The sequence below is a fragment of the Sorangium sp. So ce836 genome, from assembly GCF_028553905.1.
GTDB classification, from domain to species: Bacteria; Myxococcota_A; Polyangia; order Polyangiales; family Polyangiaceae; genus Sorangium; species Sorangium cellulosum_D.
This window is the reverse complement of sequence record NZ_CP102233.1, coordinates 2,883,579-3,344,951: the sequence shown is the minus strand read 5'-3', so window position 1 is coordinate 3,344,951 and position 461,373 is coordinate 2,883,579. Positions and strand designations below refer to the sequence as shown.

Genomic DNA, 461,373 nt, shown 5'->3' with positions numbered 1-461,373 from the left:
AGCTTCCGGGGCGCGACGCTCGACCAGACGACGCTCGCGAACTGCGACCTCACCGGCGCGGATTTCCGGGGCGCGACGCTGAGGTCGTGCATGCTGTACGGGGCGCGGCTGCCGGGCGCGGATCTCTCGGGCAAGGACCTCGAGATGGTCGTCTTCACCGAGGCCGACCTCTCCGGCGCGAACCTGTCCGGGTCGCGGCTCGTGCGCTGCGTCCTGGAGCGGGCGGACCTCTCGGGCGCGGACCTGACCCGCGCGCTCGTCTCGCAGACCACGCTGCGGCTCGCCCGCGTGGAGGGCATCCGCTTCGAGAAGGCGATCTTCGATTGCGTGGACTTCTCCGGCGTGGACCTGACCCGCACGTCGCTCGCCGGACTGACCATCTCGCGGTGCTTCTTCGCGCTCGGCAACCTCTCGGGGATGGACCTGTCGGGGTGCGACCTGTCGAACTGCGATTTCACCGCGTGCAACCTGGAGCGCACCCGCCTGGAGGGCGCCATCCTGGCCAACGCGAACTTCAAGGAGGCGAACCTGCGGCACGCCACCCTGTCGGGCGCCATGGCGAAGGCCGCCTTCTTCGGCGAGGGCACCCTCGCCGGCGCCGTGATGACGCAGGCGATGCTCCGCAACGCGATCTTCGTGAAGGCCGATCTCGCTGGGGCGAACCTCGCGGGGTCCGACCTCCGGGAGTCGCTGCTGACCGAGGCCCGCGCGGCCGGGGCGCTGTTCGTGGGCGTCAAGGCGCACTACGCGGATCTCTCGCACGCGGACGTCACCGGCGCCGACTTCACCGGCGCGGACCTGACGTGGGCGAACCTGCACCATGTCCGCGACGAGAAGGCGCGTTATCTCGACGCGAACCTCGCCACGGCGAGGCGCACGGACGTGGACCGGCTGGAGGCAGAGGCCTGGATGCCGCCGGAGCGGCGCTCGTAGAGGAGGAGCCATGTCGATGGGAGCCATGAAGGAGAGCGATCGCGCGGCGGCCGTGCGGGTGGACGCGCCGGAGGGCGAGGAGCACGCCGCGCGCGGCCGGGGCGCCGAGTTGCCCAGGATCGGCCTTGCGCGGGCCGGCGCCGCGGCGGAGGGCGAGGCGGGCCCGGGCCGGGCCGCGGCGCTCCCGCGGGAGTACCTGGGCCCGGCGCGGGTCACCTCGGCGGAGGCGGGCGCGATCGCGGTGGAGCTGCCGGGCGGCCAGCCGGTCGCGGTCCAGATGGCGCTCGCGCTCCCCTACGAGCCTGCGCTGGACGACACGCTGCTCGTCATCGGGCGGGACGACGCCTATTACGCGATCGGCGTGCTCCACGGGCGGGGGCGGTCGGTCCTGTCGCTCCAGGGCGACGTGGCGGTGCACGCGCGGGAGGGCGCGCTCTCGCTGTGCGGCGACAAGGGCGTCGAGATCCGGGGACCGGAGCTCGAGGTGCAGGCCGGCAAGATCCGGATGGTGGCCGACGCCGTGGTCCAGAAGTTCGCGTCGGTCTACCAGCGGGTGAGCGCGCTCCTGAGCGTCCAGGCCAGCGAGTCGCACACGGTGGTGGAAAAGACCTCGTTCACGAAGGCGAAGAACGCCACGATCCTGACCGAGGAGACGGTCACGGTGAACGGCAAGCAGATCCTCTTGGGCTAGGAGGCCGCGCGATGCTCCCTGCGAACAACAAGGCGGTCGGCCTGAGCGCCGGTTTTCCGGACGTGTGCCTGTCGCCGGTGCTCGGCCTGTTCCCCTTCCCCAACTTCAGCCCGAACGGGATGAAGTTCCCGTTCTCGTTCAACGTGTGGATCTCGATGGCGGCCGCCCTGCACCAGGGGTCGTTCAGCCCCATGACGGCGGGCGATCAGGCGGGCACGCTGCACCCGACGTTCATGGGGCAAGCGCGGTACACGCTCGGCTATTTCAAGATCCTCATCAACTACCTTCCGGGGACGATGCTGCTGTGCGTGAGGATCGGCAACAACTTCAACTGCATCCTCGGCATCCAGGTGTTGCCGAGCGCGGTGAACGTGTTCTTCGCCTACAACGCGGCGAGCGCAGGCGGCGCCCTGCCCGCCGGCGCCCCGCTCCCGGCGGACGTCGATGCGCTGGTCGCGTCGATCCACCCCTGCGGGGACGCGTCGCGCGTCGTCGATAGCGCCTGGATCGGGCCGGGGATCGGCTACCTGCGCATCCGCCGGTTCTCGCTGGACGTGCCGGCCCGGGTCCACGCGGCGCTCGGCGCGCTCGAGGCGGAGGGGCTGGAGACGCTCGTGCTCGATCTGCGCGACAACCCCGGCGGGGAGCTCACGGCGTTCCGCGAGCTCGCGGGCGACTTCCTGGAGCCGGGGAGCGTCGTCGCGCGGGCGATCGACGCGGACGGCGACGAGGTCGTGTACCGATCGAGCCACCGGAACCCGTGCCGCGCGCCGCTGTGGATCCTGGTGAATCGCGGCACGGCGTCGGCGGCGGAGCTCTTCGCCGGCTGCCTGCAGTGGCACGGGCGGGCGATCGTCGCGGGGGAGCGGACGTACGGCAAGGGGACGGCGCTGAAGGTCGCGGTCGATCCGGCGGAGCGCGCGCCGGTGCTCGCGCCGGCGGCGATGATGGTCCTGCCGGGCGGGGAGGCGATCCACGCGGTCGGCGTCCGGCCGGACGTCGAGCTGGGGAGCGAGGCGACTGCGCCGGACGGGGTGCCGCCGTCATTGGCCCAGCTCTTCGCCCGAGTCACCTCGAATCCGTGAGCCGTCCGAGGCTGTACCCGTTCGAGTCGTAGCTGGCTCCGGCGCTGGTCCGGCGATGAAAGCGATGCCGCAGTTCGCCGGTGTCGGCCGTCATGGCCTCTTCGGCGTCCCGCCGGCCAGGCGCCGCTCGAAGAGCCGCTGCAGCAGGCAGGAGAACAGGAGGAGGAGCCCGACGACGATCTTGGTCCACCAGGAGCTGAGCGTGCCCTCGAACATGATGAGGGTCTGGATCGTGCCGTAGATGAGCACGCCGAACAGGGTCCCGACCACCGTGCCGAAGCCGCCGGTCAGCAGGGTGCCGCCGATGACGACGGCGGCGATGGCGTCCATCTCCATCCCGCCGGCGTGCAGCGCGTAGCCGGACACCATGTAGAACGTGAAGGCGACGCCCGCCAGCGCCGAGCAGAACCCGCTCAAGGTGTAGATGAGCACCTTGGTCCTCGCCACCGGGAGGCCCATGAGCAGGGCGGATTGCTCGTTGCCGCCGATCGCGTAGACCGTGCGGCCGAAGCGCGTGTAGTGCGCGAGGTAGATCGCCGCGGCGAACAGCGCGAGCGCGATGATCACGTTCCACGTGATCGACGTGTCGAACAGGAACGGGATGCGGTGCGACGAGACCGCGACGTAGAAGCCGTCGTGGATGGTGATCGAGTCGATGCTGATGAGGTAACAGAGCCCGCGGGTCAGGAACATGCCCGCCAGCGTGACGATGAAGGGCTGGACCTCGAAGTAGTGGATGACCACCCCCATCACGAGGCCGATGCCCGCGCCCATGGCCAGGACGAGCGGGATGACCGCCGCCGGGCTGACGCCGTGCTTCTCGACGAGCGACGCCGAGACCATCGTGGTCAGCGCGATGACCGAGCCGACCGAGAGGTCGATCCCGCCAGAGAGGATGACGAAGGTCATCCCGACGGCCGCGATCGCCAGGAACGCGTTGTCGATGAAGAAGTTGAGGAACACCTGCAGCGAGAAGAACCCGTCGAACAGGCAAGATCCGGCGCCGAACATGAGCACGAACAGGCCGATGGTGACGGCGAGGGGCAGGTGCCTCGGGTTCAACCGGAGCGACGGCCTGGTCACGGCTGCGGTGTTGCCCGTCACGGCTGCGGTGTCCATCATGGAACGGCCACTCTCCCGGCCCGCTGCCTCCCAAGGAGGCCTCTGACCTTCTGCGATTGCAGGATGCTGACCACGAAGACGACGAGCGCCTTCACCACCAGGTTGACCTCGGGCGGGACGCCGACCGCGTAGATCGTGGTGGTGAGCGTCTGGATGATGAGGGCGCCGACGACGCTCCCCGCCAGCGTGAACTTGCCCCCGCCGAGCGACGTCCCGCCCAGGACCACCGCCAGGATGGCGTCGAGCTCGAAGAGCAGGCCCGCGTTGTTGCCGTCGGCGCTCTTGACGTTCGAGCTCACGATCAGCCCCGCGATGCCGGCGCACAGGCCGCACACCGCGTAACAGGCGAAGGTGATCGAGCGCGCGCGGATCCCGGCGAGCCGCGAGGCGACCGGGCTCATGCCGATCGCCTCGACGAACATGCCGAGCGCGGTCTTGCGGGCCAGGAACCCGAGGACGGCGCCCACGCCCGCCACGATGAACAGCGACGCCGGGACGCCCAGCAAGAAGCCGTTCCCGATGGCATGGTACGGGCTGTAGTAGATCGTGATGATCTGGCCGCCCGTGATGAGCTGGGCGATGCCCCGGCCCGTGACGAGCAGGATCAGGGTCGCGATGATCGGCTGCATGCCGACCATCGACACGAGCGCGCCGTTCCACATGCCGCAGGCCAGCGCCGCGCCCAGCGCGGCGGCGAGGACCAGCGGCAGCGGGACCTGGGTCACGTCCGCCATGCCGGCCCCGCCGCCCAGCGAGAGCTCGCCGCCGATCAGCGCGGCCGCGACCGCGCCCGAGATGGCGACGACCGCGCCGACCGAGATGTCGATCCCGTGGGTGGCGATCACCAGGGTGAGCCCCATGGCGATGATCATGAGCGGCGACGCGCGGTTCAGGATGTCGATGACGCTGCCGTACAGGTGGCCGTCCTTGACCGTGATCGCGAAGAACTGCGGGTTGTTGACGAGGTTGAACAGGAGGAGCAGGCCGAGCATCGCCAGCGGGAAGGAGATGCTCCTCCCGGCGAGCCGGCGCAGGGAAGCCGCCGCCGCGCTCACGCGTGCCCCCCCGCGATGATCTGGTACACCCCCTGCTCGTCGGCGTCGCCCGCGTCGAGCTCCGCCACCTTGCGCCGGTCGCGCAGCACGACGACCCGGTCCGCGTAGCGCAGCGCCTCGGCCATCTCCGAGGAGACGAGCACCACCGCCATGCCCCGATCGCAGAGCTCCATGACCTGGCCCATGATCTCGCCCTTGGCCGCCACGTCGATGCCGCGGGTCGGCTCGTCGAGGATGAGCATGCGCGGATCGGTCGCCAGCCACCGGGCCAGGAGCGCCTTCTGCTGGTTCCCGCCGCTCAGCTTGCAGACGGGCACCTCCGCGTCGGCCGCCGCGATGCCGAGCCGCTCGATGTAGCCGCGGGCGATGCTGTCCTGTCGAGCCCGGGACAGGTTGCGGAACATGCCGCGCTTCGCCTGGAGGGCGAGGACGATGTTCTCGCGCAGCGAGAGGTCGCCGATGATGCCCTCGGACTTCCGGTCCTCGGGGCAGAACGCGAGCCCGTGCGCGATCGCGTCGAGCGGCGAGCGGATGTGCGCCTCGGCGCCGTCGATCTCGATGGTGCCCTGGTCCGCCTGGTCGACCCCGAACAGGAGCCGCGCCGTCTCCGTCTTCCCGGCGCCCAGGAGGCCCGCGAGGGCGAGCTCCTCCCCCGCCCTCACCTCGATGTCGATGTCATGGACCGAGCCCTTCTTGCCGAGGCCGCGCGCCCGCAAGAGCGGCGCATCCCCGCCCGCCGGCCGCTCCGCCCGCGGGCGCTCGGCCCGCGTCGGGCCTTCGTCCTGCACCTCGCGCCCGACCATCCGCGTGATGAGCTGCATCCGCGACAGCTCGGCGGTCGGGTACTCGCCGACCAGCTGCCCGTTCCTCAGCACCGTGATCCGGTCGGAGATCTCGAACAGCTGATCGAGGAAGTGCGAGATGAACAGGATCGCCATCCCCTGCGCCTTGAGGCGCCGGATGATCGAGAACAGCACCCGGACCTCGTCCTCGGCCAGGCTCGACGTCGGCTCGTCGAGGATGAGGATCTTGGCCCTGGCGGTCAGCGAGCGGGCGATCGCGACGATCTGCTGGACGGCCAGCGAGAAGTCGGAGAGCGGCGCGGTGACGTCGATGTGAACGTTCAGATCCTCGAGCGCGGCGGCGGCCCTCCGGTGCATCTCCCCCCACCGGAGGGCGTACGGGCTCGAGCCCTCCCGGCCGAGGCAGATGTTCTCGGCGACCGACAGGTTGGTGCAGAGGTTCACCTCCTGGAACACCGCGCTGATGCCGAGCTTCTGCGCCTCGAGAGGGCTCGTCGGCCTGATCTCCCGGCCTTCGAGGAGGATGTGCCCGCTGTCCGCGGTGTGGACGCCGGTGAGGACCTTGACCAGGGTCGACTTGCCGGCGCCGTTCTGCCCCATGAGGGCGTGCACCTCGCCCGGCAGCAGGCGGAAGTCGACCGACTGGAGCGCCTGCACTCCGGAGAACCGCTTGGAGATCGTCTTCATTTCGAGCATGGGCACGGCCTCGCTCATCATCGCACACCTCCTCCCGGTCTCCGCGCCGAGATCTCCGTCGCGCTCAGTACTTGCGCTTCGGGAACTCCGCGGCGGCGCTCTCCATCGGGAAGACGCCCTCCTCGGTCACGATGCGCTTCGGCAACGTCTTGCCGGCCACGAGGTCGTTCACCGCGCTCATGAGCTGCGGCCCGAGCAGGGGGCTGCACTCGACCGTCACGTTGAGCTTGCCGGCCATCATCGCCTCGAACGCGCCCTTCACCGCGTCGATCGAGATGATCAGGATGTCCTTGCCGGGCTTCATGCCGGCCTCCTCGATGGCCTGGATCGCGCCGATCGCCATGTCGTCGTTGTGGGCGTAGAGGACGTTGATGTTCTTCCCCTCCGCCTTGAGGAACGCCTCCATGACCTCCTTGCCCTTGGCGCGGGTGAAGTCTCCCGTCTGCGAGCGGAGGATCTTGAAGTTCGGCTTGTCCTTGATGATCTCCTCGAACCCCTTCTTGCGGTCGATGGCGGGGGCGGAGCCGACCGTGCCCTGCAGCTCGACGATGTTGACGGTGCCCTGCTGGTCCTTCGTCTTCTCGACCAGCCACTTCGCCGCGCGGCGGCCTTCCTCGACGAAGTCCGACCCCATGAAGGTGACCCAGAGGCTGTCGTCCTTCGTGTCCACGGCGCGATCGGTCAAGATGACCGGGATCTTGGCCGCCTTGGCCTCGCGCAGGACGGGCTCCCAGCCGGTCTCGACCACGGGCGAGAAGGCGATGACGTCCACCTTCTGGGCGATGAACGACCGGATGGCCTTGATCTGGTTCTCCTGCTTCTGCTGCGCGTCGGAGAACTTGAGCTCGATCCCTGCCTCCTTGGCGGCCTCCTCGATCGACTTCGTGTTCGCCGTCCGCCACTCGCTCTCGGCGCCGATCTGCGAGAACCCCAGCGTGATCTTCTTCTTCTCCGACTGACAACCCAACCCACCCAGGATCACCGATAGTCCAGTCAGGACCATCACCGCGACGGCGACAACACGGCTCCTCTTCATGGCGCAGCTCCTTTCCGCTCCATCCTATGCACATCTCGTCCGCGGGACGCTCGCTCTTCCTCGCCCCCCGCGGTGTCCGGCCTTACTTCTGGCCGTAATACGCGCCCTTGCCGTGCTTCCGCTCGAAGTGCTTGCGCACGAGCGCGTCCGGGAGGCGCGCGGCGCCCGGGTGGATGGCGCGGGTGATGAACGCCATCCGCGCGATCTCCTCGAGCACCGCCGCGTTGTACACCGCCTTGTCGGCGTCCTCTCCCCACGCGAAGGGGCCGTGCCCCGCCACCAGCACCATCGGCGTGTGGAGCGGGCTCCGCTCCGCGAAGCACTCGAGGATCTGCCTGCCGGTCTCGGTCTCGTAGTCGCCTTGCACGGCGTCCGGCCGCATCATCGCGGTGCACGGCACGTCCTCGGCCAGGTGATCCGCGTGGGTCGTCCCGTAGATCGGGATCGGCATGCCCGCCTGCGCCCAGCCGGTCGCGTGGGTCGAGTGGGTGTGGACGACGCCGCCCACCCCGCGGAAGTTCGCGTAGAGGACGATGTGCGTCCGGGTATCCGAGGAAGGGCGGAGTCGGCCCTCGACCACCTTTCCCTCGAGATCGACAACCACCATGTCGTCGATCGACAGCCGGTCGTACGGCACGCCGCTCGGCTTGATGGCCAGGACGCCCCGGTCGCGGTCGAACGCCGAGACGTTGCCGAACGTGTAGATCGCGAGCCCTCGGCGCGGGATCTCCAGGTTCGCCGCCCAGGCCCGCTCTCGCAGCTCTCGGTAGGTCGCGCTCACGTCACGTCCCTCAGCGCGTCAGCCGGTAGGAGAGGTCGTTCCAGCGCAGCTCGTTCTTCAGCGCGTGGATCTCGGTCCCGACCCCGATGCGGATCAGCTCCACGCCGGCGATCGACGCGAAGTCCTCCAGGTGCTCCATCGTCACGGCGCGGCTGTGCGCGCAATGATGAGCGCCGCCCGCGAGGATCCAGGCCTCGCACGCGCGCTTGAAGTCCGGCTTCGGGATCCACACCGCGCGCGCCACGGGCAGGTTCGGCATCTCCTCCTCGGGCGGCACCGCCTCGAGCTCGTTCGCGACCATCCGCATGCGGCCGCCCAGATCGATCATGGCCACGTTCACGGCCGGACCGGTCCCGGAGTCGAAGACCAGCCGACACGGGTCCGATTTGCCGCCGATGGAGAGCGGGTGGATCTCCAGCGACGGCCTCCCCGCGGCGATCGTCGGGCAGATCTCGAGCATGTGGGCGCCGAGGACCCGCTCCTTCCCGTCGACGAGGTGATAGGTGTAGTCCTCCATGAACGAGACGCCGCCGCGCAGCCCGGTCGCCATGACCTTCAGCGCGCGGACGAGGCCGCACGACTTCCAGTCGCCCTCGGCGCCGAAGCCGTAGCCATCGGCCATGAGCCGCTGCACCGCGAGGCCGGGGAGCTGCTTGAGCCCGTGCAGGTCCTCGAAGGTCGTCGTGAACCCGCCGAAGCCGCCCTCCTTCAGGAAGGTGCGCAGCGCCGCCTCCTGCCTCGCCGCGTAGCGCAGATCGTTGCGGCGCGCGCCGCCCTTCCTCAGGGCGGGAGCGACCGAGTACGCCTCGTCGTACTCCGCCACCAGCCGATCGACCTCGGCCTCGTCCACGTCCGCGATCCGCCCGACGAGCTCGCCCACGCCGTAGCCGTTCACCGCCCACCCCAGCTTGACCTGCGCCTCGACGCGGTCCCCGCCGGTGACGGCCACCTCGCGCATGTTCATGCCGCCGAAGCGGGCGATCTTGAGCCGCCGCGCGTCCAGCATCGCGCAGGCCGCGCGCGCCCAGACGTCGAGCCTGGCGAGCACGTCCTCGTCCTTCCAGTGCCCGACCACGACCTTCCGCTCGATGCGCAGGCGCGCGCCGATGTACCCGAACTCGCGGTCCCCGTGGGCGGACTGGTGCAGGTTCATGAAGTCCATGTCGATGCTGCCCCAGGGGAGCTCGCGCCCGTGCTGCGTGTGCAGGTGAGCGATCGGCTTCTCCAGCCGCGTGAGCCCCGCGATCCACATCTTCGCGGGCGAGAACGTGTGCATCCACGTGATCACGCCGGCGCACCGCGGCGTCGCGTTCGCCTCGCGGCACACGGCGAGGATCGCCTCGGGGCTCTTCAGCGTCGGCTTCCAGACGACCTTGACCGGGAGCTTGCCCGAGGCGTCCAGGTACCCGGCGATCTCCCGCGCGTGCTCGGCGACCTGCTTCAGCGTCTCCTCGCCGTAGAGGTCCTGGCTGCCGGTCAAGAACCAGACTTCGAAGCTCTCCCGAAGATCCTGCATCGCGATACCGCTCATTGCGTCAGCTCCTCTTCCACGAACGATCCGAGCTCGACATAATCCCTGTACAGCGCGTCATAGAGCCTGGCGCGCGCGGGATCCGGTCGATAACGGGCCTCGGTCCCGGAGGACATCGCGCGTTGCGCGTCCTCGATCGTGGCGTGCAGGCCCGCCGCCGTCGCGGCGAACATCGCCGCTCCCAGGGCGACCGGCTGCTCGCCGGCGCGGACCTCGACGGTCATGTCGAGCACGTCCGCGAGGACCTGCATGGTCAAGGGGCTCTTGCGCGCGACCCCTCCGATACCGATGATGCCGTCGATGCGGATCCCCTGCGCGCGGAAGCGCTCGACGATGGCGCGCGAGCCGAAGGCGATCGCCTCGACCAGCGCGCGGTAGATCCGCGGCGCGTCGGTGCCCAGATCCAGGCGGGCGATCGCCCCCTGGAGCCGCTGGTCCGCGTCCGGCGTCCGCCGCCCGTTGAACCAGTCGAGCGCGACGACGGAGCTCCGCGACGGCGGGATCTCCGCGGCGGCCTTGTCCAGCTCGGGGATGATCCGGTCCATGATCGCGTCGGCGAGCGCCGCCCGGCGCGGATCGCCGGCCCCCGGGGCGTCCGGCTGGATCGCGAGGAGCGGCCAGCTGAGCAGCTGCTTGAACCACGCGAAGACGTCGCCGAAGGCGGACTGCCCTGCCTCGTAGCCGATCGCGCCGGGGAGGATCGAGCCGTCCACCTGGCCGCAGATCCCGGCGACAAGGACCTCGGGCGCGTCCGTCTTCGGGGCGACGAGCATATCGCACGTGCTCGTGCCCATGACCTTGAGCAGGTGGTGAGGCTGGATGTCGCCGCCCACCGCGCCCATGTGCGCGTCGAAGGCGCCGACGCCCACGACGACGTCCGCCGGGATGCCGAGCGTCGCGGCCCACGCGGGCGAGATCGTCCCGAAGGGCGCGTCCGCGGTGAAGGTGCGCGAGCCGAGGGTGGCCCTGAGCGCGGGCAAGCGCGGGCTCAGCCTCGCCAGGAAATCGCTCGACGGATACCCGTCGAACTCCGGGTGCCACATGGCCTTGTGGCCCGCGGCGCAGCGGCTCCGCCGGATCCGCCCGAGATCCTCGGTGCCGGTGAGGACCGCGGGGATCCAGTCGCAGTGCTCGAGGATGGTGACCGCCGCGCGCGCCACCGCCGGGTTGCTCTCGACGACGTGGAGCGCCTTGGCCCAGAACCACTCGGAGGAGTAGACGCCCCCCGAGAACTTCGTGTAATCCGGGCCGCCCCAGGTGCGGGCGAGCTCGTTGATCCGCGCCGCCTCGGCCACGGCGGTGTGGTCCTTCCAGAGGATGAACATCGCGTCCGGATCCTCCTCGAAGCCAGGGAGCAGCGAGAGCGGCCTGCCCTTCGCGTCGGCCAGGACCGGCGTGGAGCCGGTGGTGTCGACCGAGATCCCGCGCACGCGCGCGGCCACGTCGCCGCCCGCCTGCTCCAGGGCCGATCGGATCGACGACTCCATCGCAGCCAGGTAGTCGAGCGGATGCTGGCGGAACCGGTGCTCGCGCGGGTCGCAGTAGCGACCTTGCGCCCAGCGCGGGTAAGGCGCGACCGCTGCCCCCGCGAGCGCGCCGTCGCGCGCGTCCACGACGACCGAACGGACGGAGTCGGTGCCGAAATCGATCCCGATGACGAACGTCCCAGTGCTCATGGCGACCTGCTCATGGCGAAGCCGAAGTGATGATGTTTCAATGTGAACGTTAACATCTTCGGTGTCAACAACAATCGCCGAGCCGCTTCTGCGCGGCGGCTCGGGTCCCGGCGCGGGCGAGCTCGTCTGGCCGGCGCGTCGAGCGCGGCGCAGCGATCACTGGAACTGGAAATAATCCAGGTTGAACAGCGGATCCGACCCGCTGCCGGTGAAGCGTAGACAGATATCGTGGACTCCTGGCGGAACCTGAGCCGCGCACTCGACATCCTTCCACGCCTGCCAGCCTCCCGTGGGGCTGACCGTGCACACGCCGATGCGCTCGCCGGGGGTGTCGGTGAACCCCTCGCAGCCGCCCAGCAGCACCTCGATCGAGCCGCCAGCGGTCGAGCCCGACGCTACGCGCGCATGGAAGGTCTCCGCGCCGCGGCCGAAGTCGAGCTGCGAGTACCCGATCCAGTCCTTGTCGTTGATCCAGGCCACGGCGACCCCGGCCCGCGCGCCGCCCTCTTCCACGACGTCGACCTCGATGCCGCGCTGAGCGGCCATGGTCTCCGCTTCCATGCGGGCGCGCGCGTTGACGCTCTTCAGCTGAGCCACCCTGCCCTTCGTGGCGGAGACCTGGACGATCTTGCCTTGCGCGTCGTACGTCAGGTTGTCGACCGTGATGCTGCGCTGGTAGTTCGAGAAGCCGTCGCGCTTCGCGAGCACGCGGTTGTGGAAGAAGATGTACCAGTTGCCCTGGTACTCGACGATCGAGTGGTGGTTGTTATCGCCGTTGTTGTCGGCCGGGCTCGGCAGGATGGTCCCTGCGTAGGTGAAGCCGGTCATTGGGTTGTCGCTCATCATGTAATCGATGTACGCCGCGTGGCCCGTGAAGTCGGTCGAGTACGAGAAGTAGTATTTCCCGTCGCGCTTGTGCATGAACGACGCCTCGAAGAAGGCCGGCGCCCGGATGGTCGTCGCCGACGCGTCCGCGAGGCTGATCATGTCCCGGCCGAGGCGCATGACGCGCGCGTTGTCGCCGGTGCCGGTCGGACCTCCGCCGAAATAGAGGTACGCCTGGCCGTCATCGTCGATGAAGCACGTGGGGTCGAAGAGCCAGTCCACGTCCCCGACGCCCGGCGTGCTCCGCGAGATGAGCGGCTTGCCCAGCGCCTCCTTGAACGGGCCCCCCGGCTTGTCGGAGACCGCGACCCCGATCCCGCTCCCCGAATCCGGGAAGTACAGATAGTATTTTCCGTTAGCCTCGCTGTAGCAGCAGTCCGGGGCGTACAGGTACCTGGCCCACGTGTCCTTCGCGGCCAGCGCGACCCCGTGATCCTGCCAGTTCACGAGGTCGTCCGACGAGAAGACGTGGTAGTCGACCATCGAGTAGCCCGACTGATCGTCCGGGTCGTGGGACGCGTAGATGTACACGCGCCCTTCGAACACGTGCGCCGATGGATCCGCCGTGAAGATGTGGCTCACGATGGGGTTCCGGGCGTACCCGTTCGCCACGCCGGGGGGATCTCCGCCGCCGACGCCGCCGCCGCCGGTCGCATCGGCCCCGCCCGTCGTCGCGCCCCCGCCGGCGCCGCCTGTCGTGGAGACGGCGGCGCTGACCGTCGAGGCGCCGCCGGTGCTGACGGTCGTGCCCTCCGCGGAGCCGCCCTGACCTCCTCCCGTCGAGGTCCCCGGGGTGTCGAGGGGTCCGGCGCAGCTCGGCGCCGAGAGGGCAGCTGCAAGCATCAGCGAAGAACGAGCGAGTCTCCTCATGGTCATCGTGGCTCCTGGTCCGCGCCTCGCCCGCCCCTCCCGCGCTCGGCTGGGCTGCGCCCGCGACGACGACCAGACGGCATCGGTGCCGGGACGGGCCCAGCAGCGACGGTCCCGGCGCGCATGACGGCCCGATCGGGGCAAAGCCGAAGGATGAGGCTCCATTGTGAACGTTCACATGGCCGAAGTCAACCCCGATCCGGCCCGCCGCTGCCGAGGCCGGGGGGGCAGGCGGCGGCTGGCGCATCGCCCCTGGAGCGGCGCGTCAAGCGGACGAGCGCCGGGCCACGGTCATGTTCGATGTGGATTCCAATCCGCCCGTTCACGACTAAGCTCCGGCCCCCATGGCTGAGAACTCCCCTCCAGAGCGGCGCGTCAAGCGAGGCGGGCGCCGCGCCGCGGTCATGGTCGATGTGGCCAAGCTCGCCGGCGTCTCGCACCAGACCGTCTCGCGGGTCCTGCACGACAGCCCCCACGTGCACCGCGAGACGCGGGAGCGCGTGCTCGAAGCGATCCGCCAGCTCGACTACCGCCCGAGCTCCGTGGCGCAGGCGCTCGTCACCGGGCGCTCGCGGACGCTGGGCGTGGTCAGCTTCGACACGACGCTCTACGGGCCGGCGTCGACGCTCCTCGGGCTCGAGGAGGCGGCGCACGACGCCGGGTACGGCGTCAGCATCGCCAGCGTCAAGTCCCTCAGCCGCGCGTCGGTGGTGGAAGCGGTGAAGCGGCTGTGCGACCAGGGCGCCGACGGCGTCGTGGTCATCGCCCCGCAGCGGTCGGCGGTGGACGCGCTCCGCCACATCACCTCCGACGTGCCGGTGGTCGCCGTCGAGGGCGGGCCGGACGACTCGATCCCGGTGGTCGCCGTCGACCAGCACGGCGGCGCGGCGGCCGCGACCCGCCACCTCCTCGACCTGGGCCACCGGACGGTGTGGCACGTCGCCGGTCCGCCCGACTGGCTCGAGGCCGACCAGCGCGTCGACGGCTGGCGTTCGACGCTGGTCGCCGCCGGCGTCGAGCGGACCCCTCTCCTGCGCGGCGACTGGAGCGCCCGCTCGGGGTACGAGCTCGGCCCGCAGCTGGTGCGCACGCCGGGCGTCACCGCCGTGTTCGTGGCCAACGACCAGATGGCGCTCGGCCTGCTCCGGTTTCTCCACGAGGTCGGGCGCGACGTGCCGAAGGACATCAGCATCGTCGGCTTCGACGACATCCCGGAGGCGGCCTACTTCACGCCGCCGCTCACCACCGTGAACCAGGATTTTTCCGCGCTCGGGAGAAGGTGCCTCCACCTCTTGCTCGGTCAGATCGAGAGCGGCCAGCGCTCCTATGCGCACGTCGTTGTCGAGACAAAGCTGGTCGTGCGCAAGAGCACGGCCGCGGCCCCCCGGGACCGCTGAGCGCGTACGGGCCTCCAGCGTAGGCCCGCCGGCCCGGCCCCCCACCGGGTCCGAGGGCGGACGCGCCGTCATTTTTGTTTGACATCGCCCATGTGAACGTTCACATTCCCTCCAGGGGTATTCTTTCGCTTTGCCCCGGAGGAGGCTGCCGTGCGAACCCGGGCCCTCCGTCCTTGGGATCGGGATCGATCTGCGCGCCGACGCCGCTCGCACGGTCGTCGTGCAAACGATCGCTGACAGTGATCGACGTTCTGCCCAGGTCACGCCGGGCGAGGTGCGGTTCGAGGTGCGAGCAGCAGCGCTGAGGCATGATCGCCCGATGTGGGCTGCCGTGCGTCGTCACTCCCTTACGTTTTCGGAGAGCAAGATGAAGAAGCCGTGCTGGCACGAGCTCCGTACTTCGAGAGAGATCGCCGCTGTGTGCACGCTCGCGTTCGCGGCCGCGTGCACGGGCACGCTGGGTGATTCGGCGGACGGCGATGATGCCCCCCCCGCCGGAAGCGATGGACCGTCGACGGGCTCGACCCCTCCGAAGTTCCAGCCCGCGGCCGGGATGCTGCGCCGTTTGACGAGAACGCAGTTCCGCAACGCGGTGCGCGACGTGTTCGAGGTGGAGGTCGATGTCAATAAGCTCGACGCCGACAGCTGGAACGGGAATTTTGCGGTCATCGGCGCAGCGACCGTCGTGACCTCTGAACGAGGCGTCGAGCAGTACCACACGGCCATCGAGGACGCCGTGAACACGGTGTTCGCGGATTCCGCGAAGCGGGACCGGTTCATCGGCTGCGCGCCCAGCGGCGCGCGGGACGACGCTTGCGTGCGCGGTTTCATCGAGACGCTGGGGCTCCGAGCGTGGCGCCGCCCGCTCGAGGCCGCGGAGGTCGACCGGCTCGCGGGGGTCGCCGCGACGGCCGCGACCGAGCTCGGCAGCGCCGTCGAGGGTGCCCGCTGGGCGACGGTCGCCCTCTTCACGTCGCCGAACTTCCTGTATCGCCCGGAGCTCGGAGCGCCGAGCGCCAACGGGTCGCTCCGCTTGACGGGCTACGAGATGGCCTCCCGGCTCGCGTTCCTGGTGTGGAACAGCCTGCCGGACAAGGAGCTGCTCGACCAGGCCGCCAGCGGCGTCCTCGAGACGGTGGAGGGGGTCCGTGAGGCGGCGACGCGGCTGCTCGACGCGCCCGCCGGACGCGAGGCCGTCGGCGCTTTCGCCGAGGAGTACATGCGGCTCGAACGAATCGGCACGCAGGCCAAGGACACGGCGCTATTCCCGGAGTACGGCCACGCGCTGCAAGAGGCGATGGTCCGCGACATGCGAGGTACCTGGGAGGTCCTCGCGTTCGACGATCAGGCGAGCGCGCTCGACCTGTTCTCGACCACGAAGGTCGTCGTCAACACGGAGCTCGCCCAGCTCTACGGCCTCGACACGACCGGCCTCAGCGCGAACAGCTTCGAGGTCCGCTCGTTGCCGGCGGACGGCCCGCGCCTCGGGATCCTCAGCAAGGCGGGCTTCCTCTCGCAGTTCGCGAACCAGAAAGAGGGCTCCCCCACCCTGCGCGGCAGGTTCATGAGCGAGGCCCTTTTGTGCAAGACCATCCCGTTGCCCCCCGGCGACATCAACATCGTGCTCCCGGAGCCGTCTGCGGATAAGCCCCTCACCAAACGTCAGCGGCTCGAGCTCCACCGGACCGACCCCACCTGCGCCGGCTGCCACGCGTACATGGACCCCTTGGCCCTGCCGCTCGAGAACTTCGACGCGATCGGCCGCTACCGCACGACCGACCACGGCCTGCCGATCGACCCGAGCGGCGCGTTCGACAAGCAGCCGGTCGCCGACGCGCGCGAGCTCGGCGAGGCCATCGGCGCCAACGACAAGGTCGCGCAATGCCTCGTCCGCAAGTACTACTCGTATGCGGCGGGGCACGAAGAGCGGGACGTCGACGGCAGCGTCGTCAACGAGCTGACCACCTCGTTCGAGGCGTCGGGGTTCCAGCTGCGCGAGCTGGTCATCGACGTCGTGACGAACAAAGCCTTCTCGTCCGTCGCCCCCCAACCCTAATCGCACGGTGTTCCCCATGACGACCAAAGCTCTGAATCGACGAGCGGTACTCCGGGGCATGCTGGCGACGGGCGCCGCCGTCACCATCCCGCTCCCCCTGCTGGAGATCATGCTGAACCAGAGCGGCACGGCGTACGCTCAATCGAATACCCCGGTCTCGCCGCTCTACGTCACCTGGTTCTTCGGGAACGGCACGCTGCCCGGCCGCTGGAAGCCGGCGCGCACGGGCTCCGGCTCGGCCTGGGAGCTCAGCCCAGAGCTCCAGCCGCTCGCGGGCGTCAAGTCGCACCTCACGGTGATCAGCGGCCTCGAGAACAAGCTCGTCGTGTCCGGCCTCGAGCACCCCTCGGGGTCGGCGGGGGCCACGACCGGCGCGCCGCTCGGCGGTAACGCCGTGCGGGCCGCCTCCATCGACCAGATCGTCGCGGACTCCATCTCGGCGGGGGCGCCGTACCGCTCTCTCGAGGTGGGCGTGACGCCGGCGACGCCGAACGGCCCTCAGGACTCGCTGCACACGGTCTCGCACCGGGGGCCGAACTCGCGCAACAACCCGGAGTTCGACCCGAAGGCCGTGTTCAACCGGTTGTTCATGGGCACATCGCCCGCGCCCACCGACCCGCGAGCGGAGCAGGCCGCGAAGCTCGCGAGGGTCCGGAAGAGCGTGCTCGACTCCGTCCTGGACGACGGCGCGAGCCTGCAGCAGCGGCTCGGGGCGGCCGACAGGCAACGCGTGGAGCAGCACCTCGAGTCGATCCGCGCCATCGAGCGGCGCCTCGAGACCACGGCCCCCGGCGACGGCACGCCGACGGCGTGCAGCAGCCCGGCGGCCCCCGCCGTCGGCAAGGATATGCAGAGCGAAGCCCCCCCGGCGGTCAACACCGCCATGGTCGAGCTCTCGGCGCTCGCGCTCGCCTGCGAGAGGACCCGCGTGCTCTCGTTCATGTTCTCGCTGCCCGCCGCGCACGTCTACTACCGGCACCTCGCGCAGGACATGAACGACGACTTCCACGACACCATCTGTCACGGGGATCCCGGCGATCAATCGAGCCAGCCTCGCGTCGACAAGGGCGTGATTTACACGATGCGCTGCCTGAACGAGTTCTTGACGAAGCTCAAGAACACGCCGCACGGCAGCTCGAACCTGCTCGACAGCTCGCTCGTGTTCGTCACGTCCGACACCGCCTGGGGCAAGGTGCACGAGAGGACGGAATGGCCGGTGCTCTTCGCGGGGAAAGCCGGGGGGCGGCTGCGCGGCGACGAGCACCACAACTTCCCCGGCGACAACCTGAGCAAGGCGCTCCTGACGGTGGCCCAGATCACGGGCTCGAAGGCGACCGAGTTCGGCCTCGACGCGGGGCGGGTCACGTCACCGCTCCAAGGCATCCAGGTCTGAGCGCGGCGCAGCTCGGAGCGGGCGCTCCGTCCGCGCTCGCCAACACGTCACCCCTCATCGCACGGTATTCCCCATGACGATCAAAGCTTTGAACCGACGAACGGTACTCCGGGGCATGCTGGCGACGGGCGCCGCCGTCACCATCCCGCTCCCTCTGCTGGAGATCATGCTGAACCAGAGCGGCACGGCGTACGCTCAGTCGAACGCCCCGGTCTCGCCGCTCTACGTCACCTGGTTCTTCGGGAACGGCACGCTGCCCGGCCGCTGGAAGCCGGCGCGCACGGGCTCCGGCTCGGCCTGGGAGCTCAGCCCAGAGCTCCAGCCGCTCGCGGGCGTCAAGTCGCACCTCACGGTGATCAGCGGCCTCGAGAACAAGCTCGTCGTGTCCGGCCTCGAGCACCCCACGGGGTCGGCGGGGGCCACGACCGGCGCGCCGCTCGGCGGCAACGCCGTGCGGGCCGCGTCCATCGACCAGATCGTCGCGGATATCATCTCGGCGGGGGCGCCGTACCGCTCTCTCGAGGTGGGATTGACGCCCGCGACGCCGGGAGGCCCTCAGGACTCGCTGCACACGGTCTCGCACCGGGGGCCGAACTCGCGCAACAACCCGGAGTTCGACCCGAAGGCCGTGTTCAACCGGTTGTTCATGGGCACATCGCCCGCGCCCACCGACCCGCGAGCGGAGCAGGCCGCGAAGCTCGCGAGGGTCCGGAAGAGCGTGCTCGACTCCGTCCTGGAAGACGGCGCGAGCCTGCAGCAGCGGCTCGGGGCGGCCGACAGGCAACGCGTGGAGCAGCACCTCGAGTCGATCCGCGCCATCGAGCGGCGCCTCGATACCGCGACCCCCGGCGACGGCACGCCGGCGGCGTGCAGCAGCCCGGCGGCCCCCGCCGTCGGCAAGGACGTGCAGAGCGAAGCGCCCCCGGCGGTGAACACCGCCATGGTCGAGCTCTCGGCGCTCGCGCTCGCCTGCGAGAGGACCCGCGTGCTCTCGTTCATGTTCTCGCTGCCCGCCGCGCACGTCTACTACCGGCACCTCGCGCAGGACATGAACGACGACTTCCACGACACCATCTGTCACGGGGATCCCGGCGATCAATCGAGCCAGCCCCGCGTCGACAAGGGCGTGATTTACACGATGCGCTGCCTGAACGAGTTCTTGACGAAGCTCAAGAACACGCCGCACGGCAGCTCGAATTTGCTCGACAGCTCGCTCGTGTTCGTCACGTCCGACACCGCCTGGGGCAAGACGCACTCGAGGACGGAATGGCCGGTGCTCTTCGCGGGCAAAGCCGGAGGGCGGCTGCGCGGCGACGAGCACCACAACTTCCCCGGCGACAACCTGAGCAAGGCGCTCCTGACGGTCGCCCAGCTCATGGGCTCGAAGGCGACCGAGTTCGGCCTCGACGCGGGGCGGGTCACGTCGCCGCTCCAAGGCATCCAGGGCTGAGCGCGGCGCAGCTCGGAGCGGGCGCTCCGTCCGCGCGCGGCCGCAGGGCCGGGCACGGCCGGCCAGCGCCGGCGGCGCCGGCTCGGTCGCTCAACGGGCGGCGCGCGGGCGCTCCTTGCGCCGGAGCGCGTGGGCGATGCCGCTCTGCAAGCTGCTCAGCGTGACGATGCCGGAGAGGTCCGCGCCGAGCTCGATCAGGGCCCTCGCCACCTCCGGGCGGATGCCCGTGAGCACCACGCGCGTGCCGAGCATCTGGGCGGCGCGCGCGGTCCGCGTCAGCGCGCCGGCGACGAGCGCGTCGACGGCGCGCACGCCGGTGATGTCCAGGAGCGCGGTGTGGGCGCGCTGGCTGCTGATCCCGGCGAGCAGCGTCTCCATGACCTGCCCCGCGCGCGCGCTGTCGAGCGTTCCGACGAGCGGCATGGCCACGACGCCGTCGGCGAGCGGGATGAGCGGCGTCGACAGCTCCCGGAGCGCCTCCTGCTGTGCGGCGATGATCTGCTCCTGCAACGCGGCCCGCTCGGCCTGGGCGCGCCTCAGGTCGGTGTCCTCTCTCACGACGCCGCCGACGCCGACCAGCTCGCCGCGCTCGTTGTGAATCGGGAACTTGACCGTGAAGAAGTAGTAATTCTGACTGCCGTAGTCCAGCACCTCTTCGTACCGCAACGGCCGGCCGCTCGCGAGCACCTCCCGTTCCTTCGCCACGATCGCGTCGGCGACGCCGGGCGGCGTGGCGCCGAACTCATGCTCGTCCTTGCCGAGGAACTCGATGGCGTGCCGCCCGAGCGCGCGCGCATAATGGCGGTTCACGAACACGTATCGCCCCTCCGCGTCCTTGATGAACATGACGTTCGGCGAGTTGTCCACGAGCTGCAGGAGGAGCTGGTAACGCTCGTGCACCAGGCGCTCTCTCCGCCGCGGATCGTCGCCGCCGTCCACGATGGCCGCGATCTCTCGGGCGCCGCCTCGCTCGTCGCGCAGCACGGCGTAGGTCCACCGGCAGGTGATCGCGTTTCCCTCTCTCGTCCTGCCCGCGCTCGTGGTCGTGGCGAAGAGGCTCTCGCCAGGGTCGTGGTTGAACGCCTGCGCCGCCTCGGGCGACACCGGATCCGCGGCCACGAGGTCGGAGAGGCGGCGGCCCACGGCCTCGCCCTCGCTCCACCCGAAGAGGGCCCCGGCGCCGTCGTTCCAGCGCGTCACCGTGCCATCCAGGCGCCAGTGGATCAGCGCCGGCACCTGCGTGGCGCCCCGCGCGAACGGCGCATCGAGGTACGCCGCTGCCGCGCTGACCAGCCCTCTCTCGCGCTCGAGCGCACCGCGGAGCGTGGCCAGCTCCTTCTCCAGCTCTTCGACGCGCGCGCGCAGCGCCGCGCTCTCCGCCTTGTGGTCGATGTCGCCATCGATGCGCGCGGACACCCCACCCGGCGCGGGGATCCCGTCGAGCTGGCGATGCCCGCCCGCCGAGCTCCCTGCTCCCGAGCCGCGGTCTACTCCGGATCTCCCGTGCGCGTGTGCGCGTCCGCTCGGTCCCGACGTGCTCTCGCTCCTGTCGCGGCTCATGCTCGCCCCCTCCGCGCGCTGCTCCGAAAGCGCGTCGTCCATAGTGTAACGAACTTGTAAGTAGAGATCCCACCGAAAATCCGACCGAGCACCGCCCCGCGGGCAGCGGGCGCGCCGGTCGATCGGTGTTGACACCGACAATGTTAACGTTAACAATCTACCAGAACGGCATCTCTTGCTTCGCCCTGGGTGCGCCGCCCGTCTCCGGCACACGCGTCACAGAGCGGCGGTCACCCGCACAGGAGACGGGCCCAGCTCGGCGTTTTCGGCGCGGAAGCGCACTCCTGTGCGCTGAGCACCGAAAACGCCGAGATGGGCCCGTATCCGCAGCGGGTGACCGTCGCTCTAGCGGACTGCTCGCAGCAGGCCGAGGCGATATGGGAGCTGCGAGTATTCGCCGCCCGACCTCGGATCGCGACCCTGATACAGGAACTGGAGATTGCAGGTGTCGATCGTCGCAGTCTCGTCGTTGCCGTCGCGGAGCAGCTCGCCATGGCTGACGTCGTCGCTCCAGTCGGCCACGCCCGACGCGTAGGTGACGTTGTTCTGGCCCGCGAACGGCGCGTTCCAGGTGTCCGCGAGCGGGGTCCACGCGCCATCGAGGCGATCGGCGGTGAACGAGCGGTAGAACCTGGCGCCCGTCGGGCCGATGGCCTCGATGAGCGTCAAGTACTTGTCCATGCCTTTGATCTTGTACGTGGAGCTCCCCTCGAACAGGTTGTAGCGATTCGAGTCCTGGAGGGCGACCGAGACCGGCCCGAACCCGCTCGGGAAATTGCGCAGGGTCGTCTGGCTGCGGTACATCCGGCCATCATCGCCGGTGAAGAAGAGGTAGCAGTTGGCGCTGTCGCAGATCACCCAGTAATCGATGGGCAGGCTCGGCATGCCAGCGGGCGTGGACGCGAAGAAGTTCTGGGGTCTGCTCCACGTCTCCGGGCGGCTCGGGTCGTCGGTCGTGGAGAACTGCGGCGGCTGCGATTGATAGATGAGGTACCACTTGTTCTGCGGCCTGAAGAAGAAGATCTGCGGCGCGCACCGATAGCCGCTGAAACCAGGCGTGCGATCCATGTAGTAGTGCGACGCGGACGCGGCCTGGGGCCAGTCGGTGAAGCTCAGGTGAGTCATCTGCCAGTTGCCGGCGGTGTTCGCCGTGGTGGCATAGATGTTCCAGCGCTGGTTGTGGAAGACGACCGTCGGGTCCTTGATGGACACGATATTGTGGGTGGCGTCGGACTTCGGGCTCACCAGGATGCCGCTCGACTGCCAGCGGAAGGAGGTGGGCAAGCCGCAACCCCCGCCATCAGAGCCCCCCGTCCCTCCGCCCGAGGTCACGGGCACGACTCGGAACTGCTGGTTGGTCCCGCTGTTCCACGACCACTGGGTCACGGCGGTGCCGTCCGCGGTGCCGCGGCTGTAGACGTCCAGGGACTTGCCGCTGTGGCGCGGCGTGAGGCGCACGGCGCCGCCGGCGACGTCCGTGAACGACCACTGCTGGTTCTCCCCGGTCCAGCAGGAGTATTGCTGGACGCGGGCGCCGTCGCTGGTGGAGGCCCCCGCGACGTCCACGCAGCGGTCGCTGCCCACGTTGCGGATGCGATAGTAGCCGCCGCCCGCCGATTCCATGCGGAACTGCTGCCGCGCCGAGCCGTTGCAGCTGGCGATCTGCAAGCCCGCCCCGTCAGCGGCGCTGCCGCCGGCCACCTCGACGCATTTTCCGCTCTGCACGCCGACGATCGTGTACGTCGCCGCGGTGTCGATGGTGATGCCCTCGGCCAGCTCGTCGAGCTCGACGCCGGCCTCGTCGAGCTGCTCGGCGGGACCGCACGCCGTCGCGGCGGCGAACATCGTGGACAGCAAGCATCGTTGAAGTCCGATTCTCATCATCGTCTCCTGTGCTCAAGGGATAGGACGCGGTAAGCGAGACACATGAGGCGCCCGGGATCGGCCGCGCGGGCGCAGGCCCGCGGGCAGGCTCCGTCGGACCTGCGACCACGCCGACGAGCCCGCGCAGCGATCTCCGGGCGCGCGCTCTCCGTGACGCGCGCGCCCGCGCGATCGACGTCAGCGCCCCAGGTAGCCCATCAGCCAGGACATGGCGGGCCGCATCTGGCCGCCGCTGCTCATGAGCCCCGAGTTGGAGAGCCACGTCTGGCCGCTGACGTAGCCCCACAGCGTGATGCCCTTCACGCTCGGATGGTTGTAGAACATGGGGAACTGGCTCTGCATCACGCTGAGCTGCTGCGCGTCGTTCGCCAGGTCGATGTCGTACTCGGTGATGTAGACCGGTAGACCGGTGCCGGCGAGCCGGTCGAGGAAGGTCTTCACGGTGCTGGTCGGCATCGAGAACGCGGCGTGGGCCTGAGCTCCGATGCCGTCGATGGGCGCCCCTGCCGCCCGGATCCGATTGACGATGTTGATGGTGTTCTGATTGTCGCCGCTGTACTCGATGTTGTTGTAGTCGTTGAGCAGCAACTTGGCGTTCGGGCAGTACTGCCGCGCCCACTTGAACGCTTGCACGATCCAGTCGTACCCGCTCGCTCCGGCGCCGCCGAGGGCGTTCATGTACACCGGCGTGGTGTGCGGGGGCGGCTCGTTCACGACGTCGATGATGGCGACGTCCGGGTAGCGCTGGCAGAACGCTCGGATCCACTCCTCCACCTCCGCGCGCTGCTCGCTCTGCGACAGACCGGCGAGCCAGCTCGGCTGCTGGGCACCCCAGATCAGGGTGTGGCCCTTGTACGGAATGCCGTTCAGGCGCGCGTAATCCCGGACCCGGTCCATGCCCGACCAGTTCATGACGTTCCGCTGGCCCTCGACGGAGCCCCACTTGCCCTCGTTCTCCGGGGAGAGCTGGTTCCAGTATCGGGCCAGATCCGATCGCACCTGCCCGCTGGTCGTGATGTTGCCGACGAACTTGCCGCCGCCGCCGCCGCCGCCGCCTCCTCCTCCTCCTCCCGTCCCGCCCGAGCTCACGGGCGTGACCCGGAATTGCTGGTTCGTCCCGCCGTTCGACGACCACTGGATCACGGTGGTGCCGTCCGCGGTGCCGCGGCCGTAGACGTCCAGGGACTTGCCGCTGTGGCGCGCCGTGAGACGCACGGCGCCGCCGGTGACGTCCGTGAACGACCACTGCTGGTTTTCCCCGGTCCAGCAGGAGTATTGCTGGACGCGGGCGCCGTCGCTGGTAGAGGCTCCCGTGACGTCCATGCAGCGGTCGCTGCCCACGTTGCGGATGCGATAGTAGCCGCCGCCGGCCGATTCCATGCGGAACTGTTGCCGCGCCGAGCCGTTGCAGGTGGCGATCTGCAAGCCCGCTCCGTCGGCGGCGCTGCCTCCGGCCACCTCGACGCATTTTCCGCTCTGCACGCCGACGATGGTGTAGGTCGTCGCGGTATCGATGGTGATGCTCTCGGCCAGCTCGTCGAAATCGAAGCCGGCTTCGTCGAGCTGATCAACGGGACCGCACGCGACGAGCGCGAGGGCCGTCAGCAGGGGCCATCGTTCGAATCGCATTCTCATAAGGTTCTCCTATGCTAAGCGGGTATGTCGTAGGTTGTAGCAAAACCGGCCCCGTCGACGCATGGACGGATCAGCGAGATGATGTCGCTTCTGCCGGGGGCCGGAGGCGAGCGTCGCGGCGTGCAGTCAAGGCTGCGCCAGCTCGACGGATTGCACGTCGAGCTGGATGAACTGGCCGATGAAGGGCGCGGGCGCCGGCGGCACGCCGTCCACGACCAGATGCTTGAAGTTGGCGATCATGACACGATTCGGATCGTCGCCCAGGAATGACACGGTGGCTCCGCCGCGAATCGGAATGGTCTTCGTATGGTCGATGATGAACACGTCGTGACCCACGGTGGGGCTATCGTTGAGGTAGTAGACCTCGGGCGGATCGGAGACTGAGAAGCTGTACCTGTTGTACGTCGCGTTGTCGGGCGTGCCGCCCACGCGAAAGTGCATGCCGTCGGGCGTGCCGCCCCGATACGTCTCCGGCTCGACCACGCCCCTGAGCCGGACGGTCACCTGGTAGATCGTGTCGGGCGAGCCGCCGAACGTTTTCTTCTCGTCGACGCGCGTGGACGTCGCGCACTCGTCGCGGTTGCCCGGGTCCTGGTCGCAGGGGATCTCCCAGCGGAAGCCGTCGATGCTGGCGGCCGCCGCGAGCAGGTCCTCGCCGCCGCTGCCGCCGGCTCCGCCGCCGCCGTCGGCTCCCCCGCTGCCGCCGGCTCCCCCGCTGCCGCTGGAGCTCGCGGAGCTCGCGCTGCTGGAGGCGCTCGTGCTGGCGCTCGTCGCGGCGCCTCCGCCTGCCCCCCCGACGCCGGTCGAGCTGGAGCTAGCCTGGCCATCCGGAGGCGGGTCGGCATCGGAGCCACAGGCGACAAGGAGCATGATTGCAGGGACCACGAGTGGAAAAATTCTCATTTCGCACCAGTCCGGCGAGCGCGCCGGTATTGAACGTGGGAATGCCAAACGTCGTCTCGTCGACATCGCGTCTCGTTCGAATGGCCATGCCAAGGTCGTGAGCGGCCCGGCACAGCACCGCGGGTCGCCTCATGACCGTCTCGACGGGTTTCTCAGGTCGTGCCCCGCCTGAGGTCGTCGACGCGGGTCAGCTCGGTGGATGTGCAGGGCGTCGAGCGGATGCGCGCGAACCGACGCGCGCGCGGGTCGACGTGGAGACCCCGCGCCCAGCGCTGCTGACCCGCGACTGCGACGTCCGCGAGCTCAGCCTGGCTCGCGCCCGTGACGACCGAGCGTGCGGAACCTGCGCCGAGATCGATCGGCTGACGAAGCTCTCGGCGCGTATGGCCACCCCTCCAGAGCGAAGCAAGAGATACGAATGGGTTGCCATGTTAACGCTAACAGAGACGATGTCAATCCAGATCGACCCCCCTGCATCTTCCTCGCAACCGAAGCGAGAAGGCTGACCGGCCTCCTCCGGAGCGCCGCGTCAAGAAGAGCGGGCGCTGGCTTCATTGATGCTGCCGCACTCGACAGTGCACCTGGATTTCTCCGCAGCTGGGGCCGCGAACGCCACCTCGTGCTCGGTCGATAGAGGGCTGCAGGTCCTGCCCGCCCTCGATGTCCTCGATGTCCCGCGGCGCCTCGCGCCCGCTCCTCTCGACGCCGCGGGCCGGAGGAGCCCCGCCAGCCTCGTCCTCCCCCGGGCCGGAGGCCGACCCGCGGGCCGGTCGATCTGTGTTGACTCCGGCCATGTTAGCGTTCACATTACCCCGTAGAAGTATCCTTCTGCTTCCCCATGGTCTGCTTCCCCATGGATGGGTCGTCCGCGCCCGAGGCCCTCGTCGCCCGAGCGATCTGGGCACCGACGCCGTTCGCGCAGCGGTGTCGGACGCGAGCGCTGACGAGCTCATGATTGGCTGCCGCCACGCCGTCCGGAGATTCATGAGCCGAGCCGCCTACGACATCGACAATACCTGACGAAGTTTCAGGAGACCAGCAAGGATCCGAGAATGGCAATGAACACGACGCCCATCCGACGTAAGCTCCTCACGGCGGCATCGATACTTTGCGGCGTGGCTGCATTCCCGTCCGTCTCCCTGGCGGACAACCCCATCGTACAGACCATTTATACCCCCGATCCTGCTCCCATGGTCCACGGTGACACGGTGTACCTCTACACCGGCCATGATGAAGACAGCGCCACGGACTGGTTCGGGATGAACGAATGGAGAGTGTACTCCTCCAAGGACATGGTGAACTGGACGGACCACGGTTCGCCGCTGAAATTCAGCGATTTCAGCTGGGCGAAGGGGGACGCATGGGCTGGCCAGGTCATCCACAGGAACGGGAAGTTCTACTACTACGTGCCTGTGACGAGCCGCTCGCTCAACAGGATGACCATCGGCGTGGCCGTGTCGGACAGCCCTACCGGTCCGTTCAAGGACGCCCTGGGAAAGCCGCTCGTCGCGGCCGACTGCGGCGACATCGATCCGACGGTGCTCATCGACGACGACGGCCAGGCCTATCTGTACTGGGGGAACCCGAGCTCGTGCTACGTCAAGCTGAACGAAGACATGATCTCCTACCAGGGAGGCGTCGTGCACGTGCCCATGACGGCGGCGAGCTTCGGGCAGCGCACCGGGGAGAATGATGGTCGTCACACGACCAAGTACGAAGAAGGCCCATGGCTCTACAAGCGCGACGGGCTGTACTACCTCGTGTACGCGGCTGGCCCCATCCCTGAATACATCGCCTACTCCACGAGCAGCAGCCCCACCGGCCCGTGGACTTACCGCGGCGTCATCATGCCCACGGAGGGCAGCAGCTTCACCAATCACGCGGGCGTCATCGATTTCAAGGGGAACTCCTACTTCTTCTATCACAACGGCGCCTTGCCGGGCGGCGGAGGCTTTCACCGCTCGACGGCCGTCGAGCAGTTCACGTTCAACGCCGACGGTACGATCCCGACGATCAGGATGACGAAGGAGGGTCCGCCTGGCGTCGGCAACCTGAATCCGTATGTCATGACGGAGGCTGAGACCATCGCCTGGGAATCCGGCGTCGAGACCGAGAGATGCAGCGAGGGCGGCGTGAACGTCACGTCGATCGAGAACGGGGACTACATCAAGGTGAAGGGCGTCGATTTTGGCACCGGCGCGGTGTCCTTCGACGCGAGGGTGGCCTCGGCGACCGGCGGCGGCAGCATCGAGCTGCGCCTCGACAGCCCGACCGGCACGCTGGTGGGGACCTGCATGGTTCAGGGTACCGGCGGCGCCCAGACCTGGGTGACCACGTCGTGCGCGGTCGACGGCGCGACAGGGATACACGATCTGTACCTGAAGTTCACCGGCGGCAACGGTCCCCTGTTCAATTTCAACTGGTGGAAATTCACGCCGCTCGACGCCCCGGATCCGGAGCCGACCGGCGGCGGGGGCGCCGGGGGCGCCGGGGGCGCTCCGAGCACGGGTGAAGGGGGAGCCACGGGCAGCGGCGGCTCGGGCGAGGGTGGGAGCGTCAGCAGCGCATCGACCACCAGCACCGGAGCAACGGCGGGCAGCGGCACGGGGGGCGCCGGCGCTGCCCCCGCCGATGGCGGCAGCCACGACGAGGCCGGATGCGCGTTCCGGGTCAGCTCGGGGTCCAGCTCCCCCGCGGGGGCACTCGCCGCGTTGATCGCGCTGGGCGCGGTCGCCGCGCGGCGGCGCCGTGCACAAGGACCTGGACGCCGCGGGGCCGCGGGTCGACGCTCCTCGGAGCCCGCGTGAGCTCGAGCTGCACGCGAGGTCTCACCTGGGAGCCGCGAGCGCATCGGATTCACTCCCGGCTCTGCCATTCAGCGTGCGCGTCATGGAGGCGTAGTTGCGCGGGCCGAGGTCGCGGCGCGGATCGGTGCTCCAGGGGCACGGCCTAACGCGTCGCGCTGGGTACCTCCGCGCCGCGGACGCAGGAAAACTGCTGTGTTGTCGTAAACTTGGCATCGTATCCAAACGCCCCGATCGCGACAAATTGGTTTGACTCATGAGCGTGTGTGGTCGAAACTAAGCATCTCCGGAAGTGAGCAGGGCGCTCGGCAGCACCGCGCGCTCGCCCCCGGGAGGGTCCTCGCCCGGCGGCGAGGTGGCACTTCGCTGCGCAACACGGCGGTTCGTCGTTGCGCCGTTTCGCATCCTAGGGTGTGAAGGTTGGGGGTTTCGGGATGGCGTCGTGTCGAAGGCGGCTTGCCTTCATCGGCGCAGTCCACCTGGCCCCGTGTCGTAGGCGGATCTCGAGCGACGGGCGGGTCAACGGGCGCTCGCGCCGCGGGATAGATTGGGAGGCTTGTTCATGCATCGACCTCGGGTTTGGGATCGGACAGAGCGCGCGGCGCCCCCCGCTTCGGGGGAGGGGCAGGCCGCACGGGAGCGCTCGCCTCGGAGCGCCGCGCGGCGCCGCTCGGCGTGGCTCGCCGCGTGCGCCTCGGCCCTCGTGGCGGCGGCGTGCACGGGCACCCTCGGGAGCAACCCCGACGAACAACAACCAGGCGGCAGCAGCGGGCGACCCGACGACGGGCGCCCGGACGCGGAGGCGCAGTGCGCGCCGCGGCTCGGGCGCCGCGTCGTGCTGCTCACCGATCTTCAGTTCACGAACTCCGTGCGCACCGTGCTCGGGGACACCGCGGTGCGGGCCGATCTGGCGCCCGACGACAAGACCAAGCCGTTCATGAAGAAGGGGCTGGTCGCCGGCACATCGCTGGTGCGCGGGCGGCTCGACAGCGCCGCTTACGCCGCGGAGACCCTCAAGGGGCGCTTCCAGGAGGTGACGGGCTGCGCGCAGAACGGGGACGACGCGTGCGCGCGCGACTTCCTGACCCGGTTCGCGGCGCAGGCGTTCCGGAGGCCGATCGGCGAGGCAGAGCTCGCGGACCTGATGGAGGTGTTCGCGCTCGGGAAGGAAGAGAGCTACGAGCGCGGCGTGGTGCTCGCCGTCGAGGCCATCCTCGCGTCGCCCTCCTTCTCCTACCGGACGGAGCTCGGCGAGAAGGGCAGCGACGGCGTCGTGAGGCTGTCGCCGCACGAGCTCGCCAGCGAGCTCTCGTTCTTCCTCACGGACAGCCAGCCGGACGCGGAGCTGATGGCCGCCGCCGACTCCGGGGCCCTCCGCGACCCGAAGGAGATCGCACGGCAGACGGAGCGGCTGCTCGCGCTGCCGGAGACGCGGCGCAGCCTGAGCACCACGCTGCTCGCGGCGTGGGGGCTCAGCAACCTGTTCGGCACGATCAAGGATCCCGGGATGTTCCCCGAATACGGTCCCGGGCTCCAGGCGGCCATGTTCCACGAGACCGAGCTGTTCGTGGACTCGACCCTCTGGGAGCGCGGCGCGGACGTGACCGAGCTGCTCACGTCGCGGGAGACGTTCGTCAACGAGCCGCTCGCCGAGGTGTACGGCGTGGAGCGCGCGGGCGCGCCGGAGGAGTTCTCGCCGGTCACCCTGCCCGAAGGCCAGCGCGCCGGCCTGCTCACGCAGGCGAGCGTCCTCGCGACGCTCTCGCGCACGGACAACACGAGCGTGGTCGCGCGGGGGCTGTTCGTCCGCGGCGCGCTGCTCTGCCTGCCGAAGCTCGCGTCGCCGCCGGAGGAGCTCGCGCAGGCGGTGGCGGACCTGCTCAAGGCCGACATGACCGAGCGCGAGCGCGCCGAGGCGCGCGCGATGAACAGCACCTGCGGCGTGTGCCACCGGGGGATCGACCCGTTCGGCCTGATGCTCGAGAACTACGATCCGCTGGGCCGCTATCGAGACAAGCTCGATGGAGAGCCCATCGACTCGAACATCGAGATGAACGGGCTCCTCGGGCTGTACGAGAGCTACCCGAACGCGGTCGAGTTCATCGGCGTGATGGCGCAACGGGAGGAGTTCGCCGCGTGCCTGACGCGGCACCTCGTCACCTACAGCACCGACGATGAAGAGCTCAGGCCGGACGACTGCCAGGTCGAGAGCGTGATCAACGCGCTGCCGGTGGGCGAGCGCACCCTGCCGGCCATCGTGAAGGCCGTCGCGACGTCGCGCGCGCTCGCCGAGCGCACGGAGGAGGAGTGACCATGAACCGCAACCTGCCCTATGTCTCGTCCCGCCGTCGCTTCCTCCAGGGCGTCGGCGCCGCCGCGGGGATGTTCGCGATCCTCCGCGGCCTCGAGCGGACCGCGGAGGGCGCGCCGAGCCCGAAGCGGTTCCTCATCGTCCAGCGGCCCGTGGGCACCGTCTACGAGAACTGGTGGCCGCAAGGGAACGGGACCAACTTCACGCTGTCCCGCATCCTGAAGCCGTTCGAGCCGGTGAAGGACAAGATGGTGGTGTTTCGCGACCTGAAGCTGCCGTCCGAGGGGTCGGTCGGCGGCGGCCACGAGCGCGGGACCGTCCTGATGGCGACCGGTATGCGGACCAAGCAGCTCTACCCCGGCAACGGCGGCGACGACCCGATGTCCGAGGGGGCGAGCGTCGACCAGCTGATCCAGAAGCAGTCGGCCGATCTGCAGGGGACGGCGATCGCGTCGCTCCAGCTCTCGTGCGACAAGCGCGCGGACACGCCGGAGGTGTCGACGCGCCACATGTCGTACTCCGGCCCGCGGGCCCCGATGACGCCGTACTACCAGCCGTTCGACGCCTACCAGCGGGTGTTCGGCACGCTGATGCCCGGCGGGACGACGAACGACAACCTCGAGGCGCTCGCCAGGGCGCGCCGGCAGAAGAAGAGCGTGCTCGACTTCGCGACGAGGGATCTCGGCCGGCTCCACGAGCTCGCGCCGAGCGCGCAGCGCGAGCTCCTGGACGCGCACCTGGAGGCGATCCGCGAGGTGGAGAAGGAGTTCGACGCCGACCCGACCAACCCCGCGTTCTGCGGCATGGAGCAGCCGCCGGAGATCATCAGCGTCAGCGAGTACATCGACCCTTACAACTCGTCGCACGTCGTGAGAGAGCGCGACGACGAGAAGCACGCGCGCATCGGCGCCCTGCACTTCGCCGTGGTCAAGGCGGCCTTCCGGTGCGACCTGACGCGCGTGGTGACCTTCCAGTGGTCCCCGGGGACGAACCACGTGAGCTTCGGCGACCTGTGGCCGCCGGACTCGAAGATCTTCAAGGTCCACCACACGACGAGCCACGATCCCGACACGAAGGATACGCTCGAGTTCCTCACGCGCGTGGAGGAGTTCTATGCCAACAAGATGGTGGGGTTCCTGCAGGAGCTCGCGGCCGCGAAGGACGTGAACGGCGGATCGCTGCTCGACAACACCCTCGTCCCTTACGTGACCGAGGTCGGGACCCGACATCACAACTGGGACAAGATGGCCTGGCTGCTCTTCGGCGGCGCCAACACGAAGCTCCTCGGCGGGCGCGTGTGGGACAACGGCGGCCGCGGCCTCCGGTCGACCAACGACTTCTGGATGGCGTGCGCGGGCATGTTCGGCCTCCCGAACTTCGTCATCGGGGACAACGACCTCCACACGACGGCGATCTCGGGGCTGTTCGCGTAGGCGCGAGCGTTCGGGGCGAGCTCTCCCCCTCCCCGATCACGCCTCGCGCCGATCACGGGCGCACCGCGAGGTACACCGTGCTCCAGAGCTGCACCGCGTTCGACTCGTCGTGGTGCGCCCGCTCGGCGCCGAACGGGACCAGCCGGTAACGGCCGCCCTCGACAGCCCAGCTCCAGAGCTCCCCGGTGCTCGCCTCGCGCGAGGCCTGGATCACCTCCCACAGCGCGCGTCGCGCGCGCTCCAGCGCGTCGCGCGCGGGGGCCGGCAGGTCGCCGCGCGCGAGCTGGCGGTCGAGGCCCGCGGCCAGCATCGCCTGCTGCCACGACCAGGTGACCGTGCCGTGGTAGTGGGCTCTCGTGAACAGCGCCCAGAGCGCCGGATCCGGCGCGAACGCGGGGTTCGCGACGAGGATGCCGACCGGCGTCCGCAGGCCCGCCGGGAAGGGGCGGATCAGGCGGCCGGCGATCTCCTCGAGGGCGGCGGGCGGCGGGTCGGTGAACAGGAGGACGAAGCTGTCGTCGGAGTGCATGATGGGAATGGGCCTGCCCTCCCCGTCGAGCGCGACCGCCGGGAACGAGAGCGGCCCCGAGAGCGACGCGAGCGCCGGCGCCGCGTCGATGCCCAGCGACGCGGCATAGGCGGCGACGCGGCGCCGCGCCTCCGCCTCCGGCAGCTCCACCCGGAAGAACACGCCTGCGTCCCTCCACGCGCGCGCGAGCCGCTCCGCCCGGCCGGCGCCCTCCGCGTCCGCGCCGAGCAGCGGGCTCGCGAGCAGCCGCGCCGACGCGCGGAGCGCGGCCGGGACGAGGGCGGCGTTCACGTCGTACGGGATGCGGCCGAACGCGAGGCCCTCCTCGCTGTCGCGCCACTCGCCGACGGACTCCCCCTCCTTGAGCGAGACGAGCGCCCTCGGATCCCCCGTCTCGGCGAACGGGGCGGCGAGGCGGAGCACGAGCGACACGTTCCGCGCGAGCGCCTGCGCATACGTGTCGCCCGCCGGCGTCCGGCGCGAGAGGAACGCCGCCGCGCGCTCCCGGCCCGGCGCGCTGCCGAGGAGGTACTCGGCGGCGAGCGGCGCGAGGAGGAAGTCGTCGTCGACCATCTTGTAATCGTAGACGGGCTCGCGCAGCGCCCCGGCGCGCCCCGCGGCGAGGTGCAGGAGCGCCGCGTACTCGCCGATCGCCTCCTCGTGCGCGACCTCCCCGGACGGGCTCAGCCGATCGAGGACCGAGCCGATGCCCGCCTCGATCACGGCCGGCTCGAGGACCGGCAGGAGCATCCGCACCGCGAGCAACGTGTCCCGGCCAAAGTACGTGAGGAAGCGCCAGGACCCGGCCAAGAGCTTCTCCCGGTACGCGAGGAAGGCGAGCGCCTGCCGGTCGCGCGGGTCGTCGGCGGCGCGCTCGGTGACGAGCTCGTCGAGCGGCACCGGCGTGAGCGGCGGCTCGTCCGAGAGCGCCGTCACCCGGACCCGGAGGCCGCTCGGGCCCGCCGTGAGCTCGATCCGCCCGTCCGGCCCCAGCGTGGCCGTCGTGCCGCCCTCCGGCTCGACGAGCAGCTCGAGGTGGTGCTCGCCGTCCAGCGTGGTGCGCCGCGCGGCGATCGACGCGCCGCGCGCCTCGACGTCGCTGCGCAGCCAGGCCGGGAACGCGGCGTCGCGGCCCACGTCGCGCACCGTGCGGATGCTCCCGAGGATCAGCCGATGGACGCGCAGCGCCGGGGCCGCGCTCGCGAGCAGCGCCGAGACGCCGCGCATGCCGCCGGACCGCTCCACGCCCGAGACGCCCCCCTCGACCGAGAGCTCGACCGGCGCCGGCAGCGCGTCGAACCACACGGCGATTCCCGTGTTGCCCGCCGGAAAAGCGACGATGAGCCGCGGCGACACGCCCGAGGTCGTCAGGACATGAGCGGCGATATGACCACGACGGAAGAAGTGGTTATGAATCCGGCCTTCCTGGATCTCGAAGGCCAGGAGCTCAGGGGCTGGCGCCGTCGGGGGCGCCTCGCCGTGCGGCGCGCCGGCGGCGCAGGAGGCTGCAAGAAACGTTGACAAGGTGGTTCCCCTCATGAATCGCCCGGTATTCGTGGGCCGCGTGGGCACCGCGAGACGCTAGCTAGCCAGGGCGCGCCTGCCAAGGACTAAGGATCTTCCTTCGGCCGCTAGCTTACGTCACCGACACGCTGGCCGTTGTTCACGTGTTTTCGTTGAACTATCACGGATTCAGCAGAACGCTCGCGACAGCCGCTTCCAGGCGCCTCCGCGTGCCCGCATCCGAAAGGGAGGCGACGATAAAAGAAAGAGTTCACACCTTTGTTGCCCTGTGATAACCCATCCGAGAACTCGGTTGTTGATAGTGGTCTCGCAGCAGGCGAATCGCCTGCCAACCACCGTGAGGAAAGGGGGTTCGAGATGGACGAGAGCATCTCCGGCCAGATCGCGGCCGGCAGCAACGTTTCCGATCGCGCGCAGCTCAGCAATCCGCGAGAGGGGCTGATCTATACGTGGGTGGACGGCAGCCTCGGCGTGGCCGATGAGGTCGTGCGCGCGGGGTTCGGCTTCCTCGACGACGTGCGCGTCGAGACGCAGGAGCGGCTCGGCGCCACGCTCGACCTGGTCGAGGGCGTCCAGCGCAGCGTGCTCCGGGTCGCGCGCAAGGCGCTCGTCCGGACGGACGGGATCAGCGCGCGCGCCCTCACCAGCGGCCAGCAGGGCTGGTATGCGCTGCTCGGCACGCTCCGCCGCACGTCGCAGGGCGCGACGGCGCTCGCCTCGGAGACGGCCGTCTCCATCGTGGGCGAGCGCAAGGCGACGCAGCAGCTCATCATACAGCAGTCGTCGTGAGCTGCGCGCTCACGAACTGCCGCTCGACCAGCCGGCGATAGAGGCCGTCCTCGGCGATGAGCGCCGCGTGCGCCCCGCTCTGCACGATCGTACCCCCATCCATCACCAGCACGCGGTCGGCGCCCATCACCGTCGAGAGGCGGTGAGCGATGATCAACGTCGTCCGCCCCTTCATCAGCGCGTCGAGCGCCCCCTTCACGAGGTGCTCGCTCTCGGCGTCGAGCGCGCTCGTCGCCTCGTCGAGCACGAGCAGCCGGGGGTCCTTGAGCATCGCGCGCGCGATCGCCACGCGCTGCTTCTGCCCGCCAGACAGCTGCACCCCGCGCTCGCCGACGAGCGTGCGGTACCCCGACGGGAACCGCTGGATGAACCCGTGCGCGTTCGCCGCGCGCGCCGCCGCCTCGATCTCCGCGTCCGAGGCGCCCTCCCGCCCGTAACGGATGTTGTCGGCCACGCTCGCGGCGAAGAGGAGCGGCTCCTGCGCGACGATCCCGACCTGCCGGCGGAGCCAGGTCGGCGAGAGCTCGCGCAGATCGCGCCCGTCGAGGAGAATGCGGCCCTCGTCGGGGTCGTAGAGCCGCAGGAGCAGCGAGGCGATCGTGGATTTGCCCGCCCCGGACGGCCCGACCAGGGCGATGACCTCGCCGGGGCGAACGGCGATGTCGATGCCCTTGAGCACCGGCACGTCCTTGCGGGTCGGGTAGCTGAACCGCACGCGCCGGAGCTCGAGGCGCCCCTCGACGGCGCTCGGCTGGGCGCCGCCCGCGTCCGCCATGGCCGGCTCGCGGTCGAGGAGGTCGAAGATGCGCTCGGCGGCGCCGGTGGCCTTCATGAAGTCGGCCCAGAGGTCGCTGAGGCCGCCGAGGGCGAAGGCGACGACGATCGTGTAGACGAGGAACGAGGTGAGCCCGCCGAGCGTCATGCGGCCCTCGACGACGAGGTGGCCGCCGTACCAGAGGACGAGCGCGGCGGCGCTGTAGCCGGCGAACGTCACTACGCCCATGAAGCTCCCCGAGGCGCGGATGCGCTTCCTGGCGAGGTCGAACGACTCGGCGACCCGGCCGGAATAGCGCGCCGCCTCGTGCTGCTCGGCGGCGAAGGCCCGGACGGTGCGGATGCCCGAGAGCGCCTCCTCGGCGACCTCGCTGGCGCGCGCGAGCGCGTCCTGCACGCTGCGGGAGAGCCGGCGGACGCGGCGGCCGTACGCCACCGAGCCGAGCGCCACGACGGGGACCACGGCGAGCATCAGGAGGGTGAGCCGCGGGGAGGTGTAGAAGAGGAACGCGACGCCGCCGATCACGGACGCGGCGTAGCGCAGCGCCATCGACACGTTCACGCTGACGGCGCTCTGGAGGACCGTGGCGTCCGACGCGAGGCGGTTCGTCAGCTCGCCGGTCCTGTGGTCGTCGAAGAACGCCACCTCCTGCCGGAGGAGGTGCTCGAAGAGCTGCGCCCGGAGCCGGGCCACGACGCGCTCGCCCGCGGTCGAGAAGAGGACGTACCGCAGCGCGACGGCGGCGGCCTGGACCACGATGAGGAGCGCGAGCCAGAGCGCGGCGTCGTCGATCGCCTCGACGCCGCTGCCAGGGCCGAGCGCGTCGTCGACGATCTTGCGGATCGCCTGGGGGAGCAGGAGGCTGATGCCGCTGCCGACGCCCAGGAAGAGGGTGCCGAGCGCGAGCTTGCCGAGCTCGGGGCGGGCGAGGCGGAGGAGGCGCCGGAGGTGCGCTCGGCCGGGGCGCCGGTCGTCGTCGGGGCTCTGCATGGGGGGCGCGAGCGTAGCAGGCGGCGCGGAGGCGGCCGCGTCGCGGGGCGGGCGGCGTCGCGGCCGGCGCGCGGCCCGCCGGTCAGCGCCGGTCGGCCCCGCGCCCCGGCCGCCGCCGCCGCCGGTGGAGCGCGACGGCCAGCGCGAGCGCCGCGGCGCCGAGGCCGAGGACCGCGAGGAGCAGCCCCGTCGCGCCCCAGCGGCGCAGCGGCCCCGGCGCGGCCTGCCCCGAGGCCTCCGCCGGCGGCTCGTCGCCCGCGCCCTTGGGCCGCGCGAGCGGGACGAGCGCGCGCCGCGCGGCCGCCGCCTCGGAGAGCGCGCGGCGGACGCCGGCGGCGTCGAGCGAGGCGCCCGCCGGGATCAGGGCGCGCAGCGCGGCCCTGCCCTCGAAGAACGCGGCGCCCTCGCTGCTCCACGCGGCGGGCGAGGTATCGAGCGCCTCGTCGAGCGCGGCCGGGATCACCGCCTTCACGATCGCGTCCGCGGCGCCGGGCGACGCCGACCTGGCCAGCGCGATGTAGCCGGCGTCCTGGATGCCGCGGCGCAGGCTCTTCAGGCGCATCGAGGGGAGCACGCCGGCGAAGCCGACGGAGCGGGAGGCGAACCGCCCGCGCTGCGTCCCGGGGTAGAGCAGCATGCCGTCGCCGAGGCAGGCGTCGCCGTCCCGGTTGTGGAAGTTCTCGGCGACCGTGAACGGGTCGACGGGCCCCTTCCCGCCGCGGTTGCCGTCGTGCCAGAACGCCGTCTCCCAGAGGAACCAGCGGCCCACCTCGTGGGTCGCCGCGATCCAGCCGTCGGCCATGAGCCCGGTGAGCGGCGCGTCGATCATGAAGGTGCCGGTCCGCGGCAGCGCGCCGTTGTACACCCAGAGCCGCTTGCCGGCCTCGCGCGCGGCCCGCGCCCACGCGGAGTCGAAGCGGTTGGCCGGCGTGAGCACGAGGTCGACGTCCTGCTGCAGCGGGTGCACCTCGCCGCACGAGTGCCCCACGAGGATGCGCGACGACAGGCGCGAGCCGCGGACGAGCCGGCGCCACCCGGGCCCGCGGGGGCTCTCGCACTGCTCGTCGACCGCGTAGAGCATCACGTCGTCCACCGCCGGCGGGAGGCTGTCGGCGACGGCCTCGACGCGGCGGAGCGTCTCCTCCTTCGGGTCGCCGAAGCCGCCGTACGCGCCGAGCGCCACCGCGGCGGGCGGGACGCCCTGGCCCGGCCCGCTGTAGCCGCGCTCCTTCGTGTAGAGCGAGCCGTCGATGGCCGGCCGCAGCCGCTCGACCTCGGCGGGGCTCCGGACCGACGCGAAGCCGTCGACGTGGTGCTCGTGCAGCAGCTGCCAGAGCTGCTGCTCGACGGCGGGTCCGTCGCCGATCCGCTCGGCGACGCGGTCGATCTCGTAGAAGGCGATGAAGTCGACCGGGCCGTACGGCAGCGTCGCCGGCGCGACGTCGAGCCTCAGATCGAGCGACGCGAGCTCGCCGTGCGAGGCCGAGCGGACCACCACCTTGCCCTCGTGGAGGCCGGGGGCGGCGCCCTCCGGGACGTGGAGGTCGACCCAGATCGCCCGGGTCTCGCGGGAGCCCACCTCGAGCGGGTACGGCGCCCAGGGCGGCGCGAGCTCGACCGGGATCAGCGCGTCGGGGAGGAACCCGAGGTGCCTGTCGTCCGGCGGCCGCGCCGCCGGGCTCCACCCGAGCGACTCCAGGGGTCGCTGGTCGTTCCGCGAGCGCTGCCGGATCTCGACGTAGTGCTCGACGAAGCGGGCGATCGAGATCGCGTCCGCGGGCGCGGCGCCCGGGGCCTGCTGCTGCGCCGCCGCCAGCGCCTCGGGCGGCGCGCCCACGCCGGCCGCGGGGGCGAGCCCGGAGAGCTCCACCGTGACGCCGCGCACGGGCTCGGCGCCCGCCTCGACGATCACCTGGAAGGCGACGACCTCCGCGCGGAGCGCGCCGAGCCGGAGCGGCTCGCCGGGCCGGAAGAGCGCGTTGCCTTCGCCGCGCGAGAGCGGCAGGCCGACGTCCTCGCGCCGGACGCGCGTGCCGTCGTCGGCCACCCAGACGAGCGCGCGCTCCGGCTGCGCCTCGCCGGCGGCGGCGCTCGCGGGCATCGCGGACTGCGCCAGCGCAGAGAGCAACGCGGCGGGAAAGAGCGTGAAGGGTCGCGGCATGGCGCTCGGCTTTCCGGGGAGGAGCGGCCGCCGAGATCGGCGGCTGCGCGATGCTAGGGGCTCCGGGCCGCGGTTGACAGCGGGGCCGGGCTCGGGCCATGTCGCGCCGTGGATCTGACGCGAGCCGCACTCCTCGCCGGCGGCGCCGCCGTGGCCGGCGTCATCAACGCGGTGGCCGGGGGCGGCACGCTCGTGTCGTTCCCCGCGGCGATCGCGGCGGGGCTCTCGCCGCTGCCCGCGAACGCGACGAACGCCGTGGCGCTCACGCCCGCGTCGCTCGCGTCAGCGTGGGCGTACCGCCGCGAGCTCGCCCGGGACTACCGGGTCCTCGGCGTCCTCTTCCTGCCGTCGCTCCTCGGCGGCGTCGTGGGCTCGGCGCTCCTGCTCGTGACGCCGCAGCGCGTGTTCGACGCCGCGGTGCCCGGGCTCGTGCTCGTCGCGACGCTGCTCCTGCTCTGGCAGAACCTGCGTCCGGCGAGGCCCTCGGCGCCGGCGAAGCCCTCGGAGAAGGACGGCGCGGCGGAGGAGTTCACCCTGCCCTCGCGGCCGTGGCTCGTGTTCCTGCTCCAGTTCCTCGTGAGCGTCTACGGCGGCTACTTCGGCGCGGGCATCGGCATCATGATGCTGGCGCTGCTCTCGTCGTTCGGCGGCAACGTGGACATCCACCGGCTGAACGCGATCAAGACCGTGCTCGCGAGCCTGATCAACGGGGTGGCCGCGCTCGCGTTCCTGTTCGCGGGCGCGGTCGATCCGGTCGCCACGCCGATCATGATGGCGGCGGCGGTGGTCGGCTCGCTCGCCGGCGCCGTGGTCGCCCGGCGCATCGCGCCGAGCAAGGTGCGGTGGTTCGTTGTCGCGCTCGGGCTCGTGCTCACGGCCAAGCTCGGGTGGGACCGGTTCGGCCCGCCGGCCCGGCGCGCGCGCCCGGAGCCCCCTGCTCAGACCGTCGAGCGCGGCGCGACGGCGGCGCGGGCCGGCCTCGCGCCGACGAGCACCGGATAGAGCGCCCCCGCGAGCGCGCCGCCGGCCAGCGGGGCGAGCCAGAAGAGCCAGAGCTGCGACAGCGCCCACCCGCCGACGAACAGGGCGGGACCGGTCGAGCGCGCCGGGTTCACCGAGACGTTCGTGACCGGGATGCCGATCAGGTGAACGAGCGTGAGCGCGAAGCCGATGGCGAGGGGCGCGAACCCGACCGGGGCGCGGAGATCGGTGGCGCCGAGGACCACCACAACGAAGCCGAAGGAGAGCACGATCTCGGCCACGAGGCTCGCGACGAGCGAGTAGCCGCCGGGCGAGTGCGCGCCGTAGCCGTTCGAGGCGAAGCCGTCGCTCACGGCGAACCCGGCGGAGCCGCTGGCGATGACGAAGAGGATCCCTACGGCGACGATGGCGCCGGCGACCTGGGCGAGGATATACGGCAGGAGGTCTCGCGCCGGGAAGCGCCCGCCGACCATCATCCCGAGCGTGACGGCGGGGTTGAAGTGAGCGCCCGAGATGTGGCCGACGGCGTACGCCATCGTCAGCATGGCGAGCCCGAACGCGAGCGCCACGCCCGCGAAGCCGATCCCGAGCCCCGGAACCGCGGCCGACAGCACGGCGCTCCCGCAGCCGCCGAGCACGAGCCAGAACGTCCCGAGAAACTCCGCGGCCGTACGCCTGGACAACGACAGTTCCATCTCCCCCTCTCCTGTGGCCGGCTTTCCTCCGTGCGGCGCGAAGCGCGGCGGAGACCGCCGAGGCGACGCTCCACCTGCGCTTCGTGCACGTTGGATGAGCCCAGGCGCGCCGCGTTGCTTCCGAACGGCGCGAGGCCCCCGCCGGTGCGTCCGGCGGGGGCCTCGCGCTGCGGGCATCGATGCAGCCGGCTCGCTGGCTCGGGCGAGGTTACAGGCCGACGAGCTGGGGCGGGCAGCTGTACGCGTTGCCCATGTGGGTGACGTCGGTCTGCTCGCCGGAGATGCTGTCCCGGTCGCCGGAGATGGTGGTGCCGGCGTTCGTGTTCTCGAGGACCACGTAGTTGCCGCCCAGATCGTGGGCCTGGTTCTTCATGTCGTTCACCGCCCCCTTCTGCAGGTTGGCGTTGCTGGTGAACTTCCCGGAGAGCGAGCCGCCCTGCTCTCCGATGAGCGTGCCGAGGAACCGGCACCCCTCCGGGGCGGGCTGCTTGGTGACGATGACCTTCTCGGCGCCCGGGTTGAGCTCCACGGCGGCGCAGGCAGGCAGGGTCATGCAGGAGAGGAGGACGAGGGCGAACGCGCGGTAGGTCGTGGTCTTCATGTCAAGTACCTTCTGCCGATAGCTACGGACGCGCTGCGGCGCTTCTTCCTCGCGGCGCCGCCGGTTGGGCAGGGTTCCGACGCCGGTTGACGGCGGCCGGTCCGGGGAGGCGGTGCCTCACCGGTCCTCGATCCTCCGCAGCCGGTACGCTCGCCCGTCCCACAGGGAGAACGGCCGCTCGCCGCTCACCAGGACGTCGAACCCGTGGCGGGCGGCGAGCCGCGCGACGTCCGCCGCGTCGCGCGCGAGGTCGCCCCGGTAGGAGTAGCTCAGGATCGCGAGCTCCCCGCCCGGCCGCAGCCCCCGGCGCGCCTCCGCGACGTGCCGATCCACGACCGCCTCGCCCGCCGCCACGAGGTACGGGAACGAGTCGACCGCGTACACGAGATCGAAGCGGGAAGACGGCGCGTCGCCGAGATCGACGCCCGACGAGACCGCGAGCACGACGTTCGGCAGCCCAGCGCAGCGGCGGCGCGCGGCCTCGATCATCCGCGGCGCGACGTCGAGCCCCCACGCCTCGCGCACCCGCGGCGCGAGCGCCGCCTCGAAGCGGCCGATCCCGCAGCCTATCTGCAAGATCGCGCGGTCCTTCCCGAGCGCGCCCCACCGCTCGAGGAGCTCGACCACCTCCCCCGTCGCCCGCTCGAGGAGCGCCGGATCGCCGAGCGAGTACGCCGCGACGCTCGCCTCCTCCGAGCGCGCGCAGAGCTCGTCGAAGAGCCGCGCGGCGCGCGCCGGCGCGTCCGGCCCGGCGACGCCCGCGTCGCGGTGCGCGCCCAGCATCTCCGCCACGGTCGCGCACGCGGCGCGCCGCTCATCCAGGCAGCGGCGCAGCGCCTCGAGCCGCGCGGCCGCCTCCCCCTCCCCCGCGGCGGGCCGCGCGGCCTCGATCGCGCGCGCCGCGTCCGCGAGGCCCCCGGCCGCGCCGAGCAGCCGCACCAGGCCGACCTCCGGCGACGCCTCGCCGGCCATGACGGCCCTCACCGCGCCCTCGAGCGCGCCCTGCCCGGCCTCCCGCCCGGCCTCGCGCGCGCGCCGGTGCCGCAGCCGCCGGCGGTACGTCCAGCGGTCGACGGCGCCCCACTCGTACTTGTACGGCTCGCGGCCGCGGAGGAAGTCCACGGTCCGCGCGCCCTCGGCCGCCGCGTGCTCGAGCGCGCTGGCGAGCATCACGAGCCCAGGGCTGTACCACGCGAACTCCGGATCGAAGCCGGTGATGTACGACGCCATGCCGCCCCGCTCGGCCAGCCCGTAGAGCGACGCGATCACCCGCCCGTCGAGCCGCAGGCCGAACAGCCGCAGCGCGCCCCGCGCGCACAGCCCCCGCGCGACCGCGCGGTGGAACGGCCGGAGCGCCTCGTCCAGCACCCCGCCCTCGCCGCGCGAGACCCAGCGCGCCCGGTGGTTCGCGAACAGCGCGTCGAGCAGCTCGTCCACGCTCGACGCGTCGGCCACGTCGACGCGCAGCGCACCGGCCTTCGCGAGCCGCTTCCGCGCGCGGCTGACGCGCGCGCGCATCCCCGGCGAGAACAGCTCGTCCGGCCCGGCGCCCTCCGGGATCGTCACCCTCGGACACGCCTCGTGCTTCTCGATCTCGTCCGACCAGCCAGCGGGCGCCTCGGCCGCGAACAGGGGCGAGGCCCCGCGCAGGTCGTGGAGATCCGCGACGTCCCAGGCGTCCGCGCGCTCGTCCAGGTACGCGAGCACCGCCTCCGCGACCGCGCGCTCGTACCCGGGCGCGGCCAGGACGTCGTTGTAGTCGGTGATCCCGGCGCCGAGCAGCGCGACGAGGCGCTCCCCGCGGTCGTGGTGGATCGCGAGGGGCGCCAGGCCGACCAGCCCCTGCTCCGACCGGAACGCCAGGGCCAGCACCTCCTCGGGCCCGAGCTCGCGGCACCACGGGATCAGCCACTCCGGCCGCTGGAACACCGTCGCCGCCGGGCATCGCTCCCACAGCGCGCCCCACGGCTCCCGCAGCGCCTCGAGCGCCTCGCGGCGGTGCAGCACCTCAACGTCGAGTCGTTCGCTCACCTGGCCTCCGGGAGGCGGGCTCTCCGCGGAGAGCGCCGCCCGGAGGCGCTCCGCCGGGCTCCCGGCCCCTCTCGGCGCCGTATCCTCGCAGAGGCGAGCGGCCACGCAACCTCCGGGCGCTAGCCCGGAGGCGGCGCGGCGAGCACGCGATAGAGGCTGCCGTCCGCGCCCTCGACGGCGAGCTCGACGCCCGGGCACGAGAGCGAGGCGCCCCTCGGCACGATCACCCAGCGCGGCGCCGGCGCGCTCGCGAGGATCGGCGCGAGCGCGCCGCACGAGAGGGGCCCCGCCCCCGCGTAGAAGCCGGAGAGGAGCCCGAGGCGGCGGTCCCACTCGAGCACCTCCCGGTCCGCGTACGGGTGCGACTTCCAGTCCGCGAAGATCGCCGCGGGCGCGTTGAGGCGCAGGTGCTCCCAGGCCGGGGGGCTGACGATCACGTCGGTCGCCGCCCCGCGGCGCTGCGCCTCGCGGGCGAGCGCGACGCCCGGCTCCGTGCGCGGCCGCATGCGGTGCAGCCCCTGGCGCACGGCGATGGCCGTCGCGATCACCCACGCGCCCGCGGCGATGCCCGGCAGGACGCGCCGCGCTGGGCGGCGCATCAGGCGGCCGAGGAGCGCCGTGAACAGCACGGCGGTGGAGAGCGGCACGAGCCAGGTGGAGATCCGCCACGGGAAGGCGAGCCGCAGCGTGTACAGGCGCGGAAACGCGGCGGCCGCGAGCGTGCCGAGCACGCAGACGGCGGCGTACGCGCCGAGCAGCGCCTTGCCGGACCGCCGCGCGATCAGGAGGGCCGCCGCGACGATCAGCGCGCACAGGACGGCCCCGGCGTCGAACCAGAGCTGCGGGATCGTGTGGTGCGGGATGCGCTCGTCGGCGAGGATCCGCTGCGCGGCCCGGAACGTCGCGGGGTCGGAGGGGGCGAACCGCGTCGCCGTCCAGAGGAGCGGGGGCGCGAGCACGGCCCCGGCGAGCGCGGCCGCGACCGCCTTGCGCCGCCGCGGGGCGCCGCGATCGAGCGCGAGCGCCGCGCCGACGAGGAGCAGCACGGAAGGGATGTACGTGGGGTGCATGACCGCCGCCAACGCGGCGATCGCCGCGCCGGCGCGCGGGCGCCCGCGGAGCAGCAGGGCGAGGCCGACGAGGAGGAGCACGCCGAAATTCGCCGGCTGGAGGAAGTTGCGGAGCACCTGCTGGTCGGCCACCCCCGCGAAGCCGTATTGAGCGCGAGGGCTGGCGAGCCACGCGACCGCGAGCGCGCAGGCGACGACCCACCGCGGGGCGCGCGGCGCGCCGTCCGGCACGAGCGCCTCGGCCGCGAGGACGAGCGCCGCGAGGCACGCGGCGACGAGGACGGCGTTCAGCGCCGGCAGGATGCCGGGGCCGGCGAGCGCGAGCAGCGGGGCCACGAGCCCCGTGAAGAACGGCGTGGGATCCGCCGTGTGCGCGAACCAGTCGGACGCGAGCTCCGGGTAGGCGCCGGAGCTCCGCGCCGCGTGCACGAGGTACGTGTTCTGGTTGGACACGAACGAGCGCGACATCGACGCGACCGCCCCGAAGACGGCGCACGGCGCGAGCCACGACCAGGCGCGCCCCGCGGCGTCGTGGTCCGCGCGGGGCGCGTCCTCCGGATCGGGCGCTGGTTCGGCCGCGGGTCGCTTTACCTTGGTGGCCGGCAGCACGGAGGCCGCGAACCTACCACGGCCGCGCGCTCAGGTGTGCCCGAGCACCGGGTGCGGCGACGTGCGGAGATCGTCGGGTGCCGCGTTGCCGCTCAGGCGCCCGCGCGCGCGACGGCGAAGATCAGGTGACGTCGCAGCCGGATCCCCTCCGGCGCGCGGCGGCGCTCGAGCTCGGCCTCGAGCGCCGCCTTGACCCGCGCGGCGTCCTCCGGAGCCAGGTTGGACAGGAAGTTGCCGAACGAGCTGGCCAGGTTGAACGCGATCACGTCGTCCGTGGCCGCGAAGTGGTCCGTGAAGGTGCGGATCTGGAGCGCCGGATCCTCGAAGCCGGCGCGCAGCAGGGTGCTCTTCAGCTCGTCGGAGGTCACCTTGTAGGTGGTGTTGCCGAGCGTCTCCGCGGTGCCGGCCAGGCCGAGCGACGACAGCGCGCCCTCGAGCACCCCTTCGAACTCGTGCGGGCGCTCCTTGGCGGCCGAGCTGATGCCGAGGCGCCCTCCCCGCTTGAGCACGCGGCGCGCCTCGCGCAGCGGGCCGAGCTTCTCGGGCAGCCAGTGGAGCACGCTGTTCAGGAACACGACATCGAAGCTCCCGGCGGCGAACTGCGAGAGATCCTCGGCCTGACCGACGGTGGCGCGGAAGTTCGGCCGGCGCTTCTTGTTGGCCAGCTCGACGCGGAGCGGCAGCGGATCGACGCCGGCCACCTCGCCGGACGGGCCGACCAGCTCGGCGACATGGGCCCCGAGCCGACCGGTCCCGCAACCGACGTCGAGGACGCGCTCGCCCGGGGAAATCTGGAGATCTTCGATGAGCAGCTTTCCGTGGTTGAACTGCCGATCGCTGACGCGATCGTACGTCTCGGCCAGGACAGCTGAATCGAGCGCAAGGCTGACCATCGTGGCTCCTTGGGAGAGGAGGTGAAAATGGGTGAAAGGCGGCTCCGAACCGGGAGATCTCGCCGATCACCGCGTGTCTGTTATCGAGGACAATAGTCCGCGATAGCGGACCGAGCAAGCGCGATCTCGGTCGCGGCGCGCGACGGCGGCGATGCGTCCGAGGCGCGCCGTCCGCGAGGGTGGCGCGGGCCCGTCGACGCCGCGCGCGTCCGCGGCGGCGCTGGCCGGGGTTCGCGGTCGCGGGCGGGCGTGATAGGGTGCGTGCCTACACCTGGACGGACGAGGGTTGACTCATGAGCTGGGTAGATCAGTATCGCGCATTGGCTCGCTACAACCTGTGGATGAACGACAAGCTCTATGCGCTGGTCGGCAAGCTCGACGACGCGGAGCGCAAGCGCGATCGCGGCGCCTTCTTCAGGTCGATCCACGGCACGTTGAACCATCTCCTGCTGGCCGACCGCCGGTGGATGGGGCGCTTCACCGGCGACGAGGAGCGGTTCACCTCGCGCGACGCGAGCGGCAAGGCCATCGAGTTCACCGCGCTGTCGCAGGAGCTCTACGCGGACTTCGACGATCTCTCCCGCGAGCGCGCCAGGACCGACGCGGACATCGTCGCCTGGGTGCACCAGATCGATGAGCAGGCGCTCTCGGGCGACCTGACCTTCGCGCTGAGAGGGACGGTCCTCACCAAGCCGCTCTGGTGGGCCGTGGGCCATTGCTTCAATCATCAGACCCATCACCGCGGCCAGGTGACCACCCTGCTCACGCAGATGGGAATCGACCCCGGCGTGACGGATCTGTTCGCGATGCTGGTGGAGGAGAAGCCCGCGCCGTGACGCGCGCGGCGCCTCGCGCCGAGCGCGGCGGCGGAGCCCCGGGCACGCCGGCGAGGCCGCCGCTGGGTCACCGGGCGGCGCGCCGCCTCGTGTCCTGTCGCACCTGGCCCGCCGCCTTGGCCTCGGCGAGCGGGTTGCGCGCCTCGGCGGCGCGCAGCCGCTCGAAGCGCTCGATCACGGCGCGATCGCCGCCCTGCCGCAGCGCCCTCGCCAGCACCACGCTCTTGGCGAGCCGGATGAACCGCAGCTGGTGCGCCGACGTCACGTCCTCGATGTCCCTCCTGCCCGCGCCGGGCCCGAACTCGCGATCATAAGTCGCCCGCAGCCGGTGCTCGCCGCGGAGGCCGAGCGCGTCCGAGAGGCCCTCGAGGGCGGCCCGCTCGGCCGGGCTCGCCCACGAGAGGACCCTGGAGTAGGGCGTCGCCATGGTCTCGTGATCGGGCTTGTTCACGAAGCGGCGGAGGAACACATCGGACGTCGCGACCGGCACGTCGCCGGTCTCCTGGTGGAGGAGGGCGTACGCGAACGCCTCGTTCATCCCCACGAACCGGTTCTGGTCGAAATCGGCGCCGTCGACGCGGTTGCCGAGGCGATCGACGCCCGAGAGGGCGGCGAAGAAGTAGCTGCTGAAGTCGGTGTAATCCGCCTCGTTGATCTCGGGCGTGCAGCCCGACGCGGGGCGGTCCCGGGTCGCCGCGAAGAACCCCACGACGTCGCGCTCGACGAGCTCGCCGTCGGGCCGTCCGCCCTCGAAGATTAGGTTCGCGAAGGCGCCGGAGAAGCACTGGGCCATGACGAGGACGACGGGCGTGTCGTCGGGCAGCTGCTCTATGCGGGCGGCGAGGTCGCGCACGGACAGCCCCCCGCCGCCCCAGAGGTCGAACACGTTGTTGTCGAGATCGCGCCGCGGATCCGGGCTCCCGTGGCCAGCGAAGTACAGGAGCAGCGGGTCGGCCGGGCGCGCGCGGACGAACTTGCGCCAGATCGCGTCGAACCCCGGGCGGGTCGTCGCGCCGTCGATGCGCGGCAGCCTGGGCGCGCGGTAGCGCATGCGGAGGCCGTCGAGGAACTGCACGCTCCGCGTGCCCCGGCTCCCGTCGGCGAAGAGGACGCGGCGCTCCACCGTGGCCGGGAGCAGCGACTGGAAGTACCGGACGTGGCCTTCGATGGCCACCTGGTTCATGGGCGGCCGCGGGCCGCCGCCCACCACGAGGGCGCGCCAGGCCGCGGGCTCGGGCTCGGGCGCGACCGGCGGAGGCGAGGGCGCCTCCGGCGCGGCGCGCGCGACAGGCGGCGCGGGCTGCGGGGGGCGCGCGGGCTGCGGGCGGCGCGCGGGCTGCGGGCGGCGCGCCGACGACGGGGTGGGCCCGGGCCGCGGCGAGCGCGCCGACGGCAGGGCGCGCCCGGGCCGCGGCGCGCCCGTGGCGGCAGCAGCCCGAGGAGGTCGAGGCTCGCGCGCGGCCGCCGCCGTCGCGGTCGCCGTGGTCACGGCGAGCACGGCAGCTCGGAGCAGCAGATGGTACGCGGCGGTCACGTGCTCGGCCTCGGCAGCGCGGCTCGCGCCGCTCGGTTCTAGGTAGCACCCCCCCGGCGCTCGCGCAGCGGGTGGACGCGCTGGCGCGCTGCGGCGTGGACCTCGCTCGTCCAGTCGGCGCGCCCAGTCGGCGCGCCGGGCGCCTACTTGGCCAGCTTCATCACGAAGCCGCTCTCCTCGGTCCAGTAGATGCTGGTGCCGTCGACCGCCAGGTCGTTCGGCGATACGCCCGAGATCACCACGACCGCCTCGCCGCCGTCGACAGGCACCCTCTTGATCTCGCCGTCGGCCACGTTCACCCAGTACACGTGGGTCCCGTCCACCGCGATGGAGAACGGGGACGCCTGGCCCGTGGCGAGCGCCACCGGTGTGCCGCCCGCCTTGGGCACCTTGTTCACGGAGCCCACGCCCGGCCCCTCGCCCGGGGTCGTCCAGTACACGGTGGTCGCGTCGAGCGCGACCTCGTGCGACTCGAAGTATCCGGTCGCGAGGATCACGTCCTCGCCCCCCCCGATCGGCACCTTGCGAATCGTGCTCGCGTCCGCGTTGGTCCAGTAGACGTGGGTGTCGTCGATCTCGAGGCGGCGGGAGCCGCTGCCCACGGCGAGCTGCACCGCCTCCCCTCCCCCGATCGGGACCCGCTTCACCGCGCTGTCGTCGCCCACATAGATGCTCGTCGCGTCCAGCGCGAGGCCCATCGGGAGGTTCAGCCCGGTCGCGAGCGGCACGGGCTCGCCGCCTTCGAGCGGCGCCCGGTAGACGGTGCCGAGCTCGGCGCAGGTCCAGGTTGCGTCCGTCGCGCTCACCTCGATCCCGAACGACGGGCAGCTCTCGGCGATCGTGACCGCCTCGCCGCCGTCGATGGGCGCACTCATGATCTCGTCCGTATCCCGGTGCGTCCAGTAGACGTGGGTCGCGTCCACCGCGATGGCGAGGGGAGCGCCGGCCGCCGCCGCGAGCACGACGGGCTGGCACGCGGCGTCGCTGCACAGCCCACCTCGGCAGCCGTGGCCGCAGGCGCCGCAGCGCAGCCCATCGCTGCTCGGATCGGCGCACGTCGCTCCGCTGCCGCCAGCGCCGCCGCTGGCTGTCGCGCCGGGGACGTCGATCTCCAGCACGCACCCGAGCGCGAGCACCGCCGCGCTCGACGCGAGCGCGGCGCGCGATGCCCCCGCAGCCCATCGCCGGCGCCCGCGGAGCGGCGAGCGCGCAACCCTCGACGAGGGCGCCTCTTGTCGTTCGTCTGAGCGCATCTTCATAGAGCTCCGCGCGTCGCGCAGCCTCCACCGAGCAGCTAAAACCTTGCCGGCGAGCGGGTCAAGCGCCGTACCCGCGTACACTCGACACCTGCGCCCGACACTACACAGCGGACGGCGGCTTCCTCAGGACCTGATCGGGTCGGCAGCATTTCGCCGCAGTCGAGGCAGATTGCCTCGTCGCGCCCGCGCTCGGCCACGGCAGAGCTCCCTTCCTTTTCGGCTCGGTCTCATCATGATAACGCAGAGCTCGCACGCGCGGCGCGCGCGACGGCAGCGCCCGACGGCGGGGCGGGCTCGTACCGCGCCACGCGTGTGCGCCGCTGAAGGCCGACTACGGCTGAGCCCGTCCATCGCCCGTGCGGATCTTCTCATGGTCCTCTGGCACGCGGGTTGCCGTTCTCGATCCAATCGACGTACGAGCACAGGAGAGAGACCATGTCGGCCAATTCATCGAAGATGACGATCGATCACGACGAGATCCGCCAGTGGGCCGAATCGCGCGGAGGCCGCCCGGCGACGGTGAAGAGCACCGAGAAGAGCGGCGAGCCCGGCATCCTCCGCATCGATTTCCCCGGTTACAGCGGGGAGGGCTCCCTCGAGGAGATCTCGTGGGACGACTTCTTCGCCAAGTTCGAGGAGTCGAACCTCGCCTTCGTGTACCAGGAGAAGACGGCGGACGGGCAGACGAGCAACTTCTCCAAGCTGGTGAGCCGTCCGGAGGACATGGTCCAGAAAGCCAAGGCCACGTCCGGCGCCGCGAAGGGCGGCAGCAAGGCGAAGGCGAGCGGCGCGAAGGGCGCAAAGGGCGGGAGCGGCGGCGGCGAGCTGGACGTCGAGATCGAGGTCCAGATGGACCTCGACAAGGAGCCCGGCGGCGCCGAGCAGCGGCCGCACGCCAAGCAGGCGCGCGGAAAGGGCGGCGGGCAGGCGGGCGAGGGCGCGCAGGAGATCGAGGTGGAGCCCCAGATCGACCTCGACGAGGACGAGGAGGAGCGCGGCGGCGCCGAGCAGCGGCCTCGCGGGAAGCAGGCCCGCGGCAAGGGCGCCGAGGACGACCACTCGTCCCACATGACGATCGACCACGACGAGATCCGCGCGTGGGTCGAGGCGCGCGGCGGCCGCCCGGCGACGGTCACGCGGACCGAGAAGAACGGGGAGCCCGGCGTCCTCCGGATCGATTTCCCGGGGTACAGCGGGGAGGACACGCTCGAGGAGATCTCGTGGGACGACTTCTTCGCCAAGTTCGAGGAGTCGAACCTCGCCTTCGTGTACCAGGAGGCCAAGGCGAACGGCGAGCCGAGCTACTTCTCGAAGCTGGTGAGCCGCCCGGCCGACACGGGCGGCAAGCAGGCGAAGCAGGGCAAGTCGAGGTCCAGGAAGGCGGCCTGACCCCGGAGATCGGGTGAGGAAGCTCAGCGCCGGCGCGCCGGCGCGCTCGGCGTGACGTCGGGCGCGGGGGGCGCGGGGGGCGCGCCGCGCGCGTGCTTGCGCTGCCACGCGGCCCCGTGCGCGAGCAGCGCGTCCCGGAGCGCCGCGGGCCCGCCCTGGAGATCGACGCCGCGCCGGTGGACGACGCAGAAGACCTTGCGCGGCAGCTCGGGCAGCGGGCGCGCGACGAGGCCGCGCGGGAGGCGGCAGCAGGCGTTGACCACGGCGACGCCGACGCCGAGCCGGACGAAGTGGAGCATCAGCTCCCAGCCGTTCGCCTCGACCGCCGGCTCCCAGCGGACGCCCGCCGAGAGCAGCGCCTGCGCCAGCGCGGCCCGGTGAGGCCGCCCGGGGCCGGGGACCACGAGCCGCGCCCCCTCGAGATCGCGCAGATGGACGCGGCGCTTCCGGGCGAGCGGGTGCGCCTCGGGGACGACCAGGACCTGCTCGACCTCGGTGAGGCGGTCGGCGGCGAGCCCGTCCGGCGCGCCCTCGAGCGGCGCGACGCCGAGGTGCGCCTCGCCCGCCACGACGGCGTCGAGCGTGGCCTCGCGGTCGCGCGTGAGCAGGCGGAGCGGGGCGACGGCGCGCGCGGTGAAGGCGCGGATCCCCTCGCCGAGCAGGTACAGGTACGAGCCCTCGCCGGCGCAGAGCACGACCGGCTCCCGGCTCTCGCCGTGGCGAAGGACGTCGAGGAACGAGCGCGTCCGCTCGCCCACCTCGCGCCCGAAGGCGGCGACGCGCTTGCCGTCGGCCGTGAGCTCCAGCCGCTGCCCGCGCCGCTGGTAGAGCGTGACGCCGAGCGCCTCGCCGAGCTTGCCGATCTGGGCGTGGAGCGCCGGTTGCGAGACGTGCAGCGCCCGCGCCGCGCGGGTGAAGTTGAGGTGCTCGGAGAAGACCACGAAGGCGCCGAGCCAGTCGAGGTTGAGCATGCCGGGACGCTATCGCGAAACGCGATAGCGTATCCAGAAATACTTCTTCCGGCGGATAGTGGGGTGTCTATGCTTCTGTCGTCCGACGTTCGAAAGGATGGAGCTTGACGATGGGCCGCGATCGCTTGACCGACATGAGCAAGAAGCTCTCCTGGCTGCTCCGCCACGGGGCGCCCTCGATGGGCGTCGCCATGGACGAGGCGGGCTGGGTGGCCGTGGACGACGTGCTGCGGGCGCTGGGGATACCGCGCTCGCTGCTCGACGCGGTCGTGGAGACCAACACGAAGAACCGCCTCGAGATCCGGGGCGACCGGGTGCGCGCCTCGCAGGGGCACTCGCGCGAGGGGATGCCGGTGACGCTCGCCGGCCTGGAGGCGTCGTGGGAGGAGGTGCTCGGCGACGCGTCGATCTGGCACGGCACCAGCGTGGACGCCGTCCGGAGCATCGCCCGCGAGGGGATCCGGCCGGCGGCGCGCACGCACGTGCACTGCACCGACGCGCCGGGCAGCGCGGTGGGCAAGCGCGCGCACGTCGACGTGATGCTCGAGATCAGCCCCGCGCGGCTCCGGGCGCGCGGCGTGCGCGTGTTCCGGAGCCAGAACGGCGTGATCCTCGCGCGGGAGGTGCCGGCGCCGTGCCTCGTGGGGCTCGTGCCGATCGCGGCGCGGGCGAAGCGGGAAGCGGACGCGCTGCGGGCGCTGATCGGCGGGGGATGAGGGCGGCGCTGGCGCTAGCGCGCCCCCTGCTCGCGCGCATCCGGGAGAGAAGGCCCACCCTTTTCCGCGAGCCACGCGAAGGCCGCCGCCGGTTCGCGCAGCACGACGTCCGAGCCCCAGCCGATCACGCGGAGCGCCCCTGTCGCGTCGAGCCCGAGCAGACCGACGCGGAACAGGCGGCCCCGGAGCTCGAGCGCGCACTGCCCCAGGCTCGGCACCCGGAAGCGCTCCGGCGGCGCCTCGAACGCGAGGAGACGCGCGAGCTCGGCGACGTCGGGGCCGCGCAGCTCCACGGCGGGCGCTCGGGCGAGCGGCCCGTGCTCACCGAGCTCGCCCGGGTAAACGCGCACCGCGCGCGTCTTCGACCACAGCGCGTCGAGCGCCGTCTTCGAAGGGTCAGGCCCGGTCGTGTCGGGCCAGGGGAGACGCGCGGGGACGTGAGGGAGACGGGGCGCCGGCATGGCTCAGCTCCTCACCGGGTCTCGACGTACGCGCCCTTCCGGACGTACACATCTTGCCTTGGATTCATCGCCCCGTTCACCGGGCTCTGTCCAACCGGCGCCATCATCCCAGGCCCCCAGTTGTTCGGCTTCTTCCAGAACTGATACCATTTCTTCCCCGAGATATCCTCGACATCGCCGCGGTACGTGGCGGCCGGGTCGTTCGACTTGGCGCCCCAGACGCTCGATTTCGTGGCGTTTGCGACGCCCTGCGCCGTGCTGTCGTTGCCGATACCCCACTTCGGATCCGGCGGCGTCGCGCCGTTGCACGTCGACAGATCGACGCGCGAGCCCGGCCCCCCCTTGAAGCCAGCGCCCTTCAGCGCGTCCCCGAGCTGCTGCCCGTTGATCGTGGGCCGGTTGCCGTAAGGGATGATCCCCAGGAATTTCTTCTTCTCTCCCCACTCGACCCCGCCCGGGTACCCGTGCGTCGACACGATCACGTGGTTCTCGTTCGCCAGCGGGGCGTTCTTCAGCTCGTCGTGGTAAAGCACCGTGGCCCCCGGATACATCTTCTGCAGATTGGCCTTGTGGCTCTCGATCGCCTTGTCGCCGCGCTGGCCGACGATGATCGTCGTGAGCCCCGAAGGGTCGATGTACAGCGTGACGTTCGGAACGAACCCGAGCTCGTGGAACGCCCCAGCGAGCCCCGCGGGATCGGGCGTGATGTAGAGGCCGAGCGCTGGATCGTAGTAGCGGTGGCGGTTGTAGAAGAGGCCTGTCGGGGCGTCCCAGCGCTGCCCGGCGAAGCGCAGCGTCCCCGGATCGCCCGAGCGGCGCGTCACGTCGCCCAGCGCGCCGAAGTCCACCTCGTCGAAGGCGCCGGCCGCGGACAGGAAGAGCCACGGCGTGCCGGCGGCGTCGGTCACGACCGCGCGGAAGTCGCCCCCTTGCCGCGCCTCGAGGAGCGGCGTGCAGCCGTCGTCGGCGAAGACGCGCCGCACGCGGCCTCCCCCGCTCGCCACCTCCTCGACCGCGGAATCGCCGTCCCAGCCGAACCAGACGCTCTCGCCGCCCACCGTCATCGCGACGCGGCGGCCGAGCGCGTCGTAGAGGAACTGGATCGCGAGGCCGTCGTCGCGCACCGCGGCCGCGAGGCGGTTCAGCGCGTCGTAGCGGTACTCGAAGCCCTTTCCGCGCTCCGCCGAGGTGCGCCGCGCCAGCCGGCCGAGGGCGTCCCAGGTGAGGTGCTCGCCGGCCGTGCGCAGGGGGCGCCCCCCGGGGCCGAGCGCCCGCGCCTCGCCCCGGGGCATCGGGGTGCCCTGCGGGGAGTACGAGAGCTGCTCGTTCGCGCCGAGCCCCTGCACGGACAGCGGGCGGCCCACCTCGTCGAGCACGTAGCGCCGCTGCCCCGCGCGGCTGTCGTCCACCACCTCGATCGGCCCCGCCTTGGACCATGCGTACGAGCGCGCCGCGATCTCGCCGCCGGTCGACGACACCACCGCCCGGTGGATCGGCAGGCCGTACAGGTCGCTCCGCGTGATCACGCGCGGCCCGTCCTCTCCGAACGCGCGCTCCGACTCGACGCCGCGCTCATCGTACGCGAGCGTCAGCCGGGCGGCGCGCGCCTCCTCCACGGCGACCTCCCAGGCCGTGGGGGCGCCGTCGCCCGGGCGGCGCTCGGTCGTCACGCGCCAGCCCGAGGAGTAGCTCCGCTCCACGACGCGGCCGGCGTCGTCGTAGCGGTAGGACACAGCGAACTGGAAGCCGCCGAGGCGCTGCTCCTCGCGCAGGACCCGGCCCGCGGCGTCGCGCACGAAGACGACCTCCGACGCGGCGCTCCTCGCGTAGAGCAGCCCGCCGCGCTCGTCGTAGCCGTACTCCTCGCGCTCCCCCGTCGAGTGCTCGCGCGCGCGCAGCCGGCCCATCGCGTCGCTCGACAGCCGCACCCACGAGCCGTCCGCCTTCATCACCGAGACGATCTCGGCGACCCCGCTGTGCTCGTACTCCGTGCGGACGCCCGAGAACGACGTCTCTGCGCGGACGTTGCCGGACGGGTCGTACTCGAAGACGTGCCGCTCGCCCGCCGGGTTCTCGATCCAGGAGAGCCGCAGCAGCGCGTCATAGCCGGCGCGGTAGCGGCGCCCGTCGCTGTGCACCGACTCCACCGTGATGTCGCCGACCATGCGGTACCGGATCTCATGCCCGTTCGGCGCCCGCTGGGCGACGAGGTGCCCTGTGGGGCCGTAGTCGAAATACGTGACCTTGCCCCCGGGCTCCCGGATGGCGATCACGTAATCGCGAGAGTCGTAATCGAGCTCTAGCGCGACGCCCTTCGGGGTCTCCGCGCGGACGGGCCGGCCGAGGAGGTCGAACTCGTACCGGAAGCGCGCCGCGCCGCCGCCGGCGCTCACCTCGCGGATGTTGCCGTGCGCGTCGTACGCATACGCGTCCTCCGTGCCGTCGGCGTGGATCACCTGCGCGAGCAGGCCCCGCGGGTCGTAGCCGTACGCGGTGGAGCGGCCGAGCTCGTCGATCTCCTCGGTCACCCTCGATCCCTGGAAGCGCACCTGCCGCGTCGCGCCGCCGGGCTCGGTCACGGCCACCACCCCCGCGCCGTCGTCGAAGCGCGCGGAGCGCAGCAGCTCGCCGCTCACCGAGAGCTCGGTCTGCCTGCCCGACATGTCGGCGTGACGGCGCGCGAGGCGCCCCTCGGCGTCCCGGATCGCGACGAGCCGGCCGGCGCTGTCGTAGCTGTAGTGGGTGACGTACCCCCGCGGATCCCGGTAGGCCGTGACGAGCCCGAGGGCGTTGCCCACGTACAGATGCCGCTGGCCGAGGCCGTCGATCACGTGCGTCTGAAACGGCTCGGGGCCCCACGACAGGCGCGTATGAAAGATGCCTTTGGGCCTGGGCGCTCCGGCAGGCGGCGAGTAGCCGATCTCGCGCAGCACGTCGCCGCCCCGGAGCTCGCCCCAGCTCTCGACGCAACGGCGCTCGCCGGAGACGTCCGCGTAGACGAAGTGGTAATCGATGCCGTCCGGCGAGGACTCCCGGACGAGGTAGTGCTCCTCGTCGTACGCGAAGAGCGTCTCGACGCCGCCTGCGTCGACGGCGCGGACGAGATCGCCGCGGTCGTCGATCTCGAGGACCACGAGCGTCCTTTGGTGGACCTTCCCCTCTTCGTCCGTCACCGAGAGCCGATGTACGACGAGGTTCCCGTCCCGCTCGACCGTGAGGACGCGGCCGGCGCAGTCGACGAGGCGCACGAGCATGCCCTCGCGCCACTCCAGCTCGACCACGTTGCCCGCGTCGTCGCGCAGCTCCGCGAGGCAATAGCGCAGCTCCGCCGGATCGTAGCGGAGCACGCGCACGGCGCCGTCGTCGAGGTCCACCACGAGGTCGTTGCCGAAGCGGCCCACCTTGACGCCGTACGGCAGCACCAGCACCTGATCGCTCTCGGGCTCGGGGAGGTGCACCTCGCGGAAATCGGGATCCACGAGCACGAGCCCGTCGCCGTGCCTGCGCGCATACCAGTGCAGGTTGTGCGACCAGCCCCATCCCATCCCGCAGCGGGAGCGCACCGCCGAGGTCGCGTACCGGCGCACGAGGCCGACGGAGAACGGCCCCGGGAGCAGGATATCGAGCTTGGGGTTCGTGTACATGGTCCCGGTGACCACGTCGATCGGGTGCGCTGCGGCGGCCTGCCCCTCGGCCTGAGGCGGCGCGGGCGGCTTCGGCGGCGCAGCGCCGCTGCTCGATCCGCCGCCGCCCCCGCCGCCGTTGCTCCCGCCCTGCGGGCCGCCCCCGCCCGGGCCGCCGGCGCCCCCGCCGGAGCCCCCGCCGCCGCCGCCGCTCCCGCCCGCGCCGCTCGCGCTGGCGCCCGCGCCGACGGTGATGCTCTTGTTCATCTGCCCCATGCTGCCGGTGATGCCGGCCATGCCGAGCTCGATGAAGACGTTGGGCGCCCCGAGCCAGGGGAAGCACGGCCCGGCCGTGTTGAGGCTGACGACCTCTTTCAGCGTGCCCGGCTCGTTGCCGTGACAGGCCTTCATGCAGCCGCCCACCGTGAGGATCTTGGCCCCCTCGATCTTGGTGCGCATGCAGGGATCGATGATCCCCTCGGCGACCGTGCCCATCGTGGGATAGGGGATCGGCAAGGGGCTCGGCGCTGCCGGCGTCAGGCACACGCTGACGGCCATGCCGGTCATCTGGTGGCCGGACTTCTCGGTGATCGTGTCCATGCCCAGCGCGGTCACCTTGGCCATGAGCGAACCTCCTGCGGCAGGCTACAGGTCTGCTCCGGGGGGTGCCAACCCGGAACGTGCGCGGCTTCACGGACCGCGGGCGGCGCGATCGTGCGCCATCGTTCGGAGCGCGCCCCTATCCCTTGACCGTGACGAGCGGCCAGAGTCGCGCCACGCGCCGCGCGATCCCCGCATCCTCGACGGAACGGACGACCGGCGTGATCGGCTTGTAGGCATACGGCGCCTCCTCTTTCATCCGCTGGTGGTACTTCGCGAGGATGTCGCGCCGCCGCCGGACGCTCGGCGCATCCGGATCGAGGGGCGTCACGACATGCAGCTTCTCGACCGCGCGCCGGTAGAGGTCCTCGTCGGCGTGCGCGGAGCGGCCGCGCGTGAGGCTGCGGCCCGCGCCGTGGCACGCGCTCGCGAGCAGCTCCGCGTGGCCTGCGCCGGCGAGCACCCAGCTCGCGTCGCCCATGGATCCGGGGATGATCACCGGGTGACCGGTGTACGCGAACACCCCGCCCTGCCCATCCGGTCCCCCGGCCGGCGTCGCGCCCTTGCGGTGCAGGTAGCGCGGCTCGACGCCGTCGGGCTCCCAGATGAGGTTGTGCGGCGCATCGTACACGAGCGAGCTCGCGACCCGACGGCCGAGGACCTCCTGCATCGCGCGCACCACCATGAGGCCCAGGAAGAGGCGGTTCGCGAACGCGAAATTGGCGGCGTTCCGCATCGCATCCAGGTAGACCGAGGCCTCGCGGGCGTGGGGCCCCACCGCGGGCAGCACATAAAAGCCGTGCGCCGGATGGGGCACGCCCGCCGGGTACAGCGCGCGGGCGCGCTCGTTGAAATAGCCGCCGACCGCGTGTCCGAGCCCGACGGAGCCCGCGTGGGCCATGATCGTGACGGCGTTCTTCGTCAGCCCGAACGCGCGCGCCGTCCCGCCGTCGACGAGCTCGTCCACGGCCTGGATCTCGACGAAGTGGTTGCCTCCGCCGACCGTTCCGATCTGGATGTCGCGCCCGTCCGCGCGGCCCGACGCCTGGATGTACGCGTCGAACGCGAACGTACCGCGCGCGGGCAGCGCGCCGTGGAAGTGCACGCGCTCGAGATCCTCGCGCTGCGCGCGCGGATCGTAATGGTTCCACAGGCCCGTGCGAGCGTTGTCCGCCGCCGTCTCGTGCAACCCGGCGAGGCCGTCGCGGAGCATGGCCGCGCGCTGGCGCGGCGACATGGGGATATCGCGCTGTCCCTGGAAGAAGATGGCGCGGAGCCGCCGCTTCAGGGCGCCGACATGCGGGGCGAGCTCGTCCCGATCGACGTCGGTCGCGAGCAGGCGCATGCCGCAACAGACATCGTTGCCGACGGCCTGCGGCACCACGAACCCGCGCGCATCGACGACCGTGCCCACGGGGATGCCCGCGCCCTTATGAAAATCCGGCGTGAGCACGATGGATCGGATCTCGCCGGCCGCGCCGCCCCAGAACGGGGCGATCCTGCCGGCCTTCTCCCAGGCGTGGAGATCGCGCAGCGTGCCTTCCAGCGAGGCGAAACGGAGGAGCTCCTCGATGCCGTCGGCCTCGACGACGACATCTTCCCTCGCCACGAGGGTGATCGGGATCCCGAACGGATTGTCGATGCGGGCCGTCGCGCCATCCACGCGACGCACCACCGCATCGAGATGCAATTTGCCAACCATGCTGCTGTCCAATTCACGAAGACGCACGCGGCCGACGCGATCGCGCGAAGGGGCCGCGGCTCACTCTCCCCCGGTTTGGACCCGGCGCGCGCACGAGGGAGGCGCACACCGCAGCAGCGGAGCTCAAGATAGACGCGAAACGCAGATCGTCAAGCGGCTCGCGCTGGTCGGGCCAGCCGGCAGGGCGCGCGAGGTCGAGGCACACTCACGTGCGGCCAATCACACTTTCCGTGCGCTCCGTCTCTCGCGCGGTGGCGAGGCGCAGCTCCGCGGCCTCTTCGACCGCACCCACCTCGCCCGCGCCTCTCGCTGGCGCGGCGCCGAGGCTCTCCCCCTGGCCTGACAGCTCCACCCACCCACGGCAACCGAATCCGAGCCGTGCCGTTCAGGGCATCAGCTCGACTCCCTTGGTCAGATACAGCCTTGACGCCCGACGCCCGTGGTCGTGATCTGATGGTGAATCCACCGGGGGGTGGCCGCACCTGCAAGGCCCCGAGCTCGCGCCTGAGCCGGCCCTCATCGACGAAAGGAATCTGCCATGCGCATCGTCCAGATGGGCTCAGGTGAGCCCCGCGATCTCGTCCTCTGCTACCTCGTCGGCCCTCACATGGACGCCGCGCTGCGCGACGCCCTCGGCCCCGCGCCGTGCGTGGTCGCCTATGCCACCGGCAAGCCCGCCGACAGCCTCGACGCGGTGATCGCCGCGGTGCGCGACCGGCTGCACCTCCCCACCATCGGCCGCGTCGTCCTCGCCGGCTACTCTCTCGGCTGCAGCGGCGTGCGATCCCGCCTGCTCGAGAAGGCGCAGGCGAACGGCGCCGTCGCCGCCCTGGTGCTCGTCGACGGCACCCACGCGAGCAAGCCGCCGGTCGCGTGGCAGATCGACGTGTGGCGCGACGCGTTCGCGCGCGCCCGCCGGGGCGAGCTGCTCGTCGTGGCCACGCACACCCAGCAGAGCTACGTCGAGCAGCTCAGGCCGCCGGAGACTCCCTTCCTCTCCACCGCGACGGTGCTCCGCCAGGCCACGGAGTGGCCCCTCGACGCCTCGGGCCCCGTCGACGCGCCCGCGGTGCGCAACGATGGGCAGCTCTGGATCTACTCGTACGCCAGCAAGGCCATCGACGCCGAGGCGCACATCCTCCAGCAGCGCGAGGTCCTGCCGAGGGTGCTCCGCCAGCACATCCGCCCCTGGCTGGAGGGCCCCGGGGCCGATCCGACGAGACCCGCAGATCCGCCCGTCGGCGCCGACGCGCTCGAGCAGGCCGAGCACGCCTCGACGAGCGGACAGCCGGGGCCGAGCCCCGTCGTCCGCCAGATCCTGCGCCTCGGCTCGCGGGGCGAGGACGTCATCGTTTGGCAGCGGATCCTCGGGGTCGATGCGGACGGGATCTTCGGCGGCGTCACCGATCGGCTCACGCGGCAGTGGCAGAAGCGGCACGGCCTCGGGGCGGACGGCATCGTCGGTCCCCTCACCTGGAGCGCCGCCGAGGCGCGGAGCGGCGAGGCCCTGCCCCCACGCGAGGTGCCCCGGCAGGCCACACCGCTCTCCGAGGGCGAGCTCTCCGCGGTGCTGGAGCACAGCCACGAGCTCGTCTTCCAGGAGAACCCGAGCCGCGCGCGCCTCGCCTGCGCATGGGCGCACGTGGCCATCGAGAACGGACGCGGGCAGAAGGTGTGGAACTACAACCTGGGCAACATCACCGGATTCGGCCAGTGGCCCGGGCAGTATTACGTGATCCGCGTCGCCGAGCGGGTGCAGCGCGATCCCGACGTGTGGAAGCCGGTGGACATGCGCTTTCGCGCCCACCCCGAAGCGCTCGACGGCGCCGCCGACTACTGGCGGCTCATGGGCAAACACTACCAGCCGGCGCTGGCGCGCTTCGACGCGGGAGACCCTGCGGGCGCCGCCTTCGAGCTCTCGCGGCTGCGCTACTACACCGCGCACGCCGACACGTACGCGCGGAACATGAGCTCGCTGTACCGCTCCTTCCCCGGCTGATCGCGCGGCGCCCCGCCGCCCGCCTGGCGCGCCGGCGCTGGCTCCGCCCGCGCGCCCGTGTGGTACCCTCCCGCCCATGGGTACCGCGAACGCCCTTGTCCCCGAACGGCGCTCTGCCCTGCGCCGCGCCCCCTGCGCGGCCCTCCTGCTCGCCGCCTGCGGCCCCGCGCCCACCCTGGCCGAGCCGCGCGCCCCGGAGCCGCCGCCCCCCGCCGAGACGATCTACATCGTGATTCACGATCCGCCCCCGGCGGCGGAAGCCGCGGTGGCCGCGGACGACTGGGTGCCGGACGAGGCCCGCGGCGAGAACCCGTTCGCGCGGAGGCGCACCTGGATCGGCGACTACGACTGTCCGCAGGGCACGACCGAAATGACGTTCCGGATCCTTCAGGTCCAGGGCGACCGGATCAAGGCCGTCTTCGACTTCCGTCATGCCGCGTCCGGCGTATCCGGGAAGTACCTGATGCGCGGCCGTTACGACCCCGAGACGCGCACCGCGGCGTTCTCGCCCGGCGCCTGGCTCGAGCGCCCTCCCAACTACGTCACCGTGAGCATGAAGGGCGATCTCGCGCTCGACGGCTCGCTCTTCGCCGGGCGCATCGAGCACCCGGAGTGCGGCGCCTTCCGGCTCCGGCCCGCGGGCTAGGGCCCGGCGGACAGCCGCCCCGCCGTCGCCGGCGCCGCGAGCGCCGACCGGTACCCGAGGTAGCGCCCGAACGCGCGCATCGCCTGGTTCCAGTGCTTGGGCTGCTTCACCCACATCTCCTTCACGCCCACGTCGGCCAGCGCGTCCCCCACGTCGATCCACCGCGGATCGCCGGTCAGCGCGTAGGCGGCGCCGAACACGGGCACGATCAGCAGGTTGAGGTCCGCGGTCCCGCTGTCGTCGTACGCGTCGGTCTCGCAGCCCCAGAGGTACCGGAACGCGCGCCGGTCCGAGGTGATCGCGCGCTCCGCGAGCCAGCCCGCCGCGCGCGCCACCACGTCGCGGACCCGCGGGTCGCCGGTGAGCGCGCGGTAATCCATGAGCGCGTCGACGAGCAGCGCGGTCATGAACGGCGAGGCGCCGCGCGGGCCGCGCTCGCACTCGGACGGGTCGGCGCGGTGGATGTCGTGCTCGAAGGCGCCCGACGCGCCCTGCCGCTGCCACGCCGCCGTGCGATCCGCGAGGCCGCGCAGCGCCGCGAGGAGCTCCGGACGCGGATCGAGCGCGTAGTAGCTCGACAGCGTCATCATCGCCCAGGCCATGTTGCGCTCGGTCGCGCGCAGCACGTCCTCCTTGCCACCCGTGAGCGCGGGCAGGTTCAGCCGCAGCGCCTCGCCCATCGCGAGGACCGCCTCCTTCGCCGGCGGGTCGCCGGTGAGCAGGTAATCGTCGAGCATCCCCTGGCCGAGCATGCGCCGGAGGACCTCCCAGGAGAGGGGCGCCGCGGGCGTCCAGTCGTCCTTCTCGCAGACGTGGACCGCGAGCCGCCGGTCGGGCGAGAACCGGAGCTCGTGCTGCCGGTACCAGACGGCCTCGGCGCGGGCGCGCCGGTAGCGGGCGGCGTCGCCGTTCCGGAGGAAGCGCTGGTAGAGCGCGTGCGGGCCGTCGTAGTAGGTGCGGTGCGCGCCCGCGCAGCTGACCCCGTACGCGTCGTAGGCGGGCGTCATGCCGGCGAGCGCGCGCTCGATGCCGCTCTCGAACCCGGGGAAGCGGCGGTCGTCGATGGCGGGGAGCTGCGGCCCGCACACCTGGCTCGCCGCGTACCACGAGGGCGGGAGCACCGCGGCGATCGGGCCGTCCGGGTTGGGCAGAAGCGACTCGTCGAGCGCGGCGCCCTCGATGCCCGGCGCGTCCGCCCGCTGCCCGGGGGAGCTCGCCTTGGCGCGGGGTGGGGGCGCGCCGGCCGGGGGCGCGCCGGCCGGGGGCTCGCCGGGCGGAGCGCTCTTTGCGGGGCGCGGGGGAGCGCCGTGCTCCAGCGTGTAGATCGCGCGCTCGCCCGGCGCGAGCGCGGCGCGGAACGCGACGAGCGCGCTGCGGATCGAGCCGTCCAGGGGCCAGACCGCGAGCGGCTTCGCGCGCAACGGGACGAGGGCGCCGCGGCCGTCGCGCAGGCGGAGGAGGCGGACGTCGCGCAGCGCGCCCGGCGCGAACGGCACGCCCGAGGACACGACGGCCTCCAGCGGCGGCGTCGCGCCGGCCGGGCCCTTCGAGGGCGCGCTCGTCGCGGCGTCGGCGACGAGCAGCAGCGGGACCGAGCCCGCGACCGGCGCCGGGCGCGCGGCGGCGTGCGCCTCCAGGACGGCCCGCACGCCCGGCTCCGCGCGGCGCGCCGCGGGCACCCGAGCGGACGGCCGGCCGCAGCTCGTCCAGAGGAGGGGCGCTGCGAGGAGCAGCGCTGCGAGCAGGCGGAGGGCGCCGGTCCTCGCCTTTGCGCGCTGCGCATCCATGCCGCATCCGATGACCGGCGCCCGCCGCGCATCGCGGCAGAGCATCGGGGAGCGCGGCCGCGATGAGGCCGGCCGGTCGGGCGCGGCGCGCTCGCCCGGTAGCGCCCGGCGGCTTCCGGCGCTCGCCGCCGCTGCTCGTGCTCGAGGATCTCCACCGGGGCGACCAGCCCACGGTGAGCTTCCTCGACGCAGCGCTGCGCGGATCTGCGCGCCATGCCCTGGATGGTGCTCGCGCTGGCCCGGCCCGAGGAGCATGAGACCTTTCCCCGGCTGTGGGCGGAGCGCCAGACGCAGGGAGATCCGGTTGAAGGAGCTGCCGCGCAAAGCGTGCGAGCGGCTGGTGCGGCAGGCGCTCGGCGCGAGCATCGGCCGGGAGATGCTGGAGCGCATCGTGGCGCTCGCCGGCGGGCATGCGTTCTACCTGGAAGCTTCGGATCGCTGCGCCCAGGGCACGCGCTCGGGGCTGCGGTCGTTCACTATCCAGTAGCTCGACAAGGAGGAACTCGGCGCGGCCGCCGTCGAGCACATGGCGCCGGAGCCAATCGGCGTGGTCCCTCGCCGCGGCGCGGGCGTCGGTCGGAGTGTTGCTCCACGCCTAGCCGGCGTTGAGGCCCGGGCACGAACTCGGGGCCGCCGTCGTCTACTTGGGCACGCTCAGGGCTGTCGCAGATGTCGAGGTGAACGTCGGCCAGCTCGGTGCAGTGCATCGGACCGCGCCATGCGAAGCTGACAGAGCCCACGAGGGCGGACGACGAGCCCGCTCCCAAACGCAAGCGGGGCGCCTACCGGCCGTGGGCCGAGCTTCTGCGCCGCACGCTTGCGATCGATGTCCTCGCGTGTCCAGCTTGCAAAGGCAGGATGAAGCTCGTCGCCATGCTCACCGAGCCAAGGAGCATCGCCCGCTTCCTCACCGCGCTTGGCGAGCCCACCGACGTTCCAGTGCGCTCCCCTCTGTGCCAACGTCGGGTGAGACAAACTGCCCCTGGAAATCTGTGGTGAAAGGGAGGAGAATGGACCTGACCCGTGCCGAAGCCTTCGCATCTCCGATCCGTCGATCCTACCCCCGCCCCAGCGGCGCAGGGCGCTGCGCCCCGCCCGAGTGGCGCCGCCGTCGAGAGCGTGGCGAAGCCGGGCAAGAGGAGGAAGCTCTCGGCGGCGGAGAAGCTGCGCATCGTTCGCGAGGCGGCTGCGTGCACCCAGCGCGGGGACATCGACGCGTTGCTGCGCCGCGAGGGCATCTACAGCTCCCTCCTGGCGGCGTGGCGCAAGCAGCTCGCCCTCCACGGCAGCGAGGCTCTCGCGGAGCGCAAGCCCGGTCACAAGCCGAAGCAGGACGCGAAGGACCGGCGCATGCCGAGCTCGAGAAGCGCTCGGCGCGCCTCGAGGAGAAGCTCGCGCTCGCTGAGAAGCTCATCGAGCTCCCAAAAAAGTCTCTGCCATTCTGGGCGTCAATCTCACAAACGACGGAGAGCGCTGATGGACGTCATCGAGGAGCTCGATAACCCGCACGTCCCCATCGCGCAGGCGTGTGCGGCGCTCGGCGTCAGCCGCGCCGCGCTCTACCGGCAGACCCGGCCCGCGCCGCCCCGGCCCGCTCCGAGCCCACGCCGGCTCAGTGACCCCGAGCGGAAGGCCGTGCTCGACGTGCTGCACAGCGACGAGCTCGTCGACCAGCCCCCGCCGGAGGTCTACGCGACGCTGCTGTCGCGCGGCGTCAATCTCGCCTCCATCCGCACGATGTACCGGCTGCTCGCCGCCTCCGGCGAGAGCGGGGAGCGGGGAGCGGCGCGCGCAGCGTGGGCCGATTAATCTTCCAGAGAGAGCATGGCCCAGGGCACAATTTGCCCGAGAATGGGCGAAGACATAAGCCGTGAAACATCACATAACAACAATCGTCAGCAAGCAATCCCGGAAAGCGTCCATGAAAATTTCACAGCAGAATTGGTCCTCTCGTTGGTTCATACTGGCGTTCGCGTCAGTCGCGCTAGCAGGCTGTGGCGATGATACCAATACCACAGGGTCCTCGAGCAGCTCATCGTCTTCTAGCAGCTCTTCATCCTCCAGCTCCAGCTCTAGTTCATCTTCGAGCAGCTCTAGTTCATCTTCGAGCAGCTCTAGTTCGTCTTCGAGCAGCTCTAGTTCGTCTTCGAGCAGCTCTAGTTCGTCTTCGAGCAGCTCTAGTTCTTCTGGTTCTGCTGGAGGCGGGGATACAACGGGTACGCCTACCCCTGATTTCTCCAAGTATCCAGCCTACACTGAGAAATACACCAACAAAACTGTGATCACTTCAAATCACGCAACGGGCCATGTTGGTGATTTTTTCTTCACTCACTGGAAAGATGGCGGCTCGACATCTTTGACTGTGGACCCGAATGGCGAATTCAGCGTGACCTGGCAGGGCGGTGGCTATAACTATGTCGGTGGTCCAGGATGGCATTACGGAGATGAGAACAGGGTGATCGGCTACCGCTTGAATAACGACAGCGGCGCGAGCTATATCGCTTTGTACGGCTGGGGGTACGACAAGAGTATGCCTACTTCAAACCCGGCACACCTGGTGGAGTATTACATTCTGCAACGATGGAGTTATGACCCCAGCCAAGGTGCTACCTCTGGCAAGACCTTCGTGAGCGATGGGGTTGAGTATTCCACTTACCGCTCAACGCGGCAGCAGCAGCCCTCTATCAATGGTCGCTCCACTTTCTACCAATACTGGAGCAAGCCTGCTCGGCCGCAGGCCCTCGGACAGGACCACAAAATCATATTCGCCGATCACGTGAAGGCATGGGCCGATACCGGCTGGATTGTTCCGAACATGAACAATCTGGACGCGAGCGACGATCCCACCTATCAGGTCATAGCTGTCGAGGTGTTCAACCCCGGTAGCAATGGAACTGCATCTGGTCGCGTTTGGGACGAGACGCCCTAATCGAAAGAAATGTGGCACTCCTAAACGTTTCGTGGGTGTACGGCGCGAACACCGATATCCGTTCTGTAGACCGCATCCTAGCGAGGTGCGCGCCGTCGCCGTAGATTCGCGACACGATGCAAGAGCAAGAGCGGCCTGCGACGACGGGTGGCTGGGCGCAACAGCAACCGGCGGAAGGCGCGGTCGACGCCGACGTCGCCGCCCGCGTGAAGGTCGCCCGCAGGCGCACGGGGTGCTGGCGATGGTGCAGGCCCGGCTCGGGAGGCTGCCGCCTGGGGCCCGGGCCGTCCTGCGCGCCGCGAGCGTGTTCGGGGAGGTCTTCTGCAAGAGGAAAACGATTCGGAGACGCAGAAATAATCCTGAATGGTTTCGAAAGGTTGGCTGCTGTGCCCGGCAGCTGCAGCGGCAAGCGCGGGCAGGCCGGGGAAGCTGTGCAGGGCCATGGGCGCACGCCCGTGCCGGTGCTGGCGGTCGCGGGTCGTCGAGGGCGCGGCTTCGGCTTGCTGCGCCTGGGGCACGTGTGCGGGGCTGTGGTCGTTCACCATCCAGCAGCTCGACGAGGAGGAACTTGGCGCGGCCGCCGTCGAGCACATGGCGCCGGAGCCGATCGGCGCGGCCCCTCGCGCCGGCGCGGGCGTCGGTCGGGGGGCCGCTCCACGCATAGCCGGCGTCGAGGTCCCCGGGCACGAACTCGGGGCCGCCGTCGTCCACCTGGGCACGCTCGGGGACATCGCAAATGTCAAGGCGAACGATATCGCCGTGCAGTTTGCGCACAACCTCCGCGACCTCATCGATCTCGACGTGGAAGAACTCCTTCCTCTCATGATCAGGTTGACCCGCCGGTAGTGGAACTCACGGTGAAGAGCGTTCTCCAAAGCGGGGGCATCCTCGGACCAGATCATGGCGTGGACATCGAACTCGAACGGCACCGAAGCGTCGCCCAGTTCGGCTCTATTCGATGTGCTCACGGATCCCGCTCACGCGTCGGCGTCAATGCTCTTGGGCTTGGCGCCGGCGGCCAGCATCTCCTCGCGCATGCGCTTGTGCCTGTAGCTGGCTAGCTTGAGGCTGAGCGCCGGAGACAGGCGATCGAGGTACCAGAATGCCTTCCACCATTTGGGCAGGACGATGATCGCCTCGTTGCGGGCGACGGCGTCGAGCGTGCGGCGCGCGAGCTCTTCGGGGGGGATTGGGCGCAGGCGCTCCGACATGCGCATGATGGCCTCTTTGGAGACGTTCTCCACGTTGATACGGCCGTACACACCGCCGGTGAGGATGGGTGTGCGGATGGTGCCGGGGCACAGGACGGAGGCGCGGACGCCGTAGCGCTCTGCCTCCACGCGGAGGGCCTTGGTGACGGCGACGACGGCGTGCTTGGTGGCGGTGTAGGCGCCCTCGTTAAAGCCCGCGACGAGGCCTGCGACGGAGGCTGTATTCAAAATGTGTCCTGAACCCTGCTTCACCATGATCGGGTAGACTGCCTGGATGCCGTAAACGACGCCGCGCAGGTTGACGTCGATGACGTCGTCCCAGTCCTCTTGCACGTGACTGGCCATCTCGCCCCCGACGACGATGCCGGCGTTGTTGAACAGGTAGTCGATGCGGCCTGAGCGCTGCAGCGTGTCTTTTGCGATGGCCTTGAAGGCCGGCAGGCTGCGCACGTCGAGCTCGGCGGCGGTCGCGCGACCTCCGCGGTCGGTGATGCCTTTGGCGACCTCCGCGGCGACGCTGTGCTGGCGATCCGCCAGCACGACCTCGCACCCTCGATGGGCGAGCTCTTCACCGAGCGCGCGGCCGATGCCGGAGGCGCCTCCGGTGACGATTGCGACCTTGTTTTCAAGCGTTTTCTGGTTGGTGCTCATCGGGCGCGGACGCTATCACGTTCACGCGCCGCGCACGATATGCCCTTCGAGATCGATGTGTATACAGCAGCGCCGCGGTGAGCGGTGAGAGCGCTGCCGCGGCGCGGCCGCATGTTCGTACCGGGGGCGGGGTGCTCCAGGAGGCCGCCGCCGTCCAGAGCTCGTCTCTGGCGCTTCTACGGGGCCGTCCTGCGCCCGAGCGCGTCCTTGGCGCCTCTAAGCCATCCCCGAGCTGTCTGGCGCTTCGTAACCGCCCAGCCACCGGCATGGGCATGGCCGCTTGCGGCTCTCGCCGCGGTCGACGATGCTGCGCGCGAGGCGGCGTCTGCCCAGGCCCGGGCGCATGCGGGCAGAGACGAGAGGGCCGGCGAGGAGCTCTCCCCCGGCGCGAGGCTCGAGCGCCGCGTCGTTCAGTGCGGATTTCACGCCATCGTGATCACCGGGATCACCGCATCGTGATCGCTCGGATCAGCGCATCGTGATCACCCGGATCACCATCGTGATCAGCGGGATCACGGTCGTGATCGCGCGGATCGCCGCTCGTGATCGCGCTGGTGCATCCTGCGCGGCTCACGAGGCTGAGGCGTAGCGGCGCTGGACGTCGGGTCCACCCACCCGGGCCTCGGAGGAGGGTCCCAGGTGGCGACGGAGCGACTGTCCATGCACAAAACGCGAGAGATTCTTCGACAGAAGTGGCTCCTCGGCCGCACGCACCGGCAGACGGCGACGAGCAACGGCACAAGCCCCGGGGCCGTGGGCAGCGTTCTGGCGCGCGCCAAGGCCGCCGGCCTCACGATGTGGGAGCAGGTCACCCAGCTGGACGACGAGGCGCTCGAGCGGACGCTCTACGGCACAGCCGTCGTCGAGCCGGGGGTCGCGCCGGCCGAGCCTGACTGCGCCTGGATTCACCGCGAGCGGCACCGGCCGCACGTGACGCTGGAGCTGCTGCACCTGGAGTACCTGCGGCAGCATCCCAACGGTCTGCGGTACACCGCCTTCTGCAACCGGTACCGGGCGTGGCTCGCGCGGCGCGGCCTGGTGATGCGCCAGGTGCACGTCGCGGGCGAGAAGATGTTCGTGGATTACGCGGGGAAGAAGCCGACCCTCGTGGACGCTGCCACCGGCGGCGTCACCCAGGTCGAGCTGTTCGTCGCCGTGCTGGGCGCCTCCAGCTACACGTATGCCGAGGCGACGCGCAGCCAGAGAGGACCCGACTGGATCGGAAGCCACTGCCGCGCGTTCGCGTTCTTCGGCGGTGTCACGCGCGCCGTCGTGTGCGACCAGCTCAAGAGCGGCGTCACGCGCGCCTGCCGGTACGAGCCGCAGGTACAGCGGACGTACGAGGAGATGGCCGCGCACTACGGCACGACGGTGCTGCCCGCGCGACCGAAGCATCCGCGCGACAAGGCCAAGGTCGAGGTCGCCGTGCAGGTCGTCGAGCGGTGGATTCTTGCCCGTATTCGCAACGAGGTGTTTCACTCGCTCGCAGCGCTTAACGCGCGCATCACCGAGCTGCTGGTCGACATCAACAGCCGTGTGATGAAGCGCTACGGGGAGAGCCGGAGAGAGCTCTTCGAGAAGCTCGAGAGGCCAGCGCTCGCCGCCCTGCCTGCTGAGGCTTTCGAGTACGCCGAGTGGAAGAAGGCGCGTGTCAACATCGACTACCACGTGGTCTTCGATGACCACTTCTACTCGGTGCCGTATGCGCACGTGCACCAGGAGGTCTGGATCAGGGCGACGGTCGCGACGGTCGAGGTCCTGCTGCACAGCCGCCGGATCGCGTCGCACCCCCGCTCGCGAGCGCGCGGCAAGCACTCGACCCTGCGTGAGCACATGCCGAGCGCCCACCGGGCGCACGCAGAGTGGACGCCCTCGCGCCTGCTGGCGTGGGCCGAGAAGATCGGCCCGGCAACCCGGCAGCTCTGCGCGGCGATCCTGGCCGAGCGGCCCCACCCCGAACAGGGCTTCCGCTCCTGCCTGGGCCTGCTGCGCCTCGGCAAGCGCTACGGCCAGGAGCGGCTGGAGGCCGCCTGCGAGCGCGCCGGGCGCGTCCGCGCCCGATCCTACCGGCACATCGAGTCGATCCTGAAGAACGGGCTCGATCGCGTGCCGCTTGCTCATGATGACGGGGCCCCCGTCGCCCCCCAACCCATCGACCACGAGAACATCCGTGGCCGTGACTACTACCTCAACTGATGGAGAACGACGTGTTGACCGAACCCACGCTCGAGAAGCTCAAGAGCCTTCACCTCTACGTCATGGCGAACACCTGGGTGGCGCAGCGGACTGACGCCGCGATGGCCGAGCTCGACTTCGACGGCCGCTTTGCGCTGCTCGTCGACGCCGAGCACATGGCCCGTGACAACAAGCGGATCGGGCGGCTCTTGCGCGAGGCGAAGCTGCGGATCCCGAGCGCGTGCCTCGAGGACATCGACTACGCGCCGAAGCGGGAGCTCGATCGGGCACAGATCCGCCAGCTCTCGTCGGGTCGCTGGATCGTCGACCACGCCAACGTGCTCATCACCGGGATGACCGGCGTGGGCAAGAGCTACCTGGGCTGCGCGCTGGCGCATCAGGCGTGCCGCGCTGGCTTCCGCGCGCTCTACCGTCGCGTGCCGCGCCTGCTGGAGGAACTCGCCCTGGCGCACGCCGACGGGACGTACACGCGCCTGCTGGGGCGGCTGGCGAAGATCGACGTGCTCGTGCTCGACGACTGGGGGCTCGCCCCGCTCAAGGACCAGGAGCGCCGCGACTTGCTCGAGGTCTTCGAGGACCGCCACGGCCTGCGGTCGACGGTCATCACGATCAACCAAGCCCAGTACAGCGAGAGTCACAGAGGATTCGAACCCCACTCAGCCGATCGTCGCCGCTGAGGCATTGCTGGCGCTGGCACGCTGGCTGCACATGCGGTGCGACGGAGCCCCGCAAGAGCGGCGCGATCCAGGACGAACGGTGCCCCATGTCCGCGCAGAGGACCACGGCGGATCATCTGTGGACGGTACTGACGCCCGAGCGTCAGACACAACTCGTAAGCGTTCTGAGTCTGATGATAAGCCGCCACCTGGCGGCGCGCGAGGAGGCGGCCGATGAAGACGTCGGCGGCGCCGAACGTGCGAATCGAGGAGCGCCCGACGAAGATCGGAGGTCGCCACCTTGAACGCCTCGCGGTCGTGTACATCCGGCAGTCCTCACTGCATCAGGTCCAGCACCACCAGGAGTCGACCCGCCTACAATACAGCCTCGAAACCATGGCGCGCGAGCTCGGCTGGGAATCGGGGCGCATCCTGGTGCTCGACGAGGATCTCGGGACCTCTGGGGCGTCGGCGGCAGGGCGGCAGGACTTCCAGCGGCTCTTGGCCGAGGTCGCGCTCGACCACGTTGGAATCATCTTGGGTGTGGAGATGTCTCGGCTCGCGCGCTCGAACAAGGACTGGCACCAATTGCTCGAGCTGTGCGCTCGCTTCGGCACCCTGATTGCCGACCTGGACGGACTCTATGACCCGTCGCTCTACAACGATCGCCTGCTCCTGGGGCTGAAGGGGACGATGTCCGAAGCGGAGCTACACATCCTGCGGCAGCGGCTGCTCCAGGGCAAGCGGCAGAAGGCGCGCCGTGGAGAACTGAGCAAGCCGGTGCCATCGGGCTACCTCCTGCAGGCATCCGGCGAGGTCGTCCTCGATCCGGATGAGTCGGTCCAGGCGGTCGTGCGCTTCGTCTTCGAGCAATTTGACCGCCTCGGGACCGCGCACGGAGTGCTCCGTTCCCTGGTCGAGCAGGGACTTCAGATAGGCGTGCGCCGTCGCTCTGGAGGCGACCGCGGAGCTCTCGAGTGGCACCGTCCCCACCGCGGTATGGTCATCAACATGCTCCGCAATCCCATCTACGCAGGTGCGTATGTGTACGGACGGCGACAGACGGATCCACGGCGACAACAACCCGGGCGCCCGGCCACGGGGCGCACACCGCTGGTCGAGCCGGAGGACTGGCAAGCCTGCGTCCGCGATCGCTTTCCCGCCTACATCACATGGGAGCAATTTGAGCGTAACCAGGCTCGCTTGAAGGCCAACCGAAAGTCAAACAGCACGGGTGCGGTACGCAGCGGGAGTGCCTTGCTTCAAGGGCTCATCAGGTGCGGTCGCTGCAACCTGGGCATGTTCGTCCGGTACGCTAAATACAAGGGCCGAATCTATCCGCATTACGTCTGCGGTCAGGAGGCGGCCCACCATGGCAGCCGTCTCTGCATCAATATCTCGGGTAGCTGCATCGATCAGGCTGTTACGGCATTGGCGATCGCGGCGCTGGCTCCGGCCGCATTGGAGATTAGCCTTCGGGTCCGCGCCGATCTCGAGCAGCAGCGCGCCCAGCAGGAGGCTCTCTGGCAGCAGCGACTCGAACGGGCACGCTACGAGGCGGAGCGCGCCGCGCGCCAGTTCAAGAGCGTCGAGCCCGAGAATCGACTCGTCGCCCGCACTCTCGAGCGCGCCTGGGAGGACGCTCTCCGCGCGGAGCGCGACCTGCGCGAGTCGTACGAGCGGCACTCGAAGCAGATGCCGCAGGCCCTGACGCCCGACGACGTCGCTGCCATCCGCGCCTTGGCGACCGACCTGCCGGCGCTCTGGAACGCGCCCACCACGACGCCCGCGGATCGCAGGACGGTGTTGCGGCTCCTCATCGACCATGTCGATATCTCGGCCAACCGCGAGAGCTCGTGGACGGATCTCGTGGTGCATTGGGCCGGTGGCCGTCTGACGCACCAACGCCTCCGCCGCCCCGTCCACAAGCTTGTCCAGACGGGCGACAAGGACGCGCTCATGGCTACGATCCACGACTTGCGCCGCAAAGGCTTCACCGCAGGGCGCATCGCCGAGCAACTCAATGCTGACGGCTGGATCACCCCGACGCAGCACAACCACTTCAACGAGCGCCTCGTGCGGATGCTGCTGCATCGTTACGGTAACGTGCCTCGCGGCCCCAAGCCGCCCCCCAGGGACGCAGAGAACGCTTGGTGGCTTGCAGATCTGGCTCGCGAGCTGAAGATGCCCGTCGTGACGATGTACGGGTGGGTCAACCGCGGGCTGGTGCAAACGCGCTGGATCGACGGCCAGCGGGCGGTGATCGCCGATAAGGCCGAGCTGCGGCGGCTGCGCCAACTCCGCCGCAAGAACCTCATGCACCAGGCGAGGAAGCCCTCGAAGAAAACGTGACAGGAGATGCATCATGCGTGGTCGATCACCAGCCAGATCCCTGTCGGAAAGTGGCACGATCATCTCGGAGATCCGACAATCGCCGACGCCGTGCTCGACCGCATCGTCCACAACGCGCACCGCATCACGCTGAAGGGCCCCTCGCGCCGCAAGGGCAAGGAGACCACCGAGACCTGAACCCTAGACCCCGACGGACCAGCGTCGCTTCGCTCCGAGGGCGATCACGATGCGCGATCGCGGTGATCACGATGGCGTGATCTGCGTGATCACGATGGGCGGTCTCCGCAGTTCAGGACGCGTCGGCGTCGCCAGTGGCCGGGGCCGCGAGCGACGCTCGCGCCCACGCGTCGGGCAGCAGTTCGTCCAGCCGTTCGCGAGGCCAGCCCGCCTGCAGCTTGGCGATCACGTCCGTCGCCCAGGCGAGCGGGTTGACTCCGTGCATCCGACACGAGCCAAACACCGTGTAGCCGACGGCGAGGCGCTGAGCTCCCCTGTCAGAGCCCGCGAATAGGTAGTTCTTTCTTCCGAGCGCTACACATCTTATCCGACGTTCAACTTCGCCGTTGTCGATCTCGAAGCGCCCATCGGTGAAGCAGCGTCGCCACACTGCTTCCTGGTTGATGGCATACTGAGTTGCGACGTACAGCGGCGTGCCTGGTACGAGCCGCTGATGCACCTCCCCCCGTGTCAGAGAAGTTGTCGCCTCATCTGATCCGCTTACAGAGGATCAGGTCACCGGTTCCGGGGAGCGGAGACAGGCTTTGAGGTGAGAGAGTACTCAGAATCCTTCAAAAGAAAAATCGTCCAGCGGCTTCTCGCCCCAGGAGGACCCACGGCGGTGGCGCTCTCCGCGGAGACGGGGGTGCATCAGACGACGCTCTCGCGCTGGCTTCGCGATGCGCGTAGCCTCGCGCCCATGTCGGACGACGCTCGCCGCTCCGCCCCTCCGCCCTCCGCCGCTGCTCGCCGTCCCGAGGACTGGACCCCGGAGCAGAAGCTGCGCGCCGTGACGGAGGCGGCCGCGCTCTCCGAGCGTGATCTGGGCGAGTTCCTCCGCCGCGAGGGGTTGCACGAGGCGCAGCTCGCCGAGTGGCGCAGGGCCGCGCTGGAGGCCCTGGGCGGGCCGGCAAAGCCCGGCCACGGCTCGGCCCCGTCGCGGCGCGTTCGGGAGCTGGAGAGGCAGCTACGGCGCAAAGACAAGGCGCTGGCCGAGGCGGCGGCCATCCTGGTGCTCCAAAAAAAAGCCCAAGCCATTTTGGGGGACGGGGACGACGACACGGACCCGGAGACCGACAGGTGACGCTCGAGCTCATCGACGAGACCGTCCGTGGCGGCGCCAGGCTCGCGGCGGCCTGCCGTGCGCTCGGATTGAGCGCGCGCACCGTGGCCCGCTGGCGCGCTGAGGCCGGCGGCCAGGGCGGCCGCGCCGGACCGCGGCACGCCCGGTGCACAAGCTGACCGAGGCCGAGCGCCGGCGCATCGTCGAGACGGCCAACAGCCCCGAGTTCCGCAACCTCTCGCCCAAGCAGATCGTGCCACGCCTGGCCGACCGCGGCGTGTATCTGGCTTCGGAGTCGAGCTTCTACCGCATCCTGCGCGAGCAGGGGCTGCTGGCGCACCGCAATCCGGCTCGACCGGCAACCGCTCATCGCCCTCGCGAGCTCGTCGCCGGAAGGCCGAATCAGGTGTGGTGCTGGGACATCACCTACCTGAAGAGCGCGGTGCGCGGAGCGTTCTACTTCCTGTACCTGATCGTGGACGTCTACAGCCGCAAGATCGTCGGCTGGTCGGTCGAGACCGAGGAGTCGATGCTCGCTGCTGCTCGCCTCGTCGAGCAGACCTGCGGCCGCGAAGCCGTGGGCTCCGGCTGCCTGGTGCTGCACGCCGACAACGGCGGTCCGATGAAGGGCTCGACCATGCTCGCCACCCTCCAGCGCCTGGGCGTTGTGCCCTCCTTCAGCCGCCCTCGCGTCAGCGACGACAACCCCTACGCGGAGGCGCTTTTCCGCACCCTCAAGTACCGGCCCGAGTACCCACGCCGCCCGTTCGCCACCGTGGAGCAGGCGCGCCACTGGGTGGAGCGCTTCGTCGCCTGGTACAACGGCGAGCACCTGAACAGCAGCATCCGCTTCGTCACGCCCGACGACCGCCACCGCGGTCGCGACGGCGCGCTGCTCGCCGCCCGCCACGCCCTCTACCAGCGCGCCCGCCGCAAGACGCCGTTGCGCTGGACCGGCCAGACCCGCAACTGGACTCCGGTCGGTCCTGTGACCCTCAACCCCCACACGCACGAGGCACAAGCAGCCATTAGGACCTGACCGAATCAAAGGACAACTATCTTGACACTCGCCGTGCCGGCCAGGCCCGGCTGCCTCCTCCGGAACGGAGGTCGCCGAGCGGATACCTCGAGGATCTCCACTGGGGCGACCAGCCCACGGTGAGCTCCCTCGACGCAGCGCTTCGCGATCTGCGCGCCATGCCCTGGATGGTGCTCGCGCTGGCCCGGCCCGAGGTGCATGAGACCTTTCCCCGGCTGTGGGCGGAGCGCCAGACGCAGGAGATCCGGTTGAAGGCGCTGCCGCGCTGGGCGTGCGAGCGGCTGGTGCGGCAGGCGCTCGGCGCGAGCATCGGCCGGGAGATGCTGGAGCGCATCGTGGCGCTCGCCGCCCACGGCGTCAGCCGATGTCGCGACGGCGCTCCGGACGTTCGATGATGCGCTGCCGGTGTCGGCGACCATGCGAAATGTCGGAGAGCGCGTTGGAGAGCAGACCGCGATTTTTGACATGGCAGGGGCCAGGAGCCGCTATCCGGATAGGGTCGAAGGATCGCGGGGACGACGTCCGACCTGATTTGCCGGCTCTCCGGCCAGCGAGTAAGAGGGCGCGGGGAATGTGCCTTGCGCGTTCATCGAGCTTTCGGTCTCCCTCCTCACCAGCCAAGAACCTCTCTGACCTCGCAGGCGATCTGCAGGTCTTCGCGGGCCGCGATCACCAGAGTGCGCACTCGAGCGGCCCCAGCGCCAATGTCGTAATCGTGCCGGGCGTCGGCGTTGCGATCTGCGTCCAGCGCCACGCCGAGGAAGGAGAGATCGTCGCACGCACGCCACCTGACGGCGGCGGCGTTCTCTCCCACTCCACCCGTAAACACTAGCACGTCCAAGCCACCCATCGACGCGGCCATCGCCGCAATTCCGCCGCGTAGTCGGTGCAAGTACACGCCGAGCGCCAAGGCAGAAGCGGGCTCGCCGGATTCAGCTCGGGAGAGCACTTCTCTCATGTCGGCCGTGCCTGCGAGCCCCAGGAGGCCGGCTCGGTGCTCGAGCGTTGCGGCGAGCTCCGACGCGGGCATGCCCACGTGCTCTTCGAGCCACAGGACCAGCCCCGGGTCAACGCTGCCCGAGCGCGTTGCCATGACCAGCCCCTCGAGCGGCGTGAACCCCATCGTGGTGTCGATTGATCGGCCTTGCCTGATCGCCGCGAGCGAGGCGCCAGCACCGAGGTGGCAGGTCACAATCCGCAGGTCCTCGAGAGGACGATCCAACAGCTCAGCGGCGCGCCGGGAACAGTACGCGTGAGACAGTCCATGAAAGCCGAAGCGCCGGAGATCCCAGCGCTGTCGCCACTCGGACGGGAGCGCGTAGGTTCGAGCTTCGGGCGGCAGTGTGGCGTGGAATGCGGTGTCGAAGCAGGCAACCGCGGGCACCTCAGGGAGGACCGACTTCACCGCGTCGAGGGCGGCCAGCGACTGGGGCTGGTGCAGGGGAGCGAGGTCGGTAAGCGCCCGCAGGCGTTCCTCGACCTCAGCACTGAGTAGCACGGGTTCAGAGAAGACGGTGCCACCATGCACGATACGATGGCCGACGGCTTCGACGTGACCGAGGTTGCGGATCGTTGGCGCTACGGCTTTGGCATCGACCAGCCCTCTCGTCGTAGGCAGGTCAGCCGAACCGAGCACGCGATCGTCGTCGAGTACCCGTAGCTTCAGGCTGCTCGACCCCGCGTTGACGACCATGATTCGCATGCAATCACGAGCCGTCCGACGCGGGGCCGCCGCGGCTGGCGGGCAAGCAAGTGGCGCCCGATCCATCCGCAACCTCGGCCGCCCGCACGTCTCGTGTGTACGCCTCTCCATTGCGGAGAAGAAGAGACTCCCCGCGGTGCTTGATCGTTAGACCGGCCTTTCCATGAAGCAGGTAGGTGATCGTTTCGCCTTCCATGTCGACCTCCAGTCGCTGGCCATGTACCATCAGCGCGAATTTCAGCCGCTCGACGTAAGGCCGCGGATCGAAAGACAGCTGCCCGCCCCGGTCGCGCATGCCTGCAAAGCCGTAAATCGCCGCCATCCAGCTCCCGCCCAGAGCGGCGACATGGCAGCCGTCCTTGACGTTTCCGCCGACGTCCGCCAGGTCCATCAGCAGAGCGTATTCCCAGTACCCCAACGCCTTGGTCCGGTATCCCAGCTCCGCGGCAACGATGCTCTGGATGCAGGCCGATAACGACGAGTCGCCGGTCGTCAGCGGATCGTAGTAGTCGAAGTTCTGCTTCTTCTGCCATTGAGCGAAATCCTCGCCGAGCAAGAACATGGCGAGCACGACGTCCGGCTGCTTGAGGACCTGGTGCCGGTAGATGACGAGCGGGTGGTAGTAGAGGAGCATGGGATAACGGTCGGACGGCGTATTCTCGAAGTCCCACATCTCGTGGTCGAGAAAGTCGTCGTCCTGAGGATGAATTCCCAGCGCCTCGTCGAACGCGACGTACATCGCATCAGCCGCCCGCTGCCAGTCCCCTGGCTCGTCCGCAGTCAGGCCGGTCCGATAGACCAACTCGGCGTAGGCATCGGGCTGCTTCGACTTCAGCACGTTGACCGTGGTAGCGGCATAGCGCAGGTTCTCCCGCGCCATCAGGTTCGTATATGTATTATTGTCGACGACCGTACTGTACTCGTCCGGGCCAGTGACCGAGTGGATGCAGAACCGGCCACCCTGCCGCTTCGAAAAGAAGCCGAGGTCGAACCACAGCCGGGCCGTCTCCACCAGCATCTCGGCCCCGTAGCGGCGCAGAAACTCCTCGTCTCCGGTCACTTCGACGTACTTGCGGATGGCATGGGCGACGCACGCGTTGATGTGGTACTGAGCGGCGCTGGCAGCGTAGTAGGCTGAAGCTTCCTGGCCGTTGATCGTCCGCCAGGGGTAGAGGGCCCCCCTCTGGCTCACTTCCCGCGCCCGCTGCCGAGCCGCCTCGAGCATGCGATAGCGGAACAGCAGCAGGTTTCGAGCGGCCAGCGGGTCCGTGTAGACGAGAAACGGATTGATGTACATCTCCATGTCCCAGAAGTAGTGCCCCTCGTAGGCTTGGCCGGTGAGCCCTTTGGCCGGTACCCCTGACCCATCCGCGCGAGCGGTGGCCTGGAGCAACTGGAACAGGTCCCAGCGCAGAGACTGCTGGGCGCGAGAGTGCGCTCCACTCACCTCCACGTCCGCTCGGTGCCAGAAATCGTCGAGATAATCCTGCTGGTCCTGGAGCAGGCGGTCAAAGCCCTGGCGCACCGCTCGGTCGAGGATCCGCCGCGCTCGGTCCAGTTGTTCCTCCACCGACACTGTCCGTGACGTGTGATAGGTCACGAACTTGATGAGGCGGATCGGCTTGCCAGCTTCCGCCTCGATCGAGAAGACAACCCGCTCGGCGTTGTCCGTCTTCTCCTGCTCGACTTGGCAAGAAGCTTCCGTCTCGAGGACGTGGTCCATTCCGCAGGCGAGGGTCATCTGGCTGCTGCGAGTCACGTAGCCGCGCAGCACGCGGAATTTCTCAGCTTGCCTGACCCGGTTCAGAAGGACGGCTTTGTCGAACTGGCGCGCGAGTCGGGGATCGTCTCGTCCCAGCATGGGCGGTCGTTGATGCTCAACAAGCTCAGACGAGAGCACGACTGGGGCACGAGCATTGAGCACGCTCACTTCGTAGAGGATCGCCGCCAGGTGGCGCTCGGTCAATGACACGAGCCGGCGGGAGCGGACCCTGATCCATTTGCCGGTCGGGGTCTCCCAAAGCACGTCGCGGTCGAGCGTGCCGGCGCGCAGGTCCAGCGCCCGCTCGTACTCGAGGATGGTCACCCGGGCCAGGTCGAACACCTCGTCGTCGACGTACAGCCGCACGATCTTCCCATCCGGCACATTGACAATCGTCTGGCCGGTTGTGGCGAAACCGTGGGCCGACTCGCCGTAGGGTATCGGCCAGGTCTCGTGGAAGCCGTTGACGAAGGTGCCATGCTCGTAGGCCGGCGTTCCCTCCTCGAACCCACCGCGCATGCCGAGATAGCCGTTGGCGGTCGCGAACATGGTCTCGGTCTGGGCCACGAACGCCGGGACGAACTGCCGCTCGACCATCCGCCAGTCTTCGGCAGGGAAGATGAACTCCGGCGGCAGAACGGGCTCATGGCGGATCATCGTTCGTGCTCTCCGACCAGCTCGCCGAGGTCCGTCACCACCAGGTCCGCCCCGTTCTTCCGGAGCATCTCCGCGCTGCCGCCCCGGTCCACGCCGACGACCAGCCCGAAGCCGCCGGCGCGACCCGCCTGGACGCCGGCAATGGCGTCTTCGACGACTACCGCCCGTGACGGCGCCGCATCGAGTCTTTCCGCCGCCCAAAGATAGGTGTCCGGGGCGGGCTTCCCTGGCAGGTGCAACTGCTCAACGACCTCACCGTCCACCCGGGCGTCGAACAGCTCCTCGATCCCGGTCGCTCGCAGGATCTCGGCACAGTTGCGGCTCGACGAGACCACCGCGACCTTCAAGCCTAGCCTCCGAACCCAGCGGACCATGGCAATCGCCCCAGGATAGGTGTGGACCCGGCCGTCATGGATCGCCTGCTTCACCAGCTCGTCTTTCCGGTTGCCCAGGCCGCACACGGACTGCTCATCCGGAGGCGAGGCTGGTGTCCCCTCCGGCAAGGCAATCGCGCGGGACGCGAGGAAGCTGCGAACCCCGTCATAGCGGGGCTTGCCGTCAACGTATTGCTTGTAGTCAGCGTTCAGATCGAACGGGCGAAACGCCTCCCCCGTGAGCAGGCTCCGGCTCCGGAGGTAGTCGTCAAACATCTGTTTCCAGGCGGCCGCGTGGACCCGCGCCGTCGAGGTCAACACCCCGTCCAGGTCGAACAAGACCGCATCGAATCGCGCTGGTTTGAGTACCCCGGCAGGCAATGTCGCCCGGCCGTCCGGCAGGTGAGTCGCCATGCCGGGTTTCTCTTCCTCTCCGTCGCTCGCATGACGGCAATCGTTCCAGAGGCGGATGACCGGATCTTGCCGTCCGTAGTGGTAGCCCACGATGCTCAGCGCAGCCGTGTCCAGGAGGAGGTACCGGCCCATCGTGGGGCTCAAACCCAGCCAGCGAGCGGTGAAGATGCGCAGAAAGTGACTGTGGGAGAACAGCAGCACGTCGCTGTCGATGGCGCGGAGGCGCTCGACGACGCGGTCTGCTCGCCTGGCGACGTCCGCCGCGGATTCGCCGCCGGGACAGCCGTCCCCAAAAATCTCCCAGCCGGGCCGCTGCTCCTCAATCTCGCTGGGCGTCTTTCCCTCGTACTCGCCATAGTTCCATTCGACCAGGTCTTGATCCACGATCGCGAGCGCGCCGAACCCGGCCAGCTCGCAGGTGCGTAGAGCCCGTCGAAGCGGGCTCGTGAAGACCTTGGCGAACCGTTGGGCTCCGAGCCGCTCGTCGAGCCGGCGGGCATTGCGCTCACCGCGCGAAGTCAACGGAAGATCGGCCATGCCGGTGTGCCGGCCCGAAGTAGTCCAGGCCGTTTCGCCGTGCCGGGCGAGATAGACGGACGGGAACGCGTGACTCTTGTTTGTCATTGACGCCCTATTCTTCCCTCACGCTCTCTCCATCGCGGCATTATAGGCACCAATGCGCGCGGCTTTGTTGCACCGGGCGCGATGCAGCAAGGCCTGTTGCGCCGCTTTCACATTCGACTCCTGGCCTGCCCAGACTTCCAAGGCTGGCTGCTGGATCGCGCGCGCGAACGAGAACGCCAAAGGCCAGGGTGCGCGCGACTTGAATCGTGCGTTCATGGCATTCAGGCGCGCCGAGGCAAGCTCCACGGGCTGACCTCCCGACAAGAAGGCAATCCCCGGAACGGCCGCCGGGGCCGCTCGCAACAGAGTCTCCACGGTGGCGTCGGCCACCTCCTCCACCGTCTCTTGCCGAGGGCAGCTCAAGCCGGGGACCACCATGTTGGGCTTCAGGATCGTCCCCTCTACCAGCACGCGCTGGGTGAACAACTGATGGAACACCGCGCGCAAGAGTTCTTCTGTTGCGTGCCGGCACCGTTCCAGCGTGTGGTCGCCGTCCATGAGCACCTCTGCTTCGACGATGGGGACGAAGTCAGCTTCCTGGCACAGTGCGGCGTAGCGGGCCAGAGCATGCGCGTTGGCCTCGATGCAGCCCCGGCTGGGCAGGCCCGGGCCCAGAGCGATGGCCGCGCGCCACTTCGCAAAGCGGGCTCCCATTTGCGAGTACTCTGCGAAGCGGCCGCGCAAGCCGTCCAGACCCTCCGTGACCTTCTCGTTCGGGTGACCGGCCAGGTCCTTGGCGCCCATGTCCACCTTGATACCAGGCGTGATTCCTGCCTCGGCCAGGATCTTGACGAAGGGCGTGCCGTCTCTCGCTCGTTGGCGGATCGTCTCGTCGAAGAGGATGGCGCCGCTGATGGACTCAGCCAGACCAGGCGCGGTCACGATGAGCTCCCGATAGGCTCGGCGCGCCTCCACGGTCTCGGGAATGCCAACCTTGGCGAATCGCCTGTTACAGGTGGAAGTGCTTTCATCCATTGCCAGGATGCCTCTGTCGCCGGCGACCAGCGCCCGAGCGGTGTCACTCAGCTCTTGCGCCTTCACGTCCGCTCGCCTCCTCTCCATGTCCAGTTGCGGATTTCTGGCATGTCTTCGCCGTACTTCTGGATGTACTCTTTGTGCTCGATCACCTTGTCGCGCAAAGCCTGCTTCACGTAGCCGGCCTTCGCCTCCAGCTGCGGGAGCCGGTCGATCGCGTCCACGACCAGGTGAAACCGATCGAGGTCGTTCAGCACGACCATGTCGAACGGCGTCGTGATCGTGCCCTTCTCCTTGTACCCGCGGACGTGGAGGTTGTGGTGGTTGGTGCGCCGGTACGCGAGGCGATGGATCAGCCACGGGTAACCGTGGAACGCGAAGATGATCGGCTTGTCTCTGGTGAACAGGTCGTCGAAGTCCTGGTCGCTCAGACCGTGTGGATGCTCGCTTGCAGGCTGGAGCTTCATCAGATCCACGACGTTGATGACGCGGATCTTCAATTCGGGAAAGTAGCCGCGTAGGAGCTGCACCGCGGCCAGCGCTTCGATGGTGGGCACGTCGCCGGCGCAGGCCATGACCACTTCCGGCTCCCCGCCCCGGTCCGTGCTCGCCCACTCCCAGAGGCCAACGCCGGCGGTGCAGTGCTTGATGGCGGCGTCCATGTCCAACCACTGGGGCTGGGGCTGCTTGCCGGCCACGATCACGTTGACGTAGTGGCGGCTCCGCAAGCAATGGTCGGCCACTGACAGCAGGCAGTTGGTGTCGGGCGGCAGGTAGACGCGATTTACGTTCGCCTGCTTGTTGACCACGAGGTCGAGAAAGCCCGGGTCCTGGTGGGTGAAGCCGTTGTGGTCCTGCCTCCAGACGTGGCTCGATAGCAAATAGTTGAGTGACGCGAGCGGCCGCCGCCAGGGGACGTCCCGCGTCTTCTCCAGCCATTTGGCGTGCTGGTTGAACATCGAGTCCACGATGTGGATGAAGGCCTCGTAGGAGTTGAACAGGCCGTGTCGGCCGGTGAGCAGGTAGCCCTCGAGCCAACCCTGGCACAGGTGCTCGCTCAAGACCTCGATCACGCTGCCCTCGGAGGCCAGGTGGTCGTCGCCTGCGATGATCTCTGCCGTCCACTGACGTTCGGTGACTTCGAACACGGCGCCAAGGCGGTTGGACACGGTCTCGTCGGGTCCGAACAGGCGGAATATCCGCGGATTCTGGTTGAGCTTGATGACGTCGCGCAAAAACCGGCCGAGCACGCGCGTGTCTTCCGATTCGACGACACCGGGCTCGGGTACGCGGACCGCGTAGTCCCGGAAGTCGGGGATGCGTAGGTCCCGGAGCAGGGCGCCACCGTTGGCGTGAGGGTTCGCTGCCATGCGGCGCTCGCCCTTGGGCGCCAGCTCGGCCAGCTCCGGGCGAAGCTTGCCGCCCTGGTCAAATAGGTCCTCGGGCCGGTAGCCTTTCATCCACTCGTACAGGAGTTTGAGGTGCGCGGGCTTGGTGCGCACCTCGGCGAGGGGAACCTGATGGGCGCGAAAGGTGCCTTCGACAGGCTGTCCGTCCACCGCCTTGGGACCGGTCCAGCCCTTCGGGGTCGCTAGCACGATCATGGGCCAGCGGGGGCGGGACTTGAATCCAGTCGACCTCGCGGCTGCCTGGATTTGCATGATCTCCGCTACGACTTTGTCGAGCGTGTCCGCCATGAGCCGGTGCATCTTCGCCGGCTCGTCTCCTTCGACGAAATACGGCTGGTAGCCGTAGCCGCGGAAGAACTCTGCCAACTCCTCGCGGCTGATACGCGCCAGGATGGTCGGGTTGGCGATCTTGTAGCCGTTGAGGTGCAGGATCGGCACGACTGCGCCGTCGGTCGCCGGGTCGAGGAACTTATTGCTGTGCCAGCCGGTCGCCAGGGGGCCTGTCTCGGCTTCCCCGTCTCCCACCACGCAGGCGACGATCAGTTCCGGATTGTCGAAGGCAGCGCCGAAAGCATGACCGAGCGAATAACCGAGCTCACCGCCTTCATGGATGGATCCCGGCGTCTCTGGGGAGGCATGGCTTGGGACACCGCCGGGGAAGGAGAACTGTCTGAAGAGTCGCTTCAGTCCCTCCTCGTCCTGAGTGATTTGGGGGTAAAGCTCGCTGTAAGTTCCCTCCAGGTAGGTATTGGCGATCACGGCCGGCGCCCCGTGTCCGGGGCCGGAGATGTAAATCATATTTAGGTCGTACTGCTTGATGGCGCGGTTCAGATGCACATAGATGAAGTTCTGCCCAGGCGATGTGCCCCAATGGCCGAGCAATCGTGGCTTGATGTGCTCGGGCTTGAGTGGCGCGCGGAGTAACGGATTATCGAGCAGGTAGATCTGCCCTGCTGCCAAGTAGTTGGCAGCACGCCAGTAAGCATCCATCCGTCGTAGGAGGTCGGAGGAAGAGGAAATAGATTCGCCCATGACGCTGCTCCTTACTGGCCACCGTTGGGGGATCGAGCTAACGCCCGGCGATGACTCCGGCCATCCCCCGCGCGGGCTGACAGCCTCCACCATCGCGACGGCGCGCACCAAGGCTCGGCTCTGTCGTTCACTTCAGCCCACACGATCCCTTGCTCCCGGCCATAAGCTGATACCGCAAGCACGGCCTGTGCCAAGACAAGTTGCCCCTGGGCCGCCGTTGCGCGCGAGCAAGCATTGCGCGCGAGCAAGCATCCAAGCTGGCAAGGGAGGAACCAGACGAGCGCTACAGGTCCGTGCAGCTGGCGGACCGCTCCGCCTGCGCTTACATCAATGCGCATGCCCATCATCGGGTCCGAAGAGGCCGCACGGCTCAATCCCGCAGAGCTGTACGCCAAGCTCGGCGGTAGACGCGATGGTCTGACGGATGCGGAGGCTCGCCAGCGCCTCGTTGAGTATGGTCCAAACGAGCTGCCCGAGCGGCGGCGAAGCGCGATCACAACCTTCTTGCGCTACTTCTGGGGGCCCATCCCCTGGATGATCGAGGTGGCCGCGGTCCTCTCTGCCCTTGTTCGCCATTGGGCCGATCTGGTGATTATCCTCGTGCTACTTGTCTTCAACGCCGTCGTCGGCTTCTGGCAGGAGTACAAGGCCGGCAACGCCGTCGAGGCACTGCGACGCAAGCTCGCTTTAAAGTGCCGCGTGCGACGCGACGGTAGTTGGCACGAAATCGAGGCACGTGTGCTCGTGCCAGGCGACATCGTGCGCGTTCGTCTCGGCGACGTCCTGCCCGCTGATCTGAAGCTCGTTGAAGGCAGCTTCCTCTCCGTGGACCAGTCGGCGCTTACGGGTGAGTCACTGCCTGTCGACAAGAAGCCTGGCGATGTCGCCTACTCCGGCTCGGTGGCCAAGCTCGGTGAGATGGAGGCCCTCGTCACGAGCACCGGTGCCGAGACCTATTTCGGCCGCACGGCCGGCCTCGTCGCCGGCGCCGGAGCCGCTTCGCACTTCCAGAAGGCCGTCCTGCAAATCGGCGATTACCTCATCTACGTGAGCCTCGGCCTCGTCGTGCTCCTCGTCACGGTGCAGCTCTTCCGTGGCGAGTCCGTGCTGACGCTGCTGCAGTTCGCGCTTATCCTCACGGTCGCCTCGATTCCAGTGGCCATGCCCGCCGTGCTCTCGGTGACGATGGCGCTCGGCGCGCTCGCCCTATCGCGCAGGCAAGCCATCGTGACTCGGCTCGAATCGATCGAGGAGATGGCCGGTGTCGATGTCTTGTGCTCAGACAAGACCGGGACGCTCACAGAGAATCGTCTGACGCTCGGCGAGCCCTTCGCCCTCGCGGGAATCTCACGTGACGAACTGGTGCTCGCCGCGGCGCTCGCCAGCAAAGTTGAGAACCGTGACGCTATCGACGAAGCAGTGCTGGCAGGCGTGTCGAAGCCGTCGGCGCTCGCGCCGTTCACCCAGGAAGAGTTCATGCCCTTTGACCCCGTGCACAAGCGCACCGAGGCAACGGTTCGCGGGCCCGGCGAGCAGCGCTTGCGCGTGACCAAGGGCGCCCCACAGGTCGTCCTCGCGCTGTGCCAGCCGTCAGCAGAGCTGCAGAAGTCGGTCGAAGAGCAAGTGAAAGATATGGCGGCCAAGGGCAACCGCGCCCTCGGCGTTGCGCGCCGAGAGAACGGAGGACCGTGGCAGTTTCTCGGCGTCTTGCCCCTCTTTGATCGGCCACGTGCGGATGCGGCCGATACGATCTCGCAGGCGAAGGCTCATGGCATTCGCGTCAAGATGGTGACCGGGGACGACCTCGCCATCGCACGCGAAGTCGCCGCGAAGGTTGGTCTCGGCAGTGACATCGTCGCCGCGCAAGACGTGTTTGTGGTCGACAACGCCGCCGCGACGCCAGCGGCCGTCGAAAAGATCGAACAGCTCGACGGCTTCGCGCGCGTCTTCCCCGAGCACAAGTTCGCGCTCGTCAAGGCACTGCAGTCCCATCATCACATCGTCGGGATGACCGGAGACGGCGTCAACGATGCACCGGCGCTCAAGCAGGCGGACGTAGGGGTGGCCGTCAGCGGTGCGACCGATGCGGCTCGTGCTGCTGCCTCGCTCGTGCTCACGGCTCCCGGACTCTCGGTCATCGTGCACGCGGTCGAGGAAGCGCGGCGCATCTTCGAGCGCATGAATAGCTACGCTATCTATCGCATCTCCGAGACGATCCGGGTCATGTTCTTCGTCGTCGCGGCGATGCTCACCTTCAGCTTCTATCCCATCACCGCGGTGATGATCATCTTGCTCGCCCTGCTCAACGACGTGCCGATCATGATGATCGCCTACGACAATACCGAGCTCAGCGCGAAGCCGGTACGCTGGGAAATGCACCGCGTCCTGCGGCTAGCGACCGTGCTCGGTTTGGTCGGCGTCGTCTCCACCTTTGGCATTTTGCTCATCGCCCGTGACCTGCTGCACCTCGATGCCGGCCACGTGCAGACCTTCATCTTCCTCAAGCTCGCCATCGCCGGACACCTGACGCTTTTCGTGACGCGAACACGCAGCGCATTCTGGGCGCGACCGCACCCGGCGCCGGTCCTGATCTGGTCGGCGGTCGGTACCAAGCTCATCGCCACGCTCTTCGTTCTTTACCCCTTCGGGCTCATGGCTGCCCTGAGCTGGCAGGAAGTCTGCCTCATCTGGGCATACGCTCTCGTCTGGTTCTTCATTGCGGACCGAATCAAGCTGCTCGTGCACTCGCACTTCGAGCTTGCTACGCCGCGTCACCGGCGGTTTCTCGCACAAACCAAGCAGACGCTCGCGCCGCACCCGGCCCAGCCCGTGAGTAGCGGTGGAACGAAAACCTTAATGCCCTCGAAATCGGCTCAAAATTCGTGCTCGTTCGGGTCTCGAAGCTGCCGGAGCGCGCCGCGCCGCACTGCGTCCGGGAGGCCGACGTGGTAGCGGCCGATCAGGTTGATGTAGTCGAACCCGAGGGGCGTGTCGGTGATCATCGCGTCCCGCGTCCGATCGGTGAAGACCGCGGTCCCATGATCGGCAGCGTTCACCGTTCACCGCCGGCACCTACGCCGATCTGGGCCGCGCTCGCCTCCGCGGCGTAGACGTTACGCCCGCCGAATCGGCATAGGGTCCCCAGGAAGTCCCTGGGGACCCCTGCCACACCACCGGACAGGCGGGTCCGCATCCGGCGGTTCGGGGAGTTGGGGTTACGCGGCCAGCCTCGGGATTCCGAGTTGGTCGCATGGTTGGGAGAGCCCGCCGAGGCGTCCGTGGGTCGATCTTGAGGAGTGCCCGGGATGCCGGACCTTTTCCTTTCCTCTCGGGAATGAGATTCGCTCCGCGGGCGTACGGCAGCCCGCATGCAAGACCACCCCCGATCCTCACGCCGCGGCTTCCTCGGTGGAGCCGCCTCCGTCCTTCTCCTCGGCTGCGCAGGAGCACAGCAGCCGCAACCCGCCGGCGCCCAAACCTCGAGCGGGGCCCCGGCGACGACGCCCCCGGCGGCGGCGGGCGCGCAGACCACCGCCTCACCAGCGCCCTCGCCCGGGCCGCGCGCGCAGGCCGCGCCGGCCCTCGCGCGCATCGAGGCGCAGCTCGGCGGCCGCGTCGGCGTGGCGGCCCTCGACACGGCGACCGGCGCGCGCGTCGGTCACCGCGCCGCCGAGCGCTTCGCGATGTGCTCCACCTTCAAGGCGCTCCTCGCGGCGTGCGTCCTCGCGCGCGTCGACCAGGGCCAGCTCAGGCTGGATCACCGCGTCACCTATCGTGAGTCCGATCTGCTCGAGCACGCGCCGGTCACGCGCGCCCGCGTCGCGGAGGGCGGCCTGACCGTCGAGGACCTCTGCGCCGCCGTCATCGAGATCAGCGACAACACGGCCGCCAACCTCCTCCTCGCGCAGATCGGCGGCCCCGCCGGGCTCACCGCCTACCTCCGCGGCCTCGGCGACGAGGTGACGCGCCTCGATCGCAACGAGCCGGCCCTCAACGAGAACGTGCCCGGCGATCCCCGCGACACGACGACCCCCGACGCCATGACCGACACGGCCCGCGCCATCCTGATCGGCGATCGCGCGCTCCAGCGGGCGTCGCGCGAGCGCCTCGCCTCGTGGATGGTCCGGTCGACCACCGGCCTCGCCCGCCTCCGGGCGGGCCTGCCGAAGGACTGGATCGTCGGCGACAAGACCGGGACCGGCATGGGCATCGCGAACGACGTCGCGGTCGCGTGGCGCCCGTCGCGCGCCCCGATCGTGATCGCGTGCTTCGTCGACGCGCCGTCGGCGAGCGCCGACGCGCGGAACGCCGCGCACGCCGACGTCGCCCGCGTCGTCGCCGAGGCCTTCGGCTGAGCCGGCGAGCGCGGCGCCTCTTCCCTGGTCGGTCATGCAGCGTCCGATGCCCCGCGCGTCGCGACGGCGCCGGGCCTCCCCGGCGGACAACCTGCCGGCCGGCCCCCGCGCTCCCGCGCGTCGCGGGGGCGCGAGCAGCCGTCAGGGGGTGAACTTGCCGATGTAGATATCCGAGTTCCCCGCGTTGCTCAGGTAGCCGCCCCCGAGATTGGTGCCCCACTGGAAGCCGCCGCCGACGAACAGGCTCCCGGCTGCGTCCGTGTCCATGTGGATCTGCGTCGCATCGAAGGCCTTGAGCCATGTCAGGGTGTCACCCGCATCGTTGAGCTGCATGACGAACCAGCCGCCGACGTTCTCCGTGTCGGGATAACCGGGGAACCAGAGGACCCCGGTGAAGGCCCCCGCGGTAAAGACGTTCCCGTCCGCGTCCGTCGTGACGCGGTAGCCGGCCGACGTTCCGTAGCTCGTGAAGGAGTTGGCCCAGAGATAATTGCCTGCGTCGTCGTACTTGGTCACGAAGCCGTCGATGAGGTTGATGCTGCTATGCGGCCCGCCGCCGAAGTCCACCGTGCCAGAAAAGCCTCCCGTGATGATGACGTTGTCCTCTCCATCCACGGCGACGTCCTGAGCAAAGTCGTCGTACGTGTCGCCGATCGACTTGCTCCAGAGATGAGCGCCCGCGCTGCTGAGCTTCACGAGGAAGATGTCCGAGTATCCATTCGAGGCGAGCGGCCCGTCGCCGAAGTCCACCGTACCCTGCTTCTCCCCGGTGACGAGCACGTTCCCCGCCGAATCCGCGGCGACGCCGTTCCCATTCTCCGCGCTGGCGCTGCCGAAGCTCTGACTCCAGACGTGATTGCCGGAGCTGTCGAACTTTGCCACGAAGATATCCGTGCTCCCCGCGCTGACCAGCGGCGTGCCACCGAAGCTCACGGTGTCCGAGAAGTACCCCGTGATGATCACGTTCCCGGAGCTGTCGGTCGCGACGCTGCTCACGTTGTCATAGTTCCCGTTGCCGAAGCTCTGGCTCCAGACGTGATTGCCCGAGCTGTCGAACTTCGCCAGGAAGACGTCGGTCCACCCGGCGCTGGTCAGCGTCGGGCCGCCGAAGTTGATGGAGTTCGAGAACGTACCGGCGATGAGCACGTTGTCGGAGCTGTCCACCGCGATGTCCTGGATGCCGCCGGAACCGGTGCTGGAGATGCGCTGGCTCCAGACGTAGCCGCCTGCGCTGGTGACCTTCGCGACGAAGATGTCGGTGCTCCCGCCGCTCACCGGCCCGGCGCCTAGGTCGACGGTGCCGCCGAGCGTCCCCGCGAAGATCATGTTGCCCGAGCTGTCCACCCCGACACCTCTGGCGTAATCCCAGTTCGTATTGCCGAAGGCGGCGCTCCACCCGTAGTTCAGCGCGTGCTGAGAGCTCGCGACGTGCTCGTCGCCGGCGAGCGCGCCGTCGTCCGCCGGCGGCAGGCCGCACCCGGCCGTGGCGATGAGAACCGAAGCGCAGCCGACCAACACCGAAAGTCGTACCGATCTCATGGAATGTCTCCTGCGAGCCATGCCCTCTCGACGCACACGCGCGGAGAGCAGGCGATCGAGCGCCGGCATCACGGATGCCGGGCCCATGAAGCTGAGCCGTTGCCCCGCGCGGGCGCCATACAGATCTCGTGCCACCTGGCAGGCTCGAGGCGATGCAGCGATTCTGCGCGCGATACGCGCTCTGCCCTGCACGAGCGCAGCGCGATCTACCGTGACATCTCGGGCTGCATGCGTGACATGTCACATGACATGTCACGGTTCCATGTGTAAAAATCCGCGAACTCTCCATCCATCGCGGGGGCGTCGCGCAGCGAACGGGTCGAGCCAGATCGTCGGCCGATCGGTCCACTCCGTGGGACCTGCGAGCGCATTGTCGGACAACGCCATGCGCCTTCTGTGCCACCGCGCCTTTGCATTCTCAGGCCACATCGGCGGGTCGACCCCGAACCGCGCCACGCAGGGCCCCGGGCGCCTCGACGCCGGGGGCCACCGGCGTCGAGCCCCGGAGCGCCTCGAATCCCGGGGTCCTCGACCGGCATCATGTTAAGCGTCGCCGCACCATGCAGGCGCCCGACACCGACCCCCCCGCGCCCTCGGACCCGCTCCCCGACAGCGCCCCCCCGGCCGCCCCCATCGCGGAGGCCCCCGCGCCCGCCGCCCGCGGCGCCGCCGTCGCGTCCTCCCCGCCCCGCCGCTGGGCCGTCGGGCTCCTCAGCGCCCTCCACGCCCCCGTCTTCGCCTGGGCCGCGTTCTCCCTCCCCTTCCGGCCGTGGACGCTCTTCGCCGTGGCCACCGCCGCGCTCGCGCTGCTCCACGCCGCGACCGCCGCGCTCTCGCTCCTCCCCCACCCCCTCGCGCCGCGCGCCTTCCGCGCGGCGTCCTTCGCCTCGCTCGGCTACCTCGCCTTCCTGAGCTACGGGCTCCTCTCCTCGGCCGTCTACGTCGCCTCGCTGAACCGCGGCCTCGGCACCGGCATCGCCGCGGCGCTGCTCGCGGTCTGGGCGGTCGTCGCGCTCCTCACGCTGCCGTTCGCCTGCTGGGGCGTCGCCTCGACCGGCGGCCTCCGCCTGCTCCGCCCGGAGCGCCGGCCCACGCCCGCGCTCGCCGCGCTCGCCGCGCTCGCCCTCCTCGCCGCGCTCTCGCTGCTCCTCCGCCACCGCGTCGCCAAGGCCGACGTCCTGCCCGTGCCGGGCGGCGCGCCGTCGCGCACCGGGGCGGCGCTGCGCGAGGCGCTCTCGTCCTTCGACGCCCTCCCCGCGCCGCCGGCCAAGGCGCCGTCGCTCATGACCACCGCGCCGGCCGCGTGCGCCGCTCCCCCGGAGCCCGGCCGGCCCACCCTCGTCGTCACCCACCTCGCCCGCGCGGAGGCCCCCGAGCGCGCCGCCGCCGCCACCCGCTGCCTCCAGCCCGCGCCCGGCGACGACCTCGCCGCGGCGCTGCGCGGCGCGCTCGCCGACGCGCTGCGCGGCCCCCTCAAGCTCGACGTGATCTCGGCCGTGCAGCCGCTCGCCTCGCCGGGGCCGGGCCTCGTCGGCCTCTCGCTCCGCCCCGGGCTCGACGGCCTCTGCCTCGCGGAGCGGTGCCTCATGCCGTGGCAGCTCATCGCGATGGACGCCTTCAACACGAACGCGCCGCTCGCCGGCGTCCCCGACTTCCGCTTCGGCGTCGACCTCGCGGTCCTGCGCCGCGCCCTCGGCGAGCCCGAGCCGCCCGGCGGCCGCGGCCCCGGAGGCCCCGACGACGCCGCGCTGCGCAGCGGCCTCGCGCGGATCGAGACGCTGAGCTACGCCGTCGACGCCGAGGGCGCGCTCCACCTCCTGTCCCGGATCGGCGAGCCGTCGGTCCCGCTCACCGAGGCGACCGCCCAGCGGGCCGCGGCCGCGGCCCAGCGCTACATCCTCGGCGCGCAGCGGAAGGACGGCATGTTCCGCTACATCGTCGACCCGTTCACCGGGCGCGCCTCGTTCGACGGGTTCTCGATCGCGCGCCAGGCCGGCACCACCCTCGCCCTGTGCGAGCTCGGGGGCGGCGAGGGCGGCGCGCCGGTGCGGCCGGAGCTCAGGAAGGTGGTGCAGCGCTCGCTCGGGCTGCTCGCGAAGCTGGAGCGCAAGGGCGGCGAGGGCGGCGCCATCGGCGCGCTCGTCTACCCCGCGGACAGCCCCGGGATGGTCGCGAGCCTCAACCCCACGGCGCTCAGCCTCGTCGCGTTCCTCTCGTGCCGAGACGTCGTCGGCGACACGCACGACGCGCTCATCGGGCGGCTCGCCCGCATGGTGCTCGCGACGCAGCGGGACGACGGCGGCTTCGCGCCGCAGCTCGACCTCGCGCGCGTCGCGCCGATCCTGGGCCCGACGCAGCTCTACGAGGGCGGCCAGTCGGTGCTCGCGCTCACGCTGCTCGAGGCGCTCGCCGCCCGCGAGCCACGGCCCGAGCTCCCGCCCGCGGCCGAGGTGCGCGCCGCCGTCGACCGGGCCATGGACTACTACGCGAACCGCTACTGGGACCATTTCGCCAGTGATTTCGTGTACATGGAAGAGAACTGGCACTGCCTCGCGGCGCGCGCGGCGCTCGGCCGCCACCGCCGGGACGACTACGAGCGGTTCTGCCTCGATTACGTGGCGTTCAAGTCGCGGCTCGTGCTCGACGAGGACAGCGACGTGGCGCCCGATCTCGTGGGCGGGTACGGGTTCGGCAACGTGCTGCCGCCGCACAACACGTCGACGGCCGGGTTCGGCGAGGCGCTGGCCGGGGCGATGGCGGTGAAGGAGGCGCGCGGCGAGGATCTCGCGCGGGAGCGGGCGCTCATGGAGCGGGTGCTCGGGTTCCTGGTGCGGCAGCAGTGGTCGCCGGCGACGTGCTTCGCCTGCAGCCGCGACGTGGTCATCGAGGGGGGCTTCAGCGAGAGCATGGCGTCTCCCCGGATCCGCATCGACTACGTGCAGCACGCCTGGGCCGCGCTCGGCCACGGGGGTCGGATGCTGGGGCTCGTGCCGGGGCGGAGCGCGCCGGCGGCGGGGCCGCTGTGAGCGCGGGCGCCGTGAGCGGCGGCGCGCGCCCGGGCGGCGGCCCGCGGCTGGTCGAGCGCAGGGGCTACGCGTACGGCGTGACCGCGGGGCTCGTGCTCCTCATGCTCGCCCCGCTGTTCCGCCGGCCTCCGGTCGACAGCTTCCCGCTGTCGACCTACCCGATGTTCTCGTGGGGTCGCCACGACGCGCGCACCACGGTGGAGCGCGCCGTCGGCGTGGACTCCCGGGGCGAGCGGCGGCCGATCCCGCCGCGCCTCGTGGGCAGCGAGGAGGTGCTGCAGGCCAAGGCCACGCTGGCGCAGAGCATCCGCCAGGGCGCCCGCGCGGCGCGCGCCCTGTGCCGCGGCGTCGCGGCGCGCGTCGCGGAGGACGATCGCTACGCCGACGTCGTCGCGGTCGAGATCCGGACCGACACCTTCGACGCCGTGGCGTTCTTCGATGGGCACGAGACCCCGGTCGACTCGAAGCTCCACGCGACCTGCAAGGTGCGCGCGCGATGAGGCGGCTCCTCGACCGGCTCGACCGCGCCTTCTTCGCCGAGGCGCCCGCCGAGCGGCTCGCGCTCTTGCGGCTCCTCGTCGGCGCCTTCGCCCTCGTGTACCTCTGCGTCCGCGCGGTGCACCTCCAGCGGGTGGGCCACCTGCCGCCGGAGGGCTTCCGGCCGATCGGCGTGGTCTCGGTGCTGTCCGCGCCGCTCCCTCTCTGGGCGGTGCGGGGCCTGATCGGCGCGGCGATCGCGGCCGGCGCGGCCTTCGTGGCCGGCTATCGGTTCCGCGTCGCCGGCCCGCTCTTCGGCGCGCTGCTGCTCTGGGTCCTGACCTACCGGAACTCCTGGGGCATGGTGTTCCACACCGAGAACCTGCTCGTGCTCCACGTCATCGCGCTGAGCCTCGGGGCGTCGGCCGACGCGCTCTCGCTCGACGCGCGGGCCGCGCGGCGCGCGGGCGCCGCCCCGCCGGCGCCGGACGGCCGCTATGGCTGGCCGATCCGGCTGTTCTGCGCGATCACGGTGGCTTCGTACTTCATCGCGGGGGTGACCAAGCTCCGGAACAGCGGCCTCGACTGGGCGTTCAGCGACATCCTCCGCAACTACATCGCTTACGACAACGTGCGGAAGATCGCGCTCGGCGACACGCACTCCCCGCTCGGCGGCGCGCTGGTCCGCTACCGGTTCCTGTTCCCGCCGCTCGCGCTCGGGAGCCTGGCGATGGAGCTCGGCGCGCCGCTCGCCCTGTTCAGCCGGCGCATCGCGGTCGTCTTCTGCGGCGCCGCGTGGCTCTTCCACCTCGGCGTGCTGCTGACCATGGCGATCCTGTTCCCCTATCCGCTGCTCGGGATCGCGTTCGCGGGGTTCTTCGAGCTGGAGAAGATGCGCGATCTGAGGCGCCCGCGTCGCGCGCGGGCCTACGTCGAGGGCGGGAGGCCGTGAGCGGGCTTCTCGCTCAAGCGCAGCTTCTCGCTCACTGACTTCGCCCGAGCTTCAATCTCCTCGTTCCCATTCGCTCGCGCTATCGCAAGAGCCTCCGCCAGCGCCACCTTCGCGTCATCAGTTCGCCCCTGCAAATACCGTATTAAACCCAGAAAACAAAGAGATTCGCCCAGCCCCGCAGGGTCATCCGCCTCACGGCCGCGAGCCACCGCCAGTTCGTACCAGCGAGCGGCCTTTTCCAGACTGCCAGGGTGGCCTTCGAGGCGGAGCTCGACGTCGGCGAGCGCCTTTATCGTGCGCGCCTGGGCTGCGAGGTCCCCCGTCTCTTCGTATACGTGCAGCGCCTCTTCGTACTCCCGCAAGGCCCCCTCTCGGTCTCCGCTCCGGTCGCGCACGCCGGCACGTTTGAAGAGCAGCGAGGCTTCCCACGAGCGGTTTCCGAGATCGCGCGCGAGTTCCACGGCCGCGTCGTAGGTGTCGCCCGCATGCGCCAGAGCGTTCATCGATGCGTGCACATCGGCGAGGCGGGCAAGCGCTCTCAACTCGCCGAGGCGGTCGCCGAGCTCGTGGTAGAGTGGAACCGCCTCTTCATAGGCCTCTCGAGCCCGGAGCGGCTCGCTCCGGCTCAGCGAGAGCTCCCCCAGCGCCTCATGGGCAGCTGCCTCGTTCTTTCGAGATTTGTGCTCCCGGAACAACGACAGAGCGTCCTCGAACACCTGACGCGCACTCTTGAAGCTGCCTTCGATCTTCCACAGCCGTCCGAGGGAAAGGAGGACGGTGCCCCTGATCACCGGCTCCTTGGCGTCTCCAAGAGCGGCCAGCGCCTGCTCATACGCCGCCCGCGCTCCCTCGGTTTCATGGAGCTCCATCCGGGCATCACCGACGATTTTCAGCGCCGTACACTCCGAAACTCGCATCCCGAGGGCGCCAAATTGTGTCGCGGCCTCTTCGGCGAGATCCATTGCCTCATTTGCGCGCCCCATCGTAAGTGTCACCATAGCGAGGCTGCTCAGACAGAAAGCAAGGCCCGCTCGATAGCCGCATGCCACCGCCAGCGAGCGCCCTCGCTCGAGCAGCGCCGCTGCTTCGTGCAATCGATGAAGCAGGACGCGGGTGAATGCTGCGCCATGAAGAGCGTTCACGGTAGCCGTCGGGGCAGCGCCGGAACGCTCGAGCAAGTCGATTGCCGCGTCGTAGAGCGCCGCAAGCCGCTCAACGGACGCTACATCCATGTTCTCCCCATGGCTGACGTCATCTTGCGTCACTACCTCGATCAGGAGTAGCGCAGCCGCCAGCAGGTCGTCGCTCGCCCAGGCGATGTCCTCGCGCTGCTGGAGAGCTCGGAGCAGGACTCGGACGCCCGTCTCAGTATCGCCGCGATGGATCAACTCCCGCGCCTGACGGATGATCTTGGCCTGGGGTTCGGGCAGGCTGGAGAAGCGCTCGCTGCTCGTGCTCAGCGTCTGAGGAGGCGCTAGGTCCACGCCCGCTCGTACGGACGGCATCCGCTCTTCAGGGAACAGTCCCGACGGCAGCTCCGCGATACTCCCCTCGGACCGCCGATGCGCAACGACCTGCAGGAGCGCCCGCCTGAGGTTCTCCTCGTTTCGGAGCACATCGAGGAGCGGGACCACCCCTCCCCGGTCCGCGAGCCCGGCCTTGCGCAGCGCCTCATGCTCCTCGTCGCCGAGCGCCTCGTCTCGCCCGACGGCGACGAGCGCGCGGATGGCGCTCTCGACGACGCCCGTCGTGAACCGTCCCGCAATCACGCGGCCCACGGCTTCTGCCTTCGCGGCGTCGAGCCCCTCGCCCTGCGCCTCGACCTCGACCATCGCCTCGGCGGCGTCCACGAGATCGATCGGGCTAACCAGCCTGGCCGAGAGCTCGCGAACCGCATCAGCGACCTCCTCGTACGTCCCCACCGGCCGCTCATCGAGCAGCCGATCGAGGATACGGTGGAGCACCCCCATCTTCAGCGGACCGAGCCACGCCTCCGCCGGCAGGCTGACCTCCTGATCGAAGTCGTACAGCGTGAGCCCCGGCGTCATCTTGCTGCCGTCGATGACGACCGTTTGCGGATCCACCACCGGCACCGCGTCGATACGCCACCACACGAGCACCGAGCTCGGCAGGTTGATCCGGCCGGAGAGCAGGGCGTGCCGCTCCGCCCAGCGGAGCTGAATCAGCCTCAAATCCGGCTCGAGCGCGCGCAGCGCCTGCGCGAGCAGCCCCGCGAGGCGGTCGCGATGCGCGCGCGGAAGCCCGAGCGGCATCACCCACGGCCGCGGCAGATCACCGCTCTGGACGGCGAGGCGCGGGAAGTGATCGCCGGCGAACAGGCGCACGCGGCCTCCTCAGGGAGCCTGACCGGCCGCGTGCTCGCAGAGGAAGTGGAGCCCGGGCGAGAGCATGTAGCGATCCGGGCTGAGCAGCCAGTCGGGGACCAGAGCGCCGTACCGGAGCGCGCGCTCGCGGAGCTCCTGCGTCACGCCGTGCGTGTCGAGCTCGACGCCGGTGAGGAACTGGTGCGGCGCGTGCTTGAACGCCGCCGCGACGCGGCGGATCTCCTCGCCGCGCAGCCCGGCAAACCGATTCTCCGCGATCCGGAGCAGGGCCTCGCGCAGGCGATCCCCGTCATCGGGCGGGAAGTCGATCCGCTCGTAGTCGAGGTCCGCGAGCCACGAGAGATACCCCCAGGCGTTCGTGGTCCACGAGGCGAGCGTCGCCGCCAGCTTCTCGAATCCGGCTTCCTTGAGGGCCAGGCGCTTGTCGGGGCCCGCCGTGCCCATCCGCGTCTTCGCGATCCGGAGGAGCTCCTCGGGCTCCAGACCTTTCACGACGACCTCGTTCGAGTACAGCTTGCGCAGGTCCGCAGACACGAACTCGGTCCGGAGGTTCGCGACGACCACGCAGTCCCGGAAGCCGAGGATGGCCTTCGCCAGGTCGGTGACCCGACGCACGTCCTCCTCGATCTCGGCGTAACCGACCTGATCGAGGTTGTCGACGAAGAGGACCACGTGCTCCCCGGCGGCCCGGCAATCGCTGAGGAAGTCCTGCACCTTATCTCGAAGGAAATCGGCGTCGACCGCGCGCTCGTACGACTCCTCGACGGTCCGGACCCGGCCGGCGGCGCCGCTGATGCCGAACTCGACCTGCACGCTCTCGACGAGCTTCGACTTCACCGCAGCGCCGAGCTGGATGTTGCGCGACCACTGGCGAACCTCCTTGACGCTGACCTTGGTGAGCGCGGCGAAGCGCTGGAGCAGCTCCGCGCCCTTCTGCAGCGCCGAGTCGTTCGCGTTCTCCGTGGCTTCGCGGCCGAGGTCGGCGGCGATGCGCTTGAGAACGGCGTCAGGGCCGTGGCCTGTCTGGGCGCCGTCCACGATGACCCGGAGCGCGCCGGGCGACGAGATGACCGTGTCGAGCGCCTTGCGGGTCAGGATCGACTTTCCGACCCCGCGATGCCCGCGAACCAGGATCCTCGCCTGCCCCGGCCCACCCGGCTCCAGGACGCTCTTCAGCCTCTCCACCAAGTCGCTGAGGAGCTCCTCCCGGTTCGTGAACAGCGCCAGATCGACGTAGTTGTCCGGCTGGAAGCAGGCCGAGCGGGTGGGCTTGGGGCGAGGGGTCATCGCGACGCTCTCCGGACGCCTTCGTGGCTCGACAGGCTTTCGCACGTCCTCGCCGGGCGTTCAAGGTGCGCTGCACCGCCCGTCCGGCTCCGCCGGCGCGCCTCGCGCCGCTACGCGCGTTCGTCCGGCGCGTCGTCGAGCGGCTCGCACACGACGTAGATCTTCTTCCCGCTCGGATGGATCGCGAGCGTCGCGTAGCGCTCGCACGCCAGGCACGCCCGCACGTCGATCGTCTCCTCTCGCCTCGGGCAGCGCACCTCTTGTGGCTCCACGCCGCCCCCCTCGATCTCGAGCCACGCCAGCTTCTCCGGTGCATCCAGACGACAGGTCATCGTGCCCTCCTCCGGCGGCCCTCGGCCGATGAAAGGGGTTTTGCAATCGACGATCCGCGCGAGGGCGCGCCGCGGCACGGGCGCGACGAGCCGTCCGGACCGTACCCGATCTCGCCTCCTGCCGTGGATCCCGCGTGCCTCCGCCCCGCTCCTCCGACCCGCGGGTGCGCAGCCGGCGGGCCGAGCGGCTCGGTCCTCGCGCCGTGGCGCACGCCCTGCGCTGGAGGGCGCACGGCGTGCACCGGCGAGGGAGCGCTGCTCGCCGTGCCTGGGCCCTCACGCCGGCGCTCCCGATGGCGTGCCGCTTGCTGCGTTGGACACGCAGCGTTTCGGAGGGGTCACGATGGCAGCAGACTGGCTGATCGTGCTGCTGGCGGCTGCCGGCGGCGTTGGGGCGGTGGTCGTCGCGGCGAGACGCCTGCTCGCCCGGCGGCATTACCGCGCCTCGGACGTCACCCTCGTCTGCCCGCGGACCGGCACCCCGGTGCGGTGCCGGCTGATCGCCGACGGGCGCTCGGGGGAGTTCGTCGAGGTCGCGCGGTGCTCGCGGTTACCCGGCGTGCAGCCCGCGTGCGATCAGGACTGCGTGAAGCTCCTCAACCTGGGCATCCGCCTCTCGCCCATCGATCCCGCGCGCAGCGGCCCGTCGCCCGTCGATCCCGCCCGCAGCGGCCCCTCGCCCGTCGATCCCGCCCGCAGCGGCGAGCGCGCCGACCCCGGCGACCCGCCGGGCCCTCCGGCGCCCTGACGCGCACGGCATGCGCCGACGCGCAATCCGTGCATCTCCCCGCGCGCGGGCAGCCGCCTTCGCCCGCGACCCGTCATGGGCACATGGCGTGCTCTCGGCCGGTGATCATGGCTTTCCAGACCCAGACGATCACGACCCGCTCCTCTGGCAATCTGCCGATCGCGCTCCTCCTCCTCGGCAGCGGCGCCCTCCTGTGGATCCGCGTCGCGCTGCGCACCCCGGGCGCGCTGGCCCTGCTCCCCGCCACCGACGGGTGCCTGACCGTCGGGATCGTCGGCGTGCTGCTCGCCCTGCTGCACGGCATCCCGTACCGGACAACGCTCGTCTCGATCGCGGCCCCGCTCGTCCTCGTGCAGCTCGTCGTCAGCGAGCTCGCGGGGTCGTCCTTCCTCCCCGCGCTCGGGATCGAGCTCACCGCCCTCGGCCTCCTCGGTCTGCCGCTCTCCCGGCTGCCCCGCCGCCGCACCGCCCCCGCCGGAGCCGTCCGCTCGCTGCGCGAGGCGCACCCGTCGCCCTCCTGAGCCCGCAGACGACCGGCAGCGCCGCCGGAACCAGCGCTCTCTCGCGACGCGCACGCCGAGGCCGCACCGACCCCGGCGCGCAACGAGCGACTTGCATGCAGGCCCGCCTCGCCGGGGCTCGCTCGGCGATCCGCCGGCGGCCCGGGCGGCTCGGGCCCCGCCCGGGTGGGCGGGGCCCCTCGCCGCCGCGGATCAGAACTCGAACTTGTCGAACGAGTTCAGGTCCTTGAACGCCTCGACGAGGCGCGCGGCCACGCCCTTCTCGCCGAGGTGGAGCCAGCCCCGCGGGTCGATGTACTTCTTGTTGGGCTTGTCATCGCCCTCGGGGTTGCCGAGCTGCGACTTCAGGTAAGCGCCCTTGTCATCCATGTACTTCTTGATGGGCTGCGTGAAGGCCCACTGCGTGTCCGTGTCGATGTTCATCTTGATGACACCGTAGGACACCGCCTCGCGGATCTCCTCGCGCGACGAGCCGGAGCCGCCGTGGAACACGAAGTCGACCGGCTTCGCGCCCGTCTTGCGCTCCTTCTGGATCGCGTCCTGGGAGTTCTTCAGGATGGGCGGCCGGAGCTGCACGTTGCCCGGCTTGTAGACGCCGTGCGTGTTGCCGAACGACGCGGCGACCGTGAAGTTGCCGATCGGCTTCAGCGCGTCGTAGGCCGCGAGGACCTCGGCCGGCTGGGTGTACAGCTTGGCGTTGTCGATGCCGCTGTTGTCGACGCCGTCCTCCTCGCCGCCCGTGACGCCGAGCTCGATCTCGAGGGTCATCTTGATGGCGGCCATCTGCCGCAGGTACTTCTGGCAGATCTCGAGGTTCTCGTGGAGCGGCTCCTCGGAGAGGTCGAGCATGTGCGAGGAGAACAGGGGCTCTCCGTTCTTCTCGAAGAACTTCTTGCCGTGCTCGAGCATGCCGTCGATCCACGGGAGGAGCTTCTTCGCGGCGTGGTCCGTGTGCAGGACGACCGGCACGCCGTAGGCCTCGGCCAGGTTCCGCACGTAGTGGGCGCCCGCGATCGCGCCCGCGATGGCGGCCTTCTCGCCCTTGTTGTCCAGGAACTTGCCGGCGAAGAAGTGGGCGCCGCCGTTCGAGAACTGGACGATGACGGGGCTCTTGGCCTCCCGGGCCGCCTGGAGGGCGGCGACCGTGCTGTGCGAGCCGATCACGTTCACGGCCGGCAGCGCGCACTCGACGCTCTTCATGTACTCGAACAGCTCCTGAAGAGCGGAACCAGTGATCACGCCGGGCTTGAGCTTCATCTTGGACATGGCACCTTGAATCCTTGTTCCTTGCTCGGGTTGCGCTGAGCATGCAACGCGAGGGCGGAAAGCGGAAGGGTGGATCGGATCCCCAGGGCGGGCGCGTCCCGGTACCATCGCCGAAGCTCCGGGAGCAAGCGGATTCTCCCGTGCCGCAAGCCGCGGACGAGGAGCGTTGCGTCACGCGGTGACGGCGCGGGACGAAGCGGAATCGAAACCTTCCTGAGATGTCAAGCGCAACCGGCGCTCCAGGGCGCCGCCCGGGTACTTACCGAGAAAAACCGTTTAATTTCGATAGGTTACCATCGACTCAGCGGACGGCTCGCGATTGACGCCGCCGGGGAGGTGGGCCATGGCGGAAGCACGCCCATGACCATCGAATGCGCAACGATCGCGAAAAGGATTCGCACTCGGGTCGCCTGGCTCGGCCTGGTTGCGTCGCTCGTCCCCCTGGTGGCGGGTTGTGGTGATGACGAGCACAATCAACCGAGCGGCACCGGGGGCGGACAGAGCGCCGGCGGAGGCGGTCTCGGCGGCGATGGTGGCTTTGGCGGCAGCCAGGGGGGCAGCGGCGGCGTTGGCGGCGAGGGTGGCTTTGGCGGCGGCCAGGCAGGCGGCGGCGGCCGGGGCGGCGAGGGCGGCCGTGGGGGCAGCGGTGGCCTCGGCGGCGCCGGCGGCAGCGGTGGCCTCGGCGGCGACGGCGGTGCCGGAGGCAGAGGTGGTCTCGGCGGCAGCGGTGGCCTTGGCGGCAGCGGTGGTCTCGGCGGCAGCGGTGGCCTCGGCGGCGAGGGCGGCGGGGAGCCGGGCGACGCGCATCGCGTGACGTCTCCCGGCGGCGAGATCGTCGTGACGTTCGACGTCCACGGCGGAGTCCCCGTCTATTCGGTCGAGCGCGCGGGCAGGGCCATCCTCGCCGACTCCGCGCTCGGCCTCGCCCTCGGCGATCTCGGGCCGCTCGGCCGCGGCGCGCGCGTCACCGGCGCCGATCGGCGGGCCGTGGACTCGACCTGGAATCCGGTGTGGGGCGCCGCCTCCGAGGTCCGTGACCATTACAACGAGCTCACGGTTCACCTGGCGTCGAGCGCGCCGGCGATGCGCCTCGACGTCGTGTTCCGCGTCTTCGACGACGGGCTGGGCCTCCGGTACGTCATCCCCGCGCAGGAGGGCCTCGGCGAGCTCGCCGTCACCTCGGAGGACACCGAGTTTCGCTTCGCCTCGGACGGCACCGCCTGGTGGACGCGCGCGGACTTCGAGGGCGACGAGTCCCTGTACAACCGCGGCGCGCTCAGCGCGGTCGAGAACGCCAATACGCCCATGACGGTCCAGCTGGCGGAGGACCTCTACGTGGCCGTGCACGAGGCCGATCTCGACGATTACGCCGCCATGACCCTGGAGGCGCTCCCGGGCGCCCCCCACGCGTTCCGGAGCGCGCTCGTGCCGGCGCAGAGCGGCGCGGGGAGCTCCGCCGTCAAGGCGCGGATCACGCTGCCCTTCGAGACGCCGTGGCGCACCCTGACCATCGGCACCGGCGCCGGGCGCCTCCTGGAGTCGCACATGATCCTCAACCTCAACGACCCGTGCGCCATCTGCGACGGCGACCTGTCGTGGCTGCGGCCGGGCAAGTACATGGGCGTCTGGTGGGAGATCCACAAGGGCCTGTCGACCTGGGAGCCGGGCGAGCACGTCGGCGCCACGACCGAGAACACGCAGCGCTACATGGACTTCGCGGGCGAGCACGGCATCCCGTACGTCCTCGTCGAGGGCTGGAACCAGGGCTGGGACGGCAGCTGGACCGACATGGATTACACCGCGTCGAACGACCGCTTCGACCTCGAGGAGGTCGTCGCGTACGGGGCGGCGCGCGGCGTCGGGTTCGTCGCGCACATGGAGACCGGCGCCAACGTCGACGGCTTCGAGGCCCAGCTGGACGACGCGTTCGGGCTCTACGAGTCGCTCGGCATCCACGCCATCAAGACAGGATACGTCGGGAGCATCCCGGGCCATCACCACTACAGCCAGCGGATGGTGAACCATTACGCCGAGGTGGCGAGGCGGGCCGCGGATCACGAGATCATGGTCAACGCGCACGAGCCCATCAAGCCGACCGGGGAGGAGCGCACGTATCCCAACTTCATGAGCCGCGAGGGGGTGCGCGGCATGGAGTACGAGGCCTGGAGCGACGGCAACCCCGCCTCGCACACGCTGACCGTGCCCTTCACCCGCATGCTCGGGGGCCCGGTCGACTACAACCCAGGCATCTTCGACGTCCTCTGGGCGCCGGAGAAGATCCCCGAGAGCCCCTTCGCCGGGAACCCGCCCGCCCGGGTGCACACGACGCGCGCGCACCAGCTCGCCCTCTACGTCATCCTGCTCAGCGGGCTCCAGATGGTGACCGACGTCCCCGAGCACTACGAGGGGCAGCCCGAGCTCGCCTTCATCGAGCAGGTGCCGGTGACCTGGGACGAGACCCGCGTGCTGAACGCCGCGATCGGCGAGCACACGACCGTCGCGCGCCGGAGCGGGGGCGACTGGTACCTCGGGAGCGGCACGGACAGCGCCCCGCGCGCGCTCCGGATCCCGCTCGACTTCCTCGGTGAGGGCCTGTTCGTCGCCGAGACCTACACGGACGACGCCGAGGCCGACTACGACACGAACCCGACCCTTGTCGCCCGGAGCCGGTTCCTGGTCAGGCCCGCCGACACGCTCGTCGCGGCCATGGAGGCCGGCGGCGGCCAGGCGGTCCGCCTCCGCCCGGCGACCGCCGAGGACACGGCGAGCCTCGAGGACTACCGGGAGCCGCGCTACGTGGTCGAGGACGTGGCGCTGCCGGCGGTGGCCGTGGAGGGCGACGTCGTCGCGGTGACCGCCGAGGTGACCAACCTGGGCAACCTCGTCGGCGGCGACACGGTCGGCCTCATCGTGGGCGGCGCGCCGGTCGACGCGCGCTTCCTCCGGATCAACGCCGACGCGACGGCGACGGTGGTCTTCGAGATCCGGCTCTCCGGGCGCGGGCCGGTCAGCGTGGCCGTGGGCGACGCCGCGCCGGTGACCGTGACGGTGATCCCGCGGGACGAGGCGCCCCAGGCGCCGGCCGACCTGCGCGTCACGGGCGCGAGCGCCGCCTCGATCGACCTGGCCTGGGGGGCGGTGCCCGGGGCGGTCGCGTACCGCGTCTACCGGCACCTCCCCGGCGGGCTCTACGGCGACGCCCCGCACGCCGAGGTGGACGGCGCGCTCACGACGTTCACGGACGCAGGGCTGACCGCCGACCAGACCTACTTCTACATCGTCCGCGCCGTGCACGCGGACGGCGCCGAGTCGCCGGCGTCGAACGAGATCGTGCAGGCGGCGACGCCCCGCCGGGTGGCCGTCACGTTCCGCGTCTGGGCCCCGCCGGAGACGCCCGCGCTGGACACGATCTACGTGCCCGGCAACATCGACGCGCTCGGCCCGTGGAACCCGGGCCTCGTGCCGATGGCGCGCGTGGGCGGCGGGATCTGGGAAACCACGGTCGAGATCCCCGAGGGGACCGAGCTCCAGTACAAGTACGCGCGCGGCACCTGGGATCGCGTGGAGTGGTGGGGGAGCATCACCGGGGTCAGGAACCGCGCCGTGTCGATCCCGCTCGGCGGCGGCCCCCAGGTCGTCGACAACACCTCCACGGCGTGGGACGACGGCGCGCTCCCCGACATCGACAAGGGGGTCCGCTCCTGGCGGGATCCGCTCGTGTCCGGCACGGCGCCCGCGGACGGCGACGTCGTCGCGGCGGCGCCCGCGATCGAGGTCGGCTTCTCGGGCGACGTCGATCCGCAGGGCGCGGGCGGCTACGAGGGCTCGGTGCAGGTGGCGCGCGACGGCGAGCCGGTCGCGGGCGCCGTGGTCGAGGCCGCGCCGGGCCGCCTGGTCTTCACGCCGGCCGAGCCGCTCGCGCCGGGCGCCTACGAGGTGGTGGTCTCCGACGTGAGGAGCGCGCTCGGCGCGGACGGCGTGCCGATGCAGGCGCCGTACGCCTTCGGCTTCACGGTAGAATGACCCCCGCGGCGAGCCCGCCCTCGCCGCGCCGCCCTCCGGAGATCCGCATGCAGGCCCCTTCCGCGTCGCCCGAAGAGATCCTCGCCTCCCTGGGGGAGGCCGCGCAGAGCCTGCTCTTCCCCAGCGAGTCCGATCACCCGCTGGAGCCGTTCCTGTCGCGCGGGGACGCGTCGACGCCGGCCGCGCTCCGCGCGGCCGAGGGCCTCGCCGCCGAGGCGCCGGTCGAGGTCACGACCCTCGACGACTTCTTCGCGCCCGTCCTCGATCCCCCCGCCGAGGCCGGCGACGCGGCGCAGGCCGACGCCGGGCGGTACCAGGAGCTCGCGGAGCTCCTCGAGCGCCACCTGACCGATCTCCGCGTCTACCGCGTGGGGCGCGTGGACATCGACGCCTACGTCGTCGGCCGCCACCCGTCGGGCGCGTGGCTCGGGCTGAAGACCAGGGTCGTCGAGACCTGATCGCGCCGCTCAGCGGCCGCCTACGGGCCCGTCGTCGGTGCGCGCCTCGAGCGCGCGCTGCACCGCCTCGGGCAGGGCGGTCAGGAAATCGTAGCCCGCGCGCCGCTCGATCTCGTCCACCGTCGTGCGGTACTGCCCCCAGCCCTGCTCCAGGATCCCCGCCTCGTTCGGCATCACCGCCGCGATGACGCGCGTCGCCGGCCCGATGTCGTCCGGCCCCTGCCCCGGCTCGAGGACCACGGCGACCTTGAAGAACGCGTCCGGCACGGCGACGCCCTTGCCGATGGTGGCCGGGCGCGCGCGCCCCTCGAAGAGGCCGCCGGCGATCAGGAACAGCACCCGCCGCTGCTTCTGCGCGAGCTCCTGGCACGCCTCCTCGAGCCGGAGCCACGGGCCGGCGTTGAGGTCGTGCCGCTGCGGCAGGATGTTCGTGAGGAGGAACGTCGCCTTGTTGTCGTCGGGGGTCCGCGTCCGCTCCTCGGAGCGGACCATGTGGCCGCGATCGAAGCCGGAGCCGGTGTAGTCGTCGTGCTGCACCCGGTACCAGCCGTCCGGCAGCGCCGCGTCGGCGAGGAACTTGCCCCGGTAGCGGGGCGCGTCGCCGAACGACGCCGCGTCGAGCCGCCAGCTGACCCAGTTCGCCACGTTCCTGGAGCGGTTGTAGGAGAGGGCGTACTGGGGCTTGATCATCAGGTGATCGTCGGACGCCTCCGCCCGGGCGGCCTGCGCCCCGGTGCGGACCGGCACGCCGAGCTCGAGGTGGACGCTCTGCGCCGGCGGCCGCGGCGAGGGCGCGCCCTTCGTCGGGGCGCCCTTCGGCGGCGAGGGGCTGCTGGAGCGGCCGGACGACGGAGACGGCTTGGAGGGCCGGTCCTCGCCGCCGCCCAGGCCGAGCTCCTCGAGCACGCGCTCCAGGCCGCACTTGACCCCCGCCGCGCTGAGCCCGGCGACGACGAGCGCGACAAGCGCTCGCGAGCCCCAGGACTTCCGTTGTCGCTTCCTGTTCGAGCCCACGTCGACGCTCGCAGCGTTCTACGGCAGCGAGGGCGCCAGCGTCCAGCGCGGCGAGCGCGGCGCGGCGCGCCGACCGCGAGGAGCGCGCGACGGAGGCGGCGCGTTTCGCTTGAGCATGCCGCCGCGACTCTCCATGGTTTCTGGAGCGCCGATGGAGGAGCCGGAGGACAGGGAGCTGCGACGCCGGAGCCCGACCGGCGCCGCGGCCGCCGCAGCGCCGCGCGCCTCCCGCTCGGCGGATCGCCGCCCGTCGCGCGGCCGGCGCCGGGCCATCGCCGCGTCCGCGGCGGCCGGCGCGCTCCTGACGCTGATGGAAGGCGAGTCGACGGCAGAGCCCGCGCAGGGGCAGCCCCGCGCCGCCGCGGCGCAGACCGCGCAGGTCACCATGCCGTCGCCGCTCGGCCCCACGGACCCGCCCTACCCGCCCGGCGGCGTCGGCGATGCGACCGTGGTGCTCCGCATCACGGTGCGCGCCGACGGGACGGTGGGCGCGGTCGAGGCGGAGGGCGCGGAGCCGTTCGCGAGCGCGGCCGCGCGCGCGGCGCCGTCGTGGCGGTTCGAGCCCGCGCGCCGCGACGGGCAGCCCATCGGCGCGCGCATCCTGTTCCGCGTGACGTTCCGCGACCCTCGCCCCGCCGCGCCCACCGCGCCCGCTGCGCCCGCCGCATCTCCGCCGGCCGCCGCGGGGCCGCTGCCGCCCCTGGCGAGCCCCGCGCCGGCGCGGCCCCCGCCGCCCCCGCCGCCGCAAGCCATCGACGTCGTGGTCGTGGGCGAGCGCGCGGCGCCGATGACGACCTCGATGACCCGCGAGGAGGTGCGCCAGATGCCGGGCGCGTTCGGCGACCCGTTCCGCGCGGTCGAGGCGATGCCCGGGGTGACGCCCATCGCCTCCGGCGTGCCGTACTTCTTCGTGCGCGGCGCGCCGCCCGGCAACGTCGGCTACTTCGTCGACGGCGTGCGCGTCCCGCTGCTCTACCACGTGGCGCTCGGCCCCAGCGTGATCCACCCGGCGCTCGTCGAGCGGGTCGATCTCTACCCCGGCGGCTTCCCGGCGCGCTTCGGGCGCTACACGGGCGGCGTCATCGCCGGCGAGACGAGGGAGCCGTCGCGCCTCTTCCACGGCGAGGCCAACGTCCGGCTGTTCGACGCCGGCGTCCTCGTCGAGGCCCCCTGGGCCGACGGCCGCGGCACCGCGCTCGTGGGCGGCCGCTACGCCTACCCGGGCGCGCTCCTCTCGCTCTTCTCGCCCGGCGTGGAGCTCGGGTACTGGGACTACCAGGCGCGCGCCACCTACGATTTCTCGCCGTACGACCGGGTCGGGCTCTTCGCCTTCGGGTCGCACGACTACCTCGCCGAGATCGAGGACGACGGGGAGACCGACGTGGTCCTCGCCGGCGACTTCCACCGGCTCGACCTGCGCTACGACCGGTTCTTCCGCCGGGGCGGCCGCCTGCGGCACGCCGTCACGCTCGGCTACGAGCAGAGCTCGAACCAGGACGGGGAGCGGGCCGGGAGCGCGCGCCTCCTCGGCGCGCGCGTGGAGCTGTCCGCGCCCGCGTCGGACCTGCTCACCGTGCGCGCCGGCGCCGACGCGCAGCTGGAGCGGTTCGACATCGACATCCGCGAGAACGACGGGGATTTCCCGAGCCGGAACGACCGGGCGCTCGCGCGCCTGTTCACGACCCGGGAGGACTTCGCCGCCGGGCTCTGGGCCGACGTCGTCGTGCGCCCCGCGCCCGCGCTCGAGATCGTGCCGGGCGTGCGCGGCGACCTCTTCTCCTCGGGCGGCGAGACCGCGGCGACGGTGGATCCGCGCCTCGCCACGCGGCTGCAGGCGACGCGGAGCCTCGCCCTGCTGAGCGCCTTCGGCGTGACCCACCAGCCGCCGAGCTTCCTCGGCGCCGTGCCGGGCCTGCAGATCGGCGGCCTGCGAGGCGGCGTGCAGACCGGGCTGCTCGCGAGCGCCGGCGTCGAGCTCCGGCTCCCCGAGGGGATCAAGGCGACGATCACCGCGTTCCGGAGCGGGTTCTTCGACCTCAGCGACGCCCTCGGCAACCGGCTGCACGGCACCGACATCGGCCTCGCGCAGCGGGCGGAGCTGCGCGGCACCGGCAGCACCCATGGCCTGGAGATCCACGCGCATCGCAGCCTGTCGAAGCGGGTCGGAGGGTTCGTGTCGTATACGCTCTCGCGCTCGGTCCGCCACGTCGGCCGCGAGACGTTCGACTCGGCCTTCGACCGCCGGCACGTGCTCAACGCGGCCGCCGCGGTCGATCTGGGCCTCGGCTGGAAGCTCGGGGGCCGGGCGGTGTTCTACAGCGGCCTTCCGATGACGATCGATTACGATCTCTGGGGGAACGACGCCCTGAACGGGCAGCGACCCGATGACGGCAAGGACCGCCCCGACACCGAGGAAGACATCCGCCGGCGCGAGCGGCTGCGCGCGCAGATCGCTCGGTACGTACGAGGGCTGGGCCTGCCCGAGCGGCTGCCGGCGTTCTTCCGGCTGGATCTGCGGCTGGAGAAGCGGTGGGTGCTCAGGGAGGGACGAACCATCTCGCTCACGGTCGAGGCGCTCAACGCGACGGCCGGCAAAGAGACGCTGCAATACGAGTGCTCGATCCTGCGCGGCTGCGAGCCGGAGGAGCTCGGGCCCATCGTCATCCCGAGCCTCGGCGTCGAAGCGAGCTTCTGAGCGGCATCGACCTTGCCACACTCCGCGGGCGCGCGCCTGCGCGCCGCGCCCCCGCAAAGCGCGCCCGCGTTGGGGTCGAGGATCCCCGGAAACGCCCGTTCGGGCTGGTCACCGATGCGCGAGCCGACGGAGTGCAGTACGGCCGCGAAAATCGCACACCAGCGCATCACCCCGGAATCACGCGGTGACGGCGGCGCCTGGCCATGACGGATGACAAAGAACCTTGAAGCATAGCAGTAAAATTATCACCAGCACGGCAGCCGAAACGGGATGTGGGCGCCGGCATCTGCAGGGAATCGTTCATCCGCGTCATCCGCGGACGCAAATCATTGCGTCACAACGCAACTATTCGTGCGGCGTCTGCGCCGCGTCCGCGGGACGGCCGGGTCCAGCGGTCCACACGGACATCGCCCCCGAGACGAAACTCATTAAGAAATGCCGTTCGAGAGCGGCGCGAGCAGGGGTCGTGAGCTATCTTGGTGGATCAGACGCTTTCTGGTCCAGTGTTTGCGAGCCTTGCGAGGTGGTGTTGGAGCTGAGAGACCACGGAGTATCGCACCGCGAGAGACGTTGCCTCACCTCCCATCACCTACCGCAACCATGAGGGTCAAGTGATGAATTTGTATTCCCGCACACTCAGCACGGTTCTCTTCTCGGCGGCGCTCGCGGCCACCTCTCTCCCCGCGAGCAAGGCCGAGGCGTCGTCGTCGAGCCATCACACCAAGGTCGAGCGTCTGGTGTTCCCGGTGACCCTCTCCGACGGCAACACATACGAGGTCGTGGGCTACCTCTACTATCGCGACCACTACAAGTATCGGCCGCTTCAGGTGCTCGTCCACGGGCTCACCTACACGCATAAGTACTGGGACATCCCGTCGATCCGCGGACGCGACTATTCCTATGCCCGGCACATGGCGAAGGAGGGATACGCCGTCCTCGCGCTCGACATGCTCGGGGCCGGGGAGAGCAGCCGGCCGGACGGCGACTTCCTCGACCTGGAAGAGACGGCCGAGAGCGTGCATCAGGTCCTCACCGAGATGCGCACCCGCGGCGGGGTCTTCAAGACGCCCTTCACGCGCATCGCGCTCGTCGGCCACTCGAACGGCGCCATCATCAGCACGTTCGTCCAGAGCAAGTACAACGACGCGGACGTCCTCGTGAACACCGGCTTTGCGTTCACGCCGCACCCGATCCCCGTCCCTCCGGAGGCGATCTCCGCGCTGCTGCAGACGCCCTATATCGCGATCCCGCCGGAGATCCGCACCGACATCTTCTACGACGCGGCGAACGCGGATCCCGCGCTGATCGCCTTCGACAACGCCACCATCGCCGACACGTACACGCGCGGGCAGTTCCTGAGCCTCCTCGCCGTCTCCGAGGACCCCTCGCTCGCCGGCATCCAGGGCGTGACGAGCCCGGTGCTCATCCAGTTCGGGGAGACGGACGAGCTGCAGCCGGCGTCCTATGTGAACTCCGACGCGGCGCTCTACACGAGCGCCGCGCGGGTCACGAAGGCGATCGTCCCCGACACGGGCCACATCCTCAACGGCCACCGCGGCACGCCGATCGGCTGGGAGCAGATCGACTGCTGGATTCACCACAACATGGGCTGGTAGCGCTCGAGGCGAGCCCGAGCCCATCGCGCGCTGCCGGCGCTGCGCGGCGCTGAGCGCACGCGCCTCAGCGCGGCGCGTCACCCTCCCTTCATCTGCCCGAGAGCGGCCCCCTCCGCGGCTCGGCGCTCGCGAGGCGCGCCGCCGCCCGCGGCGCCTTGCCGGCTTGGCGGCCGCCGCCGGGGCTCTATGCTGCCCCCCATGCGCGAACAGCTCGCCAAGACGCTCGGGGAGGTCTTCTGGACCGATCTCCGCGCCCACGTGGCCCGCGACGGGATCATCCTCGTCGCGGCCGATCTCGACCTCCTCGACGTCGGCGAGGCCGTCGCCGCGAACGACGCCGCCAAGGTCCAGGCCTGGATCGCGGCCGGCAAGCTGACCAAGCCCACGGCCGAAGATCTCACGCGCTGGCCGCTCCAGCTCGACCTGCGGTTCCTGTCGCTCGTGGTCGCGCCGTTCGTGCTGGTGCGCCGGCCGGCCTCTCCGCCGCCGTCCTGAGGCGCCCGGGCGACGCCCCTCGCGGCGATCGGGCGGCCGCGCGGCACGGGTCCTGCTCGGACGCCTCCCGAGGAGGCCCTCCGTGGAAAACGAACGTACGTCCAGCAGCCCATCGACCGCAGGCCTTGCGCCTTCGCGCAGCATGCGCGCGAAGTTCCTCCGCGAGGTCGCAGAGGCCGGCCTCGCCAGCGATCCGGGGCCGCGCGCTCGCGTCACCGAGGCCGAGCTCGCCGCGCTCCCCGCGACGGCGCAGCGCTACCTGCGCTTCATGAGGGTCGTCGGCCGGCCGCGCGTGTGGTCGTTCCGCGCGCGGTGGACCGGCGTGTTCCGCACGCGGCCGGACCAGCCGTGGAAGGCGTGCGAGGCGTGGCAGTACGACACGCGGCTCGGGATCGCGCGCATCTTCCACATGCGGCTGCGCTACGGCCTCATGCCGCTGCTCGTGCGCGACACGTACGTGCGCGGCGAGGGCCGGATGCTCGGGCGCGTGCTCGACACCATCAGCGTGGTCGACGAGACCAGCGTCGAGATCGACACCGGCGAGCTCGTCACCTACCTGAACGACGCCATCCTGTTCGCGCCATCGATGGTGCTCGGCCCCGAGACGACGTGGACGGCGGTCGACGACGGCTCCTTCGACGTGGCGCTCACCGACCACGGGAGGACCGTCGCGGCGCGCGTGTTCGTCGACGAGCGCGGCGCGGTCACGGACTTCAGCACGACCGACCGCTACGTGAGTGACCCCGACCATCCAGGGGACATGGTGCAGGCGCGCTGGTCGACGCCCGTCGCGGGGTGGATGATCGTGGATGGCAGGCCGGTGGCGCGCGGCGGAACGGCGCTATGGCACTTGCCCAGCGGGGACTTCGCCTATGCCACCTTCACGCTGGCCGACGGAGACATCGAGTTCGACGTCGCGCCCGCGCCTCCGGGCGCGGCGGCCCCCGAGCGCGTGAGGGCGTGATAGGTTCGCCGCCATGCGTCGGTTCGAGTTCGTGCAGGGGAGCGCCAGCTCCATCGGCGTTTCCTGTCGCTCGTGGTGGCGCCGTTCGTACTGGTGCGCCCGGCCGGCTCCGCCGCCGCTCTCCTGAGGCGCGCGCGGGACCGCCGCACGCCGCCTCACCCGAGGGCGGCCCGCACCTCGCGCGCGGCCGCGAGCAACGCCTCGTCGCCGCCCGCGCGCGCAAGCAGCGGCGCGAGCTGCGCGATCCCCCCCCAGCCGCAGAGAACGCTGCCCACGGAGTTTCGCGGCGCGACATCGCCCAGAGTGCTCGCGACCAGCCGCGCCGCCTCCGCGGGTACCAGCCAGGGGGCGAGGCTCGCCACGTGCGCGAGCGCATCGCTGTCCGGATCGTCCCGGTAGAGCTCCGCGGCCCGCCGTGCCGCCCGGAGGCGTAACGGCTCCGGGAGCTGCGGCGCCACCGCGGCGAGCGCCGCGAGCGCGCCATAGGCCCCGGACTCGTCGGCGCCGGCCTCCGCAGCCGCGAGCGTCACCTCGGCGCCGAGCACGGCCGCCGACGCAGCAGGCTGCTCCCGGACCAGCGTCGCCCGCTGCGAGCCCGACAGCTCGCCGACGAGCGAAAGGAGCTCCGCTCGCGGCGAAGCGCGCGCCTCAGGAGGCGCAGCCGCGGCCACCCGCAACAGCGCCGGCGCGCAGTACGCAGGCGACTCCATCCACCGCATGACCAGCGCGCGAGCTCGCTCGGTGTGGCCCAGCGCGGCGAACCTCGCCGCGAGCGCCCCCACAGACCAGATCGGCACGTCCTCCAGCATCGCCAGCGCCGCCGACTCTGGCAGCCATGAGGAGAGGACATCCTGCGACGTGGGGTCGAGCGGCGGCGCCCCGTCCGCGTCCGCCATCCAGCGCCTCCAGCCATCGAGCGCCTCGGCGATAACGGCGTCGCGCTCCGGCGCAGGCAGCCACGGAACCAGCCGCGCCAGGAGCGCACACCGTTCTTCCAGCGAAGCGGCTTCCAGGCCGTGGCGCAGCGCCAGCGCGATTTCCGGCGCGAGCCCCTCGTCGCCCACCAGCCGCGCGAGCGCGCTCGCCGACGAGCCTCCGCGCCGGGCTCGCGCCACGACGCCTTCGACCCACGCCGGTACCTCCGGCGCCGGCAGCGCGGAGCCGAGCAAGATCAGCTGGTCGCGGCGCAGCAGCTCGGCGTCCTCGCGCTCGGCGGCGCCCTCATGCCGACGGAGCACCTCCAGCGCAGCGCGCGCGAGCTCCGGTCGCCCGCGAGCGGCAGCCTCCCGGGCGACCGGAGCCAGCTCATGTGCCGCAGCCACCGGGCTCAGGAGCGGCGCCGTGGACACCACGCGCTCTGCGAGGTCGAGCGCCGCCGCCGCCAGCCCATCGCCCACCTCGCTCGAGGCACGCTGTGAGAGGCAGCAGAGCGCCGCCGCGCGGGCCGCGTCGAAGCCCGCCCGCGCCCCCTCGTCGGCGAGCAGCGGAGCCGGCGCCCAGCGCGCCTCCGCGATGCGCTCCTCCGCCACCGCAGTCGCCATCGCGCAACGCGCGATGGCCCCGAGCGCCGTCGCCACGCGGTGCGGCGCCCCTCCTGCGGCCGCAGCCTGCTCCACGCTGCTCTCCAGCGAAAGCCGCGCGCGACGCAGGTCCGCGAGCACCTCCGGCGCGCGCGCCGCCGACGTCACGCTCGCCCACGCGGGATCGGCGATGCGCCGCAGGTCCTCTTCGCCGGCGCCGGCCAGCGTCAGGTGAGCGGCCGCGTGCGCGCGCAGGTAAGCCGGGGCTGCACCTGCAGCCCCGAGCGCCGCGCGGGATAGATCGAGGATGCGCGCTTGGAGCAGCACGCCCTCTGCCGCTGTCTGTCGCTCCCACGCGGCCCTCAGAGCCTCCTGTGTGAAGGCCGCGCGCCGCTCGCCCGGGATCCACCTCACCGTGCCGGCGAGGTCCTCCCGCGCCGCGTCAAGCGCCCGGACAGCATCTTCACCGACGATCAGGCCGAGCGCCTCGGCCTCGGCGGGCGCGAGCAGCCGTGCGAGCGCTGCGAGCGCCACGTCGGCGCGCGCGCCGTCGCACCTGCGCCGCAGCGCCCGTCGCACCGCCGCGACGCGCCCCCCCGGCCCTGCCTCATTTGCGGCCGCCCAGCGGGCTCCCGGCGCCACACCGAGCTCCTCCGCCTCCGCGAGCGTCCACGCCCCGACCTCCACGAACGCGGTCTCCGCCTCGCTCCCCCCGAGCCGCGCGCACCACTCGCGGGCAGCGTCGAGTCCGCCGGTCACCGAGACCAGCACGCGGGTCCGCTCGCCCACGTCCTCCAGCACGCCCAGGTCGGGCTCCCCCGGCGTGAGGACCACCTGATCGAGCCCATCGAGCAGGAGGAGCCAGGGCGGCTCGTCCTCCTCGCGCCCGCTCGCAATCCGCTGCGCGACGGACCGGCGTAGGCGCGCCGTGTCGGCGGGCGCAGGCGGGCCCTCCGCTCCGCGCATCATGGCGTCGAGCAGCGCGAGCACCGGGTGGCAAAGCGCGAGGCCCTGGGCTCGGCCCGCGGGCACGAACACCGGCGTGACCGCGTCTATGCGTGCGTCGGCCGCGAGCGCGGCGCAGAGCAGCGTCTTACCCACGCCCGCCGGGCCGTAGAGCACGCAGCGTCGCGTGTCCTCATCGACGAACCACGCTGCGAGCGCCCGCCGCGCCCGCGCCTGGCCTGCGGACCACCGGACCGGCCAGGCGAGGGCGCCCAGGAAGGCTGCAAGCGCAGACAGCGGGGCACTGAGCGATGCCTCCGCGGCGTCCAGTAACGCGACGCCGAGTGACTCGGCGCTGCCGTCGCGCACCCCGGTCATCTCCGCCTCTTCTTGCCGCCGCCCTTGCTGTAAACGCCGAACTCTCCGCGCCTGCCCTTGGCGCCCACGACCGAGTCGGTGATGCCGAGCGATCGGAACATGCTGCCGCATCGCTCGCACGGGTCGACCCGCCCTTGATTCCTGTCCGCATCGTATTTGCTCTCGAACGTCTCGATGCTCAGCTCCTGCTCCTGAAATGTCTTCTTGATGCGAGCGTTGACCTCTTGATCGATCTGCTTAGGATTCAGCCGCTTTTCACTGGGCGTTCTCTTCTGCTCTGCCATGATCTGCGCGCGGATGTCGCCCGACATCTGCGTGAGCGCCTGCGCCTCGGCGCAAGGCTTGTCGCTGATGTGCTCGGGCGGGCTCAGGTTCCCCCCCTCACCCGGGTTGCGCCCGTCGTAGAGCACCCTGCCGCTCCGGTCGACGATCCGTGAGTAGATGAGCCCTTCGGGATCAACCAGCGAGGTGGGCCGGTTCAACGCATACCGGAACGGGTTGAGCCCTCCCTCGATCTCGATCGGATCGGGCGAGATGTATCGCCCGACCGCCGGGTCGTAATAGCGATGCCAGTTGTAATGGAGCCCCGTCTCCTCGTCCGCGTACTGGCCGAGTAGACGTATCGGTGTGGTCACCTCCGACGATCTCACGGGCGCGACCTGCCCCCACGGGGTCCGGCGGAGCACGGCGACCCCCCGGCCATCTCCTCGAACGAGGCGCTCGGGCGAGCCGGTGAGGTCGTTCAGATAGTGTATCCACACGCCGGCATGCTCTCCGTCCGTTCCTGGGCACACGTCGCGGTGCGCGAGAGGCGTCCCCTCCCCATCGAACACGTAGGTCCGCTGCTGGACGGCGTCACCGACCTGACGGATCTCGTGCACCAGCGCGGTACCGTCCCATACGAAGCGAGTCGCCTCGGCGAGCACCTGTCGTCCGTCCGGCGCCTGCCGCCACAAGGCCTTCTGTATCCGCCGGCTGAGCGCATCGTACGCGAAGCGCACCATGGCCCCGTCAGGTCGGCGCACCTCGAGGAGGAGGCCCCGCGGAGACCACGTGTAATGAGTGACCTGCTCACCGCCTCCAGGCCCGGAAGCGCGCTTTTCCACGAGGCGGCCCTGCTCGTCGTAGCGATAACGTGCTCCTCCACGCACGACCAGCTGGTCGCCCTCGTACAGGCGCGCTGGGGCCGCCTCGCCCGCCTCGTGCAGATTGCCTGTCTCGTCGTACCCGAAGAGCTCCTTCTGGGCATGCTCCGGCACCGCCGCGAGGAGCTGGCCCAACGCGTCGTAGCCGAAGCGTGTGGCACCGAGCTCGGCATCCCACGCCCACGCTAGTTCGCCCGCTGGAGTGTACGACCACCGCTGGTCCAGGAGGACCGACGGCTCGCCTGGGCCGACCCAATCCGGCTCGCCTGGCCGTACCTCGCGCCGCGCGACATCCGCGAGCAGCTGCCGCCCGACGAGCCGATCGAGCGCGTCGTACCGGGACTGCACCCGCGCGCCACCCCGCAAGAATCGCCGCTCCGCCTCGAGCCCCGTGGCGCCGTAGTGGATCGTGACGCGCTCGCCCCCGTCGAGCTCGACATCGGCGCGCTGCGCCGCCCGGTCCCGTCGCCACATCATCGCATGGCCCAGCGACGTCGTGCGCTTGACCACGGCTCCGAGCAGATCGTACTCGGTCCTAATCTCGATGGAGCGTCCGAAGGCCGTCTGCACCTCCCGTGTCACCCAGCCGGCCGCGTTTCGCTCGAAGGTGAACGTGCCGACGTCGCTCTCGGCGAGGACCAGCTCGCCCCGTCCGTTGTACTCGAATCGTTCCTCCCGCCCATCTGAATCGATACGCTTGACCACCTGTCCGGCGAGGTCGCGCTCCACCTCGACGCGAGTGCCGTGCCCACTCTCGACAGCCATGAGCCGACCGCATGCATCGTAGCGCGAGCGGAGCTCGCGTCCGTCGAACGTGCGCTCGTGAATCGGTAGACCGAGCGCATCGTACGCGATCGTGTAGACCTCGCCACGGGCATTACGGATCTCCACGAGCCGCTCAAGCCGGTCGTAGCGGAGCGTGACCGCGCGACCATCAGGCAAAATGGCCTCCGTGAGCACCCCGGTGCCGCCGCGCCTAAGCTCGGTCGTTCGCCCCAGCGCGTCGGTCGTCGCGATCAGCACACCGCGACCGTCATAGCGCGCCCACTCCGCCGTGCCGTCGGGCGCTGTCACGCCGAGCAATCTGCCCGCCGGACTCCACGTGAACCGGGTGACGGCGCCCTTGGCGTCGGTCACCGACGTGCGCCGGCCAAGCTCGTCGTATGTCGCATGAAAGCGCGCCCCCTGCTCGCCCGCTACCTCGATCAGGTTTCCATCCCGATCGTGGCGGTAGCGCGTGCGGCGGCCGTCGGGGGCCACCGCTTCCCGCAGGAGGCCTCGGGCGTCGTGCCGGAGCTCGAAGGTCGCCCCGATCGGATCGACCCACACGATGCTTCCGGGCCCGTAACTCACCTCCGTGACGCCACCTTCCGGATCGATGATCCGGCGGATATCGCCCCCTGGGAGCCGCTCTATCAATGTTTCCCGGCCTAGCGGATCGACGATTCGCGTCTCGAACCCTAGGAGATCGCGCTCCCAGCGCGTCGTGGCACCTTCCGGATCCGTGAACGAGCACAGGTGTCCGCGCTCGTCGTAGATGCGCGTGAACACCCGACCACCCAGCACCGCCATCTCGGCCTTGCCGTGGACCGTACCCGCATAACGGTGCGATGTGATCGGATCGGTCACCTCGGTGTAACCATCGTCGCCATAGAGGAAGCGATAATGGTGGATCCCGCGTGCGCGTGTCCCGTCGTGGAGCAACTTCGGCACCGACGCGGCGAGGATCGTCTCCTCTCCGCCCGGGATCTCGCCCCATGTCTCGACGCAGCGGGCCGCATCGTCGTAGCGGTAGCAGAAGGTGACACCCGTCGGGGCCTCCTGCTCGCGAAGCAGGTTGCGGTCGTCATAGGCATAGCGCGTCGTGTGGCCGTCGGCGTCCGTGGCGGCGACGAGTCGCCCCGCCTCGTCGTAGGTGTACCGGGCGAAGGCATACCGCTGGCGAGACGGGGAGATGACCTCGAGCGCGGCGATCTGCCCGCGCTCGCTGGAGCGGAGCGAAACGAGGCGCCCCACGCTGTCGATCAAGGCTGCGAGCCTGCCGCCCTCCCACTGTAGCGCGATGCGGTTTCGATGGCGGTCTTGGACCAGCGCGAGACGGAATCGTCGCTCGAGGCTGTCCGTGGGATCGCGCTCGAACCGGCGCCGGATCCCGTCGGGGGCATCGAGCACGAGCTCATACCCGTCGCGGTGGAGGAGCCAACCATCCGATCCGATCACGGCCGCATCGCTCGGAGCGTGTCCAAACTCGATCTCGATCCCCTCGGGCGTCGCGACAAGGCACCGCCGCGAGCGCAGCTCGATCTCCCACGAGAACGTGTGGGTCCACCCGAAGCCCAGCCCGCAGTCGCGGTCGCGCGCTGTGCTCGAGTACCCGCGCGCGAACTCGAATGGCAGCGGGCCGGGAAGGTGGAGATCCGTCTCGCGGAGGGTGAAGACCCGCCCGGTGATCACATCCACCGGATCGCCCTGCGCCACCTTTCCGCTGTTCCTCCCGCCGTGATGGTTCGGGCATCCTCCGCCGTCTTGGCCTGGCGACCCGCAGGAAGAGGACGCGCTCTTGCCGCCGCCGCTCGCGCTGGAGCCGCCATTGCCGCCGCCCGCGCCCTGCTTCCCCGCGCCGCCGCGGCCGCTCCGGCCGCTGCCACCACCGCCGCCCCCGCCGCCGCCCAGGATGAAGACGCCGGGGTTCATGCCGGGGATGGCGGGAATGTTGGGGACCGGAGCGGTGCGGGCCATGGCTGCATGATGTCCCACCGCGTCCCGGCGATGCAACGGCCGCGGGCCTCATGGAATGCTCTGGCTGGGTCTTCCGCCAGAAGACGGGCAGCTCGCCGCGGCGATGCGAATCCTGATTTCGGCTCAGGCGAGTCGACGACCCATCGAGCTCGTCGAGCTATGCGACAATAGCGCTCACTTTTCTCTGGTGGACCGCCTTGCCGAGCAACTTCGTGATGTGCCCCTTCATCTCACTGGCGGTGAAGCCCATGACCTGGTGGCAGCTCGTCTTCACCTACCTCGTCCCGATCATCCTCCTACGCTTCGCGTGAACGGGACGGTCTCCAACGCGAGGACGTATACGATCGATGGCATGAGCAGGCTCCAGGAGGGCTCGGACGCGACCATTCCGCTGGGAGGATAGAGGCGACGAGGAGGGAGCTCGATACGCTGTATCTGCTTGGCCTTCCGGTCCCGAGCGCTGCCGCCAGCCCGTGAGCCCTAGCCTCGGGCGGTCCCGCCGCAAACGAGCCCAGCTGCGCCGGCGAGGCCCGGTGGTATCCTCGCCCCCATGCGCCGGTTCGAGTTCGTGCAGGGGACGAGCGCCAAGTTCTGGATGGCCGACGTGGACGACACGACGTTCGTCGTCGTCTACGGCCGGCTGGGCACCGCCGGGCAGCGCAAGGAGAAGGCGTTTCCCACCGCGGAGGCCGCCGCGCGCGAGCGCGACAAGAAGATCGCGGAGAAGCTCCGGGAGGGCTACCAGGAGGTCGCCGCGTCCGCGGGCGGCGCGCCCGCCGGCAGCGCCCCGGCGGCCAGCGGCGACGAGGCCGCCCCGCCGCCGGCGAAGCTCGATCTTCCGCCGCGCGTGCGGCCCGGCGAGGCCACCGAGGCGCAGCGGAAAGCCGCCGTCCACGCGCTCTCCGCGCTCGCGGCCGCGCGCGGCCGGCGCAGCTGGGCCCTCGGGCGCGCCGTCCGCCGCGCCCGCCGCGCGCTCGAGCCGCTCGGCGGGCTCGACCCCGCGACCGACGCGGCGCTGTCGGCCGCGATGGACGCGCTCATGGCCCGCGTCGTCGCGCCGAGCGCGGCCGATCGGCTGCCGCTCGTGCGCGCGATCGAGCTGCTCTCGGAGCTCGACGCCGCCGCGTTCGCGCGCGCCGTGCGCGACACCTGGAAGGCGCCGCCCGCGACCTCGCCGGCCGCCGGCGCGCTCGCCGTCCTCAGCCGCCAGCTCGAGGAGCTCGGCGACCCGGAGCTCGGTCTCCGGCTCGGCGCGCTGCTCGTCGACCGGCCACACCACGGCTCGATGAGCGCCGAGGTAGGCTGGGCGCTCCGGTGGAAGGCGCTGTCGCCCTACCTCGAGGCGCACCTCGCCCAGCGCGGGCGATCGCTCAAGGAGTACCTCGCGGGCCTCGACGCGGGCAGCGACCCGCACGTCGCGCGGCGCATCGCCCGGATGCGCGCCGCGTGAGTCGACTCCGCTTGACCTGATCCGCAGGGCTCGCGATTCTCTCAGGCCATCCCGCCGCGGGAGGCGCCTTGGCGAGCTCACCGAACCCGATCGACATCGCGAACGTCAAGCAGCTCGCCGCGAGCGGCGCGCCCGCCCTGGCCGAGATCCTCGAGGCCTACCTCGAGCAGCCGGATCCCGCGCCGGAGGCGCCGCCCCGCGAGGGCGCGCTCACCTTCGCGGCGTTCCTGCGGCTGCTCTCGATCGCGCAGGGCAGGAGCACCCCCGAGCAGCGGCGCGAGCAGGCGACCGACGCGTGGCGGCGCTTCCTCGCGCAGGTCGACGCCGCGCCGCCGCCGCGGCTCGAGCTCGCCGATCTGCTCGTCCGCATCTACGAGGAGGGCACCGACGCCGGGCGCAGCGCGCTCTGCGACGTCGCGAAGAGCGCGCCGCTCGTCTTCGGCGCGTGGGGCGGGCTCAAGCGCATCTACAAGCTGGCCGAGGCGCGCCTCGACGCGGAGCTCTTCGGCGCCCTCGCCTACCGCTTCGACACAGAGCTCTCGCGCGGCGGGCGGCGCGAGGTCTCCCGCGGCACCTTGATCTACATGCGCCGCCGCGCGTGGCGCTTCCTGCGCGAGCTCGGCCGGAGCACGCCCGAGCTCTACCCGCAGTTCGCGGTCGAGGTCCTCCGCCACTACACGCCGGACACGGCCTTCCGCGACCTCTGGGTCGCGAACCACGTCTGGGCGCACGGCGCGGGCAAGTACGACGGGCGCTCGTTCCACGGCGGCGTCCCGCCGAGCGACATGGTGAAGCACCGCGCCTTCGGCGAGGCGTGGAGGCGATCGCCCGATCCGCTGATGCTCCTGCTCTCGACCTGCCAGGCCGATCCGCCGGCGCGGTTCGCGATCCAGGGGCTCAAGAAGGACTTCGCCGACGCGCTGCGGAGCGCCGCCACGCCCGCGTGGCTCGCGCGCCTCGCGACCCGGCCGCTCGCGAGCGCGCACGACTTCCTCATCGAGACGCTGCTCGGCTCGCCGGAGCTCCACCAGAGCAAGCTGCGGGGCCTCGGGCTGCACGACGCCGCCCTCGCGCTGCTCGGCTCGCCGAGCGCCAAGGCGCGCGCGTTCGCGATCGAGTACGCCCGCGCGCACGCGGCGGATCTCGACCCGGAGCGGCTCGCCGCGCTGCTCGCCTCCGAGCACAAGGAGACGCGCGCCTTCGCGGCGTCGGCGCTGCAGGGCAGGAGCCCGCGCGCGCTCGGCTTCGCGTTCCTCGGGCGGCTGCTCGAGCGCGGCGAGACCGAGGCCTGGGCCGGCAAGGCGCTCGGCGAGAGCTTCGACCGCGCCGAGCTGCCCGAGCCGTTCCTCGTCGACATGATCTACGGCGAGGGCGCGCAGAAGCGGTGGGCCACCGCTTACTTCAAGGCGAAGTACCGGCCGGGAGAGCTCGGGCCGGCCTTCTGGATCCGCGTGCTCGACGACCCGCGCCACGAGGACGACGATCGCGCGACGGAGATCGCGCTCGACGCGCTCGGCAAGCACCCCGTCGCGGCGATCGGGACGCCGTGGCTGCTCGGCGCGCTCACGCGGAAGCGCATCGGGCGCGCGGTCGCGGCCTGGCTGGAGAAGGCCGACGCCCTGCCCGACCTGACCGCCGAGGGCGTGGAGCGCCTGAAGGGCCTCGTCTTCAGCGCCGAGACGCGCGCGGTCGCGCTCTCGGTGCTCGGCAACCCGAAGATCGTGACCCCGCGGCAGCTCACCCTGCCCTGGCTGCTCGCGCTCGCGCGGCGCGCGGACCCCACGCTGAACGGCTTCGCGCGCCGGTACCTCCTCGCGCACATGAAGCCGCAGGACTTCGACGCGGGGCAGGACGCGGGCGGCCGCGGCGATCGCGAGGCGGGCACCGCGCGGCTGTTCGCGCTCGCGCTCGGCGAGAAGGAGCCCGAGCCGATGCGCGCGTTCGCGCAGACCTACCTGCGGTGCCACCACCCGACGCTCGGGCCCGAGCAGGGCGAGGCCAAGGAGCTCGATCTGAAGCCGGCGCTGAAGCGCGCGGTGTTCACCGCCGAGCGGATCTGGCCCGCGCTCTCCGACAAGCGGGACGACGTCCGGCGCTTCGCCGCGCTGATCACCCGCGCGGAGCTGCGGGCGTGGGGCTACCAGGCCCGCGTCTACGAGCTCGCCCACAGCGACGCGAAGGAGGTGCGCAACATCGCCTTCGACGCGCTCCGCAAGGCCGGCGACCCGTCCGCCGATCCGGCGCTGACGCTCACGCTCGACGAGCTCGATCCGGCGCAGGTCTTCGCGCTCACGGAGAGCCTGAAGAAGAGCGCGCGCGAGCTCGGCCTGTCGCTCATCCTGAAGCACTACGCGCGCCTCGGCGGCCCGGAGCGCCTCGGCTGGCTGATGCAGAGCGCCGACCGCGAGGTGCGCCTCTTCGCGGTGCGGATGCTCTGGGAGAAGCACCGGCCGCGCGATCTGCCGCCAGGCTGGCAGCCGCGCGTCGGGCGCGGGAAGGAAGAGGAGCCGCGCCCGGCGGAGGCGCCCGAGGACGCGGGCCGGTTCGCGGACGTCGAGGCGCTCCGGGCCTTCCTGCGGTACGTGCTCTCCGGCATCCCCGCGGGGCGCTCGCCGGAGCCGGGCGACGACGCGGGCCCGCGGCGGCGCCTCTCCGCGAGCGAGGCCAAGCGGCACGTGATCGAGGTCGTGCGCGATCTCGCGGTCGAGGACGCGGCGTTCGCGGCGCTCGTCGCCCCGGTCATCGCCGAGTTCACCGGGTCGATCGCGAAGGGCGAGTGGCAGGCCTGCCTGGCGGCGCTGATGCGGCTCCGGCGCGCGCACCCGGGGCTTGAGATCGAGGGGCTCGCCGCGCCGAGCGCCGGACAGGAGCGCGCATGAGCCACACGATCGGCCACTACGAGAAGGTCCGCGCGCTCGCCGCCGGCCCGCGGCTCCTCGCCGTCGGCGGGGTGCGCGCGCCGGCGCCGGGCGGGGCGGGCGAGACGTCGCCCGCGGGATCGCCCGCCGGCGCGAGCCAGGTGACGCTGTTCGATCACGCGGCGAACAAGCCGGTGCGCTCGATCGACGTGCCGGCGCACGTGCTCGGCCTCGCGTTCGCGGGCGACCTGCTCGCCATGGCGTGCTCCGACGGCGCGCTGCGCCTCGTCGCGGGCGGCGCGGCCGAGGCGCGGGCGCTCGACGCGCACCCGGGCGGCGTCACGGCGGTCGCGGCGGCGCCGGGCGGCGCGCGCCTCGCGACCGTCGGCGCCGACGGCGCGCTGCGCGTCTTCCGCGTCGGCGGCGGCGACGGGTCCCCGGCCCCGCCGCCCGGGGCCGCGGCCGAGATCGCGTCGTTCGCGCTCTCGGCGGCGCCGCTCCGCGCCGTCGCCTTCGACCCCGCCGGCGAGCTCGTCGCGGCCGCGGGCGACGACGGCGTCGTCCGCGTGATCACCCTGTCGACCGGCGCCCGCCGCGACATGCCCGGGCACGACGGGCCGGTCGCGGCGCTCGCGTTCACGCCGCGCGACGGGCGGCTCGCCTCGGGCGGCGACGACGGCACCGTGCGGCTCTGGTACCTCGTCGGCGACGTCGAGTGCGAGGTGCGCGGCGCGGACGGGAGCGGGCACGCGGGCGGGGTCCGCGCGCTGCTGTGCCTGCCCACCCCGCCGCCGCAGGACGACGGCAAGGAGGCCGGCGATCGCCTGCTGTCCGCGGGCGCGGACGGCGCGATCCGCGTTCACCGGCTCGCGGACCGGCGCAAGCCGCGCACCCTGGAGACGAGCGCGCTGCCGCTCCACGCGCTCGCGCTCGCGCCCGCCGAGGGCGCCCCCGCGCGCAAGGGGTCGCGCGCGTCCGGCGGCCGCGGTGCGGCGGACGCGAAGGACGGGCTCGGCGCCGTCTTCGCCGCGGGAGACCGGCGCACGGTGTGGCGCTTCCCGATCGACGCGGCGGGCGCGCCCGCGGACGGCGCCGCGGAGCTCGCGCACGGCTTCGACGCCCTCGCCCAGGCGCTCTCCGGGGCGCGGCCGGCCCGCGAGGCCGCCGTCAAGACGCTCGCGGCGCTCGACGAGCCCGAGGCGCTCGAGGCCGCGGCGCGCGCGCTCCGGTCGGACCGCGACGCCGAGGTGCGCGCGCTCGCCGCCCGCGAGCTCGGGGCGCGCGGGCGCCGCGGCGCGCGCGCGAAGCTCCGCGAGGCGCTCGACGACGAGCACGCGGCCGTCCGCCTGGCCGCGCTGGAGGCGCTCCGCGCGATCGACCGCGACGCGCCGCTCACCCCGCTCCGCGCGGGGCTCGAGGCGCGCGCCGCGGACGTCCAGCGCCGGGCGCTCGTCGAGCTCGGCAAGCTGCACGGCAGCTCGCCGCTCATCCCGGGGCTCATCGCCGACAAGCTCGCCGCCCGCGACGCGTCGGTCCGGCTCACGGCGCTCGACCAGCTGGAGAAGCTCCACCCGGGCAGCCCGGAGCCGCTCCGCGCCGCGTTCGAGCGCGGCCCGGCCGACCTCCGGGTCGAGGCGCTCATCCGGGCCGCGCTCCAGGGCTGGCTCTCGGCCCCGGGCTTCGCGCCGATCGCCGGGCGCGCGCTCGACGACGAGGATCCCGAGGTGCGCCGCATCGCGTTCGCGGCGAAGGTGATCGAGCGGCGGGCGCTCGCCCACGCGCTCGAGGGGCGCGACGAGGACCTCGGCCGCGCCGCGCTCGACATCGCCCGGCGCGCGGCCGAGGTGCTGCGGCGCGCCCGCGACGGCGAGGGCGAGCCGCCCGCGCCGGACGCGAAGGCCAAGCCGAAGGCGCCGGACGACGCGGACCTGAAGGCCGCGCGCTCCCGGATCCCCGGCGTGGGGAGCCCGGGCGCCGAGCCGGCGGAGGCCGACCTCGAGCCGCTGCTCACCGCGATGGCGTGCCGCACGCCGGACACGGCGGTGCGCGGCGCGCGCGGGCTCGCGCAGCTCGGCGACACCCGCGCCCTCGGCGCGCTGCTGCAGCTCACGCGCGAGCAAGACCCGTCGCTGCGCCGGCAGGCGGCGACCGCGCTCGCCGAGCTGCGGGACACGCGCGCCGAGAAGCGGCTCGTCTGGATGCTCGACGACGCGGACGGCGCGGTGCGCGCCGCGGCGCTCGAGGCGTACGCGCGGCTCGAGCCGTCGGCCCCGCTCGCCGTGGCCGAGGCGTCGCTCCGCTCGTCGCAGGAGGACATCCGCGTCCGCGGGCTCGACCGGCTGGTGGCGCTCGCCGGCGAGGGCAAGGGGCCGAGGCCCCCGGAGGCCGAGGCGCTGCTCGCCGACGCGATCGAGGACGAGTCGCCCAAGGTCCGCCGCGAGGCGTTCCGGACGCTCTGGTCGTGGCACGCCTCGGATCCGCGGACGGCGCTCGACCGCGCCCAGCGCGCGCGCTTCCCCGACCTGCGCCTGCGCGCCGTCGAGGAGCTCAAGGCGCACGGCGAGCAGCCGTGGGCCGCCGAGCGGCTCCAGGCGGCGATCGGCGACCGCGACGACGGCGTGGCCCAGGCCGCGTACGAGGCGGTCGTCAAGCTGCGCGGCAAGGACGCCGCGGAGCCGCACCTCGCCGCGATGGCGTCGATCCACCCGTCGGTCCGCGAGAGCGGCGCGCGCGGCGCCGCGCGCGCGCCGGTGAGCGACGCCGTCCGCAGCGCCCTCATCCGGCTGCTCGAGGACGACCACGCGGGGCCGCGCACCGCCGCGATCGAGGCGCTCGACAAGCTCCTGCCCGGCGAGGCCGGGCCGCTCCACATCGGCCTCCAGTCGAGCCACCTCGACCTCCGGGTGCGCGCGGCCGAGCTCTGCGCCGCGCGGCGCGACGAGCAGCCGATCAACCCGATGCGGGCGCTCCTCGCCGACAAGAGCCTCTTCAAGGAGCTCCCGATCCAGATCCTCGGCCCGCTCCGCGCCCGCGCCGCGACCGCGCTGGCGACGCTCGGCGCGCCGCGGCTCGTCAAGTACTTCGCCACCGAGCTGCTCAAGGACGACTACCCCGACGTGCGCGAGCAGGCGGCGCGCGGGCTCGCCATGGCCGCCCGCCGCGGCGAGGAGGGCTACCTGCTCGACGCCATGGGCCACGCCGACGTCGCCGTGCGCTCGTGGGCCGCCGACGGGCTGGCGCGGCTCGGCGACGTGCGGGCGCTGCCGGTCCTCACGGGCACGCTGCGCCACGAGCACCCGCCCATCCGCGTCGCGACGATCATGTCGTTCGCGGCGCTCGGGCCCGAGGGCTACGGCGGGATGCTGCAGGGCCTCGAGGACAGCTCGCGCGAGGTCCAGGAGCTCGTCTTCGCGATCGTGCTCGCGCGCGACCTCCGGGCCTTCCGCCGCGGCGATCCGCCGGATCTCCTGACGAGCGCGCTCTCGTCGCAGCGCTCCGACGTGCGCTTCGCCGCGGCGCGCGCGCTCGAGCTGCGCACCGATCCGGAGGCGTACCTCGCCCACCTCATCGAGGTGCTGATGCCCCCGCGCCCCGACGCCGCGGCGCAGCCGGACCGGGATCGCGACGGCGCGGCCGAGGGCGACAGGCCCGCCGGCATGAAGGAGTGGCCGCCCGAGGTCGCGCGCGGCCGCATCCTCGTGGGGCTCGCCGAGGCGCTCGCCAGCGACAACCCGGAGCAGCGGTACGCGGCCGCGCAGGTGCTCCGCATCCGCCGCAAGCCGGTCGAGTACTTCCGCGAGGCGAAGCGGGTGGCCGCGCTGCGCCCGGCGGGCGCGCCCGTCGCGGCGGACACGACCCCGCGCGCCGCGGAGGAGACCGACACGCGGCCCGCGAAGGGGTGGCTCCGCCGGCTGTTCGCGCAGCCCGGGCAGAAGCAGGGCGACCGGCCGGGCGGCGACGCGGTGCCGGAGGGCGAGCAGCGCCGGCTGCGCTGGCTCGCGTTCGGCGCGTACATGGGCCTGCTCCGGCAGGTCTCGCCGGGCGACGACGAGGCGCACCGGACCCGCCGCGACGCCATCGACCGCATCGTCGACGTCTGCCAGAAGGGCCACGTCAGCAGCACGGCGGCGATCCCGCCGCTCGTCCGGGCGCTCGACGACCCGCACCACCTCGTCCGCAAGGCGGCCTTCGCCGGGCTCAAGGCGCTCTTCCCGGCGGGGGCGAGCGAGCCGCTCGCGCTCGGGCTCGCGTCGGCGTCGGCCGACGTGGCGCGGACCGCGCTCGACGAGATCGCGGCGCGCGGCGACGGCGCCCGGCCCGAGATCGCGCGCGCGCTGAGCTCGCCGCTCGCCGACGTGCGCCGCTACGCCTTCGAGCTCCTCGAGCGGCTCTGCCCGAAGGGGAGCCTCGAGCCGCTGCTCGCCGCGCTCGGCAGCGAGCACGCCGACCTGCGCCTCGGCGTGCTCGAGCGGCTCGCGTCGTCGAGCGATCCGCGCATCGTGCTGGCCCTGTGCCGCGCGATGGAGAGCGACCACGACGATCTCCGCCTGCGCGCGGCGGAGCTCCTCGCCCGCCGCCGCGACGATCGCGCCGTCGACGTGCTCGCGGCGTTCCTGCGCGAGGGCGCGGCGCCGCCGGCGAGCGCGACGCTCGCCCGCGCGCGCGAGGCGCTCGTCGCGCTCGCGAGCGGCGCCGCGGTGCGCGCCCTCGCGGCGCGCATGGACGAGGCCGCCGCGCCGGCCGACCGCGCCGCGCTGGCGCGCGCGCTCGGGAGCGCCCGCAACCCGGAGGCGATCCCCGCCCTCGCGGCGCGCTTCGAGGACGAGGCCGCCGAGGTCCGGAGCGCCGCGTTCAAGGCGTGCCTCGAGATCGTCGACCGCGGGCGCGAGCGCGACAAGCGCGACGCGGCGCGCGCGGTCGCGTTCCTCGCCGCCGCCGCGCGCGCGAAGGACCCGGCGCTCCGCCTCGCCGCGGCGCGCGAGCTCGATCTCGGCGACGATCCCGCGCAGAACGACCTGCTCGTCCCGCTCTTCTCGGACCGCGACCTCCCCGCGCGCGTCGCGGCCGTCACGTCGTACGCGAAGCGCGTGAAGGACAAGGGCGCGCCCACCGGCCCGCTCGAGGCGGTGCTGCGCGCCGGCGCGCGCGAGCTCGTGCTGCCGGCCGCCGAGGGGGTGGCCGCGCGGGGCCTCGCGGCGGCGCTGCTGCCGCTCATGCTCGTCGTGCGCGCGGGCGAGCCCGGGGAGCGGGAGCGGGCGCTGCTCGCGCTCGGCACGCTCGGCGACGCCCGCGCGCTGGACGAGCTCGAGGCGGTGGCCGCCGGCGGCACCAAGGACGCGCCGGTCGAGCTCACCATGCAGGCCGCCGCCACCGAGGCGCTCGGCCGCATCGCCCCGAAGCTCGAGGGCGCCGAGCTCCGCCGGCGCGCCTCGGAGCGCGTCGAGCAGGCGCTCCACGCGGACGCCATCGACCTCCGCGAGTCGGCGGCGCGGGGCGTGCGCTGGCTCGGCGGCGAGCGCGCCCGCGTGCTGCTCGAGGAGCTCGCGCGCGCCGGCGACACGCCCGACCGGCTCCGCCTCGTCGCGGTGAACGAGCTCGGCGAGCTCGGCGACCGCGCGGCCGAGCTCGCCCTCGCGCGGGCGCTCGACGCGTGGAGCGCCGAGGTCCGCAAGGCCGCGCGCAAGGCGCTGGAGAAGCTCTTCCCGGGCGAGCGGACGCGCGTCGAGCTCCTCGCGGTCGCGAGCGAGCACGACGACATCGCGAGCCCGGCGGCGAGCTACCTCGCCGCGGAGGCCGACCCGACCGAGCTCCTGCCGCGGCTCGCGGCGCTCAAGGACGAGGAGCTCCGGCGGCGCCTCGCCATGGGCCTGCTCCGCCGCGGGGCGCTGCCTGCGGCCGCGCTCCGCGCCATGCTCGAGGACGACCGCGCCCCGGCGCGGCAGGAGGCCGCGCGGCTCATCGCCGCCGGCGCCGTGGACGGCGGTCGAGAGGCCCTCGCCGCGGCGGTCGCGGCCGCGGCGCGGCGCACCGCGGAGCGCTGGTCGGCCGCGCACGGCGACGCGCGCGACGCCGAGGCCGCGGCGTGGCGCGAGCTGCTCTGGGCCGGCGCGCGCGCCGGCGCGACCGCGATGGCGCCCGCGCTCTCCGCGCTCCTCGCGGACGGCGCCGCCCCCGGCGAGGTCCGCCGCGAGGCCGCGCGCGCCCTCGGCGCGCTCGCGACGGCCCCGGGCGGCGCGCCTCCCGCGGGCGCCGCGGACGCCCTCGCGGCCGCCCTCGTGGACATGGACGCCGGCGTCCGCGCCTCCGCGGCGGCCGCGCTCGCCGCGCTCGCGCCGGACGGCGCGGCCGCGCGCGCGGCGGCGGCGCGGCCGTTCGATCCCGTCGCCTTCGATCCGACGGCGCGCGCCGCCCCGCCCGAGGCGCTCTCGGCGCTCGCCGCGAGCGAGCCGGGCCGGCGCCTCGCCCTGCCGGCGATGCTCGCGCGCCGCGACGTCGCCGCGCTCGCCCCGCTGATCGCGCTCGCCAAGGGCGACGGCGGCGACGCCGCGGCCCGCCTCGACGCCATCGCGGCGCTCGGCCGCGCCGGCGGCGAGCGCGCGCTCGAGGCGCTGGCCGCGCTCGCGTTCGACAAGGCGGCGGCGCCCGACGTCGCCGTCCGCAAGGCCGCGTACCGGGCGTACCGCCGCGCGCAGCGCAGCGCCGCGAACGAGCGCGCGAGTCGGCCTTCGATCGCGCGCGCCCCCGCCGAGCCCGGGCCCCCCGACGGAGTCAACGCATGACCGCAGCCCTCGCCCGTCCGATCCTCCTCCGGTACGCCGCGCCGAGCGAGCTCGCCGCCGCCCCGCTCCAGTCGAGCGTGCGCCTCTCCCTCGACAGCGCCCGCGGCCCGGTCGGCGTGCGCGGCACCCTCCGCGACGCGGCGCTGTTCCGCGACGCGATGGCCACGCTGGCGACGCTCCTGGAGAGCGACCTCCGGTACAAGGGCCGCGATCGCACCGCGTACCTCGCCTACCTGATGAAGCAGGGTAAGAAGGCGACCGCGGCGATCTGGGAGGCGCAGAAGGCGTACCTGGAGGGCGCCCTCGGCGGCGGCGCCGCGGGCCAGGGCGACGGCTCCCCCGACGTGCGCAAGCCCGCCGGCGCGCTCGATCCGGTGCTCACGGTGCACCCGGACGAGGTCGCGATCGAGGTCTTCTCGCGCGACGAGAGCGCCTACGCCAGGCTCGCCTTCTCGAGCGATCTCTTCGAGGGCCGCGAGGCGGCCCACGGCACCGCCTTCGTCGATCTCTCGCCGCGCATCGTCGAGCAGATCGATCGCCTGCGCGTCTACACGAAGGTGGAGCTCGACGCCGGCGCGTCCCACGCCGCGCCGGCCACGTCGCCCGCGTCGATCGAGCGCTCGCTCGAGGTTCCCGCGACGTGGCTGCGCGGCTTCCTCCAGGTGCAGTCGGCGGCGACGCTCCCCGCGGTCTCGTGCGAGCTCGCCCCGATCGACCTCTACAACGCCCTCTTCGTGCTCCGCACGCGCAAGGCGAAGAAGCCGCCCCGCGGCCTGCGCTTCGAGCTCGTCCCCGGCAAGCCGCCGCGCCTCATCCTCGAGCCGTGGGAGATCCTCCTCGAGGGCCACGGCCCGCCGTACGAGGGCCCGCCGCGCGTGGTCCGGACCTTCGGCCGGCAGCGGCTGCTCGCGCTCACGCGCCTCCTGCCGCACGTGCGGAGCGCCCGCGCCGAGCTCCGGGGCCCCGGGCTGCCGGTCTTCTGGGTGCTCGATCTCGGCCGCGCGACGCTGACCGTCGCGCTCACGGGCTGGACCGACGCGAGCTGGGCCAGCGCCGCCTCGTTCGACGCCCTGATGCCCCGCGACGGGGAGCGCGGCGCCGGCGCGCTCGACGCGCTCGCCGGCAGGCAGCGCGCCCTGCTCCGCGAGCGCGGGCCGCTCCCGCTCGCGGCGCTCGCGTCCGGCGCGAGCGCCGAGGACGCCCGCGCGGCGCTCCAGCTCGAGTGCCTGCGCGGCCGCGTGCTCTACGACGTCGCGCGCCGCGTCTACCGCCCGCGCGAGCTCTTCGCCGAGCCGGTCGACGAGCGCGAGATCCGCTACGGCTCGCCCCGCGAGGCCGCGGCCCACCGCCTGCTCGCCGCGCCGGGCGCGGTGCGGCCGACCAAGGTGCACGAGATCGCCGGCGAGGGCACGGAGATCCACGGCGAGGTCGCGGACCGGGAGGCGCACCGCGGCTTCTCGCCCCGGTTCACGGTGGATCTCGAGGGCCGCGTCTCGGACGCGTGGTGCAGCTGCCCCGCGTTCCGCCGGAGCGGCCTCCGCGAGGGGCCGTGCGAGCACATGATCGCGCTCCGCGTCGCCTACGCCCGCGAGCGCGCCGCGCAGGACGCCCAGCGAAAGACGGCCGAGGGGCGGGCGCTCATCCGCGCCGAGACGCGCACCTACGTGCGCCGCGAGGCCTCGGGCGCGGAGGTGGTCTACCGTGTCTCGCTGGACGACCGTGTCGTGCACCTGTCGTGGGGCACGCGCGGCAAGGATGACCCTCGTCATCAGCGCATTTGGTTTGACACGGACGGCGAAGCGCGCGACGCGTATTTCAAGCGGCTGGATGCGTTAACATCGTCGGGGTTCGTCGACGCCGAGGCGTCGTCGGCGTGACGAGGGGGAAGGAGGTCGAGCGTCAGCAAACGTGAGATTGCGTCGTGCTGCCAGGAGAGGTTCTGAACGCACCAGCCTCCGCGCCTCGAGCGCAGGAGCGGCGTCGCGCCGCTCTGGAGGAACCGCCAGTCACTCTCCGCAAGGTAGCCTGTTCTTGGTTCTCTTCGGCTAGACCAGCGCTACGGCGCCGGGAGAGCTGAGACAACCTCGCAACCGCCGTTTCTCCCGGCGCCGTAGCGCTGGTCTAGCCGGAGAACCGGTGAGGCTACCGTGCCCCAAGCGAAGAAGGTGATGCGCTCGGGGCCTCTCTTGGCGACATGAGCCCGCGATCGGCGGAGGGCGATCCCGCCGCGCGCGGAGCGCGGCCGCCGGCCGCTTCCATCGTGCTTCACAGCCGCGCTTCCACCGAGACATGACCGCGAAGATCGACGCGACCGTCCCCGCCCGAGCCCCCGTCGTTCTCCCCCTCGCGACGCCGCCCGCCCCCTTCGCGGCGGCCCGCGGCAGCGCCGAGGAGCGCCGCCTCGCCCACGAGGAGCGCGTCGCCCGCTGGAAGGCGATCGCCGAGGCGGGCGGGATCGACGCGTGGGTGAGCGCGGAGCTCGCCGCGCGCGGCGCCGTCGCGACCGGCGATCCCAAGGCGATGTCGGACCGCGAGCGCGCCCAGTGGAAGGAGCGCAAGAAGGTCGAGGCCCGCGAGCGCCGCGCGCTGCGCCGCCTCGCCTGGGAGGCGTACCTCGCCACGCACATCAACCACCTCGGCGCCGGCGTGCATTTCCGCGATCGCGAAGGGCCGGACGCCTTCGATGTCCCGGGCCTCGCCGAGCGCGCGCGGTCGCGCGGCCTCCCCGACCTGCCTTCCGCGGGCGAGCTCGCGAGCGCGCTCGGGCTGACGATCCCGCGGCTCCGCTGGCTCGCGTACCACCGCGAGGTCGACACCGGCACGCATTACCGGCGCTGGCTGATCCCGAAGCGCGACGGCAGCGCGCGCGCCATCTCGTCTCCGAAGCGGGAGCTCAAGCGCGCGCAGCGCTGGGCGCTCCGCAACCTGTTCGAGAGGCTCCCGGTCCACGCCGCGGCGCACGGCTTCCTCGCGAGCCGCTCCATCGTCACGAACGCGGCCGCGCACGCCGGCGCCGACACGATCGTCAAGATCGATATCAAGGATTTCTTCCCGACGATCACGTGGCGCCGCGTGCGCGGCCTGCTCCGCAAGGCGGGGGTGGCCGAGGGTCCGGCGACGCTCGTCGCGCTCCTCGCCACGGAGGCGCCGCGCGAGGTCGTGCAGTTCCGCGGGCAGACGCTCCACGTGGCGACCGGCCCGCGCGTGCTCCCGCAGGGCGCGCCCAGCTCTCCTGCGATCACGAACGCGATCTGCCTGCGGCTCGATCGGCGCGTGTCCGGGCTCGCGCGCAAGCTGGGGTTCCGTTACACGCGCTATGCTGACGATCTCACCTTCTCCTTTCGTGTGCCCGAGGCGCCCGGGCTCGCCGGCGCCGCGCGGCCGCGCGCGCCGGTGGGCGCGCTGCTCCGGGGCGTCCGGGAGATCTTGAGCGCGGAGGGCTTCCGGCTGCACCCCGGCAAGACCGTGGTGATGCGCAAGGGCAGCCGCCAGAAGGTGACGGGCCTCGTCGTCAACGGCGCTGGCGAGGCGGCCCCGGCGGCGCGGGTCCCGCGCGAGCGGGTGCGCGCGCTGCGCGCGGCGATCCGCAATCGGGAGCTGGGGAGGCCCGGCAAGGGGGAGACGCTCGCGCAGCTCAAGGGGCTCGCGGCGTTCGTGTACATGACCGATCCGGTCAGGGGACGCGCGTTCCTCGGGCGCATCGAGGCGCTCGAGCGGAATCAGCCGGCGCCGGCCGATGGGGAATCCGGGCGGTAGCCGGGCCAGGCGGCCAGCTCAGATCTCCGCGCGGGCGATAAAGAGAGCAGGCAGCGAGAGGGCTACTGTCGCTCCATCCTGAGCAGCGTGACGTCCCCCGCGTCCCTGCTGACCGCTGTCCCCCGCTGCCCCTGCGCCGTCAGCACCCAGTCGAAGACGCTGACGCCGCCGGACGAGTCGACCGTGGTGAAGGTGCCCGTGCCGTCCTCGTCCAGCGTCCATGTACCGGTAAAGGTATCGGTGAAGTACGTACCCTCGATATTCCCCGATTCCGTGGCGGTGAGCTTCCCATTGCGGTGGAATGTAATGGTCCCATTCGCCACGAAATTGCCCTGCCCGACGATGGTGCCGGAGGCGTCCCAGCCGAAGCGGCCCTGAAAACCGCCGCCCTTGCGCTCGGACGCCGCAGGCTCCTTCGCGTGAGCGATGCCGACGCCATGCTGTTCCACGTCGAGGAAGCACGCGCCTGTCAGCAGACCAACGATCGCCAGCCTTACCAACGACTTATTCATGTTGCACCTCCACTCTCGGCTTTCGCGGAGCGGGTATGTTCGAGATGGTCCGATGAGGGGCCACAGGCCCCCTCGATCCGAGCGCTTGCGTCTCCGCGCCTGCGGCGTGCCCAGATGGGTGATGACCCGAGGGACGCCGCGAGCATCGAGCACCCAAGTCTCGGTATCTGATCGAGGTTACGAGCCGGCGGGCTCAGCTGTCAACACCCGAGGGCACGACCGGGGCGAACCCGCTCGAATGTCGGAGTCCGAACAAATCTGCGGTACATGGCGCGCCCCGCGGGCTCGCCAGAGGGAGCGCGAAGCGACGATGGGGGGCGCGCCGCGCCGAGCTCGCGGGCTCAGCTCCTGGTCGAGAAGAGGCGGATCGCGTCCTTCGGGGTGCGCGTCGTGACCATGCTCGAGAGATCGATGCCCAGCGAGGTCATCGTCTGCGCGACCGCGGGCTGGATCCCCGTGATCGCGGCGCGCGCGCCGAGCAGGCCTATCGCGCGGACGATGCCGACGAGCCGGTCGGCGGTGCGCGCGTCCATCGCCTCGAGCGCCGAGAGATCGAGCACGACGCTGCGCACGTGCCGCGTCGCGATGGCGTCGAGCAAGCGCTCGGTGAGCATGGCCGTCCGCTCTTCGTCCATGGCGCCGATGAGCGGCACGCCGACGATGCCGTCGGCGACCTCCAGGATGGGCGCGGAGAGCGCCAGGATCTGCCGGTGCTGCGCCTGGATGACGGCGAGCCTCCGGTCGAGCTCGGCGGCGAGCGCCGATTTCTCGTCCGCCTCGCGCCGGGCCGCCGCGGCCATCGTCTGGAGCTCGCGCGCCGAGCGCTGGAGCGCGTCCTGGGCGCGCTGGCGCTCGGAGACATCCACGCTGAAGCAGGCGACCTGCACCTCGCCGCTCCTGCGGACGATCGGCTTCTTGACGGTCTCGTACCAGTGCACCTCGCCGTTCGGCCGCGTCTCCTTCTCCTCGATGATCGCCGGCTGCCGCGTGTCGATGACCTGCCGGTCGACGCTGGCGAACCCCGCGGCCTCCTCCGCGCTCGCGGTGAGCTCGTGCTGGGACGCGTGGACGACCTGCTCCGGGGTCATGCCGTAGCAGTCCGCGAGCGCGCTGTTCGCCAGGACGTAGCGGCTGTGCCGGTCCTTGATGAACATGAGGTTGGGCGCGAGATCGATGAAGCTGCGCAGGAGCTCCACCTCCTCGGCGAGCTCCTCCTCGCGGCGGCGCGGCGCCGCCCCGCCCTGCGCGCGCACGTGCACGAAGGCGAGCGGCTCTCCCTCGGCGCTCGCGCAGCGCAGGAACGTCCAGCGCTGCGGGCCCGATGCGTCCGCCGCCCCCGCGTCGATCTCCACCCGGCGCTGCGCCCCTCCGAGCACCGCGCGCGCGGCCTCCTCGGCCTGCGGCGCGAGGACCGGCGCCGCCCCGAAGGCGTCGCGCCATGCCGCGTTGACCTCTCGCAGCCGCAGGGTCGCGTCGAGCACCGCGAGCGGCTCAGGGAAAGCGTCCAAGTCTGCGCGCATGCGCACCTCCGTGGCGGCCCGTGCGACGCTGCAAGCGCACCGTGCCGAGAGCGACGACGATGCCTGTACGGCGCGCGGTTGTCTACGGCGTGCGCCGGTGTGCTGTCGTGAGCACAGGCACCGTCCCGGGCGCTTTATCCATTCGACTTAGAAGCTTGTTCGTCCGCTTCGCAACAAGGGTGTCCGGGTCGCTCGCCAGCTGTGAAGCCGGGCTCGGACCTGAATGCCTAAGGATGGTTGGGCGGCTCGCTCCCCTTCGGGTTCAGGGGCAGCCGCGCCGCCGGGTCGCCGAGCAGCACGTAGCCGCGCAGATCGTTGCGGAGCATGAATGCGCGGCTGCGGTGGATGGGCTCGACCGGGGAAGGCCGGCTCCACGCGCGGGCGTCCTCTTCGGCCTGGTAGCCGGCGATCAGCTCGTCGTTGACCTCGCGGTATGAGCGCATCAGCGCGTCGAGCGCCACGCCGGCGCGGCTGCCGCGGGCGGTCGCCTGGAGGCTGCTGAAGATCCGGGAGGCGCGGCTCTGCGCTGCCCGGCCCGGGTCGACGAAGCTGTAGGTCCAGGCGAGATCCAGGTGCCCGATCACCGCGAGCGGCCCGTCGGGGTTGCGGAGCGCGGCCTGCGGCAGCGCGGCGAGGAACGGGCGTTCGCCGTCGCCAGGCAAGCTCGCCAGCACGCGCCGGGCCTGGCCGGCATAGGCGCCCTCGCGCGCGAGGAGGGAGAGCCACGGGTAGAACGCGCTCTGCGCGGGCGTCCCGGCCCCGAAGCAGGCCAGGCAGAACCACAGGCCGCCCGGGAGGAAGGGGGCGCGCTGGAGCATCTCCGCCGTGAGCAGCGCGTCGGGGCCTCCGCATGCGCCCGCGAGCAGCGCCCCCTGGAGCGCGCGTTGCTGCTCGACGGAGGACCACCCGGCGCTGGGCCGGCCGAGCCCGTGGCTCACGGACAGGAGCACGGAGGGCCTCGCGGTGGTCCCCGCGCGGAGGAGCTCGTCCGCGATCTCGGCGCTCGGGATCTCGACCACGTTCGCGGCCGGGAAGCGCCGGCGGCCTGGCTTCTGCGCCATCGCGATGCAGGGATCGACGAGCAGATCGCGCCCCAGCTCGGTCGCGGCGGTGCCGTCCTCCGCGACGTAGAACAGGGCGTCGGGCTGGTCGTGGTCTGTCGGCGCCTTTGCCCAGCGCACGACCTTCTCCGCGTAGGCGGCATAGCCGGCGAGATCCGGCCGGCCGTCTGCGCTTGCGACGTGGAGGCGGCCGACGAACGCGCCGTTCGCGAGGACGTGCTGGAGCTCGGCGGAGATCTGGTCGAGATCGCCGAGGAGGAGCAGGTATCGCGGCCTCTCCTCCTCGGGGACGCGCTCGTCGCGCAGCACCTCGTTCTTCCACCGGAGCGACTCGGCCATGCCCATGCCGGGCCTGACGCGGTAGGGCTCGACCTTCGCCCCCTGCTCGGCCTCGCGCAGCCGGAGGAGCGGCGCGATCGCCTCGAGCGCCTGGTCGCCCAGGGCACCCTCGGGCGCGATCACCGACCAGCGCTGGAGCTCGAGATCGTTGGGATCCGCGTCGGGCATCTCGAGCGAGAGCGCGTCCACGGCCCGCGCGGTCTTTTCGGGCTTCGGCGCGCTGCCCGCCGCGAGTTCGGGCAGGCCCGCCGCGAGGGTGGGGCGGAGCTCGATCGCGTCCGCGAGCAAGAGCTCCAGGGTGCTGGGGGCTGCAGCGGTCATATCGGCGGCAGGGTGCCAGGGGCGTGCGGGGGGGTCAACGCGACGGGTCGGCGGCATTCCGAGGATGCCGTACCCATTGATGATTTCTCGCCGCCTGGCGCGGAGGAGGGGCCCAGAGCGGGAGGAGCGCACGGGCGGCGTTGTCCTTGAGGGACAGAATCGCCCGTCGAACCTCGTGTTGCCGAGCCGTCGGCGGCGACCTTGTCGGCCTGGCGGGCTGGCGACGCCCCCTGTTCCTTTCGATGGTCCCTCGCGGTAGAGTGACGCGGTGATGCGGCTGCGCGCCGAGAGCCCTGACGCGCTCGTATCGGAGGTGAACGATGCTGGACTGGCTCAAAAAGTGCTTCGGCTCGAAACATCAGCCCGTTCATCCACCGTGGAGAGCTGGCCAGTATGTGACCTATTTCCTCGAGCGCGAGGACGGGACCTGGACGGCCATGGCGATTCGCCTCCATGGCCAGCTGGACGATGGATCTTGGGCCCTCTCCGCAGATTTCAAGACCCCTCTCGGCGAGTGCACGGCCTGGTTCCGCTCCGATCCGCGGGCCGCTCTGGACGCGCCTGACCCTGTGCCCGGCCGGGTCGAGCGGATCCGAGGTGCCCTCATGAGTGGGAATGTCGACGTGGCGACGCTCGTCCAGCGACCCGAGATGCAGACGTCGATGGCGATGAACCTCCTCATCGTCCGCCGCTGGGACACTGCGAAGGAGGCCCTGGGCGGCGCCGCGCGCGAGGTCCGCTATCCGTGCGGGATCGACCGGGCGTACCCGCTCGTCACGCCCATCCCGGGGGCCGAGTACCAGAAGCACCATGATCTCAACCCGCGCGTGATGCTGACGGGCGTGGCGTGCTTGTCGATCGACGGCGGCAAGAACCCGATCACCGTGACCTCGTTCGGGTGGAGCGATCCCAAGGGGAGCATGCCCGACTCGTACGATGACTTCGTGGATTTCTCCCACCCGAAGCGCGTCGAGCACGAAGGGTTCTCGCTCATGTACCCGGCGACCTGGTTTCTCCGCTCGGAGGAAACCGAGGAGTCTGGCCTCCGGACCGCCAAACACGTCGCGCAGCTCGGCGGCAACACCTGTGCGGCGACGCTCTCGGTCACCCTGTCCCACGGCGATGATGCGCAGGTCGCCGCCGAGCGCGACGGCATCGTGAGCAGGCTGGAGGCGCTCCCTGGGTCCAAGGAGGGCGAGGTTCACCGCCGAACGGCGGATGTTCCGGTGTTAGCAGGGGACGCCGCGGGGTTCGCGTTCGATTTCATCGGTCCGGCGATCGAAGGCTTCTCCGCGAACGGCGTCTTCCGCGCGGAGGCAGGCGATCGCGTGGCGCATGTCTCCCTGTTTGGCTGCGTCGCGAGGGCGAACCCTCGCCGGGATCTGACGCTCGCAGAGATGCGCGCGGTGTTCCGCGAGACCGTGGAGAGCTTTCAGTTCACCTGAGCTGGATGCTCCGTTCAGCGCTGCCGTTCGACGCTCCGGTAGATCGCGGCGGCGTCCTAGCCGCCGGCTTCCAGGCGCAGCTCTCCCCGCATCCTGGGCTGGAACGAGACCGTCATCACACCGACAACGTGCCCGGCCTGGTCGACGACCGGCGCGCCGCTGAAGCCGCGAAGGTCGACCGGCGGGTCGATGTCGTAACGGAAGCGATGTCCGCTCCGCACGGCGACCTTGCCGGCATAGACGTTGCGCTCGCGCCCTGGAGAGATATCGTGCAGAGTAGGCATTTGGGCTGCTCACGGCGGATCAACCTCCGGGTAGAACGGTGTCCGGCCGTACGAGCGCTCGCAGGACTCGTAGCCTTTCCGGGCGTCCTCATCACTCTCGTCGAGGTAAGTTCGGCGCATTTCAGGGGAGAGGCAATCGGTGGTGGCGGCGCGGAGGCTCTGCTGAAGGGTTCGCGCAGAGATGGGCCACACCCGCGCCGTCCTGTCACCCGACGCGGTGACCACCCGCTGCCCGTCGGCGCTGAATACGGCCGATTCAACCTTGTCCTCGTGGCCCCTGAGCACGACGGGCGCGCCGCTGCCGTCCGCGTTCCACACCCGCGCCGTCTTATCGACCGACGCGGTGACCACCCGCTGCATGCGAGCGAGATTACCTGGTCCGCGCGCCGCTTCGCCTCGGGCGCGTCCCGCGGTTCGCCGAGCTGCGCTCCGGCCCGCCCGCGCACGCACGGCGTTGCGCCCCGGAGGGGTCCGGGACCCCCGCGAACGCTCTGCATTGCGTTCCGGAGGGGTCCGGACCCCCCTCTTGGCACAAAAAACCGCGTTCTCGGGGGGCAAATGGCACAAAAAAGTGCGTTGCGGAGCGATTTCTGGCACAAGATTGCCCTCTCGTACGCTCCCCAGAACGTTCTCGAGGGGTCCGGACCCCGGTGTGTCGCAATGCATTGCGTTTGTGCCAGTCCCGGACCCCCCTCCCCTGGCACAGCGGAACGCTGAAACGGCACAGATCGCCGTCCTCGCCCCCTCGCTTGGCACAGAGGCCGAGGCGGCCCTGCCCAACCTCGGTCGGGTCGGCCTCAACCCGGTCGGGTCGGCCCAACCTCGGTCAGGTCGGCCTCAATCTCGGTCAGGTCGGCCTCAACCTCGGTCGGGACGGCCCAACCTCGGTCGGGTCGGCCTCAACCTCGGTCAGGTCGGCCTCAACCTCGGTCGGGTCGGCCCAACCTCGGTCAGGTCGGCCTCAACCTCGGTCGGGTCGGCCGTCACCCTCGCCGGGGGAGCGCCGTACCCGTTTCGACAACACGACGACGGCGCCTCGAGTCCGTGTCACCCAGCCCGGGCTCTTGCTGTGCGCGCGGCGCTCGACATACGACGCCGCGATCGCCCCCAGGAGCAAGCCCATGTCCAGACCGTCGATTCGCGCGCTCGTCGCGCGCCGCTCTTGCGCCGCCGCCGCCTTCTCCGCGGTCGCCCTCGCCGCCGCGCCGGGCTCGGCGGCCTCGAGCCGCACGAGCTACATCGTCGCCGAGATTACGAGCGCCAACGCGGGCCTGCCCTCGAGCGCTCGGGTCGAGAAGTACGCGGAGATGAAGGCCTCTCCGTTCACGTTCTTCCGCGGCTCCAACCACCTCTACTGGAAGGATCTCGGCAGCTCGCCACAGCTCCTCACGTATGGCGGCGCGAGCTCCACCCGGACGTGGCTCGGCGGCGACATGCACGTCAACAACATGGGCTCGTTCGATGACGACCAGGGCGACGTCGTGTACGCCATCAACGATTTCGACGAGGCGGTCATCGGCGATTACCAGCTCGACGTCTGGCGGCTCGCCACGAGCCTCGCGCTGGTCGCCCGCGAGAACGGCGGCTACAGCCTCGCCGACCAGGGCTCGCTCCTCGACGCGTTCACCGAGGCGTACCTCGACGCGATCGCGAGCTACGCCGGGAATAACCAGGAGACCACGCGGAAGTTCACGGAGAGCAACACCTATGGCCTGCTCGACGACTTCCTCGACGACGTCGAGGCGTCGAACAGCCGGGCCGAGATGCTCGACGATTTCACGAGCAAGATCGGCGGCGTGCGCGCGCTCGACACGGGGGGCAACCCGGATCTCGCCCCGGTGTCCGCGGCCGTGGACGCCGACGTCCGGGGCCACATGGCGGCCTATCGCGCCACCCTGAGCGGCGGCGGCAGCGGGCTGCCGGCCGCCTACTTCGCGGTGAAGAGCGTGGCCCAGCGGCTGCACAGCGGGATCGGCTCGCTCGGCGTGACGCGGTATTACGTGCTGATCGAGGGGCCGACCGCGGGACAGGACGACGACCGCCTCCTCGACGTCAAGGCCCAGGGCGCGCCGAGCGCGTTCGCCGGCATCGCCGCCGCCGCCGTCTCCCAGACCAACGCGGCGAGCGGCGGCAACCAGGCAACCCGGACCGTGCTCGCGTACAAGGCGCTCGGCTACAGGGTCGATGACCTGCTCGGCTGGATGACGCTCTCCGACGGCCAGAGCTACAGCGTGCGCGAGCGCTCGCCCTACAAGGACACCTTCGACACCGCCAGCCTCTCGACGATGACCCGCTTCACCAACCTCGCCCAGCAATGGGGCGAGATCCTGGCGACGCACCACGCGCGCGCCGACAATGACTGGGACGCGGCGGTGTTTCCCGGCTCGGTCGACGGGCAGATCGACGCGCTCACCGACGGGGATCACGCGGGCTTCCGCGCCAGGGTGCGCGCGATCGCGCTCGATTACGCCGACCAGGTCGCGCTGGATTACGCGAGCTTCTGCGCCAGCTTCTGACCGCAGCGAGGGGCGCGCGCCGGAGCACGCGGGCGCTCAGCGCGCGCTCACCTCGTCCGCTTCAGCGCCGCCTTGAGCACGTGCTCCGCGATCAGATACCCGAACCCCTCCCCGTCGATCCGCCGGAGCAGCTGGTCGCGCGTGATCCGGAGCGCCGCCGCGGTGGCGTCCAGGTTCCACCCGTGCCCCGCGAGCTGCTGGAGGAGCCGCGCGCGCCGCACCTGCCCGGCCGAGAGCCGGAACGTCTTCGCGTACTCCAGCGTGCCGTCGTCGCGCACGATCGCCTCGCCGAGGTGGTTGTCGAGCGCCGGATCCAGCTCGGTCATGAACCGCTGCAGCGAGAACGGCCCCGCCCGGTACACGCGCTCCGCCGCGATCGGCCGGCCGATCACGCCCGCGGCCGTGTCCACGTGGAGCGCGCCGGCCTCGGCCCGCGCCCGGCGGAGCGCCGCCCGCAGATCGTCGAGCGAGCCGATCTCCGCCTCGTCGATCGTGTGCACGAGCACCTGGCTGTCGCCGTGGTGGCGGGCCGCGTAGAGCAGCGTCTCCTCGTAGAAATCCTCGATCAACGTGCGGTGCAGCGCGCGGTAGTCGTCGGGGTGCGACACCACGAACACCGACGCGAGCAGCTCGCCGACGAACAGCAGGACGCCGCACTGCCCCTCGTGGATCTCGAAGACGCGCAGCGCGTCCTCGAGGCTCGGGATTGCCCGGCCGGAGAGCGACACCTCGGTGCGCGGATCGAGGCCGCGGGAGATCGCCCGCCGCGAGTACTCGGACCAGGCGATCTCGGGGGCGTCGAAGTGCAGGGCGAGGAAGCCCTCCATCGCGAGGTGCTGCGGCAGGAGGCGCAGGCGGTTCCGCTCGGCCGGGTCCTCGCCGCGCGCCTCGCGCCGGACCATGCGGTGGAGCACGTTGACGCCGCGGCACAGCTTGGCGAGCGGGTGGCGGTCGGCCGGCCCCGCGAGCGCCGCGCCGTAGGACGCGACCGGCGAGCCGTCCTCGGTCCACCCGACCACGAGCGCGTGCGGCACGTAGGAGCAGTAGGCCGAGCCCTCGCCCACATCGACGAGCGCCGTGGGGTCGTCGTACCGGCGGCGGGCGATGCGCAGGTCGTCGCGCGGCGCGGACCGGAGGAGCGGGACCAGGCGCACGCCCGCGAAGACCTGGGCGTGCGTGGCCGTGAGGCCCCGGAGCGAGAGCGACCGGAGCAGGGCCGGCGCCTTGGCCATCAGGGCACCTCGAGCGCCGCGCCGGGCGCCTCTTCCGCAGGCCCCGCCGCGCCGGGCGCCCCTTCCGCAGGCCCCGCCGCGCCGGGCGCCCCTTCCGCAGGCCCCGCCGCGCCGGGCGCCCCTTCCGCAGGCCCCGCCGCGCCGGGCGCCCCTTCTGCGGGCCCCGCCGCGCCGGGCGCCCTGGCGTGCCGCGCGAGCAGGGCGTCCGCGCGCCGCGCCAGGTAACGCTCGAGCTCCGCGAGCGGCGCCGTCCCCTCGGCGAACCGGGCGAAGCCGAGGACCGTCGGCAGATCCTCGGCGTCGCGCAGGCCGACCGTCGGGATCGACGGGCCGAGCGCGCGCGGCGCGTAGCGCTCGCTGTCGAACACCGGGTTGATGTGGACGATCGACGTGCGCTGCCCCGGATCGAGCCGCGCACGGAAGCACCGGGCGACCTCGGCGGCGGCGCCGGCCGGGTCGTTCTCGAAGCCGTCCGAGACCACGATCACGACGTCGGGGCGCCACGCGAGCGCGTCGAGCAGCGGCGTCGCGAGATCGGTCTGGCCGCGCGCGCCGACGAGGATCTCGTCCGGCGTGGGCGCGGTCCAGAACGCGCGGTACTCGCCGGCGGCGGCGCGGAGCAGGTAGCTCACGCCCAGCGCGACGGCGAGCGGACGGCGGCGCTTCTCGCTCGATCCGGACGCCGAGTAGCTCCGGTCGAGCACGGCGGCGACGCGCCCGAGCGCGGCGGGGCTCCGGCGGAGCGCGCGGGCGGCGGCGCGCTCGAGCGCGGCGTGGAGCTCGTCGCGGCGGTCGCGCCGCGCCGCCTCGGGCAGCGAGAGCGCGTAGAGGGCGACGCGCGTGAGCGGGGCGCGGCCGAGGTCGACGGCGAGGTCGACGTCCTCGCGCCCGGCGGCGCGCTGCAACCGCAGGCGCTCGCCCTCGGTCATGCGCGGCGCGGCGCGGCGCAGGAGCTCGTCGCGCGCGACGCCGCGGGCGGCGGCGAGGCCCTCGGCGACGGTCAGCGGCAGGTCGAAGATCGCCTCCTTCGCGTAGCGGGCCTGCCGCGCGCGCTCGAGCAGCGGCGCCTCGAACGGCGCGCGCCGCCCGGGCTCGAACAGGAACGGCCCGATCTCGCCGGGCAGCCGGAGGTGGGCGTGCACGGCGAGCGCGCGGACGTGGGCGCGGTACTTCACGGCGTCGAAGGCCGGGTCGGGCCGGCCGGCGAGGTAGTCGCGGATGACGGCGCGCGCGCGGCGGTTGTTCACGCGCCGCTCCCGGAGCTCGCGGAGCGCCCGGAGCGCGCGCTGCGGCGGGAGCTCCCGGAGCGCGGCCGCGACGAGCAGCCCCTCCTCGCGCCGGTCTTCGGCGGGCGTCTCGGCGCCGGTCGCGAGGAGGTTCACGGCGATGCGCGCCTGGTTGAAGTGGTTGATGCCGGCCGCGAGCGTGCGCGCGTAGAGGCGGCGGTAGTTGCCGAGGATGTACTCGTGGAGGAAGTCGACGGAGACGACCTGGCCGCCGGAGGAGCCGTAGAACTCGGCCTGCCCGGTGCACGCGAAGCAGGCGTTGATGAACATGACGAGGTCCTCGCGCTCGACGCGCTCGGTATGAAAGCGGGCGGGGGGCGCGGGCGGCATGCGAAGAGCCGCCCGGGGAATGGTGGGGCGATCTACCTACGACAGTAACCAGACTGGGCTCGGAAATCGCCCCGAAGTCCCACGGGCGGCGACCGGCAGGATACACCGGGAGGGCGCACCACAGAACCACAGAACGGGCCGAGCAGGTTTGCTTCACCGGCCCTGCGCAGGCGCAGGCGCGGGCGCTGCGCAGGCGCGGGCGCTGCGCACGGGTCAGGCGCCGAGGCGCGGGCGCCGGAATCGCCGGCCCGGGTCCACGCCGGTCTACTCCGGCCAGACCTCGATCCAGACGAACAGCACCTGTCCGGCGGCCTGGTCGCCGACGGCCACCGGGTACACCGTGCGCGCCCGGAGCGCCTCGACGAGGTGATCGCGGTGGATGGCGAACCTCCCGATGAAGTCGTCGCTCACCAGGTCCCGATCGATGAGCTCACCGCTCACGTGGACGTCGGGCGCGAGCGGCACGCGGCGCCAGGTCGGCGGGCCTTTCCATCCGGGCGTGCAGGTGTCGCGCTGCCCCGGGCGATCGAGCGCGAGCCGGCCGAGCGACCGGCCGCCCACGAACAGCTCCGCCGAGCCGAACGGCTCCGGCGGCTCGGTGCCCGCCCCCGCCGCCTCCGCGGCGAACCCCGCCACGCTGGCGGCCGCCGCGGCCGGGTGCGCCGTGCGGAGCATGTCGCCGATGGCGGTGAGCGCCCCCGCCGGGACCGTGCCCATGCCGTCCCACTGGCGCCCATCCGCCTTGGCCGGGCTGATGACCGCGCCGTCGATGGAGACGCGCACATGGGCCGGCAGCGGCTCCTCCGCCGGCTTGCACGCCGCGCAGCCGAGGGCGAGCCCGCACAGCGAGGCCGCCTGCGAGGCCGCTTGGAGGAGAGGACGTGACGCCATGCCTCGGGAGCGTACCCCGGCGGGCGCGGGGCACCAACGCGCAAGGCCTCGCCCGGCCGGTGGAAGCCGGTGGAAGCCGGTGGAAGCCGGTGGAAAGGCCTCGACGACGGCAACACCTGCTCCTGCCGCCCGAAGCGGGCGCGGCGATTCGCCCTTGACCTCCTCGAACCCTTTCACTTTTCCTCCGCCCTCGGTAGCCTCTGAGTCTGGTGTCCCTCGGCAGCCGCAGGGCTCGCGCGAAGCGCTCGTTTCATGGCAGGCGTGCATGCCTCGCCCGCGTCTTCGACGGCTGTCGGCTCGAACCGGTCGCGCCACGGAATAGAGCCTGAAGGGCGCGCGCTCGGATACCCGCAGGCGATCCCAGGAAAGAGGAACCAGCTTCATGTCGCACAAAGAGACCGTGTCCATCATCGGCTTGGGTCAAATGGGCGCCGCGCTGGCGCGCGCCTACATCGGCGCCGGCCATCGGGTGACCGTATGGAACCGGACCCACGGCAAGGCCGAGCCGTTTCAGGGCCAGGCGAAGGTGGCGGCGACGCCCGAGCAGGCATGCGGCGAGAGCGACCTGACGATCATCTCGCTGTCCAACTACGAAGCGAGCGACCAGGTCCTCCGCGCTCCCCTCGTGGCCGAGGCCGCGAAGGGCCGGACGCTGGTACAGCTGACCAGCGGCACGCCCAACGACGCCCGCAGCGGGGCGGCATGGACGTCGGAGCTCGGGATCAACTACCTGGACGGCTGCATCATGGCTTACCCCAGCTACATCGGTGGTGAGCAGACGGCGGTGTTCTACTCGGGTCCCAAGGCGCTCTACGACCGCCACGAGCCGACGCTGCGCGTCCTCGGCGGGGCCACCTCCCACGTCGGCGAGCCGATCGGGGCCGCGGCAGCGCTCGACTGCGCTCTGCTGGAGAGCTTTTACGGCGCCACGCTGTCGGTCCTGCACGGGGCGGCGATCTGCGCGTCGGAGAAGTTTCCCCTCGACGCGTACTTCGCCGGTGTTCAGGCGATCATGCCGCTCATCTCGATCACCGCCGACATGAGCAAGAAGATGCTGGCGACCGGCGACTTCAAGGGGACCGACTGCACGCTGGACATTCACGTCGGCGCCATCGAGCACATCGCGCGCCTCAGCCGGGAGAACAACGTCGACCGGCGCATCCCGGAGCTCATCCTGTCCTACTTCAAACGGGCATTGCAGCTCGGCCACGGCTCCGATGAGATCGCCGCCGTGTTCAACGCCATTCAGGATCAGGCCCGCGCCGACCAGCGCTGAGGGGTCCGCTCCTCGGGCGCGCTCGCTCGCGCGCGACCGAGCGGCGTGGAGGCTGGCAAGATCTTGCCGGGGCTTGCCGGAAGCGCGGCAAGATCTTGCCGCAGGTGAAGGCGCTCGCCCGTCGACTCAGAAGCGCTCGCGGACCCAGGCCTCGCTCTTCGCCCAGAGCGCCGCTGCTCGCTCGAGATCGAGCGCATATGGACGGACCCCTTCGCTGATGGGATCGATCGGGTCGAGGGTCACCGTCGTGGTGACATGGCAGTTCTCGCAGTAGCGGCCGCCGACCTCGTCCGGCTCGGCCACCACGCCAGCCCAGACCGAGGTCGCCGCGCCTTGGGGGATCGTCTTGGGCGCGAACGGCGGTTTGCCTTGAGCAGCGAGATCCGCATTGATCCGCTCGACCAGGGTCGAGAGGGCGTCCCCGGGGAGGTGACGCCCGAGCTCGGTCTCGATGACGCCCGGATGCACGGCGGTGGCGCGCGCCCCGCGCTCGCGGAGGCGTCGATCGAGCTCCACCGCGAACAGGATGTTCGCGGTCTTGGAGCGCCCGTAGGCGACGAACGGCTCGTAACGCGTGCGCTCGAAGTGAGGATCGTCGAGGTCGACGTCCGCGTAGCGATGCCCCGCGGACGAGAGGGACACCACCCTCGAGCCCGCCCGCAGCAAGGGCGCGATCCGGTTGACGAGCACGAAATGGCCGAGGTGGTTCGTGCCGAATTGCAGCTCGAACCCATCCTCGGTCAGGCCGAACGGGCACGCCATCACACCGGCGTTGGCGATGACGACGTCGAACGGCTCCCCCTGCCTCAGCAAGCTGTCGGCGCAGCGGCGCACGCTGGCCAGCGAAGCGAGATCCAGCTCCACCAGCTCGAGCCGTCCGGCTCCGGCGCTCGCCGCTCGCACCCCGCGGGTCGCCGCCTCCGCTTTCTCGAGGTTCCGCGCTGCGCCCACGACGTGGGCGCCGTGGGCGACCAACGCGCGCGCCGTCTCGACGCCGAGGCCGGCGGACACGCCGGTGACCAAGATGCGTTTGCCGCCGAGATCACGGCCCTCGAGCACTTCGTCCGTGGTCGACGCCGATCCAAAGGACTGGGTCATCGCTGTCTCCTTGAGGGGAACCCTTCGGTATGGGGGTCCACGCTCGAACCGTCGAAGAGCGCGCGTCCGCGACGCGCGCGCTCTTCGACACGCTCTTCCGCGCGCTCAGGACGCCTTGTACTCCGTCGCGACATCCAGGACCCACGTGACGCCGAAGCGATCCTTGAGCATGCCGTACAGGGGGGTCCATCCCGACGGCGCCAGGGGCTGCGCGATGGTCGCGCCAGCGGAGAGCTTCTCCCAGAGCGCGGTGATCTCGGCGGCCGAGTCGCCGCGGACCGAGACGAAGAACGCGTTCGTGCCTTGCTCCCATGGCGTCCGGGAGGGCACGTCGTAAGCCATCACGCGGAAGCCGTTCTTGGCGGCGACCTGGCCCCACATCACCTGATCGGCCTCCGACGGGGCCTGGACGCTGTGGGCGTCCTTGTAGGTGACGATGGTGATGTCACCGCCGAACACGGACTGGTAAAATTCCAGCGCCGCTCGGGCATCGCCACGGAAGTTGAGGTGATTTGTAACGCTGACGGTCATGACGTTCTCCTAGGCAGGTTCAGGGTTTCGAGCGTGTCCGCGCGCGCGCGGCCCGCCGGGGCGGCGCGGATTCGTGGGCCCGTGAGGCGGTGTGATCGGGCCGGTGACCCGTCGAGCCTGGCGGCGCGTCGGAGGGTTGATTCCGGAGGGCCGGCACGATGACGCCGTCGACCATCGACACGAGGAAGGCCAGGTCGAACGGCTTGCGCTGGACCAAGGTGCGGTACGCGGCCATCGACGCGATGACCCGGGACAGGGTGCCGATGTCGGCGGACGCCGAGACCTCGCCGCGCGCCACGGCGCGCTGCATCAGCGCGAGATGCGCTTCGGCCCACGGCTCGACGATCGCGCTGTTGGCGGCCTCGGCGAGCGCGTGCTCCTGCGAGAGCAGCGAGGCGAGCCCGGTCATGATCTTGAGCTTGCGCTCTCCCTCCTCGATCGACTGCGGCTTGAACAAGCCGAGGAGGTCTCCGCGGAGCGTGCCCGTGTCCGGCAGATGCTCGAGGTCGACCTGATTGCGCTTCATGTGCGCGACGGCGTCGATGACCAGCTCCGCCTTCGAGGTCCAACGACGGTAGATGGTCGCCTTCCCGGCGCCGGCCCGCGCGGCCACCAAGTCCATCGTCAAGCCCGCGGCGCCCACCTCGGCGAGGACCTCGAGCGCGGCGTCGAGGATCTTGGCGTCGCGCGAGTGGTCTCGCTTGCGCCCCGGCCTCGGGGGCTCCACCTCGGCGGGATCGTCCTCGTTCTGAGTCATGCGGTCACCTCACCCTCTGCACATATCGATACCGCGCAGTTTCGATACCGTCAAGTTCCGAAACCGTCCGGTGTCGTTTTGTCGCCGGCGTGCCCGCGGTTCTGCGTCGCCCGCCAGGCGCGGAGCCGCTGGGCGCCGGCGTCGCCAGAGGGGGCGAGCTGCCGCGATCCGCCTCTCCCCCGCTCGGCGGTCCCCTCACCGCCGTGCGCGCCTAGCACGCCGGCGATGTCGCGGCCGGCGCCGGTTGCCCTCCCCGATGCGACGCCTCCAGCTGCGCGTCCGGACCTGAACGCGGTAGCCGTGGACGGACACATTGACGATAGTTGATTCCATGGGTAGACACGCGAGCGTGAGCAGGCGTACTTCCCGGCCCAAGGCGGCAAGTCCCAAGGCGGCAAGTGAGGAGGCTGCGCTCCACGCAGCGCTGGAGCGCGTGGAGCGTTTCGTGGACGCGCTGGAGGCTCGTCACGACTTGGCGCGCGAGCGTTTCGCGGCCGGCACGAAGAGCGCGCGCGCCGCGCCCCGGATGCGACGTGACATCGAGGAGACGTGGGCGGACTACGAAACGGCACGACGCCTTCGCGACACCGTCGCGGCTGCAGTCATGGGCGCGCAGGCGCGGGTGGCGGTCATCGAAGCCGATGCGTGCGCCGCGATCGCCGCCGCGTTCAAGCAGTTCAAGAAGGATCGGGCTTGGCGACGTCGATCGACTCGCCCGAGCGGAGCACAGGGGCGGCAACAGCGGACCGGGGCAAAGCCGAAGTCTCCGGACGAGCTCGCAGAGATGGTCGCTGACGCGAAGAAGGCTGCCGCTTGCGTGATTGCAGATCGAAGCCGGCTCATTGCACGATTGGTGGACGCTCGTGCCGCGGCGGCGGCGCTCCGTGGTCTACTCGCGACCGTTCCAGCGGGTGCTCCTGAGGAGGCCGCTTCGATTCGACGGCGCATCACGCTGTGCGAAGAGCACGGCGCGTATGTCGAGCAACAGCTGCTGGCCAGCGCGAGGAGCGCGCAGCAGCTCGTGGCCGGTTTGCGCGAGCTCGTTCACGGGCTACCCGAGCCCGTCGCGAGCGCGCTCGCCCGACTCGAAGCGCGGGGAGCGCCTGTAAAGGATAGCAACTGATGCATGCTCACCGGTAGTCGCTCGGATTGACGTCCTGGTCGCCGTCCTCGACCGCCTGATTGTATCGCCACACATCGGGGCGTGATCCGTCGAGGTCCGTGAAGCCGTACGCGGCCGCCAGCTGCGCTGATGTCACCGACCGCTGGTTCCATCGCTCACGCTCGGGGTCGGTCGCGAGCGCCACGACCGCGCGCCCCACGTAGCGAGGCGACTCCGATACCGCAAACCCAGGCGGAGAGGGCGCGGCGCGCCAGTTGTCCTCGGTGACTTTGTAGTTCTCGAGCATCATCTCGGAGCGGAGCCATCCGGGGCTGATCGCCACGGCCGTGGCCCCGTGTGGCGCGAGCTCGTGGCCCTGGGAGAACGCCAGACGATTCACTGCAGCCTTGGCCAGGTCATAGAACACCGAGATGCGGTACCGCGACGCGTTGTAGTCGGCGGTGCCGTCGGTCACCTCGACCAGAAGGCCTCCGGGGCGAGCGATCAGGAGCGGGATGAGGTGGTGGGAGGTGATCAGGTGCGTATCGATGGCGAGTCGGAGAATCCGGAGCCCCTTCTGGAGGTCGTGCCGCCAGATGGGCGTGTTCCATTCGGAGGGTCCGCCTTTGAGCCGCTCCGCACCCCAGATGTCGTTGACCAAGATGTCGATGTGTCCGTGCGCATCCCGGATCTGGTCCGCCAGACGCTTGACCTGGGAGGCGTCGAGGTGGTCGACGACCATGGGGATGCCGTGGCCGCCCAGCGAGGTGACGAGCTCGGCGGTCTCCTCGATCGTCTCCGGGCGGTCGTAGTCCGATTGCAGGGAGCGGTCGCGGCTGCTGCGGCCGGTACAGATCACCGTGGCGCCGGCCTCTCCCAGGGCGGCCGCGATCCCGCGGCCGGCCCCTCGTGTCGCCCCCGCGACGACCGCGATGCGACCACGCAAAGCGTCAGGGTCCAGATATCTCCTCGTCATTTCGCTGCTCCTTGGATGGCTCCGCCGCCGACCGGCCCGCGTCGCTGCCGTGGACGACCCCGCACAGCGAAGCGGCACCGGGAGGACGTGAGGCCATACCGCGCGAGCATATCCGGAGGCCCGCGGCGCACCAAACCGGAAGCAGCGGTGTTGCACGCCATGGCGTGGGACCATCGGGGGCCTACGCACGCCGCGTTCCCAGCATCCAGCGCCTCGCGCGCGTCCGCGCCCACGACCGCGTGGGGCAGCCCGTGGCCGAAGAGCGCCACGCCCTGGAGCGCGCTGTCCTCCTGCGCAAATTCCAGCCTCTCGCGGACGGCATCGCCGCCGCGCGAGGCCGCCTCGGCGACCTGGGCGGCCAGCGCGCGGTACGCGGGCGGCCACGGGGAGGTCCCGCAGATCCTGCAGTTTGTGTGGTGATACCCGAATTCGACTCTCACCCGAATTGTTCAGTCCACCAACGTGGGCGTGACGTCTCGCATCGAGGCATAGGTGAGTATGCCTATACCTCGATCCAGCTGGCTCGGGTACGAAGTCCTGGCGGTCACTTGCATCGGGCGATGCGAGGACGGACGGCGATCTCGGAACAATCGCGCTGGAATTCGTAGCCCCCGGGTCGAGCTGTCTACGACGAGCGCCGTTGAGCCTCCCTCACCCTACAGGCCAGATGGATGCTTGTAGCGTCCTGGGGAGGATATCGCTGTTCCCTGCGCGACAAGCTCAGCTGTTGATGGAGAATAAAAATATGCGGTCAATACGTCGCTGCGTCTCTACGAATTTGATCGTCCTCGGTCTCCTGAGCACCGGCATTTGGGCCTGTGGTGAGGCGAATGACGATGGTACGTCCTCGACCAGCGGAGGCACCCCTGACGGGGTTACCACCAGCAGCGCGGGTGCCACCACGACGGCCGGCACGGGCGGCACGGGCCCTGGCGGTACCGGAGGCTCAGCAGCCGAGGGCACCTCGGGCAGCGGTGACGCAACCACCGGGCAGGCCAGCAGCGCGGCCAGCGGCGGAGAAACGGGCGGCACGGGCGGGAGCTCGGGCGAGTGCGTCAAGGGCCAAACCAAGGGAAATCAGGTCGCGGTCATCGGCGAATCGTTCATCGCCGCGACTCACGGCATCACGCAACAGATCGAAAAGCAGGCCAAGGCCAACGGATCCCTCGCCGAGAACGAGCGCTATATCGACAACTCCGTCAGCGGCACGACGTTGGCCAACGATCAGATCCCCAGCCAGTACCGCAAGGCCGCGGAGAACGGCATGATCAAGTACGTGCTGATGGACGGGGGCGGGAACGACTGCTTGTTGAGGGGGGACGGCGACGGAGCCCTCGCCGCGGCGGAGTCGCTGTTCGAAACCATGGCCGAGGACAAGGTCGAAAAGGTGGTCTATTTCTTCTATCCAGACCCCATCGGAAACCAGTTCGCGTCGCTCAAATCCTGCCTCGATACGCTCCGGCCGAAGATGAAGGAGCTGTGCGACGGGCTCACGTCGCCGAAGTGTTACTGGCTGGACCTTCGTCCGGTCTGGAACGGACACAACGAATATACGCAAGACGGAATCCACCCCACCTCTCCCGGCAGCATCGCCACCGGGGATGCAGTTTGGGAAGTGATGAAGGAGAACTGCGTCGCGCAGTGACGAGAGCGGGCCGCGCACGCTGCGCATGCTGCCGGATGGCATCTGTCTCGGCCCTCTGGCGGCCCTGGGCAACCACGCCGCCCGCCTCGGCCTCGGCGCCGAGCGCGCCGGACGTCGCGCCGTCCGAAGCGACCGCCCCGCCGGCCGATAGCACGACGTCCTCTGCGCGGCGCGCGCGCCGCTCACCCCCTCACCCCCGGCCCATCCGCGCCATCGCCTCGGCCAGCGCGCCGTCGTCCGCGCCCTCCGCGCCCTCCGCGCCCGCCGCGAGCGCCGCCTCGGCGGCGGCGAGCGCCGCGTCGCGGAGCCGGTAGAGCTCCGGCTCGGGGATGCGCTCGCGCGCGGCGAGCACCCCCGGCGGGACGCCGCGCAGCATCTCCAGGACCACCCCGAGGCGGCGCCTCGCCGCGGGCGGGGCCGGCGCGCCGAGGCCGAGCCGCCGCCGCGTGGACTCCGGCGCGCCGGCGAGGCGGCGCGAGGCCGCCTCGGCGACCTGGGCGGCCAGCGCGCGGTACGCGGGCGGCGACGGGAGCGGCGCGTCCAGCCAGACGAGCAGCCGCACGAGCTCGCGCGCGCCGCCCTCGAACGCACGGCGGCCGTGGAGCATGCGCCGGTTGTCGACCACCAGGACGTCCCCCGGGCCGAGCGCGAGCTCGATCACCTCGCGCCGCGACGCCTCGACGAACCGCGCGAGACGCGCGGCGATCGCGTCCCCCGGCGGCGCGACCGGCGCGTGCGTCAGCGCGAGGGCGCCGTCGCGGAGCGACACCGTGGGGCCGAAGACGTCGCCGAAGACGAACGGGATGCGCCGGTGGACCGTGAAGAGCGCGCGGAAGAGCTCGGGGTCGGCGCGCTCGATCGCCGCGAGCAGCGCCCAGCCGTCGAGCAGGAGGCAGGCGCCGCCGCGCTCCGCGGGCCGGACGCAGGCCATGATCTGCACGGCCGGCGGCGCGCCCGCGAAGCTCTGGCTGTCGGTGTGGAGCGGCGCCGCCGCGGAGCTCGCGGCGAACGACCTCCCCCCCGGCACGGCCTTGATCGGCTGCCGCTCGACAAGGCGCGGCCTCGACCCGAGGAGCCGCTCGGCGAAGCTCCACGGCGCCCGCGCGGCCTCCTCGGGGGCCAGCGAGGCGTCGCCGCGGAGGACCGAGAAGCCGCGCCCCGCGAGCTCGTCGAGGAGCCTCGCCGGACCGCGCTCCGCGCCGGGCCAGATCCACCGCTCGCTCACGGGCGCGCTCCGCGGGGGCGCTCGAATGGAGGAATCATTAATATTATCCAGCACATAGAGCCAACATCCCGCGCCGTCCACGCCGCTCACGCATCGAGGAAGCGCGCCTCCCGGAAGCCGGCCCGGAGCAGGTCGCGCGGGATCGGCAGGACCCGGAGCAGCGGCGCGCCCTCGGGCACCTCGATCGGCGCCCCGATCCGGCGCACGTGGAACACCGCGGGGGTCGCGAAGAAGACGTCGGTCGCGACCACGCCGCGCAGCACGTCGTAGCCGTCGCCGTGGACGCCGTCGAGCAGGCTCGACCAGCCCGGCGGCGTCCGGGTGAAGGCCCACGGCTTCACGAAGAAGTGCGGCTCGCCCGGCGGGTGGGGCGTGAAGTACTTCGTCAGGTACCAGAGCGCCCCGCGGTTCGCGGCGATGAAATCCGCGCCGAAGACCCCGGCGAAGGCGCGCTCTACCGCGGCCGCGCCCTCGGCCAGGCGCGGCGCGTCCGGCGCGACGGCGAGCGTGTGCCCGTCGAACGTGGCGCGGAACGGCACGGCGTTCCTCACCACGAGCGACTCGAGGCGCCGCGCCCCGCCGCGCCACGGGACCGGATCCGGCCCGGCCGCGGTCGTGACCTCGGTCACCTCGGCGATCTCGGGCGCCGCCGGCCCGGCAACCACCAGCCGCACGCGCGCAGGCCCCGCGCTCCCCTCGCCCGCATCTCCCGCTCGCGCGCTCCCCTCGCCCGCATCTCCCGCTCGCGCGCTCCCCTCGCCCGCGCCCCCTTCGCCCGCGCGCCCCTTCCGCTCGCCGGCCTCGCCGCCTACGAGGCGCCGGTACTTGCGGGTCACCTCGCCCTTCTTCACCGCGAAGTACCTCGCGTCGTAGAACTCCGCGTGCGCCCGCCCCACCTCGGGCGCGTCCGCCAGCGCGCAGGCCTCGATCCGCCCGCCGGGGCGCACCGGCGCGAGGCAGCCGATCTCGCCCTCGATCCTCAGGCGCCGCGGCGCCTCGTCGCGGACGCGCAGCTCGAGCACCAGCGGGACGAAGGCGCGCTCGTCGGCGAGGTACGCCTCGCTCACCTCGATCAGCACGTTGCGGCGGTTCGCGGCGCCCGCGACCCGCAGCCACACGCCAGGGTCCGGGCGCACCAGGAGCCCGGTCCACAGCCGCAGGCGCGGCGGCCCCAGCCCCGTCCGGCACGTCCAGGCGACGCCGCCGCGCAGCGCCCGGTGCCACGCCCCGTCCGGCGCCAGGAAGCCCTGCGACACGAGCCGGGGCAGCGCGGCGCGGTGGGCGCGCAGCAGCGCCTCGCGGTGCTCGCCCGCAGGCTCGGCGCGGAGCGACCCGAGGCGCCGCTGCACCTCGATCGGCAGCGCCAGCGTGATCTGATGACCGAACGCGTTGCCCTCGAGCAGCGGCACGCACGCCTTGGCCACCCGGAGCGGCACCGCGCCGTCGAGGTCGCCCGTGCGCCGGGTCAGCCGGCACAGGCCGAGGGCGTCGAGCACCTCGAAGCAGGCATCACCCGCCGCAGCCACCGCCACCGCCGCAGCCGCCGCCTCCACCGCAGCCGCCGCCGCCGCCGCAGCTCGACGAGCTGCACCCCGAGCCGCCGGAGCCGCCCTCGGTCGAGACCATGCGCGGCGGGGTGATCGCGAAGATCATCGGCCCGAAGAGCGGCGACATCGCGAGCGCCGCCGTGCCGGTCGCCGCCACCGTCAAGCCGATGTCCACCGCCTCCCGGCGACGGCCGCCCGCGACGTCGGCGCGCAGCGAGACGGTCGAGTCCTCGATCCACTCGAGATAGGCCGACTTCATGGCGCTGTACGCGCTCGTGCTCCTCGCCACGATCCACGTGGCGAACAGGAGCGCGATCATCTCCACCACCAGGAACGTGTGCGGCCGGTTGAGCTCCTCCGCGCGCAGGACGCGGATCAGCCCCACGCCGAGCAGGACGACGCCCGCGGCCCAGACCACCGCCGAGAGGATCGCCACCCTCCCCCGCGGCCGGATCATCCCGGCGGCGGCGAGCTCCTCGCGGATCTCCGGCTCGACGTCGGCCGCGACCCGCTCGGCCGAGGCGCGCACCTGCGCCACCGAGAGCGCCGCGCTCGGATCGCCGCCCGCGCGGAGCGACGTGAGCAGGCCGAAGAACGCCGAGAGCACCCGGTCCCGCGGCGGGGCGCCGCCCGCCACCTGGAACGACTCCCCCTTCCCGTCGCCGCCAGGGACGAGCCACCCCGCGGCCATCGCGACCGCGATCAGCGTGGCCGCGACGCCCTTGTTCTCTTCCCGGAGATACGCGATCGCCCAGTACTCGTCCGGCTGCGGGATCCAGCCCACCGAGAGCCGCTGCCGCTGCGGCGGCGCGCGGAAGCGATAGGGCGTGCCCGCCGCGGCCGCGGCGGCCGCCGGCGCGCCGCCCGGCTGCGCCGCCGCGCGATCGAGCGACGCGCCGAGCGCCTTGCGCGCCAGCGCGGCGAAGAAGAGGCCCGACGACGACAGCACGAAGTAGAACAGCAAGAACTCCGGCCCCGACGCGATGTTGAACGGGAAGAAGTCGAAGATCTCGTGGATCATCGCGCCGCCTCCCCGTGCTCGAGCCGATCGACGTCGACGACGGCGCGGGCGAGCAGCTCCGCCAGCGCCTCGTAGGCCGCGCCCGGCGCCTCGCGGGCCCGCTGCAGCGGGGCGACGTCCACGCCGAGCAGCTTGCCAGCGCCGGCGAGCACCGTGCCGAGATCGTCGTCGCCGTCGACGCCGCGCAGGCCGAGCAGGGCGTGCAGCGGGCCGCGGATTTGCTTCACCTTGCGGAGCACCGCGCCGCGCAGGGCGTCGTCCGAGCCCATCCCGTCCACCACCGCGCGCCGGAGCCGGATCTGCGCCTCGCGGAGCTCCTGCTCGACGCGCAGGCGGCGGTTCTTGCCGTCGATCACCAGCGCCGAGAACGGATCGCGGCCGGAGAGGAGCACGTGGCACCGGCGGATGTCGTCGTAGAGCAGCGGGAACACGTCCGCGGCCTGCGGGATCTCGGCCGCCGTGAGGATCATCGCCTCGATCCGGGCCGCGTAGCGCGCGAGCCGGAGCGCGTTGGCGATCGCGTCGAGGCTCTCGCGGGACGCCTCCTCGAGCACCACCATCAGGTCCACGTCGCTCTGGCCGTCGCGGTAGCCGCCCCGCGCCGCGCTGCCGTAGACGAGCAGGCACGCGAGCCGGTCGCCGAGCGCCCGCTCCAGGCTCTCCTTGAGCTCGACGAGCCGCGCCCGCACCGGCGCCGGCAAGCGGGAGACCGCGCTCCCCGTGGCGTTCGATCCGTCTTTCATAGGCTACCTTCGCGGCTCGACGAGCCGGACATCGGCGCTCGAGCCCATCCCCTTGATCGCCCAGATTACCCGACCTCCGGGCAGCCGTTCCCGCCGAATGAACGGCAGGAGCCTGGGCCGCACGCCCCCGTCGGCCGCCGGCCCGACGAAGCGGGCGCGGAGGAGCAGGCGATCGACGAGCGCCTCGGCCGCGAGGCGCTCGTCGGCCGCCGCCGCGGCGGCGATCCGGAGCGCGTCGGCGACCGCGGCGAGGCGCGGGGCCCGCGGCGACGCCTCGACGCACCGGGCCCCGAGGCGCGCGGCCGCGTCGCGGTGCGATGCGAGCCGCGGCAAGAGCGGGAGCGCGTCGTCGACCCGCTTGCGCTGGAGGATCGCGCGCGATCGCGCGACCTCGTCGGCCGCGAGCGGCCGGACGTCGGCCGGCGACGGCTCGCGCGGGGCGGTGAGGAGCTCGGCCACGCGCGCCTGGACCGCGGCGAGCGCCGCGGCACCGGCGGGCGGATCGCCGGTGGACGAGGGCGGCGGCGCGGCGCGCGGCGGGGGCGGCGAGCGGCGCGGCGGCGCGGACCGGGCGAGCGCGCGGGCGGTCGCGAGCTCGGCGGCGAGGGCGGCGAAGGGCGGGAAGTCGCCGTCGCGCTCGAGGAGGATCGGGACCGGCCCGGTGGCCGCGAGGACCGCGGCGAGGAGGGCGAAGACCGGCTCGGGCACGGGGTGGGCGTGCGTGTCGAAGTAGAAGCCGTGCTCGCGGGCGCCGCCGGCGACGTGGATCATCGCCACGCGCTCGAGCGGGTACGACCGGGCGAGCGCCCCGGGATCGACGCCGGCGTTGACGGCGTTCGCGTAGACGTTGCCGACGTCGAGGAGGAGGTCGCAGCCGGTGCGGGCGACGACCTCGGCGTAGAAGCTCCCCTCGTCGAGGGCGTCGTCGGGGAAGCGCAGCGTGCGCGCGGCGTTCTCGAGCAGGAGCGGGATGTCCGGGAGCGCCCGCCGGGCGGCGGCGACGTTCCGCGCGACGACGCGGGCCGCCTCGAGCGTGTACGGCAGGGCGGTGAGGTGCCCGATCTCGCGCCCGCCGCCGCGCACGAAGGCGACGTGCTCGCTCACGACCGGGGCCCCGAGCTCGCGGCAGAGCGCCCCGAGGCGGCGGGCGCGATCGAGGTCGACCCCCTCGGCGCTGCCGAGCGAGAGCTTCACCCCGTGGGGCACCACCGGCCAGATGCGCGCGATGGCCGAGGCCTCGCGCCGCGCGGCCGGGCTCGCGAAGCAGGCCTCGGCCACGACCTCGACGAAGTCCACGGCCGAGGGCGCGGCGAGCAGATCCGCGGCGAGCTCGGGGCGGAATCCAACGCCGACGCCGCCGACGGCGACGCCACCGCCAATGCCGCTCAGAGGAACTGGCTGCTCCACTTGCGGAACGTCATGATGGTCTTCTCGCCGGCGCACAGGACGGGCTGGGGGCGATAGATCTTGTTCTCCCAGATCGGGATGTCCTCCTCGATCTGCCGGCACACCTCGGCGGCGAGGGCGTGGCCGAGGCGCTGCGCGCCGTCGTTGCGCAGCCAGAAGGCGACGCGCACGTCGACGAGCTCCTCGTCGATCGGGGTGACCGTGTTCACGAAGAGGAGCTCGACGATGCCGGTGAAGCGGATCGTCCCGTACCCCATGCCGTGGCCTTCCCAGGTGATCGTGCCGTCGACCACCTGCCCGCCCGGGCCCTTCTGCTTCACCGCCGATCGGGAGCGGATGTTGTGGCCGTCGATCTCGAGCTCGGTCCGGGGCTGCAGCGGCATGCTGTGCACCACGACGAAGTGGGCCGGATCCACGATGTTCTCGAGCGTCTCCTGGACGTGCGTCCGGACCCTCCAGCGCTTGTTCATGCCCGGGGACCACTCCGCCGAGCGCGCCTCGGGGAGCGGCGGGATCTCGAACGCCGGAGGCTCGCCCGAGGGCGCGTGGTGGACCAGGATGGCGCCGTCGAGCTCCCGCACCTCCCAGCAGCGGACCCGCGCCTTCGGGGGGATCGTGTCCGCGTACGGGATGTGCACGCACGCGCCCTCGCCGGAGATCACCCATCCATGGAACGGGCACCGGATCCCGCGCTGCTCGACGCGGCCCCCCACCCCGAGGTGGGCGCCCATGTGCGGGCAGTGGGCGTCGAGGACGCGGGCCTCGCCATCCTGCGTCCGGAACAGCACCAGGTCCTGGCCGAAGCAGCGGAGCGGGAGGGGGACGCCGGCGGACAGCTCCTCCGCAGAGGCGACCTGAAACCAGCCTTTCGGGAAGGGCGGAAGGGGGATTCGAGCGCTCACGTGGATCTCCTCGGCGCCGAGCCTGTCGTGTTCGCCCGTGCGCTCGAGCGGCGCCGGGGGTGGGGGCGGAGTCGTGCCGGCGGTCGCGGCATGAGCTCACCATCTTACGAGACCCGGGCGCGCCGAGGTACCTCCGAGCTCACGCCGGCCGGCCTCGCGCGACCGAGCGGGCGGCCGCGCTCCAGCGGACCGCGCGGACGGCGGGCGCTCCGATCAGGCGGGGTGGAGCGTCATCTTGAGAGCATGGCGCGGCCGGAGGGTGGTGACGGCCTGGGGCGACACCGGGCGGCCGGGCACGAGGCGCGTGCGGAGCCGCCGCAGCAGGACGGCGAGGAGGATCTGCGCCTCCATGATCGCGAACAGGTTGCCGATGCACTGCCGCGGTCCGCCGCCGAACGGCATGAACGAGTAGCGCGGGCGGGAGGCCGAGCGCTCGGGCGTGAAGCGCTCGGGGTCGAACCTCTCGGGGGCCTCCCAGAAGGCGGGGTCGTGGTGCATGACGTACTGGCTGACGATGACGGTGGCGCCGGCGCGCACGGGATAGCCGCAGATCTCGTCGTCTTCCTTCGCCACGCGCGGGAGGAGCCAGGAGGGCGGATAGAGGCGCATCGCCTCCTGGATCACCATCTTCGCGTACTCCATCTTCGCCAGGTCGGCGGCCGTGGGCCGCCGGTCGCCGAGGACCTGCTCGATCTCCGCGCGGAGCTTGCGCTCGACCTCGGGGTGCCCATCGAGCAGGTAGAAGAGCCAGGTCATCGTGATCGCCGTGGTCTCGTTGCCGGCGATGAACATGGTGACGAGCTCGTCCCGGAGCTGTCGGTCGTCCATCCCGGAGCCGGACTCGTCCCGCGCGTGCAGGAGGAGCGACAGGAGGTCGTCCCGCTCTTCGCCGCTCCGGCGGCGTTCCTTGACGAGGCGCAGGATCGCCTCGTCGATTCTGGCGAGCGCGTCCCTGAAGGCGCGCTCGCCCGGGAGCAGGCGGTCGGGCACGAAGTAGAGGAATATCCTCGCGTTCAGCGTCTGGAAGGCGGTGAGGAGCGCGTCGCCGAGGGTATCGGCCTCCCTGGGGGTGATGCTGACGCCGAACATGGTCGCGAGGATGATGCGCTGGGTGAGCTGCATCATCTCCCTGTCCACCTCGACGACGGCGCCGGTGCGCGCCAGCTGCTCGAGCCGCGGCAGATCGCTCTCGACGATATCGACCATGAGGTCGACCAGGCCCGCGAGCTGCCGCGGCGCGAACAGCGGCTGCATGCGGCGGCGGTTCCGGAGCCATTCGTCGCCGCTGACCGAGACGAGGCCGTTGCCAATGAGCCTCCGGATGGGCTTCCACATCCCGCCTTCCTTGGTGAAGTTGCGCCAGTTGTCGTTGAGGACGTACTGCGCCTGATCGGGGTGCGTCGCCAGGTAGGCGCGGATGGGGCCGAGATCGAGCTCGATGAGCGCGCCCGGGTGCTGCCGTGCGAGCTGGAGGAAGAGGCTGGGCGCGTCGTGCACCAGCCCCGGGAGCAGCCCTACCACCGGATAGCCGCGGGCACGCGCTGCAGGCTTGCGAACCGACGTTGACGCAGCCGTGGACGAAGGATCGATCGTTTCGAGCATGTCGCGCTCTCCTATCCTGGAGGAGGCTACACGAGCTCGGTCGGCTGCCCAACGTCGGTTATCCCAACTGGGTCGCGAAGGAGCCGCTGTATGCCGATCGAGGTGCGCGTGCGCGAAGATCAAGGCGCTGAAGCGTACGGCGAAAGAACCAGCAATCGTCATGCCGCAGCGGGCGGGCCGAGCGTGCGTCGACGGGCTCCCGCGTTTGCTCCGAAAACGAGGCTTATCGCTCCCCTGATCTACGCAGATGAGCACGCGGCCGGCGAGCCCCCCTGTCTCTCCAGAGGAGACACTGTTCCTCCCGAGGAACAGCGGGGGTGTCAGCGCTGCGCTTGCTTCGCGAGCGCGGTCAGGCGACGGCCCTCGAGGACCGAGGCGACGGCGTAGCCGCCGCCGCCGGCGATGGCGAGGACCCAGAAGAGGCCGGGAGCGCCGAGGAAGAGCGCTGCGGTGGAGATCAGGGCGAGCCAGGTGCCGAGGCCGTAGTGCAGCAGGTTGCGGCGGACGGCGCCCTCGCCGAGGTAGATCAGGCCGACGACGAAGCCGGAGCCGGTGGGCCAGAGCATGGTCTGCAGATCCGGCATGTCGAGGGTGTACGCCAGACCGGTGATGGCGAGGAACAGCGCGGTGAAGGCGCTGGCCCACGAAGCGCCGAGCAGCTTGCCGGACAGGGCGTCGGGCCCGCTCGCGCCGCGCTGGGCGCGCGTCGCGGCGAGGGTGGCGTAGACGGTGCCGACCGCGAGCCCCGTTCCCAGGAGCGTCGTGGGCACCCAGCCGGGCAAGGCGAGCAGGGGGCTGGCTCCCTTGGAGATCGCGGCGGCGCCGTGGCCGAGAGCGTAGGCAAGTCCGAAGCTGATGTAGGTCGCGCGGTTGTCGACCTCGCCCACGCGATGTGCGGGGACGGCGTCGGTGGTGGCGGCGAACAGGGTCGGGGCGGCGGTCGGGGTGGCGGCGAACATGGTGGGAACCTCCGGGTCATGGGTGCGAGCCGAGAACGGCGAGCCGTTGAAAGGAACACGGAAACGCCATCGGCATCGACTTACATGCGTAAGGTTAATTCCGTCACCTAACGATTGTCAACTGACGCAGGCAAGAAAGTCGTCCGGCGACGAGGCCACGGCCGGGGGGCACGGCGCGCAGGGTTACGGTCCACGCGTCGCCGCCGTCGAGCAGGAGAAATTGTAACAAATATTACTAACATGCCGCGCCCGTGAGGACTAACAGCGATAAGTTTTTTGGTGTAAGGTAACACTATGGGAGACAGCGGAACGGCGGCGTCGGCCGCACCGAAACCGGCCCGCGACCGCAACCGCCGCGGAGAGGGCGCCCGCCTGCGCGACGACATCGTGGCCGCGGCGGTCGCACTGCTGGACGAGGCCGGCGACGAACGCGCCATCACGTTGCGATCGGTGGCCCGCCGGGTCGGGATCGCCGCCCCCTCGATCTACCCCCACTTCCCCGACCAGCCGGCCATCATGCTGGCCGTCGTGCAGCAGGCCTTCGCCGAGCTGGAGAGCAGCATGCGATGCGCCGTGGAAGAGGGCGGCGACGACCCACGAAAGCGGCTGTACGCCGTCTGCAACGCCTATTTGGAGTTCTCCCGGAGTCACCCAGAGCGCTACCGCACCATGTTCGGTGGCCTCTGGAAGCCCACCCTGGGCGACAGTTCCGTGACCGAGCGGGACCTGACCACGCTCGGCCAGGAAGCGATGAAGATCCTCGTCGACGCCCTCGGCGGCTGCGTCGCCGCCGGGTGCTCCACCAGCACCGACCCCGCCGCCGACGCGATCGCGCTGTGGCTCGGCCTGCACGGGCTCGCACACCAACGCGCCGTGACCCGCATCTTTCCCGGGCCCGCCGACATCGCCGAACGCATGATCTCCGCGCTCGCGCGCCTCAACCCCTGAGCGGGGGGCGCGGCTCAGCAGCCGAGGAAATCGAGCACATCCTCGTTGAACTTCTCGGGGTTCTCGAGCCACATGAAGTGGCTGCCCCCCTCCTCGGCGCTGAAGATGATGAGCTCTGCGCCGGGGATCTGGTCGGCGACCCACTGCTGGGAGATGGGGCTGAAGATGCTGATCTCGCCCCCGACCACGAGGGTGGGCACGTCGATCCGCGGGATCACGTCCCGCCAGTCCTGCGCGGCCTGGTCCACGAGCAGCTTGGCCGCGTATTCGCGCGGGAGCTTCAGGTTCTCCTCGACCACGGCGGCGAGCCGATCCGCCGGATAGCCGGGGCTGAAGAGGCTGGCCACGAGGCCCTGGGTCGTGACGATCCCGTCGGGGCCGCGCAGCGCGGCGGCCGTGTCGTAGAGCGACTGCGGCGTGAACAGGGACCCCGCCTCGACCCTCTCCTCCTCGGACCAGTCGGGCCAGACCGTCATCGCCGGGCCCACGTCGACCAGGATCAGCCGATCCAGGTACTGCCCGCCGTAGTTGTCCCAGTAGCTATAGAGCACGCCGCACCCCATCGAGTGCCCGAGCGCGGTGACGCGCTTGAGCTTCGTCCCGCGCAGGAACTCGTAGAGATCCCTGCTGAAGCGCGCCATGCGGTAGCCGTAATCGACCTTCTCCGACTCGCCGTGGCCGCGCCAGTCGAGCACGAAGACGTGGTAGCGCTGCGCGAAGGCGAGGATCTGGGCCTGGTACAGCGCCGCCGACTGGGACCACCCCGGCAAGAGGAGCAGCGGCTCGCCTCGGCCCGCCTCCAGGTAGTTGAGCGCGACCCCATCGCTGGTCGTGAAGGTCCCGGAGCGGATGCGCGGGCGCGGGCGCGGCGCTGCGGACGCCTCTCCGCCGAGCAGGCTCGCGGCGGCCAGCCCCGCGCCGAGGCCCACCGCCTGCTTCAGCACCTGGCGGCGGGTACGGTCCGAGCTGGACGAAGGTGCTCCTTGCTTCTTGTCGGTCATGACTCTCGATCTCCACGGCAGGCCGCGCGAGCACGAGGCTGCCCCCGGGACTCAGCGCCGCCACTGCCAAAAGAAAGCTCTCGACACGACGACAGCGGTCGTCGGAAGTGACGACCTTCGCCGGCGCGCCACCGAGCAAGATGCGCACGAGCAGGCGGCCGCAGCAAGGATGGAAATGGTCTTTACCAAAGAAACGTAAACAAATCTCCGACACCGGCGCTCGCCCTGGATCTGGCCAGCTGCGCCGGAGGGGCGCGTCGGCCATCAACGCGCATCAACGCGCATCAACGCGGATCGCCGCGCGGCGTCAGGCCATGAACCGGACGCAGTAGATCGGCGGGAGATGGCTGGAGATGGCCTGCCGTCCCGCCCTCGACCTCGAGCGCGGGGCATTCCACGTGTCTTGCCAGGTTCTGCGTGAAGGTGATCTGCGCCATGCCGCGTGCTCGCGCGCGCGGAGCCCGCCGCGCGCCCCTGCTCCGGCCGCATGGTCGATCTGGACGGAGGACGGCGCAAGGCCGATGGCGGGGCCCGGCCGCTCGTGACGGAGATCACCGCGAGGCCGCGCCGCCCGGCAGGACGGCCGGCCCGGTCAGGGCATCACCGACGCCTGCCGTTGCCTCAACCACGCCTCCCCGGACGGGAACTCGAACCTCTCGAGCGACTCGGGCCGCAGGGTGACGCTGCATCCAGCCGCGCTGGGCGGCCTGTAGCGGCCAGCCTCGATCACGACCGGATCGACGAAGTGCTCGTGGAGGTGATCGACGTGCTCCAGGACGCGATCCTCGAGCGACGCGCTCACGCAGATGTAATCGAAGAGCGAGAGATGTTGCATGATCTCCGGCAGGCCGACCCCGCCGGCGTGAGGGCAGACCGGGACGCCGAACTTGGCCGCCATGAGCAGCACGGCGAGCACCTCGTTGACCCCGCCCAGCCGGGCGCCATCCACCTGGCAGAACCGGATGGCGCCCGTCTGGAACAGCTGCTTGAACATGACCCGGTTGTGGGCGTGCTCCCCCGTCGCCACGCCGATCGGCGCGATCGCCCTGGCGATGGCGGCGTGGCCGAGGATGTCGTCGGGGCTCGTGGGCTCCTCGATCCACCACGGATCGAACGCGGCGAGGCGCTGCATGCTGGCGATCGCCTGGTCCACGTCCCACACCTGGTTGGCATCCATCATGAGCCTGCGGTCCGCCCCGATCTCCTCACGGATGATCTGCGCCCGGCGGATGTCGTCCTCGAGGCTCGCGCCGACCTTGATCTTGAAATGGGAAAAGCCGCGCGCGAGCCCCTCGCGGCACAGGCGGCGCAGCTTGGCGTCGGAGTAGCCGAGCCACCCCACGGACGTCGTGTAAGCGGGGAAGCCGTGCGCTCGCATGTCTTGCTCCCGCGCGCCGCGGGTCGGCGCGTTCCGGCGGAGGATCTCGAGCGCCTCGTCGGGGCCGAGCGCGTCCGTGATGTAGCGGAAGCTGACGCAGCGGACGAGCTCCTCGGGGGTCATGTCCACGAGCAGCTTCCAGAGCGGCTTGCCCGCCGCTTTCGCCCGCAGATCCCAGGCGGCGTTGACGATCGCCGCCGTCGCCAGGTGGATGACCCCCTTCTCCGGGCCGATCCAGCGGAGCTGGCTGTCGCCGGTGATCTCGTCCCAGAATGCGCCCATGTCGGCCGTCACCTCGTCGAGGCGCCTGCCCACGACCAACGGCCGGAGCGCGCCGATGGCCGCCACGCAGAGCTCGTTGCCGCGGCCGATCGTGAAGGTCAGGCCGTGGCCTTCCAGCCGCGCCGGGCCATCGGTCTCGAGCACGACGTAGGCCGCCGAGTAGTCCGGCTCGGGGTTCATGGCGTCCGATCCGGCGAGGGAGCGCGAGGTCGGAAAGCGGACATCGCGGGCGACGACATCGGTGATGCGGACGGACATAGGCCCCCTTCGAAGACCGCGCCGGACAGCGCGCGTGGCCCTCGTTGGTTAGATGCCGACGCAGCGCGAGGGGGGCGGTCACGCGCGGTGCGGGCGCCGGGATCGCCGTGGCGATCGGCCATGCGCCCGGGGCGGCGCGTCGAGGCGAGCGCCGGTCATTCGCAAAGCCAGCCGCCACCGATCACGAACAGGTCCGCGGCGCAAGCCCATCGCTCCTCCGTGAGGGCCTTGTCGACGCAGGACGCCGATTTCTCGTCGAGCTTGAAAGCATCGCTTCCGATGGCGCAGCCCACGCTATCGAACAGGACCCCGATCGCGTCGCCGCACGGGAAATTCGGGACGCGACAAGCGTTGCCGATCTCCACCACGCGCTTCGCCGCCACCTCGGCGGAGATGCCTGAATCTTCGCAGAACACCGGGCGCTCCTCGCAGGCCGGGCGGCCATCGAGCGGGATAGGCTTGTAATCCCAGTCGGAAACGACGAACCCACCGATGCCCGAGCCCCAGAGATCGTCCCGGCCCCCCGTACCGCCCGAGCCTCCGGCGCCGTCCGAGACGTCCCGGCCCCCCGCACCGCCGGCGCCGCCGGTACGCGACGCCGAGTCGCCGATGGCACAGCCGAGAGAGCTCACGAGCCCAAGAACAAGCAATCGCTGTTTCCATTGCATGGTCAGAGCATAGGAGATTCCATGAGGAGCACAACGGGGCACTTGGGCTCCGCTCTCGGTGCCGCGAGGCGCGCGGAGGTCACCCCGCGTCGCGGCCCCCCGCCCTGCTCACCCACCCCCTTGGGCCTGCGGCGAAGCGCTCCTCTTCCGTCCCGGGATGTGCGTGCGGAGCGAGGCGAAGCTCACGACCACCAGCGCGACGGCGACGGCCACGGCGTAGAAGAAGTAGCTCACGGGCGGCTGCGGCTCGAGCGCGAAGAACGAGCCGCCGGCCACCGTGCCGAGGAGGCCGCCGGCGCGAGACACCGTCTGCGCGCAGCCCACGCCGGACGCGCGGATATACGTGGGATAGGAGTGCGCGCCCACGGTGTAGAGGAAGCTCTGCATGCCGTTCATCGCCATGCCCGCGAGCGTGAGCAGCGCGAGCGACCGGCCGTCGAGGGCGCCCCCGCTATCGAGGATGGTCGTGCCGATGAGGAACGTGGCGACGGCGCCGACCGTCGAGAGCGCCGCGCCCACGCGGCGCGAGCCCCACCAGCCGATCATCACGGCGCCGCCCACCGCGCCGAAGAACCCGCCGAAATTGAAGAACTTCGAGCCCTGCAGCGACTCCGCGGTGCTCATGCCCGTGAACGACAGCACCGTGGGCAGCAGGTTCACGCACGAGAACAGCGCGAGCGTGTTCAGCGCGAACGCGGCCCAGAGCAGCAGCGTGGTGGAGCGGTACGTGGCGCCGAGCAGCGCGGCGAGCCAGCTCTCGGGCGGCGGCGGCGGCTCGGCCACCACGAAGCGCTCGTCGCCGGTGAAGCGGCGCTCGCGGAACAGGCGGTTCAGCAGCTTCGCGAGGCGGCCGTGCAGGTGGGGGCGCTGCGCGAGGTACTTGGGCGACTCGGGCAGCAGGAACATCGCCGCGACGAAGAGCACGAGCGGCAGCGCCGCGCCGATCCAGAACACACCGCGCCAGCCGTACATCGGGATGACCCGCTGAGCGACCCCCGCCCCGAGCATGCCGCCGAGGGGCACGGCCACCATGGCGCACGCCACGGCGACGCTGCGGGCGTGCCTCGGGGTCCATTCGGAGATCATGGCGGCCGCGAGCGGCGTCACCCCGCCGAGCCCGATCCCCGTCACCACGCGCCAGATCGTGAGGCCTGTGAGCGAGCCGGCGTGGGCGCAGAAGAACGACCCGAGGGCCAGGAACGCCATGCAGGCGATGTACGAATTCCTGCGCCCGATGCGATCGCCGGCCCAGCCGAGCGCCACCGAGCCGATGGCCATGCCGACCATGCTGCCCGTCAGGGCCGGCGTCAGCGCCGCACGGGCGATCCCCCACTCCTTCAGGACCTCGGGCGCCACGAACGCCATCGCCTGCAGGTCGAAGCCGTCGACCAGCATGATGATGACGGTGAGCACGGTTATCGCGAGCGGCAGGCCGATGAACTTCGCCGAATCGATGAGCGAAATGATCTCGATCTCGTTCTTGTCCATCTGGCCTGCTGCTCGGCGCGACGCGAAGGGGGTTGCCCCTCACTACTCGACCTGGCCTGGCGCGTCCATCGCCCGGCGCCGCGCCCGCCGGGCAGGGGCGCGCGCCCCCGAAGCATCGGTGAGCTCCCGTCGAGCCGCGCTGATCCGTCGCGGCGCTCGCGCCGAGGCAGCTCGCCGCGCTCAGCGGCGCACGCAGCGTGTCAAGGCGCGCCCCGCCGACCCGCGCGCCGAGGACCTGCTGTATCTGTGCGAGCCCATCGTAACAGGGGACAGGAGGGCCCCTCGCCCATTGAAAAATTCGCTTGAGTTCACCCCGGAAGGAGCGCGAAAGATGGACTCAGGACAGGAGCCGGAAAGGGGGTGTCATCGAGGTGTGGACGGGCGCCTTTGGCCGTTGCGCCGCGAGCTGGGCGCGTGTTAGGGGTCGGGGAGGAGGAAATCCGGTTCGTTCGCCCCAGGCGCTTCGGGTTTCCAGCGGAGACAACCTCGATTGCCACGTGAGCGAGCCCGACCCTGGGTGAGAGCTGGCGTTGCCGAACGATCGCGCCGGGGCGTGCCGGGGGCGCCCTCATCGCGCTTCGGAGGGCGAGCGAGGGCTCGTTCGAGGTCGTGGACGACCGGAATCGTTGGAGCCAAGAGGGTCATGAGACGCAGCGAAGACCGGATTCTCACCACCCACGTCGGCAGCATCGCGCGGCCGGCGGCGATGCTCGAGATGGCGAGCCAGCGCCTCGGCCCGCCGAAGGACCCGGAGGCCTACGCCAGGCTGCTGCGCCAGTCGGTCGCCGCGGTGGTCAGCAGGCAGGCGGCGGCCGGGATCGACATCGTGAACGATGGAGAGTACGGCAAATCGAGCTGGGCGAACTACGTGCTCGAGCGCGTGTCGGGCTTCGAGCTCCGGCCTGGCGGCAAGAGCCCGCGCGACTGGCTCGGGCGTGACAAGGACCGCTTCAAGGAAGTCGTCGATCTCGAGTTCAAGGACAACCCCGGCACCCTCATGCAGCACGTCTGTACGAGCGCCCTCCGCTACCGTCCGGGCGACGTGCAGCGGGATGTCGACAACCTGAAGGCCGCGCTCGCCGGCGTGAACGTCGCGGAGGGGTTCCTCACGGTCGTCGCGCCAGGGAGCGCCGTGTTCAACGGCCTGAACGAGTTCTACGGGAGCGAGCGCGAGTACATCTTCGCCCTCGCCGAGGCGCTGCGCGAGGAGTACCTGGCCATCTCCGAGGCGGGCCTGGTCGTCCAGGTGGACGACGCGGTGCTCGCGAACATGTATGACCACCTCGTGCAGCAGAGCCCGCAGGCGTACCGCAAGTGGGCCGAGCTGCGCGTGGAGGCGCTCAACCACGCGCTCCGCGACATTCCGGAGGATCGCGTCCGCTATCACGTGTGCTTCGGCAGCTGGCACCTGCCGCACATGTCCGACGCGCCGCTGGAGGACATCGTGGACCTCATCCTCCGCGTCCGCGCGGGCGCGTACTCGATCGAGGCGGCGAACCCGCGGCACGAGCACGAGTGGCGCGTGTGGCAGAAGGTGAAGCTGCCGCCGGGGAAGATCCTCATTCCCGGCGTGATCACCCATCACATCACGACGGTCGAGCACCCGCAGGTGGTCGCCGATCGCATCGTGCGGTTCGCCAACATCGTGGGCCGCGAGAACGTCATCGCCGGGTCGGACTGCGGGTTTGCCCAGGCCGACCACATCCAGCGCGTCCACCCGTCGGTGATGTGGGCGAAGTTCGAGTCCCTCGCGCAGGGCGCGCGGCTCGCCACCGAGGAGCTGTGGGGGCGCAAGGCGTGACGGGCTGAGCGCGGCGCGCCGGCGCAAGGCGTGACGGGCTGAGCGCGGCGCGCGGCGGAGGGTCGATGAACGGCCGCGGGGCGAGGGAGCCGCCGCGGAGGGGGCGCCGGGTCAGCCGCGGCGTCTCCACGCGTGCGCCGGGGCGATTTGCGCCTCGAACCAGCAGAACGTCTCGTGCACCAGGAACGCGCCGCCTTGGCCATGCTGCTCGGCGAACCGCGCGAGCGCTGCGGGCTCGATCGCCCGTGGATCGAAGCGGTCGTGGGTCGTCGCCCGCCACCAGGTGAGCAGCGCGTCCAGCGTCGGATACACGTGCGTCCCCTGCTGCTCCTCCAGGCGGATCAGCTGCAACCCGGCGCCCTCGACGTGGTGCGCGAGCGCCGAGGCGTCCTCGAAGGCGAAGTCCCGGAGGATCGTCTCCCCCGACGGGTCCGCGAGCTGCGAGAGCTCCCCGACGAGCACGGGGAGCGACGAGACGCACTGGACGACGATGCGCCCGGCGGGGTGGAGCAAGCCGCGCAGCTGGCGGAGGACCGCCCGCTTGTCGCGGATCCAGTGGAACACGAAGTTCGAGAAGACGAGGTCGAAGGCGCGGTCCCGGGCGATGTCGCCGAGGGTCTCGGCCGTGCCCACCTGGAACTCCACGTTGGGCGCGGCCGCGGTGTCCCGGGCGAGCGCGATCCGCGCCACGTCCGGATCGATCCCGACGACGCGCCCGCCGGGGCCGACGAGCTCGGCGAGCTGCTGCGTGAGGCCGCCCGTGCCGCAGCCGAGGTCGAGCACGAGCTCACCCCGCCTCACGCCGGCGAGCTCGATGAGGCGCTCGCCGCGCCCCTTCTGCCAGAGGCTCCCTCTCCGGTAGGCCTGCGCGGCGTGGGACATGGTCATGGCTGGCATGGTCGCGTCGGCGTCGGCGTCGAGGTTGCGAGGAAGACCGCAGCTCATGTCGCAACCCCGCGATCGAGGCGCACGGTGACGAGATAGCCAGAGCCCTGGACCACGTTGGCGGAGTGCGGGACGCCCGGCGGGATCCAGATGCTCGTGCTGCTCGTGACGTGGTGGGCGGTGGAGCCGAGCTCGATGCGGTACTCCAGGCCTGTGGGGTCGGGGAGGATCAGGTTGATCTCCGGGACATCGTGGGTGTGCAGCGCGGTGTAGTCCCGGCGCGCCGGCTCGGCGCCGTCCACGCGATGGACCGCCAGGTGGACCGGGAACCCCGCGGCGAAGAACCGCCGGATGCACTCGACATCCTGATGAAATGCGACCGCGGACAGCGGGCTCGGCACGTTGGCGCAGACGACCGCCTCGTCGAGCCGCTCCTCTGCAGCGACGGACCTCGCGAGGAGGTTCATGGTCGTCATCGGTATCGGCGCAGACATCATGATGCTCCGTTCCCCGGGTGATGGCGCGGCGATCCCGCGCTTGTGTGTTGCGAGCCGACGCCCGGATGAGCAAGGCACATGCCGCCTGGCGCGCCCTCCGATGGACCGCGCCGGCGCGGCAACTCCGGCCGAACCGGGCGCGTCGCGGCGCGCGCGGGCCGAGGGCTCGCGCTCTGCGCGGGGCGAGCCACCGTGACATGTCACGGTCCGAGGCGTGACATGTCACGGTCCGAGGCGTGACATGTCACGCTCGCGGCGCGCGCCGCGGGCTCACGGCGCGCGCGCGCACCGCACGCCGCCCCCGTAGTCGCCCCGATGGTCGGTGGGGTGGTACGAGACGGCGTCACGGCTGGAGGAGAGCAGGTACGGCATGAGGGGCGTGTGGAAGCCGCCTCCGGGGAGCACGCGGTTGACCGGGCCCGTCAGGTAGGCGCGAAGCCGCGAGTCAGCGCCCGGCGCTTCGCTGCCGGCGGCGGAACGTGAGCAGCGCGAGGCCGACGGCGACGGCCGCCGCGATCGAGCTCATCGGCTTCGCATCGCCGGCGACATAGGCGCATCCGCCCGATTCGGATGCGGGGTCCGGGCCCGCGCCGGGGTCGTCGCTGCCCGCAACGCCGGTCGAGGAGCTACCGCCCGTGCCGCCGCCCGGACCGCCGCCGCCCGGACCGCCGCCGCCCGGACCACTGCCGGCGGGCTGCCCGCCGGTGCCGACGCCCGCGCCCCCGCCGGTGGTGCTCCCCGCAGCCGGTCCGGTGCCGCCGCCGGAGCTGACCGAGCCGCCCGCGCCGCCCGCGCCGCCCGCGCCGCCCATGCCGCCGCCGCCGTCAGGCCCCGGACAAGCGGGCTCCGGATCGGCCCCGCCGGCCTCATCGAGACCGAAGAACGCGAGGATGGCGTCGGCCTCGTACGGCATGGAGTGCGCGCCGTCCTTCCCTGACCAGGCCTCGAACACCGTGTAGCCACACTCGTCCTTCCAGAACTGGCGCTCATAGGTGGTTCCGTTCGAGGTCGTGCTGTCGGTCGAGGCCGGGGCCTCGCTCAACCCCAGGACGTTCGTCCACTCCTTGATCGCCTCGCCCTGGTTCTTGTAGTTGATCGTCGCGTCCGCCGTGCCGTGGAAGATCTGAAGGCGCGGGCGATGTCCCGTGTAGCCAGGATACATCGCGCGGACCTGGTCTCCCCATTGCGCCGCCGTCTTGCTCGTCCTGCCCCCCGCGCAGTTGCCGCTCCACTGGTTGCTCGGGTCGAAGCCGTCGGCCCAGCACCCAGCCGGCACCCCCGCCCTCGCCGCGCCGGCCCTGAAGATGTCCGGGTACACGGCCAGCATGGCCTGGGTCATCATCGCTCCGGAGGAGCCGCCCATCACGTAGACGCGCTTCGGGTCGCCGCCGTACTTCTCGAGCGTGTATTTCACCATCTGAGCGACGGCCTGCGTGTCGCCGCCGCCGTCGTGGGTCAGGGACTTCGTCGAGCCCACGTCCCAACAGTTCCGGCCGGTGGCCTCCGGGAGGACGATGATGAAGCCGTTCCGGTCGGCCCCCGCGCGGACCCCCGAGATGCTGTTGAAGAACCCGCTCACCGGCGTGCTGCACGAGTGGCAGGCCACCACGATGGGTGGATTGTCCGCCAGCCGGTCCGGGACATAGATGTTCATGTTGACGTAGTCCGGCACGCCGCTCGCTTTCCACGTCGCCCGGTCCACCTTCACCACGGACGCCGCGCGCGCTGGCACGGCCGCGAGCAGCCCCAGAGACATCGACGCGGCCACGAGGACGCGATCCTGAAATCGACGCATGTCCGAGCACCTCTTGCGCTGGCGTCGCCGACGATGGCGCGCGCTTGCCGCGTGGATGCTAGTCGACCGCAGAACTCCGGCGCAAGCCGCGCTTCGAGTTCTTCCTGTCCGGCAAAAGTTGAATCAAGCCACTCCGAGCCGCAGAACATTACAGCATCGCAGAAGGGCGAGATCCGCCGACGCCGGACTCTAGCACTCCGGCAGGTGGACCCCGACCTCCACCGGCACCTCGACCACGTTCACCGCGAGGCCGCCGCGCGCCGTCTCCTTGTACTTCGACTCCATGTCCGCGCCCGTGTCGCGCATCGTCTTGATCACCTTGTCGAGGCTCACGAAATGCGCCCCGTCGCCGTGCAGCGCCATGCGCGCGGCGCTGATCGCCTTGATCGCGGCCATCGCGTTGCGCTCGATGCACGGCACCTGGACGAGCCCGCCCACCGGATCGCACGTGAGCCCGAGGTTGTGCTCCATCGCGATCTCCGCCGCGTTCTCCACCTGCGCCGGCGTGCCGCCCAGCCCCTCGGCCAGCGCGCCCGCGGCCATCGAGCACGCGGAGCCCACCTCGCCCTGACACCCCACCTCCGCGCCGCTGATCGACGCGTTCTCCTTGTAAAGAAGGCCGATCGCGCCCGCCGTCAGCAAGAACCGGATCACCCCCTCGTCCGTCGACGTCGGCACGAAGCGCCGGTAATAGTGCAGGACCGCCGGGATGATCCCCGCCGCGCCGTTGGTCGGCGCCGTCACGACGCGGCCCCCGGCGGCGTTCTCCTCGCTCACGGCGAGCGCGTAGAGGCTCACCCAGTCCATCGCCGTCAGCGGATCCCGGAGGCCCGCCTCGGGGCTCTCGATGAGCTTGCGGTACAGCGCCGGCGCGCGGCGCGCCACCTTGAGGCCGCCCGGCAACACGCCCTCTGCCCGGAAGCCGCGCCGCACGCACTCCTGCATCACCGCCCAGATCCGCAAGAGGCCCGCCCGGATCTCCGCCTCCGGACGGAAGACCTTCTCGTTCTCCAGCATGACCTGGCTGATCGACAGGCCCCCGGCCGCGCACGCCGCGAGCAGCTCCGCGGCGCTGTGGAACGGATACGGGAGCGGCGTCGCGTCCTCCCCGATCGGATTCTCCCCCTTCGCCGCGGCCTCGTTCACCACGAAGCCGCCGCCCACCGAATAATACACCCGCACGCGCAGCGGGGCGCCGCCCTGGTCCAGCGCCGTGAAACGCATGCCGTTCGGATGGAAAGGCAAGCTCCGGTGCAAGAAGGCCAGATGCCCCTTCACCTCGAAGCCGATCTCGTGCCGGGCGAGCAGCGACAGCCGGCCGCTCCGGCGCACGCCCTCGACGATCTCGCCCGCGCGCTCGACGTCCACGCCGTCCGGCGTCTCGCCCATGAGCCCGAGGAGCACGGCCTTGTCGCTGCCGTGGCCGCGGCCCGTGGCGCCGAGCGAGCCGAACAGCTCCACCCGGACCGCCGCGGTGCGGTCGAGCAGGCCCGACGCGTCGAGATCCATCGCGAACATCCGCGCCGCGCGCATCGGCCCGACCGTGTGCGAGCTGCTCGGCCCGATGCCGATCTTGAAGAGATCGAAAATGGTGACTGCCATGTGCGCTGGTGCGCCGGAGAGCCTCGCAGGGGCGCCGCTCGACGCCCGCCGACACTACGAGATCGCGCCGGCCACCGCCACCGCCGCCCGGCGCGGCGCGGAGAAGCGCGCCGGGGGACGCGGCAAAATCGCGCGGCGCGCCGGACGCCCGCCGGCGCGGCGCCCGCGTCCCGGTGGTATACTCGGCCCGTCTTCCTCACTTCCCTCACCCTCCGAGATGAGGTCCCCATGCGCCATCTCCCGGCCCTGCTCCTCGCCGCCTCGCTGCTCGCCCCCGCCGCCGCTCGAGGCGACGGCCCGGCCCCCGCGCCCGCGCAGGGCGACAAGGCCCCCAGGCCGCCGGCGCTCGAGGTGACGATCGACCGGTCCAAGGTGGACCTCAAGGGCCGCCAGATCGAGGTCAAGCTGTCGCGCGCCGCCGCCAAGGTGCGCATCAAGGTCGTCGGCCAGTCGGGCGCCGTCCTCGCCGAGGAAGAGAAGCCGTTCGGCGGGGCCGCGGCCGGCACGCCGCTCACCGTGACCTGGACGCCATCGAGCGACGAGACCGTCGCGCGCATCGAGGTGTACGGCCACGACACCCAGGGCTACTGGGCGGGGGTCGCGATCCTCCCCTGGAACGTGAGCATCCCCCACGAAGAGGTGCAGTTCGAGACCAACTCCGATGTCATCCGGGCGCCCGAGGTGCCCAAGCTGGAGGCGAGCCTCCAGAAGATCTCGGAGGTCGTCGCGAAGACCAGCGAGCTCGGCAAGATCACCCTGTTCATCGTCGGCCACACCGACACCGTCGGCAGCGAGGAGCACAACCTCGCCCTGTCGCGGCGGCGCGCGCGCGCGATCGCCGCCTGGTTCAAGGGCCGCGGCCTGAAGCTCCCGGTCGCGTTCGAGGGGCTCGGCGAGTCGGCGCCGCTCGTGAAGACCGCGGACCAGGTGGACGAGCCGCGCAACCGCCGCGTCGACTACATCCTGTCGGTCGAGCCGCCGCGGCTGCCGTCCGGCGAGGCGTCCTGGAAGGCGCTCTGAGGCGAGCAGGCCCCGCATGAAGACCACCGTGCTCGCCGTCGGGACCCGGGGCGACGTCCAGCCCGCCATCGCGCTCGGCAAGGCGCTCGCCGGCCGCGGCCACGACGTCCGCGTCCTCGCCGGCAAGAGCTTCCAGGGCTGGATCGAGGCGCACGGCCTCACGGCGATCCCGGCGAGCGTCGACACCGTCGACATCATGGAGAGCGACCTCGGCAAGGCGTGGGTGGCGCGCGGCACCGATCCCCTGGCCCAGCCGCGGATCCTGCAGCAGATCATCGATCGCTACGGCGCGGAGATGTCCGAGGACGCGCTGCGCGCCTGCGAGGGCGCCGAGCTCATCCTGAGCAGCTTCACCTCGGACACGTACGCGGCGTCCATCGCCGAGGCCTCCGGCGCGGTGCAGGTCAGCATGCCGCTCCAGCCCTCGATCCTCGCCACGCGCCACGGCCCGACCGCGACGGTCGCCCCCGTGCCGCGCGGCGACAGCGCGCTCAACCTCCTCGTGGGCAAGCTCCTGATCGAGCCGACGGTGTGGCGCTGGTACGCCGGCGTGACGAACCGCGTGCGAAAGCGGCTCGGCCTGCCGCCGCAGGGCCGGCGCGCGTACCTGGCCACGCTGCGCCGCATGCTGGTCGTCCACGGCTACAGCGCCCACGTGGTCCCGCGCGCCCCGGACTGGCCGCCCGGCTTCCACACGACGGGCTACTGGTTCCTCGACGAGGGCGGCGCGTACCGGCCGCCCGAGGCGCTCGAGCGGTTCCTCGCGGCGGGCGAGCCGCCCGTCGCCGTCGGCTTCGGCAGCATGACGTCCCACGATCCCGCCGCGACCACCCGGCTCCTCGTCGACGCCGTCGTGCGGAGCGGCCGGCGCGCGGTCCTGCTCTCGGGCTGGGCCGGGCTCGGCGACGCCGCGCTCCCCGACTCGATCCTGCGCATCGACGCCGCGCCGCACGACTGGCTGTACCCGCGCGTCGCCGCGGCGGTGATCCACGGGGGCGCCGGCACCGTGGCCGCGTGCCTGCGCGCCGGGCGGCCCGCGGTGGTCGTCCCGCACCTCGGCGACCAGCTCTACTGGGGTCGGCGCGTCGAGGAGCTCGGCGTCGGCCCGCGCGCCATCCCGCGGCCGCGCCTCACCGCCGAGGCGCTCGCGGCCGCGATCCACGCCGCCGCGACCGACGCCGGCATGCGGCAGCGCGCCGAGGAGCTCGGCCGCAAGATCCGCGGCGAGGACGGCGTTGCGACGGCGATCGGCCACATCGAGCGGCGCCTCGCGGCGCGCGCGTGACGCGCACGCCTGCCCCGAGCGCGCCGCCGCTTGCCTCCGGGGCCCGGCGGCGCGAGGGAGCCGGCGATGGCGGAGGACAAGGCGCTCGCCCTGTGGCTCGTCCCCGGCGGCGCGCCGGCCGCGCGGCTCCGGGAGCTCATCGCGGCGCTCGCCCGGGAGACCGGCGGGCCGGCGTTCGCGCCGCACCTCACCCTTGTCTCCGGGCTGCGCGGCGACGGCGCCGCGCTGGCCGCGCGGCTCGGCGAGCTCGAGGGCGCCCTCCACCCCGTGGAGCTCCGGGCATGCGGCCCCGCCGTCGGCGCCTCCCGCCACCAGTGCGTGTTCCTCGACGTGGCGCTCACCGAGCCGCTCGCGGCCCTGCGCCGCGCCGCGCTGGCCGCGCTCGGCGCCGGCGAGCGCCCCTTTCGCCCGCACGTGAGCCTCGTCTACGGCGACCTGCCGGAAGACCGCCGCCGGTCCCTCGCCGCGGATCCGCGGGTGCTCTCGCTCGGACACGACCGATGGTGGGCAGAACGGCTCGAGCTGTGGACCGTGGACGGGCCGACCGAGCGCTGGCGCCGCGTCGAGGGCGTCGCGCTGACGCGCCCGTGATCGCCTCGCCGGCGCGGGCACGGGCCTCCCACGGCATGTCCGGGCACGCGTGTCCGGGCGCGCGTGTCCGGGCGCACAGTTCCGCCGGGGTGGGGCGGCTCGCCGGAGCGTTGCGTCCCGCGCGCAGGACGCGGCTCTCCGGAGTAGGTGATCCCCTCGGATCTCGGCTAGCCTACGGGCCATGGTGGCGGCTCCCGTTGCGATAGGCGATGTGCTGGCGGGCAAATACCGCGTGGAGCAGATCGTTGGCGCAGGCGCGATGGGCACGATCGTCGCCGCGTGGCACCTGGAGCTCGATCAGCGGGTCGCGATGAAGTTCCTGCACTCGCCCGGGACCGAGGGCGGCGACCCGGCGGAGCGGTTCCGGCGCGAGGCGCGCGCGCTGGCCAGGATCAAGAGCGAGCACGTGGCGCGCGTCCTGGATGTCGGCTCGATGCAGGACGGAATGCCCTACATGGTGATGGAGTTCCTGGAGGGGAACAACCTCGCGGAGGAGATCCGCGCGCGAGGTGCGCTGCCCGTGGTGGAGGCGGTCGGGTACGTCCTCGAGGCCATCGAGGCCATGGCCGAGGCGCACGCCGCGGGGATCGTGCACCGCGATCTCAAGCCGGCCAACCTGTTCCTCGCGCGCCGGCCCGACGGCGGGCGGATCATCAAGGTGCTCGATTTCGGGATCTCCAAATCGATGCTCGGCGGCTCGCGCGACGAGCTGGCCCTGACAAAGACCGCGGCGCTCCTCGGCTCGCCGCTCTACATGTCCCCGGAGCAAGTGCGCTGCGCCAAGGACGTCGACGCGCGCACCGATATCTGGGCGCTCGGCGTGATCGTTTACGAGATGCTGATCGGCCGGACGCCCTACAACGGCGACTCGGTGCCGCAGCTCTTCGCGTCGCTGCTCCACGAGACGCCCCCCACGATGGCGCAGCTGCGCGCCGACGTGCCGCGCGAGCTCGACGCGGTGGTGATGCACTGCCTCGCCAAGGACCCCGAGCAGCGGTGGAGGAACGTCGGCGATCTGGCGGCGGCGCTCCTCGCGTTCGGCCCGGCCGGGAGCCACGTGCACGTCGAGCGGGCGCGCCGCGTGCTCGGCCTCCCGGGCGCCCGGCCGCCGGCGTACAGCCAGCCCGGCATCTCGCTCCCTCCGCCCGGCGCGGCGACCGGCGGGCAGCTCGCCGGAGCGCGCCCGTCCGTGCCGCACGGCGCGCCGTCCCCCGCGGCGTCCGCGGAGACGGGGCCCGCGGTGAGCTCGTGGAGCAACACGGGCCACGCGCCGCGCGCAGGGCGCAAGGGGGCGCTCCTCGGCGCGGCCCTCGCGGTCGGCGCCGCGCTGGCCGCGTTCTCGTTCGGCGCCCTGCTCTTCCTCTTCCTGCGCTCCGGGAGCACCGCCGGCGGCGAACAGCCCCCCGCGCCCGCGGCGACGCAGCTGCCCGCCGCCGCCGCCAACGCCGCCGCGCCCGAGCCGCCCGCCGCCGCCGCCAGCGCCGCCGCGGCCGAGCCGCCCGCCGCCGCCGCCAGCGCCGCCGCGCCCGAGGCCGCCGGCAGCGCCGCCGCGGCCGAGCCGCCCGCGGCCGCCGCCAGCGCCGCCGCGGCCGAGCCGCCCGCGGCCGCCGCCAGCGCCGCCGCGCCGGCGGCGGCCTCCAGCCCGCCTGCGCATCCCGCCGCCCGGACGGCCGCGCCGCCGGCGAGCGCGGCGGCGCGCCCCGCCGAGCACGCGCAGCCCGGCGCGAGCGCGCGCCAGGAGCCGCGCCGGAACACCACGATCAGCGACTTCGGCGGGCGGCGCTGAGCGCGGCGCCCGCGTCAACCGGGCGACGGCCCTCGGGCCCCGTCGCGGCCAGCTTGTGAGGAGAGTACAGGACGAATGAGACGGCATCAGCGAAGCACCGCACACCCCGTCGCCCTGGGTCTGTGCGCGGCGTTGATCTCCGGGGCGCTCCCCGCGCGGGCGGAGCCGAGCGCCGCCGAGAAGGCGACGGCGGAGGCGCTCTTCGACGCGGCGCTCGATCTGATGAAGCAGGGGCGCAGCGAGGAGGCGTGCCCGAGGCTGGAGCAGAGCCACCGCATCGACCCGGGCATCGGCACGCTGCTCTACCTGGCCGAGTGCTACGAGAACACCGGCCGCACGGCGAGCGCCTGGGCCACGTTCCGCCAGGCCGCGTCGGAGTCGAGGGCCGCGGGCCAGGCCGAGCGCTCTCGCAAGGCGCAGGCGAGGGCCGCCCGGCTGGAGCCGGGCCTGTCCAAGCTGAGCATCGGCGTCGCCCCGGAGAACCTGGCCCTCCAGGGGTTCGCGGTGCGCTCCGCCGGGCAGCCCGTCGAGCCGGCGATCTTCGGCATCGCGATCCCGGTGGATCCGGGCGAGATCGCGATCGAGGCGAGCGCGCCGGGCCATGAGACCTGGAAGACGACGGTGAAGCTCGGGAGCAACAAGGCCTCGGCGAACGTCGACGTGCCGGCGCTCAAGCGGCTCGAGGGGCCGCCGCCCGACCCGGTCAAGCCGCCGCCCAGCGAGGCGGAGGTCGCCGCGCCCGCGGTCGGCGCGCCCGCGCCGGCGTCTGCTCCGGCGCCCGCTCCGGCGCCGGCGGCGTCGCGGGGCGACACGATGCGCCTGCTCGGCCTGGTCGTGGGCGGCGCGGGCGTCGTGGGGCTCGGCGTGGGGACGTTCTTCGGCGTGAAGGCCATCTCGAAGAACGGCGACGCCGAGGGCTACTGCAAGGGCGGCAGCACGTGCGAGGATCCGCGCGGCGTGACGCTGACCGAGGAGGCCAGCAGCGCCGCCACCGCCTCGAACATCGCGTTCGGGCTCGGGGCGGCGGCGCTCGCCGGCGGCGCGGTGCTGTACTTCGTCGCGCCGCGGCCGTCGTCGCGGGTCGAGGTGGGGCCGGTGGTGGGCGCGCGCAACGTCGGGCTGCGCGTCGGAGGGACGTTCCAATGAGGCGCGCCCTCCCGACCGGGCTCTTGCCGCTCGTCCTGCTCGCCCCGGCGGCGCTCTCCGGCTGGCTCGGCTGCCACGCCATCGCCGGCATCGAGGACCGCACCTACGTTCCGCCGGAGGAGGAGCAGGAGCCCCCCGTGAGCGAGGCGTGCGCGTCGTACTGCGCCGACGTGATGGCGAACTGCACGGGCGAGAACCAGGTGTACTCCACGCTGGACACCTGCCACGGCGTGTGCGCGGCGCTCCCGGCGGGCGATCCGCTGGAGCCGGTGGACAACACGCTCGCCTGCCGCGCGCGCCAGGCGGAGCTCGCGGGGCTCACCGGGGAGCCGGCGGTGCACTGTCCGGCGGCGGGCCCGGGCGGCGACGGGGTCTGCGGGACCAACTGCGAGAGCTACTGCGCGCTGCAGGCGGCGGCGTGCACGCCCGAGCTCCCCACGCAGGCGGAGTGCGTCGCCAAGTGCGCGGGGCTCCGGAACGTCGAGGGGTTCGACGCCATCGAGAACCACGAGGGCGACACGCTGCAATGCCGGCTCGTGCACGTGAGCTCCGCGACGGTGGACCCCGACGAGCACTGCCAGCATGCGAGCCTGATGCCGGTGACGCCCTGCATCGAGCCGGAGGGGACCGAGCCGAGCTGCGAGGACTTCTGCCAGGTGGTCATGACGTCCTGCGAGGACGACCGGGCCGTCTACGACTCCATCGAGCAGTGCCTCACCGTCTGCGCGGCGCTCCCGCCGGGCGGAACGGAGGACCGGAGCGAGAACACGGTGGGCTGCCGCCAGTACCACGCCTACAGCGCGCTGCTGGCCCCGGACACCCACTGCGCGCACGCGGGGCCGGGCGGCGACGGCCATTGCGGGCTCGACGGCGACTCCACGACCACGGGCAACTGCGCGTCGTACTGCACGCTGCTCGAGGCGGCCTGCAAGGAGGCGTTCGACGAGATCTTCGGGGACCGGGAGGCGTGCGAGCTCGACTGCGGCGATGTGTCGGGGGCGGGCCGCGACTCCGGCTACGCCGTCGCGAGCGCCGAGGGCCCTACGGTCGCGTGCCGGCTGCTCCACGTGAGCCGCGCGTTCGAGGATCCGACCCTGTGCGCTGCGGCGCTCGGGGATCCGCCCTGCCAGTGACGGATGGCGGGCGGCGCGGCGCTGCCCTGTGGACGTAGGGGCCGGTGCGCTCCAGGGGCCCGACAGCGGTCGTGCTGCAGGGCCTCGTCCTGTCCCCCGGGGGGCCGGCACGACGATGCCTGGCCTGGTTACGTCCTGCATGGATGGGAGAGATGTGCCGAGCGAGCCGCCGTCTGTGCCATGGGAGGGGGGTCCGACACTGGCTCAACCGCAATGCATTGCGACACACCGGGGTCCGGACCCCTCCGAACCGTTCCGCGGAGAGCCATTCCGGCGGAATCTGTGCCAAATAACGCCCGATTCCGAGCAGATTTGTGCCATTTACCCCTCAAAAGCGCTCGATCTTGTGCCAGAAGGGGGGTCCGGACCCCTCCGGATCGCAATCCAGAGCGCTCGCGCGGGCTCTGGACCCCTCCGGGTCGCAATCCAGCGCGTGCGCCGTGGGTTCCGAGCGCTCCTCGGCGGATGGCGGAGCGCGCGGCGGTCAGCTCAGATCACGGGAGGGGAGGCGGGTATTCGCGAGGTCGAGCGGGCGCCCGGCTCGCGTCAATTCACGACGGGCACGAACTCCTCGCACGCCTCCTCGATCGCCGTGAGGGCGTTCGTGAGGCCGTCCTCGAGGCGCCCCGCGCAGAGATCCCAGAAGAAGCCGCGGCCGTCGGAGGAGAACGTGTTCACGAGCCGCTGCAGGTTGCGGGCCTCATCCGCGCTCCCATAGGCCCCCTCGCAATCGGTCTTCCCGCCGATGCCGAGGAACACGACGTTCTTCGCGTCGCCCTTCACCTTGACGAGGCGATCGTGGATCGCTTGCGGCTCCTGGCGCGGGACGGGCTGCTCGTCCTCATCGGTGATCACCACCACCACGAGGAGCGCGTCATCGCGGACGAACCCCGCGTTCTCCTCCTGGGAGAACGGCGGCTCCAGCGCGGCGGCGACGGCGGACGCGGGCTGTTCGTCGTCGTTGTTGCCGCTGCACTGGACATCGTCCACATAAAGATCTGCGGCGCACTGGAACTCGCCCGTGAGCTCGGAGCTCGAGCTATCCATCCACGCTTGTCCGCTCTGGAACGAACATTGGCCTGCGGCGCCGCGCGTGTGGAAATTTGCAGGACGCGGGCAGGCGTCGATCACGGCCGCGCGGAAGTCTTGGATGCCGCTGATATCGAGCAGCGCCTGCGCGAAGGCCGGGAACACGACCTCGCGCATCGACTGCTTTTCCTCGTTCATGCTCGAGGAGTTGTCGAGCGCGAACACGACATCGACGTGCTGGCACCCCGCGCTGTTCGCGCCGCTGCCCCCTGTCCCGCCGGTCGCTCCGCTGACCCCGTTGCCGAAGGAGCCCCCGCCTTGCCCGAAGGGGCCACTCCCCGACCCGAAGATGTCCCCCCCCTGCCCCTGGCTCCCTCCGCTGGCCGCGCCCGGCGAACCGCTGTCGTCGTTGGTGCCCGAGTCACCGCCGCACGCCACAAGACCCACCATCCCTGCGCAAAGCGCCGCGCACCATGCTCTAAGCTCCATTCCGCACTCCTTCTCCTTCGGGGCGCTATGCCCTACCCGCTCGTCGACGGTCCCGCGACGTCGATCGCCGGAACGTGGATTGTATCACGCGCGTAGCGCCCGCTCCAGCGGATCGGCCGAGGGGGGCGACGAGCGTTGCCGTCCCTGCCGAGTCCTCGCGCTGAGCGCGCCGAGGAAGAGGGGGACCTGATCATCCATGCACCGATGAGCTCGATGATCCATGAGCGCAACAGCCGCATGCCTCGATGGCCCGGCGCTCGAAAACACCGGTGACACGAGGGCTTGTCGGTCGGGCTGCTCGACCTGCCCCAAGGCCGCGAAATCCGGCCCGATTGCGGCGATCCAGCCCTCCAGGCGCTGACGACGGAGCGGCACAAAATTCAGGGTCTCCCTGACGACTCGGTCGGTAGACGCATCCACTGACGCTCTCTGCGAGCCCCCCTACAGTGTGTCGCATCGACGAGGGGAACGCTGTCCCCAGGACGAGCAGGCCTGTCGAGGTTCAATCATCAAAGCGCCCGCGTGCAGGTGGGACGCGGTCGAGGATCCGAAGGAAGACGGGCTCGGATTCGAGGATTCGCTTCTTTTGGCCTGGCGGCATACCCCATTTTCCAATGGCGGTAGGCCCTCGAGGCGACCGGAGCGACGCCGCGCTACTCCCAGCGCTCCGCGAGGACGGCCCTCATCCGGTCGATCCTGAGCGCGCGCTCCAGGGCGCGCCCCTCGAAGGCGCTGAGCAGGGCGGGCAGCGCCTGCCGGGCCAGCGCCAAGAGCGCGCGGCGGCGCACCTCGGGGTCGAGCCTGCCCTCGGTCACGATCTGGCTGAAGGCGAGGGCGAGGATCGCCTCGTCCCGCGTGAGCAGGCCGTACTCGTCCTCCTCGCCGAGCGCCTGGACCTCGGCCGCGTCCACGGCGTTCCAGTGGGCGCTCTCCACCTCCCAGCGGGCGAGGAGCGCGTCGAGCAGCTCGAGGGGGCTCCCCTTCGGGTGCTCGTCGCGGAAGTCGCGGAACGCGGTCAGCGTCTCGTGCGCCGTCTCGTTGCCGAACGGGGCGGTCTCGTCGGTCAGCGACCAGAAGAACGGGTCGGCCAGGGCAGCGGCCGCCCGGGGGTGAGCGTCGTCGGGGGAGAGGTCGGGGAGCTCGGGCGCTTCGATCATGGAGGAGGGCCTTCCGTCGGGTGAGGCGGGCGCGGCACCGCTACCTTACCGCGCCGGGCCGCCGCGTCACCTCGCCGGGGCGCCGCGCGGGGCCGCGGCGCCGGCCCTCCTCACTTCCAGCGCCACTTGCCCTTGCCCTTTCCCTTGTGCTTGCCCTTGTGGATGACGATGACCCGGCGGCCGTCGTCGTCATCGTCGTCGTGCACCACGACCGTGGGCCTCACGTCGACCTTCACGGCCCACGCGGTGGCGACCAGGATGCCGATCACCGGCGCGCTCGGGCCGACAACGATCACCGAGCCCGGCCGGTAGCCGCAGAGGACCACATCCGTGTGCCCGCCCTCCTTGAGCACCACCGTGATCTTGGTCGGGTTGACCTTCGCCTTCAGCTTGCCGGTGAAGTAAAGCCGATCGGGCCCGGGCGCGAGCACGATGACGTCGGGGCCCGACGCCGTGTGGATGGCCAGCTTGATCTCGCGCTCGCCGATCGGGACCGGCTTGAGGTTGAGATCGAGCACGTAGACGCGCAGGTCGCCCGTCTCCTTGTCGGCGACGATCTCCACGATGTCGTCGCCGACCGGCTGGAGCACGCCGCCGTTCGGGCCCTTCAGCCCATCGACCTTGGTCGCCTGGTTCTCCTTGGCGCTCTCCTGGAGCTCCCGGGTCCCGCCGCGCGGCACGTGCAGCACGCCCGTGAACGGCTCGCCCCTGACCTTGAACTCGTAGCCCACCTCGGTGAGGTCGTCCTCGAGCGGCGGGATCTTGGCGCGCAGGACGCCGCCCGACTTGGGCTCCGGCACGAGCTCCGCCTTCACGGGGGCGCCGTCCTTGCCAGGCACCTTGACCGTGAGATGGCCCGACACGCCCTCTTCGATGGGCTTGCCGCCGCTGTCCTTCACGAGCACCGTCACCTGCCCGTCCTGGGCCACGGTCATGACCACGGAGCCGGGCTCGTGCTGCTCCGTCAGCGCCCAGTTGTCCTCGATGCTCTCCGCCGTGATCTGCGGCGACTTGCTGCAGGCGGGCGCGACGAGCGCCGTGGAGACCACCGCGAGCGAGAGGAGCACGGAGCGGAGACAACCCTGGATTCTCATACATCCCTCTTTGGCAAAGCCCGGATCGAGCGCTTCGACTGCGGAGTCCATCTCTCGGCGGCCGGGTGAGCCGGCCGCATCGTACCAGAGCGGCCGCGCCCGCGTGGCCGTCCGCCCGCGCCACGGGCGCGCGCCGGCGGCGCCGCGCGGCCGTGGACCTGTCCCGAGGTGCTCATGACCCGCATGCCGCCGCCTCACACCTGCTTGCGGGTCACGGACCAGATGAAGCCGTCGTACCAGAAGTGCATCAGCGCGACGGTCTGCGTGAGCGACCAGAGCGCGCGGTCCTCCGCCGGCGCGAGCTCGGCCCACACGCCGTACGCGAGGACGCCCCCGAGGAAGACGGCGACCGCGATCGGCTTGCCGGCGCGGCGCGCGTCGAGGCGCAGCCGCCGGCGGAGGCGGCCGCCCTCCGACCACCAGACGAGCGCGAGGTACTGCACCGCGTGGAACAGGTTCATGATGAAGAACGCCTGTCCCCAGGGGTTGAACCCCCACGTGTAGATGGAGCAGAGCCCCGTCGTCACGAACAGCCACACCTTCGGGAACGACACCCGGTAGCCGCGCCGGTACAGGGAGCGGTAAGCGAGCGCGTAATAGACCAGGAACAAGGTCCCTGCGGCGATGACGACCCAGCGGATGACGCGGTGGTGCGCCTCCATCAGCCCCGGGACGGAGGTGAAGAGGGCGGCGCCCACGTCCTCGAAGGCGTCGAAGCTCTGGAAGTGGAGGATCATCGTCGCGCCCGCCAGGATGGGGCCGACGTAGAGGAGCAGGTTGAGCCAGAGATCCAGCCGGCGGCCGAGCGCCGGCGCGTTCCCCGCGCGGGTGTCGTAGATGCGCCCGAGGCCGAACGTCTGGAGCGCCGAGTGGTAGACGTCCCAGAACACCACGAGGACCGTCACGCAAACGACGGCCCACATGGACAGCATCATCGCGGCGAACAGGGCGACCGGCGCCACGAGGAAGCGGAGCCGGTGCTGCCGGAAGATCTCCGCGTTGCCGTGGCTCCGGAGGAGCACCGCGGCGAGGTGGCCGTGAATGAGCGTCCCGATGAAGAGCCCCGCCCACGTGACCTTCTCCCCATACAGCCGGAACCGCGCGTCGGTGAACGGCGTCCCCGCGATCGAGGCGCCGGCGGCCACCGCGACGAGCGGCGGGAGCAGGAAGAAAGCCCAGTCGTACCAGGGGCCGACGATGTAGGCCGTCCTGCCCGCGGCGGTGAGCGCGGGAGACGCGGGCTCGGCCCGGGCGCTCATGCCGCACGCTCGACCGGGGCAGACGGCGCCTCCGGAGCTGCTGGCGAGAAGCCGATCGTCCACCCCTGCACGGCGAGGTGGTCGACGAGCGACAGGAGGAAGAGATTCAAGCCCAGCATCTCCATCGACTCCTCCACGAAGTCGATGAGCGCGTAGACGAGGTTGTCGCTCCCGGCCTGCGCGGTCCAGTACCCGAGCGGCAGCTCCAGGACGAGGGCGCCGGCGACATAGATGCTGCCCGAGAGCAGGAACCGGTTCCGGGTGCCGCGCGGGAGGTGCGCGAGGAACCCGAGGTACGCGAGCGCGAACGCCGCCACCACGACGGCCGCCGGGATCACCCAGCTGAAATACAGGACGCCGCCCAGATCGAGCCAGGAGCTCGCCGCTTCGTGGATCTCCACGACCTCGTCGAGCGAGATGTAGAGGAACGCCGCGGCGAGCCCCCACCAGTGCTTCACGAACCGGCCCCCGCGGCGGGCGCCGGCGGCGATCGCCGCGAGGGTGAGAGAGCACGCGAACAGCAGACACGATGTGTACCACGTGGGCACATTCTGCTCGTAGCTCAGCGAGAGCAGCGGGACGACGCCGCTGCGGCTCTTCAGCTTGAGGATCGGCTTGAGCACCTCGACGGCGAGCCCGGCGCCCGCGACGGCCGCCATCGAGGCGAACAGCGCGGTTCGCAGCCTGGCGCTCGCGAGGGTGATCTGCATCGCACATGAATAGATACGCGAGGACGTCTCACGCCGTCAACGCGCCCAGACCCCTGTCTGACCGGCGCGGCGCGCTGGCGAGCGGCCTCAGGAGAGCTCGCGACGCGGCCGCAGGCGCCGCCCGGCGGCGGAGCGCGGCAAGGGCGAACAGGCACCGTCCGTCGCGTTCGCCCCTGCTGTCGCGCGCTCGCGCGCGCCGCCGGGACGCGCGCGCTCAAGGCGCGCGGTAGGCGACGATCTGGCCTTCGAAGCGGTAATCGCCGCCGTTCGTCCAGAACACGTCCTGACCTTCCGGGGCGGCGATGCGCCAGGCGAAGTGCTGGCCGAGCGCGAGCACGACGGTCGTGCCGCTCTCGAGATCGTGCGCGTTGACGCTGCGGTTCCGGCTCGTGTCCGTCGAGAACAGCGTCGAGCCCCGGAGGGCCAGCCCCGCCATCGAGCCGCCCTGATGGATCAGCGTCTTGGCCCCACCGGCGATCGGCGCCTTGAACACGCCGCCGTCGCCGGCGCTCGCCCAGTAGACGAACTCCGCGTCCACCGCGATCCCGGTCGGCTCCGCCTCGTTCTCGGCGATGACCGTCACCTCCCCGCCCGACTTCGCCACCTTGTAGACCTTGTTTGTCGCCTTGCCGCCGGTCCAGTAGATGTGGTCTTTGTCCTGCGCGAGGTGCTCGGGCCTGCCGGCGTCTTCCGCGAGGACGACGGGCTCGCCGCCGTCGAGCGCCATCTTGTAGATGTTGTGGCCATCGCCGTCGCCGAAATAGAGCGACGTTTCGTCGCCGATGAGGCTCAGCAGATAACCGATCTCGACCAGCGTCTCCATCTCCAGGGTGGATTTGTCGACGCGCTTGATCGCCGACGGGATGACCGGATCGTTGTCGCCGCCGCTCGCCCAGTACACGTCGGTGTCGTTGACCCACAGCGCCGTGGGGTCGGGATCCGGGGGCGTCATCGCCTCCGCCTCGGTGGTGCCCTTCTTGACGCGATAGATGAAGCCGTCGTTCGAGTCCTCGGGCGCGGTGTCCTCGGTGCCGCCGCTCGCGAAATAGAGGTAGGCGTCGTCGGCGGCGATCGCCTTCGGGAAGTAGTGCTGGCTCGCCATCGCCGTCGGCGGGATCATCCCGGCAAAGAAGCTGGAGAAATGCGAAGTCTCCGTGATGACCCCGGCGAGAGAGGGGTCGTGACGCTCCATCGGGGTGAAGTCGTCGGAGCCGGTGGGCGCGGTGAAGCCGTACGCGTCGAGGAAGGTGTTCTCCCCGAGCTCCGCCTCGAGCTCGACGGTGATCGGCAGCGTGAGCGTGATCGGCTTGGCGAACGTCTGCCCCTCGGGGCCGAGGACATACATGGGCCCAACCGCGCCGTCGCGCGTGGCCTCGACGCGCTCGATGGTGAGCCCCGTCGCCGCGCTGACCGCGCCCGGCGGCACCTCGATCGTGAAGCCGTCCTCCGCGGTGAAGACGCCGCCCTGGGCGTCGACGGAGAACTGCGGGCTCTCACCCGGCGCGGCGTCGTCGCCCGCGTCCGTCCCCCCGCACGACGCGCTGCCGAGCGCAGCCGCCGCGCACGCCAACACCACGAATGAGGATCTGCTCATCGTCTCGCCTCTCCGCGGGCGGTCGTCGCCACCCCACCCGCACTGGTTGTGATGGGCGAGCAGTCGCGCCCCGGCTCGCCCGCGGCTCATGAATTGACGCGACGAGATCGGCGCGACGGAGCCGAGCGGCCCTGAGGAGCTCGGAGGTGAGGTGTGATGACCTGGTGAGAGCGTTGCGCGCGGCGCGAGAGGCCGTTACCGGCTGGGGAGCGGCAGGCCGGCGTGCGCCGACAGGCGGGCCATCGCGAGCTTGGCGGCGACGAGCGCCTCCTCCGGCGTGCTGCCCGTGGCCGAGAGGTGGCCCATCTTGCGGCCGGGCCGGGCGATGCGCTTGCCGTAGAGGTGGAGCCGGACGCCCGGGATCTCCAGCGCGGCCTCGAAGGGCGGCGGCGCGCCGCCGAGCCACGCGTCGCCGAGCAGGTTGACGATCGCGGCGGGGCGGACGATCTCGACCGAGCCGAGCGGCAGATCGCAGACGGCGCGGACCGCCTGCTCGAACTGGCTCGTCGCGCAGGCGACCTCGGAGGCGTGGTAGCTGTTGTGCGGCCGCGGGGCGAGCTCGTTGATGAGGAGGCGGCCGTCCTTGAGCAGGAAGAGCTCGACCACGAGCAGGCCCTCGACCCGCAGGCCGACCGCGAGATCGAGCGCGATCTGCACCGCCTGCCCCGTCACCGAGGCCGAGAGGGGGCCGGGCAGCAGCGACCAGTCGAGGATCTGGTCGCGGTGGTGGTTCAGGGCCGGCGGGTAGACCGCCAGCTTGCCGCTCGGGCTCCGCGCGACGAGCACCGAGAGCTCGGCCTCGAGATCGAGCGCCTGCTCGACCACGCAGCGCTGGCCGCCCAGCGATCCGAAGAGCGCCTCCACCTCGCGATCGACGTCGCCGCCGCCCGGCGGCGCGCCCCCCGAGAGCCGCAGCTGCCCCCTGCCGTCGTACCCGCCGACGCACGACTTCACGAAGCACGCCCCGCCCATGGCGCGCGTCGCCCCGAGGAGCTCCGCGCTGGTCGCGACCTCGCGGAAGGGGCCCACCGGGAAGCCGTTGTTCGACAGCCAGCTCTTCTGGACGCCGCGATCCTGTACCATGGCCAGCACGTCGGCCGACGGGCGCACCGGCGCGAGCCGCGCGGCGGCCGCGAGGCCGGCGGTGGCGACCTTCTCGATCTCGAGCGTCACCACGTCGCACTGCGACGCGAGCTCGGCCGCCTGCGCGGCGTCGTCGAACGAGGCCACGATGCAGCGATCGAGCACCGACCGGGCCGGGCAGTCCGGATCCGGGTCGAGGGCGTGGACCTTGTATCCGAGCGTGCGGGCGGCGAGCGCCGTCATGCGGCCGAGCTGACCGCCGCCGAGGATACCGAGCGTAGAGCCGGGAGCGATGGGCATTTCTGGGACCTGTGAAAGACTGGGTGAAGCTGGGTGAGGCTAGACGATGACCGAGTCGCGGAGCACCGACGCCTCCTGGGCGCTGCGGAACGCGGCGAGGCGCTCGCGGAGCTCGGGGTGCTTGCCCGACAGGATCGCCGCCGCGAACAGGGCGGCGTTGGCGGCGCCGGGCTTGCCGATCGCCATCGTGGCGACCGGGACGCCCTTGGGCATCTGGACGATCGAGAGCAGCGCGTCCATGCCGTTCAGCGCCGTGGCGGGGATGGGCACGCCGATGACCGGGAGCACGGTCTTCGCGGCGACCATCCCGGGCAGGTGGGCGGCGCCGCCCGCGGCGGCGATGATCACCTCGATCCCGCGGTCCGCGGCCGTGCTCGCGTACTCGAACATCCGGTCCGGCGTGCGGTGCGCCGAGACGACCCGCACCTCGTGCGGGATACCGAGCTGCGTGAGCAGCTCGCTCGTCACGGCGAGGTGCTCGTAGTCGCTCTTGCCCCCCATGATCACGCCGACCCAGGGCCTCTCGGTCGAGCTCGCTCCCATCGCCGTCGGGGCCCGGCCCTCGCCGGCTCCTCCTTGCTCCATCGTGCTCATCGTTCCACCGATCACCGATCCATCATCCATCGACCGAGGCGCCGCGCCCCGGTCAGCGCGTGAGCTGCTCTAGCAGGCTCAGGCTCTCGCGCTCCTCCTCGCCGATCTCGCCGTCGGACGAGATCATCTCGCGCGCGGCCGCCAGGAAGAGCTGCCGGTGCGCGCGGGGGATCTTCATCGGATCCAGGTCGTCGGCCGCGGGCGGCACCTCGAGCCAGCTGCGCACCTGCTTGGCCTCCTCCTCGTCGAGCTGGAGCCGCAGGATCATCTTGCGCACGAACGCGCGCTCCTGCTCGCGCACCTGGAGGTCGGCCCAGGCGAACGAGCAGATGAACCGCATCAGCTGGAGGCGTTCTTGGCGAGAGAGCTTGTCGAGCATGGGCGGAGACTCTAGCCCGGATCAGCCGGCGCTTTGTGTGGAATCGGCACGCCGCCCGCCGTAAAGGATTCCCGGGACCTCGCCGTTCGCGCTCACGCGCTCCGGCGCCCCGGCCTCTTCCCGCTTCCGCTCCTTCCCGATCCTTCCCGCTCCTTCCCGCTCCTTTCGCGATTCCGCGCTGCCCGCCCGCGGCGCCTCAGCGGTACGGGCGCGCGACGCGCCGGCCGCGCAGGAGCGCCGACAGGTGCAGCTGCGCGCCGAGCAGATCGCGCAGGGTCGCGGGGTCCTCGAGCGGCGCCGGCACCGTGATCACGATGGCGTGCGGCGCGATCCGCAGCGCGTGCGTGCGGGCCCGCAGGCGCTTCACCGCCTCGCGCGCCCCGGGCGAGGCCGCGCGCAGCTGCTCGGGATCGTCGGGGTCGAGCGCCGCGTCGAGGGGCGGATCGAGCACCAGCGTGACCTCGGAGCGCTCGGGGTGGGGGCCTCGCTCGAAGCACGTGTCGATGTGGAACGTGGCGCCGTCGAGCTGCGCGTCGCGGATGCGCATGCGGCCGACCTCGAAGCGGCCGTGGACCTCGGCCGCGAACCGCTCCCACGCCGGGCGCATGCCGGCCATCGGCGTGGGCGGCGGGATGCGCGCGGACGCCGCGGTGATCTCGGCCGCCAGCGCGGCGAGGTGCTCCAGGAACGCGCCGAGCCACGGCTGGTCGTGGCCCGGCGTGCGGGACCGGACCGACACGTGCTCGTCGTCGAGCCGGACGTCGTCGAAGGCGAGCAGCGCCCTGCGCAGCGGCCCCGCGACGACGGCGCGGACCTGGCCGGGGTCGCGCCCGCGCACGCGGTAGCGGCGGCCGAAGCCCTCGTCGTCCTCGGAGGCGAGCGCGAGCAGGAAGCGCTTCACGCCGACCTCCAGGTCGAGCCCCCACGACGGCCAGCGCAGCTCGCCCACGAGCGCGCCGCTCGACGACGAGCCCGCGTCGATCCACACCGACGCCGCGCAGCCGGCGAGCGCGCCCGAGAGGCGCAGCTCCAGCGGATCGAGCGACAGGCCGTGGCGCGCGCCGACCGCGCCCCAGACCGCGCGCCACCGCCCCGAGCCGATCTGCCGGCGGATCGCGCCGAGGCCGGGCGGCCGGTCGAAGACGCCGAGCACGAGCGGCGTCGTGTGGACGACGCCGTCCGCCCGCGCGAGCTCGACGCGCACCTCGAGCCCCCAGACGAGGGCGACCCACCCGGCGTCGAACGAGGGCGCGACGGAGCGGGGGATCCGGAACCGGAAGGGCAGCTCCCGCCCCTCGTCGCGGCTGTCCGCGCGGCGGAAGGCGGTGAAGCGGTGCGCCTCGGTCGCGCGGTTCGACGCGGCGGGGCCCCCGCTGAGCAGGCGCTCGACGCCGACCAGAGAGATCTCGATCCCGCGCACGCCGCGGCCCTGCACGTTGCCGAGCGCCACCGCCCCCGAGATCTCGTCGCCCGGCGCGAAGACCTGGTCGTCGAGCGAGACCTCGATGAAGGGGCTGTCGCCGCGCGCGGTGGTGCCCGCGACCGGCGAGCGGGGCGGGCGCGTGCCCGGGCGCGGCGTGACGAGCACCTCGTACGACTCCTGGACGTCGAGCCACCACGGGATCGCGATGGAGAGCGTGATGCCGTAGCGGATCTCGGCGCGCGTGCCGAGGTACGAGCAGGGCGCGTCGGCCGGGAGCGGGAAGCTCGCGCGGTAGCGCTGCTCGCCCTCGGGGAGCGTCGTCTCCCCCGCGAGGCGGGCGACGAGCGAGAGGAAGTGGGGCGGCACGAGGACGCGCTCCTCGACGCGGGCGACCTGCATGCCCTCCAGGTGGAGCTCGATGGAGTCGACCGGCGTCCTCGCGCGGCTGCGCAGCATGAGCTCGACCAGGACGACGTCGCCCGGGTGGACGGTCCTGGACATCCGGAGCTCGACGTCGGGTCGGCTGCGCATGGCGAACGGCTCAGCGCGGCGGGCGCGGGCTCACTTCACGAGCGGCGCCGGGACGGCGAGGCGGAGCGGCCCTCGGGGAGCGCCGCGCTCGAAGACCTCCCCGCGCCGATCGGCGACGCCGAGGCGCAGGAGGCCGTCGGCGCGCACGAGCGCGAAGGGGGCGCGCGGGACCGGCGCGTCGCGGGACGAGCCGCCGCGGCCCGCGTCGAACGGGACGACGAAGACCGCGACGTCCTCGGCGCCGGCGGGCGGCGCGCCGGGCGAGGCGGCGCCGGCGCAGCGCCCCGCGACCGAGGCGTTCCTCTCCTCGGTGGCGCAGCGGGCGAGCGCGCGGCGATCGGCGTCGGCGCCGCCCTGCGCGAGGTGGTCGGCGGCGGCGAGGCGGACGGCCTCGGCGGGATCGCGCGCGAGCAGGTCGCGGGCCGCGGCGCCGTCGCAGCGCGCCCGGGCGACGGTGAGGCCGGCGAGGGCGTTGGCGCGCACGTAGGGGCGCGCGTCGGCGAGCGCGCCGCAGAGCGCCGCGGCCGCGCGCGCGGGCTGGCCGGCGCGGCCCGCGGCGCGCCCGATCGCGCCCGCCGCGTTGCCCGCCACGGCGGCGTCGGGGTCCTTGAGGAGCGGCTGGAGCAGCGGCAGCGCGTCCGGGTTCCCCACGGCGCCGAGCGACCAGACCGCGTTGGCGCGGACGCCCGGATCCGGATCGCCCGCGAGCTTGCGGAGCGCGGCGGCGGCCTCCGGGTGCCCGGCGAGCGCCTCGGCGATCTTGCGGCGGTCGTCGATCGGCGCCGCCGAGGCCATCCGCGCGAGCGCGGCGCCGGCGGCGTCCCCGGGCATGCGGCCGAGCCCCTCCAGCAGCGCGTCGCGCGCGGCGTCCGGCGCGCTCGCGACGGCGGCCGCGACGTCATGGGCGAGGCCCGCGCTGCCGCCGTCCTTCGCGCCCTTCGCGTCGTCCGGGACGCGCGACAGCGCGCCCGAGAGGGCGATGCCGAGCGCGCCGCGGTCCTGCTCGGCGGCGACGGTGAGGCGCTGGAGCAGCGCGCGCGCGCTCCCCGGGCCGGCGACGCGGGAGAGCGCGATCGCGGCGCGGAGGCGCACGTCGGCCGACTCGTCGTCGAGCGCCGCGAGCAGCGCGGCGTCCACGGCGGCGCCGAGCTCGCCGGCGGCGCGCGCCGCGCCGAGCGCCTCGATCACGGCGAGGCGGAGCGGCGCGGAGCGGGCCTTCGCGAGCGGCAGCAGCACCCCCTGGGCGCGCGGCGAGCCGGTGCGGCCGAGGAGCTGGACGAGGGCGAGCTTCTCGTCGGGCGGGGTCGCCGGGTCGACCAGCAGGGCGCGCGCGGGGTCGACCGCGCGCCCGTCGGGCCGCGCGGGATCGAGCAGCGCGGTCGCGGCGCGGATCGCCTCGCGGCGGACCGAGGGATCGGCGTCGCCGAGCAGCTCGAGCACGCTGGGCAGCGCCGCGGGGTCGCCGAGCGCGCCGAGGGCGCGGAGCCCGTGCCGGAGCGGGACGACGCCGCGCTGCATCGCCCGGACGATGGCGGGCAGCCCTTCCCTGGCCTTGAGCTCGCCGAGCACGAGGGCGGCGCCCGCCGCGGTGTTGGCCGACGGCGCGGCCGCGAGCGCGGCGACGAGCGCGGGGACGGCGGTGCCCTTGCGAGCGGTCGCGCCGCCGGCGGGCGGGGGCGCGGGAGCGGGCGCCGCCGGAAGCGCGGGGGTCGCCGATCCCGCGGGCGCCGCCGGAAGCGCGGGGGTCGCCGATGCCGCGGGCGTCGCCGGCGGCGCGGGCGTCGCCGGCGGCGCGGGCGTCGCCGCCGCCGCGGGCGTCGCCGGCGGCCTCCCGGCGGTGACGAGCGCGTCGCGGACCGCGGACCGCGGCGCCGCGGGGTCGTCCTTCGCGAGCGCCGCGAGCAGCACCTTCACCGCCGCGTCCGAGCCGATGCGGCCGAGCGCCCGGAGCGCCGCCTCGCGCACGTCGTTGCTCGAGGTGCCGCTGTCGGTCGGGCGCGCTCCGAGGAACGCGCCCGTGGGCAGCGGCGACGCCGCGACGAGATCGGCGATCGCGGACGTCGCCTCGTCCGAGCGCAGCCGCCCGAGGGCGGTCACGGCCTCGACGCGGACGTCCTGGGACGCGTCCTGGAGCGCGAGGATGAGCGCGCTGACCGCGCGCGCGTCGCCGAGCTCTCCGAGCGCCCGCGCCGTGGACCGGCGGACCTCCGGGACCGAGTCCTGCACCTTGCCGATGAGCGGCACGACGGCGCGCGTGTCGCCGATCCGGCCGAGCGCGCGCGCGACCTCCGCGCGCACCTCCGGCGCGGTGTCGTCGAGGTGGCCGAGCAGCGGCGAGACGGCGTCCGGGAGCCCCGCCGCGCCCATGGCGGCGGCGGCGGCGAGGCGGACGTGCGGGTCGGGATCGCCGAGCACCCGGCCGAGGGCGACGACCGAGCGGTCGGTCGGCGCGGCGCGGATCACGTCGCAGGCCGCGAGCCGCAGGCGCGCGTCGCCCTCGCCGAGCCACTCGATCACGAGGTCTCCGGCGCGCGGCATCCGGAAGCGCACGGCCGCCCCGGCGAGGTGCAGCCGCACCTCGACGTCCGGGTCGCTCATGCCCTTCTGGATGAGCGCGATCGCCGTCTCCGGGGCGAGCTCGCCGACGCGGGTCGCGGCGAGTCGCCGCTCCGAGACGTCGCCCGACGTGAGCGCGCGCGCGATCTGCTCCGGCACGTTGGGCCAGAGGAACGCGGCGGCGTCCCCGGGCGGCGCGAGCGCGGCGGCCGAGGCGGCGACGACGAGCAGGACCTGCGGGAGCCGGCGCAGCGGCGAGACGGTACGGCGCACGACCCGAGCGTAGTACAGCGGGCGCGGCCGCGTCATGGCCGTTCCAGGCGGCCCGGTCGCCGCGGGGCGGGGGCGTCGGGCGGGCCGGATCGCCGGAGCTCCGGAGCGAGCGCGTCGCCGCGCCGGCCTCCGGGCGCTCCCGCAACCGTCCTCGGCGTGCAACAGTCGAGCGAGGTGCCCGACATGATTCCCTTTTCCGTTCTCGACCTGTCTCCCATCGTCCAGGGCGGAGACGCCTCCCAGGCGTTCCGCAACACGCTCGACCTCGCCCGCCACGCCGAGCGGCTCGGCTACCGTCGCTTCTGGCTGGCCGAGCACCACAACATGGGCGGCGTGGCCAGCGCCGCGACCGCGGTCGTGATCGCGCACGTGGCCGGCGGCACGTCGACGATCCGCGTCGGCGCGGGCGGGATCATGTTGCCGAACCACGCGCCGCTCGTGATCGCCGAGCAGTTCGGCACGCTGGCGTCGCTCTTTCCGGGGCGCATCGATCTGGGCCTCGGGCGGGCTCCCGGCACCGACCCGGTCACCGCCCGCGCGCTGAGGCGCAACCTCTCCGGCGACGTCGACAGCTTCCCCCAGGACGTCCTGGAGCTGATGGGTTACTTCCGCCCGGCGGAGCCTGGCCAGCAGGTGCAGGCCGTGCCCGGCGCCGGCCTCGACGTGCCGATCTGGATCCTGGGCTCCAGCCTGTTCGGCGCGCAGCTCGCCGCGGCGCTGGGGCTCCCGTACGCCTTCGCCTCGCACTTCGCGCCGGGCCACATGGCGCAGGCGATCGCGCTGTACCGCCGGGAGTTCCGCCCCTCGGCGCAGCTCGCGCAGCCCCACGTCATGCTGGGGATCAACGTGTTCGCCGCCGACACGGACGAGGAGGCTCGCCGGCTGTCGACCTCGCTGCAGCAGGCGTTCGTCAACCTGCGCCGCGGCCGGCCGGGGCCCCTGCCGCCGCCGGTCGACGGCTTCGAGCGCGAGCTGAGCCCGATGGAGCGCGCCGGCCTCGATCAGGCGCTGTCCTGCACGGTCGTGGGCTCGCCCGAGGCCGTGCGCCAGGGGCTGGCCGCGTTCATCGCCCGGACCCGCGCCGACGAGCTCATGGTGAGCTCGTCGATCTTCGATCATGCCGCGCGCGTGCGCTCGCTCGAGATCACGGCCGAGGCGCGCGACGAGCTCGCCCGGGCCGTGTGAAGCGCCTCGCCGGCGGCGCGGGCGCGCGCCCGGCTCGGCGCCTCACCCCGGGTCGATCCGGTAGATGCGCCCCGTGTTGAACATCACCACATAGATCTCCCCGGCGGCGTCCTCCCCGAACGAGGACGGGAGCCCGTTCGGGCTCAGCGCGGAGGTGAGCTCGACGCGATCGGTCGCGGCCTTGCCGTCCCACACGAAGGAGAAGAAGCGGCCTGTCACGTAATCGGCATACACGTACCGGCCGCGCAGACACGGGATCTTCGCCCCGCGATACACATAGCCGCCGATGATCGAGCCCGCCTCGCTGCGGGGGTGCTCCACCGCGGGCGGGAGCCCGCGCGGCTTGCACGTCGCGCCCGGAGGATAGCAATGGGCGCCCTCCATCGCCTCCCAACCGTAATCGTTCCTGCCCTGGCCAGGGCGCTCCACAAGGATCTCCTCCCAGCTCTTCTGGCCGACGTCGCCGATGTACAGATCCCCCGTGAGCCGGTCGAAGCTGAACCGCCACGGGTTCCGTAGCCCGTAATCCCAGACCATCGGATCGCCGCTGGTCATGTTGCCCGCCGGCGCCTTGGTCGGCTGATCGACGTCGATGCGGAGGATCTTGCCGAGCTTCGAGGTGAGATCGGCCGCCGGGCTCGGCGATCGCGCGGAGTCGCCGATCGCGGCGTACAGATAACCATCCTTGCCGAAGGCGAGCATGCCGCCGACGTGGTTCCAGGCGCCGTGCTTCACGTCGACGAGCGACCGGACCGGCTCGGGATGGGCGGTGTCGGCGCCCTGCGCCGCGCGCTTCCACTCCTCGATCACCACGTTGCCGCGCGGGGCGGACGAGTAGTGGAGCCAGAAGCGCCCGTTCTTCGCGTAATCCGGGTGGAAGGCGAGCCCGAGCAGGCCGCCCTCGGCGTTCGGCACCGGAAAGAACACGCGCGAGCGCACGTCGAGGAAGGGCGCCGGCTGGACCGCGCCGTCCTTGATGAGCCGGACGATCCCCGCCTTCTCGAGCACCACGAGGCGCGCCGGATCGCCGGGCGGCCCGGCGACGTACGTCGGCTGCTCGAGCCCGCTCGCGACGAGCGTGAGCTTCAGCGGCGGGACGCCGCCGCACTTCGCCGGGCGGGCGAGCTCCGCCGCGTTCGCCGGCGGCGGCGCGGGCGCGCCCTGCGCCGCGGGCGCGCCCTGCGCCGCGGGCGCGGCTTGCGCCGCGGCCGCGCCGTCCGCCGCGGCGGGCGCCGGACCAGGGGCCGCCGCGCCCACCTGCGCCGGCGGCGGGGACGCGTTCCCTGCCGCGGCCTGACCGGCGGCGACGCCCTCACGGGGCTCTTCGGGCGGCCCCGCGACCTGCACGCGCCGGTCGCAGGAGGCTACACTGCCCGCGAGCAGGAGGCACCAGGCGGTCCGATGGCACGCTCTCGTCAGCCAGATAGCGCGCCCCGCGCGCCGGGGGATCGATCTCTCGGGCAAGCCGGCACCTCCGCCTCCACCTTCATCATGAGCGGCCACCTCTGGCAAGCCGTGCTCGCATCGCTGCTGCTGGCGAGCTGCGGCGGCTGCGGCGCGCAGGAGACGCCCCGGGCCGATCGCGCCGCCGCGCCGGCCCCGCCCGCGCCGGCCCCGGTCGGCCCGCAGGCCGCGCGCGGCGCCGGAGCGGACGAGCGCCCCGCCGAGAGCGCGCCCGCGGCGCCCCGGGAGCCGCCTTGCAAGGACGGCGACACCGATCCTCCCGATCTCCGCTGTACCGGCCTGTACAGCGACTTCGGCACACGCGCGCTCGCGGCGGGCGTCCGCGAGTTCAAGCCGGCCTTCGAGCTCTGGAGCGACGGCGCCGAGAAGACGCGATGGATCTACCTCCCTCCGGGCTCGACCATCGATGTCTCCAGGATGAACGACTGGATCTTCCCCGTCGGCGCCAAGCTGTGGAAGGAGTTCCGGACGCCCGCCTCCGCCGGGGGCCGCCGGCTCGAGACGAGGCTCCTCTGGAAGACCGCGGAGGATCGCTGGACGCGCGCCACCTACGTATGGTCCGAGGACGGCTCGAGCGCGCTGCAGGTCAAGGCCGGTGTCCCCCACGTGCCCGGCGCGGACGATTATGCGATCCCGGCGCAGGTCGACTGCATCCGCTGCCATGCGGGCAAGACCGATAACCCGCTCGGCTTCGAGGCCGTCCAGCTCGCCGCGCGGGGCGCCGGCGGCCTGACGTACGCCGAGCTGGTCCAGCGCGGCCTGCTCTCGACGAGCTCCGGCAGCCCGCTGCCGAGCGCGGCCGCGCTCGAGGTGCCCGGGACCGAGACGGAGCGGCGCGCCCTCGGCCTGCTCCACGCGAACTGCGGCGTCTCGTGCCACCATCCGCTCGGCGTCGCGACGCACTTCGAGATGCGCCTCGACATCGACGCTGCCGGCCGGGTGGGCGACGTGCGCGGCACGCGCGCGTACCAGACGGCGATCAATCAGCCGGCGAAGCTGCGCCCGCCCGGCGCGCCGCCGGGGGCGCGCTATTACCGGCTGAGGCCCCGCGATCCGGATCGCAGCACCCTGCTGCGCGCCATGGCCCGGCGCGACGCGCCCGGCGCCCCGCCCGAGCAGATGCCGCCGCTCGCGACCCGCCGCGTCGACGAGGACGCCGTCGCCGCGGTCCGCGCCTGGATCGAGGCGATGACCCCCGCCGCCGGCTACCCGCCGGCCGCGCCCTGACGCCGCGCGCTGGAGGCGTCGGCGCCGACCCCGGGTGGCTGCCCGCAGCCGGAAGGCCTATCCTCCGGCCATGCCGCCCGCCGCGCTGAAGAAGGCGCCCGCCACGGTCGCCGACCTCCTCGCCATCCCGGAGCCGGAGCGGTTCCACGAGATCATCGGTGGCGACCTCGTGCGCAAGGCCATGCCGAGCCCGCGCCACGGCAGCTCCCAGGCGCGCCTCACCATCCGGCTCGGCGGCCCGTACGATCGTCGCCCCGGTGGGCCGTGGCCCGGCGGGTGGCGCTTCCTGACCGAGACCGAGGTCCAGTTCGAAAGCAGCGAGATCTACCGCCCGGATATCGCCGGCTGGCGCAGGGAGCGGCTGCCCGAGCTCCCCAGGGAAAGCCCCATCCTCGTGCGACCGGACTGGGTCTGCGAGATCCTCTCGCCCTCCAACGAGCGCAACGACGTCGTGAGGAAGATGCGCACCTACAAGCGCTCGGGCGTACCTCATTATTGGCTCATCGATCCGATCGCCGAGACGCTCATCGTTTATCGCTGGACGGAGGACGGTTATCTCCTGGTCCTGGACGCCCAGGGAGAGGAGCGCGTCCGCGCCGAGCCCTTCGAGGCCGTCGCGTTCTCGGTGCACGGCCTGCTCGACGGCGACGACGACGGCTGACGAGCACGGGCGAGCGTCCGGCCCGACCGCGCCGGAGCCCCTGCGCGCGCCGTCGCAAGCCGCCTCCGGCCGCCCGGCTGCCGCCGTCCGAGGCGCTGGCCCGCAGGGCGCGCCGGAAATCGGTGAAGGGAGCGCGCGGGAAACGCCCGCGCGCGCGCCGGGCCGTGGTGATCGCGGCCGCCGGGCCTCATGCTCCCGGCGGTCGCAGCGCCGCGCGGCCCCGGCAGGCGCCGGCGCGCCGCGCGCACGGCACCGGCGGACGCCCCGCCTCTGCCCGAGGAGCGCCCGCGACCGCGACCGGGGGGAGCACGTCACGTGAAGCAGCCGAAAGAGCTCAAGAAGGCAGAGGGCAAGCTCGCGGTCCTGCTGCCGGGACTGGGCGCCGTCGCCGCGACGACCATCGCGGGCACCCTGCTCGCGCGGCGCGGGCTCGCCCCGCCGATCGGGTCGCTCACGTCGCTGGGCACGATCCGGCTCGGCCGGCGCACCGACCACCGCGCGCCGAGGATCAAGGATTTCCTGCCGCTCGCGGCGCTCGATCAGCTGGAGTTCGGCGCGTGGGACATCTTCCCCGACGACGCCTACGAGTCGGCGCGGCACGCGGACGTGCTCGAGCGCCGCCACCTCGACGCCGTCCGCGGCGAGCTCGAGCGGATCCGGCCGATGCCCGCGGTGTTCTACCCGCAGTATGTGCGGCGGCTCCACGGCACCCACGTGAAGAAGGGCGCGAGCAAGGCCGAGATGGTGGAGCGGGTCCGGGAAGATCTCCGCTCCTTCCTGCGCGACAGCGGCGCCGCGCGCGCCGCGGCCGTCTGGTGCGGCTCGACCGAGGTGCACATCGCGCCCGCGGAGGTCCACCAGTCGACGGCGCGCTTCGAGGCGGGGCTCGCCGAGGACCACCCGGCCATCTCGAGCTCCCAGATCTACGCCTGGGCCTGCCTGAAGGAGCGCATCCCGTTCGCGAACGGCGCCCCGAACCTCACCGTCGACTTCCCGGCCGCGTGGGAGCTCGCGCGCAAGCAGGAGGTCCCGATCGCCGGCAAGGACTTCAAGACCGGCCAGACCCTGATGAAGACCGTGATCGCCCCGGCGCTCAAGGCGCGGATGCTCGGCGTCGCGGGGTGGTTCTCGACGAACATCCTCGGCAACCGCGACGGCGAGGTGCTCGACGACCCGGAGTCGTTCCGGTCGAAGGAGGTCTCGAAGCTCGGGGTGCTCGAGCACATCCTGAGGCCGGACGTCCATGGCGAGCTCTACGGCAAGCTCTTCCACAAGGTGCGGATCGAGTACTACCCCCTCGGGGCGACGCCAAGGAGGGCTGGGACAACATCGATCTCGTCGACTGGCTCGGCTACCCGATGCACCTGAAGATCAACTTCCTCTGCCGCGACTCGATCCTCGCCGCGCCGATCGTGCTCGACCTCGCGCTGCTCCTGGATCTCGCGCAGCGCGCCGGGCTGAGCGGCACGCAGGAGTGGCTGAGCTTCTACTGGAAGAGCCCGATGACCGCGCCGGCCCTGTACCCGGAGCACGACCTCTTCATCCAGTCGATGAAGCTCAAGAACACGATGCGCTGGCTCATGGGGGAGGACCTCATCACCCACCTGGGCAACGAGTATTACGACTGAAGGGAGGGCGCTCCTCCGGCCCGGCCGCGCGACGGCCGGGCCGGAGGAGCGCGAGCGCCTTTCGCCGCGCGGGCAGGCGTCGCGGCCGGCAAACCGCTCAATGGTTGGTGGCGCTGGCCGGAACCACCGCGGCGTCGGCGGGCTTGGGCTGCTCGACCAAGTCCAGGTTCACCTCCGCGACGCTACCGCCACGCACGTGGGCCGACGAGGCCCGCATGGTCGAGGAGACGAAGACCATGTAGGTGCCGTCCGGCAGATCCGTCGCCCGGTAGGTCCCGTCGCCGCCTGTCGTCAGATAATGCATGTCGAGCCCGCTGTCGGCCTGGTTGCAGACGACCTGGACCTGGAGCCCCCGGAGCGGCTCCCCGCCGGACGTGACGCGCCCACGGATCTCGCCCGACCCCTTCGCGAGCAGCGCGAGGTTCTGCTCGACGGTTTCACCGTCCTTCACGCCCACGTGGACGACGGTGCGCTGCGCCGTGTCGATCAGCTCCAGGCGCACCAGGACGGGCGGGAGCTGCTCGATGCGATATCGCCCCTCGGCGTCGGTCACCGTGTTCACGAAGCCGATGCTCCGGTGAGAGGCCATGAGCCTCACGCCGGCGGCCGGCTTGCCGTCGCTCCCGCGCACCACGCCGGCGATGCTGCCGCCCGCGGACATCACGAGATCGATCGGCGCCAGATCGTCGCACCCGGAGATCTGGACGCTCGCCGTCGACGTGGCATAGCCGCCGGCGTAGCCGCGGACCAGGATCTCGCCGGCAGGGACGTGCTCCAGCCGGAAGCGCCCGTCGAGATCGCTCTGCGCCTCGCTCGCGGCGTCCATCGACCCCTGGCTGGCCACGCCCGCGGAGTGGCGCGCCTCAGCGTCGAGGAACACCCCTGCCACCGGCGCGCCTCTCTCGTCACGAACCGTGCCCGTCAGCGCGCACCCGCTCGTGAGGGTCAGCTCGACGTCTCGGGTCTCGTCCGCCTTGGTGTGGACGAGCGAGGAGAACGCGGGGGCGTAGTCGGACGCCGTGACCCTGAGGATCACGGCCCATCCAGGGAGTTGATCGATGTGGAAGGCGCCGTCCGGCCCCTCGAAGCGCTTTGACGAGAGGGGCGCAAGCGCCGCCGTGCTGTCGGGAGACAGCGCGATGACATCCACGGTGAACCGCGTGATCGGCTCCTTACGCTCGTTGTAGACATGCCCCTTGACGACTCCGCTCCTCGGGAGAACGAGGGCGAGGTCATCACCGCTGTGCGCAATGGCCATCGTCGGTCCGTACCCCTCCTTGTTGCCGACGAGGTTGTACGTACCGTTCGGGACGCGGAGCTCGAAGCGCCCATCTCCGTCGGTCTGGACGGAGGACGCCGTGGTGGGGAAGTTGCCGGCGACCTCGAACGTCGTCGCGCTGACGGCAGCCCCGGCGAGCGGCGCGCCGGTCAGGTCGTAAACGGTCCCGGAGATCGACGGCGCCTCCGGGGCCGGCTCGGCGGGGTGCGCAGCACGGGCCCTCCACTGCGTTCGGTTGACGTAGCCCGACCTCTTCTGCGCGGCCGCTGGCTCGCGCCGCGCGGCGGTGGGCGCGTCGTGCTTCGGCCGGAAGAGCAGGAAGGCGGCGAGGGCGAGCGCCGCGACCGCGCACCAGAGCGGCCATCGCCGGGGAGTGTCATGACGCAAGGCAGGGGGTTGCATGAGAACGTCTCCATCGAGTCCTGGTGTGGGGGCTGCAGCGCTCGCAGCGATGTCGCAACCGAGAGGGAGCGAGGCGCTCCAAAGCGACTCCCGCTCCCTCTCGGGCGAGGCAACGGCGGACACGGGGAGGTGACCGCCGGCGCGTCGGGCAGGCCTCCGGCGCCGGCAACTGCCAGCCCGGGAAGCCCTCTTCTTTGAACATGGGCACGGCGAGCCGCGCCCGGCGTCACCTGATCAGCATGCCCTGCACGAACGGCATGGTGTTCATCAGGATCGTCCCGGTGAACGTCGGGTTCGCCGTCGCCGACTCGCCGAGGGCCATGAAGATGGCACTGAACGGGAAGCCGTTCTGGTCGAACCCGTTGCAGGCCGTGAGGCCATCGCCGGCGTACATGGTGGTGGTGATGTTCGCCGCCGGGCAGTTCGGGTTGGTCACCGTCCTCGTCTCCAGGGTCTGACAGAGAAGGCTGCCTGACACGGGGTTGACCGACGTCCAGATCATGTTGGACCGGCATGTCCCGTTGGGAGCGAGCAGGTTGATCGCGGGGCCCAAGCCCGCGGGGAGGAACTGTGCCGTACCGGCCGGTCTGCCTTCGATGACGATCTGACGGCCCGCCGTGGGCGCCACGGCCATGGCGCTGCCCGAGATCGACATGACGGCGAGCGATGCGAGGATCATGAGCTTCTTCATGTGGTAAACTCCTTATGTTTCATGCCAAGTGGAACGTTGCACACACCAATCCCGAGACAAGCTCGAGGCGATAGCCCCCCTGACGAGAGCGGCAGAGAAGCTCGCCCTTCGCTAGCCATGCGTCGCCTGAAGGCGCGCTGCGCGCCCCTGTCTTTCCGGCGGAGAGTTTGCGCGAACGTTACGGTACGCCTCGACTCCTGCCTCGAGCGCGCGATGCGCGGCGCTCTCCTGAAAGAGCTCAGCACAGCTGGGCTCCCTCCGAGAGCGTCCCGATTCGACGCAGCGCGCCTGTCGACTCAGACAGGATTTCCTCGAACCGGCTTGATTGACGGTACCGCATGATTTCTCACCAGGCAAGACCGGGAGAAAGAAACAACCTCTCAAAAATAACCAGCATTTACGCGGACGGCACGCCACGACCCGGGCGCTCATCGCTGCTGCCATCGAAGAGCACATTCCTAGAACTTCCGCAAAACGCGGCACGCGCTGTCCGCCCGGGGTCGCGAGCGCCACGGCCCGCGCGCTCATCGCAGCTGTAATCGAAGAGCACATTCCTAGAACTTCCGCAAAACGCGGCGTGGGTCGTCCGACCGAGGCCGCGACCGTTCGTCGGGAGCATGCCAATCCCGCTCATCGCCACACATCGAGCGACACGGAGCGCGCAAAGGCCCTCCAGCGCGGCCCGCTCCGGACGAAGGGCGCTCTGTCCGGCGCGGGGCCGGGCGCCCTGGTCGACCAGCGTCCGCGCGCTACGTGCTACGTGTGGCGGTGCCTGAGGGCAGCCGGGCCGCCCGGCTCCTGCTGCCGCGCCCGATCGGGGGAGTCGTCAGGGGGAGATCGGAGCGCGCCGGAGCGCAGGCCGGTGTGGGATGGCGGGCGGCGGCGCCGGCGCTCAGGGCGCGAAGGACACGTCGAGCGTGTACGGCCCGGCGTCGGCCTGGGACCAGAAGCCGTCGACGACGATGAACAGGGGGACGCCGCCGGTCACCTCGAGCGCGAGCGTCTCGATCGCGGGCGTGTCGCCGACGCCTAGCCCCTCGGCGTCCTCGCACGTGAGCTCGGAGCTCGCCCACAGGCAGCTCGACCTCACGGACAGGGTTTGATCGGTGACGGAGGACATCACGAGCGTGAGCGTGCCGTTCGCCGGGGGCGTGAACCGGTATACGTCCTCGCGCGTGTCCGGCATGGAGCAGTCGCCCCGGAGGGCGATCGTGCCGGTCCGCGTGTCGCCGGTGTTCACCCCGAGGATGGCCTCCCGCGCGCCCTCGCAGACCGAGGAGCAGTCGTCGGCGCAGGCGCCGAAGGCGTCGGGGTCGTCGCACTGCTCGGGCCGCGTGACAGCGCCGTCGCCGCAGATCGCCTGGGTGAACGTGGAGCGCAGCGTGTACGGGCCCTCCTCGCCCGGCGCATGCGCGTCGACGACGATGCTCACCGGCTCGCCGGGGCCCAGGGCGACGTCGATCGCCTCGGCGCCCCCGCCGGCGGCGGGCTCGGCGCACGCGAGCTCGGTGGTGGGGTCCTCGCACGCGCCGCGGGCGTAGAGCCCCTGGACGGTGTCCGACTCGAGCACGACCGAGAGCGTGCCGTACTGCTCCTCGGGCGGGACGAACAGGTACACGTCCTCGCGTCCGCCGCCCGTGCAGTCGGCCTTGAACGCGCTGGTGCCGAGCGAGGTGTCGCCCGAGACCTCCGGCGGCAGGGGCGGCGCGGCCGCGCAGGTCTCTGCGGCGATCGCGGCGCAGGGCTCGCCGCAATCGTCGTCGTCGCAATCGACGGCCGCGTCGCGGTCGTTGTCCTCGCCGTCGGCGCAGCTCGCCTCGTAGATCCGGCAAAGGCCGGTGAGCGTGTTGCACCTGCCGCGCGTCGGGCACTGCGCGTCCTCGGTGCACGCCGGCCGGCAGCTCAGCGTCCCGTCGGCGGCGGGGACGCAGGCATAGCCGGGGCGACAATCGCTCGAGGTGGCGCACGCCCCGTAGCAGAGGCGCCCGTTGCTGCCGGATTCGATGCAGACGCCATCGCCGGGGCAGGTGCCGCCGGTGTGCTCGCACGAGCTGATGCAGTAGCCGGCGGGCCATCCGTTGACGTCCTCCCGGTTGCAGAAGTTCCCCGCGCACATCGCGTCGTCGGTGCAGGCGGCGCCGTCGGGCCGGTCGAGATCTCCGCCGGAGCCGCCCTCGCCAGCGTCACCGCCCGCGCCGCCGCTCTCGCCGCCGGAGCCGCCCGTGCCGCCGATGCCGCCGCCGGAGCCGCCTGTGCCGCCGATGCCGCCGCCGGAGCCGCCTGTGCCGCCGATGCCGCCGCCGGAGCCGCCCGCGCCCCCGATGCCGCCGCCGGAGCCGCCTGTGCCGCCGATGCTGCCGCCGGAGCCGCCTGTGCCGCCGATGCCGCCGCCGGAGCCGCCTGTGCCGCCGATGCCGCCGCCGGAGCCGCCGGTATCGCCCTCCGAGCCACCGCTGCCGCCCGTGCCGCCTTCGCCGCCCGCGCCGCCTTCGCCGCCTTCGCCGCCTTCGCCGCCCGCGCCGCCACCGCCGCCCGTGCCGCTCCGTCCGCCATCACCGCCGGAGCCCCCGAGGCCTCCGGCACCACCGACGCTGCCCGCGCCGCCGTCGCCACCCCGGCCTCCGCCCCCCGCCGCGCCCGCGCCGCCCTCGCCGCCCGTTCCTGTGCTCGAGCTCGGGCTGCCGTCGTCATCGTCCCCGCACGCCGCGGCGCTCGCCGTCAGCCCCAGCATGAGGAGGCACGTCGTCCATCGTAATCTCATTCTGTCGCTCCAGGGAAAGGGGGACTCGCCCGTCGATGACGCGGCGTGACATCTCACCCGCGCGGCGCCATCTTCGGTGCAACCGCCTTTCGTGGGAAGCCCCCACACGCGCCGCTTTCCGGCTCCCTGATGCCGTCGAGACGCCGTCGCGCTCCCGCCGGAGCGCGCGCCCACCGCTCCTTCGCGGGAGCCCGTCTTCCCGTGTGCCGTGCAGGCATGCGCGCGTCGAGGGGTCGACTCGACCTCCTCTTCGCGCTGCGCGCGACGCGACGATGGCCGCGTCGCGGCGACGGGCGCGCCGGGTCGCCCGCCGGCGGCGGCGTCACTGCCAGCGCAGGTGCACGTCGACGACCGCGCCCGTCCGGGTCGCGGCGCCCTCCGAGAACGTGAACGCGGCGCGCTCGATCTCGCAGTTGCCGCGCCCGTCGCAGCGCCGGTCGCGCCCGTACGACAGCTCGATCGCGACGAGCCCGCGCGACGCGAGCGGCTCGAGCTCGCCGGCGCTCGAGGCGCGGTTCGCGTCGCGGTCGCTCCACAGCACGAGCCGCGACCACGCCTCGTCCCGCGCCGTGATGCGGCCGTCACCGTCGGAGTCGAGCTCGCGGAGCGCGGTGAACCCGTTGTCCGCGCGCGCCCCGCTCGCGAGCACCGTCGCCGAGCCGAATAGCTCCGCGCCGCCGTCGATCGCCCCATTGCCGTCCCGATCGAGCGCGAGCCACGGCGTCGCCGCGGTGGGCCAGTCGGTGGCGATCGTGGCCCCGAGCCCGCTCAGATCGAACGCGCCGTTCATCGCGGTCAGGTACTCGACCGGACGCTGATCGAACGAGAGCACGAGCGGCGTGCTGACGCTGCTCGACTGACACCCGGTCCAGGTCGGCACCCCCTCCACGTCCTCGCACAGCTCGTAGCCGCCCATCCCGTGGGCGGTGCAATTCCGGGACTCGCCGATCGTGCACGCCGCCTCGGCCTCCTCGCCTCCGGGCGTGTTCCCGCCGCCCCCTTCCCCCTCATCGGCCCCTGCGCCTTCGAGCGCGCTCTCCTCGCTCCCCTCCCCATCCGGGGAGATCACCTCTCCGGCACACCCGGCGCCGAACGACACCGCCGCGACGAGGAGCGAGAGGGAGAGGATTCCCATGGAGTCAAAGCGAATTCGTCTGGAGTTCGTGTCCATGGCACAGCTCCGGAGCAAGCCATGCGCCAGCCTCTCCGCGACTGCATACCTCGCTGATTTCCCGGCCATCGAAGGAGCCGCGAGCGTCCTCGTCCCCCGAGATTGCCAACATGTGCCGTGCGTACAGCGGGCCAGTGTGCCACATGCGCCTCGATCTGTGCCGCTTCAGCACGGATGGAGTCGCAGGCGAGCCGCGCTCGCTGGGCGCTCGCTGGGGCGCTCCCCGGCGCTACCCCCGCGGCGGCGCGTAGAAGTCGACGATCCGGATCGGCTCGGTCAGCCGCACGCGGACGCGCGAGCGGTCCCCGCGGACGTCGCCGCCGATCTGGAAGCTCGTCGCCGGATCCATCTCGATCGTCACCTCGTCCACGAAGTAGTCGAACACCGTCTCCAGGTCGTCGAACTCTCCGTTCCAGATGCTCGAGAAGTTCCGCACGAACGTGAACGGCGAGATCATCGACACGCGCAGCTGCATCCGGTCCTGGCGATCGTCCGCGTACGGGAACATCCGGAAGCCGAAGCCGTAATAGGGGATCGTCGACAGCGCCGCGATCTTCGCCGGACCCTCGTAGATGACGCCGCCCTTCTTGATCGGCGCCCCGAGGATCGTCCCCTTCTCGCCGACGCGGATCGCGTCGTTGCCCTCGTTGATGATGCGGCAGTGCGGCGTGCGCCGCACGAGGTAGCTCGGGATCGTCCGCGTCGTCGCGGCGACGGCGTACGCCACCGGCCCCGGCGCGAGCCGCTTCAGCGGGCCGCGCGCGAGCGCCGACTTCACCGCGTTGTAGTCGCGCAGCATCACCGCGTCGATCCCGAAGCCGCAGAACGGCGACAGGATGTCCTCGGCCTCCACGAGCCGCAGGTTGCGGCTCCCGGCCTCGGCGCGCAGCCGCTGGAGATCCACCGCCAGCCCGGGCTTCGCGCCCGCGCCCCCGGACGCGCCGAGCACCCACGCCAGCGAGTTGCCCGTCCCCAGCCGGAGCAGCCCGAACCGCGGCACCGGCAGCCCGCGCCGCTTCGCCTCGTTCACCACCGCCGTCACCACCACGGTGAACGTCCCGTCGCCCCCGCCCGTGAGGATCGTGCCGTAGCCCCGGTCGACAAGGATCCGCGCGATGCCCTCGCTCTCCTCCACCCGCCGCGACACGAACAGATCCCCTGTGTCAAGGATCTGATCGAGCGTCTCGATCACCTCCGCCGTCACGCTCTTGGCGTTGCCGTTCACCACCACGGCAATCCGGCTGCTCGCCGCGCCCCGCGGCACATCGCCCGGACGACGCGACGCATCAGCGGCCTGGGAGACGTCATCGGGGCCGCGACCGGCGGGCGGAGAGGTCATGCACCGCGATCTACCACGACCGACCCCCGCGCTTGGAGATCACGCGGGCGCCGGCGCCGGCGCGGGGGCCTCGCTCGACCGGAGCGTCGGGCCCGCCGGGATCTCGCTGTAGGCCAACGTGGCCAAAACAGCGCCCCCTCGGCGATCGCCGCTGTCCGAGAGAGGCCCAAGCATGCGATGCTCATGGGTTTTGGCTCTCGGGCCGATCTTGGGTCATGCTGACCAACGGGAAAGCGAGGAGCCTCCCCGAAACATAGTGGACGGGGTGGTCGATTTTTTGGTAAGGCGACGACCTGGCGAGCCAATTCGGCTTGACAGCCGTGCGGGTCTTTCCCCCGCGCGGGCGGCGCGCGCTTGTGGCGAAGGGCCGCGACGATCTCGTACCCAGCGGGGGACGCAGCGACATGCCGAAGATCACAAAGCAGGGCAGCTCCGAGAAGGCGACGGGCACGAAGAAAAAGGCCTCTTCGAGCGCCAAGGGGGGCGCTGAAGCTCAGCTTGCGAAACCCGTGAATCCGGTAATCAAGGAAGACTCGAAATCCGCGTCGAGCGCCTCGAAGCGTAAGCTCGGCCTCCGCGGCGCTGCGCCCTGGGCTGCCCGGCACGCCGCGAAGCACGCCGCCGAGGCGCGGGCACGGGCCGCCGAGCCGGCGCCCCCCGGCAGCGCCCGGGCGACCATCCGCGTGCCCAGCGGCGCGGAGGAGATCAAGGCGAAGATCGCCGAGCTCCACAACCAGACCCAGAAGATCCGCACGCTCCGCAAGCGGCTCGACAAGGGGTTCTTCGACATCGGGGTGGTGCTCGCCGAGATCCAGCAGCAGGAGCTGTATCAGGCGAAGGGCTACGGCTCGTTCGAGGCGTTCCTCGAGCGCGAGATCGACCTCGGCAAGCAGACGTCGCTGCGCCTGATCAAGGTCGCCCACGTCTTCCAGCGCGAAGTGGCCCTCGACTACGGCATGGACCGGCTGTTCGTGGCGCTCGCCGCCCTCGAGGGCGACGCGGTCCCCAAGCCGGCCCCGTCCGCGATCCCCTCGGCCCCCGGCTCCAAGCCCCCCCTCCCGCTCAAGCCCCCCATGCGCATCGTGGGCTGAGCGGCGCTCACCCGCTGGAGCGGCGCTCACCCGCTGCGGATACGGGCCCACCTCGACGTTTTCGGTGCTCGGCGTACTGGTGTACGCCTGCGCGCCGAAAACGCCGATCTGGGCCCGTCTCCTGTGCGGGTGAACGCCGCTCGGTGAGGCCCGTCAGCTCCCGGCCCCGCGGGGCGGCAGCGAGCTCGTCGTGGGGCGAGACACGGGCACCGGCTCTGGGATGAAGCGGGGGAGCCGCACGCGGACCGTCGTCCCCTCGGCCGCGTGCGTGCTCACCTCCACCCGGCCCGCGTGCTGGTCCACGATCTTCCGGACGATCGCGAGCCCGAGGCCGGTGCCCGCCGCCTTCGTGGTGAAGAACGGATCGAAGATCTCGGCGAGGATCGTCGGGTCGATCCCGGGCCCCGTGTCCCCGATCGACAGCCACACCTCGTGCGCGTCCCCCGACGCGCACGCCCGCAAGACCCCGCCGTCGGGCATGACGTCCAGGGCGTTGACGACCAGGTTCAGGACCACCTGCTTGAGCTTCTCCACGTCGCCGAGCGCGAAGCAGTCGTCGGGCAGGTCGCGGACGACCTCGACGCGGTGGCTCGCGAGCGCCTCCTCCTCGAGGTCGAGGACGTCGCGCACGACGCGGGCCAGGTCGACGGGCTCTCGGTGCGGGGCGCGCGGGCGGGCGAGCTCGAGGAACTCGCCGAGCAGCCGGCCCAGCCGGCCGATCTCGGCCTCGACGATGCCCACCCGCCGCTTCATGGGCTCGCGGATCGCCTCGTCGGAGAGGCGGTCGATGCCGCGGCTGAGCAGGTGGAGCTCCAGGACCGCGGCGTTCAAGGGGTTCCTGATCTCGTGCGCGAGCCCGAGGGCGAGCGGGGCCATGGCGTTCAGCGCCTCGGCGTCGGCGGCGCGCCGCTCGAGCGCGCGCCGCTCGGTCACGTCGATGCCGATGCCGTAGACGAGGTCGGTCCGGCCGCCGCGCCCGCCGCTGCGGACGCCGGAGAGGTGCCAGCGCACCCGGCGGATCGCGCCCACCGCGTCCCGGACGCCGACCTCGACCTCGGCGGCGGCGGCGTCGCCCTCGACGACGCTCTGGAACGACTGGTTGAACCGGCGCTGCTCGGACTCGTCGACCAGCGTCTCGCAGAACGGCATGCCGAGCGCGGCGTCGCCGCCCACCCCGGTCAGCGCGGACAGGCGCGGGTTGAAGAGGGCCACGCGGCCGTCGGCGTCCAGGCCGAGGATGAGCACGTCCGCCGCGTCGACGATCGCCCGGTACCGCCGCTCGAGCTCCTCCCGCTCCCGCTTCAGCGAGATCTTCTCGATCGCCTGGGCCACCGTGGAGATGAGCTCCTCGGGGCGGAACGACTTGAGGATGAAGGCGAAGGCGCCGGCGCGGAGGGCGGCCATCGCGGTGTCCACGGTCGCGAAGCCGGTCACGAGGACGATCTCGCCGTGGGGGGCGGCGGCGCGGAGCGGGGCGATGAGCTCGAGGCCGCTCGCGTCGGGGAGCTTGACGTCGACCACCGCCACGTCGAAGCCGTCGCGGCGGGCCGCCGCGAGCCCCTGCTTGCCGTTCGGCGCCAGGGCCACCTCCACGTCGAGCTCGCGCGCGCCCTCGAGGACGTCGCGAAGATTTCCGGCGAGGCTCGTGTTGTCGTCCACGATCAGGATTCGAGCGCGCACCTGGGATCTCCTGGTCGAGCGGTCCGGCGGGCGGCCCGATGCACGGGGCTGCCTTCCGCTGTGGGGTCTTTCCTGAGTTTTATGCTATGAGCCGCGACCATGCGGTTCGTCGATCAGTGCCGTTTGAAGGTCATCGCGGGGGATGGCGGCAATGGAGCGATCGCATTCCGGCGCGAGAAGTACATCCCGTTCGGCGGCCCCGCGGGCGGCGACGGCGGCCGCGGCGGGGACGTCGTCTTCGTGGGCGACGAAGGCCTGTCCACGCTACTCGACTTCACCTACGCGCGCACCCTCGAGGCCGAGCGGGGCGAGCACGGGATGGGGAGCGACTGCCACGGGCGCGCCGGCGCCGACCGGGTCGAGAAGCTCCCGGTGGGGACGCAGGTCTTCGACGCGGAGACCGGCGAGCTGCTCGCCGACGTGACCGAGCACGGCCAGCGGGTCGTGGTCGCCCGCGGGGGCAAGGGGGGCCGCGGCAACCTGCACTTCAAGTCGCCGCACGACCGGGCCCCCCGGCGCGCCGAGCCGGGGGAGCCGGGCGAGGCCCGCGAGCTCCGCCTGGAGCTGAAGGTGCTCGCCGACGTCGGCCTGCTCGGCTTCCCCAACGCCGGCAAGAGCACCTTCGTCGCCGCCGTCTCGGCCGCCCGGCCCAAGATCGGCGACTACCCGTTCACGACGCTGACCCCGACGCTCGGCATGGTCGAGGTCGGCGGCGGGGTGCGGGCGGGCGGGTCGAGCTTCGTCATCGCGGACATCCCGGGGCTGATCCCGGGCGCGAGCGAGGGGGTCGGGCTCGGCATCCAGTTCCTGAAGCACGTGGAGCGGACGCGGGCGCTCCTCCACCTCGTGACGCTCGATCCAGGCGAGGGCCGCGAGCCGCTCGCCGACTACCGGGCGCTCCGCAAGGAGCTCAAGAAGTTCAGCCCGGAGATCGCCGGGCGCCCCGAGGTCGTCGCCCTGACCAAGGCCGACCTGACCGAGGTGCGCGAGGCCTACCCGAAGCTCAAGGCGCGGTTCGCGAAGGCGAAGGTGAAGCTCCACCTCGTCAGCGCCGCGACGGGCGAGGGCGCGACCGAGCTCATCCGTGAGCTCGCGGCGATCGCGCGCAAGCGCGAGGGGTGATCGCCCGAGCGCGGGGGATCTCTCCGCGCAGATCACAGGGTGTCCTCACGTGGGCTGTCCGTGCACATCGGCCGTGGATCCACGAGCGCGCGCCGTATGGACAAGACAGCGAAGTTGGCGTCCACTTCTCCTTTCGGACTCACGCGTCCTGCCAGGAGAGGAAGCCCGATGCGCTGGTCGATCGTCACCTTCAGCAAACCGTATGCCCTCGCGTGGTGTGTGGCCCTCTCGGCGGCGCTCGGCGCGAGCGGGACGGCGCGCGCCGACATCGTGCAACCGAACGGCACCACGGTCCCCGCGGTCCGCGAACGATTGAGCGACCTGCTCAACGGGTCGGACAACAACGACAACATCGACGAGATGATCGACGTCGTGGCCGACGCGGCGGTGGAGCCGCAGGTGTTCTCGCCGCTCTGCGGGTTCAGCGGCAAGTACATCGCCAAGGGCGGAGGCGCCAACTTCGCCGTCGGCTGGTACAACGTCGACGACGACCGCGCGAGCGACGATCCTCCGCGGTATGTCCCCGTGAACACCAGGGCCGGCCTCAACACGGCGGCGCCGGAGAGCGATATCCAGATCCTCTTTCCCTTCTCGACCGACCTGCCGCCGGAGGCGATGCGCGAGCTGACGGCGGTGTCGATCCGGGAGAACCCCGCGTACGGCGGCGGGCTGATCGGCTTCGCGCTGATCCCCAACCCGAACGGCACGGGCAACGGGGATGCCACGCAATACCATTACACCGAGCATCGGTTCAACGTGGAGTGTACGGCGTGCGCGACGCCGGGCCCGTGGTACTCGGACCTCATCTATCGATCGAACGAGCTGCTCAACACGTTTTACCTGGGCTTCGAGGATCTCGACTTCCAGAACGCCGCCGGCGCGGCGGGCGTCAACGGCAACGATCTCGACTACGAGGACTTCCTGTTCCGCTTCTCCGGCATCACGTGCCCCGAGGCCGGCCTGCCGTGCGAGGTGGACGAGAACGTCGGCGCGTGCCGCCTCGGGATCTCCGACTGCGACGCGCAGGGGGCGGTGATCTGCACGCCCTTCGTCCTGCCTGGCAGCCAGGCGGAGCAGTGCGACGGCGTCGACAACGACTGCGACGACGTCATCGACGAGGAGGCGCCCTGTCCGGAGAACCAGGTGTGCAACCGCGGCCGCTGCGTGGACCCCTGCGGGTCCGCGGAGTTCCCGTGCGAGCAAGGGTTCGTGTGCCAGCAAGGCCTGTGCGTCGAGCAGGCCTGCGTCGACGTGATGTGCGACGTGGGCGAGGTGTGCCGCGCGGGCGAGTGCAGCGCGCCGTGCGACGGCGTGGTGTGCCCGCACGACCAGGTGTGCCGCGCCGGGCGCTGCATCGATCCGTGCCAGGACGTCGTGTGCAACTCCGGCCAGGTGTGCGAAGGCGGCGTGTGCGTGCTCCAGTGCAACTGCCGCGGGTGCCCGACGAACGAGCGCTGCGACATGGGGAGCGGCCGGTGCGTGGAGGCCGCGTGCGCCGACGTCGCGTGCGACGAAGGCACGTATTGCCGCGAGGGCGCGTGCGTCGATGTCTGCGACAGGGTCGCGTGCCCCGCGGGCGAGCGGTGCGAGGCGGGCGCGTGCGTCGAAGCGCCGCCGCCGCCCACCACCGCCACCACGTCGATCGGCGCGGGGCTCGACACCGTCGCGTCGTCCGGCGCCGGCGACGGCTCGGGCGGGGCCTCCGCGTCGGGCGCGGGCGGGGCGCCGCCCGCCGGCGCGGGCGGCGGCGCTTCCGGCGGCGGCGAGTCGTCGGGCTGCGGGTGCCGCCTCGGCGCCGACACGCCCTCTGCGGGCGGCCTCGCGGCCCTGCTCCTCGCCGCCGGCCTCGGGCTCCGCCGCCGGCCGGCCCGCGGGCAGCGCGGCGCGCGCGGCGGCCGCGAGGTGGTCTGAAGGGCCGTGAGGTCGCGCGGGCGAGCAGGCCGCCCGCGCGCCCTCGCTCCTACGGGCGCTCGACGGTGAAGCTCGAGGTCTCGTCGTCGAAGTCGTAGCTGTCGAGGTTGGCGTCCGCCGTGATGACGCGCGACTCGGGCGAGTAGATGAAGAACAGGTCGTAGAGCGTCAGCGTGAAGCCGGCGGGGACGCGGACGGAGCTGATCCTCTTGTCCCATGCGCTGCCGATGAGGTATCTGCTGCCGACGCCGTAGAGGAGCGCGTCGCCCGAGAAGTCGGCGTGCTCGTAGAGGGCGACCACGTCCTCTTGCGGGTCCGAGGCGCGCGAGACGACGAAGCTCGAGATGACGTCGCTGAAGCCCGCGGCCACGAGATCCGTGTCCGAGGTGAAGACGCGCGCCTCGCCCTCGAAGTTGTGGTGGAAGAAGACCGTGACCCGGAGCCCGGCGGGGACCTCGATCGCGCTCGCGCGGTCGTTGCCGATGATCGCCATGTCCGGGAGGTTGTGGCGGCCGATCCCGAAGCTCTGCGAGACGCCGGAGAAGTCCGAGAGATCGTGGAGCACGACCTCGTCGTCGGGGTGGTCGGTGGGGCCGCTGGCGATCGTCGCGTCGATCCACGCGCGGTGGCGCGCGACGTCGACGCCGGCGAGCGACGCATGCAAGTTGGTGCCGTCCTGGCCGCTCGAGGCCGAGAACACGGCGACCTGAACCCCGTCGACGAACCACGGGCCGCCGGAGTCGCCGCTCCACCCCGAGCCCGTCACGCCCGTCGCCAGGAGCTCGTCGTCGGAGCGCCGGCCATCGATGTGGACGATCGCCTTCTTGAGCGACGGCGCCATCACCAGCGGTGTGCCCTCGCTCCCCCAGCCGTAGACCGTCGCGTCCGTCCCGTCCACGGCCGGCCCCGCGGGGGCGAGCTCTACGACCGCGCCGCCGGCGTCCTCGGTCAGGTGGAGCAGCGCGATGTCGACCTCCGCCGAGGGCACCTCGACGGCGTCGACCTCGATGCGCTGGCCCTCGCGGTACGTGTTGCTGCCGATGCGCACCGCCGACGTCTCGCCTTCATCCGCGATGCAGTGCTGCGCGGTGAGCACCCAGCGCGGCGCGACGAGCGTGCCCGTGCACTGGTAGAAATCGCCCGTGTCGCCGCGCACGTCGAAGACCTGGACGGCCCAGGGGCTCGCCTCGGCGATCTCGCCGCCGATGATCTCGGACGACCGCGAATCGAGCGACTCGACCGGATCGTCCGGCTCATCTGCAATGGAGCAAGCCGTGGAGAGGCCCAACGCGACCCCGACACAGATCGCGATACCCAGCTTATTGCCAAGCTCTTCCTTGTTCATTTCATCTCCGCATTGGTCACGTCCGGAGTATGCGGCGATGCCCGGGCCACGCCAGACGGCGTTCTGGAACGGCGGTGTTCGAGGAGTGGAACATCGAGCCGGCTCGATGCTCCATCCAGTGTGTCGGTACTCGTGCACCTCGCCGAGGAGGATTCGTGTCAGCCGATCACGGATCGCCGGACGTCGCGCCGAAGAGCTCGACATCGTCGATCACGACGGCGCCCGAGTCGACCTTGCCGCGGCCGAGGAAGCCGTTCGCGCCGACGCCGTTCATCTCCGGGCTGAACGCGAGGCCGATGATCGACGCGAGCACGTCGTTCACGTCGTCGCCGGGGTCGAGCCCCTGGTCGATCGCCCAGCCGGGGAGCGCGATGTCGGCGAACTTGAGCTCGATGAGCTGCGGCTCGACGCCGAGCCGCACGTCCCAGCCGTGGCGGACGCCGATGAGCCCGTTGCTCTGCGCGGGGCTCTCGACGTCGACGCGCAGCCAGCGCGCCGCGTCGGCGCGCGCCCGGAAGCGGACGCCCTCGAGCGGCGTCACGTCGACCGAGCCCTCGGCGAGGGGCACCGTGAAGTACACGTACTGGCCCCAGGCGGACGCCTCGTCGCGGAAATCGAAGCTCAGGAGCAGGCTCCGCGCGCCGCTGAGCGGCGCGTCCTGCGCGATGCCCTGCACCGCGCCGGACGCGTCGTTGGTGGCGAGCAGCGTGCCGAAGTACAGCTCGAGCGTGTCCGCCGCCTCGAAATCGTTGAGCCCCGCCGCGGTGAACGAGAAGGGCACGAGCGGCGTGTTGCTGGCGAACCGGCGCAGGCGCTCGCGCAGGATCGGCACCTCGCTCTTGAGGCGCGCGACCGCCGGCTCCCACGAGGCGAGGCCGGGCCCGAGCGGATCCTCGTCGACGGCGGCGCGGATCAGCGCCGCGTACTCGTCCACCTGCGCTTCGAGCTTCCCTTCGCGGAACGGCCCGTCGAGCAGCGCCTGGAGCGCGGCCTGGTAGCCCGCGGGGTCCTGGCTCAAGGCGCCGAACAGCGCGTCGCATCCCGGCACGCGCACCCGCTCGGCGCCCATGAACACCGGGACCACGGCGGGGCAGGTCGCCGGCGCCTCGGTCCAGCGGGGCACGTGGCCGAAATAGGTGCTCGCGCCGAGGGTCTGGTCCATATCCCACGGGATCAGGCGGAACTTGCCCGACGAGGGCTCGTCGTAGATGTAGAAGTTGTGGTTGTTGGCGCCGCCCGCGGGGTCGACGTAGAAGGTCGTGACCCCGTCCCAGTTCACGATCGCCTCGTCGACGGCCATGTAGCGTTGCAGCTGCTCGACGTCCGCCCACTGCGACAGCGCGGCGAGGCGCTCGTCGCCCTCGGCGGACGCGAGCGCGGCGGCGAACGCGACGAAGCGCTCGTGCGTGGCCTCGTCCTCGTTCGTCTCGATGTGCTCCGCGTAGTAGCTGGCGTCGTCCGTGACCGGCCACGCTTCCTTGTAGAGGTCGCCGTCCGGCCCTTCGGGGAAATGGCTCTCCAGGAAGCGGCCGTCCACCTCCTCGACCATCGAGAAGAGCCCCTGCGGCTCGCCGTTCACGGTGAGCGTGGCCCACCCGCTCCGCGGGGCCGCGACGCCCATCTCCCGGTACAGGCCATAGGCGATGCGCTCGTGGAGCTTCGTCGGATCCCAGATCATCGAGTGGAAGTTCAGCCGCTTCTGCGCGTAGAACCGCTGGCCGTCGACGTACTCGTCGAACTTCACCTTCATGCTGAGCTTCGGGCAGGTGAGGTTTCCCTCCTCGTCGAAGCACATCTGTAGGGTGCCGTAACCGCCCTTGAAGCGCAGGCCGACGACGCCCAGGCTCTTGCCCTGGTAACAAGCCTCGGCCTCCACGTACTCCTCGTCGCGGGCGTTCTCCTTGAGCTCGGCCCAGCGCTCTTCCGGAAGGCGGAAGTCGAAGCGCAACACCTCGTCGGCCGCATACAGCTCATCCGCGTCGCGGTCGGCGAGCGTGGGGTCGGGCGGCGCGCACGGCGGCATCGGGGCCTCTCCGCCGGCCCCGCCGTCGCTCATGCCGCCTTCCCCGCCGGTGCCCGCCGCGCCCGAGCCTCCCCCGCCGGCGCTCGCCCCGCCGCCCCCGCCGGCGCTCGCCCCACCCGCGCCTCCCGGCCCGGCGCCGCCGGTTCCACCCTCGTCATCCCCGCATCCGGCGCCCGCCGCGACGGCCGCCACCACAAGCCATGTCCAACACGTAAGCTTCATGCACGCTCCTTCAACGGCGCCGAGCGTAAGCGTGCGCCTCGCGCGCGTCGATCCCTGATTTTCGCGTCGCGGATCCCCGGGCCTGGCCGTTCGAGAGGCCATCTCTGCTCGCCCGGAGTCGGGAGCATCCGTGCGATCCGGTTGACAAAAAGGCACGGAATGATCCGTCGCGCCCGGGCTTTTCCGGTGCGATGACCGACAGCAAGGGGCGCCTCCTCGGGAGGTTGAGACGTGTGGGGGTCGGGCTCGCGGCGACGGCCGCGCTTCTCGCGCTGTTCCGGGCCGGCGCGTCGGCGTGGGGTCAGTCCCGGCTCCGGGATTACCGGGATGCCACCCAGGCCGAATGGGACGCGGAACGCGCGCGGATCCGCGAGCGCTCGCGGCCTGCCGGCGAGGGCGCCGCGCAGGTGGATTGCGGGGCGAGCTACGCGAGGACGGCGTCGATTCAGCTGGACATCCATCCCGAGTGGGTCAAGCGAGCGCTCGAGGCTGCGCCCGGCGCGCCGCTCCCCCCCGAGCTCGCCGCCGAGATCGAGCGGCGCCGCCCGGAGATCGACGCCTTCCGGCAGACGGCGCGTTGCTCTCGTTACGAGCTGCCGGAGGACAGCGCGTGGATCGACTACGGTCCAATCCATCCGGTGTGGCACGCAAACCGCGCTGTCCTGGTCCAGGGGCGCTGGCTCGAGGCCAAGGGGGATACGCGCGGCGCCCTGGACCGTTATCTCACCGTCGCCAAGGTCGGCGCGGACCTGTCCGCAGGCTCGGCCATCGCCGGCCTGATCGGCATTCACGACGCGGAGCGCGCCTACCGCCGCGCCGCGGCCCTCGTCGCCGGCGCGCCCCGGCTCCCCGCGGCGGAGCTCACCGCGCTGGATCGGGCGCTCGAGGAGCACGGGCGGCGCCTGCCGCAGCTCGCCGACGTGCTCCGGAAAGAGCGCCTGCGCCTGCGCCAGATGGCGATGAGCCTGAGCGACGGTGGACCGCTGCCCGAGGAGGAGCTCCGTCCTCTCGCGTCGTCCACCGGTGCCCGCGCGCTCACCACGGCGCTCCCGATGGCCGCCGTGTTCGGTCACGCCCTCCCGCCGCTCGACGCGCAGCTGCGCGCCGCGGAGCAGATCGCGCTCGACGCGCAGCGCGATTATTCCCAGGTCGAGCGCTTTCAGGAGGTCGCCGCCGATTCCCTCGCCGTCGACGTCACGGGGCTCAATGCCATGTTGGACGCCGAGCATCTCCAGAGGACCGCGAGGCGGGATTGCGCCTTGCGGGCGTCGTACCTCCTGGCCCGCGCGGCCGTCGAGGCAGAGCGGGCGTATGCGGACGGGGGTTATCCGGAGGCGCTGCGGGCGCTCCCGCAGGATCCTTGTGGGACAGGCCCGCTCGTGTACGAGAGGAGCCCTGGCGGCGATGGCTACACGCTGTCCAGCGTCGGCGAGAACGGCACGGCCGACGGTCCCGGCGCGGCCGGCGGCGCGACGGGTGACAGCGACGATATCGTCGTCACGAGGCAGGGCTCGGACGTCCTGTAGCTCGCGACCGCGATCACCCGCGGTGGCGCGGAGCGCCCGAGGCCGCGGCCTCGACGGCGAGGCACGCCTCGAACCCCTCGCGGTAGCTCGGGTAGAGCAGCGTCATGCCGAGGGCGCGCTTGATCTTCGCGTTGTCCACCGCGCGATCGTGGCGGAGCGTCTCGTGGAGATCTTCCCGCGGCGCGCCGGCCGGCAGCGAAAGGCCGAGCCGCGCGCAGAGCCAGCGGACGACCTCGATCTGCGGCACGGGCGCGTCGTCCGCGACCACGAAGACGTCGCCGGGCACGGCGCGCTCCAGGGCCGCGAGCGCGAGGCGCGCGAGGTCCTCGACGTGGATGCGCGAGACGACGTTCCTGCCCTGCCGATCGCCCTCGCCGGTCATGCGGAAGTCGCCGCGCGAGAGCCGCTGGTGCAGGCCGCGGCCCGGGCCGTAGATGCCGGCGGCGCGCAGCGCCACGGCGCCGCGCTCGCGGTACACGGCCTCGGCCGCGAGGCGCGCCGCGGCGCGCGGGCCGTCGGCCGACGTGGGCGTCGCCTCGTCGATGCGCCCCGTCGCGTCGCCGTAGACGGCGGTCGACGAGACGTACGCGATCGCGCGCGCGCGGCGGAGCGACGGCGCGATCGCGGCGTCGGTCGCGCCGTCGGGCGGGAAGGCGACGAGCACGTCCGCGCCGTCCGCCACGAGCCGGTCGACGGCCGCGGCGGTGAGCGCCGGCAGGACGCTCACCTCGATGCCGGCCTGGGCGAGCTCTGCGGCGCGCTCGGAGGAGCGCGTGGTCGCGACGACGCGGCCGCCGGAGGCGCGCCGCAGGCCGGCGACCACCGCGCCGGTGAAGCCGCAGCCGAGGACGAGGAGCGGGGGAGAGGGATCGAGCATGGTCGTTGCGCCCTTTACCAGGCTAGGCCCCCGAGTCGCCATCGCAACGCCTGCAGCGAGCGTTGCGACGACCCGACAGCAGGAATCGAGCGTTGGGGCGCTCTAGCACGCATTGCCCAGGCCGCTAGGATCCGCTCGCGACCGTGGGACACCAACATCACTTCCTGTCCAGGCTCGATCGCGTCTCGCTCCCTCACGTCGAGCTCGCGCTCACGCTCTACCGCGATCACGGCCTCGTCCAGTACCTCCTCCGCTGCGCCAGGCTCCCCGACGGCGCAGAGCGGGTCGCGATCTCGCTCGACGATCCCGCGTGCGGGCCGTTCCTCGTCGTGACGCGCGAGGGTCGCTTCGTGACCTGCCTCGGCGCCGGGATGCGCGCGGGCGACCTCCCGGTCATCACCCGCGGGCAGCTCGACGGGCTCACCGAGAAGGTCGCGGATCTGCGCGCGCGCATGGCCGCGGCGCGCGAGCTCGCCGGGCCGAAGGGGCACACGGCGCAGCTCGTCGACCGCATCTTCCACGCCGGCCCGGACCTGTCGCGCGAGGAGTTCGTGGGCATCTCGGCCTTCCGGCCGCTCTTCGGCCTCGAGTTCCTGCGCGCCTTCTTCGGTACGGTGACCGAGCTCGATGACCTGCGCGGCGCGCTCCTCCGCGTCGAGCACCCGAAGCGCGCGCTGACGCCCGTGCTCCGGCGCTACTGGGACCTGTTCTGGGCCACCGGGCACCTCGCGGTCCTCGCGTTCATGGACGGCCGCGCGCTCGTCGAGTCGCTCCCGGAGGAGCTCGATCTCTCGAGCTCCTGCCTCGCGTGGGGCGCCTCGCGCCAGGGGAGCGTCGCGCTCGCCCTGCGCGGCTTCTGGGGCGTCGCGAAGGTCGGCAAGGCGCAGCTCCGCGCCTGCAAGACGGCGTTCGACGAGGCCGCATCGCAGCTCCGGCTCGTGACCAGCGTCGGGAGCCTGATCGCGCTCGGCGTGGGTCATGCCAGGCTCCGCGCCGAGGTGCAGAAGGCGCTGTCGGCGCCGCGGGATCTCTCCGGGGCCCATTTCCCGGAGGCGCTCCTGACCCTCTTCCGGACCACCGCCGAGGCGGCGCTCGACGAGCCCGAATCGGCGGCCGCCGCGCAGCGCAGCCTCGGAGCGCGGATGGCCGTCTCGCTCACCCGCCGGCTCGCCGCGGGCGACCCGCTGCGCTTCGAGCGCGAGGAAGATGTGCCCGAGGCGCTCGCGATGACGCTCCCGGTGAACACCCGGCAGTCGTTCGTCGACGACGCGGAGGTCATGGCCCTGATGATGCTCTTCATCCCCTGGACGGCGCGCGCCGAGCCAGAGCAGCTCTTCCTTCCGCGCGAGTTCATCCGCCTCGTCCATGCCCGCTGGTCGCCGGAGGACACGATGCGGCTGCTCGCGCCGCTCCGCGAGCACTATCACCCGAAGATCCAGGCGCCCCGCCAGGAAGGACCGTCCCGCAAGGGCCCTTGCCCGTGCGGGAGCGGCGAGAAGTACAAGCGGTGCTGCGGGAAGACCGCGTGAGCGGCCGGGCCGCCGGGCGGTGGAACGGCGACCGCGCTCTCAGGGCGGCGCGCGGCGCGGGGCGGTGGTACCCTCCTCGATGTGAGCCAGAGCGCCTACCCGGAGCACCCCGCAGGCCGCCTCTTGTCCGTCGCGGAGTGGGCTGCGCTGCCGGAAGACCAGCCCGGCGAGCTCGTTGACGGTCGGCTGGTCGAGGAAGAGATGTCCGACTGCGTCCACGAGCTGGCCGTCGCCTGGCTCATCCAGATGCTGCGGGCCTGGGCCGTCCCGCGCGGCGGCCTCGTCTTCGGCTCCGAGGTGAAGTACGCCCTCAAGCCGCGGCGCGGGCGCAAGTCCGATGTGTCCGTGTTCCTGTCGCGCGCCCGGAAGCCCCCTGCCCGTGGTCCGGTCGGAATCCCGCCGGACATCATGATCGAGACCGTCTCCCCTGCGCCGCGCGATGAGCGGCGCGACCGCGTCGAGAAGCTGGAGGAGTACGCCGCGTTCGGGGTGCCCTGGTACTGGCTGCTCGATCCGCAGCTCCGCAGCTTCGAGGTCCACGAGCTCACGCGGGACGGGAGCTACGTGCGCCGCCTCGCCGCGACCGGGGGGCTGCTGCAGGAGGTGCCGGGCTGCGCGGGGCTATCGCTGGATCTGGACGCGCTCTTTCGCGAGCTCGACGAGCTCGAGGCTGCAGAGCAGCAGGAACCACCGCCCCCGCCGGGCAGCGCGGAAGGCGAGGAGTAGCGAGGGCGGGCGGCGCGACCGCGACGCGCCGTGACCCGCGCTCTCACGAAGCGCGGGTCACGGGCGGCAGCCGCGGCGCGGGGACCGTCGGCCGACGTGGGCGTCGCCTCGTCGACGCCGAGGATCGAGGGCGAGCGCAGGACAGCGCAGCGTCTGGTAGCCTGGTCGGCGCGGAGCGGACGGCCGGGACGCAGCGTGCTCGCCGCCGCAGCGACGCTCCTCAGCGCATGGCGGTCAACGTCTTCATCTCCTACGCCCCCGCGGATCGGTCGCACCTCGAGGCGCTCGAGGCGCACCTCGCCGCCCTCAAGCGGCAGGGCCTGGTGAGCACGTGGCACCGCGGCCGGATCGGCGCCGGCGCGGTGCGCGACGCGTCGATCGCGGCGGAGCTCTCCGCCGCCGAGGTGGTGCTGCTCTTGGTGAGCGAGGCGTTCCTCGCCTCGGACAGCTGCTACGAGCGGGAGCTCGGCGCCGCGCTGGAGCGGCACCGCCGGGGCGACGCGCGCGTGGTGCCGATCCTGGTGCGCCCGTGCGACCGGGAGGGCACCGCGCTGGCGGAGCTGGAGGCGCTGCCGCGGGACGGCGGGGCGGTGACGAGCTGGGCCGACCCGGACGAGGCCTGGACGGCCGTGGTCCGGGGCATCCGCGCGGCGGTGGAGGAGGCCGCCGCGAGCGCGCGGCCGGAGGCGGGGCCCACGAGGGCCGCGCCGACGAGCGCGCTCGCCGCGACGCTGCGCGAGGCCGAGGAGGCGATCCGCGCGATCGACAAGCAGATCGCCGCGGCGCAGAAGCGGCGGGTGAGGCTGAAGGCCGCCGGCGCGAGCACGGTGGAGGTGGACCAGGAGATCGTCGACCTCAGGCGCAAGCGCCGGGAAGGCGGCCAGCTGCACGTGGGCGAGGAGCTCAGCGAGGGGCGGTACCTGCTGCTCGAGCGGATCGGCCGCGGGGGGTTCGCGACGGTGTGGCGCGCGCTCGACGCGGGGCGGGGCGATCAGCCGGTGGCGATCAAAGTGCTGCACCCGAACCTCGCGGGCGACGAGGGGCGGCGGGAGCGGTTCTTTCGCGGGGCGCGCGCGATGGCGGAGCTCGACCACCCCGGCGTCGTGCGCATCCTGGAGCCGAAGGGCGAGGACGGCGGCTGGCACTACTTCGTGATGGAGCTCGTGCACGGCGAGGACGTGCAGAGCGCGGTCGTCGGGAAGCGGCTGCCGGCAGAGGGGGTGATCCCGATGATCCTCCGCGCTGGAGAGGCGATCTCGTTCGCGCATGGGCGGGGGCTCGTGCACCGGGACGTGAAGCCGGCGAACATCCTGCTCGACGGAGAGGGGCTGCCGCGGATCACGGATTTCGATCTTGTCTGGGCGCGGGACACGACGGGGGGCACGAGGAGCGGGGCGCTGGGGACGTTCCTCTACGCGGCGCCGGAGCTGATGCACCGCCCGCAGGACGCCGACGCGCGCGCGGACGTGTACGGGCTCGGCATGACGGCGGTGTTCTGCCTGCACGGGGGGGAGCTGCCGCCGATCATGATGCGGTATCCGGGGCGGGTGATAGAGCGGCTGCCGTGCGGCGACGCGGTGCGGAAGGTGCTCGAGAGGGCGATCGAGTTCGAGGCGTCGGAGCGGTACCCGGATGTGGCGGCGTTCTGCGAGGCGCTCAGGGGCGCCGTCGGCAGCGCGAGGGAGGCGCCGCTGGACGCGAGCTGAAACTGCCTGAAAAGCGCAGAATTTCGAACCGCCAAGATGCCAAGGACGCCAAGAAGAGAATCTTATCTTGGCGTCCTTGGTGCCTTGGCGGCTCATTTCTCGCTTGATCAACGAGATCGGTGTTCCAGGCTCAAGACCGGTCACCGGATGGATCTCGTTGGCTTCCGATGCGCGGGCCCCGCCCGCCGACGAGATTGATAATCGATCTTCGACGCCCTCACCCCCCCGGCTTCCTCGTATACCGGTGCTTCACCCCCAGCGGGAAGTACTCCGGATCCCCCGCCGCCCGCAGCGTCACCCGCGGCGCGCGCTTCCCCGCCGGCACGTAGCTCCTGAACTCGCTGTTCAGCCGGACCAGGTGCTCCTCGATCGACCGCGCCGCCGCCTCGCGCCGCGCCTCGCTCTCCCCTTCCCCCGGCGCGAGCTCGACCACGACCGAGAGATACGCGTCCCTGTCCGCGCCCTCGCGGACCTCCAGCACGAACTTCCCGGTCACCCACTCCTTCACGCCGGGCTGCTCGATGCCCACGACCACGTTCTCCGGATAGATGTTCGCCCCGAAATACGACACCGTGAAATCCGAGCGCCCGAACACGTAGACGAACGGCAGCTCCCGGGCGCCGCGCTCGCCGTCGAGCTCCCGCCGCGGATCGAACCCGAAGCCGGCGAGCGCCGCCATCATGTCCGCGTGCGCATAGACGCCCCCGCTGTCGAGGATCGCGTAACGGACGAGCGGAACCCCGTTCTCGCCCGAGAAGAGCAGCATCCCCTCGCGCTGCTCGAAGAACCTCACCGCCGGGTCGTACTGCACGAGCGTGGGGAGCCGGTCCTGCCCGAAGAGCGCGCGCGCGGCGTCCGGCCTCCCCGCGAGGAACCGGCGGATCGCGACGCTGAGCGGCGTCTCGTTGCCCAGCACGCCGGCGTCCGCCGTCCCGTAGAGCGACGCCGAGTCGTAGCAGGGCGACGTCGACCCGACGCGCTCGCCGACCAGGCTCCGCCACTCCTCGCTGAACACCTCGCCGGCCATCACGAGCTTGATCCGGAGCGGCGCCCAGTCGACCCCGCGCGCCCGCCCCGTGTCGATCACGTCCTTCAGGAACGGCGGATAACCGAGCAGGACGACCTGATCGAACGCCGGCCCCAGATCCAGCACGACGCGGAAGATCTCGTCCTTGTTGTTGCCCGGCGTAACGACCGTGATCGGATATCCCTTCGCCGCGAGGTGGCGGCAGCACGCGGTCGTGTACATCCCGCCGACCCACGACCCGAGCGCGAAGCACACGACGGCGAGCGTGCGGCGCGCGTCGGCCCGGAAGCTGTCGTGAAACACCTGCTCGAAGCGCCGGGCCACCGGGAGCTCGTCCGCGACCGACCGCGGCCAGAACGTCGGCTTGCCCGTCGAGCCCGACGAGACGGCGACCATGTCGCAGGACTCGACGCGCCCGCCCCGACACAGGTCCGCGATCGGGTGCCGGAGCACGTAATTCTGCTTCGTGATCACCGGGAGCGCCGCGAAGTCCGCGGGGGTCCGGACCGCCGCCGGATCGACGCCGCGCTCGTCGAGGAAGCGCCGGTACGCGGGGACCGTCGCGGCGACCTCGTGGAACAACGCGAGCGCGCCGGCCGCCGGATCGACCTCGCGATGCCGCGACAGCGCCGCGTCGAGCGGCGTGCTCAGGAAGGCGTCGATGGCCGCCAAGACCCGCCTGGGTGCTACATCCTGCATCGCGAGCTCTCCCTCCTTCGGACGTTTCACGGCGAGGCGCGCGGGCGGCGCGCGGCCTCCCGGCCCGCTCGCCTCCCCGCGGGCCCAGCTTACCTCACGCGCGGCCGGCGTTCCCCGCCTCGCCCGCGAGCGACACCTCGTCGGCGCGCCGCTCGTAGCCCGGCGGCGGATCGGACGGCGGGTTCGCGAGCAGCGACGTGATCACCGTCTCCAGCCACCGCCGCAGCGGCGTGTGCTGGAAGCCGAGCTCCGCCCTCGCCTTCGCTGGCTCCAGCAGCGACATCCAGCGATCGCTGAACGGCGACATCGCGACAGGGTCGATGCCGCGCGCCCGGAGCGCGGCCGCGTCGACCGGCGCGAGGCGCGCCGGCGCGCCGAGCAGCTCGGCCACGAGCGCGAGCAGCTCCGCGAGCGTCGGCCTCTCGTCCATGCAGAGGTTGTACGCCTGCCCGAACGTCGACGGCACGAGCAGCAGCTTCACGATCGCCCGCACGACGTCGCCGCTGTACACGTGCCGCACGGCGTGCCCGCCGCCGTCCGGGACGAGCAGCGGGCCGCCGTCGAGCACGCGCGCGACGTAGCGCTCGAGGCGGCGGTGCGGGTCGCGCTCCCCGTTCACCATCGGGATGCGCAGCACGGTCGCCGGGAAGCCGTCGTCCCGGAAGGCGGCCGCGAGCGCCGCCTCGCAGCCGCGCTTGTTCATGCCGTAGGCCCACGCCGCGCGATCGTCCTCGCCCTCGGGCTCCGGGAGCAGCGGGCCGTCGTAGTCGCGCTCGCGCGACGGCCGCGGGCACCCCTCGCGCACGAGGTACACCGAGCCGGTGCTGATCATCACGTAGTGCCCGACGCGCCCGCCGGCGAGCGCCCGGGCCGCCGCGCGGCCGTCCGCGGCCGTGTACGCGGTGAAGTCCACCGCGGCGTCGAACTCGCGGCCCACGAGCGCCTGCGCGAGGTCGTCGGCCGCGCGGTCGCAGCGGACCCGCGCGACGCGGTCGCCGAACCGATCGGGCGTCGCGCCGCGGTTCAGGAGGGTGACGTGGTGGCCCGCCGCGAGCAGGCGGTAGACGAGGAAATGGCCCATGAACCGGGTGCCGCCGAGCACGAGGACGCGCATGCGCGGCAACCTATCACCGCCGCGCGCAATGCGGACGACGCGGGCGACGCGATCGCGGCGCGGGCGGGCGCCGGGCGGCCTCTCGCGCTCGAGCGGGATCAGGCCGCGCCCCGGCCGTGGTAGAGAGCGGTCCGTGCCGTTCTCCCATATCCTCGGCCAGGACACCGCGGTCGGCACCCTCGTGCGCGCGCTCGAGACGGGCCGCGTGCACCACGCCTACCGCTTCGAGGGCCCGCCCGGCGTCGGCAAGGAGCTCGCGGCCGTCGCGCTCTCGCAGGCGCTCGTCTGCACCGGGGGCGATCCGCTCGGCTGCGGCCGCTGCGACGCGTGCCGGCGCGCGGCCGCGCGCTCCGAGGGGCGCCCCGCGGCGCCGCTCCACCCCGATGTGCAGATCGTCGCGAAGAACTTCTACCCCGCCGCCATCATCGGCCGGAACCGCGACGAGCTGACCGAGATCTCGGTCGACCAGGTCCGATCCATCGTGCTCGCCCACGCGTCCTACCCGCCCCACGAGGGGCGCGCGCGGGTGTTCATCGTCCGCGACGCCGAGGACCTCAGCGTCGGCGCCGCGAACGCGTTCCTCAAGACGCTCGAGGAGCCGCGGCCGGGCACCCACTTCATCCTGCTGACCTCGCGCGGCGACCGCCTGCTCAACACGATCCGCTCGCGCACCTTGCCCGTGCGCTTCGCCCCGCTCTCCGAGCCGATCGTCCGCGGCATCCTCCGCGATCACGGCGTGCCCGAGGAGCGGCACGACCTCGCCGTGGAGCTCGCCGCGGGCAGCGCCTCCACGGCGCTCGAGCTCGCGGACGAGGAGCAGACCGCCTCGCGCGACGCGTTCGTGAGGAGCATCCTCGCGGCCGCGGCCGCTCGCGACCTCGGGCCCGCCGTCGCCTTCGCGGAGTCGCTGGATCGCGACAAGGGCGCCCTCAAGGACGACCTCCGCGCGCTCAACGCGTCGCTCGCCCGCGAGGCCCGCGCCGCGGTCGCGGCCGATCCGCGCCGCGCCGTCGTCTCGGCCAGGCGCTACGCGGCGGTCTCGCGCGCCGTGGCGCAGCTCGAGCGCAACGCCTCGCCGAGCCTGGCGATGGCCTCGCTGATCGCGGAGCTGCGCGGCGTCATCGGCTGACGGCCGCCGCGTCAGCCCTCGCCGCCGCCGCCGAGCCGCTCGTACCCGCCCTCTTCGACGCGCCGCCCGACCCAGGCGTGGATGCGCCCCTCGCTCGCGAGCACCACGGCCGCGTCGTGCCCGCCGCCCTCGTACAGGGCGATGATCCCCGCCTCGCCCAGCGAGGGCGCGCCCTGCCCCAGGCGCTCCAGCGCCGCCGGCAGCCGCGCGCGCCGCCGCAGGGTCATGCCCGCGATCTCGAGCGTCGCCGGCGGCTCGTCCGGCGAGTCGACCGCCGCGGGCGCGAGCCACAGGATGTCGCGCCGCGGCGCGGGGAAGGCCACCACCGCCCGCTGCGTCGCGCCCTCCGGCGCGAGGAACACCGTCGCGACGACCTCGCCCCGCTCGCGCGCCACGATCGCGCCCGAGAGCCAGCGCTCCTCGATCCCGGCCAGGACCACGTCGCCGAGCGCGAACGGCAGCTCGTCCCACGGCGCGCCCTCGGGGGACGCCGCGGGCGCGGCGCGCTCGTCCTCGTCGCGGTCCTCCCACAGCGCCTCCCGCTCGCGGCGCGCCGCCATGTAGCCCACGGTGGCGGCCACCGCCGCGGCGGCCGCCGCGAGCAGCGTGAGGCTCATCGCGCGCCTGCGCCTGCGCCCGCGCCGCGCGGCGCCGCGGCCGCGGGCGCGAGGGCCTCCGTGAGCGCCCGCGCCCGCGCGCTCACCTCCTCAAGGGCGCGCGACGTCGGCGCGCCCGGCTCCGGCAGCAGCGCGGCGATGATCGACGCGGCGGAGCAGAGCGGGCCCACGTCGCGCGCCCGCTCCAGCGAGATGCCGCCGATCGCCACGACCGGCAGCCCCGGCCGCGCCCGCTCGACCATGGTGCGCAGCGACGCGAGCCCCTCGAGGCCGACCACGGCGTCGGGGCGCTCCTTGCTCGACGTCGAGAAGATGGGCCCGATCGCGATGTAATCGAGGTGCTCGGGCGCCTCGCGCAGCGCGGCCTCGATCTGCGCGGGCGTGTGGGTGGAGAGCCCGACGCGCAGCCGGGCGCCGGCGCGCTGCGCGAGCCGGTGCACCGCGGGCACCGGGAGATCGTCCTGGCCGACGTGCACGCCGTCGCAGCGCGCGAGCGCCGCGAGATCTGCCCGGTCGTTCGCGAACAGCGGCACGCCGGCGCGCGCCGCGAGCGGCTGGATCGCGCGGAGGAGCGAGAGCGTGCGCGCGGCCCCGCCGCGCTTGTCCCGCAGCTGGAGGGCCCCGGGGCGCGCGTCGAGGACGGCCTCGGCGAACGCCGCCGGATCGAGCCCGCGGCGCTCGAGCGAATCGGTGTCGACGATGGCGTACAGGCCGCGCATGACCACGCTTCGAGCGATGGGAGAGCGCCCGAGCGCCCCCGAGGGAAGCCGGGCTCGCCGGCTACGCTAAGGTTGACGCCCCCAGAAAGAAAGCGGAAGCGTTCGCTCCCGAACGGATCCTCCATGCGCACACGTCTCGTCCGGATCGCCTGTCTGTTCGCGTCGGCCACGTCGGCCGCGTCGGCCGCCGTGGCCGTCCTGGGGCTCGCGTCGAGCCCTGCGCTCGCGGAGGAGAAGCCGGGCCCCGCGCAGCAGGGGGAGAAGCCGAGCTCCGCCGCGCCCGCCGAGGGCCCGAAGGCCGACGCCGCCGCCCCGCCTGGCGGGGCCAAGGCCGCGGCGCCGAAGGCGAGCGCGGCCGCGCCGAGGGCGGGCGCGAAGAAGAAGGCGCCCGAGCCCGCGCCGCTGCCGCCGGCGCCGGCGCGCATCTGGCTCATCGCGCCGTCCCCCAAGGGGCCGTGGACGATGCGCATCGACAACGAAGGGGAGCGCCCCATGCGCATCCCGGCGGACGTGCGCCTGCTGCGCTTCGAGATCGACACGCTGAACAAGCGCACGAAGAAGACGACCCGCTGCGCCGCCCCCGCGGGGCTCAAGCCGAGCGGGTTTCCCGAGCGGCGCGCGCTCCTGCTCGCGCCCGGGCAGTCGTACGTGGAGCATTTCGATCCACGCCTGCTCTGCTTCGGCAAGGACGAAGCCGCGCTCGCCGGCGGCGCGGTGGTGAGGGCGTGGTACGGCTGGGGCCCGCCGCCCAAGTGGTCGAGAAAGGCGCCCTCGCCGCCGTTCGCCGCGGAGTCGACCGACGATCCGCCGGCGTTCGCGCCGGCGCCCGGGCTGGCGGCGCCCACCGTCGTGCTGAGCTACGGCCTGCCCCGCAAGGAGGCCGCCGCGGACGGCGCTGGCAGCGCCGCGCCGCCCTCGGCGGCAGACCATGGGGCGCAGCCGTCGGCCGATGGGGCGGCGCAGCCCCCGGCCGACAAGACGGCGCAACCGTCGGCCGACAAGGCGCCGCCGCAGCCCCCGGCCGACAAGACAGCGCAGCCCCCGGCCGACAAGCCGATTCAAGTCGCTGCGGGCGCGCCGGGCGAGCCGATCGTGGACGCGAACGCGCCTCGCCTGGAGCTCACGAGCGAGCCCTGGTCCGACGCGGCGAGCCCTCGCTCGATCGTCGTCCGGGTCAGCGCGAAGAACGCCGGCAGGCGCCCCATGACCGTGGCCATCCGGTCGCGGATGCTCGCGTTCCTCGTCGTCGGACCGAACGGCACGACCGTGTGCGAGGCGTCCCCGCCGACAGGGGCGATCCCGCGCGACATGTTCAGGACGCTGAAGCCCGGCGCGTCGGTCGACCTCTCGCTCCTCCTGCGGGAGGTCTGCCCCGACAACACCTTCGCCCGCGAGGGTCTCTACCAGGTCAAGGCCACGCTGCACGCGAACGAGCCGGGCACAGGGCTCGGCCTGGACGCGTACACGGCCATCGTCCGCGCCAAGAGCTCGACGCTCCTCCGCGTGAAGAGCGCGCCGGAGCCGTTCTACGCGGCCGCGCCCCGCGCCGTGCCGACGCCGAAGCCCGAGGAGGGAGAGGCGCCGGAGCCGGAGGACGGCGAGCGACCTTGAGACGGATCGCCGCGCCGGGCGCGGCCGAGCCCCGCGCTACACCGGGATGATCCCCCGCTTCTTCTCCGGCCGCTCCACCCGCTTCTTCCGCGCGAGCTCGAGCCCCCACGCGATCGCCCTGCGCGTGTCCCGCGGATCGATCACGTCGTCGATGAGCCCCCACCCGGCGACCTTCATCACGTCGATGTTCTTCTGGATCGCCTCGATCATCCCCTGCTTCACCTCGGGCGGCGGCGGCGCGTCCCCGAACATCTTCTTCGCCGCGATCCCGAGCATCCCCTCCGGCCCCATCACGCTGATCTCCGCGGTCGGCCAGCCGACGATGAGGTCCGGCTCGTACGCGCGCCCGCACATCACGTAATAGCCGGCGCCGTACGCCTTGCGCACGACCACCGTGATCTTCGGCACGGTGGCCGCGGCCATGACGTGCAGCATCTTCGCCCCGTGGCGGATGATCCCCTCGTGCTCGACCTTCGAGCCGATCATGAAGCCCGGCACGTCCTGCAGGAACACGAGCGGGACGTTGAACGCGTCGCAGATCTGCATGAAGCGCGCGGCCTTGTCGGAGGCGTCCACGTCGAGGATGCCGCCCATCTGGGTCGGCTGGTTCGCCACGATGCCGACCGGCTGGCCCCCGATGCGCGCGAGGCACGTGATGATCGAGCGCGCCCATCGCGGCTTCAGGTCGAACCGCTCGCCGTGATCCACGATCGCGTCGATCAGCTTCAGCATGTCGTAGGCGCGCCGCGGGCTCTCCGGCAGCAGGTCGAGCAGCGACTCCTCCCGCCGCTCGACCGGATCCGTCACCGGCAGGCGCGGCGGCTCCTCGTCGCAGCTCGATGGGAAGAACGAGAGGTACCGCTTCACCGCGGCGATGCACTCGGCGTCGCTCGCGTACTCCGCGTCGCCGACGCCGCTCTTCGTCGCGTGCACCTTGCTGCCGCCGAGCTCCTGCTCGGAGATGGCCTCGCCCGTCATTGCGCGCACGAGCGGGGGGCCGCCGAGCGCCATCGAGCCGACGTCCTTGACCATCGGCACGAAGTCCGCGAGCCCCGGGATGTACGCGGTGCCCGCGGCGCCCGGCCCCACCATGGCGGCGACCTGCGGCACCACGCCGCTCATGTGCACCTGCTCGCGGAACAGGTGCCCCGAGCCGGCGAACAGCGAGATGCTGTCCGGGTGCATCGAGCCGGGATCGATGCGCGCCCCGCCCGAGTCGATGAACCACACCATCGGCCAGCGCCCGCGGAGCGCCATCTGCCGCAGCCGGGTCACCTTCTCCTCGCCCGTCTGCCCGATGCTCCCGCCCTTCACGGTGAAGTCGTACGCCGCCGCGCACACCATCCGCCCGTCGACCTTGCCGAACGCGCACACCACCGCGTCGGCCGGCGGCCGGTCCTTCCCGTCCGGCCCGGCCGCGAGCCCCATCTGCGTGCCGTGCATCCCGACCTCGAAGTGCACGCCGTCGTCGAAGAACGCGGCGAGCCGCTCCCGCGCCGTCATCTTCCCGCGGGCGTGCTGCCTCGCCACCCGCTCCTCGCCGCCCATCCGCCGCACCTGCTCCCGGCGGGCCTCGAGGTCCTTCACGAGCTCTCGCATGTTCACGGGCCACCTCATCCTGCGCGCCCCGCCCGCCACCGCGCGGCGCGCGGCGTCGAGTGGGGCCGCCTCAACCGAGAGCCAGCGAGCGCCGCGGCCTGCGGCGCCCTCCCGTCCCCCGCAAAGCACCCACGCGCCCCCGGCGCCTACCTGCCCGACCAGCGGGGCTGCCGCTTCTCCAGGAAGGCCATGAGCCCCTCGCGCGCGTCGTCGGTCGCGAGGCAGCCCGCGAGCCGCTCGCGCAGCAGCGGCAGCGCCGACTCCAGGTCGAGATCGTCCTGCGCCGCGAACGCCTCCAGGCCGAGCCGCACCGCGATCGGGCTCTTCGCCGCGATCGCCCGGGTCACCTCGTCGACCGCGGCGTCGAGCGCGCCCGGCTCGACCACCCGGTTGAGGAGCCCGCACTGCGCGGCCTCGTCGGCGTCGAGGCGCTGCCCGAGCAGCATCATCTCCAGCAGCCTGCGGCGGCTCACGTGCCGCTGGAGCACCGCCATGATCATCATCGGGAACAGGCCCACGTCGATCTCCGGCGTCCCGAGCTTCGCGCCGCGGGCGGCGATCGCGACGTGCGACGCCGCGACGAGCCCGAGCCCGCCGCCCAGCGCGTGCCCGTTCACCCGCGCCACGATCGGCTTGCTCGCGTTCGCCATGGCGAGCAGCAGGTCCGCGTAGTCGCCCTTCGGCTCGGGCGCCGGCGCCCCCTCGGCGCCGGTGAGCTGCGCGAAGTCGCCGCCGGCGCAGAACGCGTCGCCCGCGCCGGTCAGCACCACGCAGCGCACCGCCGCGTCGGCCATGCCGGCCTCGAGGGCACGGAGGAGCTCGTTCACCATCGCCGGCCCGATCGCGTTCTTGCGCCCCGGGTTGTTCAGCGTGAGCCGGAGGACGCCCCCCGCGGAGGCGGCCTGGACGACCGCGGTCGCGCCGGCCGTCACGAGGCCGCCCCCTCCGCCGGACCGCCCGCGCCGTCCCCGTGCAGCCCCAGGATCTGCCGGGCTTCCTCGACCGTGGCCGGCCTGCGCCCGACGTCGCGCACCATGCGCACGGCCACCTCGCACAGCTCGCCGTTGCTGCGCGCCATCTCGCCGCTCGGCAGGTAGAGGTGGTCCTCGAGCCCGCACCGCACGTTGCCGCCGAGCACGAGCGCCGCCGCCAGCATCCGCCACTGCCCGTGGCTGATGCCGATCACCTCCCACTCCGAGCCGTGCGGCATGATCTTGGTCTGGAGCTGGAGCGACTCCACATGCGCCGGGATGCCGCCCAGCACGTTGACGATGAACGAGAACTGCAGAGGCGGCTTGAGCAGGCCCATGTCGATGAGCGGCCACACGCCGTGGGTGTGCCCGGTGTCGAAGCACTCGAGCTCGGGCTTCGTTCCGGCCTCGTTCATGGCGGCGAGGAGCTTGCCGATCTTCGCGTACGTGTTGGGAAACACCATGTCGAAGTCGAAGCTCTTCCGCGCGCGCGAGTACTTCGAGTAGTTCATGGTGCCCATGTTGAGGGCCGCGATCTCCGGCCGGCTCTCGCGGATGGCCGCGCACTGCTCGCTGACGTCCTCGAGGAGGGTGCCCGTCGAGAAGTTCAGGATCACCGGGCAGCGCCGCCGCACCTCTTCCTTGATCTTCGCGAACACGGCCGGGGAGAACGTCGGCGACCCGTCGTCGTTGCGCGCGTGGATGTGCACCGCCGCCGCCCCTGCGTCGTAGGCCCGCTTCGCCTCCTCGGCGATCTCGACCGGCGTGTACGGGATCGCGGGGCACTGCTTGCGGTTCGCGAGCACCCCGGACAGCGCGCAGGTCACCACGCAGACATCGGGGTCTCGCTCGTTCGGCTTCCTCGGCTCCCCGGTGAACGTCGGCTTCTCTCTCATGCCCCCTGCCTCCCTTTCACGTCCTCTTCACGTCCTCTCGCCGCCGTCGCCCTTCTTCTGTCCGCTCTGCGCGACCCGGGCGACCACCTGTCTCTGCAGCTTCGTCAGGATCCGGAGCAAGTCGCGCAGATCGGTCGAGCTCAGGCCGAGGAGCGCGCTGCGGAAGATCTCCATCGGCTCGACCTGGATCTCGCTGGCGAGCCGCGCTCCCTTCTCGCTGAGCCGGATGTGCACGACCCGCCGATCGGCCTTCGAGCGCTCGCGCCGGACGAGCCCTTCCCGCTCCATGCGGTCGACGATCCCCGTCACGGTGCTGTTCTGCGCCCGGATCCGCTCCGACAGCGTGGACAGCGACAGATCTTGAAACGACTCGAGCAGCTTGAGGATGGTGAGCTGGGGTCCGGTGAGGCCGAACCCGCTCGCCATGCCCTTCGTGAGCCGGCGCGACTCCGTGTAGAGATAGATGATCATCTCCACGATGGCGTCGATCTCCGGCCTCTCTGGCGGCGGCAGGGTCGCGGTCACGATGCTTCGTGTACGAAATATTCGCTCCCGAAGGTCGCGTCAAGCGCGCGGGCTCACACGCCACGCGCGTACCGAGCGGACACATCTAGATCACGACCGCAACGGCCGGCCGTCGGGGAGAGAGCTCGTGGCGCCGACCTGCTACGGGCCGCCGCGCCCCCGCTTCCCTCGCCGCACTTCCGCCCGGATCTCCCGGATGCACCACCGCAGCGCCTCCTGGAGGTCCCGGTGCACCTGGACCGACGAGAGATCGATCCCGAGCGACGACGCCGTCTGCGCCACCTGGGGCTGCACGCCGGCCACCACGCCCTGCGCGCCGAGCAGCTCGATCGTCTGCAGCATGCTGATGAGGTGCTGCGCCGTCGTCGAGTCGACCTCTTCGACCCCCGTCACCTCGACGATCGCATACCGCGACTTCGTCTCCACGATCGTGCGCAGCAGCTTCTCCGTGATCTCGGTGGCCCGGTGCCGATCGATGCTCCCCACGAGCGGCAGCACGAGCACGCTGTTCCAGACCTGGATGATCGGCGTCGACAGCGTCTCGATCGCGGACTCCTGCCGCTCGATCACCGCGCGCAGCGACTCCTGCTGCTCGACCACCGCGCGCAGCGACTCCTCGGCGCGCATACGCTCCAGCGTGATCGCGAACATCTCCCCGACGACCTGGAGCAGCGCCCGCACGCTCTTGTCCCACGCCCGGATCGAGCGCACCGCGTCGATCCCCACGACCCCCACGAGCCGGCCCGCGTACGCCGCGGGCATCCGGACGAACGAGGCGATCCCTAGCTCCGTGAACGCTCGCCGCTCGCTCGCTGCCTCATCCGGCAGATCGGCCACGCGCGGCACGTCGCACACCTCGAGGCGGCACAGCCTGTCGACGAGCCACGGATACACGTCCTTGGAGACGACGGCCCGCTCCGCGAGCAGCGACGGGACCCCTTCGGCGCACCACTCGTGCGTGTTCAGGAACCGCAGCCCGTCCTCCGAGAGCAAAAACAGGCTCGTCCGATCGGCGCGCAGCGCCTTGCCGAGCTCCGCGAGCGCCAGCTGAAAGCCGCGGTCGATGTCCGCGAGCTTCACATTGATGAAATGGGCCGAGATCGACGCGACCAGCATCTTGGTCTCGATCCGCTGCATCAGCGCCCGCTCGACGCGCTTCTGCTTGCCCACGTTGCGCGCCCAGGCGTAGACGAGCCCCTCGCCGGGCACCGACAGCATCGACCAGGACAGCCACACGTAGAGGCCGCTCCTGCTCCTGCACCGGTTCTCCATCCCGAGCGTGACCGGCCCCTCCCGGAGCCGCGCCAGCTGCTCCCGCGTCGCGGCGACGTCGTCCTGGTGCACCAGATCGAGCAGGTTCCGGCCGACCAGCTCCTCGGACCCGAGGCCCAGCGTGCGCTCCCAGGCGCCGCTCACGCGGAGGAACGATCCGTCGATCCGCAGAACGCAGAGCGGATCGGGACAGACAGCGAAGAACCTCGCTACGTCCGCTTCGTTCGCAGGTGCGTTCATCGCCGGTCGCCTTACCGAGCCCCCACCCCACGGTTACGGCTCTTTGATTCCTCGAACGTCGTCCGCGCGGCCACGTGCTCCTCGTTCAGGTTGAGCAGGATCGGCAGGGTCTCGTGCTGCCAGTCGTCGTCGAGGATCCGCCGCACCGTCACCCGCCCGGGCACCAGGTTGTATACGGCGTCCACGATGTCCATGATGACGTAGAAGCCGTTCGAGTTGCAGAACCGCATCTTCACGAAGTCCATCACCGTGGACGTGATCGGATGCTGCGGGAGGACTCGCGCCAGCTCGTCGAGGTAGCTGGACAGGTACCGGTACGGGTTGTCGATCCGGATAGCGCCCTCGAAGGTCAAGACGAGGCGGTTGTCGTCATCGAGCCGGGCGACCGACTGAAAGACGCTCAGCCCGCCATCCGTGATTTCTCCATAGCTGAGAGCCTTCATACGCGACCTTTCGTGGAAAACATACGCAGCCTTTTCAAGGGAAAGTAGCCTGGACGACGAGAATTCCATCGACGTACTGCGTCGAGAGATGGAATTTGTTCTCAGCGGTCAGCCGAATGAGGCCGAGGCCGCCCCTCCGCCGGTCGTTGCGCCGCTCGCGCACCGTCCTGGCGAAGAGCTCCCTCGGGTCCTCCGCGGCGAAGATCTCGTCGAATACCGCCTTGACGGTACGGTACTCTTCCGGCGTAACGCGGTTGGATACCTTGATGAGTAGCCGGTCGGGATCGATGCTCAGGTCGAGTCGTACCTCGCTGTCACGCTCGGTCCCGTGCTGGATCACGTTGGTGACCAGCTCGGTGACGACCACGTTGACCTTCTGGCAGATCCGTCTGGGATAGAACCTCACCAGGAGCGCATCCAGAAAGTTCGCAAGCAGGCCGGCCACGTCGCCCGTGATGTGATCGATCGGAGATATATATATCGATGCACCGACCGACGTCTGCGAATGATTCTTCTCGGGCTTCATCAGGCGCACCTTCGCAGGATGATCAGTGTGATGTCGTCGGCGTCCGCCACTCGGAACCGCGTGTAGTCCTCGATGCACCGGTCGAGGATGACCTGCACCGGCTCCTCGCTGTGCTTGACGACGATTTCGTTGAGACGTTGCACGGAATATATCTCCCCGCTCGCGTCCTGCGCCTCGAACATCCCGTCTGTGTACAAGGCGAGGACGTCGTCCTCCTCGAACGGCAGCTCGAACTCGTGAAACGGCTTGATGCGCAGACCGATGAAGTTGCTCACCCGGTTGAACGAGCGAGGCGTGCCCCTACGGACCAGGAGCCCGTACCCTCCGCCCGAGACGTAGCGGAGGAATCGGTCCGTAAACATGACGAAGTTCACCGTCGCGTACCGGCGAACCTCCCGGAGGAACGAGTAAGCGCTCCGGTTCACCCAATCCACGATCGCCCCGGGGCTGTCGAGGCGCTTGGTGGCGTGGGCGAACTGGGCCTTCAGAAACGCCATGATGAGCGCCGACGATACTCCGTGACCCGAGATATCGTAAACACCGATCGCGTGGCGCTCGCCGGGGAGATAGAAGAAGTCGTAATAGTCCCCTCCCACCTGCGCTAGCTGCTTGTGGAAGATGGCCATGTCGAACGCCGAGGCGATGGCCCCGCTCGCCTCCGGCAGCAGGGCGCGCTGGACCTGCCGCGCCACCGCGAGGTCGTCGTCGATGGCCCGGTTGTACCCTTCTAACTCGTTCTCGATGCTGGTCGCGTGCTCCAGGATCGCCTCGTGCACCAGGGAGAGATCGTCGAAGTCGAGCTTCAGCTTATCGACGTACTCCAAGAGTGCGCTGCAGCGCTCCATGAAGTCTGTGAAATTCCCCTCGTCGCGCAGGAGAGTGTTCCACGCTTGCCGCTCCTTCACGATCGCCCTGATGGCATCCAGATTGTTCTGCTTCTGTATGAAGCCTCTGGAGTGCATCGAGCTGATGTCCTTAGGTGCAGTCATGGCTCGACCTGGACGCGATTCGGGTTGGACGGAAGATCCCATCCGTTCTCAATCACAGAGTATCATCTCGAAGTTCTGGTTGAACTTCTTGAGGTTGGGCAGCGACTTCCCCTGCCACGGGATGGACTTCGAGCCGCGGACGATGAGCTGGAGCTCCCCCTTCTTCCGGGTGGCGATCGCGAACTTGTAGAGGACGTTGATCCCCGAGCTGTTCAGGAAGTTCAGCGCCCTGACGTCGAGCGTGATGGTGGGAGGGTTCGTGGCCAGGACCTTGTCGAGCAGCTCCTCGATGGGGGCATACTCGGTGGTGCCGCCAAGACGAAGGATGCCTTCCAGGTACACCACAACCTCAGAGGGATCGTACCAAACCCGGTAATTGCCACCTTTGATTTCCATTCTCGACCTTTCATTCAAAATAGGAATCCTGGCCATCGTCTTGATGCTGAAGCTGTTCACCGAGATCGGATCGAGCTTCCACCCAAGACTGACACCGTAATCATTCATGATGATGAGATAGCCGAGCCCCGACCCGGCGTTCTCCGCGTCCTCTGCGTTCGCCTCCGCCTGCCGCCGAAGGAGCTCCCCCGGGTCCTCCTGCGTGAGCTCGAGGAGCTTCTCCCGCAGCGACGGGACGGCCGCGTTCGTGATCTGGTTGCTGACGAGACACACCAGGTCCTCACGCCCGATGCCGACGGTCACGGTGATATCACCGTGCTGATTGAACTTGACGGCGTTCTCAACCAGCTCGTTCAGAACGTAACCGATGGCGCCTGAGACCTCGTCTCGGCTGATGAGCCTGTCCTCGCCGTCGATCTCCGGGAAGAGCTCCCCGAAGTACTCGGCCATGAAATTCGCCGTCAGGTTACACAGGCTCCATCTCACCGCGAACGAGTCGGGGTACAACGTCAGCGACATGTGCTCGCTGAACGAATCGTCTAAAGAGTAGACGCCGATGATTTCGCTCATGGTAATGCCCAGTCTCCCCCTTGCTCATACCCTCTTAATGACAAGTACCGTAATGTCATCATGGATTTTGTTGTAGCCTACGTGCGCCAAGACGTCCTCGATGATAGCGTCCTTGATCTCCCTCGAGGTCCTTTCGTGGTTGCGCGAGATCACCTGGCACAGCCGGTCGATGCCGTATTGCTCTTCTGAAGAGTCCTCCGCCTCGGTGATGCCGTCGCTGAACAGCGTCACGACGTCCCCGGGCTCGAGCTTCACCTCGATGCTGCCGATGAAGTCGCTGATATCCAGATCGATGCCGATCGGCAAGCCGAGCCCCATGGTCTCGACGCGATCGAGGGTGCCGTCCTTCCGGACGATGATCAGGTCCTCGTGCTGGCCGGTGAGCTGGAGCTGGCCGTCGCTGTAGTCGAGCAGGGTCAACGACAGGTTCTTGTCCGAGCGGATGCGCTGGATGTTCTGGTAGATGACCTTGTTGACGATGCTCAGGAACTTCTTCGGATCCCGCTCGTTGCTCGCGAGCAGCGTCCGGACGGCCGTCTGCACCATCAGCATGAGCACGCCGCTCTCCAGCCCGTGGCCGGTGACGTCGCCGATGCCGATCTTCACCAGCCCGTCGCTGCTGAGCACGTCGTAGTAGTCGCCGCCGACCTCGTCGGCCGGGGCCATGTAGCCGGCGATGTCGAGGCCCGGGATCTCCTGGAGCTCGCTCGGCGCGGGGAGCACCATCAGCTGGAGCTGGCGCGCGACGTTCAGCTCGGCGCCGAGGCGGATGTTCTCCTGCGCGAGCTTCGCGTTCAGCTCGCTGATCTCCTCGTTCGCCTTCTCGAGGGCCATCGTCCGCTCGCTGACGAGCTCCTCCAGGTTGGTCGTGTACCGCTCGATGTCGGACGCCATCGCGTTGAAGGTCATCCCGAGCCGCCCGATCTCGTCCTGGCTGTCGATGTTGACCCGCATCGAGTAGTCCTTGTTCATCAGCCGGTGCGCCGCCTCGGAGAGATCGACGAGGTTGGCCGTGATCCTCCGCGCGACCCAGGCGATGCCCACGAGCACGGCGAACAGGCTCAGCACGACGACGATGATCTGCTGGCCCAGGATGTTCCCCGCCGTCGACTGGATGGCGCGCTGGGCCGAGTGCACCGTGGAGAAGAGCTCGGACTCGGGCACCACGAACCCGAGCACCCAGTACTCCATCCCGATGGGCTTCTCACCCCGGTAGAAGTTCATCCCGGGCAGGCGCCGCAGGACGACGACGTAGGGCGTGGCCGGCTCGCCCGGCGCCCGCTGGATCGAGACCCGGTGGAAGACCGGCTTCTCGCTCGACGGCATCGCGATCTTGGCGACCTCGGGGTACTGGCTCTGGCTGAGGAGGCGCTTGACCTCCTTCACGCCCTCGTTCTGCCCGTCCCGCGTGCCGATCCCGAGGACCTTCTCGCCGTCGCTGTTGATCGCGAGGACGTTCGTGTCGGACATCGACATGAACGCGAAGCCCGTCGACTTGATGTGCACATGCCGGATGAGGGCCACCGCTTGATCCAGCGTGATGTCGATCGCGACCGCCCCGGCGCAGTCCGCCCGGTCCTTCGTCCAGAGGGGATGGAAGAAGGTGACGATGTTGCCGCCGGTCGCCGCGTCGATGTAGGGAGGATATCCGGTGACGTCGGTCTTCGGGACGGGCTTGCTGCTGGGGTCCTTGAGCCAGCGCTGCCACCCCTCGTAGATGCCCGGGAAGAAGGAGTCCCAGAAGTTCTTGTCCGTGTGCCCCGGGTAGAGCCGATCGAACGTCTGCGCCATCTCGAGCCAGGGCGTCAGACGCATGATGGGCCGCTCCTTCGGCCCCACGTAGTAGACCTGGAGCTTCTCGCTCCCGTTCTTGACGATGGCCGGGCCGAACAGGTCGAAGATCGCGTTCTTCTTGACGTCCTTCAGGATCTCCGGCTTGATCGAGCCGTCCTTCTCGAGCATGTAGTGCCACACGCTCATGACGGACTGCTCACCCGGCTTGTTCTGGGTCCACTTCCCGTTCGGATCGACCTCGAAATCGTCCTTGAAGAAGGATGATTTGTCGGGGAGAGTGCCTATGGCCTCCGCGGCGTCCGGGTTGTCGATCAGCGTCTGGAGCATCGACGCCGTCATCCGGAGCTCGGAGAACGTCTGCTCGAACAGGAGGTCGAGGCGGAGCGCCGTCGTCTCGATGTAGTTCTCGAGGTACTCGTCGTTGGCGCGAGCCAGCCCGCCGTAGACCTCGGCGCTCGCCTCCTGCTCCAGCCGCGTGACGTTGTAGAGGGCCGTGCCCGCGCTCGAAGCAAGAGCGATGAGGACGCCGAACGAGGCCACGAGCATGAACTTCGTACGGAAGCGCCCGGAGGACCTCTCGACGATCCACTGGACGATCGAAAACTTCTTGCGCTCCTTAGCTTCCATAGGTCGGCTCGCGGCGCCTCATCGGCCTCTCCAGTTCACTCACGCTACCGCATCAGCCGTTCTGGCTTGCGCCCGGAGCCGGCGAGTATCGGCCAGTTCGCATACCCCTTGTCGCTGAGGATGGCAGAGACATGGGCCCTGAGCCCGATGCCAATCTCCTCGAAGATCACCGGATCGGCGTTCGCCGACGCCGCGACGTCGCCGCAGAATTTGATCCAGCTCTCCACGACCTTCGCGAAGTTGTTCGGGTCGGTGTTCATGTTGTTGATGTCGATGAGATCGCTGCGGATGTCCTCGAGGCCCGCGTTCGCGAGCAGCTCGCGGGTCCTCACGCCGATGTCGAAGTCCATCCCGACCATCCGGCTCAGCTCGAGGTACCGCCGGTACCCCATGCGGATGAGGTCCTGATCCGGATAGCCGGTCACGCACGCGAGCATCTCGTTCGTGATGTAGACGCGGCCGCCGGGCTTGCAGATCCGGCAGAGCTCCTTCATCAGCTGGTCCGGCATGTGGAACACCTGGATGGCGAGCCGGCAGGACACGAAATCGAAGGAGTCGTCGGGGATCAGGAGCGCGGCGGCGTCGCCGTACTGATACTCGATGTTCTCGATCCCGAGGCTCCTCGCGTGCGCCTGGGCGTGCTTCAGGAACGCCCTGGAGTGGTCGACGGCCGTGACGTACTCCGGCTTGTACTCCGCGTTGAGCCGCACCGCGAAGTCCCCGAGCCCGCAGCCGATGTCGGCGACCTTCATGCCCGGCCGGAGGCCGTGCCGGTGGAGGAGCTTGCGCTCGTGGTTATAGACGATCTTCTCCTGGGTCCGCAGGACCCTGACGAAATCCTCGTCCTCGATGACGCTCTGGATCGGATAGAGCGCCTTGTCGTACACCTCCACCGAGACGTTCGGGTAGAGCTCCTCCATCACCTGGAACTTCCGCATCGCCCAGGGGATGACGCTCGAGATGATGAGGCGGATCTTGAGGTTGGGCCGCTCTTCCACCGCCCACCGGACGAACCGGTTGATCTCGAGGAAGGCGACGTTGTTCATGTACTTGAGGCGCTTGAAGTCGAGGGTGAGCTCGCCCGTCGCGTTCTTCGCGGCGGTCTCCAGCGTCCCTCGGATCGCCCGCATCTGGTCGCCCACGAACGGCCGGAGCATGCCGGCGAGGGCCACCTCCTGGTCGTCCTGGTCGACCCGCATGTTGAAGGTCACCGATGAGCGCCATGACGGAAGGCTCCCCGATGAGGACGAGGGCGGAACGGCGTTCTCAGGGTAGATTGAAGCACTCATTTTCATCTACCTCAGTAAACGGCAGCTCGATGTTCAATGTCAGCGAGGTCCCGTTCTTGGGTTCAGTAAGGCTTAGCGTCGAACCGTAAACCACAGCGAGCTCTAGCAAACCTAGAGTCGTAACATCGTTGTCGGGCACGTCGTGCTCGAGCTGCTCTCGGTACCAGGCCATCGGATCTGGCTGGTTGAGCAGCTGGACGGCGTGCTTGTAGAACGCCACGTTCTCGCTGCTGGCGGGCACCTCGGCCGTCACGCTGATGCGACCGTTGTTCCTCTGGAACGTGATGATGATGTCGCCCGACGGAGCGTGATTGCGATAAATGGCTTCAAGCAGCTCGTTGAAGAAGGTCGAGAGCAGCGTCGCATAGCGCTCCGGGTCGTCCTCGTTTGCGCTCGCGTACCGCGCGAGGAAGTTCGCCATCTGATGGCAGTGGCTCCAGCGCTTGCTGAAGCCAGTGACCGAGAAGTTGGCTGAGATGATCATGCCGCTCGGCGCCATGACCGGCGGTGGTCGCAGCGTCGGGGCTACATCGGTCGGCTTCGAAACGGACATCAAGGCCTCGGGGTTGGTTTGCGAGAGGAGGCAGGACGCAGAGTACCTGGAGTCTGGGTGCCGCGTCGAGTGCGTCGCGCTCCCGCTCGAGGTCGCCATGGTGAACTCGGACGAGCACAGCGCTGACGAGGACTGCCTTGGAGGTGCCCGGATTGCCACAGGATCGAAACGATAATGTGTTACAGATCACATTTATTCGTTGCTGATATTCCGCGCAGGTAGAGAAAGGTGCTCCCCCCGTGCGCTCGCTGGGGCCCGGATCGCGACGTGCGCTGTTGCTCGGGCGCGACGCCAGGTGGCCGGCCCGCGGCGCGGGCGCGCGCCGGCCGAGTTCTCCACAGACCCGCGCGCGCGCGCCGTGCAGCGACGACGGAGAATTCGCTGCGCCGCGCGTCGTCCACGGACCCTGGCAGGCGGCGCCTGCGACCGTCGAAGCCTTCGAGAACACCGTCAATGGAGGTAATCGAAAGCGCGTCGGTCCTGTCAACACTTTCATGCCATCCCCGCCACTGCCGAGATCACTCATGGCGTGTGGTCGCGAGTCGCTACGGAAGTGTGCGGAGCTCGGTGGGGCGACCTACCCAGTGCAGGCCGGCGCGGAGCGCGGGGGCGAGTGGCCCTCTCCGGCGAGTGATTTCACAGCGACGTACGCGTCGGGCGCGCGCCCCGGGCCCGGCGCCCGCGAGCGCGCGCGGCCGCGGGCCCGCGCGTCCCGTGAGCTCGCTTGGCCCGCCAACTCGCTCTCTCCGCCCGCGGCGCCGAGCGCTGGAGGTTGCGGTCGGGCGGAGCGCCGCGCCGCGCGACGATTGCGCTTGACATGCGCCCCGGCGGCAGCGCGGATCCGCGGCTGTCACCGCGGCGCGGCGCCGCGCCGCTCGATCGCGTCGAGCTCGTCCATCACGGCCTTCACCCGCGGATCGGCGGGGTCCACCGCGCGCGCCTTCTCGTACGCCGCGCGCGCCTCCTTCAGCTGGCCCGACTGCGCGAGCGCGTTGCCCAGGTTGATCCACGCGCTGCCGAGCTTGTCGTCGAGCCGCAGCGCCTCGCGGTAGAGCGCGGTCGCCTTGGGCAGGTCGCCGCGGAGGTGGTACGCATACCCGAGGTTGGATCGGTACGTGGCGCGCGCCGGGTCGCGGGCCACCGCCGCCTCGAGGTACGGCACGGCGCGCGCCGGATCGTTCGCGGCGAGCAGCGCCGTCCCGAGATCGTTTTGCAGCCGCGCGTCGGCCGGCGAGAGCCTCGCGGCGCGCTCGTAAGCGCGGATCGCGTCGGCCGTCTTCCCCGCCGCGAGCAGCGCCGTCCCGAGGTTCGCCTGCCGCTCGGCGTCGCCGGGGGCGAGCTCGGCGGATCGCGTGAGCTCGCGGACGGCGTCCTGCAGGTGGCCGAGCGCGAGGTGAGCGACGCCGAGCGCGGAGCGGGCCTCGGCGTCGCTCGGGGCGAGCTCCGCGGCCCGCGCGAGCTCGCCGAGCGCCGCGTCGGCGCGGCCGAGGACGAGGAGGGCGCGGCCGAGCTCGAGGTGCGCCGGCGCGTGCTCCGGATCGAGCTTCACCGCGCGCTTGAGCTCGGGAATCGCGGCGAGGAGCGTCTTGTCGCCCGGCGCCCCGTTGTAATCGGAGGACACGCCCGCCCTGGCGATCGCCGCGCGCTGCGTCCCCACGATCGCCGCGGGGTCTCTCCTGTCGAGCAGCGCGGCCGCGCGATAGGCCCTCTCGGCAGCGGCGAAATCGCCGCTCGCGTAGGCGGCGTCGCCCTCCTCGAGCTTCCTGTCCGCCGGCGTGCCGGTGCCGCGCGCGACGCGCGGAGGAGGGCTCGCCGGCGCGTCCTCGCTGGTGGACGGCGCGTCGAGCGGGACGCCCGAGCCGGTCGCCTGAGGCGCCGCCGCGCCCGCGGCCGCCCCGCTCGGCGCCGCCCCGCTCGCCGCGGTAGGCGCGGCGGGCGCCGGCGGGGCTCGCGGGGCCGATCGCGCGGGCGCGTCCGCCGGCTGCGCCGGCGCGCCCGCGCAGCCGGCGAGCGCGACGAGGACCGCGAGCCTGCGGATCGATCCGCAGGAGCTCACAGCTTGTACGGGGTCATCGCGTGCTCCTTGCCGTCATACCGGAGCAGCACAGGCTTGTTATCCATCTTCGTCGCCACGCCGACCGGCCGCTTCCAGCAGCGGACGAGCGCCACGAGCGTCTCGCGCGCGTAGTCGGCGCGCAGGTCGAAGCCGCCGTGCACGTGCTCGAGCAGGAGCTCCCCGCGGTTGCCATAGTTGGCGTCGACGACGCGGATGTAGGGGTCGCCGAAGTTCGTGAGCTGGAAGAGGAGCTTCTCCTTCACCTCCTTGAACTCGCGGCTCTCGATCTCGAACCGGTCGTTCCGGCCGGAGAAGCCGAACGTGTACATCTTCTGGTCGATCACGAACTCCGGCGTCAGGAACTCGTCGATGAAGGTCACGTCGTTGTAGAGTGCGCGCACCTGGAAGATCTTCTCGCGGCCGAGGCCGAGCCGCATGTCCCAGGTGCGCTTCGCGTCGAGGTCGGTGCACTCCTCCCACTCGCGGCCGAAGCGGCCCTTGTTCCACCGATCCTCGATGTAGCGATAGAGCTCCACGCCGACCTTGTACGGGTTGAACCGCCCCGGCGCCGTCGCCATGACACCGGCGTTGTTCTCGGCGTAGTCGATGATCTCCGACGCATCGAGGACCTTCTCGGTCATCATCTTCGAGTGCCAGTACGAGGCCCACCCCTCGTTCATGATCTTCGTCTGGCGCTGCGGGACGAAGTAGTAGGCCTCCTCGCGGATGATCTCGAGCACGTCGCGCTCCCACCGATCGAGCGGCGCGTGGTCGAGCAGGAACTTGAGCACGTCGCGCTCCGGGCGCTCCGGCACCTTGCGCTCCGGCTTCTTCTGCTCCTGCCGCTTCTTCTTCTGCGCCGCGAGGATCTCCTCCGGGTTGATGAAGGAGTCCATGTACTCCTTGGCCCGGAGCTTGTACGTGTCCATCGGCTCCTCCGCGGGCTCCTCTTCCTCCTTGGGCGCCGGGCGGCCGGTGAACGGGGCCCACGGGTCGATGAGGTTCTCGAGCGAGAGGCAGTGGTCGACGAACGCCTCGACCTTGTTGATGCCGTGACGCTCGATGTGGCGCGACACGCGGGCGCCGTGGTTCGCCATCTTGTCGATCCACTTGCGGTCCGGGTCGTAGGACTCGCTCCTGCGCACGGGGTCGAGGATCGGGCCGCGCTGGTCGAGATCGGTGGACCGGAAGCAGAAGTTGTTCTTGAAGAAGTCGACGTGCCCGAACACGTGCGCCATCACGAGCTTCTGGTCGGTGAGCGAGTTGCCCTCGAGCAGGTAGGCGTACGAGGGGTTGTTGTTGATGACCATCTCGTAGATCTTCGAGAGGCCGTACTCGTAGCTCTTCGAGAGCTGCTCGTACTCCATGCCGAACCGCCAGTGCGGGTAGCGGCTCGGGAAGCCGCCGTACGCGGCGATCTCGTTCATCTGGTCGTACGTCAGCATCTCGAAGACGACAGGGAAGAAGTCGAGCCCGTAGTCCCTGGCGATCTTCTCGATGCGCTCCTTCTCGGTGCGCAGGTACCGGGGGAGCGCGGTGTTCAGCGCGAACTTGCTCATGCCGCCCTATTTCCCCTTCCCGAGGAAGTCCTTGATGCTGCCCACGATGGCGTCCTTGTCCCTGATCTCGCTCACCACGACGCGGTCGTCCTGCGAGAAGTGCTCCTTCAGATCCTTGATGAACTGGCCCGAGCCGTACGGGCTCTCGACCTGCCCGTAGGCGAACATGTTGACCCGCGGCAGGATCTGGGTCTTGAGCACGTCCACGCAGGAGAGGGTGTCGTCCATCGACCAGTTGTCGCCGTCGGAGAAGTGGAACGGATAGATGTTCCACTCGTCCGGCGGGTAGTCGTTGTCGATGATCTGCGAGCAGAGCTTGTAGGCGCTCGAGATCATCGTGCCGCCGGACTCGCGCGTGTGGAAGAACGTGTCCCGGTCGACCTCGCGGGCGATGGCGTCGTGGATGATGAAGCGCGACTCCAGGCCCTTGTACTGGCGCGTGAGCCACGCATCGATCCAGAACGACTCGATGCGCACGATCTCCTTCTGCTCGTCGCCCATCGAGCCGGAGACGTCCATCATGTAGATGATGACCGCGTTCGCGACGGGCTCGGTGATCGTCTTCCACGACCGGTACCGCTTGTCGTCCGGGATGGGGACGACGACCGGCGCCGTCGGGCGGAACGTCCCGCTCGAGATCATCCGCTTCAGCGCCTCGCGGTACGTCCGCTTGAAGTGGCGCAGCGACTCCGGGCCGACCCGGCGGATGCCCGAGTAGCGGTCGTGGGCGTTCGAGATCTTGCTCTTGCCCTTGTCCTGGATGTCGGGCAGCTCGAGCTCCTCGCCGAGGATGCTGGCGAGCTCCTCGAGCGTGACGTCGACCTCGAGGATGTGGTCGCCCTCGCCGCTGCCCGCCTGCCCCTGCCCGGGCTGCTTGTCGTCCGAGCTCCCCACGGGATCGCCGGGGTTGCCGTCGCCCTGCCCTACGCCGCCGCGCTGCTTGTCGCCGAAGCGGAAGCGCGGGATGTCGATCTGAGGAATGGGAATCGAGACGAGGTCCTTTCCCTTTCGCCCGATGAGCTCGCCCTGCGAGATGTACTTGCGCAGGTTCTCGCGGATGCGGCCGCGAACGATCTGACGGAAGCGCCCGTGATCCTGGTCGATCTTCAACGACACGCCGACGAGTGTAGCATCGGAAGCGGCCCCGGGTCCGAACGTTCGGCGGGCCGCCGAGGTCTCCCGCGCCGTCGTCGTCGTCCCATCCCCGACGTCTCCCTGCCCCGGCGTTCGCGCCCCCCACCGCTCCGGCCCCCCACCGCGCCCTCCCCGCTCCGTCGCCGCTCCTTCGCACGCTTCCCCGCCGCTTTCCCCACCGTCACGCCCGCCCGTCGTGGACTGCGCCCGTGATAGCCTCGCGGCCGTGCTTTCCCGAGCGCCCGTCCTTCTCTTGGTGGTCCTCATGGCGCTGGCCCTCGGCTGCGGCTCCCGCGAGCAGCTCGTCGGCCTGCCCGAGCTCGCGGACGCCGGGGGCGCCCCCGACGCACGGCCGGACGCGCCGGTGTGCCGGGAGGACGGGCTCCCCTGCGAGGGCGCGGCGGACTGCTGCAGCGCCGCGTGCGCGCGCGGGATCTGCGGCGGCGGCAGCTGCGCGCAGGACGGCGCGCCGTGCGCCGCCCCGGGCGACTGCTGCACCGGGCTGTGCGCCGAGGGGCGCTGCGGCGAGGGCTGCTCGGTCGACGGGGCGCCGTGCCAGAGCGCGGCGCAGTGCTGCACCGGGGTCTGCACGGGCGGAGCGTGCGGGCAGGGCTGCTTCCCGAGCGGGAGCGCGTGCAGCTTCGCGGGGCAGTGCTGCTCGCTCCGCTGCGAGGAGGGCGCTTGCCGCGCGCCGTGCATCCCGAACGGCGCGCTCTGCGAAGACGGCGACGCGTGCTGCAGCGGCGTCTGCCGCGGCGGCGTCTGCGGCCTCGCGTGTTCGCCCGACGGCTTCGGCTGCAACACGGGCGCGGACTGCTGTTCCGGGCGCTGCAACGCGGGCGTCTGCGGCGGCTGCAGCCCGGACGGGGAGATGTGCGGCTCGGCCGACGCGTGCTGCTCCGGCGTCTGTGACGAGGGCATCTGCGGGGGCCCGTCCTGCTCGCACGGGCCCTGCGCGATCGGCGCGCCGCTCGCGGCGGAGTGCGGCGGCTGCGCGGCGGAGATCTGCCGGTTCGACTCGTTCTGCTGCGACGCCAGCTGGGACGAGATCTGCGTCGGCGAGGTGACCGGGCTCTGCGGGCTGACCTGCAGCGACTGCGCCGAAGACGGCAGCCGCTGCGCGTCCGACGCGGCGTGCTGCAGCGGCGCCTGCGAGGACGGCGTCTGCCGGACGCCGTGCACGCCGGAGGGCGGCGGCTGCGCGGCCGACGCCTCGTGCTGCAGCGAGAGCTGCTTCGACGGCGCCTGCGTCGGCTGCCTGCCGAACGGGGCGAGCTGCGGCTCGGCGGAGCGCTGCTGCAGCGGCGCCTGCGATCCGGCCCTCGGGTGCGTGACCGAGTGCAGGCCCGACGGCCGGCCCTGCGCGGGCTCGGGCGAGTGCTGCAACGACAACTGCCAGAACGGCCTCTGCGGCGGGCCCGCCTGCCCGTCGGACGGGTCCGAGTGCGGGGGCTGCGTGGCCGGGAGCTGCTGCGCGCAGCTCAACCAGTGCCTCATCAGCGCCGCGTGCGCCGAGGACGTGGCGTGCTTCTTCGACTGCCTCGACGAGGGGAACGGCCCCGCGGTCTGCGGGTTCGAGTGCATGAACAGCCCGGAGACGTTCCAGCTGCTGCTCTGCGTGGGCAGGAGCTGCGGCGGCGGCACCTGCTTCTGACGCGGCGATGCGCGGGGCGATCGTGCGGGGCGCGATGGGAAGGGTGTCCGCGCTGGCGTGGGGCACGGCGGTCGCCGCGCGGCTCGCGGCGCGCGTCGTCGCCGCGGCGTTCGTGACGTCCGTCGTCGCCGCGCGGCTCGCGGCGCGCGTCGTCGCCGCGGCGTTCGTGACGTCCGTCGTCGTCGCGCCCGTCGCCGAGGCCGCGCCGCGCGATCTCGCGGTGGTCGGCCTGCTCGCCGATCTCGAGAAGATGGTCGAGGTGCAGCAGTCGCTCGGCTGGACGATCGACCGGTACGAGATCGACGAGATCATGTCGCCGGCGCTGATGAGCGTGTGCTCGACGACGGCGGAGACGCGCGCCGCCGCGCTCGCGGCGCTCGACCGACGGATCGTCGAGCTCGGCGGTCCCGTCGAGGAGGCGTTCCGGCGCCGCGGAGGAGACCTCGACGAGGTCGCGGATCTCCTGTTCGCGACGCGGGTGCGCGCGCTCCTCGCCGAGGCGATGCGCCGCGCGAGCGGCGCCGGCGATGCGCCGGCCGAGTGCCCGTTCTGGCTCCGCCCCGCGCCGGCCTTCCGGGGGCGCGAGACCGACGCTTACCGGACCACGCTCAACCTGGAGGGGGGCGGCATCGCGGTGCTCGAGGGCGCCGGCGGCAGGGTCCTCCCCGGCGCCGGCGGCTCGGCGCGGCTGCTGCTCGGCCGCGGGCTCGACGAGCGCTGGACGTTCCTGGCCGGCGGCGAGTTCGGCGGCACGGCGCAATTCGAGCAGACGGAGACGAAGACCCGCTTCCCCATCAGCTTCGTCGCCGCGCTGCCGATGGTGCTGCGGTACCGCGCCCGCACCTGGCACTACGAAGGCGAGCTCGCGTCGCTCGCGTACTTCACCCAGGACGACCTCCGCGTGAGCCCGGGGCTGCGCGCCGGCGCGCTGGTCGGCGTCTCCTCCCTGCGGATGCGGGGCATCATGCCCTGGGCCGGCCTCGGCCTCGCGGTCGAGCACGTGATCGAGACCCACCGTCGCCCCGCCCAGTGGAACCTTAAGGGCGGCGCCCGCGTCGGCTTCGACTGGGATTTCTGAGCGCTTCCGAGCGGGTTTGCGGCGCCGATCTGCCGCGCGCCTGACGCGCAATAGGCGCTTCCGCCGGGGTGAGCTACAGCAGATCCTGATTTCGATTCCGGTCCTCCCCGCCGACTTTCCGACCGGGAAAGAGGAAAGGCTGTGGCACCATGAGTCCACGAGCGAGCTCATGTCGAGAGAGCTCGGGGGAGGGCTCTATGCCGAGAGGCGAGACAGCAAAGGATACGTCCAAGCAGAGAAAGCGGGTCGGGAGCGGCGAGCGCGAGCAGCCTTCGCCTGCGACGTCCCAGGGCGAGGCCGGTCGGACGGCGTCGGGCAGGCGGACCAGGGCCGCGGCCGGCGGCGCGAGGAAGGCCGCGAGCCCGACCCGGCGCGCGACCCAGGCCAGGAAGGGGCCGCGCAAGGCGGGAGCGGGCGCCGCGGCGCGGCCGGGCACGGCGCGGAGCACCTCGGCGGGGGCGAAGGCCGGGACGAAGCAGCGGGCGGGCAGCGCGGCGAGGAAGACGGCCGCGGGCCAGACGAGCCGGCCGCGGAGCGCCGCCGCCAAGAAGGCGGCGACGACGCGGAAGCGGGCCGCCGCCGGCGGTACGGCGGGGCGCGCCCGGGGTGCGGCCGGGCCGTCGGCGGCCGGCGGGCGGAAGACGGCGGGCAAGGCGGCGGGCGCCAAGCGGGCAGCGCCGCAGCGTGGCAGCGCGGCGAGGCAGACGCCGTCCGCCGGGCGCGGTGGCGCGCGGCGCACGAGGTCGGCGCAGCCGCGCGCGCAGCGGGCCGGCCAGAAGCGCGCGACCTCCGGAAGGCGGACGCCGGCCAGCTGAGCCTCGGCGTCGGGCGCGCCGCTCGCCGCGGAGCGCCCGCCCGCGTTGTTCCCATCCACAGCGATACCCGCCCGGGGCTGCCCATCCAGCGGCCCTCGCCGAGGACTGTCGACCCCACAGGGCCGCCAAAGCCCCACAGGGCCGCCAAAGCCCCACAGGGCCGCCAAAGCCCCACAGGGCCGCCAAAGCCCCACAGGGCCGCCAAGGCCCCACAGGGCCGCTCATCCGAGCGATGCCCGCCCAGGGCTCTCTCTCGGGCAGCGCGGTACTCTGACCGAAAGCGCGGTATTCGGGGAACCGCCAAGGCGCCAAGGATGCCAATAATTATCAATAATTTCGCACACTTGGCGTCATTGGCCGCTCCATCCTCTGCGGCGCTGCCCGCGGTGAGCCCAGGGGTGCCCGCCCAGGTTGCCCCATCCCGGTTGGCCGAGCAGGGCTGCCCCGTCCCGCGGAGCCGATCAGGACTGCGATGACGCCGGGTCGCCGACCATGAGGACGACCCAGGTGGCGGTCAGGAAGTGGTACGACGTCCCGCCGAGGCCCGGAAGGGTCGCCTCGCCCCGCGCGCGCCGCGCGCAGAGCGGGCAGCCCGCGTCCCCGCGCCGGCCGATGAGGTACCGGCGCGAGGACGGCGGCAGAGACGCAGGACAGACCTGAACTTCATCGTCCTCCATCGCTCCGCACATACCCCCCATCTCGCTCTGCGGCGGAGGCGCGTCCGTGCGCCCGGTGCCGTGTACTGGCCCGATCGATCGCGGCGCGCGGCCGCCCTCGCGAGGCCCGCGCTCGATGGTCCGACCTGCAGCCGCTGGCGTAGGGCGATGCTGGACCATCGTAGGAATGCTCCTTCGGGCGAGCCGAAAACCAGCGACCCAGGCTCGGGATGTGGCGCCGCACTGCGGCCGAGATTCATCCTAGCAGGATCCCCGGACCATGCATGGATGACATTCCGTAGGTGCGTGGTGCTTCCCACCGCGACAGCCTCTTGTCTCTGCTGTCGTTCTCCTTGCCGTCTCTCTCTGCTCAATCGGTGTCGCGGCGCGGCGCGGGGAGCGGAGCGGCGGAGTGCCTGGCAGCGTGAGCCGCTGGCCGCTCGCGCGCAATGCGACGACCGACGCGACGAGGCGCGCGGGCGTCACGCGTCAGGCGCAGCGGAGCGCAGCAGGAGGTTCCGGAGGAGCGCTGCGGCGGGCCCCGAGGACCTCGGCGACGCTCGGCCGGGCGCGCGGCAGCGCGCGGGGGGCGACCGATCCCCGCGCGCCGCCGAGCACCGTTTGCGGACAGCTCGGGCGGGATACGACGCTCGTCAGGAGAACGCCGATGTCCGACGCTCGGCCCCGGCAGAGGGCTCCGGGGCCGCGCCGCGGATGAGAGCGTGCGGGCGGGGTCGACCGGAGCGCGTCACTGGGGGATGGGGACCTGCGGCTCCTCGTCGTCGGGCACGATGCAGGACGACAGGTCGAACAGCATGAAGAGCAGCGCCTTCTCCTGCGGGGTCAGCTCGTCCGTGGAACACCCCTCCGGGAAGGGCGGGCCCGTGAGGTCCCCCGCGGAGACATGGATGTCTGTGAACACCAGGCGTCCGCACTGTTGGTCTTCGTCGACACCGATGGGCGTGTTGAACGTGAAGTACTGGACCCCTGCCGGCTCGGGCTCGTTGTAATAGATCCACCGGGTCGAGATGCCCTCGGCCACGCCGTTCACCGTGTGCTGCGCCCCGTTGATCACGATCTCGCCGTGCACGGTCGAGGCCCCGACATTGACGAGCCAGTCCGCCAGGGCTTGCCCCTTCGGAAGCGCGGTGTCCACGAGCGCCGTGAGGGGGCTCACCGGGTCCTCGTTGAAGTTGTCCCAGACCGCCGTGTCCGGGAACGGCGCCGGCCCCCGCTTCAGCCAGTAGTTGTGCCAGTGGGAGGCGAACACGCGCCCGCCGAGCGAGGTGTAATCGAACAAGGCCTGGCGCGCCGTCTCCGGCTTGTCCGCGGCGTATGGATCGCCCTCGCAGGCGAGGATCACCATGTCGTACTGGCGCAGGGTGTCGACGGTCCCCCAGAGGCTCGTGGCCGACGTGAACTCCACGCCTTGATTGAGGCTGTCCGCAAACCGCGTCGTCACGGGGTGCCCCGCGTCGCCGCGGCCGGCGAACAGGTGGACCCGCCCCGTCCCGGTCTCCGGCGTGAACTCGCTCTCGTCGATCCCGAGCTTGTGCAACAGGCACTCAAGCGGATCGGCGCCGCCCGTCGTGAGGGCGATCTTGGGGATGTGCCCCTCCGCCTTGTTGCGCGGCAGCCGGATGGTCCCCGCCTCCGTCGCGGTGTCCTTGCATTTCTCGACCGCCGGGAGCGTGATCTCGCGCCGCCACTTGCCCACCTGGACGACGAGCGGGATGTCCTCGCCGACCGGCACGTCCTCCAGGACGAAGCTCCCTTTCGTATCGGTCAGCGCCGTCACGATGGGCGAGCCCGAGAGCGTCGCGCTGCATTGATCGCAGGTCGCGCCGTCGGTGAGGGGATCGAGCGGCTCATTGGGAACGTAGACAATCACGTTATAGAGGGGCAGTTTGCCCGAAGGGTCGTAGACGGTGCCGCTCACCGTGGTCTTCGCCCCGTTCTCGCACTGGACCTGCTGGCACTCGAGGCCCTCGCACGCGCCGTTTCCTCCCAGTCCCAGGCCGCCCCCGCCGACATTCGCCGGGAAGCCGCCGAAGCCGGTGCCGATCCCACCGCCGTCCCCGCCCGCGCCGCCAGGCCCCGCGCCGCCGGACGCCGGGGGCGCCGTGCCTCCCGTATCGCCGCAGGAGCAGCCGGCGACGACGCCCGGCGCCACAGCGATCGCAGCCATCAAGACTCCCGCCTTGCCCGACCAAGTCAACATTTAGAGCCTCCCGGGCGGTGCGAGCAAAGGTACCCTGCTGCCGCCCAGTCTCTATCGTAGGCCAGAGCGTAGAAATCGGGAAGTATGTCCGGCGAAGAGCAGGAATGAAGCGATAGTAGATTAAGGTAAGCCCTGATACCCCGAACTACCGACTCCGCGCAGGACGCGCACATCGCGGCGTGGGACAGATCGAACAGCGGATCTCCGCGCCTGCGACATGGTGGGCGACCCGATGCCACAGAAAATCGACGCGTGGGTCATTGGGATGGAGCGCGCCGCCAAAGCGGCTGCGCGCGACCGCGCCGCTGGCGACGCCGCCGCGCAGAGGCCGCGCGCGGGCGGCCCGGTCCGAGCGACCGGAGCGCCGGTTACCGCGGCTCGACCCGCGTCAGCCCGAACCAGAGCACGACGCGCCACCGCTCGTGCCACTTCAGCAGCACCGGCCCGATCGCTAGCCCGGGCGACGGGGTCCGCAGCTCGTCCTTGAGCGCGCTCACGGGCCAGGGGTTGCCGAACGCCTTCTCGCCGTAGGTCAGCGCGAGCGTCGGCTCGCCGTCGAGCTCCGAGGGCACGAGCTGCGCCTTGAAGCGGCACACCTTGCTCTCGCGGACCAGGTTCGTGCCGGAGTTGCCCCCGTGATCGAACTCGGTCCCTCTCCAGGGCATCCAGTCCGACGCGAGCGCCCTGATCAGCGGGCGCACCGCCAGGTGAACGCCGGCCGTAGGCTGCAGGGTGAGCAGGCGTCCTCGCGGCGCGTCGCCGAGCTCCGCCGGATCCGCCGGCTTCCCCGCCCGGTAGATCTGCCTCAACGCGTCGGGGTGCGCGCCGATGAGGCTGTCGAGGGAGGACACCTGGGTGATCATGCGGCGCCCGGCCGCCGCGCCTACGTTCTGGTCGCTCTGGGTGTTCATCGGGCCGCGTGGCATTCCACCGCGCCCGTCGAGGGTCAACGGCAACCGTCAGCGCATCAGCGCGCCTCGTCGCGGCTCGCCTCGCCGCCGCTCGCCTCGCCGCCGCTCGCCTCGCCGCCGGGCGCCGCGCGGGGCGCCGCGCCGCCGGGCGCCGCGCGGGGCGCCGCGCCGCGCGCGACGATGGCCTCGTACGCGCGGCGGACGCGCTCGGTGATGGCGCCGTAGCGCGCGAGCAGCTCCTTCGCGGCCTCGGCCCCGGTGCGGCCCCGGATGCCCGTCCGCCGCGCGAGGAGCGGGACCCCGGGCGCGTTCTCCTGGAGCAGCTGCGAGGCGTCCGCGTGCACGATGCGGATCCGCTGCTCCAGCTTGCGCAGGAACGCGTGGCCGTCCCGGAAGATCTCGGCGTGCGCGGCCGAGAGGTGTCCGGCCGAGGTGAGCGCGTCGATCGCCGCGAGCGTCTCGGAGGTCCGGACGCGCGGATCGGCGCCGTGGCGGATCTGCAGGAGCTGCACCGCGAACTCGATGTCCGCGAGGCCGCCCCGCCCGAGCTTGAAGTCGCGGCGGCCGCGGCGCTCGTGCGAGAGCTCGCGCTCCATGCGCAGCCGGAGCCGGTGGATCTCCTCGGCCATCCGATCGAAGTCGTCCGCCTGGAGGTACGCGGCCTCGTGCGCGATCGCGATCGCCTCCGCCCCGAGCTCCGGATCGCCGGCCGACGCGCGCGCCCGGATCAGCGCGAGCCGCTCCCAGATCGCCGCGCGCATGTGCCGCGCCCCGGGCGACGAGTCCGGCTCCGCTGGCGCCTGGGCCGCCCCGCCCGCGCGGCGGATACCGTGGTAGCGCGCGAACGCGTCGAGGGACGTGACGAGCAGCCCCTGGCTGCCCGACGGGCGCAGCCGCGTGTCGAGCTCGTAACCCGGGCCCGCCGCGTGCGACATGGAGATGAGCCGGATGATCTGCCGCGCGCGCCGCGCGTAGTAGGTGCCGGGGTCCGAGCCGGGCCCCTGATCGCCGGACGGCGCGCACGTCGGATCGAACAGGAAGAAGACGTCGAGATCCGAGCCGTAGCCGATCTCGCGCCCGCCGAGCTTGCCCATCGCGATCACGGCGAGCCCCCGCACCGGCTCCCCCGGCGGCGTCCCCAGCGCGAAGCGCGTCGCGGCCTCGAGCGACGCGTCGGCCAGGTCCGAGAGCGCGAGCGTCGCCTCGCGCGTGCCGACCTCGCCGCTCAGATCGGCGAGGCCGACCTCGATGGTGACGCGCGCCTTCGCGCGCCGGAGCGCGGCGATGAGCGCCTCCTCCGGATCGTCGTCCGGCGCGGCCTCGCTGAGGCTCTCCTCGATCGTGTGCCTGATCACGCCGGCGCTCGGCGCGCCGCGCGCGAACAGGACGACGTCGACGAGCTCGGGGTACCTGACCATCGCGTCGCCGATGAACGCGCTCGACCCGAGCGCCTCGACCAGCCTGCGGAGCGCGCGCGGATCGTCGCCGAGCATGCGCGCGTAGACGGCGGAGTGCCGGATGCGGGAGAAGCACAGCCGGAGGAAGCGCGCGGCCTGCTCCGGATCGGCGGCGTCGACGACCGCGGCGAGCAGCGTCTCCGCGAGCGACGACGACGCCTCGCGGCTGCGCGCGCCGAGCAGGCCATCGGGCTGGCGCGAGAGCTCGAAGAGGTCGTCGGCGACGTCGCGGAACCGCGCGGTCAGCGAGGCGGTCGCGCCCGGCTCCTGGGGCGCGCCGGCGGCCGGCGCGGCGAGCTCGGCGGCGCCGGCTTCGGCGGCCTCCGGCTCTCCCCCGGCGCCGCCGAGGAGGAGCACGGCGTGCTTCGCGAGCGCGTCGGCGAAGGCGTCGCGATCGCCGCGGTCGAGCGCGGCCATCGCCTCGATCCACCGCGACGGCCGGGTGCTCCCCTTCGGCAGGAGCGACAGGAGCCGCGCCTTGATCCGGCTCCGGCGCTGCTCGGTGTCGGCGAGGAACGCCGCGGCGTCCTCGAAGCGCAGCGTCCGGGCGAGGCGCTCCATCTCCGCCTCGCTGTCGGGGAGCAGGTGCGTCTGCACGCCGGTCGCGGACTGGACGGCGTGCTCCGCGCGCCGGAGCGCGAGGTACCCCTCCACGAGCTCCCGCCCTTCCCGATCGGTCACGTACCCGAGCGCGCGCAGGCGCCGCAGGCCGTCGAGCATGCCCTGCGCGCGCGCCCGCGGCTCGCGCCCTCCCCAGATGAGCTGCAGGGCTTGCACGAAGAACTCCGCCTCGCGGATCCCGCCGGGGCCGAGCTTCAGGTCGCGCGACGCGTCGTGCGAGAGCTCCACGCGGGCGCGCTCGACGAGCTCGATCATGTCGACGGCGAGCTGCGGATCGACCTGGCGCCGCCACACGAACGGGCCGAGCACGCCGAGCGCCTCGGCGCCGAAGTCGAGATCGCCGGCGATCTCGCGGGCGCGGAGCAGGGCGGCGCGCTCCCAGAGCCGGCCGAACGACTCGTAGTAGCGCTCGGCGGCGGCCAGCGAGTTGACGAGCGGGCCGCTCCGCCCCTCGGGGCGGAGCCGGAGATCCACGCGCCAGACGAACCCGTCCTCCGTGACCTCCTCGAGCGTCGCCGTGAGCCGGCGCGCGACGCGGGTCCAGAAGTCGTGCAGGGTGATCGACACGGCGCGGTCGCCGGAGGGGCCCACCTGCCCTTCGTCGGTGTCGTAGAGGTAGATCAGGTCCACGTCGGAGCCCGCGTTGAGCTCGTCGCCGCCGAGCTTCCCCATGCCGAGGACGACGAACTTCGATCGCGCGCCGGTCGCCGTGCGCGGCTCGCCGAACCGCGCGGTCACGGCCGAGACCGCCTCTGCGAGCGCGACCTCGATCGTGGCCTCGGCGAGCGCGGTGAGCTCGCGCGCCGTGACGTCGATGTCCGCGCCCCCCGCCGACGGCGGGAGCAGCTCGCGCAGCGCGATGCGGATCCGCTCCTCGCGCGCCACGCGCCGGAGCTCCCGCCGGACGCGATCGGCGTCGGAGACGTCGCCGACGCGGCCGCGGATCCGCGACAGGTACGTGGCGCGATCGCGGGCCGTCTGGTGCCCCTCCGCCGCGAGCCGCTCCGCGATGTCCGGATTTGCCTCGATGGTCGCGCCGATCGCGGGGTAGGCGGCCGTGAGGAGCGCCGCGATGGCGAAGGCCATCGTCCCCGGCGGCAGGCGGGGCGACAGCCACGCCGCGCGGTCCTTCACGCGTTGCTCGTCGATCGCGTTCGCGATCTCCAGGAGCCTCGAGACCTGTTGCATGGCGGGAGGCTAGCAAGACCCTGGGGTCGCGAACGCCGGTTCCGCAGCGCCCGACCGCCAGATTATCGCCCGGAGGCGTCACCTCGCGCCTTGGCGACGTCGCCCTCCGATCCTATGCTCGCCGGGTGCGATTGCTCTGCGTTTCGGATATCCACGGCCACGCCGACGCGCTCGCGGCGGTGCTGGCCACCGCCGAGCGCCGAGGCTACACCCAGCTCCTGGTCGCCGGAGATCTCTGCTTTCCCGGCCCGAAGCCGCTCGAGACGTGGCGCCGGCTGACGCAGGCCAAGGCGGTTTGCGTACAGGGCGTATCGGATCGCGCCCTGGCGACGCTGGACATCGAGAAAGTCAGGCCGCGGAGCGAGCACGAGCGGGCGCGGCTCGATCGCCTCGCCCAGACGCGCACCGAGCTCGGCGAGCTGATCCTCGCCCGGCTGGCGCGGCTCGCCCCGACGTACCGGCTGCCGCTCGAGGACGGCGGCGAGCTCGTCCTGGTCCACGGCTCCCCTGCGGATCCGCTGGAGCCGATCTCGCACGACATGACGGACGAGGAGGTGCTGTCGCTCCTCGGCGACGACCCGGCGGATGTCGTGATCTGTGGTGGCTCCCACGTCCCGTTCGATCGGATGGTGGGGGGCGTGCGCATCATCAACGTCGGCTCGGTGGGAGAGGCGCCGTGCTCGATGCGGAGCGAGGTCGACCGGGTGCGCGTCGGGGGGCGCCCTGCCGGCGAGCTTGTGCGCAGCGGGTCCGTCTCTTACGGGGCGGGGCACGCCGACGCGACGTTCATCGAGCTCCGGGCGGGCGAGCTCTGGGTCGAGCAGGTCGTGGTGCCGCTCGGCAGGGCGGCCTGAGCGCGCCGGGGAGCTGGAGCGACGGGCGCGCCGCGCCCGGAGCGCCCCGAAGCCACGCGACACCGCGCGAGGCGCTCGTCACGCATCGTACCAGGCGAGGAACAAGGCAAGGAACAGCGCGCGCGCCATGCCCTCCCGCTTGAACCTATATCAAGGATTTAGGATCATCCTGGGGGAGCATGGGCAGCTACTCCCCCGACGATGATTTCGAGGCCACGCGGGTGGCCAACGTTGGGGAACTCCAGAAGGAGCTCCCGGCGCGCTCGCCGAAGGATCGCGCCTACCTCATCGTGCTCGCCGGCTCGAACGTCGGCGAGATGTACCGGGTCGAGGGCGCGGAGATCGTGATCGGCAGGGCCTCCGGGACGACGATCCGGCTGAACGACGACGGCATCTCGCGGCGCCACGCCCGCCTGCTCCAGCTGGACAGCCAGGTGCTGATCGAGGATCTCAACAGCTCGAACGGGACGCTGGTGAACGGCGAGCAAGTGACGCGCGTCGCCCTGCACGACGGCGACAAGATCCGCCTGGGCTCGACGACGATCCTCAAGTTCACCTACCACGACCACCTGGACGAGTCGTTTCAGCAGCAGATGTACGACGCCGCGCTGCGCGACGCGCTCACGAAGGCGTTCAACAAGAAGTACTTCCTGGATCGGCTCGAGACCGAGGTCTCGTATGCCCGGCGGCACAGCGCGCACCTGTCGCTGCTCATGTTCGACGTCGATCACTTCAAGCGGATCAACGACACGTTCGGGCACCTCGCCGGCGACTACGTCCTTGCGCGGATCGCCAAGATCGCGAGCAACACGGTGCGGACCGAGGACGTGTTCGCGCGCTACGGCGGCGAGGAGTTCGGCATCCTGTGCCGCGGCGTGGCGCTCGAGAACGCGGGCATCCTCGGCGAGCGGCTGCGCCTGCTCATCGAGGGGTCGGTCTTCGAGCACGAGGGCGTCCGCGTGCCGACGACGATCAGCGTCGGCGTGGCGGCGCACCCCGTGGTCCCGGTGGAGAGCGGGCTCCAGCTCATCGCGGCGGCCGACGAGGCGCTCTACGAGGCGAAGCGCACCGGCCGCAACCGCGTGCTCCTGAAGTTCGGCCCGAAGCCGTAGGCCCGGCGCAGGGCGCGCGGCAGGTCGGCCGGCGCCGCCGCGGCAGCCGCGCCTCCGCGGCCGCGAGCGAACGCCGCGGCAGCCCGCCTCCGCGAGCGCGCGCCGCGGCCCCGGCGCGAGGCGCCGCCCCGCGCCTCAGTCGATCTTGAGGAGCTCCTTGACCTTGGCGATGACCTGCGGCGCCTGGATGGGCTTCGTGATGTACGCGTTCGCGCCGAGCTGCAGCGCGCGCTGGCGATCCTCCTGAGACCCCTCGGTGGTGATGATGATGATCGGGGTGTCCTTGTGGACCGGATCGGTGCGCACGCGCTTCACGAGCTTGAGCCCGTCCATGATCGGCATGTTGATGTCGGTGATGATCACGTCGTACTTGGTCGAGGCGAGCTTGCGGAGACCGTCGACGCCATCATCCGCCTCGGTGACGCGGAGGTTCTTCACGCGCGCCAGCGCGAAGACCAAGAGCTGCCGCATCATGGGCGAGTCTTCAACGATCAGACACGAGTACTCGGCCATGATCAGTCCTCCAGGTCCAGGAATGCCTGGACGCCGGGCACCTTCCGGCCGGCGTCGGTGAAGAGCCGCGCGTTGATGAGGGCGGGGGCGGCCTGGGCCCCGAGGAGCTTGAAGAGCTCGGTGTCCACGTTCACGAACTCCGTCTTTTGCGGGAGCGTGCCGAAGATCGCGATGACACCCACGGTGCGCCCGTTGAAGTCGAGCGGGATCACTGCCGCCGGATCCTCGATGCTCCCCTTGGAGACGTCCTTGGTCTCGTCGAAGAAGATTTCCCCCTTCGAGAATGCCTGGCCGACGACGCCTTCGGTCACCGGCATGCGCGCGATCTCCTCGACGGCTACGCCTTCGCTCGCGATCGAGACGAGCTCCTTACCATCGGGAGACGCCAGGTACACGGAGAAGGCGCCCGCCCCGAGGAACTGCGCCAGGAGCTCCTTCAGGTTGCGGAGGACATGGCGCACGTTGCGCGCTGCGTGCAGCTGCGAGAGCGCGACGTACAGGTTCGCCAGGTTCGCGAGCTCGCCCTCCGCCTCCGAGTAGCGGCTGTTGAAGCGGTCTGACGCCGCCACCATCCGCACCGACTGCGTCACGAGATCGCGCTTCTCCTGCTCGAGCTCCTCGATCTTGCGGAGCAGGTCGCGGATGGCCGAGTCGCTCGCGAGGTGTGCGCGCAGCTTGCCGTTCTCCGATTCGAGCTCGGTGATCTTGTCACGAAGGCGCTCGTTCTCGCGGAGGAGCTCCTCGGTCAGCTGCGCCCCCTTGCGGAAGAACTGCTGAATGAAGGCATCACGCTCCTTCTTCAGGTCCTCGGGGGGACGATCGCTCGGACGCCCTTTTTTCTCCGTCATTTTATCCCGGGGTTCTCCAGAGCTTCGGACCGTATCATGCGGGGCTGACCGGACGGAAGCGTCGAGCGCGCGCCGCCGGCGACGCCCGGACCCGCCCCCGCCACCCAGGGGGCGAGCGTCCGGCGCCTTGCCGCCCCGGCCGCCATCGATGACGTCGGCTCGGACGCGCTCACCCTACCTCGGAGACCGGACCCCCGCCCTCCCGGCCCACCCACCCCCGCCTCCATGACTACGCCTTCTCCATCTGCTTCAACAGCTTGGTCCACTGGCGCAGCTCCCGGCCGAGCAGCACAGGCGTCTTCCGGAGCGACGCGACGTCGCGCGCCCCGACGAGCAGCATGACCGCCCGGAGCTCCGCCTCGATGTTCTCCAGGTACCGCACCGCGGCGTCCCGTCCCCCCGAGACGAAGGCCTGGAGCACCGGACGCGCGATCCCGGCCGCATGCGCGCCGAGCGCGAGCGCCCGCGCGATGTCAAGACCGCTGGTGATGCCCCCGGTCGCGATGACCGTCTTGAAGCGAGGACGGATGGTGCGGGCGATGAGCACCGAGGCGGCCGTCGGGACGCCCCACTCGCGCAGGGTCTCCCCGAGGGAGCGGGCCGCGCCGCTGGCGCGCGCCGTCTCGACCGCGACCCACGACGTGCCCCCGGCGCCGGAGACGTCGATGTTCCGGACGCCGGCCCGGATCAAGCGGTAGGCGGTCCCCGGGCCGATCCCGCAGCCGGTCTCCTTCGCGACGACCGGCACGCTGAGGCCGTTCGCCAGCCGGCTCATCGCCTCCAGCGCGCCGGCGAAATCGCGATCGCCGCCGGGCTGGACCAGCTCCATCGCGGGGTTCATGTGGATGCAGAGCGCGTCGGCGCCGACCTGCGCGACGAGCTCGGCGACCGCCTCGGTCGACAGCGACCGCGCCTGCACGGCGCCGATGTTCCCGAGGACGAGGGTCGTCGGGGCGCGCTCGCGGACCTCGTACGAGGCGGAGGCGTCGCCGTTGAGCATCGCCCGCTGGCTCCCGAGGCCGAAGCCGTACCCGCGCTCCTCGGCGATCTGCGACAGCTCCCGGTTGATCGCCTGCGCGCGCTCGGTCCCGCCGGTCATGGCCGCGATGAGGAGCGGCGCGCGGAGCCGCTTGCCGAGCAGCAGCACCGAGGTGTCGATCGCGTCGAGAGAGAGCTCCGGCAGCGCGTCGTGGATCAGCTCGACCTGCTCCAGGAGCGTGGTCTTGGCCCGAAATCCGACATCCCCCGTGGCGCAGAGCTCGATGTGGTCCGCTTTCCGCTCGGAGATGTCCTTCGCCTCTTCCGTCATGGGAGCACAACTTTACGCGGTCGCTGACCGCCGTCGAAAAGGAAGTGGCATGGACAAAAAATCGACAAAAATCGCGCCCCGCGCTCCGCACCGGCGCGGGTCGCCGGCGCCGGTCCCCGCCCTGTTGCAGCGACCGCGCGACCGGCGCCCGGCCATGGCATAAACTAGCCGCATGGACCTCCCGGACGAACCGCAGATCCGCTGGATCCTTCGCACGACCTCCACGCTCCTCCAGCACGGCGCCGAGCCGGTGCGCGGGCTGGTGCAGCCGACGGCCGAGTTCTTCCCCGACCCCTACGACGGCTCGCCGAAGACGGTGGCCGCCCTGATGCTGCGGGTGCAAGAGCACGCGGGGCTCCAGGATCTGCCGGTGGATCTGGCGGTGGTCACGCCGGAGGGGCAGGCCAGCACCGTGAGCTGCTCGAGCGGCGCGTGCGGCGGGATGGCGCTCGACACGAAGCTCGAGCGGGTCGCCCGGCGCGACGACGGCGGGTACCGGGTCGCCCTCTCCGCGGGCGAGCTCCGCAACCCGACGGTGCTCACCACGGCGTTCGTGCGCGCCGTGTCGTTCATGTTCCTGAGCGAGGCCGGCGCCTTCGGCGCGCTCGCGCCGCCGGACCGCGATCCCGCCGTGGATCTCGCCGCCGTGCTGCTCGGCTTCGGCGTCCTCGTGACGAACGGCTCGTACCTGTACGCGAAGGGCTGCGGCGGCGTGCAGGTGCACTCGGCGACGAAGATGCCGGTCGACGAGCTCGCGCTCGCGCTCGCCGTCTACTGCCGGCTGCACGAGGTGCCCGACCGGGCCGCCGCGCGGCACCTCGACGTGACGCCGCGCGCCCACTTCGACGAGTCGGCGGTCTGGGCGAGCTCCAACATCGCGCTCGTCCGCATGCTGCGCGCCGCCCCGGATCGGATCGCCGCGGACGACTACGCGCTCGGCGAGTCGAGGAGCTGGCTCGCCCGCGCGCTCGGCCTCGGCAAGCGCCGGCCGGCGCGGACGGCTGAGGACGAGCTGCGCGAGCTCGAGCGAGATCTCGCGCCCGCGGCCGGCGCGGCGAAGCCGCGATCGTTGGATGAGGGCAAGGCGAAGAAGCTTGCGGAGATCCGTGCTCTCGTGGACGAGAGCCTAGGGAGCTGAATGAGCGTACGACTCTGGGACAAAGGGGGCGCGACCGACGCCCAAATGCTGCGGTACACCTCGCGCGACGACTGGCAGCTCGATCAGCGCCTGCTCGCCTACGACCTGCGGGCCACGATCGCGCACGTCCGCGGGCTCGCGCGGATCGGCGTGCTCAGCGAGACGGAGCGCGACGCGCTCGTCCGCGAGCTCGAGGCGCTGACGGCGCAGAACGAGGCCGGCGAGCTGCGGCTCACCGAGGACGACGAGGACGGCCACAGCGCGATCGAGGCGGCGCTGGTGGCCCGCATCGGCGACGCGGGCAAGAAGGTGCACACCGGCCGGAGCCGCAACGACCAGGTGCTCGTCGCGATGCGCCTCTACGAGCGCGACGCCCTGGACGAGCTCGCCGAGCACGCGGCGGCCGGCGCCCGCGCGCTGCTCGATCTCGCCCGGCGCGAGGCGGACACGCCGATGCCCGGCTACACGCACCTGCAGCGGGCGGTGCCGTCGTCGGTCGGCTACTGGGCCGCCTCGTTCGTCGAGGGGCTCGCCGACGCCGTCGACGTCGTCCGCGCGACGCGGGGGCTCGTCGATCGGTGTCCGCTCGGCGGCGCCGCCGGCTTCGGCGTGAACCTGCCGCTCGATCGCGTCGGCGTCGCGCGCGAGCTCGGGTTCGCCGGCGTGGCCCTGAACCCGCTGGCCTCCCAGACGTCGCGCGGCATCATCGAGGCGCAGATCCTCGCGGCCGCGTGGCAGGTCGTCGCCGTGATCCGCCGGCTCGCGTGGGATCTCAGCCTGTTCGCGATGAGCGAGCTCGCGTTCATCCGGCTCCCGGAGGCGTTCACCACCGGCTCCTCGATCATGCCGCAGAAGCGCAACCCCGACGTGGTCGAGCTCATGCGCGCGGCGTGCTCCGTCGTGCAGGGGGCGCTCGCCGAGGTGCAGTCGCTCGTGGCGCTCCCGTCCGGCTACCACCGCGATCTGCAGCTCACGAAGGGCCCCACGATGCGCGGCCTCGACGAGGCGCTCGCGACCTCGCGCCTCTTGCCGCGGCTCGTCGAGGGGCTCGCCTTCGATCGCGAGCGCATGGCCCGGGCGATCACGCCCGAGTGCTTCGCGACCGATCGCGCCGTCGAGCTCGCCGTGCAGGGCGTCCCGTTCCGCGAGGCCTACCGGAAGGTCGCGGCCGAGATCGCCGCGCTCCCCGCCGGCGACGCGGAGGCGAGCCTCCGCACGCGCGTGTCGCTCGGCGCCCCGGGCAACCTCGCGCTCGACGACCTGGCCCGCAGGCTGGAACGGAACGCGCGCTAGAGCGACGAACGGGTTGAATCTGCCTGAAAAGCGCAGAATTTCGAACCGGCAAGACGCCAAGAAGAGAATCCTTTCTTGGCATCTTGCCGGTTAATCTTTCGCTCGATCAGCGTGATCGGTGTTCTAGCGCCGCGTCCATCACGAGCCCGCGCCCGCGGTGCGCGGGAGATGTTGCAGGGCTGCCCGGCGCTGCCGACGAGCTAGCGCTGCCGGCGGAGCTCGCGGACGGCGCCCGCCTCAGCCACCAGCACGAGCGTCGCCATGTCGAGGAACAGGCCCGTGTCCATGACCCCGGGGATCTTGCGGATTCGCGCGTCGAGCGCCGCCGGGGCGTCGATCGGGCCGAACGCCGTGTCGAGGATCCAGTTGTGGTTGTCGGTCTGAAATGGATACCCGTCCGCGTTCTTGCGGATCGCCGGTTTGCCCCCGAGCGCCACCAGGTGCCGCGCGGCCGACGCGCTCGCGAAGGGCACCACCTCGATCGGGACGGGGACGCGTGAGCCGAGCTTCTCGACGAGCTTCTCGGGGGTCACGAGGATGATGAAGCGCGCGGCCTCGTAGGCCACCACGCGCTCGCGGAGGAGCGCGCCGCCGAGGCCCTTGATGAGGCCGAGATCGGGCGCCACCTCGTCGGCGCCGTCGACGGCGACGTCGAGGCGCTCGACCTCCTCGAACGGCAAGATCGGGATGTTCTCGCGGCGGGCGAGCGCCGCCGAGCGCTCCGACGTGGCGACGCCCTGGATCTGGAGGCCGCCGCGGACGCGCTCCCCGAGGCGCCGGATGAACGCCTCGGCCGTGCGCCCGGAGCCGAGCCCGAGCAACATCCCGCTGTCGATGCGCGCGAGCGCGGCTTCAGCGACACGATCCAGATCGGCAGGGTCCAGCGCCGCGATGGTCATGCGCTGCTCATCGGTCATCGCGGCCGCTAGCGCAACGGGATTTTGTCGATCTCGTCGAGCGGCCCCGGGCAGAGGGGCCGGAGCCGGCAGCCTTTGCACTCGGCGCCCGTCCAGATGGCCTCGAACGTCGCCTGCATCTCGTCGAGCAGGAGGTCGTCGTCCGTGAGCACGCCCGCCTCGAAGTTCCGCCGCCCCTCGCCCTTCGCCCCGAGCCCGGCGCCGGTGAGGTTCGCGGAGCCGAGGTACAGGAGCGCGCCGTCGACGGCGATCATCTTCAGGTGCACCCGCGGGCAGCGCCGCATCTCGATCGGCGGCCGGGGCCGGCGGCGGAGCTCGGCGCGGAAGGCGCGCGACGGGACGCCGGCGTGCAGCAGGCGCAGCTCGACCCCGCGGGCGGCGAGCGCGTCGAGCAGGTCGAGGAACGACATGTACCGGCCGCGCGCCCGCGCCCTCGAGCCGATGGGCGCCTCGACGCGCAGCTCCTTCACGTTGGCCGTCGCGATCCACACCGAGACGCGCGCGTTCGCGACCGCGCCCATCACGAGCGCGTCGTAGTGGGCCCTGTCGCGGAGGAGCGTCAGCTCGACCCGCCGCTTGATCTGCGTCCGTGGCGTCGCCTCCGCGTTGCGCGCCCGCGCGCGCGGGCGCGCCGGCCGCGGGCTCACGCCCGTTGACCGGCGCCGGCAGGCGCCTGCTCGAGCTCGAGGTGGACGCTGAGCAAAGCCCGGACGTCGTCCGGCATCGGGACCGACACCAGCTGCACGAGATCGGTGGTCACCACCGTGTGCCGGAGCTCGGCCGACAGCACGCCGTCGTGAGCGCGGACCATGCGGTACCGGAACGTGGCGCTCCGCCTGCCGAGATGGACGACCGACGTCTCGATCCGGAGCGCCTCGCCGTAACGCGCCGGCGCCGCGTAGTCGGCCTCGACCCGCACCGCCGGCAGCCCGATCCGCCGCTCGAGGATGAGCCGGGCGTAGCCTCCCTCGAGCGGCGCGAAGAACCGCTCCATCGCCTCGTGCGCGTAGCTGAGGAAGCGCGCGAAGAAGACGATGTTCGCGGCGTCGACGTCCTCGAACTTGATCGGGCGATCGAGGGAGATCATCGCGGCTAGGAGAGGTCCTCGGCGAGCTTCTCCAGGGTCGCCCTCCCGAGCGGCGCCTTCACCGAGTAGCGCGGGTGCGCGACCACGAGCGAGACCGTCGCCTTCCTGGCCTTGATCGCGGCCTGCGCCTCGGCCGGGAGATCCACCTTGAGGTAGTGCACCGCCGTCGTGCGGTCCTCCAGGACCGTCGCGTCGCGCTTGCCGCGCGCCTTCGCGGCGACGCCGTCGACCTCGAGCGTCACGGTGTCCTCGAGCCCGACCAGATCGACGAGCATCTGGTCGCGCAGCGCCCGGTCGGGGATCTCGACGAAGAGCGTCAGGCTGAGCTGCCCCTCCCCCGGGATGAGATCGTTGTACGTCTCGATCTCGTGGAGGATGCCGCTCTCGCTCGTGATGCGCTCGGTGCGCAGCATCTCCTGGATCTGGAACAGTACGGAGTCGCGGTTCTCGAACACCGCGGTCAGGTGGTCTCCGATCCGCACGCGGCGGGGCCGCTTCTCCTCGATGATGCGGCTGCGGAATCGCTCCCGGATCGCCTCATATTCGCCGATCCCGAGCACCTCGTTGCGATCGATGGGACGCATGACGGCTCCTCTCTTCGACGTCTCCTTCACGTCTCCTTACGTGTCCCTCACGACTTCGGCTCGATGTACGACGTCGGCCCGAGCCCGTACGCGTGGGCGAGCGCCTCGACCGGGTGCAGCACCTTCGCGCCGTTCTCCTTGACCATCCTGAGGCCGGCGAGGGTGCAGTCGCTGACGATGACGTCCGCGCCCGCGACGCCGCGCACGAGCTTCGACGCGTACTTGCGGCCGGTCTCGTAGTGCGCCGCCTTCATCCCCCAGGTGCCGTCCACGGCCGAGCACTGCTCGACGACGCGCACCTCGGTGTCGGGCACGACGCCGAGCACCCTGGCGCCGGGGAAGCCGATCTTCTGGGCCCGCAGGTGGCACGCGGCGTGGTACGCGATCGTGCCGAGCCCCCGCTTGAACTCGCGGTTGAGCTTCTTCTCGCGCCCGAGCTGGACGAGGAACTCCATCATGTCGACCGTCGCGGCCGCGACCTCGCGCGCCTCCGCCGTCTGCAGGTACTCGGGCCACTCCTTCTTCATCGTGTAGCCGCACGTCGGGCCGACCACGACGATCTTCCTGCCCCTGCGGACGTGCGGGAGCAGCAGCGCGACGTTCTGCTTCACCTTCGCGGTGAACGCCTCGAGATCGCCGCCGTCGAGGTTCGGCATCCCGCAGCACGTCAGCGCGTCGGCCGGGGCGTCCTGCGGATCGTCCGGGGAGGCGCAGCCGGGCACGTGCACCGCATAGCCGTTGTGCTCGAGCACGCGGACCGCGGCCTCGGGGACCCCGGGCGTGTTGAACTCGCCGTAGCAGGTCGCGAAGAGCACGACGGAGCCTTGCTCGCCGGCGTCCGCCGCGGCGCTGTGCTCCGCGAACCACGACGAGAACGGCTTGCGCGCCATCTCCGGGAGCGGGAACTCCGACGAGATCCCCGTCACCTTCTCCTGCACCTTGCGCAGCAGGCGGCTCGCCTGCACGAGGTTCGCGAGCGGCGCGGCGGGGCCGGAGCCGAGCGCGCCGATGAGCTGCGGCTCGCCGAGGATCCTGTCGACGAGCGGGATGCCCTCCCGCTGGGCGCGCACCGCGCGCTCGCGCGCGAGCACGCGCGGGAAGTCCAGGAGCTCGTAGGCGTGCTCGTCGGCGGTGTACGGGCACTTGATGTAACAGAGCTTGCACTGCCAGCACTCGTCGCCGATGGCCTTGAAGTCGTCGTAGGTGAGGGCCTCGGCGCCCTCGGCGACGCCGGCCTCGATGTCCCTGTCGACGCGGGCGAAGAGCTCGGGGAACGAGCCGCAGTACCCGACGCACATGCGGCACTCGTGACAGATCTGGAACGTCCGCCGCAGCTCGGCCTCGAGGTCGCGGGGATCGAGATATCGCTCGTCGCTCGGCGATGTCGCCGGCGGACGGTCTGGTGCACGCCGAATGACGCTCACGGGTCGGTTCCTCTCAACATCGTCTGGGAGTACGGGGCGAAGGGGCGGCTGGCCGCGCGGCGCGGCGCCGGACGGGCCGCGCTGGCAGCGGCGGCGCGTGCGCCCCGGGTCGAGCCGCCGGCGGCTCGGCGCGATCCGGGGCGCTCGCGCTCACGCATCGGTCGAGATCAGAAGTCGAGCGACTGAAGCGCCTTCTGGAAGCGCCCGGCGTGCGACTTCTCGGCCTTGGCGAGCGTCTCGAACCACTCGGCGATGTCGTCGAAGCCCTCCTCGCGGGCCTCCTTCGCGAAGCCCGGGTACATCGTCTCGTACTCGTGGGTCTCGCCGGCGACGGCGGCCTTCAGGTTCTTCTCCGTGCTGCCGATCGGCAGGCCCGTCGCCGGGTCGCCGGCCTGCCGGAGGTAGTCGAGGTGGCCGTGCGCGTGGCCCGTCTCGCCGTCCGCCGTGTCCTTGAAGAGACCCGCGACGTCGGGGCGGCCTTCGACGTCGGCGACCTTTGCGAAGTACAGGTAGCGGCGGTTGGCCTGCGACTCCCCGGCGAACGCGTCCTTCAGGTTCTGGTGCGTCTTCGTGCCCGTAAGCTGCTTGGTGGTCATGGTGTTCGCTCTCCTTGGTTGAACGGCTGGGACGATGGATCCCTGGTGCCGCGCAGGTCAGCTCGGCGGCGCGGAGGCTCTGCTAGCCACGTTCGGGGCGCCGCGCCCGTGGAGCCCCTGCGGGGCGGAGTCGACTGTGTTCCTCGCTGCGTCCGGCGTCGCGCGCCGCTGCCTGCGCGCCCTCGTCTTCCTGCCCGCCCTTCGCGCAGGCCGCGCAGAGCCCCCGGTAGATCCGCTCCACGGCGCGGACCTCGAAGCCGGGGGCGGCCGCGAGCGGCGCGGGGGCGATCTCGTCCGGGCGCTCGCCCGAGGGCTCGCACGGCACGTCGCGGACGAGCCCGCAGCGATCGCAGACCGCGTGATGGTGCGCCGCCATGTTCGGATCGAAGCGCGAGGCGCCGGGCGACAGCGACAGCGCGACGCACAACCCCGCCGACGCCAGCGCGTCCAGCGTGTTGTAGACGGTGGCGAAGCTCATCGTCGGCAGCGCCGGCCGGAGCCGCTCGAACAGCTCCTGCGCGGTCGGGTGCGTGGGATCGGCCGCGAGCTCGCGCACGATCGCCAGCCGCTGCGGCGTCAGCTTGAGCCCCGAGGAGCGCACGCAGGCCAGCATCGACGCGACCCGCGCATCCTCCTCGAGCCCCTCGCGCTCGAAGCCGGCTCCGCGCCCCCGGGCGTCGCGGGGCGCAGGCCCCTTGGCGGCAGGTGTTCGCGAGGCGGCCACAGCGAGAGTGATACTTAGAAAGTTTCTCAGTTGCAAGTCCTAATAATCACGGCAGATGAGCCTGGCAAATCCGGGTCGGATCGGGCAGATCTGCCGCGTCCAGCCCGGACGACGCGTGGCGGCGTAGCGCGCCGTGCGGCCGGGGTTGGCTCTTGCGAGGCCGGAGGGCCTCTGTCATAGTGCGCGCCCCGCGCCGCCGGCCCCCGCCGGCTTGCATTTTCGCCCGCCAACGGGGCAAGTTTTTTTCCAGCAAAAGAGGACGCTGCAAGACATGCCGACCGACGCCATTCAGTGCAAACCGCTCGAGGTCGCCGTGGGCGACAAGGGCATCGAGCGCGCCATCAAACACCTCAAGAGGAAGATGGCCGCCGAGGGGATCCTCCGCGAGCTGAAGCGGCGCCGGCACTACATGAAGCCGTCCGTGAAGCGGCGGAAGAAGGCGTCCGAGGCCGCTCGCCGCCGCCGGAAGCGGTCCAAGATGGACATGGTCGCCTAGCGCGACCGCCCCTCGCGCAAGGGCACCCCGCCAAGACGCAGAAGACGCGCGCGGACGCTTGAATCGAGCCTCCGCCGCGTGCTCTGCGTCTTGTCATTTTTGTCTTCGTCCCAGAGCCGCCTCGGCGGCGCGACGCGCCCCGGGTTGCGCGCGTCTGTGCCACGGCGGCGCTCGCTGCGCCCCCGCTCCAGAGGTCCCGATGCGCGCCGTCGTGATGACGACGTCCTATCCGATCAGCGACGAGGATCCGTCGGGCCATTTCGTGCGCTCGTCGGCGCGGGCGCTCGCGCGCCGCGGCGCCGAGGTCCACGTGATCGCGGCCGGGGGCTCGGTCCTCGACCCACCCTCACGGGACGGCGATCTCGTCGTCCATCGGGCAGGCGGGGGCGCGCTGTTCGCGTGGCCGGGCGCCGTGGCGCGCGCGCGCGAGTCGCCGCTCCGGCTGCTCTCCGCGGGTCCGTTCGCGGCCGCCGCGCTCCGGCGGCTGCGCCGGCTCGGGCCGGTCGACCGCGCGGTGGCGCACTGGATCGTTCCCTGCGCGTGGCCGCTCTTGCTCGCCCTGCCGCGCGCGCCGCTCGAGGTGCACGCGCACGGCGCCGACGTGCGGCTCCTGCTCGGCGCGCCGCGCGCCGCGCGCGCGGCGGTGATGGGCGCGCTCCTCCGCCGCGACGCGCGCTTCGTCTTCGCCGCGCGCGCGCTGCGCGACGCACTCGCGGCCGCGCTCGCTCCGGAGCAGGCGCGCGCGCTCGCCTCCGCCTCGCGCGTCGCGCCGCCCGCCATCGATCTGCCGCCCGTCGCCGAGCGCGCGGCCGCGCTCCGGAGCGAGCTCGTCCAGCGCCCCGGCGATCGCCTCGCCGTCGTGGCGTGCCGGCTGATCCCGACGAAGCGGGTCGAGCTCGCGATCGAGGCGGCGCGCGCGGCGGGCGCCGGGCTCCGGCTCGTCGTCGTCGGCGACGGCCCGGAGCGCGCCGCGCTCGAGCGCCTCGCGCACCGCGGCGCCGCGGTGCGCTCGTACGGCGAAGATGGCGCGGCGGTGCGCTTCACGGGCACGCTCCCGCGGACCGAGGCGCTCGCGTGGATCGGCGCGGCCGACGTGCTGCTGCACCCTTCGTCGCACGAGGCCGCCCCCACGGTGATCCGCGAGGCGCGCGCGCTCGGCGTGCCCGTCATCGCGTGCGACGCCGGCGACGTCGTCGCGTGGGCCGGGGACGACGACGGGATCCTCGTCGTGGAAGGCACCGCGGAGAGCCTCGCGGCCGCGCTCCGCGCCATGCCGCCGCGCCGCCCGGAGCGCGCGCCCGCGCGCTCGCGCTGAACGACCTCGCGCTGAACGACCGCGCGCCCGCGCGCTCGCGCTGAGCGACAGCGCCCCCGCGTCCGCGTCCGCGCCGAAAGCGACGCGTTCTCGCCGAGCCGGCGGCGGCGCGCGCCCGGCTCCGGACGGCGCCGGACGCCCCGTCCGGAGCGAGTCTTCGATCTGCGATGCGATGCCCTTGCAATTCCCAAGGCTTCGACTACGGTGCGCCTCGCTCCGCACCGAAACGAGGCGGCGGAGTGGCTCGGGGCGTAGCGCAGCCTGGTTAGCGCACTTGACTGGGGGTCAAGGGGTCGGTGGTTCGAATCCACTCGCCCCGACTGGTCCGGCGGAGAGGATTCTCCGGCGGACCTTTCGGCTTTGTAGGGCTTCAGTTCTCGTCGACTGTGGACGCGCCGAGCAACGGCGGCGTGGCCCCGCCATCGCGTCCCGGTGTCGCTCACGCCACCCGGCACCCGGGGCTCACGGCGTCATCCGGCGAGCGGGGGCGGTGAGACGGGCGTGACGGGCCGATCCGGCTCGCCGGCGAGCTCGTCCTCGATGGCGATCATCGCGGCCAGCACCACGTGATCGCTGAAGGGCAAGCCGACCACCTGCACGCCGACGGGCAGCCCCTCGCTCTTCGCGTCGACGTCGGCGGCCCGCTTCTCCAGCCGATCGCGCGGCCGCTCGCGGCGCGCCTCGGCGGCGCGCACGCGGGTCACGGGGACGACGCCGGCCGGGAACTGCGCGAGGTTCCAGAGCATGGCGGCGCTGCCCGCGAGGACGAAGTCGCGCGACGCGGCGTGGGGCAGCGCCGGCGTGGCGTACGGCGGGCAGAGCAGCAGGTCCAGCGACTCGGCGCGCATCGCCGACGCGATCGCGGCCCTCGCCTCGCGCAGCGCGTGCGTGACGCGCCAGAGCTCGGCGACGGACTTCGGCCCGGTGACCTCGAGGAGGCGCTGCAGCCGCCGCTCGCCCGCGAGCCCGGCGATGCGCGCGGCGGCGCGGCGCGCGAACGGCGGGAGCGACGCCATCGCGCGGAGCGAGCGGAGCGAGACGTCTACGTCGGCCGCGCCGCCGCCCTGGAGGAGCGACATCGCCGTCGCGCCGCCGTCCGCCGAGAGCGCGGCGAAGTACCCGTAGACCGCGTCGAGGATGCCGGGCGGCGTGAACGGCACGACCGTGGCGCCCCGCGCGCGCAGCGCCGACGCCGCCTTCACGACGGCGCGAGCGACGGCGGTCGACGAAGGGACGAGCCCGTCGTCGCAGTAGAACCCGACGCGCAGCCGCACCACCTCGACGCTCGCCGGCTCGGCGAACGGGAACGGCGGCACGCGCACGTCCAGCGCGGCCATGGTCGCGGGGTCGAGCTCGGACATGACGAGCGCGAGGTCGCGCGCGCTCCTCGCCATCGGCCCGACCTGCGAGCGGATCGCCTCCTGCCCGAGCAGCGCCGTGTTGCTCCCCAGGTTGGTCCAGCGATCGAGCGTGGGCTTCATGCCGGCGATCCCGCAGCAATGCGCGGGGACGCGGATGCTGCCGCCGATGTCCGTGCCGATGCCGAGCGGCGACATCCCCGCCGCGATGGCGGCGGCCTCGCCGCCGGACGAGCCGCCCGGGCTGTGATCGAGGCTCCACGGGTTCGCCGTCTGGCCGAAGAGCGGGTTGCGCGTCTCGTTGTACAGCAGCAGCTGCGAGACGTTCGTGCGCCCGAGGATCACGGCCCCGGCCTGGCGGAGCAGCGCGGTGACGCCCGCGTCGCCGGCCGCCCGGTGGCCCCTGCGGGACGCGACGCCGAGCGTCGAGGCCATGCCGGCCATGTCGAGCGACTCCTTCACGGTGATCGGCAGCCCGTGGAGCGGGCCGCGGATCTCCCCGCGACGGCGCTCGTCGTCGAGCCCACGCGCGGCCGCGAGCGCCTCGTCGTGGAGCACCTGGGTGAAGGCGCGGAGGCGCGGATCGAGCGCCTCGATGCGCGCGAGGTGCGCCCGCGTGACCTCCTCGGAGCTGACCTCGCGCGCGGCCAGGAGCGAGGACAGCGCGGTCGCGGAGAGGCAGGTCGGATCGGTCGAGGCGCTCACGGTGATTCGACGAGTATCACAGGTCCACGCGCTCGAAGGGTTGCTAGGCTCCGGGGCCCCGCGCCGTTCGCGGGGGAAGCGCCGGAGCCATGCAGCCGCTGCCGATCGATCCGATCCTCCCCGATCTCTGCGCCGCCCTGCGCGCGCACCCGAGCGTGGTGCTCGAGGCGCCGCCAGGCGCGGGCAAGACGACGCGCGTGCCGCGCGCGCTGCTCGACGCCGGCTTCGCCGAGCGCGGCGAGATCCTGGTGCTCGAGCCGCGGCGGCTGGCCGCGCGCCTCTCCGCGCGCCGCGTCGCCGAAGAGCTCGGCGAGCGCGTGGGCGAGACCGTCGGTTACACCATGCGCTTCGAAGAGGCCGCCGGCCCGGCCACGCGGATCCGCTTCGTGACCGAGGGCGTGCTGACGCGGCGGCTCCTGGTCGATCGCGAGCTCCGGGGCGTCAGCGCCGTGGTGCTCGACGAGTTCCACGAGCGGCACCTCGCGGGCGACGTCGCGCTGGCGCTGCTCCGGCGGCTGCAGCGCGGCGCGCGGCCCGATCTCCGCCTCGTCGTGATGTCCGCGACCCTCGACGCCGGGCCGATCGCGGCGTTCCTGGGCGCGCGCGAGGCGCAGCCCACCTCCGCGGCTGACGCCGGCGGCGCGCCGACCGCCGAGGCCCCGCGCTGCGCGACCCTGCGCGCCGAGGGGCGGATGTTCGACGTCGCGATCGAGCACCTGGAGCCCGCCCGCGTGAGCGCGTCGACCCGCGCCGCGGGCGACCGCCGCGCTCCGGCGCACTGGGGCGACAGGACGCTCGAGAGCCTGGTCGCCTCGTCCGTGCGTCAGCTCCTCGACGAGGGGCTCGACGGCGACGTGCTGGTGTTCCTGCCGGGCTCCGCGGAGATCCGGCGCTCGACGGAGGCGTGCGCGCCCCTCGCGAAGAGCGCCGACCTCTTGCTCCTGCCGCTGCACGGCTCGCTGTCGCCGGCGGAGCAGGACCGCGCGGTGCGCCCCGCGGACCGGCGCAAGGTCATCCTCTCGACCAACGTGGCCGAGACCTCCGTGACCATCGACGGCGTCGTCGCGGTCGTCGACAGCGGCCTCGCGCGCGTGGCCGCGCACGCGCCCTGGTCGGGGCTGCCCACGCTCCGCGTCGCGCCCATCGCCCGCGCCTCCGCGGCGCAGCGCGCGGGGCGCGCCGGACGGACCCGGCCGGGCCGCTGCCTCCGCCTCTACACGCGCGGAGATTTCGCCGCGCGGCCGGAGCACGAGGCGCCCGAGATCCGGAGGCTCGATCTCGCGGAGACCGTGCTCGAGCTCTGCGCCGCGGGCGTCACGGATCTCGAGGGGTTCGGCTGGCTGGAGGCGCCGCCCGCCGCCGGGCTCGCCGCGGCCGAGGCGCTGCTCGTGCGGCTCGGCGCGCTCGACGAGGGGCGGCGCGTGACGCCGATCGGCCGGCGGATGCTGCGCTTCCCGGCGCACCCGCGGCAGGCGCGGATGATCGTCGAGGCCGAGCGGCGCGGCATCGCCGAGGACGGGTGCACCCTCGCGGCGGTCGCCGCCGAGCGCGACCTCGGCGCGCCCCAAGGCCCGCGGGCGGCGCACGCGCGGCACAGCTCCGATCTGCTCGCCGCGCTCCAGACCTTCGACGAGGCGGACCGCGCGCGGTTCGCGGCGGACCGCCTGCGCTGGCTCGGCGTCGACCCGGCGCGCGCGCTCGCGGTGGAGCGGACGCGCAAGCAGCTCGCGCGGCTCGCGGACCACCGGGGCGCGGCGCCGCCGGAGACCGCGGAGGAGCGCGAGATCGCGCAGCGCATCGCGATCCTCTCCGGCTACCCGGACCGGGTGGGGCGCCTCCGCCGCCCGGCCAACGCATCGGGGCGGAGCGGGCGCGAGGTCGTGCTGGCCGCCGGCGGGACGGCCGCGCTCTCCGAGGCGAGCGTGATCGACGAGGTCGACCTCGTCGTCGCGGTCGACATCGAGGAGCGCAGCGAGGGGCGCTCGGCGCGCACCGTCGTCCGGTCGGCGAGCGCGATCGAGGCCGACTGGCTGCTCGACCTCTTCACGGACGCGATCCGGGACACGACCGAGGCGACGTGGAACGCCGCCGCGGAGCGCGTCGAGGTCGTTCGCCGGCTCTCGTACGACGGCCTCGTGCTCGACGAGTCGCGGCCGGCCGCGAGCGCGGTCGGGCCGCTCGCGGAGGCGGCGGCGCGGGAGCTCGCCGCGCAGGCGAAGGCGAAGGGGTGGCGCGCGTTCGTGAAGGGCGACGCGCTCGAGGGCTGGCTGCTCCGGGTCGCGTTCGTGCGCGCGCACTGCCCGGACGCCGGGCTGCCCGACGTGGGCGAGGACGCGGTGCTCGCCGCGCTCGAGGCGCTCTGCGAGGGCCGGAGGAGCTTCGCCGAGCTCCGCGACGCGGACCTCGCGGCCGCCGTGCGCGCCTCGCTGAGCCCCGCGCAGGCGCGAGCGCTCGCCGAGCTCGCCCCCGAGTCGATCGTCCTGCCCGGCGGCCGCCGGGCGCGCCTCGAGTACGCGGCGGACGCGCCGCCGTCGCTCGCGTCCCGGCTGCAAGACTTCTTCGGCATGGCCGAGGGTCCGCGCGTCGCCGGCGGACGGGTGCCCGTCGTGCTGCACCTGTGCGCGCCGAACCAGCGCCCCGTGCAGGTCACGACCGACCTCTCGGGGTTCTGGGCGCGCCACTACCCGGCGATCGCCAAGGAGCTCCGCCGCCGCTACCCGAAGCACGCGTGGCCGGACGACCCCGCGCGCGCGGCGCCGCCGTCGCGCGCGCCGCTCCGCAAGGGATGAGTCAGCGCACGAGCGCCGCGGCCCTGGCCGTATCGGCGGCCGTGCGGAGGAGCATCCGCACGATCCCCTCGCCGAGGGGCAGCGTGAACCCGACGTCGCTCTCGCGCTGCGCCACCTGCATCGGCGGGATCGAGCCGTAGCCGAAGCCCCACGACGAGAGCAGGCTCGCGATCCTGGCGATCTGCTCGAGGTTGCGGAGCGCGACCGCGCCGTTCGCCGCGCTCTGCGGGTCCGTGTACGTGAGGGCGCCGGCGAAGTTGACGCCGGGCGGCTGGAAGTTGCCGATGACGCGCACGTACTGGAGGCCCGCGAGGAACGGGAGCTGCCCCGCCGCCGACGCGACCGCGGGCTGGCTCGAGAGATCGCCGGCCAAGGCGAACGACGCGCTCTTCGTGCCGAGCATCTCGACCATCCACGAGGGCACGGAGCGCTTCAGCGCGCTGAAGCGGAGCCGGTCGAGGGCCCGCCGCATGCCGGTCTCGTTGCCGGTGAGGATCGTGTGCGGCGTGAGCACGACGAAGCCCACGTTGCCGGCCGTGAAGAGATCGTTGTCCGCGTAGCGCGTCTTCACGAGCGGCGCGCCGATGACGGTGACCGACCTCGCGTCGGCGGAGCGGCGGATCGCGTCGACGTCGAAGTTGCCCTGCATCACGGCGCAGAAGTCCGCGCCCTGCATCGCGTAGAGCCCGCCGTAGATCTTCACGATGTCGCGCGACGGGACGAAGTTCGACTCGGGGCCCAGGGGGAGCAGGTTCGTGATGAGCTGGTTCACCTCGCCGCCCAGGCCCGAGGTGAACATCGCCGCCGCGTCGAGGTAGCCGAGCATCACCACGCCGCTCGGCAGGACGGCCAGAGGATCGCGATCGATCGCGGTCGCGTCGATCTTTTCGCCGCCGACCAGCGCGAGGCTGTCGTCCGCGCCCCCGCAGCCGGCGAGCGCCGGGGCGGCGGGCGCCGCGATCGCCAGCGCGACCGCCGCGCGGCGCAGGGCGGCGGCGCCCCGGGAATGCAGCAGCATCCGCACCATCGTGTTCGTCATCAAGGTCGCTCGTGCGGCGGGTCGGGGCGCTCCAGGGGGAAGGAGCCGATGATCTTCAGCATCTTGGTCTCGCGCTTCACGCCCTCGAGCGCCGCGACGAGCGCGCGATCGGTCGTGTGTCCGCTGACCTCGACGTAGAAGACGTAGTCCCAGCCCTCGCCGGGGACGGGGCGGGAGTGGACCCGCCGGAGGTTGCAGCTGCGCTCCTTGAAGTGCTGGAGGATGTCGTGGAGCGCGCCGGGCCGATCGTGGACGCTGAAGAGGATCGCCGTGGCGTCGTGGCCCGAGCGCGGCGCGGGGAGCCGCGACAGCACCGCGTAACGGATCCGGAGCTCGCCCTCGTCGCCGACGTTCTCGCGGGCGACCCGGAGCTCCGGCACGCCGCTGAAGCCGCGGGGGACGATGGCGGCGCTGCCCTCGTTCTCGGCCGCGAGCTCCCACGCGGCCTGCGGGCAGCGCACGTCGAGCACCAGCGCGCGCGGGTGCTGGAGCTCGAGGTAGTGCACGCAGGCCACGTGGTCCTGCGGCGAAGCGTACACCCGCTCGACGTCGGCGAGGTTGCCGGTCCGGTTCACGAGGTCGAGCGCCTGCACCAGCTGGCGCTCGCCGACGACCTTGAGGTCGGCGCCGCCGATCGCCTGGATCGTCGGGAAGATCGGCCCCTCCTTGAGCGACTCGTAAGGGACCACGGCGAAGTCCGCGCGCGAGCGCGCGACCTCCTCGATGGCGGCGGCGGGGCTGTCCGCGCGGACGAACTCGCCGCCGACCCCGAAGTGATCGTGCGCCGCGGTCCAGCCGAAGTCGCCCTCGGCGCCCAGGTACGCGACCCGGGGCGCGAGCTCGAACGCGCGCGAGGCCGCGTCGATGGCGACGAAGATCGGCCGCACGGCGCGCTGCGGGAACGGCGGCGTGACGGCGCGCTCGAGCGCCTGGATATGGGCGGCGTCTGCCGTGGGAGCGAACCGGGCCGTGCCCGTCCTCAGCTTGGCCAGCTCGTGCGCGATGCGCGCCCGGCGCTCGATGCTTCGTAGGATTTCTTGATCCAGCTCCGTGAGCTGCCGGCGGAGCTCCTCAAGTCGCTTTCTCTCATCCATCCCGGCCACCCTAGCACCGCCCCCGGCGCAGGTGGACTCGCAGCGCTCCGGGCGCAGCGCCGCGACGCCGCACCTCGCACGGCTGGCCACACGTCGCCTTGGATCGCCGGGGTCGCGTCAGGCCGCTGCGGAGGCGGACGACGCGCTGGAGTCGCTCTTGCTGCTGCTCGTCGACGAGGAGCTGCTCGATCCGGAGTCGGAGCTCGTCCCCGAGGCCCCCGATGACCCCGAGGAGGAGCTGCCCGAGCCGCTCTCCGACTTCGCGGGCGGCTTGTTCGAGCCCGAGGCGTACAGGTCGGAGTACCAGCCACCGCCCTTGAGAATGAAGCCCGTGCCGCGCGAAATCTGCCGCCGGGCGGTCGCGTTGTGGCACGACGGGCACTCCGAGAGCGGCGCCTCCTTGATGGACTGCTCGGCCTCCCATTCATGCGCGCAGGATGTGCAGGCGTACTCGTACGTGGGCATGGCGTTTCTACTCCTCGGAACAACGCGAGGGATATGGCTACGTTAGCCACCTGTCAAGGCGGCTGCCAAAAGCGCCCGTCGCGTTTCGGACGTCGGTCCGCTGCATTTCGGATGGCATCACGGGCGCCGATCGATCGATGCCCTCGCCCACCGTCGCGCCGTAATGCAGGCCACATCGAGCGCGTCCTCTGTGTCGTTCCCGCCATCCGCGTCGGTCGCGTTCTGGGCAAGACTTGGTCCTCAATGGGCGCGCGAGGAGGCGGGATCCGGCCTTGCCGCGCGACGCCAGCCCACGTAGACCCGGGATGGAAGCCAGATGTGACGGTACGTGGCGTGCTGTGACGATACGTTTAAGCTCGCCCGTCCGGTCCCGGGGACGCCATGCGCATTCGGAAGCTCGAGATCAGCGGGTTCAAATCGTTCGTCGATCGGACGGTGGTCCATTTCGATACGGACGTGGTGGGCATCGTCGGTCCGAACGGCTGTGGCAAGTCGAACATCGTCGACGCGATCCGGTGGGCCATCGGCGAGCAGAGCGCCAAGCACCTGCGCGGCAAGTCGATGTCTGACGTCATCTTCAACGGCTCCGAGACCCGCGCCCAGCACGGGATGGCCGAGGTGACGCTCACCTTCGACAACAGCGAGCCGACGGCCGCGTCGCAGCTGCCGCTCGAGTACCGGGACTACGCCGAGATCGCGGTGACGCGCCGGCTCTTCCGCGACGGGACGAGCGAGTACCTCATCAACAAGACCCAGGTCCGGCTCAAGGACGTGACCGATCTCTTCCTCGGCACCGGCGTCGGCACGAAGGCCTACTCCATCGTCGAGCAGGGCAAGATCGGGCTCATCGTCTCGGCGCGCCCGGAGGACCGGCGGATGCTCATCGAGGAGGCCGCCGGCATCACGAAGTACAAGGCCAGGAAGAAGCAGGCCGAGCAGAAGATGGACCAGACGCGGCAGAACCTGCTCCGCGTGGGGGACATCGTCTCCGAGATCCAGCGGAACCTCGCGTCCCTGAAGCGCCAGGCCGCGAAGGCCGAGCGGTACGTGAACTACCGCAAGGAGCTGGAGGACCTCGTGCTCCACGAGGCGTCGCACAAGCTCCTCGAGATCACGGTGCTGACGCAGCGCGAGTCGATCGGCAGGGCCGAGCACGCCGAGCGCGAGCAGGCGTCCCGGACCGCGCTCGCCGCGCGCGAGGCCGAGATCGAGGTCACCCGGCTCGAGGCCCTCGCCTGCGAGGAGCGGGCCGAGCGCGCGCAGAACGAGGCGTTCGCCGCCGACAACCAGGTGCGCACCCACGAGGCGGAGATCGCGCGGGCGCGCGACCGGCTGCGGCACCTGGAAGAGCGGCTCGTCAGCGCGGCCAAGGAGCAGGGGGAGCTCGAGAAGACGATCGCGGAGCTCAGGGCCGAGAAGGAGCAGCTCGAGGCGCAGCTCGCCGGCGTCGAGGAAGAGGAGGCGCGCGAGAGCGAGCTCGCGCTCGAGCAGCACGAGCGGCTCGAGGAGCTGCGGCACGGCGAGCGCACCGCCGAGCACGAGGTTGCCGCGCTCCGCCGGCGCGCCGCCGAGGCCACGGCGGCGGTCGCGGCCGCCGAGGCGTCGCTCGCCGGGTTCGACCGGCGCATGGCGGAGATGAGCCAGCGGCGGGCGAAGCTCGAGGACGAGCTCGGGCGGCTGATGTACGAGTCGGAGGAGCTCGAGCGGCGGCGCTCGTCGCTGACGCGGAACGTGGCGGAGCTCGCCGAGGGGAAGCGGCTCTCCGCGGAGGAGCGGTCGCGGCTCGACGCGGAGATGAAGGCGCTGCGGGAGCAGGCGGTCTCGAGCGACCGCGCCGTGGAGCACGCGAAGAACGAGCTCGGGCAGCGGCGCAACCGGCTCCGCGCGCTCGAGGAGCTGCACGCCCGGCTGGAGGGCGTCGGCGCGGGGGTGAAGAACCTCCTCAAGACGAAGGACCCGGCGCTGCTCGGGCTCGTGGCCGACCGGATCGAGGCGCCGGCCGAGCTGACCGCGGCGTTCGCGGGGCTGCTCGGCGACAGGCTGCAGTGCGCGGTCGTGAGCGACGTCGAGCGCGGGATCGCGCTGCTCGCGGACCTGTCGAAGAACAACCGCGGGCGGGCCAGCGTGATCGCGGCGCGGCCCCCGTTCGTGGCCGGCGCCGCGCGGCGGCCGCCGCGCGGCGAGGGGGTGCTCGGGCCGCTCGTGGACCGGCTCGTCTTCGCGCCCGAGGACGAGGCGCTGGCGCGCGCGCTCGTGGGGGACGCGGTGGTCGTCGCGACCGCCGAGGTCGCGGCGCGGCTCGCGGCCGAGGGCGCGGGGTGCACGCTCGTGACGCTCGACGGCACCGTGATCCGCGAGGACGGCGTGGTGAGCGGCGGCTCGGGCGACGCGGTCGCGGCCGGGATGATCGAGCAGAAGCGGGAGATGCGCGCGCTGCACGAGTTCGTCGCGACAAAGTCGGAGGAGGTGACGGCGCTGCTCGACGCGCAGCAGAAGCTCCGCCTGCGGATCTCCGAGGTGGGGACGGCGCTCGAGCGGGCGCGGAGCGAGGCGCACGAGGGGGAGCTCGCGCTGGTGACGGCCGAGAAGGACCTCCGCCGCGCGGAGGAGCAGCTCGCCGCGGCGCAGAAGCGCGAGGGCGTGGTGCGCTCCGAGCTCGAGGACCTCGCCGACAACCTCGACGCCGGCGGGAGCGAGCAGCAGGCGGCGCGCGACAAGCTCGCGGCCGGGCGCGCGGCGCGCGAGGCGGCCGCGGCCGGCCTCGAGCACGCCGAGCAGGTGGCGGCCGAGTGGCGCGAGCGGGTGCTCGGGCAGCAGTCGGTCGTGACCGAGCGCAAGGTGAAGCTCGCGCGCGTGCGCGAGCGCGCCGCGGCGGCGCGGGGCACGATCGAGCGGCTCACGCGGTCGTGCAGCGAGCTGCAAGGCCGGATCGCCCGGCTCGACCAGGAGCGGACGGAGAGCGCGATCGGCGCCGGCAAGGCCGCGGCGACGATCGTGATCGCGCGCGAGGCGCTGGTCGACGCCGTCGCCCAGGCGCACGCGGCGCAGGCCACGCTGACCGAGGCGCGGCGCGCGCTGGACGAGGCGCGGCAGGCGCACGCGGGGCGCGAGGCCGACCTGCGCGGGCTGCGCCAGGAGCTCGCCGAGGTGTCGGAGCAGCTCCGCAAGCACGAGCTCGCGCTGGAGCGGCTGCGCGTCGAGCACAACCACCTCATCGAGGGGGTGCGCGAGCGCTTCCGCGGGCTGGAGCTCGCCCGCGTCGTCGGCGACTACCACAAGCGGCCGCCCGTCGACGCCTCGCACCGCGCGCGCATCCAGGAGCTGACGGAGCTGCTCGACCGCATGGGCCCCGTCAACCTGGACGCCGTGCGCGAGCACGCCGAGGCCGAGGAGCGGTACACGTACTACTCGAGCCAGAAGGCCGACCTGGAGAAGGCGCTCGACGACCTCGAGAAGGCGATCGCCCAGATGAACCGCGAGTCGAAGCGGCTCTTCAAGACGACGTACGACGGCATCAACGCGCGCTTCAAGGCGCTGTTCCCCAAGATGTTCCGCGGCGGCCAGGCGGAGCTCAGGCTGACGAACCCCGACGACATGCTGGAGACGGGCATCGAGATCCTGGCGCAGCCGCCGGGCAAGAAGCTCGGGAACATCGAACTCATGAGCGGCGGCGAGAAGGCGCTCACCGCCGTGTCGCTCATCTTCGCGATCTTCCAGTTCAAGCCGTCGCCCTTCTGCATCCTCGACGAGGTCGACGCGCCGCTCGATGAGGCGAACGTGGCCCGCTACAACGAGGCGATCCGGAGCATGACGAGCCACTCGCAGTTCATCCTCATCACGCACATCAAGCGCACGATGCAGTCGGTCGACGTGCTGTACGGCGTCACGATGCAGGAGCCCGGTGTCTCGAAGCTCGTCAGCGTGCGGATCAACGAGACGGCGAAGCGGCCGGAGCGCGAGGCGGCGCCGGCGGCGGCGGTGGCGTGAGCGCGGGGCCTCACGCGGGCGGGCGGCGCCTGTCGCGCGGCGCCTCGGGGCTCCGGCACCTGCGGTGGGCCCGCGAAGTGCTGGCCACGCTGGAGGCCCACGTCGAGCACAACCCGGCGCTCGCCGATGCCGATCGCGAGGCGCTGCGGGGCGAGGTGCGCGCGCTCGCGGCCGCGGTGCAGGCCCTCAGCGGGGCCGTGAAGCCGTACCGGGACTTCCTCGAGCGGACGCGGGTGCGCTACCGCGGGCGCGTGCGCGTCGCGGAGCACCTGCTCCGGGGATCCGGCGCGGGCGGCGCGGACGAGGCGGCGCGCGCCCACCTCGACGAGGCGCTGTCGGAGCTCGCCGCGATGGAGGAGGCGCAGCGGCGGCCGCTGAAGGAGGCGCTCTCGGCGGAGATCGATCGGCTGCGCGAGGCGATGGCGCGGATGGACGCGCGCCTCGCGGAGCGGCTCTCCGCGGAGCTCGTCGAGAGCCTGTACCCGCCGCTCACGGACGGCGCGTCGAGGGTGGCCGACGACGGGGATCCGGACGACGACGCGGCGGCGAGCCCTCGTTAGCGCCGCGCGACGGGCGAGGACGCCGCGCGACGGGCGGCGCCGACCGCAGGGGCGGCGGCGGGCCAGCGGATCGCCGGGCAGACGGCGCGAAAGGGGCCGGCAGCGCGGCAGCTACCGGGGGGACGGAATGTCCTGCGTGCACGCCGGGATGGAGATGCGGTAAAGGGCCTGCGAAGGACACGGAGAGGACGTCGATGGGCAGCGCTGAGTCGGGCGCCTTCCTGCTCCTCCGCGGGCGCGCCGCGGCGAGCGAGCGATTCGAGGCGCTGATCCGACGCCATGTGCCGGACGTCTGCGTCGTCTCCGATCCCGAGCGCGCGCTCTCGCGGTGCCTGCGCGAGCCGCCGCTGGTGCTCGCCGTCGACTCTAGCGACCCGGCCGGCGCCGCGGCGTTCTGCGGCCGCCTGCGGGCGCAGCCCGGCGGCGACGCGGTGTTCCTCCTCGCGATCGCCGAGCGCGACGCGGACCTCGACGGGCTCCTCGCGGCGGGCGCGAGCGATTTCCTGCTCGTGGGCGACGACGGCGCGGGCGCCCGGGCGCGGCTCGCCCTCGCCCGCGAGCGCGCCGCGCGCGACGCCGCATCGCGCCAGGCGCTCGCGCAGACGCAGGCCCGCCTCGTCCTCGCCGGTCGCATGGCGAGCGTCGGCACGCTCGCCGCCGGGGTCGCCCACGAGATCAACAATCCCCTCGCCTTCGTCATCACCAACGTCGACGCGGCCATCCGGCGCATGGGCGCGATGGAGCGGCGGAACAGCATGCCGCGCAGCGGCCCGTGGGCGCGCTCCCACGCCGACGGCCGCGGGCCGTCGAGCGAGCTCTCCGAGGTGTTGAGCCTCCTCGAGGACGCCCGCGAGGGCGCAGAGCGGGTACGGCTCATCGTGCGCGATCTCCACAGCTTCTCGCGCGCCGAAGAGGATCGCCGCGGGCCGGTCGACCCCAGGCGGGTGCTCGACACCTGCGTCCGCATGGCGATGAACGAGATCCGGCACCGCGCCCGCCTCGTCCGGAGGTTCCAGGAGGTGCCGCCCGTCGAGGCGAACGAGCCGCGGCTCGCGCAGGTCTTCCTGAACCTCATCGTGAACGCCGCGCAGGCCATCCCGGAGGGGCTCGCCGAGCAGAACGTCATCGAGCTCTCGACGCGCTGCGATGCCGAGGGGTGGGTCGTCGTCGAGGTGCGCGACACCGGCGCCGGGATCGCGCCCGAGTCGCTCGAGCGGATCTTCGAGCCGTTCTACACGAGCAAGGAAGAGGGCGAAGGGCTCGGCCTCGGGCTCGCGATCTGCCACGCCATCGTCGCGGCGCTGGGGGGTCGGATCGAGGTGGAGAGCCGCCCCGGTCAGGGGAGCACGTTCCGCGTCGCCCTCCCCGCCGCCACGTCCGCCGAGGCGCGGGTCGCGGCGGACGCCGGCTCCGGCGCGCCGAGCGGGCGGCGCGATGGCGGCAGGCTCGCTGGGGCCGCGCCGCAGGCGGCGTCGCGACAGCGGGTCCTCATCATCGACGACGAGCCGATGCTCACGCGCGCCATCGCGGGGACGCTCGAGCCGCGGCACGAGACGACCGCGACCGCGAGCGCGCGCGACGCGCTCACCCGGATCCGCGCCGGGGAGCGCTACGACGCCATCCTGTGCGATCTCATGATGCCCGACATGACGGGGATGGACTTCTACGCGTCGCTCGCCGAGCACGCGCCCGAGCAGCAGCGCCGGGTCGTGTTCCTGACCGGCGGCGCCTTCACGGAGCGCAGCAAAGCGTTCCTGCAGCAGGTCGACGCCCGGCTGCTGCTGAAGCCGTTCGACGCGGCGACGCTGCTCTCGCTGGTCGACGAGGTCGTCGCCGCGCCCTGAGGCGCGCGCGCTGCTCCTCGCGCGCCGCCGGGGCGTACGCCTCCGGGCGCCCTCAGTGATAGTCGCGCGATTTCAGCGTGATCTCCTCGTCGTTCGGCAGCTCCAGCCGCTCCAGCTCGCGCGCGAGCACGTGGATCACCTCGCCCTGCCGCTCGACCCGCCCGGCGACGAGCAACAGCGCGGCGTGCCGCGCCACCTGGTAGTGCTCCTCGAAGACCTGCTTCTGGACGATGACGTTGACCACGCCGGTCTCGTCCTCGAGCGTCACGAACGTCACGCCGCTCGCCGTCGCGGGCCGCTGGCGGCCGACCACCATCCCGGCGACCCGCACGCTCTCCCCGTTGCGCGCCGCCTTGATCTCCTCGGCGGTCCGCACGCGCCCGGCCCCGCGCCGCCGCTTGAGCGCCGGCCGCAGGTGCCGCATCGGGTGGTCGTGCAGCGACAGGCCCACGCGCCCGTAGTCCAGCGCGAGCTGCTCCAGCGGCCTGAGCGGGGGGAGCCCGACGTCGCTGTCGTCCTCGATCGGCACGCCGTCGAACAACCCGTCCACGCGGGGCGCGCGCGCCCGCCAGAGCGCCTCTCTCCGGGCGGGGACCAGCGCGGCGAGCGCGCCCGCTTCGGCGAGCGCTTCCACCTCGTTCTTCTTCAGCTCCGTGCGCCTCACGAGATCCGGGAGACCCGTGAACGGCGCCTCCTCGCGCGCCGCGACGATCGCCGCCACGGCCGCCTCCCCGAGCCCCTTCACAAGGCGCATGCCGAGCCGCAGCGCCGGGGCCGCCGAGGGCCCTTCGCCGGGCTCGAGGGTCGCGTCCCACGCGCTCTGCACCACGCACACCGGGCGCACCTCGACGCCGTGCCGCTGCGCGTCCTGCACCAGCGCCGACGGGCTGTAGAACCCCATCGGCTGCGCGTTGAGGAGCGCGCAGGTGAACGCCGCCGGGTGGTGGACCTTGAGCCAGGCCGACGCGTACACGAGCAGCGCGAAGCTCGCCGCGTGCGACTCCGGGAAGCCGTACTCGCCGAAGCCCTGGATCTGCTGGTAGAGCATCTCCCCGAACTTCGCCGAGATCCCCCGCTCGGCGAAGCCCTGGATGAGCCGCCCGCGGTGCCGCTCCAGGCGCCCGTGCTTCTTCCAGGCCGCCATGTCGCGGCGCAGCTGATCGGCCTCGCCCGGTGTGTAGCCAGCGCCGACCATCGCGATCTGCATCACCTGCTCCTGGAAGAGCGGCACGCCGAGCGTGCGCTCCAGGATGGGATCCAGGCACGGGTGCGGGGACACCGGCGGCTCCTGCCCCGTCCGCCGGCGCAGGTAGGGGTGCACCATCCCGCCCTGGATGGGCCCGGGACGCACGATCGCCACCTCGATCACCAGGTCGTAGAACTTGCTCGGCTTCAGCCGCGGGAGCATCGCCATCTGGGCGCGGCTCTCGATCTGGAACACCCCCACCGTGTCGGCCCGGCCGATCGCCTCGTAGACGGCCGGGTCCTCCGGCGGGATCTGCGCGAGCGCCGCGATCGGATCGAACGCGCCTCGGCGTGCGTGGACCGAGGGACCCGCGGACGCAGCGTCGCGAGCCGCCTGGACCGAGCGGTCCGCGTCCACAGCGTCGCGAGCGGCGTCCGCCGGCCGGCCCGCGAGCTCGGCGTACCGATCTGCGTGGATCAACGCGAGCGCCTTGCGGATCGCCGTCAGCATGCCGAGGGCCAGGACGTCGATCTTGAAGAAGCCGAGATCGTCGAGGTCGTCCTTGTCCCACGGGATCACCGTGCGGCCCTCCATCCGCGCAGGCTCGACCGGGGCCACCTTGTGCAGCGGCTCCGACGACAGCACGAAGCCGCCGACGTGGATCGAGAGGTGGCGCGGGAAGCCCTCCAGCGCGCTCGCCATCAGGACGGCCTGCCGGACGCGCACGTCGTCCGGATCGAGGCCCGCCTCGCTCACCCGCTGCTCCGTGATGTCCGCCTCGTGGTGGAGCACGAGGCCGCTCAGCCTGTCGACCTGATCCGCCGAGAAGCCGAACGCCTTGCCCACCTCGCGGAGCGCGCTCTTCCCGCGGTAGGCGATCACCTCCGAGACCATCGCCGCCCGATCGCGGCCGTACATCTCGTAGATCGCCTGGATCACCTCCTCCCGGCGCTCGTGCTCGAAATCGACGTCGATGTCCGGCGGCTCGTTGCGCTCCTCCGACAGGAAGCGCTCGAAGAGCAGGTTGGACCGGGCCGGGTCCACCGCCGTCACGCCGAGCACGAAGCACACCGCGCTGTTCGCCGCGCTGCCGCGGCCCTGGCAGAGGATCTGCCGCGCGCGGGCGATCTTCACGACCTGCTGCACGCTGAGGAAGTAGGGCGCCACGCCGAGCTTCGCGATCAGCGCGAGCTCCTTCTCGATCTGCGCGCGCACCTGCGGCGGCGTCCCCTCCGGGTAACGGTCGCGGCAGCCCTCCTCGGTCAGGCGCCGCAGCGCCTGATCCGACGTCTCCCCCGGCATGCAGAGGGCGTCGCTCGGGAAGCTGTAGCGGAGCTCGGCCAGCGAGAAGCGGCAGCGGGAGGCGACCTCCACCGTGCGCGCGACCCAGGCCGGATGATCGCGGAACAGCGCCGCCATCTGCGCGCCGGACCGCACGTACGCCTCCGCGTTGGGCGCGACGCGCGTCCCGGCCTGATCGAGCGTGGTCTTGGTCCGGATGCACGTGAGCACGTCGGCGAGCGGCTTGCGCGACGGGTGGTGGTAGAGCGGGCGCGCGGTCGCGACGACGCAGGGGCCGTAGCGCCGCTCCGCCGCCAGGGCCGCCGCGACCCGCTCGCCGTCGCGGCGGTCGAGGTGCTTCCAGGTCGCGACGAGCGCGCGCTCGCCGAACGCGTCGCGCAGCGCGCCGATGAGCGCGTCGGAGACGGCCGCGGGCACGAGCGGATCGAGCGGCACGATCGCGGACAGGCCCCGCGGCGCCGCCGCGATCGCCTCCGCCGAGATGCTCGCCGTCCCCTTCTCGCAATCGGCGTGCGCGAGCGTGAGCAGCCGGCAGAGGTTCGCGTACCCCTCGCTGTCCTCGACCAGGAGGACCACCGAGGGCTGGACCTCCGGCGCGCGCGCGGCGCGCTCGACGGCCGCGCGCGTCGCGCCGATCGTCAGCTCGGCCCCGACGATCACCCGCTGCTCGACCTTCTTCGCCGCCGTGTGCGCGCGGACGCTGCCGTAAATCCCGTCGCGATCACAGAGCGCGAGCCCCTCGAGGCCGAGCTCCTTGGCGCGGTGCACGAGCTCCTCGGGATGCGAGGCGCCCTCGAGGAACGAGAAGCAGGAGCGGCCGCAGAGCTCCGCGAACGGCACCGAGGCGCCGGCGCTCACTCGCACCACCCCTGCAGGAAGGCCTCGCCCGTCGCGCGGTCGACGTAGATCCACGCCTCGCCGCAGGAGCTCGCGCTCCCGCCGTCGCGGGGAGCGCGCAGCTCGCCGAGGCGCGCCGGGGCGGCCCTGCCGGACGGAGAGCCCGAGACCAGCCAGGCGCGCGCGTAATCGCGCGAGGCGGGCGTGGGCGTCCACCACTCTACCGCGTCGAGCCGCATCACGAAGGCGAGCCGCTCGATCGCGTAGAGGTGCCGGTCGACCGCCACGATCGCCCCGCGCCCCACGCGGCCGAGCGGGATCGGCTGCGCGAGGAGCCGCGCGGGCTCCGGCGCCGGCGCGTCGTCCCCCTCCGCGCGCTCCCCCGCGGCCCCCTGCTCCGCCGCGGCCCGCTCCGCCGCGGCGCGCGCGCGGGCCGCGGCGGACGTGCGCGCCGCGGCCGCCTCGTCCGGGACCGGCACGAGCCGCGACCGCGCCTCGGGGCGGTGCGCGTCGGCGACCTCCAGGACGCCCACCCGCTCCGCGCCGATCTCCGCCGAGAGCTCCGCCAGGAGCGCCGGCAGGCTGTCGGGATCGACCGAGCGGTCGCGCGACAGATCGAGCTGCACCCGGCGGGCGCGCGCGATGCGGGAGGCGATGAGGTGGACCCCCACCGCGGGCGCCGCGAGCTCGATCCGCTCGAGCTTCGCCTTGAGCGGGCGGAGCAGATCGCCCGCGTCCGAGAGGGGCACCGGCATGTCGACGTGGAAGCGCAGCGAGGGGCCGCGCTCCTCGTCCTCCAGGAGCGCGGCGGCGACCTCGTCATCGCGATCGCCGAGGCGGAGCCGCGCGATCGAGCGGTCGTAGGCGATCGCGACGTTGAGCCGCCCGCACGCCTCGCCGCGCGCGGCGAGCCGGGACGCGATGCGCGACGTCATGCCGCGCAGCACGAACAGGAGCGACTCGGCGCTCTCGACCGGATCGTCGAAGAGCACCTCCTCCTCGATCAGCCGGGGCACCTCGTACGGCAGGAGCGGCACGGGATCGCGCCCGGCGAGGAGCTCCATCACCTCGACCGTCCGCGGGCCCAGCCGCGCCGCCACCTGCGCCCGCGGCAGGCGCGCGAGGTCCTCGACGCGGAGCACGCCGAGCCGGACGAGGAAGCTCGCCACCTCGCGCTCGACCGGGAGCGCCTGCACCGGCAGGGGCCCGATCGCCTGCGCCCCCTTGCCCGGCGGCGCGATCGGGGCCTCTGCTCCTGGCGCGCCGTCCGCGTGCGCGCCGAAGCGCGCCAGCGCCTGCGCGAGCCGCGGCCCGTCGGCGATCGCGAGCCGCGCCCGATGGCCGAGCGCCGCCACGCGCTCGCCGAGATCGCCGAGCAGCGCCTCCTCGCCGCCGACGAGGTGCGACGCCCCGGTGATGTCGAGCCACACCGTGTCGTACGGGCCGTCGCCCCAGGGGCTCCTCGCCGCGCTCGCGGCGCGCTCGCCGGGGCGGCTCGCTCGCGGCGCCCCCGCGCGCGCGCCGGCGCGCGTCGGGGCGCCCTGCTCGCCGAGCTGGATCGCCGCCGTCGCCCCGAGCCCGAGCGCCACCTCGGCGACCCGGCCGAGCGCCGCGTCGATCTCGGCGAACGTCACCCGGTGGATCGCGAGGTGCGCGACCAGCGCCGCCGCCTCGACGACCTTCTGCCCCGGCCTCACCCCATACCGCCGCGCCTCGTCGTCGACGACGTCGATCACGGCGACCGGCGCCTCGCGCTCGGAGCGCGCCGCGAGCGCGGCCCGGCGCTCCTCCTCGCCGCCGATGATCACCGCGAGCGGCGCCTTCCCGCTCGGTGAGACCGGCCCACGCTGCTTCACCAGCTCGCACGCGAGCTGCGGGAGCACGATCGCCACAATGCGCCTCGCCGCCATCGCCTCTCCTCCTCACGCCCTCGACAGCGCGGGCCGCGGCTCGCTTCCCGCCGCCCGCTCCGCCTTCTCCCGCGCCCGCTCCCCGAGCACCACCGGCGTCGGCGAGGTCACGCGCCCGCGCCGATCCTTGGCGACGCGCACCATGAGCCGCCCCTCGGCGACCTGCTCGAGCTCCAGCCGCATCGCGACCGGCAGCGGCATCGGCCGTGCTGCCTGGCGATCGGTGAGGAGCAGGATCGTCCCGTCGCTCCCCTCGGTGGCCAGGGCGAGCTTGCGCACCACGTTGACCCACCGCGCGAGGTCCTCCTCGCGGCGCCCCGCCGCGGGCGCGCCCCGCTCCCCCTTCCCCGCCCCCTGACCGAAGGCCCCCGGGACACCGGCCACGTCGATCACGAGCACCGCGAACGCCCGGCTCATCGCCATCCGGACCGCGACCTTGGCGAGCATCTCCGCGGGGGGCCGCGCCACGAGCAGCCGGCTCAGGTCGACCCCCGCACGCGCGACCGCCGGCGCGAACAGCGAGCCGCTCGGGTCGATCCACGCGCACCACGCCCCCGCCGTCGCGCTCGTCCCGCGCAGCCGCGCCTCCGCCTGCGCCGACGCGCACGCGGAGAGGGCGATGGAGGTGGAACGCCCGAGCCCCCGCGGCGCGGCGAGCTCCACCACCCCCCCGCGCGGCAGCCCCCCTTCCGGGAGCGCGTCATTAATTTCCTGTATACTGAGCGGGAGCGTCTTGGCGCGCGCTTCGAACTCGGGGAGGGTGTGGCGCAGCAGGTCCCGGGCGAGAGGAGCGGCAAGAGCGACGGGCGACATACTGAACATGGTAACAGTGCCCTCGCGAAGCTGCCAATTTTGCAGGACGAACAACGTCCTATCTGTGCCCGGCGCGTTCCCCTTTCGCCCCTCCAGGACGGCGGATGGCTTCCGTCGGTGATCTTTGGGCCGCAGGGATGACAGGACGGCGTGGATGAGGGGAATGACCGTCCTGGGTTCTTCAATAGGTCGTCCCCGCGCCCTGTCGACCTAGGGCGGGCCAGGACCGTCGCGGCGCTCCCCGCTCCTGTCGCCGGCGCGCGGGCGGGGCGCCTGCCGCTCCGACGTCAGTGCGGCGGGGCTGACGTCAGTGCGGCGGGGCTGACGTCAGTGCGGCGGGGCTGACGTCAGTGCGGCGGGGCTGCCGCTCCTGGGACAGCGGCCGCCCTTGGAACGTCCCCAACGTAACGCGAGCTCGGCCGGATGAGCCGCCCGACGCGCCGCTGCTCGTCGATGTGCGCGTACCAGCCGGCGACCCTGCCCACCGCGAAGGTCGGCGCGAAGAGCGCGCGCGGCAGCCCGAGCGCGTCGAGCAGCACCGCCGTGTAGAACTCGACGTTCGCGCGCAGCGGGCGCTCCGGGTGCCGCGCGCGGAGCGCCGCCTCCGCCGCCCGCTCGACCGCGCGCGCCAGCGCGAGCCGGGCGCCCTGCGCCCCGCCCGCCGTCCGCCCGAGCCGCTCGATCGCCCGCTCGAGCACCGCCGCCCGCGGGTCCCTCACCCGGTAGATCCGGTGCCCCATGCCCATGATCCGCCGCCCCGCCGCGAGCTCCGCCTGGATCCAGCGCTCGGCGCTGCCAGGCGGCGGCGCGCCGCCCTCGCCCGCCGCTGCCCCGATGGCGTCGAGCATGTCGAGCACCGGCCCCGGCGCGCCGCCGTGGAGCGGCCCCTTCAGCGCGCCGATCGCCGCGACCACCGCCGAGATCGCGTCCGACCCCGTCGAGGTGACCACGCGCGCGGTGAAGGTGGACGCGTTCATGCCGTGGTCCGAGACCGTCACGAGGTACGTGTCGAGCTCGCGCGCTTCGGCCTCGCTCGCCGCCGCGCCGCGCACCATGCGCAGGTAGTCGGCCGAGAGCCGGAGCGCCGGATCGGGCGCGACCGGCTCCGCGCCCGCGCGGCGCCGCGACCAGGCCGCCGCGAACGTCGCGACCGCCCCGGCGATCGCCGCGGGCGGGGCGTCGCCGCGGAGGTGCGCGACCGCGGCGCGGAGCGCGTCCATGCCGTCGACCGCGTCGAGCGCGTCCCCGAGCCGGCCGAGGAGCGCGAAGGCCCGCGTCCGCCCCTCGGCGATCGCGCCCCGGAGCGACTCCCGCTCCGGCGCCGAGGGCAGCGCGCCGCCCCAGAGCAGCCCGCACGCGTCCTCGAACGTCACCCCGCCGCCGCCGGCGAGCGCCTCGACGTCGTGGCCGGCGAGCGTGAGCCTCCCCCGCTCGCCGTCCACCTCCGAGAGACGCGTCTCCGCCACCACCACACCCTCCAGGCCGCTCGCGAGCGGCGCCGCCACATCCTTCATCCGATCACCTCCGCCAAGGACATGTTGGGCATCACATGAGGTTGATCAACCTTGATTGTACAATCAACCATGCACGCTATCGACGCGCGTCGAGGACGCCGCCGGGGCGCGGTCGCCCAGCCGCGCACCCGGCCCGGGGCGCGGCGCACGCGCGCGGCGTGGCGCGGGGTGTGGAGAGCGGCGGCGCGCGGGCCGCGCCTCGGCGAAGAATCCCGGCGAGGACCGGGGAATCCGGTGCTAGGAGGGACGCATGCGTCCGGCGATCCGCGGGCCGCGCCTCCTGGATCGGCGGACAGGGTTCGGACCTGACGTTGATGGCCCTTCATGGTTGATCTACCTGACTCGGAGCAGCGGCCCTCGGCGTACGTGACCGGCGCCGAGGCGGCGGAGCTGCTCGGCGTGAAGCGGGAGACGCTCTACGCGTACGCGAGCCGCGGCGTGCTCCGGGGCGTGCCCGGCGGGCGAGGGCGCGCGCGGCTCTACCTCCGGGCGGACATCGAGCGGCTCAAGGCGCGGCACGACGCGCGCGCCGGCCACGGGCCGGTCGCGGCCGAGGCGCTCCGGTGGGGCGAGCCGGTGCTCGAGTCGGCGCTCACCGCGATCGGCCCGCGCGGGCCCGTCTACCGGGGCAAGGAGGCGGTCGCGCTGGCGCTCGAGGACGTGCCGTTCGAGGCGGTCGCGGAGCTCCTGTGGACCGGCGAGCTGCCGGCGGGAGGCGCGCCGGCGGCGCGACCCGGCCGGCTGAGCGTCCGCCCGGCGAAGCTCGCGGCGCTCCTCTCGGACGGCACGCCGCCGCTCGCCGCGCTCGCGCTCGTGGTGCCCGCGCTCGGCGCGCACGATCCGACCCGTCACGTGGGCGCGCCCTCGGGCGACGGGCGCATCCCCACGAGCGACGCGGAGCGCGCGCGGGCGCGGGCGCTCGTGCGCTCGCTCGCGGCGCTCGTCGGCCTCGGGCGGGACCCGGCCAGGGCGACCGCGGCCCTCGAGGCCGAGGGGGCGGCGCGGCGCCTGCTCGTCGCCCTCGGCGCGAGCCCCTCGAAGAAGGCCGAGCGCGCCGTGAACCGGGCGCTCTCGATCTCGGCCGACCACGAGCTGAACGCCTCGACGTTCGCGGTCCGGGTGGCGGCGTCCACCGGGGCCGATCTCTACGCCTGCGTCAGCGCTGGGCTCGCGGCGCTCTCCGGCCCGAGGCACGGCGGGGCCACCGATCGCGTGGAGGCCCTGGTCGCCGAGGCAGCCCGGCCCGAGCGCGCCGCCGCCGCGGTCCACGAGCGGCTGCGCCGCGGGGAGCCCATCCCTGGCTTCGGGCACAGGCTCTACCCGGAGGGCGACCCCCGCGCTCAGGCGCTGCTCGACACGGCCCGGGCGCTCGCGCCGCAGAGCGCTGCGCTGCGCACGGTGCTCGCGCTCGTCGACGCGCTGCGCGACGCCGGCCACGACCCGCCGTCGCTCGACATGGGCCTCGTCGCGATCACGGCCGCGCTCGGCCTGCCGCCCGGCGCGGCGGCGGCGCTCTTCGCGGTGGGCCGCGCCGCGGGGTGGATCGCCCACGCGTTCGAGCAGCGGGAGGCCGGGTACATGCTGCGGCCCCGCGCCCGGTACACGGGGCCCTGACGCCCGCGCGCCGCGCCCTAAAAATCCACCTGCATGCCGAGCTCGACCACGCGGTTCGGCGGCAGGCCGAAGTACGCCGTCGCCGGCCGCGCGTTGCGCGAGATGAACGCGAACAGCCCCTTCCGCCACCGGGACATCTTCGACCGCCCCGTCGTCAGCAGCGTCTCCCGGCCGAGGTAGTAGCTCGTCCGCCCGAGATCGATGTGGAGCCCGTGCCGCGTGCACCCCTCCAGCACCGACGGGGCGTTCGGCGTCTGCATGAAGCCGTAACACGCCGTCACCTGGTAGATGCCCTCGCCCCGCGGGATCACCGTCATGCGCCGCTCCGCGGGCACCTCCGGCACGTTCAGCACCTGGATCGAGAGGAGCACGACCTGCTCGTGCAGCACCTGGTTGTGCTTCACGTGGTGCAGCAGGATCGGCGGCGTGCCCTCCGGGCTCGACGCCATGAAGACCGCCGTCCCGCGCACCCGGTGCGGCTTCGTGCGCTTCACGTCCTCGAGGAACGTGTCGAGCGGCAAGATCGCCGACTTGATCGCCGCGGCGAGGTGCTTGCGCCCCGTCTTCCAGGTCGTCATCACGGTGAAGGTCGCCGCCCCCATCACGATGGGAACCCAGCCGCCGTGGAAGAACTTGGCGCTGTTCGCCGTGAAGAACGCGAGATCGATCACGAGGAAGAGCCCGGCCAGCGGGAGCGACTTCCAGACCGGCCAGCCCCACGTCTTCCGCGTGACCACGTAGTAGACCACCGTGGTGATCCCCATCGTGCCCGTGACGGCGATGCCGTACGCGGCCGCGAGCGCGCTCGAGCTCTTGAAGGCGAGCACCAGCACGATGCACGAGATCAGGAGCCCGCTGTTCACCTCGGGGATGTAGATCTGCCCCGCCTCGTCCTTCGAGGTGTGGATCACCGTGACGCGCGGGAAGTACCCGAGCTGCACGGCCTGCTGCGTCAGCGAGAAGGCGCCGGAGATGAGCGCCTGGGACGCCACGACCGTCGCCGCGGTCGCGATCGCCACCGTGGGGTAGAGCGCCCACGACGGGACCAGCGCGTAGAACGGGTTCGCCGCGGCGGCGGGATCCTCGAGGAGCTTGGCGCCCTGGCCGAAGTAGTTGATGAGCAGCCCCGGCCAGACGATCGTGTACCAGGTGTACTTGATGGGCCCGCGGCCGAAGTGACCCATGTCGGCGTACAGCGCCTCGCCGCCCGTGATGCAGAGGACGACGGCGCCGAGGATCAGGAAGCCGTGCACGTTGTTCTCGGCGAAGAAGCTCACCGCGTAGGTCGGTGAGATGGCCCGGAGGACGCCGGGGCTGTGGAGGATCTCCTTGGCCCCGAGCAGCGCGAGCGCCATGAACCACACGAGCGTCACCGGCCCGAAGATCGTCCCGACGCCGGCCGTGCCGCGCTTCTGCACGAGGAACACGGCCAGCAGCACGGCGCAGGTGATCGGCACGACGGCGGGCTTCAGCGTCGACGTCGCGACCTCGAGGCCCTCGACCGCCGAGAGCACCGAGATCGCGGGCGTGATCACGCCGTCTCCGTAGAGGAGCGAAGCGCCGAAGAGGACGAGGAGCACGAGCAGGCCGCGGCCGTCGCCCTTGCGGTCGCTGCTCGGGACGAGCGCGAGGAGCGCGAGGATGCCGCCCGCCCCCTCGTTGTCGGCCCGCGTGATGAACGTCAGGTACTTGACGGTCACCACCATCGTCAGCGACCAGAACATCAGCGAGAGCACGCCGAGCACGTTGTCCGGCGTCGGAGCGACGTGGTGCGGGCTGCTCGTGCTGAAGCACTCCTTCATCGCGTAGAGGGGGCTCGTCCCGATGTCGCCGTAGACGACGCCGAGCGCCGCGAGCATCAGCGGCCACATCTTCTTCGGGCTCGAGCCGTGGGCGCGCTCGGCCGGCGCGGACGCCGCGGGGCGCCCTGCGCCCTCGGCCGGTTGTGGGCTTGTCGTCATCGGGGCGAATCCTACTCCATCGCGACCGCTCACCGCGAGGAGGCGGGGCGCGCCGCCTCAGCCGAGCGCGCGCGCCGCGGCGGTGAGATCGTCGATGAAGCGGGAGAGCTCGGCTTGCCTGGAAGCCTCGTCCGGCATGCGCAGGATCGACGCAGGATGCACGGTCGCGAGCGTGCGCGGCGCGAGCGGCGAGGCGACGATCCGGCCGCGATCGCGCGTGACCCGGAACGAGCTGCCGAGCAGCGCCTGCGCCGCCGTCGCGCCGAGGCACACCACGATCTCCGGCTGCACCGCCGCGATCTCCGCGGCGAGCCACGGGAGGCACGCGCGGATCTCGCGCGCGTCGGGCTTCTTGTGGATGCGGCGCTTGCCGCGCGGCTCCCACTTGAAGTGCTTGACCACGTTGGTCACGTACGCCCGCCGCCGATCGATCCCCGCCGCCTCGAGCGCCCGATCGAGCAGCTGCCCCGCGGGGCCCACGAACGGCTTGCCGGCCAGATCCTCCTTGTCGCCCGGCTGCTCGCCGACGAGGAGCACGTCCGAGCGCGCCGCGCCCTCGCCGAACACCGTCTGCGTCCCCCGCTCCCAGAGCGGGCAAGCCCGGCAGCCCGCCGCGGCCTCGCGCAGGCGCGGCAACGAAGGATGGCTGGGGACCAGGGCCGCCGCCGTCGCCTCGCCGGCCTCGGCGTCGCGCCCTGCTGCATTTCGCCTCGCCACGGTCGCCATGGTTTCCCCAAGGGGCATCGCGCGTGCCACCCGCGCGCCGTCGCGACGCGCTCGAACGCAGCGCGTCGCGACGGCGTACGGCCGAGCCGGCTTGACGGCCCCGGGCGGCCTTCCCATAGTGCCCGAGTCCCTCTAGTTGACCCACCGGTCAGAATGCCCCGCCTCGCCGATCGCCGCGCCAGGATCGAGTTGCTCCGCGCCGCCGAGGCGGCGTTCACCGAGCGCGGCCTCGCCGCGGCGAGGGTCGAGGACATCACCGAGCGGGCAGGCGTCTCGAAGGGCGCTTTCTACCTGCACTTCCAGAGCAAGGACGACTGCTTCAAGCAGATCGTCGAGACCTTCATCGCGCGGCTCGCGGGGTGCGTGGAGCTGCCGCCCATCGCCGTCGAGGGCGTCGATCGGGCGTCGGTCGACGAGTACTTCAAGCGGCTCCTCGCCCACGACGTCGAGGTGCTCGAGTTCTGCTGGCAGAACCGGGCGCTGCTCAAGATGATGCTGGCGGGCGGCGGCGGAGCCCCCTACGCCTACCTGATCGACGAGTTCGCCCAGCGCGTCGCGCGCCTCGTGGAGACCCGCGTCCGGTACGCGATCGACATCGGCCTCTACCGGCGCGATCTCGAGCCCAGCGTCCTCGCGGCGCTCATCTCCGGCGCCTTCGACCGCCTGGTCCGCAAGCTCATCGACGCGCCGTCCCGGCCAGACATCGCCGCCTGGTGTGCTCAGGTGCTCCAGCTCTTCCTGCACGGCCTCCTCACCCCGGAGGCGCGCGCCTTCGCTGACCTGCCGGTCACGGAAGCGCCGCCGCGCAGCGCGCGGCAGACCGCTGGCGCGGCGCCCGCATCAGCGCCGGGCGGCGAGCGCCGGCGCTCCAAGGCCAAGGCGACCTGAGACGGGCGCCGCCGTGGAGCGCGCGGCTGTCGTGGGCGGACGCGTCGCGCGCCGCCCATGCGGCATCCGCGCTGACTTCCGGCGGCCATGCGCCGGCCATCACGCGTTCACGGCGCGCTTTGTAGGGAGTCACCTGAGCGAAGCACACGGCTCCCCGGTGTGCACCAGGCAAGCTGTACAGGGAATCCCTGACCAGTGATTCCTCATTGCCCTAGCGGTCGGTCGGGCTGCAGCTGAGCTAGAGCTAACAGTCAACGGGGACTTTGGCCTCGGGACAGTGAGGGGGTGGATCGGGGCGCCGGAGGGGAACCGCTCAGGCGACCCGGAAGAGCGCAGCCTGGGGAGCTGTCCTGATCGTCCAACCGCGCCATGGTGACCATCGCGCGCTCTGGGCGACAACAGGCGCTCTCCGGGCGGCTCTCCGCGAGGGAACGGGCTGTCGAGGGGGGCTGTATGAGCACACGATCGGGCTGCGAGAGACGGTTGATCCAGGAGCTGCTCCGGCAGACGTGCCGTTCGCTGGAGTGGCGCGCCGACACGGAGAGGTCGATCGCAGACAGGCTCGACGCGGCCCTCGCCGAGCACGCGCTCCACGTGTTCACGCCGGACGTCGACCTGCGCGTCCAGCTGACCAGGGACCTCGCGCTCGCCATCGCGATACGCGTGCTCTCCTTCGGCGAAGACGCCGAGGAGTCCCTGTGCAAAGCCCTCTCCCAGGACAGGTCGCTGATGGCGGAGCTCGTGAAGGCAGAGTGGCCGCTCGTGCGCACCGCCTGCAGAACGGCCGAGCGGAGCGCCGGGCGGCTGGTGCTGCTGACGACGGTGCCCGAGGCGTGAGGCGGAGAGCAGGGCGCGCGCCCAGAGCCCGCGCGGAGGGCTCATGGCGACGGACCGGCGCGAACAGGGCAAGGCGCGGATCTCGCCGGCTCGCGCCGGCGCCGAGGAGCGCCGATCCCACGAAGCAGCCGCCAAGAAGGGCGACGAACACCGCATGACGGGGCCAGGCTCACGAGGCGATGCAGATGGCGCTCCAGACCACCTACAGCATCTACGTTCGCTTCCGGGGCAGACGGCTCGCGCTCATGAAGCACATCCGCTCGCTCGAGTCGGCGCGCACCTCGCTGCAGGCCTTGCGGGCCGAGCGGTTCCACGACGCGGATCAGGTGTTCCTCGTCAACGACGCGACGAAGCAGGTCGTCGACGAGCGAGCGTGGGACGACGCCCGAGAGCCTGGCGCGGACCGGGAGATCAGCGTCAGCACGCAGGCCGAGGCCGACGACCAGCGCGGGGATCGCGCGCGCGAGGCGGGGGCTCAGGCGGCCCCCGCGCCGCGGGGGGCCAAGTCGACAGCGCCGCTCGAGGCGCACGAGGTCCCCGCGCCGCGCGCCGCGTCCGCCGAGCGCGAGGCGCAGGCCGAGGACAAGGGGCGGCGCGAGCCGCCGGAGAGGAGGTCGCCGGCGGTCGAGGGCGCGGAGCCCCCGCGCACGCGCCTGCGCCGCGCGATGGCGGCGGCGCAGGCGGCCCGAGCTCGCCACGAGGCCGCGCTGGAGGCCATGAGCAGGCTCCAGCCCGGCGGGAAGATGGATGAGATGACGCTGATGAGGCTCAACGACTCCGCCCGCATGGCGTCCGACCGATCGGCGCGTGTCCTCGAGCAGCTCGAGCAGCTCCTGAAGCGCCTGGAAGGGGCGCGCTGATCGAGGTGAGGTGGCTGTAAGACACCGTGTCGGGCGCTCCGCGAAGGCAAGGACAGGCACGTTGACCGACCGATCGCCGCAACACTAGCTTCGCTCGTGTCCCGCGGCCGCGAGACGCCTGAGAGAGCGCTTAACCGTTCAAGCAACCATGCCGGAACCGAAGAAGTCACGCCGGACGCAATTCAGGGCACCGGGCCACAGCGACGCCGCGCCCCACGCCGGCCGGGCGGCTGCGCAGCGGCGCGCGCCGGACCCGTCCGAGGACGCCGGCGAGCAGGCCGCGGCGGCGGAGCCGCACTCCGGGGACGAGCAGCGGTTTCCGGTCGTCTGCGTCGTCGCGTCGGCCGGCGGACGCGGCGCGATCGCGGAGCTGCTCCGGCGGCTGCCGAGCAGGGACACGAGCCTCTCCCTCGTGCTCATCTACAGCGCAGATCCAGGGGAGATCCCGGTCTTCGAGCTCGCGGCGCAGAGCAGCCCGCTCCCCGTGACCGAGCTTTGCGCCGAGGCGAGGCTCATGCCGGGTCATGTCCAGGTCTTGCCCCCGGACACGCGAGCGACGCTGGACGGCGTGCGCGTCGAGCTCGCGCCGCGCGGCGAGGCCGGCCCTGGCCCTGCCGATGCCTTCCTGCGCTCGCTCGCGCGCGAGCTGGGGTCGAGCGCGGCGGGCGTCGTGCTGTCCGGCACCGGGAGCGACGGCGCCCTCGGGCTGAACGACGTGAAGGCGGAGGGCGGGGTCACCTTCGCAGAGGATCCGCGCACCGCCGAGCGGCCGGCGCTCCCGCGCAACGCCATCGCGGCCGGAGGCGTCGACTTCATCCGCAGCGTCGAGGCGATCGCGGCGGAGCTCGCGAGGATGGGCCGCCCCGGTCACGCGCCCGCCCTGTGGCTCGCGCAGGGCACGCCCCTGGGGGTCGACCCGGAGCTCAGCAAGCTGTTCAGGCTGCTCCACGCCGCGGTGGGCGTGGACTTCAGCCACTACAAGAAGAGCACGCTGAGGCGCCGTATCCAGCGGCGAATGACGCTCCACCGGCTCGCGTCCCTGCAGGAGTACCTCGATCACCTGCGAGCGCACCCGGACGAGATCGAGCACCTCTATCAGGACCTCCTCATCAAGGTGACCACGTTCTTCCGCGATCCGGGCGCCTTCGCCGCGCTGAAGACCCACGTGTTCCCGGTGCTCATGCACAACAGGCCGCGGGACGCCCCGGTTCGCATCTGGGTGCCGGGCTGCTCGACGGGCGAGGAGGTCTACTCTCTCGCGATCTCGCTGCTCGAGTTCCTCGAGGCCGACGCGAACGATCACGCCATCCAGATCTTCGGCACCGACCTGAGCGAGGCCGCCATCCAGCAGGCGCGGGCCGGGATCTACGTCGACGGCATCTCGTTCGACGTCTCGCCCGGCCGGCTGCGCCGCTTCTTCGTCCGGGTGCACGGCGGCTTCCAGGTCAACAAGTCGGTCCGCGATCTGTGCATCTTCTCGCGCCACAACGCCGCGGCCGATCCTCCCCTCGCGAAGCTCGATCTCGTCAGCTGCCGCAACCTGATGATCTACATGGAGCCGAGCCTGCAGCGCCGGCTGCTGCACACCTTCCACCAGGCCCTCAAGCTCACGGGCTTCTTGCTCCTCGGCTCCTCCGAGAGCATCAGCGCGATGTCCGACCTGTTCGGGGTGGTGGACAGGACCCACAGGATCTTCTGCAAGCGCGCCGCATCGGAGGCGGCCAGCTCGCACGACCTCGCCGTGCCCGCCCTCCCCGCCCCGCCCGCGCTGGACAAGGAGGAGCCGCCGAGCCCCGAGGGGCTCCTCATGGACGCGCTGCGCAAGGAGGCCGACGCCATCGTGATGGCCCGCTACGCCCCCGCCGGCGTGGTGGTCGACGAGGAGATGCAGATCGTCCAGTTCCGAGGCAAGACAGGGCCCTACCTCGAGCCGACGCCCGGCGACGCCAGCCTGCACCTCTTCAAGATGGCCCGAGAGGGGCTCCTGCTCGGCCTCCGGGTCGCCATCGACGCGTCGATGAACTCGGGGGCGATGGCCCGAAAGGAGCAGATCAAGGTCAGGCAGGGAGACAAGCTCCGCTACGTCGACGTCGAGGTGTGGCCGCTCAAGGTGCGGCTCCCGCAGGGGCGCTGCTTCCTCATCGTCTTCTCCGAGTCGGTCGGGGCGAGGCTGGACCGGCCAGGCGACGACCCGGCCCAGCGCAACCCCCAGAGGGACCTGGAGGTCGCCCAGCTCCGCAGGGAGCTCGTGACCACGAGGGAGCACCTCCAGTCGATCATCGACGAGCTCGAGGCGACGAACGAGGAGCTCCTGTGCGCGAACGAGGAGCTCCTCGCGAGCAACGACGAGCTGCACAGGATGAAGGACGCGCTCGAGTCCGCCCACGAAGAGCTCCGGTCGGCGAACCAGGAGCTGACGGCCATCAACGAGGAGCTCCACAGCAGCAACGTCGCGCTCGGGCTCGCCAACGACGAGCTGCGCAACCTCCTCGGCAGCATGAGCATCCCGGTGCTGATGCTCGACGCGGACCTCCGGATCCGCCGCGTCGCCGGCGCGGCCGACAAGCTGCTCGGCCTCGCCGCGAGCGACGTGGGCCGATCGATCCTCGAGGTGAGGCCGAGGAGCGCGGCCGACATCGCGCCGATCGTCGCCGAGGTGCTCGACACGAGGAGCGGCGTCGAGCGGCAGGTCGAGGACCGCGAGGGGCGCGTCCACCTCGTGAGGGCGCGCCCGTTCCGGACCACCGGGGACGAGGTCGACGGCGCGGTGATCTGCTGGCTGGAGAGCGACGCGACGAGGCGCGCCGGGCGCGAGCTCGCGGGCGCGCGCGACCGCATCTCCGCCGTCTTCGAGGTGCTGCGCCACCCGTTCCTCCTGCTCGACGGCGAGCTCCGGATCCGCGCGGCGACGCGGCGCTACTGCGAGCTGTTCATGGTCTCGCTCGGGGACATCGAGGGGCGGCCCCTCTCGGCCATCGACGCCGGGTGGAACACCCCGCAGCTGGAGCAGCGGCTCCGGGACGTGCTCCGCCGCAGCGCCGCGCTGGTCGACTTCCGCGTCGAGGCGGTGCTCGCGCACGCCGGACGCAGGACGCTGTCGTTCTCCGCCTTCCGGCTCCAGGCCGACGAGGGCGAGCTCCCGGCCCTGCTGCTCGTCGTCGAGGACAGGACGGGGCCCGAGAAGGACGAGCCCCCTCCGGCGGGGCTACGGCCAGCGCGCCGCGCCGGCTCCGACTGACGCGCTCACCGCCCGCGCGCCCGCCAATCCCCCGAGGCGATGCGGGGATACCCCAGCGCCTGGCCGGCGGGCATCAGGTACGCCTCGCAGCGCGCGCCGCCGTCGAGCTCGATCATCTCGCGCTGGAAGAGGTCGGGGCAGCCCTCGTAGACGTCGAGCGACGCGAGGGTCTCACGATCCGGCTCGTAGAGCTCCCCGACGACCGCGGCCGAACCCCCGCGCACGAGCGCCGGGTAGGCGCCGAGGTCGGCGAGCTCGAACGACCGGGCGGTGCGGGCGACCCCGAGGAAAGGCGCGCGCCCGAGCAGCCGGTGCGAGCGCTCGCCCCGCATCAGCGTGCCGTAGACGAACAGGGGCACGGCGCCGTCACCGGCAGTGCTGTTCGACCGCGGCGAGCAGCTGCTCGAGGTTGATCGGCTTCTTGAGGAACTGCGCCGCGCCGAGCGACGACACGAACTCGTCGCGGCCGGTCGCCGAGATGATCACGACCGGGATCGAGGCGAGCTCCGGATCCTTCTTCTGCTCCGCCCTGAACTGCCAGCCATCCATGATCGGCATCATGAGATCGAGCAGGATGAGGCCGGGCCTAGGCTCCGTTCGAAGCGCGCTGAGCGCCTCGCCGCCGTGCGCCGCCGACGTGACGGCGTAACCCTCCTCTTGCAGGAGCTCGGCGAGGGTCTCTCGAATATCCGGATCATCATCGACAACGAGGATCCTCTTCAAGGGAGTGGCAGGCACGGTGCATCAACCACTATGCGAAAGCCTGACGTCACGGCGAAACAGGGAAAGCCCTGAATCCCTGCTCGGGGTCCGCTTGATCAGGCCTGTTCTGCGAGAAAGGGCGCGCATGAAGGTCTCTCTGCGGCAAGGAGCGCCGCGGGGGCGCCTCGGAACGGAGCCCGCTCGAGCGCCGCGCGCCACCGTGGAACCGTGGACCCGCGCGGAGTCGACGGCTGTCACGCCGGACGGGTCTGGCAGGAGGGGTTCGGGGGTGCGCATCGTGCTCGATCGTCGGCGGTCGAGCCCGATGTTACAGCAGGGTGACGCTCCGGCGAAGCCGCTCTCTGCCCGATCTGCGGCCAGCCAGGGTGAGCGTCGCGCGGCTCGGTCGTGCTCCACCAGGTCATGAGCCGGCGATGGTACCACCGGGGCGCTGGAGCGCAGCCGCGCGGCGCCACCCGAGCGGCTGCCCTGCGCGCGCGGCGCGGATCGAGCGGCCAGCGTCAACCCGCCTCGCCCGCGGAGCCGAGCACCACCTTCGAGAGGGTGCTCAGCAGGACGTCGATGTCCACCGGCTTCGGGATGAGCGCGGCCGCGTGCAGCCGCTCGGCGATCGCCTTCATCTCGTGGGGCCGGCGGGCCGAGAAGATCATGAGGGGAGAGGGCGTGCCGAGCCCCGCGATCTCGGAGACGAACCGGTCCGTCGTCATGCCCGGCATCGTCAGATCGAGGAGGACCGCGTGAAAGCGCCGCTCCGCCAGCGCGTCGAGCGCCGCGCGCGCGGTCGCGGTCAGCTCGACCTCGTACCCCTCCAGCGTCAGGAGCTCCTCCAGCATCGCCGCCGTGTCGACGTCGTCCTCAGCTACCAGGATCACGTGCTTGCCACGCATGGCTCCCCCCTCGGCTTTCGTCGGAAGCGGGGCCGCTCTGCAGGGGGCGCGCCCTCCTGTCCCGCGACGGAGGAGCGCGCGGCGCGCGCCCCGGCAGGCCGGCCGGCGGTGCGGCACAGGCCCCTCGATGACGGCTGACGGCCGGCGTGACGAGCGGCCCGGGCGAACGGATTTACGCGCTCCCGAGCGCTCGCCGCAGCGCGCCGCGTCCACGATGATGACGAAGCGCGCAGCCCGACAGACAGACCGCCGCACTCCGGCGATCCGGCGTAGTCCTTCCCCCTCTTTCGCCCCGGGCACTATGAAAGCCCGGCCGCGCTCGGGATGCAACTCCGGACGGGCCCCGGACGTAAGCGAGGGCGTACCCCGGACGTCGGGCAGAGCGGACCGGGAGTGGGAGCAAACAGAGAGCGCGAACGGACTCCCCGACGGGGGAGACACCCTGGTAGACTCCCATGGATGCCTGGCGAACGCCGCGTCGCGCTACTCGCGATGGAGCCAACCATGCCGGACGGTGGGGGAGCGCCGTTCAGCCATGGAATCCGTCGTGTCGAAGCCTCTTTGCTCGCCGATCCGGAGCTCGCCGGCGTGCCGATCCATGTGATCGACGCGCAGACGAGGGATCTCGACGCGTGGGTCGCCGAGGTCGAGAACGTGGATGCCGACGTCGTTGGCCTCGCCGCGCACGTCTGGTCCTTTCCCACGTTCATCGAGGTCGCGCGCCACCTCCAGCGCAACCGGCCGGGGCGCACGATCGTCCTCTGCGGTCCCCTCGCGCGCCCCGCGATGTTCGCGCTCGCGCACTGGCGCGACGCCGCCGCCTGCATCGACGCCCTCGTGCACGGCAACGAGCTCACGTTCCGGAACATCGTCCGCCTGAGCGATCGCTCGCCCGAGGCGCTGCGCACCGTGCCCGGGCTGCACGTCTTCACCGCCGGCGGCTGGGTCTCGACGGGCGAAGCGCCTCACGTGGCGCCCGACGAGCTCCCCTCGCCGATCCGGATGAAGCTGCTCCCGACCGATCGCATCGTGCCGATCGAGATCTGCCGCGGCGGCGTCATGAGCTGCCCGACCTGCGGCATCTCGACGGGCGACGCCTCCGCCGGCGTCTTCTCGGAGGCCTACCTCGTCGAGGAGCTGAGCGCGCTCCGCGCCGCCGGCGCCCCGGGCGCGCAGGTCGTGGACGCCCCGCTCAACCTGAACGCGGAGGCGTTCCGGAACCTCGTGGCCGCGGAGAAGCAGGTCGGCTTCTTCAAGCAGGCGACGCTCTCGGCGTCGATCGATCCCGAGCACGTGCACGACGAGCACCTCGAGTTCCTCCGCGGCGTCGCGCGCGTGTCGCTCGGCGCGCGGCTGCCGCCGCTCAACAAGGACACCGGCGACGGCACGCAGCGCCCGTTCCGGGAGTCGAAGTTCGCGAAGGTGATCGAGGAGCTCTCGACCTTCACGGACATCGAGGTGGACATCCTCCTCGGCCTCCCGGGCGACGGCCCCATCACGTTCCGCCGCACGCTCGAGCGCGCGCGCGAGCTCCCGTGCAAGGTCCGCATCTTCCACAGCCTCGTCCTCCCGGACGACCTCATGACGCGCGCGCCCGCGTCGTTCGAGCTCCGCTTCGACCCGTTCACGCTGATGATGCGCTCGTGCCTCGGCTGGTCCGAGGACGCGCTCTCGCGCGAGCGCAGCCGCCTCATCGAGATGGCGTACCGCGAGGGCGGGGAGATCACGCCGGACATGTGGTCGTTCCCCGGGCCGCGCGAGATGCGGCGGCCGGCGATGCCGCTCGGCAGCGGCGTGGTCCCGCCGGGCGGGGAGATCCGGGTCGAGGGCGCGACGACGCTCGCGCCCGCGGGGCAGGATCTGCAGCGCGTGCTCGAGCTCGGGATCAAGGAGGCGACCTCCGGCGGGTGGACCTTCGTGGAGGCCTCCGCGCGCCCGGGCGAGATCGTCGTGATCATGAAGACGCGCGACGGCGCGCTGGTCGTCGAGATGCGCCCCGCCTCGCCCACGGAGAACGCCTACAAGGTCGTGGACGGCGTCGCGTTCGGCTACCGCTCGCCGCGCGGCGTGAAGATGAGCGACGGCGCGCTCCGCCTGCTCGATCGCGTCCTCCAGCGCCTGCACGCGCCGGCGCGCACCGCGCTCGGCCTGTCGACGCAGGACGGCGGCCCCGGCTCGGCCCGGGTGCGTCGCTTCCGCGCGACGCCCTCCTGACGCCACGGCGCTTCCGCGCGACGCCCTCCTGACGCGGCGGCGCTACCGCGCGCCGCCGCGCCCGGTGCTCTGCAAGGCGGCCGGCGCCCGCGCGGCGTCGGCCCGCGGCGGCATCGATTCCATGCGGCGGGGCCGCGAGAGGAGCTCTCGCCGGAGCTCCTCCAGGCGCGCCGGCGAGAGCTCCTGGTGGTCCACGATGTAAGGATGGACCTGACGGCTCTTGCCCCGGATGCTCAGGGCGCCGGTCGGCGTCGCCGGGACGCAGTCGTCGAGGTTCGCGTACGTCGCCTGGCAGATGATGATCTTGGAGCCGAGCTCCTTGTTGAACTGCTCGAGGCGCGAGGCCGTGTTTACCGTATCTCCGATGCAGGTGTACTCCATTCGCTGGAGCGACCCGATGTTGCCGGAGATGACGGTGCCGGTCGCGATCCCGACGCCCATCTTGATCTCGCCGCAGCCGAGGAGCTGCCGCTGGTTCATGCGCTCGAGGGCCTGCACCATCTCGATCGCCGCGATCACGGCGCGCTTCGGCGCGTCCTCGACCGAGAGCGGCGCGCCGAACACCGCCATCAGGCCGTCGCCGATGTACTTGTCGAGGGTGCCCCCGTAGCGGAACACGATGTCGACCATCTCCGTGAAGTACTCGTTCAGGAACGAGACCACGACCTCCGGCTCGACCGACTCGGTGAGCGGCGTGAAGTTGCGGATGTCGGTGAACATCACCGAGACGTGCCGGCGCGTGCCGCCGAGCTTGAGCCGCCCCGGGTCGGAGAGGACGAAATCGACGAGGTCCTTCGAGAGGTACCGGCCGAGCTCCTGCTTCTCGCGCTCGAGGCGGAGGCGGGCCATGGACTCGAGCTCGGCGCGGAGCACCAGGTTGCGCGACATCCGCGCGATGATGCCGGCGACGACGCCCGGGAGCGCGATGAACAGGACCTGCTGGCACTGGTCCGCGATGTTGATGGCGTTGTGCCCGTAGACGGACACCGGGCTGATCGGGATCGCGCCGGTGTAGACCGTGATCGCGAGCACGATCGAGTTGAAGAGGACCGAGAGCCCCGCCGAGTACAGACACGCCGCGAGGCTGTAGCGGAAGCCCGACATCAGGTTCCAGAGCACGTAGACGGTCGCGAGGTAGCTCGAGAAGTACTCGATCATCCCCGAGTGGTTCCTCGCCGTCGCCAGCGCCGTGAGCGTGAGGAGCGCGAGGTCGACGAAGATGCTCACGTACTTGAGCCAGCCCGCGTAGGCGCCGGGGCGAAGGCGGAAGAACGCGTAGAGCAGGAGCGAGAACGCGAGGTACCCGCCGATCTGGATCGCGAAGATCTGGTTCGCGGCCGGCGTGTTGACCGTCCACACGTGCGTGAACGTGTAGGCGGAGAGCAGCGCGAACACGAACCGGACGTGGTTCACGATCTGCTCGCCGCGCATCTCCTGCGCCTGGAGGATCCGCACGATCTCCGGCGACTTCTCGATGTTCATGCGCGCCGCTCCCCTCCGCGCCCGAGCCGGGACCACGCCGCGGCGAGCCCGCGGGCGCAGAGCGCGGTCGTCAGCGCCCTGCCCTGGTGGTGCCCCTCGCGCCCGCGCTTCATCGGCACCCGGTAGAGCGGCTCGGCCGGCCAGGAGCCGTCCACGAGCTGGCGCTCGCCGAGGTAGCGCAGCCCCCGCTCCAGGAGCAGCGGGTCCGGCGACGCCGCCATGGCCGCGCCCTCGAGGCACGCGGCCGTGCTGAGCGGCGTCCCGAAGCCGCCGTCGAGCCGCTGCGCTCCGAGCATCCGCGACAGGATCGCGGCCTCGACCGCGGCGACGTCGGCGGCCCGCGGCGCCTCCCCCGCCCGCTCCCGGTAGAGGCGCGCGAAGCGGAGGAACGCGAGGTCCGTGTACGAGGCGTCGTAGAAGCACGCGCCCTCGATGCCGCCCTCCGCGGCGGCGCCGAGCACGCGCCGCGCGTTGTCGTCGATGAGCCGCGCGAACCGCGCCGCGTCGAACGAGAGCAGGCCCGCGAGCAGGTTCAGCCGGACCGCCGTGCAGTCGTCGCCGGCCCACGCCGCGCCCGGCGTGGTCGGCCCCGACGGCCCGCGGTAAAACCAGGTCGGCACGGCGCCATCCTCGCCCACGTTGGCCAGCATGACCTCGATCCACGTCTCGGCGCGATCCCGGGCGGCGCCCGTGTCGGCGACCAGCTGGAGCATGATCGCGAGGTCGTCGGCGTCCGGCGGGAGATCGCGGAACGCGCCGAAGTAACGGAGCTCCCCGGCCGGGATCTCGTCGAGCAGCGCCGCGGCGTCGGCGCGGACGTCGCGCCCGGCGTCCCCGATCTCGAGCAGCGCCTTCAGGATCGTCGCCCGCACGAACCAGTGCCCGACCGGCTGCTCGCGCGACCCGAGCACGCCGAAGCGCTGCACCTCCCAGGACTCCGGCCACGGCGCCGACTCCGCGAGGAACGCGACCGCCGCCTCCAGATCCGCGCCCGCGTCCTCGCGCGGCGCGCGGTCACCCTGCGGCCGCGGCGCGGGCGCCGCGCCGGCGCCGAGCAGATCGCGGAACGCCATCAGCCCCTCGAAGAAGCGGAAGCGCTCGCCGAGCGCGTCGACGAACTCGAGCTGCGCCTCGGCGAGGCCGCGCTCGGTCGAGCGCGAGCGAGGCGCGCCGGACGCCGCCTCGCGGGCCGACGCGAGCGCGCCCCGCGCGCGCGCGGCGAGCGCGGCCCGGTACGGGCGGGTCGCGAGCAGGCCGTGGATCTCGCGGCGGCGCACGGGGGACGCGCGCTCGCCCGAGAGCGCGCCGAGCAGCGGAGGCGCGAGATCCGCGCCGCCGAGCCAGAGCGCAAAGAGCGGCGTGAGCGTCGGCGCCGCGAGGTCCGGCGCGGCCGGATCGAGCCAGAGGCGCGCGAGCCCGTCGAGGAGCCAGAGCGGCTCGGCCACGGCCTCTCCGAAGCGGCGCGAGGGCGCGAGATCGTCGCCGGCGACGAGCGCGGGCGCCGTCCAGAGGGCGACGACCTCGCGCGAGCCGGCGTCGCCGGCGCGCCCCGCCGCGGCGTCCGGCCCCGCGCCGGCGACGCCCGCGACGACCGGGTTGCGCGGCCACGAGGCCTCCGCGAGCGCGGCCAGGTCCACGAGCCAGCGGCGCGCGCGCGCCTCGCCGGCGTGGCGCGCGAGCAGGCGCGCCGCGAGCGCGCCACGCGCGAGCGCGTCCGGAGCGCCCTCGACGCCGCCGGCGGCCACGGCGGCGACCGCCACGGCGGCGTCGGCCGCCGCGGCGGGCGCCGACACGCGGCCGCACAGCCGGAGCGCCCAGCTGGCCCACGGGATGCTGCGCCCCGGCGGCGCGCCGACGCCGCGCTCGATCGCGAGCGCCCCCCAGGCCGCGTCACCGCGCTGGAGCGCCCCCGCGGACAGCAGCGCGGCCCAGGAGCGCTCGCACGCCACCTTGTCGTCCGGGTCGAGCCAGGGCCAGACGGCGGTCGCTCCTGCGGCAGAAGACAACGTCACATACCGACCCCGCCCTCACGCGCCGCGGCCGCGATGGCCGCATCGACCGCTTCGGGCGTCGAGGTCGCGGCGTCGCGGATGCGCTGGAGCGTCTCCGGCCCGACCTCGTACCCCTCCGCGTCGATGGTGCGCTCGGGATCGGCAAGGAGCTGCTGGCGGAAGCTCGAATCCACAACGGCACGACCAATGAGCTCTGCCTCTGTTTTCTTCGACGTCACGACTCCTCGCTTTCTCGCTCGCGAGGCTAGGAGACCTGCAAACGGCTAGCAAGTACCAGCAGGCGCGCCGCGCGCGCCCCGGGCGCTGCGCCCGCGCGCCGGCTCAGCGCGGGGCGCCGCCGCTCGCGGCGGGATCGCCCGCGAGCGCGCCGAAGAACGCGCGGAATACGCGCCGCTGGATCTCGGTCATGTACCGCTCGCGCTCCCTGCAGAAGCGCGTGGCCTCCGGCAGCCCAAGCGCCCCGGCGGCGGCCTCGGCGCGAGCGAGCTCACAACGCGCCTCCTCCAGGATGGCGTCGAAGCCCCCGCGCGCGAACAGCTGCGCGCGCAGGGCCGCCGCGCCGCGCCCCGCCGGATCGTGGCGCGGCTCGCCCCCGGCGGGGGCGGCGCCGTCCGGCCGAGGCCGCCCCGCGTCCCTCGGCTCGACCTGCGCGCCGAGCCGGGCGAGCACGTACGTCGCGTTCCCGAGCGCGCGATCCTTCTCGGCGTGGAGCAGGTCCACGAACAGCTGGTGCGCCGCGGCGAGCGCCGCGACGAACTCCTCGAGCGCCGCGAGGCGCTCGGCCTGCGACAGCGCGAACAGGGCCGCGGCCGCCGGGAGCACCAGCGGGCGCGAGCGGGCGAGCACCCGCCGGAACGTGGCGGCGTCGCGCGGGCCTGCGCCCCGGTGCAGCCGCCGCTCGAGCAGCATCGCCTCGCCGTACCCGAGCCAGACCTCCTCGAAGAGATCCCAGAACGGGCTCCTGCCGGGCAGCGAGCGGGCGAGCACCGCCTGGTGGCGGGCGAACAGCGCTCCGGACAGGAGCACCGCCGCGCCGGGCTCGCCGACCCCTTCGTCCAGCAGGTCGTCTTCGATGCGGACGTGCAGGTACCCGACCGCCGCGGCCTCGGCGAGATCGACCGCGAGCGGCGGGATCGCCCGCGAGCCGGCGTCCGCCGCGGGCGCCGGGCCGCCCGGCCGCGTCGCGACCCAGAGCGGCAGCTCGAGCACCGGCAGCGCGGCCGGGTGGGAGAAGTAGCCCTCGCCCGGCTCGCCCTCGAAGAGCCGGAGGCGCGCGGCGAGCTCATCGAACAGCGCGCCGAGCTCGCTCCCGAGCCGGCCTCGGAACGACGCGAGTCGCCGCAGCACCTCGGCCTCGAGCCGCGCCCCGACGTCGTCGACGTCGACATCGACGACGTCGCCCTCGCCTCCTCGCTCTGCGCGGCTGTCCTCGTTCATCCCACCTCTCGACGACGCGGCGGCGCCGCAGGGGCGACGCTAGCACGAGCAGGCTCGTCCGAGGGGCGAGCGCAGCCGACTTTGCCCGGAGCGCCGCCCGTGCGACACTCGGCGACTTCACGAGATCGGAAACCATGATCGACTCCGAGCGTTTCGCCGAGCGTCACGGGGACATCACGACCGACGCCCGCGCTGACGTCCTCGATTTCCGCGACACCCTTTATCGGCCCACGATGATCGAGGTGCCTCCGGTCATGCCCCCGGAGCGCTTCATGGACTACGGCGTGCCCGTGCTCGACCAGGGCAGGAACAACGGCTGCACCGGCTTCACCGTCGCCACCGTGGCCCACTTCCTGCTGCGCAAGCGCAAGGTCTCCCCGGAGTACGGCCTCGTGAGCCAGAACATGGTGTACACGATGGCGCGCCGCTACGACGAGTACCCGGGCGAGGACGACGCGAGGGGCTCCAGCCTGAGGGGCGCCATGAAGGGCTGGCACAAACACGGTATTTGCTCTTATGAGCAATGGCCGTGGGACCCGAACGATCTCCACGGCACGCTCACGCCGGAGCGCGCCACGGACGCGATGCTCCGGCCGCTCGGCCTGTATCAACGCGTGAACCACAAGGACCTCCCGGCGATGCACAACGCCCTCGCAGAGGTCGGGATCATCGCGGCCTCGGCGCTCATCCCGTTCAATGGCTGGTATTACGGGACCCAGAAGAACGGCATCATCCCGCCGGTCGACAAGACGAACCCGTTCATCGCCCCCTGGGGCGGCCACGCCTTCGCGATCGTGGGGTATGACGCGGAGGGCTTTTGGCTCCAGAACTCCTGGGGCCTCGGCTGGGGCAAGAGCGGCTTCGGGCGGCTCTGCTACGACGACTGGCTCCAGTACGGCTTCGACGCGTGGGTCGGGCGGCTCGGCGTCCCCATCCGCCTGAACCAGCCGCGCTCGCTCCGCCCGCTCGCCTCCACGAGCCGGACGTTCGCGAGCCTGCGGCCGCATCTCATCAGCGTCGACATGCACGGTCAGCTCCAGCAGCGCGGGGCCTACGGCACGTCCTCGGAGGACGTCCGCATCATCATGGAAGAAGACTTCATGAGCGCGACCGAGAGCTGGAGGCGCCGCCGGCTCGTGCTCATCGCGGGCGGCGCGCTGCGCCGGCAGATCGATGCGATCAACCGGATGTCGCGCCTCCGACCGAAGCTGCTCGGCCACGAGATCTACCCCATCGAGCTGCTCTGGGAGACCGACCACTATCCGCGCCTCCTCGAGATCCTCCACCGCGCCACGGAGGGCCGCCGCCACGACGGCTATGATCCCAGGGCGTTCGGGTTCATGATCGATCGCCGCGACGACGCCCTGGAGCCGCTCGTCCGGCGCATGGGCGGCAAGGCCGAGTGGGATCGCATGAAGCTCGCGGCGGGCGACGCGACCATGGACGCCGATCACGGCGGCGTCCGCGAGATGATCAGCCGCCTCGCGTCGCTGATGGACCAGGACCCGAGGATCGAGCTCCACCTGGTCGCCCACTCCAGCGGCACGTTCCTGCTCGCGCCGCTCGTGCAGCTGGTCACCGCGGAGAAGGGCAAGCGGATCGAGGGCGGCCCGATGCGGGGTCAGCTCGGGCTCGGGCTCCCGATCGAGTCGCTCTCCCTGCTCGCTCCGGCGAGCGCCATCGACGCGTTCCGCGACACGTACATGCCGCCGATCAAGAGCGGCATGGTCCGGAGGTTCGCCCTGTTCACGCTCACGGACGAGGCGGAGCTCCAGGACCACTGCGAGGTCTACGGCAGGTCGCTGCTCTACCTGGTCTCGAACGCGCTCGAGCGGCGCCCACGGGTGCCCGGCACGAGCGGCGTCTCGCTGCTCGGCATGGAGGCGGGGCTCCTCGACCCGGAGAACGCCGACGTCCTCGCGCTCCTCACGGAGAACCGGGACGATCGGCCCACCGTGTTTCCGCGGGCGGAGTGGATCAAGGGGCCCAACACGAGGCCCCCTCCCCATGGCTCGGAGGCGCGGCGGCACGAGGACTTCGAGAACGACGCGACAACGTGGAAGTCCGTCATCGCCCGCATCCTCAACCAGCCGTTCGCCGATCACCTGCCGCCGATGTCGGCGCGGGATCCGTGGTGAGCGCGCCGCTCACCCCTCCGGGCGGCGCCGCTCGGCCGAGGTCATGCCGTGGAGGGCCGGGGCGCCGAGCCGCTCGGGCGCGAGCGGCGGCGCGAGCGCTCCGCTCAGGAGGATGGCAAACGAGGCCCGGATCTCCTCGCCGAAGTTGATCCGGAAAAGGCCCATCTCGGGCCGGCTGCGGATATCGCGGATCACGTCGCTGGGGTCGCAGACCTGGCGCATGCCGATGAGCAGGGCATACATGCGGATGAGGATCGGGCCGCCCTGCCCTGGCGCGAGCGACGGCAGACACCGCTCGAGCAGCGCCCCGGTGCGCTCGACGTTGGCGAGGAGGGAGAGCTTGAAGCGGAGGGCGGCCTCGTAGCTGACGTTCTGCTCGAGGACGCTGTGAAGGATGGAGAGCAAGCGCGTCATCGCGTCGCGCGCCGCGAGGGTCGTCGACAGAATCGACGCGATGCTGCCCGCGGCGTCCGCGCCGGGCGCCGCGGGCGCGCCGCGGCGGGCGCGCGGCGGCCGGGGGCGCGCCGCGGCCTCCTCGCCCTGGGAGGCGCCGAGATGCGTCAGGCGGATATCCACCTCATGGAACCACTTCGCGAGCTCTTGATCGACCACCGCGAGGAAGAGCTCCTCTTTGGTGGTGAAATAGAGGTAGAGGGTCCCCTTGGCGAGCCGAGTGCGCTCGGCGACCTGCGCCATGGTCATCTCGAGATACGGCGTCTCCTGGAACAGCTGCCAGGCTGCGTCGATGATGATCCTCCGCCGCTCCTCCTTCTGTTCCTCCTTCCGCGCTCTTCGCGTCGAGCTCATCGACTTCTCGGTTTACGATGTCTCCAGAAGCGCCGCAATGCAGACGCCGCGGCAATCGAGTGCGAATTCGATTTCACGATCGCGTCGTCAGCGCGCGCCGCGCGCTCGCTCAGCCGGCCATCGCGCTATCGCGGGTAGCCGCGCTCATCACATTTCACCGGACACGGTCACACCGAACCCGTGCAGACCGAGGAACATCGGGGCGACGCCCGAGCGCACCGCCCGCTTGACGGTCGTCGAGAGCGCCCGCGCGATGCGCGCCGCGAGCCCGCCCGGGTCCTCGGCCGCGCCGCCCTGCGCGCCGGGCGGCGCGGCGGCGCGCAATGCGCGGGGCGCGGGCAGCGCGAAGAGCCCAGCGCCGTCGTTTCCGGGCCGCGCGAAGCACAGAGGAGCAGACAGCAGGGTCGCCGCCACGACAACCACCATGCCCTTCACGATCGCTGGACCAGCGCTCATCCCGGCACCCACGTGAAACCTAACGCCGTCGACGCACATGTCGTGAGCGATGAGGCGGTAAAATAACGCTGCCATTGCCGAACACCGGAAGACAACGTGGAGAGTCGCTCCTCGGGCGATATCCCGCCTCGGCGCGGGCTGCGCCAAGTCGGGCTCTCCCTGGATCGCGCGGTCTCAGCCCGCGGTCGCCATGGCCAGGGCCCGGTGGATCACGCGGAGCGCGACGTCGGTGAGGCCATAGGCGGGCAGCTCGGGGATGGGCACGAAGGCCGCCTCGGAGGCGTCGTCCCCGGGAGAGAGGACGCCTCCGGTCGACGCGCACAGGTAATCGAGGATCACGTAATGGTACGGCGTCGCCACGATCTCCACGACCTCCACGAGGGGGCCGACGCGGATCTCGAGGCCCGTCTCCTCGCGGATCTCGCGGGCGAGGGCGTCCGCGAGCCGCTCTCCCGGCTCCACGCGTCCGCCGGGGAGCGACCAGGATCCCTCGAGCGGCGGGCGGGCGCGCCGGATGAGGAGCACGCGCGGCGCGTCGGACGCGCCCGGTGGGCGCTCGATCACGACGGCGCCGACCGCCACGCGCGGGGGCTCCAGGGCGCGTCCCGGCGCGTCGCTCACGGCGCGGCCGCCTCGGTGCGACCGGCCTTGCAACGCGCGTCGCCCGGCGTCGCGACCGCGAGCTCGTAGTCGCCGAGCGCGATATCGCCGGGGACGATCACGGCCCCGTCGTAGCGGCCGCGCTCATCGGTCGACAGCGAGCCGATCGTCAAGCCCTGCTGCGCCGCGTTCCCCGTCAGGATCACGTCGACGCGCACGTGACCGCACGGCGCCCCGTCGCTGCTCACCTGGCCCTGCAGGTGGAGCGGAAACCCGCGGCGGATTTCCCTGTCCAGCGCGCTCACGGCCACGTCGGTGCGCGCCGCGGCGCGCTCGGCCGCGTCGCTCGTGGGGGTGGGCGCCGGCGGGGCCGGAGGCGGCGGCGCGCCGGCGCTGGTGGAGCCGGCGCCACCCGGGCCGGGCGGCCCCTGCTGCATCTGCTCGGCGCGCGTCCGATCGGCGAGATCCTGGCCCGAGTCGCGCTGCTCCGGCCAGCTGTAGGGGTCCGGCGGCGGCACGTACGGCGGGCGGCTCGGATCGACCTCCTGGTCCATGTTGAGGGCGGCGCCCCCGAGGTCGATGCGGTGCCAGAGCGAGCCGTCGAAGACCTCGACCCAGGCGTGCGCCTCGTTGACGACCATCCGCGCGGGGATCCCGATGTGCAGGGCCGTGACGAGGAACGCGAAGGCGCGGTGGCGGCAGACGCCTTTTCGCGACAGCGCGAGATCGAGGTAGATGTCCCCATACCCCTTGGGCGGGTCGTCCGACGGGGCGAACGACCGGAAGTACTCGACCATCTTCTGCACGACCTCGCGCGGCCGCATCGCCGTCGAGATGCCGATCGCCTGGGCGACCTGCTTGAACGCCGCCTCGTGGGAGGGCTCCTGCGGCGGGCGGTACGGCGCGAGCTTGCCCCAGTCGACCTCGGCGAAATCGCTGCCGAAGGTCGCGCGCGCGATCGCGAGCTGCACGATGAGCCGGACGCGCGCGCTCTTCGTGCCGCGGACGAACCAGTTGTCGGCGCCGTCGCGCAGCACGACCACCGGCGTGTCGGGGTTCACGTGCACCCGCACGAGCCGCGTGTCCGGCCCGACCGTCGGGATCCGGACCGGCTCGTTCGGCACGAGATCGACCGCGATGTCCCCGTAGAACGCCTCGTCGCCCGCCGCGACCTTGCCGCCGACCTCGACCGCCTTCAGGCTCCGATCGCGGACGACGAGCGAGTAGTCCGCCCTCACGGCGTCGTAGGCCTGCAGCCGCTTGAACGGCGCGGTCGCCGGGGAGAACGGGTCGTCGTAGCGCTCGATGTTCGGCCGGCGGGTGTCGCGATCCGGCTCGTAGGAGGCGTCGGGGCCGGCGTCGGAGCCGACGGTGCTGTAGACCTGCTGCTGGCTCGACGGCGGGCGCTGCGGATCGGGCGCCGTGGCCAGGCCGCTCGGCGTCTGGATCGCCGCCGGGAGCCCGCCGTCGAGCGTGGTCGTGGCGAGCGAGACGTCCTCCGCGGGGTCCGGCGCGATGAACTCGTGCAGGAGCGATCCCTGCGCGTCCGCGAGCGGCGACACGGCGCAGGCGAGCGCGAACACGAGCAGGCTGCGCGCCCGGCCGCCGAGCCGGCGCCGGGAGGCGGAGACAGCGGGCAGAGCAGCAGGGCGCGGGCGCGCGACCGGAGCGGACATCAGGAGCCGTTATGAAACCAGAAACCCCGGCGATGTTCCACGCCGGCCGGTCCGTCCGCGCGCCGGCCGCCGGCCGTCACGGTCGGCCACCGGCGCCCCGGTCAGCGCCGGTGCTGCACCGCATCGGCGTGGTGGCGCCGCGGCTGCGGGGCGGAGCGGAGCCGGTCGATCGCCTCGGTGGATTCCCCGCGCGCGGTCAGCTCGGCGGCGAGCACGTCGAGGGCGGGCTGGAAGATGTCGGTCCGGGCGAAGCGGCCGGCGCGGCCGCCGGCCAGCCTCGGCAGGACGGCGACGATGCGGCGCATCCCGTCGGCGTACCGTCGGGAGATGGCCAGCCGGTCGATGAGCGGCTCGAGGAAGTCGGCGACCGCCGCGGCGCGATCGCGGACCCCGTCGCAGGCCTCCTTCATCGGCTCGAGGAGCAGGAGCGTCCAGAGGACCGTGTCGTCGAGCGGCCGGTCCGCGGCGGTGCGCCGGTCGACGTAGTCGAGCACGCGCCAGAGGCGCTGGCCCGGGCCGTCGTCGCCGCGATCGTCGTAGAGCAGCGCCGAGACCTCGGGCAGGAGGACGTCGAGCACCCCCGTCTCCCACGCGAGGTAGATGGTGCGGCGCGCCTGGCCGCCGCGCAGGAGGCGCAGGATCTCCTCCGAGAGGCGCGGGCGCGCCGCGAGCGCGAGCGCGTCGCGGCAGTAGACGACCGCGTCGTAGACGTCCGGGGTGATCGCGAAGCCCAGCCGGCCGGCGAACTTGAGCGCGCGCAGGATGCGGATCGGATCCTCGCGGAAGCGCGTCTCGGGATCGCCGATCGTGTGGACCACCTGACGGCGCACGTCCTCCATGCCGCCGACCCAGTCGAGGATCTGCCGCGCCTCCACGTCGTAGAAGAGCGCGTTGATCCGGAAGTCGCGGCGCAGGGCGTCCTCGTGCGCGACGCCGAACGCGTTGTCGCTCCGGATGAGCAGCTCGCTCCCGTCCTCGGAGTCCTCCTTCGGGTTGCGGCGGAAGGTCGCCACCTCGATGACCTTCCCGCCCTGAAAGAGGACGTGCACCAGACGGAACCGCCGGCCGATGATGCGCGAGTTGCGGAACAGCTCGCGGACCTCCTCCGGCCGGGCGCTGGTAGCGACGTCGAAATCCTTCGGGCGGCGATCGAGGAGCAAGTCCCGCACGCAGCCGCCTACCAGGTAGGCCTGGTATCCGTGGCGAACGAGGCGCCGGACGACTTTCTGGACGTCCGGATCGATCCGCGCCTCGTCGAAGACGACCTGGAAGCGGCGCGGGGTGGGGATGTCTTCGTCGACGAGCTCGACGCGGAACGGATCGCCGTCGAGGGCGCTCGTGTCCGTCGGCGTGGTCTCGCCCCCGGGCCCAGCGCGCAGCCCGGGGGCGTTGCGGACCTCGTACGTCGGGAGATCGGCGTCTTGGTGCGCCGCTGTACCGTTATCAGGAGATGGGGTCGCGCGACCCATAATCAGCAACCGAGAAAGCACCAGGCAGCGCCTGGAGGAGTGGAGGACGACTGGCGCGCGATTCTGGGTACTCCCTGGAGAACCGACCCGCGCGATGAGGCCCGCGCCCGCGGACCCCCGAACCGTGCCGGCTCGCTCGCCTCGGCCTGATTCGGCCTGGCGAGCGGATCCGGCTGTCGCCCGGAACAAGAGATGCTAACGGCCGTCTAGCAGGGCTTCGCCGTGAGAGCAAAGCCGAGCCGCAGGGAGGCCGACAGAAGCCTCCGGGAGCGAGCCGGCGTCACGGTTTGGTCCCCCAGTGCCCGAGCCCGGGCGCCGGCGGCGGGGCCGCGTCCGGCTGGACGGCGAGCGGCGCCCCGGCGCCGGCCTCCGGCGTCGCGAGCAGCGCCTGCCGCAGCTCCGCCATCGAGGCGAACCGGCCGCGCGGATCCTTCACGAGGGCCTTGCGCACGACCGCGTCGAGCTCGCGCGACATGAGGAGCCCCGGGTGCAAGCGGTGCGGCGGCGGCGGCGGCTCGCGCGCGTGCTTCTCCGCGATCGCCGGGTACGTCCCCTGGAACGGCACGCGGCCCGCGAGCATCTCGTAGAGGACGATGCCGAGGGAGTAGACGTCGGCGGCGGGCGCCGCCGGAGCGCCCTGCGCCTGCTCGGGCGCCATGTACTCGGGCGTCCCCACGACCCGGGGGAAGAGCGCGCCTTCGCCCTGGCCCGCGATGAACGAGAACCCGAAGTCGAGCAGCTTGACGATCTCGCGCCCGTCGGCGGCGTGCACGAGGAACACGTTCTCCGGCTTCACGTCGCGGTGGATCACCCCGGCGCGGTGCGCGGCCTCGAGGCCCGCGGCGAGGTCGGCGGCGATCCGGACCGCGCGCGCGGGGACGAGGGAGCGCGTGAAGCTCAGCGTGTCGGCGAGGTCGAGGCCGACGAGCAGCTCCATCGCGAAGCACGGCGCGTCGCCGGCGCGCTCGAGCGCCTCGACGCGGAGGACGTTGGGGTGACGGACGCGCGACGCGGCGCCGGCCTCTCGCTCGAACCGCGCGACGAGCAGCGGATCGTCGCGGAGCTCCGCCCGGAGGACCTTGAGCGCGACGCGCGACGGCGCGGCCTCCTGGGGCCTGCCGGCGCGATCGGCGAGGTAGACGTGCCCGACCCCGCCGCTGCCGAGCAGCTGCACGACGCGGTACTTGTTGCAGAGGAGCTTGCCCACGAGCGCTTCGGCGGCGACGCGAGCAGGAGGCATGGATCGATCGTAGCGCAGTCGCGCCTGTCGAAGGGCAAACGCGCGCAGCGGCGGCGCAGAAGAGCGCGCAGGCGGACCCGGCGCGGCGCGCGGGCGCAGCGGGAGGTTCGCCCCCGTACCGATCCGCGGCCGCGGCGCGATCGCCTGCGAGGGGCCCGGGCCGGCGCGGCCGCTCCCGTCGGCCCGTCTGGCTCCGCCGGAGGACGAGGGCGCAGGGCTGACGCGCGAGGTCATCCGGCGCCGCGCGAGCCTGGCGGCGCCTGCTGGGACCGTGCCGCGCGCGGCGGCGACAGACGGGGCGGCGCGACGAACGCAGCCGCGCGCGGCGCCCGCTCCGGCGGCGCGGCGGGGTGCCCGCCCGGACGCGGGATCGCGCGGACCGCTTGAGCGGCGGCGAGGAGACGGCCACGCTTAGCGGCGCATGACCGACGATCGTCGCACCTCCTCCCCGAGCGCGCTCGACGTGGAGGCCGAGCTCTCGCCCTCAGCGGCGAGCTTCCCAGGCCCGAGCGCCGTCGCCTCGCGTCCGCCCCCGCTTCGCTGGAAGAAGAACCTCGCGCTCTTCTGCGTGACGGTCGTCTCGGTGTTCGTCGCCGGCACCCTCTGGGCTCCGATCGCGCCGGAGGACGACAGCGTGCTCGCCTTCGTGAAGGCGCTGCCGCAGACCTGGTCGTTCGCGGTGCCGTTCCTGTCGATCCTGCTGGCGCACGAGTTCGGGCACTACTTCGCGGCGCGCGCGCACGGGGTCGAGGCGTCGCTCCCCTACTTCATCCCGCTCCCGATCGTGAGCCCGCTCGGCACGATGGGCGCGGTGATCTCGATGAAGGGCAGGATCAAGTCGCGGAACGCGCTGCTCGACATCGGCGCCTCCGGACCGCTGGCCGGCCTCGTGGTGGCCCTGCCGGTCCTGTTCGTGGGCCTGATGCAGTCGGAGGTGCACGCCTCGTCGGGGCCCGCGCTGCAGGAGGGGCGGAGCCTCCTCTACTTGCTGCTGAGGCGGCTCGCTGTCGGCCCGATCCCCGAGACCCACGACGTCTTCCTCGGCCCCACGGCGATGGCCGGATGGGCCGGGCTGCTCATCACCGCGTTCAACCTCTTCCCGGTCGGCCAGCTCGACGGCGGGCACGTCGCCTACGCGCTGTTCGGCAAGCGGCAGGACCGCTACGGCCGCGCCGCGCACTTCCTGATGCTCGCGCTCTTCGTCGGCAACGTCGTCTACTTCACGCGGCACTTCATCGCGGACGGGCTCTCCGACGCGCTGCGCGCCGGCGTCGCGAACGGGATGCCGTGGCTCACGTGGTTCGGCCTGGTCTACCTGATGCTGCGGATGGGCGGGCGGGAGCACCCGCCCACGGAGCCCGGCGAGCTGTCGCCGGGGCGCAAGGCGATCGCCGTGGTGACGCTGCTCCTCTTCGTGCTGCTGCTGATGCCGACCCCGTTCGGCACCTACTGAGCGCGCCGGCGCTCAGGGCTTGGTGGCGCCGAACTTCGCCCGGAGCGCGTCGCAGACGACGGCGGGGGCGTAGTGGCTGACGTCGCCGCCGTGGCTCGCGATCTCGCGCACGAGCGACGCCGAGACGAAGCCGTAGTGCGTGCGCGTCGGCAGGAACACGGTGTCGACGCCGGGGAGCATGTCCGCGTTCGCGTGGGCGATCTGCAGCTCGTACTCGAAGTCGGTCGCCGCGCGGAGCCCGCGGACGATCACCCGCGCGCCGACCCGCTGGCAGTACTGGATGAGCAGCCCCTCGAACGAGTCGATCCGCGCGTTCGTCACCTCGCTCGTGGTCTGGCGCAGGAGCTCCAGCCGCTCCGAATAGGTGAAGAGCGGGTGCTTCGTCGGATGCCGGCCGACCGCGATGATCACCTGATCGAACAGCTTCGACGCCCGCTGGATCAGGTCGAGGTGACCGAACGTGATCGGATCGAAGCTCCCCGCGTAGACCGCCAGCAGTTCCTTCGCCATCGCGCTCACCGGTCCGGCGTCCGCTTGGGAGCGCCCGCGGGCGGGGTCGACTTCGGCGCGACCGCCGGCGGGGCCGGCGGCGCCTGGAGCGCGGGCGCTTGCGGCGCGGGCGAGCCGATCCCGCCCGCGGGGCCGGCCCCGTCCGCGGGGGCGGCGGGGGCCTGCCCCTCGTTCGCGGGCGCCGGCTCGGCGCCCTGGAGCACCTTGTTCACGGCGGTGTCGTCCTCGATCCACATGAGCCGGCCGCCGTCGGCGAAGGTGACGCGGAAGTAGGCGAGCAGCCCCGCGCCGATCACGCCGTCCAGATCGAGCTGGAGCTGCTTCTCGACGGCCTGGAGCGGCGCCCCGTACACGCCGGGGACCTTGGGGATCTCCAGCGCGCCGAGCCGCAGCATCGGCACGACGCCCTGCTTCAGCTTCTGCTCCGGATCCTGCTCGACGCGCTTCAGGCCGTCGGCCTCGAAGCCCGCCTTCTTCCAGCCCTCCTTGTCGAGCGCGATCGGGAACGTCATCGACGTGTCGATGAGCATCGGCCCCTGCACCGTCTTGTCGGGCCCGAGGCTGCTGCGCAGCACCATGCCGCCGCCCTTGATGAAGGCCACGTCGACGCGCGTCGCGTCGGGCGGCGCCGGCGGGGAGAAGCTGCGCACGACGAACTGCCGGCCGGCGTAGTCGATGGTCGCGTTGAGGTGCCGGATCAGGTTCACCCCGAGCAGCGCCTTGACCGGCGCGCCGATCTGCTTCGAGATGCCCGAGAGGTCCTGCGTGAGCGCCGGGACGTCGTTGACCTCGAGCCGCCGGCCGAAGCGGAGCGAGACCCAGCTCGGCTCCTTGCGCGTGCTGCTGTCGATGACCACCTCGCCGGTGCCGGTCGACACCATCGCCAGCGCCGACTCGCCGTCGATCTCGAGCTCGACGACGAAGAACGGAGCCGCGGGGTTGACGTGGGGCATCTCGATCGCCGCCAGGAGCCCGCCGGAGAGCGTGAACGGCGCGCGCCCCGCCCCGCGCCGCGCCAGCTTGGCGATCGACTTCGCCCAGTCGTCGACCACATCCGGATCGTCGAGCATCGCCTCGAGCTCGTCGGCGGCGGCGTCGAGGTCGCCCTTGTACCAGAGCGCGCGCCCGCGGATCCCGGCGGCCTCGGAGCCGGCGACCCCCTTGAGGAGGCGCAGCGCCTCGGCGTAGTCGAGCCGGGCGAGAGCGATGCGCCCCGCGAGCAGGCGGGCCTCGGTGTCGGCCGGGACGATCGTCAGCGCCTTCGCGACCGCATCGCGCGCGTTGTCGACGTCGGCGGACTGGAACTCCTGTCGAGCGCGGGCGAGCCACTTCTCCGCCGCCGGCGGGCGCGCGGACTCCGGGCCGATCATCGTCGAGCACGACGCGAGGAGGGTCGCGGTCAGCAGGCCGCCGAGGCGAACAGCGAGGGAGCTTCTCGTCGGCGCGTTTCGATTCGAATGGATTCGCACGTGGATCTCAGGCCCTTTGCGGCGCGCCGTCCGGGCCGATTTCTCCCGACGAAATCGGCTCGATCGCAAGGATGCGATCGGCCCGTAGCTCGCGGCGGCTGCGCGACGGGAGCAGATAGCCGAGAACCCGGGGTGGGTCGAGGTCCGTTCGCACCCCCGTCACCCGTACGATGAGCTCCTCCGGCCCGCGGCGCGCCGGCCGGTACCGCACCCGCACCGTGGCGGCGTGCTCGGCCGCGCGCACCGCCGCGGCGATCAGCTCCGGGCGCGCGTGGCGCTCGCCGATCCGGACGTGCCACAGGTCGCGCGGCGTGCGCGGGGCGAGGACCTCCAGCACCTTGCGGAACACGCCGCGCAGGGCGTGCACGTCGTCCTCGGCGCGGTGGGCGCGCTCGCGGTGTACGCCGAGCTCCCGGCAGAGGGAGGCGAGGCTGTGGCTCGGCAGAGCGAAGGCACGGCGGGAGAGGACGAGCGTGTCGAGGTAGTACGGCACGCGCTTCGCTTTCCCCGCCCGCGCGAGCTCCGCCTCCAGGAACGCGACGTCCCACGCGGCCGCGTGGGCGACGAGCACCGCGCCCTCCGTCACCTGAGCGATGCGATCGCAGAGCTCGGCGAACGTGGGCGCGCCCGCGAGCTCCCGCGGATCGATGCCGTGCACGTGCGCGTTGCCGAACACGCCCGGCTCGGGCCTCACGAGCGACGTGATCGCGTCCTCGCACGTGTCCCCCCGCACCCGCTCGGCGCAGACCTCGATCACGCGGTCGCTCTCGGGGCGCAGGCCCGTCATCTCGAGATCGAGGAACACGAGCGGCGCGCGCTCGATCGGATCGTCCCAGGGCGAGCCGGCGGGGGGCTCCGCGCCGGTCGTCCGCTCCGGCTCCGCTCCTTCGCGCTGCTCCGTCATCCGACCTGCTTCCCCACCCCGGCGGCTCGACCCAGGAGGCGACCGTCCCTCGGCATGGAGGCGTCTTAGCGAAACCTGCGCCCGACCGAAAGCGGTCCGCGGCGCGGGGCGACGCCCCCGGCCCGCGATGCTCGGACGCCGACCCTCCTGGCCTCCCCGCGGGCCGCGGGCCCAGGGGACGACCCCCGCGCCCGGAGCGGGCGCGGTCTCCAGGCGACGGCCCGGAGCGCGCCCCGTGCGCGGGCCTCCGCGACGGCGGCGTTCGAGCAGAATTTCCGCGCTGCGGCACCGGATGTTCAAGGGGGCTTTCGTTGCTACACTCCTCAGCGTGCCGGACGGGGTAGCTACAGTCCCGGGGGGCTCTCCTGACGAGGAGCTCGATCTCGGCGACGAGTCTTCGGGGTTTCGCCACGAGCGCAGGACCGAGCCGCTCGATCTTCCCGTCCTCGTGGTGAACCGCTTCTTCCAGCCTGTGCAGATCACCACGGCGCGCCGCGCTTTCCTGCTGCTCTTCGGCGGCGCCGCCCTCGCCATCGACGAGCTCGGCGATCTCCACGATTTCTCGGCCTGGCGGCGGCTGCCGGTGCGGGACAAGGACGACGGTCTCCCCGTGGTCGGCGGCTCGCTCCGCGTGCCGCGCGTCCTGCACCTCCGCCGCTACGAGCGCATGCGGCGCCCGGCGATCCGGCTCACGCGAAAGAACGTGATGCTGCGCGACGCGCACCAGTGCCAGTACTGCGCGCGCCGCCCCCCCGTCCGCGACCTCAACATCGACCACGTGCTCCCTCGGTCGCGCGGCGGCGAGGACTCCTGGGAGAACCTCGTGACCGCCTGCCGCACGTGCAACCTCCGCAAGGGCTGGCGCACGCCGGACGAGGCCAGCATGCGGCTCATCCGCCAGCCGGTGCCGCCGCGCTGGTCGGCGACCATGCAGATCCTGCTCGGCTTGCCGCACTCGTTCGACGAGTGGAGCCCGTTCCTCAAGGCCGGCTGACCGCCCTCGCCCCGGCGCCGCGCCGGCCGACGGGGGTGGGCGCCGACGGCGGGAGCGTTCACGGGATCACGGCGACGCGCCCCTGGTCGTCGCAGTAGGCGACCCCTCTCCACCCCTCCTCGGTGCAGAGGAAGAAATCGATGCAGCCGGTCCGGCACGCGGCGTCCGCGCAGGTCTCGGCGGCCTCCGCCGGGCAGTCCGGCAGCTGCAGCGCGGGCGTGCAGCCCTGCGCCTCGCCGCCGTGGTCGAGCGTCACCGCCTCGCACCCGCCGCCCTCTCCGCCGCCCGCGCCCACGTCTCCGCCGCCCGCGCCCGCGTCCGGCGCGGGCCCGCCGGGCCGATCGCACCGCGCGACCTCGGTCCAGGCGCCGTCCACGCAATCGTAGAGGGCGCGGCAAGCGGCGTCGTCGCAGCTGCCTCCTCGGCCGACCGGGCACCCTCCCGGGGGGATCTCCCCGCACAGCTCTGGCTCGGCGATGGGATCGCAGCCGGCCGGCGCGAGGACCGCGAGGGCGGCGCCTGCGATGAATGACAGCGGAATCTTCAAGGCAGCCGTAAGCGGCCGTAAGCAGCCGCGAAAGAGAGCTCGGAGCGCGGCGCACGGGGGCGAAATACGCAAGGCGCCTCGCTTCCGCTCATCCGGAGCGATTAGTATGCGCGCCATGCGTCCCTGCGCCACTGCCAGCGCCGTGTTCACCGGAGTCCTCCTCGCCGCGACCGTGTTCGCGGCCTGCTCGAGCGGCACCGCGCCGCCCTCGCCCCCAGACAGCGCGGCGCTCGGCGCATCGCCTCCGCCCGCGTCGCAGCCGCCCGCCGCCGCCGAGCCGGGCGCCGCCGACCCCGGCGCCGCGGCCCCGGGCGCCACCGACCCGGGCGCGGCCGCCGCGCCGGCGCAGCCGGACAAACCCGCGGCGCGCAAGAAGGCGCCCGAGACGGTCGAGGACTGCAAGGTGATCGCCTCCGAGATCACGAACGATCCGCCCGAGGGCGGGGTCGTGATGAACAACGCGATGACGTCCGCCGACGCGGGCTCGAGCGATCGCTTGCAACCGCTCGTCGACGCGATCAAGGCGAGGCGCGACGGCTTCCGCTGCTGCTTCGATCTCTACGCCCGCAAGCACCCGGGCGCGCAGGGGAGGATCACGTGGCAGCTCAAACTGAAGCCCGACGGCACCTTCGAGGACGCGAGCATCGTGCGCGACAAGAGCGACGTGACCGCGCCGCAGGTCGAGTCGTGCATGGAGGAGCTCGCGAAGTCGATCACCTGGGCGCGCTCGCCGAGCGGCAAGGAGACCGTGCTGACCTACCCCTTCGATTTCAAGCGGCGCAACTATTAGCAGCGCGCCGCCGGGGAGGAGCACGTCAGTGTCGAGCGACGCTTCGGGGATCCTGCGCGGCTCGGGCTACCCCGGCCGCAACGCCTACGCCGAGCTGCTCCGCGACACGCGCGGCCTGAGGCGCGAGCAGCAGCAGGCCCGCGAGGCGTGGTTCGCGCGCCTCGCGGCCGACAAGAAGGACGAGACGCTCTTCGAGCTCGAGATCCTCCTCAAGGGCGTCGCCTGCTTCGCGAACCCGCGGAACCACCCCGGCGCGGGCCGGCGCCAGACCATCGTCAGCCACGACTTCCGCGAGCACCTCCAGCACGCGCGCGACGGCATGGCGCGCGTCGTCCAGCTGACGCGCGCCATGCTCGGCGATCGCGATCGCGCCTTCGTCTTCCAGCGCTATCTCGAGACGGTGCTGCCGGAGGACACCGCGCGCACGCGGCTCCTGCACGCGACGATGGCGCAGGAGTCGCCCGAGTCCAGCCTCTTCGTGCTGCGGCACGGGTTCACGAACCTCATCGAGGTCGCGGGCGGGCTGCTCCGGCTGCCGCGGATCAACTTCAGGCTCTTCTACGCCCACCTCGCGACGGCGATGCGCGAGATCGCGCAGAGCACGTTCTTCAACCCGCTCCACGCGCTCGAGTTTCGCCCGGAGTTCGATCGCATCGCGTCCACGCAGGTGCTCGAGCTGATCCACCGCGTGCCCGGCGAGCAGGCGCATCGCCTCGTGGCGCTCACGTTCCTCGCGCTGTTCAGGATGCTCCGGTACCTCCGGCTGCTCGACGCGATCGCGCTCGATCACTCGGATCACCGCGTCGCCGGGCGCGGGTACCTCGTGCTCGCGGTCCTGCGCAGCGACGCCCGCGCGCTCTCGAACTACCTGAGGCGCCGCTCGGGCGCGCTGCTCGCGGACAGCTTCGAGCGCGATCTCCTGCGCGTGCCCGCGAGCGACATCGTCGCGCGCCACGACGAGCTCGCCGCCGAGGGGCACCGCCTGCTCTCCACGAAGGCCGCCCTGACCGGGCTCGCCGCGAACCTGCGGCTCGAGATGCGCCGCGCCTTCGAGCACGATCTTCCGCCCGCCGACGCGCTGGTGAGCGAGTCCGAGTACCGCGTCCGCCTCCGCGCCGTCGCGCACGGCCTCCGCCCCGCGCTGCAGAACGCGATCCTGTTCCTCGGCAGGTCGCTCGGCGCGAAGCTCGAGGAGGGCCGCGTCTTCGACGACCAGGCGGCGCGGCGGGCGACGAGCGATCGCCTCCGGCGCGACGTGTGGATGTTCGCCCAGATCGCCCGCGCGTTCGCGAGCAAGGCGCGCACGACCGGACCGGCGCCCGATCGATGGACGGGCATCGCGAGCTTCGCGTTCGTCCGCGAGTTCCTCTCGTACTTCCGGGCGATGGGCTACCCGCTGCTCCGCGTGGGCGACTACCCCCGCGTCGACGCGTTCGTCTCGGCGATGACGGCGCTCGAGGAGAGCGACCTGCTCGATCCCCAGCGGCTCGACGCCGCCATCCGCGAGTGCGAGGCGTTCTCCGAGTTCCTGGTGAAGCTCTTCGAGCAGATCTCGAAGCGCGAGGACCTCGTCGGCGTCCCGTTCGACCGCAGGGGCGCCGCGCGCGCCCTCCGGCTCTACCTCGGCGAGCGCGCCTGATCGCTCGGCCGCGCGCCTGACGCGCCGCCCGGCGAGCGCCCTCGACGCCGCGACCTCTCGGCGAGCGCCCCCGGCGCGCCGCGCCGCCGCTCCACCCCCGGGAGCCCGTCCGCCGCCTGCGGCACCGGCAGGCCTCTCCGCCCTCCGCGCCGGTCGGGATGCGCGCGCATCGCGCGCCGCTCCAGCGCCGCACCGCGTGGCGCGGCAGCGAGCTGCGCGTCGCGCAAGCGCCGGTCGCCGCGGCCCTGGGTGGCGGTGCCGTCGCGGGGACCTCGTCCACCCGCGCGCCAGGCCTGGCTCAGCGCGCCGTCGCTGCGGCGTCCTCACCCCCCGGACGTCTTATAAGACGGATTGTCTCGTCGCGGCCGGCAGGCCAGCTCGCGGCGCCTCGAGCTGTAGAGAAACGCGAGGCGCGCCTTCTGCGCCTTATTCCGACTCGTCGGACGGCCCGGTGCTCGCGGGAGCCGGGGCCGGCGTGCTCTTGCGCGCGCCGCGGGAGCCCGCGCCCTTGGCCGGGGCGCGCTTCGCGGCGGCGCGTCCGCCTCGGGGCGCGGCCGCCTTCTTCGGCGCGGCGGCGCGCTTGCCGGCCGCCTTCGCCTTGCGCTTCGGAGCGGCCTTCTTGGCGGCGGGCTTCTTGGCGGCCGCGCGCTTCGGGGTCTTCTTGGCGGCGGCGCGCTTCGGGGCGGCCTTCTTCGCTGCCTTCCGCGCCGGCTTCTTCGCGACCTTCCCGGCCTTCGCGGCGGCCGGCTTCTTGGCCGACTTCGTCACCTTCTTCGCAGGCTTCTTCGCGGTCTTCTTAGCAGCCATTGGAAATCCTCCTGCATTCGCCCCGGCACGGCGGACATCGCCCAACGTCCTCGCCGCTACAAACTCCTGACCGAGGCAACAGATGTTGCACGACGTATATTGCCACGCATGGTGATGGTCAAGGAAAATCTTGCAGGCCCTAAACCGATGTATCCCATGTGTTCCAGGCAAACTGGTCCGCAAGCGTTGCGAGGGTAAACGCCAGATCAGGCCGTGGCGAAAACAACCAGACCGCACTGGACAACGGATTCTCGTTGACAATCGCTGGAATGTCTGTCTTGGCCCTCCGCGCTCCTCCCTGACGATCGCGCGCCCGCGCGGCGCGGCGAACGGCGCCGGAGCGCTCATGGTCGCACGGAGCACCAGCGTTGCGCAGGCTCTAGAGAGCCTTGTGCGGCGCCATTCGCCTCGCTACGGTCGCGCCGCCTGCGCGGCGCCCCTCATGGCCGAGCGCCGCGCGGCGCTAGGAGGAAAGGTATGTTGGTTCGTCGCTCGACGTCGTGGTTGCTCCTGGGTGCAACGCTCCTCGCCGGCTCTGGGCCGCTCGGGTGCGGCTACTCGGAGGAGGAGATGCAGGCGAAGGTCCGCGAGATCGAGGGCCTGAAGACCCAGCTGAGCGCCGAGCAGGCGCAGAACAAGAAAGCCAAGAGCGAGCTCGACGAGGCGGCGGCCCGGATCGAGCAGCTCAAGTCCCAGCTCAAGGCCGCGGGCGTCGACATCTCCAACCTGAACGCGAACCTCGAGCAGCAGGCCCGGGCGCTCGAGGACTTCCGCCGCCGCGCCCAGCAGCTCGAGGACATCAAGAAGCGCTTCGAGGTCCTGCGGGAGAAGCTCCAGGCCCTCACCAAGCTCGGGCTCAACGTGACCGTCCGCAACAACCGGATGGTCATCCAGCTGCCCGGCGACGTCCTCTTCGACTCCGGCCGGGAGACGCTCAAGAAGGAGGGCCAGGAGATCCTGCTCAAGGTGGCCGAGGTCATCCGCAACGACGCCGGGCTGTCGGCGCGCTCCTTCCAGGTCGCCGGGCACACGGACAACGCCCCGCTCGCCGGCGGCCGCTTCAAGGACAACTGGGGGCTGAGCGTCATGCGCGCCCGCGAGGTGCTGGCGTTCCTGCTCCAGCCCCAGGACAAGGGCGGCGGCGGCCTCAAGCCCGAGCGGTGGAGCGCCTCCGGCTACGGCGACACCGACCCGGTGAAGGCGAACGACACCCCGGAGAACAAGCAGGCCAACCGGCGCTGCGAGCTCGTGGTGCTGCCGAACGTCGAGGAGATGCTCGACCTGAAGACGCTCACCCAGTGAGGTGTCCGGTATGAGCGTCGCGGCCATCGACATCGGGACCAACTCGGTCCTCCTTCTCATCGCCGAGCGCCGCGGGGGTGAGCTCGTGGCGCTCGTCGAGCGCGCGACCATCACCCGGCTCGGCCAGGGGGTCGACGCGGCGCGCGCGCTCGCGCCCGAGGCCGTCGAGCGGACGCTCGCCTGCCTCGCCCGTTACGGCGAGGAGCTCAGGTCCCTGGGGGTGGAGCGGGTGGACGCCGTCGGGACCAGCGCGATGCGCGACGCCGCCGGCGGGGAGGAGTTCATCGCCCGCGCCCGCGAGCTCATCGGCGTCACCCCCCGCGTGATCTCCGGGCCGGAGGAGGCGGAGCTCACGTACGCCGGCGCGCTGACGGGGCTCGACCTGCCGGCCCAGGGCCCCAGGGTCGTGTTCGACGTGGGCGGAGGCAGCACGGAGATCATCGTCGGCGGCGCCGGCGGGGCGGTGGAGCGGGCGGTGAGCCTCGACGTCGGGAGCGTCCGGCTGACCGAGCGCCACGTCCGCGCGGATCCGCCGGCCGCGGAGGAGCTCGAGGCGGTCCGCGCGGACGCCCGGGCCGCCCTGGCGACGGTCTCGTCCGCGCCCCTGCTCGCGGCGCCCACCCTGGTCGGCGTCGCGGGGACGGTGACGACCCTCGCCGCGCTCGTCCGCGGCGTCGCGCCCTACGATGGCGCCCGCGTGCACGGCGCGCGGGTATCCGGGGCGGAGATCGTGGCCACCACCTCCCGCCTCGCCTCGCTGCCGCTCGCCGAGCGCAGGCAGCTGCCCGCCCTGGATCCGGCGCGCGCCGACGTCATCGTGGCGGGCAGCGTGCTCATCGAGGAGATCCTCGCGTGGGCTTCGCGGCTCGCGGGAGCGCCCGTGGATCTCATCGCCTCGGATCGCGGCGTCCGTTGGGGACTGGCCGAGCGGCTCTGCGCCGCCTGAGCCCCCCGGCTCGTTCGAGGTTTCGAGGTACGGACGGCCACAGCGGCAGGTACCGTTGTGGCTGCCAGATTTTCGACCCATCCCACCCCCGTCAGGTCCGCCACCTCTCCCGGAGACGCCCGCTGTGCCCTACACTAGGGGGCGTGAGCCAGCGTGCATCCACGCGGGTGCCTCCATCGGTGCACACTGTGACCCCGCCGCATCCCGAGAGAAAAACATAGTGATCACGCCACGATGGGTCAGCTACGGGGATTTTCGTTGACGGTTTTAGGCCGGCTCACTAGAGTGCGCGCGCCCGGCGCAAACTGGCCCTTGTTCGAGAGGGCCGTTCCCCCAACCTCAATCCCTTCCGCCCGGAACCGTCCGCTTCTACCGCCGCTGCTCAAGATTCCACTGTGCACGCCTGAGCACCGACCTCTCGAGGGTCATGGCGGTGGTGCTCGCGCTTCTGCTTCTCGCACAGCGGTCTCGAGAGGCGGCTCATCGATCTTTTCTAGGAATGCGCGACGGTGTGTGTCGGTTCTGCGGGTCCAGGTTCAACCGCATGTTCAACGGACGCTTCCCGAAGAGGATTTCGGGAGGCAGACGAAAAAATAAAGAGACGGCGGGGTGGAAGGCAAAGGAGACGATATGCAGGCTCGTTCGGAGATCCAGTTCAAGGTGGGCGACAAAGCCGTCTACCCGGCCCAAGGCGTTGCGGAGGTTGTCAACATCGAGGAGAAGGACATCGCTGGAAACCGCCAGCGATTCTATGTTCTCCGCATCCTGGACACGGATCGCAAGATCATGGTCCCTGTCAGCAACGCGAGCGCGGTCGGCCTTCGCCAGGTCATCTCTGAGCAGGAAATCCGGGAAATCTTCGACATCCTCCGCGAGCGCACCATCGCGTTCGACAATCAGACCTGGAACCGCCGCTACCGCGGTTTCATGGACAAGATCAAGACCGGGTCGATTTACGACGTTGCGGAGGTGCTCCGCGACCTCTACCGCCTGAAGACGGACAAGCAACTCTCGTTCGGTGAGCGCCGCATGCTCGACACCGCCCGGACGCTGATCGTCAAGGAGATCGCGATCGCCCGGGGCCAGACGGAAGAGCAGGTGAAGACCGAGATCGAGGCGATCTTTCTCGCCAACTGAGGCGAACCCTCATGGTTAGCGGCCCTGCGGCCGCTGCCGATGGAGGCCGGCACTGCCGGCCTCCGGGCTTTTGTGGGCCGGAAATCCCGCGCAGGGGCAGCGCGCCGCGGCCCGCGGCGGCCCTGGCGGTCGAGCGCCCTCAGAGATCGCTGCCCGGCCGCTTCTGGACGGGCGGGAGCTGGGGCAGCGCGAGATCGACGCGCCACCCTGCGTCCTCGTAGACGCACGGGATCTGGGCGCGATCGCCCGGGAGCAGGCCGGCGACGTCCACCAGGGCGTGGGCGCCGGCGATCTGGGCGACGTACCGCTGCGGCTCGAAGCGCAGGAGGAAGCGGGACGGCGTGATCATCGCCTCGGGCGCGATCGCCTTGCCGGTCGCCGCGCTGTAGCGCTGCGCGCGCGCGGCCAGGTTGTCCCGAGCGCGCCGGGACAGGAGCTCGAAGGCGGCCTTGGCGTCCGCCGGATCGCCGTGGAGCTGCCGCAGGCGGACGACGAGCTCCCGGACGGCGCCGTCGGGCGTGCCGTTCGGGGGCCGCCTGCTGCACCCGGCGGAGGCGAGCGCCGCGACCGAGAGCGCGATGGCCACGCCGGCCCGAACGAGGCGCGCGGCCGCCCCTCCGCCGCCGTGCCGTGCGTGCTGCCGGTGCGCGAGCATCGCCCCCGTCCTTAGAACGACGCCCCGCCGGCGTCCACCGCGCGCCGCCGCCGCGCGCCCGCCGCGGCTCGCGGCTTCACCCCGGCGCGGCGCCCGCGAGCGCGCCCACCTGGCGGAGCGCCTCGTAGAGGACGATGGACACCGCGTTGGCCAGGTTGAGGGAACGCACGGGGCCCAGCGTGGGAATGCCGAACACGTCGTCGGGCATGCGGGCGAGGAGATCGGGATCGAGGCCCACGCTCTCCTTGCCGAAGACGAGGGCGTCGCCCGGCCGGAAGTCCGCGTCGAGGTAGCTCCGCTGCGCCACGGCGCTGAACAGGCGCAGCCGCGCGTTCGGGTGCCGGTGGCGGAAGTGGGCGATGTCAAGGTGCTGCTCGAGCGTGACCAGGTGCCAGTAGTCGAGCCCCGCGCGGCGGACGCTCCGCTCGTCGATGCGGAACCCCAGCCGCCCGAGCAGGTGCAAGGGGCTCTGCGTCGCAGCCGCGAGCCGCGCGATGTTGCCTGTGTTCTGCGGGATCTCCGGCTCCACCAGCACGATCCGGAACGGCGGATCGAGCGGCGCCGCGCGGAGCCGGGGGCGACCATCCTTGAGCACGCCCTCTCTTTCCGCGACGCGCCCGCGCGCCGCAAGCCCAGAGCGGAGGGATCGCGCGCGCGGGCAGGCTCACCGCCGCCGCAGGGTGCCGGCCCACGCGCCGCGCGCAAAACGCGAGCGGAACCGTCCGAGGCGCCTCTGTCCGCTTGACGGCTGTACGAGCGGACACGTAGCCTCCCGCCTCGGAGACACGGAATGCGCGCATCGTGCTGGATCGCATCGGCTATTGCACTCGCAGGGGTGGCGTCGTCCTCGCTGGCGGCTGCAGACTCCATGGACCCAGCGCTCGCGCGGCTCGTGCGCGACCGGGCTCCGAGCGCTGGTGTCGCTCCCGCGCCGTGCCGCGTCGTGGGGCCGGACCACGGCGTCTACTACAACCCCGCGTCGGGCTACGAGCGCTGCCTGACCGACGACGCGGCGTTCGCGAAGCTCATCGCGCAGTACGGCTTCGCGGTGGCGCCCTCGGCGATGCACTCGGCGCGGACCACGGGCTACGGCGGGTTCGAGATCGGCATCGAGGCCGACTACACGAAGATTGACAGCGAGGCGGACTACTGGAAGCGCGGCACGCAGGGGCCGCCGGATCCGGCGAGCGGGCAGTCCTCGATCGAGAACCGGAGCCCGGACTCGTTCCTGCAGCACTACTCCCTCAAGGTGCGCAAGGGCTTTCCGTTCGGGTTCGAGCTGACCGGCGCGGTCGGGTTCCTCGCCAACACCAGCCTCGTGAGCGGCGGCGCCGACGTGCGCTGGGCGCTGTTCGAGGGGTTCCGCCGCGGGGTCCCCGCGATCTTCCCGGAGTTCGCCGTCGGCGGCAGCGTCCGGACGGTCACCGGGACCGAGGAGTTCCAGCTGACGGTCGCCGGTTTCGACGCGCAGATCTCGAAGCCTCTGCCGATCGGCGGCACCGTGGTCGTCACCCCGTACGCCGGCTACCAGTGGATCCACATCTTCGGCGACTCGGGGCTGATCGATCTCACCCCGAACACCGACGCCGTGAGCTACTGCAACTTCCGCGGGCTGAACTCGCCCGCGAACCCCGTGGCGGGCTCGAACGGCGAGACGCTCCCCCACGACGGCCAGCCGGTGTGCGACGGCGGCTCCCAGGCCGACTTCAACAACACCGTCGTGTTCGACGCCGTGCGCATGACGCGCCACCGGCTCCACTTCGGCGCGCAGCTGCGGTTCCAGATGGTCAAGTTCGGCGCGCACTTCGTCACCGACGTCGTGAGCCCCGAGGACGCAAACCAGGGCTCGAAGCAAGAGATCAACGGCGAGAACAAGTTCGCCGGGCTCGGGTCGCAGTGGACCCTGGCGCTCGATCTCGGCGCCGTGTTCTGACGCGCGCCGCGCCGGGACGCCCGGCGCGGCAGCGGACCCCTCAGCGCTTCGAGCTCAGATCGGGCAGCGCGTAGCCGAGCTCGGAGAGGATCGCCCGGAACGCGCGGTCCTCGTTCCGCGCCACGGTCAGGTGCTCCATGAACTTCTTGAAGTTGCCCTGAGCGGCCGCGTCGGCGGCGCGCTCGCTGTTCTCGAGCACGAGCAGGAGGTGCGGGTGCGCCCTGGAGACGGAGGCGGGGCACTCCATCTTGCTCGCCACGCGGGCGCGCGCCTCGGCGAGCGCGTGCACCACCATGATGAGCTCCTTGTCATGGGTGCGCGGCAGCAGCATGTCGCCTTCCCTGCGCGCCTCCTCGAGGAGCAGGCTCGCCCTGTCCAGGTAGCTCCCGGCCCAGGCCGGCAGCGCGACGAAGAGCGAGCAGAGCGCGAAGGTGAAGGCAATAAACAGGTGACGGATCATCGGCTGGGTCCTCGGTCGTTCACGGATTGCTCGGAGGAGATCCCGCCGGCTGGCGGGGCCCCTGCGCCCTCGGGCGCGCCCCTCGCGGCCTCGGCGGGCGCTCGTTCATCGGATGCGGCCCTGGGCTCCGGCGCGGCGCACGCCACGAGCGCGGCGCGCGCGGCCGCCTGCTCCGCGAGCTTCTTCGACCGGCCCCGGCCGGTGCCGATGACCTGGCCGTCGACCTCCACGGCGACGAGGAACGCGCGGTCGTGGTCCGGCCCCTCCGTGCCCATCAGCCGGTAGCGCGGCGACGCCGCGCCGCGCGCCTGCACGCGCTCCTGCAGCTCGCTCTTCGCGTCGCGCCCGAGCATGCTGCCGCTCGCGAGCTGGGCGAGCGGGCTCGCGACGATCTTCCGGCTCAGCGCCCGCGCGCTCTCGAAGCCGCGGTCGAGGTAGAGGGCCGCGACGAGCGCCTCGGCCGCGTCGGCGAGCACGTTCGTCTGGTCGCGCTCCCCGGCGACCTCCGCGCCGCGTCCGACCCGGAGCGCCGCGCCGAGCTCGATGCCCCGCGCCCACGCCGCGAGCGCGTCCGTGTTGACCAGCGCCGAGCGCATCATCGAGAGCTCCCCCTCGCGCGCCCCCGGAAACCGCTCCATCAGGAGCTCCGTCACGCAGAGCCCGAGCACGGCGTCCCCCAGGAACTCGAGGCGCTGGTTGTCCACGCGCCGGCCGCCCCGCTGCTCGTTCGAGAAGCTCGGGTGCGTCAGCGCCTCCTCGAGGTGCGGCAGCTCCCCCTCCAGCCCCAGGTCCAGACGTCGCAGCAGCTCGCTCGGGAGCATCGCCAGCACCTTGCCCACGGCCCGGAGTCAGCCCGTGCTCAGGCGGTCGGTCAGCTCGGCGAGCTCCAGGTCGAGCGCCGTCAGACCGCCAGCGTCATGCGTGGACCACGCGACCCGCACCTTGCCCCACGACAGCTCGATGTCGGGGTGATGGTCGCGCCGCTCGGCCAGGAGGGCGACCCGCATCACGAAGCCCACGCCGGCCCCGTAATCCGGGAACGAGTAGCTCCGCTCAAGCCGCTCGCCCGCCTGCACCCAGCCCGGGTGAGCAGCGACGAACCCAGCGATCTCATCGCCCGCGAGCCGATCACGCTTGCCCATGGGGCGCAACTATGAGCTAAGCCCCGCCTCGGTGGAACCCCGAATGCGGACCTCGCCGCCGCGCGCCGTCTGCCGCGCGACGTCCGCCGCTCGCCGCGCGCTCGGCCGCTGTGCGCTATACCTCCCGCCGCGATGACCGGGCTTTACGCCTGCCCCTTCTGCCGGGAGATGTTCGAGGCCAGCGAGGCGCCCACCTGCCCCGCCTGCGGCCTCCGGCTGGAGGCGCTCTCGAAGCTCCCCCCCTCGTACGAGGCGCTCCACGAGGACCCCGACGAGCCGCTCCCGCCGCACATGGAGCCGCTCCCGTGGACCTACGCCGGGCGCGGCAGGGGGGCCCTGCTCGCGCTCGCGGTCCTCGGCCTCGCGGCGTTCTTCGCGCCGTGGATCCACGAGACGGCCCCGGAGCTCCGCGAGCTCAGCGGCTTCGGGCTCGCGCGCAGGCTCGGGTGGATGTGGGCCCCCGCGGTCGCGTTCTTCGTGATGATCCCGCTCGTGCTGACGCGGCGCTCGATCCACAAGATGCGCGGCGCCCGCGTGGCCGTCGCGTTCCTCGCCGCGGTCGCCCTCACCACCGTCGCGATGCGCCTGCTGTTCACGCCGGCCAGCACGCTGCTCCGTCCAGTCCGCTTCACGTGGGGGTACGGGCTCTACGCGACCGGGGCGATCGCGCTCCTCGCCCTGGCGACCGCGGCGTTCTTCGGGGGAAAGATCGACGACCTCCCCACGGGACAGCGGCGACGGGGCGACGAGGTGCTGCACTGAGCTCGCCGCGCGCGGCGCGTGGCGCAGGACAGGAAACGACGGCCGATCTCTGGCATCGCGACGCGCTCCGCTCCGAGCGCAGCGCCGATCCCGAGCCGCGAGGGTGCCGGTGAGGATCGCGCGCGGGGCGCCCGGTGAGGATCGCGCGCCGGGCGCGCATGCGGAGGCGCGCCCGGCGCGCATGCGGAGGCGCGCCCGGCGCGCATGCGGAGGCGCGCCCGGCGCGCATGCGGAGGCGCGCCCGGCGCGCGGGCGGGAAGGACGAGAACGACGACGAGGACGACCACGAGCGCGCCCGGGGGCGTCTCGGGTCGACAGGCCAGCTCGTGCGACGTAACCTTGGTGGGAGTGGCCTCCGTCCGCTCCTCGAAGGTGCGCAATGGCCAAGAAATCTGCCAGCGTACGCCGTGAGCTCTCGCGGGACGACGAGGTGTTCGACGTCCCCGCGGCGGTGCTCTGCGCGTGCTGCGGCCAGCCCGATTGCGCCGGGTGCTCCGCGGCGACCGACGAGGGCTCGGGGGTCGTCGCGATCATCCCCTGGGAGCGCACGATCGACGGGGTCTGGTCGCGGCTCTGGGCCACCTCGAAGGCGACCACGCTCGGGGCCGAGACGTTCTTCGCGGCGATCCCCGACGGCGCGATCTCGGCGGCCATGCGGTTCGCCCTGCTGGCGGAGGCGCTCGCGATCCTCTCGATGATCGTCGCGCTCCTGCCCATCGCCGCGCTGGCGCTGCCGGGCCTGACGCTGGAGCTCGCCCGGAACCCGGCCGCGCGCGAGAGCGCCCTCCAGTGGCTCGCGCTCGGCGTCCCGGGGCTCACCGTGTGGATGGTGCTCGCGCACACCTTGCACGGGGCGGCGCTCGACCTCGGCGCGCGCCGCCAGGGAGCGCGGCCCGAGCGACGGCGCGCGATCCGCTTCGGGCTCTACGCGTGCGGCTGGGACCTCATGGCCGGCCCGCTCGGCGCGCTCGTCATGCTCGTCACCGGCGGCGTCAAGGGCGCCGAGCAGCTCCTGTCCGCCTCGCTCCGGGTGCCGGGCAGGGCCTCCACGGCGCTGCTCCTCGGGGTCTACGCGCTCCACCCCGGCGCGGCAGCGCGCGCCCGACGCGCCGGCAGCATCGCCGCGCTCGCGCTCACCATCGCCTCCGGCCTCGCCGCCATCGCGCTCGCCGTCGCCTTCAGCTGACGCTCGCCCGCGGTCGATCGCGGCGACCCGAAGTCGTCGGCGCCGCGCTCCGCGCCCGGTCGCCGCGCTCCGCGCCCGGTCGCCGCGGTCAGCGCATGTCGTTGCGCGGCACAGGCGATGGCGGGGGCGCGCCCGGGCGGCGGCTGCTCGCGAGGGTGCCCGGGCGCTTCAGCGGCTGCAGATCGCCCGTCGAGGTGACGTCGATGAGGTCGACGAGCTCGGGCGCATAGCCCGACACGTCCTGCGCCCGCAGGCGCTCGAGGAGCTGCTTCACCTGCGCCTCGGCCTTGCCGTGCGCGAGGATCTGGCGGATCGACGGCGCCTCCTGCTCCAGCGAGCGGCTCACGGGCCTCCGGCTCTGGCGCCGCCACAGCACGGCGAAGCGATCGCCCTCCGGCACCGGCTCGGGCACGAGCTCCGCGTCCTTCACCCGGGCGGCGGCCTCCAGGAGCCCCGGGGCGACCTTCAGCCCCGGCTCGGACGTGGCGCCGTCGGGCGCCACGAAGCCGAGATCGCCGCCGCGCATGCTGGTCGCCTTGTCGAGCGACCTCTCGCGCGCGATGTCCTTGAACCGCTGGGGCGACGGGTCCTTCTTGAGCTCCGCCAGGATCGCCTCGGCCTCCTCGCGCGTCGCGACGAGGATGCGCCAGAGCGCGACCATCGCCGGGGAGCTGAACTTGTCGCGGTGGGCCTCGTAGTAGGCGCGGACCTCCTCGTCCGTCACCGGGGAGCTCGCCGCCGCCTCCGCCTGGAGCCGCTGCAGCAGCGCGGCGCGCAGGACGCTGCGGATGCGATCCTGCACGTCGGCGCGCTCGGTGAGCTTCTGCGCGGCGGCCCCCTGGGCGAGCAGCTGCTCGCGCACGAGGACCTGGCTCACGAAGCTCTTCCGGATCTCTTCCGGCGTGCGCCCGAAGCTCTGGAGCTGGAACGGAGGGATCTGCGCGAGCCTGCGCTCGACCTCGGGCGCCGTGATCACCCGGTCGCCGACGCGCGCCACCACCGCGTCCGCCGCGCCGCCGGCCGGCGTCTGCGCCTCGGCGCGGGGCGACAGGCCGGTCGACGCCGCGCCCACGGCCGCCACGGCGGCCGCGGCGAGGGAGAGCTTCACCGTTCTCGCGCGCATCGAAGCGGGTTATCCCCGCGCGGGCGGGCAAGGTCAAGCCGCGCCGCGGCGCGCGCCCTAGGCGGACGCGCCTTGCTCTCCGCTGCCCCGCAGCACCCCCGCCCTTCGCAAGGCGTGCGCGTCGAGCCCGACGAACCGGTACACGTCCGCGGAGAAGCCGTAGGCGCGGTGGAGGTGCCGCAGCCCTTCGACGAGCTCGGCCGTCACCTCGACCGGGGGCGGCGGCGGGCACGCTTTGCGGATCGAGGCGAGCGGCTCGCCGAGCTCGAGGAGCTCCTCGACCCGCGACAGGACGTCGATCGGCTTGAGCGCGCGCTTGCCGCGCCGCGCGACGCCCTCGGCCAGCTCGGCGAGCAGGCGCCGACGCCGGCGCTCGGTGCGGCCGTCGCCGGCGCGGCCGCCGCCGCCCAGGAGCAGCTCGTTGAACCGGCGCGCCGCCCGGCGCTTCTCGACCGCATCCGGGCTTCCCCGGCGGTTCTGCGCATCGCCGTTCCGCTTGGCAGGACGGGGCGCTTTGGTGGATCCGGCCCTGGCGGCCGGCGAGCTCTTCGTCTTCACGATCCTCGGCAGGAGCACAGCGGCGCTCGAGGAGCCGGCATTCCCCGGCACATCTTGTTGCTGTCCCCGCAGTATAAACAGCTCATCCCCCGCTTCGAAGAAAGCGGCGAGCGCGGGGCGCGCGGGGCGCGGGGCGCGGGGCGCGGGGCGCGGTGCCGAAGCGTCAGCGTCCGCCCTCGCACCACGCGAGGGCCGTTCCGACCGCGGCGATCACCCAGACCGGCCACGTCGCGCGCGCGAAGCCGGCGAGATCCGAGAGCGCGCCGCGCCGCGCCCGCCGCGCGGCCTCGGCGTGGCCGATCCGGCGCAGCTCCTCGCGCTCGATGTGCGCGTGCTCCTCGTCGTCGAGCGGATCGCTGCCGGCCAGGTGGTGCAGGTGGTGGGTCACCTCGTGGTCGATCGTCTCGGCGATCTCCGCGTCGACGTCGAACCCGGGGTCCGCGCGAGCTTCCGACCGAAACGTCCGGTAGAAGATCCGGATCTCCGGAGGGCGAGCGATCCCGAGCTCGTCCGCGGGCGTCCCGGGCGTGTAGCAGCCGAGCAGCGGCTCGCCGCCGTCGTCGCAGGCGGGCACCCCCGCGTCGATGAAGAGATCGATGTTCCGCACGCCGCGGGCCGCGTAGATGCGCTCGGCCGCCGCGCGGATGCGCGCCTCGAAGGCGTCGAGATCCGGGAAGGCGCCCGCCCTCCCCGCCGGCGCGCCGGGCTGCTCCTCGGGATCGTCCGCGCCCGCTTCGGGGGCGCGGAGCGGCGCGTGCGCGAGCTCGCGCTCGAGGGGCACGTCGAGATCGTTGCGGGCGCCGCAGCCCTGGCAGCGGTGGACCGCGACGAGCCGCGCGGGGTAGCGCGCCTCGTGGTAGAGGTCGACGATCGCCGCCCAGGCTTCGTCCGGCGCCGCGGCGAGCGCGTCGGCGATCACTTTCGTGCGCCGCTCGCGGCCGATCGCCGCGATCCCCATGGCCACGACGAGCGACGGCGTGATCCGGAGCGCGCCCTCGCCGGACAGGCGGAGCAGCGGCATCGCCTCCTCCACGGTCCGCTCGGCGAACCGCACGCCGCGGCAGACGGCGCGCCCCACGCGCAGCGCCGGGATCGGGTGCAGCGCGCCGAAATCGAACGGGCGATCGAGCTCTGGATCGTCGAGCTCGCCGTCGGTGAACGGCCCGATCTCGAGCAGGCGTGACGGGGCGACCTCGAACGGGGCGCCGCAGTTCTCGCAGGTGTACGCGCCCGGCGCCTCGGGGACGACGCCGGCCGACGCGAGGAGCGCGCGCAGGACATGGGCGTCGGCGAGCGGGAGGTCGAGCGGATCCAGCGGCGCGCCGCGCGCGTCGGCCAGGACGGACGGGCCCGCGAGGACCTGCACGTCGCGCGCGCACCTGCCGACGGAGGAGCGCTCGCCGCCGCCGCGGCCGCCGGGAGCGCCGAAGATGGCCGCGGCCTCGGCGCGCGCGGCGGTGTCCGAGAGGCGCACGACGGTGCCGGAGGGGAGGTGGACCTGGTCGGGCAGCGGGCGTTGCGCGGGGCTCGGCATCGCTCGGCGCCTATAAAGAAACGCGAGCGCGCCTTCCAGCGCCGCGGGCCGCCGTCGTCAGGGGTCCTCGGTCGCCGGCGAGCCGCCCGGGCCGCCCTCGCCGGGCGGAGCCGAGGAGCCCCACGCGTCGCGGTCCCTGCCGGCGCCGGAGGGCTCGCGCGGCGGCCGGCCGCTGTCCATGCCGGCGGCGCTGGCGATCCCGGCGGCGCTGGCGAGCTCGGCTGCCACGGCGGCGGAGAGCGAGCCTCCGCTGAGCGGGGACGTCCCCGCGACGGTGGACACCGGCGACGGCTCCGAGGACATGCGATCGCGGCGGCGGCCTCGACCGAGCACCGGCGCGCGCTCGCCGTCGCCGGCCGGATCCGGCGCGGCGGCGCCCACGCGATGCACGGTGGGGCGGAGCTGCATGCGCCCGAGCGACAGGCTCGCCGCGCTGGCCGGGGGCACGCTCGACGAGGGCTCCGCGCCCACCGGGATGCCCTTCCCGAAATCGAGGTAGCGGGTGATCGCCAGGGCGTAGATGAGCTTGCGCACCGTCGACTCCGGCGCGACCCCGGACCGGATGAGCGCGGGGAGCGAGGGCGCGGAGCTCTGGACCACGTCGAGCACGGCGCGCTCGCCCTCGCCGAAGCCGAAGCGGCCGGGCTCGAGGGCGGGGTGCAGACGGAGGGGCACCGACTCGATCCGCTCGAGGGTCCGGTGGAGCCGCGTCGAGCGCTCGCCGTGGTCGCGCAGCCCGGCCCAGAGGAGCCCGAGCGGATCGACCTTCGCTGGATCGCCCCCCCAGTCGGCGAGCACGTCGAGGCCGTCGAAGTAGCGGTACTTCGTCTCCGGAGGCAGGTCGAAGAGGCGCACCATCCGCCGCACGAACTGGACCTGCGCGAGCCAGTCGATGGTCGGGGCGTCGAGGAGCCCCGTCAGCAGCAGCACGTCGCCGAGGAGGCCCCTCGTCGCGAGCGCGTCCGACAGGATGTCCGCGGAGATCACCCCCTCCTCGAGCAGGATCTCGCCGAGCCGGGCGTAGCCGTCGCTCGGGCGGATCTTGACCGGGGATCCCCGGACGATCCGCAGCGTGTGCTCGGCGCCGGTGGGCTCCACCAGGATGAGCGCGCCGGTCAGCCGGTGGTCGACGGCATAGACGAAGAGGTGCGCGAACGGCGTTCGCTCCAGATCTCCTTCCGCCGTCGCCGGACCGTCGGCAGACATCCTGCGTCAAGCTACCATAGCGCACGGGCGCCGGAGCCCCTTTCTCCATGTCGCGCACGACGGAGGCGCGGCGGAGGTCGCTGCGTCACGGACCGCGGCGAAGGGGGCGCGGCGCTGCGCGTCCCGGCGCGCTCCGGGGCGGCGCCGGTGGCGCAGCGGCGCCCGCGCGTCGGGCCGTCGCCACGGGTTCTTGTCGCTGCCGACGCGCGCTCGACGCACTCTCCTGCGCGGCGGGGCGGCGGTCGGGCGTCGGCCGCGGCGGTCGGGCGTCGGCCGCGGCGGTCGGGCGTCGGCCGCGGCGGTTCCGCGCTACGGTGGCAGGCATGCCGCGCGGACATGTGCTGGTGCTCGACGACGAGCGGGCGATCTTGACGACACTGCAGAAGGCCCTGTCGCTCGAGGGCTACACGGTCGACGTCGCCGGCGGCGTCGGCGTGGCCGAGGAGAAGCTGGCGAAGCGGAGCTACGACATCGCGCTGTTCGACGTCTCGCTGCCCGACGGCGACGGCGTCGAGCTGCTCCAGCGGGTACGCGCCGCGGGGTCGGAGATACCGGTCGTGATGATGAGCGGCCACGCGACGGTCGACGCCGCCGTCCGCGCGACGCGGCTCGGCGCGATCGACTTCCTGGAGAAGCCGCTGTCGACCGATCGGCTGCTCCTGGTGCTCGAGAACACCCTGCGTCTGGTCCGCGCCGAGGCCGAGGCGAAGGCGCTCCGGACGCAGACCGGCCAGGTGGGCGAGCTCATCGGCGAGAGCCGGGCGATGCACGAGCTACGCGAGCAGATCGCGCGCGCGGCGAAGGCGACCGCGACGGTGTTCGTGACGGGCGAGCGCGGCACCGGCAAGGAGCTCGTCGCGCGCGCGATCCACGCGGCGTCGAAGCGGGCGCGCGGGCCTCTGGAGAAGATGAACTGCGCGGCGGTCCCGAGCGAGCTCATCGAGAGCGAGATGTTCGGGCACGAGGCGGGGGCGTTCACGGGCGCGACGAAGCAGCGGCGGGGGAAGTTCGAGCGCGCGAGCGGCGGGACGCTGTTCCTCGACGAGGTCGGGGACATGCCGCTCGCGATGCAGGCGAAGCTGCTCCGGGTGCTGCAGGAGCGGGAGATCGAGCGCGTGGGCGGGCACGAGACGCTCAAGGTCGACGTGCGCGTGGTGGCGGCGACGAACCGCGACATCGAGGCCGCGTGCCGCGAGGGGCAGTTCCGGCCGGACCTCTACGATCGGCTGAACGTGCTGCCGCTGTCGCTGCCGCCGCTCCGGGCGCGGCGCGAGGACGTGCCGCTGCTCGCGCGGCATTTCCTGGCGCTCGCGACGCAGGCGAACGATCGGCCCGGGATGGCGTTCACGGAGGGCGGGATGCGGATGCTCGTCGCCTACAGCTTCCCGGGGAACGTGCGGGAGCTGCGCAACATCATCGAGCGGCTGGTGATCCTGACGCCGGACGAGACGATCGACGAGGGCGACGTGAAGGTCTGCCTCGGCGGGCAGCAGGCCGCGATGAAGGGCGGGATCTTCCGGCCGGGGGTGCCGTTCCGGGTGCTCGCGGAGGAGGCGGAGCGGACCATCCTGGAGGAGGCGCTCGGCCACTACGGAGGGCAGATGGCGGCGACGGCGCGGGGGCTCGGGCTCGAGCGGAGCCACCTTTACAAGAAGTGCAAGGCGCTCGGGTTGCGCGGGGACAAGGGGGAGGCGGACGAGGAGTAGCCGGCGACGGAGCCGTGCCGGGGAGCCCGCGCCGAGGGGAGGGTCTGCGCGGCGGCCGCGGGTGGGCGCTCGGCCATCCGCCGAGGCGGGGACGGGGGAGCTTGCGCTGAGAACACCGCCCGGCATGTCTCCCTTCGGGCCTTGCCACCTGGGACGTTTCGTCGCGCGCCACACAAGGCGCGCCTGAGACGCGGAGCCCGCTGGGACCTGATGGCACCTCGGTCGGTGCTCGCCGCGCCCGCCCGCGGCCGCCGCGCAGACCCTCCCCTCGGCGCTACGGACGTCCTTTCCAGACCGTTTCCGGTTCGCCGAAGGCTCCCAGCTACCTCCCCCAGACCGTTTCCGGTTCGCCGAAGGCTCCCAGCTACCTCCCCCAGACCGTTTCCGGTTCGCCGAGGGCTCCCAGCTACCTCCCCCAGACCGTTTCCGGTTCCCCGAGGGCTCCCAGCTACCTCCCCCAGACCGTTTCCGGTTCCCCGAGGGTTCCCCAGCTACCTCCTCCAGACCGTTTCCGGTTCCCCGAGGGTTCCCCAGCTGCCTCCCCCGAACCGTTTCCGGTTCCCCGAGGGCTCCCCAGCTACCTCCCCCAGACCATTTCCGGTTCGCCGAGGGCTCCCAGCTGCCTTCCCCGGACCGTTTCCGGTTCCCCGAGGGCTCCCCAGCTACCTTCCGGCGCACGACACCACACGACCGAGCGCCTCGGCCGGCGGCTTGCCTTCCTCCCTCACGCAAACACAAGATGCGCCATGACGACGGCGCGCGTGCTCGACCGGGAGCTCGATGCCCCCTTCGCGGGTCAGGAGGACGACCTCCTCGAGAAGGAAGAGGAACCGTCGCCGGACGAGACGCAGCCTCGGCAACCCGCCAGCTGGCCCCTCCAGATTTCCAAGGTCGAGCGCTCGATCTTCGAGCTGCACCGGAGCTGGAAGAACGGGGTGCTCCGCCTCGATCCGGACTTCCAGCGGGAGTTCGTCTGGGATTACTGGCGCAAGGTCAAGCTCGTCGAGTCCGTGCTCGTGCGCCTCCCGTTGCCGGTGTTCTACCTCTCCGAGGAGAACGAGGAGGAGACGCTCGTCATCGACGGCCAGCAGCGCCTCACTACGCTTTTCAGCTTTCTCGACGGAGGGTTCCGTCTGAGCGGGCTCAAGCTGCTCCCGGACCTCAACAAGAAGCACTTCAAGGATCTCGACGGCAAGGTGCAGCGCCGGTTCGAAAACACACCGCTCACCTGCTTCATCGTCCAGCCGGGCACGGACGAACAGGTAAAGTTCCAGATCTTCGAGCGCGTGAACGAGGGGGCCGTTGCGCTCAACGCCCAGGAGATCCGCAACTGCCTCTACCGAGGGCCTGGCCTCGACTTCATCAAGCGCCTCGCCAACGACGCATCGCCCGGCTCGTTTCGTGACGTCGCAGGCCTGAACCGGGGCTACAGACGCATGAGGGCGGACGAGCTCGTGCTCCGTGCCATCGCCTTCCTCGATCTCGGGATGGACCGCTACACCGGCGAGCTGAAGAGCTTCCTGAACGACGAGCTCAAGCGGCTGAACGCCTCGACAGAAGACGAACGCCACGCGCTGGAGCGCAGGCTGACGCACGCCCTCACCCACACGAAGACCGTCTTCGAGGATCATGCCTTCTGCCGTTACAAGCCCTCGGATGGTTCGTGGGCGCGGCAGCTCAACGGCCCGCTCGTCGAGGTCATCATCGCCGGCTTCGATCGGTTCTTCCCCGCAGGGAAGTCCTTGCCGCCCAGAAGAATCAAGGCCGTTCGGGATCGCTTCCGGGCGATCTCCGGCGAGGAAGCGTTCCGCGACTCGATCACCTTCGCCACGCAGTCGACGAGCTCCGTTCGAACGCGGTTCGATCTCTGGATGAAGGAGCTCGCACATGTTGCGTAGCGTGTTGCTCGAAGGCTTCCGCTCGTTCGAACAGCCGACGGCGGTGCGTTTCGCTCCGCTGACGATCCTCGCGGGGCCCAACAACGCAGGGAAGAGCTCCGTCATCCAGGCGCTGCTCGCGCTCGTTCAGTCGGAGCAGGCGTCGAGCGGCGACGCTCTGCTGCTGAGCGGCGCATGGTGCGATCTCGGCCGGTTCGACGACGTCGTCAGCGCAAGCCGTCCATTGGACCAGCGCCGCTTCGCCATCGGCATCAACGGACAGACTCCGAACGGAAATGGGCGCGATGCCTTGTGGGAGCTCGGGCCACCGGATGACGATGCGCTCGCAGCCGCGCGGGTCCACAAGCTCGACTATGCCTCAGGCGGAGTGACGGGGCGGCTCGTCCTAGAGCGCGAGCGCTTTGCCTGGAGCGAGGAGACCGCGGCGATCGGGCAAGAGCCTCCCGAGAAGCGGCGCGAGCACAGCGGGAGCGCGGTCTTCGTCCACCCTGGCACCATCGACGTGCGCCAGCTGCATTCACGGTCAGGGACGTACCTGACGAGGCGCATCTCTTTCAGCCTCGTTGATGCTTCGCGCACGCAGTACGTCGGTCCCTTCCGTGCTCCGCCGCAGCCGCTCTACACGCCGCGCATGTCCGTAGCCGGCCCGCCGCTCGGCCGGTACGGGGAGCACACGGCGGAGCTCCTGTTCCGGCGTCGTACCCAGCAGACCGACGTCGCCATCCCGGGGAAGGCACACGAGGACGCGGTGGTGCCTATCCTCCCTGCGGTCAACGCGTGGTGGTCCCACCTCTTCGAAGGCAGCTTCGCCCTCCAGATCGACGCACCCGCCCGCCTCGGGTTCACGCTGTCGATCGACACACCCTCGGCCGAGCGACTCGGGCTCGGGCAGGTGGGGCTCGGGCTCTCCCAGGCGCTGCCGATCGTCACGGCGTGCCTCGTCTCCCGCCCCGGCGATCTGCTCCTCATCGAGACGCCCGAGGCGCACCTCCATCCCGGCGCGCAGCATCGCCTGACGAGCCTCTTCATCGAGCTCGCCCGCAAGGGACGCCAGGTCGTGATCGAGACGCACAGCGAGCACCTCGTCACGGCCGCGCAGATCGCCGTCAAAGAAGGGCTGCCGCCGGACGACGTCGCCATCAGCTTCTTCAGCCAGGAAGCCGGCCGGACGTTGGTCCAGGAGATCGAGCTGAACCCACACGGACGCGCGCTGCGCTGGCCGCGCGGCTTCTTCGACCAGGCCGCCATAGATCTCGCGGAGCTCCTCCGCTGATGCCGGTCGTGCTGCTGAACCACGACTTTGTGGAAGGGATGGCCTACCGCGCGGATCTCGGCCCGGTCGCCGTCACCCTGCAGGACGTGCAGCGACGCCTCGGGGGCGATCCGATGCACGTGCACCCGGCGCTCGCGCAGCAGGCCACCGGTGAGGGTCTGTTCATCGCGTGGGCCAACCAGCACCGCAACGACGTCGAACGCGGCCGGCTCATCGACCTGCTGCTCCGGCTGCTGAGCGGCCCGTTCGTGACCGATCTCCCGATCGAGCGAGACGTCTCCCTGCTCTCGGACGACCCCGCGCTCCCTCCCGAACCTCCGTGGCGGCGCGAGGCGATGCGGCACCTCGCCGCGCACGCGCTCACGGCGCCCTCCACGGCGCCGTGGGTGCTGTCGTTCGATCCCCGCTCCGATCTCTCGCAGCCCAGGTACCGATTCGCATACGGCGACGCGATCGCCGAGGTCGACAACTTCAGGAGCAGCACCGAGGCGCTCCACCGGCTGAGCGAGCTGGCGACCTGCGGGCTCGTCGGCGCCCTCGCGACGCTCGAAGCCGCCGCACAGCAGGAGAGCCGGCTCATCGTCCTCGATCGAGCTCGCGATGCCGCGCGGAAATGGAACCTTGACTGCCCGGAAGCCACCCTGTTCCGCGCGCTGGTCGACCTCGCGATCTACGCCGCAGCGCTCGACGAAGGGCTATCCCGCGAGCTGGCCGCCGAGCGTTACCACAAGGCGAGCGGCGTCCCGATGTCCCGGGAGAGCGGCGAGGTCGCCCGCAGCCCCACCTGCAAGCGGCAGCGCACGTTCGTCGTCCCCGGTCGGGGCGAACAGTACTTCGACATGCACGCGAAGCCCGGCGCTAGCACGCGCATCCACGTCTGGACGGACGTCGTGGAAGATCGGCACGTCGTGTACGTGGGCCATTGCGGCGAGCACCTGCTCTTGCCCGGCGGCAAGCGCTGATCGCGCGCAACAGCGAGCGCGCTCTGAAGCGACGCAGCTCTCGTCGCGAGGACGGCGCCCTGATCCCGAGGAACTTCCTCGCCACCGCGCGGCAGGCCCGACGCCAGCGCCGGAGGGGGTCTCCGCGCGGCAGGGCGCGGGTGAGCGCGGCGAGCACCGACCGAGGTGCCATAAGGTCCCAGCGGGCTCCACGTCTCAGGCGCGCCTTGTGTGGCGCGCGACGAAACGTCCCTGGTGGCAAGGCCCGAAGGGAGACATGCCGGGCGGTGTTCTCAGCGCAAGCTCCCCCGTCCCCGCCTCGGCGGATGGCCGAGCGCCCACCCGCGCCCTGCCGCGCGGAGACCCCCCTCCGGCGCGTGCAGCCCGGATCTCCGCCCTCCCCTCGCCGCTCGCGCCGAGCCCCTCAATCCGGCATCGCCCGCGGCGCCGGCGGCGACGCGCCCCGCATCGCCTTCTGGTACTCCAGCGCCTGCTTCGCGTAGTCGTCCTGCTTCATCTTCGCGTACGCCTTGGCGAGCTCCCCGTAGATCTCCGCCGCGTCCGCCGCCTTCGCCCCGGCGAGGAGCGCGCTGTTCAGCTCGTAGACCGCCGACACGTGACGCCCCGTGCGCGCCAGCGCGCGCGCGTAGAGCCGGTGGATCTCCGGGTTCGCCACGTCGACGTAGATCGCGCTCTCGCCGACCTTGCGCGCCTCCTCCCACGCGCCGCGCTCCACCAGCAGCCGCAGCAGCCGCCGCCAGACCCGGCGATCGTGCTGGTCGAGCAGCGCGAGCCGCCGCAGCGCCGCGAGCTCGCCCGCAGCGTCCTTCTGCCGGCGCGCGAGATCGTAGAGCCCCTGCAACGGCTCGGCCTGCGTGGGATCCAGCCGCGACGCCGCCTCGAGGTTCGCCTTCATCCTCGCCGCGTCCTTCTTCAGCTCGGCCAGATCCGCCAGCTTCATCCGCACGACGTAGCCGTCGTGGCCGTCGGCGACCATCTTGCCCAAGAGCCTCGCCGTCTCGTCGATCTTCTTCTCGGCGAACGCCGCGCGCACCTTGAGGTAGTTCGCGTCCGGCTGCTTCGGGTCCACCCGGAGCGCCTCCGCGAGCACCGCCTCGGACTCCTGGTGCTGCCCGTCCTTGTCCAGCGCGAGCGCGAGCTCGACCAGCCGCCTCGCGTCCTTCGGAGCGCGCGCCGCCGCCTTGCGCGCCTCGTCGAGCGGCGGCGCCTGGAGATCGGGGACGTACTGCTTCTCGTAACGCTCGAGCCGCGGCTTCAACCACGCGCGGAAGCGCCGATCCAGCTCCTCGGTCCCGATGCCGAGCGACTCCTTCACGACCTCCGGCGTGCGCTTGCCCGCGGCCCACCGCGGCAACATCGACACGACCTTCGAGAAGCCGAACTCCTCGACCATGAAGACCACGATCTGGCTCGCCGCGAAGTACGCCATCGTCACGTCCGCGATGTCGTCGACGTGCGTGAAGGCCCGGTTGAACCCCGCGACCGCCGGGATCCTCCCGCCCTTCAGCGCGGCGAACAGCGCCGGATCCTCCTCGCGGTGCCACTCCGGCCGACGCACGATCGTCTCGTACTCGCTGAGCCCCTCGGTGAACCAGCGCGGGACGTGGTTCTTCGAGAGCTGGATCGCGAAGACGTGCCCGAGCTCGTGCCACAGCACGTTGCCCCAGTTGAACTCCGCCGCCGCCGGGCTCAGCGCGGCGAGCGTCTGGCCGAAGCAGACGCCCTGGATGCCCACGTTGGGCAGGCCGCTCGTCCTCACGCTGAAGTTCTCCGTCGACGCGTAGAGCTCGATCGAGACCGGCACCTTCGGCGTGAAGCCGTAACGCTTCACCATCAAGCCCCAGGCCTCCTCGAGCATCCGCGGCACGTACCGCTCGAGGATCGCCCGCTCCTGCTTGTGGTAGCGGACGCGGAACGTCTGCCCCTCCACGGTGACGTACTGGGTGGCGATGTCCTTCTCGTAGAGGTTCAGCGTGTTGAAGACCCGGACGTTGAAGCGATCCTTGTCCCACGCCTTCTGGAGCGCCTGGAGGCCGCTCTTCTCGTCGCCAGCGCGGATCAGGTTGAGCCCGAGCGTGGCGTGCGCCTTCGCGTCGTTCGGATCGACCTGCGTCGCCTCCCCCATCATCTTGACGATGTCGTCGTAGCGGTGCTCCCACTCCGCGAACTCGCCGACGATCTGGAAGAACCGCGAGAACTCCGGGTTCAGGCCGAGCACCTTCGCCTTGAGCGCCTCGAAGCCGGCCGCGTCGTCGGCGAGGAACCGGCCCGCCGCCTTGATCGAGAGCAGCTCCAGATCGCCCGGGTTCACCTGGAGGCCGCGGCCTACCGCGGCGTCCGCGGCGTCGATGTCCATGTCGCGGAGCGCGAGCCCGGCGCGCACGAAGTAGGCCTCGCCGAGGTTCGGGTTCACCGAGAGCGCCTGCGCGATCTCGCTGTCGGCGCCGCCGAAGTCGAGCGCGCTGTCGAGCTTCACGCGCGCCATCGCGACGTGGACCATCGGGTCCTTCGGGGCGAGCTTGAGCGCCTCCTTCACCACCTGGCCGGCGTGGCCGGGGTCGTACTTGTCGAGGAACAGCTCGGCCCGCCAGAGCAACGTCTCGACCCGCTGCTTGCCGCCGACCTTCTCGGCCGCGTTGAACGCGTCGTTCGCGTCGCGCGCGCTCCGGAGCAGGTGCGCCGCGCGCCCGACCAGCGACAGGCCCTCCGCGTCGTCCGCGGTGATCTTGTCGTCGTTGTAGTCGTCGATGATCGTCATCAGCGGCGCGCGCGCCTCGCCCCGCTTGCCCGACTGGATGAGGAGCTCGCCGAGCACGAGCCGCGCGCGGCGGGCCTCGTCCTCCCGCTCGACCTCACGCGCCGCCGCGATCGCCTCGGCCACCTTCCCGCGGCGCGCGAGCGCCTCGGCCCTGAGCGGCGCGGCCGCGATCTTCGCCTCCCTGCCGAGCGCGGCGGCCGCCTTCGCCGTCTTCGCCGCGTCGTCGTAGCGGCCCGTCGCGAGCTCGATCCGCGCCTTCGTGAGCAGCGCGGCGGCGCGCTCCTTCCCGCCCTGGAGCGCGAGGAGGGCCTTCTCGGCGCCGGCGTAATCCCCCTGCGCGACGAGCGCCTCGGCGCGCGCGAGCGAAGGGGGCGGCTCCGCGGACGCGGGCGCCTGGGCCGCGCAGGCGGCGGCGACGAGGAGGGCGGCGAGAGAGCGGCGGATCGAGTGGCTTCGCATGAGACCCCGTGCGCAACCGTGCGCCATCGTTCGCAGTCGTACGTAACCGCACGCGAGCCGTGCGGAGCCGTGCGCAATCAATCGAAGGTTCCCGCTGGGAATGCGGCGCCCGGTCGGGCCGGGCAAGCCCATCCTAGCCGAGAGGAGGAAGGCCGAGCATGAGCGAGCGGCCGAGGGCGCGCCAGCGTCGGCCGCCGCGCGATCGTGGTATGCGAGGGGGCATGGCGGGCAGGCTCGCAGGGCAGGTCGTTCTGATCACGGGCGCGTCGTCGGGCATCGGCGAGGCGCTCGCCCGGGAGGTCGCCCGGCGCGGCGGCCGCGTCGTCCTCGCGGCGCGACGGACCGAGCGGCTCGAGGCGCTCGCCGGCGAGCTCCGGGCGTCCGGCGGCGAGGCGATCGCGGCCGCGTGCGACGTCACGCGCGACGGCGACGTGGAGCGCGCCGTCGCGCAGGCGATCGAGGCGTTCGGGCGGCTCGACGTCGCCATCGCGAACGCGGGGTTCGGCGTGATGGGCCGCGTCGAGGACCTCTCGCTCGACGACTTCCGCCGGCAGCTCGAGACGAACGTCTTCGGCGCGCTGCGCACCGTGAAGGCCGCGCTGCCGGAGCTCAAGCGCGCGCGCGGCGGCGTCGCGCTCATGGGCAGCGCGAGCGGCTACATCGCGTTCCCCACGATGGGCGCGTACACCATGAGCAAGTTCGCGGTGCGCGCGCTCGCCGAGACGCTGCGCGCCGAGCTCCACGCCGACGGCGTCGCGGTCACGCACGTCGCCCCGGGGTTCGTGGACAGCGAGATCCGCCGGATCGACAACGCGGGCAAGCTCCGCGACGGCGCCCGGGAGCCGGTGCCGCGCTGGCTCATCATGCCGACGCCCACGGCGGCGCGGCAGATCATGGACGCCATCGCCGCGCGCCGCGCCGAGGCGATCGTCACCGGCCACGCCAAGCTCGGGGTGTCGCTCGCGCGGTACGCGCCGGGGCTGCTCAACGCGGCCGTCGCGCGGCTCCCGCGCAAGGGCCGGCCCGCAGGCGGCTGAGCCGGCGGCGGCCCGCCTACGCGGCGGGCCCGAGCTCGCGCCGGACGAGCGCCTCCAGGGCGTCGATGAAGCGCGGCCGCGTGTTCACGGCCGGCGCCCGCTCGAGCCGGGCGAGGCCCGCCTCCCGGGCGATGACGTGCGCCTCCACGTCGAGATCGTAGAGGGTCTCGACGTGATCCGCGACGAAGCCGATCGGCGCGACCAGCGCCTCGCGCGCGCCGCGCGCGGCGAGCGCCTCGAACGTCGACCGGAGATCCGGGCCGAGCCAGGCGTCGCCGGTCATGCCCTGGCTCTGGAACGCGACGAGCACCGGGTTGCCCCGGGGCGCGACGCGGCGCTCCACCTCGGCGGCCATCGCGCGGAACTGGCGCTCGTACGGATCGCCCGCTTCGATGATCCGCTGCGGCAGGCTGTGGGCCGAGAGGATCACCGCCACGCGCGCCCGGCGCTCCTCGGGGAAGCGCGCGAGCGCCTCGTCGATCACCTCGACGAAGGCGTCGATCAGCGCCGGCTCGAGCCCCCACGCGGGCACGCACCTGACCTCCATGCCGCCTAGCTTCGCGGCCGCGTCGCGGACCACGGCGTGGTAGACGTCGACCGACTGCGGCGCGAGCGGCAGCGAGACGACGCAGCGCACGCCGCTCGCGTGGAGCGACGCGAGCACCTCGCCGGGATACGGATGGAAGAGGCGCCCCGCGATGGCGACCGGGAGGCCGAGCCGCGCGGCGAGCGCGTCCGCCTGCGCCTGCGTGATGCGCAGGAGCGGCGAGCCGCCGATCCTCTCGAAGCGGCGCCGCACCTCGTCGATCAGCTCCGGCGGGGCGGGCCGGCCGCGGCGGATGTTGGCGAGGAACGCCGGCAGATCGTCGAGCCGCTCGACGGTCCCGTGGCAGCTGAGGAGGACGGCGGTGGTCACGGCGCCACTCTACATCGCCCCCGCGCGGGCAGCGCCGGCGTCGACGGCGCGCGTCGACGGCGCCGCCGGCGCATCGCAGCGGCTCACTCGGCGTCCCAGGCGACGACGACGCGATCGTGGCCGATGAGGCCGTTCCTCTTGCGGGCGAGGTGCTGCGCGACGACCCGGTCGCCCGCGGCGTAGACCCGGACCTCCGTGAACGCCAGCCCGTCGTCGGTCTCGATGCCGTCCAGGATCTCCGTCGCGTCCAGCTCGCGCGCCCAGTCCGAGACCGGATCCCGGAAGAGGTCCTCCTGGAGCCGCTCCAGGATCGCCGGCCTCCCGGTGGTGACGTTGGGATGGGCCGGGGGATGCCGGCTGCTCACCTCCTCGATCACCGCATCGTCGGCGTAGATCCGGGAGAGGGCCTCGATGTCCTTGCCCTTCAACGCGCGGGTGATCTCCGCGAGCAACCCGCCGCTCACCCGCTGGGCCGAAGGTCGCGTCCGCTCCGAGCCTTCCATACATGCTTGCATGGGACGCGTCGGCGCGGGCGTCGAGCCCAGGAGGGACGTGTCCGCGATGCCGATGTCGAGCGCTGAGCTCGCACGCCGCGAGCTCCGTCCCGGCGAGATTGCGACGGGCGGCGAGTTGCAGCGTCCGGACGGACGTGGTGAATAGACAGGGTTATGACGCAGCGCCGCACGGTCGTCCTCGCCGATCTCCACCTCGTGCGCCAGACGCCGGGCGACGTGACCGCCGATCTCGCCCGGTTCGTGGCGGCCCACCCGGGAGCCCGCATCGTGGTCGCGGGCGATCTGTTCGATCTCTCGTCCGAGTCGCCCTGGATGCCGCGGCCGCGCGCGCTGCGCGAGGCGCTCTTCGCGCACCCGACCGCGCGGGCGGCGCTCGCCGAGCACCTCGACCGGGGCGGCGAGCTCTGGCTCGCGGGGGGCAACCACGACGCCGAGGTCGGAGCGCCCGACTTCCCGCAGGCGCTGGCCGAAGCGCTCGATCTCACCGGTGAGGCCCGGTCGCGGATCCGGACGACGCCCTGGTTCTTCCGCGAGGGGGCGATCCACATCGAGCACGGGCACCTGTACGATCCGGACAACGCCCCCGCCCACCCGCTCGTCGTCGGCGAGCGCAGCCTCGGCGTCCATTTCGTCGAGGAGTTCATCGCGCCGACCGGCGCGCACCGCTACCTGCAGGCGAACGACCAGACGCCGCTCCGGCTGTTCCTCTCGGCGTTCACCTGGTACGGCCCGCGCGCGCCGTACGTCATCTACCGCTACTTCCACGCGGCGATCGGCGCGATGCTGAAGAGCGGGCCGCTCTACCGCGCGCGGGGCGAGGCGACGGTGGGGGCCGAGGTCGTCGAGCGCTTCGCGCACGAGCTCGGGGTGCCGCGCGCGATGGCCGACGAGCTCCTCGGGCTCGCGGCCACGCCGACGCTCGAGAGCGCGGCGAGCACCTTCACGCGGCTGTACTTCGATCGCGTGATCGCGACGCTGTCGATGGGCGCGGGGCTCGCGGCGCTCGGCCTGGGCGCGCGGGAGACCGGCGCCGCGGCGCTGGGCCTCGGCGCGCTGCTGATGGGCGTGAGCTGGGCGGGCGGCCACAACCGCTACGCCGGCACGGTCGCGGAGCGGCTGGCCGAGAGCGCCGGCCGCGTGGCGGCGACGACCGGCGCGAAGCTGGTGGTCTTCGGCCACACGCACCGGGAAGCGCTCGGCGACGGGTACGCGAACACCGGCAGCTTCTCGTTCCCGCGCACCGCGCCCGGCAGGCCGTACGTGGAGATCGAGGGGACGCCGGACGCGCCGCGCGCGGTGAGCCGCTTCTGGAGAGCGGTGGCGTGAGGCGCTGACGACCTAGCTGCCGCTCGCGTGCGCGGTGAGCGCGCCCTCCACCAGGTCGAGCGCGATCGGGACGTCCTCCTCCGGGATCGGCACCCCGCCGAGCATCGCGGCGAGCAGGCGCTCCCGCGGCTCGGGGCGCAGCAAGAGCGGGCCGCCGCCGCACGTACGGCACACGAGGCCGCCGCGCGCCGGGTCGGCGTGGGCCGACTGGGTCGCGTCGCATGCGCGCCCGCACCGGACGCACTGCGTGAGCTCGAGACCCCAGCCGAAGGCGGCCAGCAGGCGCAGGCCGGTCTCCGCCAGGAGCGCCTGAGGCGGCGCCACGGACGCATCGTCGAGGCGGTCGAGGAGCTGGTTCAGCTCGTGCCACGCCGCCTGCTCGGCGGTGTGCGCCGGCGCGATCTCGCGCACCCAGCGCAGCGCCCGCCCCGCGACCTCGAGGCGCCCGAGATCCCCCGCGAGCCGCAGGCGCGGGCGCTCGATCGCGGCCTCGGTGAGCTGCGCCAGCTCGGCGCCGGGGCGGATCTCGAGGGTCACGCGCAAGAGGTGCATCGGCTCGAGCGCCGGGAAGCGCTTCGACGAGCGGCGCGCGCCGCGCGCGGTGGCAGAGAGGAGCCCGCCCTGCTCGGTGAAGAGACCGACCAGGAGATCGGCTTCACCGAAGGGGACACGCCGGACCAGGAGCGCCTCGGTGCGAAGCCGCTCCGTCCGCGGGCGAACGGATCGGGGCATGGCAGGAGATGGCAGGGAACGGCGGGTCGAATCGCGAGCCGCGGCGAGCGCGCGGCGAAAATTTGGCCCTCAGGCCGAGAGCGAGGTACGAGCCCCCGCGACGGTGCTCTCCGACAGCTCCGGCGGCATGTCGTGGCCACGGGGCCGGAGCACGATGCTGAGCGCCAGCGTGAACAAGATGAGCAGCAGCACGAACGCGATCGCGACCCCGAACCGCCGGCTCTGGGTGCGGCGCGCGGGCGCTGCGATAGGCAGCGGCGTCACCAGCGCGATCCGGCGGCTCGCCGTGTATCGAGCCAGCACCTCCTCCATCGGGAGCGAGACGGCGCGGGCATACGCCTTCAGGAACCCGCGAACGAACACCTCGCCGGGCAGGTCATCGAAATGATCTGCCTCGATCCGCTCGATGGAGATCACGGGGATGCGCGTGGCGCGGGCGACCTCCTCCACGCTCATGGCTCGGGCCTCACGCGTGCGTCTCAGGTAGCGTCCGATCGACTCCATCCCATTCCACCCATCGTCATTCGGTCGTCACTCTACTCACCCCGAGAACCGTTGCTCAACCCCTTAACGCTCCCCGAGATCCTTCTCGGAGCGAGGGGCGCCGAGGGCCTATTGCAACGTCTGTAACTGTGCAGCGCAGCGCTGCCCCACCGGCGTCGTCGCGTCGATCTCGCGGCACCGCTCGAGATCGGCGCGCGCGTCGTCCACAAGCCCTCTCTTCTCGGCGACGCGGGCGCGCGCGTCGAACGCGTCCTGCAGCCGCCGGCACTCCGGCTGGTCGGTCTCGACCGCCCTGGTGAACGCCTCGCGCGCCAGATCGAGCTCGCCCCGCTTCTCGTAGGCGAGGCCGAGCCGGTACTGCCCCACGCAGAAGAGGGGCTGCGCCGCGACGGCGCGGCGTAGCGCGTCGATCGCCGCGTCGTTGTCGCCCTTGAGCAGGTACGCCCAGCCCAGGTTGCCCCACGACTTCTCCGGCGAGGCGTAGAGGATGTCCTCGGTGAGCGGCTTGAGCACCGCGATCGCCTCGTCGTAGCGCCGCTGGTGCACGAGGATGACCCCCAGCGCGTTCTTCGCGTCCCGCATCTCGGGGTTCGCCTCGAGGGCGCGCCGGGCCATCTTCTCGGCGCTGTCGAACCGGCAGTCGCTGGAGTGGGCGTCGCCGGCGCAGAAGCCGAGCAGGAGCAGCGCGCCCAGATAGGCCGCCTCCGCGTTGTCCTCGTCGAGCGCGAGCGCCTTCTCGACGTGCGCGAGCGCCTCGCGCGGGCGGCCGTGCTGGAACGCATCGCGCGCGAGGTCGTACTCGGCGAGCGAGCGCGTCTCGTCCGCCTGCGCCGCGGGCTGCGCGCCGCCGCACGCCGCGAGCGGCGCAGCCGCGAGCAGCGACCCGAGCGACAAGACGACAGCCGCGCCGCGGATGCACCCCGCGCGCGTCGCTGCTGTCATGTGTCGCTGCGATGTCATGTGCGATCTTGATTCCGCTGCTGAGCAACGCCGCAGCGCGGCACCACGTCAGGGCGAGAGCTGAGCTGCCCTGCGGGGACCCCTGAGTAAACCAGGCCGCTGGTCACGTCAACCCGCGAATCTGCCTTGTAGACGCGGCGCGTCCTCGCGATCGCGATTCCACTTTCAGCAGATGTCAGGTCAGCCTAGGATGCCAGAGCGGGGGATTCCTGGACCTCACTGTTCGCCGCGGATCTCGTCCTTGACGCCGAGCAGGCCGAACAACCTCCGCAGCGCCTCGATGTCGGGGATCTCGAGGCGCTCGTCGGCGACGCGCAGGTACTGGCCCTCGCGGAGCTGCTGCACCGCGCGCTTCACGGTGTCGACGTCGAGGCCGACGCGGGTCGACAGCTCCATCGGCGAGATCGCGAACGAGGCGCCGTTCGACGAGGCGCCGCTCGCGGCGCGCGACTGCTGCGCGAGCTTGAGGAGCGCGTTCACCACCTTCGACTGCGTGTCGTTGAGCATCATGATCTCGATCTGGTCCTCCGCGTCGCGGAGCCGACCCACGAGCTGCTTGATGATGCGCAGGGCGACGGCCGGGTTGCGCTCGACGAGGTTCTGCAGCGTGCCCTGATCGAGCGCGAGCGCGACGCCGCGCGACAGCGCGATCGCCGTGGACGAGCGCGCCGCCCCGCCGAGGAGCGCGGACTCGCCGAACAGATCGCCGGGCTTCAGGACCATCAGGCTGCGCTCGGCGCCGCGGACCTTCTTGATGAGCCGGATCCTCCCCTCCTCCAGGAGATAGGCCTCGGTCCCGGGCTCGCCCTCGCGGAAGATGACGTCGCCCGCCTCGAACGGGCGGCCGAACCGGGCGCGGAGCCGCTCGGGATCGGGCACCGACTCGGCCGGCTCCGCGCGGGCGGAGAGCTCGTCGGGCCCCTCGGGCGCCGCGGCGGGGGTGGAGCGAGGACGCGCGGGCGCCGCAGCCGCAGCGGGCGGCGGCGCGGGCTCCGCGTCGCTGGGGCTCGAGGCGTCGCGCTCCGCGTCGGGGGCGACGCCGTCCCCTTCAGACGAGCTGGTCATCGGGGCGGAGTGTATCCCAGCTCGGCTGGCTTCGCGTCCGGCGCGCGCACATAGAGCGGCTCGAGGAGCGCCGGGTCGTGCCCGCGGGCCGCGCTCCCGCGCTCGCCGCCCGGCGCGGCGGCCCGGAGCCGGCCCACCGCGAGGCGCGCGATCCACGCAGCGTCGGGGAAATCCAGCGCGTCGCCGCGGACGGCGAGGGGCCGGAGCGCCTCGATCTCCTCGGCGACCGCGCCGACGACGACGATCCGGCGGCCCGCGGCGAGCGCGGCGACCGCGTCGAACGCCGCGTCGCGCGGCAGGTGCCGCGGCGGGATCGAAGGCGGCGCGGCGGGCCGGTCGAAGGCGGCGAGGAAGACCTCCCCCTTCTTGGCGTCGATCAGCGGGACGAGCAGATCGCCGGGGGCCGCGGCGCCTCCGGCGAAGGCGGCGGCGGCCATCGCCTCGAGCGACGTGACGCCGGCGATCGGGGCGTCGAGCGCGAGCGCGACGCCCTTGGCCGCCGCGACCGCCACGCGCACCCCGGTGAACGAGCCGGGCCCCACGTCGCAGCCGAGCGCCTCGACCGCCGCGGGCGGCACGCCCGCCGCGGCGAGGACCTCGTCGATGGCGCCGAAGATGCGCTCCGCGTGGCCGTGGAGGTCGGCGTACGCCGTCGCGGCGAGCAGGCGCGCGCCCGCGCCCGGCGCCGCCGCGCGATCGGCGGCGGGGGCGCCGGGCGGAGGCGCGGCCGCCTCGGCGGAACCGTCCAGGTCCGCTGCATCGAAGAGCGCGACGCTGCCGCGCGGGGTCGAGGTGGAGAGGGCGAGGAGCTTCAAGGCGCGCTCGGGAACGTTGCAGACGCGGTGCTGTCTGGCAGAACCACGGGCCACGGGCAACGGGCTTCAGCGAGGTGCTGGGCGCCGCGGCCCCTTCGACCGGGCCCGGGCGCGGAGTGCGAGCCGATGCGCGATCAACGAGCGATGCTGCCGGCGCTCCTCGCCTCGGCGCTCGTGCACCTCGGCGCGTGGGGGTCCGCGCGGCTGACCCCGGAGGCGCCCGCGAGCGCTCCCGCCGCGCCCACGGCGGAGCGCGAGCCCATCGATCTCTGGACCGGGACCACCGCGGCGCTGCCGGGCGGCGGCGGTCCCACGCCCCCGGCCGACGCGCGCACCGGACCGGAGCGCGCACCGGCGGCGCCCGCTCCGGCAGACGCCGCCCCGCCCGAGGCGCCAGCGGCGCGCCACGACGAGACCGGCGGCGCGCCGGCGCCGCGCGTCCAGGCGGCGCCTCGGCCCAGGGCAGCGCCCCGGCCCAGGGCGACGCCGCGGCCCGCAGACGAGCGCCGGGCGCCCGCGGCGGACGAGACCGCCGGCGACGCGGCGCGCGCCGCCGCCGCGCGCCCCGCCGCGGCGCGGACGAGCGCGGGCGAGGGCGGAGAGGGCGACTTCGGGGCGGCCGGCCCGAGCGCGGTGCGCAGCCTCGGGCGCGCGTTCACGAGGGCGATCCCGCCGGCGTGCCAGGCGGATTCGAGCTGGGCGACGCTGCCGCTGGGGAGCGCCGGGAAGGCGCGCTTCGTGATCGACATCGACGAGGCCGGGCACATCGCGTCGTGGCGTCCGGAGGGGGAAGAGCCGCCCGCGCGGCACCTCGGCAACCTGGCGAAGCGGACGATCGCGCTGCTCGGCCGAGGGACGTTCGCCGTGGCGCGCGGCGCGGTGACGGCCGGGAAACAGACCCTCGAGGTCAGCGCCGTGATCCGCGCCGGCGCCGAGGGCGGCGAGACCGGCGCGCCGGCCGATCTGGCGTGGCGCTTCGAAGGCGGTCGCGGCAAGGCGTCGTTCGCCCAGCCCGGCGGCCGCCTCGTGGAGGTCGTCGTCCAGGTGGTGCGCACGGAGGCCGCGCGGGGCGCGCCTCCCGGCTGAGCGCGTCGCGCGGCCTCGTCAGGGCCAGGCGGCGCGCCGCCCGCCTGCGCGCGGGGCGCGATCTCCAGCGCGGTCCCGGCGCTGCTTGCGGTCTCCCCCCGAAGCCCTACGTCCGGCGCGTGGAACGGCTCCGCGCTGCAGCATGGGCGTGTGTCGGGTTCCTCGGCGCCGCGCCGCTCGCTGCCTGCGACGGCCGGGCGGCCGCGCTCTCCCCCCCGCCCCGCGAGGCGGCGGGCGCGCCGTGCTCGCTCCCGCGCGAGGAGGTGCCGCCGGGGGCCGGCGGCGCGTGGCCCTTGCCTGCGCTGATCGAGCAGGTACGGCCCGTGGTGGTGACCGTCGCCACCCTGCGCGCGACCTCGCTGCCGGACGGGCGCGCGACCCCGACATCCCCCTTCGGCCGCAGCGCGCCGCGGGTGGAGCGGGCGATCGGATCGGGGTTCGTGATCGCCGCGGAGGGGCTCGTGCTGACGAGCGAGCACGTGATCGGCGACGCGTTCGGCATCGAGGTGCAGCTCGCGGACGAGCGCGCCTTCGAGGCGACCGTGGTCGGGCGCGATCCTGCGCTCGACGTGGCGCTGCTGAAGCTGCGGGGGGCGGGGTCGCTGCGCGCCGCGTCCCTCGGATCGAGCGCTCCGATCCGGCCAGGGGACGACGTCCTCGTGATCGGCAACCCGTTCGGGCTCGGGCCGACGGTGACCCGCGGCATCATCAGCGCGACGTCGAGGCCGATGGGCGCGGGGAGCCTCGACGGGTACCTCCAGACCGACGCCGCCATCAACCCGGGCAACAGCGGCGGGCCGCTCTTCAATGCGGCGGGACAGGTGATCGGCATCGCGACGGCGATCCACGAGGGCGGCCGGGGCATCAGCTTCGCCCTGCCGATCGACGAGGTCGTGGAGATCCTCCCCGAGCTGCGGGAGACCGGCCGCGTGGCCCGCGGGCGCCTCGGGATCAGCTTCCAGGAGGTGACGTCGCAGCTCGCGCGCGCGCTCCGGCTCCCCGGCCGGATGGGCGCGCTGATCACCGAGGTCGAGCCCGAGAGCCCCGGGTCGCGCCTGGGCTTCAGGCCCGGCGACGTGATCACGTCGGTCGAGGGGCGCCGGGTCGATCACGCGCGCGAGCTCGCGCGCGCGCTCCGGCGATCCAAGCCTGGAGACGAGGTGAAGATCACCTACAGGCGCGGCGGCGCGGAGCGGTGCGCCACGGTGAAGCTCGAGCGCTCGGCCCTGCGCGATCCGCCGCCGGGCCGGCGCGCGCCGGACGGCCGCGCCCCCACGGACGCCGAGGAGCCGCCGTTCGGCGTGCTGGCGAGCGACGCGCTCGAGGGCGCGCTCGTCGAGTCGATCTCGCCGCAGAGCCCGGCGGCCGGCCACCTCGAGGTGGGCGACGTGGTCCTCGACCTGAACGGCGCGCCGGTGCGCGGCGGCGCCGATCTGACGGCGCGCCTGCGCGCGGCCGGGCGCCAGGATCTGCTGCTCCGGGTGCGGCGCAACGGCGCGCCCCGGTACCTCGCCGTCCCGGCGCGCTGAGCGCGCGCGGCTCCGGCGAGCTCGGTCCACGCGCGCGGGAGGGCAGACTGGCGGGCTACATGCCCGCGATGGACGCTGCTACGGTACGCCGCATGGGAGCTTCGGCAGGCGCGAGTTGCCCGATTTGCCGCAAGTCGGCGGGGCCCAGGCCCGAGAACCCGGCCTTTCCGTTCTGCTCGCCCCAGTGCAAGCTGGTGGACCTCGGCCGCTGGCTCGACGGCAGCTACCGGGTGCCTGGCCCACCCGTCTCCTCGACGAACGACGACGAGGCCCTGGAGTCCAGGGGACGGGCGGATGGGCTCGGCGGCAACATTCAGGAAGAGGACGAATGATCGCTCGCCGCGCGCTTTGCCTGCTCACCGTTCTCGCGTCAGCCGCCGCTGCGTCCACCGCCGCGGCGCAGCAGGGCCAGCCGGCCCTGGGGGCTTCGCCGGGCGGCGGCGCGGCCGCGCCCGCGCAGACGAACCCGTACGATCCTTCGATGCAGGCCGGCGGCCTTGCGCCGCCGCCGCCGATGACGATGCCCGAGCCGGAGCCCGCGCCGCCCGACGACACGGCAAGGCGCCTCGACGAGGCGAAGAAGGAGGACTCGGGGCGCGGGCTCGAGCTCATCTGGTTGAACGTCGAGGGGGGCTACGAGAACGTCGGCCTCCAGACGTTCAACATCGACGAGGAGGAGCTCACGGCCGGGTTCATCTCCAGCTCGGCGAACGGCGGCGTCCTCGGCGCCGGGGCGGGCGTCCGGCTCCTCTACTTCACGCTGGGCGCGCGCGGGCGGGTCGGGTTCTTCGACGACTGGCAGCTCTTCAGCCTCGGCGGCGAGGTCGGCCTGCACCTCCCGCTCGGCCGGCTCGATCCGCACGTCGATCTGGGCTTCGGCTACGCCGGGCTCGGGAGCTTCAAGAGCGCGGTGAGCGGCGCGGCCGACGCCATCGCGATCCGCGGCTTCTACGGGAGGATCTCCGGCGGGCTCGACCTCTATCTCTCGCCGGTCTTCTCGATCGGCGCGAACGCGAGCTGGGAGCTCCTGGCGCTGACCAGGCCCGGCCTCTCCACGGCGCAGATCGACCGGATCAAGGGCGAGGCCGCCGCCGCGCCGCAGCAGGCCAAGGCCGATCTGCTCGCGGCCGAGGGCTCCAGCGTGGGCTCGGCGCTCGCCTTGACCGCGGTCGCCGGGCTCCACTTCTAGCCGCCGCGCCGCCGGCCCCACCGCCCTGCCGCTCGCGCCATGAACGCCGCCTCCGTGCTCCTCTGGCTCGCCACCGTCGCCGCGCCGGTCGGGGGGCTCGCCGCGCTCCTCCTCGGGTCGCAGCGCCTGTACGGCAGGCGCCGGTTCGTGGTGGGGACCGCGGTGCTCGGCGCGATCGCGTTCGTGCCGGCGCTGCTGCTCGAGAGCTTCCTCCAGCGCTGGCAAGGCGTGGACAAGAACGCCGGCACGCTCGACGCGGTGACGCTCGTCTACCTGTTCGTCGTCGCGGCGCCGCTGGAGCAGGGGCTCAAGGTCGCGGCGGTCGCGCCGATCGCCCGGCTGCGCGCCGTGGACGAGCCGTTCGACGGGCTCGTCTACGCGGCCGCGGCGGCGCTCGGGTTCGTGTCGGCCCACAACGCCGTGTACCTGTGGGGCCGGCCGCTGTCGCCGATCGACATCGCGCGGGCGCTGCTCGCGGTGCCGGCTCACCTGTCCTTCGCCTCGCTCTGGGGCTACGCGCTGGGCCGCGAGCGCAAGCGGCCGCTGGGCGGGCGCCGCTTCAACGCCGCGTGGCTCGTGGCGATGCTGCTCAACGGCGCCTACGACTACATCGTCTTCGCGTGCCGCCCGGTCGCGCTCTTCCTCGCGGCCCCGGTGCTCCTCGGCCTCGGCGTCGTGGTCTTCCTGGCCGCGCGCGATCTGCTCCGCCGGAGCGCGTCGCCCCACAGCTCGCAGCGCAAGCAGCGCCGCTTCCTGCCCCACATCGCGCCGCCGTCGCTCGGCACGGTGCGCGAGGCGCTGAGGCGCACGGAGCGGCCGGTGATGCTCACCTGGATCGCCTTCGGCGCGCTCGTCACGGTCGGGGTGATGACGACCACGCTCGCCCTCGCGGTCGCGCTGGGCCACCGCTTCGGCGTCGACTTCGCGGCGGTGGATCGCGGCGACGCCTCGACCGCCGCGGCAGCGCCGCTCCTGCTCCTGGTCGCCGGGGCGATCGCGGCGTTCCCGTTCGCCGGCTACCTCGTCGCCCGGGCCTCGTCGACCGGCAGCCTCCTCGAGCCGGCCGCCTCCGCGGCGCTCGCCATCGTCGGCACGCTGGTGCTGCTCGGCCTCGCGGCGCCCGTCGCCGTCGTGTTCGCGACCGCGCTCGCCCCCATCGCCTTCAGCCTCGCGTGCGCGGGCGCCTGGATCGGCACGACGCGCTGACCGCGCCGCGCGCCCTCGCGACGGGCGCTACGCGGTCGCCGCCTTCGCCGCAGGCTGGTGCTTCGCCACCTCGTCCTGGAACCTGCGGAGCAGCTCCTGCGCCGCGGGCGAGAGGTTCCGCGGCACCTCGACCTGGACGATCACCTGGAGCGAGCCGCGGCCGCGGCCGTCGATCCGCGGCGCTCCCTTGCCCTTGACCGAGATCACCTCGCCGGGCTGGACGCCCGCCGGGACCTCGATGTCGACCGCCGTGTCGTCCGGCAGGTCGATCTTGACCGTGCTGCCGAGCGCCGCGTCGACGAAGGAGATGGGCACGCGCGTGATGAGGTCGAGGCCGTCGCGCTCGAAGCGCTCGTCCGCGGCGAGATCGACGTCGACGTAGAGATCGCCCGGCGGGGCGCCCTGGGCGCCCGGCATGCCCTGGCCCGGCACCCGCAGCCGCTGGCCGCCGTCGATGCCGGCCGGGAAGTTGACCACGACCTTGCGCGTCTTCTCGACCGCCCCGAACCCCTTGCAGACGGCGCACGGCGTCTTGATGACCGACCCCTCGCCCGAGCATTCGGGGCAGGTCTGGGTGAACATCACGAAGCCGCGGGAGGTCGAGACCTGACCGGCGCCGCCGCACGTGCCGCACGGCTTGCGCTTGGTCCCCGGCTTCGCGCCCGAGCCGGAGCACTCGTCGCACGCGACCGGCGTCCGCAGGACGACCTCCCGCTTGCAGCCGAGCAGGGCGTCGCGCAGCGAGAGCCGCTGCTGAACCCGGATGTCCTGGCCGCGCGCCGGCCCGCGCCGCCTCCGCTGCCCGCCGCCGAAGCCGCCGAAGAACTCCGAGAAGATGTCCTGGAAGTGCGAGAAGATGTCGCTGTCGGCCGCGCCCCCCATCCCCTCGAGGCCGGCGTGGCCGAACTGGTCGTACCGCCTGCGCTTCTCCTCGTCGGAGAGGACCTGGTACGCCTCGGTGGCCTCTTTGAAGCGGGCCTCCGCCGACGCATCGCCGGGGTTCCGGTCCGGGTGGTACTTCAACGCAGCCTGACGATAGGCCTTGCGAATGTCGTCAGGCGTCGCGTCTCGCGCGAGGCCAAGAACTTCGTAGAAGTCGCGCTTTTCACTCATGAATCGTGGACCGCCGCGTCGATCCTGCCCGGCAGGGGGCATAGGCGCCGGCAGACCATAAGTCGTCGCCCGCGCCTGTCAACGCGTAATACAGCGTGAACGCCCACGGTGACCCGGGCGTGGCGAGATCTTCCGTGCAGGCCGCGGCGCTGCTACTGGCCGCGGCGCTGGAACGCGGGCGTGTCCCAGTCGGAGTCGAGCGGCGGGACGAAGCTCGCGCGGTCGCGCGGGCCGCCGCCCGCCGACTGCACCTGCGGCGCCGGACGGCGGGTGGTCGGGTACGCGACCTCCTCGTGACGGTGCGGCTGGCGCTGCGTCATGGGAGGAGGGCTCGAGGCGGAGCGGGCCGACATCGGCCCGGTCGCGGCGGCGAGCGACGCGCCGATGGAGTGCGCGGTGGCGCGGGGCTGCGCGGCGCTCGCGAGCTGCTGGGGGACCTCGGCGACGAGGTGATCGAAGCCGGTGGCGATGACCGTGACCTTGATCATCTCGCCCATGTTCTCGTCGATCGTCGCGCCGAAGATGATGTTCGCGTCCTCGTGCGCCTGCTCCTGCACGAGCGTCGCGGCCTCCTCGATCTCGCGCATCCGCATGTCGGGGCCGCCGACGATGTTGATGAGCACGCCCGTCGCGCCCTCGACGGAGATGTCGTCGAGCAACGGCGAGCTCACGGCCATCTCGGCGGCGAGGCGAGCGCGGCCCTGCCCCTTCGCGCAGCCGGTGCCCATGAGCGCGCGGCCCATGTTCGACATCACCGTCTTCACGTCCGCGAAGTCGACGTTCACGATCCCGTTCTGCGTGATGAGATCGCTGATGCCCTTGATCGCCTGGTAGAGGACCTCGTCCGCCTTGCGGAACGCCTCGACGAACGAGAGGTCCTCGTCGCCGAGCGTGAGGAGCTTCTGGTTCGGGATCGTGATCAGCGTGTCGACGTGCTCGGCGAGCATCGCGAGGCCGAGCTCGGCGCGGCGCGAGCGCTGCTTGCCCTCGAAGAAGAACGGCTTCGTCACGACGCCGACGGTGAGGCAGCCCTCCTCGCGCGCGAGCTGCGCGATGACCGGCGCGGCGCCCGTGCCGGTGCCGCCGCCCATCCCCGCGGTGACGAACACCATGTCCGCGCCCTGGATGCACTCCTTCACCCGGGTCACGTCCTCGAGCGCCGCCTTGCGGCCCTTCTCGGGATCGGCGCCCGCGCCGAGACCGCGCGTGACGCTCGCCCCGATGTGGAGCTTGGTCGGCGCGAGGCTCGCGCCGAGCGCCTGGGCGTCCGTGTTGACGACGATGAACTCCACGCCCTCGAGGCCGAAGTTGATCATCGTGTTGACTGCATTGCCGCCAGAACCGCCACAACCGATGACCTTGATCCGGGCGTCGTACCCGGTGTGCTCGTCGGCAAACTCGATGGAGAAACTCATGAACTCCTCCCGGGGATGTACAGCTAGCCGCTCGGCCCGGCGCCGACCCTCGCGGAGGTCGAGCGGCACGGAACCCTAAGTGCGCGAGGACGTCCTCGCGCCGGACGGCGTTCAGAGGGGCGCCTCTTCCCCTTCGAACACCGCTTTTCAGACCCTCTTGACTTTGCGTTCAAGAGGGCTCGCCAGCGCGTTCTCCGGCCCTCTCAAACCCAATTGTCTAACAACTTTCTCTTGCTACGTCATGCCTAGAATGCTGCTCGGAGCCAGTTCCAGAACCTCCCGCTCGACCTCTTTTCAATCGGCATTTCTTCGATGACTTCCCGGCGCGGCTCGCGCTCTCGCAGCTTCTCGCGGCGGCCCTCCGCGCGGCCGGCGTGAGCGGCCTCGTGCGTCACCGGCGTGAGCGCGCGCGCCTGCGCGAGAGCGTTGGCGCCGTACTGAACGAGGCCCACCCCGGTCGCGTACTGCGGGCCAGCCACGAGCTGCGTGATGCCTCGCACGCCGACCGGCACGCCGAGGCGCACCGGCATCCCGAGGATCTCCTCGGCGAACTCCGTCATCCCCTCCATCAAGACGCCGCCGCCGGTGACCACCGCGCCGGCCGAGAGCTGCTCCAGCATGCCGGTGTCCTCGATCCGCTTGCGGATGACCGCGAAGATCTCCTCGACGCGCGGCTCGATGATGTCCGACAGGACGCGGCGCGCCGCCTTGCGCGGCAGGTGCCCGCCCACGCCGGGGACCTCGATCTCCTCCTCGTCGCCGACCATGCGGCCGAGGGCGCAGCCGGCGTTGCGCTTCAGGCGCTCCGCCTCGCCCATCGGCGTGCGCAGCCCGGCGGCGATGTCCGCGGTCACGTTGTTTCCGCCCGCCGGGATCACGCTGGCGTGCGCGATGCCGCCGTCCACGTAGAGCAGCAGGTCGGTCGTGCCGCCGCCGATGTCGATGATGGCGACGCCGATCTCCTTCTCGTCCTCGGAGAGCACCGCCTCGGCGCTGGCGAGCGGCTCCAGCACGACGTCGGCCACGGTGAGGCCGCAGCGCTCGGCGCAGCGGACGACGTTCTGGACGCACGAGGTCGCGGCGGTGATGAGGTTCACCTTCACCCCGAGCCGGACGCCGCTCATGCCGACCGGGTCGCGGATGCCGTCCTGGTTGTCGACCATGAACTCGCGCGGCAGGACGTGCAGGATCTGGCGATCGGCGTCGACCGGGATGGCCCGCGCGCCCTCGAGGACCCGCTCGACGTCGAGCCGGGTGACCTCGCCGCCCGAGACCGCGGCGACGCCGTCGGACTGCTGGCAGCGGATGTGGCTGCCCGCGACGCCGGCATAGACGGTGCGGATCTCGACGCCCGCCATCGTCTGCGCGGCCTCGATCGCCTCGGCGATCGAGCGCACCGTCCAGTCGATGTTGCTCACCACGCCCTTCCTCAGGCCGCGGCACGGGACGTTGCCCACCCCGAGGATGGTGATCCCATCAGCGTCGATCTCGCCCACGACCGCCGAGACCTTGGTCGTCCCGATGTCGAGGCCGACGACGATCTCAGTAGTCTCCATCCGGCTCTTCATTGCGTGCACCACCTCATGCGGGGACGAGCCCCATGCGCGTGTCAGGCGGGCACGACGCTGCCACGAGCCGAGAGGACCGGCCAAGTTTTGCTCGGCGATCGCCGGCGCGGAGAGCGGGCGCGACGGCGGTCATCTCATCCTCACCACGACGCGCTCGGGGTGCGCGTCGTTGTCCAGGAAGATCACCGACGCGCTCGCCTTCCGCTGGGCGAGCTCGGTGAGCACCCGCGCCGCCTGGCCGACCTTGTCGCGGTACGGCGGCTGCCCGAGGTGGAGCGCGATCCCCTCCTTGCCGATGGTGATGACGACCGACCCGTCCCGCTCGACGTGGAGCTCCTGGATCGGATAGCGGCGGGCGACGCCGGCGCGCTCCATGTCCTCGACGACGTCGAGCAAGCGCCGGACCGCGATGATGACACCGGCGCGATCGCGCGCCACCTGCTCGCCGGTGATCCCCGTGACGATCGGGAGATCGAACGGGTCGTCCTCGGCGAGCTCTTTGAAGAGCTCCCCGTCGCGCGTCGCGAGGTAGAGATCGCCGCCGATCGCGACGAGGGCCTGCGCCTCCCGCTCGACGACGCTGACGTGGACCGTCGAGGGGAGCGTGCGGGTGACCGTCGCCTTCTCGATCCAGGGATCGGTGGAAATCGATGCGCTGGCGAGCTCGAGGTCGAGCGTGAAGATGTTCTTGCCGACCTCGATGCCGCCGGAGCTCGCGATCTGCTCGGCGGAGCGGCGCTGCGCGCCGTCGACGAGCACCGTGCGCACGGCGAAGCGCGGGCTCGACACGATGTAGCGGCGCGCGCCCCACGCGACCGCGGTCGAGGCGATGAGCACGACGGCGGCGCCCGCGAGCAGCTGGAGCGCGCGGAGGTGGCGCGAGATCGGCCGCGCCGGGCGCGCCCCGGTGGGCGGGCCGCCCGAAGGCGGAGGGCGCGGCGGGCGCACGGAGACGCTCGTCGCGGGCGGGGCCGGCGACTCGTGCGACGACGGGGTCGCCGGCCGCACGCGCTCGTTCTTCGGCGCCGGCGCCGCGGCCACGGGCTCCGGCTTCGAGCCGCGCGCGGGCGCCGCCCGGCCAGGCGGCGCCGGGGGCACCGTCGACGCGCGACGGCGGTTCGGCGGCGGGGCGCTCGGGCGCTCGGTCATGGGCTGCCCTCGTGCGGCGCCTTCGCCTCGAGGCGCGCCTTGAGCTCCCGCACGCAGGCGTTCACGTCGCCGGCGCCGAGCGCGATGACCACGTCGCCCGGCCGGACGATCTGCTCGAGCGCCTCCGCGAGGTCGGCCTTGTCCGCGACGTAGCGCGCGTCGTGGTGGCCGTGCTCCCGGATCGACTGGACGAGCCGCTCGGCGGTGACGCCGGGGATCGGCGCCTCGCCCGCGGCGTAGATGTCCGTGACGAGCAGCACGTCGGCCTGGTTGAAGGCGCGCGTGAACTCGTCGAAGAGGTCGCGCGTGCGGGTGTGCCGGTGCGGCTGGAAGGCCACGACGACGCGGTGGTCCTCGCCGGGGAACGCGCGCCGTGCCGCGTCGATGGTGGCGCGGATCTCGGCCGGGTGGTGGCCGTAGTCGTCGACGAGCGTGACGCCGCCGATCGCGCCGACGACGGTGAAGCGGCGCGCGACGCCGCCGAACGTGGCGAGCGCCTGCTTCGTGACGTCGAGCGGCACCTCGAGCTCGTCCGCGACCGCGATCGTGGCGAGGCAGTTCAGGACGTTGTGCGCGCCGGGCATCCTCACCGTGAACCCGCCGAGCGGCTCGCCCCGGCGGTACGCGTTGAAGCTCGTCTCCAGGCCGCGGAACTGGATGCCGCGCGCCGAGTAGTCCGACTGCGGCGAGACGCCGTACGTGACGTGGCGGCGCGGGATGCGCGGGAGCAGATCCTGGACGTGCGGGTGGTCGAGGCAGAGCACGGCCAGCCCGTAGAACGGCACGCGCGCGGCGAACTCGACGAAGGCGTCCTTGATGCGCTCGTGCGTGCCGTAGTGATCGAGGTGCTCGGGGTCGATGTTGGTGACGACCGCGATCGTCGGGGTGAGCCGCAGGAACGAGCCGTCGCTCTCGTCGGCCTCGGCGACGAGCAGGTCGCCGGCGCCGAGCCGCGCGTTCGTGCCGAGCGCCGCCATCTTGCCGCCGACGACGACGGTGGGATCGAGGCCGGCGGCGCGCAGGACCGTGGCGACGAGGGAGGTCGTGGTGGTCTTGCCGTGCGAGCCCGCGATCGCGACGCCGTACTTCACGCGCATCAGCTCGGCGAGCATCTCCGCGCGCCCGATCGCCGGGATCCCGAGCGCGCGCGCCTCGGTGAGCTCGGGGTTGTCGGGCCGGATGGCGCTCGAGTACACGACGACGTCGACGCCGCAGACGTTCTCGGCGCGGTGGCCGATGTCGATCCGGACGCCGAGCGACGTGAGCCGCCGCGTGGTCGAGCTCTCCTTGAGGTCCGAGCCGGAGACCTCGAACTCGAGCGAGCGCAGGATCTCGGCGAGGCCGCTCATCCCGACGCCCCCGATGCCGACGAAGTGAACGTGGCGAACCCGACCGCGGAACATCAGCCTGCCTCCTCCCGACCGAGGGCAGCACCGACCGGCGCGGCCTCTTTCATCACGGCGCGGCGCGGCGCCTCCCCGCCGCGCGCCGCGCGGCCGAAGGGGGCGGGCAAGCGCAGCGCGCGGTGGCGCGGAGCTCGCGCGAGCTCGAGCAGATCGGCGGCGACGCGCGCCGCGGCGTCCGGCGCGGCGAGGGCCGCCGCGGCGTCCGCCATGCGGGCGCGGAGCGCGGGCGCGGCCGCGAGCCGGGCGATCTCGCCGGCGAGGCGCGCCTCGGTGGCGTCGGCCTGGGCGATCGCGACCGCGGCGGAGGCCCGGTCGAGGGACTGCGCGTTCTTCAGCTGGTGATCGTCGGCCGCGAACGGGTAAGGGATCAGGATCGACGGGCGCCCGACGGCGCAGAGCTCGGCCAGCGTCGACGCGCCCGCGCGGGCGATCACGACGTCGGCCGCGGCGAGCGCCTCGGCCACGTCGTCGATGAACGGGACGACGCGCGCGCGCCCCGCGAGGCCGAGCTCGGCGTAGAGCGACCGGACCGCGGCCTCGCGGTCCCTGCCCGTCTGGTGCACGACCTCGAGGGCGACGCCGCGCTCGCGGCCCTGCGCGATCGCGCGCGGGACGACGTCGTTCAGGGCGAGCGCGCCCTGGCTGCCGCCGAGCACGAGCAGGCGGAGCTCGCCCTCGCGCGGCGCGTACGGCGCGCGGGCGAAGGCGCGCCGGAGCGGGACGCCGAAGAGGCGCACCGTGCTCGGGCGCAGCGCGCGCGCCGCCTCCGGGAAGGCGACGTACGCGCGGTCGACGATGGGCGAGAGGAGCCGGTTCGACAGCCCGAGGACGCTGTTCGGCTCCAGGATCGCGACCGGCACGCCGAGCGAGCGGGCCGCGAGGGAGACCGGGCCGCCGGCGTACCCGCCGAGCGAGAGGACGACGCGGGCGTCGAGCCGCTCGACGAGCCGCCTCGCCTCCGGGAGGACGCGGCCCGCGCGGGCGGCGCCGCGCACGAAGCCGGAGAGCCCGCCCCCGCGGAGCGGCAGGACGTGGAGCAGCTCGAGGGCGTCGCCGCGCTCGCGCATGACGCGCACCTCGATGCCGCGCGCGGTGCCGACGTAGACGACGCGCGCCTCTTCGTCGCGCGCGGCGGCGCGGACCGCGTCGCCCACGGCGACCATCGGGAAGACGTGGCCGCCGGTGCCGCCTCCGGCGATCAGGACGGTCACCATGCGCCGCCCCCCTCCGCCGAGGTGGCGATCACGGCGGACGCGCTCGGCGCGTTCGGGACGGGCGAAGCGCCCGCCGCGCCGCCCTTCGCGAGCGCCACCGGGGTCCGCGCGCGGCTGATGCTGAGCAGGATGCCCGCGGCCGCGGCGTTCACGAGCAGCGACGAGCCGCCGTAGCTGAGGAACGGCAGCGTGAGCCCCTTCGTCGGGAGGATCGCCATCGCGACGGCGAGGTTCGTCATCGCCTGCACGCCGAAGAGCGTCGCGATGCCGAACGCCATGAAGCTGCCGTAGTCGTCGTCGGCTTCGAGGGCGATCTTCACGCCCCGCGAGACGATGACGAGGTACGCCGCGCAGAGGCCGACGATGCCGACGAAGCCGAGCTCCTCGCCGACGATCGCGGACACGAAATCGGTGTGCGCCTCCGGCAGGTAGAGCACCTGCAGCCCCCGCCCGAGCCCGAGGCCGAAGACCCCGCCGGAGCCGAAGCTCATGACCGACTGGAACGGCTGGTACGCCAGGTCGGCGCGGTTGTTGTCCATGTCGATCCACGCGAGGTAGCGCGCGTAGCGGTAGCCGCTGAAGCGCACGAGCGCGGCGCCGGCGAGCGCCAGCAGCATGGAGAACGCGGCGATGTACGGGACGCGCGCGCCCGCGACGAACAGCAGCGTGAAGGTCAGGAAGAGCAGCACGACGGCGCTGCCGAAGTCGGGCTGCTTGAGGCAGAGGAGCATCAGGAGCCCGACCACGATGAGGTGCGGGAGGAAGCCGACGGAGAACGACTTGATGCGGTCGGCCTTCTTGGAGAGCGAGTAGGCGAGCCAGATGACGATGCCGAGCTTCGCCACCTCGGCCGGCTGCACGTTGACCGGGCCGAGCGCGAGCCACCGGTACGCGTTGCCCGCCTTGTGGCCGAGCCCCGCCACGCAGGCGACGAGCATCGCGGTCACGGCGATGAGCACCGGGTACGTGAGGACCTTGATCCGGCGGTAATCGACGCGGCTCGTGATCCACATCGTCGCGATCGCGAGGACCGCGTAGACGGCCTGGCGCTTGAGGAAGAACTGCGCGTCCTTGTAGCGCACGGTCGCCTCGACGGCGCTCGCGCTGTAGACCATCACCACGCCGAAGCCGATGAGCGCGGTGACGACGGCCGCGAGCAGGGCGTCGACGGGCCCCGAGGGGCTCGACCCCTTCCAGAAGGCCTCGGCGGCCGCGAGGGCCGCGCCGGGCGCCGCCTTCTCCTGCTCCGCGGGGCCGATGTGCCGGTTCTTGGGCGCGCCTTCGCCCGCGCCGAGCTTGCCGCTCCACATCACGACGCCACCTCCCCGGCGGCCCCGCCGGCGGCGCGCTCCAGCGCGCGGACCGCGCGGACGAAGGCGTCGCCGCGGTCCTTGTAGTCGCGGAACATGTCGAAGCTGGAGCACGCGGGGCTGAGCAGCACCGCGTCGCCCGGCCGGGCGAGCGAGCGCGCGGCGCGGACCGCCTCGTCCATCGAGCCCGCCCGCGCGATCGGCAGGGCGCCCCCCGCCGCGGCGGCGATGCGGTCCGCGGCCTCGCCGAGGACGACGAGGGCGCGCCCGCGCTCGCGCAGCGCGGCCACGAGCGGCCCGTAGTCGCCGAGCTTGTCGCGCCCGCCCGCGATCAGCACCGCCTTCGCCTCGCGCAGGCCGGAGAGCGCGGCGACCGAGGCCCCGACGTTGGTCCCCTTCGAGTCGTCGTAGTAGCGGACCCCCTCGACGTCGGCGACGAGCACGGTCCGGTGCGGGAGCCCCTCGAAGCGCGCGAGCGCGTCGGCGATCGCCGCCGGAGGGGCGCCGAGCGCGGCGGCCAGCGCGACGGAGGCGCAGGCGTTCGCGAGGTTGTGCGCGCCCGTGAGGCGGACGCGCTCCAGCGGGTAGCTCGCGCCGGCGACGCGATCGACGATCGCGCCGCCCGAGGCGCTCACGTCGGCGCGGGCGTCGCGCCCGCTGAACGTCACCACGCGGGCGCGCCCGCGCGCCGCCTGGCGGGCGACGAGCTCGTCGCCGAAGGGCACGACCGCGACGTCCTCCGGCGTCATCCGCTCGAACGGGTTGCCCTTCGCGTCCGCGTACGCCGCGAAGCTCGGGTACCGATCGAGGTGATCGTCGGTGATGTTCAGCAGGGCGTGCGCGCGGGCGTGCAGGGTCGGGACGCGCTCCGCCTGGAAGCTCGAGATCTCGAGGACGAGGGCGTCCCACGCCTCCCCGACGACCTCGGCGAGCGGGGTCCCGAAGTTGCCGCCGACGAAGGTGCGGAGGCCGGCGCGCTCGAGCATCGCGCCCGTGAGCGCCGTCGTCGTGCTCTTGCCGTTGGTCCCGCCGACGAGCACGATCGGCGCCGACACGAAGCGCGACGCGAGCTCGAGCTCGCCGATGACCTCGCGCCCGGAGCGCTCGACGGCGTCGAGCGCGGTGAACGACGGCACGCCCGGCGAGACGACCACGAGGTCGGCGCCGTCGAACAGCGCCGGATCGTGCCCGCCCGGCGCGAGGACGGCGCCCTCCGCCTCGAGGGACGCGGCGGCGGCGGAGAGCCGCTCGCGCGGCGCGCCGTCGTTCGCGATCACGCGCGCGCCGCGCTCCAGGAGGAGGCGCGCGGCCGCGACGCCGCTCCGCCCGAGCCCGACGACGATCACTGTTCGCCCGCGGACGTCCATCATGCCCTCACCGCAGCTTCATCGACGCCAGGGAGACCAGCGCCAGGAGGATGGAGATGATCCAGAAGCGCACGATGATCTTGGGCTCCGCCCACCCCTTCTTCTCGTAGTGGTGGTGGATCGGCGCCATCAAGAAGACGCGCTTGCCGGTGAGCTTGAACGAGAGGACCTGCGTGATGACGCTGACCGTCTCGATGAAGAAGATCCCCCCGAGGATGATCGAGAGGAGCTCGTTCTTGGTGAAGACGGCGAGCATCCCGAGCCCGCCCCCGAGGGCGAGCGACCCGACGTCTCCCATGAAGACCTGCGCGGGGTACGTGTTGTACCAGAGGAAGCCGATCCCCGCGCCGATGACCGAGCCGCAGTACACCGACAGCTCGCCGGCCGACGCGATCGCGGGGATGTCGAGGTAGGCCGCGAGCGAGAAGTTCGCGATGGAGGCGCCGACGATGTACGCGAGGATGAGGTACGTCCCCGCGTTGATGATCACCGGGCCGATCGCGAGCCCGTCGAGGCCGTCGGTGAGGTTCACGGCGTTCGACGTCGCCACCACGACGAAGACGGCGAACGGGACGTAGGCGTAGAGCGGCAGCTCGATGTGGTACTTCGAGAACGCGAGGAACGGGATCGCGAGCCGCGTCCTGATCTCCGCCCAGTCCGGCGGGAGCTTGGACGCGAGCAAGAACGTGTAGGCCACGGCCGCGCCGCCGATGAGCACCTGGCCGATGAGCTTGTAACGGCCCGGCAGGCCGCCGCTGTTCCGCCGCTTGATCTTGAGGAAGTCGTCCAGGTAGCCGATGACGCCGTAGCCCGCGGTCACCGCCGTCGTCGCGAGGACGAACGGGTTCCGGAGGTCGGCCCACAGCACGGTGGGGAGCAGCAGCGACAGCAGGATGAGCGCGCCGCCCATCGTCGGCGTGCCCGCCTTGATCTTGTGCGTCTCCGGCCCCTCGGCGCGGACCACCTGCCCGATCTGCTTGCGCCGCAGCTCGCGGATGAACCACGGCGCGAGCAGGAACGTCAGCACCATGGCGGTGATCGTCGCCATGATCGTGCGGAACGGGATGTAGCGCAGGACGTTGAGCCAGCTCAGCCAGCTGTAGTGGAACTTGAGCGGGTAGAAGAGCTCGTAGATCATCCCGCACCTCCGCGCGGCTGCCGCTCGGCCTCTGCGCGAGCGCGGCGGGCGGCGAGTGCGCGGCGCGCCTCGTCGCGATCGTCGAACGGCAGCGTGACGCCGCCGATGATCTGGTACGGCTCGTGGCCCTTGCCCGCGATGAGGACCAGGTCCCCGGGCTCGGCGTCCTGCACCGCGCGCTCGATGGCACGCGCGCGATCGAGCTCCACGACGACGCGCGCGCGCCCGGCGGCGAGGCCCGGCAGGATGGCGTCGGCGATCGCGCGCGGATCCTCGCTGCGCGGGTTGTCGTTGGTCACGATGGCGACGTCGGCGCCGAGGCCGACCGCCTCGCCCATCCGCGGCCGCTTCAGCGGATCGCGGTCGCCGCCGCACCCGAACACGCAGTGGACGCGCCCGCCGCCGAGGGCGCGGACGCTCGCGAGCACGCGGGCGAGCGCGTCCGGCGTGTGGGCGTAATCGACGAGCACGATCACGTCGTCGACGCCCGGGGCATCGCAGCGCTCCAGGCGGCCGGCGACCTGGATCGGCGACGAGAGCGCCGCCGCGGCGTCGCCGACGTCGAACCCGAGCAGGTACGCCACGGCGAGGGCGGCCAGCAGGTTCGACGCGTTGTGCGCGCCGAGCAGGTGGGACCGGATGGTGACCTCGCCGGCGGGCGTGCGGGCGCGGAGGAAGATGCCGCGCGCCTCGTGGACGAGCTCGACGGGCGCGATCTCCGCCGCGTCCGGGCCGGCGCCCACCTCGGTCGAGTAGCGCGCGAGCGTCGACGCGACCGGGCGCGAGAGCCCGCCCGGGGCGATCCGCTGGACGAGCTCCCGCCCGAAGGGATCGTCGACGTTGATCGCCGCGGCGCCGGGGCCGAGATCCACGAACAGGCGCGCCTTCGCCTCGGCGTACGCCTCCATCGTGCCGTGGTAATCGAGGTGATCCTGGGTGAGGTTCGTGAAGACGGCGGTCCGGAAGCGGACCGCGTCGACGCGCTTCGCGGCGAGCGCGATCGACGAGACCTCCATCACGAGGTGCGTCGCGCCGCGGCCGACCATCGCCGCGGCGACGCGCGCGAGCTCGTCCGCCTCGGGGCTCGTGTGCGAGGCGTGGACGTCGAGATCGCCGAAGCGGTAGCCGAGCGTCCCCACGATCCCGGCCCGGCCGCCGCACCGATCGATGCAGGCCTGCACGAGATGGGCCGTCGTCGTCTTGCCGTTCGTGCCGGTGATGCCGACGACGTCGAGCGTGAAGGTCGGGTGCCGGTAGACCGCCGCGGCGGCCAGGGCGAGCGCGAGCGGCACGTCGGGCACCTCGACGCGGGCGGCGCCGAGCGTGTCGGCGGCGCTCCCGCGCGCGAGGATGACCGCCCGCGCGCCGCGCGCGACGGCCTCGGGGATGAAGCGCTCGCCGTGCGCGTGCGCGCCCGCGCGCGCCACGAAGATGTCCCCCGGCTCCACCTTCCGCGAGTCGAGGCGCACGCCGGTCACGAGCAGCTCCGCCGCGTCCGCGGGGGACAGCGCGGCGCCCGGGATCTCGCGCAGCACGTCGCCGAGGCGGAGCGCGAGCTCGACCTCGGCCACGCCGGCCTCCTTGGGGTCGCGCGGCGTCATGTGGGGGGCTCGAAGATCAGCTTCAGGGGCGATCCCTTGGGCAGCACGGTCCCGGCCGGGGGCTCCTGGCGCGTGAGCTTCCCCGTGCCCTCGACGCTCGGATCGAGCCCGAGCGCCGCGGCGCTCCTCACCGCCTCGCGCTGCGGCAGGCCGGTGAGATCGGGGACGCGCAGCTCCCCCGTCTTGAGCGGCGCCGACGGCGTGACCACCCCCGTCGCGATCGGCGCCGCCGCGGCGCGCGCCTCGTTCAGGACCTGGTAGGTGTTCGCCGCGATGTCCTCGCCCGACTGCTCGGCGACCTCCGACAGCTTCATCGGCACGCTCCCGCGCGGGGTAACGCCCAGGTAGCGCAGCGCCATCTCGCCGACCCGCCGGAAGACGGGCGCCGCGACCGAGCCGCCGCCGTACGTGCCGCCCAGCGGCTCATCGAGCACCACGGCGATGGCGAGCCGCGGCCGCTCGGCCGGGACGAAGCCGACGAACGACGCCACGTAGTGGGTGTCGGTGTACCTGCCCGTCGCCGGATCGATCTTCTGCGCCGTGCCCGTCTTCCCCGCGACGCGGAAGCCCGGGATGCTCGCCTCGACGCCGGTCCCGTTGCCCTCCGTCACCGCGACGAGCATCTCCGACATCATCCGCGCGATCGACGCGGGCACCGCGTCGCGGCGCACGCGCGGCGACGTCTCGGACAGCGTGACGCCGGTGCCGTCGGTGATCCGCTTGATCAGGATGGGCTCGAGCAGCCGACCGCGGTTGGCGACCGACGCCATGGCCATGGCGAGCTGGAGCGTCGTCACGCTGATCCCCTGCCCGAACGAGGCGGCCGCCGTCTCGACCTGGACCCAGGGGCGGCCGCGCGGCCGCAGCACGCCCACGGACTCGCCCGGCAGCGGCACGCCGGTGAGGTCGCCGAAGCCGAACCGGCGGAGGCCCTCGTAGAGCCGTTGCTCGCCGAGCCCGAGCGCGATCTTCGCCGTGCCGATGTTGGACGACTGGCCGAGGATCTGCGGCAGCGTCAGCCACTTGTGCACGTGCGTGTCGTGGATCACGACGTTGTCGATCGCCATGTTCCCCTCCTCGCAGTAGATGGTCGCGCTCGGGGAGACGCTCTTCGCCGCGAGCGCGCTCGCGATGGCGAACACCTTCATCGTGGAGCCGGGCTCGAAGCGATCGACCACGCAGCGGTTGCGCCGGGCCCCGGGATCGCTCTGCGAGTAGTCGTTCGGGTTGAACCCCGGGGCGCTCGCCATCGCGAGGATCTCGCCGCTCTCGGGGTCGACGACCACGATCGAGCCGCCGATCGCCTCGTAGGTCTTCATCGCCGCCTCGAGCTCGCGCTCGGCGGTGAACTGGATGCCCTTGTCGATCGTGAGGTGGACGTCGTGCCCGGCGAGCGCCTGCTCGTCCGCGATCCCCTCCGAGAAGATGAGCCGGCCCGATCGATCGCGGAGCCCGCGCACCTCCGCCGCGTTGCCGCGGAGCTCGTGCTCCATGCTGAGCTCGAGCCCCTCCTTGCCCTCGCCGTCGGTGGCGACGAAGCCGAGCAGCGGGCCGGCGAGCTCGCGGTTCGGGTAGAAGCGGCGCCCCTCACCCTCGATCACGAGCCCGCGCACCGGGTAGCGCTGCGTCCGGTCGCCGAGCGCGCGGACGTTCTCGACCTCCTGCTCGGAGATGCGGCGCTTGAGCCAGGCGAAGCGGCGCCGCCGGCTGAGCTTCTCCACGACGTCCTCGACCGGCAGCGAGAGCGCCTGCGCGATGCGCTCGGCGTACTGCTGGATCCGCATCGGGATGTACTGCTCGTCGACGCCGCGGAGCATCTCGACCGCGTCGACGGAGACGCTGGGCACCTCCACGCTCTCCGCGAGCGGCGCGCCGTTCCGGTCGTAGATGGTGCCGCGCTTCGGCGTGATGTGGAGCCGCCGCTGGCGCTGCCGCTCGGCGAGGTCGTACCAGGCGTCGCCGTCCTCGACCTCGATCCGGTAGGCGCCGGACACGACGCCGCCCAGGCCGAGCGCCATGAGGCCGCAGAGCAGCCCCATGCGGATGCGGATCCACCGCGCGCGCCGCGGATCGAGGTTCTTCATTCCGGCTGACCCCCGCTCGGCGGCGCGCTGCCGGCCTCGCCGCTCGTCGGATCGCGCTCCGGCGGCGCCGCGTAGCCCCGCACCGGGAAGACCCGCTCGGGCGGCGGCGGCGTCATGCCGAGCAGCGAGCGGGCGACCATCTCCACGCGCTGCGGCGTCTCGTAGCTGGCCGCCTCGAGCGACAGCACCCGCTTGACCTCGCGCAGCCGCGCCTGCTCGGCGCGCGCCCGGCCGAGCCGGTAGCCGAGGTCGACCGTGCGCCCGCGCAGGGCGAGGTGCACGACGAACGCCGCCACGGTCGCGGCCACCGCGAGCGTCCACAGCACGAGGAACGGGCGCTGCTGCGTCACGCGAGCGCCTCAGGGCCGGAGACGCGCCGCGCGGCGCGGAGCTTCGCGCTGCGGGCCCGCGGGTTGCCTTCGATCTCCTCGTCGCCCGCGGTCACCGGCTTCTTGGTGAGCGGCTGCCAGACCTCCGGCTCGCGCAGCGCGCGCTTGACGATGCGGTCCTCGAGCGAGTGGAACGAGATCACCGCGAGCACGCCGCCGGGCGCGACGATCCTGGGCGCCGCCTCGAGCAGCGCCTCGAGCTCGTCGAGCTCTCCGTTCACGGCGATGCGCAGCGCCTGGAACGTGCGCGTCGCCGGATCGACGCCGCCGATGCGCGCCGGCCCGACCGCGCGCACCACGGCGCGCCTGAGGTCGAGCGTCGTCGCGAGCTCGCCGCCCTCGGCCGCCTGCTTGATACAGCGGGCGACCCGCCGGCTGCGGCGCTCCTCGCCGTAGCGGTAAATGAGGTCCGCGAGCTCCTCGTCGCTGAGCCGCTCGATGAGCTCGAGCGCCGTCTCGCCGCGGCTCCGGTCCATCCGCATGTCGAGCGGCCCCTCGGCGCGGAAGCTCATGCCGCGGGCCGGGTCGTCGAGCTGCATGGAGCTCACGCCGATGTCGGCCACGAGCCCGTCCACCTGCGGGACGCCGAGGGCGGCGAGGTGCCGCTCGATCTCGGAGAACTCGCCGTGAACGTAGGTCACCCGGTCCCCCATCCGGGCGAGCCGGGCGCGCGCGATGGCGAGGGCGCGCTCGTCGCGATCGATCCCGATGACCCGGCTGCCGGGCGTGTCGAGGATCGCCTCGGTGTGGCCGCCGGCGCCGAGCGTCGCGTCGACGTAGACGCCCTGGCTGACGGGCGCGAGGGCGGCGATCACCTCGCGGCCGAGGACGGAGACGTGCTGCTCGCCGCGCGGCCGCGGTGGCGGAGGGGGCAGGTGCATGGGGACTACATTGACGACGTTCATAGGCGGAACTGCTCCGCGATTGCTGTCTTGAAGCTCTGAAGCTCGACCTCGCTCATCTGCTGGGCGGCCTTCCACCGCTCCTTCGACCAGAGCTCGATCGTCTGTCCCATCCCCGCCCACAGGACGTCCTTCGTGAGGCTCGCGTGCTCGCGGAGCGACGGCGGGATGAGGATCCGGCCCTGCTTGTCGAGGTCGCACTCGACGGCCGCGGACAGGTAGCGGCGCCGGAACGCGACCACGTTGGAATCGAATTGCGGCAGCGCTGCAATTTTAGCCTCCAGCTCCTCCCAGGCCTTCATCGGGTACGCGTGTAGGCAGGGGTCGAAGAGGGCGGGGGTGATGACCATGCGCAGGTCGTTCGCGGCCGCGAGCACGTCCCGAAAGCGCGAAGGGAGGCTCGTGCGCCCCTTCGCGTCGATCGCGTGCTCGAAGTGACCGCGAAACATCGTGCTCATCGACCCCAGCTCCGGCTGGCCTGTCCTGCCGAGGGCTTGGCGACGCGTTGCCCCAACGAGCGCTCACCGCGTCGTGACATTCTCTGCCACTTCTTCCCACGAAGCTCCGCCACGCTACGGAGGGAGGTGCCGAGTGTCAACAGTTTGGGAGATTTCTGGACCTCAACCGGCACCTATGTAGGTCATTTATCCACAAGGTGTTCTTTCACAAAACAGCACGTTTTCTCGCGATCCAGCGGCTGAACCGGGACCGTGGGAGGAAGTGGGGAGCCGCTGGAAGGTGAGCGCGACCGCTTCTGGCGGACGCTGGCAAGGCGGAAAGGAAGCGAGGCGGATCGCCGCCCTGGACGACCGATTTCGCGGGCCGGCAGGCGGGACCGTGGACGGCGACCGGGCGGGCTCAGCGAGCCGGCTGCCGGTGGGGAAGCGTTCGGTGGGGGAGCGTGGGGGCGCGCGGTGGGGGAGAGTGGGGACCCGCGCGGTGGGGGAGAGTGGGGAGCCGCGCCGCCGCGGCGGTCAGCCGTGGGGGGTCACGTGGGTCTGGACCCACTCCACGATGCTCTTCAGGGTGGTCCCGGGGGTGAAGACGCCCTTCACGCCGGCGTCCTGGAGGCGCGCGACGTCCTCGTCCGGGATGATGCCCCCGCCGAAGACGACGATGTCCTCGGCGCCGTGCTTGCGGAGGGCCTCGATGACGGCGGGGAAGAGGGTGTTGTGCGCTCCGGACATGATCGACAGCCCCACGGCGTCGACGTCCTCCTGCACGGCGGCGGACGCGATCATGTCGGGGGTCTGGTGCAGGCCCGTGTAGACCACCTCGAAGCCCGCGTCGCGGAGTGCCCGGGCGACCACCTTCGCGCCGCGGTCGTGGCCGTCCAGGCCGGGCTTGGCCACGAGGATTCGGACTTTGCGCTCTGCCATGATCGCGTCGATTACCGCCTGCCCGGGCATACGTAAAGCGCAGCGCCCCGGCGGAGCGGCCTCCCCTCCCCGCGAGCGCTCACTGGGCCGCGAAGACGAACGGGATGGTCACGGGCGTGGAGCCCGAGGAGGGCGGAAACCGCCAGGACTTGATCCGCGAGGCGATGCAGCTCGCCAGGCCGGGGTAGTCCTTCTCCGAGCCGCCGGCCGAGACGGACTGGACGGCGCCCGAGGCGCCGATGACCACCGAGGCCGAGACGCGGGCGGTGGTGGACGCGTTGCGGTCGCGCGCGTCGAGGGCGGGCTGCCAGCAGTGGCGCCGGACGCTCGGCCGGTTCGCCTCGACGACGCCGGCGATCTCCCCCTGGGAGAGCGGGGTCAGGCTGGAGCCGGCGCCCTGGCTGCCCGGCCCCGACGTCGGGCCGGGGACCCCGGCGCCGAACCCGGACCGGTCGAGCTGCGCCCCGGTCGCGGAGGCGACCGGCTTTTCCGGCGGAGGGCGCTGGCTCGCCACGGCGCCCGGCTTGCCGGGCGAGGCGGCCTCCGGCCTGGCAGAAGGCGCCTCGGCGGGCGGCGGCGCCTCCGGCTCGACGCTGGGCGGCGGCGGCGGGGCGGCCGTGGGGAGATCGACCGGGTTGCTCGGCGGCGCGGTCACGACCTGCACGGTGGTCTGCGGCTTGGGCGACAGCAGGACGTAGGCGGAGACGCCGCCGAACGCCGCCGCCATGGCGATGAAGGCGTAGGCGAGCGGGCTCATGCCCGAGCGCCGCCTCGGCGCGACCGTCTCCACCAGGCTGGCGGGCGTGGCCACGAGGGGCGCAGGCTCCGCCGAGGAGAGCGCTCCGGCCGACGCCGCCGTCAGGGGCGGCGAGCCGCCCACGGCCACGCCGCCCGCCGGCGCCGTCGCGGACGGCGAGCCGCCCAGGGCCAGGCCGCCCGCAGCGCGAGCGACGTCGGCCGAGGCGGGCTGCGCCAGGTCGGCTCTCGGCGCGGCGGCGGCCGCCGGCCTGGCCGCGAACGGATCGGCCAGCACCTCGACCGGCGCGGGGCCCGCGGCGTGGGCCCGCGCGGCGCCGCCCGAGGCGTCGGGCCACGCGGCCGGCGCGCTCGCGGCGGACGTCGCCGGCGCGCTCGCGGCCGGCGTCCCCGCCGCGGTGAAGGCGGCGACCGCGCCGGCGACCGCGGGGGACCGCTCGCTCAGGCCGGGGGCCTCCGGCTCGAGCGCCGCCGCGCGCGCGGGCGCGGCCGCTGCGAGCGGGGGGACCCTCGACGACGGGGGCGCCTTCGCCGGCGGAGGGACCTGCGGCTGAACGGCGGCGAAGCCCGTGCTGCTGGTGCGGCGCGCGGGCGCGGACACGCGGGTCGTCTGGGCCTGCGTGACGATCTCGAGCAGCTCCGGGAAGTTCTTGAGGGGCAGCCACTCGTCGAAGCCCTCGCGCCAGACGAGGGAGTCGCCGTCCACCGCGCCGGCGAGCGCCTTCTCGCGGATGACGGCGAGCCGCACCGGGCCGAGCGGGACCCCGCCGACCCCGACGTACCAGTCCTCGCTCGCCGTGGAGCGCACGGCCGGCGCCTTCCCGAGCGGCCGGTCGTTGGACATCGATCGCGTGAACACGCTGGCGGCCCCCGCCGGCGGCGCGGGCTCCGCCGCCCGCGCAGCGGGACCGGCAGGCGCGGGCTGGGCGGCCCGCGGCGCGGCGGCCGAGGGCTGGGCGGCCCGCGGCGCGGCAGGCGCGGGCTGCGCGGCCCGCGGTGCGGCGGGCGCGGGCGTGCCGGGCGTCGGCGCCCCCGGCGCAGGGCGCGGGCCCGACACCGGCCCAGGCGCGGCGCGCGGGGCCACCGGAGGTCGAGGCGCGCCCCCCGGGCGCGGGAGGGCCTGCGACGCCGGCCGGGGCGGCGCCGGCGCAGCGACCTGGCCCCGCGACGACGCCGGCGGCGGCTTCGGCGCGCTCGCGGCACCGGGGTCGGCCACCGTCGCGCCGAGCCCGGCGGGCGGAGCCTCGTCGCTCGGGGGGGCGAGCTGCGCGTCGTCGGCCGTCGCGCGCGGCGGCTCGACCGGGAGAGCCCGCGCCACGGAGCTCTCGGTGACGCTCGCGCTCACCTGAATGAGGTGCCCGCATCGCCGGCACTGCATCCGCACCATCTTGCCGGCGACCTTCTCGTCGCCGATCTGGTACTTGGCCTTGCAGTTATCGCAGATGAATTTCATCCAGGGACGCGCCTGCCGGTGGAATCGGCGCAGTCTACGACAGCTTGGCCGCGGGCGACATGGGCTAGACGGTCAGAGCAGCCCGAGCAGGTGCTCCTTGATGGATTGCCGCGTCGGGTCATCGGGCGCGACGCCCAGCGCGCGCTCCCACGTCTCGATGGCTTTGTTGCGGAACCCGGCCTTCTGGTAGAGCACCGCGAGGTTCTTCAGGGCCGGGAAGTGCTTGCCGTTGATGTGCAGCGCCGTCTCCAGCTCCTGGATGGCGTCGTAGAGCTGCCCCTGCTTGCCGTAGAGCAGGCCGAGGTGGAAGTGCAGCCGGTACGCGAGCGGATCGATGGCCGTGCCCTCGCGCAGGTGCCGCACGGCTTTATCGAAATCGCCCGCGCGGTACGCCGCGATCCCCGCGGCGAGGAGGCGCTCTGCCTCGGCCGAAATCCGGTCCTGATCGCCGCGGATCGAGCGCGCCTGGAGCGCGTTCTCCACGGCGGCGACGACGTCGGCCACGCGGAAGGGCTTCTCGATGTACGCCTCCACGCCGTAGCTCGACTTCAGGTCCTCCGCGAACCGCCACCCGCGGTAGACGGCCGAGATCATGATGATCGGGATGTGGCCGTAGCGCTGGGTGCCCTTCATGCGGCGGGCGATGTCGAAGCCGTGCACCTCGGGCAGCATGGCGTCGAGGATCATCACGTCGGGCGGATTCTCCTTGACCATGCGCAGCGCGAGGAGCCCGCGGTCGGCCTCCTCGACGCGGTACCCGCGCTCCTCGAAGATGCGGCGGAGCAGCTTCCGGATCTCCGGCTCGTCGTCGACCACGAGGATCGTGGTCTGATCGCCCTGCGGCGCCTTGCCTGCGCCCGGGAGCGACTCGACCACGGACAGATCGCGATCGGCGGTGCCGAAATCGGTGTCCGTCAGCTCGTCGGCGGCCGCCGCCCTCCGCATGGCGTCGTCGACGACGAGCGGGGGCCCGGCCGAGGAGATGCGGGCCGGCGACGGGGCAGCGGGCGGGCTCGGGTCGTCGGACAGATCGGCGAACGAGATCTCGGCGTCGTCGCGCGGGCGCTCCGGCGCGGGCTTCGCCGGCGGGGCGGCGCTGGGCGCGGGCGGCGGCGCAGGGGCGGCAGGGGCCTGGGCGACCGTCGACGGCGGCACGGCGGACGCGGGCCGGCGCGGCGGAGGCTGCGCAGGAGCGGGCGCGGGCGCGGGCGGCGCCTCCGGCGCGGACGACGCCGTCGCGGCGCCGAGTCCGGCCCGCTTCAGCACCTCGGGCGGGCACCTGGCGCCGACGAAGAACGGCTCGCCCTGCTCCTTCATGTCGTAGGCGGCCGCGATGGTCCGCACGAGGGGGCCCGCGAGCGCGATGTACGGGAAGACGCGCTTGCCCGTCACGAACTCGAGCTCGTCGATCACCTTCTTGTCGGCGGGCGCGGCCATGGCCACGAGGATGCGATCCTCGCGGACGAGCACGGGCAGGAGCTTGTGCTTGGCGGCGATCTCGCGCGGCAGGATCGAGAGGTCGCTGAGCTTGATGCAGACCTGGTTGAGATCGATGCCGGGAACGCCGCTCTGCTCGGAGAGGGCCTTCAGCGCAGCGACCTCGGAGACGGTGCCGCTCTCGATGAGGTTCGTGGCGAGGGGGACCCCCTTCGCGCGCGCCTCGAGGAGCGCTTGTTCGAGCTGGGGCTGGGTGACCGCCCTTTGCTGGAGGAGGATGCGTCCGAGCGGCTTCTTGTTGGCGTCTTGCGTCATTCCGCGGGCCGAATCCGAAGGCTAATGGACGAGGAAAGCGCGGGCAAGCACGCGGTCCGCGCGCGAGGGCGGCCGTTCGGCCTGCGCGGCCGGCTGGGGCTCGCGCGCCGGCGCCTCGGGCCCACGGGCGGGTCGAGCGCGGCCGAGGCGTGGCCCCGCGCGCGCGGGTGCGGGCGCGCGGCGCCATGCCGGAGGCGAGGGCTCACCATCCGCCCATGGTACCTCGGAACCCTCCCGGGCAGCGCGGACGTTGCGCCCGCCGCGCGATCCCCCGCGGCCGCTCCAGGAGCGCCTCCAGAGACCAAGGGGACGATGTAGGCGGCCTTCGATCGCGCGGTCGCTCGGCCCCTGGGTTGCTCGGTTACTCGGCGGCATCGCGCGCGCCGAGCCACGCGCGGGCGAACGCCGCGTACCGCCCCTCGGCGATGGCCGCGCGCGCCTCGCGCATCAGGCGGCCATACAGGTGGAGGTTGTGCTCGGTCAGCAGGCGCAGCACCAGGATCTCGCCCGCCATGTAGAGGTGCCGGAGGTACGCGCGGCTGTACCCCCCGGCGCAGGTCGGGCAGGCGCAGGTCGGATCGAGCGGCGATCGGTCCTCCTTGTAGCGCGCCTGCTTGATGACGACCTTGCCGTGCTGCGTGAGCGCCTGCCCGTTGCGGGCGTTCCGGGTGGGGAGCACGCAATCGAACATGTCGACCCCGGCGCCGATCGCGTGAACGAGATCGAGCGGCGTCCCCACGCCCATGAGATAGCGGGGGCGCGACGGATCGAGGTGCGGCGCGATCTGCGCGACGACCTCGTGCATCAGCGCGATCGGCTCGCCCACGGAGAAGCCGCCCAGGGCGAGCCCATCGAACGGCAGGGCCCCGAGCTCGTCCGCGTGCGCCGTGCGCAGGGCGACCGAGGTGCCGCCCTGCACGATGCCGAAGAGCGCCTGGGTGGGGCGCTTGGCGGCGAGGCAGCGCTTCCCCCAGCGCGTCGTCAGGCGGCAGGCCTCCTCGACCTCCGCGAGCGGCGCGCCGCCGGGCGGGCACACGTCGAGCTGCATCGCGATGTCGGCCCCGAGCAGCCCCTGCACCTCCATCGCGACCTCGGGCGTGAGCGCCTTGCGGGCGCCGTCGAGGTGCGAGCGGAACACGAAGCCGTCCTCCACGAGGGTGCGCCGCTCGGCGAGCGAGAAGGCCTGGAAGCCGCCGGAGTCCGTGAGCATCGCGTGCGGCCAGCGCGTGAACGCGTGCAGCCCGCCGAGCTGCGCGACGAGCTCGGGCCCGGGGCGGAGCCACAGGTGGTACGTGTTGCCGAGGACGATCCTCGCGCCGGTCGCGGCCACCTCGGCGGGGGTCAACGTCTTCACGCTGCCCTGGGTGCCGACCGGCATGAACGTCGGGGTCGGCACGTCGCCGTGCGGCGTGGAGAGCACGCCCGTGCGGGCATGACCGTCCCGCGCGAGCTCGGTGAAGGCGAAGCCGGGCGTCCGGCTCATGACGCGCTCGCGCCGCGGATCAGCATGGCGTCTCCATAGGAATAGAAGCGGTAGCGGGCCTCGATCGCCGCGCGGTACGCGAGGAGCGCGCGCTCGCGGCCGGCGAAGGCGAATACCAGCGCGAGCAGCGTCGAGCGCGGCAGGTGGAAGTTCGTCAGCAAGCCGTCCACGACGCGGAACCGGTAGCCGGGCTGGATCAGCAGGCGCGTCTCCCCGGACTGCGCCCGCACGAGGCCCTCGGCCGCCGGGTCGGCCGCGCTCTCCAGCGCGCGCACCACGGTGGTGCCGATCGCGACCACCGGCGCGCCGCGCTCGCGCGCGGCCGCGACCGCGCCGGCGGTCGCCTCGGGGACCGAGTAGATCTCGGCGTGCATCGGGTGCTCGTCGAGATCGTCGACCGTGACCGGCTGGAACGTGCCGAGGCCGACGTGCAGCGTGACGCTCGCGATCTCGACCCCGTTCGCGCGGAGCCGCTCGACGAGCCCGGGCGAGAGGTGGAGGCCCGCCGTGGGCGCGGCGACCGCGCCCGGGACGCGGGCGAAGATGGTCTGGTACCGCTCGCGATCGGACGCGTCGTCGCCGCGGCCGAGGTAGGGCGGGAGCGGGACGTGCCCGTAGGCGTCGATCGCGGCCGCGACGGACAGCCCTGCCGGCGACGAGAGCCGCACCGTGAGCACGCCGTCGTCCGCGCGCTCCAGCACCTCCGCGACCAGCGCCCCCTCGCGCTCGAGATCGAGCACCGCGCCCGGCCGGATCGGCTTGGACGCGCGCCCCATCGCTCGCCAGCGCTCGGGGCGCGCCGCGCCCTCGCGCGGCTCGCCGGCGGTCCCCTCCCCGCCGTCAGGCGCCTCGTCCAGCCGGTGCAGCAGGAAGAGCTCCACCTGCCCTCCGGTGCCGCGCTTCTTGCCGAACAGCCGGGCGGGCACGACCTTCGTGTCGTTGACGATGACGAGCGCGCCGCGCTCGATGTACCGGTCGAGATCGCGGATCGCGCCGTGCTCGACCTCGCCGGCCTCGCGGCCGCGGTCGACCAGGAGGAGCCTGGCGCCGTCGCGCTCCTCGGGGGGCCGCGACGCGATGAGCGCTTCAGGGAGTTCGTAGTCGAGCAGCTCGCAGCGCACGCCGCGCTACTAGCACGACGCGGGCGTGAGCACGTTCGTCTTGGCGCGCAGGAAGCGACAGATCTCGCCCACCTTGTAAGGCTTCGGGACGAACGCCACGGCGCCGCAGTCCGCGCGCTCGACCTGGCGCGCGGAGAGGTGATACGGGCTGGAGAGCACGACTCGCACCCTCGGGAAGGCATGCCGGATGTGACGGGCGAGCTCGAGGCCGTTCAGGTCCGGCATCATCAGGTCGATCATCGCCACGTCGATCGGGGAGGCGCCGAGGAGGCGCAGCGCATCCTGGAACGAGGCGGCGAAGACGACCTCGAACCCCTCGACGCTTAGCCCAGCTGAAAGAGCGCGACGCTGGGAATTCTCACCGTCCACGATCAGCATGCGGGCCATTAAGCGACCTCCTGCGGCGAGCGCCGCCAACCATGACTACGCCTATCGGGTCACGGTTTAGCAATTGCCGGGCCAAGCTGCCGAATCACCGAGTTGCGGTTGCCGACGCCGAAGTGAAACAGATGCGCACAGTCTACATCAGCCGCCCCATTGCACTAAGGCAAATCCCGACGCAGGGCCATTGCAAAGATGCAAGCCAAGGTGGGCTAGCTGCCCTGATTTGCTGCCGAGTCAGGTGTGTTGCTCAGCCTGGCCGTGCGTGCCGGTCGAACCCCGGACAGGCACACGCCGGTTGAGCCCGGTGGGCAGCACGTTGCCCAGCCAGGTGAGCACTGGCCTGCTCGGTCGCGTCTGCGGATACCCGCTGTACCCCGAGGGAACGTCCTGCTGAGCCTGGTCGTCAGGAACGGCAGCGCGGAACCCGGCTGCGGAGGGGCAGCTCAGCCCGGGGGGTACGTGATCGTCAGGCGGGTCATCTTGCGCCAGAGGGTGGTCGCGCTGATCCCGAGCACCTCGGCGGCGCGCTCCCGGCTGCCGTCGCACTCCCGCAGCGCGGCCTCGATCGCCTGGCGCTCGGCGCAGTCGACCACGTCGGCGAGCAGCCGGCTGCCGCCCTCGGGCGCCCGCTTCGGCTGCACGGCGGCGGGCAGCACGTCGTCGACGCTGATGACGCCGCCGCCCGAGAGGGCCACCGCCTGCTCCACCATGTTCTCGAGCTCGCGGATGTTGCCGGGGAAGTCGTACTGCGTCAGCGCCTCGATGACGCCGTCCGCGGCGCGCGCCCGACAGGCCATCTTCCGGTTGTACTTCTCCAGGAAGAACTCCCAGAGGATCGGGATGTCCTCGCGCCGAGCGCGCAGCGGTGGGAGCACGAAGCGCGCGACGTTCAGGCGGTAGTAGAGATCCTGGCGGAACCGCTTCTCCGCCACCGCGGTCAGGAGCTCCTGGTTCGTCGCGGCGATGATGCGCACGTCGACGTGGATGGGCTTGTTCTCGCCCACGCGGCGGATCTCGTTCTCCTGGATCGCGCGGAGCAGCTTCGCCTGGAAGGTGAGCGGGGTCTCGGCGATCTCGTCGAAGAAGAACGTGCCCCCGTCGGCCTCCTCGAACAGCCCCTTCCTCGCCGAGATCGCGCCCGTGAACGAGCCGCGCGCGTGGCCGAACAGCTCGCTCTCGAGGAGCGTCTCGCTGATGGCGGCGCAGTTCACCGGCACGAAGGGGCGATCGGCGCGCTTGCTGTTGGCGTGGATGGCCTTGGCGACCAGCTCCTTGCCGGTGCCGCTCTCGCCGGTGATGAGCACCGTCGCGTCGGTCGGCGCGACCTTCACGATCCGGCCCAGCACCTCGCGGACCGCCTGCGAGCGGCCCACGATGTTCTCGAAGCGGTAGCGCTCCTTGAACTCGCTCGCGAGCAGCTGCACCTCCCCGGTGAGCTTCCGGTTCTGGATCGCGCGCTCCACCTTCACGAGGAGCTCCTGCTCCGAGAACGGCTTCTGGATGTAGTCGAACGCGCCGAGCCGCATCGCCTCGACCGCGCTCTCGATGGTGCCGTACGCGGTCATCACGATGACCTCGGTGTTCGCGTTCGACTCCTTCACCGCGCGCAGGACGCCGATGCCGTCGAAGCCGCCCATCCGCAGATCGGTGAGCACGACGTCGTACGCACCCTTGGCGCCCAGGTCGGCGCCCTGGCTGCCGTCGCCCGCTTCATCGACCTCGTACCCGGCGCCACGCAGCATCATCGCGAGCGTGGTCCGCATGTTCCGCTGGTCATCGACGACAAGAATCTTCGACATGGATTTCCCCCGCCGCGCTCATCCTCCTCGTAGGGACGAGCGCGGCGCGACGATCACGGCCGACGCACCGAGCTGGCGCGTAACCGCGCGAGCGCGGTCGTCCGCGGCGCCTTGGACATGCGTCCAGAGTATCGTACGTCAAGCGCGGCCTCCGCCGCCAGAAGACGCGCGGGGTGCGCCGTCGGCGGGGGCGGCCCCCCACCCTACCCTACTCGCGGATCTGCTGGGACAGGTAGGCGGTCTCGCCAAGCTTCTCGATCAGGCCGATTTGCGTCTCGAGCCAGTCGATGTGCTCCTCCTCGGACTCGAGGATCTTGGCCAGGAGCTCCTCGGAGGTGCGATCCCCCTTGTCGCGGCAGAGGGCGATCGCCGTGTTGAGCCGCTTGACCGCGTTGTACTCGAGCTCGAGGTCGCTCTTGAGCTGCTCCGGCACGGTCTGCCCGATGTGAAGGGTGTCCAGGCGCTGCAGGTTGGGCAGCCCTTCCAGGAAGAGGATGCGATCGATGATCGCGTCGGCGTGCTTCATCTCGTCGATCGACTCGGCGCGGCCGCGCGCGGCGAGCGTGACGAAGCCCCAGTGCGCGCACATCTTCGCGTGCAGGAAGTACTGGTTGATCGCGACGAGCTCCGCCGCGAGCACCTCGTTCAACGCGTCGACGACATCTTTCGCACCCTTCATCGGACCCTCTCGCGCTCGTGCCTGTCGTGCTCGCCCCGCCGGCGACGGCGAGGAGGCGCCGGCTGGAGCGCCAGCGCCCAGGTCACATGCGCAAGGTCCGCGGAAGCGCGCAAGAAATTTCTAAGGAAAGGTCGCCGGTCCCCGCCAGAGAAACCGGAGCGCAGCGGCGATCCAGAGAATCAGGCTGCGCTGGAGACCGGCGCCATCGTGAGGCGGCGCGGGGCGGAGACGGGCTCGCCAGCGCCGACGAGCTTGGCGATCGTCGGCTGGCAGGAGCCGCACCGCGTACCGGCCCCCGTGCACTCCATCACCTCGGCCACGGAGCAGGCCCCCTCGTTCACCGCTTCGCGAATCTCTCGATCACAGACGCCCATGCAGAGGCACACGTACATGCAGAACCCCCGGCTACGTTCAAACGGGTAGGTTGATATTGAACATAGCTTTCAATATCGACGCGTCAAGCGCGAATGTTTCGTGGGCGGATCGCCGAGCCGGCTCGGGGCTCGGCCGCTCGGGGCTCGGCGCCCCCCGGCGCCGGAGGGCGGCGCCGGCGCAGCGAGACGAGGGGCCGCCGGACGGGGGTCGGGCCGACGACGGACGCCGCCGGGCAGCGCCGTGGGAGGAAGCGGGCGACGCGCGGAGCTGGAGGGCGCGGTGAGGACGCGATGAAGACGCGCGGGGACGCGGTGAGGACGCGCGGTGAGAACGCGGGGACGCGGCGGGATCCCCGGGGCCGGGGCCGCCGCGCCGGGGTCACATCGTGAGACCGCCGTCGACGTCGATGCAGCGGCCGTTGAAGTACTCGCACTCGATCACGAAGCGCACGGCCTGCCAGATGTCCTCGGGCACGCCGATGCGGCCGACCGGGATCATGGCGACCAGGGCGTCGCGCGCCTTCTGGTTCATGCCCTGCGTCATCGGCGTCTCGATCATGCCGGGCGCGACCGCGCCCACGCGGATGCCGAACGGCGCGAACTCGATCGCCCAGGTCTTCGTGTTCGCCGCGAGCGCGCTCTTCGCGGCGGTGTAGTTCGACTGGCCGCGGTTGCCGTGGCGCGCGATGGAGCTGATGTTGACGATGACGCCCTTCTGCTCGGTCTCGACCATCTTCGCGACGACCTCGCGGACCATGAGCGTGGCGCCCGTCAGGTTGACGTCGATGACGGCCTGCCACTGCGCCGCGCTCAGCTTGACGACCGCGCCGGTCTGGCGGTCCTTCTTGACCAGGAGGCCGTCCCGCAGGATGCCGGCGTTGTTCACGAGGCCGTTCAGGCCGCCCATGGCCCCGTGCGCGAAGCGGACGAACGCCTCGACCTCCGCCTCCACCGCCACGTTGAACGGCCGCGCGTGGATCTTCCCGGGGAGCCCCTGGCTCGCCTCGACCAGCGACGCGAGCCCCTCCTCGTTCACGTCGCCCGCGGCGACCTGGCCCCCGAGCTCCGCGAGCCGCAGCGCATAGTGGCGACCCAGCCCCTGGGCGGCGCCTGTGACGACAAACTTCGTGTCCTCGAGTCGCATGATCGCATTCCTCCGAGGGATCGCTCCCGGCCACTGTCTCGAAGGCGCGTCTACCACAGCGCCGCCCCCCGGCGGCGGACGACGTCGCGGCGCGCCCCGCTCCCGCCGCGCCGGGCGCGGGTAGCCGCTTGCGCCGGGTCGCATCGATGTTATTCAGCGCCCATGAGGTCGATCGCGCTCGCCGCCGCCGTGTGCGCCGGCATCCTGACCCTCGCGCCGGCCTGTGACCGCGCGCCCCCCGTGCCCGAAACCTCCGATCCGACCGGCAAGGATCTGGTCGTCGGCGCCGTGGTCGCGGCCACCGAGAAGAGCGGAGGGATCCGCATCTACAAGATCGTCGAGATCGAAGACCTGCCCGCGCCGTTCGGAAGAGACCTGCACATGATCGCCTACGATCCCAAGGTGCAGACCTTCCAGGAGGCCGCGGAGCTCCGCCACAAGCGGAAGCTGACCGTCGCGAAGGACCACATGATGGTCCGCCTCGTTCACTTCATGCCGCGCGACCACCGGGTGATCAGCAACGAGCCGGTCTCCGACGAGGAGCGAGCCCCGTACCTCCGCTCGGTCCAGAGCCGGCAGCGATAACGGCCATCCGTCGAGGGGAACGAGAGGGGAAACGACGCGCCGGCGCGCCCGCGGGGGAGCGGCGCGTCAGCGGATCGCGCGGAGCAGCTCGCCGAGCCGCGCGATCGCCTGGCTGTGCAGGCGGCTCGCCCAGCTCTTGCTGATCCCGAGATCCTGCGCGATCTGATCGAACCGCTCGTCGTCGAAGTAGTGGCGCTCGACGAGGGCGCGCTCGCGCTCGGGGAGCTCGCGCACGGCGTGCCGCACGGCCTGCGCGAGCTCGGCGGCGGAGGCGCGCTCCTCGGGGCTGTCGGCGGCGTCCGGGATTGCAGCGACGTCGCCCTGGGCCGAGAGCAGGCCGAGCGCCATCGCGGCCGCGTGCCCGGCGAGCAGGCCGCCGAGCCGCGCGGCGTAGTCCTCCTGCGTGGCCGGCGCGCCGGCGTCGTCGTCCGCCCCCCGCCCCTCCGCGAACCGCGCCGACGCGGCCAGCGCGCTGGCCCGCGCCGCCGCAGATCGCCAGCGCGTCTCCCGCCGGATGCCGTCGAAGATCGCCCAGCGGATCTTCCGCTTGGCGTACGCCTCGAACGAGGATCGGCCCGGATCGTACGTCCGCACCACCTCGAGCAGCGCCGGATGCCCGAGCGCGACGAGGTCCTCGACCGGGATGCGGCGGCCCAGGCGGCGCGCGATGCGCTTCGCGACCAACTGGAGCAGATCGAGCCCCTCGGCGAGCAGCCGGTCTTCCGGAGTGCGCACCGCTAGCCCGCCTTGGCGCGCCCCGCTGCGCCGAGCACCCCGAACGCCCGCTCGCCGCTCTCGTCGACCTCGCGCGGGTGCGCGCGCCGGAGCAGGCGGATCGCCTCGTCGTCGTGCAGCAAGACCTCCGCGAGCTGCTCGCGCATCCACGCGACCTCGTGCGCCGGCAGGCGACCCACGTAAGGCGCCACGGCGGCGTCGACCTGAGCGGCGATCCAGGGGTCGTCGAGGAGCGAAGCGTCCATGCGAGGGCGCATTATATCCGCATCGCGCGCGCCGTCATCCGGCGCACGCGACGCGGAGGCGTCACTTGGCCGGCGGCGGCGCGCCGAGGCAGGCCTCGAACGCCCTGACGCTCCGCGCGTCGAACGCGCACTTGAGCGACCTCGGATCCACGTGCTTGCCGACGTTCTGCTCGCACGACTGCGCGTACTGCTCCCCGAGGGTGGCCGCGACGGCGTCGATCCTCTTCTCGGTCTCGCCCCGCTGCTCCGGCGTCAGCTTGGCGCTCAGCGCCGCGACCTGCTCCGAGCGCGTGAGCACCGTGAGCTGCTTGCCGAGCTCGACGCAGTCGCCGTGCATGAGCGCGTAGTCGTCGGGCACCGAGTCGTCGCGCCGCGGCGCCGCCGGCGCGACGGACGGCGTCGCCCGAGCGGGCTCCGCTTCCTGCGCCTCGGCGTCCAGGGCAGCCTCCGGCGCGGGCTCGGCGCCCCTCGCTGGCTCGTCCAGCCGCGCGGGCTCGGGCTGCTCGGCCGGAGGTGGCGGAGCCCCGCCGCACCCGAGCAGAAACATCGTCAGCGGACCCGTGATCAAGAAAAGAGCTCTCCCCATGCGATGAGGGTTGATCGGTTCGCGCCGTGCGTCCACGCCGCGCCGGGCGCGCTCGGCGCTGGTGCGCCAGTGACGCAGTGACGCAGTGACGCAGTGACGCAGTGACGCAGTGACGCAGTGACGCAGTGACGCATGTTCATCGGTCGAGCGGTCGCTCGTCTCGCCTTGCCTCGAGGGTGCACGGGGAGGGTGCACGGGCCGCCTTGGCAGGCTCCGTGCAGGGCGCACCGAGGCGACAGGCCAGCCTTGCCGGCGACGTCGCCTGTCCGCGCGGAGGCGGGCCATGCGGTCGCTCTGGATTGTTCTCGTCCTGGTGCTCGGCTCGGCGCTGCTGCTTCAAGTGGTGGTGGCGTCCGATGGCCGCATCCCGTACGCGCGCTTCCGCTCGCTCGCGGAGAGCGGAGAGCTCGCCGAGGTCGAGATCCGGGACGGCGTGTACATCGGGCGAGCGGTGCCCGGCCTCGGCGCGAGCGCACCGCAGAGCTACCGCACGGGGCGCATCGAGCAGACCGAGAAGGATCTGCTCGCCGCCCTCGACCGGCGCGGAATCCCGTACACGCGCGCCGCGGACGAGCGAGGGCTGCTGCCGTACCTCTGGCTGGCGCTGCCCCTCACCGCGCTGCTCGCGATGGTCCACCTCGTGTCGCGCCGGTCGACGGCGGCGGGGAACGTCTCGGGCGCCGCGACCGCCTTTGGCAAGAACAAGGCGCGGCTCTACGAGGAGCGAGGGGCGGCGGTGACGTTCCGCGACGTCGCGGGCAGCGCCGAGGCGAAGGCCGAGCTCGGCGAGATCGTCGACTTCCTCAAGGCGCCCGAGCGCTACGAGAAGCTCGGCGGCCGGATGCCGCGGGGGGTGCTCCTCGTGGGGCCGCCCGGCACGGGCAAGACGCTGCTGGCCCGGGCGATCGCGGGAGAGGCGAGCGTCCCCTTCTTCAGCGCGTGCGGGTCGGAGTTCGTGGAGATGTTCGTCGGCGTCGGCGCCGCGCGCGTGCGCGATCTCTTCTCCCAGGCGCGCGAGAAGGGGACCTGCCTCGTGTTCATCGACGAGCTCGACGCGGTCGGCAAGGCCCGCGGCATCGGCGGCTCCGTCGGCGGCCACGACGAGCGCGAGCAGACGCTGAACCAGCTCCTGACCGAGATGGACGGGTTCGACGTGCGCGCGGCCATGGTCGTGATCGCCGCGACGAACCGCCCCGAGATCCTCGATCCGGCGCTCCTCCGGGCCGGGCGGTTCGATCGCCGGGTGCACGTCGATCGGCCCGATCTCGCCGAGCGGCGGGAGATCCTGGCGGTGCACGGGAGGAAGGTGGCGCTCGACGCGGACGTGGATCTCGACGCCGTGGCCGCGCAGACCGCGGGGCTCGTCGGGGCCGACCTCGCGAACATCGTCAACGAGGCGGCGCTGCTCGCGGCGCGGCGCAGGGCGGCCGCGGTGGGGCAGATCGACCTGGAGGCCGCGATCGAGCGCGGGCTCGCGGGGCTCGAGCGGCGGGGCCGGCGGCTCGGCGCGCGCGAGAGGCTCGTGGTCGCCTACCACGAGGTGGGGCACGCGCTGACGGCGACGCTGCTGCCCACGCAGGACCCGGTGCGCAAGGTGTCCATCGTGCCGCGCGGACCAGGGGCGCTCGGGTACACGATGCAGCTGCCGCGGGAGGACCGCTACCTGTGGAGCCGGCAGGAGATCCTCGACCGGCTGGTCGTGCTGCTCGGCGGGCGCGCCGCCGAGGCGGAGGCCGTCGGGGACCTGTCGACCGGCGCGCAGGACGACCTGCTCAACGCGACGGAGCTGGCGCGCCGCATGGTGCGCGAGCTCGGCATGGGCCAGGGGGTCGGGCTCTCGGCGCTGGAGCCGCGCCGGCCGCTGTCGTTCCTCGGCGAGCCGCGGGGCGCGCTCCCGCCCGGGGCGGGGCGGGAGTGCAGCGACGCCACCGCGCGCGAGATCGACGCGGAGGTCGCGCGGATCCTCTCGGACGCGGAGGCGCGGGCGCGCGCGATGATCTGCGGGCACCGCGCGACGCTCGAGCGCATCGCCGCGAGGCTCTACGAGGTCGAGACCCTGAGCGGCGACGAGCTCAGGGCGATGATGGCGCGAGGCGACGCGTGACCCGGGCGCTCAGTCGACGCTCCGCAGGGCGCGGGACAGATCGAAGCCCGCGGCGTCGTGGTGATAGACGACGCGGAGCACGCGGCCGCGGACGAGCTCGCGCGGCACCGCGCCCATCGCCCGGCTGTCGAGCGACGCGGCGCGGTTGTCGCCCATCACGAAGAGGTGGCCCGGCGGCACGACGACCGGCCCGAACGCCTCGAGATCGGGCTCGCCCGCCGCGTGCGTGACCGGGCCGAGGTGCTCGACCCGCGTGCCGTCCCCGAGCTCCTCGAGGGCCTGCGCCGCGCCGTCGACGTACAGTACGCCGCGCCGGAGCATCACCGTCTGCCCGGGGAGCGCGATCACGCGCTTGACGAGGAGGGTCGAGCCGCCGCGCGGATCCGCGAAGAGCACCACGTCGCCGGCGCTCGGCCCGCTGCCCTCGAACAGGTAGCGATCCGTGAGCGGGACGCGGAGCCCGTAGGCGACCTTGTCGACCAGGATGCGATCGCCGGGGGCGATCGTCGGCCACATCGAGCCGGTGGGCACGTGGTACTGGTCCGCGAGGGTCGAGCGACCCAGCGTGAGGATCGCGAGGGCCGCGAGGACCTTGAGGAGGCTGCGGCCGAGCGGCGCGACGGTCTGGTAGGCGCGCCGCGCGAACGCGCGATCGGATCGGGGCATGAACACGCCGGCCTTGGCGGGCTCGAGGCACGCTGTCGCCGCCTCCGCCGCCGGCTCGGGGGAGCTCTGCTCGCTCATCGCTGGCGGGGCTAGCATCCGCGCCGGAGACAGGCCAGCTTCGCTGCATGCACGGCTGTACTTCGTCGACTGCATCATTCTCCCGAGCTCTGGGCCGCCTCACACTCTGCGGCTCAATGTCGCTTCATCCGGTATCGACAGGCGCCGCCATGCACCTCGCCGGCTACCGCGCGCTGGGGCTCGATTTTACCTATATCCCTTTTGCGGTGACCGATGTTGAGGGAGCGCTGCGCGGGATGCGGGCGCTCGGGATCCGCGGCCTCGGTGTGTCGATGCCCTACAAGCAGGCGGTAATTCCGTTGCTGGACGAGATCGATCCCACCGCCGCGCGGATCGGCGCGGTGAACACGATCGTCAACGACGGCGGGCGCCTCCGGGGGTACAATACCGACTGGATCGGCGCGGCGCGGGCGCTCGAGGAGGCGGCGCAGCTCGGGGGCGCGCGGGTGCTGCTCCTCGGCGCGGGGGGCGCGGCGCGCGCGGTCGCGTTCGGGCTCGCGGAGCGCGGCGCCCGCGTCACGATCGCGAACCGAGATCTGGAGAAGGCGCGGCAGCTCGCGGCGGCCGTCGGCGGGACGGCCGTGCCCCTCGACGAGCGGGCGCTCACGCCCGACCACGACGTCCTCGTCAACGCGACCTCGCGCGGCATGGCCGAGGTCGACCCGCGGAGCCCCGTCCCGGAGGAGGCGTTGCGGGAGGGTCTCCTGGTCATGGATATCGTGTACAAGCCGATGATCACGGCGCTCGTGGAGGCGGCGCGGCGGCGCGGGGCCACCGCCGTTCACGGCGGGAGGATGCTCCTCCACCAGGCGGCAGAGCAGTTCCGGCTGTACACCGGGCGCGAGCCGCCGCTCGACGCCATGGACGAAGCGCTCCGCGCTCAGCTCGGCTGACCCGCGCCGGCTCGCGCCGTCCGCGCGCCGGCGGGGACGGGCGGCGCGCGGCGAGCTCTGTTGTACGCCCGGCGCGCGGCGTCCGGAGCAATGGCCAAGCGCGAGCGCCACGCGTAGGCTTCTCCCGATGATCTCGTTTGAAATACGCGCAGCCGTGACCGGCGACGAGGAGCAGCTCCTCTATGTCGCGCGCCACCTGAACTCGGTCAACCTGCCGAACAACCGTGACGCAATCCACGAGATCGTCGCCGAGAGCCACCGGAGCTTCAGCGGGGCCATCCAGGACCCCCGCCTGCGCCAATACGTCTTCGTGCTCGTCGACCTGACGAAGGGCGACAGGGGCATGATCGTCGGCACGTCGATGATCATCGCGCAGCTCGGCCGGCGCGGCGTCCCGTACATCTATTTCGACGTGCTCGACGAGGAGAAGTACTCGGCCACGATCGACAAGCACTTCCACCATACCGTGCTGCGCATCGGCTACTCGTACAATGGACCGACGGAGATCGGCGGACTCGTGCTCATGCCGGACTACCGGCAGGGGCCCGAGCGGCTCGGCACGATGATCTCGTATGTTCGCTTCCTCTACATGGCCGCGCGGCCCGACCTGTTCCAGGAGGAGATCCTCGCGGAGCTGATGCCGCCGCTCGAGCCGGATGGAACAAGCCACCTCTGGGAAGCGCTGGGGCGCAAGTTCACCGACATGAGCTATGCCGAGGCGGACCTCCTCTCCAAGAAGAACAAGGAGTTCATCAAGGGGCTCTTCCCCGAGGGGACCCTCTACGCCTCGCTGCTGCCCGAGGACGCCCAGCGCGTGATCGGAAAGGTGGGGTCGCAGACCCGGGGCGTGGAGAAGCTCCTGCGCCGCATCGGCTTCCGCTACGCCCACAGGGTCGACCCGTTCGACGGCGGGCCGCACTTCACCGCCCGCATGGACGAGATCTCCCTCGTGAGCGACACCCGCCGGGCCAAGGCAGGCCGCCCGTTCGCGCCGAGCCCGTCGGACCCGAAGGGCATCGTCGCGCTCGAGCGCCCCGACGCCCCGTATTTCCGCGCGGTCGCCGCGCACTTCCGCGACGAGGGAGAGCGCGGCCTGGCGATCGCCGAGGACGCCTGGCGCCACCTCGCGCTGGAGCCCCGCGCGCCGATCTGGGTCCTGCCCATGCCGTGAGCGACGCCGCCGCGCGCTCCGACCGGAACGCACAGACCGAGCGGGCCGAGCCGCCTTGCATTTCGACGATTCTGTTGCTACAGAATTAACAGAAGCTTTCGCGAGGGGCTCGGACGACCATGACCCTGGGATTGGACCTCGATTTCAGGCGCTGGCCCGCGCTAGAGCGGCTGGAGCGGAAGGAGCGCCGGCCCGGGACGGCGCAGCAGGCGGAGGGCGGCGCGGGGAGCGCGCCCGCGGCAGGGGGGCGGCCGGGCGCGGAGCCGTCGCTCTCGGAGCGGGAGCTGCGCGTCGCCGCCGCGCTCGCCGAGGCGGCGATGCCGCCCGGCCGCTTCCTCGAGGGTGCCGGCGCGGCGACCGCCGCCCGCCTCGCGGCCTTCCTGGCGACGATCCCGCCGCACCTGGCGCAGGGGCTGCGCGCGGCGCTGTGGGCGATCGAGCTCGCGCCGGTGCCGACTCGGCTCAGGCCGCTGTCGGCGCTGCCGCTCGAGGAGCGGATGGAGGTGCTCCGCGGCTTCGAGCAGAGCCGGGCGCTGGCGCTGCGCTCGCTGCTCCGCGCCGTGCTCACGCCGCTCCGGTTCCTCCACTACGACCGGCCCGAGATGTTCGAGCACGTGGGCTGCCGCTACGAGCTGCCCACGGTGCGCGACGAGAGCCCCCGCTGGCTGGCGCAGGTGACGAACGGGCGCGAGGTCGAGGAGGACCTGGAGCTCGAGTGCGAGGTGCTCGTGATCGGCACCGGGGCCGGCGGCGCGGCCGCCGCCTACGAGCTCGCGTCGCGGGGGCACGCGGTCCTGATGCTGGAGGAGGGCGACTACCACCGCCGCTCGAGCTTCACCGGCCGGCCGGCGCGCGCGTACCGGGAGATGTACCGCGACCACGGGCTCGACATGGCGATCGGCAACGTGGGGATCCCGGTGTTCGCGGGGCGCGCCGTCGGAGGGAGCACCGTGATCAACTCCGGGACCTGCTACCGCGCGCCGGAGAGCACCTTCGCGTCGTGGCGGGACGGCGTGGGGCTGCCGGCGGAGTTCTCGTCCGAGGGGCTCGCGCCCTACTACGAGCGCGTCGAGCGGATGCTCCAGGTCGCCCCCGCCGATCCGCTGCACCTCGGGGCGATCGGGCCGATCATCCGGCGCGGCGCGGAGCGGCTCGGCCTCCAGCACGGGCCGCTCCAGCGCAACGCGCCGGACTGCGACGGACAGGGGATCTGCTGCTTCGGCTGCCCGACCGGGGCCAAGCGCTCGACCGACGTGAGCTACGTGCCCGAGGCGCTGAAGCGGGGCGCGCAGCTCATCACGGCGGCGCGCGTCAGGGCGATCGACGTCGTGGCGGGCCGCGCGCGCGGGGCGACGGCCGTGCTCGGCGGCGACACGAGGGCCGGCGGAGGCGGCCGCGCGGCCGGCGGCGCGAGGCGGCGGCGGCCGCGGCTCGTGGTCAAGGCGGAGGCCGTCGTGGTGGCCGGCGGCGCGCTGATGACGCCGCTCTTGCTGCGCCGGAGCGGGGCGTGCCTCTCGAGCGGCATGCTGGGGAAGAACCTGTCGATCCACCCGGCGTCCAAGGTGATGGCGCTCTTCGACGAGCGGGTCGACCAGTGGCGAGGCATCCCGCAGGGCTACCAGATCGACCACTTCGCCGACGAAGGGCTGATGTTCGAGGGGGGCTCGCTCCCGTTCGACGTCGCCGCGCTGGCCGTGCCGTGGACGGGGCGGCGCTACACCGAGCTCATGGAGCGGTACCCGCACCTCGCGACGTTCGGGTTCATGATCAAGGACACGAGCCGCGGCGAGGTTCGGCCCGGGCTCGGCGGCACGCCGCTCGTGCTCTACACGATGAACCCGGAGGACGTCGCGAGGATGCAGCGCGGGATCGAGCTGCTCTGCGAGGTGTTCCTGGCCGCGGGGGCGCGGCGCGTGCTGCCGCTCGTCGCCGGCTGCGACGAGGTGAACGGCCCGGAGGACCTCGAGCGGCTCAAGGGGCGGCAGATCAAGGCCGGGGACATCGACGTGGCCGCGTTCCACCCGCTCGGGACGTGCCGCATCGGCGTCGATCCGCGGTCGTCGTGCCTCGGGCCGGACCACCAGGCGCACGACGTCGCTGGGCTCTACGTGTGCGACGGGAGCGCGATCCCCTCGTCGCTCGGCGTGAACCCGCAGATGACCATCATGGCCATGTCGCTGCGCGCGGCCGAGCTCCTGAGCGAGCGGCTATCCGGCTGAGCCGCCGCGGTACCCGGCGGCCGCGGCGCGCTCGCTGCCGATGCGGTCGCTCTCGATGGCCCCGTCGCGCATCGTCACCACGCGCGGCATCGACTCGGCGAAGCTGAGGTTGTGCGTCACCACGACGACCGTGGTGCCGTGCTTGCGGTTCATCTCGAAGAACAGCTGGTGGATCGAGTCGCTCGTCGCGGTGTCGAGGTTCCCGGTCGGCTCGTCGGCGAGGAGCAGCTTCGGCGACAGGACGAGCGCGCGCGCCAGGGCCACCCGCTGCTGCTCGCCGCCCGACAGCTCGCCCGGCCGGTGCGTCGCGCGCGCGGCGAGCCCGACCTCGGCGAGCAGCGCGCGCGCGAGCGGCTCCATCTCGCGGCGGGTCTTCCCCTGGATGAGGCCGGGCATCATCACGTTCTCGACCGCGTTGAACTCGGGGAGCAGGTGGTGGAACTGGAAGACGAAGCCGATCATCCGGTTCCGGATCGCCGCGAGCCGCGAGCTCGGCATGCCGGTGAGCTCGTCGCTGCCGAGGCGGATGCGGCCGCTCGTCGGGAGGTCCAGCGTGCCGATGCAGTGGAGGAACGTGCTCTTGCCGGCCCCGGAGGGGCCCACGAACGCCACGACCTCGCCCTGGTTGATCACGATATCGATGCCGCAGAGCACGTGGAGCTCGCGCCCCATGTGAACGAACGTCTTGCGGAGATCTTCGACGACGACGAGCGGAGTGGACATGGAGGGGTTTACTCGTAGCGGAGCCCGTCGACCGGAGAGAGCTTCGAGGCGGCGCGGGCCGGGTAGAGGGTGGCGATCGTGCAGATGAGCAGCGCCGCGACCGCGACTATCGCATAGTCGGAGCCGTTCACGTTCACGGGCAGCCGGTCGATGTAATAGACGTCCGGATCGAGCCGGACGCCGAACCAGGACAGGCCCGTGCAGACCGCCAGCGCGGTGCCGACACCGTAGACGGTGCCGATCGCGCCGATGATGACGCCCTCGAGCATGAACACGCGCATCACCGCGCTGTCCGAGGCCCCGAGCGCCTTCAGGACGGCGATCTCCTTGCCCTTCTCCGTCACCATGAGGAGCAGCGTGCAGACGATGCAGAAGCTCGCGACCGCGATGGCGATGGACAGGATGATGAACGTCGCGATCTTCTCCAGCTTGAGCGCGCTGAAGAGGCTCTTGTTGCTCTCGATCCAGTCGCGGACGCGGAGCTGCGGGGGCGGCTTGCCGCCCTCGGGCGCCTCGTCGAGCGCGGCGCTCGCGGCGACCGCCGCCTCGACGGCCGGGCGGACATCCTGCACCCGCTCGGGATCCGGGATCCGGATGTCGATGTGGGTGATCTTGTCCTCGAGGCCGAAGAACTTCTGCGCCTCGTCGAGCAAGACGTACGCGTGCGAGACGTCGTACTCGTACATGCCGCTGTAGAAGATCCCCGCGACGCGGAACTTGCGGGAGCGCGGCATCACGCCGGTGGGACCGAGCTCGCCCACCGGCGAGAGGAGGGTCACCTCGTCCCCGACGAGCACGTGGAGCGACTTCGCGAGCTCGCGGCCGATGACGACGCCCGGGTACACGCGCGTCTGCCGCTTCAGGTAGTCGCGCACCGACGGGTCGACGTCCGGCGGCTGGCGGAAGTCGGGCCCCTTGAAGTACGGCTCCCCGCCCGGGCCCCGGCCGATGATCTCCTCCGGCGGCAGGCTCGTCAGCTTCTCGGGATCGCGCAGGTAGTCGAAACTGCCGACCTCGATGTTCTTCTTGAGATCGATGACCTGCCCGATCGTGTCCGGATCGATGCCGCGGACGATGGCGCCGGCGGTGTTCGAGGCGCTGGAGCCCATCGCCTCGCCGGCCGCGACCGGCGTCGCCGCGCCCCCGTAAGGAGCGAGCGCGACGCGCACCTTGGTGAGCTTGTCGTCCCAGTTGCCGAAGCCGCCGGGCCGGGTGGCGTCGACGACCATGTGCGCGTTGTTGCCGAGGATCTTGCGCTTCAGGTCGGCGCCGAAGCCGCCCATGATGCTCGTCACCGAGCACAGGGAGCACGAGCTGACGGCGACCCCGGCCATCGACAGGACCGAGATGACCGTGAGAAAGCCGCTCTTCGAGGCGCGCACGTGGCGCGCGCCCACGTGGGGCACGAAGCTCCGGCGCTCGAGCGCGTCGAGGGCGAGCGGCAGGAGCGCCGACAGCACGAAGAACAGGAAGACCGTGCTGGAGACGAGCGCGGCGAAGCGGATGATCTGATCGGTGGGGTTGTGCGACGCGAACCGCCCGACGGGCATCCTGGCCGTGAGCGCCGCGGTGACGCTGAACGTCACGCCCACGAGCGCGCCCCACCACCAGCCGAGCGCGCGGTAGAGCCCCTTGCGCACGGGGCGGGTCCCGGCGATCGCGTAGCCCACGCCCGCGGCGATCAGAACCCCGGCGAGGAGCCATTTCAGGGTCGGATGGAGCGGAAGGACCGCGAGCCAGACGACGGCCACCGCGAGCGCGGCCACGAGGCAGATCACGCCCAGCGCCCTGACGAACGCGCGGACCTTGGGCCCTCGCGCGCCGAACACCCGCCAGCCGAGGCCGGTCGCGGTCACGAGCAGCAAGGCGACGCCCGCCCCGGCCAGCGCGCCGAGGGCGCCGCCGATCATCTCGGGGTTGCTGGCGACGACCACGCCGACGAGCCCGAGGGCCTTCGCTCCCCCGCCGGACGTGAGGAGCGTGAGCGCCAGCAGGCCGCCGCCCGCGAGCGCGAGCACGAGCCCGACGCGCGCGACGACGGGGCGCCGCGGCTCCAGCTCGCCCTTCTTGTCGAAGCGGGTGTAGCCGCGCCAGGCGAGCAAGAGGACACCCAGCGCGACGGCGGCGAGCAGCGCGGCCTGCAGGGGTCGGGAGAGCTCGATCACGCGTCGGTCTCGGGGCGGAGGAGGGGGAACAGGATGACGTCGCGGATGGATGTCGCGCCGGTGAGGAGCATCGTCAGGCGGTCGACCCCCATGCCGAAGCCCGCCGTCGGCGGGAGGCCGTGCTCCAGGGCGCGGACGTAGTCGGCGTCGTAATCCATCGCCTCCTCCTCGCCCCGCGACTTCTTGGCGACCTGCGCGCGGAAGCGCGCGTCCTGGTCCTCGGGGTCGTTGAGCTCGCTGAAGGCGTTGCAGAGCTCGCGGCCCTCGATGAAGAGCTCGAAGCGGTCGACCAGCGAGGGATCGCTGTCCTTCTTGCGCGCGAGCGGGGAGACCTCGAAGGGATAGTCGATGATGAAGACGGGGACGCTCTTGTCGCCCGCCTCGGTGCGGTAGTCCTTCGTGAGGAACGGCTCGACCACGTACTCGTAGGCGCAGAAGACGAGCTCGCCGGGCGACTCGCACTTCTTCGCGCCCGCGCGGAAGTTCGTCCAGTCGATCTCGCGCCCGCTCGCCTTGGCGGCCTTCGCCCACTCCTTGATCGGCGCGTCGTCCGCGGCGACGCGCTGCGGGACGTCGGCAGGGAGCCCCGCCTTGGCCAGGGCGCGGGCGAGCCCCTCGGCCATGGGGACGCGCGCGAAGCGCTCGAGCGAGAACGCGCGCTGGGAGGCCCAGGCCGCGTGCTCGGCCGGGAGCCGCTCGGCGAGGCGGGCGTCGACGTGGCGGAGCATCGCCTCGGTCGCGTCCATCAGGGTCTCGTACGTCGCGTACGCCTGGTAGTACTCGAGCATCGTGAACTCGGGGTTGTGCCGCGTCGACAGCCCCTCGTTCCGGTAGCAGCGCGCGATCTCGTAGACGCGCTCGAAGCCGCCGACCACGAGCCGCTTCAGGAAGAGCTCGGGCGCGATGCGCATGAAGAGCTCGAGATCGAGCGCGTTGTGGTGGGTCTTGAACGGCTTCGCGGCCGCGCCGCCGACGAGCGTGTGCATCGTCGGGGTCTCGACCTCGAGGAAGCCGCGCGCGTCGAGGAACTCGCGCAGCGCGGCGACGATCGCGCTGCGGGCGCGGAAGACCCCCGCCACGTGCGGGTTGGCCACGAGGTCGACGTACCGCATGCGGTAGCGCGACTCGACGTCCTTGAAGCTCGTCTTGGTCGGCAGCGGGCGGTAGGCCTTCGTGAGCAGCCGGAGGCGCTCTGCGCGGATCGAGAGCTCCCCCTTCTGCGTGGCCATCGCGACGCCGTGGGCCTCGACGAAGTCGCCGAGATCGATGTCCTCCAGCCGCTCGAAATCGGCGAGGCCCCCCTGCTCGCAGTAGAGCTGGAGCTCGCCGGTCCGATCGCGCAGCCGCACGAAGGTGACGCCGCCGAACGAGCGCACGAAGAGGACCCGGCCCGCGACGCGGAACGGGATCGGCTCGACGCGCGCCGGGTCGTAGCGATCCGCGGCGGCGGGCCGGTCCGGCGCCGCGCCCTCCGGCCTGGGCTCGGCCGCGGCCCGCGCCGCGTCGAAGCGGGCGCGGACGGCGGCGAGCTCGGTGAGCGGCTCGCCCGTCGTGACGTCGTTGGCGAACGGGTTCTCGCCGCGGGCGCGGAGGCGGGCCGCCTTCCCCTTGCGGGTGGCGATCAGCGTCTCCTCGGCGCGCGCGGCCTCGGCGGCCTCTTTCGCTAGCCGCTCGCTCTTCTTGTCGTTCGGTCGGTCTTTTTGCTGGCTCACGGAGCGTCGTCCTCCGCGACCGAGCCGCCCTTCCTGAGCGAGCCGCCGGCCGCGGCGAGCAGATAGGCCTCGATGAAGCCCTCGAGATCGCCGTCGAGGACGGCGTCCACGTCGGTGGCGTCGGTGGAGGTGCGGACGTCCTTGACGAGCCGGTAGGGCGCGAGGACGTAATTCCTGATCTGGCTGCCGAAGTTGATGGCGCTCTTCGCGGCGTTGTAGGCCTGGACCTCGGCCTCCCGCTTCTGGAGCTCCATCTCGTACAGCTTGGCCTTGAGGACCTTCATCGCCATCGCGCGGTTCTGGTGCTGGCTGCGCTCGGCGCGGCAGACGATGTTGAGGCCGGTCGGGATGTGGCGCAGGCGAACGGCGGTCTCCACCTTGTTCACGTTCTGCCCGCCCTTGCCGCCGGCGCGCATCGTCGTGATCTCGATGTCCTTCTCGTTGACCTGGATGTTGATCTCGTCGTCGCTGTCCGGGGTGACCTCGACGGCGGCGAACGCGGTCTGGCGCGTGTGATCGGCGTTGAACGGGCTCATCCGCACCAGGCGATGGACCCCTGCCTCGGAGCGCAGGTACCCATAGGCGGCGTCGCCGGTCACCGTGAAGGTCACGGCGTCGATGCCGGCCTCGTCGCCGTCCTGGTAGTCGATGATCTCCGTCTTGTAGCCACGGCGCTCGCAGAAGCGCAGGTACATGCGGAGGAGCATGGACGCCCAGTCCTTCGCGTCGGTGCCGCCGGCGCCCGGGTGGATGCTGACGATGGCGTTGCCGCGGTCGGCGGGGCCGGACAGCATGCGATCGAGCTCGGCCTTCCGCAGGCGCGCGGCGATGGCGTCGGCCTGCGCGTCGGCGTCGGCGATGACGCCCTCGTCGCCCTCGGCGGCGCCGAGCTCGAGGTACTCCGAGAGATCCTCGATCTCACGGCCGAGCTTCTGCGCCATCTCGAGCTTCGACTCGACCTGGGCGCGCTTGCGGAGGACGGCTTGGGCTTTTTCCTGATCGTTCCAGAACCCGGACGACAGCGTCGTCTGGGTCAGGTCCTGGAGCATCCGTTCGAGCTTAGGGACGTCAAAGATGCCCCCTTAGCGCCTCAAAGCGCCGTTTGATGTCCAGGACTTTCTCGCGGGTCTCGGAGAGCATGGCCGGGGATCTATTCGATCTGGGCGGCGATCGCCAGGAGAGACCGCCCCGCGCGCGGCGGCCGCGGCGGCCCGCGCCGCGGGCGCCGGCGGCTCAAGCCGGGGTCGGCCCGGGGACAGGCCGCTGGAAGGCCCGACGGATCGCGGGCCACGATCGCCGAGATCTCCTCGCTCGGCGCGAGCCCGCCACCACGTCTCGGATCGTCCTCAGGGAGATCGGCGGAGGCGCCGCCGGGCTGCTCAGCGCACCGTCGAGGTAACGGCCCAGGAGCTCGGTCAGCGCCACGGCGGTGATCGCGTTGGAGAAGAGACCGGCGACCGGGACGAGGCCGAGCGTGAAGTTGGCGAAGAGCCGCACTGCCGCTCCGCCCCAGATGATCTTGCTCACCTGAAGCCACGGAGCCCTGAGGAGCGGCACGCCCCGCGCCCGCGTCAGCGACACGGAAAAGCAGTAATGGATGGGAACCACGATCAGCTCGTCTGCGCCGGGAATGGGCTGCGTGACGAAGCTCACCACCGCCGTGATGGCGGAATACTTGTTGGTCAGTCGGCGGATCTTCGGTTCCATCGACCATATATACGGCGCGGCGTTGGCCACCGGGAGGCCGGACGAGCCCGCTGGGCCCTGCCCGCGACGCGCGAAGTCGAGGACGAACCGCGCTCGACCGGGGCGCAGCGCGGGAGTCGCCGCGGCCCCGATCGCGGGTCTCGGCGCTCTGCGCGAGCGCGCGGCGAAGCGAGATCTCCCCGGAGCAACTCTGCAGATCGGCGTTCGAGCCAGCGCGAGCCGCGGGGAGCCCGATCCCCGCTCTCCCCTGGAAGGCGGCGTCTCCAGCGCCGCCGGCGCTACGGATCGAGCCCTTCCCTGCAGGCGGCCCTGAGCTCGGCGAGCGCGGCGACGAGCGACTCCCGCTCGCTGCGCCACGCCGGCGACGCGTCCTCGGCGTCGCGCAGGCGGAGGTGCTCGCGGGCCTCGTCCCAGAGCGGGCGCGACGGCTCCAGCGGGGGCACGCGCCGGCGCACGGCGTCCGTCAGGCGGAGCACGCGCTCGACGCGGGACAGCGCCTCGCCGAGCGGCACCTCGCCAGCCTTGCAGCGCCGGAGCAGGCCGCACTCGTAGCTGCTGCACACGGAGAAGCGCGTCTCGTAGACGGTGCACTTCCGGTCGCGGTGGCACGGGCACGGCAGCCTGAAGGCGTCGTGGTACTGGTTGCACGCGAGCGGCAGGCGCAGCTTCTCGGCGAGCGGGAGCTCGTGCTCCTCGAGCGGCGCGACGTCGAAGAGCAGCCCCGTGCAGCACAGGCCGCACGCGGTGCACAGGTCCGAGCCGCTCGGCCGCGCCTCGGGGATCTCGCTCGCCGGGGGAGAGCTCACCCGCCTCGATTGGCACGCGCGCGGCCGCGCGTCGAGCCGATCGAGGCGAGCGCGACTCAGCGCAGCGCCCCGTCCTCCGTGCCCTCGAGGACGATCTCGCGCAGGTGGTCGAGCCCGACCGAGCCCGAGCCGATCACCTTGGCGTGAAACGCCTTCAGATCGAAGGCCTCGCCCTGCCGGCGCCGCAGCTCCTCGCGCAGCTCCAGGACGACCCGCTCGCCGACCTTGTACGAGATCGCCTGCCCCGGCCAGCCGAGGTAGCGCGTCGCCTCGCTGTGCGCGAGATCCAGCGTGAGGAAGGCGCGGCGGTGGAGGTACTCGACCGCGATCTCGTAGCTCCACGGCTCCCCGGCGTGGAGCGGGGCGTGCCGGGGGATCGGCAGGTCGAGGTGCATGCCGATGTCGAGGACGACGCGGTAGGCGCGCGTGAGCTTGCCCGCGAGCATCCCGAGCACGTAGTCGGGGCGCTCGAAGTAGCCGAGCTCGTGCATCAGCTGCTCGGCGTAGAGCGCCCACCCCTCGGCGAAGCCGGAGCACGTCACCAGGAAGCGGTGGAGCCGGCTCAGCCGGTCCTCGAGGTGCACCTGGAGCGCGCACTGCAGGTGATGGCCGGGGAAGCCCTCGTGGTACGCCGTGGTGATCTCCTCGTAGAGCGGGAACCGCTGCTTGTCGCCGGCGGCGTACCAGACGGTGCCGGGCCGCTTGAAGCCGTCGCTCGGGGGCATGTAGTACGCGCCGAGCGCGCCGCCCGGCGGCGCCAGCTTCACCTCGATGTGGCGGATGGGCTCGGGGATGTCGAAATGGACGCCGTCGAGCTCGGCGAGCGCCTTCCGCTGGCGCTCGGACACGAGGCGGAGAAACTCGTCGGCGCTGTGCGCGCACCGAGCGGGCTCGGTCATGAGCAGCTCGATCACGTCGGGCAGCGACGCGCCGGGGAGGATCTCGCCGGCGAGGCGCGCCATCCGGGCCTCGATGTCGTGCACCTCGGACCACCCCCAGGCGTAGGTCTCGATCGGATCGATGGTCGCGCCGAGGAAGCGGCGCGCCATGCGCAGATAACGCTCCTCGCCCACGGCGTCCGCGGCGCGCGCGCTCGGCAGGTACGTCTGCTCCAGGAAATCGGCGAACGCGCCGAACGCGGCGCGCGCCCGCGCGACGCCGGCGGCGAGGCGCGCGCGGCCGGCGTCCGTGGCGCAGCCGGACGCCTCGTAGGCGGCGGGCAGCGTGAGGAAGAACGACGCCTCGCCGACCTGGTAGCGCGCCTGCTCGATGACGGCGCGCACCTGGCGGCGCGCGACGACCTGGCCTGTTCGGCGCCCCTCCTCCAGCGACGTCCGGTAGCCGTCGAAGGCCCGCGGGAGCCCCTCCAGGCGCGACGCGATGGCCTCCCAGCCGGCCGCGCTGCGCACGTCCATGAGGTCGAAGACCACCCGGAGGTGCTGGAACGCCGACTCGATGTTGTTGAGGTCGCGCAGGTGCTCGCCGTGACGGAAATCGTCGAGCCGCTCGTCCAGGTAATCGGCCATCACACGGCGTGCGAGGCGGCCCCACCGCGCCTCCGGCCCGCGACCCGGGGGCGGCAGCGCCCGGAGCCTCTCCTCGAAGGACGCGACGGTCGAGGCCCAGGACGCGGCGCCGCTCGGGCTCCAGTCGTTCCAGGCGCCGTCGTCGCACGGGATGCCCGCCAGGGTGGCGTGGGCAGGACATTGTGCGGCGAAGGTTGCGACGAACTCGTCGCTGAGGGCGAAGATAGGATCGCGCGCGTCGTGGTCTTGGCTCACCGCGACAGCATAGGCGGCCGCGCCCGGAATTTCTTCGTGCACGCGAGACGACCCGTCGGGTCTTCGTTACGCTTGCGGAGAGAGGCCGCTCACGGGGCGGCCCCGGGGAGCGACATGAACCACCGCAGCCTGAAAGGCGAGCTCCACGACGACGACGGGCGCCCGAGCGCCGCCCCTCTCTCGCGTCCCCGGCCGCGGCGGTCCCGCTGGCCGCGCCTCTCCGGGCTCGTCGCCGCGGCGGCGCTCGCGGCGCTCGGCTGCGCCGGCTCAGCAGGCCGCCCGGCGAGCTCGGCGCCCCCGCCCGCCGCGATGACGCCGGCCCAGATCGCGGCGCGCGCCACGCCCGCGGTCGTGACGATCCGCGGCGACGGCTCGCTGGGGGCGGGCTTCCTCGTCCGCGAGGACGGCTGGATCGCGACGAACTTCCACGTCATCGCCGGCATCCCGGATCTCAAGGTCGTCCTCTGGGACCAGAGCGAGCACCCGGTGCTCGAGGTGCTCGCGTTCGACGAGGACCGGGATCTCGCGATCGTCCGGATCCACGCGCCGCGGAAGCTCCCGCTGCTGCCCCTGGGCGACAGCCGCGCGGTGCGCCCGGGCGATCCCGTGGTCGCGATCGGGCATCCGCTCGGCCTCGCGGACACCGTGTCGAACGGCCTCGTGAGCGCGGTCCGCGTGGTCGATCCCGCGCTGACGCTGCTGCAGATCTCCGCGCCGATCGCGCCGGGCTCCTCGGGCGGGCCGCTGTTCAACGAGCGCGGCGAGGTGATCGGCGTCGCCGCCGCGGTGGCGACGCAGGGGCAGAACCTCAACTTCGGCGTGCCCGCCGACTACCTCAAGCTGCTGCTCGTGCGCCCCGACCCGGTCCCGCTCTCGACGTTCGCGGCCGAGACGGCCGACGACGAGCAGGCGCTGCCGGCGGTCAAGCGCTCGGTGCCCCACCACGCGATCGCGATCCTCCGCGGCTGCACCGAGGGGGATCTCCTCGTGCTGGCGCGGACGATGGACGGCGCCATCCAGGTCGGCTCGCCGCTCTACAACCAGGGGGATTTCGCGTCCTGCTATCACATCTACGAGGGCGCCTCGCTCGACATGGAGCGCCGGCTCGGCCCCTCGTGCCGGGGCCCGAGGCAGGCGCTCGCCGAGGGCCGCCGCAAGGCCGCCGGGCTCGACGACAACGCCGCGCAGGCCTGGGCGATGCGCGACGCGTTCGACGGTCTCTTGGATGTGATCCTGCGCAAGGTGCACGGCGACATGCAGTGACCGGCGCGTCGCGGGGAGCGCCGCGCGGGGTGGCGACGCCGCGTCGCGGCAGCGACGGGGGCCGGGCGCGGCGCGCCGCGGCCCCCGAGCGCCGCCAGGCAGTGCGGCTAGTCGAGGTGCGCCCCCACCGGCCGGCCGCCCTCGTGCGCGATCGCGGCGCGCGCCGCGGCGCCGTGATGGCCCGCCGCGACGACCCCGTCGCCCGCCGGAGCGACGCCGCCCTCCCCCGCCCCGCGGGGCGCTTCCGGATCGTCGTTGCCCCGCATGAAGGGCAGGACCCGCTTCAGCCACGACGAGACGTCGTCGAAGAGCGAGTAGGCGACCGGGGTCGCGAGCAGCGTCAGCAGGAGCGCCATCGTCTGCCCGCCGATGATCACGAACCCGGTCGCGCGGTTGGTCCCCGAGCCCGCGCCGCTCGAGGCGACGAGCGGGATCATGCCGGCCACGAACGCGAGCGTGGTCATCAGGATGGGCCGGAGCCGGTCGCGGTTCGCCTCCAGGATCGCCTGCGCGCGCGACAAGCCGTGCTCGCGCAGCTTGATCGTGTGATCGATCTGGAGGATCGAGTTCTTCTTCACGACGCCGAACAGCACGACGATGCCGAGCAGCGAGAAGATGTTGAGCGACTGCCGGAAGATGATGACCGAGATGAACGCGAACGGCACCGTCAGCGGCAGCGACAGGAGGATCGTGATCGGGTGCAGCCACGACTCGAACTGCGCTGCGAGCACGAGGTACATGAAGACGAACGACAGGAGCAGCGCGACCAGGAAGCTCTTCATCATCTTGGCGAGCTCCTTCGACGCGCCGACGGGGCCGGCGGAGTAGCCGGGCGCCAGGTTCATCTGCGCCACCGCCTTGTCGAGCTCCTGGACGACCGTCTGCTGCGAGTAGCCCGCCTCGAGGTTGGCCATCAGCATGACCTGCCGCTGGCGGTTGTACCGCTCGATGCGCGACGGGCCCGTCCCCTCGTTGAACGTGACCACGTTGTCGAGCGTGACCGCGCCGAGCTTGGTCGACGGCACCGTGATCTTCGCGAGGCCCTCCTTGTCGGAGCGGAAGCTCGGCAGCGCGCGCGCGCGCACCTCGTACTGCTCCCCGCCCTCGTTGTAGGTCGACACCTTGTACCCGCCGACCAGGAGGCGCAGGGTGCTGGCCACGTCGCCGACCTGGACGCCGAGATCGGCGGCCTTCTTGCGGTCGATCTCCACCCGGATCTCCGGCTTGCCGACGAGCAGCGACGTGTCCGGATCCACGACGCCCGGCATCGCCTTGAGCTTCTGGAGCAGCGCGTCGGAGTACTGGCCGATCTTCTGGAGGTCGGGGCCCTGCACCTGGTACGCGATCTGCGCGCTCTGGCCGCCGGAGAACGCGGGCACGACGCCGATGCTCGCGCGGAGCTTCTCCGCGTCGAACTTCGGCTGGAGCTCGCGCCGGGCCCGGTCGATGAGGTCCTGCTGCGACAGCTCGCGCTCGCTCACGGGCTTGAGCTTCACGTAGATGTTGGCGAGGTTCGGCGTCTTCTGCGGATCGTCGCCGATCGTCGTCAGCGTGTAGCTCACGCCCGGGAGCTTCTCGATGTCCGAGGCGAGCCGCGTGGCGATGACGCGCGTCCCGTCGAGGCTCACGCCCTCGGGCGCGCGCATGGTGACCTGGAACTGCGACTCGTCCTCGACCGGGAGGAAGTTGAACTTCGCGAGGCCCCCGAGGACCGGGATCGAGAACAGGGCCAGGAACGAGGCGAGCACGATCACCCAGCGGTGCGCCATCGACCAGCGGAGGAGCGACATGTAGCCGCGCTCGATCGGCCCGTAGAAGCGCGACTCCTTGGAGCTGTGGGAGGCGTCCTTGTTCGGCTTCTTCAGCCACCGCGCCGACAGCATCGGCGTCAGGGTGAAGCTCACGATCAGCGAGACCAGGATCGAGAACGCCATGGTGAGGCCGAACGAGTTCAGGAAGCGGCCGACGATGCCGCTCATGAACGCGACGGGGAGGAACACCGCGACCAGCGAGAGCGTCGTCGCGAGCACCGCGGGGCCGATCTCCCGCGTGCCCTGGAGCGCCGCCTCCCACGGGCTCGCGCCCTTCTCCTCGATCCAGCGGTAGCAGTTCTCGAGGACGACGATCGCGTCGTCGATCACGATGCCGACCGCCAGCGTCAGGGCGAGGAGCGTGATCCCGTTGAGCGTGAAGCCCGCCACCCTCATCAGGGCGAACGTGGAGATGATGCTCGTCGGGATCGCGATCGCGGAGATCATCGTGCTGCGCGCGTTCGCGAGGAACAGCGCGACGATGATCGCGGCGAGCAGCGCGCCGAGCACGAGGTGCTCCTTGACGGCGTTGACCGAGTTCTTGATGAACTCCGATTGATCGCGCGCGATGACGATCTGGTAGCCCGGCGGGAGGCGCTTCTCGACGTCGCTGATCCGCGCCTTCAGGCCGTCGATGACCTCGACGGTGTTCGTCCCGCTCTGCTTGCGGATGCTGAGGAGCACGGCGGGGTCGAGCCCGCGGAAGCCGGCGGACTCCGGCTCCGCCATGCCGTCCTGGACCTCGGCGACGTCGCCGAGCCGGACGGAGTAACCGTCGCGGCTCGCGAGCACGATGTCCGCCATCTGCTCGACCGACTGCACGCGGCCGCGCGTCCGCAGGGTGAGCGCCCTGCCCCCTTGCTCGATCCGGCCGGCGGGGATCTCGACGTTCTGGCTCGCCAGCGCCTGGGCCACCACGCCACCCGTCAGCGAGTACTTCTCGAGCTTCTCCGGATCGATCCAGATGTTGATCTGGCGGCTGCGGCCGCCGATGACCAGCACCTGGCCGACGCCGGCGAGCGACTCCAGCTCGCGCCGCAGCGTCTTGTCGGCGAACTCGGTCACCTCGCGGACGCTCGCCTTCGGCGACGAGACGGCGAGCGTGAGGATCGGGGCGGCGTCCGGATCCAGCTTGCCCACGACCGGCGGATCGATGCCCTCGGGGAGCTCCGCGAGGATGCCCTCGACCTTGTCGCGCACCTCCTGCGCGGCCACGTCGACGTCCTTCTCGAGCTGGAAGGAGATCATGACCTGGCTGAGCCCCTCGACCGACGCGGAGCGCAGCTCGTCGATGCCGCTGATCGTGTTGACCGCCGACTCGATCTTGTCGGAGATCTCCGTCTCCACCTCCTCGGGCGCCGCGCCGGGGAGGACCGTCGTCACGACGATGAACGGGAACTCGACCTTGGGGAACCGGTCCACGCCGAGGCCGAAGTAGGAGAACGCCCCGAGCACCGTCAGGAGCAGGACGATCACCGACGCGAACACCGGCCTACGGATGCAGATTGCCGCGAGCCATTGCATGGTCGCTACCTTTCTTCAGTAATGAGACGCGCGGTGCGCTCGGCTCACTGCGCCGCCGCGATCTCGATGCCGTCCGCCAGCTCGCTCACGTTGTCGATCGCGACCTCTTCCCCGTCGGCGACCGGGCCGATCACCTCGACGAGGCCGTCGACCTTGCGGCCGGTCTTGACCAGCCGCTCCGTCACGCGATCGCCGGACCTCACGAACACGCGCGCGCTCGTCCCGGAGGTGCCGATCGCCGCCTCGGGCACGAGGAGCGCCGTTTTTGACTCGCCGGTCAGCGCCAGCTGACCCTGCGCGAAGAGGCCGGGCCGGAGCTTCCCCTCGCTGTTGTCGAACTCGGCCTCGACGGGCAGCGTGCGCGAGGAGGCCTTGAGGCTCGCGCCGATGCGCTTCACGACGCCCGGGAACGTGCGATTGGGGAAGGCGGCGACCGAGATGCGGACCGGCTTGCCGATCTCGATGCTCGCGATGTCCGCCTCGGGCACGTCGATGCGGAGCCGCAGCGGGTTGTCGCGGACCACGACCGCCACCACGCGGCCCGGGCTCGCGAACTCCCCGACGCTGATCCGCTTCTCGGCGACGGCGCCGTCGAACGGCGCCCGCACCGTCGTGTCGGCCACCGACTTCGACGCGAGCCCCGCCTGCGCCTGCGCCGACGAGAGCGCGGCGACCGTCGCGCGGATGCCGTTGACCGCGGCCTCGTACTGCGCGGTCGCGTTCTGCGCCTGCGTGCGCGCCGCGTCCCAGGTCGACTGGGCGACGGCGCCCTGATCGAAGAGCTGCTTCACGCGCTCGGCCTCGGCCTTCGCGAGCTCCATGCTCTGCTTCGCGGCCCGGACCTCCGGCACCTGGTCGGGATCGATGTCCTTCGGCGACGCGCCCTGCTGCAGCGCGAGCTTGGCCCGGGCCTGCGCCACGGCGGCGGAGGCCGCCTGCGACTGGAGCGCCAGGTTGCGCGCGTCGAGCACGACCAGCGGGTCGCCCTTCTTGACCCGGGAGCCCACGTCGACCTCGACGCTCACGACCGAGCCGGCGACCTGCGTCGCCACCTCGCTGCTCTCGTCGGCGACGAGCGTGCCGCTGATGTCGAGCGTCTGCGGGAGCGCGCGCGTGGCCACCTTCCCGAAGCGCACGGCGGGCTTCTCGCGAGGCGCGGCGGTGTCGCGCGCGGGCGCGGGCTTCGCCTCCGCGTCCGGGCGCTTGCAGGCGGTCAGCGTGGTCGCCGCGAGCGCAGCGAGGAGCGCCGCGACGACGGCGGCGCGGGAGTGATTCGAGGCGGCGCTACGAGCGCCGAAAACCCGTCGAGCGATACGGCGCTCGGGTCCGCAAGGAGGATGTGTCATGGGGAGTCCGCCCGGTTCTTTGCCAGCGCCTGCCGGTGCGGTCCAGGAGCAAAGCTGGCGGGCACCACAGTAGGGTGCTGACCGGCCGGTCATCAAGGGGGTGCTCCGGCCAATGTCTCCGTCCCTCTCGCACTTTATGCCGCCATGGCCGAGGAAAACGTGCTGCGCGCCGCGCGCGGGGTTGCTCCGGCCGACGATCGGCAATGAAACCGAGCGGTGAATCGCCGGTCATCGTCCGGAAAGGCGGCGCCGGAACGGTGAGCCGCCGCGCGAATGCGCGCTCCTCAGCGCCGCGCGCCGCGGCCTCCGCGGGGCGCAAGAGTGCTGCGCTTCGGAGCAAGCCGCCAGCGGTCGCGACAAATTCCGCCATAGAATATTTCAGCAAAGGCGCATTTTCGTGTGTGTGTATTCGCGATGCTGAAAGCGGTTCAGCGCCTGACCTCCGGAGATGTCCGGAGACGGGGCAGCGCCGTGGAGATGCCGCTCATCGCCACGGGTCGAAGGCGTCCTGGAGCGCAGGGCCCGAGAGCTCGGCGAGGAACGGGTCGAGCGCGCAGAGCGCGTCGAGCCAGGCGACGTCGGCGGGGGCGGCCGAGGGCTCCTGGGCGAGGCCCGCGAGCCGGCGGGCGCGGGCCGCGTGGGCGCGGGTGCGCGCCTCCGCGTAGGGGACCATGTCGCCGGCGGACATCATGAACGCCCAGTCGCTCGACTGGAGGAGGAGGAGCTCGCGGATCGCCTGGTCCAGCGCGCGGCCGGGCAGGCCGCCCGCGCCGCGGCAGCGCGAGAGCGCCCGCAGCACCGTGCGCTCGGCGTGATGGGCGTGCCGCCACAGGCGCGCCGCGCTCGGGCCGGTCCAGAACGCGCCGAAGCCGCCTTCGCCCCACGTGGACGCAGCGGGCGCGACGACCTCCGTGGGCGGGTGGCGCTCGAGGTACGCGCCGAGCGCGATGGGGACGGCGCGATCCGAGGCGGCGAGGCCGCGCAGGGCGTGCTCGAGGAACTCGGGCCCCTCGAGCCAGAAGTGGCCGAAGAGCTCGGCGTCGTACGGGGCCACCAGGACGGGCGGGGCCGGCGCGCCGCAGATCGACGCGAGCGCGGCCTCGCGGCGGGCCACGAACGCCGCGGCGTGGGCGCGCGCCTGGGCGGACGCGCGGGCCGGGTCGTAAGGCGCCTTGTCGGGGCCGGGCCCGGTCACGCGGTGGAGCTTGAGGCCGGTCATGAGCCGGGCGCCGCCGGGGCCGATCTCCCCGTCGAGCTCGCGCTCGGGCAGGTCGAGCCCGACGTCGCGGTAGAACTCGCGGTAGACCGGGTGGCCCGGGTAGCCGGCGTCGCGCGACCAGACCTCGCGCGCGCTGTCGCGATCGCGCCCGAAGCACGCGACGCCGGAAGGCGAGCGCACGGGGACGGACGCGCCGGCGGACGGCGCTGGCGCGGCGAGCGCGAGGGCGTGGGCGTCGAGCACGGTGAAGCGGACGCCGGCCGCGGCGAGATCGGCGTCGATGCCGGGCGCGTAAGCGCACTCGGGCAGCCAGAAGCCGCGCGGTTCGGGCGCGCCCGTGAGGGCCGCGAAGGCGCGGCGGCCGAGCCGGATCTGCGCCCGGATCGACGCCGGCGTGGGGAGCAGGCCGGGCAGGTACGCGTGCGTCGCGGCGGTGGTGAGGAGCTCGACGCGGCCCGCCGCGGCGTGGCGCAGGAGGGCGCCGGGGACGTCGCCGCCCAGCGCCGCCCAGGCGCTCGCCGCGCCGGCGAGCCGCGCGCGGTAGAACGCGGCGGCCGCCGCGAAGCCGCTCCCGGCGAAGCGGGCCTCGACCCGGGCGGCGAGCGCGGTGAGGCGGCGGAGGTGATCCTCGAACCGGCGGAGGAGCAGCTCGTCGCGCAGCATCGCGAGGAGCGGCGGCGAGACGGAGAGGGTCAGCGGGGCGACGACGCGATCGGCGGCGAGGCGATCGAGGACGCCGAGCAGCGGGAGGTAGCACTCCCAGAGCGCCTCGAAGAGCCAGCGCTCCTCCAGCGAGCGCGCGTGCTCGGGGTGGCGCACGTACGGCAGGTGGGCGTGGAGGACGAGGGCGACGTAGCCCGGCATGAGCGCTGACCGGCGGGAGAGGTCGGCGGGCGCGATCTCGCACGGGCGCGCCGGCGCGGGAAGCGCGGGGCCGACCGCCGGCGCGGCTGGGCGGAGCCCACGATTTCCGCCGCAGGAGTTCCCGATCGAAATCGCCCCGGGGCGTCGGAATTCCGGCGTCGGTTCGTGCGCCTCAGCCTTTCTTGAGCTCCATCCCGAGGTCCTCCCCCAGGCGCGCGGCCTCGCGCTCGTCTCCGGGCCACGGGAGGCGCCGCTCGGCCCTTCGCAGCCGGGAGCCGTCGGGCTCGGCGAGGAACGCCCGCAGCCAGAGCGCGCCGCCGTCCCGCACCGCGTAGGCGGCCACCGGCGTCCGGCAGCTGCCTTCCACGGCCGCCATCACGGCCCGCTCCGCCGTGACGCAGACGGTGGTCTCGCGGTCCGAGAGCGCCGAGAGGACGCCGCGCACGCCGGCGTCCTCGGCGCGGCACTCGATGCCGAGCGCCCCCTGGCCGATCGCCGGCAGCGACACCTCGGGCGACAGGACCTCGGTCGCGCGATCGGCGAGGCCGAGCCGCTTCAGGCCGGCGAGCGCCAGCACCACGGCGTCGAACGTCCCGTCGAACACCTTGCGGAGGCGCGTGTCGACGTTGCCGCGGACCGGCTCGATCGCGAGATCCGGGCGCGCCTCGCGCAGCGCGACCGCCCGGCGGAGGCTCGAGGTGCCGACCCGGGCGCCCGCCGGCAGCTCCGCGAGCGGGGCGCCGCTCCGGGTGACGATCACGTCGCGAGGATCCTCCCGCGCGGGGATGCAGGCGAGGCACAGCGCCGGGGCGATCTCGGCGGGGACGTCCTTGATCGAGTGGACCGCGAAATCGGCGCGCCGGTCGAGCAGCGCCTCCTCGAGCTCCTTGATGAACAGCCCCTTGCCGCCGATGTCCTGGAGCGAGCGATCCTGCGTCTTGTCGCCCGAGGTCACCACCTCGAGCTCGCGGAGGGAGAGATCGGGCACCGCCGCCTCGAGGGAACGAGCGAAGGCGCGGGACTGGGCGAGGGCGAGCGCCGAGCGGCGCGTGGCGAGGGTGAGCTCCATGGGGTCACGCTCCCTTTAACCCAGCTGCGCGCACGGCCGCGGCCGGATTCGCGACGGCCATGACGCCGGCCTCGGCGGGCTGGGGGCGCGCGCTGGGCTGCCGGGCGTAGCGGCCGTCGTCGTCCGCGACCTGAGGGCGCGGGTCGGCCTGCCGCGGCGAGGCGCCGCGCGCGCCGGAGGGGGGCGGCGCTGCCCCGCGGGCGGACCGCGGCGTGGGAGGGCCCTCCGCGGCGCCGCGCAGCTCCCCCTCGGCGAGCACCGCGGCGGCGCCGTCGGCCGGCGCGCCGTCGATGTCGAAGAGCTCGCGGAGCGAGTCGACGTGCTCGGCGACGCGGGGATCGGCGGCCATGGAGCGGAGGCGGGTGGTGGGCACGTGGAGCAACTTGTTCGTGGCGGCGTCGACCATCAGCGCGAGCGCCTGGCGCTCGGCCGGGCCGAGGTGCCGGAGCTTGCCGGCGAGGCTGCGCTCGACCTCGGCCGCGAGGATGGAGCGCGTGCGGGCCCTGAGCCCCACGATCGTGGGCGTGAGGGCGCGCTCGAGCGTCCACGTCTCGAAGGCGTGCGCCTCGTCCGCGACGATCGCCTCGGCCCGCGCCGCCTCGGCGGCGCGCCCCTCGACCGACTGCGCCACGATCTGCGAGAGATCGTCGACGTCGTAGAGGTAGACGCTGTCGAGCTTGTTGACGGCAGGGTCGATGTCGCGCGGGACCGCGATGTCGATGAGGAACAGGCTCCGGCCCTTCCTGGCCTTGCGGGCCCGGCGGACGAGGTCGAGCGTGACCACGTAGCTCGGGCTCGAGGTCGACGAGATCACGATGTCGGCGTCGATGACGGCGCGCTCGAGCTCGGCCCAGGGGCGGGGCTCGCCGCCGACCTCGCGCGCGAGCGCGGCCGCGCGATCCAGGCTCCGGTTGACCACGACGAGGCGGGCGCCGGCGCGGACGAGGAGCTTCGAGGCGGCCTCGGCCATCTCGCCGGCGCCGATGAGCAGCGCCGTGTGGCCGGCGAGATCCGCGAAGATCTGGCGGGCGAGATCGATGGCGACGCTGGAGACCGAGACCTGGCCCGCGCCGATCGCCGTCTCGGTGCGCACGCGCTTGCCGACCTTGATCGCGCGGTGGGCGGCGCGGCCGAGCCGCGCGCCGAGGGCCTTCGCCCCGCGGGCGATCTCGATGGCCTCCTTCATCTGCCCGAGGATCTGCGGCTCGCCGACGACCATCGAGTCGAGCGACGCGGCGACGCGGAAGAGGTGGAGGACGGCATCGCCGCCGACGCGGCCGGCGAGGTGGCCGCGGACGCCGTCGCCGCCGAGGCCGACGAGGACCCCGACGGCGGCGCGCAGCGCCTCGTTGTCGGCCGCGAGCTCCTCGTCGGACGGCGGCGCGGCGCCGCCGGGGCGGGACAGCCCGGGCGCCTGCTGCCGCGGCGAGGCGTAGACCTCGACGCGGTTGCAGGTGGAGAGCACGAGCGCCTCCCCGATGGCGGGGTGCGCGGTGAGGCGGCCGAGCACCTCGGGGAGCCGATCGCGGCCGATCGCGAGCCGCTCGCGCACCTCGATGGGCGCGGTCTTGTGGGAGAGCCCGACGAAGATCACGGGCGCTAGCCTCCGAGCCCCGCGGCGGGGCGGATGAGGTAGATCACGAGCACCGCCGCGGCGCAGGCGAGCCCCGCGATGGTGCCGTACGCGGCGCGGCGGCCGCGCCAGCCGGCGGCCGCGCGCAGGAGCAGCACGAGCGCGATGAGGAGCCAGGTGGCGTAGCCGAAGATGACGCGCATCACCTCCTCGGTGCTGCCCATCTCGAGCTGGTGCGCCCAGTACGTCCCCGTGACGATGCCGAGCGTCAGCAAGGGGAAGCCGGCGATCAGGAACCGGTGGACGGCGCGATCGAGGGTGTCGAGCGGCGGGAGGCTGCCCATGCGCTCGACGTGCCGCTTCCGCTTGAGGCGCTTCTCCTGGACGAGGTAGAGCGCGGCGGCGGCGCCGGCGAGGAGGAAGAGGGCGATCCCGAGCAGGTTCGCCATGACGTGGGCCGCGATGAACAGCGGGCTGAGCTTCGGCTCGGGGTGCGGCTTGCCGAGGAAGAAGGTGCCGAGCAGGAAGGCGAGACCGAGCGGCCCGATGAGGAGCCCGAGCGCATCGATGCGGAAGCGACGGCGGGCGACGAGGTACACGGCGATCGCGAGGAGGGACGCGACCGAGAGCATGAAGTGGACCGAGTGGACCGGGCAGACGCGCGCGACGAAGCTGGCGAGCGTGACGTAGGTCGCATGCCCGAGGGCGCCCAGGCCGAGCAGCAGGGGCGCGTGCCGTGTGGCGCGCGCGGCGGCGGTGGCGCTCGGCCGGGCGGCGGGATCGTGGGCGTGCGCCCCGCCGCCGAGCAGGCCCGTGAGCTCCCCCGCGGAGGGGAGCCGCGCGCGGCTGCGGGCGACGTCGAGGAAGAAGAGCGCGCTGGCCGCACCGTAGAACAGGAGCGCGAGCGCGAAGCTGATCCCGGAGATGACCTCGGGCATGGCCCCCGTTATAGCCTGCCTTACCGGGGATGGCCCGCCGGGCTCGGAGGCGGGCGCGTACCCTCGTCGGAGCCGGCCCGACAGCACGGCGCCGCCGTTCGAGGGTGGGCGGGAGCCCCGGGGCGCCCGCCGCGCCGGGGGCACCGTCGCGCCCGACGGGGCGCCGGTGATCGAGGCGCCGCCGCGCCCGGTCGGGGCGGGGGCGCCGGTGACCGAGGCGCCGCCGCCGCGCCCGGACCGGGTACCGCCGCGCGGCGGTGCGGCGGCGCTACATCTTGCTCGTCAGGAACGCGGCGAGGAGCTCTTCGTCGCTGGTCAGGCTGCTGTTCGTGGCGGTCGACGCGGGCGCGGCCTTGCGGTGCTCGGCGAACGTGCCCACCGGCGCGCCGATGAACCCCGGGATCACGTCGTAAGCGTTGTCGCCGATGATCATCGACCCCTCGAGGATCTCCGCCCCGAGCTCCCGCAGGAAGGCGCGCGTCTTGACCCGGCCGAGGACCTCGTGGATGTCCGCCGAGCCCGTCACCTCGCGGAGCACGCGGATCGCCTCGATGATCTTGTAGCGGCGGCCCTCGGTCTTGATCAGAAGCTCGTCGTTGTTCAGATCGACGCGGTCGCTCGCGATCCAGTCGTCGAGCGCGGCCTGCGGAAAGAACACGCGGTTCTTCATCGCGGGCAGTCTACTCAAAAACAGGCCCGAGCGGTGGGGCCGCGATGCCGGCGGCCCGGGGTCGGCCAGCGGCCGGGCCCCGCGTCAGGCCGGAGGGGGCACCCGGGGCGGAGGCGCCGAGTCCCGCGACAGGCCGCGGAGGCGCGCCGGCAGGTGCCAGAGCGACTCGAAGATCCCGAGCAGCACGTAGAAGCCGAGCAGCCACACGAGCACGAACGCAGGCTGCAGCTGCGTCGAGATCACCGCGCTCGAGCCGACGGCGAACGCGACGAAGAGCACCGTGCGGACGTTGAGCCGGAGATCCTTGAAAGAGCGGAACCGGATCGTCGAGACCATCAGCAGCGACAGGATCGTCGTGGTCACGAGGATCGCCGGCGCGTAGCGCTCGCCGCCGATGTCGCCGGCGGCCGCGTGGTTGGCCACCACGATCGAGACCAGGATCCCCGCGGCGCCCGGGATCGGCAGGCCGACGATGTACTTCGAGGGCTTCGTGGGCTTGCCCGCCTCGCCCATGGAGAGGACGTTGAAGCGCGCCAGCCGGACCGCGCCGCACGCCGTGAAGACGAACGACACGAGCAACCCCGCGAGATCGAAGCGGTGCAGCGTCCACTGGTACACGAGCATCGACGGCGCCACGCCGAAGGAGACAATATCGGCCAGCGAGTCGATCTGCAGGCCGAAGGCGCTCTGGGTCTTCGTCATCCGCGCGACGCGCCCGTCGAGCGTGTCGAAGAACATCGCGAAGACGATGAGCAGCGCGGCGCGGTAGAAATCATCCTCCGACTGCGCGGTCGCCGAGCGCCGGATCGAGTCGAAACCGCAGAATATCGATGAGAGCGTGATCAGGTTCGGAAGCAGGAACAGCGTCTTCCTGAGCTCCAACCGCCGTCGCTTCCGGATCATGCCGCCTCCCTTTCAGGCAGGCCAGGCTATCGCCGCACAGACCACGAACGCAAGCGCCGAAGCGCAGACGCGGACCGCTAGAAGGTTACCGCGAGCCGAGATCCAGGAGCGTTTCATCGCACCCTCTGCTGCGTTTCATCCGTCCTTTTTCGGCCGTCGCTCAGCGCTCGGCGCGCGCCCTCAGCGCTCGGCGCGGGCCGTGGCCGGCTCGCTCCATACCGCCTCCGGGACCTTCGCGCCCGGATCGAAGCGGCAGGTCATGCGGCGGAGCTCGATCGCCGTGCCGGTCGCGCCGGACGAGCCCGCCGCGGCCCGGAACAGCCACGACTGCGCGAGATCGCCGGGGAGGATCGCGGAAAGAGGAGCCCGCCCGATCGCCCGGGCATCCCAGCCGGCGACGCACGGCGCGGACGGCGTGCCGTGGAGCACCGTGGAGGCGGTCAGGAGCACCATCACCTCGGGCGCGCCCGACGGGCCAGCGGCGTCGATGACGACGACGGGGTGGCGCGTGCCAGGGAACAGGGCCTCGCTGCCCAGAAAGAGCGGCGCTTCATGGCGCGCGGTCGCGGCGCGATCGGCGGCAGAGCACGGGCGCGGCGCGTCGCCGAGATCGAACGGCGTCGGCAGCGGCCGCGCAGGGCCGAGCGTTCCGTCCTTGCGAAAGGGCTGGAACAGGGCCCAGGCGATCGCATGCCGTGGATCGGCGACCAGGGTCGTCACGCCGATCGACGTGCCCGCGTAGGTCCAGTCGGTGTGCACGATCCGATCGCGGCCCGCGGGAGGCGCGACGGTCACGGCGTCGATCGCCCACGCGGCGCCCGGGCCAGGCGGGGTGGGCGCGCCGGCGGTGGGCGCCGGGGCCGGGCGGTGCGCGAGCAGCATCGCGGTCACCGGGCCGTTCGACGCCTGCCGGACCATCCCCACGCCGACGGGCTGGCCGTCCGCGACGACGGCGTCGGCGCGCACGTCGAGCGTGCCGTGGAGGCCCGACGCGGGCCAGGACGGGAAATCGAAGCGCTGGAGCTTGCCGGGCGGCTCGTAGAAGAACGTGAGCGCCGAGTGCGCGCTGCCGGAGTGCGGGCGGAGGAAGATCCCGCGCAGCGAGACCGACAGGAGCGCGGGGTCGTAGAAATCCTCGGGGGGCGGCGCGGGCGCGCGGCGCTGGCCGGCCTCCGGGCGCGCGCCCCGAGGCGTCGTTCGCGCGGCGTCCGGAGCGGGCTTCACGTCGCCGAGCTCGACCGGGCCGGCGTCGGGGATGACGCCGCGCCCCGAGGTGCCGTCCAGCCAGTTCTCCCACGCGACCTCGACGTTGCGCAGCGGCGCGCCCGGCTTCGCCGCGCCGCCGGGGAGCCGCACGCGCGCCGCGGCGTAGCCCTCCATCTGCGCGGTGAGGTTGGTCGCCACCCGCGCTCCCCCGATCCCCGCCGGCACCGCGGGCAGGAGCGATCGCGTGACGACGCGCGCCTCGCCGGCGCCGGACTCGGGGAGCGTCGCGGAGACGACGTCGATGGCGCCGCTCGGGGCGCGCGTGAGCAACGACCAGACCGACCGGCCGCGCAGGAGCTCGTCGGCGTCGGGCAGGCCGAGGCCGCTCGAGTCGACGTGGTCGACGCGCGTCCACTTCGAGGACGGCAGCGTCTCGCAGACGATGGGCGTGCGCACGGCGGGCTGGGTGCGCGGCGCAGGCTCCGGCGCGCGCGGCGGCGCGCCCTCGGCCTGGCCGCCCCAGCCGACGCGGGTCGCCGCGTCGCCGAAGAGGCAGCCGCTCGCGCCGCACGCGACCGCGACCGGCGCCTGGGCGAGCTCGCGCGAGAGCGCCGGCATCTCCGGGAGCTCCGCCCAGGTCACGCCGCCGTCGAGCGACTCCCAGAGCGCCGCGACGTCCTCGCCGTCGGCGCGCGCGCGCGCCGCCCGCGCCGAGAGCGCGACCACGCGCCGCCCGAAGCCGGCGAGCGCCGCGCTCTCCGCCGGCGCGACCGCCGCCGTGAGCACCCGGCCGTCCTCGTCGGCGGTGAGGTACGTGAGCGCGCCGCGATCCGAGAGCAGCAGGCCCACGGCGCCGTCGTCCGCGGGGCGGAGCGCGCTCTCCTCGACGATCTCGAGCCCCTCGGGCGACGCGCCCTCGCCCGGGCCGCCCTCGGCGTCCTCGTCCTCGTCCTCGTCCCCCCCCGGCGCCGGCTGCGCCCCGGCGGTCGCGTCGAGCGGCCGCGGCGCGAAGGTCTCGCCGCCGTCGTGCGAGACGAACAGCGCGAGGCGCTCGTCCTTGCCGCGGTAGCCGAGGAAATAGGCGGAGCGCCCGTCCGCCGAGAACGCGGGCAGCGCGGCGGGGGCGCTGAGCGTGGGGGCCGCCGCGAGGGTCACCGCGTCGCGCGCGTCGCGGGCGCCGTCGCGGGTGAGGAGCAGCGGCGCGGTCGGCTTGCACCCGTCCGCGCCGTCGCTCGGCCTGCAGACGCCGGTGAGGAGCGCCGCGCCCTCGGGCGCCACCGCGACGCCGACCTGGTCGATGTCGGCCGTCTCCAGCGTGGCTGCCGGCGACCACGCGTCGCCGCCGTCGTCGCTGCGGAGCACCCGCGCCACGATGCGGTCGCCGTCCGGCTCGGCGCACACCGCGACGACCCGCCGGCCGCTCGCGCCGAGCCTGATGCTCCCGCACTCGCCCGTGCCCGGCAGCGGCGCTTCCTTGAGCGGCCCGTCGATGGGGCCGCTCACGAGGCGCCACGGCGCGCCGGCGTCGTCCGGGCGCACCGCCTCGACGTACCGCTCGCCGGCGATCGCCGCCCGCCCGAGCCACACCGCGGCGGCGGAGGGCGCGCGCGGGGCCACGATGGCGAGCTCGACGTCGGCGCGCGGGAGCGTCGCCGCGCCGCGCGAGAACGCGGGCGCGCGCCGCGGATCCCAGGTCGCCGACGCGAGGAGGCCCTCGGCGAGGAGCTCGCCGCCGAGCGCGCCGACCCGCGAGAGGCCCATGGCCGGGAGCGGCGCCCGCGCCCAGGTGGCGCCGCCGTCCTCGCTCGCGAACAGCGCCTCGGGCAGCGCGAGCGCGAGCGCGCGGCCGCCCTCGGTCATCGCGACGCCGAAGGCGCGCGGCGGGGACCCGGCCTGCGCCGCGGCGCCGTCGAGCGGCACCGGCTTCCACCCGAGCTCCTCGCGCCAGCGGAGCACGCCGCCGGCCCGGGTCACCCCGAGCAGCGAGCCGCCGGCGCCCGCGAGCTGCACGAGCGGCTCCGGCGGCGACAGCGTCCGCGTGAACGGGCCGAGCGGCGAGGTGGCCTCGTAGATCGCGCCGCTCGCGCCGACGAACATCCACGAGGCCGGCGAGCGCCGCACGATCGCGGTGAGCTCCTCGGGCGCGGGCGCGGCGCTCGTCCTGCCCTGCCCCGCGCACCGGACGGGCGGCGCCGCGGCGTCCGGTCGCGCCGCCGCGGCCGCCCGGGGCTCGGGCGTCACCGTCCAGCGCTGGCCGCCCGGGGCCACGACGACGCAGCCGCCGCCGGTGGACGGCGCCCACGCGACCGCGGCCTCGGGCGGCGCCGGGTGGTAGCTCCAGCGCGCCGGCGAGGCGTAGGCGGCGCCCGCGATGTCGGCCGGCGGGAGCACGGCCGCGGCGGGGCGCGACGGCTGCGCCGGGGCGCTGGAGCAGCCCGCGAGCGCGCACGCCGACGCCAGGGCGAGCGGCGCGCGGCGCCGCGGCGGCGGCGCGGTCATTCGACCCAGCGGGCCACGAACAGGTTTGTCTCGCCGGGCTTCGCGCCGTACCGGTTCGAGGCGAAGACGACGTGCTCGCCGGTCGGCGAGAACATCGGGAAGCTGTCGAAGCCCTCGTAGAACGTGACGCGCTCGACGGGCGGCACGCCGTCGGGCCCCGGGGGCCCCTCGGAGTCGACCAGGTAGAGATCGAAGTTCGGCATGCCCCGGGCGCCCTGCGGGGTGCTGAAATCCGAGGCGAAGACGAGCCGCCGCGAGTCCGGCAGGAAGTAGGGCGCGAAGTTGGCGCGGCCGTTCCTCGTCACCGCGCGCGGGTTCTGCCCGTCGACGCCCGCGACGAAGATCTCGAGGGCGCTCGGGCGGACGAGCCCCTTGGCGAGCAGCGCGCGGTAGTCGTCGAGCGCCGCGCCGGTCGGGCGGCTCGCGCGCCAGACGAGCTTGGTCGAGTCGGGCGAGAAGAAGGCGCCGCCGTCGTAGCCGGGCGTGCTCGTGATGCGCCGGACGTCGGAGCCGTCGAGCTTCGCAGTGTAGAGCTCGATGTCCCCGTCGCGCGTGCTCGTGAACACGAGGCGCGAGCCGTCGAACGCGACGGTGGCCTCGGCGTCGTAGCCTTTCCCCTGGATGAGGGGGCGGAGATCCGAGCCGTCGGCGTTCGCGGTGTAGATGTCGAACTCGTCGAGCGGCCACACGTAGCCCTGCGAGTGATCCGGCTTCGGCGGGCACGCCTCGCCGGCGGCGTGGGTGGAGGCGAAGAGGACGCGCGGCTGCGCCGGGGCCGGGGGCGCGGGGAAGAGGAAGTAGCCGCAGGTCGTCTTGCCTTGGCCGTTCGAGACCCGGCGGACCTCGCCGCTCTCCAGGTCCATCACGTACTGCTGGTCGCACGCGCTGCCGTCGCGGGTCGACTGGAAGATGAGCTTCCTGCCGTCGGGCGACCAGTAGGCCTCGGCGTTCTCGCCGGCGAAGGTGAGCTGCCGGAGGTCGGCGAGGTGCTTCTCGCGCGGATCGGCGGCGACGCTCTTGCCGGCGCGGATGCGGAAGGGGAGCCACTCGGGCTTCGCCGTGGTCGTCGCCTCGGGGATCTGGCCGAGGGGCTCCTTCGGCCGGGGTTCCGGCGAGGCGCAGGCGGCGAGGAGCAGACAGGCGAGCAGGGCGGGCGGCCGTCGGTTCATGGCGGCGCGACTGTAGTACGAAAGCGGGGAGCCGTCGCGGGGAGGCCCGCGGCCGGATGCGGTACACTTCCGGCATGGCAACTGCCTCGCCGCTCGGTCGCGCCACCGCCGAAGATCTCGCGCGGCTGCCTCTTGACGTGCGCGCCGAGGTCATCGGCGGCGCGATCGTCGAGAAGGCGACCCCGAGCGCAGAGCACAGCGACGCGCAGGGCGAGGTGATCGCCCGCCTGCGCGGCCCCTTCCATCGCCGCCCGGGCGGCGGTCGTCCCGGAGGGTGGTGGATCCTCCCCGAGGTCGAGATCGAGCTCGATCCGCAGGAGGTCTACCGCCCCGACATCGCCGGCTGGCGCCGCGAGCGCACCCCCGAGCGCCCGAGCGGTCGGCCCGTGAAGAGCAGGCCCGACTGGGTCTGCGAGGTGCTCTCCGCCTCGAACGCCAGCAACGATCTCGTCAAGAAGCTACGCGTCTATCACCGATTCCAGATCACCCATTACTGGATCGTCGACCCGCAGAACGAGACCCTCACCGTGCTGCGCTGGACGGCAGACGGCTACCTCGCTGCGCTCACCGCCGGCCCCGGCGACCGCGCGCGCGGCGAGCCGTTCGAGGCCGTGGAGCTGCCCGTCGGCGCCCTGTTCGGGGGCGACGAGGAGCCCGCGGCGGGGACCTGAGCCGCTACTGCCGGAAGATCGTCACCGTCGTCGGAGTCGTATGGCCGCCGCCGGAGCAGTTCCGGAAGCTGCCGTCCGACGCCGGGAGGCCGCAGTGATCGTCGCACTCGCCGAGGACCTCGACGACGCAGCCCTCCGCGTCCGCGCCCGTCCCGCCGCACACGCGGCGGATGAGCGTCGACCCGGGCGACCTGCACGCGAACCGGAGCTGCTCCGGCGCGAAGAGATCGCCGAAATAAGCCCCCTCCCGGTGAGGGAAGGATTCCCGCTCCGCGGTCTCCAGCTCAAGGGCCTTGTTCTGGCCGCGCATCGAGATGGGGACGCTCTCCCCGAGGTGGTTGACCCTGGCCAGCATGCAGGCGGACACCCACCCTTGGCATCGCGCGTTGCAGTGACCGTGCGCCCTGCCCCACTCGGGTGAAAGGCCGACATCCCCCTCGAAGACGTGAGCCTCGCCGTCCAGGGAGACCTCCACCGACTGCCCCGCAGGGAGCGCGCAGCCCACAGCGTACTTCAGGAACTCGCGGGCCAGCGGATCCCGGAGCGCGTTCAGGACATCGCTGCTGCCGGCGATCGCGTCGGTGGTCAGCGGATTGCCCGTGAGCGCCGCCGTCGCGAGCCTGTCGGTCGTGAGCGCGCTGGCCTTGAGCGCGTTCTTCGTGAACGCGTTCCGCGTGAACACCTCTTGCGCCGCCGTCTCGCTGTCCTCCTCGGAGGGCTCGGCCTCACCCACGCAGGCCGGCAAACAGACGCTCATCAGGCCCAGGAACGAGATCGCGAATACAGTACGATTTCGCATAGCCCCCTCATTAACCACTGAAACATGTATCAGGAGTTTCCTCAACGCATTTCGGGAGGAACCTCAGAGATTCCGCACCTGCGTCGATATGGCAAAAACGGCGAGCGAGCAGCCGGTCAGGCGTGCTCGTGGGCGGCGCGAGGACTCCGGGAGAGACGCTGGGAGGGAATCCTACGTTCGGTGGATCGCACCGTTATCCATCGCACCCTTGTCGCATCGTCACCGAGCGTGGCTGTCGCCGAGCCACCGCGCCGCCAGCGCGAACGTCTCGCCGTTGTCGAGCGACGAGAGGAACCGATCCCGGTAGCGAGGATTCGAGATCTGCCCGGCGCGGGCGAGCACGCTCTGGCGCGCCCGCGCGATCGCGGCGATCCCTTCGTCCTGCCGGCCGCTCGCGAAGAGGGCCTCCGCCCGGACGAGCCGGATCAGCGACTCGCCCTCCTCGACCGCGCCGAGCGACTCCAGGAGGGAGAGCGCCTCGCCGGACAGCGCGAGCGCCTCGTCGGCGCGCCCCTTCCGGAGCAGCACGCGCGCCGAGAGCGCCCACGCCGCGGCGCGCAGCGGCGGCGCGCTCTGCAGGAGCTCGGCGGCGGCGCGGGCCTCGGCCTCCGCGCCGGCGAGGTCGCCGCCGAGCAGCGCCGCCTTCGCCAGGTAGGCGCGGGCGACCCCCTCGGCCCTCGGATCGCCCAGCCGCTGGAACGTCGCGATCGCCTCCGCCTCGACCCGCCGCGCCTCGTCGAGATCGCCGCGGGCGATCATCACGTTGCCCAGGTTGCTGCGGGCGAACGCGGCCAGGTCCGTGAGCTCCATCTGCTCCGCGGCGCGCATCGCGGCGCGCAGCGCGGCCTCGGCCCCCTCGTAGTCGCCGAGCTCCATGGTGATGGCGCCCAGGTTCACCCGCAGCGAGCAGGCGTTGCGGCGATCGCCGCTCCGCTCGAACACCGCGAGCGCCGCCTCGATGCCCTCCAGGCAGGCGCCGGGATCGCCGGAGGTCATCGCGCGGATGGCGCGCGCCTCGTAAAGCCTGGCGAGCACCTCGACGTCGAGCGCCCGGCCCTCGTCCCCGCTGCGCTCCAGCGCGGCGATGATCCCGTCCGCGGCGGCGTAGCGGCCGCCGAAGACGAGCCAGAGGGCGCCCTCGACGAGGCAGATGTCCCTCCGGGTGAGCGCGCCCTCGCCGGGCGACGCGCCCCGCGCCGTCGCCACCCAGGACTCCACGCGGTCGAGGGCCCCCTGCTTGCCGGCGGCCAGGACCACCTCGGTCGCGGCGGAGTACCAGGGCGGCGAGCCCGGCTCGAAGAGCGCGGCCGCCTCGAGCGCGCGCTGCTCGGCCACGGCGAAGTCGCCGCGCCACACGCGGGCCTCCGCCTCGACGAGGAGCAGCCCGCCCGCCTCCGCCCCGGCGGCGCCGCACGCGAGGCCGCGCTCGGCGTGCCGGATCGCGGCGAGGAGATCGTTGCCGCGCAGGGACTGCTCCGCCGCGCGCCGGTACCACGCCGCCGCCCGCCCTGGCTCGGCGCCGCGCTCGAAGTGCTCCGCGAGCTCCGCCGCGTCGCCCTTCCCCTCCCCTTCCAGCCACTCGCCCGCGAGCCGGTGGCCGAGCTGCCGGTCGTAGTCCGTCAGCGCGCCGTACGCCGCCTCCCGCACGAGGCCGTGCCGGAAGCTGTACTCGGGCTCGGCCGCGCCCGCCTCGCCCAGCGCGCCGAGATCGAGCGCCGCGGCCTCGGACGCCGTGGGCGCGTCGCGGTCGGGCCCGTCGAAGGCCCCCGCGCGCGGGGAGGAGGACGACATCGCGGAGAGGAGGCCGTCGCCGCGCCGGCCAGGCTGCCGCCGCGGGACGATCACCTCGCGCTCGACGAGCTCGGCGAGCCGGTCCCCCACCTCGGCGTCGGCGCCGCCGAGCAGCGCGGCCACGCCCGCGGGCCGGAAGCTCTGGCCGAAGACGCTCGCCGCCCGGAGGACGCGCCGCGCCTCGGGATCGAGCGCCTCGAGCCGCGCCTGCACCATCGCCAGCACCGTCTCCGGCAGCGCGGCGCCCCGCCCCTCGGCGGCGGCGCGGATCTGCTCTTCCAGGAAGAACGCGTTACCGTCGGCGCGCTCGACCAGCGTGGCGACGACCTCGTCGGCGGCCGCGTTGCCGAGCGCCTGGCGCACGAGCCGCTCGCCGGCGCGGCGCGAGAGCCCCGTGAGCTCGATCTCCTGCACGCCGCGGCCGGCCCACAGCTTCGGGAACATCTCGCGCACCTCGGGCCGGCCGAGCGCCAGCACCATGAACGGCGCGTCGCGCAGGTTGCGGAGGGCGCTGTTGATCATGGCCACCGTCGGCAGGTCGCCCCAGTGCAGGTCCTCGAGCACGAGCAGCACCGGCTGCGCCGCGCACGCGGCGCGCAGGAACTCCTCCCAGGCGAGGTGCAGCTGATCGCCCATGAGCACGGAGCTCCGGCGCGCCACCCGGAGCGCCTCGCTCTCGTCGTCCGGGAAGGGCGCCCCCACGAGCTCGCCGAGGAACGGCGCGAGGCGGGCGCCGTCCTCGCCGTGGCGGCCGACGCGCTCGCGGATCTTGCGCTGCACCGCCGCGGCCGGCGTGCCGTCGGCGACGCCGAGCGCGCGCCGGAGCACCTGCGAGAGGAGGCCGAAGGAGGCGCCGGCGCTCATCGGATCGCCGCGCGCGATCCAGACCTCCATCGGCTCGCCGCGCGCCCGGAGGCGCCGGAGCAGCTCGGTGCGCAGGCGCGATTTGCCCATGCCGGCGGGGGCGGTGACCAGCACCGCGGACGGGGTCTGCTCCTCGATGCACTGGACGAAGGTCGCCTCGAGGAGGGACAGCTCGCGGTCGCGGCCCACGCACGGCGTCGGCTTGCCGAGCAGGCGCGGCACCACCTCGAGGTCGTCGCGCTCGCCGCGCAGGAGGTGGCCGGTGGGGTCGGATCCGACGTCGAACCTCGCGCCGAGTAGGCCGGCCGTGACCTCGTCGATGCGGACGACGCCGGGCCGCGCCGCGTCGCCGGCGAGGAGCGCCGCGGCCTGATCGATGAGGTTGCCGATCGGGGAGCGGGCGCTGAGCTCGGTGCGCCCCGAGACGAGCGCGACGGGCGCGCCGCCGAGCAGCACCTGCATCGCGAGCGCGCACCGCGCCCCCCGGGCGGCGAGATCGGTCGGCGCGACGGCGCCCGAGAGCACGACGACCGGCGAGCGCGACTCGATAATCTCGAGGCGGCCCTGGTGGCGCTCGGCGAGGGCGCTGAGCGCGCGCACCCGGAGCGCGTCCTCGCCCTCGGACCGGGTCGCGTCGCTGTCGAGCGCGCCGTCGCGGGCGAGGAGGAGGCAGATCATCCGGCGCTCGCCGGTGGTGAGCTCGGGGGCGGGGCCGCCGATCGGCAGAGGGACGCGCCGCGAGCCGGGCGCGAGCTCGCCGAGCGACGCGAGCTCGGCGGCTACGGCCGCGCCGTCGCGGGGGCGGTCGCGCGGGGCCTTGGCGAGCATGCGCATGACGAGATCGTCGAGCGCGGCGGGCACCTCGCCGCGGAGCTCCCGGAGCCGGGGCGGATCCTCGAGGAGGACCTTCACGAGCACGGAGAGGCCATCGTTGCCGACGAACGGGGGTCGGCCGGTGAGGCAGCGGTAGAGGACGCAGCCGAGGGCGAAGACGTCGGCGCGGGCGTCGATGGTGAGCTCGCCGCGCGCCTGCTCGGGCGCCATGTAGCCGGGGGTGCCGAGCATCACGCCGGGCATGGTGAGCTCCTGCCCGGCCTCCGCGACGCGCGCGACGCCGAAGTCGAGCAGGGTGACCTCGTCGACGGAGCCGCCGACGAGCAGGAGGTTGCTCGGCTTGAGGTCGCGGTGGACGACGCCGAGGCGGTGGAGGGCGCCGAGCGTGGAGGCGACGCGCGCGCCGAGCGAGAGGCTCTCGGGCACGGTGAGCGGCTCGCGGAGGAAGCGCTCGGCGAGGGTCTCGCCGGAGAGCCACTGCATGGCGAGGAAGAGCTCGCCCCCGTCGGTCGCGCCGTGCGCGACGTACCCGACGATCCCGGGGTGACGGAGCGTGGCGAGCGCCTGCGCTTCGCGGAGGAAGCGGTGCGTCTCCTGGGGGCCCCGGCGCTGGAGGATCTTCACCGCGACCGGCTCGCCGGTGAGCCGGTCGCGGGCGCGGAAGATCTGCGCCATGCCGCCCGCGGTGGCGTGGCCCTCGATCTCGAAGCGGTTGCCGACGATGTCCCCTGCGCGCATCAGCGGTACCCCTGCGGCGGCCCCGGGAGCCGCGGCGCTCGCCAGTGCAGTGCGTCGGAAGAGCCCATCGCAGTGGCCGAGGATATCCAGAACCGCGCCGCTTCCAGGCAGCAATTTGTGCTGTGAGGAAGGCAACCGTTACGAGATCTAGGTTACGGTTTGCCGCGGTGCGGTGCGAAGGCGGGCAGGACGTTGTGCTCCGCACCACGACACGTGTCCGGAGCGGTCAGTCCCGCGAGGGTCCGTCCTCGGCGCTGGATGAGGACGTCGTCGACCGGCCGCACCCAGGCGCGCTTTCCGTCGAAGACCGCGACAAGCGCGTGCACGGGCGCGGCGCCGGCGGCGACGAGCTCCGGCGCGTAGCGGCGATCGCGGACCTGCCGCGCGGCGGCGAGGAGCGCCTGCTCCGGCGTCTCGCCGCGCTGCGGCACCTTGAGCTCCAGCACGACCCCTGGACGCCCCGGCGTCCGCGGTCGCACGAGGACGTCGGCGCGGCCGAGGCCGGACTCGCGGTTGGAGCGGACGTCGTAATCGCCCTCGAGCTGCACGAGCAGGCCGAGGATGAAGCCGTGATAGAGCATCTCCGGCTCCCGGCCGGCGGGGTCCTGATAGGACATCACGGTGACGAGCAGCCGCTCGACGAGCGCCTCCGCATCGGTGAAGCCGAAGGACGTTGCGTAGCGGCGATCGCTCAGAATCGAGGAGACGATGACGTTGTTGAGGCCCGAGAAGAGGTTGAAGATAACGGTGCTTCGCATAGAGCCCCTCGAGCTCTCTGCGAAGCCCTTCCAGCGTGATCTCGTAGGAAAGGGTCTTGATGTCCTTGAACGTGAGGAACAGGATAGGGTGCTGCTGAAAATGCGCGCGGGCCGCCGGGTCGCTCCAGACGGAGAGATCCTGGAACAGCGGGGAGAGGTCCTCGTCGCTTTTCTCAAGGAAATACGCGAGGGTGGAGAGGTTCAGTGTCTTTCCGAAGCGACGCGGCCGCGGGAATAGGACGACCTGAGCGGGATCGGCGAGGAGCTGTCCGATGAACGAGGTCTTGTCGACATAGCCGGCGCCCGCCCGGCGGAGCTCGCGGAAGTCGGATTGGCCGAGGGCGGGGACGAAGGGCATGGCTTCCTTCGATGGGTCCGCCGCCTTTCAGCGGCGGAGAGGGGGCTCGCGGCGCGCAGAGGGACTGTCCTCGGCCCCACCTCGCCCGTCAAGCATTCCCCCGGGAAGGGCAGACGTGCCCGCCGAGCTCACCCGCCCGGCGCGCCCGGCGCCGCGATCGCGCCCCTCCCTGGAGGCGCCGCCGCCGCTCCGCGTGGCCGGCCGCGCACCGCCGATCTACCCTACCCCCGTGCGATCCCTCGTTCTGGCCGGCTGCCTCGCGGTCCTGATCCCCGCAGCCGCGACGCTCGCGATCCCGCACGCCGAGGCTGCGGATTTCGATCCCTCCGGCCGCGGCAAGCGCAAACCCAAGGCCCCGAAGCCCGGCGGCGGCAAGCCGGGCCCCGCCGCGCGGCCGCAGCCGGGACCGCGGCCGCAGCCCGAACGAGCGCCGCAGGCCAAGCCCGAGCCGGCCGAGGGCGCCGACGCGAAGCGGAGCGGGCCGTCGAACGACGCCCTCATCGCTCGCTACACGGCCATCGTCATGAGCCAGCCGAGCGCGCCCTTCCCGCTCCAGCGCCTCGCCCAGCTCTACCGCGAGCGCGACGGGAACCTGAAGAAGCTCGTCGAGGAGTTCGAGCGCCGCGCCGCGCAGCCCGGGGCCGACGCCTGGGCCTCCAAGGTCGTGCTCGCCGGCATCTACAAGCAGGACGGGCGCTACGACGACGCCATCAAGACGTACGAGGCCGCCATCGCGGATCGGCCGTCGGACCCGGCGGCGATGATGGCCCTCGCCCAGCTCGAAGCGGACCGCGGCGACAAGGCCCGCGCGCGGGCGCACTACGAGAAGGCGCTGCCGCTGCTCAAGCTCGCCGCTGACGTCGAGCAGACCCGGCGCACGCTGCTCGCGCTCTGCCTCGACCTCTCGGACTTCGACGCGGCCAAGGCGCACCACGACGCGCTCGTGAAGAACGCGCAGGGCTCGCTCTTCGTGAAGGCCGAGCTCGGGCGCGAGCTCTCCGCGCGCGGGCACCACGCGCGCGCCGAGGCCGAGTTCCGCGAGCTGGTGAAGGCCGCCGCCGGCGACAACCGGGCGCTCGCGCCGGCGCTGCGCGACCTCGGGCAGGCGCTCGCGCGGCAGAAGAAGATGGACGAGGCGCTCGCCGTGCTGAAGCGGGCGCTCTCCATCGCCGGCAACGCCGCCGGCGTGCGGGCAGAGATCCTGCTCATCATGACCGACGCCTTCCGCGCCGAGGGCAAGCTCGCCGAGCTCATCGCCATCCTCGAGGCCGAGCGGGGGCAGGACTTCCAGCGGCTCGCGACCCTCGGCGCGCTGTACGAGGAGACCGGCGACGTCGACAAGGCGATCGCGATCTACCGGAGGGCGCTCGCGCTCGACGGCAAGCACATCGACACGCGGCTCCGGCTCGTGCACCTGCTCCAGACCGCCGGCGAGCTCGACACCGCGATCCGCGAGTACGAGCTCCTGATCAAGGCGGCCCCGAACAACGCCGACTTCGTGTTCGAGCTGTGCGAGACGCTCATCCAGCGGGGCGACCGGCCGAAGGCGCTCGCGCTGCTCACCCAGCTCGAGGGGCGCGTCGCGGACGAGCCCGAGACGCTCGCCGCCGTCGCCGACTTCTACGAGCGCGTCGAGGAGAAGGACCGGGCCCTCAAGGTGCTCCAGCGGCTCGCCGGGGCCGCGGGCGGGGATCCGAGCCACCTCGTCGACCTCGGCGACCGGTACTTCCAGGCGGGCGACAAGAAGAAGGCGCTGGAGACCTGGGCGCGCATCAAGCAGGTCGTGCCGAGCCGAGCGCGCGCCGCGGCCACCCTCGGCGAGGTGTACCTCGACCACGACATGGTGACCGAGGCGCTCGCCGCGCTCCGGGAGGCCACGCAGCTCGAGCCCGCGAACGCGCGCTACAAGAAGGCGCTGGCGATCGCGCTGGAGCGCACCGCGAGCTCGCTCGGCAACGCCGGGCCGCGCTACGCCGAGGCGCGCGAGCTGTGGGAGCAGCTGCTCGCCGGCGCGGGCAACGACAAGCTGCTCGCGCGCGAGGCGCGCACCCACATCGTCAGCCTCTGGTCGCTCACCCGCGAGCTGCCGGGCCGCGTCGGGCCGCTCGTCGCGCGCTTCAACGCGACCCCGCCCGACCTCGAGGCGGGGCGGCTGCTCGCCGAGGTGCAGCGCAAGCTGCACCGGCTGCCCGACGCCGAGGCCACGCTCCGCAAGCTCGTCCAGGCCGCGCCGGGCGACGAGGACTCGCTCCTCGCGCTGGAGCGCGTGCTCGTGCTCCAGCAGAACCTCCTCGGCGCCATCGACGTGCTCGGCAAGCTCGTCGAGGTGAACCCGAAGCGGGCCCGCGAGTTCTACCAGCGCATGGCGCAGTACGCCGCGGAGCTCTACCGCGACGACGACGCGATCCGGTACGCCGCGCGCGCCGTCGAGCTGTCGCCCGAGGACGCGAGCGGCCACCAGAAGCTCGGCGACATGTACCGGAGGCGGCAGGACTTCCCGCGCGCCATCGCCGAGTACCGGCAGGCGCTCGCGAAGAACGACCGGCTGTTCCCCGTCTACTTCGACCTCGCCGAGCTCCTGCTCACCGCGGGGCAGGCCGACGAGGCCGACCGGCTCTTCCGGCGCGTCGTGCGGGCGTCGAACGACGAGGAGCTCGTCGCGCGCGCGGCGCGGATGTCGATGCAGGTGAACCTCGGCCGGGGCTCGCTCGAGGTGCTCGAGCGCGAGCTCCTGCCGGTCGCGGTCGGCAACCCGCAGAAGCCGCTCTACCGGCGGCTGCTCGTCGAGCTGTACGGGGCGATGACCTTCCCGCTGATGCAGAAGGCCCGCGCCGAGGGCGGCGCGGCGAGCGCGGCCGCGCGCGCGGAGCTCGCGAAGATCGGCGCGCGCGCGGTGAAGCCGCTGCTCGACGCGCTCGCCGACGACAAGGAGTCGCAGCAGAAGGTCGCGATCGAGGTGCTGGCCTACGTCGAGAACAAGAGCGCCGGGCCGGCGCTCTACAACTTCGCGATCGGGCAGGCGGACAAGGGCCTGCGCGCCCGCGCGATGATCGCGTGCGGCGCGCTGCGCGACCCGTCGATGCTGGAGCGCTACGAGCAGATGCTCGCGCCGCGGGACGCCGCGGCGACCGTGCTGCCGAACGACGCGGTCGCGGTCGCGGCGACCTGGGGCGTGGCGCGGCTCGCCGCGGGCGGCGGCCGGCCCGCGGCGAAGGCCGAGGCGCTGCTCGCGCGGCTCCTGTCCTCGCCGGCGCCGGAGGTGCGGGCGATCGCGGCGGTCGGCCTCGGGCTGACGCACGACCGGAAGCACGCGGCGGCGCTGTCCGCGGTCGCGCGGGCGCCCGAGGCCGGCTCGGTGCCGCGCGCGGCCGCGGTCCGCGCGCTGGGCGAGATCGGCGGCGGCGGCGAGGGGCCCGCGCTGTTCATGGCGCTCGCCGACTCGAGCGAGCCGGAGCTCCGCCGCGCGGCGCTGCTCACGCTCGCGCGGCTCGGCGACGGCGCCTCGACGAAGGGCGGCCCCGGCGACGCCGAGGCGCCCGCCTCGGGGGGCGCCGCGCAGGCGATCGCGGCCGGCGCGTTCTCTTCGGACGAGGGGCTGCGCGCGGCCGCGGTGTCGGCGGCGGTCGCGCTCACGCGGCGGGCCTACCCGCGCGCGCGCGAGCCGCTGCCCGTGCCGGACGGGGCGCTGACGGTGAAGGACGTGCTCGCGGGGCTCGATCCGGATCCGCCCGCCCCGGAGGACCGCGCCGCCGCGCTCGTCGCGCTCGGCCCGGCGCTCCAGAAGGCGGCGGTCGCCGCCGTCGCGACGTCGCCGGAGCGGGCGCTGGTCGTCGCGGACGCGATCCTGTCGCGCGGCGCGGCCGGCCCGCGCGGCGCGGGCGCGGGCGCGGCCGGCGATCGCGGCGCCGACGGCGGCGGGGCGGCGCTCGGGCTCGCGCCGTTCACGGATGGGCGCGCCGAGCTCGCCCCGGAGCTCCGGCGGCAGGTCGAGGCGGCCGTGGAGGGGGTCGCGGCCGCGGTCGTGAGCGGGTTCGTGGCGCTCGTGCGGCACCCGGCGATCGAGGTGCGCACGCGCGCGGTGGAGCTGCTCGCGACGCGGCCCGAGCCCGAGGCGCAGGCCGCGGTGGTCGACGCGCTCGGCGATCCGGAGGAGAGCGTGCGGCGGGCGGCGCTCGCGGCGCTCGGCGCGGTCCGGCACGGGCCGACCATCGCCGCGGTCTCGGAGCTCCTGCGGACCTCGCCGAGCTGGCCGCTCCGCGTCCGCGCGGCGGAGGCCCTCGGCCGGCTGGGCGCGCCGGGCGGCGGCGGCGCGGCCGGCGGGCGGCCGGGCCAGGTCGCGGAGACGCTCGGCGCGGCGGCCCGCTCCGACGCGTACGCCCTCGTGCGCGAGGCGGCGGCGCGCGCGCTCGCCTCGGCGGACCGCGCGGCGGCGGCGCCGGTGCTGCAGCACCTCGCGGCGCGCGACCCCGAGCCGCGCGTGCGCCAGGCCGCGGCCGAGCTGATGCGGGGCGGCGCGCCGTGAGCGCCGCTGCAGCGCCCGGGCCGCGGCGCGTCCCGCTGCGGCTCGCGCCGCTCGTCCTGGCCGGCGCGGCGGCCGCGGCGGGCGGCGCGGCCGGCTGCGACGACGTGAGCCGGTTCTCGACGGCCGACGGCGAGGCCTACTGCGGCGCGATCACGCTGGGCGGCGCGTTCCGCGCGGGGTTGAGCCCGCGGGTGCAGATGCGGCTGTCGCTCGACGCGGGCGCGCTCGACGGGCCGGAGCCGCCGGGCGCGCTGTGGACCTACGAGGCGCCCGACGGGGCCGCGCCGGAGCGGCGCCTCCTCGACGGCGCGCCGCTCCGGCCGATCGCCGTGCTCGCCCACGATCCCCTGTCGCGGCTGGAGTTCGGCGAGGGCCGCGAGCGCAACGCGATCTACGCGGTGAGCGCGTCGGATCCTGCGGCGGAGCCGCTGCTCGCGATCCTGTCGCTGCGCACCGACGAGTCGGTCGAGGTCCGCCTGCTCCGGCCGGGCCGGGAGCCGCTTGCGCCGGGCGAGGCGCAGGGGGAGGGACAGCGGCAGGTGTTCGGCAATTTCAGGCTGACGCGGCGGACGGGGACATGCGGGTTCTAGGGATCGAGACATCGTGCGACGAGACGGCGGCGGCGGTGGTGACCGAGGGCGGCGACGTCCTCTCCGACGTCGTGCGCAGCCAGGTGGAGCTGCACGCGCCATACGGCGGGGTCGTGCCCGAGGTCGCGGCGCGCGATCATGCGCGCGCGGTGGTCCCGGTGGTACGCGAGGCGCTCTCGCGCGCCGGCGTCGCGGCGGCGGACCTCGACGGCGTCGCGGTGACATCGCGGCCGGGGCTCGCCGGGGCGCTGCTCGTCGGCCTGCAGGCCGCGAAGGGGCTCGCGTGGGCGGCGGGCAAGCCGCTCGTCGGCGTCGATCACCTCGTCGGGCACCTGCTCGCGGTGTTCCTGCGGCGGGGCGGCGCGCCGCCGCAGGAGGAGCGGCCGTCGTTCCCGTACGTCGCGCTGCTCGCCTCGGGCGGGCACACCGCGATCTACCGGGTGGACGGCCCCTCGCTCGGCGCGATCCGCGAGCTCGGCGCGACGCGCGACGACGCGGCGGGCGAGGCGTTCGACAAGGTGGCGAAGCTGCTCGGCCTCGGGTATCCGGGCGGCCCGGTGGTCGACCGGCTCGCGGCCACGGGGGATCCGGCGGCCGCGTCGGAGGCGGTGCCGGCGGTGATGGCGCGGAAGGAGTCGCTGGAGTTCAGCTTCTCGGGCATCAAGAGCGCGGTGGCGCGCCACGTGGCGAAGCGGGGGCGGCCGGAGGGGCAGGCGCTCCACGACCTCTGCGCGGCGTTCCAGGGCGCGGTGGTCGACGCGCTCGTGCAGAAGACCGTGCGGGCCGCGCGGATCGAGGGGGTCGAGCGGGTGGTGCTCGCGGGGGGCGTCGCGGCGAACCGGGGGCTCCGGGCGAGGATGGCGGCGGCGTGCGAGCGGCGGGGGCTCGCGCTGTTCGTCCCGCCGTTCGCGAGCTGCACGGACAACGGGGCGATGATCGCGTATGCGGGCGCGCTGCGGCTCGCGGCCGGGGAGCGGGACGCGCTGGATCTCGCGCCGGAGACGAGGACGGCGCTGCCGCGGGTCACCCGGAAGGGCGGCGGCGCGCGGTGAGCGGGACAGGCCGGTAGCGGGGCGTCGCGGGAAGCGGCACGGGCGCGGGGCGCGAGGTGTGTGGGGCCATGGCGAACGCTGGCGTGCGGTGGCGAATGGTGGCGAACGATGGCGAACGATGGCGAACGATGGCGAACGATGGCGAACGATGGCGAACGATGAAGGGACGGCTCGTGCCGAGGATTACCTCGGACTTGTCCGCTGCGGCGAGCCGTGGTCTGATGAGAGCTCAGGACTCAGGCCGGCCCGCGCTGGCCGTTTTTCCGGCCGCACGGGACAGGACAGCTTGGGATAGCCGCCCGTCGGGGCGCGAGGTTTGAGGGCCATGCAGGTTGTTCTACCGATTGTGCTTGGGTTGGTGGCGGTGGCGTGCGGCGCGGGCGTCGTGTTCTTGCTGATGCAGGTGGCGCCGCTGAGGCGGCAGCTGAAGGACGCGAACCAGCACATCGAGGCGCTCCGGCAGGCGAAGAACCAGCTGGAGCAGATGCGGGGGCAGTACGCGCAACTCCAGCAGGCGCTCGACATCGCGCGGGGCGAGGACCGGCAGAAGGTCGACTGGCTCGACGCCCAGCAGAAGGAGATCGACTGGTACAAGAGCGAGCTCGAGAGCCGGCCGAAGATCACGCAGAAGCGCTACAAGATCCTGACCCTGGGCATCAAGTGGACCGGCAAGACGTCGCTCACGCTCAAGTGGGCGAATCCGCTCGTGGATCTCGGCACGCTGCAGGGGACGAAGATCGAGCGTTACGAGCGGACGGTCAGCCACGTGCTCACGAAAGAGGTCTTGACGGAGCACGTGTTCGAGATCGGCGACTGGGGCGGCGAGCACATCGTGGACGCGCAGCAGGAGCTCATCATGGAGGAGATCCACGGGCTCCTGATGGTGGTGGATCTCGCGGGCAAGGACGGGCAGAAGCTCGAGCCGTCGCGGATCCAGGAGCAGCTCCGGGAGTTTCAGCCGCAGTCGTTGCAGTTCTTCTTCAGCCCGAAGACGCTGGCGTCGTGCAAGGCGGTGGTGCTGTTCATCAACAAGTCCGATGTTCTGTCCGGGACGCCGGCCGAGGTGGAGAGGGAGGCGCGCGGGTATTACAAGCCGCTCATCGACAGCCTCGAGCGGTACAAGAACCACATCGACATTCGGGTGCTGGTCGGTTCGGCGAGCTACGGGCACAGCACGCACCATCTGTTCTCGCACTTCGTGGAGCGGATCCTCCCGAAGAACGCGTACGATCCGCAGCTGCTCCAGCGGATGAAGGCGGACATCGGGCCGAATCCGGCGCTGTCGCGCACCGCGCAGCTCCCGGCCCCGCAGATGCCGCAGCAGGTCAGGCCCAATGTACGGTAGCGAGGGCGCCTCGGGGTATGTGATCCCGCGGTACCGCGCGCCTGCGGAGGCGTCGTGGTATCACGTGCTGCACGGGAACATCCCTGGGCATCAGATCGATTTCATGTACTGCCCGGAGGTGCCGCAGGGGGCGCTGACGACGACGCATTTCAGCCACCTGGCGCGGCTGATGAAGTACATCGAGCCCGCGACGGGGGCGACGCATGCGTTCGCGATCGGCAACCTGTCGCGCGACGACACGCAGCACGAGCCTGGGCACGGGGCGATGGGGCTCATCTTCGGGTTCCGGATCGGCGGGGCGATGGATCACGCCGGTCGGGGGAATCCGCCGTTCGCGCACGGGATCGTCGCGGTGGATCGGGACCTCGGGTACACGTCGCTCCTGGAGGCGTCGGCGACGTTTTACCGGCACGTGATGAACGCGACGGAGGTCAACTCGTCGGCGGGCATGTTTTACCGCGAGTATGTGGGCGCGGTGCGCGACGCGCCGGAGCGTGTGGCGCACGTGCTGGAGCGGTACGTCGAGGAGTTCGGGGATCTGCCGTACCTGCGGCGGAGCAGCGCGACGTGGGACTGGGTGGCGGACGAGGGGTCGCTGCCGAAGCGCGTCGTGATCGTGCACAAGCACGATGAGCCGTTCGGGGCCATCGCGCACGCCGCGGCGAGGATCGCGACGGTGCTGTACCGGTCGAACATCAAGTGGACGTCGATCACGAGCGGGCGTGAGGCGGACATCCCGGGTGGGGTGTCGGTGCGGTTCGTGCGGGAGCGCGACGTGACGATGGAGGATCGTCACGGGGCGCTGCTGCGGATCGAGGACGTCGCGGAGGACGAGGGGGAGATCGCGCGCAAGCTGTTCGGGGCGCGGCCGCAGGGCGAGACGGGGGAGAAGCCGCAGTTCGGCGGGTGGCGCGAGCGGTATGCGGCGCAGCAGGCGGGGGGCGCGGCGCACCTCTCGCAGACCGCCGGTGGGCCGGCGCCTGCGGGGCCCGTGTCGGAGCGGGGGCGGATGCCGTCGGCGCCGCCGGCGCAGCGGCGGGTCGAGGCGCGCGCGGCCGAGGGGGCGAGCGCGGGGGCGGCGTCGTCGGCGATGGGGCCGAAGGGGACGCTGGTCATCGACGCGGAGAAGCTGCTGCGCGAGGCGGGGCTCGTGGAGGCGGGGCCGGGGAATGCGGTGATCGGGGCCGCGGGGGGGTCCGCTGTGGGCGGCGTGCCGCCGATCTCGAGGGGTCCGGCGGATCTGACGCGGCCGGGGGCGGGGGCGCCGCCGTTGCCGATGGCCGCCGGCAGGGGCGTGCCGCAGGCGCCGGCGATGCCGCCGGTCTCGGCGCGCAGCGCCGCGGGGGAGGACGATGTCGGGGAGATTCCGATCGTCGTCGAGCAGCCTCAGAAATCTCGGAAGGCGCTCTGGGCGGTGGCGGGGCTCGGGTGCGCCGCCGCGGTGGGGGCTGTGGCGTGGGCGGTCGTGTCGAGGGGCCCGGGAGCGCAGCCGGCGCCGCCGGAGGAGCCCTCGGCGGCCCCGACGACGGTGGGCGGGGCGCCGGGGACGAGCGTGAAGGAGGGGGCGGAGGCGGCAGCGCCGCAGCCCACGGCGGGGCCGCAGGCGCCGGGGGCGGCGTCGGCGCCGGAGGGCGCGGCGCCGCCGGAGGGGGCGGCGCGCGCCGGGGAGGATGGGCAGGCGAAGCCGCCGGCGTCGGCGCCGACGGCGAGCCAGCAGCGGAAGGCCGGCGGCGGCAGAGCGGGGTCGAAGCCGTCCGGCGCGCAGCAGCAACGCGGGAAAGACGGGAAAGACACAGAGCGCGCTCCAGACGACCAGAAGCCGGTGGGCGCGATTCAACCGAAGGTAAAGTTTTGATCATGCGTCTCGCGCAGAGTGTTCCGTGGATGTGCTTCGTCGGCCTGCTGACGGCCGCCTCGCCGAGCGAGGCGCAGCCGAAGGGAGGCGCCTCGCCGGGGGGCGCGGGGCAGCAGGGCGCGGCGGGCCAGACGGCGATCCAGGCGCCGCGCGCGCCCAGCGAGGCGATGAGCGACAAGGCCAGGAAGCTCTACATGGAGGGCGTGACCGCCTCGGAGAAGGGGCGGTGGGCCGACGCCTATGCGTCGTTCGTGGCGGCGTGGGCGCTGCAGAAGCACTACACGATCGCCGGCGGGATAGGCACCTGCGAGCTGATGCTGCAGCGCTATCCGGACGCGGCCAAGCACCTCGCCATCTACGTGCGCGAGATCGAGAAGGACGCGACGGCGACGCCGGACGAGCGCGCCGCCGCGCTCAAGACGTATGCGCAGGCGCGGGCGAAGGTGGGCGCGGTCCGGCTGCACGTCGACGTGGAAGACGCCGAGGTGCGCGTGGGGCAGGAGGTCGTCGGGACCGTGCCGCTCCAGGATCCGGTGTTCCTGGAGCCGGGGACGCATACGATCTCGGTGCGGCGGCAAGGGTACGAGCCGGCGAGCGTCGCGGTGGAGCTGAAGGCGGGCGAGGAGATCGAGCGGAGCGTCGAGCTGAAGAGCGCGCGGGCGAGCGAGCCGGCGACGGGGGAGAGGCCGGGGCCGGCGTGGCAGGGGGGTTTGGGGAAGGGCGGCGATCCCCCGCCGAACAAGACGCTGCTCATCGCGGGAGGGGCGGTGGCGGGGGTGGGGGTGATCGCGGGGACGGTGTTCACGATCCTCTCTGTCGCAAAGGCGAACGACGCGGAGGAGCTGCGCGACGAGGTCCGCGCCGACAAAATGCTCAAAGGGCGCTGCCCCAGCACGGAGTCGCCGGCGGTCTGCGCGAAGCTGAGCGATACGGTCGACCTCCAGTACGCGTTCATCAACGTGGCTATCGGCAGCTTCATCGTCGGGGCAGCCGGGGTGGGAACGGTGGTCTATGCCCTGGCCGACCGGCCTTCCGCGCCGGATCGTCGCGTGCAGGTCGCGCCGCTCGTGGGGTCGGGCGTGACGGGTCTTTCCTTGAGCGGTCGATTCTGAGCGGAGGCACGGTGAATCGGGAAGTCAGCAGGACGCGTCATCGCCTTGGTTGTCGCTTCGCCGCGACGCTTCTCTTGGGGTCGGTGGCCATCGGGATCCAGGTGAGCGGGTGCTCCTATGATGATCCCTGCGCGGCCAAGCTCGTCGGCTGCCCCCTGGGTGTTGGCGGGAACGGCGGCACGGGCGGGGACGGCGGCGGTGGCGGGATCGTTCCTCCGCCGGCAGGCTGCGACCCGGAGATCGCCGAGGGCGGCGTCGACGAGGGATGTGGGGTGTTCGTGGCTGCCAACGGCAGGGGCGGTGCTGACGGCACGAAGACGGAACCGCTCAAGTCGATCAACGAGGCCATCGAGCTCGCGGTGAGCGGCGGCTCGAAGCGCGTGTACCTGTGCGCCACTGACGAGGACGAGCCGTTCGACGAGGCCGTCACGGTACCGGCAGGTGTAACGCTTTACGGAGGGCTCAACTGCTCGGCCAATTGGGAGCTGGACAGAACGAGCAAAACGCACCTGACGGCGCCGCAAAGAGACGTTCCACTCAGATTGAATGCATCTAACGGGACCGTGCGGATCCTGGATTTGCATGTCAAGGCGAAACCCATCGTCATTGACTTCGATGACCCGGACTATGCTGAGAATTACGGAAAATCGTCCATCGCCGCCATCGCCGATGGCGGCAGCGGTGAGGTAGAGAACGGCAGCGTGGAGTTCGTGCGGTGCACGCTGGAGGCGGACGAGGCTGCGCCGGGAGCCCCGGGGGTGCCTTTCACCTCCGGTTCGCAACGCGCCGCACAGGGGCAGGACGGCAGCGCCGGCAATAAGGCATGCACGGCGGCTCTCGTGCCTGCGAATGCGCCTCCCCAGAACGACTGCGGAACGCCGGACGATCCCAGCGATGACTCGATTGGAGGAACTGGCGGCAGCGGTACTGCAGCCCAAGCGGGCGCGGGCAGCGCCGGTTCTCCCGGCGAGACGGAGAATTTGAATGGTGGCACGCGCGGTACCGGGACTTGCGGCGACGGCCGTCTGGGCAGGAACGGCGAAGACGGTGGCCCAGGCGCGAACGCGAGCGGCAAGGGTAAGCTTTCGAGCGACGGATACACCGGTTCTGCTGGTGAGGACGGTAAGCCTGGCACTCCAGGCCAAGGCGGCGGAGGTGGCGCCGGCGCGAGGGGCGGCAGCGGCGCATGCCCCGCCGGCTCACCGGGCACCGGCGGCGCCAGCGGCGGCTCCGGCGGCGCCGGCGGCTGCGGCGGCAAGGGAGGCAAGGGCGGCGGGCCAGGCGGCGCCAGCATCGCCCTCGTCAGCATCCATGCAAAACTCAGCTTTCAAGAAGTTCAGCTCATCGCCAAGGCCGGCGGGACCGGCGGAGGGGGCGCCGCGGGCCAGGCCGGCGGCCTCGGCGGTGAGTCGGGGCCTGGTGGCGAGGGTCCGACCACGATGAGCACCGGCTGCATCGGCGGCATCGGCGGCAACGGCGGCAACGGCGGCACCGGCGGCAAGGGCGGCGACGGCCATTCCCTCGGCATCGCCTACGTCGGCACGCCGCCGCCGAGCGAAGGCGTCACCATCGACGCCCAGGGCAACGATGAAACCGTAAAGTTCGACGACCCCTGATCTCTCCGTTCTACGATGCCTGCCGTGAGCTCCTGCCGAAACCTCAGCCCGGCTCTTCTCCTCGGGCTCACGCTCCTGGCCATCTCGCCTGCCGCTGCCGCCCAGCCATCCCAGCCCACCGCCGAAGCGAAGCTCGCGGCCAAGGCGCTCGCCGACAAGGGCTGGGAGCTCTTCAACGCCGGCCGTTACGAGGACGCGCTCACTGCGTTTCGCGGCGCCGAGGCCCAGGTGCACGCCCCTCCGTTCCTGGTCATGGAGGCACGCTCCTGCGAGCGCCTCGGTCGATTGCTCGAGGCGCGATCGCTCTACCAGCGCGTCCTGGACGAGCCGCTCGCGGCCACCGCTCCGCGCGCCTTCCAGCAGGCGCAAGCCGACGCGAAGGCCGAGCTCGCCGCCCTCGCACCGCGCATCCCGACCCTGGAGGTCGCCCTCGGCCGCACTCCGCAAGGGGCGGTGGAGCTGACGCTCGACGGAGAGCGCATCGCCCCGGCGAAGACGGTAGACGTCGACCCCGGCGAGCACACGCTGTCCGGCGTCGTGCCAGGGCGCCCGCCGGTGAATAGGACGATCCGGCTGGACGAGAGGGCGAAGGCGTACATCGTCCTCGACCTGGCGCCGCCACCCGCCGAAGCTCGGCCGGAGCGCAGCGCGCCAGCCACATCAGGGGACGATTTGCGGAAGTCCTTGTTCATCGGCGGCGGAGTTGCGGCGGGGGTGGGTGTGATCGCGGGCACCGCGTTCACGCTCCTCTACTCCGGGAAGGCGGTCGATGCGGAGAATCTACGTCAGCGAATTCGTTCCGGTGCTGCACCGGAAAGATATTGCCCCGATCCCAGATCGCCGTCGATCTGCGCAGAATTGAACGATACGGTCGACACCCAGTACGTATTCGCCAATGTCGCCCTTGGCAGCTTCATCCTCGGGGCAGCCGGGGTGGGAGCCGTGATCTACGCGCTCGTGGACAGGCCCTCCGCACCGGTCCGGCGCGCGCACGTCGCGCCGCTCGTGGGGTCCGGCGTGGCGGGTCTTTCGTTGAGCGGGCGATTTTAAGCGGAGAGATCGTGAACCGGGGGATCAGCAGGATGGGTCATCGTCTTGGTTGTCGCTTCGCGGCGATGCTTCTCCTGGGGGCGACATCTGTAGGGATCCAGGCGAGCGGGTGCAAAGCTAGCCCCGAGGAGAGGGCGAGTACCAGGCCATCAGGTGTTGGCGGGCACGGCGGCACGGGCGGGGATGGCGGCGGTGGCGGGATCGTTCCTCCGCGGCCAGAGTGCGACCCGGAGATCGCCGAGAGCGGGGTCGGCGACGGGTGCGGGGTGTTCGTGTCGATGCAGGGCGCCGATGGCGCTGACGGCACGAAGGCGGAGCCGCTCAAGTCGATCAACGAGGCCGTCGAGCTCGCGGTAAGCAACGGCACGAGGCGCGTCTACTTGTGCGCCAACGACGAGGGCGAGCCCTTCGACGAAGCCGTCACGGTGCCCGCGGGTCTGACGGTTTACGGCGGGCTCAACTGCGCGGCGAACTGGGAGTGGGAGAAAGCAAGCAAAACGATCCTGACCGCGCCGCAAGGAGAGGTTCCACTCAGATTGAATGCAGCTGACGGGAGCGTGCGGATCCTGGATTTGCATGTCAAGGCGCGACCGATCGACATTGACTTCAATGAACAAAACCATGCTGAGAATTACGGAAAGTCGTCCATCGCCGCCATCGCCGATGGCGGCAGCGGCGAGGTAGATAACGGAAGCGTGGAGCTCGTGCGGTGCACGCTGGAGGCGGACGAGGCTGCGCCGGGATTCCCTGGGGACGACGTCACAGCCGGCCCGCCCCGCGCCGCGAACGGGCAGGACGGCAGCGCAGGCAATGCTGCGTGCACGGCGGCTATCGTGTCGCCGAATGCGCCTCCCGAGAACGACTGCGGAACGCCGGACGATCCCGGCGATGACTCCATCGGTGGAATCGGCGGAAGCGGCTCCGCAGCTTCGGCAGCCCCTGGCAGCGCTGGTTCTCCCGGCGATACAGAGAATTTGAACGGTGGCACGCGCGGTACCGGGGCTTGCGGCGACGGCCGTGTGGGCAGGAACGGCGAAGAAGGTGGCCCAGGCGGGGCCGCAAGCGGCAAGGGTAAGCTTTCGAGCGACGGATACACCGGTTCTCCTGGCGAGGACGGTAAGCCTGGCACTCCCGGCCAAGGCGGCGGAGGCGGCGCCGGCGCGAGGGGCGGCAGCGGCGCATGCCCCACCGGCTCACCGGGTACCGGCGGCGCCAGCGGCGGCTCCGGCGGCGCCGGCGGCTGCGGCGGCAAGGGCGGCAAGGGCGGCGGGCCAGGCGGCTCCAGCATCGCCCTCGTCAGCATCCATGCAAAGCTCAGCTTCCAGCAGGTTCAGCTCATCGCCAAGGCCGGCGGTACCGGTGGCGAGGGTACCGCGGGCCAGCTCGGCGGCCTCGGCGGTGAGCCGGGGCCTGGTGGCGACGGTCCGACCACACTGAGCACCGGCTGCACCGGCGGCACCGGCGGCAACGGCGGCAACGGCGGCACCGGCGGCAAGGGCAGCGACGGCCATTCCCTCGGCATCGCCTACGTCGGCACTGCGCCGCCCGACGAGGGCGTCACCATCGACGCCCAGGGCAGCAACGACATCATGGCCTTCGACGCTCCCTGACGTCCCACAACGGCAGTCGCCCGCCAGATCACCGCCCCTTCGCACCTCGCCCCCAGCCCACGCAGGACCGCAGCGAAACACATCGAGCGCCCCGGCCGACGACGCACCTGCTGCCTCATCACGGCGCCCGCCCCGCGACAGCGCGCCACAGCCCGTTCAGGCAAGGACACCAAAGATCCCCCGCGGAATCCCCGGCGCCTCCCCCCGGGCAGCATCCCGACGCCCCGCCCCCTCGTCGAGCCCGCCAAAATCCGCTGCGAGCGCTCCGACCGCAGGTAAGATGGTGCCCATGCGCTTCTCCCAGGTCGTCCCGCTGCTCTGCCTGCCAGGCCTGCTCGCCTCCACCTCGCCGGCCGACGCGCAGCCGAAGAGCAGCGCTCCGCCGACGAGCACCGCCACGCCGAAGGCCCGCCGCCCCAGGATCCAGCGCGCCCCGAGCGACGCCATGAGCGACAAGGCGCGCAAGCTCTACATCGAGGGCGTCGCCGCGTCCGAGCAGAACCGGTGGGCCGACGCCTACGCCTCGTTCGTCGCGGCCTGGGCGCTGCAAAAGCACTACACCATCGTCGGAGGCATCGGCACGTGCGAGCTGATGCTGCAGCGGTACCGGGACGCCGCCGAGCACCTCGCGATCTATGTGCGCGAGCTCGCGAAGGACACGACCGCGACCGCGGAAGAGCGCGAGGCCGCGGCGGCGGCCTACGCGCAGGCGCGCGCGGAGGTGGGCGCGGTGGTCGTGAGCGCCAACGTGCCGGGCTCGAAGGTGCTGGTGGACGGCTCCCCCGTCGGGACGACGCCGCTCGTCGACCCGGTGTTCGTGGAGCCGGGACCGCACACGATCACCGTGCAGCACGACGGCCATGCGCCGAAGAGCAGCGAGGTGGACGTCGCCAGAGGGAGCCAGATCGAGCGCGCCTTCGAGCTCGAGAAGCTGGTGGTGCGCGCACCGCCGGAGCCGGCGCCAGCGCCGCCCCCGCCCGACGTGGCGGAGCGGAGCTCGGCGCCAATCGTGGCGGGCGCTTCGGTGGCCGCGGCGGGGGTGATCGCGGGGGTCGTGTTCACGCTCGTCGCGAACGCGAAGGCGAGCAGCGTGAGAGAGCAGCACGCGAGGGTCAAAGGGATGAATGTGAATGACGGAGGCGTGAACTGCGCGGCCCCCTCCAGCACCGAGCAGACGCAGCCGTGTGACAGGCTGAGAACGTTGGTCGACGATAGAGATCTCTTCAGCAACCTGGCGCTGTGGAGCTTCGTCGGCGGAGGCGCGGTCGCCGTCGGGACGCTCGGTTACTGGCTTGCCAGCCCATCGACCCCCCCGGAGAAGCGGCACGTCCGCGTCGTTCCGCTCGTGGCGCCTGGCGGCGGGAGAATCGTCGCTGGCGGTGTTTTCTGAAGCGAGGAACGCATGAACCGACACGCCAAGAGGACGATGCAGCTCACCGCTCACAGCGCTTCGGCGCTGGTCATGGCATCGCTGGTAGCGGCGGTGCACGCGGCGAGCTGTGTCTACGACACTCCATCCCCCAACTGCGAGGACCGGCATGAAAACTGTCTGCCGGCTGGCACCGGCGGGCAGACACCGGATCCGCCTGACCCGGATCCACCTGACCCGGATCCGCCCGACCCGCCCGACCCGGAGGAGGAGACATGCGTCCCCCGTGAGAAACCCGATGGCGTGGACGACGCCTGCGGCGTCTTCGTATCGGCACGCGGTGGATCATCCGATGGGGCTGGGACCAAGGAGAAACCGCTCGGCTCGCTCCAACAGGCCATCGATCTCGCGAAGGAAAAGGGGACCGCGCGCGTGTACGCGTGCGCCGGCCGTGGCGACGGCGAGGATTTCAACGAAGCGGTCGAGGTACCCGGCGGCGTGGCGATCTACGGCGGGCTCGACTGCAACGACGGCTGGAAGTGGGTCGGCGATGCGAAGAAGACGAGCCTGACGGCGGGTAAAGGCGTGATCCCACTGAGGATGCGCGGGCTGCCCGGAACCGTGCACATCGAGGATCTGCACGTCGTGGCGCAGTCGACCGAGCAGCAAGACGCCGAGGGAGCAGGGCTATCGTCGATCGCGGCCATCGCGCACAGCACGAGCGTGGAGCTCGTGCGATGCGTGCTCGAGGCCGGCCACGCGGAAGCGGGAGGGGACGGGGCTGCTCATGCGGGCCTTGCCGCGCAGGGTGCGCGGGGCGAGGTGGGAGGCAATGCATGCTCCGCCGCTCCCGAGGTCGACGTGCGTGGCGGCCGCATGGTAACGAATGAATGCAGCACGTCCGGAGATGCGGACGATGGCTCGTGGGGAGGCAAGGGCGGGAATGGATCCGTGAATAGCGGAGACCGCGGAGACGATGGTCGACCCATTCTCACATCCATCAACGGAGCCGAGAACGGCGGCGTAGGCAACAACGGCCTACACTACTGCGCGCCTGGCCGACCGGGGAATGCCCTCGACGACAAAACGCCTGGAAGAGCGGCATCCGGCAGCCCCGGCGCGGACGCCATGGGAATCGGAGAGATTTCCCTGGACGGCTACGCCGGCTTTTCCGGCGATGATGGCGGCCGTGGGGCGCCTGGGCAAGGCGGCGGCGGCGGTGGCGGTGAGCGGGGCGTGTCTACGGCAACAGAAAACCGTTATTGCCCGGGAGATCGTTCGGAAGATCGGGAAAGGCGCGCCGGTGCAGCCGGCGGCTCCGGCGGGGCCGGCGGCTGCGGCGGCTCCGGCGGTCGAGGCGGCCTGCCGGGCGGCTCCAGCATCGCGCTCATCAGCCTGGATGCCGCCCTCTCCTTCGAGGACGTGACCCTCAAAGCCGGCAACGGAGGCGACGGCGGCCAGGGCGGCCCGGGACAGCCGGGCGGCCCGGGAGGCCAGGGCGGCACCGGCGGAAGGGTTCCGGACGGGGCCGCGGGGCTACTCCCAGCCTGCGACGGCGGCACTGGCGGCACTGGCGGCACCGGCGGCAAAGGCGGCGGCGGGCAGGGCGGCCACTCCCTCGGCATCGCGTTTCGCGGAGCCCCGCCGCCCACCGACGGCGCCACCATCGAGCTCGGCAAAGCCGGCACCGGCGGCCAGGGCAGCGATGCCAGCCACAGCGGCGCCCCTGGGATGGCGATAAACACGCTGGAGTTCAACTAGACCCCCTAGCGCCGAGATGCGCTCTGCAGCCATGAACATCCGCCGACGTCTCCGCCTGGGTCTGTTCGTCGCGCTCGCGCTCCCCGCCGTGCCGGCCACCGCGGTATCCGAGCCTGCCCGGCCAGACGAGCAGGCCAAGGCCGTGGCTCGAGCCCTCGCCGACAAGGGCTGGGAGCTCTTCAATGCGGGTCGCTACGAAGAGGCGCTCGCAGCCTTCCGCAGCGCCGAGGCGCAGGTCCACGCCCCGCCGTTCCTGCTCCTCGCGGCGCGCTCCTGCGAGCGCCTCGGTCGCCTGATCGAGGCCCGCGCGCTCTATCGACGCGTCGTCGACGAGCCGCTCGACGCCAGTGCTTCGCGGGTGTTCCATCAGGCCCAGGCCGACGCGAAGGCCGGGCTGGCCGCCCTGGCGCCGCGCATCCCGGCCCTGGACGTCGCTGTCACGGGCGCGGCGCCGGGCGCGGTGGAGCTGACGCTGAACGGAGAACGCATCGCCCTGGCGACGCCCGTGGAACGCGATCCCGGTGAATACAAGCTGGTCGCGACCGCGCCGGGCTACACCCCGGTGGCGAGAATGTTCCGGTTGACGGAGGGAAAGAGAGAGCGCGTCACCATCGAGCTCTCGCCTGCCTCCACCGTGGCGGCAACGGCGTCGCTCCCGGGCCGCGCGCCTCCAGCGGCGGGGAGCGATGCGAGGGCGATCGCGCTCATCGGCGGCGGAGCAGCTGGAGCTCTGGTGCTCGCGGGCGTCGCGTTCACGCTCGTGGCCAATGGCCATGCGAGCGACGCGACACAGCAGTGGATGAAGGTCAAGGCCATGGATGACGGTCCGGTGGACTGCTCCAACCCCGCCGGTACAGATCAGGCGAATCAATGCCAGAAATTGAGCTCGATGGTCGACGACAAGTACCTTTTCAGCAACCTCGCGGCGTGGAGCTTCATCCTCGGGGGAGCGAGCGCGCTCGGAGCGCTCGGCTACACCTGGCTCGCTGCAGCGCCGAGCGAGCCGGAGAAGCCGATGCACCTCTCGCCGCTCGTGACGCCAGGCGGCGCGGGGCTCGTCGCTGGCGGCGTGTTCTGAGTCGAGGAAGCCATGAACCGACGAACCAAGAGGGCGATCCGGCTGGCCGCACGCGGGGCTCCGACGCTGGTCGTGATGTCGATCACAGCATCGATTTATTCATCGAGCTGCCTCGGACCAGACTGCGTCGAGCTGCATCGATGCGGAGGCACTGCTGTAGGCACGCCATCGCCGGATCCGCCTGACCCTCCGGACCCACCTGACCCGCTCGACCCGGAGGAGGAGAAATGCGTGCCCCGCCAAAACCCAGATGGCGTGGACGACACCTGCGGCGTCTTCGTGTCGGCACGCGGTGGCGCATCCAATGAGGCGGGAACCAAGGCGGAGCCGCTCAGCTCGCTCCAGGAGGCCGTCGATCTCGCGAAGGAGAAGGGAATCAGACGCTTGTACGCGTGCGCCGGCGACGGCGAGGACTTCATCGAAGCGGTCGTGGTACCGGGTGGCGTAGCGATCTACGGCGGGCTCGACTGCAACGACGGCTGGAAGTGGGTCGGCGATACGAAGAAGACGAGCCTGACGGCAGAAAAAGGGGTGATCCCCCTGACCATGCGCGGGCAGCCGGGAACCGTGCACATCGAGGATCTGCACGTCGTGGCGCAGTCGACCGAGCAGCAAGACGCCGAGGGAGCAGGGCTATCGTCGATCGCGGCCCTCGCGCACAGCACGAGCGTGGAGCTCGTGCGATGCGTGCTCGAGGCCAGACACGCGGGAGCGGGGGCGGACGGGGCTGCGCATCCGGGCCCTGCCGCGCAGGGTGCGCGGGGCGAGGTGGGAGGCAATGCATGCTCCGCCGCTCCCGAGGTCGACGTGCGTGGCGGCCGCATGGTAACGAATGAATGCAGCACGTCCGGAGATGCGGACGATGACTCGTGGGGAGGCAAGGGCGGGAATGGCTCCGTGCATAACGGAGATCGCGGAGACGATGGTCGACCCATTCTCATATCCATCGACGGAGCCGAGAACGGCGGCGTAGGCAACAACGGCCTACACTACTGCGCGCCTGGCCGCCCTGGCAACGTCATCAACGACGGCGCGCCTGGAACAGCGGCCTCCGGCAGCCCCGGCGCGGACGCCACGGGAATCGGAGAGATCTCCCTGAACGGCTACGCCGGCGTCTCCGGCGGTGATGGCGGCCGTGGGGCGCCTGGACAAGGCGGCGGCGGCGGTGGTGGAGAGCGGGGCGTGTCTACGGCAACGGACATTCGTTATTGCCCGGGCAGCCGTCCGGGCGAGGAGCAAAGGCGCGCCGGCGCAGCTGGCGGCTCCGGCGGCGCCGGCGGGTGCGGCGGCGCTGGCGGCCGAGGCGGCCTGCCGGGCGGGTCCAGCAT

349 protein-coding genes, 1 tRNA gene and 4 pseudogenes (2 of these 354 running past the window's edge) are annotated in these 461,373 nt (G+C 72.2%); 133 read left to right on the top strand and 221 right to left on the bottom strand.

The features are described from left to right. The 3 genes in view from NQZ70_RS12160 to NQZ70_RS12150 are tightly spaced (at most 11 nt apart) and all read left to right on the top strand, a layout consistent with a single transcriptional unit that may run on beyond the window. Positions 1-933, top strand: the 3' portion of a protein-coding gene (locus NQZ70_RS12160) for a pentapeptide repeat-containing protein (protein WP_129574366.1). Its footprint begins 804 nt before the window's first position; 933 of the gene's 1,737 nt are visible here — the last part of the coding sequence; the start codon falls outside the window, past its left edge; it ends in the stop codon at positions 931-933. Between the two features lie 10 nt (positions 934-943). Next, the gene (locus NQZ70_RS12155; RefSeq protein ID WP_129574365.1) at positions 944-1,624 is read left to right on the top strand and encodes a DUF3540 domain-containing protein; all 681 of its coding nucleotides are present in this window, start codon (positions 944-946) and stop codon (positions 1,622-1,624) included. An 11-nt stretch (positions 1,625-1,635) separates the two neighbouring features. Continuing rightward, positions 1,636-2,709 carry a S41 family peptidase gene (locus NQZ70_RS12150; protein WP_129574364.1) on the top strand — a complete coding sequence of 358 codons (1,074 nt, stop codon included), beginning with the start codon at positions 1,636-1,638 and terminating at the stop codon, positions 2,707-2,709. Between the two features lie 90 nt (positions 2,710-2,799). Here NQZ70_RS12150 and yjfF read toward each other — a convergent pair whose 3' ends face one another. The 8 genes from yjfF to NQZ70_RS12110 form a co-directional block, all read right to left on the bottom strand. Continuing rightward, positions 2,800-3,828 carry a galactofuranose ABC transporter, permease protein YjfF gene (gene yjfF, locus NQZ70_RS12145; protein ID WP_129581307.1) on the bottom strand — a complete coding sequence of 343 codons (1,029 nt, stop codon included), beginning with the start codon at positions 3,826-3,828 and terminating at the stop codon, positions 2,800-2,802. Next, the gene (locus NQZ70_RS12140) at positions 3,828-4,886 is read right to left on the bottom strand and encodes an ABC transporter permease (protein ID WP_129574363.1); all 1,059 of its coding nucleotides are present in this window, start codon (positions 4,884-4,886) and stop codon (positions 3,828-3,830) included. The genes yjfF and NQZ70_RS12140 overlap by 1 nt, the downstream gene beginning before the upstream one ends. Beyond that, positions 4,883-6,406 carry a sugar ABC transporter ATP-binding protein gene (locus NQZ70_RS12135; RefSeq protein WP_129574362.1) on the bottom strand — a complete coding sequence of 508 codons (1,524 nt, stop codon included), beginning with the start codon at positions 6,404-6,406 and terminating at the stop codon, positions 4,883-4,885. Before NQZ70_RS12135 ends, NQZ70_RS12140 begins: the two co-directional genes overlap by 4 nt. Positions 6,407-6,449: 43 nt before the next feature. Beyond that, positions 6,450-7,388 (bottom strand): ABC transporter substrate-binding protein, encoded by a 939-nt coding sequence (locus NQZ70_RS12130; protein ID WP_408022428.1) that lies wholly within the window; start codon positions 7,386-7,388, stop codon positions 6,450-6,452. Between the two features lie 115 nt (positions 7,389-7,503). Continuing rightward, the gene (locus tag NQZ70_RS12125) at positions 7,504-8,202 is read right to left on the bottom strand and encodes an L-ribulose-5-phosphate 4-epimerase (RefSeq protein WP_129574360.1); all 699 of its coding nucleotides are present in this window, start codon (positions 8,200-8,202) and stop codon (positions 7,504-7,506) included. Positions 8,203-8,212: 10 nt separating this feature from the next. Beyond that, a complete protein-coding gene (araA, locus tag NQZ70_RS12120) occupies positions 8,213-9,733 on the bottom strand; it encodes an L-arabinose isomerase (protein ID WP_237245252.1) in 1,521 nt (506 codons plus the stop codon). Continuing rightward, positions 9,730-11,409, bottom strand: coding sequence for a ribulokinase (locus NQZ70_RS12115; RefSeq protein WP_129574359.1), 1,680 nt, complete (start codon positions 11,407-11,409; stop codon positions 9,730-9,732). The genes araA and NQZ70_RS12115 overlap by 4 nt, the downstream gene beginning before the upstream one ends. A 156-nt stretch (positions 11,410-11,565) precedes the next feature. Beyond that, positions 11,566-13,170 (bottom strand): glycoside hydrolase family 43 protein, encoded by a 1,605-nt coding sequence (locus NQZ70_RS12110; RefSeq protein ID WP_165373919.1) that lies wholly within the window; start codon positions 13,168-13,170, stop codon positions 11,566-11,568. Between the two features lie 338 nt (positions 13,171-13,508). Between NQZ70_RS12110 and NQZ70_RS12105 the strand changes: the two genes are divergently transcribed. The 4 genes from NQZ70_RS12105 (at position 13,509) to NQZ70_RS12090 (ending at position 19,460) form a co-directional block, all read left to right on the top strand. Further along, entirely contained in the window at positions 13,509-14,561 is a 1,053-nt protein-coding gene (locus NQZ70_RS12105) for a LacI family DNA-binding transcriptional regulator (protein WP_129574356.1), read from the top strand. A 565-nt stretch (positions 14,562-15,126) separates the two neighbouring features. Continuing rightward, entirely contained in the window at positions 15,127-16,617 is a 1,491-nt protein-coding gene (locus NQZ70_RS12100) for a DUF1592 domain-containing protein (RefSeq protein ID WP_272828255.1), read from the top strand. A gap of 16 nt (positions 16,618-16,633) precedes the next feature. Next, a complete protein-coding gene (locus NQZ70_RS12095) occupies positions 16,634-18,010 on the top strand; it encodes a DUF1552 domain-containing protein (RefSeq protein ID WP_237245251.1) in 1,377 nt (458 codons plus the stop codon). A gap of 88 nt (positions 18,011-18,098) precedes the next feature. Next, on the top strand, positions 18,099-19,460 hold the full coding sequence (locus NQZ70_RS12090; protein ID WP_237245250.1) for a DUF1552 domain-containing protein: 1,362 nt from the start codon (positions 18,099-18,101) through the stop codon (positions 19,458-19,460). 90 nt (positions 19,461-19,550) lie between these two features. On the opposite strand, the gene NQZ70_RS12085 is transcribed toward NQZ70_RS12090, so the two are convergent. The 4 genes from NQZ70_RS12085 to NQZ70_RS12070 form a co-directional block, all read right to left on the bottom strand. Further along, on the bottom strand, positions 19,551-20,876 hold the full coding sequence (locus NQZ70_RS12085; protein WP_324293049.1) for a PAS domain-containing protein: 1,326 nt from the start codon (positions 20,874-20,876) through the stop codon (positions 19,551-19,553). Positions 20,877-21,365: 489 nt separating this feature from the next. Continuing rightward, positions 21,366-22,901 (bottom strand): non-reducing end alpha-L-arabinofuranosidase family hydrolase, encoded by a 1,536-nt coding sequence (locus NQZ70_RS12080; RefSeq protein WP_237245249.1) that lies wholly within the window; start codon positions 22,899-22,901, stop codon positions 21,366-21,368. 180 nt (positions 22,902-23,081) lie between these two features. Next, positions 23,082-24,539: an endo-1,4-beta-xylanase gene (locus tag NQZ70_RS12075; RefSeq protein ID WP_272828252.1), complete on the bottom strand. Its 1,458-nt coding sequence runs from the start codon at positions 24,537-24,539 to the stop codon at positions 23,082-23,084. 126 nt (positions 24,540-24,665) lie between these two features. Next, entirely contained in the window at positions 24,666-25,424 is a 759-nt protein-coding gene (locus tag NQZ70_RS12070; protein WP_237245248.1) for a hypothetical protein, read from the bottom strand. 1,070 nt (positions 25,425-26,494) lie between these two features. Between NQZ70_RS12070 and NQZ70_RS12065 the strand changes: the two genes are divergently transcribed. The 3 genes from NQZ70_RS12065 (at position 26,495) to NQZ70_RS12055 (ending at position 31,990) form a co-directional block, all read left to right on the top strand. Beyond that, the gene (locus NQZ70_RS12065; protein WP_129574354.1) at positions 26,495-28,249 is read left to right on the top strand and encodes a glycoside hydrolase family 43 protein; all 1,755 of its coding nucleotides are present in this window, start codon (positions 26,495-26,497) and stop codon (positions 28,247-28,249) included. Between the two features lie 559 nt (positions 28,250-28,808). Beyond that, positions 28,809-30,557, top strand: coding sequence for a DUF1592 domain-containing protein (locus tag NQZ70_RS12060; RefSeq protein ID WP_237245247.1), 1,749 nt, complete (start codon positions 28,809-28,811; stop codon positions 30,555-30,557). A 2-nt stretch (positions 30,558-30,559) separates the two neighbouring features. Continuing rightward, positions 30,560-31,990: a DUF1552 domain-containing protein gene (locus NQZ70_RS12055; protein ID WP_129574353.1), complete on the top strand. Its 1,431-nt coding sequence runs from the start codon at positions 30,560-30,562 to the stop codon at positions 31,988-31,990. Between the two features lie 52 nt (positions 31,991-32,042). On the opposite strand, the gene NQZ70_RS12050 is transcribed toward NQZ70_RS12055, so the two are convergent. Beyond that, on the bottom strand, positions 32,043-34,043 hold the full coding sequence (locus tag NQZ70_RS12050; RefSeq protein ID WP_237245246.1) for a hypothetical protein: 2,001 nt from the start codon (positions 34,041-34,043) through the stop codon (positions 32,043-32,045). A 357-nt stretch (positions 34,044-34,400) separates the two neighbouring features. On the opposite strand from NQZ70_RS12050, the gene NQZ70_RS12045 reads away from it, so the two are divergent. Further along, entirely contained in the window at positions 34,401-34,832 is a 432-nt protein-coding gene (locus NQZ70_RS12045) for a hypothetical protein (protein WP_129574352.1), read from the top strand. Here the strand turns inward: NQZ70_RS12045 and NQZ70_RS12040 are convergent. Further along, on the bottom strand, positions 34,813-36,597 hold the full coding sequence (locus NQZ70_RS12040; protein WP_129574351.1) for an ABC transporter ATP-binding protein: 1,785 nt from the start codon (positions 36,595-36,597) through the stop codon (positions 34,813-34,815). The genes NQZ70_RS12045 and NQZ70_RS12040 overlap by 20 nt on opposite strands. Positions 36,598-36,679: 82 nt before the next feature. Then, complete coding sequence (locus NQZ70_RS12035; protein ID WP_129574350.1) at positions 36,680-38,758, bottom strand: glycoside hydrolase domain-containing protein; 2,079 nt, start codon at positions 38,756-38,758, stop codon at positions 36,680-36,682. Between the two features lie 108 nt (positions 38,759-38,866). Here NQZ70_RS12035 and NQZ70_RS12030 point away from each other — a divergent pair, with 108 nt between their 5' ends. Next, the gene (locus NQZ70_RS12030) at positions 38,867-39,760 is read left to right on the top strand and encodes a sulfite exporter TauE/SafE family protein (RefSeq protein WP_129574349.1); all 894 of its coding nucleotides are present in this window, start codon (positions 38,867-38,869) and stop codon (positions 39,758-39,760) included. Here NQZ70_RS12030 and aqpZ read toward each other — a convergent pair. The 5 genes from aqpZ to NQZ70_RS12005 all read right to left on the bottom strand — a co-directional run bounded on the left by aqpZ (position 39,697) and on the right by NQZ70_RS12005 (position 45,638). Beyond that, positions 39,697-40,434: an aquaporin Z gene (gene aqpZ, locus NQZ70_RS12025; protein WP_129574348.1), complete on the bottom strand. Its 738-nt coding sequence runs from the start codon at positions 40,432-40,434 to the stop codon at positions 39,697-39,699. The two genes, NQZ70_RS12030 and aqpZ, sit on opposite strands and share 64 nt — an antisense overlap. A gap of 208 nt (positions 40,435-40,642) precedes the next feature. Next, positions 40,643-41,035: a DUF4156 domain-containing protein gene (locus NQZ70_RS12020; RefSeq protein ID WP_129574347.1), complete on the bottom strand. Its 393-nt coding sequence runs from the start codon at positions 41,033-41,035 to the stop codon at positions 40,643-40,645. A 117-nt stretch (positions 41,036-41,152) separates the two neighbouring features. Next, on the bottom strand, positions 41,153-43,066 hold the full coding sequence (locus tag NQZ70_RS12015) for a GNAT family N-acetyltransferase (protein ID WP_129574346.1): 1,914 nt from the start codon (positions 43,064-43,066) through the stop codon (positions 41,153-41,155). A 119-nt stretch (positions 43,067-43,185) separates the two neighbouring features. Then, positions 43,186-44,745: a DUF6798 domain-containing protein gene (locus tag NQZ70_RS12010; protein WP_129574345.1), complete on the bottom strand. Its 1,560-nt coding sequence runs from the start codon at positions 44,743-44,745 to the stop codon at positions 43,186-43,188. A gap of 92 nt (positions 44,746-44,837) precedes the next feature. Then, positions 44,838-45,638: a class I SAM-dependent methyltransferase gene (locus NQZ70_RS12005; RefSeq protein WP_129574344.1), complete on the bottom strand. Its 801-nt coding sequence runs from the start codon at positions 45,636-45,638 to the stop codon at positions 44,838-44,840. A gap of 293 nt (positions 45,639-45,931) precedes the next feature. On the opposite strand from NQZ70_RS12005, the gene NQZ70_RS12000 reads away from it, so the two are divergent. Beyond that, entirely contained in the window at positions 45,932-46,474 is a 543-nt protein-coding gene (locus tag NQZ70_RS12000; RefSeq protein WP_129574343.1) for a DinB family protein, read from the top strand. A gap of 67 nt (positions 46,475-46,541) precedes the next feature. On the opposite strand, the gene NQZ70_RS11995 is transcribed toward NQZ70_RS12000, so the two are convergent. After that, positions 46,542-48,008, bottom strand: coding sequence for a hypothetical protein (locus NQZ70_RS11995; protein ID WP_129574342.1), 1,467 nt, complete (start codon positions 48,006-48,008; stop codon positions 46,542-46,544). A 143-nt stretch (positions 48,009-48,151) separates the two neighbouring features. Next, a complete protein-coding gene (locus NQZ70_RS11990; RefSeq protein WP_129574341.1) occupies positions 48,152-49,267 on the bottom strand; it encodes a hypothetical protein in 1,116 nt (371 codons plus the stop codon). 435 nt (positions 49,268-49,702) lie between these two features. Here NQZ70_RS11990 and NQZ70_RS11985 point away from each other — a divergent pair, with 435 nt between their 5' ends. Next, on the top strand, positions 49,703-50,656 hold the full coding sequence (locus tag NQZ70_RS11985) for a hypothetical protein (RefSeq protein ID WP_237245245.1): 954 nt from the start codon (positions 49,703-49,705) through the stop codon (positions 50,654-50,656). 23 nt (positions 50,657-50,679) lie between these two features. On the opposite strand, the gene NQZ70_RS11980 is transcribed toward NQZ70_RS11985, so the two are convergent. Then, positions 50,680-51,627 carry a LysR family transcriptional regulator gene (locus NQZ70_RS11980; protein ID WP_129574340.1) on the bottom strand — a complete coding sequence of 316 codons (948 nt, stop codon included), beginning with the start codon at positions 51,625-51,627 and terminating at the stop codon, positions 50,680-50,682. 110 nt (positions 51,628-51,737) lie between these two features. On the opposite strand from NQZ70_RS11980, the gene NQZ70_RS11975 reads away from it, so the two are divergent. Continuing rightward, positions 51,738-52,343, top strand: coding sequence for an RNA 2'-phosphotransferase (locus tag NQZ70_RS11975; protein WP_129574339.1), 606 nt, complete (start codon positions 51,738-51,740; stop codon positions 52,341-52,343). Positions 52,344-52,357: 14 nt separating this feature from the next. Here the strand turns inward: NQZ70_RS11975 and NQZ70_RS11970 are convergent, their stop codons facing one another. The 3 genes from NQZ70_RS11970 to NQZ70_RS11960 form a co-directional block, all read right to left on the bottom strand. Then, the gene (locus tag NQZ70_RS11970; RefSeq protein WP_129574338.1) at positions 52,358-52,804 is read right to left on the bottom strand and encodes a hypothetical protein; all 447 of its coding nucleotides are present in this window, start codon (positions 52,802-52,804) and stop codon (positions 52,358-52,360) included. Positions 52,805-52,815: 11 nt separating this feature from the next. After that, on the bottom strand, positions 52,816-57,051 hold the full coding sequence (locus NQZ70_RS11965) for a PAAR-like domain-containing protein (protein WP_272828245.1): 4,236 nt from the start codon (positions 57,049-57,051) through the stop codon (positions 52,816-52,818). Positions 57,052-57,166: 115 nt separating this feature from the next. Next, complete coding sequence (locus tag NQZ70_RS11960; RefSeq protein WP_237245244.1) at positions 57,167-58,690, bottom strand: RtcB family protein; 1,524 nt, start codon at positions 58,688-58,690, stop codon at positions 57,167-57,169. A gap of 577 nt (positions 58,691-59,267) precedes the next feature. Here NQZ70_RS11960 and NQZ70_RS11955 point away from each other — a divergent pair. Together NQZ70_RS11955 and NQZ70_RS11950 are read left to right on the top strand one after the other, a co-directional pair. After that, positions 59,268-60,728: a peptidoglycan-binding protein gene (locus NQZ70_RS11955; RefSeq protein WP_207217808.1), complete on the top strand. Its 1,461-nt coding sequence runs from the start codon at positions 59,268-59,270 to the stop codon at positions 60,726-60,728. 76 nt (positions 60,729-60,804) lie between these two features. Then, complete coding sequence (locus NQZ70_RS11950) at positions 60,805-61,374, top strand: hypothetical protein (RefSeq protein ID WP_237245243.1); 570 nt, start codon at positions 60,805-60,807, stop codon at positions 61,372-61,374. Here the strand turns inward: NQZ70_RS11950 and NQZ70_RS11945 are convergent. Beyond that, positions 61,371-63,161, bottom strand: coding sequence for a hypothetical protein (locus tag NQZ70_RS11945; RefSeq protein ID WP_165373917.1), 1,791 nt, complete (start codon positions 63,159-63,161; stop codon positions 61,371-61,373). The genes NQZ70_RS11950 and NQZ70_RS11945 overlap by 4 nt on opposite strands. Before the next feature lie 304 nt (positions 63,162-63,465). Here NQZ70_RS11945 and NQZ70_RS11940 point away from each other — a divergent pair, with 304 nt between their 5' ends. Together NQZ70_RS11940 and NQZ70_RS11935 are read left to right on the top strand one after the other, a co-directional pair. Continuing rightward, complete coding sequence (locus tag NQZ70_RS11940) at positions 63,466-63,648, top strand: hypothetical protein (RefSeq protein ID WP_129574333.1); 183 nt, start codon at positions 63,466-63,468, stop codon at positions 63,646-63,648. Positions 63,649-64,637: 989 nt separating this feature from the next. Further along, the gene (locus NQZ70_RS11935) at positions 64,638-64,970 is read left to right on the top strand and encodes a hypothetical protein (RefSeq protein WP_129574332.1); all 333 of its coding nucleotides are present in this window, start codon (positions 64,638-64,640) and stop codon (positions 64,968-64,970) included. 69 nt (positions 64,971-65,039) lie between these two features. Here the strand turns inward: NQZ70_RS11935 and NQZ70_RS11930 are convergent, their stop codons facing one another. Next, positions 65,040-65,402 carry a hypothetical protein gene (locus NQZ70_RS11930; RefSeq protein ID WP_207217807.1) on the bottom strand — a complete coding sequence of 121 codons (363 nt, stop codon included), beginning with the start codon at positions 65,400-65,402 and terminating at the stop codon, positions 65,040-65,042. Between the two features lie 37 nt (positions 65,403-65,439). Between NQZ70_RS11930 and NQZ70_RS11925 the strand changes: the two genes are divergently transcribed. Together NQZ70_RS11925 and NQZ70_RS11920 are read left to right on the top strand one after the other, a co-directional pair. Beyond that, positions 65,440-66,090: a glycoside hydrolase family 11 protein gene (locus NQZ70_RS11925; RefSeq protein WP_129581295.1), complete on the top strand. Its 651-nt coding sequence runs from the start codon at positions 65,440-65,442 to the stop codon at positions 66,088-66,090. 441 nt (positions 66,091-66,531) lie between these two features. Next, positions 66,532-66,936: a hypothetical protein gene (locus tag NQZ70_RS11920; protein WP_165373916.1), complete on the top strand. Its 405-nt coding sequence runs from the start codon at positions 66,532-66,534 to the stop codon at positions 66,934-66,936. Between the two features lie 131 nt (positions 66,937-67,067). On the opposite strand, the gene NQZ70_RS11915 is transcribed toward NQZ70_RS11920, so the two are convergent. After that, positions 67,068-67,952: an SDR family oxidoreductase gene (locus tag NQZ70_RS11915; RefSeq protein WP_129574331.1), complete on the bottom strand. Its 885-nt coding sequence runs from the start codon at positions 67,950-67,952 to the stop codon at positions 67,068-67,070. Positions 67,953-68,612: 660 nt separating this feature from the next. Here NQZ70_RS11915 and istA point away from each other — a divergent pair. From istA to NQZ70_RS11895, 4 genes and pseudogenes are all read left to right on the top strand, one after another. Continuing rightward, positions 68,613-70,148: an IS21 family transposase gene (istA, locus tag NQZ70_RS11910; protein ID WP_129574330.1), complete on the top strand. Its 1,536-nt coding sequence runs from the start codon at positions 68,613-68,615 to the stop codon at positions 70,146-70,148. A gap of 11 nt (positions 70,149-70,159) precedes the next feature. Further along, entirely contained in the window at positions 70,160-70,825 is a 666-nt protein-coding gene (locus NQZ70_RS11905) for an ATP-binding protein (RefSeq protein ID WP_165373915.1), read from the top strand. A 213-nt stretch (positions 70,826-71,038) separates the two neighbouring features. Next, positions 71,039-73,156, top strand: coding sequence for a recombinase family protein (locus NQZ70_RS11900; RefSeq protein WP_129574328.1), 2,118 nt, complete (start codon positions 71,039-71,041; stop codon positions 73,154-73,156). Between the two features lie 24 nt (positions 73,157-73,180). Further along, positions 73,181-73,333 (top strand): annotated as a pseudogene (locus NQZ70_RS11895) (ATP-binding protein); the annotation flags it as partial. A gap of 112 nt (positions 73,334-73,445) precedes the next feature. Here NQZ70_RS11895 and NQZ70_RS11890 read toward each other — a convergent pair. Beyond that, positions 73,446-73,832, bottom strand: coding sequence for a transposase (locus NQZ70_RS11890; protein ID WP_237245242.1), 387 nt, complete (start codon positions 73,830-73,832; stop codon positions 73,446-73,448). A 90-nt stretch (positions 73,833-73,922) separates the two neighbouring features. On the opposite strand from NQZ70_RS11890, the pseudogene NQZ70_RS11885 reads away from it, so the two are divergent. Beyond that, positions 73,923-75,474: pseudogene (locus tag NQZ70_RS11885) on the top strand (IS3 family transposase). A gap of 119 nt (positions 75,475-75,593) precedes the next feature. Further along, positions 75,594-75,869: a hypothetical protein gene (locus NQZ70_RS11880; RefSeq protein WP_207217806.1), complete on the top strand. Its 276-nt coding sequence runs from the start codon at positions 75,594-75,596 to the stop codon at positions 75,867-75,869. Positions 75,870-76,084: 215 nt separating this feature from the next. Here NQZ70_RS11880 and NQZ70_RS11875 read toward each other — a convergent pair whose 3' ends face one another. Genes NQZ70_RS11875 through NQZ70_RS11855 form a run of 5 tightly spaced genes read right to left on the bottom strand, consistent with a single transcriptional unit; the run spans position 76,085 to position 84,423 of the window. Beyond that, positions 76,085-77,176 carry an acetate/propionate family kinase gene (locus tag NQZ70_RS11875; protein WP_129574326.1) on the bottom strand — a complete coding sequence of 364 codons (1,092 nt, stop codon included), beginning with the start codon at positions 77,174-77,176 and terminating at the stop codon, positions 76,085-76,087. A gap of 4 nt (positions 77,177-77,180) precedes the next feature. Further along, positions 77,181-79,595 carry a glycoside hydrolase family 65 protein gene (locus NQZ70_RS11870; protein ID WP_129574325.1) on the bottom strand — a complete coding sequence of 805 codons (2,415 nt, stop codon included), beginning with the start codon at positions 79,593-79,595 and terminating at the stop codon, positions 77,181-77,183. Next, entirely contained in the window at positions 79,592-81,007 is a 1,416-nt protein-coding gene (locus tag NQZ70_RS11865) for a beta-phosphoglucomutase family hydrolase (protein WP_207217804.1), read from the bottom strand. Before NQZ70_RS11865 ends, NQZ70_RS11870 begins: the two co-directional genes overlap by 4 nt. An 18-nt stretch (positions 81,008-81,025) precedes the next feature. Next, the gene (locus NQZ70_RS11860) at positions 81,026-82,048 is read right to left on the bottom strand and encodes a class I fructose-bisphosphate aldolase (RefSeq protein WP_129574324.1); all 1,023 of its coding nucleotides are present in this window, start codon (positions 82,046-82,048) and stop codon (positions 81,026-81,028) included. After that, positions 82,045-84,423 (bottom strand): phosphoketolase, encoded by a 2,379-nt coding sequence (locus NQZ70_RS11855; RefSeq protein WP_129574323.1) that lies wholly within the window; start codon positions 84,421-84,423, stop codon positions 82,045-82,047. The genes NQZ70_RS11860 and NQZ70_RS11855 overlap by 4 nt, the downstream gene beginning before the upstream one ends. A gap of 330 nt (positions 84,424-84,753) precedes the next feature. Between NQZ70_RS11855 and NQZ70_RS11850 the strand changes: the two genes are divergently transcribed. Together NQZ70_RS11850 and bla are read left to right on the top strand one after the other, a co-directional pair. Beyond that, positions 84,754-87,375, top strand: a complete 2,622-nt coding sequence (locus tag NQZ70_RS11850) for a plasma-membrane proton-efflux P-type ATPase (RefSeq protein ID WP_129574322.1) — start codon at positions 84,754-84,756, stop codon at positions 87,373-87,375. A 416-nt stretch (positions 87,376-87,791) separates the two neighbouring features. Then, positions 87,792-88,778, top strand: coding sequence for a class A beta-lactamase (gene bla / locus NQZ70_RS11845; RefSeq protein WP_129574321.1), 987 nt, complete (start codon positions 87,792-87,794; stop codon positions 88,776-88,778). 141 nt (positions 88,779-88,919) lie between these two features. Here bla and NQZ70_RS11840 read toward each other — a convergent pair whose 3' ends face one another. Next, positions 88,920-90,317 carry a hypothetical protein gene (locus NQZ70_RS11840; RefSeq protein WP_129574320.1) on the bottom strand — a complete coding sequence of 466 codons (1,398 nt, stop codon included), beginning with the start codon at positions 90,315-90,317 and terminating at the stop codon, positions 88,920-88,922. Between the two features lie 560 nt (positions 90,318-90,877). On the opposite strand from NQZ70_RS11840, the gene NQZ70_RS11835 reads away from it, so the two are divergent. Genes NQZ70_RS11835 through NQZ70_RS11825 form a run of 3 tightly spaced genes read left to right on the top strand, consistent with a single transcriptional unit; the run spans position 90,878 to position 94,772 of the window. Continuing rightward, positions 90,878-93,343 carry a hypothetical protein gene (locus NQZ70_RS11835; RefSeq protein WP_272828238.1) on the top strand — a complete coding sequence of 822 codons (2,466 nt, stop codon included), beginning with the start codon at positions 90,878-90,880 and terminating at the stop codon, positions 93,341-93,343. Beyond that, positions 93,340-93,843 carry a hypothetical protein gene (locus NQZ70_RS11830; protein ID WP_237245241.1) on the top strand — a complete coding sequence of 168 codons (504 nt, stop codon included), beginning with the start codon at positions 93,340-93,342 and terminating at the stop codon, positions 93,841-93,843. The genes NQZ70_RS11835 and NQZ70_RS11830 overlap by 4 nt, the downstream gene beginning before the upstream one ends. Continuing rightward, the gene (locus NQZ70_RS11825) at positions 93,840-94,772 is read left to right on the top strand and encodes an HTTM domain-containing protein (protein ID WP_129574318.1); all 933 of its coding nucleotides are present in this window, start codon (positions 93,840-93,842) and stop codon (positions 94,770-94,772) included. The genes NQZ70_RS11830 and NQZ70_RS11825 overlap by 4 nt, the downstream gene beginning before the upstream one ends. Here the strand turns inward: NQZ70_RS11825 and NQZ70_RS11820 are convergent. The 3 genes from NQZ70_RS11820 to NQZ70_RS11810 all read right to left on the bottom strand — a co-directional run bounded on the left by NQZ70_RS11820 (position 94,748) and on the right by NQZ70_RS11810 (position 98,736). Further along, a complete protein-coding gene (locus NQZ70_RS11820; protein ID WP_129574317.1) occupies positions 94,748-97,117 on the bottom strand; it encodes a hypothetical protein in 2,370 nt (789 codons plus the stop codon). The genes NQZ70_RS11825 and NQZ70_RS11820 overlap by 25 nt on opposite strands. Positions 97,118-97,126: 9 nt before the next feature. Then, complete coding sequence (locus tag NQZ70_RS11815; protein WP_129574316.1) at positions 97,127-98,404, bottom strand: AAA family ATPase; 1,278 nt, start codon at positions 98,402-98,404, stop codon at positions 97,127-97,129. Between the two features lie 110 nt (positions 98,405-98,514). Beyond that, positions 98,515-98,736 carry a hypothetical protein gene (locus tag NQZ70_RS11810; RefSeq protein ID WP_129574315.1) on the bottom strand — a complete coding sequence of 74 codons (222 nt, stop codon included), beginning with the start codon at positions 98,734-98,736 and terminating at the stop codon, positions 98,515-98,517. Between the two features lie 343 nt (positions 98,737-99,079). Here NQZ70_RS11810 and NQZ70_RS11805 point away from each other — a divergent pair, with 343 nt between their 5' ends. Beyond that, positions 99,080-99,484, top strand: coding sequence for a hypothetical protein (locus NQZ70_RS11805; RefSeq protein ID WP_129574314.1), 405 nt, complete (start codon positions 99,080-99,082; stop codon positions 99,482-99,484). A 107-nt stretch (positions 99,485-99,591) separates the two neighbouring features. Beyond that, on the top strand, positions 99,592-100,005 hold the full coding sequence (locus NQZ70_RS11800; protein WP_237245240.1) for a hypothetical protein: 414 nt from the start codon (positions 99,592-99,594) through the stop codon (positions 100,003-100,005). Between the two features lie 192 nt (positions 100,006-100,197). Here the strand turns inward: NQZ70_RS11800 and fbaA are convergent, their stop codons facing one another. Both fbaA and NQZ70_RS11790 read right to left on the bottom strand, forming a co-directional pair. After that, positions 100,198-101,271 carry a class II fructose-bisphosphate aldolase gene (gene fbaA / locus NQZ70_RS11795; protein WP_129574312.1) on the bottom strand — a complete coding sequence of 358 codons (1,074 nt, stop codon included), beginning with the start codon at positions 101,269-101,271 and terminating at the stop codon, positions 100,198-100,200. Between the two features lie 276 nt (positions 101,272-101,547). Continuing rightward, positions 101,548-102,126, bottom strand: a complete 579-nt coding sequence (locus NQZ70_RS11790; RefSeq protein WP_165373914.1) for a hypothetical protein — start codon at positions 102,124-102,126, stop codon at positions 101,548-101,550. Between NQZ70_RS11790 and NQZ70_RS11785 the strand changes: the two genes are divergently transcribed. Together NQZ70_RS11785 and NQZ70_RS11780 are read left to right on the top strand one after the other, a co-directional pair. Beyond that, entirely contained in the window at positions 102,082-105,294 is a 3,213-nt protein-coding gene (locus tag NQZ70_RS11785) for a glycoside hydrolase family 97 catalytic domain-containing protein (protein ID WP_165373913.1), read from the top strand. The genes NQZ70_RS11790 and NQZ70_RS11785 overlap by 45 nt on opposite strands. Positions 105,295-105,341: 47 nt before the next feature. Next, entirely contained in the window at positions 105,342-105,752 is a 411-nt protein-coding gene (locus NQZ70_RS11780; RefSeq protein WP_129574310.1) for a nuclease A inhibitor family protein, read from the top strand. A gap of 9 nt (positions 105,753-105,761) precedes the next feature. Here the strand turns inward: NQZ70_RS11780 and NQZ70_RS11775 are convergent, their stop codons facing one another. After that, positions 105,762-106,766: a DNA/RNA non-specific endonuclease gene (locus NQZ70_RS11775; RefSeq protein WP_129574309.1), complete on the bottom strand. Its 1,005-nt coding sequence runs from the start codon at positions 106,764-106,766 to the stop codon at positions 105,762-105,764. Between the two features lie 151 nt (positions 106,767-106,917). On the opposite strand from NQZ70_RS11775, the gene NQZ70_RS11770 reads away from it, so the two are divergent. The 4 genes from NQZ70_RS11770 (at position 106,918) to NQZ70_RS11755 (ending at position 112,536) form a co-directional block, all read left to right on the top strand. Further along, positions 106,918-109,461, top strand: coding sequence for a TonB-dependent receptor plug domain-containing protein (locus tag NQZ70_RS11770; RefSeq protein ID WP_129574308.1), 2,544 nt, complete (start codon positions 106,918-106,920; stop codon positions 109,459-109,461). Positions 109,462-110,075: 614 nt separating this feature from the next. Then, on the top strand, positions 110,076-111,077 hold the full coding sequence (locus NQZ70_RS11765) for an alpha/beta hydrolase (RefSeq protein WP_129574307.1): 1,002 nt from the start codon (positions 110,076-110,078) through the stop codon (positions 111,075-111,077). 198 nt (positions 111,078-111,275) lie between these two features. Then, positions 111,276-111,572, top strand: a complete 297-nt coding sequence (locus NQZ70_RS11760; protein WP_129574306.1) for a DUF2288 domain-containing protein — start codon at positions 111,276-111,278, stop codon at positions 111,570-111,572. An 82-nt stretch (positions 111,573-111,654) separates the two neighbouring features. Beyond that, on the top strand, positions 111,655-112,536 hold the full coding sequence (locus tag NQZ70_RS11755; protein ID WP_207217801.1) for a DUF6544 family protein: 882 nt from the start codon (positions 111,655-111,657) through the stop codon (positions 112,534-112,536). A gap of 155 nt (positions 112,537-112,691) precedes the next feature. Here NQZ70_RS11755 and NQZ70_RS11750 read toward each other — a convergent pair whose 3' ends face one another. After that, positions 112,692-115,379 carry a hypothetical protein gene (locus tag NQZ70_RS11750; RefSeq protein WP_129574304.1) on the bottom strand — a complete coding sequence of 896 codons (2,688 nt, stop codon included), beginning with the start codon at positions 115,377-115,379 and terminating at the stop codon, positions 112,692-112,694. Beyond that, the gene (locus tag NQZ70_RS11745; RefSeq protein WP_129574303.1) at positions 115,376-119,263 is read right to left on the bottom strand and encodes an RHS repeat-associated core domain-containing protein; all 3,888 of its coding nucleotides are present in this window, start codon (positions 119,261-119,263) and stop codon (positions 115,376-115,378) included. The genes NQZ70_RS11750 and NQZ70_RS11745 overlap by 4 nt, the downstream gene beginning before the upstream one ends. 550 nt (positions 119,264-119,813) lie before the next feature. Between NQZ70_RS11745 and NQZ70_RS11740 the strand changes: the two genes are divergently transcribed. From NQZ70_RS11740 to NQZ70_RS11720, 5 genes are all read left to right on the top strand, one after another. Further along, a complete protein-coding gene (locus tag NQZ70_RS11740) occupies positions 119,814-120,713 on the top strand; it encodes a WGR domain-containing protein (RefSeq protein WP_129574302.1) in 900 nt (299 codons plus the stop codon). Between the two features lie 68 nt (positions 120,714-120,781). Next, positions 120,782-123,592 (top strand): hypothetical protein, encoded by a 2,811-nt coding sequence (locus tag NQZ70_RS11735; protein ID WP_129574301.1) that lies wholly within the window; start codon positions 120,782-120,784, stop codon positions 123,590-123,592. Beyond that, positions 123,589-130,350, top strand: a complete 6,762-nt coding sequence (locus NQZ70_RS11730; protein WP_129574300.1) for a HEAT repeat domain-containing protein — start codon at positions 123,589-123,591, stop codon at positions 130,348-130,350. The genes NQZ70_RS11735 and NQZ70_RS11730 overlap by 4 nt, the downstream gene beginning before the upstream one ends. Beyond that, positions 130,347-132,227, top strand: coding sequence for an SWIM zinc finger family protein (locus tag NQZ70_RS11725; protein WP_129574299.1), 1,881 nt, complete (start codon positions 130,347-130,349; stop codon positions 132,225-132,227). Before NQZ70_RS11730 ends, NQZ70_RS11725 begins: the two co-directional genes overlap by 4 nt. A gap of 412 nt (positions 132,228-132,639) precedes the next feature. Next, positions 132,640-134,106, top strand: a complete 1,467-nt coding sequence (locus NQZ70_RS11720; RefSeq protein ID WP_129574298.1) for a reverse transcriptase family protein — start codon at positions 132,640-132,642, stop codon at positions 134,104-134,106. A 62-nt stretch (positions 134,107-134,168) separates the two neighbouring features. On the opposite strand, the gene NQZ70_RS11715 is transcribed toward NQZ70_RS11720, so the two are convergent. From NQZ70_RS11715 to NQZ70_RS11705, 3 genes are all read right to left on the bottom strand, one after another. Continuing rightward, complete coding sequence (locus NQZ70_RS11715) at positions 134,169-134,618, bottom strand: hypothetical protein (RefSeq protein ID WP_129574297.1); 450 nt, start codon at positions 134,616-134,618, stop codon at positions 134,169-134,171. A gap of 341 nt (positions 134,619-134,959) precedes the next feature. Continuing rightward, a complete protein-coding gene (locus NQZ70_RS11710) occupies positions 134,960-136,138 on the bottom strand; it encodes a PAS domain-containing protein (protein WP_129574296.1) in 1,179 nt (392 codons plus the stop codon). Between the two features lie 227 nt (positions 136,139-136,365). After that, positions 136,366-137,859 (bottom strand): hypothetical protein, encoded by a 1,494-nt coding sequence (locus tag NQZ70_RS11705; protein ID WP_129574295.1) that lies wholly within the window; start codon positions 137,857-137,859, stop codon positions 136,366-136,368. 320 nt (positions 137,860-138,179) lie between these two features. Between NQZ70_RS11705 and NQZ70_RS11700 the strand changes: the two genes are divergently transcribed. After that, positions 138,180-139,304 (top strand): hypothetical protein, encoded by a 1,125-nt coding sequence (locus NQZ70_RS11700; protein WP_129574294.1) that lies wholly within the window; start codon positions 138,180-138,182, stop codon positions 139,302-139,304. A gap of 56 nt (positions 139,305-139,360) precedes the next feature. Here NQZ70_RS11700 and NQZ70_RS11695 read toward each other — a convergent pair whose 3' ends face one another. Both NQZ70_RS11695 and NQZ70_RS11690 read right to left on the bottom strand, forming a co-directional pair. Next, positions 139,361-139,588: a trypsin-like peptidase domain-containing protein gene (locus tag NQZ70_RS11695; protein WP_129574293.1), complete on the bottom strand. Its 228-nt coding sequence runs from the start codon at positions 139,586-139,588 to the stop codon at positions 139,361-139,363. Between the two features lie 9 nt (positions 139,589-139,597). Then, positions 139,598-139,948, bottom strand: a complete 351-nt coding sequence (locus tag NQZ70_RS11690) for a WD40 repeat domain-containing protein (RefSeq protein ID WP_237245239.1) — start codon at positions 139,946-139,948, stop codon at positions 139,598-139,600. A gap of 761 nt (positions 139,949-140,709) precedes the next feature. On the opposite strand from NQZ70_RS11690, the gene NQZ70_RS11685 reads away from it, so the two are divergent. Continuing rightward, the gene (locus NQZ70_RS11685; protein ID WP_129574291.1) at positions 140,710-142,104 is read left to right on the top strand and encodes a DUF2252 domain-containing protein; all 1,395 of its coding nucleotides are present in this window, start codon (positions 140,710-140,712) and stop codon (positions 142,102-142,104) included. 47 nt (positions 142,105-142,151) lie between these two features. On the opposite strand, the gene NQZ70_RS11680 is transcribed toward NQZ70_RS11685, so the two are convergent. The 3 genes from NQZ70_RS11680 to NQZ70_RS11670 form a co-directional block, all read right to left on the bottom strand. Further along, positions 142,152-143,336 carry an ARPP-2 domain-containing protein gene (locus NQZ70_RS11680; protein WP_129581292.1) on the bottom strand — a complete coding sequence of 395 codons (1,185 nt, stop codon included), beginning with the start codon at positions 143,334-143,336 and terminating at the stop codon, positions 142,152-142,154. Then, the gene (locus tag NQZ70_RS11675) at positions 143,336-144,952 is read right to left on the bottom strand and encodes a hypothetical protein (protein ID WP_272828229.1); all 1,617 of its coding nucleotides are present in this window, start codon (positions 144,950-144,952) and stop codon (positions 143,336-143,338) included. The genes NQZ70_RS11680 and NQZ70_RS11675 overlap by 1 nt, the downstream gene beginning before the upstream one ends. A gap of 264 nt (positions 144,953-145,216) precedes the next feature. Beyond that, positions 145,217-145,843 carry a hypothetical protein gene (locus tag NQZ70_RS11670; protein WP_129574290.1) on the bottom strand — a complete coding sequence of 209 codons (627 nt, stop codon included), beginning with the start codon at positions 145,841-145,843 and terminating at the stop codon, positions 145,217-145,219. Positions 145,844-146,168: 325 nt separating this feature from the next. Here NQZ70_RS11670 and NQZ70_RS11665 point away from each other — a divergent pair, with 325 nt between their 5' ends. Further along, the gene (locus NQZ70_RS11665; RefSeq protein WP_257792792.1) at positions 146,169-147,119 is read left to right on the top strand and encodes an NAD(P)-dependent oxidoreductase; all 951 of its coding nucleotides are present in this window, start codon (positions 146,169-146,171) and stop codon (positions 147,117-147,119) included. Between the two features lie 126 nt (positions 147,120-147,245). Here the strand turns inward: NQZ70_RS11665 and NQZ70_RS11660 are convergent, their stop codons facing one another. The 3 genes from NQZ70_RS11660 to NQZ70_RS11650 form a co-directional block, all read right to left on the bottom strand. Next, positions 147,246-148,217: an SDR family NAD(P)-dependent oxidoreductase gene (locus NQZ70_RS11660; RefSeq protein ID WP_129574288.1), complete on the bottom strand. Its 972-nt coding sequence runs from the start codon at positions 148,215-148,217 to the stop codon at positions 147,246-147,248. A 105-nt stretch (positions 148,218-148,322) separates the two neighbouring features. Then, a complete protein-coding gene (locus tag NQZ70_RS11655; RefSeq protein ID WP_129574287.1) occupies positions 148,323-148,748 on the bottom strand; it encodes a VOC family protein in 426 nt (141 codons plus the stop codon). Positions 148,749-148,767: 19 nt separating this feature from the next. Next, positions 148,768-149,505 (bottom strand): TetR/AcrR family transcriptional regulator, encoded by a 738-nt coding sequence (locus NQZ70_RS11650; RefSeq protein WP_129574286.1) that lies wholly within the window; start codon positions 149,503-149,505, stop codon positions 148,768-148,770. Positions 149,506-149,950: 445 nt separating this feature from the next. Between NQZ70_RS11650 and NQZ70_RS11645 the strand changes: the two genes are divergently transcribed. After that, positions 149,951-150,628 (top strand): hypothetical protein, encoded by a 678-nt coding sequence (locus NQZ70_RS11645; RefSeq protein WP_129574285.1) that lies wholly within the window; start codon positions 149,951-149,953, stop codon positions 150,626-150,628. 7 nt (positions 150,629-150,635) lie between these two features. Here NQZ70_RS11645 and NQZ70_RS11640 read toward each other — a convergent pair whose 3' ends face one another. Then, the gene (locus NQZ70_RS11640; protein ID WP_129574284.1) at positions 150,636-151,583 is read right to left on the bottom strand and encodes an SDR family oxidoreductase; all 948 of its coding nucleotides are present in this window, start codon (positions 151,581-151,583) and stop codon (positions 150,636-150,638) included. Positions 151,584-152,313: 730 nt separating this feature from the next. Between NQZ70_RS11640 and NQZ70_RS11635 the strand changes: the two genes are divergently transcribed. Further along, a complete protein-coding gene (locus NQZ70_RS11635) occupies positions 152,314-153,228 on the top strand; it encodes an SGNH/GDSL hydrolase family protein (RefSeq protein WP_237245238.1) in 915 nt (304 codons plus the stop codon). A 190-nt stretch (positions 153,229-153,418) separates the two neighbouring features. On the opposite strand, the gene NQZ70_RS11630 is transcribed toward NQZ70_RS11635, so the two are convergent. The 8 genes from NQZ70_RS11630 to NQZ70_RS11595 all read right to left on the bottom strand — a co-directional run bounded on the left by NQZ70_RS11630 (position 153,419) and on the right by NQZ70_RS11595 (position 162,634). Beyond that, positions 153,419-154,453, bottom strand: a complete 1,035-nt coding sequence (locus NQZ70_RS11630) for a TauD/TfdA family dioxygenase (protein WP_129574283.1) — start codon at positions 154,451-154,453, stop codon at positions 153,419-153,421. A gap of 86 nt (positions 154,454-154,539) precedes the next feature. Further along, complete coding sequence (locus tag NQZ70_RS11625; RefSeq protein ID WP_129574282.1) at positions 154,540-156,006, bottom strand: hypothetical protein; 1,467 nt, start codon at positions 156,004-156,006, stop codon at positions 154,540-154,542. Continuing rightward, positions 155,963-157,021: a hypothetical protein gene (locus tag NQZ70_RS11620; protein ID WP_237245236.1), complete on the bottom strand. Its 1,059-nt coding sequence runs from the start codon at positions 157,019-157,021 to the stop codon at positions 155,963-155,965. Before NQZ70_RS11620 ends, NQZ70_RS11625 begins: the two co-directional genes overlap by 44 nt. Further along, the gene (locus NQZ70_RS11615; RefSeq protein ID WP_129574281.1) at positions 157,018-157,764 is read right to left on the bottom strand and encodes a nucleotidyltransferase domain-containing protein; all 747 of its coding nucleotides are present in this window, start codon (positions 157,762-157,764) and stop codon (positions 157,018-157,020) included. The genes NQZ70_RS11620 and NQZ70_RS11615 overlap by 4 nt, the downstream gene beginning before the upstream one ends. Before the next feature lie 3 nt (positions 157,765-157,767). Next, complete coding sequence (locus tag NQZ70_RS11610; RefSeq protein WP_129574280.1) at positions 157,768-159,171, bottom strand: DUF692 domain-containing protein; 1,404 nt, start codon at positions 159,169-159,171, stop codon at positions 157,768-157,770. After that, positions 159,150-160,073, bottom strand: coding sequence for a Rieske 2Fe-2S domain-containing protein (locus NQZ70_RS11605; RefSeq protein ID WP_129574279.1), 924 nt, complete (start codon positions 160,071-160,073; stop codon positions 159,150-159,152). The genes NQZ70_RS11610 and NQZ70_RS11605 overlap by 22 nt, the downstream gene beginning before the upstream one ends. Before the next feature lie 213 nt (positions 160,074-160,286). Next, positions 160,287-161,675, bottom strand: coding sequence for a cytochrome P450 (locus NQZ70_RS11600; protein WP_129574278.1), 1,389 nt, complete (start codon positions 161,673-161,675; stop codon positions 160,287-160,289). A 320-nt stretch (positions 161,676-161,995) separates the two neighbouring features. Continuing rightward, positions 161,996-162,634 carry an ABC transporter permease gene (locus NQZ70_RS11595; protein ID WP_129574277.1) on the bottom strand — a complete coding sequence of 213 codons (639 nt, stop codon included), beginning with the start codon at positions 162,632-162,634 and terminating at the stop codon, positions 161,996-161,998. A gap of 294 nt (positions 162,635-162,928) precedes the next feature. Here NQZ70_RS11595 and NQZ70_RS11590 point away from each other — a divergent pair, with 294 nt between their 5' ends. After that, positions 162,929-163,582, top strand: a complete 654-nt coding sequence (locus NQZ70_RS11590) for a TetR/AcrR family transcriptional regulator (RefSeq protein ID WP_129574276.1) — start codon at positions 162,929-162,931, stop codon at positions 163,580-163,582. Positions 163,583-163,596: 14 nt separating this feature from the next. Here NQZ70_RS11590 and NQZ70_RS11585 read toward each other — a convergent pair whose 3' ends face one another. The 5 genes from NQZ70_RS11585 to NQZ70_RS11565 form a co-directional block, all read right to left on the bottom strand. Next, positions 163,597-164,583: an alpha/beta fold hydrolase gene (locus NQZ70_RS11585; protein ID WP_129574275.1), complete on the bottom strand. Its 987-nt coding sequence runs from the start codon at positions 164,581-164,583 to the stop codon at positions 163,597-163,599. A gap of 284 nt (positions 164,584-164,867) precedes the next feature. Continuing rightward, entirely contained in the window at positions 164,868-165,020 is a 153-nt protein-coding gene (locus NQZ70_RS11580; RefSeq protein WP_165373912.1) for a hypothetical protein, read from the bottom strand. Positions 165,021-165,175: 155 nt separating this feature from the next. Continuing rightward, entirely contained in the window at positions 165,176-166,501 is a 1,326-nt protein-coding gene (locus NQZ70_RS11575; RefSeq protein WP_129574274.1) for an L-fuconate dehydratase, read from the bottom strand. Between the two features lie 155 nt (positions 166,502-166,656). Beyond that, positions 166,657-167,211, bottom strand: a complete 555-nt coding sequence (locus NQZ70_RS11570) for a hypothetical protein (protein WP_129574273.1) — start codon at positions 167,209-167,211, stop codon at positions 166,657-166,659. 66 nt (positions 167,212-167,277) lie between these two features. Further along, positions 167,278-168,657: an MFS transporter gene (locus tag NQZ70_RS11565; protein WP_129574272.1), complete on the bottom strand. Its 1,380-nt coding sequence runs from the start codon at positions 168,655-168,657 to the stop codon at positions 167,278-167,280. A 643-nt stretch (positions 168,658-169,300) separates the two neighbouring features. On the opposite strand from NQZ70_RS11565, the gene NQZ70_RS11560 reads away from it, so the two are divergent. Beyond that, the gene (locus NQZ70_RS11560) at positions 169,301-170,458 is read left to right on the top strand and encodes a cobalamin-independent methionine synthase II family protein (RefSeq protein ID WP_129574271.1); all 1,158 of its coding nucleotides are present in this window, start codon (positions 169,301-169,303) and stop codon (positions 170,456-170,458) included. A gap of 111 nt (positions 170,459-170,569) precedes the next feature. Here NQZ70_RS11560 and NQZ70_RS11555 read toward each other — a convergent pair whose 3' ends face one another. The 4 genes from NQZ70_RS11555 to NQZ70_RS11540 all read right to left on the bottom strand — a co-directional run bounded on the left by NQZ70_RS11555 (position 170,570) and on the right by NQZ70_RS11540 (position 175,237). Continuing rightward, entirely contained in the window at positions 170,570-171,346 is a 777-nt protein-coding gene (locus NQZ70_RS11555; protein ID WP_237245235.1) for a trans-aconitate 2-methyltransferase, read from the bottom strand. Positions 171,347-171,399: 53 nt separating this feature from the next. Continuing rightward, on the bottom strand, positions 171,400-171,810 hold the full coding sequence (locus NQZ70_RS11550) for a hypothetical protein (protein ID WP_237245234.1): 411 nt from the start codon (positions 171,808-171,810) through the stop codon (positions 171,400-171,402). Positions 171,811-172,285: 475 nt separating this feature from the next. After that, positions 172,286-173,635: a PHB depolymerase family esterase gene (locus tag NQZ70_RS11545; protein WP_129574269.1), complete on the bottom strand. Its 1,350-nt coding sequence runs from the start codon at positions 173,633-173,635 to the stop codon at positions 172,286-172,288. Between the two features lie 189 nt (positions 173,636-173,824). Then, on the bottom strand, positions 173,825-175,237 hold the full coding sequence (locus NQZ70_RS11540) for an L-serine ammonia-lyase (protein WP_129574268.1): 1,413 nt from the start codon (positions 175,235-175,237) through the stop codon (positions 173,825-173,827). A 228-nt stretch (positions 175,238-175,465) separates the two neighbouring features. Here NQZ70_RS11540 and NQZ70_RS11535 point away from each other — a divergent pair, with 228 nt between their 5' ends. From NQZ70_RS11535 to NQZ70_RS11510, 6 genes are all read left to right on the top strand, one after another. Continuing rightward, on the top strand, positions 175,466-176,257 hold the full coding sequence (locus tag NQZ70_RS11535) for an OmpA family protein (RefSeq protein WP_129574267.1): 792 nt from the start codon (positions 175,466-175,468) through the stop codon (positions 176,255-176,257). Between the two features lie 16 nt (positions 176,258-176,273). Then, positions 176,274-177,542 (top strand): glycosyltransferase, encoded by a 1,269-nt coding sequence (locus NQZ70_RS11530; RefSeq protein ID WP_129574266.1) that lies wholly within the window; start codon positions 176,274-176,276, stop codon positions 177,540-177,542. A gap of 66 nt (positions 177,543-177,608) precedes the next feature. Beyond that, on the top strand, positions 177,609-178,133 hold the full coding sequence (locus NQZ70_RS11525; protein ID WP_129574265.1) for a 2'-5' RNA ligase family protein: 525 nt from the start codon (positions 177,609-177,611) through the stop codon (positions 178,131-178,133). A gap of 181 nt (positions 178,134-178,314) precedes the next feature. Next, positions 178,315-179,919, top strand: a complete 1,605-nt coding sequence (locus tag NQZ70_RS11520) for a serine/threonine-protein kinase (protein WP_129574264.1) — start codon at positions 178,315-178,317, stop codon at positions 179,917-179,919. Positions 179,920-179,994: 75 nt separating this feature from the next. After that, a complete protein-coding gene (locus NQZ70_RS11515; protein WP_129574263.1) occupies positions 179,995-181,065 on the top strand; it encodes a tetratricopeptide repeat protein in 1,071 nt (356 codons plus the stop codon). After that, positions 181,062-182,198, top strand: a complete 1,137-nt coding sequence (locus NQZ70_RS11510) for a hypothetical protein (RefSeq protein ID WP_129574262.1) — start codon at positions 181,062-181,064, stop codon at positions 182,196-182,198. Before NQZ70_RS11515 ends, NQZ70_RS11510 begins: the two co-directional genes overlap by 4 nt. A 546-nt stretch (positions 182,199-182,744) precedes the next feature. Here the strand turns inward: NQZ70_RS11510 and NQZ70_RS11505 are convergent. The 11 genes from NQZ70_RS11505 to NQZ70_RS11455 all read right to left on the bottom strand — a co-directional run bounded on the left by NQZ70_RS11505 (position 182,745) and on the right by NQZ70_RS11455 (position 196,669). Next, positions 182,745-183,716 (bottom strand): hypothetical protein, encoded by a 972-nt coding sequence (locus tag NQZ70_RS11505; RefSeq protein ID WP_129574261.1) that lies wholly within the window; start codon positions 183,714-183,716, stop codon positions 182,745-182,747. A 653-nt stretch (positions 183,717-184,369) separates the two neighbouring features. Continuing rightward, complete coding sequence (locus NQZ70_RS11500; RefSeq protein WP_129574260.1) at positions 184,370-184,873, bottom strand: hypothetical protein; 504 nt, start codon at positions 184,871-184,873, stop codon at positions 184,370-184,372. Positions 184,874-184,983: 110 nt separating this feature from the next. Then, complete coding sequence (locus NQZ70_RS11495; RefSeq protein WP_129574259.1) at positions 184,984-185,967, bottom strand: hypothetical protein; 984 nt, start codon at positions 185,965-185,967, stop codon at positions 184,984-184,986. Positions 185,968-186,161: 194 nt separating this feature from the next. Continuing rightward, on the bottom strand, positions 186,162-187,226 hold the full coding sequence (locus NQZ70_RS11490; protein ID WP_129574258.1) for a hypothetical protein: 1,065 nt from the start codon (positions 187,224-187,226) through the stop codon (positions 186,162-186,164). Continuing rightward, positions 187,223-187,936 carry a hypothetical protein gene (locus tag NQZ70_RS11485; RefSeq protein WP_129574257.1) on the bottom strand — a complete coding sequence of 238 codons (714 nt, stop codon included), beginning with the start codon at positions 187,934-187,936 and terminating at the stop codon, positions 187,223-187,225. Before NQZ70_RS11485 ends, NQZ70_RS11490 begins: the two co-directional genes overlap by 4 nt. A 214-nt stretch (positions 187,937-188,150) precedes the next feature. Next, entirely contained in the window at positions 188,151-189,530 is a 1,380-nt protein-coding gene (locus tag NQZ70_RS11480; RefSeq protein WP_237245233.1) for a DUF5050 domain-containing protein, read from the bottom strand. Positions 189,531-189,725: 195 nt separating this feature from the next. Further along, a complete protein-coding gene (gene purK / locus NQZ70_RS11475; RefSeq protein WP_129574256.1) occupies positions 189,726-190,913 on the bottom strand; it encodes a 5-(carboxyamino)imidazole ribonucleotide synthase in 1,188 nt (395 codons plus the stop codon). 39 nt (positions 190,914-190,952) lie between these two features. After that, complete coding sequence (purE, locus tag NQZ70_RS11470; protein ID WP_207217987.1) at positions 190,953-191,456, bottom strand: 5-(carboxyamino)imidazole ribonucleotide mutase; 504 nt, start codon at positions 191,454-191,456, stop codon at positions 190,953-190,955. A 103-nt stretch (positions 191,457-191,559) separates the two neighbouring features. Further along, positions 191,560-191,886, bottom strand: a complete 327-nt coding sequence (locus tag NQZ70_RS11465) for a TerB family tellurite resistance protein (RefSeq protein WP_020734229.1) — start codon at positions 191,884-191,886, stop codon at positions 191,560-191,562. Between the two features lie 196 nt (positions 191,887-192,082). Further along, complete coding sequence (locus NQZ70_RS11460; protein WP_129574255.1) at positions 192,083-193,840, bottom strand: hypothetical protein; 1,758 nt, start codon at positions 193,838-193,840, stop codon at positions 192,083-192,085. A gap of 30 nt (positions 193,841-193,870) precedes the next feature. Next, a complete protein-coding gene (locus NQZ70_RS11455; RefSeq protein ID WP_165373911.1) occupies positions 193,871-196,669 on the bottom strand; it encodes a HEAT repeat domain-containing protein in 2,799 nt (932 codons plus the stop codon). Positions 196,670-196,852: 183 nt separating this feature from the next. Here NQZ70_RS11455 and NQZ70_RS11450 point away from each other — a divergent pair, with 183 nt between their 5' ends. Further along, the gene (locus NQZ70_RS11450; protein ID WP_129574253.1) at positions 196,853-197,854 is read left to right on the top strand and encodes an LLM class flavin-dependent oxidoreductase; all 1,002 of its coding nucleotides are present in this window, start codon (positions 196,853-196,855) and stop codon (positions 197,852-197,854) included. A gap of 42 nt (positions 197,855-197,896) precedes the next feature. Here NQZ70_RS11450 and NQZ70_RS11445 read toward each other — a convergent pair whose 3' ends face one another. Next, on the bottom strand, positions 197,897-199,318 hold the full coding sequence (locus NQZ70_RS11445) for a sorbosone dehydrogenase family protein (protein WP_237245232.1): 1,422 nt from the start codon (positions 199,316-199,318) through the stop codon (positions 197,897-197,899). A 27-nt stretch (positions 199,319-199,345) separates the two neighbouring features. On the opposite strand from NQZ70_RS11445, the gene NQZ70_RS11440 reads away from it, so the two are divergent. The 3 genes and pseudogenes from NQZ70_RS11440 to NQZ70_RS11430 all read left to right on the top strand — a co-directional run bounded on the left by NQZ70_RS11440 (position 199,346) and on the right by NQZ70_RS11430 (position 202,834). After that, positions 199,346-200,545, top strand: a complete 1,200-nt coding sequence (locus tag NQZ70_RS11440; protein WP_129574252.1) for a hypothetical protein — start codon at positions 199,346-199,348, stop codon at positions 200,543-200,545. 70 nt (positions 200,546-200,615) lie between these two features. Next, positions 200,616-201,206 carry a Uma2 family endonuclease gene (locus NQZ70_RS11435; protein ID WP_129574251.1) on the top strand — a complete coding sequence of 197 codons (591 nt, stop codon included), beginning with the start codon at positions 200,616-200,618 and terminating at the stop codon, positions 201,204-201,206. Positions 201,207-201,521: 315 nt separating this feature from the next. Continuing rightward, positions 201,522-202,834, top strand: a pseudogene (locus NQZ70_RS11430) (inositol-3-phosphate synthase). 97 nt (positions 202,835-202,931) lie between these two features. Here the strand turns inward: NQZ70_RS11430 and NQZ70_RS11425 are convergent. The 5 genes from NQZ70_RS11425 to NQZ70_RS11405 form a co-directional block, all read right to left on the bottom strand. After that, on the bottom strand, positions 202,932-204,515 hold the full coding sequence (locus NQZ70_RS11425) for a carboxypeptidase-like regulatory domain-containing protein (RefSeq protein ID WP_129574250.1): 1,584 nt from the start codon (positions 204,513-204,515) through the stop codon (positions 202,932-202,934). Between the two features lie 226 nt (positions 204,516-204,741). After that, the gene (locus NQZ70_RS11420; RefSeq protein WP_129574249.1) at positions 204,742-205,206 is read right to left on the bottom strand and encodes a hypothetical protein; all 465 of its coding nucleotides are present in this window, start codon (positions 205,204-205,206) and stop codon (positions 204,742-204,744) included. 892 nt (positions 205,207-206,098) lie between these two features. Beyond that, entirely contained in the window at positions 206,099-207,967 is a 1,869-nt protein-coding gene (locus tag NQZ70_RS11415; RefSeq protein ID WP_207217800.1) for a hypothetical protein, read from the bottom strand. 322 nt (positions 207,968-208,289) lie between these two features. Continuing rightward, positions 208,290-209,102, bottom strand: coding sequence for a calcium-binding protein (locus NQZ70_RS11410; RefSeq protein WP_129574248.1), 813 nt, complete (start codon positions 209,100-209,102; stop codon positions 208,290-208,292). 265 nt (positions 209,103-209,367) lie between these two features. After that, complete coding sequence (locus tag NQZ70_RS11405) at positions 209,368-210,477, bottom strand: diacylglycerol kinase family protein (RefSeq protein WP_237245231.1); 1,110 nt, start codon at positions 210,475-210,477, stop codon at positions 209,368-209,370. A gap of 509 nt (positions 210,478-210,986) precedes the next feature. Here NQZ70_RS11405 and NQZ70_RS11400 point away from each other — a divergent pair. Beyond that, on the top strand, positions 210,987-211,568 hold the full coding sequence (locus NQZ70_RS11400) for a hypothetical protein (protein WP_237245230.1): 582 nt from the start codon (positions 210,987-210,989) through the stop codon (positions 211,566-211,568). Between the two features lie 153 nt (positions 211,569-211,721). Here NQZ70_RS11400 and NQZ70_RS11395 read toward each other — a convergent pair whose 3' ends face one another. Further along, positions 211,722-213,248 carry an ATP-binding protein gene (locus NQZ70_RS11395; protein ID WP_129574246.1) on the bottom strand — a complete coding sequence of 509 codons (1,527 nt, stop codon included), beginning with the start codon at positions 213,246-213,248 and terminating at the stop codon, positions 211,722-211,724. 99 nt (positions 213,249-213,347) lie between these two features. On the opposite strand from NQZ70_RS11395, the gene obgE reads away from it, so the two are divergent. Then, positions 213,348-214,370: a GTPase ObgE gene (gene obgE / locus NQZ70_RS11390; protein ID WP_129574245.1), complete on the top strand. Its 1,023-nt coding sequence runs from the start codon at positions 213,348-213,350 to the stop codon at positions 214,368-214,370. A 168-nt stretch (positions 214,371-214,538) separates the two neighbouring features. Further along, entirely contained in the window at positions 214,539-216,281 is a 1,743-nt protein-coding gene (locus tag NQZ70_RS11385; protein WP_129574244.1) for an MYXO-CTERM sorting domain-containing protein, read from the top strand. 49 nt (positions 216,282-216,330) lie between these two features. Here the strand turns inward: NQZ70_RS11385 and NQZ70_RS11380 are convergent, their stop codons facing one another. Together NQZ70_RS11380 and NQZ70_RS11375 are read right to left on the bottom strand one after the other, a co-directional pair. Continuing rightward, positions 216,331-217,626, bottom strand: coding sequence for a trypsin-like serine protease (locus NQZ70_RS11380; RefSeq protein WP_165373910.1), 1,296 nt, complete (start codon positions 217,624-217,626; stop codon positions 216,331-216,333). 166 nt (positions 217,627-217,792) lie between these two features. Next, positions 217,793-219,871, bottom strand: coding sequence for a CotH kinase family protein (locus NQZ70_RS11375; RefSeq protein WP_272828213.1), 2,079 nt, complete (start codon positions 219,869-219,871; stop codon positions 217,793-217,795). A gap of 233 nt (positions 219,872-220,104) precedes the next feature. Between NQZ70_RS11375 and NQZ70_RS11370 the strand changes: the two genes are divergently transcribed. Beyond that, positions 220,105-221,397 (top strand): hypothetical protein, encoded by a 1,293-nt coding sequence (locus NQZ70_RS11370; protein WP_207217799.1) that lies wholly within the window; start codon positions 220,105-220,107, stop codon positions 221,395-221,397. 13 nt (positions 221,398-221,410) lie between these two features. Here the strand turns inward: NQZ70_RS11370 and NQZ70_RS11365 are convergent, their stop codons facing one another. Next, positions 221,411-222,274: an NAD-dependent epimerase/dehydratase family protein gene (locus NQZ70_RS11365; protein ID WP_129574242.1), complete on the bottom strand. Its 864-nt coding sequence runs from the start codon at positions 222,272-222,274 to the stop codon at positions 221,411-221,413. A gap of 143 nt (positions 222,275-222,417) precedes the next feature. Here NQZ70_RS11365 and NQZ70_RS11360 point away from each other — a divergent pair, with 143 nt between their 5' ends. From NQZ70_RS11360 to NQZ70_RS11350, 3 genes are all read left to right on the top strand, one after another. Then, complete coding sequence (locus NQZ70_RS11360) at positions 222,418-223,803, top strand: YecA family protein (protein WP_129574241.1); 1,386 nt, start codon at positions 222,418-222,420, stop codon at positions 223,801-223,803. An 81-nt stretch (positions 223,804-223,884) separates the two neighbouring features. Continuing rightward, entirely contained in the window at positions 223,885-224,529 is a 645-nt protein-coding gene (locus tag NQZ70_RS11355) for a Uma2 family endonuclease (RefSeq protein ID WP_237245228.1), read from the top strand. Positions 224,530-224,756: 227 nt separating this feature from the next. Further along, entirely contained in the window at positions 224,757-226,235 is a 1,479-nt protein-coding gene (locus NQZ70_RS11350; RefSeq protein ID WP_129574240.1) for a protein kinase domain-containing protein, read from the top strand. A 217-nt stretch (positions 226,236-226,452) separates the two neighbouring features. Here the strand turns inward: NQZ70_RS11350 and NQZ70_RS11345 are convergent, their stop codons facing one another. Both NQZ70_RS11345 and NQZ70_RS11340 read right to left on the bottom strand, forming a co-directional pair. Next, complete coding sequence (locus NQZ70_RS11345; protein WP_129574239.1) at positions 226,453-227,961, bottom strand: phenylacetate--CoA ligase family protein; 1,509 nt, start codon at positions 227,959-227,961, stop codon at positions 226,453-226,455. Positions 227,962-228,055: 94 nt separating this feature from the next. Then, positions 228,056-229,075, bottom strand: a complete 1,020-nt coding sequence (locus NQZ70_RS11340; protein WP_129574238.1) for an NAD-dependent epimerase/dehydratase family protein — start codon at positions 229,073-229,075, stop codon at positions 228,056-228,058. A 133-nt stretch (positions 229,076-229,208) separates the two neighbouring features. On the opposite strand from NQZ70_RS11340, the gene NQZ70_RS11335 reads away from it, so the two are divergent. Beyond that, on the top strand, positions 229,209-230,204 hold the full coding sequence (locus tag NQZ70_RS11335) for a DNA polymerase III subunit (RefSeq protein ID WP_129574237.1): 996 nt from the start codon (positions 229,209-229,211) through the stop codon (positions 230,202-230,204). A gap of 11 nt (positions 230,205-230,215) precedes the next feature. On the opposite strand, the gene NQZ70_RS11330 is transcribed toward NQZ70_RS11335, so the two are convergent. Both NQZ70_RS11330 and NQZ70_RS11325 read right to left on the bottom strand, forming a co-directional pair. After that, on the bottom strand, positions 230,216-230,821 hold the full coding sequence (locus NQZ70_RS11330; protein ID WP_129574236.1) for a hypothetical protein: 606 nt from the start codon (positions 230,819-230,821) through the stop codon (positions 230,216-230,218). Then, positions 230,818-231,540, bottom strand: coding sequence for a thiamine phosphate synthase (locus NQZ70_RS11325; RefSeq protein WP_129574235.1), 723 nt, complete (start codon positions 231,538-231,540; stop codon positions 230,818-230,820). Before NQZ70_RS11325 ends, NQZ70_RS11330 begins: the two co-directional genes overlap by 4 nt. A gap of 123 nt (positions 231,541-231,663) precedes the next feature. On the opposite strand from NQZ70_RS11325, the gene NQZ70_RS11320 reads away from it, so the two are divergent. Then, the gene (locus tag NQZ70_RS11320; RefSeq protein ID WP_129574234.1) at positions 231,664-233,151 is read left to right on the top strand and encodes a hypothetical protein; all 1,488 of its coding nucleotides are present in this window, start codon (positions 231,664-231,666) and stop codon (positions 233,149-233,151) included. 36 nt (positions 233,152-233,187) lie between these two features. Here the strand turns inward: NQZ70_RS11320 and NQZ70_RS11315 are convergent, their stop codons facing one another. From NQZ70_RS11315 to NQZ70_RS11245, 15 genes are all read right to left on the bottom strand, one after another. Beyond that, a complete protein-coding gene (locus tag NQZ70_RS11315) occupies positions 233,188-234,750 on the bottom strand; it encodes an acyl-CoA carboxylase subunit beta (protein WP_237245639.1) in 1,563 nt (520 codons plus the stop codon). A gap of 146 nt (positions 234,751-234,896) precedes the next feature. Continuing rightward, positions 234,897-235,682 (bottom strand): enoyl-CoA hydratase/isomerase family protein, encoded by a 786-nt coding sequence (locus tag NQZ70_RS11310; RefSeq protein ID WP_129574232.1) that lies wholly within the window; start codon positions 235,680-235,682, stop codon positions 234,897-234,899. Continuing rightward, the gene (locus NQZ70_RS11305; protein ID WP_129574231.1) at positions 235,679-236,617 is read right to left on the bottom strand and encodes a 3-keto-5-aminohexanoate cleavage protein; all 939 of its coding nucleotides are present in this window, start codon (positions 236,615-236,617) and stop codon (positions 235,679-235,681) included. The genes NQZ70_RS11310 and NQZ70_RS11305 overlap by 4 nt, the downstream gene beginning before the upstream one ends. Positions 236,618-236,644: 27 nt before the next feature. Continuing rightward, the gene (locus tag NQZ70_RS11300; protein WP_129574230.1) at positions 236,645-237,142 is read right to left on the bottom strand and encodes a MarR family winged helix-turn-helix transcriptional regulator; all 498 of its coding nucleotides are present in this window, start codon (positions 237,140-237,142) and stop codon (positions 236,645-236,647) included. Between the two features lie 141 nt (positions 237,143-237,283). Further along, positions 237,284-238,654 carry an STAS domain-containing protein gene (locus NQZ70_RS11295; protein ID WP_129574229.1) on the bottom strand — a complete coding sequence of 457 codons (1,371 nt, stop codon included), beginning with the start codon at positions 238,652-238,654 and terminating at the stop codon, positions 237,284-237,286. Between the two features lie 11 nt (positions 238,655-238,665). Further along, positions 238,666-239,097, bottom strand: a complete 432-nt coding sequence (locus NQZ70_RS11290) for a hypothetical protein (RefSeq protein WP_129574228.1) — start codon at positions 239,095-239,097, stop codon at positions 238,666-238,668. A 34-nt stretch (positions 239,098-239,131) separates the two neighbouring features. Beyond that, complete coding sequence (locus NQZ70_RS11285; RefSeq protein ID WP_236644532.1) at positions 239,132-239,623, bottom strand: ATP-binding protein; 492 nt, start codon at positions 239,621-239,623, stop codon at positions 239,132-239,134. Continuing rightward, positions 239,623-240,585: a PP2C family protein-serine/threonine phosphatase gene (locus NQZ70_RS11280; protein ID WP_237245227.1), complete on the bottom strand. Its 963-nt coding sequence runs from the start codon at positions 240,583-240,585 to the stop codon at positions 239,623-239,625. The genes NQZ70_RS11285 and NQZ70_RS11280 overlap by 1 nt, the downstream gene beginning before the upstream one ends. Positions 240,586-240,660: 75 nt before the next feature. Then, entirely contained in the window at positions 240,661-241,578 is a 918-nt protein-coding gene (locus NQZ70_RS11275) for a slr1658 superfamily regulator (RefSeq protein WP_012234413.1), read from the bottom strand. A 24-nt stretch (positions 241,579-241,602) separates the two neighbouring features. Further along, entirely contained in the window at positions 241,603-243,999 is a 2,397-nt protein-coding gene (locus tag NQZ70_RS11270; protein WP_129574226.1) for a PP2C family protein-serine/threonine phosphatase, read from the bottom strand. Between the two features lie 44 nt (positions 244,000-244,043). Continuing rightward, a complete protein-coding gene (locus tag NQZ70_RS11265; RefSeq protein WP_129574225.1) occupies positions 244,044-245,210 on the bottom strand; it encodes a class I SAM-dependent methyltransferase in 1,167 nt (388 codons plus the stop codon). 55 nt (positions 245,211-245,265) lie between these two features. Beyond that, a complete protein-coding gene (locus tag NQZ70_RS11260; protein WP_237245226.1) occupies positions 245,266-245,841 on the bottom strand; it encodes a hypothetical protein in 576 nt (191 codons plus the stop codon). 850 nt (positions 245,842-246,691) lie between these two features. Beyond that, entirely contained in the window at positions 246,692-247,897 is a 1,206-nt protein-coding gene (locus NQZ70_RS11255) for a lipopolysaccharide assembly protein LapB (protein WP_129574224.1), read from the bottom strand. Then, positions 247,894-249,456, bottom strand: a complete 1,563-nt coding sequence (locus NQZ70_RS11250; RefSeq protein ID WP_129574223.1) for a SpoVR family protein — start codon at positions 249,454-249,456, stop codon at positions 247,894-247,896. The genes NQZ70_RS11255 and NQZ70_RS11250 overlap by 4 nt, the downstream gene beginning before the upstream one ends. A 6-nt stretch (positions 249,457-249,462) precedes the next feature. Beyond that, the gene (locus tag NQZ70_RS11245; RefSeq protein ID WP_129574222.1) at positions 249,463-250,572 is read right to left on the bottom strand and encodes a DUF444 family protein; all 1,110 of its coding nucleotides are present in this window, start codon (positions 250,570-250,572) and stop codon (positions 249,463-249,465) included. Positions 250,573-250,855: 283 nt separating this feature from the next. Between NQZ70_RS11245 and NQZ70_RS11240 the strand changes: the two genes are divergently transcribed. The 3 genes from NQZ70_RS11240 (at position 250,856) to NQZ70_RS11230 (ending at position 254,137) form a co-directional block, all read left to right on the top strand. Beyond that, complete coding sequence (locus NQZ70_RS11240) at positions 250,856-252,244, top strand: hypothetical protein (protein ID WP_129574221.1); 1,389 nt, start codon at positions 250,856-250,858, stop codon at positions 252,242-252,244. 34 nt (positions 252,245-252,278) lie between these two features. Next, entirely contained in the window at positions 252,279-253,322 is a 1,044-nt protein-coding gene (locus tag NQZ70_RS11235; RefSeq protein WP_165373909.1) for a hypothetical protein, read from the top strand. 197 nt (positions 253,323-253,519) lie between these two features. Then, entirely contained in the window at positions 253,520-254,137 is a 618-nt protein-coding gene (locus tag NQZ70_RS11230) for a hypothetical protein (RefSeq protein ID WP_129574220.1), read from the top strand. 461 nt (positions 254,138-254,598) lie between these two features. Here NQZ70_RS11230 and NQZ70_RS11225 read toward each other — a convergent pair whose 3' ends face one another. From NQZ70_RS11225 to glnE, 4 genes are all read right to left on the bottom strand, one after another. After that, positions 254,599-254,814, bottom strand: coding sequence for a hypothetical protein (locus tag NQZ70_RS11225; RefSeq protein ID WP_129574219.1), 216 nt, complete (start codon positions 254,812-254,814; stop codon positions 254,599-254,601). Between the two features lie 727 nt (positions 254,815-255,541). Further along, the gene (locus NQZ70_RS11220) at positions 255,542-256,981 is read right to left on the bottom strand and encodes a carboxypeptidase-like regulatory domain-containing protein (protein ID WP_129574218.1); all 1,440 of its coding nucleotides are present in this window, start codon (positions 256,979-256,981) and stop codon (positions 255,542-255,544) included. A gap of 401 nt (positions 256,982-257,382) precedes the next feature. Continuing rightward, entirely contained in the window at positions 257,383-257,925 is a 543-nt protein-coding gene (locus NQZ70_RS11215) for a hypothetical protein (protein ID WP_129574217.1), read from the bottom strand. 56 nt (positions 257,926-257,981) lie between these two features. Next, a complete protein-coding gene (gene glnE, locus NQZ70_RS11210; RefSeq protein ID WP_129574216.1) occupies positions 257,982-261,191 on the bottom strand; it encodes a bifunctional [glutamate--ammonia ligase]-adenylyl-L-tyrosine phosphorylase/[glutamate--ammonia-ligase] adenylyltransferase in 3,210 nt (1,069 codons plus the stop codon). A gap of 125 nt (positions 261,192-261,316) precedes the next feature. On the opposite strand from glnE, the gene NQZ70_RS11205 reads away from it, so the two are divergent. Next, the gene (locus NQZ70_RS11205) at positions 261,317-262,045 is read left to right on the top strand and encodes a metallophosphoesterase (RefSeq protein ID WP_129574215.1); all 729 of its coding nucleotides are present in this window, start codon (positions 261,317-261,319) and stop codon (positions 262,043-262,045) included. A 179-nt stretch (positions 262,046-262,224) separates the two neighbouring features. Next, positions 262,225-263,157, top strand: a complete 933-nt coding sequence (locus tag NQZ70_RS11200) for a GGDEF domain-containing protein (protein WP_129574214.1) — start codon at positions 262,225-262,227, stop codon at positions 263,155-263,157. A gap of 135 nt (positions 263,158-263,292) precedes the next feature. On the opposite strand, the gene NQZ70_RS11195 is transcribed toward NQZ70_RS11200, so the two are convergent. The 3 genes from NQZ70_RS11195 to fni all read right to left on the bottom strand — a co-directional run bounded on the left by NQZ70_RS11195 (position 263,293) and on the right by fni (position 265,827). Continuing rightward, entirely contained in the window at positions 263,293-263,670 is a 378-nt protein-coding gene (locus NQZ70_RS11195; protein ID WP_012234398.1) for a response regulator, read from the bottom strand. A 2-nt stretch (positions 263,671-263,672) separates the two neighbouring features. Then, complete coding sequence (locus NQZ70_RS11190) at positions 263,673-264,518, bottom strand: GAF domain-containing protein (protein WP_129574213.1); 846 nt, start codon at positions 264,516-264,518, stop codon at positions 263,673-263,675. A 229-nt stretch (positions 264,519-264,747) separates the two neighbouring features. Next, positions 264,748-265,827: a type 2 isopentenyl-diphosphate Delta-isomerase gene (gene fni / locus NQZ70_RS11185; protein ID WP_129574212.1), complete on the bottom strand. Its 1,080-nt coding sequence runs from the start codon at positions 265,825-265,827 to the stop codon at positions 264,748-264,750. Between the two features lie 172 nt (positions 265,828-265,999). On the opposite strand from fni, the gene NQZ70_RS11180 reads away from it, so the two are divergent. After that, positions 266,000-266,965 (top strand): hypothetical protein, encoded by a 966-nt coding sequence (locus tag NQZ70_RS11180; RefSeq protein ID WP_129574211.1) that lies wholly within the window; start codon positions 266,000-266,002, stop codon positions 266,963-266,965. Further along, entirely contained in the window at positions 266,966-268,258 is a 1,293-nt protein-coding gene (gene argH, locus NQZ70_RS11175) for an argininosuccinate lyase (RefSeq protein ID WP_129574210.1), read from the top strand. A gap of 200 nt (positions 268,259-268,458) precedes the next feature. Here the strand turns inward: argH and rpiA are convergent, their stop codons facing one another. From rpiA to NQZ70_RS11140, 7 genes are all read right to left on the bottom strand, one after another. Next, positions 268,459-269,157: a ribose-5-phosphate isomerase RpiA gene (gene rpiA, locus NQZ70_RS11170; protein ID WP_129581283.1), complete on the bottom strand. Its 699-nt coding sequence runs from the start codon at positions 269,155-269,157 to the stop codon at positions 268,459-268,461. Between the two features lie 26 nt (positions 269,158-269,183). Next, positions 269,184-269,822, bottom strand: a complete 639-nt coding sequence (locus tag NQZ70_RS11165; RefSeq protein ID WP_129574209.1) for a phospholipase D family protein — start codon at positions 269,820-269,822, stop codon at positions 269,184-269,186. Next, complete coding sequence (locus NQZ70_RS11160) at positions 269,819-270,262, bottom strand: thioesterase family protein (RefSeq protein ID WP_129574208.1); 444 nt, start codon at positions 270,260-270,262, stop codon at positions 269,819-269,821. Before NQZ70_RS11160 ends, NQZ70_RS11165 begins: the two co-directional genes overlap by 4 nt. Before the next feature lie 5 nt (positions 270,263-270,267). Then, on the bottom strand, positions 270,268-270,846 hold the full coding sequence (locus NQZ70_RS11155) for a DUF3501 family protein (RefSeq protein ID WP_129574207.1): 579 nt from the start codon (positions 270,844-270,846) through the stop codon (positions 270,268-270,270). A gap of 47 nt (positions 270,847-270,893) precedes the next feature. After that, the gene (locus NQZ70_RS11150) at positions 270,894-272,270 is read right to left on the bottom strand and encodes a heterodisulfide reductase-related iron-sulfur binding cluster (RefSeq protein ID WP_129574206.1); all 1,377 of its coding nucleotides are present in this window, start codon (positions 272,268-272,270) and stop codon (positions 270,894-270,896) included. Positions 272,271-272,437: 167 nt separating this feature from the next. Further along, positions 272,438-272,866: a rubrerythrin family protein gene (locus tag NQZ70_RS11145; protein WP_020734163.1), complete on the bottom strand. Its 429-nt coding sequence runs from the start codon at positions 272,864-272,866 to the stop codon at positions 272,438-272,440. Positions 272,867-272,948: 82 nt separating this feature from the next. Beyond that, positions 272,949-273,626 carry a Fur family transcriptional regulator gene (locus NQZ70_RS11140; protein WP_237245225.1) on the bottom strand — a complete coding sequence of 226 codons (678 nt, stop codon included), beginning with the start codon at positions 273,624-273,626 and terminating at the stop codon, positions 272,949-272,951. Positions 273,627-273,861: 235 nt separating this feature from the next. On the opposite strand from NQZ70_RS11140, the gene rpsU reads away from it, so the two are divergent. From rpsU to NQZ70_RS11125, 3 genes are all read left to right on the top strand, one after another. After that, on the top strand, positions 273,862-274,086 hold the full coding sequence (rpsU, locus tag NQZ70_RS11135; protein WP_012234386.1) for a 30S ribosomal protein S21: 225 nt from the start codon (positions 273,862-273,864) through the stop codon (positions 274,084-274,086). A 214-nt stretch (positions 274,087-274,300) separates the two neighbouring features. Beyond that, positions 274,301-275,401, top strand: coding sequence for a glycosyltransferase family 4 protein (locus NQZ70_RS11130; protein ID WP_237245224.1), 1,101 nt, complete (start codon positions 274,301-274,303; stop codon positions 275,399-275,401). A 245-nt stretch (positions 275,402-275,646) separates the two neighbouring features. After that, positions 275,647-275,721 (top strand) — tRNA-Pro (locus tag NQZ70_RS11125). A gap of 150 nt (positions 275,722-275,871) precedes the next feature. Here the strand turns inward: NQZ70_RS11125 and NQZ70_RS11120 are convergent. Beyond that, positions 275,872-277,464: an amidase gene (locus NQZ70_RS11120; RefSeq protein WP_129574203.1), complete on the bottom strand. Its 1,593-nt coding sequence runs from the start codon at positions 277,462-277,464 to the stop codon at positions 275,872-275,874. Between the two features lie 89 nt (positions 277,465-277,553). Here NQZ70_RS11120 and NQZ70_RS11115 point away from each other — a divergent pair, with 89 nt between their 5' ends. Further along, entirely contained in the window at positions 277,554-280,253 is a 2,700-nt protein-coding gene (locus NQZ70_RS11115; RefSeq protein ID WP_129574202.1) for an ATP-dependent RNA helicase, read from the top strand. A 1-nt stretch (position 280,254) separates the two neighbouring features. Here the strand turns inward: NQZ70_RS11115 and NQZ70_RS11110 are convergent, their stop codons facing one another. The 3 genes from NQZ70_RS11110 to NQZ70_RS11100 all read right to left on the bottom strand — a co-directional run bounded on the left by NQZ70_RS11110 (position 280,255) and on the right by NQZ70_RS11100 (position 282,851). Beyond that, a complete protein-coding gene (locus NQZ70_RS11110; protein ID WP_129574201.1) occupies positions 280,255-281,292 on the bottom strand; it encodes a hypothetical protein in 1,038 nt (345 codons plus the stop codon). Beyond that, complete coding sequence (locus tag NQZ70_RS11105; RefSeq protein WP_129574200.1) at positions 281,292-282,386, bottom strand: bifunctional chorismate mutase/prephenate dehydratase; 1,095 nt, start codon at positions 282,384-282,386, stop codon at positions 281,292-281,294. Before NQZ70_RS11105 ends, NQZ70_RS11110 begins: the two co-directional genes overlap by 1 nt. Before the next feature lie 117 nt (positions 282,387-282,503). Next, the gene (locus tag NQZ70_RS11100; protein ID WP_129574199.1) at positions 282,504-282,851 is read right to left on the bottom strand and encodes an FmdB family zinc ribbon protein; all 348 of its coding nucleotides are present in this window, start codon (positions 282,849-282,851) and stop codon (positions 282,504-282,506) included. 381 nt (positions 282,852-283,232) lie between these two features. Between NQZ70_RS11100 and smc the strand changes: the two genes are divergently transcribed. From smc to NQZ70_RS11085, 3 genes are all read left to right on the top strand, one after another. Beyond that, a complete protein-coding gene (gene smc, locus NQZ70_RS11095; RefSeq protein WP_129574198.1) occupies positions 283,233-286,838 on the top strand; it encodes a chromosome segregation protein SMC in 3,606 nt (1,201 codons plus the stop codon). Next, positions 286,835-287,398, top strand: coding sequence for a hypothetical protein (locus tag NQZ70_RS11090; RefSeq protein ID WP_129574197.1), 564 nt, complete (start codon positions 286,835-286,837; stop codon positions 287,396-287,398). Before smc ends, NQZ70_RS11090 begins: the two co-directional genes overlap by 4 nt. A gap of 194 nt (positions 287,399-287,592) precedes the next feature. After that, entirely contained in the window at positions 287,593-289,242 is a 1,650-nt protein-coding gene (locus NQZ70_RS11085; protein WP_129574196.1) for an ATP-binding protein, read from the top strand. A gap of 52 nt (positions 289,243-289,294) precedes the next feature. Here the strand turns inward: NQZ70_RS11085 and NQZ70_RS11080 are convergent, their stop codons facing one another. The 4 genes from NQZ70_RS11080 to NQZ70_RS11065 form a co-directional block, all read right to left on the bottom strand. Next, complete coding sequence (locus NQZ70_RS11080; protein ID WP_129574195.1) at positions 289,295-292,588, bottom strand: error-prone DNA polymerase; 3,294 nt, start codon at positions 292,586-292,588, stop codon at positions 289,295-289,297. After that, complete coding sequence (locus NQZ70_RS11075; RefSeq protein ID WP_129574194.1) at positions 292,585-294,477, bottom strand: DNA polymerase Y family protein; 1,893 nt, start codon at positions 294,475-294,477, stop codon at positions 292,585-292,587. Before NQZ70_RS11075 ends, NQZ70_RS11080 begins: the two co-directional genes overlap by 4 nt. Positions 294,478-294,489: 12 nt before the next feature. Next, on the bottom strand, positions 294,490-295,290 hold the full coding sequence (locus NQZ70_RS11070; protein ID WP_261344360.1) for a DNA recombination/repair protein RecA: 801 nt from the start codon (positions 295,288-295,290) through the stop codon (positions 294,490-294,492). A 347-nt stretch (positions 295,291-295,637) separates the two neighbouring features. After that, the gene (locus tag NQZ70_RS11065) at positions 295,638-296,804 is read right to left on the bottom strand and encodes a citrate synthase (protein ID WP_129574192.1); all 1,167 of its coding nucleotides are present in this window, start codon (positions 296,802-296,804) and stop codon (positions 295,638-295,640) included. Positions 296,805-297,128: 324 nt separating this feature from the next. On the opposite strand from NQZ70_RS11065, the gene NQZ70_RS11060 reads away from it, so the two are divergent. Next, entirely contained in the window at positions 297,129-298,418 is a 1,290-nt protein-coding gene (locus tag NQZ70_RS11060) for a citrate synthase family protein (protein ID WP_129574191.1), read from the top strand. 17 nt (positions 298,419-298,435) lie between these two features. Here NQZ70_RS11060 and NQZ70_RS11055 read toward each other — a convergent pair whose 3' ends face one another. Both NQZ70_RS11055 and NQZ70_RS11050 read right to left on the bottom strand, forming a co-directional pair. Beyond that, on the bottom strand, positions 298,436-300,379 hold the full coding sequence (locus NQZ70_RS11055) for a potassium transporter Kup (RefSeq protein WP_207217797.1): 1,944 nt from the start codon (positions 300,377-300,379) through the stop codon (positions 298,436-298,438). Positions 300,380-300,436: 57 nt separating this feature from the next. After that, positions 300,437-301,105, bottom strand: a complete 669-nt coding sequence (locus NQZ70_RS11050) for a UdgX family uracil-DNA binding protein (RefSeq protein WP_129581281.1) — start codon at positions 301,103-301,105, stop codon at positions 300,437-300,439. A 153-nt stretch (positions 301,106-301,258) separates the two neighbouring features. Here NQZ70_RS11050 and NQZ70_RS11045 point away from each other — a divergent pair, with 153 nt between their 5' ends. The 4 genes from NQZ70_RS11045 (at position 301,259) to NQZ70_RS11030 (ending at position 306,928) form a co-directional block, all read left to right on the top strand. Next, positions 301,259-301,993, top strand: a complete 735-nt coding sequence (locus NQZ70_RS11045; protein ID WP_129574190.1) for a TetR/AcrR family transcriptional regulator — start codon at positions 301,259-301,261, stop codon at positions 301,991-301,993. Positions 301,994-302,446: 453 nt separating this feature from the next. Next, positions 302,447-302,830, top strand: coding sequence for a hypothetical protein (locus tag NQZ70_RS11040; RefSeq protein ID WP_129574189.1), 384 nt, complete (start codon positions 302,447-302,449; stop codon positions 302,828-302,830). Between the two features lie 185 nt (positions 302,831-303,015). Further along, the gene (locus tag NQZ70_RS11035) at positions 303,016-303,690 is read left to right on the top strand and encodes a hypothetical protein (protein WP_237245222.1); all 675 of its coding nucleotides are present in this window, start codon (positions 303,016-303,018) and stop codon (positions 303,688-303,690) included. 148 nt (positions 303,691-303,838) lie between these two features. After that, entirely contained in the window at positions 303,839-306,928 is a 3,090-nt protein-coding gene (locus NQZ70_RS11030; RefSeq protein ID WP_129574187.1) for a CheR family methyltransferase, read from the top strand. A gap of 5 nt (positions 306,929-306,933) precedes the next feature. Here NQZ70_RS11030 and NQZ70_RS11025 read toward each other — a convergent pair whose 3' ends face one another. From NQZ70_RS11025 to NQZ70_RS11015, 3 genes are all read right to left on the bottom strand, one after another. Continuing rightward, a complete protein-coding gene (locus NQZ70_RS11025; protein ID WP_129574186.1) occupies positions 306,934-307,287 on the bottom strand; it encodes a gamma-glutamylcyclotransferase in 354 nt (117 codons plus the stop codon). Between the two features lie 7 nt (positions 307,288-307,294). Beyond that, positions 307,295-307,666 carry a response regulator gene (locus NQZ70_RS11020; RefSeq protein WP_129574185.1) on the bottom strand — a complete coding sequence of 124 codons (372 nt, stop codon included), beginning with the start codon at positions 307,664-307,666 and terminating at the stop codon, positions 307,295-307,297. Positions 307,667-308,151: 485 nt separating this feature from the next. Then, a complete protein-coding gene (locus tag NQZ70_RS11015; protein ID WP_129574184.1) occupies positions 308,152-308,538 on the bottom strand; it encodes a response regulator in 387 nt (128 codons plus the stop codon). A 504-nt stretch (positions 308,539-309,042) separates the two neighbouring features. Here NQZ70_RS11015 and NQZ70_RS11010 point away from each other — a divergent pair. Further along, positions 309,043-310,752 carry a radical SAM protein gene (locus NQZ70_RS11010; RefSeq protein ID WP_129574183.1) on the top strand — a complete coding sequence of 570 codons (1,710 nt, stop codon included), beginning with the start codon at positions 309,043-309,045 and terminating at the stop codon, positions 310,750-310,752. Positions 310,753-310,794: 42 nt separating this feature from the next. On the opposite strand, the gene NQZ70_RS11005 is transcribed toward NQZ70_RS11010, so the two are convergent. The 4 genes from NQZ70_RS11005 to NQZ70_RS10990 all read right to left on the bottom strand — a co-directional run bounded on the left by NQZ70_RS11005 (position 310,795) and on the right by NQZ70_RS10990 (position 315,683). Beyond that, a complete protein-coding gene (locus NQZ70_RS11005; RefSeq protein ID WP_129574182.1) occupies positions 310,795-312,234 on the bottom strand; it encodes an adenylate/guanylate cyclase domain-containing protein in 1,440 nt (479 codons plus the stop codon). Beyond that, positions 312,231-314,246, bottom strand: a complete 2,016-nt coding sequence (locus NQZ70_RS11000) for a hypothetical protein (protein ID WP_237245221.1) — start codon at positions 314,244-314,246, stop codon at positions 312,231-312,233. The genes NQZ70_RS11005 and NQZ70_RS11000 overlap by 4 nt, the downstream gene beginning before the upstream one ends. Beyond that, a complete protein-coding gene (locus NQZ70_RS10995) occupies positions 314,243-314,464 on the bottom strand; it encodes a Franean1_4349 family RiPP (protein ID WP_129574181.1) in 222 nt (73 codons plus the stop codon). The genes NQZ70_RS11000 and NQZ70_RS10995 overlap by 4 nt, the downstream gene beginning before the upstream one ends. A 103-nt stretch (positions 314,465-314,567) precedes the next feature. Continuing rightward, a complete protein-coding gene (locus tag NQZ70_RS10990; protein ID WP_129574180.1) occupies positions 314,568-315,683 on the bottom strand; it encodes a geranylgeranyl pyrophosphate synthase in 1,116 nt (371 codons plus the stop codon). Between the two features lie 134 nt (positions 315,684-315,817). On the opposite strand from NQZ70_RS10990, the gene NQZ70_RS10985 reads away from it, so the two are divergent. After that, the gene (locus NQZ70_RS10985; protein WP_129574179.1) at positions 315,818-317,821 is read left to right on the top strand and encodes a C1 family peptidase; all 2,004 of its coding nucleotides are present in this window, start codon (positions 315,818-315,820) and stop codon (positions 317,819-317,821) included. A 9-nt stretch (positions 317,822-317,830) separates the two neighbouring features. Here the strand turns inward: NQZ70_RS10985 and NQZ70_RS10980 are convergent, their stop codons facing one another. The 6 genes from NQZ70_RS10980 to NQZ70_RS10955 all read right to left on the bottom strand — a co-directional run bounded on the left by NQZ70_RS10980 (position 317,831) and on the right by NQZ70_RS10955 (position 324,069). Further along, entirely contained in the window at positions 317,831-318,628 is a 798-nt protein-coding gene (locus NQZ70_RS10980; protein WP_129574178.1) for a TetR/AcrR family transcriptional regulator, read from the bottom strand. Between the two features lie 147 nt (positions 318,629-318,775). Next, the gene (locus NQZ70_RS10975; protein ID WP_165373906.1) at positions 318,776-319,084 is read right to left on the bottom strand and encodes a hypothetical protein; all 309 of its coding nucleotides are present in this window, start codon (positions 319,082-319,084) and stop codon (positions 318,776-318,778) included. Between the two features lie 174 nt (positions 319,085-319,258). After that, positions 319,259-319,705, bottom strand: a complete 447-nt coding sequence (locus NQZ70_RS10970; RefSeq protein WP_129574176.1) for an NUDIX hydrolase — start codon at positions 319,703-319,705, stop codon at positions 319,259-319,261. Next, entirely contained in the window at positions 319,702-321,360 is a 1,659-nt protein-coding gene (locus NQZ70_RS10965; RefSeq protein ID WP_237245220.1) for a transglutaminase family protein, read from the bottom strand. Before NQZ70_RS10965 ends, NQZ70_RS10970 begins: the two co-directional genes overlap by 4 nt. A 101-nt stretch (positions 321,361-321,461) precedes the next feature. Next, positions 321,462-322,829 (bottom strand): polynucleotide adenylyltransferase PcnB, encoded by a 1,368-nt coding sequence (gene pcnB, locus NQZ70_RS10960; RefSeq protein ID WP_237245219.1) that lies wholly within the window; start codon positions 322,827-322,829, stop codon positions 321,462-321,464. Between the two features lie 280 nt (positions 322,830-323,109). Next, positions 323,110-324,069 carry a serine/threonine-protein kinase gene (locus tag NQZ70_RS10955; protein WP_129574175.1) on the bottom strand — a complete coding sequence of 320 codons (960 nt, stop codon included), beginning with the start codon at positions 324,067-324,069 and terminating at the stop codon, positions 323,110-323,112. A gap of 421 nt (positions 324,070-324,490) precedes the next feature. Between NQZ70_RS10955 and NQZ70_RS10950 the strand changes: the two genes are divergently transcribed. Next, complete coding sequence (locus NQZ70_RS10950; protein WP_129574174.1) at positions 324,491-325,522, top strand: site-2 protease family protein; 1,032 nt, start codon at positions 324,491-324,493, stop codon at positions 325,520-325,522. Between the two features lie 12 nt (positions 325,523-325,534). On the opposite strand, the gene coaD is transcribed toward NQZ70_RS10950, so the two are convergent. The 3 genes from coaD to NQZ70_RS10935 all read right to left on the bottom strand — a co-directional run bounded on the left by coaD (position 325,535) and on the right by NQZ70_RS10935 (position 328,405). Then, entirely contained in the window at positions 325,535-326,032 is a 498-nt protein-coding gene (gene coaD / locus NQZ70_RS10945; protein WP_129574173.1) for a pantetheine-phosphate adenylyltransferase, read from the bottom strand. Between the two features lie 5 nt (positions 326,033-326,037). Beyond that, entirely contained in the window at positions 326,038-327,402 is a 1,365-nt protein-coding gene (locus NQZ70_RS10940) for a M48 family metallopeptidase (RefSeq protein WP_165373905.1), read from the bottom strand. A 106-nt stretch (positions 327,403-327,508) separates the two neighbouring features. After that, the gene (locus NQZ70_RS10935) at positions 327,509-328,405 is read right to left on the bottom strand and encodes a 3'-5' exonuclease (RefSeq protein ID WP_129574171.1); all 897 of its coding nucleotides are present in this window, start codon (positions 328,403-328,405) and stop codon (positions 327,509-327,511) included. A gap of 292 nt (positions 328,406-328,697) precedes the next feature. Between NQZ70_RS10935 and NQZ70_RS10930 the strand changes: the two genes are divergently transcribed. Then, the gene (locus NQZ70_RS10930) at positions 328,698-329,399 is read left to right on the top strand and encodes an HNH endonuclease (protein ID WP_272828199.1); all 702 of its coding nucleotides are present in this window, start codon (positions 328,698-328,700) and stop codon (positions 329,397-329,399) included. A gap of 58 nt (positions 329,400-329,457) precedes the next feature. On the opposite strand, the gene NQZ70_RS10925 is transcribed toward NQZ70_RS10930, so the two are convergent. Beyond that, positions 329,458-329,946 (bottom strand): hypothetical protein, encoded by a 489-nt coding sequence (locus NQZ70_RS10925; protein ID WP_129581276.1) that lies wholly within the window; start codon positions 329,944-329,946, stop codon positions 329,458-329,460. Between the two features lie 115 nt (positions 329,947-330,061). Between NQZ70_RS10925 and NQZ70_RS10920 the strand changes: the two genes are divergently transcribed. Further along, on the top strand, positions 330,062-330,736 hold the full coding sequence (locus NQZ70_RS10920) for an AgmX/PglI C-terminal domain-containing protein (RefSeq protein WP_165373904.1): 675 nt from the start codon (positions 330,062-330,064) through the stop codon (positions 330,734-330,736). Between the two features lie 28 nt (positions 330,737-330,764). After that, a complete protein-coding gene (locus tag NQZ70_RS10915; RefSeq protein WP_129574169.1) occupies positions 330,765-332,375 on the top strand; it encodes a hypothetical protein in 1,611 nt (536 codons plus the stop codon). A gap of 426 nt (positions 332,376-332,801) precedes the next feature. On the opposite strand, the gene NQZ70_RS10910 is transcribed toward NQZ70_RS10915, so the two are convergent. Next, positions 332,802-333,182 carry a histone H1 gene (locus tag NQZ70_RS10910; RefSeq protein WP_129574168.1) on the bottom strand — a complete coding sequence of 127 codons (381 nt, stop codon included), beginning with the start codon at positions 333,180-333,182 and terminating at the stop codon, positions 332,802-332,804. A gap of 477 nt (positions 333,183-333,659) precedes the next feature. Between NQZ70_RS10910 and NQZ70_RS10905 the strand changes: the two genes are divergently transcribed. The 3 genes from NQZ70_RS10905 (at position 333,660) to NQZ70_RS10895 (ending at position 336,567) form a co-directional block, all read left to right on the top strand. Next, positions 333,660-334,484, top strand: coding sequence for an OmpA family protein (locus tag NQZ70_RS10905; protein WP_129574167.1), 825 nt, complete (start codon positions 333,660-333,662; stop codon positions 334,482-334,484). 10 nt (positions 334,485-334,494) lie between these two features. After that, positions 334,495-335,430, top strand: coding sequence for a Ppx/GppA phosphatase family protein (locus NQZ70_RS10900; protein ID WP_129574166.1), 936 nt, complete (start codon positions 334,495-334,497; stop codon positions 335,428-335,430). Between the two features lie 630 nt (positions 335,431-336,060). Further along, on the top strand, positions 336,061-336,567 hold the full coding sequence (locus NQZ70_RS10895; protein ID WP_012234339.1) for a CarD family transcriptional regulator: 507 nt from the start codon (positions 336,061-336,063) through the stop codon (positions 336,565-336,567). A 139-nt stretch (positions 336,568-336,706) separates the two neighbouring features. On the opposite strand, the gene NQZ70_RS10890 is transcribed toward NQZ70_RS10895, so the two are convergent. Further along, positions 336,707-337,222, bottom strand: coding sequence for a hypothetical protein (locus NQZ70_RS10890; protein WP_129574165.1), 516 nt, complete (start codon positions 337,220-337,222; stop codon positions 336,707-336,709). A gap of 76 nt (positions 337,223-337,298) precedes the next feature. Next, a complete protein-coding gene (locus NQZ70_RS10885) occupies positions 337,299-337,817 on the bottom strand; it encodes a tRNA (cytidine(34)-2'-O)-methyltransferase (RefSeq protein ID WP_044987962.1) in 519 nt (172 codons plus the stop codon). Between the two features lie 273 nt (positions 337,818-338,090). On the opposite strand from NQZ70_RS10885, the gene NQZ70_RS10880 reads away from it, so the two are divergent. Beyond that, on the top strand, positions 338,091-339,155 hold the full coding sequence (locus NQZ70_RS10880) for a hypothetical protein (RefSeq protein WP_237245217.1): 1,065 nt from the start codon (positions 338,091-338,093) through the stop codon (positions 339,153-339,155). A 40-nt stretch (positions 339,156-339,195) separates the two neighbouring features. Here NQZ70_RS10880 and NQZ70_RS10875 read toward each other — a convergent pair whose 3' ends face one another. The 3 genes from NQZ70_RS10875 to NQZ70_RS10865 are packed head-to-tail and all read right to left on the bottom strand — an operon-like array spanning position 339,196 to position 340,757. Further along, positions 339,196-339,615, bottom strand: coding sequence for a hypothetical protein (locus NQZ70_RS10875; RefSeq protein ID WP_129574163.1), 420 nt, complete (start codon positions 339,613-339,615; stop codon positions 339,196-339,198). Then, the gene (gene rnc, locus NQZ70_RS10870; RefSeq protein ID WP_129581274.1) at positions 339,612-340,436 is read right to left on the bottom strand and encodes a ribonuclease III; all 825 of its coding nucleotides are present in this window, start codon (positions 340,434-340,436) and stop codon (positions 339,612-339,614) included. The genes NQZ70_RS10875 and rnc overlap by 4 nt, the downstream gene beginning before the upstream one ends. 27 nt (positions 340,437-340,463) lie before the next feature. Continuing rightward, a complete protein-coding gene (locus NQZ70_RS10865) occupies positions 340,464-340,757 on the bottom strand; it encodes a 4a-hydroxytetrahydrobiopterin dehydratase (protein WP_129574162.1) in 294 nt (97 codons plus the stop codon). Between the two features lie 132 nt (positions 340,758-340,889). Here NQZ70_RS10865 and NQZ70_RS10860 point away from each other — a divergent pair, with 132 nt between their 5' ends. Together NQZ70_RS10860 and NQZ70_RS10855 are read left to right on the top strand one after the other, a co-directional pair. Beyond that, positions 340,890-341,519, top strand: a complete 630-nt coding sequence (locus NQZ70_RS10860; RefSeq protein WP_237245216.1) for a hypothetical protein — start codon at positions 340,890-340,892, stop codon at positions 341,517-341,519. A gap of 379 nt (positions 341,520-341,898) precedes the next feature. After that, positions 341,899-342,705, top strand: coding sequence for a hypothetical protein (locus tag NQZ70_RS10855; RefSeq protein WP_129574161.1), 807 nt, complete (start codon positions 341,899-341,901; stop codon positions 342,703-342,705). Positions 342,706-342,793: 88 nt separating this feature from the next. On the opposite strand, the gene NQZ70_RS10850 is transcribed toward NQZ70_RS10855, so the two are convergent. The 4 genes from NQZ70_RS10850 to NQZ70_RS10835 all read right to left on the bottom strand — a co-directional run bounded on the left by NQZ70_RS10850 (position 342,794) and on the right by NQZ70_RS10835 (position 347,126). Then, positions 342,794-343,828, bottom strand: a complete 1,035-nt coding sequence (locus tag NQZ70_RS10850; RefSeq protein WP_129574160.1) for a peptidyl-prolyl cis-trans isomerase — start codon at positions 343,826-343,828, stop codon at positions 342,794-342,796. A gap of 57 nt (positions 343,829-343,885) precedes the next feature. Beyond that, a complete protein-coding gene (locus NQZ70_RS10845) occupies positions 343,886-344,386 on the bottom strand; it encodes a hypothetical protein (protein ID WP_237245215.1) in 501 nt (166 codons plus the stop codon). A gap of 163 nt (positions 344,387-344,549) precedes the next feature. Then, positions 344,550-345,920, bottom strand: a complete 1,371-nt coding sequence (locus NQZ70_RS10840; protein ID WP_129574158.1) for a metallopeptidase family protein — start codon at positions 345,918-345,920, stop codon at positions 344,550-344,552. Positions 345,921-345,977: 57 nt separating this feature from the next. After that, positions 345,978-347,126: a hypothetical protein gene (locus NQZ70_RS10835; protein ID WP_129574157.1), complete on the bottom strand. Its 1,149-nt coding sequence runs from the start codon at positions 347,124-347,126 to the stop codon at positions 345,978-345,980. Between the two features lie 323 nt (positions 347,127-347,449). Between NQZ70_RS10835 and NQZ70_RS10830 the strand changes: the two genes are divergently transcribed. The 4 genes from NQZ70_RS10830 to NQZ70_RS10815 all read left to right on the top strand — a co-directional run bounded on the left by NQZ70_RS10830 (position 347,450) and on the right by NQZ70_RS10815 (position 352,965). Beyond that, complete coding sequence (locus NQZ70_RS10830; RefSeq protein WP_129574156.1) at positions 347,450-348,832, top strand: sigma-54 dependent transcriptional regulator; 1,383 nt, start codon at positions 347,450-347,452, stop codon at positions 348,830-348,832. A 746-nt stretch (positions 348,833-349,578) separates the two neighbouring features. Then, positions 349,579-350,730: a DUF262 domain-containing protein gene (locus NQZ70_RS10825; protein ID WP_129574155.1), complete on the top strand. Its 1,152-nt coding sequence runs from the start codon at positions 349,579-349,581 to the stop codon at positions 350,728-350,730. Beyond that, on the top strand, positions 350,720-352,003 hold the full coding sequence (locus tag NQZ70_RS10820; RefSeq protein ID WP_129574154.1) for a DUF3696 domain-containing protein: 1,284 nt from the start codon (positions 350,720-350,722) through the stop codon (positions 352,001-352,003). Before NQZ70_RS10825 ends, NQZ70_RS10820 begins: the two co-directional genes overlap by 11 nt. Continuing rightward, positions 352,003-352,965: a hypothetical protein gene (locus NQZ70_RS10815; protein ID WP_129574153.1), complete on the top strand. Its 963-nt coding sequence runs from the start codon at positions 352,003-352,005 to the stop codon at positions 352,963-352,965. The genes NQZ70_RS10820 and NQZ70_RS10815 overlap by 1 nt, the downstream gene beginning before the upstream one ends. 403 nt (positions 352,966-353,368) lie before the next feature. On the opposite strand, the gene NQZ70_RS10810 is transcribed toward NQZ70_RS10815, so the two are convergent. Further along, a complete protein-coding gene (locus tag NQZ70_RS10810) occupies positions 353,369-356,182 on the bottom strand; it encodes a peptidase MA family metallohydrolase (protein WP_129574152.1) in 2,814 nt (937 codons plus the stop codon). A 221-nt stretch (positions 356,183-356,403) separates the two neighbouring features. Between NQZ70_RS10810 and NQZ70_RS10805 the strand changes: the two genes are divergently transcribed. Beyond that, the gene (locus NQZ70_RS10805; RefSeq protein WP_129574151.1) at positions 356,404-357,219 is read left to right on the top strand and encodes an SDR family oxidoreductase; all 816 of its coding nucleotides are present in this window, start codon (positions 356,404-356,406) and stop codon (positions 357,217-357,219) included. A 16-nt stretch (positions 357,220-357,235) separates the two neighbouring features. Here the strand turns inward: NQZ70_RS10805 and hemH are convergent, their stop codons facing one another. Both hemH and NQZ70_RS10795 read right to left on the bottom strand, forming a co-directional pair. Further along, on the bottom strand, positions 357,236-358,135 hold the full coding sequence (hemH, locus tag NQZ70_RS10800) for a ferrochelatase (protein WP_129574150.1): 900 nt from the start codon (positions 358,133-358,135) through the stop codon (positions 357,236-357,238). A gap of 83 nt (positions 358,136-358,218) precedes the next feature. Beyond that, the gene (locus tag NQZ70_RS10795; RefSeq protein ID WP_129574149.1) at positions 358,219-358,638 is read right to left on the bottom strand and encodes a hypothetical protein; all 420 of its coding nucleotides are present in this window, start codon (positions 358,636-358,638) and stop codon (positions 358,219-358,221) included. Positions 358,639-358,803: 165 nt separating this feature from the next. Here NQZ70_RS10795 and NQZ70_RS10790 point away from each other — a divergent pair, with 165 nt between their 5' ends. Then, a complete protein-coding gene (locus tag NQZ70_RS10790; RefSeq protein WP_129574148.1) occupies positions 358,804-359,976 on the top strand; it encodes a hypothetical protein in 1,173 nt (390 codons plus the stop codon). A 12-nt stretch (positions 359,977-359,988) separates the two neighbouring features. On the opposite strand, the gene recO is transcribed toward NQZ70_RS10790, so the two are convergent. The 5 genes from recO to tsaB form a co-directional block, all read right to left on the bottom strand. Next, positions 359,989-360,708, bottom strand: coding sequence for a DNA repair protein RecO (gene recO / locus NQZ70_RS10785; RefSeq protein WP_129574147.1), 720 nt, complete (start codon positions 360,706-360,708; stop codon positions 359,989-359,991). Between the two features lie 69 nt (positions 360,709-360,777). Beyond that, complete coding sequence (locus NQZ70_RS10780; protein WP_129574146.1) at positions 360,778-361,212, bottom strand: RodZ family helix-turn-helix domain-containing protein; 435 nt, start codon at positions 361,210-361,212, stop codon at positions 360,778-360,780. A gap of 108 nt (positions 361,213-361,320) precedes the next feature. After that, positions 361,321-362,154 carry a lipopolysaccharide assembly protein LapB gene (locus tag NQZ70_RS10775; protein WP_129574145.1) on the bottom strand — a complete coding sequence of 278 codons (834 nt, stop codon included), beginning with the start codon at positions 362,152-362,154 and terminating at the stop codon, positions 361,321-361,323. A 234-nt stretch (positions 362,155-362,388) separates the two neighbouring features. Beyond that, on the bottom strand, positions 362,389-363,237 hold the full coding sequence (locus NQZ70_RS10770; RefSeq protein ID WP_129574144.1) for a Crp/Fnr family transcriptional regulator: 849 nt from the start codon (positions 363,235-363,237) through the stop codon (positions 362,389-362,391). Next, positions 363,234-364,052: a tRNA (adenosine(37)-N6)-threonylcarbamoyltransferase complex dimerization subunit type 1 TsaB gene (tsaB, locus tag NQZ70_RS10765; RefSeq protein ID WP_129574143.1), complete on the bottom strand. Its 819-nt coding sequence runs from the start codon at positions 364,050-364,052 to the stop codon at positions 363,234-363,236. Before tsaB ends, NQZ70_RS10770 begins: the two co-directional genes overlap by 4 nt. 126 nt (positions 364,053-364,178) lie before the next feature. On the opposite strand from tsaB, the gene NQZ70_RS10760 reads away from it, so the two are divergent. From NQZ70_RS10760 to NQZ70_RS10740, 5 genes are all read left to right on the top strand, one after another. Continuing rightward, complete coding sequence (locus tag NQZ70_RS10760; protein ID WP_129574142.1) at positions 364,179-365,138, top strand: hypothetical protein; 960 nt, start codon at positions 364,179-364,181, stop codon at positions 365,136-365,138. 119 nt (positions 365,139-365,257) lie between these two features. After that, on the top strand, positions 365,258-366,667 hold the full coding sequence (locus tag NQZ70_RS10755) for a trypsin-like peptidase domain-containing protein (protein WP_129574141.1): 1,410 nt from the start codon (positions 365,258-365,260) through the stop codon (positions 366,665-366,667). A gap of 92 nt (positions 366,668-366,759) precedes the next feature. Beyond that, complete coding sequence (locus NQZ70_RS10750) at positions 366,760-366,999, top strand: DNA gyrase inhibitor YacG (RefSeq protein ID WP_129574140.1); 240 nt, start codon at positions 366,760-366,762, stop codon at positions 366,997-366,999. Continuing rightward, the gene (locus NQZ70_RS10745) at positions 366,996-367,856 is read left to right on the top strand and encodes a hypothetical protein (protein ID WP_129574139.1); all 861 of its coding nucleotides are present in this window, start codon (positions 366,996-366,998) and stop codon (positions 367,854-367,856) included. Before NQZ70_RS10750 ends, NQZ70_RS10745 begins: the two co-directional genes overlap by 4 nt. Positions 367,857-367,895: 39 nt before the next feature. Next, the gene (locus tag NQZ70_RS10740) at positions 367,896-369,062 is read left to right on the top strand and encodes a PrsW family intramembrane metalloprotease (RefSeq protein WP_129574138.1); all 1,167 of its coding nucleotides are present in this window, start codon (positions 367,896-367,898) and stop codon (positions 369,060-369,062) included. 27 nt (positions 369,063-369,089) lie between these two features. On the opposite strand, the gene dnaJ is transcribed toward NQZ70_RS10740, so the two are convergent. The 24 genes from dnaJ to NQZ70_RS10620 form a co-directional block, all read right to left on the bottom strand. Further along, the gene (dnaJ, locus tag NQZ70_RS10735) at positions 369,090-370,175 is read right to left on the bottom strand and encodes a molecular chaperone DnaJ (RefSeq protein WP_129574137.1); all 1,086 of its coding nucleotides are present in this window, start codon (positions 370,173-370,175) and stop codon (positions 369,090-369,092) included. 152 nt (positions 370,176-370,327) lie between these two features. Beyond that, positions 370,328-371,590, bottom strand: a complete 1,263-nt coding sequence (ftsZ, locus tag NQZ70_RS10730) for a cell division protein FtsZ (RefSeq protein WP_129574136.1) — start codon at positions 371,588-371,590, stop codon at positions 370,328-370,330. Positions 371,591-371,835: 245 nt separating this feature from the next. Further along, the gene (gene ftsA / locus NQZ70_RS10725) at positions 371,836-373,158 is read right to left on the bottom strand and encodes a cell division protein FtsA (protein ID WP_129574135.1); all 1,323 of its coding nucleotides are present in this window, start codon (positions 373,156-373,158) and stop codon (positions 371,836-371,838) included. Positions 373,159-373,287: 129 nt separating this feature from the next. Beyond that, positions 373,288-374,307: a cell division protein FtsQ/DivIB gene (locus tag NQZ70_RS10720; protein ID WP_129574134.1), complete on the bottom strand. Its 1,020-nt coding sequence runs from the start codon at positions 374,305-374,307 to the stop codon at positions 373,288-373,290. Continuing rightward, a complete protein-coding gene (gene murC, locus NQZ70_RS10715) occupies positions 374,304-375,710 on the bottom strand; it encodes a UDP-N-acetylmuramate--L-alanine ligase (protein WP_129574133.1) in 1,407 nt (468 codons plus the stop codon). The genes NQZ70_RS10720 and murC overlap by 4 nt, the downstream gene beginning before the upstream one ends. Beyond that, positions 375,710-376,927 (bottom strand): undecaprenyldiphospho-muramoylpentapeptide beta-N-acetylglucosaminyltransferase, encoded by a 1,218-nt coding sequence (gene murG / locus NQZ70_RS10710; protein ID WP_129574132.1) that lies wholly within the window; start codon positions 376,925-376,927, stop codon positions 375,710-375,712. The genes murC and murG overlap by 1 nt, the downstream gene beginning before the upstream one ends. After that, positions 376,921-378,237: a putative lipid II flippase FtsW gene (gene ftsW / locus NQZ70_RS10705; protein WP_129574131.1), complete on the bottom strand. Its 1,317-nt coding sequence runs from the start codon at positions 378,235-378,237 to the stop codon at positions 376,921-376,923. The genes murG and ftsW overlap by 7 nt, the downstream gene beginning before the upstream one ends. Next, positions 378,237-379,607, bottom strand: coding sequence for a UDP-N-acetylmuramoyl-L-alanine--D-glutamate ligase (gene murD, locus NQZ70_RS10700; RefSeq protein WP_129574130.1), 1,371 nt, complete (start codon positions 379,605-379,607; stop codon positions 378,237-378,239). The genes ftsW and murD overlap by 1 nt, the downstream gene beginning before the upstream one ends. A gap of 4 nt (positions 379,608-379,611) precedes the next feature. Continuing rightward, positions 379,612-380,742: a phospho-N-acetylmuramoyl-pentapeptide-transferase gene (gene mraY / locus NQZ70_RS10695; RefSeq protein ID WP_020734079.1), complete on the bottom strand. Its 1,131-nt coding sequence runs from the start codon at positions 380,740-380,742 to the stop codon at positions 379,612-379,614. Beyond that, on the bottom strand, positions 380,739-382,343 hold the full coding sequence (locus tag NQZ70_RS10690; protein ID WP_129574129.1) for a UDP-N-acetylmuramoyl-L-alanyl-D-glutamate--2,6-diaminopimelate ligase: 1,605 nt from the start codon (positions 382,341-382,343) through the stop codon (positions 380,739-380,741). The genes mraY and NQZ70_RS10690 overlap by 4 nt, the downstream gene beginning before the upstream one ends. Further along, positions 382,340-384,427: a penicillin-binding protein gene (locus NQZ70_RS10685; RefSeq protein ID WP_129574128.1), complete on the bottom strand. Its 2,088-nt coding sequence runs from the start codon at positions 384,425-384,427 to the stop codon at positions 382,340-382,342. The genes NQZ70_RS10690 and NQZ70_RS10685 overlap by 4 nt, the downstream gene beginning before the upstream one ends. Next, positions 384,424-384,777, bottom strand: a complete 354-nt coding sequence (locus NQZ70_RS10680) for a cell division protein FtsL (protein ID WP_129574127.1) — start codon at positions 384,775-384,777, stop codon at positions 384,424-384,426. Before NQZ70_RS10680 ends, NQZ70_RS10685 begins: the two co-directional genes overlap by 4 nt. Continuing rightward, a complete protein-coding gene (gene rsmH / locus NQZ70_RS10675; RefSeq protein WP_129574126.1) occupies positions 384,774-385,721 on the bottom strand; it encodes a 16S rRNA (cytosine(1402)-N(4))-methyltransferase RsmH in 948 nt (315 codons plus the stop codon). The genes NQZ70_RS10680 and rsmH overlap by 4 nt, the downstream gene beginning before the upstream one ends. Further along, positions 385,718-386,176, bottom strand: a complete 459-nt coding sequence (mraZ, locus tag NQZ70_RS10670; RefSeq protein WP_129574125.1) for a division/cell wall cluster transcriptional repressor MraZ — start codon at positions 386,174-386,176, stop codon at positions 385,718-385,720. Before mraZ ends, rsmH begins: the two co-directional genes overlap by 4 nt. A 516-nt stretch (positions 386,177-386,692) precedes the next feature. Further along, positions 386,693-387,097, bottom strand: a complete 405-nt coding sequence (locus tag NQZ70_RS10665) for a cobalamin B12-binding domain-containing protein (RefSeq protein ID WP_129574124.1) — start codon at positions 387,095-387,097, stop codon at positions 386,693-386,695. Between the two features lie 79 nt (positions 387,098-387,176). Further along, a complete protein-coding gene (locus tag NQZ70_RS10660; RefSeq protein WP_272828192.1) occupies positions 387,177-389,306 on the bottom strand; it encodes a GYF domain-containing protein in 2,130 nt (709 codons plus the stop codon). A gap of 72 nt (positions 389,307-389,378) precedes the next feature. Beyond that, the gene (locus NQZ70_RS10655) at positions 389,379-391,058 is read right to left on the bottom strand and encodes a response regulator (RefSeq protein ID WP_129574122.1); all 1,680 of its coding nucleotides are present in this window, start codon (positions 391,056-391,058) and stop codon (positions 389,379-389,381) included. 361 nt (positions 391,059-391,419) lie between these two features. Further along, on the bottom strand, positions 391,420-392,541 hold the full coding sequence (tgt, locus tag NQZ70_RS10650; RefSeq protein WP_129574121.1) for a tRNA guanosine(34) transglycosylase Tgt: 1,122 nt from the start codon (positions 392,539-392,541) through the stop codon (positions 391,420-391,422). Beyond that, positions 392,538-393,662, bottom strand: a complete 1,125-nt coding sequence (gene queA / locus NQZ70_RS10645; protein WP_129574120.1) for a tRNA preQ1(34) S-adenosylmethionine ribosyltransferase-isomerase QueA — start codon at positions 393,660-393,662, stop codon at positions 392,538-392,540. The genes tgt and queA overlap by 4 nt, the downstream gene beginning before the upstream one ends. A 9-nt stretch (positions 393,663-393,671) precedes the next feature. Further along, complete coding sequence (locus tag NQZ70_RS10640; RefSeq protein ID WP_237245212.1) at positions 393,672-394,079, bottom strand: response regulator; 408 nt, start codon at positions 394,077-394,079, stop codon at positions 393,672-393,674. Between the two features lie 410 nt (positions 394,080-394,489). Continuing rightward, complete coding sequence (locus NQZ70_RS10635) at positions 394,490-395,845, bottom strand: sigma-54 dependent transcriptional regulator (RefSeq protein WP_129574118.1); 1,356 nt, start codon at positions 395,843-395,845, stop codon at positions 394,490-394,492. Positions 395,846-396,053: 208 nt separating this feature from the next. Further along, positions 396,054-396,524, bottom strand: coding sequence for a bacterioferritin (gene bfr, locus NQZ70_RS10630; protein ID WP_020734067.1), 471 nt, complete (start codon positions 396,522-396,524; stop codon positions 396,054-396,056). A 179-nt stretch (positions 396,525-396,703) separates the two neighbouring features. Further along, positions 396,704-396,916 carry a bacterioferritin-associated ferredoxin gene (locus NQZ70_RS10625; RefSeq protein ID WP_129574117.1) on the bottom strand — a complete coding sequence of 71 codons (213 nt, stop codon included), beginning with the start codon at positions 396,914-396,916 and terminating at the stop codon, positions 396,704-396,706. 361 nt (positions 396,917-397,277) lie between these two features. Then, positions 397,278-398,042: an SDR family oxidoreductase gene (locus tag NQZ70_RS10620; protein ID WP_129574116.1), complete on the bottom strand. Its 765-nt coding sequence runs from the start codon at positions 398,040-398,042 to the stop codon at positions 397,278-397,280. Positions 398,043-398,204: 162 nt separating this feature from the next. On the opposite strand from NQZ70_RS10620, the gene NQZ70_RS10615 reads away from it, so the two are divergent. Further along, on the top strand, positions 398,205-398,627 hold the full coding sequence (locus tag NQZ70_RS10615) for a hypothetical protein (RefSeq protein ID WP_129574115.1): 423 nt from the start codon (positions 398,205-398,207) through the stop codon (positions 398,625-398,627). Between the two features lie 66 nt (positions 398,628-398,693). Here NQZ70_RS10615 and NQZ70_RS10610 read toward each other — a convergent pair whose 3' ends face one another. The 3 genes from NQZ70_RS10610 to NQZ70_RS10600 form a co-directional block, all read right to left on the bottom strand. Then, complete coding sequence (locus NQZ70_RS10610) at positions 398,694-399,362, bottom strand: sigma-70 family RNA polymerase sigma factor (protein ID WP_129574114.1); 669 nt, start codon at positions 399,360-399,362, stop codon at positions 398,694-398,696. A gap of 2 nt (positions 399,363-399,364) precedes the next feature. Continuing rightward, a complete protein-coding gene (locus NQZ70_RS10605; RefSeq protein ID WP_129574113.1) occupies positions 399,365-399,607 on the bottom strand; it encodes a hypothetical protein in 243 nt (80 codons plus the stop codon). 61 nt (positions 399,608-399,668) lie between these two features. Then, on the bottom strand, positions 399,669-400,193 hold the full coding sequence (locus tag NQZ70_RS10600) for a hypothetical protein (RefSeq protein ID WP_207217796.1): 525 nt from the start codon (positions 400,191-400,193) through the stop codon (positions 399,669-399,671). Between the two features lie 283 nt (positions 400,194-400,476). Between NQZ70_RS10600 and ftsH the strand changes: the two genes are divergently transcribed. After that, positions 400,477-402,297: an ATP-dependent zinc metalloprotease FtsH gene (gene ftsH / locus NQZ70_RS10595; protein WP_129574111.1), complete on the top strand. Its 1,821-nt coding sequence runs from the start codon at positions 400,477-400,479 to the stop codon at positions 402,295-402,297. 9 nt (positions 402,298-402,306) lie between these two features. Here the strand turns inward: ftsH and lepB are convergent, their stop codons facing one another. After that, positions 402,307-403,041: a signal peptidase I gene (lepB, locus tag NQZ70_RS10590; RefSeq protein ID WP_129574110.1), complete on the bottom strand. Its 735-nt coding sequence runs from the start codon at positions 403,039-403,041 to the stop codon at positions 402,307-402,309. Between the two features lie 47 nt (positions 403,042-403,088). Between lepB and NQZ70_RS10585 the strand changes: the two genes are divergently transcribed. From NQZ70_RS10585 to NQZ70_RS10575, 3 genes are all read left to right on the top strand, one after another. After that, the gene (locus NQZ70_RS10585) at positions 403,089-403,934 is read left to right on the top strand and encodes a shikimate dehydrogenase (RefSeq protein ID WP_408022416.1); all 846 of its coding nucleotides are present in this window, start codon (positions 403,089-403,091) and stop codon (positions 403,932-403,934) included. A 127-nt stretch (positions 403,935-404,061) separates the two neighbouring features. Continuing rightward, the gene (locus NQZ70_RS10580; RefSeq protein WP_129574108.1) at positions 404,062-405,105 is read left to right on the top strand and encodes an arginine N-succinyltransferase; all 1,044 of its coding nucleotides are present in this window, start codon (positions 404,062-404,064) and stop codon (positions 405,103-405,105) included. 119 nt (positions 405,106-405,224) lie between these two features. Beyond that, the gene (locus NQZ70_RS10575) at positions 405,225-407,324 is read left to right on the top strand and encodes a GMC family oxidoreductase (protein WP_129574107.1); all 2,100 of its coding nucleotides are present in this window, start codon (positions 405,225-405,227) and stop codon (positions 407,322-407,324) included. Here the strand turns inward: NQZ70_RS10575 and NQZ70_RS10570 are convergent. The 7 genes from NQZ70_RS10570 to NQZ70_RS10540 all read right to left on the bottom strand — a co-directional run bounded on the left by NQZ70_RS10570 (position 407,313) and on the right by NQZ70_RS10540 (position 416,218). Continuing rightward, a complete protein-coding gene (locus NQZ70_RS10570) occupies positions 407,313-408,047 on the bottom strand; it encodes an ABC transporter ATP-binding protein (protein ID WP_129574106.1) in 735 nt (244 codons plus the stop codon). The two genes, NQZ70_RS10575 and NQZ70_RS10570, sit on opposite strands and share 12 nt — an antisense overlap. A gap of 8 nt (positions 408,048-408,055) precedes the next feature. Continuing rightward, complete coding sequence (locus NQZ70_RS10565; protein WP_129574105.1) at positions 408,056-410,212, bottom strand: ABC transporter permease; 2,157 nt, start codon at positions 410,210-410,212, stop codon at positions 408,056-408,058. After that, on the bottom strand, positions 410,209-411,924 hold the full coding sequence (gene lysS, locus NQZ70_RS10560) for a lysine--tRNA ligase (protein WP_129574104.1): 1,716 nt from the start codon (positions 411,922-411,924) through the stop codon (positions 410,209-410,211). Before lysS ends, NQZ70_RS10565 begins: the two co-directional genes overlap by 4 nt. Then, a protein-coding gene (gene prfB / locus NQZ70_RS10555) for a peptide chain release factor 2 (protein WP_129574103.1) occupies positions 411,921-413,064 on the bottom strand; the annotation gives its coding sequence in 2 pieces (ribosomal slippage) (positions 411,921-412,994 and positions 412,996-413,064; 1,143 coding nt in all). Before prfB ends, lysS begins: the two co-directional genes overlap by 4 nt. A gap of 93 nt (positions 413,065-413,157) precedes the next feature. Then, positions 413,158-413,631, bottom strand: a complete 474-nt coding sequence (locus NQZ70_RS10550; protein WP_129574102.1) for a hypothetical protein — start codon at positions 413,629-413,631, stop codon at positions 413,158-413,160. Between the two features lie 278 nt (positions 413,632-413,909). After that, positions 413,910-414,437 carry a hypothetical protein gene (locus NQZ70_RS10545; protein ID WP_129574101.1) on the bottom strand — a complete coding sequence of 176 codons (528 nt, stop codon included), beginning with the start codon at positions 414,435-414,437 and terminating at the stop codon, positions 413,910-413,912. 56 nt (positions 414,438-414,493) lie between these two features. Next, entirely contained in the window at positions 414,494-416,218 is a 1,725-nt protein-coding gene (locus NQZ70_RS10540) for a DUF885 domain-containing protein (RefSeq protein WP_129574100.1), read from the bottom strand. A 114-nt stretch (positions 416,219-416,332) separates the two neighbouring features. Here NQZ70_RS10540 and NQZ70_RS10535 point away from each other — a divergent pair, with 114 nt between their 5' ends. Then, positions 416,333-417,481 carry a S1C family serine protease gene (locus NQZ70_RS10535; protein WP_129574099.1) on the top strand — a complete coding sequence of 383 codons (1,149 nt, stop codon included), beginning with the start codon at positions 416,333-416,335 and terminating at the stop codon, positions 417,479-417,481. Between the two features lie 107 nt (positions 417,482-417,588). On the opposite strand, the gene NQZ70_RS10530 is transcribed toward NQZ70_RS10535, so the two are convergent. From NQZ70_RS10530 to NQZ70_RS10485, 10 genes are all read right to left on the bottom strand, one after another. Then, complete coding sequence (locus NQZ70_RS10530) at positions 417,589-420,816, bottom strand: efflux RND transporter permease subunit (RefSeq protein WP_129574098.1); 3,228 nt, start codon at positions 420,814-420,816, stop codon at positions 417,589-417,591. A gap of 44 nt (positions 420,817-420,860) precedes the next feature. Next, positions 420,861-421,952, bottom strand: a complete 1,092-nt coding sequence (locus tag NQZ70_RS10525) for an efflux RND transporter periplasmic adaptor subunit (protein WP_237245210.1) — start codon at positions 421,950-421,952, stop codon at positions 420,861-420,863. A 694-nt stretch (positions 421,953-422,646) separates the two neighbouring features. Beyond that, a complete protein-coding gene (locus NQZ70_RS10520; RefSeq protein WP_129574097.1) occupies positions 422,647-424,245 on the bottom strand; it encodes a glycoside hydrolase family 57 protein in 1,599 nt (532 codons plus the stop codon). A gap of 172 nt (positions 424,246-424,417) precedes the next feature. Then, on the bottom strand, positions 424,418-425,314 hold the full coding sequence (gene hemC, locus NQZ70_RS10515; protein WP_129574096.1) for a hydroxymethylbilane synthase: 897 nt from the start codon (positions 425,312-425,314) through the stop codon (positions 424,418-424,420). Between the two features lie 4 nt (positions 425,315-425,318). Beyond that, positions 425,319-426,908: a glutamyl-tRNA reductase gene (gene hemA / locus NQZ70_RS10510; protein ID WP_272828181.1), complete on the bottom strand. Its 1,590-nt coding sequence runs from the start codon at positions 426,906-426,908 to the stop codon at positions 425,319-425,321. Between the two features lie 5 nt (positions 426,909-426,913). Continuing rightward, the gene (ccsA, locus tag NQZ70_RS10505; RefSeq protein WP_129574095.1) at positions 426,914-427,825 is read right to left on the bottom strand and encodes a cytochrome c biogenesis protein CcsA; all 912 of its coding nucleotides are present in this window, start codon (positions 427,823-427,825) and stop codon (positions 426,914-426,916) included. Between the two features lie 268 nt (positions 427,826-428,093). Further along, on the bottom strand, positions 428,094-428,495 hold the full coding sequence (locus NQZ70_RS10500) for a hypothetical protein (RefSeq protein WP_129574094.1): 402 nt from the start codon (positions 428,493-428,495) through the stop codon (positions 428,094-428,096). An 84-nt stretch (positions 428,496-428,579) separates the two neighbouring features. Next, positions 428,580-429,398 carry a CDP-diacylglycerol--serine O-phosphatidyltransferase gene (gene pssA, locus NQZ70_RS10495; RefSeq protein WP_129574093.1) on the bottom strand — a complete coding sequence of 273 codons (819 nt, stop codon included), beginning with the start codon at positions 429,396-429,398 and terminating at the stop codon, positions 428,580-428,582. A gap of 180 nt (positions 429,399-429,578) precedes the next feature. Continuing rightward, a complete protein-coding gene (locus tag NQZ70_RS10490) occupies positions 429,579-433,103 on the bottom strand; it encodes a hypothetical protein (RefSeq protein ID WP_272828179.1) in 3,525 nt (1,174 codons plus the stop codon). Then, entirely contained in the window at positions 433,100-434,272 is a 1,173-nt protein-coding gene (locus NQZ70_RS10485) for a PD40 domain-containing protein (RefSeq protein ID WP_129574091.1), read from the bottom strand. Before NQZ70_RS10485 ends, NQZ70_RS10490 begins: the two co-directional genes overlap by 4 nt. A 74-nt stretch (positions 434,273-434,346) precedes the next feature. Here NQZ70_RS10485 and NQZ70_RS10480 point away from each other — a divergent pair, with 74 nt between their 5' ends. Beyond that, positions 434,347-434,943: a Uma2 family endonuclease gene (locus NQZ70_RS10480; RefSeq protein ID WP_129574090.1), complete on the top strand. Its 597-nt coding sequence runs from the start codon at positions 434,347-434,349 to the stop codon at positions 434,941-434,943. A 4-nt stretch (positions 434,944-434,947) separates the two neighbouring features. Here NQZ70_RS10480 and NQZ70_RS10475 read toward each other — a convergent pair whose 3' ends face one another. The 4 genes and pseudogenes from NQZ70_RS10475 to NQZ70_RS10460 all read right to left on the bottom strand — a co-directional run. Beyond that, entirely contained in the window at positions 434,948-435,742 is a 795-nt protein-coding gene (locus NQZ70_RS10475) for a hypothetical protein (protein ID WP_237245208.1), read from the bottom strand. 219 nt (positions 435,743-435,961) lie between these two features. Continuing rightward, the gene (locus NQZ70_RS10470) at positions 435,962-439,969 is read right to left on the bottom strand and encodes a serine/threonine-protein kinase (protein WP_129574089.1); all 4,008 of its coding nucleotides are present in this window, start codon (positions 439,967-439,969) and stop codon (positions 435,962-435,964) included. Positions 439,970-440,121: 152 nt separating this feature from the next. Further along, positions 440,122-440,727 (bottom strand): PD-(D/E)XK nuclease domain-containing protein, encoded by a 606-nt coding sequence (locus NQZ70_RS10465; protein WP_237245207.1) that lies wholly within the window; start codon positions 440,725-440,727, stop codon positions 440,122-440,124. 52 nt (positions 440,728-440,779) lie between these two features. After that, positions 440,780-441,085: pseudogene (locus tag NQZ70_RS10460) on the bottom strand (AAA family ATPase); the annotation flags it as partial. Positions 441,086-441,314: 229 nt separating this feature from the next. On the opposite strand from NQZ70_RS10460, the gene NQZ70_RS10455 reads away from it, so the two are divergent. The 13 genes from NQZ70_RS10455 to NQZ70_RS10395 form a co-directional block, all read left to right on the top strand. Further along, positions 441,315-445,607: a HEAT repeat domain-containing protein gene (locus tag NQZ70_RS10455; RefSeq protein ID WP_129574088.1), complete on the top strand. Its 4,293-nt coding sequence runs from the start codon at positions 441,315-441,317 to the stop codon at positions 445,605-445,607. Then, on the top strand, positions 445,604-446,197 hold the full coding sequence (locus tag NQZ70_RS10450; protein WP_129574087.1) for a hypothetical protein: 594 nt from the start codon (positions 445,604-445,606) through the stop codon (positions 446,195-446,197). The genes NQZ70_RS10455 and NQZ70_RS10450 overlap by 4 nt, the downstream gene beginning before the upstream one ends. Next, positions 446,185-447,249, top strand: coding sequence for a tRNA (adenosine(37)-N6)-threonylcarbamoyltransferase complex transferase subunit TsaD (gene tsaD, locus NQZ70_RS10445; protein ID WP_129574086.1), 1,065 nt, complete (start codon positions 446,185-446,187; stop codon positions 447,247-447,249). The genes NQZ70_RS10450 and tsaD overlap by 13 nt, the downstream gene beginning before the upstream one ends. Positions 447,250-447,574: 325 nt before the next feature. Next, positions 447,575-448,594 (top strand): hypothetical protein, encoded by a 1,020-nt coding sequence (locus NQZ70_RS10440; protein ID WP_129574085.1) that lies wholly within the window; start codon positions 447,575-447,577, stop codon positions 448,592-448,594. Beyond that, entirely contained in the window at positions 448,584-450,449 is a 1,866-nt protein-coding gene (locus NQZ70_RS10435) for a hypothetical protein (protein ID WP_129574084.1), read from the top strand. The genes NQZ70_RS10440 and NQZ70_RS10435 overlap by 11 nt, the downstream gene beginning before the upstream one ends. Positions 450,450-450,451: 2 nt before the next feature. Further along, positions 450,452-451,561, top strand: coding sequence for a PEGA domain-containing protein (locus NQZ70_RS10430; RefSeq protein ID WP_129574083.1), 1,110 nt, complete (start codon positions 450,452-450,454; stop codon positions 451,559-451,561). 11 nt (positions 451,562-451,572) lie between these two features. Continuing rightward, positions 451,573-453,177 (top strand): hypothetical protein, encoded by a 1,605-nt coding sequence (locus NQZ70_RS10425; protein ID WP_129574082.1) that lies wholly within the window; start codon positions 451,573-451,575, stop codon positions 453,175-453,177. A 252-nt stretch (positions 453,178-453,429) separates the two neighbouring features. Then, a complete protein-coding gene (locus NQZ70_RS10420; RefSeq protein WP_165373901.1) occupies positions 453,430-454,227 on the top strand; it encodes a hypothetical protein in 798 nt (265 codons plus the stop codon). 266 nt (positions 454,228-454,493) lie between these two features. After that, entirely contained in the window at positions 454,494-455,837 is a 1,344-nt protein-coding gene (locus NQZ70_RS10415; RefSeq protein WP_165373900.1) for a PGRS family protein, read from the top strand. 289 nt (positions 455,838-456,126) lie between these two features. Beyond that, positions 456,127-457,227, top strand: a complete 1,101-nt coding sequence (locus tag NQZ70_RS10410; RefSeq protein ID WP_165373899.1) for a PEGA domain-containing protein — start codon at positions 456,127-456,129, stop codon at positions 457,225-457,227. Positions 457,228-457,239: 12 nt separating this feature from the next. Then, positions 457,240-458,967: a hypothetical protein gene (locus NQZ70_RS10405; protein ID WP_165373898.1), complete on the top strand. Its 1,728-nt coding sequence runs from the start codon at positions 457,240-457,242 to the stop codon at positions 458,965-458,967. Between the two features lie 31 nt (positions 458,968-458,998). Then, complete coding sequence (locus NQZ70_RS10400) at positions 458,999-460,045, top strand: carboxypeptidase-like regulatory domain-containing protein (RefSeq protein ID WP_129574078.1); 1,047 nt, start codon at positions 458,999-459,001, stop codon at positions 460,043-460,045. Positions 460,046-460,276: 231 nt separating this feature from the next. Continuing rightward, on the top strand, positions 460,277-461,373 hold the 5' portion of the coding sequence (locus tag NQZ70_RS10395; RefSeq protein WP_261344341.1) for a PGRS family protein. The gene runs 379 nt beyond the window's last position; the window shows 1,097 of its 1,476 coding nt (coding positions 1-1,097); it begins with the start codon at positions 460,277-460,279; its stop codon lies off the right edge, out of view.

What these genes read in the sequence shown, in the direction of transcription:
- NQZ70_RS12095 (WP_237245251.1), top strand. Translation starts at nt 16,634, where the DNA reads ATGACGACCAAAGCTCTGAATCGACGAGCGGTACTCCGGGGCATGCTG.
- NQZ70_RS12005 (WP_129574344.1), bottom strand. Translation starts at nt 45,638, where the DNA reads ATGGTCAGCCTTGCGCTCGATTCAGCTGTCCTGGCCGAGACGTACGAT.
- NQZ70_RS11480 (WP_237245233.1), bottom strand. Translation starts at nt 189,530, where the DNA reads ATGAGCAGATCCTCATTCGTGGTGTTGGCGTGCGCGGCGGCTGCGCTC.
- NQZ70_RS11275 (WP_012234413.1), bottom strand. Translation starts at nt 241,578, where the DNA reads ATGAGCGAAATCATCGGCGTCTACTCTTTAGACGATTCGTTCAGCGAG.
- NQZ70_RS11615 (WP_129574281.1), bottom strand. Translation starts at nt 157,764, where the DNA reads ATGAAAGACGGATCGAACGCCACGGGGAGCGCGGTCTCCCGCTTGCCG.
- hemC (WP_129574096.1), bottom strand. Translation starts at nt 425,314, where the DNA reads ATGGAGCTCACCCTCGCCACGCGCCGCTCGGCGCTCGCCCTCGCCCAG.
- NQZ70_RS11065 (WP_129574192.1), bottom strand. Translation starts at nt 296,804, where the DNA reads ATGAAGGATGTGGCGGCGCCGCTCGCGAGCGGCCTGGAGGGTGTGGTG.
- ccsA (WP_129574095.1), bottom strand. Translation starts at nt 427,825, where the DNA reads ATGCCCGAGGTCATCTCCGGGATCAGCTTCGCGCTCGCGCTCCTGTTC.
- NQZ70_RS11685 (WP_129574291.1), top strand. Translation starts at nt 140,710, where the DNA reads ATGTCCAGACCGTCGATTCGCGCGCTCGTCGCGCGCCGCTCTTGCGCC.
- NQZ70_RS10955 (WP_129574175.1), bottom strand. Translation starts at nt 324,069, where the DNA reads ATGCCTCCTGCTCGCGTCGCCGCCGAAGCGCTCGTGGGCAAGCTCCTC.
- NQZ70_RS10920 (WP_165373904.1), top strand. Translation starts at nt 330,062, where the DNA reads ATGCGTCCCTGCGCCACTGCCAGCGCCGTGTTCACCGGAGTCCTCCTC.
- NQZ70_RS10520 (WP_129574097.1), bottom strand. Translation starts at nt 424,245, where the DNA reads ATGCCGGGCTACGTCGCCCTCGTCCTCCACGCCCACCTGCCGTACGTG.
- NQZ70_RS10585 (WP_408022416.1), top strand. Translation starts at nt 403,089, where the DNA reads ATGCACGGCTGTACTTCGTCGACTGCATCATTCTCCCGAGCTCTGGGC.
- NQZ70_RS11520 (WP_129574264.1), top strand. Translation starts at nt 178,315, where the DNA reads ATGGTGGCGGCTCCCGTTGCGATAGGCGATGTGCTGGCGGGCAAATAC.
- NQZ70_RS10900 (WP_129574166.1), top strand. Translation starts at nt 334,495, where the DNA reads ATGAGCGTCGCGGCCATCGACATCGGGACCAACTCGGTCCTCCTTCTC.
- NQZ70_RS11225 (WP_129574219.1), bottom strand. Translation starts at nt 254,814, where the DNA reads ATGGAGGACGATGAAGTTCAGGTCTGTCCTGCGTCTCTGCCGCCGTCC.
- NQZ70_RS10880 (WP_237245217.1), top strand. Translation starts at nt 338,091, where the DNA reads ATGGACCCAGCGCTCGCGCGGCTCGTGCGCGACCGGGCTCCGAGCGCT.
- NQZ70_RS11750 (WP_129574304.1), bottom strand. Translation starts at nt 115,379, where the DNA reads ATGACCGGGGTGCGCGACGGCAGCGCCGAGTCACTCGGCGTCGCGTTA.
- purE (WP_207217987.1), bottom strand. Translation starts at nt 191,456, where the DNA reads ATGGGAGCGAGCTCGACCGAGAGGCCCTGGGTCGGCGTGATCATGGGG.
- NQZ70_RS10435 (WP_129574084.1), top strand. Translation starts at nt 448,584, where the DNA reads ATGTACGGTAGCGAGGGCGCCTCGGGGTATGTGATCCCGCGGTACCGC.
- NQZ70_RS11840 (WP_129574320.1), bottom strand. Translation starts at nt 90,317, where the DNA reads ATGAGATCGGTACGACTTTCGGTGTTGGTCGGCTGCGCTTCGGTTCTC.
- NQZ70_RS11130 (WP_237245224.1), top strand. Translation starts at nt 274,301, where the DNA reads ATGACGACGTCCTATCCGATCAGCGACGAGGATCCGTCGGGCCATTTC.
- NQZ70_RS11435 (WP_129574251.1), top strand. Translation starts at nt 200,616, where the DNA reads ATGCCGCCCGCCGCGCTGAAGAAGGCGCCCGCCACGGTCGCCGACCTC.
- NQZ70_RS10770 (WP_129574144.1), bottom strand. Translation starts at nt 363,237, where the DNA reads ATGACCAGCTCGTCTGAAGGGGACGGCGTCGCCCCCGACGCGGAGCGC.
- NQZ70_RS11180 (WP_129574211.1), top strand. Translation starts at nt 266,000, where the DNA reads ATGGACCTCCCGGACGAACCGCAGATCCGCTGGATCCTTCGCACGACC.
- NQZ70_RS11595 (WP_129574277.1), bottom strand. Translation starts at nt 162,634, where the DNA reads ATGTTCGCCGCCACCCCGACCGCCGCCCCGACCCTGTTCGCCGCCACC.
- NQZ70_RS10575 (WP_129574107.1), top strand. Translation starts at nt 405,225, where the DNA reads ATGACCCTGGGATTGGACCTCGATTTCAGGCGCTGGCCCGCGCTAGAG.
- NQZ70_RS11855 (WP_129574323.1), bottom strand. Translation starts at nt 84,423, where the DNA reads ATGGGCGAATCTATTTCCTCTTCCTCCGACCTCCTACGACGGATGGAT.
- NQZ70_RS11765 (WP_129574307.1), top strand. Translation starts at nt 110,076, where the DNA reads ATGAATTTGTATTCCCGCACACTCAGCACGGTTCTCTTCTCGGCGGCG.
- NQZ70_RS11305 (WP_129574231.1), bottom strand. Translation starts at nt 236,617, where the DNA reads ATGAGAGAGAAGCCGACGTTCACCGGGGAGCCGAGGAAGCCGAACGAG.
- NQZ70_RS11345 (WP_129574239.1), bottom strand. Translation starts at nt 227,961, where the DNA reads ATGCAGGATGTAGCACCCAGGCGGGTCTTGGCGGCCATCGACGCCTTC.
- NQZ70_RS11240 (WP_129574221.1), top strand. Translation starts at nt 250,856, where the DNA reads ATGGCGCTGGCCCTCGGCTGCGGCTCCCGCGAGCAGCTCGTCGGCCTG.
- istA (WP_129574330.1), top strand. Translation starts at nt 68,613, where the DNA reads ATGCACAAAACGCGAGAGATTCTTCGACAGAAGTGGCTCCTCGGCCGC.
- NQZ70_RS11720 (WP_129574298.1), top strand. Translation starts at nt 132,640, where the DNA reads ATGACCGCGAAGATCGACGCGACCGTCCCCGCCCGAGCCCCCGTCGTT.
- NQZ70_RS11315 (WP_237245639.1), bottom strand. Translation starts at nt 234,750, where the DNA reads ATGCGAGAGCTCGTGAAGGACCTCGAGGCCCGCCGGGAGCAGGTGCGG.
- NQZ70_RS11035 (WP_237245222.1), top strand. Translation starts at nt 303,016, where the DNA reads ATGGCGCTCCAGACCACCTACAGCATCTACGTTCGCTTCCGGGGCAGA.
- NQZ70_RS10475 (WP_237245208.1), bottom strand. Translation starts at nt 435,742, where the DNA reads ATGCGAAATCGTACTGTATTCGCGATCTCGTTCCTGGGCCTGATGAGC.
- NQZ70_RS10615 (WP_129574115.1), top strand. Translation starts at nt 398,205, where the DNA reads ATGAGGTCGATCGCGCTCGCCGCCGCCGTGTGCGCCGGCATCCTGACC.
- tgt (WP_129574121.1), bottom strand. Translation starts at nt 392,541, where the DNA reads ATGAGCCGGACGCCCGGCTTCGCCTTCACCGAGCTCGCGCGGGACGGT.
- NQZ70_RS11540 (WP_129574268.1), bottom strand. Translation starts at nt 175,237, where the DNA reads ATGGCAGTCACCATTTTCGATCTCTTCAAGATCGGCATCGGGCCGAGC.
- NQZ70_RS11515 (WP_129574263.1), top strand. Translation starts at nt 179,995, where the DNA reads ATGAGACGGCATCAGCGAAGCACCGCACACCCCGTCGCCCTGGGTCTG.
- NQZ70_RS11495 (WP_129574259.1), bottom strand. Translation starts at nt 185,967, where the DNA reads ATGAGAATCCAGGGTTGTCTCCGCTCCGTGCTCCTCTCGCTCGCGGTG.
- NQZ70_RS11865 (WP_207217804.1), bottom strand. Translation starts at nt 81,007, where the DNA reads ATGACAAACAAGAGTCACGCGTTCCCGTCCGTCTATCTCGCCCGGCAC.
- NQZ70_RS11745 (WP_129574303.1), bottom strand. Translation starts at nt 119,263, where the DNA reads ATGGCCCGCACCGCTCCGGTCCCCAACATTCCCGCCATCCCCGGCATG.
- mraZ (WP_129574125.1), bottom strand. Translation starts at nt 386,176, where the DNA reads ATGAGCACGATGTTTCGCGGTCACTTCGAGCACGCGATCGACGCGAAG.
- NQZ70_RS12155 (WP_129574365.1), top strand. Translation starts at nt 944, where the DNA reads ATGTCGATGGGAGCCATGAAGGAGAGCGATCGCGCGGCGGCCGTGCGG.
- recO (WP_129574147.1), bottom strand. Translation starts at nt 360,708, where the DNA reads ATGCCCCGATCCGTTCGCCCGCGGACGGAGCGGCTTCGCACCGAGGCG.
- aqpZ (WP_129574348.1), bottom strand. Translation starts at nt 40,434, where the DNA reads ATGGAACTGTCGTTGTCCAGGCGTACGGCCGCGGAGTTTCTCGGGACG.
- NQZ70_RS11100 (WP_129574199.1), bottom strand. Translation starts at nt 282,851, where the DNA reads ATGCCCACGTACGAGTACGCCTGCACATCCTGCGCGCATGAATGGGAG.
- NQZ70_RS11560 (WP_129574271.1), top strand. Translation starts at nt 169,301, where the DNA reads ATGAGACGCAGCGAAGACCGGATTCTCACCACCCACGTCGGCAGCATC.
- NQZ70_RS10690 (WP_129574129.1), bottom strand. Translation starts at nt 382,343, where the DNA reads ATGACGCCGCGCGACCCCAAGGAGGCCGGCGTGGCCGAGGTCGAGCTC.
- NQZ70_RS11045 (WP_129574190.1), top strand. Translation starts at nt 301,259, where the DNA reads ATGCCCCGCCTCGCCGATCGCCGCGCCAGGATCGAGTTGCTCCGCGCC.
- NQZ70_RS10685 (WP_129574128.1), bottom strand. Translation starts at nt 384,427, where the DNA reads ATGAAGAACCTCGATCCGCGGCGCGCGCGGTGGATCCGCATCCGCATG.
- NQZ70_RS10965 (WP_237245220.1), bottom strand. Translation starts at nt 321,360, where the DNA reads ATGTCCGCTCCGGTCGCGCGCCCGCGCCCTGCTGCTCTGCCCGCTGTC.
- NQZ70_RS11710 (WP_129574296.1), bottom strand. Translation starts at nt 136,138, where the DNA reads ATGCGCGCAGACTTGGACGCTTTCCCTGAGCCGCTCGCGGTGCTCGAC.
- ftsH (WP_129574111.1), top strand. Translation starts at nt 400,477, where the DNA reads ATGCGGTCGCTCTGGATTGTTCTCGTCCTGGTGCTCGGCTCGGCGCTG.
- lepB (WP_129574110.1), bottom strand. Translation starts at nt 403,041, where the DNA reads ATGAGCGAGCAGAGCTCCCCCGAGCCGGCGGCGGAGGCGGCGACAGCG.
- NQZ70_RS10815 (WP_129574153.1), top strand. Translation starts at nt 352,003, where the DNA reads ATGCCGGTCGTGCTGCTGAACCACGACTTTGTGGAAGGGATGGCCTAC.
- NQZ70_RS11590 (WP_129574276.1), top strand. Translation starts at nt 162,929, where the DNA reads ATGGGAGACAGCGGAACGGCGGCGTCGGCCGCACCGAAACCGGCCCGC.
- ftsW (WP_129574131.1), bottom strand. Translation starts at nt 378,237, where the DNA reads ATGTGGAGCGGCAAGCTCGGCGCGGGCGAAGGCGCGCCCAAGAACCGG.
- NQZ70_RS11385 (WP_129574244.1), top strand. Translation starts at nt 214,539, where the DNA reads ATGCGCTGGTCGATCGTCACCTTCAGCAAACCGTATGCCCTCGCGTGG.
- mraY (WP_020734079.1), bottom strand. Translation starts at nt 380,742, where the DNA reads ATGATCTACGAGCTCTTCTACCCGCTCAAGTTCCACTACAGCTGGCTG.
- NQZ70_RS10950 (WP_129574174.1), top strand. Translation starts at nt 324,491, where the DNA reads ATGACCGACGATCGTCGCACCTCCTCCCCGAGCGCGCTCGACGTGGAG.
- NQZ70_RS10760 (WP_129574142.1), top strand. Translation starts at nt 364,179, where the DNA reads ATGCGCGATCAACGAGCGATGCTGCCGGCGCTCCTCGCCTCGGCGCTC.
- NQZ70_RS11420 (WP_129574249.1), bottom strand. Translation starts at nt 205,206, where the DNA reads ATGAAGAAGCTCATGATCCTCGCATCGCTCGCCGTCATGTCGATCTCG.
- NQZ70_RS11990 (WP_129574341.1), bottom strand. Translation starts at nt 49,267, where the DNA reads ATGAAGATGCGCTCAGACGAACGACAAGAGGCGCCCTCGTCGAGGGTT.
- NQZ70_RS12135 (WP_129574362.1), bottom strand. Translation starts at nt 6,406, where the DNA reads ATGATGAGCGAGGCCGTGCCCATGCTCGAAATGAAGACGATCTCCAAG.
- NQZ70_RS11760 (WP_129574306.1), top strand. Translation starts at nt 111,276, where the DNA reads ATGCGCGAACAGCTCGCCAAGACGCTCGGGGAGGTCTTCTGGACCGAT.
- NQZ70_RS11295 (WP_129574229.1), bottom strand. Translation starts at nt 238,654, where the DNA reads ATGAACGCACCTGCGAACGAAGCGGACGTAGCGAGGTTCTTCGCTGTC.
- NQZ70_RS11965 (WP_272828245.1), bottom strand. Translation starts at nt 57,051, where the DNA reads ATGGCCAAGGTGACCGCGCTGGGCATGGACACGATCACCGAGAAGTCC.
- NQZ70_RS10745 (WP_129574139.1), top strand. Translation starts at nt 366,996, where the DNA reads ATGATCGCTCGCCGCGCGCTTTGCCTGCTCACCGTTCTCGCGTCAGCC.
- NQZ70_RS11270 (WP_129574226.1), bottom strand. Translation starts at nt 243,999, where the DNA reads ATGGAAGCTAAGGAGCGCAAGAAGTTTTCGATCGTCCAGTGGATCGTC.
- NQZ70_RS12060 (WP_237245247.1), top strand. Translation starts at nt 28,809, where the DNA reads ATGCATCGACCTCGGGTTTGGGATCGGACAGAGCGCGCGGCGCCCCCC.
- NQZ70_RS11955 (WP_207217808.1), top strand. Translation starts at nt 59,268, where the DNA reads ATGCGCATCGTCCAGATGGGCTCAGGTGAGCCCCGCGATCTCGTCCTC.
- murG (WP_129574132.1), bottom strand. Translation starts at nt 376,927, where the DNA reads ATGGTGACCGTCCTGATCGCCGGAGGCGGCACCGGCGGCCACGTCTTC.
- NQZ70_RS11115 (WP_129574202.1), top strand. Translation starts at nt 277,554, where the DNA reads ATGCAGCCGCTGCCGATCGATCCGATCCTCCCCGATCTCTGCGCCGCC.
- NQZ70_RS11500 (WP_129574260.1), bottom strand. Translation starts at nt 184,873, where the DNA reads ATGATCGAAGCGCCCGAGCTCCCCGACCTCTCCCCCGACGACGCTCAC.
- glnE (WP_129574216.1), bottom strand. Translation starts at nt 261,191, where the DNA reads ATGCAACAGGTCTCGAGGCTCCTGGAGATCGCGAACGCGATCGACGAG.
- NQZ70_RS10890 (WP_129574165.1), bottom strand. Translation starts at nt 337,222, where the DNA reads ATGCTCGCGCACCGGCAGCACGCACGGCACGGCGGCGGAGGGGCGGCC.
- NQZ70_RS10580 (WP_129574108.1), top strand. Translation starts at nt 404,062, where the DNA reads ATGATCTCGTTTGAAATACGCGCAGCCGTGACCGGCGACGAGGAGCAG.
- NQZ70_RS10865 (WP_129574162.1), bottom strand. Translation starts at nt 340,757, where the DNA reads ATGGGCAAGCGTGATCGGCTCGCGGGCGATGAGATCGCTGGGTTCGTC.
- NQZ70_RS11105 (WP_129574200.1), bottom strand. Translation starts at nt 282,386, where the DNA reads ATGGATGAGAGAAAGCGACTTGAGGAGCTCCGCCGGCAGCTCACGGAG.
- NQZ70_RS10490 (WP_272828179.1), bottom strand. Translation starts at nt 433,103, where the DNA reads ATGACCGCGCCGCCGCCGCGGCGCCGCGCGCCGCTCGCCCTGGCGTCG.
- NQZ70_RS11410 (WP_129574248.1), bottom strand. Translation starts at nt 209,102, where the DNA reads ATGGGAATCCTCTCCCTCTCGCTCCTCGTCGCGGCGGTGTCGTTCGGC.
- NQZ70_RS10625 (WP_129574117.1), bottom strand. Translation starts at nt 396,916, where the DNA reads ATGTACGTGTGCCTCTGCATGGGCGTCTGTGATCGAGAGATTCGCGAA.
- NQZ70_RS11110 (WP_129574201.1), bottom strand. Translation starts at nt 281,292, where the DNA reads ATGACGAACACGATGGTGCGGATGCTGCTGCATTCCCGGGGCGCCGCC.
- NQZ70_RS11620 (WP_237245236.1), bottom strand. Translation starts at nt 157,021, where the DNA reads ATGATCCACGAGATCTTCGACTTCTTCCCGTTCAACATCGCGTCGGGG.
- NQZ70_RS10480 (WP_129574090.1), top strand. Translation starts at nt 434,347, where the DNA reads ATGGCAACTGCCTCGCCGCTCGGTCGCGCCACCGCCGAAGATCTCGCG.
- NQZ70_RS10780 (WP_129574146.1), bottom strand. Translation starts at nt 361,212, where the DNA reads ATGGAGTCGATCGGACGCTACCTGAGACGCACGCGTGAGGCCCGAGCC.
- NQZ70_RS10895 (WP_012234339.1), top strand. Translation starts at nt 336,061, where the DNA reads ATGCAGGCTCGTTCGGAGATCCAGTTCAAGGTGGGCGACAAAGCCGTC.
- NQZ70_RS11075 (WP_129574194.1), bottom strand. Translation starts at nt 294,477, where the DNA reads ATGGCGGCGAGGCGCATTGTGGCGATCGTGCTCCCGCAGCTCGCGTGC.
- purK (WP_129574256.1), bottom strand. Translation starts at nt 190,913, where the DNA reads ATGCCCATCGCTCCCGGCTCTACGCTCGGTATCCTCGGCGGCGGTCAG.
- dnaJ (WP_129574137.1), bottom strand. Translation starts at nt 370,175, where the DNA reads ATGAGTGAAAAGCGCGACTTCTACGAAGTTCTTGGCCTCGCGCGAGAC.
- NQZ70_RS11705 (WP_129574295.1), bottom strand. Translation starts at nt 137,859, where the DNA reads ATGACCGCTGCAGCCCCCAGCACCCTGGAGCTCTTGCTCGCGGACGCG.
- fbaA (WP_129574312.1), bottom strand. Translation starts at nt 101,271, where the DNA reads ATGTCCAAGATGAAGCTCAAGCCCGGCGTGATCACTGGTTCCGCTCTT.
- NQZ70_RS11145 (WP_020734163.1), bottom strand. Translation starts at nt 272,866, where the DNA reads ATGACCACCAAGCAGCTTACGGGCACGAAGACGCACCAGAACCTGAAG.
- NQZ70_RS12150 (WP_129574364.1), top strand. Translation starts at nt 1,636, where the DNA reads ATGCTCCCTGCGAACAACAAGGCGGTCGGCCTGAGCGCCGGTTTTCCG.
- NQZ70_RS12115 (WP_129574359.1), bottom strand. Translation starts at nt 11,409, where the DNA reads ATGAGCACTGGGACGTTCGTCATCGGGATCGATTTCGGCACCGACTCC.
- NQZ70_RS10400 (WP_129574078.1), top strand. Translation starts at nt 458,999, where the DNA reads ATGAACATCCGCCGACGTCTCCGCCTGGGTCTGTTCGTCGCGCTCGCG.
- NQZ70_RS11670 (WP_129574290.1), bottom strand. Translation starts at nt 145,843, where the DNA reads ATGGCGTCACGTCCTCTCCTCCAAGCGGCCTCGCAGGCGGCCTCGCTG.
- NQZ70_RS10620 (WP_129574116.1), bottom strand. Translation starts at nt 398,042, where the DNA reads ATGCGACTCGAGGACACGAAGTTTGTCGTCACAGGCGCCGCCCAGGGG.
- NQZ70_RS11870 (WP_129574325.1), bottom strand. Translation starts at nt 79,595, where the DNA reads ATGATCCGCCATGAGCCCGTTCTGCCGCCGGAGTTCATCTTCCCTGCC.
- NQZ70_RS11525 (WP_129574265.1), top strand. Translation starts at nt 177,609, where the DNA reads ATGGCGGAGGACAAGGCGCTCGCCCTGTGGCTCGTCCCCGGCGGCGCG.
- NQZ70_RS11440 (WP_129574252.1), top strand. Translation starts at nt 199,346, where the DNA reads ATGAGCGGCCACCTCTGGCAAGCCGTGCTCGCATCGCTGCTGCTGGCG.
- NQZ70_RS10860 (WP_237245216.1), top strand. Translation starts at nt 340,890, where the DNA reads ATGACCGGGCTTTACGCCTGCCCCTTCTGCCGGGAGATGTTCGAGGCC.
- NQZ70_RS10485 (WP_129574091.1), bottom strand. Translation starts at nt 434,272, where the DNA reads ATGAACCGACGGCCGCCCGCCCTGCTCGCCTGTCTGCTCCTCGCCGCC.
- obgE (WP_129574245.1), top strand. Translation starts at nt 213,348, where the DNA reads ATGCGGTTCGTCGATCAGTGCCGTTTGAAGGTCATCGCGGGGGATGGC.
- NQZ70_RS11810 (WP_129574315.1), bottom strand. Translation starts at nt 98,736, where the DNA reads ATGACCTGTCGTCTGGATGCACCGGAGAAGCTGGCGTGGCTCGAGATC.
- NQZ70_RS11215 (WP_129574217.1), bottom strand. Translation starts at nt 257,925, where the DNA reads ATGAACACCCAGAGCGACCAGAACGTAGGCGCGGCGGCCGGGCGCCGC.
- NQZ70_RS11545 (WP_129574269.1), bottom strand. Translation starts at nt 173,635, where the DNA reads ATGCGTCGATTTCAGGATCGCGTCCTCGTGGCCGCGTCGATGTCTCTG.
- NQZ70_RS11800 (WP_237245240.1), top strand. Translation starts at nt 99,592, where the DNA reads ATGGCTTTCCAGACCCAGACGATCACGACCCGCTCCTCTGGCAATCTG.
- tsaD (WP_129574086.1), top strand. Translation starts at nt 446,185, where the DNA reads ATGCGGGTTCTAGGGATCGAGACATCGTGCGACGAGACGGCGGCGGCG.
- NQZ70_RS10405 (WP_165373898.1), top strand. Translation starts at nt 457,240, where the DNA reads ATGAACCGACACGCCAAGAGGACGATGCAGCTCACCGCTCACAGCGCT.
- NQZ70_RS10570 (WP_129574106.1), bottom strand. Translation starts at nt 408,047, where the DNA reads ATGTCCACTCCGCTCGTCGTCGTCGAAGATCTCCGCAAGACGTTCGTT.
- NQZ70_RS11290 (WP_129574228.1), bottom strand. Translation starts at nt 239,097, where the DNA reads ATGAAGGCTCTCAGCTATGGAGAAATCACGGATGGCGGGCTGAGCGTC.
- NQZ70_RS11900 (WP_129574328.1), top strand. Translation starts at nt 71,039, where the DNA reads ATGAAGACGTCGGCGGCGCCGAACGTGCGAATCGAGGAGCGCCCGACG.
- coaD (WP_129574173.1), bottom strand. Translation starts at nt 326,032, where the DNA reads ATGGCGAAGGAACTGCTGGCGGTCTACGCGGGGAGCTTCGATCCGATC.
- NQZ70_RS10980 (WP_129574178.1), bottom strand. Translation starts at nt 318,628, where the DNA reads ATGAGCTCGACGCGAAGAGCGCGGAAGGAGGAACAGAAGGAGGAGCGG.
- NQZ70_RS11660 (WP_129574288.1), bottom strand. Translation starts at nt 148,217, where the DNA reads ATGACCCAGTCCTTTGGATCGGCGTCGACCACGGACGAAGTGCTCGAG.
- NQZ70_RS11425 (WP_129574250.1), bottom strand. Translation starts at nt 204,515, where the DNA reads ATGCAACCCCCTGCCTTGCGTCATGACACTCCCCGGCGATGGCCGCTC.
- NQZ70_RS11490 (WP_129574258.1), bottom strand. Translation starts at nt 187,226, where the DNA reads ATGAGCGCCCGGGCCGAGCCCGCGTCTCCCGCGCTCACCGCCGCGGGC.
- NQZ70_RS11780 (WP_129574310.1), top strand. Translation starts at nt 105,342, where the DNA reads ATGCAGGCCCCTTCCGCGTCGCCCGAAGAGATCCTCGCCTCCCTGGGG.
- rsmH (WP_129574126.1), bottom strand. Translation starts at nt 385,721, where the DNA reads ATGAACGTCGTCAATGTAGTCCCCATGCACCTGCCCCCTCCGCCACCG.
- NQZ70_RS11260 (WP_237245226.1), bottom strand. Translation starts at nt 245,841, where the DNA reads ATGTCCGTTTCGAAGCCGACCGATGTAGCCCCGACGCTGCGACCACCG.
- NQZ70_RS11050 (WP_129581281.1), bottom strand. Translation starts at nt 301,105, where the DNA reads ATGGCGACCGTGGCGAGGCGAAATGCAGCAGGGCGCGACGCCGAGGCC.
- NQZ70_RS11325 (WP_129574235.1), bottom strand. Translation starts at nt 231,540, where the DNA reads ATGCGCGGCCTGTACGCCATCGTCGACACCGATTCGCTCGAGCGCCGC.
- NQZ70_RS10855 (WP_129574161.1), top strand. Translation starts at nt 341,899, where the DNA reads ATGGCCAAGAAATCTGCCAGCGTACGCCGTGAGCTCTCGCGGGACGAC.
- NQZ70_RS11085 (WP_129574196.1), top strand. Translation starts at nt 287,593, where the DNA reads ATGGGCAGCGCTGAGTCGGGCGCCTTCCTGCTCCTCCGCGGGCGCGCC.
- NQZ70_RS10940 (WP_165373905.1), bottom strand. Translation starts at nt 327,402, where the DNA reads ATGATCGGCCCGGAGTCCGCGCGCCCGCCGGCGGCGGAGAAGTGGCTC.
- NQZ70_RS11320 (WP_129574234.1), top strand. Translation starts at nt 231,664, where the DNA reads ATGCGCACACGTCTCGTCCGGATCGCCTGTCTGTTCGCGTCGGCCACG.
- NQZ70_RS11825 (WP_129574318.1), top strand. Translation starts at nt 93,840, where the DNA reads ATGAGGCGGCTCCTCGACCGGCTCGACCGCGCCTTCTTCGCCGAGGCG.
- NQZ70_RS12040 (WP_129574351.1), bottom strand. Translation starts at nt 36,597, where the DNA reads ATGCAGAGCCCCGACGACGACCGGCGCCCCGGCCGAGCGCACCTCCGG.
- NQZ70_RS10470 (WP_129574089.1), bottom strand. Translation starts at nt 439,969, where the DNA reads ATGCGCGCAGGGGACATCGTCGGCAACCGCTTCGAGATCGAGGGCCAC.
- NQZ70_RS11650 (WP_129574286.1), bottom strand. Translation starts at nt 149,505, where the DNA reads ATGACTCAGAACGAGGACGATCCCGCCGAGGTGGAGCCCCCGAGGCCG.
- NQZ70_RS11155 (WP_129574207.1), bottom strand. Translation starts at nt 270,846, where the DNA reads ATGCGTCCCATCGATCGCAACGAGGTGCTCGGGATCGGCGAATATGAG.
- argH (WP_129574210.1), top strand. Translation starts at nt 266,966, where the DNA reads ATGAGCGTACGACTCTGGGACAAAGGGGGCGCGACCGACGCCCAAATG.
- NQZ70_RS10440 (WP_129574085.1), top strand. Translation starts at nt 447,575, where the DNA reads ATGCAGGTTGTTCTACCGATTGTGCTTGGGTTGGTGGCGGTGGCGTGC.
- pssA (WP_129574093.1), bottom strand. Translation starts at nt 429,398, where the DNA reads ATGATCCGGAAGCGACGGCGGTTGGAGCTCAGGAAGACGCTGTTCCTG.
- NQZ70_RS10840 (WP_129574158.1), bottom strand. Translation starts at nt 345,920, where the DNA reads ATGCCGAGCCCCGCGCAACGCCCGCTGCCCGACCAGGTCCACCTCCCC.
- NQZ70_RS11945 (WP_165373917.1), bottom strand. Translation starts at nt 63,161, where the DNA reads ATGGATGCGCAGCGCGCAAAGGCGAGGACCGGCGCCCTCCGCCTGCTC.
- NQZ70_RS11190 (WP_129574213.1), bottom strand. Translation starts at nt 264,518, where the DNA reads ATGACGGAGAAAAAAGGGCGTCCGAGCGATCGTCCCCCCGAGGACCTG.
- NQZ70_RS11835 (WP_272828238.1), top strand. Translation starts at nt 90,878, where the DNA reads ATGCAGGCGCCCGACACCGACCCCCCCGCGCCCTCGGACCCGCTCCCC.
- NQZ70_RS11405 (WP_237245231.1), bottom strand. Translation starts at nt 210,477, where the DNA reads ATGACCTCTCCGCCCGCCGGTCGCGGCCCCGATGACGTCTCCCAGGCC.
- NQZ70_RS10985 (WP_129574179.1), top strand. Translation starts at nt 315,818, where the DNA reads ATGATCGACTCCGAGCGTTTCGCCGAGCGTCACGGGGACATCACGACC.
- NQZ70_RS11415 (WP_207217800.1), bottom strand. Translation starts at nt 207,967, where the DNA reads ATGAGATTACGATGGACGACGTGCCTCCTCATGCTGGGGCTGACGGCG.
- NQZ70_RS11030 (WP_129574187.1), top strand. Translation starts at nt 303,839, where the DNA reads ATGCCGGAACCGAAGAAGTCACGCCGGACGCAATTCAGGGCACCGGGC.
- yjfF (WP_129581307.1), bottom strand. Translation starts at nt 3,828, where the DNA reads ATGGACACCGCAGCCGTGACGGGCAACACCGCAGCCGTGACCAGGCCG.
- bfr (WP_020734067.1), bottom strand. Translation starts at nt 396,524, where the DNA reads ATGAAGGGTGCGAAAGATGTCGTCGACGCGTTGAACGAGGTGCTCGCG.
- NQZ70_RS10990 (WP_129574180.1), bottom strand. Translation starts at nt 315,683, where the DNA reads ATGAACGAGGACAGCCGCGCAGAGCGAGGAGGCGAGGGCGACGTCGTC.
- NQZ70_RS11770 (WP_129574308.1), top strand. Translation starts at nt 106,918, where the DNA reads ATGGAGGAGCCGGAGGACAGGGAGCTGCGACGCCGGAGCCCGACCGGC.
- NQZ70_RS11510 (WP_129574262.1), top strand. Translation starts at nt 181,062, where the DNA reads ATGAGGCGCGCCCTCCCGACCGGGCTCTTGCCGCTCGTCCTGCTCGCC.
- NQZ70_RS11195 (WP_012234398.1), bottom strand. Translation starts at nt 263,670, where the DNA reads ATGGCCGAGTACTCGTGTCTGATCGTTGAAGACTCGCCCATGATGCGG.
- NQZ70_RS10500 (WP_129574094.1), bottom strand. Translation starts at nt 428,495, where the DNA reads ATGAAGAACCGCGTGTTCTTTCCGCAGGCCGCGCTCGACGACTGGATC.
- NQZ70_RS11850 (WP_129574322.1), top strand. Translation starts at nt 84,754, where the DNA reads ATGCGCATGCCCATCATCGGGTCCGAAGAGGCCGCACGGCTCAATCCC.
- NQZ70_RS11380 (WP_165373910.1), bottom strand. Translation starts at nt 217,626, where the DNA reads ATGAACAAGGAAGAGCTTGGCAATAAGCTGGGTATCGCGATCTGTGTC.
- NQZ70_RS10850 (WP_129574160.1), bottom strand. Translation starts at nt 343,828, where the DNA reads ATGCGCGCGAGAACGGTGAAGCTCTCCCTCGCCGCGGCCGCCGTGGCG.
- NQZ70_RS11585 (WP_129574275.1), bottom strand. Translation starts at nt 164,583, where the DNA reads ATGACCGACAAGAAGCAAGGAGCACCTTCGTCCAGCTCGGACCGTACC.
- NQZ70_RS11690 (WP_237245239.1), bottom strand. Translation starts at nt 139,948, where the DNA reads ATGCAGCGGGTGGTCACCGCGTCGGTCGATAAGACGGCGCGGGTGTGG.
- murC (WP_129574133.1), bottom strand. Translation starts at nt 375,710, where the DNA reads ATGTTCCGCGGTCGGGTTCGCCACGTTCACTTCGTCGGCATCGGGGGC.
- NQZ70_RS10905 (WP_129574167.1), top strand. Translation starts at nt 333,660, where the DNA reads ATGTTGGTTCGTCGCTCGACGTCGTGGTTGCTCCTGGGTGCAACGCTC.
- NQZ70_RS11655 (WP_129574287.1), bottom strand. Translation starts at nt 148,748, where the DNA reads ATGACCGTCAGCGTTACAAATCACCTCAACTTCCGTGGCGATGCCCGA.
- NQZ70_RS11725 (WP_129574299.1), top strand. Translation starts at nt 130,347, where the DNA reads ATGACCGCAGCCCTCGCCCGTCCGATCCTCCTCCGGTACGCCGCGCCG.
- NQZ70_RS11950 (WP_237245243.1), top strand. Translation starts at nt 60,805, where the DNA reads ATGGGTACCGCGAACGCCCTTGTCCCCGAACGGCGCTCTGCCCTGCGC.
- NQZ70_RS10430 (WP_129574083.1), top strand. Translation starts at nt 450,452, where the DNA reads ATGCGTCTCGCGCAGAGTGTTCCGTGGATGTGCTTCGTCGGCCTGCTG.
- NQZ70_RS11535 (WP_129574267.1), top strand. Translation starts at nt 175,466, where the DNA reads ATGCGCCATCTCCCGGCCCTGCTCCTCGCCGCCTCGCTGCTCGCCCCC.
- NQZ70_RS10820 (WP_129574154.1), top strand. Translation starts at nt 350,720, where the DNA reads ATGTTGCGTAGCGTGTTGCTCGAAGGCTTCCGCTCGTTCGAACAGCCG.
- NQZ70_RS10660 (WP_272828192.1), bottom strand. Translation starts at nt 389,306, where the DNA reads ATGAAATTCATCTGCGATAACTGCAAGGCCAAGTACCAGATCGGCGAC.
- NQZ70_RS11350 (WP_129574240.1), top strand. Translation starts at nt 224,757, where the DNA reads ATGGCGGTCAACGTCTTCATCTCCTACGCCCCCGCGGATCGGTCGCAC.
- NQZ70_RS11980 (WP_129574340.1), bottom strand. Translation starts at nt 51,627, where the DNA reads ATGCTCAACCTCGACTGGCTCGGCGCCTTCGTGGTCTTCTCCGAGCAC.
- NQZ70_RS10720 (WP_129574134.1), bottom strand. Translation starts at nt 374,307, where the DNA reads ATGACCGAGCGCCCGAGCGCCCCGCCGCCGAACCGCCGTCGCGCGTCG.
- NQZ70_RS11730 (WP_129574300.1), top strand. Translation starts at nt 123,589, where the DNA reads ATGAGCCACACGATCGGCCACTACGAGAAGGTCCGCGCGCTCGCCGCC.
- NQZ70_RS11530 (WP_129574266.1), top strand. Translation starts at nt 176,274, where the DNA reads ATGAAGACCACCGTGCTCGCCGTCGGGACCCGGGGCGACGTCCAGCCC.
- NQZ70_RS10805 (WP_129574151.1), top strand. Translation starts at nt 356,404, where the DNA reads ATGGCGGGCAGGCTCGCAGGGCAGGTCGTTCTGATCACGGGCGCGTCG.
- ftsZ (WP_129574136.1), bottom strand. Translation starts at nt 371,590, where the DNA reads ATGAGTTTCTCCATCGAGTTTGCCGACGAGCACACCGGGTACGACGCC.
- NQZ70_RS10835 (WP_129574157.1), bottom strand. Translation starts at nt 347,126, where the DNA reads ATGTCTGCCGACGGTCCGGCGACGGCGGAAGGAGATCTGGAGCGAACG.
- NQZ70_RS10935 (WP_129574171.1), bottom strand. Translation starts at nt 328,405, where the DNA reads ATGACGGAGCAGCGCGAAGGAGCGGAGCCGGAGCGGACGACCGGCGCG.
- NQZ70_RS11070 (WP_261344360.1), bottom strand. Translation starts at nt 295,290, where the DNA reads ATGTCGCCCGTCGCTCTTGCCGCTCCTCTCGCCCGGGACCTGCTGCGC.
- rpsU (WP_012234386.1), top strand. Translation starts at nt 273,862, where the DNA reads ATGCCGACCGACGCCATTCAGTGCAAACCGCTCGAGGTCGCCGTGGGC.
- NQZ70_RS10420 (WP_165373901.1), top strand. Translation starts at nt 453,430, where the DNA reads ATGGAGGCACGCTCCTGCGAGCGCCTCGGTCGATTGCTCGAGGCGCGA.
- NQZ70_RS11975 (WP_129574339.1), top strand. Translation starts at nt 51,738, where the DNA reads ATGGGCCGCGATCGCTTGACCGACATGAGCAAGAAGCTCTCCTGGCTG.
- NQZ70_RS10775 (WP_129574145.1), bottom strand. Translation starts at nt 362,154, where the DNA reads ATGACAGCAGCGACGCGCGCGGGGTGCATCCGCGGCGCGGCTGTCGTC.
- NQZ70_RS11285 (WP_236644532.1), bottom strand. Translation starts at nt 239,623, where the DNA reads ATGAAGCCCGAGAAGAATCATTCGCAGACGTCGGTCGGTGCATCGATA.
- NQZ70_RS11640 (WP_129574284.1), bottom strand. Translation starts at nt 151,583, where the DNA reads ATGACGAGGAGATATCTGGACCCTGACGCTTTGCGTGGTCGCATCGCG.
- NQZ70_RS11700 (WP_129574294.1), top strand. Translation starts at nt 138,180, where the DNA reads ATGCTGGACTGGCTCAAAAAGTGCTTCGGCTCGAAACATCAGCCCGTT.
- NQZ70_RS11280 (WP_237245227.1), bottom strand. Translation starts at nt 240,585, where the DNA reads ATGCACTCCAGAGGCTTCATACAGAAGCAGAACAATCTGGATGCCATC.
- NQZ70_RS12080 (WP_237245249.1), bottom strand. Translation starts at nt 22,901, where the DNA reads ATGAGAATCGGACTTCAACGATGCTTGCTGTCCACGATGTTCGCCGCC.
- NQZ70_RS10605 (WP_129574113.1), bottom strand. Translation starts at nt 399,607, where the DNA reads ATGGACGCTTCGCTCCTCGACGACCCCTGGATCGCCGCTCAGGTCGAC.
- araA (WP_237245252.1), bottom strand. Translation starts at nt 9,733, where the DNA reads ATGAGCGGTATCGCGATGCAGGATCTTCGGGAGAGCTTCGAAGTCTGG.
- NQZ70_RS10750 (WP_129574140.1), top strand. Translation starts at nt 366,760, where the DNA reads ATGGGAGCTTCGGCAGGCGCGAGTTGCCCGATTTGCCGCAAGTCGGCG.
- NQZ70_RS10830 (WP_129574156.1), top strand. Translation starts at nt 347,450, where the DNA reads ATGCCGCGCGGACATGTGCTGGTGCTCGACGACGAGCGGGCGATCTTG.
- NQZ70_RS11715 (WP_129574297.1), bottom strand. Translation starts at nt 134,618, where the DNA reads ATGAATAAGTCGTTGGTAAGGCTGGCGATCGTTGGTCTGCTGACAGGC.
- NQZ70_RS11920 (WP_165373916.1), top strand. Translation starts at nt 66,532, where the DNA reads ATGGGCGCACGCCCGTGCCGGTGCTGGCGGTCGCGGGTCGTCGAGGGC.
- NQZ70_RS12075 (WP_272828252.1), bottom strand. Translation starts at nt 24,539, where the DNA reads ATGAGAATGCGATTCGAACGATGGCCCCTGCTGACGGCCCTCGCGCTC.
- pcnB (WP_237245219.1), bottom strand. Translation starts at nt 322,829, where the DNA reads ATGGGTCGCGCGACCCCATCTCCTGATAACGGTACAGCGGCGCACCAA.
- NQZ70_RS11505 (WP_129574261.1), bottom strand. Translation starts at nt 183,716, where the DNA reads ATGGAGCTTAGAGCATGGTGCGCGGCGCTTTGCGCAGGGATGGTGGGT.
- rpiA (WP_129581283.1), bottom strand. Translation starts at nt 269,157, where the DNA reads ATGACCATCGCGGCGCTGGACCCTGCCGATCTGGATCGTGTCGCTGAA.
- NQZ70_RS12065 (WP_129574354.1), top strand. Translation starts at nt 26,495, where the DNA reads ATGGCAATGAACACGACGCCCATCCGACGTAAGCTCCTCACGGCGGCA.
- NQZ70_RS10600 (WP_207217796.1), bottom strand. Translation starts at nt 400,193, where the DNA reads ATGGGGAGAGCTCTTTTCTTGATCACGGGTCCGCTGACGATGTTTCTG.
- NQZ70_RS10740 (WP_129574138.1), top strand. Translation starts at nt 367,896, where the DNA reads ATGAACGCCGCCTCCGTGCTCCTCTGGCTCGCCACCGTCGCCGCGCCG.
- NQZ70_RS10530 (WP_129574098.1), bottom strand. Translation starts at nt 420,816, where the DNA reads ATGCAATGGCTCGCGGCAATCTGCATCCGTAGGCCGGTGTTCGCGTCG.
- NQZ70_RS11460 (WP_129574255.1), bottom strand. Translation starts at nt 193,840, where the DNA reads ATGCGCAGCCGACCCGACGTCGAGCTCCGGATGTCCAGGACCGTCCAC.
- NQZ70_RS11230 (WP_129574220.1), top strand. Translation starts at nt 253,520, where the DNA reads ATGCCGAGAGGCGAGACAGCAAAGGATACGTCCAAGCAGAGAAAGCGG.
- NQZ70_RS11220 (WP_129574218.1), bottom strand. Translation starts at nt 256,981, where the DNA reads ATGGCTGCGATCGCTGTGGCGCCGGGCGTCGTCGCCGGCTGCTCCTGC.
- NQZ70_RS11875 (WP_129574326.1), bottom strand. Translation starts at nt 77,176, where the DNA reads ATGCGAATCATGGTCGTCAACGCGGGGTCGAGCAGCCTGAAGCTACGG.
- NQZ70_RS11250 (WP_129574223.1), bottom strand. Translation starts at nt 249,456, where the DNA reads ATGAGCAAGTTCGCGCTGAACACCGCGCTCCCCCGGTACCTGCGCACC.
- NQZ70_RS10790 (WP_129574148.1), top strand. Translation starts at nt 358,804, where the DNA reads ATGACGCAGCGCCGCACGGTCGTCCTCGCCGATCTCCACCTCGTGCGC.
- NQZ70_RS10975 (WP_165373906.1), bottom strand. Translation starts at nt 319,084, where the DNA reads ATGAGCGCTGGTCCAGCGATCGTGAAGGGCATGGTGGTTGTCGTGGCG.
- NQZ70_RS11970 (WP_129574338.1), bottom strand. Translation starts at nt 52,804, where the DNA reads ATGCCGGCGCCCCGTCTCCCTCACGTCCCCGCGCGTCTCCCCTGGCCC.
- NQZ70_RS11465 (WP_020734229.1), bottom strand. Translation starts at nt 191,886, where the DNA reads ATGCTCGACAAGCTCTCTCGCCAAGAACGCCTCCAGCTGATGCGGTTC.
- NQZ70_RS11915 (WP_129574331.1), bottom strand. Translation starts at nt 67,952, where the DNA reads ATGAGCACCAACCAGAAAACGCTTGAAAACAAGGTCGCAATCGTCACC.
- NQZ70_RS11580 (WP_165373912.1), bottom strand. Translation starts at nt 165,020, where the DNA reads ATGGCGCAGATCACCTTCACGCAGAACCTGGCAAGACACGTGGAATGC.
- murD (WP_129574130.1), bottom strand. Translation starts at nt 379,607, where the DNA reads ATGATGGACGTCCGCGGGCGAACAGTGATCGTCGTCGGGCTCGGGCGG.
- NQZ70_RS12105 (WP_129574356.1), top strand. Translation starts at nt 13,509, where the DNA reads ATGGCTGAGAACTCCCCTCCAGAGCGGCGCGTCAAGCGAGGCGGGCGC.
- NQZ70_RS12055 (WP_129574353.1), top strand. Translation starts at nt 30,560, where the DNA reads ATGAACCGCAACCTGCCCTATGTCTCGTCCCGCCGTCGCTTCCTCCAG.
- NQZ70_RS11550 (WP_237245234.1), bottom strand. Translation starts at nt 171,810, where the DNA reads ATGAACCTCCTCGCGAGGTCCGTCGCTGCAGAGGAGCGGCTCGACGAG.
- NQZ70_RS10635 (WP_129574118.1), bottom strand. Translation starts at nt 395,845, where the DNA reads ATGTCGAAGATTCTTGTCGTCGATGACCAGCGGAACATGCGGACCACG.
- NQZ70_RS11935 (WP_129574332.1), top strand. Translation starts at nt 64,638, where the DNA reads ATGGACGTCATCGAGGAGCTCGATAACCCGCACGTCCCCATCGCGCAG.
- rnc (WP_129581274.1), bottom strand. Translation starts at nt 340,436, where the DNA reads ATGCTCCCGAGCGAGCTGCTGCGACGTCTGGACCTGGGGCTGGAGGGG.
- NQZ70_RS11680 (WP_129581292.1), bottom strand. Translation starts at nt 143,336, where the DNA reads ATGGCCAAGGCGCCGGCCCTGCTCCGGTCGCTCTCGCTCCGGGGCCTC.
- NQZ70_RS11005 (WP_129574182.1), bottom strand. Translation starts at nt 312,234, where the DNA reads ATGAACATCGAGAAGTCGCCGGAGATCGTGCGGATCCTCCAGGCGCAG.
- NQZ70_RS12110 (WP_165373919.1), bottom strand. Translation starts at nt 13,170, where the DNA reads ATGACCATGAGGAGACTCGCTCGTTCTTCGCTGATGCTTGCAGCTGCC.
- NQZ70_RS10410 (WP_165373899.1), top strand. Translation starts at nt 456,127, where the DNA reads ATGCGCTTCTCCCAGGTCGTCCCGCTGCTCTGCCTGCCAGGCCTGCTC.
- NQZ70_RS10655 (WP_129574122.1), bottom strand. Translation starts at nt 391,058, where the DNA reads ATGACGCAAGACGCCAACAAGAAGCCGCTCGGACGCATCCTCCTCCAG.
- bla (WP_129574321.1), top strand. Translation starts at nt 87,792, where the DNA reads ATGCAAGACCACCCCCGATCCTCACGCCGCGGCTTCCTCGGTGGAGCC.
- NQZ70_RS11055 (WP_207217797.1), bottom strand. Translation starts at nt 300,379, where the DNA reads ATGACGACAAGCCCACAACCGGCCGAGGGCGCAGGGCGCCCCGCGGCG.
- smc (WP_129574198.1), top strand. Translation starts at nt 283,233, where the DNA reads ATGCGCATTCGGAAGCTCGAGATCAGCGGGTTCAAATCGTTCGTCGAT.
- NQZ70_RS11235 (WP_165373909.1), top strand. Translation starts at nt 252,279, where the DNA reads ATGGGAAGGGTGTCCGCGCTGGCGTGGGGCACGGCGGTCGCCGCGCGG.
- NQZ70_RS11010 (WP_129574183.1), top strand. Translation starts at nt 309,043, where the DNA reads ATGCCGGACGGTGGGGGAGCGCCGTTCAGCCATGGAATCCGTCGTGTC.
- NQZ70_RS11015 (WP_129574184.1), bottom strand. Translation starts at nt 308,538, where the DNA reads ATGCGTGGCAAGCACGTGATCCTGGTAGCTGAGGACGACGTCGACACG.
- NQZ70_RS10535 (WP_129574099.1), top strand. Translation starts at nt 416,333, where the DNA reads ATGAACCACCGCAGCCTGAAAGGCGAGCTCCACGACGACGACGGGCGC.
- NQZ70_RS11675 (WP_272828229.1), bottom strand. Translation starts at nt 144,952, where the DNA reads ATGCCGCCCGCGCCCCCCGCCCGCTTTCATACCGAGCGCGTCGAGCGC.
- NQZ70_RS11695 (WP_129574293.1), bottom strand. Translation starts at nt 139,588, where the DNA reads ATGCCTACTCTGCACGATATCTCTCCAGGGCGCGAGCGCAACGTCTAT.
- NQZ70_RS11160 (WP_129574208.1), bottom strand. Translation starts at nt 270,262, where the DNA reads ATGATCTCCCTCGATCGCCCGATCAAGTTCGAGGACGTCGACGCCGCG.
- NQZ70_RS11985 (WP_237245245.1), top strand. Translation starts at nt 49,703, where the DNA reads ATGTCGGCCAATTCATCGAAGATGACGATCGATCACGACGAGATCCGC.
- NQZ70_RS11375 (WP_272828213.1), bottom strand. Translation starts at nt 219,871, where the DNA reads ATGAAGCTTACGTGTTGGACATGGCTTGTGGTGGCGGCCGTCGCGGCG.
- NQZ70_RS11060 (WP_129574191.1), top strand. Translation starts at nt 297,129, where the DNA reads ATGGTTGATCTACCTGACTCGGAGCAGCGGCCCTCGGCGTACGTGACC.
- NQZ70_RS10795 (WP_129574149.1), bottom strand. Translation starts at nt 358,638, where the DNA reads ATGGAAGGCTCGGAGCGGACGCGACCTTCGGCCCAGCGGGTGAGCGGC.
- NQZ70_RS12130 (WP_408022428.1), bottom strand. Translation starts at nt 7,388, where the DNA reads ATGGTCCTGACTGGACTATCGGTGATCCTGGGTGGGTTGGGTTGTCAG.
- NQZ70_RS11040 (WP_129574189.1), top strand. Translation starts at nt 302,447, where the DNA reads ATGAGCACACGATCGGGCTGCGAGAGACGGTTGATCCAGGAGCTGCTC.
- NQZ70_RS11740 (WP_129574302.1), top strand. Translation starts at nt 119,814, where the DNA reads ATGCGCCGGTTCGAGTTCGTGCAGGGGACGAGCGCCAAGTTCTGGATG.
- NQZ70_RS11485 (WP_129574257.1), bottom strand. Translation starts at nt 187,936, where the DNA reads ATGCAGATCACCCTCGCGAGCGCCAGGCTGCGAACCGCGCTGTTCGCC.
- NQZ70_RS11805 (WP_129574314.1), top strand. Translation starts at nt 99,080, where the DNA reads ATGGCAGCAGACTGGCTGATCGTGCTGCTGGCGGCTGCCGGCGGCGTT.
- NQZ70_RS11450 (WP_129574253.1), top strand. Translation starts at nt 196,853, where the DNA reads ATGATTCCCTTTTCCGTTCTCGACCTGTCTCCCATCGTCCAGGGCGGA.
- NQZ70_RS10550 (WP_129574102.1), bottom strand. Translation starts at nt 413,631, where the DNA reads ATGGAACCGAAGATCCGCCGACTGACCAACAAGTATTCCGCCATCACG.
- NQZ70_RS11365 (WP_129574242.1), bottom strand. Translation starts at nt 222,274, where the DNA reads ATGCTCGATCCCTCTCCCCCGCTCCTCGTCCTCGGCTGCGGCTTCACC.
- NQZ70_RS11565 (WP_129574272.1), bottom strand. Translation starts at nt 168,657, where the DNA reads ATGGACAAGAACGAGATCGAGATCATTTCGCTCATCGATTCGGCGAAG.
- NQZ70_RS12000 (WP_129574343.1), top strand. Translation starts at nt 45,932, where the DNA reads ATGAGCTGGGTAGATCAGTATCGCGCATTGGCTCGCTACAACCTGTGG.
- fni (WP_129574212.1), bottom strand. Translation starts at nt 265,827, where the DNA reads ATGACGGAAGAGGCGAAGGACATCTCCGAGCGGAAAGCGGACCACATC.
- NQZ70_RS10910 (WP_129574168.1), bottom strand. Translation starts at nt 333,182, where the DNA reads ATGGCTGCTAAGAAGACCGCGAAGAAGCCTGCGAAGAAGGTGACGAAG.
- NQZ70_RS10930 (WP_272828199.1), top strand. Translation starts at nt 328,698, where the DNA reads ATGTTCAAGGGGGCTTTCGTTGCTACACTCCTCAGCGTGCCGGACGGG.
- NQZ70_RS11815 (WP_129574316.1), bottom strand. Translation starts at nt 98,404, where the DNA reads ATGACCCCTCGCCCCAAGCCCACCCGCTCGGCCTGCTTCCAGCCGGAC.
- NQZ70_RS12035 (WP_129574350.1), bottom strand. Translation starts at nt 38,758, where the DNA reads ATGCCGCGACCCTTCACGCTCTTTCCCGCCGCGTTGCTCTCTGCGCTG.
- NQZ70_RS12045 (WP_129574352.1), top strand. Translation starts at nt 34,401, where the DNA reads ATGGACGAGAGCATCTCCGGCCAGATCGCGGCCGGCAGCAACGTTTCC.
- NQZ70_RS10825 (WP_129574155.1), top strand. Translation starts at nt 349,579, where the DNA reads ATGACGACGGCGCGCGTGCTCGACCGGGAGCTCGATGCCCCCTTCGCG.
- NQZ70_RS11600 (WP_129574278.1), bottom strand. Translation starts at nt 161,675, where the DNA reads ATGCTCGAAACGATCGATCCTTCGTCCACGGCTGCGTCAACGTCGGTT.
- ftsA (WP_129574135.1), bottom strand. Translation starts at nt 373,158, where the DNA reads ATGAAGAGCCGGATGGAGACTACTGAGATCGTCGTCGGCCTCGACATC.
- NQZ70_RS11330 (WP_129574236.1), bottom strand. Translation starts at nt 230,821, where the DNA reads ATGAGCCTCACGCTGCTCGCGGCGGCCGCCGCGGCGGTGGCCGCCACC.
- NQZ70_RS12020 (WP_129574347.1), bottom strand. Translation starts at nt 41,035, where the DNA reads ATGAAGACCACGACCTACCGCGCGTTCGCCCTCGTCCTCCTCTCCTGC.
- NQZ70_RS10875 (WP_129574163.1), bottom strand. Translation starts at nt 339,615, where the DNA reads ATGATCCGTCACCTGTTTATTGCCTTCACCTTCGCGCTCTGCTCGCTC.
- NQZ70_RS11635 (WP_237245238.1), top strand. Translation starts at nt 152,314, where the DNA reads ATGGAGAATAAAAATATGCGGTCAATACGTCGCTGCGTCTCTACGAAT.
- NQZ70_RS11340 (WP_129574238.1), bottom strand. Translation starts at nt 229,075, where the DNA reads ATGCGCGTCCTCGTGCTCGGCGGCACCCGGTTCATGGGCCATTTCCTC.
- NQZ70_RS10810 (WP_129574152.1), bottom strand. Translation starts at nt 356,182, where the DNA reads ATGCGAAGCCACTCGATCCGCCGCTCTCTCGCCGCCCTCCTCGTCGCC.
- NQZ70_RS11575 (WP_129574274.1), bottom strand. Translation starts at nt 166,501, where the DNA reads ATGTCCGTCCGCATCACCGATGTCGTCGCCCGCGATGTCCGCTTTCCG.
- NQZ70_RS10465 (WP_237245207.1), bottom strand. Translation starts at nt 440,727, where the DNA reads ATGCGAAGCACCGTTATCTTCAACCTCTTCTCGGGCCTCAACAACGTC.
- NQZ70_RS10665 (WP_129574124.1), bottom strand. Translation starts at nt 387,097, where the DNA reads ATGGCAGAGCGCAAAGTCCGAATCCTCGTGGCCAAGCCCGGCCTGGAC.
- NQZ70_RS11200 (WP_129574214.1), top strand. Translation starts at nt 262,225, where the DNA reads ATGGGCAGCTACTCCCCCGACGATGATTTCGAGGCCACGCGGGTGGCC.
- NQZ70_RS11555 (WP_237245235.1), bottom strand. Translation starts at nt 171,346, where the DNA reads ATGACCATGTCCCACGCCGCGCAGGCCTACCGGAGAGGGAGCCTCTGG.